Consider the following 447,025-nt stretch of genomic DNA (forward strand, 5'->3'; position numbering starts at 1 on the left):
CATGATGCATCGCCGCCACCTCCTGGGCGCCACGGCTGGTCTGCTGGCCGCCCCCGCCATCGCCAGCGCCCAGTCCGGCGCCTGGCCGACCCGCGCGCCGGTCCGCCTGGTCGCCCAGTTCCCCCCGGGTGGCCTGGTGGACACCATCACCCGCCTGGTCGCCCCGCCGCTCTCGGCCGCGCTCGGCCAGAATGTGGTGGTGGAGAACCGCGCGGGCGCGGGCGGCGTGATCGGCACCGACTATGTCGCGAAGCAGCCGGCCGATGGCTACACCTTCCTCATGACGCACGCCTCGGTGATGGTCTATTCCGCCGCCACCCTGCCGCGCCTGCCCTTCGACCCGATCAATGACTTCACCCATCTCGCCCATCTGGTCGAGGCGCCGAGCGTCCTGCTGGTCCGCGGCGACAGCCCGCTGCGCACCATGCAGGACTACCTCCAGGCGGCCCGCACGCGGCCGACGCGCTACGGCTCCTCGGGCATCGGCTCGGCGCCGCACATGCTGGGCGCCATGCTGGCCGGCCAGGCGAACCTCACGCAGCTCGACCACGCGCCCTATGCCGGCTCCGCGCCGGCCATGCGCGACCTGCTGGGCGGCCACATCGAGAGCCTGATCGACCCGATCACGACCAATGTCGAGGCGATGCAGAACGGCACGCTGCGCGCGCTGGCGATCTCGACCCCCACGCGCCTCGCGGCCTTCCCGAACGTGCCGACCTTCGTGGAGCTGGGCTTCCCCTCCCTGGTGCAGACCCAGTGGGTCGGCATCTCGGGCCCGAAGAACCTGCCCGCGCCGATCGCCGAGCGGATCATCCGCGAGATGCCGGGCATCATGCGGACGCCCGCCATCGTCACCCGCACGACCGAGCTGCAGACCATGCCGCGCGCGACGCTGCCGACCGGCGCGGATTTCGTGAACATCATCACGACCGAGCTGGCCGCGGCGCGCCAGGTGGCGCAGCGCTACAACATCCAGGCCGCGGCCTGAAGCGAAACGGGGCGGGGTGCTTCGGCGCCCCGCCCCATCGCGTCACTTCCAGGGGGCGGCCCGCCGACGGGCCGCCCTTTCTTCGTTCAGGCGGCCAGCGGGAGCCGGTCCTGGCGGCACTTCATCAGCGGCTGGATCTTCTGGCCGAAGTCATCCATGCCTTTGATGAAGTCGTCGAAGCACAGCATGATGCCGGCGACGCCCGGCATCGCCGCCACCTCGTCCAGCATGCGCGCGCAGGAGGCGTGGCTGCCCACGATGGTGCCCATGTTGAAGTTGATGGGCGAGGGGTTGCGCTGCACCACCGCCGCCATCGAGGTGTCCTGCGTGTTCACGTCCTGTGCGGCATGGCCCAGCAGATGCGCCAGCGCCGCGCGGTCGGCGCCACGCTCATAGCTGTCCCACTTGGCCATGGCGGCCGCGTCCGTCTCGTCCGAGATCACCATGAAGAGCATGTAGGCGCCGACATCGCGGCCCGTCTTCTTCGCATGCTCCAGCACGCGGGCCGGGACGGAGGCCGACTTGGTCGGCTCGTTCACGCCCTCGCCCAGGCAGAAATTGTAGTCGCAATAGGTGGCGCCGAACTCCATCCCGCGGTCCGACTGGCCGGCGCTGACGATCTTGATCGGCTGGCTGGGCGGCGGGCTCAGCTTGCACTTGTCCATCTGGAAATACTGGCCCTTGAAGTCGCTCTCGCCCGTCTCCCACAGCTCCTTCAGGATCTGCACATATTCGGTGCTGTAGTCGTAGCGCTTGCCGAAATGCGCATCGCCCGGCCACAGCCCCATCTGGCTGTATTCCACCTTGTGCCAGCCCGAGACGATGTTGATCCCGAAGCGGCCGCCCGAGATGCTGTCGATCGTCGTCGTCATGCGGGCCACGATGGCCGGCGGGATGGTGAGCACGGCGGTCGAGGCGAAGAGCTTGATCTTGCTGGTCACGGCGGCGAGGCCCGCCATCAGCGTGAAGCTTTCCAGGCCATGGTCCCAGAACTCCGTCTTGCCGCCGAAGCCATGCAGCTTGATCATCGAGAGCGCGAAGTCGAGGCCGTAGCCCTCGGCCTTCTGCACCACCGTCTTGTTGAGCTCGAAGCTTGGCATGTATTGCGGCGCGTTTTCCGAAATCAGCCAGCCATTGTTGTTGATGGGGATGAAGACGCCGATATCCATGGGATGTGCCTTTCGGGATCCGAGGGGCCGGAACGCCCGGCCCTGCCGCATTGCCAGCAATTCATGTGCCATGCGTCACCCTGGACAGACGCTGCCTCTGCGAACAACATCGCGGCAACCAGTCGGAGGCCCCGCCCATGAAGCTCACCATGCCCGAGGAGATCATCCTCCTTCTCCTCGACGACAAGACCGGCCGCCCGATCGGCCTGCCCGCGCCCGCCGGCGACTATGCGGTGGCCAGCGCCATCCTCATGCAGCTTTCGCTGAACGGCAGCATCGACACCGACCTCGAGAAGCTGATGGTCACCAGCACCAAGCCTTCGGGCGATCCGGTGCTGGACGAAGCGCTGACCATGATCGCGACCACGCCCGGCCAGCGCGACAGCCGCCACTGGATCGTCGAGATCGGTCGCAAGGCGGATCGTTTCCGCGGCCAACTGCTGGAGAACCTCGTCGCCAAGGGCGTGCTGCGCAAGGAGGAGGGCCGCTTCCTCTGGGTCTTCCCTGACCGCCGCTACCCCAAGGCCGCCGAGGGCGAACTGGACGTGATGGAGGTGCGCGCCCGCCTGCGCGCCGTGCTGCTGAGCAACGAGATCCCTGAGCCGCATGATTCGCTCATGATCGGCCTCGCGCGCTCCACCGGCATCATCCCCTTCATCCTCTCCGCCGCCGAGCAGGAGAAATTCGCCAAGCGCGTGGACCAGGTGGCCGACCTGGAGGAGCTGGGCCGCACCCTCTCCAGCGTCACGCGCGAGGTCTATGCGATGATGCTGGCCTTCGCCGGCTCGCACTGAGCGGCGTCTCGGGCGGGGGCCAACCCCGCCCGCATCAGGGGAGGGGACCATGCCGCCCACGGCGCGCCGAATCCGCACGACCCATACCGGCAGCCTGCCGCGCCCGCGCGCGCTGACCCGGCTGCATGCCCGCCGCGCCCGCGGCGAGGCGGTGGATGCGGCCGAACTCGCCGCGGCATCCGCGGCCGCCGTCGCCGCCATCGTGCCGAAGCAGCGCGCCGCGGGAATCGACATCCCCAATGACGGCGAGCAGGGGCGCGAATCCTTCGTCCTCTATCTCCGCGACCGCCTGACCGGCCTGGGCGGCAGCAGCAGCCGCGGCGGCTTCCAGGACATCGAGGCCTATCCCGAGTTCAAGGCGGAGATGCAGGCCGGCATGGCGGGCCGTGAGGCCGCCAGCGTCACCACCAACCTGCCGGCCGCGATCGGCCCCGTGGCCTATGTGGGGGAGGCGGCGATGGCCGCCGAATGCGCGCAGTTCCGCGCCGCGCTGGGCGATGCGGAGGGCTTCATGGCCGCGCCTTCGCCCGGCATCCTCGCCGCCATCGTGCAGAACCAGCACTACGCGACGGACGACGCCTACCTGGCGGCGCTCGCGAAGGCGCTCGGTGCCGAATACCGTGCCATCCTCGACGCCGGATTCACCCTGCAGATCGACTGCCCCGATCTCGCGCTGGAGCGCCACGGCGCCTGGCAGGACAGGCCGCTGGCGGAGTTTCTCGCTTTCTCCGAGCGCGTCGTCGCCGCCATCAACGGCGCCATCGAAGGGCTCCCGCGCGAGCGCATCCGGATGCATGTCTGCTGGGGCAACTACGAAGCGCCGCACGACAGCGACGTGCCCTTCGAGGACATCTGGCCCGTGATCCGCGAGGCGCGCGTGGGCGGCTTCGTGCTGCCCTTCGCCAATCCGCGCCACGCGCATGAGCACCGCGTCTTCCGCCGCCTGCCGCTGGCCGGGGACCAGGTGCTGGTGGCCGGCGTGATCGACACGCTGACCCATTTCGTCGAACACCCCGAGGTGGTGGCCGAGAGGCTGGAGCGGATTGCCGAGAGCATGGGCGACCCCGCGCGCCTGATGGCCGGCACGGATTGCGGCTTCGACACCTCGGCCGGGCGCGGGCGCGTCGCGGCGGATGTGGTCTGGGCGAAGCTCGCCAGCATGGCCGAAGGGGCGCGCATCGCCTCCGGCCGCCTTTTCGGCGCGGGGTGAGGCCATGTGCTGGATCTGCGCCGCCACCGGGAGGAACCACATGAAACGCCGCAACCTGCTGATCGCCTCTGGCGCCGGCCTCGCCGCGCCCGCCCTCGCGCAGCCCTCGGCCTGGCCGGGCGGTCGGCAGGTGCGGATCATCATCACCTATCCGCCCGGCGGCACCACGGATTTCGTGGCCCGCGTCGTGGCGCAGCGCCTGGGCGAGCAGACCGGCGCCAACTTCGTGGTGGAGAACAGAACGGGCGGCGGCGGCGTGGTGGGCTGGACGGCCGCGGTGCGCTCCCCCAATGACGGCACGGCCCTGCTGCTGACCGACAATTCGCTCGCCACCGCGCCGCCGCTGCACGCCAATCTCGGCTTCGACATCATGGCCGATTTCACGCCGGTCTCGCTGCTGGTGGACTATCCCACGGTCTTCGTCGTGCCGGGCAATTCGCCCGTGCGCAGCCTGCGTGATTTCGTGGAGGCGGCGCGCGGCCAGCCGGCCGATGCGAATTTCTACGGCTCCATGGGGGCGGGTTCCTCGCCGCATCTCTACACCGAGTACCTGCAGGACATCGCGGGCATCCGGCTGACGCATGTGCCCTATCGCGGCATGGGCCCCGCCTTCACGGACCTCCTGGCGGGGCGCATCGGCCTGCTGATCGCGGCCCCGCCCACCGTGCTGGGCGCGATCCGTGACGGTCGCGCGCGGGCGATCGCCATCGGCACGCAGGGCGGGCGCATCCCGGCGCTGCCCGATGTGCCGACGGCGCGCGAACTCGGCATCAACTTCACCTATTCCTTCTGGTACGGGCTGCTTGGCCCGCGCGGGATGGAGCCGGCGCTGGTCGCGCGCATCCAGGAGGAGATCGGCAAGGTGCTCGCCACGCCCGAGCTGCGCGAGCGCTTCGTGCAGCAGGGGGGAACGCCCGTGGGGGCGACGGCGCCGCGCTGCGCGCCGTGATGGAGAGCGACCTCACGCGCTGGAGCGAGGTGGTGCGCGCCAAGGGCATCACGCTGCAGAACTGAGGCGGCGCGTCACTCCGTCAGCGTGATGGCGCCAGGCAGGGGGCAGGCCGCCCCGGGCTCGGCCAGGCCATAGGCGCGCAGCGTCGTGCCCGGGCCCGCAGCGGCCCGGCCGACCCAGCCGACGCGGGTGTCGGGCACGGAGCGGCCGGTGCCGGCCGGCACATCGGGCCGGCGCAGGGGGCCGCGGGCATAGCCCACGATCACGCCCGCCTGGTTCACCAGCAGAAGCTGGTTGACGCGGTGGCGCTCCTGCCGGTCCCAGGCCCAGCCGGTGACGGCGGCGAATTGCGCGGGCGCGCTGCCCAGCAGGCGGGCGCCGTCGAGCGAGCCCCGGCAGCGGCCTTCCGGCAGCACGCGCAACGTGCCCTCCAGCGGCCGGCCCATCCATCCGGCATGAGGCGGCGCGAAGATCGAGAGGCGGTTCGCGCGCAGGTCCCGGACGCGGGATTCCACCACCTCCGGCAGGGGGAAGACGTCGCGAAAGGCGGCCTCGTCCCGCACGCCCGCGATCAGCGCCGCCTCGGCCGGATAGCGGGAGGCGACGAAATGCTCGAGCACGGCGACCGAGCGCGGCTGCTGCTGCACCAGGGCCAGCACCACGAGCACCACGAGGCCGGAGGCGCCCAGGGCGCGTAGCCGGCCGCCGCGCTGGGCGAGCAGATGGAGCCAGAGCAGCATCATGCACCAGAAGAGCAGCGCCGGCGTCCCGTAGCGCGGGCTGGTCGCCTGGATCCAGCCGAAGCTGTGCCGCCCCGCCGCGGTGACCAGGGCCGAGGCGACGATGAAGGCGATGCCCGCCAGCAGCGCGAATTCGACCGGGCGAAGCGAGCGGCGCCTCACCAGCGCGCGGAGCCCGAGCCCGGCCGCGAGGGCCAGCCCGGCCGCGCCGATCACCACGCAGGCAAGCCAGCCGGTGCCATCGGCCGCGACCGGCAGGCGCAGGATCTCGACGATGGGCCGGGCGAAGAAGACGGCGACATAGGCGCCCACGCTCGCCGGCATCCGCAGCGCATCGAGCGGCGAACTGTGGTGGTCCGGCGAGACATGGCCCGCCATGAAGGCGCCGACGACGAGGAGGCTCGCCGCCGCATAGGCCAGCACCTGCCGCCAAGGCCGGCCGGCCAGCAGCGCGATGGTGGCGGCGATGGGCAGCACGAGCACGCCATTGGCCATGTTCAGCATGGCGGCCGCGCCGAGCAGGCAGGCGCCGAGCGTGGCGAGGAGGCCGGTGCCGCCCAGGAACACCACCGCGAAGCAGGCCGTGGCCAGGGCATAGACGCCCACGAACTGCGTCTGGAAGCCCCAGGCGAGGTTCTCGTATTGCAGGGCCGAGAAGCAGGTGGCGAGTGCCACGCCGAGCGCGACCAGGTCCGGCCGGCGCCATTCCCCATTGCCGGCGGTCAGCATCCAGCCGAGCAGCAGCCCATGCGCGAGCTGGATCAGCAGGATGGTCACGAAATTCACCGCATTGCTGCCGCCCAAGGCGAGGTCGAGCATGAAGCCCAGCTTCGGCAGCAGGATCAGGTGCTCATTGTGCCGGCCGAGCAGGATGCCCGAGATCTCGGCCACGCTCGCGTAGTCGAGCTGATCCATGAAGGGCATCGCGGTGTGCGTCAGCCACAGCGAGCGCAGCAGCTGCGCGATGACCAGGAGCGCGCCGGCCAGCGCCACCGCCGAGAGGGCCAGCGCCGGCAGCGTCCAGCCGTCGCGCAGCAGGCGGGGGTCGAGCCAGCGGCGCGGGTTCATCCGTCATTCCTCCGGCGGAAGGTGAAGGCCTTGTGCATCGCGTAGCTGGTCAGCACGGTGCTGGCGACGCCCACCATGTGCGCCAGCGTCTCGGCCTGCCAGGTCCAGCCCAGGGCCGGCAGCAGCCAGCGGGCGAGCAGCATGGAGATGGCCCAGACCTGCGCCGCGGCCACCGCATTGACCAGGATGAAGCGCCCGGCCTCGTCCCGTGTGCTGCGGCCTGACCGCTCGAAGACGAAGCGGCGCATCAGCAGGTAGGCGGTGAGCATGCCCACGCCATAGGCCAGGATGATCGCGGGCGAATAGGGCATCACCTGGCTGAAGACGATGCGCGAGAGGAAATTGGCCGCCGCCGCCGCGCCGCCCGATAGCACGAAGCGCAGCAGCTCCGGCGTCAGCTGCATGCGTGCTCGGCCATCTCGCGGCCCAGGCGCACGCTTTCCGCGATGCCGCGATCCTCGGGGTAGTAGTAGCAGGTGTCGGCGATCTGCAGGCCGGTGATGGGCGTCTGCACCGGCGGCAGCCGGTCGAGGAAATTGGGCCCGCAGACCGGCTGGGCATGGCGCAGCCGGCCGACGCGCGCCTCCACCAGGTCGGCCCGCGTCACGGCCGGGTTCACCCGCGCGATGCAGGCGAGCGATTCCGTGATCAGCTCCTCATCGCTCCAGGACCAGCGCGGCTGCGTCACCGGCATGTAGTAGGGGACATAGACGATGGCGTCCTCGCCGGCGGCGGGGCGGAGGTTGCTGAACTCGATGATGCCGGGGATGGGGATCTCCTCATCCACGATGTTCACCCAGAAATGCGGCGTGACACTGCGCTTGAGGCGCAGCAGCACGCAGCAGACGCCGATGTTCTCGATCGCCGCGTATTGCGCGCTGAGCGCGGCCGGGAGGTCGGGCACCAGGCGGGGGATGAGGGGCGTGGGCACGGTGGAGATCACGTGGTCCGCCGCCACCTCGCGGCCCGCCGCGGTCCGCACCCCGGTCACGTGGCCGGCTTCGGTCAGCACCTGGGCGGCAGGTTCGCCCAGCGCCACGCGGCCGCCCTTGGCCGTGATGTCCTGCACCAGCGCATCCACCAGCGTCTGCGAGCCGCCTTCGATATAGCCCAGCTCCTCCTGGAAGATGGAGCGGCGCGAGCGGCCGATGCGCCGCACGCGGGTCGCGATCCAGGAGGCGGAGACATGGTCGGCATGCTCGTAGAACTTGAGCCCCATGAGGCGCTTCCAGAGCGTGTCATAGACCTCCCGGCCGGAGCCCGCCTCGATCCATTGCCGCGCGGTCAGCCGCTCGATGGCGGCGAAGTCGTTCTGGCGCGTGGTCAGGAACATCTGCAGGCCGGTGCGGAACTTCGCCGTCCAGGAGAGGTGCGGGAAGCGCAGCAGCGAGACCGGGTCGCCCCAGCGATGCAGCCCGCCGCGCATGAAATAGGCCATGGAGGTCGGCACCCAGCGCATCGCGTCGGGCAGGCCCAGCTCGCGCAGCAGGGCGAAGGTCGGCGCGTCGGACTTGCAGACGAAGTGGTAGAAGCGCTCGATCGAGACGCCGCCCAGGTCGAGATGCGCGGCCATGCCGCCGGGCTCGCGGTCGGCTTCGATCAGCTCGACCTCGGCGCCCAGGGTGACGGCGCGCTGCGCGGCGGCAAGGCCCATGGCGCCGGCGCCGAGGATGACGATGCGGGGCATGCTCAGAACTCCAGGACCACGTCGCGGTAGCGCGGATCGGTGAAGGTGCGCCGCAGCGCATCCTCGAGCGGGGTCGGCGTCACGCCGAAGCGATCGGGCCAATCGGTGACGGGGAAGGTCTCGGGGATCACCAGCGCCTCGAGCTGCTTCACGGTGAAGGGCGGATTGCGGTCGAACTTCGCATAGAGCCAGAGCAGCGCCCAGAAGGCGGAATAGGGGATGTTCACGATGCGCGCGCGCGGCTGCACGATGTCGTGGATCATGCGGATCAGCGCGCCATAGGTGATGGTGTGCAGGCCAGAGACGTCATGCGTGCCGCCATGGCGCTGGCGCAGGCAGCTTTCGATCACCGCGCAGAAATCACCGGCGTAGAGCGGCTGGCGCAGGTAGTCGCCGCTGCCCGGGATGGGGAAGACCGGCGTGCGGTCCATGAAGCGGCGCAGCCAGCCCAGATGCTTGCGGTCGAACCAGCCGAACATCAGCGTGGGGCGCAGCACGGCGCAGGCGATGCCGCTCTCCAGGTAGAGCTTCTCCTGCAGCGTCTTGGTCTCGACATAGAGGTCCTGCGCGCGGGAATTCACGACGGAGGAGGAGATGCCGACCATGTAGGGCACGCGGGCGCGGGCCATCGCCTCCAGCACGCGCTCGGTCGCCGCGACGTTGTTGGCGATGTATTCGGCACGATCCAGGCCACCGATCTGGGCCTGGTTCACCACCACGGCATCGGCGCCGGCGAAGGCCTCCTGCCAGGGGCCGGGCTGCGCCAGATCGGCCTCGATCACCTCCAGGCCCGGATGCAGGCGGCGCAGGATGGCCGTGTTGGCCGGATGCTTGTCGATGCCGACGAGGGAGAGGCCCGGCTGCTCGACCAGCCGTGCCAGCAGGTTCTGCCCGACCAGGCCGGCCGCGCCGGTGATGACGATGCGCTGGGTCATTCAGATGTCGAGCCGGTTGAAGATGCGCGCGGGCAGGTGCCGGATGACCAGCATGATCCAGCGCCAGCGCCCCGGCGCGTAGACGATGGGCCCGCCCTTGTCGGCGGCGCGGCGGATGATGCGCGCGACATCCTCCGGCTCGGCCCAGCTGCCGCCCTCGCGGTCCATGCCGGCGGTCATGGCGGTCCGGGTGGGGCCGGGCTTCACCAGCACGGCGCGCAGGCCGGGCGGCGCGCCGGGGCGGCCGAAGCGATGCGCGATGCCCTCCATCAGCGCCGCGATCCCGGCCTTGGCCGCGCCATAGACGAAGTTCTTGCGCCGCCCGCGATCCCCCGCGACGGAGCCGAGGACGATGAGGCCGCCACGGCCCTGCGCCTCGATCAGCGCGGCGGCGGCCAGCGCCCAGAGGGCGGCGGAGGTGAAGTTCACGTCGAGCGTGCGGCGGGCGGTCGTGGCATCGCGCTCATCCTCCGCCTGCGGGCCCATCATGCCATAGGCCAGCAGCACATCATCCAGCCCGCCCATCGCGTCGCGCATCGCGGCGAGCTGCGCGGCGGGCTCGGCCTCGGTCGCGAGGTCGAGCGGGAAGAGCGGCACGGCGGATGCGCCGCGCGCCGTCAGATCCGCCGCCACCTCGGCCAGCCGCGCGGCGTCGCGCCCCGCAAGGCCGATCACGGCGCCCTCGGCGGCGAAGAGCCGCGCCGTCGCGACCGCGATGCCCGAGGTGCCGCCCAGGATCAGGACGTGCCGCGGGGCCGTCATGGCTGGGCCACCCGGCGCCAGAAGGCAGAGGAGAAATGCGGGTCCATGTGCTCTTGGAATCCTTCCCAGGCGGGGTAGCCGGCGCGGAACATGGCGGCGGGCATGCGGCCATCCTTGGCGGGGTAGAGCCGCCCGCCCGCCTCCCGGACGATGGCGTCGAGCCGCGCGAGCAGGGCGAGCGTGGGCGCGCCGCGATTGGCGAAATCGAGGGCCAGCGTGGTCCCCTCCATCGGGAAGGAGAGCAGGCCCGGGGAGGGCAGGGGGCCGAAGGTCTTGAGCACGGCGAGGAAGGAGCCCTCGCCCGCCTGCGCGATGGCCGTGAGCATGGCGCGCGTCGCCTCGCGCTGGGCGGCGGGCGGCACCACGCTCTGGTACTGGAAGAAGCCACGCCGGCCGTAGAGGCGGTTCCACTGCGCGATGCCGTCCAGCGGATAGAAGAAGGGCAGGTAGGGCACCTGCCGCACCCGCCCCGAACGCCGCCGCCCCATGGCGAGGTAGAGCGCGTTGAAGGCGCCGAGCGTGAGGCGGTTCAGCGCGAAGCCCGGCGCGTCCATCGGCATGCGGAGCAGTCCCGGCGGCTCCACGGCGCGCAGCCCGCCCGCCGCCGCATGCCGCCCGCGCGAGAAGATGCCGCGCCCCAGCGCCGCGCCCTTCGCCAGGCAATCCACCCAGGCCACGGTATAGTCCCAGCCGGCGGAGGCCTCGGCCAGGCGGAAGAAGCCGTCCAGATCCTCGAAGACCTCGTCCTCGACCTGCATCACGGAGCTGGCGATGGGCAGCAGCTCCAGCTCCACCCAGGTGACGAGGCCGGTGAGCCCGAGGCCGCCGATGGTGGCGGCCAAGAGCGGGTCGCCCGGGCGCAGCTCCAGCGCCGTGCCGTCGGAGCGCAGCAGGCCGAGCGCGCGCACCCAGCGGCCGAAGGTGCCCGCGCCATGGTGGTTCTTGCCATGCACGTCATTGGCGACGGCGCCGCCCAGCGTGACGTGCCGCGTGCCCGGCGTGACCGGCAGGAAGAAGCCGCGCGGCACGATCCAGGCGAGCAGCGCGGCAAGGCTCAGCCCCGCCTCCGCCCGCAGCAGCCGCGTCGCGGGGTCGAATGCGATGGTGCGGTCCAGCGCCGGGGTGAGGAGCACGGCGCCCTCGGGGTTCAGCCCGCTGTCGCCGTAGGAACGGCGCAGCCCCATGGGCAGCACGCCATGCCCCGGCCGCGCCGCCACCGCCGCGCGCAGGGCGCCGGGCAGTTCATCCCGCCAGGATGGCGCGAAGACCAGCTGCGGCGCGCGGAGGGTGCGGCCCCAGCTGGTCAGCGCCGATGTTTCAAGGCCGCGCGCCGTGCTCATAGCGCAAGCAGATAGGCGATTCCAACCGCGGCACCCAGGCCCCAGCTCGTCCGGTCGCGGATGGCGAAGCTCACCGGGTCATCCAGCATCTCGCCGCGATGGGAGAGCAGCCAGATGCGCCCCATCCAGATGGCGATCAGCAGCGGTTGCGCCCAGAGCCACCAGGGGTCGGCATAGGGCACGCGCAGGAAGGCATCATGCATCAGGTAGAGCACGAGGATGATGAGCGAGCCCAGCGCCGCGGCGACGCCCGCGACCAGCGTCAGCTCCGCATCGGCCGGGCGGTAGCCGCGCGCGGCGAGTGCCGCGGCCCCCTCGGGCCCCGCGCGCAGGATCTCGGTGTGGCGCTTCGCGGTGGCGAGCGAGAAGAAGAAGAAAAGCGCGAAGGTCATCAGGTAGCCCGAGACCGGCTGGCCGAGGGCGGCCACGCCGATCAGGATGCGAAGGCCGAAGAGCAGCGCGATGATCAGCGTGTCCAGCAACGGCACGCGCTTCAGCCCGAGGGAATAGGCGAGCGTCAGCGCCAGGTAGGCGGCAAGGCCCAGGAAGAGCGGCACGGAGACGAGAAAACCCGCCAGCAGCGCGACCAGCACGCCGCCCACCCCGGCCAGGAGCGCCGTGCGGATCGGGATGCGCGCACTCGCGATCGGGCGGTGGCGCTTGGACCAATGGGCGCGGTCGGCGCGCAGGTCCGACAGGTCGTTCAGCAGGTAGGTCGAGGAGGTGAGCAGCAGCAGCAGGGCGAAGGCGAGGATCGCCTCCATCACCTGGCCGATGTCCCGCCAGCCCTGGCCCAGGATGAGCGGCACGAAGACGACCAGGTTCTTGGAGGCATGGTGCAGCCGGCCGGCGCGCAGCCAGTCGCGTGGCGTGGCGCGCTCGGCCGCGAATTCGGCGAGGATGGGCGGGCCGAGGCGGCGCGCGGCGGCCGCCGTTGCGGGGGCCGCGCCCACCAGCACGATCCCGGCCGCGCGGCCCCAGACGGCGAGATCGGCCCGGCTGTCCCCGGCATAGATGAAGCCCTGGGGAAAGAGCTCCGCCAGCGCGGCGGCCTTGGCCTCGCCCTTGAGGTTGTGCGAGCGCGAGCCGATCACGCTCACGAAGAGGCCGAGTTCGGTGGCGACGGCATCGGCCACGGTTTGATGGGCGGCGGTGCAGAGATGCAGCGCGTGCCCCGCGGCCGCGCAATCGCGCAGCCAGTCGAGCAGGTCCTCGCGCAGCGGCAGCTCGGCGGGGTCGAGCGGGACGCCCTCCGCCAGGGCTTCCTTCACGGCGAGGCGGCCGCGGGGCAGGGCGAGCAGGGCGGTGGCGGCGGCGCGCGGGTGGTGGAACAGGGCGCGGACGAAGCTCTCATCGAGCGTGTCGGTCCGCAGCAGCGTGTGGTCCAGGTCCACCACGATGGGAAGCGGGTCAGCCATGGCGCGGCACCGTCCTCTCGCGGCGGGATGACGGCGCGCCCGCGGCCTCGACCGTGGTCGGGACGAGGCGCGACCCCGTCATCGCGCACGGGTCGGCTTCGCGCCCGGGCGCGCCATCTCCTGGCAGGGTCATCATCGGAAGGCGCCCGTGTAGCTGCGCGGGCTTCGCGCCGTCAAGGCGAGGGGCCCCCGGGCGCGCCCGGGGGCCGGGGGCGGCTCAGCCGCGCGGCAGTTCCTGCTCGACCAGGGCGCTGAAGAAGCCCACGCCATAGGGCGCCGCATCGTCGTTGAAGTCGTATTTCGGGTGGTGCACCGGCACACCGCCCTTCCCATCCGGGGCCTTCTGGCCGAGCTTCACGAAGGCGCCCGGGCGCTTCTCCAGCATGTAGGAGAAATCCTCGGCCCCCATGATGGGCGGGCGCTTGCGGATGATGCCCTCGGGCGCGAAGACCTTCGCCGCGGCCTGGGCGGCGAGGTCGGTCTCGCGCTCATGGTTCACCGTCACGGGGTAGCCCGACTTCCACTCCACCACGATCTCCGCCTCGAAGGCCTCGGCGACCGAGGCCGCGATGCGCTTGATGTGGCGCTCCATCGCGGCCCGGGTCTCCTTCTTCAGGGTGCGGATGGTGCCCTTGATCTCGGCCGTCTCGGGGATGACGTTCGAGGCGCTGCCGGCGTGGAACATGCAGAGGGACAGCACCGCGCTGTCCAGCGGGTCCACCCGGCGGGAGACGATGCCCTGCAGGGCCACGACGAGCTGCGAGCCGATCAGCACCGGGTCGATCGCCATGTGCGGCCGCGCCGCATGGCCGCCCAGGCCGCGGATCTTGAAGGTGACGGTGTCAGCCGAGGCGAGGATGGGGCCCGAGACGATCGCCGTCTCGCCCAGCGGCAGGGAGGGATCGTTATGGATGCCGTAGACGCTGTCGCAGGGGAAGCGCTCGAACAGGCCCTCCTCGACCATGACGCGGCCGCCGCCCGGGCCCTCCTCGGCCGGCTGGAAGATGAAGTTCACCGTGCCGTCGAAATTGCGCGTCTCGGCGAGGTATTTGGCGGCCCCCAGCAGCATGGCGGTGTGCCCGTCATGGCCGCAGGCGTGCATCTTGCCGGGCGTCTTGCTGGCATGCGGCAGGCCGGTCTCCTCCGTCATCGGCAGGCAGTCCATGTCGGCGCGCAGGCCGATGGAGCGGCCGGAATTGCCGTTCCGCAGCACGCCCACGAGGCCGGTGCCGGCGATGCCGCGATGCACCTCGATCCCCCAGGAGGCGAGCTTCTCGGCCACCAGGGCGCTGGTCGCGTGCTCCTCGAAGCCCAGCTCCGGATTCGCATGGATGGTCTGGCGCCATTCGGCGATCTCGGGGGCCATGGCGGCGATGCGGTTGTTCAGGGGCATGGGCTTGGTTCCTCGGCTGCGGCGGGATTGTCGGGCCGGCTTCCCGACGCGTCAAACCCCGGTTGACCCTGCGGGCAAAGCTTCCTCTCCTGCGCCTGAAGGATCGGGAGACGACGCCATGCCCCTGCTGCTGGCCCTGGACCAGGGCACCACCTCGACGCGCGCCATCGCCTTCGACGCGACGCTGGCGCCAGTCGCGACCGTGCAGGTGGAATTGCCGCAGCATTTCCCGGCGCCGGGCTGGGTGGAGCATGAGCCGGAGGACATCGCGGCGCACAGCCTCGCCGTGCTGCGCGAGGCGCTGGCCAAGGCGGGTGGCGAGGCGCGGGATGTGGCCGGCATCGGCATCACCAACCAGCGCGAGACGACCCTGCTGTGGGAGCGCGCCACGGGCCGCGCCGTCGGCCGTGCCATCGTCTGGCAGGACCGCCGCACCGCCGCCACCTGCGAGGCGCTGAAGGCGGCAGGGCATGAGGCGCTGGTCCGCGCGCGCACCGGCCTGCTGCTCGACCCCTATTTCTCCGCGACCAAGCTCGCCTGGCTGCTCGACCACACGCCTGGCGCGCGCGCGGCGGCCGAGCGTGGGGAGCTCTGCTTCGGCACCGTGGAGAGCTTCCTGCTGTTCCGCCTGACCGAGGGGCGCGTGCATGCGACGGATGCGACCAATGCGTCGCGCACCATGCTCTTCGACATCCATCGCGGCGCCTGGGACGCGGAGCTGTGCGAATTGTTCCGCGTGCCCATGGCGATCCTGCCCCAGGTGCGGGATTGCGCCGCACCGCTGGGCGAGACACGGCTGCTGGGCGGCGCCATTCCCATCCTCGGCATGGCTGGGGACCAGCAGGCGGCCACCATCGGCCAGGCCTGCTTCGCGCCGGGGATGATGAAGTCCACCTACGGCACGGGCTGCTTCGCCCTGCTGGTGACGGGCGAGGAGGCGGTGCCCTCCTCCAACCGGCTGCTCACCACCCTGGCCTGGCAATTGGGCGGCAGGCGGGCCTATGCGCTGGAGGGCTCGATCTTCATGGCCGGCGCCACGGTGCAATGGCTGCGCGACGGCCTCGGCATCATCCAGCATGCGAGCGAGGCGGATGGCTGGGCCGCCCGCGCCAACCCGGCCGAGCGCGTGCAACTCGTGCCGGCCTTCACGGGCCTCGGCGCCCCCTGGTGGGATGCGGCGGCGCGCGGCGCCATCCTGGGCCTGACGCGCGCTTCGGGCCGGGCCGAGATCTGCCGTGCGGCGCTGGAGGCGGTGGCGCTGCAGACCGGGGACCTGCTGGAGGCGATGCGCCGCGACTGGCCGGGCATGAAGCAGACTGTGCTGCGGGTGGATGGCGGCATGGCGAAGAGCGACTGGACCATGCAGTTCCTGGCCGACCTGCTGGGCGCCCCGGTGGACCGCCCCATGGTGACCGAGACGACGGCGCTGGGCGCGGCCTATCTCGCGGGCCTGCAGGCCGGGCTGCTGCCCTCGCCCAGCGAGGCGCCGACGCATTGGCGGCTGGAGCGCCGCTTCCAGCCCAACATGAGCCGCGAGGAGGCGGCCGAGCGCCGGGCGGCCTGGCAGGACGCGGTGCGCCGGACGCGCAGCGCATGATCTTCGCCGAATTCGGCATCACGCCCATCATCAACGCCTATGGCACCAACACGCGCCTCTCGGCCGGGCCGCTGGCCGATGAGGTGGCCGAGGCCATGCGCGCGGCCGCGACGGCGAGCGTGGACATCCTCGACCTCCAGGCCGCGGCCTGCCGGGAGATCCAGCGCGCCACGGGGGCGGAGGCGGGCTTTGTCACCTCCGGCGCCTCCGCCGCCTTGTTGCTGGCCGCCGCCGCCTGCCTCGCGCGGCTGGATGCCGGGGCGATGAACCGCCTGCCCGTGACGCGGGAGGGGCGCTGCGAATTCCTCATCTCTCGCAGCCAGCGCAACATGTATGACCGGGCGATCGAGACGGCGGGCGGGCGCCTCGTGGATGTCGGCATCCCGGACCGCGTCTCGGGGGCGGGCGTGCGCGATGCGAGTGCGGCGGAATTCGCCGATGCCATCACGCCGCGCACGGCGGGCATCCTGCATGTGGCGCAGCCGCGCGCCGAGCCGCCGCTGCGCGAGATCATCGCCGTGGCGCGGGCGGCGGGGATTCCGGTCATCGTGGACGCCGCCGCGCAATTGCCGCCGGCGGAGAACCTGCGGCGCTTCATCGCGGAAGGGGCGGACCTCGTCGCCTTCTCCGGCGGCAAGGCGATCGGCGGGCCGCAGGCCTCGGGTCTTCTCGCGGGCCAGGGGGTGCTGGTGGCCTCGGCGCTCGCGCAGATGCTCGATCTCGACCTGCCGGCGTCGCAGTTCCGGGCGCCCGCGGAATTCTCGGCGTTGTCGCAACTGGCCTTCTTCCCGCGCACCGGCATCGGGCGTTCCTGCAAGGTGGGGCGGGAGGAGGTGATGGGGCTGCTGGTGGCGCTGCGCCGCTTCACGGCCGAGGATGCGGCGACGCGCCGCGCCCGCTGGCAGGCGCGGCTCGATGCGGTGCGCGTCGCCTCCGGCCTCGAGTTCGAGGCGGGCATGGCGGGTGAGGTCCCGCTGCTCTGGCTGCGCGTGCCCGATGCGCCGGCCATGGAGGCACGGCTGCGCGCGGGCTGCCCGGCCGTGCATGTGAACCCTGCGCGGCTCGCGGAGGGCATCCTCACCATCAACCCGGTCAGCCTGCATGATCGGGATTGCGCGCGCCTGGGCGAATTGCTGCGCGCGGCCCTTGCCGAGTGACGCCGCCCGGCAAAGACTGGCCCCCAGGGAGGATCAGGATGGACCGCTTTCTCGTCGGCAATGGCGCGGGTTTTTCGGGCGATCGCGTGGATGCGCCGCTGCCCGTGCTGCGCACCCTGATCGCCAGCGGCCTGCCCGCGGCCATGTTCTTCGAGACGCTGGGCGAGCGCACCGTGGCGCTGGCCCATCTGGAGAAGCGCCGCGACCGCGAGGCGGGCTACGAGCCCATGCTGGAACGGCTGCTCGAGCCCATCCTGGCGCTGGCGAAGCGGCATGGCATCCCGCTGCTCGGCAATTGGGGCGCGGCCAATCCGCCCGCCGCGGCGCGCGCCGTGGCAAAGCTGGCGCTGGCGCAGGGGATGCCCGATCTCCGCATTGCCCTCGTCGAGGGAGATGACGTGACGGGGCTCGTCGCCGGCGGGCAATTGCCGGTGCATGAGGCCGATGCGGGCCTCGACATGGGCGCCTGGAACCTCATCGCCGCCAATGCCTATATCGGCGCCGAGCCGCTGGTGGAGGCGCTGGCCCAGGGTGCGGACGTGGTCGTCGCGGGCCGCACGAGCGACCCGGCGCTGGCCATCGCGCCGCTCGCGCATCACTTCGGTTGGCGGGCGGATGACTGGGAGAAGCTGGCCCTGGGCGCGGCCGCCGGGCATCTGCTGGAATGCGGCAGCCAGGTCACCGGCGGCGTCTTCTGGGACCCCGGCTTCAAGGACATCCCCGACCCCGCCAATATCGGCTTCCCCATCGCGGAGGTCACGCGCGAAGGTGGCCTGGTCATCACCAAGGCGGCCGAGACCGGCGGCCTCGTGGATCTCCGCACGGTGAAGGAGCAGCTCCTCTACGAGCTGCACGACCCCGCGCACTACATCACGCCCGACGTGGTGCTGGACATCACCGGCTGCACGGCCGAGCAGGTGGGGAAGGACCGCGTCGCGGTGCACGGCCTGCGCGGCCATCCGCGGCCCGACACACTCAAGGTGACGGCGAGCTTCGAGGGCAGCTGGCTGGGCGAGGGCGAGGTCTCCGTCGCCGGGCCCAATGCGCTGGCGCGCGCCCGTGCCACTGCCGATGTCCTGCTGGAGCGGATGAGGATCCGCGGCCTGGAGGTGCGCGCGCGGGTGGACCTGATCGGCGTGGCCAGCGTGCATGACAGTGATGATGGCGCGCTCTGGCGCGGCTATGACGGGCCGGAGCCGCCGGAAATCCGCATCCGCCTCGCCGTCGAGGCGCGCACGCGCGACGATGCCGACCAGGCCTCGCGCGAGGTTCTGGCATTGCTCTGCTGCGGCACGGCGGGCACGGGCGGGGCGCGCTGGCGCGTCACGCCGCGCATCCTGACCCGCAGCCACCTGGTGCTGCGCGAGCGCGTGCCGGTCACGGTTTCGGTGCGCACGGCGCGGGAGATCCTGGCGTGATCGAAGTTCCTCTGCATCAGGTCGCGCACAGCCGCGCGGGCGACAAGGGCAACCGGCTCAACATGTCGCTCATTCCCTACCGGGCGGAGCTCTACCCGATCCTCGCCGAGCAGGTGACGGCGGAGCGCGTGCTGGCGCTGTTCCGCCATCGCGGCGCCACCGGGTGCGTGCGGCATGACCTGCCGCGGCTGCACGCCTTCAACTTCGTGGTGGATGAGGTGCTGGAGGGTGGCGTGAATGGAAGCCTGAACCTCGACGGCCATGGCAAGACCAACTCCTTCCGGCTGCTCGGCCTGACCGTGCGGGTGCCGGAGGCGCTGCTGGCCCGTTAACCCGGCGCTAAGGCGCGGCGGTCACTCTCGCCCTGCCGGCAAAAGGGCCGGCACGACGAGGGGCATCATGCGACCAGAACGGCTCGAGGCGCTGCGTTTCGCGGGCTATGCGCCCCGCACCCTGCTCGATGTGGGGGCCCATCTCGGGCATTTCACGGCGGGCCTCCGGCAGGTCTTCCCCGATTGTGTGCCGACGCTGGTGGAGCCCAACCCGCATTGCCTGCCTGCCCTGGCGGCGACCGGGCATGAGGTGCTGGGCTTCGCCGCCAGCCACGAGAATGGCGAGGCGGAGCTCTTCCTCACGCGGGAATGGCTGCAATCCACCGGCACTTCGCTCTACCGCGAGAACACGCATTTCTTCCGCGACGAAGTGCTGGTGCGCACGCCCGTGCCCAGGCGCCGGCTGGATGACGTGCTGGCCGGCCGCCGCTTCGACCTGGTGAAGATCGACACGCAGGGCGCCGAGCTCGACGTGCTGCTCGGTGGGCAGCAGGTGCTGCGCCAGGCGGACTACATCCTCATCGAGGTCTCGCTGGTGGAATACAACCAGGGCGGCGCGCGCGCGGAGGAGGTCTTCGCGGCGCTGGGCGCGCTCGGCTTCCGCAGTGCGGAGGTGGCGGAGTTCCATCGCCTGCGCGGCGTGCGGGACGGCGCGCTGCTGCAGCTCGACTTCCTGTTCGAGCGCGAGGTGCCGCGCCCCTCCCAGGCGCTGCGCGGGCCGGTGGCGGGGCTGGAGACCTGGCTCCAGGAGCGGCGTTCGCGCTGCGCGGATTTCGCGGTGCTGGCGGTGCGGGAGGCGGGCACCGAGGCCGAGCTGGGCTTCGGCGCGGCGGCAACGGCACTGGCCATCGCGGGCGATCCGGCGCGGGGGCGGGATTGGCAGGCGCTGTTGCGCCTGGCCGCGCAACGCGGCCGCGTTCCCTATGCCGTTGCGCGCCTGCCGGCCAGCCGCATGGCCGATGCCGCGCTGCTGCTCGACATGCTGCCGCGCGTGGCGGCCGCCGGCCTGGTGGAGGTGGCGGCGGGCCAGCCCTGGCACTGGGAGGAGGTGGAGGGGCAGATCCGTCTCGCGCCCGGCAGCCGGGCGATGCCGCCCGTCCTGCAATGGCGCGGCGCGATCGCCTTCGAGGCGCTTGTGGCGCGGAAGGCGGCCTGATCGGCAAAAAAACCGAGCGCGATTCACGAAATATAAGCCTTCGACTGGGAATCTCGTGATGCGGGAGTGGTGTTTCCAGAGAGCACCCCTCGGAGAAGCCGGCAGCAAGACGCTGTGTTCCGCCCTCTCTGGAAAAGGAATGCGCCATGTCCATCTCGCTGCTCTCCACCAACCAGATCCGCGCGCTGACAACCACCTCGGTGGCGGCGCTCTCGACCACGCAGATCAGCGCGCTGACGACGACCCAGATCGGGGCGCTCAGCAGCTCTGCCGTCGAGACGATGAGCGCCACGCAGATCGGCGCGCTCTCGACCTCGCAGGTGCGGGGCCTGACCGCAACGCAGATCCCCTATCTCTCGGCCCAGCTGAGCTTCAGCGGGGACCAGTTGGCCGTGCTGGGCGAGTTCCAGCTGCGCGCCTTGACGACGACGCAGCTCTCCGGCCTCGATGCGACGAAAGTCGCGGCGCTGACCACCTCGCAGATCCGTGCGCTGAGCACGACGCAGCTGGGCGCCCTGACGGCGACCGATATCGGCGAATTCACCAGCACCCAGGTCCGCGCCTTGACGGTGAGCCAGGTGGGCGCGCTGGCTTCCACCCAGGTCGCGGCGCTGAGCACGACGCAGCTCACAGGGCTCACCGCCTCTCAGATTGGTGGCCTGACGGCGACGGGTCTGTCGGCGCTGGATGCGACGCAGATGGGCGCGCTGAGCGCCACGCAGATCGGGGGTGTGACGGCGACGCAGATCCGGGGCCTGACGGCGACGGATGTGTCGGAGCTGAGCGCGACCCAGGTGGGAGCGCTGAACGCGTCGCAGATTGGCGCGCTGAGCGCGACGAATGTCTCGGCGCTGGACGCGACGCAGACGGGGGCGCTGTCGGGCACGCAGCTGCGGGGGCTGAGCACCACGCAGGTGCAGGGTCTGACGACGACGGACCTGGGTGAGCTGAGTGCGACGCAGGTGGGCGCGCTGACGGCCTCGCAGGTGGGTGCGCTGAGCGCGACGAGCCTCTCGGCGCTGGATGCGACGCAGGTGGGGGCGTTGAGCACGACGCAGGTGCGTGGGCTGACCAATGCGCAGCTGGGCGGGCTGAGCACGACGGATGTGGGCGAGCTGAGCGCCACGCAGATCGGCGCCTTGAGCGCGACGCAGCTGGGGGCGCTGGGGGCGACGAACCTGGCGGCGCTGTCGGCCACGCAGATGGGGGGTCTGACGAGCTCGCAGATCGGCGGTCTGACGGCGACGGCGCTGTCTGGGTTTGACGCGACGCAGATGGGCGCCTTGAGCACGACGCAGCTGCGGGGTGTGACGGCGACGCAGATGGGCGGGCTGAGTGCGACGGATGTGGGCGAGCTGACGGCGACGCAGGTGGGTGGCCTTGCGGCCTCTCAGATCGGTGGCCTGACGGCGACGGGTCTGTCGGCGCTGGATGCGACGCAGATGGGCGCGCTGAGCGCCACGCAGATCGGGGGTGTGACGGCGACGCAGATCCGGGGCCTGACGGCGACGGATGTGTCGGAGCTGAGCGCGACCCAGGTGGGAGCGCTGAACGCGTCGCAGATTGGCGCGCTGAGCGCGACGAATGTCTCGGCGCTGGACGCGACGCAGACGGGGGCGCTGTCGGGCACGCAGCTGCGGGGGCTGAGCACCACGCAGGTGCAGGGTCTGACGACGACGGACCTGGGTGAGCTGAGTGCGACGCAGGTGGGCGCGCTGACGGCCTCGCAGGTGGGTGCGCTGAGCGCGACGAGCCTCTCGGCGCTGGATGCGACGCAGGTGGGGGCGTTGAGCACGACGCAGGTGCGTGGGCTGACCAATGCGCAGCTGGGCGGGCTGAGCACGACGGATGTGGGCGAGCTGAGCGCCACGCAGATCGGCGCCTTGAGCGCGACGCAGCTGGGGGCGCTGGGGGCGACGAACCTGGCGGCGCTGTCGGCCACGCAGATGGGGGGTCTGACGAGCTCGCAGATCGGCGGTCTGACGGCGACGGCGCTGTCTGGGTTTGACGCGACGCAGATGGGCGCCTTGAGCACGACGCAGCTGCGGGGTGTGACGGCGACGCAGATGGGCGGGCTGAGTGCGACGGATGTGGGCGAGCTGACGGCGACGCAGGTGGGTGGCCTTGCGGCCTCTCAGATCGGTGGCCTGACGGCGACGGGTCTGTCGGCGCTGGATGCGACGCAGATGGGCGCGCTGAGCGCCACGCAGATCGGGGGTGTGACGGCGACGCAGATCCGGGGCCTGACGGCGACGGATGTGTCGGAGCTGAGCGCGACCCAGGTGGGAGCGCTGAACGCGTCGCAGATTGGCGCGCTGAGCGCGACGAATGTCTCGGCGCTGGACGCGACGCAGACGGGGGCGCTGTCGGGCACGCAGCTGCGGGGGCTGAGCACCACGCAGGTGCAGGGTCTGACGACGACGGACCTGGGTGAGCTGAGTGCGACGCAGGTGGGCGCGCTGACGGCCTCGCAGGTGGGTGCGCTGAGCGCGACGAGCCTCTCGGCGCTGGATGCGACGCAGGTGGGGGCGTTGAGCACGACGCAGGTGCGTGGGCTGACCAATGCGCAGCTGGGCGGGCTGAGCACGACGGATGTGGGCGAGCTGAGCGCCACGCAGATCGGCGCCTTGAGCGCGACGCAGCTGGGGGCGCTGGGGGCGACGAACCTGGCGGCGCTGTCGGCCACGCAGATGGGGGGTCTGACGAGCTCGCAGATCGGCGGTCTGACGGCGACGGCGCTGTCTGGGTTTGACGCGACGCAGATGGGCGCCTTGAGCACGACGCAGCTGCGGGGTGTGACGGCGACGCAGATGGGCGGGCTGAGTGCGACGGATGTGGGCGAGCTGACGGCGACGCAGGTGGGTGGCCTTGCGGCCTCTCAGATCGGTGGCCTGACGGCGACGGGTCTGTCGGCGCTGGATGCGACGCAGATGGGCGCGCTGAGCGCCACGCAGATCGGGGGTGTGACGGCGACGCAGATCCGGGGCCTGACGGCGACGGATGTGTCGGAGCTGAGCGCGACCCAGGTGGGAGCGCTGAACGCGTCGCAGATTGGCGCGCTGAGCGCGACGAATGTCTCGGCGCTGGACGCGACGCAGACGGGGGCGCTGTCGGGCACGCAGCTGCGGGGGCTGAGCACCACGCAGGTGCAGGGTCTGACGACGACGGACCTGGGTGAGCTGAGTGCGACGCAGGTGGGCGCGCTGACGGCCTCGCAGGTGGGTGCGCTGAGCGCGACGAGCCTCTCGGCGCTGGATGCGACGCAGGTGGGGGCGTTGAGCACGACGCAGGTGCGTGGGCTGACCAATGCGCAGCTGGGCGGGCTGAGCACGACGGATGTGGGCGAGCTGAGCGCCACGCAGATCGGCGCCTTGAGCGCGACGCAGCTGGGGGCGCTGGGGGCGACGAACCTGGCGGCGCTGTCGGCCACGCAGATGGGGGGTCTGACGAGCTCGCAGATCGGCGGTCTGACGGCGACGGCGCTGTCTGGGTTTGACGCGACGCAGATGGGCGCCTTGAGCACGACGCAGCTGCGGGGCGTGACGGCGACGCAGATGGGCGGGCTGAGTGCCACGGATGTGGGCGAGCTGACGGCGACGCAGGTGGGTGGCCTCGCGGCCTCTCAGATCGGTGGCCTGACGGCGACGGGTCTGTCGGCGCTGGATGCGACGCAGATGGGCGCGCTGAGTGCCACGCAGATCGGGGGTGTGACGGCGACGCAGATCCGGGGCCTGACGGCGACGGATGTGTCGGAGCTGAGCGCGACCCAGGTTGAGGCGCTCGGCGTGTCGCAGATCGCGGCACTCTCCGCCACCAACCTCTCCGCCCTGGACGCCACCCAGGTCGGGGCGATGAGCACGCTCCAGCTGCGCGGCATGACCACCACCCAGGTGCAGGGGCTCTCCAGCACGGATATCGGGGAATTCACCGAGACCCAGCTCTCCTCGCTGAGCGGCTCGCAGATTGGCGCGCTCACTGCCACGGTGATCGGCGCGCTGACCACGACCAACCTGGATCCGCTGACCTCGACGCAGATCCGCGCGCTGACCACCACGCAGATCGACCAGCTCTCCACCACCAACATCGCTTCGCTGAACGAGACCCAGCTCGCCGGCTTCGATGCGACCCAGGTGGGCAGCATGTCGGATGAGCAGATCACGGCCTATCTCGGCCTCTGAGGCTGAACAGAGGAGGACAGGATGTCCGAGACCCTCGTCATGACCCTGGCGAACCTGGTGACGGAGGCGCAGCGCCTCACGGCGGCCGGTGAAGGGGCGGCCGCGAGCGGCCTTTACGCCGGCTGGATCGCGGCGAACCCCGCGAACCCGCAGCTCTACATCGCCCATTTCAACCATGCCTGCCTGCAGGGCGATCTGGGCGATGCGTCGGGGGCGCGGGAATCGCTCCAGGCCTGCCTCGCCCTCAACCCCGACTTCCTGCCGGCCAGCATCAACCTGGGCGGGCTGCTGGAGCGGGCGGGCCAGGTGCCGTTGGCGATCGAGCAGTGGCAGGGCGTGGCGCAGCGCGTCGTCGCCGTTACCGGGGCTGCCATCGCCTACAAGCTGACCGCGCTCAAGCAGATCGCCCGCGTCTTGAGCGAGCACCACAAGCCGGCCCTGGCCGAGGCGACGCTGCGCCAATGCCTCGAGCTGCAGCCCGAGCAGCGTGACGTGATCGAGCAGTTCATGGCGTTGCGCCTCGCGCAATGCGCCTGGCCGGTGCTACCCCCCGGCGATGCGGCGGAGCGCCGGCGCCTGCTGCGCGGCACCAGCCCGCTCTCCATGCTGGCCTATACGGATGATCCCTGGCTGCATCTCGGTCTTGCCCACCACTACGCCCGCTGCCTCGTCGATGAGTCGCGCGACCTCTCGGCGCATGACCGGCGGGATGCGCCGATCCTCCTGGAGGGGCGGCGGCTGCGCGTCGGCTATCTCTCCTCCGACCTGCGGGACCACGCGATCGGCACCCTGATGGCCGAGGTGTTCGAGCTGCACGACCGTGGCCGCGTCGAAGTCACGGCCTATTACTGTGGCCCACCCTCCACCGCTCCGCTCCAGGCGCGGATCAAGGCGGCGGTGGAGCACTGGGTGGATATCCGCGAGATGACGGATGACGCGGCTGCGGCGCGCATCGCGGCGGATGGCATCGACATCCTGGTGGATGTGAACGGCTACACGCGTGACGCCCGCACGGCGATCTTCGCGCGGCGGCCCGCGCCGGTGCAGGTGAACTGGCTCGGCTATCCCGGCACGCTCGGCACGCCGTGGCACCACTACATCATCGCCGATGCCTGGATCATCCCGCCCGAGGCCGAGCCGCATTACTCCGAGCGCGTGCTGCGGCTGCCCTGCTACCAGCCCAATGACCGCAAGCGCGTCATCGCCGCCACGCCCAGCCGGGCGGCGGCGGGGCTGCCCGGGCAGGGCTTCGTCTTCTGCTGCTTCAACGCCTCGCAGAAGCTCTCCCGCTTCACGCTGGAGCGCTGGATGCAGATCCTGCTGGCCGTGCCGGGCAGCGTGCTCTGGCTGCTGGATTCGGGCGAGGAGATGCGCGCCAACCTGGCCGCCTTCGCGGCCGCGCGCGGCGTGGCGGAGGGGCGGATCGTGTTCGCGCCCAAGCTCAACAACCCCGAGCACCTCGCGCGCTACCGCCTGGCGGATCTCTTCCTCGATTCCGTGCCCTATGGCGCCCACACCACCGCGTCCGACGCGCTCTGGCTCGGCGTGCCGGTGCTGACGCTCTCGGGCCGCGGCTTTGCTTCGCGCGTCTGCGGCAGCCTGGTGCGTGCGGCGGGCCTGCCCGGCATGGTCTGCGCCACGCCCGACGAATATGTCCGCCGCGCCATCGCCCTGGCGCAGGACCCGGTCGAGCTGGCCCGGCACCGGCGGACCCTCGCGGCGCGGCGGGACCGCTGCGACCTCTTCAACATGGAGAAGCTGGTGAAGCGGCTGGAGGCGCTGTTCCATCAGGCCGCGCGGACGCACCAGGCAGGCCGCACGCCGGTGCCCCGGCTCGACAACCTCGATTCCTATCTCGAGATCGGCGCATCGCTCGATCACGAGGCCGAGGAGATGCTGGCCCTGCCTGACCCGGACGGCCTCTATCGCGCGCGCCTTGCGCGCCGCCATGCGGTGCGGCCGATGCCGCCGGATGGGCGCCTCTGGCCCTGATCAGTCGGCCGCCGGCAGGCTCGTCATGTCGAAGCCGTGGAAGAGCGAGAGGAAGAGGAAGGGGTTGGGCTGCCAGCGCGGATACATCACGTTGTTGATGTCCGCCGTGGTGTCGAACCAACCGAAGCGGGCGGTGCTGGCGTTCCAGCAGGCCTGCAGCCCGCATTGGTCGATCCAGCGGGTGACATGTGGCCCAGCGAGCGCCGCCTCCAGGTAACCCTGCAATCCGGCGAGGAAGGCGCGGGCGGGCGCGGTGGGGAAAGCCAGCAGCAGGTTGGCCGTGATGTGGCTGCCGAAGGCGATGCTGGCCTCGTTGCGGTTGAGCACGATGTCCGTTCCTGCGAAACGCGCCAGCAGCTCGCCGGCGCCACGCTGGAGCACCGCGTCAATGTCGGAGACGAGGACGGGCAGTTCCAGCTCCTCCAGGACGCGGCGCGCGATGGCGAAGCGCGTGCACTGGAAATGGGCCACGGGCAGGGCGCGTGGGCCATCGCTGTCATGGCATTGGGTGGTGACGGCGGCGGGGCAGAAGTCGTCGGCGCTGTAGAGGATGCGGGGATCGGGCATCTCCATCAGCCGGATCAGCGCGGGAAGCTGCCGCGCGCCACCGATGACGTGCACCAGGATCACGCAGGGCAGGTCCGTGTTCCGCAGGATGGAGGCGAGATAGGCCCGGCCATAGAGGCGCAGATAGGCGGCATCCGCCGCCACGACGAAGGCGACCTTCGCATCGCGCGCCTGCCGGCGCAGCCCTGCCCAGCCGAGCGGCCGGCCCGCAGCACGGTGGAGCGCCGCAACGGGCAGTGGCGCGGCCTCCCGCCCCAGCAGCCGGGTGTCGGCCGCCTCCGACAGATGGCGGTAGTGCCGGGCCCAGTGTCGCGCCTCGCCCTCGGGAAGTGCGGTGGGTTCCACCATCCGCGCGGCGGCCACCAGGGCCTGGAGGGCGGCACGGCTCGCCTCGTCGAGCGGGCGCAGCAGATGGAGGCTGATGGCGCGATGCGCCTCATGCAGGCGGCGCAGCGGATGGATGGCGCCCTCCGGCGCGAGGGCGAGGCCGCTGCGCGCGGTGAGTTCCTGCGCCCGGTCCCCCGTGGCCTCGGCCTGCTCCAGGCGGATCAGGTTGGCGCCGACATGCCGGGGGTCGAGCGCCAGCAGGGCGGCCGCGAAGCGCGCCGCGCGCGCGCCCTGGCCGAGCTGCCGGTTGCAGGCCAGCGCCGCTTCCAGCACCGCCGGGTTGTCCGGCTGGAAGCGGGCGAGGGCGGCGGCCAGGCTCTCGGCGCGCGCCACGTCGCCCGCCGCGATGGCCTGGTTGAAGGCGGCCAGCGCCCCCGTGGCCGCGCGCTGCCCGGCCGCGTCGCCATGGGCGAGGCCGAGCGCCTCGGCCCATTCGCCCATCTCCAGGAGGCGTTCGATCAGGGCGGCGCGGGCGGGCGGATGCGATGGCGCCAGCAGGCGCAGCAGGGCCAGCGCCTCGGCCGGCGGCAGCGCGGCGGCGCGGGCCTGGAGCGCGTTCGCGTCCTCGGCCGGAAGCGTGGCGGCGGGCAGGCGGCGGGCCAGCAGGGCGGTGCCGAGCGGTGCGAGCGCATAGCCCGCGCCGGCCAGCCGGGGCGCCAGGCCGGGCGGCAGGGGGGCGGTTCGCGGCCAGGCGATCCAGCGCGTGCCGAGATCCTCCTCCCGCAGCGCCGCGGGTTCACCCAGCCAGAGCAGGTCGGCCGGTGAACCGGCGGCGGCGGGCATCCGGGCCAGCCCGGGGGGCGCCGGGCCACGCAGCGCCACGCGGGGCGGGGCGTCCAGCATCGCCAGCAGCGGCGCGAAGGGGCAGGGGGGTTCGACCATCCTGGTCAGTCTCCGGGGCATGCGCGCTGGAAGACTGACCGGGAGGCGTTAACGAAGCACGAAGGCCCCGCCGGCAAGGCTTTCTTTACCGCGGCCGCCTATGCTGGACGCATGACCCATCGCCCGCCCCGCCTGCCTGCGCTTGGCCCCCTGGCATGGGGCGGGGCCGCGCTGCTGGCCTTCACTCTGGCCGCACGGCCGGCCATGGCGGCGCCCTGGGCGGGCTTCGCGCCCGAGGCGCTGGCCCTCGCCACGGGCGGCATCTGCTTCCTGGCGGGCATCCTCCTCGCCCTGCTCGCGCATCGCCGCCGCCCGCCGCCGCCGAGCCTGAGCGCGGCCGAGCTGGAGCAGATGCGCCGCTCTGTCACCGCCTTCGCCGGCACGTTGCGCGAAGGGACCGCGATGCTGCTGCAGCACCAGCGCGAGACGCTGGAGGCGGTGGAGCGGGTCGCGGCGCACAGCCAGCAGCTCATCGCGCTGATCGCCACGGCGGAGGAACGCAGCGCCAATGCCACCGCCCGCGCCGAGATCCTCGCCACGCGCGTGGCCCGCAGCGCGGCGGCCGAGGTGAAGGCGAGCGTGGAGAGCCTGACGGCCATCTCCGCCCGCATCGAATACCAGGCGCGCGGGCTGGAGGAGGCTATTCGCCCGGTTGGCGTTCGCGCAGCTTGAGGCGCTCCATCTCCGGCACGGCCTGGCCGGCCGCGACGAAGGCCTGCTTCAGCGCCTGGAGATTGGGCGCGAAGATGCCCTCGCGATTCTGGTAGCACCATTCGCGGCTCTCGCTGGGCATGCGGAGTGAGCCCTGGAAGCGCGGCATTACCCAGCGGGCGAAGAGTTCGTAGCTGCGCAGCGTCTGCTCGCGATCCGCCCATTCATGGCTGCGGAACAGGATGCCCCCCGCACCGCCCTCGCTGAAGCCGATCAGCCGCTCGATGCCCTTCGCCACCGTGTCGGGGCTGCCGACCAGGGTGGTGCCGGCCTTCAGGCCATCTCCCAGCGGGTCCTCGGTGCGGGTCGGCGGGCGGCCCAGCGTCTCGCCGAAATAGGTCTCGGTTTCCAGCCGCTCGCCCACGCGGCATTCGCGCATCGCGCGCTCGTCATCCTCGGCGCAATGCATGTTGACGACGAGGCGCCAGTTCTTCCGGTCCATCGTCTGGCCGTGCTTCGCGGCCTCGGCCTCCGCCATGCGCCATTGCTCGGCGAGCTTCTGCGGCCCGCCGGGCAGGCCAGCGCCGAGCGAGATCAGGCCGAGCCCATGCTTGGCGGCGGCCAGCGCGCCTGAGGGCGTGGTGGAGGAGGCGACCGAGATCGGGAAGCGCGGATAGGTGTAAGGCGCCAGATGCAGGCGCGCCTGGCGCAGCTCGAACCAGTCGGTCTTCATCGTCACCGGGCCGTCGCAGGCCAGCAGCCGCATGATGGCCTGGAGCGATTCCTCCATGCGCGGGCGCTGCGTGTGGGCCTCGATGCCCATCATGTAGGCGTCGCTCACCAGGGCACCCGGGCCGCAGCCCAGCATGACGCGGCCGCGCGTCATGTGGTCGAGCTGCACGAAACGCTGCGCTACCAGGAGCGGGTGGTGATAGGGCAGGCTGGTGACGCCGGAGCCGAGGCGGATGTGCTTGGTGCGCTCGGCGGCGGCGGCGATCATGATCTCCGGGCTCGCGATCGTCTCCCAGCCGGCGGAGTGGTGCTCGCCGATCCAGGCCTCGTCGAAGCCGAGCTGATCCAGCGCCACCAGCAGGTCGAGATCGCGGCCGAGCGCCAGGGTCGGATTGTCGCCGAGGCGGTGGAAGGGGGCGAGAAAAATGCCGAAATTCAGACCAGCATGGGCCATGGGAGGTTCCTCGTATGTTGGCCGGAGCGTGGCGCGGCGCTTACCGCTTGGCAACCACCAGGGCCACGCCGACGACGGCCACCGCCGTGCCCGCGATGGCGAGCCAGGCCATCTCGTCACCCAGCACCATCCAGGCGATGAAGGCGGCGAGCGGCGGCACCAGAAAGAAGACGGAGGAGGCGCGCGCCGCCTCGCCATGGCGCAGCATGGCGAAGAGGATCGAGAGCGAGATCAGCGAATTGACGAAGACCATGTAGCCGAGGCCGATGAAGAGCCCCGGCGCCCAGTCCACCACCATGGTCTCGGTCGCCCAGGCCACCGGAATGCTCGCCACCAGCGCCACGCTGCACATGACGAGATTGGCGGTGACGAGATGCGTGGGCCGGCCCGATTTGCGCTCCAGCAGGGCGCCGGCGGTCATGACCGAGAGCGCCAGCAGCGCGAAGCCGAGGCCGAGCCAGCCGCTCGCCGCGAAGCCGGAGCCGGAGGCGATGACCATGGCCGCCCCCAGCATGCCGAGCATGAGCCCGGCCCAGCCGCGCAGCCCCACCGGCGGGTCGCCCACCACGGCCGGCGCCAGCAGCGCGACCAGCACAGGTTGCAGGCCGATCAGCAGCGCGATGGTGCCCGGCCCCATGCCATTCGCCATGGCGAGGTTCATGCAGGCGAAATAGGCGAACTGCACCAGCAGCCCCATGCGGACCAGGTGCATCAGCGTCGCCCGCTCCGGCCAGGCGGGGCGCAGGAGCAGCCAGAGTGGCAGTAGCACCGCCACCACCGTGGCATAGCGCATGACCTGCAGCGTCATCGGCTCGGCATGCGGCAGGCAGAGCTTGATGGCGGTGAAGCCGCCGGACCAGAGCGAGACGAAGAGGAAGGGCGCGGCCGTCAGCCAGGCCGGCCGCGCGCCCTTCTCGGAGATGGTTGGGCTCAACGCTCCGCCGTGCGCAGCGCCGAAGGCCCGCCATCCACCGCGACGCGGCCGGGCAGCGGCGTGAGGCGCTGGCCGTCGAAGCCGAAGCCCTGGATCTCACGCTCGATCATGTTCTGGACATAGACGCGCGTGCCGTCGCCGTTGAAGGCGACGCCCTGGCCCCAGCTGCCCATCTCGGCCTCGGCCACGCGGACCAGCCGCCCATCCTCGATGCGGAGCATCACCAGCTTGCCGCGGCCATAGAGCGGGTGGTTGGTGGCGCGCGCCGAGCCGTTGATGACCACCACCGCCACATGCCGGTTGTCGGGGCTGACCTGGATGCCCTCCGGCGTCGGGCCCACGCTGATCGTGTCCGTCACGCGGAAGGGCTCGGCCGCGAGCGAGACGAGGCTCACCGTGTCGGCATCGCCGGAGACGCGGCCGAGATTGGCCACGGCGGCCCAGCGCCCGTCGCGCGTGATGCCGAAGCCATAGGGGCGGATGCCGACGGTGATGTCGCGGCCGGCGGGCGTCACGGTCTCGCCCTCCACGCGCAGCACGGTCACCATGAAATCGCCGTCGCGGCTCACCAGGGCGAAGCGGCCATCGGGGGTGAACTGCACATGGCTGACGCCCGAGGCGGCGGGGCCCACGGTCACCGTGCCGACGGGGGCGAGCCGGCCATCGGCGATGCGGAAGACGCTGACCGTGCCCGCATTGCGGTTGGCGACCATCGCCAAGGTGCCCGCGCGGTTCACCGAGACGCCCGAGGCGCCGGCGCCGGCCTCCAGCACCTGCACCACGGCGGGCGGCGTGGCGCGCAGGTCGATCACCGAAAGCCGGTTGTCGGGGATGGTGCGCGCCGGATTGGCCGGATCCACCTTCTGCGCCGAGGCGACGAGGCCCAGCCGCTCATCCGGCGTCAGCGCGACCGAGGTGGGCGGCCCCACCACCGAATGCGGCGCCTGCACGGTCGCCACCACGCGCGGCGGGTGCTGGCCGAGGTCGAGGATGGTGACGTTGTCCGCCGGCGGGTTGGGCACGACGCGCACCGCACCGTTCTGCGACACCGCCTTGTTGTCATTGCCGGAGAGGGCGAGCTGCGCGAGGGCGGGGGTGGTGGCGAGCGACGCCGCGCAGAGGGCGGCGAGGGTGAGCTGCTTCATCTGTTCCTCCTCTGGGGTTTCTCGCCCCATGACGGGAGCCTAGGGCGGCGCGCTGCCCAGCGCCACTGCGCTTGACGCGGCCGGCGGGGGGAGGGGCATGATGCGGCCCATGCCTCGCTTCGCCCTCCGCCTTGCAGCCCTCCTGCTCCTCGCCCTCGCGCGCCCCGCGCCGGCCAATGACAGCATGGCCGCGATCGGCATCGGCGGCCTCGCGCTGGTCCGCAGCGAGGCCGTCCGCCTCGACCGGCAGGAGCTTTTCATCAGCCGCGAGCGGGTGCGTGTCGAATACCTCTTCACCAACACCACCGATCGCGACATCGAGACGCTGGTGGCCTTCCCCTTGCCGGACTTCACCCACAGCCCGGTGGAGCGCGTGCCGGATTACCGGCGGGAGCTGGATTTCCGCACGGTGGTGGAAGGCCGGCCGGTGACCTATGAGCTGGTGCAGCGGGCGCATTTCAAGGGCCAGGACATCACCGAGCGCCTGCGTGCGCTGGGCCTGCCGCTGGTGGGTGGCGAGGAATTCGAGCGCCGCGTGAACGACCTGCCCGAGCCGCAGCGCGCCGCCCTGCTGCGCGAGGAGCTGGTGATCGGCGCCCTCGAGCAGGGCCGCACGAATATCGACGAGCCGCTCTGGACCGTCAGCACCAGCGTGACGCGCCGTCAGGTGTTTCCGGCCGGGCGCAGCCTCGCGGTTCAGCACAGCTATGTGCCCTTCGCCGGTGGCTCGGTCGGTGGGCGGCTTGGGCCCGCGCGGCGCGCCTCGCCGGAATTCCAGGCATTGCGCGCCCGCTACTGCATGGAGGACGGGTTCCTGGCCGCCTTCGACCGCCGCACGCGCCCCGCCGCGCGGGGCGCCGATTACGGCGAGATCTGGCTGCAATACCGGCTGACGCCCGGCGCCAACTGGGCGGGGCCGATCCGCGATTTCCGCCTCGTCGTGGACAAGGGCGACCCGGCCGCGATCGTCAGCTTCTGCGGCGAGGGCGTGCGCCGGCTGGATGCGCGCCGCTTCGAGATGCGCCGGACGGATTTCACGCCGACGCGCGACCTCGACATCCTCATCGTCGAGTTCGTCCGGCCCTGAGGCACCGCCCGGGGCGGGGCGAAAGCCCTTGAGCGGGGCCGGGGATCAGGGCAGAACGTGCGAAGGAAACATGCTCCAGGGAGGCCACAAGGCCATGACGACACGTCGCACCGCGCTGCTGGGCGCGCTCGCCGCCCCCGCGCTCATCGCCGCACCCCGGGCGCAGGCTCAGACGCCGGAGGTGACGCTGCGGCTGCACCACTTCCTCCCGGCCGTCTCCAACGTGCATCGCCATTTCCTGATGCCCTGGGCGCAGAAGGTCAGCGCCGAGAGCCAGGGCCGCCTGCGCGTGCAGATCTTCCCCGCCATGCAGCTGGGCGGCGCGCCGCCGCAGCTCTACGACCAGGCGAAGGACGGCGTGGTGGACATCATCTGGACGCTGCCGGGCAATACGCCGGGCCGCTTCCCCTCCATCGAGGTGATCGAGCTGCCCTTCGTGGCGCATAAGCGCGCCAGCGTGAATGCGCGCGTCGTGCAGGAACTCTACGAGACGCGCTTCCGCCAGGAATTCGCCGACACGCACATCATCTGCGCCTGGGCGCATGATGCGGGCGTGATCCATGCGCGGCGCGAGGTGCGCCGGCAGGAGGACCTGGCCGGCCTGAAGCTGCGCTTCCCGACCCGCCAGGCGGGCGAGGCGCTGCGCGCGCTCGGCGCCGCGCCCATCGGCCTGCCCATCCCGCAGGTGCCCGAGGCGCTGGCGCAGGGCGTGATCGATGGCGCCGTCGTCCCCTGGGAGGTGGTGCCGGCGATCCGCCTGCATGAGACGCTCCGCAACCACACCGAGATCGCGGGCTCGCCCACCTTCTATGTGGCGAGCTTCGTCCTGGCGATGAACAAGGCCAAGTATGACGGACTGCCCGCCGATCTCCGCGGCGTGCTGGATGCCAATTCCGGCCAGGTGGCCGCCGCCATGGCGGCCAAGGTCTGGGACGAGCAGGGCCCGATCGTCGAGCAGATGGTCCGCCGGCGCAACAACGCCATCGTCGAGCTGCCGGCCGAGGAAGCCCAGCGCTGGGCCCGCACCACGCAGCCCGTGATCGACAACTGGGTGCGCGCGATGAGCGAACGCAACATCCAGGGCGGCGCCCTGCTGGAACAGACCCGCGCGCTCATCGCCCGCTACGGCCAGGGTGTGGCCTGAGCGACGCGCGCCTCCCCCGCGGCCCCATCGCCCGCCTGGCGGCGACGCTCGCCGTCTGCGGCGGGGCGGTGCTGCTGGCGACCGCGCTGCTCACCGTGGTCTCCGTCATCTCGCGCTGGCTCACCAGCCAGCCGGTGAAGGGGGATTTCGAGCTGGTCTCGCTGGGCTCCGGCCTTGCGGTGCTGAGCTTCCTCGCCTGGGGCAGCGTGACGCGGGCGAACATCCTGGTGGACAGCTTCACCGCCTGGCTGCCGGCGCGGCTGAACGGCGCGATTGATGCGTTCTGGTCGCTCGTCTGGGCCGCGACCACGCTGCTCATCGCCGAGCGCATGTGGCAGGGCATGTTCGACACCTGGCGCAACGGCATGCGGACCATCGGGCTGCTGGCGCTGCCCTATTGGTGGGCCATCGGCATCGGCGCCTTCTGCTTCGCGCTGGCCGGCATCGCCGCGCTGCTCGCCATTCCGCGCCTGCTGCGGGGCCGCGGCTGATGGCGCCGGAATTCGCGCTGGCCCTCACGGGCTTCGCCGGGCTGATGGCGCTGATCATCCTGCGCGCACCCATCGCGCTCGCCATGCTGCTCGCGGGGGCGGCGGGCTATGTCCACATCCTCGACCAGGCGGCGCTGTTCAACTACCTCAAGACCACGCCCTACCACCTGTTCGCCAACTACACGCTGAGCGTCATCCCGCTCTTCATCCTGATGGGCGCGCTGGCCGAGCGCGGCGGGCTGGCGCGGGACCTCTTCGCGGCCGCCAATGCTTTGCTGGGCCGCCGGCCTGGCGGGCTGGCGATGAGCGTGATCGGCGCGAGTGCGGCCTTCGGCGCGGTCTGCGGCAGCTCCGTCGCCACCACGGCCACCTTCGGGCGCGCGGCGCTGCCGGAATTGCGGCGCTTCGGCTATGCGCCGGGCTTCGCCACCGGGACCATCGCGGTGGGCGGCACGCTCGGCATCCTCATCCCGCCCTCGGTCATCCTCGTCGTCTATGCGATCAGCACCGAGCAGAACATCGCCAAGCTCTTCATGGCCGCGCTCATCCCGGGGCTGATGGCCACTGCCTTCTACCTCGCCGCCATCTGGCTCTGGATGAAGCTGCGCCCGGAACTCGGCCCGCCCGCCCCGCCGCTGGAGCCGGGTGAGCGCGCGCGCGCCTTCCGCAACGTGATCCCGGTGCTGGTCATCGCGGTGATGGTGGTGGGCGGCATCTATGGCGGCGTCTTCACGCCGACCGAGAGTGCCGCCGTGGGCTGCATCGGCGTGCTGCTGGTGGGCCTGCTGCGCGGCAGCCTGCCGCTGCGCGAGATCCGCGCCGCCCTGCTCGGCACCGCCGAGACGAGCGCCATGATCTTCGCCATCCTGCTCGGCGCCGAGGTGTTCAACGCCTTCCTCGCCCTCTCCCAGGCGCCGGACCTGCTGGCGATGTGGGTGACGGACCAGGATTTCCCGCCCTATGGCGTGCTGGTGGCGCTGCTGCTCACCTACATCATCCTCGGTGCCGTGATGGATGAGCTGGCGATGATCCTGCTGACGCTCCCGGTCTTCTTCCCTGTCATCACCGCGCTGGATTTCGGCATGACGACGGAGGAGACGGCGATCTGGTTCGGCATCCTCGTCCTTGTCGTCGTCGGCATCGGGCTGACGGCGCCGCCCATCGGGCTGAACGTCTTCGTCATCTCCGCCATCGCCCGCGACATCCCGATCTCCCAGACCTATCGGGGCGTCCTGCCATACCTGGCGACCGACCTGCTGCGCCTCGTCCTCTGCGTGGCCTTCCCCGCGCTCAGCCTATGGCTGGTGCGACTTCTGACCTAGGATCAGACCATGTCCGACCCCATCCCCTACGCCCGCCCGGCGCCCGGCTCCCAGCCGCCGCTGGACAGCCCGGCCTATCGCAGCACGCAATCGCGTGCGCCGCTGCTGGCGCCCATCCGTGCGCCGCACACGTTGACGGAGGCCAGCTCCCCGCGCCTCACGCCCATGCACTACCCCGTGCAGGCCGACATGTCCGTGCACAACGGCAAGGCCGCGATGGGCGAGCGCATGATCGTCGCCGGCCGCGTGCTGGACGAGGCGGGGCGGCCCGTCGCCAACAGCATGGTCGAGGTCTGGCAGGCCAATGCGGCCGGCCGCTACCACCATGTGCGCGACGACCATGACGCGCCGCTCGACCCGAATTTCGAGGGGCATGCCCGCATCTTCACCGATGCCGAGGGGCGCTACCGCTTCACCACCATCCGCCCCGGCGCCTATCCCTGGCGCAACCACCACAATGCCTGGCGGCCGGTGCACATCCATTTCGGCCTCTTCGGCCAGGGCTTCGCCCAACGGATGATCACCCAGATGTATTTCCCGGGCGACCCGCTGCTGCCGCTCGATCCCATCTTCAACACCACGGCCGACGAAGAGGCCCGCCAGCGCCTGGTCGCGCGGTTCGACCTCGAGGTGACCGAGCCCGAATGGGCGCTGGGCTATCGCTTCGACATCACGCTGCGCGGCCCGGCGGCCACACCCTTCGAAGACATGTCTGCCCAGGGGGGGGATCACCACTGATGGCCACCGCCCACCAGACCGCCGGTCCCTACTGGCATATGATCGACTTCCCCGCCTGGGCCGATGTGCTGCGCGAGGGTGGCCCGAATGCGGGCGCGCAAGGCGAGCGCATCGTGATCGAGGGCACCATCACCGATGGCGATGGCGCGCTGGTGACGGATGCCATGGTCGAGATCTGGCACGCTGACCCGGCCGGGCGTTATGACGCCGAATTCCAGGGCTTCGGCCGCTGCGCCACCAATGCCGAGGGGCGCTTCCGCTTCACGACGCTGAAGCCCGGCCCGGTGCCCGGCCGCGGCAACACGCTGCAGGCGCCGCATGTGCAGATCGCGATCTTCGCGCGCGGCCTGCTGAGCCATGTCACGACGCGCCTCTACTTCGCCGGCGAGCCGCTGAACGAGGCGGACCCGCTGCTGGCGCTGGTGCCGGCCGAACGCCGCGCCACGCTGATCGCCGAACCCACCGCCCCCGGCACCTGGCAGCTCGACATCCGCCTGCGTGGCGGCGCCGAAACCGTTTTCCTGGATATCTGATCATGCCTGTGAACCCCGCCGATTCCCCCGTGATGGGCGTGCTCTACGGCACGGATGCCATGCGCAGCGCGATGAGCGAGCGCGCCTTTCTCCAGCGCATGCTGGATGTGGAGGCGGCACTCGCCCGCGCGCAGGCGCGCCTCGGCATCGTGCCGGTCGAGGCGGCCGCCGCCATCACGCTCGCCGCCCAGGTGGACAAGCTCGACCTCCAGGCGCTGGGCGATGCCACGCGCAACACGGGCTACCCCGTGGTCGGCCTCGTGAAGCAGCTCACCGCGCTCTCGGGCCATGAGGCGGGCCGCTGGACGCATTGGGGCGCCACCACGCAGGACATCATGGACACCGCCGTCGTGCTGCAGATGCGCCAGGGCCTGGCGCTGATCCGCGCCGAGTTGATCGCGGTGATCGGCGGCTTCGCGGCCATGGCGCAGCGCCATCGCGGCACCATCATGGCCGGGCGAACCCATCTGCAGCACGCGCTGCCGGTAACCTTCGGCTACAAGGTCGCGGTCTGGCTCTCGCCCCTCATCACCATGCTGGAGCGGCTGGAGCAGCTGCGCCCGCGCGTCGAGCGCGTGCAGTTCGGCGGTGCCGCGGGCACGCTCGCCTCGCTGGGCGAGCAAGGGCTCGCCGTGCATCGCGAATTGGCGGCCGAGCTTGGCCTCGCCTGCCCGGACATCCCCTGGCATGTGGCGCGCGACGGCTTTGCCGAGGCGGTGTCCTTCCTCGGCCTGCTCAGCGGCGCGCTGTCGAAGATCGCGACCGACGTGATGCTGCTGATGCAGACCGAGGTGGGCGAGGTGAACGAGCCGCATGTGACAGGGCGCGGCGGCTCCTCCACCATGCCGCAGAAGCGCAACCCGATCGCCTGCGAGTACATCCTCGCGCAGTCGCGCGGCGTGCATGCGCTGGTGCCGCAGATGATGGCGGCGATGGCGCAGGATCTGGAGCGTGGCACCGGGCCCTGGCAGGCCGAGGCGCTGGCGATCGGCCAGGCCTTCAACCTGACCCATGGCGCGCTGGCCCAGGCGCGCTTCCTGGCCGAGGGGCTGGTGGTGGATCCCGCCCGCATGCTGCGCAACCTGGCCGCGACGGGCGGGCTGATCGCGGCCGAGCAGGTGATGATGGGCCTCGCCCCCATCCTGGGCCGTGGCGAGGCGCACCACATCGTCAACCGTGCCTGCGACCTCGCCATCGCCCGCGGCATCCCGCTGGTGACGGCGCTGGAGCAGGATCGCGAGATCGCGGCGCGGGTGGATCCGGCGCGGCTGCGCGCGCTGTGCAACCCGGAGAATTATCTGGGGAGCGCCACGCTCTTCGTGGACCAGGTGCTGGCCCGCGTGGCCACGCGCTGAAAAGACATCGTGCCGCGACGCGCTGGGAAGACGCGTGGCGGCGCGCTGACAAAAGCCCCGCGCGGCCCCGGAACCGGGGCCGCCGGGAGGAGCGGCCTCAGCCGCGTTCGGCCATCGGCTTGTAGTCGCGCGCGCCGGCGCCCGTGTAGATCTGGCGGGGACGGCCGATGCGCTGGCTCGGATCCTCGATCATTTCCTTCCACTGGCTCACCCAGCCGACGGTGCGCGCCACGGCGAAGATCACGGTGAACATCGAGGTCGGGATGCCCATCGCCTTGAGGATGATGCCCGAATAGAAATCCACGTTCGGGTAGAGCTTGCGCGAGATGAAGTAGTCGTCCGTCAGCGCGATGCGCTCCATCTCCATCGCCATGTCGAGCAGCGGCTCGTCCTTGATGCCGAGCTCGGCCAGCACCTCGTGGCAGGTCTCCTTCATGATCTTCGCGCGGGGGTCGAAGTTCTTGTAGACCCGGTGACCGAAGCCCATGAGCTTCACGTCGGAATTCTTGTCCTTCACCTTCTCGATGAAGGCGGGGATTTTGTCCGGCGTGCCGATCTCGGCCAGCATCTTCAGCACCGCCTCATTCGCACCGCCATGGGCAGGACCCCAGAGCGCCGCGATGCCGGCGGCGATGCAGGCGAAGGGGTTGGCGCCCGTGGAGCCGGCGAGGCGCACGGTCGAGGTGGAGGCGTTCTGCTCATGGTCGGCGTGCAGGACCAGGATGCGGTCCATCGCGCGCTCCAGCACCGGGGAGACCTCGTAGGGCTCGGCCGGGACGGTGTTGAGCATGTAGAGGAAGTTGGCCGCGTAGCTCAGCTTGTTCTGCGGATACACGAAGGGCTGGCCGAGCGCGTACTTGTAGGCCATGGCGGCGATGGTCGGCACCTTGGCGATCAGCCGGAAGGCCGCGACCTCGCGCTGGCGCGGATCATTGATGTCGAGGTTGTCGTGGTAGAAGGCGGCCAGCGCGCCGACCACGCCGCACATGATCGCCATCGGGTGCGCGTCGCGGCGGAAGCCGTCGAAGAAGCGGCGGATCTGCTCGTGCACCATCGTGTGGTAGGTGACGTCCTTGCGGAACTTCTCGAGCTCGGCCTTGTTCGGCAGATCGCCGTTCATCAGCAGGTAGCAGACCTCGATGAAGTCGGACTTCTCGGCCAGCTGCTCGATCGGGTAGCCGCGGTACATCAGAACGCCCGCATCGCCGTCGATGTAGGTGATCTTGCTCTCGCAGCTCGCCGTCTCGCCGTAGCCGGGGTCGTAGGTGAAGATGCCGAGGCTCGAATAGAGCTTGCGGATGTCGGCCACCTGCGGGCCGAGCGTGCCGCCGAGCAGCGGCAGGGTCGTGCTGCTGTTGCTGCCCTCGATGGTGACGGTGATCGAGCCGGTCTTGCTCATGGTGCGGCCTTCCTCAACAGGTTGGGGGCGCGGGGCGTAAGCCGCCCGCGCGATGTTGCATTGCAGTGTAGGCAGGTCAGCAGACTTGTCCATCCGACTCTCGCCGGCGGATCGTCCTGCATGTCATGCGAAGGTGAAAACGGGGTGCACGCCCCCGCCTCTGGGCTCAGTGGCCGCGGCGCCAATGCGCGGGCGGCTCGAAGCCGCCGGTCCACAGGCCGCGCTGTGCCTGGCGCGCGGCCGTCTCATATTGGGCGAGGACGGGGACGGCGCCGGAATCGGCCAGCGCCCAGCCTGCCGCCACCATGGAGGCGTTGAGGTCGATGGTGCCGGCGCGGCAGGCGCCCAGCGCCCGGCCGAAGCGGTCCCGGCCCGCGACGCGGCAATCCACCGCCCGCTCACCCACAAGATCCGCCAGGACGGCCGCTGCGGCGGTGCCGCAATCATAGAGGCGGCCCTGCGCGTCGGTGCAGAATTGCCCGCGCTCCGGCGCCTCGACGCCGTGCAGGCGGAGCATGCGGTCACCCAGGCGAAGCGTGTCGCCGTCCACGATGCGGATCTGCGCATTGGGGGTGGACCAGTCCTGGCTGCCGGGGGCGGAGCCCATCAGCTGGCCGGGCAGGCCGAGCGACACCAGGCCACCGCCCAGAAGCGCCGTCGCGCCCACCACGAAGGCGCGGCCCCAGCGGCGGGGCGAGCGGGTGGGTTTGTAAATTTTCCGGCGGCGCATGCAGGTTTGGTTAAACCACCATCAAGGGCCCTGGCAACCCGCTTGTTTCGCCATATTACAAATCGTGGTTTTCCGGTGACTTCCAGAACGGGCCGGCCTTCCGCAGGCGGTTCCAGGCCGCGATCGCGGCGATTCGGCTCCCCTCCGCGCGCCCTGCCGCGAAGCCCGTGACCGTGCCGATCGCGAATCCGCCCGCCCCCCGCCCGGCCAGCCGGCGCGCCAGCTGCGCCGCCACCGTCGCGTCATTGGCGAGGCCCAGCGCCTCCTGCAGCTCGGCCAGGCGCCGCGCGAAGCGCCGTGCGGCGCGGCCCGGCCAGAGGGCGGCGAAGGGCTCGGCCGCGTAGCGCAGGCGCTTCGCGTCGAGGCGCATCTCGTGCAGCGCGGTCGCGTCCAGCTCCGCCATGGCGGAGCCGGCCGCCTTCAGCCGCTTCCAGCGCTTGCGGAGCACCCCGGCGGCGAAGGGGGCAAGCGGCGGGTCGGGCGTGGCCGGGGCCTGGAGAAGGCCAAGCTGCATCCCGCGCAGGATCGCCACGCGAAAGCCGGGGGAGGCCAGGAACTGCCCGAGCGCCGCATAGGCGGCGTCGCGCTCCCGCCCGGCGGCGGCCAGCAGGCGCTTCACCCGGGCATCGCCGTCCAGCGCCGCCAGGGTCCCGGGGCCGATTCCCGCGAGGAATACGTCCCAGTCGCGCGCAGCGCCGAGCGCCTGGGCCACCTCGCGCAGCTGCCCGTCCCATGCGCGCCAGGCGGGCCCGTCCAGCACCGGCCGGAAGAGCCGGAGCAGCGAGCGCAGGCGCCGCAGCGCGACGCGCGTCTGGTGCACGCCGCGCGGGCCGGCGCCCGGGCGGCAGCCGGGCGACTCGGCCAGGATCACGTCGAGCAGATGGGCGAGGGCAGCGCGGAAGGCGGCGTGGCTGGTCTCGGCCCCCGCGAGGCTCGCCGGGCCCTGGCGGCGGGGGCGGGGCGGGCGGCTCTCGGCCAGGGCCAGCGCCGCCTCGTCCAGGCCGTGATGGGCGGGGAGCAGCGGCAGGGCCTCGGCCAGTTCGGCTGCAAGGGCGAGCACCTCGGCCGGCTCGCCCTCCAGCACCAGCCGGGCGATGCGCTGGGCCTGGCCGCCCGCCTCGATGCGCCCCTCGATCCAGGTGACGCCGGTGGCCAGGACGGCGCGGCGGCCGGTGAAGCGGGCGAGCGGCAGGGCCGCGGCATCGGCGGCCACCGGCTGGGGCGGCGGGAGCATGCCGGGCCAGGCCGGCATGCCCTCGGGCGGCAGGGGGGTCACCGCGTGCCAGCTTCGGTTGCGCCGCGCGAGGAGGGGGGCCTCCGCGCCCTCGGCGCGCAGCCAGGTGACCCGGTGCGGCTGCCAGCGCGGCGCCGCGAGGCGCGGATGCCGGGGGCAGCGCGGGGGCGCGGCCCCCGGTGTCTCCCAGGGGGCCAGCTCGAGGATCAGGCCGCCACCTCCGGCAGGTCCCGGGGCGCGACGAAGCGCACCAGCCGGCCGCCGCCATCCTGCAATTGTCGCCAGGGGCCCGCGATGGTGAATTCGGCCAGCGCCCCGGTCGGGTAGCCCTCGGAGAGGCGCCTTGCATGCACGCCGCCCAGCGCCGCCCCGGCCGGGCCCATCAGCGCGAGCCCCAGCTCATGCAGGCCCGGATTATGGCCGATCAGCAGCACCGAGCGCGCCGTCTCCGGCATGGTCCGCAGCGTGTCCATCAGGCGCTGCCACGGGGCGAGGTAAAGGTCGTCCATCACCTCGATGATGGGCGAGCTTTCCATGGGCTGCAGCGCCTCCAGCGTCTGCAGCGTGCGCCGCGCGGAGGAGACGAGGACGATGTCGGGCGCGAGGCCCAGCTCCTGCATCTGCGCCGCCATGGCAGCCGCCGCCTGCCGCCCGCGTGCGTTGAGCGGGCGGGCGTGGTCGGAGAGCATCGCGTCATCCCAGGAGGATTTGGCGTGCCGGAGCAGCAGGAGCTGGCGCATGGCACGGCGATGATGGCACGCCTCCGCCCGCCTGTCCCGTCCCCTTGAGGGCCGGGGCTTCCCGAATGGGCGGATGACACCACCTCTGCGGCCTCTTCGCGGGAGTGTGGAATTTTCATGACGGAGCGGGTGTTGATCCTGGGGGCCACGGGCGGCGTGGGTGCCGCGCTGGCGCGGCGGGTGGCGGCGCGCGGCGCCCGGCCCGTGCTGCTGGCACGCGATGCCGGGCGGCTCGCGGCGCTTGCCGCCGAATGGCCGGGCGCCGAGAGCGTGGTGGCGGACGTGACCGATGGCGCGGCGCTGAAGGCCGCGATCCAGGGGCTGGGCGGGCCGCTCTCGGGCCTCGCCTTCTGCGTCGGTTCGATCCTGCTGAAGCCCGCGCTGCGGACCACCGAGGCGGAGATGATGGACACGTTCCGGCTGAATGCGGTGGCGGCGGCCCTGGCGGTGCAGGCGGCGGCCCCCGCGCTTTCAGCCGCGGGCGGCAGCGTCGTGCTGTTCAGCACGGTGGCGGCGCGGACGGGCTTCACCAACCACCTCGCCATCGCCGCGGCCAAGGCGGCGGTGGAGGGCATGACGGTCGCGCTGGCCGCCGAACTCGCCCCCGCCATCCGGGTGAACTGCATCGCGCCCAGCCTCACCCGCACCGCCATGGCCGAGCCGTTGACGCGGAACCCGGCCATGGCGGAGGCGATCGCGCGTCTGCATCCGCTGCCGCGCCTGGGGGAGGCGGATGACATTGCGGCGATGGCCGATATGCTGCTCTCGTCCGCCGCCGGCTGGATCACCGGCCAGGTGATCGCGGTGGATGGCGGACGCTCCACCCTCCGCACCAAGGCCGGATGACACATGATCGCACGACGCAACCTGCCGATGCTGCTGGCACCGCTGGCCGCGGGCCCCGCCCTCGCGCAGGCGCCGGCCGATTATCGCTGGCGCGTCATGCGCAACGGCACGGCGATCGGCACGCACAACATCAGCTTCACCGAGCGCGGCGGCGAGCGGATCACCGTCTCCGAGAATCTCGTCACGCCGCGCGTCATGGGCGTGGTGGTGTTCCGCTACGAGCATCGCCTGACCGAGGTGAGCCGCGGCGGGCGCTTCGTCTCGGTGCGCTCCAGCCTCAACCGCAACGGCGCCATCACCGAGGTGGAGGCGCAGGCCGGGGCGCAGGGCGTGACTCTGCGCGGGCCGGAGGGGGCCTTGAACCTGCCGGCGCAGGCCGTGCCGCTCGCCTGGTGGGAGCCGCAGCGCTTCGGCGGTTCCGTGCCGCTCTTCGGCACCACCACCGGCAAGCCGCTCGACCTGCGCTGGACGCGCGAGGCGCTGGGGCAGGGGGTGCGCTGGCGCACGGCGGGCGAGATCGAGGCCGTGCTGGAATTCGACGCCTCGGGCCGCTGGACCGCCTATCAGGTCAAGGGCGATGACGGCAGCACCGTGATCTATGCCGCGGCCTGACCCCGAGTCGCCCTGCCTGAGGCTCGTCCTGGGCGACCAGTGCTCGGCCTCGCTCTCGGCGCTCGAGGATCTCGACCCCGCGCGGGACGTGGTGCTGATGATGGAGGTGCGGGGCGAATGCACCTATGTGCCGCATCATCCGCAGAAGATCGCGCTGATCCTCTCCGCCATGCGGCATTTCGCCCGCGCGCTGGAATCGCGCGGCGTGCGGGTGGACTACATCCGCCTGGATGACCCGGCGAACACGCAGGGCTTCTCGGGCGAGGTGGCGCGCGCCGTGGCCCGCCACAAGCCCGCCCGCCTCATCGCGACGGAACCCGGCGAATGGCGGGTGCGGCAGGAGATGGAGGGGTGGGAGGCGGCGCTCGGCCTGCCGGTCGAGATCCGGGACGACACGCGCTTCCTGGCCGATCTCGGCTTCTTCCGCCGCTGGGCGCAAGGGAAGAAGCAGCTCCGCATGGAGTTCTTCTACCGCGAGATGCGCCGCGCCACGGGCTTCCTCATGCAGGGGAGCGAGCCCGAGGGCGGCGCCTGGAACTATGATGCGGAGAACCGCAAGCCGCTGCCCAAGGGCCTCGTCCCGCCCGCGCCGCCCCGCTTCGCGCCGGACGGGATCACCCAGGAGGTGACGGCGCTGGTCGCGCGCGAATTCCCCGCGCATTTCGGCAGCCTCTCGGGCTTCAACTGGCCGGTGACCGCGGCCGAGGCGCGGCGCGCGCTCGATTCCTTCATCACCGAGCGCCTGCCCCGCTTCGGCGACTACCAGGACGCGCTGGCCGAGGGCGAGGCGACGCTGTTCCACAGCCTGGTCTCGACCAGCCTCAATATCGGCCTGCTGCTGCCGCGCGAGGTCTGCGCGGCGGCCGAGGCCGCCTATCGCGCGGGGCGCGTGCCGCTGAACGCGGCCGAGGGCTTCATCCGCCAGGTGCTGGGCTGGCGCGAATACGTGCGCGGCCTCTACTGGTTCAAGATGCCGGGCTATGGCGCGACCAATTCGCTGGGCGCGCATCGCCCGCTGCCCGGCTTCTACTGGCGGGGCGATTCCGGAATGCGCTGCATGGATGCGGCGATCGGCCAGACGCGCGACCTCGCCTATGCCCACCACATCCAGCGCCTCATGGTCACCGGCAATTTCGCGCTGCTGGCGGGGATCGACCCGCTCCAGGTGCAGGAATGGTACCTCGCCGTCTATGCCGATGCCTTCGAATGGGTGGAACTGCCCAACACCCATGGCATGGCGCTGCATGCCGATGGCGGCGTGATGGCGAGCAAGCCCTATGCGGCAAGCGGCGCCTACATCAACCGCATGGGCAATCATTGCGCCCGCTGCCGTTATGATGTGAAGCGCGCGACGGGCGAGGGCGCCTGTCCGTTCAACTTCCTCTACTGGGATTTCATCGCGCGCCACGCGGAGGATTTCGCCACGAATCCGCGCATGGCCATGCCGCTGAACGGGTTGCGGAAGATGGCGCCGGAGAAGCTCGCCGCGATGCGGGTGGAGGCCGGCAAATTCCTGGAGAGAACGTCATCCTTGCCTTGACCTGCGGGGCCCCGCGCGGTTGAAGGGATCCAACGCAGGAGAGTTCCGCCGATGCCCCATACCCCCCGCCGCAGCCTGATCCTGGGGGCGCTCGGCGCCCCGCTCCTCTCCGCACCCGCCCTGGCCCAGGCCTGGATGCCGAGCCGCACGGTCCGCATCGTGGTTCCCATCGCGCCGGGCGGTGCGAATGACATCATCGCCCGCCTGATGGCCGAGCGGCTGCAGCCGATCCTCGGCCAGACCGTGGTGGTGGAGAACCGCCCCGGCGCCGGCGGCAATATCGGCGCGCAGTCGGTGATCCAGGCGGAGAAGGACGGCCACACCTGGCTGCTCACCTCGGCCAATGTGCTCACGGCCAACACCTATCTCTACGGCAACCGCATGCCCTTCGTGCCGCTGCGCGACTTCACGCCGGTCACGCGCGTGGGCATCGGCACGCTGCTCTGGGTGGTGAACGCCCAGCGCCCCTGGCGGACCTTCCAGGAGCAGATCGAATTCGCCCGCCGCAACCCGGGCCGCGTGACCATGGGCAGCAGCGGCACCGGCACCATCAGCCACCTCTTCTTCGAGCGCGTGAAGCGGCAGACCAATGCCGACATGACGCATGTGCCCTATCGCGGCGGCGGCCCCGCCATCCAGGACCTCATCTCGGGCAATATCGACATGATGTTCGACGTGATGCCCGCCCTGCTGCCGCATGTGCGCGAGGGCCGCTTCCGCGCGCTCGCCGTGGGCAGCGCGGGGCGCGTGGACTACGTGCCCGAGATCGCGAATGTGCCGAGCATGGGCGAATTGCTGCCCGGCTCGGGCATTGATGCGCTGAACTGGTGGTGCGTCGTCGCCGCGACCGGCACGCCGGAGCCCGCGATCGCCACCATGCATGGCGCGATCGCCCGCGTGCTGGCGATGGAGGAGGTGCGCACGCGCCTGCTCGGCCTCACCATCCAGCCCATGCCGGATGCGACGCCCGCCGCCTTCGGCGAGTTCTGGCGTTCGCAGGTGCCGGTCTGGCGCGAGCTGGTCGAGGCTTCGGGCGCCGTCGCCGAATAGGCGGCGGACCTGCCGCCCGGCGGATTGTCGAAAAATCAGAGACATTTCACTTTTTCGGCGTCGCGGTTTGTGATTTGGTTCTCCGCCTTCGGAGAATCTGAATGACCGCCCTTTCGCGTCGCGCGCTGCCTTCCCTCGCCTGGCTCGGCCTCGCGACTCCTGCCCTCGCCACCCGGCCGCCGCTGCGGGTGATGCTCACCTTCGCCCGCGCGGAGGATGGCGGCCCGCTGCTGCAGGCCATCGGCCGCGCGGCCGGCCAGGAGCTGGGCCGGCCGGTGGAGATCGAATCCGTGACCGGCGGTGCGGGGTTGGAGGCCGGGGTCGCGCTGCTCGCCGCGCCGGCCCATGGCGACACGCTGCTGGTCAGCACCTCGGCGCTGTTCACCGGCCTGCCCGGCGTGGCGCTGCCCTTCCGCCCGCGCGAGGACTTCCAGCCCATCACGCGGATCGGGATGTCGCCGCTCGTCGGCTGCGTGCCGGCTTCAAGCCCCTGGCAGGATGCGGCCGCCGCGCGCGCGGCGCTGGCGGCCGACCCCGGGGCGGTGCCGCTGGGCACGCCGGGGCAGGGCTCGCTCAGCCACCAATGCCTCATCCGGATCTGGCGCGAGCTGACCGCGGGTCCGATGCCCGCCCCGCGGCATTACGAGGCGGGCGGCAACGTCCTCATGCTGGCCCTCGCGCGGGGCGAGGTCGGCTTCGCCCTGCTGCCGGCCGCCGCCGCCGTGCCGGGAATCCAGCAGGGCCGCCTGCGGCCGCTCTTCGTCACCAGCGGCCATCGCGCCGTCTGGACGCGGGAGCTGGAGCGGGTGCCCACCTTGGCCGAGCTGCGCCCCGACTTCCGGCTGGAGGTGATGGAGTGGTGGGGCATCGTGGCGCGCGCCGGGCTGCCGGCGGGCGATGCGGCGCGGCTGAACGCCGCCTTCGGCCGCGCCCTGGAAGCCCTGCCGATCCGCAACGGCATGCTGGCCAATGGCGTGCTGCCGAACCCCGACCCGACGCCCGAGGATTTCGCGCGGTTCTGGGATGCCGAACTGCCCCTGCGCCAGGCCTTCATCGCCCAGCTCGACTTGCAGGGGAATTGACGCGGCGGGATGCTGCGCACCTTCAACGCAGGAGGAACGCCCATGGCCCGCAGTCTTGAATGGATGAAGCTCACCGCCGCCGAGGTGCAGGCAGCCGCGGCCGAGGACGCGCTGCTGATCGTGCCCGTCGCCTCACTCGAGCAGCACGGCCCGGCGCTGGTGACCGGCACCGACATCATCCTGGGCGGCAATGTCGCGCTGGAGACGGCGCGCAAGCTGGTCGCCGCCGGACATCCCGCCCTGGTCACGCCCGTCGTCTGGCATGGCCTGGCCGAGCATCACATGGCCTTCGGCGGCACCGTCACGCTCGACAGCGCGACCTTTCAGGCGGTGCTGCGCCATGTCGTGAAGTCGGCCGCGCGGCACGGCTTCAAGCGCGTGTTCCTGATGAACGGCCATGGCGGCAATGCCGAGGCGATCGGCACGGCGGCAACCGACCTCGCGGTGGAATTCGGCATCCGCGTGGGTGGCGGCACCTATTGGCACATGGTGCCCAAGGCGATCGCGCCGCTGCTGGAGGACCAGCCCGGCCTCATGCATGCCTGCGAGGCCGAGACCTCCATGGTGTGGCACCTGCTGCCCGAGGGCGTGCGTCCCGACCGTCTGCCCGAGGCGCATGGGCCGTCCTCCTCCCGCGCGCCGGGGCAGCCGCCGGGGCTGCTGATGCGGCGCAGCTTCAAAGAGATCACGCCCACGGGCGTGGTGGGCGATGCCCGGCGCGCGAGCCGGGCGAAGGGTGCCGCCCTGCTCGATGCGATCGCCACGAAATGCGCCGAATTGCTGGCGAACCCGGCGATCTGGGGGAAGGCCTAGGCCACCAGGAACCGCTGTTCGGGCAGTGGCAGGTCCACCCAGGACAGGTGGCCGCCCTTGCCCGAGCCGGTGTCCATGAAGATCGCCCGCCCGCCCAGCCGGCCGCGCGTCTCCCACGGGCGGCCATCGCGTGAGCGCTGGTCATGCCCGACATAGACGGTGAGGCCGGGCGGGATGGAATCCACCCAATGCAGCACGCGCTCGGGGTAACCCTCCTGCGTCGTGCCGCCGGTCACCTGGCCGAAGAGCGCGCGGGAGGTGATGGCGTCGGGCTTGCGGGCCCCCGCCTCGCGCGGCGGGGCCTGCAGCAGCATGCCCTTGTGGAAGGCGGCATGGACGAAGAGCAGCGGGCCGAGCCGCCACCAGGCGGGCGCCTCGGCGATCTCGGCCACGGCGCGGGCCGCGAGCGCCGGCCCGTCGGGGGCCGCGTGCAATTGTTCGAGGGTGCGCGGCGTGGCTTCGGGCGGGCTGCGGACGCGCGCCCCGGTCAGCGCGCGGCGCAGCTTGTGGTCGTGATTGCCGAGCAGGAAGAGGCCCGCCTCGTCATCCAGCAGGTTGAAGATCAGGCGCAGCACGCCGGGCGAATCCGGGCCGTAATCGGTCAGGTCACCCAGCTGCAGCAGGAACAGCCCTTCCTCCGCCGCGCCGCGGATGGCGGAGGCCAGGGCGTCCGGCTCGCCATGCACGTCGCCCACCACGCGCAGCCCGGAGAAGCCGCGGGCGCGCAGGCTGGCCGGGTCGAGCTTCATGGCGCGGCGCCGCGCATCTCGGCATAGGCGGCGAGCGCGCGGGCGCGGCCTTGCCCGTGGTCCATGACGGGGCGCGGATAATCCACGCCGAGCCGGATGTTGGCCCCGCGCAGGATGATCTCCGGCGCCTCCCAGGGCTTGTGGAGGAACTTGTCCGGCAGGCCCGCGATCTCGGGCACCCAGCGGCGGACATAGGCGCCGTCGGCATCGAATTTCTCGCCCTGGAGCACGGGGGCGAAGACGCGGAAATAGGGCGCGGCATCGGCGCCGCAGCCCGCCACCCATTGCCAGGAGGCGGCGTTGGAGGCGAGGTCGCCATCCAGCAGCGTGTCCCAGAACCAGGCCTCGCCCGCCTGCCAGGGTTGCAGCAGGTGCTTCACGAGGAAGGAGGCGGTGATCATCCGCACGCGGTTGTGCATCCAGCCGCTGCGCCAGAGCTGGCGCATGCCGGCATCCACGATGGGATAGCCCGTCTGGCCGCGCTGCCAGGCGCGCAGCAGCTTCGCGTCCGGCTGCCAGGGGAAGTTCGCGAAGCTCTGCTGGAGCGGCGCCTCGGGCAGTTCGGGCCGGTGCCAGAGCAGGTGATAGGCGAATTCGCGCCAGAGGATCTCCTTCAGGAAGGTCGCATCGCCCGTCACACCCGCGGCGCGCGCCGCATGCCAGAGCTGGCGCGGGCTGATCTCGCCGAAGCGCAGATGCGGGCTGAGGCCGGATGTGCCGGGGATGCCCGGCAGGTTGCGGGTGGCGTCGTAGCGGTTCAGCAGGCTGAAGGCCTTGATGCGCGCCGCCGCCCCCGCCTCGCCCGGCTGCCAGTGCTGCGGGAATTCGCGCGCCCAGTCCCGCTTCGGCAGGAGCTCCAGCGCCTCGAGCGGCAGGCCGGGATGCGCGAGGGTTTCGATTCGTGCGGGGGTGGGCAGCGGCGGCGGCGGCTCGCCCAGCGCGAAGAGGGCGCGCGAGAAGGGCGTATAGACCGAATAGGGCTTGCCCGTGCCGGTGCGGATGCGGTGCGGCTCATGCAGCAGCGAGGAGGTGTGCAGGCTGAGCTTGCGGCCCTCGGCCTGCAGCGCCTCCGCGATGGCGGCGTCGCGGCTGCGCGCCCAGGGCTCATAGAGGCGGCCCGCGATGACCTCCGAGGCGCCGATCGCGGTGGCCAGCTGCGGGATGATGCGCGTGGCGGGGCCGCGTGCGAGGTGCAGGCTGGCGCCGCGCGCGGCGAGATCGGCCGTCAGCGACGCGAGCGAATGGTGCAGCCACCAGCGCTGCGCGCCGCCATGCGCCCAGGCGCCGGCGGCCTCGTCATCGAGGACGTAGACGAGGAGCGCCGGCCGCCCGTCCAGGGCGGCGAGGGCGGGATTGTCGGCGAGGCGGAGATCCTGTCGGAACCAGACGAGGGCGGGGGAGGTCATGGCCCCCATATGGCCCGGGTGGGCCGGAGCGCAAAGCGCTGGAGGAAGCTCAGTCGGCGTAGCCCGGGTCGGTGCGGTCGAGCACGCGCTTCAGCGCGGCGAAATGATAGTCGGAGCCGCTCATCCTGTGGGTCGGATCCTGCCAGCTGGCCTGGACCTTCATCTTCTCCAGCACCTCGGGCCGCACGAAGCGGCGCCGCGCATGGGTCCACATGGAGAAGAGCTGCGTGCGCGCCGCGCGCTCCAGGAAATAGAGCCGGTGATAGGCCTGCGCCACCGATTTGCCGGTGACGACGACGCCGTGGTTGGCGAGCATCAGGATGGGCTTGCCCTGCATCAGCGCGGCCATGCGCTCGCCCTCCTCATGTTCGAGGGCGAAGCCGTTGTAGTCGTAGTCGTAGGCGATGCGGTCGTGGAATTGCAGCGCGTTCTGTCCGGTCATTTCCAGCGTCATGTCCTCGAGCTGGGAGAGGGCGGTGATGTAGGGCATGTGCGTGTGCAGCACGCATTCGGCGCCGGTGATGGCGTGGATCGGCGCATGGATGCAGATGGCGGTGCGGTCGGCCGGGCCCGTGCCGTCCAGGATGGTGCCGTCGAAGGCGACCTCGATGAGGTTGCTCGCCGTCACCTCGGACCAGTGGAGGCCGAAGGCGTTGAGGTAGAAGCGGCCGGGGCGGCCGGGCACCAGCAGTGTGAAGTGGTTGTCGATCGCCTCGTGATAGTCATGCATCACGGCCAGGCGATGCGCGGCGGCCATGTCGATGCGGGCCTGGCGGCGCTGCTCGGCCAGGATCTGCTCGGCGAGCATGGGGGCGGCGGGGTCCTGTGTGGTGGACATGGGCGCTACTCCTGCGGGGATGCGGCCATCTTCCATGCGCGGGCGCCCCGCGCAAGCGTCACTCGCCGCGGGTGGGGGCGATCTGCGCCACGCGCGCATCGGCCGGGAGCGCGGGGCGCAGGCCGTTGCCCATGCCGCTGGCGAGCTGCACCGCGCTGGTCACCACCACGCTGGCCTGGGGGGCGGGAATGCGGGCGGCGGCCTCGGCCTGGGCGGTCAGGGCGATGAGGGCGGCGGCGGCGATCAGGAAGTGGCGCATGGGGTGGTCTCCGAAGGGGTGAAGCTCTGTTGGGAGCAACATGCCGGCGCCGTGTCGCGGGGTGATCGTCGCGATTGTCGCATCTGTCGCGGCGCTCCTTCGTCGCGCGGTTGAGACTTCCGGACCTTTGCGGTATTGCGGTGCACAAAGAACAAGGTTGAGGCTCATCGCATGGAACGCATCCTGGAGGGGCAGTCCGCCCTGATCACCGGCTCGACGAGCGGCATCGGCCTCGGCATCGCCCGGCTCTACGCCGAAGCGGGGGCGAAGGTGATGCTGAACGGCTTCGGCAAGCCCGAGGACATCGCCGCCGCCCGCGCCGAGATCGGGCGCCTCATGGGCGTGGCGGAGGCCCCCTACAGCGCCGCCGACATGTCCAAGCCCGCCGAGGTGCGCGGCATGGTGGCCGCCGCCGAGGCCGCGTTCGGCAAGCTCGACATCCTGGTGAACAATGCGGGCATCCAGTTCGTCTCGCCCGTGCAGGATTTTCCGGCCGAGAAGTGGGATGCGATCATCGCCATCAACATGAGCAGCAATTTCCACGCGATCGCGGCCGCGCTGCCGGGGATGCTGGCGCGGAACTACGGCCGCATCATCAACGTGGCCAGCGCGCATGGCCTGGTGGCAAGCCCCTACAAGACCGCCTATGTCGCCGCCAAGCATGGCGTGGTGGGGCTGACCAAGTCCGTCGCGCTCGAGATCGCGCAGGCCGATGTGACCTGCAACGCGATCTGCCCGGGCTTCGTCCGCACGCCGCTGGCCGAAGCGCAGGTGCCCCCGCTCGCCGCCAAGTTCGGCGTGAGCGAGGAGGTGGCGCTGAAGGATCACCTGCTGGCCAAGCAGCCCTCCAAGCGCTGGATCGAGGTGGATGAGGTGGCGCGCATGGCGCTCTGGCTCGTCGGCCCCGGCTCGGGCGGGGTGAACGGTTCGGCCCTGTCCATCGACGGCGGCTGGCTCGCGGCCTGATGGACAGCGCGCCCCCCGCCGCCACCCAGCCCGTCGCGGCTCCGGCCATCGCGCAGAAGACCTCGCGCCGCATCAACCTCGCGCTGCAGGGCGGCGGCACGCATGGCGCCTTCACCTGGGGCGCCCTGGAGCGGCTGCTGGAGGAGGAGCGCATCGAGTTCGACGGCCTCTCCGGCACCTCGGCCGGCGCGATCAACGGCGCGGTGCTGGCGCTCGGCCTGCTGGAAGGCGGGCGGCAGGGGGCGAAGGATGCGCTGAACCGCTTCTGGCGCGCGCTGGGCGCGAAATTCGCCGTCTCGCCGCTCAAGGCGACGCCGATCGAGAAGGCGCTCTGGGGCTGGGACCTGCAATACAGCCTGGCCTGGAACGCCTTCGACACCATGACGCGCGTCATGTCGCCCTACCAGCTGAACCCCTTCCCGATGGAGTTCAACCCGCTGCGCAAGGCGCTGGACCAGAGCCTGGACCTCGCCCGCCTGCGCGCCGACAAGAACGCGATCCGGCTGTTCATCTCGGCCACCAATGTCCGCACGGGCAAGCCCAAGGTCTTCACGCGCAGCGAGATCACGGTGGATGCGCTGCTCGCCTCCGCCTGCCTGCCCAATGTGTTCAAGGCGGTGGAGATCGATGGCGAGGCCTATTGGGATGGCGGTTACCTCGGCAATCCGGCGCTCTGGCCGCTCTATCACGAGCGCATGGCGGCCGACATCGTTCTGGTGCAGCTGAACCCGCTGCTGCGCCCCGAATTGCCGACCACGACCAGCGACATCATGAACCGGCTGAACGAGATCAGCTTCAACGCCTCGCTGATGAGCGAGATGCGCGCCATCGACTTCGTTCAGCGCATGCTGGAGGCGGGGCGGCTGGAGCAGCCGCGCTACCGCCGCATCTTCCTCCATTCCATCGAGGACGAGCCGCGCATGCGCGCCTTCAAGCTCAGCACCAAGTTCAACGGCGACTGGGACTTCCTGCAGACGCTGCGCGACTATGGCTGGGAGGCGGCGGACCTCTTCATCCGCGAGAACCTGGACAAGGTGGGGCGCGAGAGCACGCTGGACATCCAGCGCTATCTCTGAGAAGGCGGGCCTGCGGGCAGGCACGGAGACCGCAGATCCGACCTGCCCCGGAGACCCGCAAGCGCATGTTGAACAAGCTCCTCGGGATCGTCTCCGGACGCACCGACCTGACGCTCCAGGGGCGTTTCGCGCGTTTCTACCGCACCAACTACTGGCTTGATCCGGAATCCCGCTCCGGCCCGGGTTCCCGCCGTGATTCCGGCTCGGTCGCGGCGGCCATCGAGGCCCTGGGGATGGCCGTCCACGACCATGGCGTGCGCCGCATCGCGGACATTCCCTGCGGCGACTTCAACTGGATGCCCCTGTTTCTCGAGGCCTGGCCTGAGGTGCAATACCAGGGCTTCGACATCGTGGCCGAGATGATCGCCGACAACCGCAGGCGCCATCCCGGCCTCCAGTTCGAACGGCTGGACATCACGCGCGAGGTGCCGCCCAGCGTGGACCTGATCCTCTGCAAGGATCTGCTGAACCATCTCTGCTTCGCAGATGTGCGGGCCGCGCTGGAGAACATGCGCCGCTCCGGCTCGCGCCTGCTGCTCGCCTCCAACAATTTCGGGCGTGACAATGTGGAACTGCCCCGGCTCGGGCGGCGCGGGTCCCGGCACCTCGACATCACACGCCCTCCCTTCGGGCTGCCCCCGCCCATCTGGCGGACGCATTACCTGGGGCTGTGGCGCCTCGCGGATGTCCCGGCCTGAGGGCCGGCGCGGTCACCCGGGCCGCGTGTCCAGCAGCCGGGCGGGGCGGCCGCGCCGCAGCCAGACCACCGCGGCCTGGCGATGACGGCGGGCGAGGCGGGCCAGTACGCGCTTCGGCAGGGCAACCAGCAGCATCGCCTCGTGCCAGGCGCCGAGCGCGCCCTCGCCCTCTTCGCGGCCTGCGCCGCGCAGGTCGCGCCGCAGCCGCGCCTGGGCGGCCGCGTTCCAGGCGGGCGGCATCCGGCGGCTCATCGGGTTCCAGGCGGTGATGAAGCCGGCCTCGCGCGCGCCGTGCCGCGCCATCCAGCGATCCGCCGTCGCGCTGCGGCGGCCCACGCGCACCACCACCTCACCCGCGCGATACTGCGTGCGCCGATAGGCCTCGGCCCGCGTCACGCCAGTTGCAGGAGCTGCCCCTTGAGGTAGGCGCTCTCGGGCAGCATGGGGTGAACCGGGTGGTCGGGCCCTGCGCCGGTGCTGGCGAGCAGCCGCGCCTCGCGCCGCGCGCGCCAGACGCCTTCGGCCACGGCGGCGGCGAATTCCGGCGGCGCCGCATGGTGCGAGCAGGAGGCGATGAACAGGAAGCCGCCCGGATTCACCAGCTGCGCGCAGATCCGCGCGAGGCGCTGATAGGCCCGCAATGCGGCGGGGATGTCCTTGCGGGTCTTCGCGAAGGCCGGCGGGTCGGCCACCACCACGTCGAAGCGCTCGCCGGCGCCGATCATGCGCTCCAGCGTTTCCAGCGCCTCGCCGCGCCGGGCGGTGACGCGGTCGGCCAGGCCATTCGCGGCAGCGGAAGCCAAGGCGAGGTCGAGTGCCGGCTGCGAGCGGTCGAGCAGCGTGACCTGGCGCGCGCCTTCCTTGGCCGCCATCAGGCCGAAGCCGCCGGTGTGGCAGAAGGCGTCGAGCATCGTGGCGCCCTTGGCCAGGGCGGCGACGCGCGCGCGGTTCTCGCGCTGGTCGAAGAACCAGCCGGTCTTCTGGCCGGAGAGCAGGTCCACCGCGAAGGCGAGGCCGCCTTCCTCGACGCGGGCCTGGGCCTCGCTGCCGTGCAGCAGCCTGGTCTCCAGCGGCAGGCCCTCGAGGCCGCGCACCGCGCTGTCATTGCGGGCGAGGATGCTGCGCGGGTTCAGCAATTCGCGCAGCGCTTCCACGATCAGCGGCGTCGCCGCCTCCATGCCGGCGGTGTTCGCCTGGAGTGCGATCACATCGTCGAAGCGATCAACGATCAGGCCCGGCAGGCCATCCGCCTCGGCATGGACCAGCCGCGCGTGGCGGGCGAGGCCCAGGCGCTCGCGCAGCGCCAGCGCGCGGGCGATGCGGGCGGTGAACCAGGCGGCGTCGGGGGCGGCCTGGGCCTGCCGGTCCAGGATGCGCGCCGCGATCAGGCTGTGCGGGTTGAAGTGCCAGATGCCGTGCTTCACACCGTCATCGCCCTCGAGCCGCACGGGGCTGCCGGGCGGCAGGGCGCGGGCCGCCGCATCCATCACGATCTCGTTGGAAAAGGCCCAGGGATGGCCGGATTTCACGCGGCGGTCGCGGCCGGGCTGCAGGCGAAGAAGCGGGGTCATGCCGGCTTATCGCGCACTCCCACCGCCAGCGCCACCGCGCCCACCGTGCCCGAAAGCGCCAGCGCCTCGCGCCAGCCGAGCGGCTCACCCAGGATCAGGCCCGCGCCGAGCACGCTCAGCACGGGCGCCAGCAGCGTGCCGATGGCGGCCGTGGAGGCGGGCAGGCGGGCGAGCGCGCCGAACCAGGTGAGGTAGGACATGCCCATGGAGAAGATCATGAACCAGCCGAACCAGAACCAGACGGGGCCGGAGACGAGGCCGGGCTGGAAGGTCTCCAGCAGCGGCGCCAGGATCGCCATGGGCAGGCAGCCGATCGCCATCTGCCAGGCGAGCGCCGTGATCGGGTGCAGCACCAGCGGCCGCCGCTTGGAGAGGACCGCACCCAGCGCGAAGAGCAGCGCGGAGGCGAGGATGAAGAGCAGGCCCGGCAGCTTGGCGAGCCCGAGTTCCACGCCGCGCCCGGCGAAGAGGATCAGGATGCTGCCGAAGCCCAGCACCAGCCCCGCGATGCGGCGCGGCCCCGGCTTCTCGCCGAGGATGGGCCATGCGAAGAGCGCCGCCCAGACCGGCATGGTGTAGGCGAGGATCGCGGCTTCCGATGCCGTCAGCCAGCGCAGCGCCAGCGTGCCGAAGGCCATCCAGGCGGTGATGTTGAGCAGCGCGAAGAGAATGAGGCGCGGCCGCTGCTCGCGCGGGACATGCAGCCGCACGCCGAAGGCGAGGGCGCCCGCCGCCAACGCCACGGCGAGCGTCGCCGTGCCGATGGCGCGCATGGTGAGCGGCGGCAATTCCGTGAGCAGGAATTTCATGAGCGGCCAGGTGGCGCCCCAGTTCACCGCGGTGAGCATCAGCAGCACCAGGCCCACCTGCCGCTGGTTCATGCGCGCCGCCGTGTGGCGAGCAGCACGCCCGCGAGGGTGAAGCCCAGCGCCGACCATTCGCGAAGCCCCAGCGGCTCATCCAGCAGCAGGCCTGTCGCCAGCACGGCCACGATGGGCACCAGCAGCGTGCCGATGGTGGCCGTCGAGGCCGGCAGCCGCGCCAGCGCGCCGAACCAGGCGAGATAGGCGATACCGAGCGCCACCACCGCCATCCAGCCCATCAGGAACCAGCCGAGCGGCGAGAGCTCACCGAGGCGCACCGTTTCCAGGAAGGGCGAGAGCAGGAAGAGCGGCAGGCAGCCGAGGCCGACCTGCCAGACCATGGCGGCCACCGGATGCATGGGCAGCGGGTAGCGCTTGGCCAGCACGGCGCCGAGCGCGAAGAACATGGCCGAGCCCAGCAGGAGCAGCATCCCCGGCAGCTTGGCGAGCCCCACATCCAGCCCGCGCCCAGCGAAGAGGATGACCACCCCGCCGATGCCCAGGGCGAGTGCCAGCAGCTTGGTCAGGCTTGGCCGTTCGCCCAGGATGGGCCAGGCCAGGAGGGCGGCCCAGACCGGCATGGTGTAGGCCAGCGTCGCCGCTTCCGCTGCGCTCAGCCAGAGCAGGCCGACCGTCGCGAGGCCCATCCAGGCCGTGACATTCAACGCCGAGAAGAGCGCGAGCCGCCCCCAGAGCGCGCGCGGCACGGAAAGCCGCACGCCGAAGGCCAGCGCGCCCAGGCCGAAGACGAAGGAGGAGGCGAGCCCGGCATAGGAACGCGCGGCGAGCGGCGGCATCTCGCGCAGCAGCAATTGCAGGGCGGGCCAGTTGGAGCCCCAGCCCAGGCCGGTCAGCAGAAGCAGCAACAGGCCGGTGGTTCTTGGGCTCACACAAGTGAGCTTAGGGGAAACCCGCGGCGGCGCGCACCTCCGCCGGGCTCATGCCACTTGCGCGCATGGCGCGCAGCGTGGGCGCCTGGTCCCGCTTGGCCAGGCGCTTTCCCTCGGCGTCCCGGATCAGGCCGTGATGGGCGTAGAGCGGCGCGGGCCAGCCCATCAGCGCCTGGAGCAGGCGGTGGATGTCAGTCGCTTCCAGCAGGTCCTCGCCGCGCGTCACCAGCGTGACGCCCTGCTCGGCGTCATCCTGGGTGACGCAGAGGTGGTAGGAGGCGGGGATGTCCTTGCGCGCCAGCACCACATCGCCCTGCGTCTCGGGCGTGCAGCGGCGCGGGCCGTGGATCAGGTCGGTGAAGGTCAGCGGCCCGGTCTCCGCCAGCGCGCGGGTGACGTCGAGGCGCAGCGCATAGGGGCGGCCGGCGGCGATGCGCGCCTCTGCCTCGGCGCGCGGCAGGTTGCGGCAGGTGCCGGGATAGATCGCCGAGGATCCGCCCATGGGGCCATGCGCGGCGCCGATGGCGGCGGCGATGTCGCCCCGCGTGCAGAAGCAGGGGTAGAGCAGGCCGCGCGCCCGCAGCGAATCCAGGCTCGCGCCATAGCCCGCCATGCGGGCGGATTGCACCCGCACCGGCTCCTCCCAGGCGAGGCCGAGCCAGGCCAGATCCTCCAGGATCGCGGCGGTGAATTCCGGCCGGCAGCGCGTGGCGTCGATGTCCTCGATGCGCAGCAGGAAGCGGCCGCCGGCCTGCTCGGCCGCACGCGCCGCGAAGAGCGCCGAATGCGCGTGGCCGAGATGCAGCAGGCCGGTGGGGGAGGGCGCAAAGCGCGTGACGCAGCCGGGTGGCGGGGCGAAGGGCATGGGGGACATCATGTGACGGGGGGATGAAAGCCGTTAATCCCGTCTTGCGGCAATGCAGCAGGGGTGCCATGCATTCACCCGAGTTGTTGGCGGCGCACCGAATCCGGGAGCCTGGCCGCACCCGGACCGGTCGCTCTCCGCCAGCATGGCAGTGAGAGGAGCCTGGTTTGCCCGACGGCGGTCTCATCCCTCAGATCAACGGCCCCGGCGGCTTTCCCGCCCTGGTGCTGAATGCGGATTTCCGACCTCTCTCCTATTTCCCGCTCTCGGTCTGGTCCTGGCAGGATGCGGTGAAGGCGGTGGTGCTGGACCGCGTCTCGGTGCTCAGCGAGTACGAGACGGAGGTGCACTCGCCCTCCTTCGCGCTGCGCCTGCCCTCGGTCATCGCGTTGCGCGAATACATTCCGGCGGCACGGCGCCCCGCGTTTACGCGGTTCAACGTCTTCCTGCGCGACCGCTTCGAATGCCAGTACTGTGGCGATGGCCTGCCCGCGCATGAGCTGACCTTCGACCATGTGATCCCGCGCTCGCGCGGCGGGCGGACGAGCTGGGAGAATGTCGTCGCCGCCTGCGGCCCCTGCAATCTCCGCAAGGGCAGCGCGCTGCCGCGCGAATGCCACATGCTGCCCCGCCAGACGCCGCGCCAGCCGACGAGCTGGGAATTGCAGGAGAATGGGCGGAGCTTCCCGCCCAACCACCTGCATGAGAGCTGGCGCGACTACCTGTACTGGGACAGCGAGCTGGAGCAGGGCTGACCCCTGCTCCAGACGGCTTACGCCGCCACTTCGACGAGAACGAGCTCAGCCTCGTCATTCGCCACGATCGTCACCTCACGCTCGCCCTCGATCGCGGCGCCGTCGCGCAGGCCGAGCGGCTGGCCGTTGACGGTGGCACTGCCCTTGGCCGGTACCAGATAGGCGGCGCGGCCCGGGGCGAGGGTGAGCTTCAGCTCCTGGCCCTTGGCGAGCGTCGTCGCCATCACCGCCGCATCGGCGTTGATGGGCAGGGCGCCGGCTTCGGCATCGCCGGGGCGGCCGCCGGCCAGCACCTCGAACTTCGCCTCGCGCGCGGCCTTGGGGAAGGTCTTGGCACCCCAATTGGGCTTCGCACCCCGCACGTCGGGCAGGATCCAGATCTGGAAGATCTTCGTCGTTCCGGGCTCGAGGTTGTATTCGCTGTGCACCACGCCCGTGCCGGCCGACATGATCTGCACGTCGCCCGCCTCGGTGCGGCCCTCATTGCCCATGTTGTCGCGATGCGTGATCGCGCCCTCGCGGACATAGGTGATGATTTCCATGTCGCGGTGCGGATGCGGGTCGAAGCCCGTGCCGGCCGCGATCTCGTCATCGTTCCAGACGCGCAGGCGGCCCCAGCCCATGCGGGAGGGGTCGTTGTAGTGGCCGAAGGAGAAGTGGTGGCGGGCATTGAGCCAGCCGAAATTGGCATGGCCCAGCGAGTTGAAGGGGCGGATGTCAATCATGATGGAGGTCCTGACGCGCCGGTTTGTGGCTGCGTTCGGAGCCCAGATAGGGGGCGTGGCGCCGGATTGCCACTCACGCCGCCTGATCGGTGTCATTCAGGCCGGTGATGATCCTGGCCTGCCGAGCGGATGATTCACCGCTTCGGCATTCGCCTCAGCGGATCATGCGCTAGCGGCACATCAGCACGGGCACGTCGGCATTCTCCAGCACGTGCCGGGTCACGCCGCCCAGGATGAGCTGGCGCAGGCGCGAATGGCTGTAGGCGCCCATGCAGAGCAGGTCCGCCTCGAAATCCCGCACCGCGCCCAGCAGGCCCGCGCCGACATCCTTGGTGACCGGCTTGAACTGCATCGCCTCGGCCGGGATCTCGTGCCAGTGGAGATAGGCGAGGATGCCCTCCACCTTCGGCCCGCGGCGCTGGTAGTCGTCGGCGTAGAGGATGCGGCGCGCATCGGCGCGGTGCAGCCAGGGGAGGGCGGCGGCCATGGCGGCGGCGCTCTCGGCCGTGCCGTTCCAGGCGCAGCAGATGCGCGTGCCGATGGTCGCCGGCGCCACGCGGGGGGCGATCAGCACCGGGCGGCCGGAATCAAAGAGGACGGCATGCAGCGCGTCCGAGCTCGAGACGTCCTCGCCCGCCTCGGGGTGCGGCACCACCGCCATGTCATAGAGGCGCGACTGCTGCGCCACGATGTCCTCCTCCCGGCCCGCGATGGACTCGAAGGAGAGGGTGGGACCGCCCGATTTCAGCGCCGTCTCGGCGGAGTGGGCGATGGTGACATCGCCCGCGCTGGCCGCGAAACGCTCGAAGAGCGCGCGGACGCGGCCCGCGCGGTCGCCGCTCTCGCGCTCGGTCGCCGCCATCATCTCCTCGATCATGGCGCCCGAGAGCCCCTCGCCGGCGAGCGGTGCCACGTCGCGCGCATCCACGCGCACATGCAGGCAATGCACATGGGCGCCCCAGATGCGGGCCACCATCAGCGCGGTGGCGAGTGCGGCTTCCCCGGCGGCGGTCCCGGTCATCGGCAGCAGCAGGCGGCGATAGGCCATGTTCGTGATCCCTCAACCGGTTGTTCGGGCACCGTTATGGCGAAGGCCGCGGGGGCAAGTCCAGTATCTTGCGGGCCATGTCTTCCGGTGCGGCGGTGGCATCCAGGCGGTTCCAGGTGATCGCGCCCAGGTCGCGCGCGGCGGTCGCGGCCAGCACCTCGGGCGTGGCATCCGAGGCATCGCCCCTGCGGGCGGCGATGCGCGCGCGCAGGATGTCGAGCGGCGCCTCAAGCCAGAGGCCGGTGAAGCCAGGGTCGAGGGCAGCGAGCGCGTCACGCTCCGGCGCGCGCTGGAAGACGGCGTCGGCGATGACCGCATGGCCGGCCGCCAGCGCCTCGGCGGCCATGGCGTTCAGCGTGGCGAAGACGGCGGCGCTCGTTTCCGGGCGATAGGCCTCGGGCGGCAGGCGGGTCTCGGGTGCGACACCCGCCTGGCGCTTGCGGATCTCGTCGCTGCGGAGGATGAGCGCGCCTGGCGCGGCGCCGAGATCGGGCGCGAGGCGGCGCGCCAGGTGCGACTTGCCGGTGCCCTGCAGGCCGCCCACGGCGACGAGGCGCGCTGGCGCGGGCGCGAGATAGGCGCCGGCCGCCGCCAGCAGCGGGCCGCCATCCTGGCCGGAGCGCGCCGCGACATGCGCGCGGATCAGCGCGCGCAGCGAGAGCCAGAGGGGCATCGCGCGCAGCAGCGCCACATCCCCGGTGCGGGCGATGTAGCGGTTCAGCACGCGGTTGGCCGCGGCGCGGCTGTCCCGCCGGTCGAGGTCCATGAGCAGGAAGGCGAGGTCGTAGCCGACATCGATGGTGGCCAGCGCCTCGTCGAATTCCAGCGCGTCGAAGGGGGTGGGGCGGCCCTCCAGCAGGCAGATATTGCCCAGGTGCAGGTCGCCATGGCAGCGGCGCAGGAAGCCGGCCGCCGCGCGTTCCGCGAGCCAGGGCGCGAGGCGCGCCTCGGCGGCCAGAGCGGCTTCCGCCCAGGCGCGGACCGGCGCCGCGGGCAGCCCGGCCGAGAGCGCCGCCTCGCGGTTGCCGGTGATGACGCCGACCATGCGGCCATCCCCCGCCCGGCGGGGTGCGGCCTCATGCAGCGCCATCACCGCATCGGCCAGCGGGTCCAGCAGCTCGGGCGGCAGGGGGCCTGTGAAGAAGGCCTCGGGCGGCAGGCGCTTCATCCGCAGCACCCATTCCACGGCCGGGCCCTCGCCACCCAGGCGCAGCGCGCCATCCGGGCCGCGCGTGAGCGGCACGGCGCCGAGATAGAGGCCCGGCGCATGCGGCGCGTTCAGCGCGTGCTCGAACTTCGTCAACCGCTCGCGCTCGGCGAGGGTGGAGAAGTCGAGGAAGCCGAAATCCACCGCCTTCTTCAGCTTGAAGGCCTCCCGCTCGCCCAGGAAGACGGCGGAGATATGCGTCTCCACCGGGGCCGCGCCCACGAGGCCGCCGAGGAAGGCGGCCGCCTCGGCCTGGATGGCGGGAATCGCCATCAGGGGTAGAGCGCCTCGGTCTTCCAGCCGCTGCCATCGGCCGTGAAGACGCGGCGCTCATGCAGGCGGAAGGGCATGTCGCGCCAGAACTCGATGCGCTCGGGCAGCAGGCGGAAGCCGGACCAGAAGGGCGGGCGCGGGATCTCGCTGACGCCGAATTTCATCGTGTATTCCGCGACGGCCTTTTCCAGCGCCCAGCGCCCTTCCAGCGGGCGCGACTGGCGCGAGGCCCAGGCGCCGATGCGCGACCCGCGCGAGCGGGAGGCGTAATAGGCATCGGCCTCCTCCGCCGTCACCGGCTCGATCCGCCCCTCGACGCGCACGCTGCGGGTCAGCGTCTTCCAATGGAAGCAGAGCGCGGCGTGGGGGTTGGCCGCGAGTTCGCCGCCCTTGCGCGATTCGAGGTTGGTGTAGAAGACGAAGCCGCGCGCATCATGGCCCTTGAGCAGCACCATGCGGGCGGAGGGCCGGCCATCGGGCGTGGCGGTGGCCAGGCACATGGCGTTCGGATCATTGGGTTCGGTGCGCGTCGCCTCGGCCAGCCATTCGGCGAAGAGGGCGTAAGGGTCTTCGGTCATTCGCTTTTCCTATGGGGCCTTGCCCGGTTCAGGGGCATGTGCCACCACCATCTGGCCCCCGCAACCGGATCACGGAACCCCATGAAGGACGATTCTGCCCCCGCCTTGCCCACGGGAACCCTGATGCAGGGCCGCCGCGGCCTGATCATGGGCGTGGCCAATGACCGGTCCATCGCCTGGGCCATCGCCCGTGCCTGCGCCGCGCAGGGCGCCGAGCTGGCCTTCACCTACCAGGGCGAGGCGCTGGAGAAGCGCGTCCGGCCGCTGGCCGCCAGCGTGGGCAGCGATTTCGTGGTGCCCTGCGACGTCGCCAGCGATGACGACATGGACGCCGCCTTCGGCGCGGTCGAGGAGCGCTGGGGCAAGCTCGACTTCTTCGTCCATGCCGTGGGCTTCGCCGACAAGCAGTATCTGCGCGGCCGCTTCCTCGACACCCCGCGCGAGGCGTTTCTCCAGGCGCTCGACATCTCCTGCTATTCCTTCGCCGCCACCGGCCGCCGCGCGGCCGCGCTGATGAGCGAGGGCGGCTCGCTGCTCACGCTCAGCTACCTCGGCGCGGAGAAATGGGTCCCGCACTACAACGTCATGGGCGTGGCCAAGGCGGCGCTGGAGGCCAGCGTGCGCTACATGGCGGCCGACCTCGGCCCCGATGGCATCCGCGTGAATGCGATCAGCGCGGGCCCGATCAAGACGCTCGCGGCATCCGGCATCGGCGATTTCCGCTACATCCTGAAGTGGAACCAGTACAACGCGCCCATGCAGCGCAACGTGACGCTGGAAGAGGTGGGCGGCGCCGGCCTCTATCTGGTGAGCCCGCTCTCCACCGGCGTCTCGGGCGAGGTGCATCACGTGGATTGCGGTTACCACATCGTCGGCATGAAGAACCCCGACGCGCCGGACCTCACCATCGAGAAGGGCTGAGATGCGGGTCCGGCGCCTCGCCCCGCGAGATGCCGATGCCTTTCGCGCCCTCCGGCTGGAGGCGCTGCGCCTTGCCCCCTTCGCCTTCGGCGCGGCCCTGGCCGAGGAGGAGCACAGGCCGCTCTCCTGGTTCGGCCAGACCCTGGGTCATGCCGCGGTCTTCGCGGCCGAGCACGGGCCGGGCCAGCTCGGCGGCATGCTGGGCTATCGGCGCGACAGCCTGCTGAAGCGGCGGCATATCGGCCATCTCTGGGGCATGTATGTCCGCCCGAAGGCGCGCGGGCAGGGGATCGGCGCCGCCTTGCTGGAGGCCGCCATCGCCCATGCGCGGGCCGAGGTCTCCGTGCTGCAGCTCATGGTGGGGGAGGGGAATCCCGCGGCGCGGCGGCTCTATGAGCGCGCGGGCTTCACGCTCTACGGCACCGAGGCGGCCTCGCTGCGGGTGGAGGGGGTCGAGGCGGTGACGCTGCTGATGGCGATGCGCCTCGGCTGAAGCGTCAGCCGCGGCCCGCCCGCAGTTCCTCGAGCGTCGCCTGCGCGCCCAGCGGCGGCACGCCGAAATGCCGCAGCGCGAAGCCGGCCATGCCGAGGGCGATCTCGCGCTCGCCCATCACGACGAGACCCACGCCCTCGATCCGCTCCAGCAGCGCCGCCTCCTCGTCATCATGCGCGCGCACGGCGGCGGGCAGGCCGGGATTGGCCGCGCGCGCCAGCTCCAGCACGCGGCGGCAACCGAAGGCGTCGGGCATGGCGAGCACGATGAGGCTCGCCGATTCCGGCCGGGCGGCGGCCAGCACCTCGGCATGCGCGGCATCGCCCCAGATGACGGGAATCCCCTCGCGCCGGATCGCTGCGGCGCGGGCGTGGTCCGCCTCGATCGCGAGGATGGGCACGCCATGCCGCGCCAGGCCCTGCGCCACCAGGCGCCCGACGCGGCCGAAACCCACGATCACCGCATGGCCGGCAAGGCCGGGCGGGGGCGAGGGGAAGGCGCGGGCGCCGGCGCGGCGCGTCTCCCAGGCGCGGTAGCGCCGGTCCCCCACGGCCCGGGCCGCCAGCCGCTCCGCAAGGCGCAGCGTGAGCGGCGTCAGCACGATGGTGAGCGTGGCGGCGGCCAGCAGCGGGCCACGCACCGTCTCGGGCAGCAGGCCCTGGCCGATCGCCAGCGCGGCCAGCACGAAGGAGAACTCGCCGATCTGCGCCATGCTGCCCGCCACCACGGCGGCCGTCGGCAGCGCCACGCGCAGCCCGACGAGCAGGAGGAGGATCGCGACACCCGTGCCCAGCAGCACGGTCAGGAAGGCGGCCAGCGTCAGCCAGGGGGCGGACAGCACCACCAGCGGGTCCACCAGCATGCCGACCGAGACGAAGAAGAGCGCGACGAAGACGCGCTGCAGCGGCGCCGTCTCGGCCGCCGCCTGATGGCCGAGCGGGCTTTCGGCCAGCAGCACGCCGGCGAAGAAGGCCCCCAGCGCCGGCGAGACGCCGAACAGCGCCGCGCTGCCGAAGGCCGTGCCGAGTGCCGCCACCACCACGGCGAGCGTGAACAGCTCGCGCGAGCCGGTGGCGGCGACGAGGCCGAGCAGCCGGGGCAGCAGGACGCGCCCGGCCACGGCCATGACGAGCAGGAAGGCCACCAGCTCGCCCGCCGTTCGCAGCAGGGCGGGCCCGAGCGCCGTCCCCTCGCCGCCACGGGCGAGTGCGGGCAGCAGCACCAGCGCCAGCACCACCACCAGGTCCTGCATCACCAGCCACCCGAGGGCGAGGCGCCCCGCATCGCCGCCGAGCCGCCCTCGCTCCTCCAGCGTGCGGGTGGCGACCGCGGTGGATGAGATGGCGAGCGCAAGGCCCAGCACCAGCGCCGCCCCCGCCTCCAGCCCGAAGGCGAGATGACCGAGCAGCGCGCCGAGCACGGTACCGATGGTGATCTGCGCGATGGCGCCCGGCACCGCCACGCGCCAGACGGCCAGCAGGTCCCGCGCGCGGAAATGCAGGCCGACACCGAAGAGCAGCAGCGCCACGCCGATCTCCGCCATGGCGGAGGTGACGCCCTCATCGGCCACGAAGCCCGGCGTATAGGGCCCGACGGCGAGGCCCGCCGCGAGATAGCCGAGCAGCGGCGGCACCCGGAGCAGCCGGGCCGCGAGGCCCAGCGCGAAGGCCAGGGCCAGGGCAACGACGAGGGTCGCGAGCAGTGGGTGCGCATGATGCATGGCAGGAGCGTAACCCGGACCGCGCCGGGACGTCAGGGCAGGCGGCGGCCGCGCTCGCGCTGCTGGGCGCAGCGCGCCGGGTCGCTCAATTCGCGGCGCAGGGCGCGGCAATCGGGCGGGCCCACATCGCTCCAGCGGGCGCAGCGGCCATCGGGCTTGCGCCAGCCGGGGCCGCCGCAGAGGCCGCAGCCGGCATGCACGCCATCGCGCGGGTAGAGGCGGCACAGCTCCGTCACCTGGGCCTGTGCAGGGCCGGCGAGGGCGAGGAGCAGCAGGATCAGCGCGGCGCGCATCCCCGCCTGATGGCGCATCGCCGCGCTTCGCGCCAGCTTCGCGCGCAGATTCACGCCTCCGGGCGATTCCGCCCTGTGGCGATCTGCGCTAGTTGCGGTCCACCATGTCGCACAACAGCTTCGGCCATCTCTTCCGCGTCACCACCTGGGGCGAATCCCACGGGCCGGCCATCGGCTGCGTGGTGGATGGCTGCCCGCCCGGCCTGAAGCTGGACGAGGCCTGGATCCAGCCCTTCCTCGACAAGCGCCGCCCGGGCTCGGGCAAATACGTGACCCAGCGACAGGAACCGGACCAGGTCCGTATCCTGTCGGGCGTCTTCGAGGGGCACACCACCGGCACGCCCATCGCGCTGATGATCGAGAACCAGGACCAGCGCAGCAAGGATTACGGCGAGATCGCGCGGAGCTTCCGGCCGGGTCATGCCGATATCGCCTATGCGTGGAAATACGGCATCCGCGACTATCGCGGCGGCGGCCGGGCCTCGGCGCGGGAGACGGCGATGCGGGTTGCGGCCGGCGCCATCGCCCGGCGCGTGCTGGGCGATGGCGTGGTGATCCGCGGCGCGCTCACGCAGATCGGGCGGGACCGCGTGGACCGCGCCGCCTGGGATTGGGCGCAGACCGAGCAGAACGAGTTCTGGTGCCCCGACGCCGCCGCGGCGCAGCGCTGGGAAGCCCTGCTGGCGGGCGTCCGCAAGGCGGGCTCCTCCATCGGCGCCGTGATCGAGGTGCAGGCCGAGGGCGTGCCCGTCGGCCTCGGCGCGCCGATCTATGGCAAGCTCGACGCCGACATCGCGGCGGCGTTGATGTCCATCAACGCCGTGAAGGGCGTCGAGATCGGCGATGGCTTCGCCGCGGCGGAGCTTTCGGGCGAGGAGAATGCCGACGAGATGCGGATGCGCCAGGATGGCTCGGTCGAGTTCCTGGCGAATCACGCGGGCGGCATGCTGGGGGGCATTTCCACCGGCCAGCCCATCGTGGCGCGCTTCGCGGTGAAGCCCACCTCCTCCATCCTCACGCCGCGCCAGGCCGTCACCGCCGATGGGCGCAACACGGATCTGCTCACCAAGGGGCGGCATGACCCCTGCGTGGGCATCCGTGCCGTTCCGGTGGGCGAGGCGATGCTGGCCTGCGTGCTGGCGGATCATCTGCTGCGCCACCGGGCACAAAATCCGGAGGCGCCGGTCGTCGGCCGGCTGCCTCTGGGATAAACCACGTTGAGCGGTTGCAACGAAACCGCTAAAACTTCCCAACAGGGCATGGTTTGCCCGCCCCGAACCGCATCGAGAGCCCATGACACACCCGGATCCCCAGCCCGACCCGGCCGCCGTGAAGGCCTTCGTCGCCCTTGCGGGCGGGGCGGCCTGGCGCAAACGCATGGCGGATCTGGGCGCGCGGCTGCAGCCGGGCTCGCTCGCGGGCCGCGCCATGCAGCAGCGCCATGCGCTGGAGCTGATTCTCGCGCGCCTCTCCAAGCCGGAGCTGCTGGCCAAGGCCGGCCGGGCGGAGCGCCGCGTGCTGGCCTTCGCGCGCGAGGCGGCGGAGCTGGCGAAATCCCTGCCGGCCGGGCCGCGCGCCCGGCTGCGTGCCCTGGTGGGCGATGGCCTCTCGGGCGATGCCACCCTGGTGCCGCTGTTCCACCTCGTCCGCACCGCGGCCCTGTTGCGCGCGCGCGGCTTCGAGGTCTCCTTCGACGGGCTGCTGCACGGCACGGCGCATGACCTGCTGATCCGCCGCGACGGCGCCGAGGCCGAGGTGGTCTGCGAGACGGTCTCGGCCGAGGAAGGCCGCCCACTGCACAAGGGCGACTGGGCCCAGCTGGTGGACCGGGTGAACCCTGAGCTGCAGACCTGGCTCGCCGCCCATCCCGGCCGCTACATCCTGAAGATGACGCTGCCCGAGGGCGTGACGGACCAGACCCAGCTCTCCGAGCTGCACAGCCGCATCTCCACCATGCTGGCGACCGAGAAGCGCCAGGATTCCAGCGCCGACGCCATCCTCAAGCTCGACCCGCTGGTGCTGGCCGGCGCCCAGGCGGCGAGCGACCCGCAGCGCGCGCTCCCGGCTCGCCTGCGCGAGGTGTTCGGCGTGGAGGCGCATCTGGCCGTGACCGCCGATCCCAACAGCGGCTCGGTGCTGGTGATGGCGGCCCGCGCCGGGCGGGAGAATGAGATCTCGCTCGCCGTGAAGCGCCGCGTCGCCGCCTCGGCCACCGCGCGCTTGACCGGCACGCGGCCGGGCATCGTCGCCGTCTTCCTCGACGACATCGAGGCCGCCGAGTGGCATTCGCTGCGCGACACGCTGGAGCTGGAGGGGGTGATCCGCCGCTTCCTGACCGAGCCGGAGGCGAAGCTGGTGGTCGCGGTGACCTGCACGACGCGGCAGGAATTCTTCGCGCTGGGCGATTGCGCGCCGGAGGGCGAGCTGCGCTTCCGCAATCCGGGGCATCCGGCGGCGAAGAGCGTGGGCCTGGCGCCGGCGGTGAGCAGCAACTGAGGGGCGCTGCCCCCCGGTCTTTCTTTCACTGTTTGTCGTGAGGTGTGCTCGATGGCCTTGGCTGCCTTGGGTGTCAGCCCGGGCTGAGCGAGGGCGACCATGTTTGCGAGGCGTCCTTCCACGATGATGCGGGGTGGCTTGTAGGGTTTCGTCGGATGGATGACCACCCGTTCGACGAGTTGGCGCACCGCGTCTGAAGCCGCGGGATTGTCGCTCGCTGCCAGTCCGTCCCTGAGCCTCTGCACCGCCCGACGATAGGCGTCTCCCAGGTTGGGGAGCAAGCGGACGGGTTCCGGCTTGGCCTCCTCGATGGCGAGTGTCAGGCGTTCACGATCAGCCTCCAGGGCCGTTAGCTTCGCCTGGAGCCCAGGGCTGCGCAGCCCATCGGCGATGGCATCCAGCAAGTTCTCGAGCTTGCGCTCCGTCGCCTGGAGATCGCGCTGGAGCTTGCTGGCATCACGCCCCTGCTCGGCCGCGAACTGCTTCCATTCGCGGCTGAAGGTTTCCGCAAAGGCCTCGGCCAGGGCGGGATCCATCATCTGGTCCGCCAGGACCGCCAGGACGGCCGCCTCCAGCTTGGGCCGAGAGACCTGGACCGGGTTGTCGCACAGACCGCGGAAGTGCCCGTTGCAGCTGTAGCGCCTCGACTGATTGGCCGAGCAAACAGGCCCAACTCGGCGCAAGAAACGCCGCGCACCAATATGCGTCGGCAAGGCTTTCTCACTCGCCGGCACTCAACATCTACATGCCATCATAGGGTGGCTCCGTCGATGGTCGTGCAGGGTTGGGCCAGCTTCCGCAGCACGGCAGGGTCCCGGATCACCACGGATGGACCTTGCACAACTACCTCGTATGGCACGAGCGCGGCAAAGGAACGGGACAGCACTTCCGGGGCCATGCCAAGTCGGGCTGCCAAAACCTTTTTGTCGAAGGGCAAATCGAACCGCCCTTTCGAGCCGTTCGCCGCATCATGGGCGAGCAGCCAATTCGCGAGCCGCTCAAGACCAGACCGGAGCTTCTGGTTCTTCAATTCCATGATCAGCCCGCGATAGGCTAACGCAAGACTCTCCGCCACTGACCGTGCAAAGCCAGCATCAGCCGCGAAGGCTTGGCGCACGGCCTCCGCAGGGACCATCAGGATCCGCGCGGCGGTGAGCGCCCGCGCGGATTGCAGGTAGGGTCGGTCGAACAACACAGCGGCGAGGATGAAGCTGTCGCCTGGACCAGAGACGCCGAGCGTCGTCTCCCGATCTCGATGCCCGGAAAACATCTCCACCGTCCCGTCCACGATCACATGCAGGAAATCGGCGGGCTCGCCCGTCTGGATCAGCTCCACATGCGCCGGAAAGCGCTGCAGAAAGGCGCCCCGGAGCATCGCGTCAACCTGCTCAGGATCGTCCACGCCCCGGAAGAACCCGATACGGCGCATCTCTTCCCTGTCCTGACTTCTCACGATGCACCTCCTCCTACCAACCTATCCGGGCCGCGCGGCCTCCAACTTGATAATTATCAAGTCGCGCCCCGGCCCAATCTAGGCTCTTGCTTGACGTAAATCCCCAGAATTCTTGCCCCTTGTACGGTGTGGCTTTGAATCGTCGCGCCGCCTGGCGAGCTTGACCTGAATCAACCTCCTGCTGCCGCCGCAAGGATTTCCTCGCCCCGGATCCGGCGCTGTGCGTCGTAACGAAGGAGGCATGAATGGCCAGCACCGCAACACCTGCCGCCCCACCGGATGGCCCTGACCAGGGTCGTGCCTTGTGGCTCTCAACCATCGCCTTCACCGTCTGCTTCGCCGTCTGGACCATCTTCGCCATCATCGGCGTCCAGATCAAACGCGAGTTGGGTCTGAGTGAAACGCAGTTCGGCCTGCTCGTCGGCACGCCTATCCTGACCGGCTCGCTGATTCGACTGCTTCTCGGGATCTGGTCTGATCAATACGGCGGGCGAATGGTGTTCACCATCACCATGCTCTCCGCCGCCGTGATGACGGCGCTGCTCACCCAGGCCTATGACTATCCGACCTTCCTGCTGGCCGCACTCGGTGTCGGTCTGGCTGGCGGCTCCTTCTCGGTTGGCGTCGCCTATGTGGCGAAGTGGTTCCCCAAGGAGAAGCAGGGCACCGCGCTCGGCATCTTCGGCGCCGGGAATGTGGGCGCGGCCGTCACCAAATTCGCCGCCCCCGTCATCATGGTCGCCTATGGCTGGAAGACCGTCGCGCTGATCTGGGCGGCGGCGCTGCTGGTGATGGCGGTCGTCTTCTTCGTGATGACGAAGGATGACCCGGACCTGGCGCGCCGCCGCGCCATCGGAGCGAAGCCCGAGCCGCTCTCGGCCATGATGGAGCCGCTGAAGAACATCCAGGTCTGGCGCTTCTCGCTCTACTACTTCTTCGTCTTTGGCGCCTTCGTGGCGCTGGCGCTGTGGCTGCCGCGCTACCTCATCGGGGTCTATGGGCTGGATATCGTCACCGCCGGCATGGTGGGTGCGGCCTATTCCATCCCGGCTTCGATCTTCCGTGCCTATGGCGGGCACCTGTCCGACAAGTTCGGCGCGCGGCGGATCATGTACTGGACCTTCGGCGTCTCCGTCGTCTGCACCTTCATCCTTTCCTATCCGCCGACGCAATACGTGGTGCAGGGCATCCGCGGCCCGATGACCTTCAGCATGTCCATGGGCCTCATCGGCTTCATGATCACCACGTTCACGCTGGGCTTCTTCATGAGCCTGGGCAAGGCGGCCGTCTACAAGCACATCCCGGTCTACTACCCCGACCGCGTCGGCGCCGTGGGCGGCGTGGTGGGCCTGGTGGGCGGCCTGGGCGGCTTCGTCCTGCCCATCGCCTTCGGCGCCCTGAATGACCTGACCGGCGTGTGGCAGAGCTGCTTCTGGCTGCTTTTCCTCATCGTCGCGGTCGCGCTGGTCTGGATGCACGTCTCCATCCTGCGGATGGAGCGCGAGGCTGCCGAGCCGGCGGGGCTGCATCAGAACCTGCCCGAACTGCCGGAAATGCAGCCCATCCACACCCCCGCGCAGAAGGGCGCGCTCTCGGCCAAGGGCCCGATCCAGGATTGGCGTCCAGAGGACAAGGTCTTCTGGGAGGGTCCTGGCCGCGCCATCGCGCGCCGCAACCTCTGGATCTCGGTACCCTGCCTCCTGCTCTCCTTCGCGGTCTGGATGGTGTGGTCCGTCGTGGTCGCCAAGCTGCCGAGCGTGGGCTTCGCCTTCACGACGGAGCAGCTCTTCTGGCTGGCTTCTCTACCGGGCCTCTCGGGCGCCACACTGCGCATCGCCTATAGCTTCATGCCGGCGATGTTCGGCGGCCGGCTCTGGACGACGCTCGCCACCTGGTCGCTGCTGATCCCCGCACTCGGCATGGGCTTCGCCGTGCAGGATCCGGCGACCCCCTACTGGATCTTCCTGCTCCTCGCCCTGCTCTGTGGCTTCGGTGGCGGCAACTTCGCCTCCTCCATGGCCAATATCTCCTTCTTCTTCCCGAAGAGCGAGAAGGGCAACGCGCTCGCCATCAATGCGGGCCTCGGCAATCTCGGCGTGAGCGTGGTGCAGTTCGTGGTGCCGCTGGCCATCACGGCCGGCGTCTTCGGCTGGCTCGGCGGCGCGCCGCAGACGGCAACCGTCGGCGGCGTCACCTCGACGCTCTGGCTGCAGAATGCGGGCTTCGTCTTCGTGCCCTTCATCATCGCCTCGGCCTTCGCGGCCTGGTTCGGGATGAACGACATCGCCAGCATGAAGGCCTCCTTCGCGGACCAGGCGGTGATCTTCCGCCGCACCCACAACTGGATCATGTGCTGGCTCTACACCGGCACCTTCGGTTCCTTCATCGGCTTCTCGGCCGCCTTCCCGCTGCTCTCGCGCATCCTCTATCCCGAGGTCAACGCGCTGAAATACGCCTTCCTGGGCCCCCTGGTCGGCGCGCTGTCCCGTGCCGTGGCTGGCAAGCCCTGTGACCGGATCGGCGGCGGGCGGATCACCTTCTGGGTCTTCATCGCCATGTCGTTGGGTGTGATGGGCATCCTCTACGCCATCGGCATGAAGGGCGACCCGACTTCCTTCCCGGTCTTCTTCGCGAGCTTCCTCTTCCTCTTTGCCGCGACCGGCGTGGGCAATGCCTCCACCTTCCAGATGATCCCCGCCATCATGCGCAAAGAGGTGGCGCGCCTCGAGCCCGGCCTGACGGGGGCGGAGCGCGTGAAGCAATCCGACAAGGAATCGGCCGCGATCATCGGCTTCACCTCTGCCATCGCCGCCTATGGCGCCTTCTTCATCCCCAAGAGCTTCGGCACCTCCATCGCCATGACCGGTGGCCCGGAGACGGCGCTCTATAGCTTCCTGGGGTTCTACGTGAGTTGCGTCCTCGCGACCTGGTGGTTCTACACGCGCCGCGGCGGCCTGCTGCACGACGTCGAGCGCGGCGGCCACACGGCCCCCGCCGTCTCTCCCGCCCAATGATCCCGACCGAAAACCGAGGCATCACGACATGAGCCATTTTCTTGACCGCCTGACCTTCTTCAAGAAGGTCCAAGAGCCCTTCTCCAACGGCCACGGCATCACCACCAACGAGGATCGCCGCTGGGAGGATGGCTACCGGAAGCGCTGGCAGCACGACAAGATCGTTCGCTCCACGCATGGTGCCAACTGCACCGGCTCCTGCTCCTGGAAGATCTATGTGAAGGGCGGCATCGTCACCTGGGAAACCCAGCAGACGGACTATCCGCGCACGCGCCCCGATCTTCCCAATCATGAGCCGCGCGGCTGCTCGCGCGGCGCCTCCTACAGCTGGTATCTCTACTCGGGCAACCGCGTGAAATACCCGCTGGTGCGCTCGCGGCTCATCAAGCTGTGGCGCGAGGCGCGGGCGATCATGACGCCCGTCGCCGCCTGGGCCTCCATCGTCGAGAATCCGGAGAAGCGGGCCGCCTACACCAGCAAGCGCGGCCATGGCGGCTTCGTCCGTGCCGGCTGGGACGAGGTGCAGGAGATCATCGCCGCCGCCAATGCCTATACGGCCAAGACGCACGGCCCAGACCGCATCTTTGGCTTCTCACCCATCCCGGCCATGTCCATGGTCTCATACGCCGCGGGCAGCCGCTATCTCTCGCTGATCGGCGGCGTCTGCATGTCCTTCTACGACTGGTATTGCGACCTGCCCCCAGCCTCGCCGCAGACCTGGGGCGAGCAGACTGACGTGCCGGAATCGGCCGACTGGTACAATGCGGGCTTCATCATCCTCTGGGGCTCCAACGTGCCGCAGACGCGCACGCCCGACGCGCATTTCTACACCGAGGCGCGCTATCGCGGCATGAAGAGCGCGGTGATCTGCCCCGACTATTCGGAGGCGGCGAAGTTCGGCGACATCTGGCTTTCCGTGAAGCAGGGCACGGATGCGGCGCTGGCGATGGCGATGGGGCATGTGATCCTGAAGGAATATCACGTGGCCCGGCAAGTGCCGTACTTCCGCGACTATCTGCGCCAGTACACCGACATGCCGATGCTGGTGAAGCTTGTGCAGCAAGGCGACCAGCTTGTGCCGGAGCGCTTCATTCGCGCCAGCGATTTCGATCAATCCCTCGGCGAGGCGAACAATCCCGAGTGGAAGACCGTCGCCTTCGACGAGACCACCGGAAACATCGTCGCGCCGCGCGGCACCATCGGCTTTCGCTGGGGCGAGGCAGGCAAGTGGAACCTGGAGGAGAGGGCCTCGGACGGTACGGCCACGAAGCTGCGCCTCTCGCTCGATGGCATCCAGGACGAGATGGCCGACGTCGCCTTCCCCTATTTCGGCAATATTGAGCATGAGCACTTCACCTCGACGAACCACGCCTCCGTGCTGCATCGCCGCGTGCCGGTAAAGCGCCTGGCGCTGGCCGATGGCGAGACGCTGGTGGCCTGTGTGCATGACCTGTTCCTGGCCAATTACGGCGTGGATCGCGGCTTCGGCGGCGACAACATCGCGGCAAGCTATGACGAGGTGGCACCCTATACGCCGGCCTGGGCCGAGAAGATCACCGGCGTCAGCCGCGACAAGATCATCCAAGTGGCGCGCGAATTCGCGACCAATGCCGAGAAGACCAAAGGCCGCTCGATGATCATCATCGGCGCCGCGATGAACCATTGGTTCCACGCCGACATGAACTACCGCGGCGTGATCAACATGCTGGTGCTCTGTGGCTGCGTCGGCCAATCGGGCGGCGGCTGGGCGCATTACGTGGGGCAGGAAAAGCTGCGTCCGCAGGCCGGTTGGGCGCCGCTCGCCTTCGCGCTGGATTGGGGCCGTCCGCCGCGCCAGCAGAACTCCACATCGGCCTTCTACGCGCACACCGACCAATGGCGCTACGAAACGATGAATGTGGGCGACATCATCTCCCCAACTGCGCCGAAGGGTCCGTGGGACGGATCGATCATTGACTACAACATCCGCGCCGAGCGGATGGGCTGGCTGCCTTCCGCGCCGCAGTTGCAGACCAACCCGTTGCAGGTCGGCCGTGACGCGGCGGCGGCTGGCATGTCGGCCAAGGACTATGTGGCGAAGGGGCTGAAGGAGGGCACGTTGAAGCTCTCCTGCGAGGACCCGGATCATCCGAAGAACTGGCCGCGCAACATGTTCGTCTGGCGGTCGAACCTGCTCGGGTCCTCCGGCAAGGGGCATGAGTATTTCCTCAAGCATCTGCTGGGCACGACGCATGGCGTGCTGGGCAAGGACCTCGGCGCGCAGGGCAGGGCCAAGGCCACCGAGGCGGTCTGGCATGAGGAGGCGCCGGAAGGAAAGCTGGACCTGCTGGTGACGCTGGATTTCCGTATGTCCACCACCTGCGTCTATTCCGACATCGTGCTGCCCACGGCCACCTGGTACGAGAAGAACGATCTCAATACCTCGGACATGCACCCCTTCATCCACCCGCTGACCGGCGCGGTGGACCCGGCCTGGGAAGCGCGCAGCGACTGGGAGATCTACAAGGGCATCGCGAAGGCCTTCTCGCGCGTGGCGCCCGAGGTTCTCGGCGTCGAGACCGATGTGGTGCTGAACCCCATCAAGCACGACAGCGCGAATGAGATCGCCCAGCCCTTCGACCCGCGCGACTGGAAGCGCGGCGAGTGCGAACCGATCCCGGGCCAGACCATGCCCAATGTCTTCGAGGTGAAGCGCGACTATCCCGCCACCTACGAGCGCTTCACGGCACTCGGCCCCCTGATGGACAGCATTGGCAATGGCATCAAGGGCATGGCCTGGAAGACCGGGCATGAAGTCGAACATCTCAAGGCGCTGAACGGCGTCCATGCCGAGGGCGCCAATAAGGGCCTGGCGCGGATCGTCTCGGACATCGATGCGACCGAGGTGATCCTGATGCTCGCCCCCGAGACAAATGGTGAGGTCGCGGTGCATGCCTGGGAAGCGCTCGGCAAGGCGACGGGCCTCGACCACACGCACTTGGCGCTGCCCAAGGAAGACGAGAAGATCCGCTTCCGCGACGTGGTGGCGCAGCCGCGCAAGATCATTTCCGCCCCCACCTGGTCCGGGCTGGAGAGCGAGAAGGTCTGCTACAACGCCGGCTACACCAATGTGCATGAGCTGATCCCCTGGCGCACGCTGACCGGGCGGCAGCAGCTCTACCAGGATCATCTCTGGATGCGCGCCTTCGGTGCCGCACTCTGCGTCTATCGGCCACCGGTGGATTTGCGCACGGTCGCCCCGGTGGCGGACATGAAACCCAACGGCCAGAAGCAGGTGGTGCTGAACTTCATCACGCCACACCAGAAATGGGGCATCCACTCCACCTACACCGACAACCTCCTGATGCTCACGCTCTCACGCGGCGGCCCCTGCATCTGGATCAGCGAGGCGGACGCACAGCGCGCCGGGATCGTGGACAATGACTGGGTGGAGGCCTTCAACAGCAATGGTGCGCTGGTCGCGCGCGCCGTCGTCTCCCAGCGCGTCAAGGACGGCATGGTGATGATGTACCACGCGCAGGAGAAGATCGTGAACGTGCCCGGCTCGCAGATGACGGGCAACCGCGGCGGCATCCACAACTCGGTCACGCGCATCGTGCTGAACCCGACGCACATGATCGGCGGCTACGCCCAGCAATCCTATGACTTCAACTACTACGGCACCATCGGCACCAACCGCGATGAGTTCGTGGTGGTGCGGAAGATGACGGAGATCGACTGGCTGGAACGCCCCCACGCAGATTCAACGCTGGTCACGGGAGAAGTGGCATGAAAATCCGCGCGCAGATCGCGATGGTGCTGAACCTCGACAAGTGCATCGGCTGTCACACCTGCTCGGTCACCTGCAAGAACGTATGGACCAACCGCGAGGGGATGGAATACGCGTGGTTCAACAACGTCGAGACCAAGCCCGGCATCGGCTATCCCAAGGATTGGGAGGACCAGAAGAAGTGGAAGGGCGGCTGGAAGCGCAGACGCAATGGCAAGATCGTGCCGCGCATCGGCGGCAAGTGGCGCGTGCTGGCGAACATCTTCGCCAACCCGAACATGCCCGAGATCGACGACTACTATGAGCCCTTCACTTTCGATTACGAGCACCTGCAGAAGGCGCCGGAGCTGGAGGCCTTTCCCACCGCTCGGCCGCGCAGCCTGATCACCGGCGAGCGGATGGAGAAGATCGAGTGGGGGCCGAACTGGGAGGAGATCCTCGGCGGTGAATTCGCCAAGCGCTCGAAGGATGTGAATTTCGAGGGCGTGCAGAAGGAAATGTACGGCCAGTTCGAAAACACCTTCATGATGTATCTGCCGCGGCTCTGCGAGCACTGCCTCAACCCGGCCTGCGCCGCGGCCTGCCCGTCGGGCGCCATCTACAAGCGCGAGGAGGATGGCATCGTCCTGATTGACCAGGACAAGTGCCGCGGCTGGCGCATGTGCGTCTCGGGCTGCCCCTACAAGAAGATCTATTACAACTGGTCCTCCGGGAAATCCGAGAAGTGCATCTTCTGCTATCCGCGCATCGAGGCGGGGCAGCCCACCGTTTGCTCCGAGACCTGCGTGGGGCGCATCCGCTACCTCGGCGTGATGCTCTACGACGCCGACCGCATCGAGGAAGCGGCGAGCGTGGCGGATGAGAAGAACCTCTACGAATCCCAGATGAGCATCTTCTGCGATCCGAACGACCCGAAGGTGATCGCCCAGGCGCGGGCGGATGGCATCAGCGACTCCTGGCTGGAAGCGGCGCGCCATTCGCCGGTCTGGAAGATGGCGATGGAGTGGAAGGTCGCCTTCCCGCTGCATCCCGAATACCGCACGCTGCCGATGGTCTGGTACGTGCCGCCGCTCTCGCCCATCACGGCCGCGGCGGAAGCCGGTCAGATGGGCACGGATGGCGGCATGCCGGATGTACGCTCGCTCCGCATCCCGCTGAAGTATCTGGCGAACCTGCTGACGGCGGGTGACGAGGTGCCGGTCGCCAATGGCCTCGAACGTATGTTGGCCATGCGCGCCTATATGCGCGCGAAAACGGTGGATGGCGTGATTGACGAGGTGGTGGCCCGCAAGGCCGGCCTCACCCCCGCGCAGATCGAGGAGATGTACCACGTGATGGCCATCGCCAATTACGAGGACCGCTTCGTGATCCCGACGGCGCACCGCGAAGTCACCGAGGACGCTTACGAGATGCGCGGCCATTGCGGGTTCTCCTTCGGCGATGGCTGCGCGCCGAGCGAGCAGGCGGGCAATCTGTTCGGCGGCATCAAGCTCAAGAACGACAAGCCGAAGATGGGGGTTCTGTGATGCGCACGCTCAAGGTTCTCTCGGCGTTGCTCACATATCCCACGGCCGAGTTGGTGTCGGCCGGCCCCGAGCTCCGCGCCGTGCTGGAGCGCGAGGCCGTGCTGCCCAAGCGCGAACGCTCGGCGGTGGAGGCGCTGATCGCCGATCTCGCCGCGCATGATCTCTACGACGCGCAGGAGCGCTACATCCTGCTGTTCGACCGCACGCGCTCGCTCTCGCTGCACCTGTTCGAGCATGTGCATGGCGAGAGCCGGGATCGCGGCCAGGCCATGGTGGATCTCATCAAGGTCTATGAGGATGGTGGCTTCACGCCCACCACCAAGGAGTTGCCGGACTTCCTGCCGCTCTTCCTGGAATATGCGGCCACCCGCGCGCCGGCCGAGGCGCTCGAGCTGATCGGTCAGCCAGGCCATGTCTTCGCGGCCCTGCGGGAACGCCTGGCCAAGCGTTCCTCGCCCTATGAGGGGATCTTCGCGGCACTCACCGCGCTGTCCCGCACCAGGCTGAACGCGTCGGCGTTGGCGGCACTGCGCGCGGAAGCCGACCCAGAGCCGGATGACCTGGAAGCCCTGGATGCCGCTTGGGAGGAGGAGGAAGTGACCTTCGGCCCAGGCTCGGCCGCCGCCGCCTGCGGCACGGATGTGCTGGCCGCCAAGTTGCGCCAAGCCAATCGCCCCGCCCCCGGCATGGAGCCGCCGCCGGGTCAGCGCCCGCGCACCACCATCACCCATCGCAACGCCGGTTGAGGAGTACGCATCATGCGCGACGCCATCTTCCACATCCTCTTCGTCTGGTATCCTTATGTGGCGCTGACAGCCTTTCTGATCGGCAGCCTGATCCGCTTCGATCGTGAGCAGTATTCCTGGCGCGCAAGCTCGAGCCAGATTCTCCGCAAGCGGCAGCTCGCCTGGGGTTCCAACCTGTTCCACGCCGGCGTGCTGTTCCTGTTCCTCGGCCATGCGGCGGGGCTGCTGACGCCGAAATTCATCTACACGCTGTTCATCACGGTCGAGCAGAAGCAGCTGATCGCCGTCATTGCCGGCGGCATCGCGGGCCTCATCTGCTTCATCGGGCTGACGCTGCTGCTGCATCGCCGGCTCTATGATCCGCGCATCCGCGTTACCTCCACATACATGGATCTCGCAGTGCTGATGATCCTCTGGGTGCAGCTTTCGCTCGGGTTGCTGACGCTGCCCTTCTCGCTCGCGCATTCGGATGGTTCGACCATGCTGGTGCTGGCGCATTGGGCGCAGGGCATCCTCACCTTGCAGCCGGTTGATGCGAAGACGCTGCAGGGATTGAGCTTCCCCTACCTCGCCCACCTGGTGCTGGGGATGACGATCTTCCTGATCTTCCCCTTCTCACGTCTGGTGCATGTGTGGTCGGCGCCGGTCTGGTATCTCGGACGGCGCGGCTACCAGGTGGTGCGCAGCCGCCGCCCCATCACCGTGAAGCAGGCGGCGGAGTGAATGCCATGAGCACGACAGCCGCCTGCGGCGCCAAGCCGGCGCCCCCCGCCAGCCGCAAGACGATCCGCGTGAATGGTGTGGTCATCCCGCGTGCCGCCATCGCGCAGGAGACGCAGCACCACCCGGCCCCCAGGCCATTGGATGCCATGAAGGCCGCTTCGGTGGCCCTGGTGGTGCGGGAGCTGCTGCTGCAGGAAGCGCGCCGCCTCGGTATCCCGGCAGACCCCGCCAGCGATGGCGAGGGCCGCCGTGAGACGGAGGAGGAGGCACTGATCCGCGGCTTGGTCGAGCGTGAGGTCCAGACGCCCGCGGCCGATGAGGCGGCCTGCCGGCGGTTCTATGAGCAGAACAGGCGCCAGTTCCGGTCGCCGGATCTCCACGAGGTCCGGCATATCCTCCTGCCCGCCAATGAGCCCGACAGGGCGGAGGTCGCGGCCGCCATCCTGGCCCGCCTGGCCGTGGCGCCTGGTGAGTTCGGCGAGTTGGCCCTGGCGCACTCGGCCTGCCCGTCCGGTCGGACGGACGGCAGTCTCGGCCAGATCGGCCCGGGGCAGACGGTCCCGGAATTCGAGGAAGCCCTGGCGCGCATGAGCGTCGGAGCCATCCATTCTGAGCCGGTCGAGACGCGCTACGGCCTGCACATCGTCGCGCTGGATCGCCGGATCGAGGGGCGGGACCTGCCCTTTGACATCGTGCGCGGCAAGATCGCCGCCTGGCTCGAGGAGAAGGTGCGCCGCACCGCGATCCGCCAATACATCCAGATCCTGGCGGGGCGCGCGGAGATCGACGGCATCGACCTGGCGGCTGCCGGCTCGCCGCTCGTGCAGTGAGGGGGATGCCATGCTGCTTGGTACGATCCTGAAGCGCCTGGGCCAGGAGGCGGATGCTGGCGAGGCGCTGGCCGCGATGGGCGACATGGTCCTGCTCACCGAGGTGCAGGCCATGGGCGAACTCCATGACGAGACGCCGGCCGACTATGTCTGCGGCGCGACGCGGCGCTTCGCGGCCGATGCCTCAAGTGAGGAGTGGCTCGCGCTGATGACCGCCGTCGAACGCGGCGACGATCCGGCGCGCGCGACGCTGGAGCGGATGCTGCGCTGGGCCCTCGCGCGGGACGCGGCGGAGGCTCGGGCGGGGGAGGCGTGTGGGCATGGCTGCGGTTGCGGCCATGGTGGTGCGGGCCATGCCGCATGACGCGCTCGACCCACCGCCCGTTGCGCTCCTCGACGATCCGCTCGCGTATTTCCTGGCCGCTCATCATCTGCAGCGGGTTGTCTGCCAGCGGCTGCACGGCTTCGCCGCGGCGCTTCGCGTCTCGCGCAAGGAGGCCGGCCGCGTGAGCGCCTATCTCACCGAGGATCTCGCCCTGCACCATGAGGACGAAGACCTGGATCTCTACCCGGCGCTCCGTCGCCGCGCCGTGCCGGCTGACGGGCTGGGCCCGACACTGGCGCGACTGGGTCGGGAGCATCACCAGGGCCTCGCCACCGCCGCGCAGATCGCCGGGGCGCTCGCCGTCTCCCCGGCGGAGGCCGAGGTCGTGCTTGATGCCGGTGCGGCAGCGGCCATGCAGGATTACGCGGCGAGCGAGCTGCGTCATCTCGCCATCGAGAACGCCGTGGTGCTCGCCCTGGCGCGCATCCGTCTCAAGCGGCCAGACCTGTTGGCCATCAGCCGCAACATGAAGGCGCGGCGTGGGATCAAGGCGCCGTGAGCAGCCTCGAGCACCTGTTCGACCGCAACATCGCCTGGGCGGACCGCAAGACCGAGCAGGACCCCGGCTTCTTCCGGCGCCTCTCCGAGCAGCAGGCGCCGCGATATCTCTGGATCGGCTGCTCGGACAGCCGCATCACGGCGAATGACGTGCTGGGCCTGGATCCGGGCGAGGTCTTCGTGCACCGGAATATCGCCAATATCGTCCACACGAGCGACATGAACATCCTCGCCGTGCTGGAGTACGCGATCGAGGTTCTGGGCGTCCGGCACATCATCGTCTCTGGTCATTATGGCTGCGGGGGCGTGCTGCGCGCCATGGCGGAGGAGCGCGGCGCGCTCGTGGATCACTGGCTGCAGCCGCTCTCAATGTTCTTCCGCAAGCATCGCGCCGCCTTCGCCGCCATGGGTGATGCGACCTTCCAGGCCAACCGCCTTTGTGAGCTCAACGTGCAGATGCAGCTCCGCCGCGTCGCCGCGACACCGATCGTGGAGGGCGCCTGGGCGCGCCAGCGCGAACTTCACCTGCATGGCTGGATCTATGGCATGCATGACGGGTTGCTGCGTGACCTCGGCACCGAGGTCGCCTCCCTCGCCGAGCGCGAGGCGCTGCCCTCCATAGATCAATGCGTGGCGGTGGGGACGGAGCCTCTCAGCCCGCGCCGCCGACACGCACTCGAAGCCTTCTCGGGCCTCCGGCTGGATGACATGGCCTCGGCCCCTTGCTGCATGCCCTCCCTGGAGAAGCCGTCCGGATGACCCTGCAACCCTGCCTGCTCACCGCCCTGGTCCATGCCGATTCCGCCTGCGCCGCACAGGTGATGCGCGCCGTGGCACAACGCTTCGAGGCGGCCGGCCGCAGCCTCGCCGGGGTGCTGGAACATGCGCTGCCCCGCCCAGGCCGTGCGCGCTGCGACATGATCCTGGAGGAATTGTCCCAGGGTGCGCGCATCGCGATTTCCGAGGATCGCGGGCCGCTCGCGCGCGGTTGCCGCCTCGATGCGCATGAAATGGCACGCGCCATCGCGCTGGTCTCCGACACGCTACGCGAGAGACCGCAGCTCCTGATGCTCAACAAGTTCGGCAAGGCCGAGGCCGAGGGCGGCGGCTTCCGCCCCCTCATCGCCGCCGCGCTGGAGCAGGGCGTGCCCGTGCTGATCGCTGTGCCGCTGCGCAACCTCGACGCATGGCGCAATTTCGCGGGCGGGCTGGGGCAGGAGATCGGCCTCGATGACGCGGATGCCTGGCTCGACGGCCTCTGCCCCCGGATCCCCGCCGCGGAAGGCCCGCACCCATGACGGGCGAGGAGGCCGGGCGGCTGATTGACCACATCCTCACGCGCTACCACGCGGTCCATCGGGCCGAGATGCCGGACCTGATCCAGCTGGCCACCGCGGTCGAGGCGGCGCATCCGAGCCACCCGCAGCTGCCGCGCGGCCTCACTGACCTCCTGCGCCGCATGGCGTGGGAAATGGAGGCACATATGCGAAAGGAGGAGGACGGGCTCTTCCCTGAACTCCGTGCCGGCGAGGACCGCATGGCGATGGCCATGACCCTGATGCGCGACGAGCATGATGACCACGCGGCGCGGCTGGAGCAGCTGGCGGCATTGACCCACCAGCACCGGCCACCGCCCGGTGCCTGCGCCACTTGGCAGGCGCTTTGCGCCGGCACCGCGAAATTCGCGGAAGATCTGCGCGAGCATATCCGGCTTGAGAATGAGGTGCTCTTCCCCGGTTTCGGGGCATGAGCGAGCCCATCGGCATCGGCGTGGTGACCATCTCCGACCGCGCCTTCCAGGGTCGCTATGCCGACCAGGGCGGCCCCGGCATCGAGGCGGCGCTGGGCCGCCTCCTGGCCACCCCCTGGCGCCCGCTGCGCCGCCTGGTGCCGGACGAGATGCCGGCCATCGAGGCCGCCCTGCGAGACCTTGCCGACGCCGAAGCCTGCCCGCTGATCGTCACCACCGGCGGCACGGGCCCCGCCCCGCGCGATGTGACGCCCGAGGCGACCATGGCGGTCTGCGAGCGGCTGCTGCCCGGCTTCGGCGAGATGATGCGCGCCGTCAGCCTCCGCGCCGTCCCGACGGCGATCCTCTCGCGGCAGGTGGCGGGCACGCGCGGGCGCAGCCTCATCGTGAACCTGCCGGGCAAGCCCTCGGCCATCGCCGAGTGCCTCGATGCGGTATTTCCCGCCATTCCCTATTGCGTGGACCTGATTGGCGGCCCGCGGATCGAGACAGACCCGGAGGCCTGTGTCGCCTTCCGGCCGAAGGGCGCATGATGGCGCTCTTCGCGCATGGCTTCCGGCCTTTCTTCCTGATGGCCGGCCTCGTGGCGCCGCTCGGCGTGGGACTGTGGGTGATGACGCTCACGGGCCTGCCGCTCCCCGAGGGGCCGCTGCCGATGATCCGCTGGCACGCGCATGAGTTGCTCGCGGGCTTCGTCGGGGCGGCGATGATCGGCTTCCTCCTGACGGCGATTCCGAACTGGACGGGGCGGCGCGGCTATTCGGGTGTGCCGCTGGTGGCGCTTGTGGTGTTGTTTCTGGCCGCGCGCCTCGTGATGCTGCCGGGTTCGCCAGTGCCGATTGGGATCGCGGTGGTGATCGACCTCGCAGCACTGCCGGCGACCTTGCTACTGGTGCTGCCGGCGTTGGTGAAGGCCGGGTCCGCGCGACTGTTCGGTCCTCCTGTGCTGGTTCTTATCTTCTGGGCCGGGCAGGTCATGATGGCGGCCGAGGCTGCGGGCTGGTGGACCTCGCCGGGGTGGGCAGCCGGGCAGATGCTGATGGCCGACACGGCGCTGCTGCTGGTCGTGCTGATCGGTGGGCGGATCGTGCCCTCCTTCACCCTGAACGCGCTGCGCAAGACGGAACGGGCGGCCGAGGCGCAGCCTCTGCCGGGGGTTGATCGCGCGGCGATCCTCGCGGTGGCCCTGGTGGCCGTGGTGGACCTGATCGACCCCGGGGGCATGGTCGCCGGCGCGCTCGCGGCCGTGGCGGCGGCGCTGGTGGCGCTGCGCCTTTCGCGCTGGCATGGGTTGCGCACGCTGCGCTGGCCCATCCTCTGGGTGCTGCACCTGGCCTACGCGCTGATCCCGCTCGCGCTGGCCGTAAAGGCGGCCTTCCTGCTTGCGGCTTCGCCCTGGGGCGCGGCCTGGCTGCATCTGCAGATGGCGGGGGCGGTGTCGCTGATGATCCTCGCCGTCATGACCCGCGCGACGCTTGGCCATACGGGCCACGCGCTGGTGGCGGCACCGTCGGTGGTGCTGGCCTATGGACTGGTGCTGACGGCGGCGCTGCTGCGCGGCTTCATGGGCCTCGCCGAGGCGGATGCGCTGGTCGTCGTAGGGGCGGCGGCGCTGTGCTGGATGACGGCCTTCGTGCTGTTTCTCCGGGTTTATGCGCCGATTCTCTGGATGCCACGCGCGGACGGCAAGCCGGGGTGATGGGCGGCTGGGGAGAATACCTCGCGGCTTGGGCCGTCTTCTTGCTGAGTCACATGCTGCCGGCACGGCCACGTCTGCGCCCAGCCCTGGTCAGCCTCCTCGGACAGCGTGGCTACGTCACACTTTACAGTTGCGCCTCCGTGGCGGTCTTGGCTTGGTTGATCGCGGCGAGGGGGCGCGCGCCCTATCTGCCCCTCTGGGATTGGGCGGCCTGGCAGGCTTGGGTGCCGAACGTCGCCATGCCATTCGCCTGCGTGCTGCTGGCCCTGGGCATCGGCATTCCAAATCCCTTCTCGATCGGCGGTGCGCGGCCCGAGCGCTTCGACGCCGCAAGGCCCGGTATCCTGGGCGTGACGCGCCACCCGGTGCTGGTCGGCATCACGCTCTGGGCAGCGTCCCATATCCCGCCGAATGGAGATCTTGCCTCGGTGGCACTGTTCGGCGCCTTCGCGCTGATGGGCCTGGTCGGGATGGGCGCGCTGGACCGGCGGCGCAGGCGGGCCTGGGGCCGGGAGGCTTGGCTTAGGATGTCGCGCCGCACCGCCTTGGTTTGGCCTGGCGTTGGAGAACTCGGGAAGGCTTCCGCCATGAAGCGCATCGCGTTTGGCTTGGCGGTCTGGCTGCTTCTTCTGTGGCTTCATCGCCCTTTGATTGGTGCTGTCCCGTTGCCGGCCTTGCGGTGAGCCGATCCCGACCGAGCTAGCTTCGCCCGCTCGAGCAGCGAGCCGAGGTCGCGCTCCCCTGCACTTTCAGGCCCGCTCCAGTTCGGCCCTGGCGACCGGCATCGCCCAGGGCCTATCCAAGCATCGCCATGACCGGAGTCTGGCGGACCGCGATGTGGACTACGTCAGAGCCACCCCGCAGCGAGACGGTATCACGCTGAGGCCGACCGAGGATCGCTGCGTGCAACTCTCCAGTGTTGCTGGGATCATCACCCCTGAGGCGGAATGCATCGTGTTTCGTGACATTTGCAGATGAGCGTCGATGCTTGGCCGAGCCACCATTGCTCCCATGAGAGCCAAACGCCCGAAGCCGGAGTGCGGTGTTACGGCCGGTGCGTTATCCTCGCGCTGCCGCAGCGAGCGTTAGCCTTGTTCTCCATAAGCCGAACCCTGTCCCCAATTTGAACCTGCGAGCTTCGTTGGGTAGGTTGACGGTATAGTAAAGACCAGCCCCTCAGACACCCCGGCAAGAACCTCAGGTTCTTGCATCTCCGACAATTTGTGGTGCAGGAGGCTGGCCTCCTGCTGGGGGTCGAGGGGGCAAAGCCCCCTCGCGCCAAGTCACGACAGGGTCGTCAGATCCTGGAACCAGTGCTGCGCCGGCACATAGCCGCGCACCGCACGCCCCGCCGCCTTCGGGTTGGTGTCGTGCACCACGAAGACCCAGAGCGCCTCGTTGACGGCCTTTTCGTGGGCGCGCTGCATGAGGCGGTTCTGCTCCTGCTCGTCGAAGCTGTTCATCGCGGCGTTGAGGATCTGGTCCATCTCCGCATCGCGGTAATGGCCGTAATTCACCCCGCGCGGCGCGATCTGGTCCGAGTGGAAGAAGCGGATGAAGGCGTAGAGCGGATCGCTGGTGAGATACGCCACGTTGTTGGCCGTGATGTTGCCGGCGCGGCTGATCTCGCCCAGCGCGCCCTGGCGCCAGGCGGTGTAGAGCACCTCCAGCTCGACGACCTGGAACTCCACCTGGATGCCCACCTCGCGCCAGGCCGACTGGATGTATTCGTTCATCGGCATGGAGAGCATCTGGCCCGAGCCGCCCGAGGGCACGATGAAGCGCGTGCGCAGTGGGTTGCGCGGCGAGAAGCCGGCCTCGGCCAGCAGGCGGCGCGCCTCGGCCGGATCGTGGCGGATGCGGAAGGTCGGGTTGCCGAACCAGGGCGAGGTCGGGTCCACCACGCCGACCGCGGGCTTGGCGAGGCCGCCCAGCAGGGCCACCACCTCATCGCGGTTGATGGCGAGGTTGGCGGCCTGGCGCAGGCGGACATCGCGCCAGGGCGAGCCCTCGGCGAGGCTCAGATGGTAGTTCCAGACATGCGGCGTGACGTTCTCGATGATCCGCACGCCGGATTGGCGTAGGCGCGGCAGAAGGTCGGGCGCCGGGCTCTCGATGATGTCCACCTGGTTGGTCAGGATGGCGTTGGTGCGCGTCACCGTCTCGGGTGCGACGATCAGGATGATCCGGTCGAGCTTCGGCGCGCGGGCCGGGTTCCAGTAGGTCGGGTTGCGGACCAGCTCGGCGCGCTCGCGCGGGACGAGACGGGCGAGGCGGAAGGGACCGGTGCCGGAGGGCTCGTTCGCGAAACGCTCCCAGGAGCGGCCCAGGCGCTCATATTGCGCGGGCGAGGAGATGAGGAACCAGAGCATCTGGTAGGGGAAGAAGCTGTCCACCGTGCGGGTGGTGACCTCGACCGTCATGTCGTCCAGCTTGCGATAGCTGGCGACGGAGGGCAGGCGGGGGCGGACCTGGGCGGCCTGGCGGTTGTCGAAATGCGGCGCCTGGGCGTTCAGCACCTTCTCGAAATTCCAGATCACGGCATCCGCGTTGAAGGGCGAGCCGTCATGGAAGGTGACGCCGGGACGCAGGCGGAAGACCCATTTCGTGCGGTCCGACGGCAGCGCCTCCCAGGAGGTGGCGAGGCCGGGGACGAGCTTCCCCGGGCGGTCGGCGACATCCATCTCCCACGCCACGAGCGGGTCATAGAGGGTGTGGCCGGTGAACTGGTAGGCGCCGGCGCCGCGATCGGGCTGGCCGGTGGTCTGGGGGATGTCGGCCATGGAGATGCCGTAGCGCAGCACCCTCTCGCCGCCCACAGTTTGGGCATGCGCCTCCATCTCCGCCCAGGAGAAGGGCAGGGTGGCTACAGTTGCGGCACTCGTCAGGGCCAGAAGATCACGACGAGAGAAGGAATTGGATGACATTCAGGAAGGGTCCCGGTTGTTGCCTGCCGGGGGGCAGAGCAAGACCGGGGCCACAGGGGGGGGCAGTCAGCCGAAGCGCGAGATCCAGTTCACGAAGCCGGCGCTGGCGCCGAGCAGCAGGAGGGCCAGGACCGGGTGGCCCATCTTCGGCGCGCGCGTGCCCTCTGGCATGGGCTTGCTGCCGCGCATCATGGCCTGCACCAGGTCATGCCCGAGGCTCACGCGATACCAGATGACGGCCGCGATATGCAGGAAGATGGCGATGCCGATCGCGTAGATCAGCCGGATGTGGATCCAGCCCGCCCAGTCGCTGGTGGCGCCGCTCACCTGCTGCGCCAGCGGCCCGCGGGTGAAGATCTGGTCATCGGTGAAGAGGCCCGTCACGGCCTGGGTGAGCAGCAGGGAGAGGATCACCACCACCATCCAGCCGCCGGCCGGGTTGTGGGTGAGCTCCCGGTCCGGCCCCGGCTCGGCCTTCATGTGGCGCAGATGGGCCAATGCCGTGAAGGGCGAGCGCAGGAAGGTCATGAAGCGCGCCGGCTCGGAGCCGACGAGGCCCCAGAGGATGCGGAAGATCACCAGCGTCAGCAGCGTGTAGCCGCTGAGCATGTGCAGATCCATGTTGTGGGAACGGGCGGTGAGGTAGGAGGTCGGGATCAGGATGACGATGGACCAGTGGACCAGCCGCACCCAGCCATCCCAGACTTTGACCCGGGTTTCGGGCACGCGCGTCTCGTTCATCTCGCATCCTTTGCGTCTCGCGATGCAGCATAGCTTCCCACCGGGGGAGTGAGGCAAGTTGCGCGCATGCTTCCCGATTCGATGACCGAGGCCGCGGCGCCGCTCGCCGCGCTGGCGCTGGCCACCGCCTGGGCGGGCCTGCTGCGCTGGCGCCGCCGGCCGCTGACGGCGGGACTCGGCCTCGCCCTCGCCACGCTGCTCGGCGTGGTGCTGCTGCTGGGCCTGACCCTCGCCTCGCCCCGCCAATTGGCCGAGCGGCTGCCGGTGCTGGCGCTGGCCGCCGCGACCCTGGCGCTGCCGCTGGCCTGGGGGCGGCGTGGCTGGCTGGCCTTCCTGCTCGGCCTGCTGGCGGCGGGCTTCACCGGCTGGTGGATGGCCGGCGGCCCGCTGACCGAGGCGGACCTGCTGCGCGCGGCGCCGGCGGGCCTTGCCCTCATGCTGCTGGTGCCGCTGGTGCAGCTTGAGGCCGCGCCGCCCTGGCGGGGGGTGCTGGCGGCGGTGGCGCTGCTGGCCGGGCTCCTGGCCTCGGGGATTCCGGGGCCCTGGGTCATGCTGGGGCTGATCCTGCTCTCGGCCAGCTTCGGGCAGCAGCTGGCGGGCGGTGGCGCCATGCCGGATTCGGCGCGGCTGCCCTTCGCCATGCTGCTGGCCGCCCTGCTGGCCGGGCCGCTGCTGGCGCGTGGTGCGGCCGCGGATTGGGCGGCGGCCCTGGCGCCGCTGGCCCCCTTGCTGCTGGGGCCCCGCCTGACCGGCCGCCTCAAAGGCTGGCGGGCCAGCCTCCTCATCATCCTCTTGGCTGTGCTGCCGGTGGCCGCCGCCTGGGGCCTCGCGCGCCTGGGGTGAACCCCTCGTCACCCGGCGCCTCGCGCTGCTAGGCTCCCGCCACCCCAGCCAGGAGCCAGACCATGCCCGACGGAAACACCTCGCAGATCGGCCGCTTCGGCAGCGGCCAGGCGGTGCGCCGCATCGAGGACCGCGCGCTGCTGGCCGGGCAGGGGCAGTTCACCGATGATTTCGCGCCGGCTGGCGTGACGCAGATGGTCTTCCTGCGCTCGCCGCACGCGCATGCGAAGCTGGTCTCCATCAACACCGATGCGGCGCGCGCCCTGCCGGGCGTGGTCGCCATCCTCACCGGCGCGGATCTGGTCGCCGCCGGGGTGAAGCCGATGTATGTGGCGCTGCCCTTCAAGCGGCCGGACGGCTCGGCCCTGACGGCGCCGCCGCGCCACTGCCTCGCCGTCGAGGAGGTGCGCTTCGTGGGCGAGCCGGTCGCGGCCATCATCGCCGAGACGCTGGGCCAGGCGCGCGACGCCGCCGAGGCGATCGAGGTGGAATACGAGGAATTGCCGGCCGTGATCGGCCCCGGCCGCGCCGATGCGCCGGGGGCGCCGCTGGTCTGGCAGGGCGCGCCCGGCAACCTGGTGGCCGAAAGCCGCTATGGCGACGCCGCCGCCGCCGAGGCCGCCTTCGCCAAGGCCGCGCATGTGGTAGGCCTGGATATCGAGAACCAGCGCCTCGCCCCCGTCTCGATGGAGCCGCGCGTGGCGCTCGGCGAATATGACGCGGCGAGCGGGCGCATCACGCTGCGCCTCTCCTCCCAGATGCCGTCGGGCGTGCGCGACGCGATCTGCAAGGAATTGCTCGACATCCCGACCGACAAGCTGCGCGTGCTGGTGGGCGATGTGGGCGGCGGCTTCGGCATGAAGACCGGCCTGAACCCGGAGGAGGGCGTGGTCGCCTTCGCGGCGCGCATGCTTGGCCGCCCGGTGAAATGGGCCTCGACGCGCATGGAGGATTTCCTCTCCGCCCTGCATGGGCGCGCGACGGAAAGCCGGGCCGAGATGGCGCTGGATGCCCAGGGCCGCGTGCTGGCGCTGCGGGTGCGGACGGCGGCCGACATGGGCGCCTATCCGCGCAATGCGAGCGTTGCGATCCAGCTGCTGGTGGGGCCCTGGGTCTCCACCAGCATCTACGACATCACCTGCGTGGACTTCACCTTCCGCGCGCTGCTGACCACGACCGCCCCCACCGGCCCCTATCGCGGCGCCGGCCGGCCCGAGGCGATCTACCTGCTGGAGCGCCTCTTCGACACGGCGGCGCGCAAGATGGGGCTGGACCCCGCGGAACTGCGCCGCCGCAACATGATCGCGCCCACGGCCATGCCCTACAAGAACGCCATGGCGATGACCTATGACAGCGGGTCCTTCGAGCGGATCCTGGACCAGGGCCTCGACCTCGCCGACTGGAACGGCTTTGCCGCCCGCGCGGCGGCCTCCCAGGCCAAGGGCCGGCTGCGCGGGCGCGGCATCGCCACCTTCCTGGAATGGACCGGCGGCAATGTCTTCGAGGAGCGCGTGACGATCGCGGTGAAAGGCGATGGCAGCATCGAGATCTATGCCACCACCCAGGGCATGGGGCAGGGCATCGCGACCAGCTACGCGCAGCTCGCGGTGGACGTGTTCGGCGTGGAACTCGAGCGCATCCAGGTGGTGTTCGGCGACAGCGATCGCGGCAGCGGCTTCGGCTCGGCCGGCTCGCGCTCGCTCTTCACCGCGGGTTCGGCCGTGAAGCTCGCGGCCGACAAGACGGTGGACGAGGCGCGGGACATGGCGGCCGAGGCGCTGGAGACGGCGGCGGCGGACATCGAATACCGCGCGGGCGCCTTCACCGTGGCGGGCACGGACCGGGCCATCGGCCTGTTCGACCTCGCCGCGCGCCAGCCCGAGGGGCGGATCTTCATCGACCACACCAGCAGCGTCTCCGGCCCCACCTGGCCCAATGGCTGCCATGTCTGCGAGGTGGAGCTGATCCCTGAGACGGGCGAGGTGGTGATCGCGGGCTATGCCTCGGTGAATGACGCGGGGCGCGTGGTGAACCCGATGATCGTGGAGGGGCAGGTGGTCGGCGGCGCGCTGCAGGGCATCGGCCAGGCCATGTGCGAGCATGTGATCTACGACGCCGAGACCGGCCAGCCGCTGACCGCGAGCTTCATGGATTATTGCCTGCCGCGGGCCGACATGGTGGCCGACTACGCGACGAAGCTCGATCCCAGCATCCCCTGCCTGACCAACCCGCTCGGGGTGAAGGGCGTGGGCGAGCTTGGCACGATCGGCGCCACGCCGGCCGTGATGAATGCCGTGGCCGATGCGCTGGCCCGCCATGGGAAGGCGGCGGCGGCGGACCGGCTGCGCATGCCGCTGACGGCGGAGCAGGTCTGGTCCCTGCTGCGCTGACGCCCCGTCAGCGTGCGCCCACGCCCTCCAGCCGCTCCAGATGCGGGTCGAGGGCGAGGGCGAAGCGGACCATCTCGGCCAGCAGGGAGACCGCGGTGGTGCGGGGCGCTTCCTGCCGCTCCAGCGCGACCCGGTGATCGGGCGTGAGGCGAAGCTGCCAGCCCTCCGGCATCTCGGCGGGCAGGGCGGCCACGGCGCGGGCGGTGAAATGCCGGTCCGCCCCCGGCTCGGCCGTGGAGGGGATGCGCCCGGCGATGGCGCGCAGGCGCAGCGCGCCCTCCTGCAATCGCGCCTCGCACAGGCGGCCGCGCCAGGCGAAGCGGATGGCCGGGCTGAGCCCCGGGGCACGGGGCGCCAGCGTCCCATCCGCCGCGACGGCGAAGGGGCCCAAGGTGAGGGCGGGCTTCGGGGCGGGGGAAGGGCCCACGGATGGGCCCAAGGATGGAGCAGGGGTGAGGGGCGGGGTCATCATGCGACACACAACTTGCCGCGAAAGAGTGAAGAGAGGATAAACCGGGCGATGTCTCTCGCGAACAGCCTCTCCCTCGTCCTCGCCCCGCCGCACCCGGCCGGGCGTCCCTTCATCTATGCGGGCGCGGGCGTCGCGCTGCTGGGCGGGCTGCTGCTCGGCTCCTGGCTCTTCTGGCTGGGCGCGGCCTTCACCGCCTTCTGCCTCTATTTCTTCCGCGACCCGAAGCGCGTGCCGCCGGCGCGGCATGACCTCGTCCTGGCGCCGGCCGATGGCAAGGTCGTGCTGGTCGGCCCCGCGATCCCGCCGGCCGAGCTCGAGATGGGCGACCAGCCGCGCTGGCGCGTCGCCATCTTCCTCTCGGTGCTGGACGTGCATGTGAACCGCAGCCCGGTGCAGGGTCGGATCTCCCGCATCTCCTACCGCCACGGCAAGTTCATGGATGCGAGCCTGGAGAAGGCCTCCGAGGAGAATGAGCGCAATGCGCTCCGCTTCGACCTGCCCGATGGCCGGGACCTCGCCTGCGTGCAGATCGCGGGCCTGGTCGCGCGCCGCATCGTCTGCACGGCGCATGAGGGCGACCGGCTGATGGCGGGCGAGCGCTTCGGCATCATCCGCTTCGGCAGCCGCACCGACGTCTACCTGCCGGTCGGCGTGAAGCCGCTGGTGCTGGTCGGCCAGACCATGATCGGCGGCGAGAGCATCCTGGCGGAGCTCGCGTGACGCGGGCCGGGCTCCGGAGCCGGCTGGGCCGCTTCCAGACGCGCGCCCGGCCGCGCTATCGCGGACCCTCCTTCAACCGGCTGATCCCCAACCTGCTGACCATGATGGGGCTCTGCGCGGGCCTGGTCGCCATCCGCTTCGGGCTGGAGGGGCGCTTCGCCCAGGCGGCGGCCTTCATCGTGGCGGCAGGCGTGATCGACGGCCTCGATGGCCGCATCGCGCGGCTGCTGAAGGGCACGTCCCGCTTCGGCGCCGAGTTCGACAGCCTCAGCGATTTCCTTTGCTTCGGCGTGGCGCCGGGCCTGATCCTCTATCTCTGGACGCTGGAGAATGCGGGGCCGATCGGCTTCATCCCCGGCATGATGTTCGCCGTGTGCAGCGCGCTGCGCCTCGCCCGCTTCAACGCCGCCAGCATCGCCGAGCCGGGCGCCATCCCCATCGTGAAGCCGGCCTATGCCTACAACTTCTTCACCGGCGTGCCGGCGCCGGCGGGGGCGGGCCTCGCGCTGCTGCCGCTCTTCGCCTCGCTCGGCTTCGCCGAATGGGGCTGGGCCTCCATGGCCGAGGCGGCGCGCCACCCGGCCTTCAGCGCGGTGATGCTCTTCCTGGTGGGGGGGCTGATGGTGAGCACGCTGCCCTCCTGGTCCTTCAAGAACTTCAAGGTGCCCTCCAACATGGTGCTGCCGCTGCTGCTGGGCACGGGCGGCTACATCGCCTTCCTGGTGACGGAGCCCTGGGCGGCGCTCTCGCTGGGTGGCCTGCTCTATTTCGGGATGCTCTACTTCTCCGTCCGGTCCTATGCGCGGCTGAAGCGCGAGGCGGAGGCGATGCGCGAGGGTGCGGAGGCCGAGCCGGCCAAGGCGACCATCCCTTGAAGATCCTGGGCGTCGAGGTTGCGGCGGGCCCCTTCCGGAACCTGCCCGCGGGCGCCTTCGGCCTTTGCCTCGATCCCGAGGCGCCGAACCGGGGCGAGGCCAGCCTGACGCTCGACATCGTGGATTACGGCCTGCCCGACCCGGCGGCGCTGCGCGCCACGCTGGACGCGCTGCGCGCCGCCATGGCGGCCGAGCCGGAACGCCTCTTCTATGTGGGCTGCCGCGCGGGGCTGGGGCGGACCGGCACGGTGCTGGCCTGCCTCGCCGCCGAGGCCGGCATTGTGGGCGACCCGGTGGCCTGGGTGCGCGCGCAGCATGATCCGCGCGCCGTGGAGACGAAGGCGCAGGAGGATTTCGCCCGCGCCTGGGCACCGCCTGCGGCCTGATCGGCCCGCGCTCTACCGGCCGATCATCAGCCCGATGGGCACCATGTCCGCGATCACCTGGCCGGTGAAGGGCGTGAGGACGGCCCGCGCCGCCTCCAGCGCCTCGGGCGGGGGCGGCGGGGGCGCGGCGAGGTGTGGCCGCATCGCATCGGCCTCCCGGCTCGCCGCCTCCAGCGCCTTGCGGCGCAGTTCCGCGATGCGGCCCATGCCGAACAGCGGCGAGAGCGCCATGTAGAGCGGCGTCAGCAGCGCCGGCCAATGCGCGAGATGCAGGTAGAGCGTCGGGATGATGCCCTCGGCATGGCCATGCAGCCCGGCCAGCGCCAGCACGCTGCGCCGCGCCTCGGGCGAGAGCGCCTCGAGCCGCGGCAGGGGCGGGGGCTTGGGCAGCATGGCGGGGGGCGGCCCGGCAGGGGCGGGGCCCGCGGCGGGGGCCGTGGCACCGCGCTGGGGGCCGCGCAGCAGCGCGGTCAGCAGGATGAGGTTGCTGAGGTTGCCGCGGTTGTAGAGCGCCGCGATCCCCGCCGCATCCGGCCCCATGGAGATGCGGGGCAGGGGTTCCAGCGCCGCCATGAGGCGCGCGGTGGCCGCCGGCAGCAGCGGCGTCGCGGGCGCGATGCTTTCCCAGGCCCAGGGCAGCACGCCCGGCAGCGTCGCGAAATGCCGCCAGATCAGGTTGACCATCGGCAGGCCATAGGCCTGGCGGAGCTGGGCATAGATGGCGTCCACCTCGGGCGGCGCATCCGCCTCGCGGAGTTCGGCCAGCATCACTTCCGGCGCTTCTCCACCAGCACGCCCGCGTCATGCAGCTTCGCGATCTCTTCCTCCGAGAAGCCGAGGCGCGCCAGCACCTCCTGCGTGTGCTGGCCGAAGCGGGGCGGGGCGGCGCGCGTGCCGCCCGGCGTGCGGGAGAGCTTGATGGGCGTGCCGAGGCCGACGAAGCCGTCCTTCTCGGTCACCATCTGCCGGTGCGCGGTGTGGGCGGCCGCCATCGCCTCGTCCACGCCGAGCACGGGGCCGGCGGGCAGGCCGGCGGCCAGCATGCGCTGGCAGAGGTCATGCCCATCCTCATCGGCGAAGCGCGCGTTCAGGATCTCGGTCAGCGCGGCCTTGTTGATCACGCGCTGGCCGTTGGTGGCGAAGCGCGGATCGGTGCCGAGGCCGTCCAGGCCCAGGAAGGCGCAGAACTTGCGGAAGGTCGGGTCATTGCCGCAGCCCACGAAGATCTCGCAGGTCTTCGTCGTGAACTTGGCGTAGGGCGCCAGGTTCGGGTGCGGGTTGCCGGTGGCGACCGGCCGCTTGCCGTTCAGGAAGTAGTTGGCGGCATGCGGGTGCAGCAGCGCCATGCCGCAGTCGTGCAGCGTCATGTCGCAATACTGGCCACGGCCCGACTTCTCGCGCTCGACGACGGCCATCAGGATGGCGATGGCGCTGAACAGGCCGGTCGCGATGTCGACGATGGGCGTGCCGAGGCGCGTCGGCCCCGAATTCTCCGTGCCGTTGATGGACATGAGGCCCACCATGGCCTGCAGGATGGCGTCATAGCCGGGGAAGCCGCCGAGCGGGCCAGTCGCGCCGAAGCCCGAGACGCGGCAATGGATCAGGCGCGGGAAGCGCTTGGAGAGCACCTCCTCATAGCCCAGGCCCCATTTCTCCATGCTGCCCGGCTTGAAGTTCTCGACCAGGATGTCGGCACCTTCAAGCAGGCGCAGCAGCACCTCGCGCCCCTCGGGCTTGCTGAGGTCGAGGCCCACGCTGCGCTTGTTGCGGTTCACGCCGATGAAGTAGCTGGCGTCGCCATTCTCGTTGAAGGGCGGGCCCCAGTCGCGCACCTCGTCGCCCTGGGGCGGTTCGAGCTTGATGACCTCGGCGCCGTGGTCGCTCAGGATCATCGTGCAATAGGGGCCGCCCAGCACGCGGGTGAGGTCCACCACGCGCAAGCCGGACAGCGCGCCCGGGCCCGGCGCATTCCCCGCGCCGATGGGCGCGGTGGGGGCTGGCATATCCATGGCGAATCTCCTTTGGGCGCACGTGCGTTGCGCCCGGAAGATGCGCCATCGGCGCCGTTTTGTCGAACCGGCGGGGGTTACGCCCGCCGCATCACCGGGCCCTTCACGAAGCCCTCGATGTCATCCACCAGCGAGAGGCTGCCGGGCAGGACGCCCATGCCCGGCATGACGGTCATGTGGTCCCGCATCCAGTAGCGGCGCAGCTGCGCGGGGTTGCCGGCCTCACGCAGATCCTCGGCGAAATGGATGGCGTTGGGCGGCCAGACGATGGCGTCCAGCATGCCCTGCACGAGAAGGCTCGGTGGCAGGTTGGGCGTGACGAAGGCGTTGGGCGTGCGCTGCTCGCGCGTCGTGCCCTCGAAGAGACTGAAGAGCAGCGGGTAGCGCGTGGGCCAATGGCCATAGGGGCCGGCCACGCCGACGAAGCCGCGCAGCGGATGGCGGTCGCTCTCCGTCACGCCCAGCGCGCGGTGGACGAGCTGTGGCCGCACCTGGAGCATGGCGCCCATCCAGCCGCCCGCGGACCAGCCGGCGGCGACCACCTCGCCGCGCGCGGCGCCATGCTCATGCCCGTGCCGCGTGGCCCAGGCGACGGCGTTGGCCGCGTCCTCCAGGATGCCGGCATGGTTGGTCTCGGGGTAGAGGCGATAGCCGGCGGCGATGCTGGTGATGCCGCGCGCGGCGAGGTGGCTGCACAGCGTTTCCACCATCGCCTCGCAGCGGCTGCCGAACTGCCAGAAGCCGCCATGGAAGAAGACCAGCGCCGGGCGCGGCGCGGGCGCGGGGCCGAGGCGCGGCATGGCGGCGGGATAGACATCGAGGCGCTGCGACGGGTGCGCGCCATAGGGGATGTCACGCTGCGCGGGGATGTTCAGATGCGTGAAATCCGCCGTGCCGTCCGGACCGGGGGCCGCGCAGGCGGCCAGGGCGGACGTGATCGAGGCGGCGGCGCCGGCGAGCATGGCGCGGCGAGGGAGACCTTGTGTCATCGGGCTGCATTCCTTGCGGGGACGCAGCCAGATCGCGCATCAGGGTTAAGGCTTTCCTGCCGGCGGCAGCCTTACGCGTCGAAGCCCACGAAGCGCAGGAAATTCGCGTTGGGCTCGCGATCCGAGGTCACGCCATTCGCGGGGAACGCGTCCTCCGGATAGCCGAGGGCGATGCAGGTCATGATCACCTGGTCCTCCGGGATCGCGGCCTCCTCGCGCACGATCTCGGAGCGCATGATGCCCTGGCCGTTCACCACGGTGCCGAGGCCGCGATCCCAGGCGGCGAGGCAGATGCCGTAGCTGAGGGCGCCGAGGTCGAAATGCACGACCGCACCCGGGTCCAGCACGCGGTCATAGGTGAGCACGAGCGAGACCGGCGCGTCGAATTGCCGGAAGCCGCGCATCACCCAGTCCTGGCGCATCGGCTTGTCGTCGCGCGCGATGCCCATGGCGCCGAAGAGCTTGACGGCGATGGCCACCTGGCGCGCGCGGTGCACGCCCTCGTATTCGCCGTGGCTGATGATGTCGCGGTTGGGCTTCGCGCCGCCGGCCATCACCTGCATGTTCCGCTGCCGTACGCGCTCCAGCGGCGCGCCGGTCAGCGCATGGACATGCCAGGGCTGGGTGTTCATCGAGGAGGGCGCGCGCTTCGCGACCTCGATGATCTCCTCGATGACGGCGCGCGGCACCGGGTCGGGCTTGTAGCCCCGCACGCTGCGGCGCGTGCGGGCGAGGGTCTCGTAATCCACGGCTTCAGGCCGCGCGCTTGCGGCCGAAGACGCGGGCGCAGAAATCCGGATAGGTCTCCAGCATCTCGTCGCAGACCGCGCCACGCAGCAAAGCGAGCTCTTCGTCGGTCGGCGCGGGTGTCTCGCCCACATCGGGGGCGACGTCGAAGTCGAAGCCGGTCATGGCGCGGATGCTCTCCAGCGTCTCGCCCGCATGGATGGAAGCAAGCGAGAAGCGGCCCTTTTCCGGGTGGAAGTGGAAGACGCAGCGGCCCGTCACCAGCGCCTGGGCGTGGCCGCGGCGGAAGACGCCGGGCTCGGAGATGCCAGGGGCGGAGATGTGCGCCACGCGGTCCACCAGCACGCGCGGGCTGTGCTCCTCGCGGAACAGGATGGTGCGGCCGGCCATGAAATACATGAAGGCCGAGCCGAAGCTGCCGGGGAAGCGCACCTCCATGCCCGGCCAGCCGCCCGTGCCGATCAGGTTGAGGTTGGCCTGGCCGTCAATCTCGCCGCCGCCCAGGAAGAACAGGTCCACGCGGCCCTGGCCCGTCAGGTCGAAGAGCTCGCGCGAGCCATCGGTGAAGGGATTGCCGGTGCGCTTGTGCAGCAGCGAGAGGCGCAGCGGCGCGCCCTGCTTCACGCAGAGCCAGCAGGCGGCCGCCGGGATGGGCGAGGCGGCGCCGACGGCGATATGCGCGGTCGGCACCGCGCGGATCAGCCGCGCGATGGAGACGGCGAGGAGTTCTTCGGTCCGGTAGCTCATTCCGCGGCCACCGCCTGGCTGCCGAACACATGCTCCGCGCACCAGGCGGCGAAGCCGGCCTCGGTCTTGGCCGCGCGGGCATAGTCCATGACGTATTGCGTGTCGAAGCCGTATTCGTCGAGCAGGGCGGCGGGCTGCGCGCCGCGCTCGGCGATGGCGTAGCCCGAGATGTAGGTGGCGTTGATGGCGCCGGGGCAGAGGCGCTCATCCTCCAGGAAATTGCCCTCCACCACGCGCTCCACCGTGACCAAGGCCCGCTTGCTGGCATGGGCGATCGTGGCGCATTCGCGGCGGCGGCCGACCCAGACATTGCCGGCGCTGTCCGCCATCACCGCGTGGAACACCGCGACATCGGGGTTGAGGGCGGGCAGGAGGGTGATCTTCTCGCCGGTTCCGAACGGGCTTTCCACCACCTTCCAGTCCGGGCGGTTGGCCAGGATGTCGCTGCCGATGAGGCCGCGCAGCGGCATGAAGGGCACGCCCTTCTCGGTCGCCTGCAGCATGGTGTGGATGGCGGGGCAGGTGGCGTCCAGGATGCGGAGCTTCCCTTCCTTCAGCGCGGCCGAGAAGCGCGGCGCGAAGCCCGCTTCGCCGAGCGTGACGGCGCTGGTCTGCACCTCCTCCACGCAGCCGGCGCCGATCAGGATGTCGGTCGCGAAGCCCGAGATGGGCACGCCCACCAGGCGCAGCCGCTTCGCACCCCGGCGGATCAGCGCCTTGGCGAGTGCCACGGAGGGGAGGGAGTTGTCGGGCGGCAGCGCGATCATCGCCCCATCGGGGATGCTCGCCGCCATCGCGTCCAGGTTCATCAGGGTCATCGGGCGTTCCTTCCTGCGGGCGAGGCTAGACCGGTTGGGGTCAGGCATCCAGCCAGGCACGTGTCGCGGATTTCAGGAATGCCGTGTCCTCGGCGAAGCCTTGCGGATTGCCGGCGCGGTGGCCGTTGATGCTGGGGATCACGCGCATCTCGCCATGGCGCAGATGCGGCAGTTCGGCCGCATTGTCGGCCACGCGGAAATAGAGGTCGGTCTCACCCGGCAGCAGCAGCACCCGGGCCTGGATGGCGCCCAGGGCGCGCGCGAGGTCGCCGCCATGCAGCGGGTTGGCGCTGATGTCGCCGGCATCCCAGCAGCGCGCCTGGGCGTAGAGATTGCCAGCGTCGCGCGCCATCCAGCGTGCCTCCCACTGGTTGACCAGGAAGGCCTCGAGGCTCGGCTCGTTGGTGAGGTGGCGGCCGGCGCGGTAGAAATCCTGGCTCAGCGCCCAGCTCGCATAGATGCGGCCATAGGCGCGCAGCGCCGCCATGGGCTTGGCGGTGAAGCGCCCGCCGCCGATATGCTCGGGTGCGGCCTCCAGCACCGCCATCAGGCTGCGGAGGAAGACCTGGTTGTGCACGGCGGTGCGCGCGCTGCCGCAGATGGCGATGATGCGCTCCACCGCCTCGGGGAAGATCGCGGCCCAGTGATAGGCCTGCTGCGCGCCCATGGACCAGCCATAGACGCAGGCCAGGCGCTCGATGCCGAACTGCTCGGTCAGCAGGCGGCGCTGCGCGCGCACATTGTCCCAGGCGGTCACCAGCGCCGGGTATTCGGGGTCGTTGGACGGGCTGGATGAGAGGCCGTTGCCGAACATGTCGGGCTGGATGATGAACCAGCGCGTCGGGTCCAGGATGCCGTCCGGCCCGATCAGCCATTCCAGCTCCTGGTGCTGGGCCGCGTAGCTGGTGGGGTAGAGGATCACGTTGTCTCGCGCCGGCGAGAGCCTGCCATGCGCCTTCCAGCTCAGCTTCGCGCCGCGGATCACCTCGCCCGAGAGGGTGGTCACGTCGCCCAGGGCGTGCAGGCCCGTCTGGATCGGCCAGCTCATCTCGGTCTCTCCCCTTTTTGAGACAGGCTTGGTGTAGCCGAGGCGAGGCCCGCGGGGATAGGGTCGCGCGCATGGCCGCCATCCTGCACACGGAACGCCTGCTGCTGCGGCCGCTCACCCTGGCCGACGGGCCTGAACTCGCCGCCATCAACGGGGATGCGGCGGTGATGCGGCATTTCCCGAAGCCGCTCGACTTCGCCGCGAGCGAGGCCTTCCGCGAGCGCATCGCGCGCCATTTCGCCGAGCATGGCTACGGCTTCTGGGGCGTGTTCCGGCAGGAGGCGCCGGGGCTGGTGGGCCTGGTCGGCCTGCTCAATATCCCCTGGGAGGCGCGCTTCACCCCGGCGGTCGAGATCGGCTGGCGCATCGCCCCCGCCCATCAGGGCAAGGGCTACGCGCTGGAGGCGGCGCGGGCGGCGCTGGCGCATGGCTTCGGCCCGCTCGGCCTCGCCGAGATCGTCGCCTTCACCATCCCGGCCAATGAGCCCTCCTGGCGGCTGATGGAAAAGCTCGGCATGGCGCCGGACGGTGATTTCGAGCACCCGAACCTGCCCGAGGGGCATCCGATGCGCCGCCACCTCCTCTATCGCCTGCGGAAAATCTTGCCCGCCCGGCGTAACCCCGGCGCCACCCCCGGCGAACCGGGATCAGGCGCTTTCGGGCCCGGCATCGGGCCGGGCGGGCGCGATTGAGGATACGCGTGTCACGACCGAGCTTGCCCTGGGCGGCCTCGCCGGCATGAGCGAGGCCGAGGAAAGGCCCGCGCGCGATGCGCGCTGGTCGGACCTGATGGCGCGCGCCCAGGCGGGGGACGCGCGCGCCTATGACATGCTGCTGCGCGAATGCCTGCCGCTGCTGCGCGCCATCTGCCGCCGCCGCCTGAGCGACGCGGCCGAGGTGGAGGATGCCGTGCAGGACACGCTGCTGACGCTGCACCGCGTGCGCGCCACCTATGACCCGGCGCGCCCCTTCCGCCCCTGGGTCGCCGCCATCGCCGAGCGCCGCGCGCTGGACCGTGGGCGCGGCGTGGCGCGTGGCCTCTCGCGCCACACGGTGCTGGAGGCGGCCGAGCATGTCGGCGCCGAGGGCGATGCCGAGCAGCGGCTGGATGCGGCCGACCTGCGGACGGCGGTGGGGCAATTGCCGGCCTCGCAGCGCACCGCGCTGCAACTGACGAAGATCGAGGCGCTCTCGCTGGCGGAGGCGAGCGCGCGTTCGGGCATGTCCATGGGGGCGCTCAAGGTCGCCACCCATCGCGCCATCCAGAGCCTGCGCCGCAAACTCGGCAGGGAGCCATGACCATGCGGACCGAAGACCTCATCAGCCAGTTGAGCCGCGGGCTCAAGCCGGTGCGCCGGCTGCCCTCGCCGCTCGCCATGCTGGGGCTGTGGTGCCTGTTCTGCGCGGGCGTGATCGGCGCGGCGCTGCTGATCTCGGGCCTGCGCGCCGATTTCGCGGCCTGGCTGATGGACGGGTTCGACCTCTACCACCTCATGTCCGCCGCGCTGGTGGCGCTGACGGCGGGCTATGCCGCCTTCCAGCTGGCCCTGCCCGACCGCGACCAGCGCTGGGCGCTGCTGCCGGTGCCGGCGGTGGTGGGCTGGCTCGTGACGATGGGCTGGGGCTGCCTCGAGGATCTGGCGCGGCTGGGGCCGGAGGCGCTGCAGCTCGGCGTCAGCCTGCCCTGCCTCAGCTTCATCATCGGCCTTGGCCTGCCGATGACGGCGGCCATCGTCTTCCTCACGCGGCATGCGGCGCTGCTGCGGCCGGTGCCGGTGGCGGCTCTCGGCGCGCTCTCGGCCGCGGCCTTCGCGAGCCTCGGCCTGACCCTGGTGCATGAGCTGAACGCGGCGGTGATGGTGCTGGTCTGGCATGGCCTCGCGGTGCTGGTGGTGACGGCGCTGGGCGCGCTGGCCGGGCCCCTGCTGATGCAGCGCGCGGCGCTGTGATCCCACGCCGGGCCGCGCTCGCCCTGCCGCTGGCCGCGCCGCGCGCCGCCCGGGCCCAGGAACTGGACCCGCGCCTTGCCGAGGCGGGCTGGCGCCTGCAGCCGGTGCGCGGCCGTGCCGTCGCGCAATTCACGCTGGAAGAGGCGGGCTCCATCCGCGTCACCGCGCGCGATTCCGTGGGCTTCCTCCTGCGCCCCTTTCCCGGGCCGCCCGGCCGCCTCGCCTGGCGCTGGCGCCTGGAAAGCGCGGCCCCGCCCAGTGACGCCGGGGCGCGCGGCGCCGATGACCGCTCGGCCGCCCTGCATGTGCTCTTCGCGGCCAGCGGCGCGCTCGCCTTCATGCGCCGGGGCCTGACGCCGGAGGGCATGGCCGGCCGCGGCCTCACCTATTGCTGGGGCGGCGGGCCGCCGGGCCGGCGCCTGCCCAACCCCTATGCGCCGCGCGATGGCGCCGTGATCATCCTGCGCGGGGAGGAGGCGCCGCTCGCCACCTGGCTGGAGGAGGTGGTGGATGTCGCCGCGGATCACGCGGCGGCCTTCGGCGAGCCGGCGCCGGCCGTGACCCACCTGGCGCTGTCCGCCGATACGGATGACCGGGGCGGCCTGGCCGTGGCGCGGATCATGCCGCCGCGCTGGCTGTGAGGTCCGTGGTATCATCCCTGCCATCCGCGCCGGGCAACCGCGCAGGCCCGTGGCGCGTAACCTTCCCGAGCCCTTCAGCGAAACCGGCACAGCGCAGCGGCAGATCCAGAATGACGCCCGACACATGACCCATGACGAGACCCCCACACCGGCCGCGCGCCGCCCGCGCCGGAAGGGCGACGTGCTGCATGCCGATCTCTGCGTGATCGGCGCGGGCTCGGCCGGGCTCTCGCTCGCGGCCGGCGCCGTTCAGATGGGCGCCTCGGTCGTGCTGATCGAGAAGCACCGGATGGGGGGCGATTGCCTGAACACGGGCTGCGTTCCCTCCAAGGCGCTGCTCGCCGCCGCCCATGCGGCGGAGGCGGCGCGCGGGGCGGCGCGCTTCGGCGTGGACGTGCCCGCCCCCGTGGTGGATTTCGCCCGCGTCCATGCGCATGTGCAGGGCGTCATCGCCACCATCGCCCCGCATGACAGCGTGGAGCGCTTCGAGGGGCTGGGCTGCACGGTCATCCGCGCCGCCGCCCGCTTCACCGGCCCGCGCGAGGTGGCCGCCGGCGGCCAGCGCATCCGCGCGCGGCGCTTCGTGGTGGCGAGCGGCTCCTCGCCCGCGCTGCCGCCGGTCCCCGGCCTCGCCGAGACGCCGCATCTGACCAATGAGACGATCTTCGAACTGACCGAGCGGCCAGAGCATCTGCTGGTGTTGGGCGGCGGGCCGATCGGCATCGAGATGGCGCAGGCCTTCCGGGGCCTCGGCTCGGCGGTGACGGTGATCCAGCGCGACACCATCCTGCCGCGCGACGAGCCCGAGGCGGTGGCGATCCTGCGCGAGATCCTGCGCGGCCAGGGCATCACGCTGATCGAGGGCGCGCAGGTGGCGCGCATCCGGCCCGGCGTGCAGGTCGAGCTGGCCGACGGCACGGTCATCGCGGGCTCGCACCTGCTGGTGGCGGCGGGGCGCAAGCCCAACCTGGATGGGCTCGACCTCGCTTTGGCGGGTGTGGAGGTGACGCCGCGCGGCATCACGGTGGATCGGCGGCTGCGCAGCACGAACCGGCGCGTCTTCGCCGCGGGTGATGTCGCGGGCGGGCCGCAATTCACCCATGTGGCGGGCTACCATGCGGGCGTGCTGATCCGGAACATCCTCTTCGGCTTGCCCGCGAAGGTGGATTACGCGGCGCTGCCCTGGGTGACCTATTGCGACCCGGAACTCGCCCATGTGGGCCTGACCGAGGCCGAGGCGCGGCTCGCCAGCCACCCGGTGCAGGTCCTGCTGCAGCCGCTCTCCGGCAATGACCGCGCGGTGGCGGAGCGGAGCGACCAGGGCCTGGCCAAGATCATCCTGGGCGGCGGCGGGCGCATCCTGGGGGCGACGATCCTGGCCCCCCGCGCCGGTGAAATGATCGGCCTCTGGGGGCTGGCCATCCAGTCCAGGATGAAGATCGGCGCGGTGGCGCAGATGATGGCGCCCTATCCGACCATGTCCGAGATTTCCAAGCGCGCGGCCGGCGCCTTCTACACGCCGAGCCTGTTTTCCGCGCGCACGCGGCGGATCGTGGGCTGGATCCAGAGGCTGCTGCCATGAGGTGGCTTCGCGACAGGCGGCTCTGGCTGCTCCTTGGGGCCTTGGCCCTGCTCGGGGTGTTACGCGCCACCGGGCTCGGTGAGCTGCTCTCGCTCGATACGCTGGCGCGGCACCGCGAGGCGCTGGGCGGCTTCGTCGCGCGCAACGCGCTGCTGGCGGCGGGCGGCTTCGTGCTGGTCTATGCGGCGGCGGTGGCGCTTTCCGTGCCGGGGGCCATCATCCTCACGCTCGCGGGCGGCTTCCTCTTCGGCGCGGTGCTGGGCACGCTGCTCACCGTGCTGGGGGCGACCATCGGCGCCACGCTGGTCTTCCTCTTCGCCCGCACCATCTTCGGCGAGAACGCGCTGGACCGCTTCGGCGCCCCGGCGCAGCGCCTGGCCGAGGGCATCCGCCGCAACGCCGCCTCCTACCTGCTGGTGCTGCGGCTGGTGCCGCTGTTTCCCTTCTTCCTGGTCAACCTCGTGCCCGCCTTCGTGGGCGTGAAGCTGCCGGTCTACGTGCTGACGACCTTCTTCGGCATCATGCCCGGCACCTTCGTCTTCAGCCTGACCGGCGCGGGGCTGGGTTCCATCCTGGATGCCGGCGGCACGCTCGACCTCGGCGCGGTGCTGACGCCGCAGATCCTGGGCGCGCTGCTGGGCCTCGCCGCGCTCTCGCTCGCGGCCATCCCGCTCAAGAACAGGTTCGCCGCGAAATGATCCGCCGCCGCGCCCTCGGCCTCCTGGCCCCGGCCATCCTCATCGGCCCCGCCCAAGCGGCGGAGCCCGGCCTCGATGCGCTGCTCGGTCGCTACGCCGGCACGCCCGCCGATGGCGTGACGCGTGTGGCCTATGGCCGCTGGAAGGCGAGCGCCGCCGACATGGCCGCCCTCGACGCCTGGATCGCCGAGGCCGCGACGCGCCGCCCCTCGGCCATGCCGCGGGGCGAGGCCTTCGCCTTCTGGGCCAATCTCTACAACGCGCTCACGCTCAAGCTCGTGCTGGAGCGCTATCCGGTGCGCTCCATCAAGGACATCCGCTCGACCGGCGTCGGTCTCGATCCGCGGCAATTCCTCGGGCCCTGGCGCACGCGCCTCGTCACCATCGAGGGCACGCGCATGTCGCTGGACGATATCGAGCACGGCACGATGCGCCCGACCTTCCGCGATCCGCGCGTGCATTACGCGGTGAACTGCGCCTCCATCGGCTGCCCGAACCTGCCGCTGCGCGCCTGGCGGGCGGCGAGCTTGGAAGCCGATCTGGACGCCGCCGCCCGCGCCTTCGTGAACCACCCGCGCGGTGCGGCCCTGCTTGCGGGCGGGGGCCTGCGCGTCTCCTCCATCTATCGTTGGTTCCGCGAGGATTTCGGCGGCGATGATGCGGGCATCCTCGCGCATCTCCGCCGCCATGCCGCACCCCCGCTGGCCGATGCGCTGCGAAATGTCACCCGCATCGCGGAAGATGCCTATGATTGGGCGTTGAACGACGCCACGCCGTCCTGAATTCCGGAGAGCCCCGCCTTGTCCCTTCGCAGCCAGACCACGACGCCGCTCCTGCCCGGCAAGTTCCAGGATCCCGACTGGACGCTGAAGGGCGAGCGGCGCGCGAGCGTCGCCCTCGCGGCGCTGGAGACGCTGTGGTTCAACACCGGCACGCTTTGCAACATCACCTGCGCCAATTGCTACATCGAGAGCAGCCCGCGCAATGACGCGCTGGTCTATCTCACTGCCGCCGAGGTGCGCGGCTACCTGGACGAGGCGGCCGGCTTCCCGGTGGCGGAGGTGGGCTTCACCGGCGGCGAGCCCTTCATGAACCCGGACCTCGTGCCGATGCTGGAGGATGTTCTCTCGCGCGGGTTGCGCGCGCTGGTGCTGACCAATGCGATGCAGCCCATGCGGCGCTATGCCGCCCCCCTGCTGGCGCTGCGCGACCGGCACGGGACGGGCAACCTCATCCTCCGCGTCAGCCTCGACCATCACGACGCCGCCATCCATGACCTGGAGCGCGGCGCGGGCAGCTTCGCCCGGACCATGGAGGGGCTCGGCTGGCTGGCGCGCGAGGGCTTCCAGTTGCATGTCGCCGGCCGCGCGGGCTTCGGCGCGGAGGACGAGGCGGCGATGCGCGCGGGCTTCGCGCGCCTCTTCGCGGCGCACGGCATCCCGGTGGATGCCGAGGACCCCGTGGCCCTCATGCTCTTCCCCGAGATGGACGAGGGGCGCGACGTGCCGGAGATCACCGAGGCCTGCTGGGGCATTCTGAAGAAATCGCCCGAGTCCATGATGTGCGCCTCCTCCCGCATGGTGGTGAAGCGCAAGGGGGCCGAGCGGCCGGCCGTGCTGGCCTGCACGCTGCTGGCCTATGATGAGCGCTTCGAACTGGGCGCCACGCTGACCGAGGCGGCGCGGCCGGTTTCGCTGAACCACCCGCATTGCGCCACCTTCTGCGTGCTGGGTGGCGCGGCCTGCAGTCGATGACGCTGGACTTCGTGCCGCTGAGCGCGCGGCCCGACCTTGCCGATGCGCTCGATACGCCGGAATTCCGCGCGCTCTGGCCGGAATTCATGATGCACGACCCGGCCGCCGACCTGCGCTTCAATGCGGCGGCCTTCTCGCGCTACCTCGATTTCTCCTTCGCGATCCTCGACCCGGCCCGGCCGGACCGGCCGGTCGGCCGTTCCTTCGCCGTGCCCTTCCACTTCACCGGCGAATTGCCGGATTCCGGCTGGGACGGCGTGATCCGGATGGCGCATGCGGATGCGGTCGCCGGCCGCGCGCCGAACGCGCTGAGCGCGCTGGAGATCACGCTGCTGCCCACGCATCGCGGCCAGGGCCAATCGGCCGCCATCCTCCGGGCGATGCGTCGCCATGCCGCGGCGCGGGGCCTTGGCCATCTCTTCGCGCCCGTCCGCCCCACCGCGAAGCAGCACGAGCCCTTCCTGCCGATGGCGGACTACCTGGCGCGCCGCACGGCGGAGGGCTTCGCGACGGACCCCTGGGTGCGCACGCATGAGCGCATCGGCGGGCGCGTCATCAAGATCGCGCCGACCAGCATGGTGATCCCCGGCACGCTCGCCGAGTGGCGCCGCTGGACCGGCCTGCCGCTTGGCGCTTCGGGGCCTGTCGCCATCGAAGGCGGGCTGACGCCGCTGCATGTGTCCGTCGAGCAGGACCACGCCGTCTATGTCGAGCCCAATGTCTGGATCGAACATCCCCTGGAAGACCCCGCCGCATGATGCATCGCCGCTCGCTCCTCGCCGCGCCACTCCTGTCGCCGGGCCTCGCCCAGGCGCAGACGCGCGCGCCGATCCGCTTCGCCGTCGGCCCCTTCCAGCCGACCGCGGGCGACACGCGCCGCGCCTTCGAGCCCTTTTTCGCGCATCTGGCGCAGGCGCTGGGCCGGCCCTACGAACTCACCGTCACCACCGACTGGGCCGGCATCGCCGTCGCACTCGGCGCGGGCCAGGTGGATGCGGCCTGGATGGGACCCTGGGGCTACGTCCTGGCGCGCGACCGGGCGCGGGCTGAGGCGCTGGCGACGGTGCTCTACCAGGGGCGGCCCACCTACCACGCGATCATCCTGGCGCGCGCGGGCCTCACCATTGCCCGCTTTCCGGATGATGCACGCGGCCTCTCGATCTCCTTCGCCGATGCGGGCTCGACCAGCGGCTGGCTCATCCCGCATCACTGGTTCGCGCAGCAGGGCATCGAGGTGCGGCGCTTCTTCCAGTATCGCGACGGCGCGAGCCATGCGGCGAACGTGATTTCCGTGGCCTCGGGCCAGGTGGACCTCGCCACCGATTTCGACCGCAACTTCAACGCCATGCTGGCTTCCGGCCGGGTGCGGCCCGAGCAGGCGCGCATCGTCTGGCAGAGCGAGCCGCTGCCCAATGACGCGCTCGCCGTCCGGCATGACCTGGATGCGGCGACGAAATCGGCACTCGCCGCCGCCGCGCTCGCCATCACGCCCGAGCAGGCGGTACGCGTCATGCCGGCCAACTACACGGGCTGGGTGGCGGCGACCCCCAGCACCTATGCGCTGATCGAGGCGGCGGGGCGGTCATTGGGGCGGCTGCGCACCTCGTGAAGCTGGGTTGGCTTGCCTTCATCGCTCTGCTGCTGGGCTCGGCCTGGGTGGTGGCGCCCGATCCGGCGCGGCTGGCGGCCGGGTTGCCGCGCCTCGCGGGCTGGCTTGCCGGCGCCTGGCCCCCCGATTTCTCCGATGCCGGGGACATTGCGCGCCGCGCGGGCGAAACGCTGGGTATCGCCACCCTCGGCACGCTCGCCGCCGCGCTGATGGCGGTGCCGCTCGCGCTGCTGGCGACGCGGCAGGTGACGCCGGGCTTCGCGCTCTACCACCCGCTGCGCGCCGTGCTGGATGCGTTGCGCGGCGTGGATGGCTTCGTCTTCGCGCTGCTCTTCGTCGCCGCCGTGGGCCTCGGCCCCTTCGCGGGCATGCTGGGCGTCGCGCTGCATTCGGCGGGCTCGGTCGCCAAGCTCTGGTCCGAGACGATGGAGGAGGCCGATCCGCGCCCGGCCGAGGCGATCCTCGCGGTCGGCGGCTCGCGCTGGCATGTCGCGCTCTGTGCCCTGGTGCCGCAGACGCTGCCGCAGAACCTGGGCGCGCTGCTCTATGTGTGGGAGGCGAATATCCGCGCCTCCACCGTGCTCGGCCTGGTCGGTGCGGGCGGGCTCGGGCAGGAGCTGAAGAACGCGGTGGACCTGCTGGATTTCAACCGCGTGCTTGCCATCCTCATCGTCATCATCGCCCTGACCCTGGCGGCGGACCGCATCAGCGGCGCCCTGCGCCGAAGCCTGTCCTGAAGGTTGCCTCGCATGATCCCGACGCTGCGGCTCGACGCGCCCCTCCTAGTCATGGGCGGGCCCTATTCCAACCTGCAGGCGACCGAGGCGCTGCTGGCCGAGGCCGCGCGGCGCGGCATCCCGGGGGAGCACATCCTCTGCACCGGCGATGTCGTCGCCTATGCCGCCGATGCCGCGGCCTGCTGCGACCTGATGATGCAGAGCGGCGCCCGGGTGCTGATGGGCAATTGCGAGGAGAACCTCGCGGCCGGCGCCGAGGATTGCGGCTGCGGCTTCGCCGAGGACACGGCGTGCGACCTGCTCTCGCGCGCCTGGTATGCCCATGCGCTCCGCCAGGTGACCGCCCGCCACCGCGCCTGGATGGGCGGGCTGCCGCGCCGCATCCATCTCGACCTGCCCGATGGCCGCAGGCTCGCCGTGCTGCATGGCGGCGCGCGGGAGATCAGCCGCTTCCTCTTCGCCTCGGCCGGGGATGAGGAATTGCGGGCGGAACTCGCGGCGACCGGCTGCGCCGGCGTCATCGCCGGGCATTGCGGCATCCCCTTCGCCCGGCGGCTTGCGGGCGGCGGGCTCTGGCTCAATGCGGGCGCGATCGGCATGCCGGCCAATGACGGCACGCCGCGCGTCTGGTTCGCGCTGCTGACGCCGGGGCCGCGCGAACTCGGCATCGAGATCCTGCCGCTCGCCTATGACCACGCCGCCGCCGCCGCCGCGATGCGCCGGGCGCGCCTGCCCGAGGGCTATGCGGCGGGGCTGGAGAGCGGGCTCTGGCCCTCCTGCGACGTGCTGCCGCCGGCCGAACTGGCCGCGCGCGGGCAGGCGCTGGCGCCGCGGCGCCTGGTCTGGTGAGGGCTCAGCGCGTCTCGCCGTAGTGTGAGCCGATCCGGTCGTCCCAGGCGCGGAGCATATAGGCGCGCGCGGCGGCGCTGAGCGGCGGCGCCACGGCGCGGCCTTCCAGCTCGGCCGCGAGCGAGGGCGTCAGCGCCTCGGTCCAGAGGCGGTCGGTCGGGGTCGTGTCGGTCACGCGCGGGCCGGTGCCGGGCACCAGGCCGCGGCCGAAGACGTGGCGCTGCATCCCGGGCTGGCCGAGGAAGGCGGCGAGGGGCTGCAACTGGGCGATGCGCGCCTCCGCCACGCCGCGCGGCACGGCGAGGATGAGGCTGTGCGGCAGCAGCGGCGCCGCCTGGAAGGGCGTGCAGAGCGTGTCGGGCGGCAGGAGGCGCTGGCCCATGCCCAGCAGGTAGGGGCCGAGCAGCGCGGTGCTGAGGTCCACGCCGCCCTCCAGGAATTCCTCCGTCGCCGCCTCGCCGGAGCTTGGGTAATAGGCGACGTGCTGGCCGAGCTCGGCGAGGTAGGCCCAGGTGGCGGGCCAGCCGGCGCGCGGATCGAGCGGATCGGAGTCGTTCAGGAGATAGGGCAGGCCGGTCACGAAGGTCTGGCCGAAGCGTGACTGGCCGGGCCGCGTGTACTGGAAGCGCCGCGGATTCTGCCGGGCATAGTCCAGCAGCTCCTCCGCCGTGCGCGGCGCCGTGGGCAGGACGGAGCGGCGATGCACCAGCACCGGGCCGCCCGGCACGGCACCGAGGACGAGGCCGCTCGCGCCGATGCGCTCCTGCACCAATTGCCCGGCGGGGGTCAGGCCCGGCGTATTGGCCGCCAGCAGCGCGGCCGGCACCTCCTGCCAGAGGTCGCGCGCGGCGCCGAGCGCATGGCCCGCGATGTTGGTGATCACGGCATCGGTGCCCGGCAGCCCGGCCTCGACCTCCTCGCGCAGCTCGGTCGCGATCCAGGGCACGTTCTCGATCCGCAGCGTGCCGACCGGCAGGTGGAAATCCGGATGATCCTGCAGCTCGGTGAGTACGGCCGTGTTCAGCCGCGGCCCCTCGCCGGCGATGACGACGAAGAGGTCACCCGCGTGCGGGGCCTGGGCCCAAGCCGAAGGGGGGGCGCGCGTGGCGCCGGCCGTGGCGGCGGCGGCCAGCAGGGAGCGGCGGGAGAGGCGGCTCATCGGGGCGGCGCCAGGCCGCGCAGCCCTGCCGGAACGCCGCGCACCTGCGACTGCTCCGCGCTCAGGTTGCGCGACCACTGGGCCTGGACGGGCGCGGGGGAGGGCGGCTCGGCCACCTCCTCATCGCCGCGCCAGCGGGCCCAGGCGGCCTGGGCCGCGCCCATCAGCCGCTCGGTGCGGGAGGGCGGGGTGGCAGGCGTGGGGGGCACCAGCGCCGGGGGCTGCGGGGCCATGTGCGGCGCGATGCGCGTCTGCAGCACCAGCGCCGCGCCGAAGTAATCGGGCGCGTCGGCGACGCCGAGCGGCGTGCCCACCGTCTCGCCGAAGCGGCTGCGGACCAGCGCATGGATGGCGCGGATGCCGGCATGGCCCGGATAGGGCGCGATCTCGCCGGTCCCGAGATCCACCCAGGCGGGCGGGCGCCGGGGGTGGTTCGGGAAGTCCCAGAATTCGCGGGAGGCCGGGAGCGGGCCCACATCCAGCCCCTGCCAGGCGAGGTTCAGCGGCACCCGCACCGCATCCCAGGCGAAGCGGTTGGGCCAGCGGCCGGCATTCACCGGCGGCCCGCCCTGTGCGGGCAACAGCAGCCAGTCGGGTGGCAGGCGCCAGCGGCCGAAGGCCGCCTCGTCCATCAGCCGCAGCCCATCCTGCTCCAGTGCCGCCCAGCGCGCATCGGGCACGAGGCGCGAGAGGGCGCGCAGCGCCGGAAAGGCGTAGTAGGAGAGGTTGATGATGACGCCCTGCGAATCCTGGAAGCCATGGATGCCGGGCAGCAGCAGCGTGCGGCCCTGGAACTCGATCACGCAGCAGCGCAGGATGTCGGCCGTGATGCGCTGCGCTGCCTCGCGATAGGCGGGGACGTTCCAGCGCTCGGCCGCCATGAGGAGCGACCAGGCGATGAAGATGTCGCCATCCGTCGCGTTGTTCATGTCGGTCACGCCGGCGCGGCTGTTGGGGTCGAAGCGCCAGGCGGCGAGGCTGTCGCTCGGGCGCGCCAGGTTGCGGCGCGTCCAGTTCCACATCAGGTCGAAGCGCGCGCGGTCGTCGAAATGCACGGCGAAGAGCATGGAATAGCCCTGGCCCTCGCTGTGCGAGATGCCGCGGTTGGCGGTATCGATGATGCGGCCCTCGGGCGCCATGTAGCGCCGCACATAGGCCTGCCATTCATTGGGCCCGGGCGGCGGGGGCGGGGCGGCCAGCGCCGGGGCGAGGGTCAGCAGGAAGGCGGCCAGAAGGATGAGCGCGCGGTGCGTCAGGGCCAGGGGCATGCGGGCGTCTCCAGTCGAGGGCAACGCTTGCACGCGAATGCGCCCGGTTCAAGCTGGCATTCAGATTTTGCGATAAGGCGACGCGCGCCGGCCTGCGGCTAATCCGCCCGGATATTCGCCGCCCGCACCACCTCCCGGTAGCGCGCGAGCTCGGCCTGGAGCAGCGCGGCCATCTCCTCGGGCGTCCTGCGCCAGGGCGTCATCCCGATCTGGCCGAGGCGCTGGCGGAACTCGGGCTCCTCCTGCATCGCGTCCAGCGCGGCGGCGAGGCGGCGGAGGATGGCGGCATCGGTCCGGGCAGGGGCGAAGAGGCCCTGCCAGGCCAGCATCTCCACGCCCTGGAAGGCGGGCAGGCTGGCCAGCGGCGGCAGGCCCTCGATGACGCGGAGCGAGGAATTGGCGAAGCCCTTGATCCGCCCCTCGCGCAGCAGCGGCGCCGTGCTGGTGACGGTGAGCACGGCGAGGTCGAGCCGGCCGGCGATGAGGTCGGTCGGGATCTGCGCGGCGATGCGGTAGGGCACGTGCTCCAGCCGGATGCCGGCGCCGCGGGCGATGATCTCGCCCCAGAGGTGCAGCGAGGTGCCGGTGCCGGAGGTGGCGAAGGTCAGCCCCTCCGGCCGGGAGCGCGCCAGGGCCAGCAGGCTGTTCAGGTCATTCGCCGGCAGGTCGGGCCGGCCGACCAGCGTGAGCGGCAGCGAGGCCAGCATGCCGATGGGCGCGAAGTCGCGCAGCGGGTCGTAGCGCACGGCGCCCGGCGTGACGAAGGGCGAGATGGTGAAGGGGCTCTCCACACCCAGCAGCAGCGTGTAGCCATCGGGTGCGGCGCGGGCCACGCGCTCGGTGCCGATGGTGCCGCCGGCCCCCGGCGCGTTCTCCACCACCACGCTCTGGCCGAGGCGGCGGGTGAGTTCGGCGGCCGCCAGCCGCGCCACCGTGTCCACATTGCCGCCGGCGGCAAAGGGCACGACGAGGGTGATGTTCCGCGTCGGCCAGGACTGCGCGAGCGCGGACGTGGCGAGGGGGGCGAGCAGCAGGGCGCGGCGGGGGATCATGCGAGGCTCCCTTGGGGAAAGATCTCGGCGGCCAGGGCATCGAATTCCTGGGCGAAGGCACCTTCGAGGTGGCGGCGCGCGGGCTCCGGCAGGAAGGAGCCGCGGATGCCGTTCAGCATGAAGCCGCGCAGGTCCGGCAGGCCGAAGCCGAAATCCTCCACCATCATCCGCCAGCAGCGCGTGGGGGTGACCTGGTGCAGCGGCGGGTCGTCGGTGTTGGGATGGATCAGCAGCCCGGCTTCCGGCATGCGGGCCAGCGGGTGGCCCTCGGGCCAGTTCTCCAGCGTGCGGAGGTAGTAGGAATTGGTCGGCACCACGGTGAAGAGGATGCCGCGCTCGGCGCAGCGCGCGGTCAGCGCCGGGTCCTCCAGGACGGTGTAGCCGTGGTCGATGCGGTCCACCTCGCAAAGGTCGATCGCGGTCGCGATGTTGCGCGGGTGGCAGCCGAATTCGCCGGCATGGGCGGTGAGCTTGAAGCCCGCCTGCTTCGCCATGCGCCAGGCGCGCCAGAAGAGCTCGGGCGGGCGGTCCGTCTCGCGGTAGTCGATCCCCATGCCGATGATGGCGTCCCGCCGGTGGGCCAGCATCCATTCGGCCACCTCGGTCGCGGCCTCGGGCGGGGCCTCGCGGTCGATGGACGGGATCAGCAGGGCGGAGACGCCGAAATCGGCCGCCGCATCCGCGAAGCCCGCCAGGATGGCGTCGGCGCCCTTGGCGTAGCTGAACAGATGCGCCGTGCCGGTCGGGTTCCAGAAGATCTCGGAATGGCGCACGCCATGCGCGGCCGCATCCTGCAGGTGTTCATAGGCGATGCGGTGCAGGTCCCGCGCATCGCGCAGGATGCGGCTCTCCAGCGCGCGCAGGATGTGCAGCACGCCCTTGGGCTTGGCGTCGCGGGCGTAGAGCGATTCCGCCTCGGCCGCGGGCATGCCGCAGCGGGCGGCCATCTCGGCGAAGGTGGATTGCCGCACCGCGCCCAGCAGATGGACGTGCAGGTCCACCTTGGGCAGCGCGTGGCAGAAGGTTTCGAGCCGTTCGGTCATCGGCGCATCCTGCCACGCCGGCGGGGAGATGACAGGCCCGGCCCCGCATGCGACGAAGCGGCCCATGCAGAAGCCCGCCAACCCCCGTTTCTCCTCCGGCCCCTGCGCCAAGCGGCCCGGATTCTCGCTGGATGCGCTGCAAGGCGCGCTGCTCGGCCGCAGCCATCGCGCGGCGGCACCCAAGGCGCGCCTCGCCGAGGTGATCGAGCGCTCCCGGGCCATCCTCGGCATGCCGGCCGATTACCGGCTGGGCATCGTCCCCGCCTCGGACACCGGCGCGGTCGAGATGGCGCTGTGGAGCCTGCTTGGCCCCCGTGGCGTGGATGTGCTGGCCTGGGAGAGCTTTTCCGCCGAATGGGCGCATGACATCCAGGCCGAGCTGAAGCTCACCGATCTGCGCCTGCTCAAGGCACCCTACGGCCAGCTGCCGGATCTCTCCGCCGTGGATCCGGCGCGGGATTGCGTCTTCGTCTGGAACGGCACCACCAGCGGCGTGCGCCTGCCCCATGCCGACTGGATCAGCGATGCGCGCGAGGGGCTGACCATCTGCGACGCGACCTCGGCCGCCTTCGCCATGGACCTGCCGTGGGAGAAGCTCGATGTCGTCACCTGGTCCTGGCAGAAGGTGCTGGGGGGCGAGGCGGCGCATGGCATGCTGGCGCTCTCGCCGCGCGCGGTCGCGCGCCTCGAATCCCACAAGCCGGCCTGGCCGCTGCCCAAGGTGTTCCGCCTGGCCAAGGGCGGCAAGCTGATCGAGGGCATCTTCCGGGGCGACACGATCAACACCCCCTCCATGCTCTGCGTCGAGGATGCGCTGGACGGTCTGCGCTGGGCCGAGGGGGTGGGGGGGCTGCGCGCCCTCGTCGCCCGCGCCGAGGGCAACCTCGCCACCATCGCGGGCTGGGTGGAGCGCAGCGACTGGGCGCGCTTCCTGGCCGATGAGCCGGCCACGCGCTCCTGCACCAGCGTCTGCCTGCGGATCGTGGCGCCCTGGTTCACCGCGCTCGATCCGGGCGTGCAGGCCAAGGCCGCCGCGCGGCTCTCGGCGCTGCTGGAGGAGGAGGGCGTGGCACTCGACGCCGCCAGCTATCGCGACGCGCCGCCAGGCCTGCGGATCTGGTGCGGCGCGACGGTGGAGCAGGAGGACGTGGCCGCCCTGCTCCCCTGGCTTGATCAGGCCTTCGCGCGCGTCACGGCCGAATTCGCGGGCTGAGCGCGCCCGCCGAGACGCCAGCCATGCCGGCCGGCCCAGGGCGAGGAAGGCTCCAGCGCCGCCGCGTCGAGCAGCGCCTCGCCCATGGCGCGGATGCCGCGGTGGCGGCGCGTGACCACATGCTCGCCGATGTTGCGCAGGAGCCGCTGCCAGCGCCGCGTGAGGGGCGCGGCCGAGAGCAGATAGGCGCCGCGCGACTGCTCCTGCGTCATCTGCCGCCAGAGGGCGGCGGCATGCGTCGCATCCGCGCCCGTGGGCGGCGCGTCGCCCGGCCGCCGCTTGCGGAAGACGATGGAGGTGTGCGCCAGGTTCTCGCCCGCGCAGGGCGTGAAGCCAGCCTGCCAGGCGGCGGCGACCAGCGTCTCGGGCGTGAAGTTCCAGATATGCGCAGCGTGGAAGGTGTTGGCGAGCTGCTTGCGGATGCCGGCCAGATTCGGCACCTCGATGAAGAGCAGGCCCTCGGGGGCCAGGGCGGCGTGGATGCGGCGCATCGCGGCCCAGGGATCGGTCAGGTGCTCCATGACGTGGTTCATGGTGACGAGGTGCAGCGCCTCGCGCGGAAATTCGGGGCTGTCCCAGCCGCCCTGGCGGATATCCACCTCATATTCGCGGCGGGCGAATTCGGCATAGCCCCAGTTGGGTTCGAGGCCGGTGGCGGCGAAGCCCGCCTCGCGCATCACGAAGGTGAACTCGCCCGAGGAGGCGCCGATGTCGAGCACGCGCGCCTTGGTGGATGGAATGGGGGCGGGCAGCAGCGGCGCCAGGCGGCGGGCGCGGGCCATGGCGCCGCGCAGGGCGCGCAGCGCATGCTTGCGCTTGGGCGTGAAGCCGCCCTTGTATTCCAGGCGATAGCGGGTCGCGTAGAAATCGCTGACCGCGCTCTCGTCCGGGATCTCGGCATGGCTGACGAGGCCGCAGCCGGTGCAGAGGGCCGTCTCCAGCGCGGCGCCGCCGCGGCCGCGATCGGCCACGAGGCGGCGCGTGGCGGTGCCGCAGAGCCGGCAGGGGCTTGCCGGGAAATCCTGACCGATCTTCATGCGCATCTCCATCGTCCGGGGCGCGGCCTAACGGGCGGGCGCCCCGGCGGGCTGACGCGGCGTGTCAGCGCGATGTCAGGAAGGGCGGGCTAAGGGGGCATATGCGGATCCTGGTGGTGGAGGATGAGGCGGGCATCGCGCGGGACGTCCTGCGGGCCCTGGCGCATGCGGGTTTCGCGGCGGAGCACGTGGCCGAGGGCGGCGCCGCCTGGGAGCGCGGCGGCACGGAGGCCTTCGACGCCGCCATCCTCGACCTCAACCTGCCCGGCGTGGACGGGCTCTCCCTGCTGCGCCGCTGGCGGGCGGAGGGGGTGGGCTTTCCCATCCTCGTGCTCTCGGCCCGCGCCACCTGGGCGGTGCGGGTGGAGGCGATCGATGCGGGCGCCGATGACTACCTGGTGAAGCCCTTCGCCATGGAGGAATTGCTGGCCCGGCTGCGCGCCATCCTCCGCCGCAACGCGGGGCTTGCCGGGAATGTGCTGCGCGCGAGCGGCCTCGCGCTCGACACGCGGGCGCGGCGGCTGACGCGGGATGGCGAGGCGGTGGAGCTGACGCCGCTGGAATTCCGCCTCATCGCCTATCTGATGCACCATGCCGGCCGCGCCGTTCACCAGACCGAGCTGATGGAACATCTCTACGCCGACGAAGCCGACCGCGCGGACAATGCGGTGGAGGCGCTGGTGGCGCGGCTGCGGCGCAAGATCGGCCCGGAGGCGATCCGCACGCGGCGCGGCCATGGCTATGTGATCGAGCCATGACGCGCTCGCTGCGCGCGCGCTTCGCCTGGGCCGGCCTCGCCATGACGGCGGGGCTGATGCTGGTGCTGGGCCTCGTGCTGCAGGGCCTGTTCGAGCGCCATGTGGAACGCGAGGCGGAGGTGCAGCTGGAGGTGGATCTTCGCATCCTGGCCCGCGTCGTCGCGACGGGCGAGGGCATCGCCGCCCGCCTGCCGCCGCTGCCCGACCCGCGCTTCGCCGAGCCCTTCTCGGGCCTCTACTGGCAGATCCGTGACACGCGGACGGGCGAGACCTGGCGCTCGCCCTCGCTTGGCGGCTTCACGCTGGAGATGCAGCCCGCGCCGCCCCGCCCGGGCGAATTGCACCGCGTCATCCTGCGTGGCCCCGGGGGCGGCAAGATGATCGCCCTGGAACGCGAGCTGGGCGAGGCGCCGGGCGGGCCACTGCGCGCCGTGGTGGCGGTGGACCGCAAGGTGCTGGACGCCACCAAGCGTGCCTTCTTCTGGGAGTTCCTGCCGGTCCTGGCCTTGCTGGCCCTGGCCATGCTGGTCGCCTCCCTGGTGCAGGGGGTGATCGCGCTCAGGCCCATCGCGGATGCGCGGCGGGCGCTCGCCGCGCTGCGCGCCGGCAAGCGCGAACGGCTGAGCGGCGCGCTGCCGGCGGAGCTGGACGGCCTCGCCCAGGATTTCGACGCTCTGCTGGAGGGGCAGCGCCGCGCCTCGCGCATCGCCCGCGAACGCGCGGCCGACCTCGCGCACGGGCTGCGCACGCCGCTTGCCCTGCTGGCCGCCCGCGCGCGGGAGCTGGAAGGCCGGGGCGAGCTGGAGGCGGCGGCCGAATTGCGCGAACTGGCCGATGCCATGCAGGCGCGGCTCGCGCGGGAACTGGCGCGGGCGCACATCCATGGGCCGCCGCGCCTGGGCGGGCGCGTGGCGCTGGCGCCGCTGGCCCGCCGCATCGCCGATGCGCTGGCCCGCTCCCCCGCGGGCGAGCGCCTCGCCTGGGAAGTGGCGGTGCCCGACGGGCTGACGCTGACGGGCGATGAGGGGGACATGCTGGAGCTGCTCGGTTCGCTGCTCGACAATGCCGGGAAATGGGCGCGGGCGCGGGTGCGCGTCATGGCCGAGGCCGCGCCCGAGGGCCTCGTCCTCCGCGTCGAGGATGACGGGCCGGGCATCGCGCCGCAGGACCGCCGCGCGGCGCTGACGCGGGGTGTCAGGCTGGATGCCTCGGTGAGCGGGACGGGCCTCGGCCTCGCCATCGCGCAGGACATCGTGGCCGCCTATGGCGGCGCGCTGGAGCTGGAGGCGAGCGAGTGGGGCGGGCTCGGCGTGCGGATCACGCTGCCGCCGGGCGGCGGTCAGACCTCGACGACGACGTAGTCTTCCTCGACGCGCACGGGGAAGGTCTCGGCCTGCAGCGCCTCGCCCTTCTCGACGCAGGCGGGGAAGGCGCGGACCTTCATGCGGCGCGGGTCGAAGCGGGACTTGCCGGTGCGGATGTCGAACTCCCAGGCATGCCAGGGGCAGCGGATGATCTCGCCGGCGCGGCCATAGCTGTATTCGCCGGGGCAGGGGCTCTCGACCAGGCCCATGACCGGGCCAGCGGCGAGCGAGCCGCCCTGGTGCGGGCAGCGGTCGGAGAGGGCGAAGAACTCGCCGCCCAGGTTGAACACCACGACGCGCTTGCCATTGGCCTCGACCAGGCGCCGTTCGCCGGGCGGGATTTCGGCCACCGGCGCAACCACGTGCCTCATCTCAGAAGCCGTAGAGCTTGCGCGCATTGCCGCCATAGATCGCGGCGCGCTTGTCCTCGGGGATGAAGCTCGGGATCGCGGTGCGCGGGTCGTCGAAATCCCAATGCGGATAGTCGCTGGCGTAGAGGATCTTCTCCCAGCCGATCCAGCTCATGCAGTCGAGCAGGTGCTCGGGCCGCGGCGGTTCCTCGATGGGCTGGGTGCTGACCCAGATCTGGTCTCGGATCTGCTGCGAGGGCAGGCGCTTCATGGCGGGCAGCTCGGACTTGAGCATGGGCCAGTGCCGGTCGAGCCGCCACGCGACGCTGGGCAGCCAGCCGAAGCCGCATTCGATGAGGATGATGCGCAGCTTCGGGAAGCGTTCCAGCACGCCCTCGATCACCAGCGAGTTCACAAGCGACTGGCAGGACGTGGCGTGCTCGCTCACCTCCTCGATGTAGAAGCTGGGCCAGCCGCCATTGGTCATCGCCCAGCCGCTATAGCCGAAGGCATGGATGCCGATGGGCAGGCCCGCTTCCTCGGCCGCCTCGAAGATCGGCCAGTATTTCGGATTGCCGAGCGGGTGGGAGGTGCGGCTCATCAGCAGCACCTGGCAGAAGCGGGGATCACCGGCGCGCTTGCGGATCTCGCGCGCACTCGCCTCGGGGTCCTCATAGGGGACGACGACGCTGGCGCGCAGTCGCGCGTCGCGATCCACCCAGGTGGCGAGCTGCCACTCATTCACGGCGTGCGCCATGGCCACGGAGAAGGGATTGTTCTGGTCGCCCTGTGCGGTCGGCTGCAGCGGGTTCAGCACGCCCACATCCACGCCGTGGAAGTCGAGCATCTGCTCCTGCATGAAGGCGAGGTCGGAGGCCGGCGTGCCCTCGGCGGGCCAGGCGTCGCGGCGGCAGGCGAGCGGCTGCGACTTGAAATAGGGCGTGCCCTTCACGAAGCCGTGGCGCGGGCGGATGCCGAAGGTGTTGAGACGCTCGCGCATCTCGGCCGAGAGCCAGGGCTCGTAGTCGTTGATCGAGCGCGGGCGGGGGTGGATGTCCACATCCACCAGGCCTTGCGTGGCGGCGAGGGGACGGCCCAACCCTTTTGAATGGGGGGCGGCTTGCGGGCGGATCACATTCATGGGGTCACCTCCAGGGCGAGCCGATCATAGGTGGAAAGCGCGTTCTCCACGCAGATTTTCCGCGCGAGCCCGGCATCGAGGCCGGGCGGCAGGCGCGGCGGGCCGTCGAACTGCCAATGCGGCCAGTCGCTGGACCAGAGCAGCATCTGGTCGCTGCCCAGGTGGTCCATCACGCGCTGCACGGTTTCCGCATCCTCCGGCGCGTCGAAGGGCTGGATGGAGAGGCGGACATTCTCGCGCACCACGTCGAAGGGATTGCGGTCGAGCCAGGGGACCTCGAAGCGCACGCCCTTCCAGCCCTTCACCAGGCGCCAGAGGAAGGCCGGCAGCCAGGAGACGCCGGATTCCAGCAGCACGACCTTGAGTGTGGGGAAGCGGACGAAGACGCCCTCGGTGATCAGCGAGGCCATGGTGCTCTGGAAGGCCTGCTGGTTCGCGGCATAATCCTCGGCATACCAGGACGGCCAGCCCAGCGAGGTGACCGGGTTGCGATAGGCCGTGCCGGCATGGATGGCGAGCGGCAGGTTGTGCTTCACCAGCGCCTCGAAGACCGGCCAGTTGTGCCGGCGGCCGAGTGGTGTCTCGCCCATCACCAGCACCATGGCCTGCACGAAGCGGGGATCGGGCGCGCAGCGTTCGATCTCGGCCACCGCATGTTCGGTGTTGAACATGGGCAGCACGATGGAGCCGGCGAGGCGCGGGTCGGCGTCCAGCCATTCGGCGCGCGTCCAGTCGTTCAGCGCCGAGGTGAAGGCATGCGCCATGTCCTCGTTGAAGACGAGTTGCACGCCATAGAGCGGCGTCACGATGCCGCGCGAAACCCGCCACGGGTCCAGCACCTGCTCGCGCAGATGGCCGATGCGCGAGGCGGGCCATTCACCGGCGGGGCGCCAGTCGGCGCGCACGGTCTTGGGCGCCTTGGGCGGATAGGCCTGGGTGTCGAAGCCTTCCATCCCGCGCAGCGTGATCTGGTCCCGCCAGAGGTCGGGCAGGTAGGGCGCCAGCGCGGACAGCCCCGGCACCATGGGATGGAGATCGGCGTCGATCGCGCCCGCGGGCAGGTCCATGGCTCGTTTCCTTTCCGGGGAGCTTGCCATGGGCCCGGCCCAGCGGGAAGCGTCAGCGGCAGACCGTCCGCCCATCGTCGCGGCGCCAGCAATTGCGGCGCGGCGGCGGCTGCGGCGTGGTGACGACGCCGACCGCCGCACCCGTCAGCGCACCCGCCACGGCGCCGATCGCGGCCCCCTGGCCGCCGCCCGCCAGCGCCCCGATCGCGGCGCCGCCGCCCGCGCCGATCAGCGCGCCGCCGGCGGCGCGCTGGCCCTGGTTGTAGGGATTGGTGCAGCCCATGGTGCCTAAGGCGAGCGCGGCCAGCAGCAGGGTCATGGGAATCGGTCGTGTGCGCATGGAAACCTCCTTGGTCGGGGAAGGTTTCCCGCGCGAAAAAGGCGAAAAGATGGGCGGGTCCTACAACTTGCAGATGTGAATCGTGCGATCCTCGATCAGCGGCTCATAGGCGGCACGGGTGCGCGCGAGGCGCGGATTCTGCGTGTGCGCCTTGAAGGCCGCGTCATCCGCATAGACCTCGTAGAGCATGACGCGCGAGAGATCGGGCCCTTCCTTGCTGCCCGGCTGCAGCACGTCGAAGCGCTCGCAGCCCGGCTCGTCGGCCAGGGTGCCGGCCGCGTGGTCGCGGATGATGGCATCGAAGGCGGCATGCGCGCCGGGCTTCAGCTTGAATTCGACGACGAGGGCGATCTTGGCCATGGGGCTCTCCGGTGTTTCCGGGCGCCATTGCGGGGCCTCCGCGCGCCCCCGTCAATCCGGCCCGAGGCGGCAGAGCTGGGAGGAGCGGCCCTCGATCAGCGGCGCGAAGGCGGCCTTGGTCGCCTCATGCCGCGGCTTCGCCCAATGCGCCTCGCGCGCCGCCTGGTCGCGGAAGACCTCGTAGAGCATCAGGCGCAGGGGGTCGGGCCGGCCTGCCGCATCCATCGCCTCCAGCACGTCGAAGCGCTCCAGACCCGGCTCATCCGCGAGGCAGGCGGCGGCGTGGCGGCGCATGAGGTCCAGCAACGCCGCGTGGCAGCCGGGCCGGACCTCGAAGGTGACGATCAGGGCGATCCTGGACATGCGGAATGCTCCTCGCGCTCGGCGTCGTGCGGTGGCATATCACGGCCCAACAGGAGGAACACATGACCCGCATCACCCGCCGCACCCTCGGCGCCGCGCTCCCGCTTCTCGCGACACCCGCGCTTGCCCAAGGGGGGGGGCAAGGCGGCTTTCCGCAACGCAACGTCACCATCATCGTGCCCTTCGCGCCGGGCGGCAGCACCGATGTGCTGACGCGGCTGATGGCCGAGCGGATGACGCAGACGCTGGGCCGCCCCGTGCAGGTGGAGAATCGCCCGGGCGGCAACACCATCGTCGGCGCCGAAGCCGCGGCGCGCGCCGCACCCGATGGCCACACGCTGCTGATGGCGGCCGGCACGACGCTGACGGTGAACCCCATCATCCAGCGCAACCTCTCCTACAAGATCGAGGATTTCGCGCCGGTCACGCTCTGCTCCACCTTCCCCTTCGCGGTGATCGCCCGCCATGACGGCCCGCGCGACATCCCGGCGCTGGTCGCCGCCGCCCGCGCGCGGCCGGGCCGCATCACCTACGGCACCAACGGGCCGACGACGCTGACGAATGTCGCGATGCTGATGGTGCTGGAGCGGCTGGGCGTCACGATGCAGGACGTCACCTATCGCGGCGACGCGGCGCAGCTGAACGACTTCCTGGCCGGCAATCTCGACCTGCTGGTGGTGGCGGGCAGCACGGCGCTGCCGGTCCATCGCAACAACCAGGGCCGGATCCTCGGCTGGACCAGCGCGCAGCGCGTGCCCTCCACGCCCGACGTGCCGACCTTCGCGGAATTCACGCCGGGGCTGGAGGCGTTGAGCTGGTTCGGCCTGCTGGCGCCGGCCCGCACGCCGCCCGCCGCCATCGAGGCGCTGAACGCCGCCGCCGTGGCCGCGCTGGGCGATGAGCGCATCCGCGACCGGCTGACGAATGACGCGCAATTCGTCCAGGGCAGCACGCCGGCCGAGTTCAGCCGCTTCCTGGCCGCGCAGCTCGAGGCCTGGAGGCCGGTGCTCAGCCGCATGGAAGTGCCGCTGAACTGAGCTGTGCCGCGGCCGGGACGGCGCCCGGGTGCGCGATGCGGCATGCATCAATTGTCGAGAATTGTGCGCGGGGCGCGGGCCGCCTTGGCTTGGCCCCGCACTCGTCTAGGTTGAGGCATTCAGCGCATCGTTCCGGATTTGAGCGGCTTCCTTCACGCCCCCACCGTCCTTTTCGTCGCGGGCTTCGTCGGTCTGATCGGCAGCCTGCTGCTGGTGCGGAACAGCGAGCATGGCGGCCGGGCGAGCGGCCGCCCGGTGCCCACCGCCTGGCTGATCGCCTCGATCATGCAGGCGCTCGCCTCCTTCGGGCATGCGCTGCGCGGCGAACTCCCGGCCTTCCTGGTGTTCACGACGGTGAACGCCGCGCAACTGCTCGCGATCAGCCTGCTCTGGCTCGGCGCGCGTCGGATGGCGGGGCATGCGGTGGCGCGCTGGATCGCGCTGCTGCCCTCCGCCATCTGGGTGCTGGCCTGCCTCGTCCCGGGCTTCCTCGAATCACCGGGCGCGCGCCTCGCGCTCTATGCGCCGCTCGCCAATGGCGCGGCGCTCTGGGCGGCCTTCGAGATGTGGCGCGTGCACCGGCGCGAGGGGCTGCGCGCCGCGCTCGACATGGCGGTGCTTGTCACCATCGTCGTGCTCGGCCTGCTCGGCGTCGTGCTGTATTCGGCGGTGGTGCCGCCCACGCAGGCCGGGCCGCAGGCCTTCTTCTCGGTCATCCCGGCACTGCTGACGGCGCTCTACGGCACCACGCTGCCCTTCCTCATGCTGGCGGTGACGCGCGAATGGGATGCGCGGGAGGAGGGCGCGCGCGCCGCCGTGCTGCTGCGCACCGGCCGCGCCCAGGTGGAGCGGCTGCATGCGGGTCTGCCGGCCGAGATCTTCCTCTGCGACGTGGCGCCCGACGGCGAGATCAGCCTGCTCTATCGCGGCGGCGACATGCAGACGGTGACCGGCTGGCCGGCGGATGAACTCGCGCGGCGGCCCGATCCCGCGACGCTCGCCCATCCCGGCGATGCGACGCTGGCGGACAAGCTGCCCCGCCTGCTGCTGGAGGGACGCGTCGGCTATGAGTGGCGGATGCGCCAGCCCGGCGGCGGCTGGCGCTGGCTGCACACGCTGGTGCGCGTGCTGGAGCGCCCGCCCGAGGGGGGCGCCGTGATCGTCGGCTACACCATCGACATCCAGGCCCGGCACGAGGCGGAGGCGCGCGCCATGGCCGCGGCACGCCTCGCCTCGCTGGGCGAGTTGGCGGCCGGCATGGCGCATGAGCTGCGCCAGCCGCTGCAGGTCATCTCGCTCGCCGCCGAACTCGGCCAATACGCGGCGCGCGAGCGCGACCTGGACGAGGTGAATGTGCGGCTGGAGCGCATCGTCGAGCAGACGCAGCGCACCTCCCTGCTGCTCGACCGGCTGCGCCGCTTCGCGCGCGGCGCCGAGGCGGAGGCGCCGATGCAGCCCGTGCCGCTGGCCGAGGCGGTGGCGGGCGCGCTGGAGCTGGTGCGCCGCCCGCTGCTGGACCACGGCGTGGCGGTGGAGCTGGCGCTGGGCGAGCCGCCGCCCATCCTGCAGGCGCAGGAGATCCTGCTGGACCAGCTGCTCTCCAACCTGCTCCGCAACGCCTGTGACGCGCTGGCCGAGCGCCCGCCGGGCGCGACCCGGCGCATCCGCATCGCGGCCGAGCCCGGGCCGCCCGGCATGGTGCGGATCACCCTCGCCGATACGGGCGGCGGCATCGCGCCCGAGGTGATGGCACGGCTCTTCGAGCCCTTCGTGACGACGAAGGGGCCGGACAAGGGCACGGGCCTTGGCCTGTCCATCTGCCATGGCCTGGCCACGGGCATGGGCGGCACGATCGAGGCGCGCAACGAGGGGGAGGGCGCTGTCTTTACCCTGACCCTGCCGGCGGCGCCCGCCGCCTGAGGGCGCGGTGCGCGCGTGGATGTCAGCGCGCGGGCTCGGCCGCCACCTCGGCCGCGGCGAGGGTGACCTCGAAGCAGGCGCCGGCGCCCTCGTTGCGGCCCTGGAGCTTGGCGCCCATCCGCTCGGCGAGCCCGGCCGCGACGGAGAGGCCGAGGCCGATGCCGCGATCCGGCCCCTTCGTCGTCACGAAGGGCTCGAAGAGGCGCTCCATCACCTCGGGCGCGATGCCGCCGCCATTGTCGGCGACACTCAGCCGCACCTCGCCCCCCGCCCGCGTGGCGCCAATGGTGAGCCGGCGCGGCACGCCGGGCGGCAGGCCGGCCATGGCGTCGCGCGCATTGCCGATCAGCGTGACCAGGATGTGCTCCAGGATGGTGCGGTCGCAAAGCACCACGGGCGCCTCGCGCCCCAGTTCGACGCTCACCTCCACGTCGCGCAGCAGCCCGCTGGTCAGCGCCAGCGCGCCGCCCACCGGCTCCGCGAGCGTGACGGGCTTGATGGGCGGCCGCTCCTCCGGCTGGCTCGCGAAGCGGCGCAGATCCTCGATGATGCGCGAGGCGCGCAGCGCCTGGTCCATGATGACGTCGAGGGCGCGCCGCGCCGCCTCCTCCGCCGGGCCGTCCAGCGCGGCCTGGGTGTTCTCGGCCGTCAGGAGGATCGCGGTCAGCGGCTGCAGCAGCTCATGGGCGAGGCCGGTGGACATTTCGCCCAGCGAGGCGAGGCGCGAGGAGGTGATGGCCCGCGCCTCGGCCCGGCGCTCGCGGTCGATGTTCAGCGTGTAGGTCAGCACCTCGGCGCCGCCGCTCGCGTCGCGGCGCAGGCAGATGGCGCCGCGACGCACCCAGCTCCAGCCCCCGTCGGGGCGGCGCAGCCGCACCTCGTCCCGATGCGTCCCCTCGCGGATCGTACGCAGCAGCATGCTCGGCAGATCGGGCGCGTCGGGGGCGAAGAGATGGCGCGCGTCGTTCCCGCCGCGCAGCCCCGCCGCGGGCCAGCCGGTCACGGCGGTGATGTCGCCCTCGCGGAAGACGAGGGTGGAGGCGCCATCGGCCGTGACGCGGCGCACCGTGACGACGACGGGCAGCGCGCCCAGGATGCGGGCCATCTCGGCCCGGCCCTCGCGCAGCACCGCCGCCTCCTGCCGGGCCGCGATGAGCGAGGCGCGGCGGGCGAACCAGGCGGCCAGAGCGATGCCGATGGCGACGGCGGCACTGCCCACCAGCAGCCAGCGCAGCGCGGCCCAGGCCGTGGCCTCGATCTCCGCCACGGGCTGCGCGACCACGACCGTCCAGCCCGGGGCGGCGGTGAGGCGCTCCACGGCATAGACATTGGGCTGGTTCTGCCAGCCCGGGCCGGTGACGAGGATGCGCTGCACCCCCGCCACGGCCGGGCCCACCCAGCCTGGCGCCGACACGCCGGTGCTGCGCCCCGTCGCATCACGCGAATGGGCGAGGATGCGGAGATTGCCGTCCGCGATCGCGGCGAAGCTCTCGCCGCGCAGGCCGAGGTGCCGCACCATGGGGCGCAGCAGGGCGGGCGGGTAGTTGAAGCGCAGCAGGTGCGCCACCTCGCCCTCGCGGATCACGGGCAGGGTGATGGCGAGGCTGAGCGGTTGCCCCTCCTGCTCCACGAGGTCGGAGACGAGGGCCTGCGGCCGGCGCTTGGGGTCCGTCCCGGGTGGGCCCGGCGGAAGCACTTCGATGCGCCCGCCCAGCTCCTCGCCGATCCGCCCGATGTCGCGGATCGCGCCGGCATCGGGCACGCGCGGCAGCAGCCGGGGCGAGGTGGCGATGGTCCGCAGCGCGACCTCGAGCAGGCCGAGCTCGGCATCCACGGCGCCGGCGAGCGCGCGCGCGGTGTCGGCGAGGCGGGCATGTTCGGCGCGGCGATAGGCGGCGAGGCTCGTGCTCACCGCCGCGCCGAGGAAGGCGAGCAGCCCCAGCAGCAGCGCCAGCATGGCGCAGAGGCGATTGACCTCGATGCGCTTGCGGGCCTCCAGGGCACTGGCCGCGATGACGGGGGCGAGGGGTTGCACGGAACGCTTTCTACCGAACAGCGCGGATGGTGCAGCCGGTGCGCGGCTTCGCAAGGCGGATCGCGCCTGCTCGACAATTCTCCGCAAAGACAGGGCAGGCCTGTGTTACAGCCCGCCTGTCACGTACCATTCCGCCGCGTGACAGCCCGCTCATGCGCGCGGGTGACCGCCGCGTCCAGCTCGGCCAGGCGGAAGGGCTTCTGCACGAATTCCAGCCGCCCGCCCGGGGCCAGGTCGTCGAGGTCGCGCGGCATGGCGTGGCCCGAGATCAGCACCACCTCCAGCGCATCGGCCGCGCCACGCCCGGCGAGCGCGCGCATGGCAAGTTCGAGTCCGTTCTCGCCGGGCATGCGGATGTCGGTCACCAGCACGGCGATCTCGGGGTGGGCGGTGAGCAGCGCCATCGCCTCCTGCGCCGAGCCGGCCTGGAGCACCGGGCTCCAGCGGCGCGAGAGGGCCCGGGCCATCTCGCGCAGGATGTGCGGCTCGTCCTCCACCAGCAACAGGCTGACAGATTCGCTCATGTGGTTTCGCGCTCCGGCGTGGCCAGCGGGAAGTCGAGGGTGAATTCGGCGCCCCCGTCGGCGTTGCGCACCCGGATGTCGCCGCCGAAGCCGCGCATGGCCGAGTGGCAGATGGCGAGGCCGAGGCCGGTGCCCTTGTCGCTGGGCTTGGTGGTGAAGAAGGGCTCGAAGACGCGGCCCATCGCCTCGGGCGGGATGCCGCCGCCGGTATCGGCGAAGCGGATGGTCAGGCGGCCGGGCGTCTCCTCGACCTCGGCCGTGATCGAGATTTCGCGCGCGGCGCCGGCCGGCAGGGCGGCCAGCGCGTCGCGCGCATTGAGGAAGAGGTTCACGAAGACCTGCTCCGCGCCGACGGCATTGGCGCGGATCGGCGGCAGGATGGCGGGCAGGCGGTTGTGCAGGGTGATGCCGGCATCGCGCAGCGCGCCGCGCACCAGCAGCATCGCGCCCTGCACCACCGTCTCGAGCCGCACCTCGGCCAGGGCCTGGCGCTTGTCGGGGCTGCTGAAGAGCCGCAGGTGCTGCACCACCTCCTTGCAGCGCGCGGCCTGCTGGGCGACGAGATCCAAGGTCTCCAGCGCATCGGGGATGCCCGCCGCGCCATCCTCGTCCAGCGCGGCGGAGGCGTTCTCGGCGGCGAGCGAGATGACGGCGAGGGGCTGGTTCAGCTCATGCGCCATGTTGGCGGCGAGTTCGCCGAGCATGGTCAGCCGCGCGCTGGCGGCGGCCCAGGCGGCGGTCTCGCGCTGCTCGGTCACGTCGAGCAGGTAGCCCACGATGTCGCGCGCATCGGGCCCGACGCGCCGCGCCTCCTCGCGCAGCCAGCGCCAGCTGCCATCGGCCCGGCGGCAGCGGTATTCGACGAGGGCCTGGCCCTCGGTCAGGACGTGGCGCCGGAAATCGGCGCGCAGCGCGACCGTGGCCGCGTCCATCCGCTCCGCGGCCGCGGCGGGGTCGAGAAGCACCTCGGGCGGCCAGCCCGCCACGCGATGCAGGTTGGGCGAGGCGAATTCGGTGCGGAAGCAGGCGGCCTCCAGGCGGCCCGCATAGATGGCGACGGGCGCCGCCTCGAGCAGCTGTTCGAGCCGGGTCCAGGCGGTGGCGGTGGCGGCGCGGTCTGCCTCGGCATCGGCCAGCAGGCGGCGGGTGGCGCGCAGCCCCGCGCCGCGCAGCAGCGCCAGCAGCCCGCCCGCCAGCAGCAGCATGATCAGCGCGAAGGACGCCCAGGCCCAGCGCTGCAGCGCCACGAAGGGCTGGGAGACGATCGCCCAGTCCTCGGCGGCGGCCACCAGCAGCCGCCCCTCCGGCACCTTGCGGAAGCACATCAGCAGGTCCCGCCCGTCGAGCGCGCTGGGCGCGCGGAAGCTGCCGCGCGGCGCGTCACGCGCGGCGCGCACCGCCGGATGGTCGCCGAGTGGCGGGCGGGCGAGCTGCGCCTCGGCGTCTCGGCTGCGCGCGAGCAGCGCGCCGTCATCGAGCCGCATCAGCGCGGAGAGCGCGCCTTCCGCCGTCGAGATCTCGGCCAGGCGGCGCGACAGCAGGAGCGGGTCGAGCGAGACGATCGAGACGCCGTCAAAGCGGCCCTCCGCGTCGTGCAGCGGGTAGCTGAGCTGCAGGCTCCAGCGCCCGGAGATGCGGCCGATCAGCGGCTCGCTGACGAAGAGCGCCGCGGGGCGGTCCACATGCACCCGCACATGCTCGCGGTCAGCCAGCGGAATGGGCGCCCAGCCGGGCACGCTCGAGAAGGAGAGCACGCCCCGCGCATCGGTGGCGGCGATCTGCAGGATGCCGAGCGCCTCCTGCGCCGCGACGTCGGTGAGGTAGCCGCTGATGGCCTGCGCGCCGTCCCGGTTGCCCTGGCGCAGCAGGTCGCGCTGCAGCTGCTGCAGGACATGCACGCGCTGGATCGCCTCCAGGGTGCCTTGCAGCGTCTGGTGCAGCGCATCCACGGTGGAGAGGCAGCGCGCCTTCACCTCGCGCGCCAATTGCCGTTCCTCGTGCCGCAGCAACAGGAAGACGCCGCCCGTCCCGGTGGCGAGAACCGCCAGCCAGAAGCCGGCAGCGGCGATCCAGACCGGCCGTCCGGGGAGGCGTCCCTCCCGGCGGGGCTCAGCCATGGCGTGGCCTGGCGGGCGGGGTGGCCGCCGCGTCGAAGCCCACGAAGACATAGCCCACGCCGCGCAGCGCATGGATGCGGCGCGGCCCGTCGCGCTCGGGCTCGATCTTGCCGCGCAGCTTGGCCACCAGCGTGTCGATCGCGCGGTCCTCGACGCGGTAGGGGCGGCGCAACACGCGGCGGTGGCATTCCTCCCGGCTCACGGGCTGGCCCTGGCGCTCATGCAGCAGGTGCAGCAGCTCGAACTCGGAGGAGGTGAGGTGGACGATCTGCCCCTGGGGGTCGCGCAGCGTGCGCTCGGCCGCGGAGAACTCCCAGCGGGCGGCCGGGGGCTGGGTGGCGGGCAGGGCGGCGCCGCGGCGCAGCGCGATGCGGATGCGGGCCAGGATCTCGCGCGGGGGGGCGGATTTCACGATGTAGTCATCGGCGCCGCCCTCGAGTCCCGCGATCCGCGTCGCCTCGTCCTCGCTGCCGGTGAGCATGATGCAGGGCATGTCCGAGGTGGCGCGCAGGCGCCGCAGCACCTCCATGCCGGTGGCGCCGGGCATCATCTGGTCGAGGATGACGAGGTCGGGCGGGACGTCGGGCAGGGCGGCCAGGAAGGCCTCGCCCCCGTCATAGGCGAGGGCGGTGAAGCCCTCGCGCCCCAGCAGCCGGGCGAGCTGCGCGCCGAAGGCGGGGTCATCATCCACGACGGCGATCTTGGCGGTCACGGTGTCCAGGCGGTTCCAAAGGGTTGTGGCCCGGGGCGGAATCTTCGCCCCGGGCATGATTCCTGCCATGGTAGGACCGGCGCGCGGCGGCGTGAATACGCCACCTGAACCCTCCAACAAGTAGAGCTTTCAGGCATGGGCGTGGCCGGCATTTGCGATTGGCGCAAATTCATCCGGACATCTTCGCAAAAGGAGAATATCGATGACCAACCAGCGCCCCATGGCACAGTAAGACTAATTTTGAAGAGTTTTGTATTGTATCGGTGTGCTTTGTAGACAGCATGCATGCTTTGGCTGAACTCAACATGAACGCGATGGGGCCGTCGCTGGAGCCCCTGTGGCCTGGGCACCGACGCGGCTTCAGGCGGCCCGCCGGGGGCAGCTTGCCGCGCGAGGACGAAGCGGCGATCCCCCCGCCGGATGGCGGTTGATCAAGAATTCCAGAGCGATACAGGGGGCGGGCGGCAGTCCTGTCCGCCCCGCGATGGACGAGGCGCTTCGCCCCGTGCTTCATTGCGCGGGCACAACCATAGGCTGTAATTTTCGAAAATTCATGCGGCAACCGTTTGGCGATTGTGGATTTTTGTACCTGTGCTTGTGCAGCCGCCGCCAGGCGCGCAACTTCATTCGCGGATAGGCAGGAAAGTATTGCGTGTGACGCAGTCGGTCACTTCATCATGCCGGCAAGGCCCCGGAGCGGGCCGGACCGGCGCTCCGTCCCACGCCTTGCCTCAACAACGCGGGGAAACCGAGACATGTCCGACATGATGCCCTCCGTCACTGCCGGTGGCAGCGCACGGCGCCAGCGCCTGGACCGGGACCTGGACGCCGAGATCGGCCGACGGCTGCGCGCACGCCGTCGCGCGCGGCAATTGACGCTGCAGCAGCTGGCCGAGATTTCCGGCCTCACGGTGCAGCAGATCCAGCGCAGCGAATCGGGTGCGGCGCGCGTCACCGTCGTCGTGCTGCTGCGTCTGGCCGAGGCGCTGCAGACGCCGCCGCTCGCCCTGCTGCCCGACATGGCGCCCGAGGCCGGCGCTGAGACCGCCGAGGCGGAGTCCGAGGAATCCCCGGGCTCCACCGCGCATGACCTCGCCATCGGGCTGGCCCAGTATCTCTGGAAGCAGGGGCATTCGCGCGGCGGTTCGCGCTGAGACCAACGCTCACCGCCGGGTGAGGCGGAGCGCGAGGCCGAGGGCGAGCAGCGCCGCCGGCAGCAGCAGCAGGCCTTGCGGCGTGCGCCGCCGCGCTGATGCCTTGGGGCCGCCGCCCAGCCCCCCGTCCAGGCGCACCAGCCCCTCCCGGTCATGGGGAATCGCCGGGGTGAGCGTCGGGGCCACGGGTTCCTTGCCGCTCCAGGCGCGGGTGAATTCCGCGCCGAGCAGGAAGATCGCCGCCGAATAGTAGAGCCAGAGCAGCACGACGGCGAGCGAGCCCGCCGCGCCGAAATCCTCCGAGACCGCCGCCCGGCCGATGTAGAGGCCGATCGCCGCCTTGCCGAGCGTGAAGAGCAGGGCGGTCACGATCGCGCCCACCACCACATCCCGCCAATGCAGCCGCCGGTCCGGCAGGATCTTGAAGACAGCCGCGAAGAGGCAGGCGATCAGCGTGAAGGAGAGAGCGAAATTGGCGGCGCGCAGCAGCCAGGCCGCCGCCTCGCGCCCCGCCGTCAGCCATTCGCCGAGCGCGGCGATCCCGGCACTCGCGATCAGCGAGGCCAGCAGCAGGAAGCCCGTGGTGCCGACCAGGCCGATGCTCAGCGCCCGGGCGCGCAGGAAGGCCGCGATCATGCTGCCCTCGCCCGCCAGCGCGGGCGCCTCGGTTTTCCAGATGGCGTTCAGCGCGGCCTGCAGCGCGGCGAAGGCGCCCGATGCGGTGATGATCAACGTGGCGAGGCCGATGGCGAAGGCCCAGCCGCCGCGCACCTGGCCCAGCGCGCGCGCGGCCATCTCCTGCACCGTCGCCGCCGCCTCGCGCCCCAGGAGGCCGCGCAGCTGCGTGGCGAGTGCGGCCTGCACCTCGGCCTCGCCGAAGAGCAGGCTCGCGATGCCGGAGGCCAGGTAGATCAGGGGGCCGAGGGAGAAGAGGGTGAAATAGGCGATGGCCGCCGCGCGGGTCAGCGCGTCATCCTCGATGAAGCCCCGGAGCGTGTCCCGCCCCAGCCGATACGCGCCGCGCAAGATGAGCCCCCCGGTTGCAGCCCGCGCAACGCGGGGCCGCGCCGCGGGTTGCGCCGCTCAGTGCAGGCGGGGCGTCTTCAGGTGTCGCGCGCGGTCCGTGCTGGTGATGGCGAGGTCGAGCTGGCGGGCGCCGCGCGCCAGCGTCAGCCGCACCTCCGCCCCCGCCGGGCCGGCCGCGCGCACCGCCGTCCAGAGCGAGGCGAGGTCGTTCACCTTGCGCCCATCCACGGCCACGATGCGGTCGCGCGGCTTGACGCCCGCGCGCTCGGCCGGGCCGCCCTTGGCGAGGGAGCCGACGCCCACCTCCTCGTCATCCTCGGTCGCGTAGAGGCCAAGCCAGGGGCGCGCCGGGCGGCCGGAATGGCCGGTGCGGCGCAGCGTCTCGAGGATGGGCAGCAGCTCGCCCGTCGGCACCACCATGTTGAGGTCGAGCCGCTTTCCGCCCCGCTGCCCCTGCTGGAGGATGAGCGAGCCGATGCCGGCCAGCCGCCCCGTCGCGTCGAACAGGCCGGCGCCGCCCCAATGCGGATGGGCGGGGGCGGTGAAGATCGCGTTGTCCAGCAGGTATTCCCAATAGCCCGCGAAGGGCTGGCGGGCCGCCACGGTGCAGGCCAGCGCGTGGCTGAGGCCACCAGCCGCGGCCAGCACGCCCTGCGCGCCATGGCGCATCGCCTCCGAGTCGCCGAGCTCGGCCACCTTCTGGCCGGGGATGCGGCCCAGCATCTGCACCAGGCCGAAGCCCGTCTCGAAATCCATGGCGAGCGGCGTGCCTTCCACCACCCGGCCTTCATTGTTGGTGATCCAGATGGTCTCGGCCTCGGTGATCAGGTAGCCGATGGTCAGCACCAGGCCGCCCGCGTCGATGACGACGCCCGAGCCCTCGCGCTCCACGCCCAGGGCGGCGGCGGAGGTGGCATCGGGCGGCACGAAGGACTTGAGCGCGACGACGGTGGCGAGGCGCGATTCCAGGTCGAAGGCGAATTCGGTGGGGTCGGGCTGGAAGGCGTCCGGCACCTCCCATTCGTCGTCGTCATCGTCAGGCATCGCGCAGCGTCCTTGTCATTCGCCCTTATATCAGGCCTCAGGCCAGGAGCGAATGCGCCATCTCGAAGCAGCGGGCGACCGTCGCGGCGCGGATGGCGGCGCGGTCGCCGGGGAAGATGCGGCTTTCGGCGATGATCGCGCCGCCGCGCCGGCCCGCGCCCATCCAGACGAGGCCCACCGGCTTGAGCAGGGAGCCGCCGCCCGGGCCAGCCACGCCGGTGCAGGCGATGGCGATGTCGGTGCCCGCCGCGCGCAGCGCGCCCTCCACCATCCGGCGCGCCACCTCCTCGCTCACGGCGCCGACGCGCTCGATCAGCGCGGGGTCCACGCCCAGCATCGCGGTCTTGGCCGCGTTGGAATAGGTGACGTAGCCCGCCTCGACACTGGCTGAGGAGCCGGGGATGGCGGTGAGTGCGGCGGCGATCAGCCCGCCCGTGCAGCTCTCGGCGGTGGCGATGGTCAGGCCGCGCGCCTGCAGGGCGGCGAGGAGGCGGGCGGCGTCATCCAGCGTGGTCTCGGGCAGCATCAGCGGATTCCGAAAGGGGCGAGGAGGAGGAGGATCACCGCCGCCATGGCGCCGGCGATGACGTCATCGGCCATCACGCCGAAGGGCCCCTTCTGCCGGTCGGCCCAGCCGACGGGGCCGGGCTTGGTGATGTCGAAGAGGCGGAACAGCGCGAAGGCGAGAACCACGCCGAGCCAGCCCGTGGCGGCGGCGAGTGCGAGGGATTGCCCGGCCGCTTCGTCCACGACCACCCAGCCGGGATCGGCCGCCGCCTCGGGCAGGCGGGTCAGCGCCCAGTAGCCGAGGCCGGTGAAGAGAAGCGCGGCCAGCAGCGCCACCCAGGGCGGCAGGAAGGCCAGCGGCAGCACGGCGGCCGAGCCCCAGGTGCCCGGCGCCGGGCGGAGGAAGCCGATGCCGCCCAGGGAGGCGATGGACCTCAACGGGCCATCCTCAACGCGTCCATTGGGCCATCGGGTGGTCGAGCGCCGCAGCCCGTGCGTCCTTCGCGCGATAGACCGCGACGTTCTCAATGACGCGCTGCACGTAGTTGCGGGTCTCGCCGAAGGGGATCATCTCGATCCAGTCCAGCATGCGGACATTGCCCTGGCGGGGATCGCCATAGGTGACGAGCCACTCGTCCACGCGGCCGCTGCCGGCATTGTAGGCGGCGAAGGCGAAGGGCATGACGCCGCCGAAGCGGTCCAGCCGCTCCTGGATATAGGCGGCACCGAGCCGGATGTTGTGCGAAGGGTCGCTGGTCAGCCAGGCGGGCTGGTGGGGGATGCTGAGGCGGCGCGCGACGGATTGCGCGGTGGCGGGCAGCAGCTGCATCAGGCCGCGGGCATTGGCGGTGGAGACGGCCTCGCTCTCGAAATTGCTCTCCTGCCGGGTGATGGCGAAGACCACCGCGGGCTCGGCGCTGTTGGCGGGCGCGGGGTAGGGCATGGGCCAGCCATCCTCGACCAGCATCGCGCCATGGGCGCCCGCGCGGCGCGCCACCCAGACCGCCTGGTCCGGCCGGCCCATCGCGGTGGCGAGGCGGGCGACCAGCAGGCGCTCGGCATTGCTCGGCGCCGTGTCCTCCAGGCGCAGCAGGAAGAGGCGGCCGCGCCGGGCCTCTCCGAGTTCGCCGAGGGCGAGCAGCAGGCGCGGCAGCTCGCGGCTCATGAAGGCGCGGGCCTCGGCCTCGGTGGGCCGGGGGATGGCGAGGTTGTTGATGCGGGCCGAGATCTGCGCGCCGTTCTCGCCGAGCGCGAGTGCGCCCATCTGGCCGTAGAAGGTGACGGGGAAGCCCGCCGCGCGCTCGAAATGCGCGCGGGCGCGGGCCGGGTCGGCCTCGGCGCGGCCCTGCCAATAGGCGGCGCGGGCCTGGGTGATGGCGCTGCGGCTGCCCTCGGCCAGGCGCTGGAAATGCGGCATGGCGCGGGCCGGCTCGTTCAGCTGGCGCAACGCGATGAAGCCCGCCAGGAACTCCGCCTCCTGCCGGGGCTCGCCCGCCACCGTCTGGCCGTGCTGGGCGGCGACGGTGTAGGCGGCCTGCGGGTTGCCCAGGCGCATGAGCTTGCGTGCCAGCACCTGGCGCTCGGTCCAGATGGCGCGCTGCGCCTCGGGCGGGAGGTTGGCCTGTGAGGCGGCGCCGGCGGCCCAGGCGGCGGCGGCATCGGCATCGCGCTCGGCGCGTCGGAGCATGCGCGCGCGCTCCAGCGTCGCGCCCGCATCGCGCGCGGCGAGCTGGGGGTTGGGATCGCTGCCGGAGGAGGTGGCGTAGGCGAGGCGCAGCTCGGCCAGCGGGCGGCGCCCTGCGTCGAGCAGCGGCACCACGCGCTGCGCCGCGCCGAAATCGCGCCCGAAGGAGAGGCGGTTGAACCGGCGCCAATGCTCCTCGGGCGTCAGGAACTCGCCCGCGCGGGCGAGGAAGGCGGCCTCGGCGCTGGCATCGGCCGCCGTGTCCTCGGCCCAGGCGCGGCGGGCGGCGGCACGGGCCTCGGCCGCGCGGCCGCCATTCACCAGGGCGGTGACGTGGCGGGTGGCACCCTCCAGCGTGCGGGCGGGGCGGCCGGTGAAGAAGCGCAGCGCCAGCGCGTCATCCGGATCGGTCGCGAGCAGTTCCTCGGCGCGGCGGGCCAGCGCGTCCTGGCTCGGCCAGTCGCTGGCGCTCTCGATGAAGCCCACGATCTCGGCCGCGCTGCCCGCGCCGCCGCGCTGGGTGAGGCGCATCCAGGTGACCATCTTGGCGACCAGCGGGTCGGCCTGGGCGGCGGCGGATTGCGCTTCGCCCCAGCGCTGGGCCTGGGCGGCGGCCAGCGCCTGGCGGCCGGCCTCGCGCGCGGGCTGCGCGACGGCGGGTTGCGCGAAGGCGGGCTGGACGAGGAGGAAAAGCCCGAGGGCCAGGAGGAAAGGGCGCATGAGTATCTATTAGCGCGGTCCGGTTTCGACCAGAGCGATAAAACCGCCCGCCCGCGCGGCGGCCGGCGAAGTGGCCGCCGCGCGGGCGCGTCCCTCGCGCAAACTTCTTTGGATCGGCGTCACGCCTGGATAGATTAGGCGGGAGAAGCTGATGCGGTTATCGTGAATTCCCGGGCAATCGAAGAATTGAGATAAGGGCCTTCCGCCATGTCCATGACCGTTGCCGATGTTCTGGCCCAGGCCCTCGCGGAGGCCGGCGTGAAGCGGATCTGGGGGGTGACGGGCGACAGCCTGAACGGCCTCACCGACAGCCTCCGCCGGCTCGGCAAGATTGACTGGATGCATGTGCGGCACGAGGAGACCGCCGCATTCGCCGCCGGCGCGGAGGCGGCCATCACGGGCGAGCTCGCGGTCTGCGCGGGGAGTTGCGGGCCGGGGAACCTGCATCTCATCAACGGCCTGTTCGACTGCAAGCGCAATCACGTCCCCGTGCTGGCGATCGCGGCGCATATCCCGTCCTCCGAGGTCGGGCTCGGCTATTTCCAGGAGACGCATCCCCAGGAGCTGTTCCGGGAATGCGCGGATTTCATCGAATTGATCTCCAATCCGGCGCAGCTGCCCGGGGTGCTCTACCGGGCGCTCAACACGGCGGTCGGCCGCAAGGGTGTCTCGGTGCTCGTCCTGCCGGGCGATGTCGCGCTGCTGCCCGCCCCGGCGATGGGGCCCGCGCATGCCGCGCTGCCCAAGGCGCCACGCATCCTGCCGCCGGTCAGCGAGATCGAGCGCCTGGCCGCGACGCTGAACGCCTCCAAGACCGTGACCATCCTGGCCGGCAGCGGCTGCGCCGGCAGCCATGACGCGCTGGTCGCCCTCGCCGCGCGCCTGAAGGCGCCCATCGTGCATGCGCTGCGCGGCAAGGAGCATGTCGAATGGGACAACCCGTTTGACGTCGGGATGACCGGCTTCATCGGCTTCTCCTCCGGCTATCACGCGATGATGTCGTGCGACACGCTGCTGATGCTGGGCACCGATTTCCCCTATCGCGCCTTCTATCCGAAGGAGGCGAAGATCCTGCAGGTGGATCGAGACCCCGGTGCGCTCGGCAAGCGCGCGGCGTTGACGCAGGGCCTGGTGGGCGATGTGGACGGGACGATCTCGGCCCTCTTGCCGCTGCTGCAGGAGCGGACGGAGCGCCGCTTCCTCGATTCCGCCCTGCAGCACTACCGGCACGCGCGGAAGGAGCTGGATGACCTCGCGACACCCGCCGCACCGGGGCGGCCGATCCATCCGCAATACCTGGCCCGCCGAATCAGCGACCTCGCGGCGGACGATGCGATCTTCACCGCCGATGTGGGCACGCCCACGGTCTGGGCGGCGCGCTACCTCGCCATGAACGGCAAGCGCCGGCTGCTCGGCTCGTTCAACCATGGCTCGATGGCCAATGCCATGCTCCAGGCCATCGGCGCGCAGGCCGCGGCACCCGGGCGGCAGGTGGTCTCGCTCTCGGGCGATGGCGGCTTCAGCATGATGATGGGCGACTTCATCTCGCTCGTGCAGCTTGGGCTGCCGGTGAAGGTGGTGGTGGTGAACAATGGCTCGCTCGGCTTCGTGGCGCTGGAGATGAAGGCGGGTGGCTATCTCGACACCGGGACCGACCTGACCAACCCCGACTTCGCGGCGATGGCGACGGCGATGGGCGTGCTGGGCATCCGGGTGACGGACTCGGCTGAGGTGGACGCGGCGCTGCAACGGGCCTTCGCCCATCCCGGGCCGGCCCTGGTGGATGTGGTGACGGCCAAGCAGGAGCTGGTGATGCCGCCCAAGATCCACCTCGAGCAGGCCAAGGGGTTCGGCCTCTTCATGCTGAAGGCGGTGATGAATGGCCGCGGCGACGAGGTGGTGGACCTGGCCCGCAGCAATCTGCGGTTCTGAGCGGAGGCCCGGCCCGGCCCGCCAGGCTTCGCCGCGGGCCGGCTGGCCGCCGCTTCGGCATGTGCGCTTGTGACAAAGCCCGGTCGCTCCTAATTTGCGGGCAGCCACAAGGAAACACGCCATGTCCGCCACTCCGTTGCGCCTGCAGGGTCAGCTCACCGCCCTGATCACGCCCATGCGTCCCGATGGCGGCCTGGACGAGAAAGCCTTCGCCGATTTCGTGGAATGGCAGATCGCCGAGGGCATTGACGGCCTGGTGCCCGTCGGCACCACGGGCGAATCCCCCACGCTCAGCCATGACGAGCACAAGCGCGTCGTCGAGATCTGCGTCGAGGTCGCGCGCGGGCGGGTGCCCGTGGTGGCCGGTGCCGGCAGCAACAGCACGGCCGAGGCCATCGATTTCGCGCAGCATGCGAAGAAGGCCGGCGCGGATGCCACGCTGGTGGTGACGCCCTACTACAACAAGCCCACGCAGGAGGGCATGTTCCAGCACTTCATGGCCATCGCCGAGGCGGTGGACCTGCCCATGATCATCTACAACATCCCCGGCCGCAGCGTCGTGGACATGACCCCCGAGACGATGGGGCGGCTCGCCAAGCACAAGAACATCGTGGGCGTGAAGGATGCGACGGCGAATCTCGCGCGTCCGCTGCACCAGCGCGCGACCTGCGGGGCGGATTTCATCCAGCTCTCGGGCGAGGACCACACGATGCTGGCCTTCAACGCCTCGGGCGGGCATGGCTGCATCTCCGTCACCTCCAACATCGCGCCCCGCCTCTGCGCCGATCTGCAGCGCGCTTGGCGCGAGGGCCGCGTCTGCGAGGCGATGCAGATCCAGGACCGCCTGCTGCCGGTGCATGACGCGCTGTTCTGCGAGACCTCGCCGGGCCCCGTGAAATACGCGGCGAGCCTGCTCGGCAAGAGCAGCGCCTTCTGCCGCCTGCCGCTGGCGCCCATCGCGGAGAGCACGCGCGTGCGCGTGGAGGCCGCGATGCGTGGAGCCGGCCTCCTCAATTGATGGCGCAAGTTCCCCGGAAGAAGCCCATCATCAGCACGGGCACGGCGGCGCAGAACCGCCGTGCGCGCTATGACTACAAGATCGGGCCGACCTATGAGGCCGGCCTCGTGCTGCACGGGCCGGAGGTGAAGAGCCTGCGCCTCGGCCGCGCGTCGATCGCCGAGGCCTGGGCCGGGGAGCGCGAGGGGGAGATGTTCCTCTTCGGCTGCCACATCCCGGAATACCAGGCCGGCAGCTTCATGGCGAAGTTCGATCCGGTGCGGCCGAAGAAGCTGCTGCTGCACCAGAAGCAGATCCGCGAACTCGTCGGCGCCATCACGCGCGAGGGCGCCACGCTGGTGCCGCTGGAAATCCTGTTCAACGAGAAGGGGCGCGCCAAGGTGCTGCTCGGCCTCGCGCAGGGCAAGAAGATGCATGACAAGCGCGCCGACATCGCCAAGCGCGACTGGCAGCGCGACAAGGCGCGGCTGATGCGCAACAAGGGCGGCGAATGATGCGCCGCCTCGCCGCGGCCGCGCTGCTGCTGCCGCTGCTGGGCGCCTGCGCCATCGCGGAATCCGACCTCAGCGCCGGGCAGGCGGGCGAGACGGTGCGCTTGGCGGCCGCGCATGTGCCGGGCGGCCTTTACACGCGCATCTGCGCGCCACCGCCGGGCGCGCCGCCGGGCCACCTCGTGCTGGTCAACCACGGCTCGCCGGGCGATGCGGCCATCCGGCCCGCCATGCGCCCCGCCTCCTGCCAGAGCGAGGCGGTGCGCTGGTTCACCGCGCGCGGCCATCTCGTCGCGCTGCCGATGCGGCGCGGCTATGGCCTCACCGGCGGCACCTGGGCCGAGGGCTATGGCCCCTGCGCCGCGCCCGATTACGCGCGGGCCGGGCGCGAGACGGCGCGGGACATCCTGGCCGCGACGCGCGCCATGCAGGCCCGGCCGGGCACGCCCCCCGGGCCCGCCATCATCGTCGGCCAATCCGCCGGCGGTTGGGGCGCGCTGGCGCTGGCGGCCGAAAACCCCGGCGAGGTGGCGCGCATCGTGAACATGGCGGGCGGGCGCGGCGGGCGGCAGAACGACCAGCCGGACAGTGTCTGCCGGCCCGAGAGCCTGGTGCAGGCGGCGGGCGGCTTCGGCGCGACCGCGCGGATCCCGACGCTCTGGATCTATGCCGAGAATGACAGCTTCTTCGCGCCCGGCCTGGCGCGTGCCATGGCGGGCGCCTACCGCGTGGCGGGCGGGCCGCTCACGCTGCGGCAGAAGCCCGCCTTCGGACGGGACGGGCACGGGCTCTTCTTCGGCCAGGGCGGCAGCGCGATCTGGGGCCCGGAGGTCGAGGCCTTCCTGCGCTGATCGCCCGGTTCAGCGGGTGGCGGCCTCCAGGAAGCGCAGCAGGGCCGCCATGTCCTCGGCATTGCCCACGCGCTGCACCGGCATGCGGGTGCCGGGCGTCACGATGTCCGGGCCGCGCGTGAAAAGATCCGCCACGGTCTCCGGCGTCCAGATGATGTCGCCCTGGGCCAGGCGTTCCGAATAGGCATAGCCCGCCACGCTGCCCATGCGGCGGCCGAAGAGCTGGTGCAGATGCGGCCCGGCCATCGGGCCGCTGTCGGGGCGCAGCGCGTGGCAGGCCTGGCAGGCGCGCCAGACCTCGGCGCCGTGGCGGTCGAGGCCGGCGGGCAGCGCCTCCTCCACCTCGGGCGCCAGCGGGCCGAGGGGGCGGGCATTGGCGGCATCCCAGCGGCGCACCCGGCGGTCCTGCCCGCCGGTCCAGAGGGTACGGCCATCGGCGGCGAAGAGGGCGGACCAGACCGGCAGGCCCGGCCCATCCAGCCGATGGCGCAGCCGCCCCGAGGGCAGGTCGTAGAGCGACACGCCGCCGCCGATGCTGGCGACGGCCAGGGTCCTTCCATCCGGGCTCGCGGCCAGCGCCACCACCGGTCGCGGCGCGGCATGGACCGCCCGCTGCGTGCCGTCGGGCTGGACCAGATGGACCGTGCCATCCACCCCGGCGGCGGCGAGGCTGCCATCGGGCAGCGCCAGCAGCGCGTTCTGCGGGAAGCCGAATTCGGCAATGGTGGCCGGCGTGCCATCGGCCTCCCAGCGGCGCAGCGTGCCATCCTGCCCGGCGCTGACCAGCACATCGCCCAGGAAGGCGACCGCGTTCACATTGCCCTGGTGCCCCTGCAGCACGCGGGCCGTGCCGGTGGCGAGGTCCCACAGGCGGACCGTTCCGTCCCAGGCGGCGGAGGCCAGCACGCCAGGGCGCGCGGCCAGGCCCGCCACCGGCTCTGAATGGCCTTCCAGCACCAGGGCAGGTGCCTCCGCGTCACCCCAGATGGCGATGCGCGCATCCTCGCCGGCCGAGGCGAGGCGGCCATCGGGCAGCGCCACCAGCGCATTCACCGCGCCCTGGTGCCAGCGGATGACGCGCTCGGCCCGCCCCGTCGCCGGATTCCAGAGGATCACGGCCTGGTCGAAGCCCGCCGATGCGAGGCGCGGGCCCAGCAGGGCCAGGGCGCGGACCGGCCCGCCATGGCCGGCCAGATCCTGCGCCGGGGCGGGGCTGGCGGAAAGCGCGAGGAGAATCAGCAGGAAGCGGAAGGGCATCGCGTATTTTCGCCAGGGCCGTGGCGCGCGCCAAGCCGGCAGCGGCGACAGGCGTGAGGAAATCCTTGCTTTCAGGGTTGCTATAAATTACCACTCGGCAATCATTCGGACATCTAGGAGACGTTCATGCCGGCCCAAGGCGAGAAAGACAAGGTTGCGGTCGTCGTCCTCCTGCTCGGCGTGGTTCTGGCCGTCGCCGCCACCTTCCTGCCGGTCATCCAGGTCGCCGGCCGCAGCGAGCTGCTGACCATGACGACCTGGGACGTGCTGCCCTGGTTCACCAAGCTGAAATTCGTGGCGCTGGCCCTGCTGCTGGCCGCGGCCTTCCTGCCGCAGCTGCACAAGTGGCGCATGCTGATCGCGGTCATCGCCGTGGTCATGGTCTTCCTGCCGGCGATCTCGGCCTTCATCTCCGCGCTCTACGCCTGGGGCACGGTGCGGGCCGACATCGTCCGCCTCTCGGGCCAGCGCACGCCCTTCGTGCATCCGGGCATCGCGAACCTGGTCCTCGTCGCCGCGGCGCTGATGGTCAGCTACGCCGTCTGGCGCATCGAGACGCTGGGCCAGAAGAGCGAGCCGGCCGGCGAGATGGCCGAGGCCTGAGCCGCATCGCCGGGGGTGCCTTCCGCATTCCCCGGCAAGCCGCTTTGCGTTACACCCGCGCCTGACAGATTGGGGTGCAAGCGCATGGATGGGTATTTCTTCGAGGATCTCTCGCTCGGCCAGAGCGCCAGCTTCGGCAAGACCATCACCGAGGCCGACATCCTCCTCTTCGCCGGCGTCTCCGGCGACACCAACCCGGTCCACATCAATGCCGAAGTCGCCGCCGCCTCCATGTTCAAGGAGCGGATCGCGCATGGCATGCTCTCCGCCAGCCTGATCTCCACCGTGCTCGGCACGCGGCTGCCGGGGGCGGGGACCATCTATCTGGGCCAGAACCTGAAGTTCCGCGCGCCGGTGAAGATCGGCGAGACGGTGACGGCGACGGTGACCGTGACCGCGCTCGATGCGGCGAAGAAGCGCGTGACGCTCAGCACGGTCTGCACCGTGGCGGGCAAGCCGGTGATCGATGGCGAGGCGACGGTGATGGTGCCCTCGCGTGGCTGAGGCTTCGGCGGGGGTGAACCTCCGGCGCGTCTGCGTCTTCTGCGGCGCCCAGCCGGGGCATGATCCGGTGCATGCGGGCCTCGCCGCCGATCTCGGCCGCGCCATCGCGGCGCGCGGCCTCGGCCTCGTCTATGGCGGCGGCAAGGTGGGCCTCATGGGCATCGTGGCCGATGCGGCGCTGAAGGGGGGCGCCGAGGTGATCGGTGTGATCCCCGAGGCGCTGATGGACCGGGAGCTCGGCCATGGCGGCGTGACGGATCTGCGCGTCGTCCCCTCCATGCATGTCCGCAAGGCGATGATGAACGACCTCTCGGATGGCTTCGTCGTGCTGCCGGGCGGCATCGGGACGCTCGAGGAGAGTGTCGAGATCCAGTCCTGGGCGCAGCTCGGCATCCATGCCAAGGGCCTCGTCTATCTCGACGTGGATGACTACTGGGCGCCCTTCTTCGCCCTGCTGGAACGAATGACCGAAGGGGGCTTCGTGCGGCCGCAGCATGCGGGCCTGGCGCTGCGGGCGCGGACGCCCGAGGCGGCGCTGGATGCGCTGGCCGGCTGGACGCCGCCCACCGTGACCCGCTGGATGACGCAGAAAGAGACATGAGCGCGCCCGTGATCGTCACCGACTGGCGCGCCGTACCGCCCGCGCTGCGGGGGGGCACGCTGGCGCTCGGCAACCTCGATGGCGTGCATCTGGGCCATGCGGCGGTGCTGGCCGCGGCGCATCAGGCGCGGCCGGACCTGGCGCTTGGCGCGCTTACCTTCGAGCCGCATCCGCGCGAGCATTTCCGCCCCGATGACCCGCCGTTCCGGCTCACCCTGCTGCCCGCCAAGGCGGCGGCGCTGGGGGCGGCGGGGGCGCGCGTCGTCGTCGCGCTGCCCTTCGGGCCGGAGCTGGCCGCCATGTCGGCGCGGGATTTCGTCGCACAGGTGCTGCACCAGGCGCTGGATGCGAAGCACCTGGCCTGCGGCCCGGATTTCGCCTTCGGCCATCGCCGTGGCGGGGATGTCGGCTTCCTGCGCCAGATCGCCGAGGAACTGGGCATCGGCCTCTCCATCGTGCCGCATGTGGCCGATGGCGAGGGCACCATCAGCTCCACCCGCATCCGCCGCCTGCTGCAGGATGGCTATCCCGAGCGCGCGGCAGCCCTGCTGGGCCGGCCCTTTTCCATCGTCGGGCCCGTCACGCATGGCGATGCGCGCGGGCGGACCATCGGCTTTCCCACGGCGAACATCCCGCTCGGCCGCCACCTGGAGCCGGCGCGCGGGGTCTATGCGGTGCGGGCCACGCTGCCCGATGGGCGGGTGGTGCCCGGCGTCGCCAATCTCGGCCGGCGGCCGACGCTGGGGGGCGATCCCGTCTCGCGGCTGGAGGCGCATCTGTTTGACCTGGCCGAGGATCTCTACGGCCAGGAACTGCGGGTGGCGCTCACCGCCTTCATCCGGGAGGAGCGGAAATTCCCCGACTTCCCGGCGCTCGTCGCGCAGATCCGGGCGGATGCGGCCACCGCGCGGAAGCTGCTGGGCGCCTGACCGCCAGAGGAAGCGGCGTTCACCCCGCCGGGCCTGGCCGGTGCCGGGCGGGGGCTTCGGCCTTTCGGCGACCCCGCCTCAGCACATCATGCTTCAGACACCGCCCGGGAGTTCGACGCGCACCAGATGCGCGGGCAGGCCGCGCCGCTCGAGCAGGCCGCCCGAGGCGGAGATGTAGAGGAGTTGCCCGCCCCCCGGCCGCGGCGCCAGGGCGACGGCGGTGCAGCCCGCGATGTCGGGCGTCTGCAGCAGCGGGCTGACGGCGCCGCCGGGGCTGACCCGCAGCACCACATCGCCATGCGTCGCGGCGAGGAAGCCGCCATCGGGCAGCACCACGAAATCATCCACGCCGGGCAGTGTCGCCACCTGCTGGGCGGGGCCGCCCGGCCGGCCCTCGGCGCCCAGCGGCAGGCGCCAGATGCCGGGCCGGGCGGAATTGGAGAAGAAGAGCGCGCCCGCGGCGATCTGCAGGCCGTTCACGCCGGGCAGGCCGGGGCGGGCCGCGTCGGGCGCCATCTCGGGCAGTTCGAGCCAGGGGCTGGCGGTGCCGCCCGCGAGGTCGAGGCGCCAGATGCGGCCGCGGCCGCTATCGGCGATGAGATAGGCGCCCTCGGCGAGGCGCACCATGCCATTGGGGAAGCCTGCCTCCGGGAGCGGGATGCGGTGGCCGGGCCGGCCCTCGGCGCTGAGGAACTGCACCGCGCCGCTGCCCGCGAGGCGCGCCCCCTCGGTGAAGGCCACGCCATGCAGCACGAGCAGGACGCCGCCCGGCGCGGGGGCGAGCGAGACGGGGTGGCCCTGGATGCGTGCAAAGACCGCCTGGCCCGCCGCCTCCGACCAGATGCCGACCTCGCCCGCGAAATAGCTCGTGAACAGCACCGCGCCATCGGGGCGGACCAGCAGGTTCTCCAGGAAATGGCCGGAGGGGTAGAGCGCCACCACCCGATGCGCCGGCGCCTGGGTCTGGGCCTCGGCGGTAGGGGGCAGCGCAAGGGCCGGTGGCAGCGCAAGGGCGGTGCGGCGGGGCAGGATCATGGACGGGCCACCTCACGGGACTGGCCGAAACCGTCCCATGCAGGGAAGAAGCGCGCCAAGTGACAATCCCGTGACCTTGTGCGCCCTTGACCGGAAGGCCCCGGACTCCGCATACGAACGGGATGCGCGTGAGCTTGCTTCGCCCTTCCCGAATTCGGCGCCCGGCCTTCGCCTGAAGGCCGGGATCAGACCCGCACGCCCATTCCTTTCCGCGCCGAGCGCGACCCGAGATCCTCATGAACGACGCCCCTGATTCTCCCGCCTCCGACCAGAAGGGGCGCGATTACCGCAAGACGGTCTTCCTGCCGCAGACCGGCTTCCCGATGAAGGCGGACCTGCCCAACCGCGAGCCGAAGCTGCTCGCCCGATGGGCCGCGGCCGGGAGCTGGAACCGTCTGCGCGAGAAGTCCCAGGGCCGCCCGCCCTTCGTGCTGCATGACGGCCCTCCCTATGCGAACGGGCCGCTGCATATCGGCCACGCGCTGAACAAGATCCTGAAGGATGTGATCAACCGCGCCGCGCAGATGTCGGGCACGGACGCCAACTACGTGCCCGGCTGGGACTGCCACGGCCTGCCGATCGAATGGAAGGTCGAGGAGGAATACCGCGCGAAGAAGCTCGACAAGGACCAGGTGCCGGTCCTCGAGTTCCGCGCCGAATGCCGCGCCTATGCGGCCAAGTGGCTCGCCGTGCAGTCGGAGGAGTTCCAGCGCCTGGGCGTCGCCGGCGATTGGGCGAACCGCTACGCGACGATGGATTTCGCCTCTGAATCCGTGATCGTCGAGGAGATCGGCCGCTTCCTGATGAACGGCTCGCTCTATCGCGGCCTGCGCCCCGTCATGTGGAGCCCGGTCGAGAAGACGGCGCTGGCCGAGGCCGAGATCGAGTACATGGACCATGTCTCGCCCACGCTGCACGCGCTGTTCCGCGTGCTGCGGGCGCCCGCCATGCCCGAGCTGGCGGGCAGCGACGTGGTGATCTGGACGACGACGCCCTGGACCATCCCGGGCAACCGCGCGCTCGCCTATGGGCCCGAGATCCAGTACGCGCTGCTGCATGTGGACCATGTGAACGAGGGCGCGCTGGTGAAGCCGGGCGCGCGCCTCGTCGTGGCCCTGGCGCTGCTGCCGCAATTCTGCGCCGAGGCCGGCATTGCGACGCACACGCTGATCAAGACCTTCCCTGGCACCGCCTTCGCGGGGGCCGCCTGCGCCGCCCCGCTGCGCGGCCATGCCGGCGCCTACGGCCATGAGGCGCTGATGCTGGCGGGCGACTACGTGACCGATGACGCGGGCACCGGCATCGTCCACATCGCGCCCAGCCATGGCGAGGAGGATTTCGCGCTGGTGGTGGCGCATAATCGCGCGCACCCCGAGGCGCGGATCGAGATCCCCGAATGCGTGGGCGATGACGGCACCTACACCCTCCAGGCGCCGGGCTTCGAGGGCATCCATGTGTTCCGCGCCCATGAGCCGGTCTATGCGGCCATGACGGCGCTCGGCACGCTGGCGGCCAAGGGCAAGCTGAACCACAGCTACCCGCATAGCTGGCGCTCCAAGAAGCCGGTGATCTATCGCGCGACGCCGCAATGGTTCATCGCGATGGATGACGGCAACCAGATCCGCCAGAAGTCGCTGGACGCCATCGCCGCCACGCATTTCGTGCCCGATATCGGCCGCAACCGCATCGGCGCGATGGTGGCCGGGCGCCCCGACTGGTGCATCAGCCGCCAGCGCGCCTGGGGCGTGCCGATTGCCGTCTTCGTCGAGAAGCGCACCGGCGAGGTGCTGCGCGATGCATCGGTGATGCAGCGGATCGTGGACGCCTTCCGCACCGAGGGCGCCGATGCCTGGTACCAGCCGGATGCCGCGGCCCGCTTCCTGGGCAATGAGCGCAACCCGGACGATTACGAGCAGGTGATGGACATCGTGGATGTCTGGTTCGAGAGCGGCAGCACGCACGCCTTCGTCCTGCCGCCGCGCAACCTGCCCTTCCCGGCGGATCTCTACCTGGAGGGCTCGGACCAGCATCGCGGCTGGTTCCAGTCCTCGCTGCTGGAGTCGGTCGGCACGCGGGGCGTGGCACCCTTCAAGGCCATCCTCACTCACGGATTCGTGCTGGATGAGAGCGGGCGGAAGATGTCGAAGTCGCTCGGCAACGTCACCGCGCCGCAGGAGGTGATGACCAAGTATGGCGCCGATATCCTGCGCCTCTGGGTGATGAATTCCGACACGGCCGAGGATCTGCGCATCGGCAAGAACATCCTGGAGCAGCAGGCGGAGCTCTATCGCCGCCTGCGCAACACGCTGCGCTGGCTCTTGGGCAACCTCGCGGGCTTCGAGGAGAGCGAGCGCGTGCCGGTGGCGGAGATGCCGGAACTGGAGCGCTGGGTGCTGCACCGCCTGACGGAGCTGGATGGCCGCATCCGCAAGGCCGCGAAGGATTACGACTGGAACGGCGTCGTGCCCGAGATCCACGCCTTCTGCGCGACCGATCTCAGCGCCTTCTACTTCGACATCCGCAAGGACAGTCTCTACTGCGACGCGAAGGACAGCCTGCGCCGCCGCAGCGCCCGGACCGTGCTGGACCAGCTGCATCGCTGCCTCTGCGCCTGGCTCGCCCCCGTGCTGGTCTTCACGGCGGAGGAGGCCTGGCTCTCGCGCTTCGGCGAGGAGGCCCTGAGCATCCACCAGCAGGATTTCCCGACGCTGCCGGCCGAGTGGCGGGATGAGGCGCTGGCGGCGCGCTGGGTGGAGATCCGCCGCATCCGCAAGCTCGTCACCGCGAGCCTGGAGGATCACCGGCGGGATGGGCTCTTCGGCTCCTCCCTGCAGGCGCGGATCGGCCTGACCCTCCCGGGCCAGACGCTCAGCGCCGAGGAATGGGCGGAGATCCTCATCGTCTCCCAGGCCGAGCTGGGGCAGGGGGAGGAGGTGGCGCTCGATGTCGCGCTCGCCCCCGGCGCCAAGTGCGAGCGCTGCTGGCGCGTGCTGCCCGAGGTGGGCGCCTCCGCCGCGCATCCCACGCTCTGCCTGCGCTGCGAAGCGGCGGTGGAGGGCTGATGGCCTCCACGCTGCGGACCGGCCTCGTCTTCGCCGCCATCCTCCTGGTGGCCGACCAGGCGAGCAAGTACTGGATCCTGGAGGTGGTGAACCTGCCCGAGCGGCGGAACATCCCGTTGCTGGAGCTGGGGCCTGTGGGGCTCGACCTCACCATGGTGTGGAATCGCGGCGTCACCTTCGGACTTTTCTCGGGCGAGGGGGCCTGGAACCACCTGATCCTGGCCGCCCTCGCGCTCGTTGTGGCGGGGTTCCTGCTGCGCTGGCTGGCGCGCTCGGAAACCCGGCTCGTCACCTATGCTCTGGGGGCGGTGATCGGCGGGGCCATCGGCAATGTGATTGACCGCATGCGCTTCGGCGCCGTGGTGGATTTCGTGGATGTTCACGCCTGGGGCTGGCACTGGTATGTCTTCAACGTCGCTGATGCGGCGATCGTCTGCGGCGTCCTGGCCCTGGTGGCGGATGCCTTGATCCGGCCGGAAAGCAAGCGCAAAGAGGCTCCATGATGATGAAGAACCTGGGATGAAGACGAATCCGGCCCCGCTCCTGCTTCTCGCCCCCCTGCTGCTGGCGGGCTGCGGCGACACCGCGCGCACCTTCGGCCTGACGCGCGACGCGCCGGACGAATTCCAGGTGACGACCCGCGCCCCGCTCTCCATGCCGCCGAGCCTGGGCAGCCTGCCCACGCCGCGCCCCGGCGCCTCCCGCCCGCAGGAACTGAGCATCCGCGAGCAGGCCGAATCCACCCTGGTGCCCGGCTCCGGTCAGGCCGCCGCCCGCGCGCCGCAATCCTCGGGCGAGCGCGCGCTGCTCTCCTCGACCGGCACGCCCGCGCCCGACAACATCCGCGACCGCGTGGATGAGGAAAGCATGCGCCTCGAGCGGGTGGACCGCTCCATCGTGGACCGCGCCCTGTTCTGGCGCCCGGCGCCGACCGAGCCCGGCATCCCCGTGGATGCGGCGCGCGAGGCGCAGCGCCTGCGCGAGAACGCGGCCCTTGGCCGGGACATCACGGAAGGGCAGACGCCCATCATCCAGCCGCAACGCCGCCCCTGGTATGACGCGCTGAAGTTCTGGTGAGGCTTCTCGCGGCCCGGTTACACAACGTGACGGGCCGCAACGCGGAATGGCCAAGCCGGTGCTGGCGCGAAACGCCGGGCACCCCCACATTGGGGGCATGGATACCCTGACCCGCCGAACCGCCCTCAAGGGCGCCGCCGCCGCCACCCTCGCTCCCACCCTGGCAGCCCCCGCGCTCGCCCAACCGGCGCCGCGCCCGGCGCAACGGCCGCTTTTCGGCGCCGTGAGCTGGAAGCTCGCCAATGGCCTCACCGTCGTGCTGGCGGAGAATCGCCGGGCGCCGGTGGCCGCGCATTACCTCTATGTCTCGGCCGGCGCGGGCGAGGATCCGGCCGGCAAGTCGGGCGTCGCCCACTTCCTCGAGCACATGATGTTCAAGGGCAGCCCGCACATCCCCTCGGGCGCCTTCAGCCGGACCGTGGCGCGCGAGGGCGGGCAGGACAATGCCTTCACCAGCCGCGACGTGACCGCCTATTTCCAGATCGTCGAAGCTTCCCGCCTGCCGCTGATGATGCGGATGGAGGCGGATCGCCTGGCCGCCCCCCTCATCCCCGAGGCCGAGACGGAATCCGAGCGCAACGTGGTGCTGGAGGAGCGCAGCCAGCGCACCGACGCCGTGCCGCGCGGCCGCTTCCGTGAGGCCTTCGACGCCGCCATGTGGGGCCCGCAGCATTGGCGCGGCCGCCCGCTGATCGGCTGGGAGAGCGAGATCCGCGCCATCACCCGGCAGGACCTCGTGGATTTCCACGCGACCCACTACGCCGCCGCCAATTGCACCCTGGTGGTGGCGGGCGATGTGCGCGAGGCGGATCTGCGCCGCTGGGCCGAGGAATTCTACGGCCCCGTGCCGACCCGGCCGCGCCGCGCGCGCGACCGCGCGGCCCCGCCCGCCGCGGCGCCCGAGGCGCGCCTCGTCACGCGCGACCCCGCGGTGCGCGAGGCCTCCTTCCTGCAGGCCTTCGCCGCCCCCTCGGCCACCTGGGGGGATACCTCCAAGTCGGACCCGCTGGAGGTGATGGCGCATGTGCTGGGCGGCGGCCCCGGCTCCCGCCTGCACCGCGCCCTGGTCGAGGCCGGGCACGCGGTGAGTGCCGGCGCCGGCTATGACGGCGACGTGGTGGGGGTGGGCGGCCTCTTCGTGGCGGTGACGCCCCGCCCGGGCGTGAGCCAGGCGCGCATCGAGGAGATCGTCGCCGCCACCGTCACGGAGCTGGTGCAGTCCGGCGCGACCGAGGCCGAGACGCGCCGCGCCATCCGCCAGCAGACCGCCGGCGCCCTGCTGGCGCTGGATGGCCTGGGCGCCGCGCCGCGCATGCTGGGTGGCGCGCTGGCCATCGGCCTGCCGATCGAGGCGGTGGAGCAATGGCCGGCCCGGATGGAGGCGGTGACGCAGGCGCAGGTGAACGAGGCGGCGCGCGCCGTGCTCGCCCAGCCGAAGGTCGCCACCGCCGCCTGGCTGCTGCCGGCATGAGCACAACACGGCAGAACGGGCGCCTGCCCGGAGAATCCGGCCGCACAGCCGACCTTCCCACTCGCGCACCCGCTGCGCGGCGCAGCCAGGCCGGCTTCGCCGGCGCGCTTGCAGCGCGTCGCGCCTGAGGCCCCAAACCATGTCCCAGACCATCTTCGGCGTCACCCTGCCGCCCCGCCACGGCTTTTCCGTTCCGATCCAGCTCGTCGAGCAGGGCGGCGTCTCGGCCTGGCTGGTCGAGGATCATTCGGTGCCCGTCGTCTCCCTCGCCTGGGCCTGGCCCGGCGGTGCGGCGCGCGACCCGGTGGGGCGCGAGGGCCTTTCCGCCTTTGCCGCCGCCATGCTGAGCGAGGGTGCCGGCGAATACGACAATGTCGGCTTCGCCGATGCGCTGCGTGATTCCGGCATCGGGCTCTCCTTCTCGGCCGGGCGCGACAGCTTCGATGGCAGCTTCCGCGCGCTGACCACGGCGCTGCCGGAAGCCGTGCGCCTCGCCCGCCTCGCCATGGCGCGGCCCCGCCTCGATGCGGCAGCCATCACGCGGGTGCGGGCGCGGGCCGTGCTGGGCGCGCGCCAGGCGCTGGAGACGCCGGCCGGCATCGCCCGCCGCGCCTTCTGGGAATCGGCCTATCCGGGCTTCCCGGCCGGCCGGCTTTCCACGCCCGAGAGCCTGACCGCCATCACCGAGGCCGAGATCCGCGCCGCCCTCGCCGCCCAGCTCCGCCAGGGCGGCGTGATGATCGCGGCCTCGGGCGCCATCAACGCCACGCAGCTGCGCGCCGTGATGGCCGAGCTCTTCGCCGACCTGCCGGCCGGCGCGCCGGAGGCGGTGCCCGCGCTGCCGCCGCTCGCCGCCTTCGGCATCGCCGCGCGCGAGAAGGCGGCGCCGCAATCCACGCTGGTCTTCGGCCAGGATGGGCTCGCGCCCAATGATCCGGGCTGGGAGGGATTCCAGGTCGCGCTCCGCATTCTCGCGGGCGGCGGCTTCACCAGCCGCCTGATGCGCACGGTGCGCGAGCAGCGCGGCCTGACCTATGGCATCGGCGCGGGGCTCGACCTGCTGTTCGGCCGCGGCATCGTCATCGGCAATGTGGCGACCGAGAATGCGAAGGTGGGCGAGGTCTGGGGCCTGGTGCGCTCTGCCTGGACCGAGATGGCGGCCAATGGGCCGACCACCGAGGAGGTGGTGGAGGCGGTGGATTTCCTCGGCGGCTCCTTGCCGCTGCAATTCACCGACAGCCGCCGCACCGCCTCGCTCCTGCTCGGCCTCCGCCAGGCGGGCCGGCCGCTCGACTGGCTGGCCGGGCGCCCGGCGCGCCTTGCCGCGCTGAACCGCGAGAATGTCGCCGCCGTCGCGCGGCGCATCCTCAAGCCCGAAGGCCTGGTGCTGGCAGTGGCGGGGCAGCCGCAAGGTCTGTAGTCTCAGTGTCTTGGCGAAATGGGTCAGGACATGACGGGCGATTCCCTGGAAGCGGCTTGGGCGAGGATCACGGCTCTGGGGGCGGCGCCCGGCGCCTCGGCGATCCGTCCGCTCTTCGCCGCCGAGCCTGACCGCTTCGCCCGCTTCCACGCCCGCGGCGCGGGCCTGCTGCTCGACATCTCCAAGACCGCCATCTCGGACACGGTGCGGGACGCGCTGCTCGACCTCGCCCGCGCGGCCGCGGTGGAGGCCCGGCGGGACGAGATGGCGCGCGGCGCGCTGGTGAACGAGACCGAGCGCCGCGCCGCGCTCCACATGGCCCTGCGCGAGGCGCTGCCCGGCGCGCCCGGCCCCTCGGCCGAGGCGGCCGGGACGCTGGAGGCGATGCGCGTCTTCACCGAGGCGGTGCATCGCGGCGAGATCCGCGGGGCCACGAACCAGCGCTTCGACACGGTGCTGAACATCGGCATCGGCGGCAGCGACCTCGGCCCCGTCATGGTGGGCCGGGCGCTCTGGCGCGCGGGCGATCCGATGCGGCCCATCCATCTCGGCAATGTGGACGGGCATGGCTGGGAGACGGTGCTGCCGCAGCTGGACGCCCGGCGCACGCTGGTGCTGGTGGCGTCCAAGACCTTCACCACGCAGGAGACGATGGCCAATGCCCATCTGGTGAAGCGCTGGATGGAGGCGAGCGTCGGCAAGCTGGGCGCCACCGCGCATTTCGTCGCGCTCTCGACCAACATGAAGGCCACGGCCGAATTCGGCATCGCGCCGGAGCGCGTCTTTCCCTTCAACGACTGGGTGGGCGGGCGTTTCTCCCTCTGGTCGGCGATCGGGCTCTCGCTCGCGCTTTCGCTGGGCTGGGAGCGGTTCCGTGCCCTGCTGGACGGCGCCGCCGCGATGGACCGGCATTTCCTCTCGGCGCCGCTGGCGGAGAACCTGCCGGTGCTGCTGGCGCTGACCGAGGCCTGGCACGTGAACGGCCTCGGCCTCAACCGCCGCGCCGTGCTGCCCTATGACGAGCGCCTGCGGCGCCTTCCCGCGCATCTGCAGCAGCTCGAGATGGAGAGCCTGGGCAAGCGGGTGCGCCTGGATGGCAGCCTCGTGCCCCGCGCCACCGGGCCCGTCGTGTTCGGCGAGCCGGGGACCTCGGCGCAGCACAGCTTCATGCAGTTGGTGCATCAGGGGCCGAAGCCGGTGCCGGTGGATTTCATCCTGGTCGCCAAGCCCGACCACAGCCATGCCGAGAACCACCGCATCCTGCTGGCCAACGGCCTGGCCCAGGCCGAGGCGCTGCTGATGGGCCGCGACGCGGCGGGGGTGGAGGCCGACATGCGCGCGGCCGGTGCGGACGAGGCGACCATCGCGCGGCTGCTCCCGCATCGCATCTTCCCGGGCGACCGGCCTTCCGTGACCATCGTGCTGCCGAGCCTCGACCCCGCCTCGCTCGGCGCGCTGATCGCGCTCTATGAGCACAAGGTCTTCGTGCTGGGCGCGCTCTGGCGCATCAACCCCTTCGACCAATGGGGGGTGGAGCTGGGCAAGGTGCTGGCGACCCCCCTGGTCCGCGAACTGGAGCAGGGCGCGCCTTCGCCCGCGCATGACAGCTCGACTCGCGGCCTGCTGGCCGAGGTGCTGAAACTGCAATCCTGATGGGGTAGGGTGGGGGATGGTGATTCGCCGCCTCCCCGAGACCACCGCCAACCGCATCGCCGCCGGCGAGGTGGTGGAGCGCCCGGCCGCCGTGGTGAAGGAGCTGGTCGAGAACGCGCTGGATGCCGGCGCGCGCCAGATCCGCGTCGCGCTCGAACAGGGCGGCATCGGCCGCGTGCTGGTCGAGGATGACGGCAGCGGCATGGGGCCCGAGGACCTCGCCCTCTCGGTGGAGCGCCATGCCACCTCCAAGCTGCCGGAGGAGGCGATGCTCTTCGCCATCGGCACGCTGGGCTTCCGGGGCGAGGCGCTGCCCTCCATCGGCGCGGTGGCGCGGCTTTCCATCACCTCGCGCCCGCCGGGCGGCGAGGCGCATCGCATCACGGTGGAGGGCGGGCGCGTCTCGGCCGTGCAGCCGGCCTCGGGCGCGCCGGGCACGCGCGTCGAGGTGAATGACCTGTTCTTCGCGACGCCGGCGCGGCGGAAATTCCTGCGGAGCCCGCGCGGCGAGGGCGAGGCGGCGCTGGATGCGCTGCGGCGCCTGGCGCTGGCCTGGCCCGAGGTGGGCTTCGAGGCGGTGATGGATGGGCGCATGGCGCTGACCCTGGCCCCCGCCACGCGCGAGGCGCGCATCCGGGACCTGCTGGGCGCGGAATTCGCCGCCGCCGCCCTGCCCATCGCGGGCGGCGCGCCGGGCGTGCTGGAGCTTTCGGGGCTGGCCGGCGGCCCGGCCTATACGCGGGCGACCGCGATGGAGCAGCACCTTGTCGTCAACCGCCGCCCGGTGCGGGACCCGCTGCTGCGCGCGGCCCTGCGCGTCGCCTATCGCGAGGTGATGGCGCCGGGGCGGCATCCGGTCGCGGCGATCTTCCTCGACCTGCCGCCCTCCGAGGTGGATGTGAACGTGCATCCGATGAAGACCGAGCTGCGCTTCCGCGATGCGGCGGGCGTGCGCGGGGCGGTGATCTCGGCGCTGCGGCGCGCCTTGGGGCATGGGGTGGGGCAGGTGGCGGGGCCTTCCGGCCCGTCGCTCGGCTATGCCGGTCCGGCGCGGCTTTCCTTCAGCGCGCCGCCGTCGCGCGCCCCCTATAACCCGGGCGGCTTCGCCGAGGCGCCGTTGCCGTTGGCCTTTCCCGCGCCCGCGCCGGCGCCAGCGCCACAGGCCGCGCCCGTCCCGGCGGATCACCCGCTGGGCCGCGCCCTGGCGCAGGTGCTGGAGACCTACATCCTGGCCGAAGCGCCCGATGGCGCGCTGATCCTGGTGGACCAACATGCGGCGCATGAACGACTGACGCATGAGCGCCTGGCCGAGGAGATGCACGCCGGCGCGGTGCGCGCCCAGCCCTTGCTGATCCCGGCCGTGGTGGAGCTGCCGGGCGCCGCCGCGCTGGCCGAGGCCGCGCCCGAGCTGGCGAAGCTGGGGCTGGAGCTGGAGGGCTTCGGGCCGGGTGCCGTCATCGTTCGCGCCCTGCCCGCGCTGCTCGGCGCGCCCGACCCCGCGCCGCTGCTGCGCGACCTGGCGGAGGAGCTGGCGGAATCGGGCGAGGGGACGGCGCTTGCCTTGCGCCTCGATGCCGCCATCGCGCGGCTGGCCTGCCATGGCAGCATCCGCGCCGGGCGGCGGCTGACCGCCCCCGAGATGGACGCGCTGCTGCGCGCCATGGAGCGCACGCCGCGCGCGGCCACCTGCAGCCATGGGCGGCCCACCTATCTCAGGCTCGGTGCCTCGGAATTCGCGCGGTTGTTCGGCCGGAGCTGAACGCCCTCCCACAGCACCGCGCAGGCGGCGCCGGCGCGCAGGCTGAGCGTCAGGCCTTCCAGCTCCGCCAGTGGAAGCGGGCCGCGCAGGGCGGCGAGGATGGGCTCCAGCGGGCCCGGCAGCGCCAGGGGCGGCAAGGTGATGCGCGCGGCCTCGCCCGCGCCGAGCTTCACGAAGGGCCGGGCCGGGCCGGCGGCGGCCGCCAACACCGCGCCATCGCCCAGGATCCGGGCGCGCCGCCAGTGATCCTCGGGGATCAGCTCCGGCGCGGCTTGCCAGAGCCGGCAGGCGGGGGAGGCCGGGCCCTCGCCCAGGCTTCCCGAGAGCTGGAAGGGGGCGCCCTCGGCCCGCACGGCGAGGGGGGCGGCGGGCAGTTCCAGCACCACCCATCCGGCAGCGGGCGCGGCGCGGCGGGCCGGGCCGCCCAGCGTCTCCACCACCAGCGTGGAGGCGGGCGCGGCGCGCGGCAGGTGCAGGCCGAGCCGGTTGCCCTCTGGCGGCAGGTGCAGCGGCTGCGGCGCGGCGCCGAGCCAGAGCCGCGTGCCTCCCGGCCAGCGCTGGAGGATCAGGCGCATGCGGCGGCCAGCAGGAAGGCGGTGCGGCGGATCATCGCCGCCTCGTCCCAGGCGGCGGCGACGGCCTGCGCGCGGGCGACGCGGCGGGCGGTGGCGGCGCGATCGGCCATGGCCTGGGCGAAGGTGGCCGCGATGTGGTCGGGCTCGCGCAGGATGATCCAGGCCATCTCGGCGGGCTCGGGCCAGGCCTCCAGCGCGGCGCGCGTGGCGAGGATGGGACAGCCCGCGCGCGCCGCCTCCAGCACCGAGAGCGGGCAGCCCTCATGCTCGGAGGCGAGCAGGAAGGCATCCACGCTGGCCAGCAGCGCCGGGATGTCCTCGCAGGGGCCGAGCGCCAGCACGCCGCTGGCCCCGGCGAGGCGGGCGCGCAGCGGGCCATCGCCTGCCAGCACCATCTGGCCCGGTTGCAGCCGGGCGCCGATGGCGGGCGCCAGTTGCGCGCCCTTGCGGATGTCGAGCCGGCCGACCTGCGCCAGCAGGGGCACGCCCTCGGGCAGGCCGAGCGCGGCGCGGGCGGGGGTCGCGGCGGGCCAGGGCGGGATGCCGTTGGGGATGGCGGCCACGCGGAAGGGCGGCCAGCCGAACAGCGCCTCCAGCCGCCGCGCCGAGACCTCGGACACCGTTGCCCAATCGGCCGTGAGCCGGGGCAGGGCGGCGCGCTCGGCCTCGGCGATGTGCCAGTCCAGCCGGACGAGATGGGCCACGGCCAGCGCCGGGATCCGCGCCTCGGCCAGGGCGCCGAGCGCGCCGAAGCCCTCGGTCGGGAGCGGGCAGCAGACCAGCGCCGCATCGGGCCGCGCGGCGGCGATGGCGGGGGCGAGCCCGGCGCGCTGCCACGCCATCGCGGCGTCGCGCGGCAGGTCCTCGGGCGGGCGGAGCGCGGCGGGCAGGGGGCGGGCGGCGCCCAGCGCCGGGCCGGCGGCGGCCAGCACATGCGGCTCGGCCACGACGGCGACCTCGGCCCCCAGCGCGATGAGGCCGCGCGCCACCTGGAGCGTCTGGGCCTCGGCACCGCCGAAGACGGGGGAGGGGATGACGACCAGGATGCGCCCGGGCTGGCCGCGCATCGCCGGTTCAGGCTTGCAGGATGAGGAGCCGCGCCTTGCCGTGGCCGCGGTCGTCCAGCGTGGTGAAGCGCGTCTCGGGCACTTCGTCGCGCTGGCCGAGCTCGGTGCAGAGGAGGGCGCCGGGCGCGATCCAGCCGGCCGCATCGAGCGCGGCGAGCGCGGGGGCGAGCAGGCCCGCGCCATAGGGCGGGTCGAGGAAGACGAGGGTCGCGGGCTTGATGGCGCGCGGCGGCTTGGTCGCATCGCCCGCGATGATCTGGGTCTCGGCCTGGCCCTTGGTGACGCTCGCGATATTGGCGCGCAGTGCGGCCAGCGCCGCACGGTCCTTCTCGAGGAAGGTCGCGGCCGCGGCGCCGCGCGAGAGCGCCTCCAGCCCCAGCGCGCCCGTGCCGGCGAAGGCGTCGAGCACCTGGGCACCCTCGACCATCTCGCGCCCGGCCCAGGGGGCGTGCCAGAGCATGTCGAAGAGCGATTGCCGCGCGCGGTCGGAGGTGGGGCGGACGGTCTCGCCCTCCGGGGCGACCAGGCGCTTGCCCTTCCAGATCCCCGATATGATGCGCATCAGCTGGTGCCCTCAAGCGCCGGGCGCCGGCTTGGCTTCGCATAGCTGAGGCTTGGCGCCGCGCCTCTTCGGCGCGGATACCGGCTGTGCGGTGCCGATCCTGCCTGGCTGGCCATGCTCAGCGCTTCCGGCCTGGCGCTGCGAGCCCGAGCTGCTCGCGCAGCACCTTCGGGTTCACCTCATCCACCATGCCACGCTCCAGCGTGCCGAGCTGGAAGGGGCCATAGGCGATGCGGATAAGGCGCGAGACCTCGAGGCCCATCCAAGCCAGCACGCGGCGGATCTCGCGGTTCTTGCCCTCCTGGAGGGAGATGGTCAGCCAGGCATTGTCGCCCTTGCGGCTGTCCACGCCGGCTTCGATCGGTGCGTAGCGCACGCCCTCGATGGTCACGCCCTTGGCCAGCATCTCCAGCGCGCGCGGGTCGAAATCGCCGAAGACGCGCACACGGTAGCGCCGCACCCAGGCGTTGGAGGGCAGTTCGAGCCGGCGTGAGAGCGCGCCGTCATTGGTGAGCAGCAGCAGGCCCTCGCTGTTGAGGTCGAGCCGGCCCACGGAGATCAGCCGCGGCAGGCCCTCGGGCAGGCGCTCGAAGACGGTGGGGCGGCCTTCCGGGTCACGATGGGTGGTGACGAGGCCGGGCGGCTTGTGGAAGCGGAAGAGCCGCGTGCGCTCGGGCTCGTTCACCGCGCGGCCGTCCACCGTCACGATGTCGTCCGGCTGGACGAAGGTGGCGGGCTGGGTGACCAGCTTGCCGCCGAGCTTCACGCGGCCTTCGGCGATGATCTTCTCGGCGTCACGGCGGCTCGCCACGCCGGCGCGGGCGAGCCATTTCGCGATGCGCTCGCCGCGCGCGGGATCTTCCTGGTCGGTCGTGCTCATCGGCAGGCTTCCACGAAGGCGCGCAGGATCAGCGGGTCGGCCGGGTCCACGCCGTATTCCGGGTGCCATTGCACGCCGAGCGCGAAGCGGTGCGCCGGCGCCTCGATGCCCTCGATCAGGCCATCCGGCGCCGTCGCGTTGATGACGAGGCCTTCGCCCACGCTCCTCACCGCCTGGTGGTGCGCGGAATTCACCGCCATGCGCGCGCGGCCGGTGATGCGCGCCAGCAGCGTGCCGGGTGCGACCATCACCTCATGCCCCGGCTCGGTGCGCGGGTTGGGCTGCTCATGCGCGATGTCGCTCGGGTGCTCGTCCGGGATGTGCTGGATGAGGGTGGCGCCGAGCGCCACGGCCAGCAATTGCTGCCCGCCGCAGATGCCGAGCACCGGCTGGTCCCTGGCGAGCGCCCGGCGCGTGGCGGCGAGCTCGAAATCGGTGCGGCCGGGCTTGAGCGTGACCTTGGGGTGGGGTGTGCCGCCGCCCCACAAGGCCGGGTCCACGTCGAAGGCGCCGCCGGTGACCAGCAGCCCGTCCACCGCGTCGAGATAGTCGGCGGCGAGTTCGGGCGCGTGCGGCAGCGCGACCGGCAGGCCGCCCGCCGCGATGACGGCGGAGAAATAGTTCTGCCGCAGCGCATACCAGGGCAGCTTGGACCAGCCGCCCGCCGGTTCGGCATCCAGCGTCAATCCGATCACGGGGCGTCTTGTCATGTCGCCTGTGAAGCAGTGTGGCGCGGCCAGCACAAGATGGCGTTTGCGTGATGCCGCCCCGCTCGGGCAGAACGCGCCGCATGACACCCATGGAAATGGCGCTGGAGGAGGCGCGCGCGGCCGCCTCGCGCGGCGAGGTGCCGATCGGCGCCGTCGTCACCGATGCGCATGGCGCGGTGCTCTCCCGCGCCGGCAATCGCGTGGAGGAGCGGCGCGACCCCTCCGCCCATGCCGAGATGCTGGCGCTGCGCGAGGCGGCGGTGCTGCGCGGCGCGAAGCATCTGACGGACGCGACGCTCTGGGTAACGCTGGAGCCCTGCGCCATGTGCGCGCAGGGTGCCTCGCTGTTTCGCGTGGCCCGCGTCGTCTTCGCCGCCTATGACCCGAAGGGCGGCGGCGTGGAGCATGGCGCGCGCGTCTTCGCGCACAGCCAGTGCAACCACGCGCCCGAGGTGGTGGGCGGCGTGCGCGAGAGCGAGGCGGCGGAATTGCTGCGCGCCTTCTTCGCCGCGCGGCGCTGACGCTTCAGCCGGCGTGGATGGCCGTGCGCGGCGCCTCGCCCGCGCGCCACAGCCCGCGATACATCCCCTCCGTGCCGAAGGGCAGCGCGGCATTCCCCGCCGCATCCACCGCGATCAGCCCGCCCCGCCCGCCCGCTTCCGGCACGCGGTGCAGCGCCACCTCCTCGGCCGCTTCCAGGAGCGAGCGGCCGGCCAGGCGCATCAGCGCCGAGATCTCATGCGCCGCCGCCGCGCGCATGAAGGCCTCGCCCGTGCCGGTGCAGGAAATGGCGACATGGGCATCGGCCCAGGTGCCCGCGCCGAGGATGGGCGTGTCACCCACGCGGCCCGCGCGCTTGTTGGTCATCCCGCCGGTCGAGGTGGCGGCGGCCAGCGCCCCGTGGCGGTCGCGCGCCACGGCGCCGATCGTGCCCATCTTCGCGGGCAGGTCATGGTCCAGCGCCACCACCTGCGCGGCCTGCGCGGCGAGGAGCTGCGCGTGGCGTTGCTCGGTGCGGAAATACCCGGGCGCCTCGATCGCCAGGCCCTGGCTTGCCGCGAAGTCATCCGCCGCCGCGCCGGCCAGCAGCACATGTGGCGTCCCGCGCATCACCGCGCGCGCGGCGAGGATGGGGTTGCGGATGCGCGTGACACCCGTGACGGCGCCGGCCTGGCCCGCGCTCGTCATCAGCGCCGCATCCATCTCGATCGTGCCGGCGGCGGTGAAGGTGCTGCCGCGCCCGGCATTGAAGAGGGGGCAATCCTCGAGGCTGGTCGCGGCCGCCAGCACCGCCTCCTCCGCGCTGCCGCCGGCGGCGAGGATGGCGCCGCCCGCCTGGAGCGCGGCCTCCAGGCCCGCGTGGTAGGCGGCCTCCTTCTCGGGGGTGAGTTCGTCGCGCCGGATGGTGCCGGCGCCGCCATGGATGGCGAGGGTCCAGGTGTCTTGCATGCGGCCGAGCGTAGCGCGCCTCGCCGCCCTTGCTCAGCCGCCTGGGCGCAACCCCAGCTCCCGCACCGTCTCGATCTCCTGCGCGTTCACCTGGATCACGTCATTCGCATAGGATTCGCTGTCCAGGTAGCGCACCGGCATGTCGAAGCGGGCCAGCACCGCCAGGTGCTGCGGGTCATGCACGGCCAGCTTGAAGGCGTCATGCAGGATGTTGACGATGGCGGGCGGCGTGCCGCGCGGGGCGGCGATGCCATAGGCGCTCTCGGCCACCACGTCATGGCCGAGTTCGCGGAAGGTCGGCACCTCGGGGAAGCGCGCGGCGCGGGCCGACATCCAGAGCGCCAGCGGGCGCACCCGGCCCTCCAGCGCCATGTCCGCCCAGGCGGAGGTCTCGGCGGAGAACTGGATCTGCCCGGCCAGCAGGTTCTGCAGGTTGGGCGCGGCCCCGCGGAAGGGCACCGCGGTCCATTCGATGCCGAGCATGCGGGCAAGGCGCGTCATCGCCACATCGGTCGTGTTGGCGCCGGGCGTGCCGTAGAAGAGCGTGCCCGGATTGGCCCGGGCATGGTCGAGCAGCTGGCGCATGGTTCGCCAGGGCGCATCGGGCCGCACCACCACGCCGCCCATGTAGCCGACCATGCGCAGCACCCAGGTGAAGTCCTGCATGGGGTCGAAGGGCGGCGTCATGTTCTGGGCGCGCATCATGGCGGGCAGGCGGAAGACGCCATTGGGCATCTGGCTCAGCGTATAGCCATCGGGCCGCGCCTCGCGCGCCAGGTTCTGCGCGCCGAGCGTGCCCGAGGCGCCGGGCTTGTTCTCGACGATGACGGGCTGGCCCAGATGGCGCGACGCCACCTCGCAGACCATGCGCATCTGGATGTCGGTGGCACCGCCCGGCGTCCAGGGCACGAAGACGCGCAAGGGCTTGTCGGGGAAGCGGGACTGCGCGAGCGCGAGGCCGGGGGCGGAGAGGCCGGTGAGCAAGGTCGCTCGGCGCGTGATGGGCATGCAGGCTTCCTCCGTTTCGGGAAGCCTGCGGGTTTTGCACGAGGCGGCGCAACGGGCCGCCTCGCAGGTGCAGCAAAGCCCCGGGCGATGCCACCGGAGCCGGTCGGAGCTTAGCTCAGCCGCAGGCCGAGCTGCTGGATCAAGCGGCGCTCCTCCTCCATCGTCTGGCGGACGAAGGCGGTGTAGTCGGCGCTGTTCTTGTAGTTGGGCTGCATGTCGAAGCGCTCGAGCACCGCGACATGCGAGGGGTCGCCGAGCGCCTCGCGGAAGGCGTCGTGCAGGACGCGCACCACGCCCGGGTCCATGTTCTTCGGGCCGGCCAGGCCGTAGGGGCTGATCGAGACGATGTCGATGCCGCTTTCCTTCAGCGTCGGCACGTTGGGGAAGCGCTTGGCGCGGCTCTCGCCCCAGGTGGCCAGCACGCGCACGCGGCCTTCCTCGGCCATCGGCACCCAGCCCGAGCTGTCCGCGGTGATCTGGATCTGGCCGCCCAGCAGGTTCTGCAGGTTCTCGGCCACGCCGCGGAAGGGGATGTGCGTCCATTCGATGCGCTGCATCTGCGCGATCTGCTCCATCGTCAGATGGAGCGAGGTGCCGACGCCGGGCGTGCCGTAGTTCAGCTTGCCGGGCTCGCGCCGCGCGGCGGCGATGAGGTCGGCGAGCGTCTGCCACGGCGCATCGTTGCGGACCACGATGCCGAAGAGATAGCCGGTGACGTGGATGACATAGGTGAAGTCGGTCAGCGGGTCGAACAGCGCGCGGCTGTTGAGCAGCGGCTGGCGGAAGACGCTGATGGGCATCTGACTGAGCGTGTAGCCATCCGGTGCCGCGGTCAGCAGGGCCTGGGCGCCGAGCACGCCGCCGGCCCCCGCGCGATTCTCCACCACGATGGGCTGGCCGAGCCGGCGCGAGGCCGCCTCGCAATAGGCGCGCATCTGCACATCGGTGGTGCCGCCCGCACCCCAGGGGACGATCATGCGGATCGGCCGGTTGGGGAAGTTCTGCTGGGCATAGGCGGGTGCGGCGAGCGCGGCGGCCCCGGGCAGGATCAGGGCGTGGCGGCGGGAGATGACGGGCATGGCTTTCCTCGGCTGTTCTTGCGCCCGTCTATCGCCCCCGTTCAGTCCATCCGCAAGCCCAGGCGGCGCACCGCCGCGCTTTCTTCCGCGTTGAGCCGCCTTGCGAAATCCGCATAGGCCTCGGGGTCCATGTAGCGCACGGGCATGTCGAAGCGCTCCAGCGTCGCCACATGCTGCGGGTCGAAAAGGGCGGGCTTGATCGCGTCATGCAGCGCGCGGACCACGCCCGGGTCCATGCCCTTGGGGCCGGCCAGGCCGAAGGGGCTGTCGGAGACGATGTCGATTCCGACTTCGCGCAGGGTGCGGACCTGGGGGAAGCGCTTGGCGCGCTCGGCACTCCAGACGATGAGGAGGCGGAAGCGCCCCTCCTGCACCATGGGCGCCCAGCCCGTGCTGTCCGCCACGCATTCGACCGAGCCCTGCAGCAGCGCCTGCGTCGTGTCCGCGCCGCCGCGGAAGGGCACGTGCAGGAACTCGATGCCGCGCTCGGCCGCGATGCGCTCCATGGTGATGTGCAGCGAGGAACCGACGCCGGGCGTGCCGTAGCTGACCTTGCCGGGATTTGCCTTCGCGTAGTCCAGGAACTCCTCCCAGGTCCGGTAGCGGCTGTCGGAGCGCACCACCACGCCGAAGACATAGCCGGTGAGGTGGATCACCCAGGTGAAGTCCGTCATCGGGTCGAAGGTCGGGCGGCGGGACATCGCCGGGATGCGGAAGATGGTCACCGGCATCTGGCCGATCAGGTGGCCATCGCCGCGCGGCTCCTGCGCGATCATGGCGGGGCCGAGCGTGCCCGAGGCGCCGGGCCGGTTCTCGACGATGACGGATTGGCCGAGGTTGCGGCCGGCGAGCTCGGCCAGCACGCGCAGATGCGTATCCGCCGAGCCACCCGGCAGCCAGGGGATGACGAGGCGGATCGGGCGATTGGGGAAGCCCTGCTGCGCCAGGGCGGGCGCGGCGAGGCTGGTGGCGAGGGGCAGGGCGAGGGCCGAGCGGCGCGTGAGCATGGCGTTTCCTGTTCTGGTTGGGGACAGCATGGCAAAGCCGGGGCCCGCTGGTCCACTGGAACCGCTTGCCCGGCTGGCGGCGCCCGGCTAATCGCGGCCGATCCGGAGAAGGAGGCCTTTTCATGCATCGCCGCGCCCTGTTCGCCGCCGCACCGATCTCCGCCGCCCTGGCCATCCCCAGCCGCGCGCGCGTGCAGGGCTTCGCCTTCATCCCGGATGACGCGCTGCTGCCGCTGCTGCGGGCGGGCGGGCTCAACCTCTATGTCCGCCACGCCATCACCGACCGCAGCCAGGTGGACACCGGCCGGCGCGGCGACCGCGCGGGCCAGCGCAACCTGAGCGAGGCCGGGCGCCAGCAGGCGACGCGGCTGGGCCAGGCCTTCCGCGTGCTGGAGATCCCGGTGCAGGAGGTGCTGACGAGCGAGGTCTTCCGCGCGCAGGACACGGCGGAGCTGGCCTTCGGCCGAGCCCGCGTGCGCGTGGAGCGGGACCTGATCGCCGATGACTACACGCCGGGCAGCGCGAGCGACGATGCGCGCGCCGTCTCGCGCCGCCTCGCGCAGCCGGTGGCGGGCGGCAACCGCGTGATGGTCGGCCATATCGTGCCGCTGGGCATGATCCTGGGCCGGGGCCTGGCGCAGCAGGAATTCCCGGAGGGCGCCGCGGGCGTCTTCCGCCCGCGCGGGGGCGACTGGGAGTTCCTGGGCTTCTTCCGCGCCGAGCAGCTGATCGCGCTGGCGCGGGTCTGAACCAGGCCCCCCGGGGGCCGTCCGCGAGGGCTGGGGCGCGGCACGCCGCGCCTTCCGCTTCCGCGCCGCGCCCGCGCGCATTATGGGTGGCGCATGGCGGCGTCCTCCCCCTTCACCACGCAACTGGCCGAGGATGAGACGCTCTCGCTCGGCGAGCAGGCCTTCCGGCAATTGCGGGATGCCATCATCCGCGGCGCCCTGCCGGCCGGCAGCAAGATTTCCGAGCGCGGGCTGGCGGCGCGCTTCGGCATGTCCGCCCAGCCCGTGCGCGAGGCGCTGCGCCGGCTGGAGCGCGAGGGCCTGGTGGTCACCCTGCCGCGCAGCGGGACGGTGGTGGCCGAGGTCGGGCCCGGGCAATTGGCCGAGCTGGGCCGCATCCGCGCGGCGCTGGAGGGTGTCGCCGCCGCGCTGGCGGCCGAACGGCTGGACGCGGCGGGCCTTGCCGCACTCGCCGCGCTGCTGCGCCGCATGGAGGCGGGGACCGAGGCGCGGGACAGCGCCGCGCTGGATGCGGCGAATGAGGAATTCCACGCGCTGATCCACGCGGCGGCGGGCAATGCCTTCCTGACGCGCTCGCTCACCTCGTTGCGCGCCTATGACCATGCGGGGCGGCACCGCGCGGTGGGCAGCACGCCGCGCGACCTGCCGAAATCGCTGGCCGAGCACAAGGCGATCGTCGCCGCCTTCAAGCGGCGCGACCCCGCCCTGGCCGAGGCGCGGATGCGCGGGCATGTCCTGCGCTCGCTGGTGACCAACGGCGTGCTGCCGGCGGGGGACAGGAAGCCGCGCTGAGGCGGGCCGAAGACTCGCGTTGACGCGCGGCCTCCGACTGGGTCAAGCTTGCAACTGCTATTGCAGTTGGTGCCCGGCCGTTCCGGTCCCCATCCGCTGTGGCGTCACGAGAGGTGCGCCAGCACCCGGCCCCGAGGAGAAGTCCATGTCCGCCCGACGCATTCTCACCGCCTGCGCGATGCTCGCCCTCGCCGCGCTGCCCGCCCTGCCTGCCGCCGCGCAGGAATGGCGCGGCTGGAACATCCATGCGGCCGACTACCCGAACGGCCAGGCCATGGATGCCTTCACCCGCATGGTGGGCGAGCGCAGCAACAACCGCATCCGCATGCGGACCTTCCATTCCGCGCAGCTCGGCCAGCAGGACGAGGCGATCCAGCAGATGCGCCTCGGCACCATCGACTTCGGCAATTTCAACCTCTCGCCCTTCAACAACCTGGCGGCGTCCACCAACGTCGTCACGCTGCCCTTCCTGTTCCGCGACGTGGGCCACATGCAGCGCGCCATTGATGGTGTCGCGGGCGAGGCGATCGCGCGGGAGCTGGAGGCGATCGGCATCATCGCGCTCGCCTGGTATGACGCGGGGGCGCGCAGCCTCTACACCACGCGGCCCGTGCGGACGCCCGCCGACCTGCGCGGCATGAAGATCCGCGTGCAGACCTCCGACCTTTGGATCGACCTGATGCGCGGGCTCGGCGCCAACCCGACGCCGCTGCCCTTCGGCGAGGTCTTCACCAGCCTGCAATCGGGCGTGATCGACGGCGCCGAGAACAACTGGCCGAGCTATGAAAGCACGCGCCATTTCGAGGTGGCGCGCTTCTTCACCACCACCGAGCATTCCAACGTGCCGGAGGTTCTGGCCGTCTCCCGCCAGCGCTGGCAGCGGATGAACGAGGCCGAGCGCAACATGATGCGCGAGGCCGCCCGCGAATCCGCCGCCCTGCAGCGCCGCCTCTGGGCCGAGCGGGAGATGGTGAGCCGCCAGCGCGTGGTGGCGGCGGGGGTCACGGTCATCGAGATCAATGACCGCAGCCCCTGGGCCGCGCTGATGGAGCCGGTCTACGCCAAATACGCGGCGACGCCGGCGCTGGCCGGCCTGGTCCGCAGCATCCGCGAGATGCGGTGAGCCGGCCGGTCCCGCCCGCGCTCGCGATCTTCTCGCGGGCGCTGGGCGCGCTGTCCTGGGTGACGGTCGCGCTGGCCGGCGTGGCGCTGGTGGTGCTGGTGGGCATGATGGGCTGGCTCGTCTTCGGCCGCTACGTGCTGAACGACACGCCGACCTGGATCGAGCGCGTGGCGACGCTGGCCATCCTCTCCATCGCCATGCCCGTCGCGGCGGTCGGCGTGCGCGAGCGCTTCCACCTCTCGGTGCTGGGCGTGCGCGAGGCGCTGCCGCGGGCCACGCAGCGCTGGGTGGCGCTGGGCTGTGACGTGCTGATGGGCGCCTTCGGCGCGGGCATGGCCTGGTGGTCGTGGGAGCTGGTCGAGATGGTGGGGCCCTTCAGGATTCCGCTGCTGGGCATCAGCCAGGGCTGGACCTATGCGCCGATGGTGGCGGGCGGCCTCCTGATGGTGCTCTTCGCGATCGAGCAGGTGCTGCTGGACATCTTCTCGCCCGAGGCGCCCGAGCAGCGCGGCGTCGCCGCCGCCTTCCTGGAGTAGCGCGCGTGGAACCGGGCCTTTTCCTGATCTTCGGCGTCTTCGCGCTCTGCCTCATGGCGGGCGTGCCGGTGGCCTTCTGCCTCGGCATCGCGGCGGTCGCGGGCTTCCTCTGGGAGGGGCTGAACCCCGCCGTCGCCTTCCAGCAGATGGCGAGCGGGATGAGCATCTTCTCGCTGCTCGCGATCCCCTTCTTCATCTTCGCGGGCGAGATCATGCTGCATGGCGGCATCGCGCGCCGGCTGGTCGCTCTCGCCTCGGCCGGGGTGGGCTGGATGCGCGGCGGGCTTGGCATGGTGGATGTCTCCACCTCCATGCTCTTCGGCGGCATCTCGGGCTCGGCGGTGGCGGACACCTCGGCCACCGGCACCATCCTGATCCCGGCCATGAAGGCCAAGGGCTACGGCACGGACTATGCCGTCTCGCTGACGGTGACGAGCAGCATCGCGGGCATCCTGATCCCGCCCAGCCACAACATGATCCTCTATTCGCTGGCGGCCGGCGGTGGGATTTCGGTCTCGGCGCTGTTCATCGCGGGCATCGTGCCCGGCCTCATGATGTGCCTGCTGCTGGCGTTGGCGGCCTATGTGATGGCGGTGCGGCGCGGCTATCCGGCCGAGGGCTGGAAGGGCTTCCGCCACCTGCTCTGGGCCTTCGTGGACGCGCTGCCCGGCCTGCTGACGGCCGTGATCATCCTGGGCGGCGTGCTCTCGGGCGTCTTCACCGTGACCGAGAGTGCCGCCTTCGGCACCATCTGGGCGCTGCTGGTCACGCTGCTGGTCTATCGCGCGCTGCCCTGGGGGAGCTTCGTCCTCGCCGTCCGCACCAGCGTGCGGACCACGGCGGTGGTCTTCCTGCTGGTGGGCACGGCGACCGCCTTCGCCTGGCTGCTGGCCATGTACCGGCTGCCGGAATTGCTGACCGACGGCATGCTCGCCATCAGCGGCAATCCCATCGTCATCCTGCTGCTGATCAATCTCTGCCTGCTGCTGATGGGCTGCGTGATGGACATGGCGGCGCTGATCCTCATCACCACGCCGATCTTCCTGCCCGTGGTCGTCGCCATCGGGATGGACCCCGTGCAGTTCGGCATGGTGATGATGATGAATCTCGGCCTCGGGCTCACCACACCGCCCGTGGGGGCGGTGCTCTTCGTCGGCTGCGCCATCGGGCAGATCCGCATCGAGGAGGTGATGCGGACCATCTGGCCCTTCTGGGGCGCCATCCTGGTGGCGCTGGCGCTCACCACCTACTGGCCGGCCGTCTCCCTCACCCTGCCCAGGCTGCTGCTGGGCTATGGGGGCTGAGGCGCGTCAGGCAGGCGGGTGGAAGCTCGCCGCCAGTTCCCGCAGCACCTTGTTCTCGCTGTCCGAGATGGGCGAGGTGAGGCCAAGGAAGCTGCCGGTCGCCGACGCCACCTTGTGCGCCTGGGCGAGCACGCTCGATTCCAGCGAGCGACGCTCCTCCGGCGTCAGCGTGTGGGTGAGGGCGGCGACGTAGTCCTTCCAGGCCTGGAAGAGCGCCGGGGCCGGGCGGGTGTGCAGCCAGGCCTCCAGCAATTCCAGCGCCGGGCCACCCTGCTGCAGCCCCGCCTCCTTCGCGCCGGCCAGGATGGCGCGGTGCTCCTCGGCCGAGATGGCGCCATCCGCCCAGGCGACCAGCACCATGGGAACGAGGGTGAGGGCGGCGAGCGTGCCGGTGCCGATCTGCAGGGCCATCAGCCGCGCCAGCACCGCGTCATCCACGATGCCGGTGGCGGCCATCAGCGCCTCCTTGCGGAACTTCTCCGCATCGGCCTGCAGCATGCGCTGGCGCAGCTCCTCATTGTGGCGGGCGAAGAAGGCCTCCTCCAGCCCGGCGCGGCGGCTGGCGAGAATGCTTTCGGACATCGCGGATCCTCCATGTGTTCGGAATGCGACCATATCGCCCGTCACCAGCCCCGGAGGTTATGATTTGGCGCAAGGCGGGCTCAGCCCGGCGCCACCACCGAGGCCAGCCGGATGCCGTGCCGCGCCATGGAATCCGCGAGGAAGCCCGAGCGCGTCATCTCGGCCATGAAGGCGATGACCCAGGCGAGGGCGGCCGGATCGCGCCCGCCCGCGAGGCCCATCGCGTATTGCACCGCGTGGAAGCGGCCGGGCAGCATGCGAAGGCCGCCGAAGCGCGCCGCATCGGCCTCGAGCTGCTGGCGCACGCCGGCCGCGACATCGATGTTCTGGCGCAGGAATTCCTCCACCACGCGCGGCGAGGTGGCGACGCGGACCAGCGTCGCGTCGCGGATCTCGCGGCGGAGGTAGATGTCGTAGACGCTGTTGAAGCCGACGGCGATGCGGATGCCGCGCTGGTCCACCTCCTCATTGGTGGTGATGGGCGAGTGCTCCCGCACCAGGAAGGTGCCCTCCACCTCGATGAAGGGCGGCGTCAGGTCCACGCCCTGGCCGCGGGTGGAATCCACCGCGAAGAAGCCGATGTCGCCCTCCTCGCCGCGCAGCAGCTCCAGGCTGCGCCCGGGCGAGGCGACGGTGATCACCTCCAGCGGCAGGCCGAGGCGGCGGGCCAGCTCCCGGACGAGGTCGAGGCCCACGCCATGCGCCTCGGTCTCGCGCGGGCGGCGGTGGGCCAGCAGCGGATTGCCGAGGTTGATGACGGCGCGCAGCGTGCCCGTCGGCGCGATCTGCCGGCCAAGGGCCACCGTGTCCTGCGCGCGGGCGGGCAAGCCGAGGAGAGCGGGCAGCGCCAGGATGGTGCGACGACGGATCATGCGCGAGCCCCCATTCCCAAAGTCGGACGGTGTTTCATGCTGGGAGGGCAAATGGTGCCCGGGGGCGGAATCGAACCACCGACACTGCGATTTTCAGTCGCATGCTCTACCAACTGAGCTACCCGGGCGCGCTTGGTGGGCGGGTGATAGCGAAGCGGGCGCTGCCTGTCCAGCCGGGGTCACCGCTCTTCTTCCTGGTCCTCGGGCTCGACGGCGGGGACGCTGTAGCTCTCGGTCAGCCAGCGGCCGAGATCCACCTGGCGGCAGCGCTCGGAGCAGAAGGGGAAGGCGCCACGCCGGCCCGGCTCACGCGGGGCGGCAGGTCGGCGGCAGATCGGGCAGCGGGGCTCAGGCATCGGCATTCCAGGGGGCGATCCCGGGGCTGGGGGCGGGGCGCAGCGTGAGGGCATGGCCCGCGCGCTCGGTGAATTCGGCCAGCGCGCCCGGCAGGGATTCCAGCGCGGCGAGCAGCGCGGGCGGCGCTTCCAGGGCCAGGCGCTGGCCCGGGTTGGCCGCCGACTCGCGCGCGGCCTGGCGCAGCAGGGCCAGGCCCTGCGCGAGGGCACGGTCGGCCAGCACCTCATGCAGCGGCGGATGGATGCGCGCGCGCCGCAATTCGAACAGGCCGAGGGGGCCCAGGCCCAGCACCTGCGTCAGCCCGTCCGGCCCGCAGGCGCTGCGCAATTCGGGCTCCAGCGCCGCGCGCTGCTTCACCGAAAGCCCCGCGAGGTCGAGCAGGATGGGGCCGGCGAGGTCGCGCAGGCGAAGCTGGCGGGCGAATTCGGGGATGGCCAGGCGGTTCACCTCGCGCGGGTCGGCGCCGCCGGAATCGACATCCACGGCGGTGAGCGCGGGCAGGGGCGAGATGATGAGGCGCCCGCCGCCGGGCAGCGCCCATTCGAGCTCGGCCAGGCGCGCGACCTCCTCCTCCAGCGCCTCGTCGAAGGCCTCGGGCTGGAGCAGGACGCGCCCGGCGCCGAGGGCGGCGCGCAGCCGCGCCGCCTCGGCCGGGTCATCGGTGACGATTCGCGCCTCGGGGTGGGTGGCGGCCCAGCGCAGCGCGGCATCGGGGCCGCGGGCCAGCAGGCCCATCTCGCCGGGCGATTGCGGCGTGCGGGCGGAAAGCCGCGGGCCCTTGCCGCCCTGGCCGGCGCGCGTCACGCGCAGCGTCAGGATGGTGCCCTCGGGCGGCAGCTTGCGGCCCTCGCATTCGCTCTCGGGCAGGAAGCCGCTTTCGCCCGGCGCCCAGGGGGGCGGCAGCGCCACGAAGGCGCCGGCCAGCGCCGGCATGGCGGCCGCGATGCGCCCGCGCAGGATGTCCCCCACGCCATCGGGCCGCGCGGGGCGCTCCAGCCGGTAGGCGATGAGTTCGCCGTCGCTCAGCAGCGCCACCCGCCGCTCGCCCGGCGAGCGCGCGAGGCGGATCTGCTTCATGGCTTCAGCCAGCCGCAGCCCCGCAGGAGCTGCGCCGTCTCGAAGAGGGGCAGGCCCACGACGTTGGAGTGGCTGCCCGAGAGGAAGCGGACGAACATCTCGGCCGCACCCTGGATGGCATAGCCGCCCGCCTTGCCCTGCCACTCGCCCGACTCGACATAGGCCGTGACCTGTTGGTCCGTCAGGCGCTGGAAGGCAAGGATGGTGCTCACCAGGCGATGCGTGATGCGCCCATCCGGGTGGCGCAGGGCGACGCCGGTATGCACCTGATGCCGCCGGCCCGAGAGGAGCTCGAGGAAGCGGCGCGCCTCGGCCGCATCGGCGGGCTTGCCCAGGATGCGGCGGCCCACGCCCACCACCGTGTCGGCGGCGAGGATCAAGGCGCCGGGCGCATCGGCGGCCGCGGCCTTGGCGCAGGCGAGGCGAAGAGCCAGCTGCCGCGGCAATTCCGCGCGCCTGGGCGTTTCATCGATGTCGGTGGGGGCTACGCGGGCCGGCACGATGCCGATCCGGGCCAGGAGCTCGATCCGGCGCGGGCTGGCCGAGGCGAGGACCAGCGGGGCGAGGACCAGCGGGGGCCGCTCGCCTGGGGTGGTCACGGAGGGGACGCCTTTACTTGAAGCGGAAGGTGATGCGGCCCTTGGTCAGGTCGTAGGGCGTCATCTCGACATTCACGCGGTCCCCGGCGAGGACGCGGATGCGGTTCTTGCGCATCTTCCCCGAGGTGTGGGCGAGCACCATGTGCTCATTGTCCAGCTTCACGCGGAACATCGCGTTGGGCAGGAGTTCAACGACCTGGCCGCTGAACTCGATCATATCCTCTTTCGACATTCGGATCCTTTGGTGGGTTCGTGCCTGGGCGCATGCGCATGCGCCGCGGGCAACCCCCGGCGCTGGTGGCCCGGTGAATGCGCCCGGAATGAGGCAACGTCAAGCTTTGGCGGGATGGACGCAGGCGCCGGGCCGGGGCCAAGCTCCGGGAAAGAGAGGGAGGAACACGCCATGGCGCTGATGGCTGCCGAGCGGATCGAGATCCAGGTCCTGGTGGACAATGTGCTGGACATGCTCTCCAGCACGCCGCGCTTCGTGACGCGGGAGACGCAGCAATTGCTGCGGCGGGGGATGAAGCGCACCACCGGCGGCGCGCTGTGCTGCGCGAGCCATGGGCTTTCCCTGCTGGTCACGGCGCATGGCCCGAACGGCCCGCGCACCATGCTGTTCGACGGCGGGCCGGTGGACATGACCTTCGAGCGCAACGCCACCCGCCTCGGCGTGGATTTCGCCGCGATCGAGGCGGTGATGCTGAGCCATGGCCATTGGGACCATGCGGGCGGGCTGCCCCAGGCCTTCGCCATGATCCAGGCGGCGACGCCCGGCCGCCGCGTGCCGCTCTACCTGCATCCCGGCATGTTCCGTGAGCGCGGCATGCGCCAGGGCGATGGCGGGGTGCTGCCGATGGACTACATCCCGAGCCCCGCGCAATGGGCCGAAATGGGCGCGGAACCCGTGGTGACGGCCGAGGCGCGGACGCTGCTGGACGACCTCTTCTACGTCAGCGCCGAGATCCCGCGCGTGACGCCCTATGAGCGCGGCCTCCCCGGCCAGGTGGTGCGCGACGCGGAAGGCAGCCCCTGGGTCGCGGATGAGGCGCTGATGGATGAGCGCTTCCTGGCCGTGCGCCTCGCGGGGCAGGGGATCGTGGTGTTTTCCGCCTGCTCGCATGCGGGGGTGGTGAATGTGCTGCACGCGGCCCGGGCCGCCTTTCCGGGCGAGCGGCTGTTCGCGGTGATGGGCGGCTTCCACCTCTCGGGCGAGAACGAGAAGATCATCCCCGAGACGGTGGCGGACATCAGCGGGTTCGACCTGCCGCTGGTGATTCCGGCGCATTGCACGGGATGGCGGGCGGTGAATGCGCTGGAGCGGGAGATGGGGCCCAAGGTGGTGCCGGCGGCGGTGGGCAAGCTGTTCACGCTGACGGCGGGAATGTGAGAGGTGCCGCAGTGGTCCGGGGAGCCCGTGGCTCCCCAATGTTATTGACTTTTATCCTAGGAATATGCGACCAATGCGGCTTTACCCACCCGGTTGCGGCGGCGCCGTCGCTTCGGCCGGGTTGGGTTCGACACCCTTGCCTTCCGCCACCAGACGCTGCGCCAGCCGGAGCACATCGAGCGGGATTCCCGCGGTCTTCGCCTGCAACTCCAACGACACCAGCCGGGCGGGGAAGAGCCAGAGCGCGCCTTTCACCACGTTGAGCTTGAAGTGGCTGGGGTAGTCCAGCTCGGCCATGATGCGCTTGGGCAGGGTCAGCTGGTTCTTCGAGGTGACCTTGACGGTGATGTGGGCCATTTGTCCGAAAGCTCCGTTGAGGGCCCCGGAAAGATAGCAAGATGGTAAGGCAGTAAGGAAGAGAAAATTCCTAATTTGCCAGGGTGCAGGGAGCAAGCTCCCTGCCGGAGTTTAAGGGGCGGAGCCCCTTAGCTGGCCCCGTTCAAGATGCGCGCGAGCGCCTCATCCCGCCCCAACGCGAACAGCGTCAGGTCAATCGGCGGCGACATGGTGCTGCCGGTGAGTGCGACGCGCAGCGGCTGCGCCACATCCTTCAGCTTCACGCCCTTCACATCGGCGTAGTCGCGCAGCCAGTGTTCCAGGTCCGCCCGCTCCCACGGCGCGGCCGAGAGGAATTCGGCGAGGTCGGCGAGGCGCGCCTTGGCGTCCTGCGTCAACAGCGCGGCGGATTTCGCATCCGCCTCGGGCGCGCCATCGGTCACCGCGAAGGCGGCGGAGGCCGCGAGCTCGGCGAGGTTCTTCGCGCGTTCCTGCAGGGCGGGCAGCAGCAGCTTGAGGCGCGCGATCTTCTCCGTGCCGAAGAGCTCGCCCTGGGCCTGCAGCCGGTGCAGCACATCGGGCAGCAGGGCGGCCGGGTCGGCCTGGCGCAGATAGACGCCGTTCACATGCTCCAGCTTCTTGTAGTCCATGCGGGAGGCGGCGCGGCCGACATCCTTGAGGTCGAAGATCTTCTCGGCCCGCTCGCGGGGGATGATCTCCTCATCGCCATGGCCCCAGCCCAGGCGCAGCAGGTAGTTGCACACGGCCTCCGGCAGCAGCCCCTGGTCGCGGAAGTCGAGCACGGAGACGGCGCCGTGCCGCTTGCTGAGCTTGGCGCCATCCGCGCCATGGATCAGCGGGATGTGGCCGAAGCGCGGGCGGTGCCAGCCCATCGCGTCATAGACCATGCATTGGCGGAAGGTGTTGGTCAGGTGGTCATCGCCGCGGATGACGTGGGTGATGCCCATGTCGTGGTCATCCACCACGACCGCGTGCAGATAGGTGGGCGTGCCGTCGGAGCGGAGGATGATCATGTCATCCAGCTCGGTGTTCACGACGGTGACGCGGCCCTGCACCTCATCCTCCACCACCGTCTCGCCCTCGCGGGGCGCCTTGAGGCGGATGGCGAAGGGCTTGCCGGCCTCGGCGGGGCCGGGCTCGCGGTCGCGCCAGGTGCCGTCGTAGCGGGGCGGGCGCTTCTCGGCGATGGCGCGCTCGCGCATCGCGACAAGCTCCTCCGGCGTCTCATAGGCGCGGTAGGCCTTTCCGGCGGCGAGGAGTTCATGCGCCACCTCGGCGTGGCGCGCCTCGCGCTGCGATTGGAAAACGGGCGGCTCATCCGGGCTGAGGCCGAGCCAGGCGAGCGATTCCAGGATCTGGTCCACCGCTTCCTGCGTGCTGCGGGCGCGGTCGGTGTCCTCGATGCGGAGCAGGTAGGCGCCGCCATGCCGGCGGGCGAAGAGCGCGTTGAACAGCGCGGTGCGGGCGCCCCCGATATGGAGGTAGCCGGTGGGCGAGGGGGCGAAGCGGGTGCGAACGGTCATGCCCCTTCATATCACGGCGCTGGACGGCGGGTGAGGGGTGGTGCTCCCTTGCTTGTGGATGCGTGCCGCGATTCAACCCTGGGTCATCAGCCGGCTGGAGGCCGAGGCCGGGCGGCTCGCGCTCTGGTTGCCGGTGGCGCTGGGCGTGGGGGTGCTGCTGTATTTCGCGCCCCGCTTCGAGCCGCCGTTGTGGTGGGGCGTGGCCGGGCTGGTGCCGCTGGCGCTGGCGGTCTGGTTGCGGGCCTCGCGGCCGCTGCTGGCCTGGGCGGTGCTGCTGCTGGCGGCGGTGGCGGCGGGTTTCGCGCTCGTCGCCTGGCATGCCGGCCGCGCGGCACCCCCGCTGGAACCGCCGCGCGGTGCGGTGCAGCTCAGCGGCACGGTGGTGGAGGTGGACCCGCTGCCGGGCGGGCTGCGCCTGACGTTGGCCGGGGCGCGCTGGGCGGAGGGGATGGCGCCGGCCGCGCGGCTGATCCGCGTGCGGCTGCGCGGGAATGATCCGGCGCGGCCCGAGCCCGGCGATGCGGTGAGCCTGCGCGCCCTGGTGCGCCCGCCGCCGCCGCCCGCCTATCCCGGCGCCTGGGATTTCCAGCGCGCCGCCTTCTTCGACGGGCTTGGCGGCTCGGGCTTCGCGCTCGGGCCGGTCGAGATCACGGCGCAGGGCGGCGCGACCCCGCCGCTCTCGGGCCTGCGCGCGCGCATCGAGGCACGGGTGATGGCCGCCCTGCCGGGGCCGGTCGGCGCCGTCGCGGCCGCGCTGCTGACCGGCGGGCAGAGCGGCATCCCACCCGAGGCGATGCAGGCCATGCGGGATTCGGGCCTGGCGCATCTGCTTTCCGTCTCGGGGCTGCACATCGCGATCGTGATGGGGCTGGTCTTCGCGGTGGTGCGCGGCGGCCTCGCGCTGTGGCCGGGTTTCGCGCTGCGCCTCGGCACCAAGCCATGGGCGGCGCTGGCGGCGCTGGCGGCGGGCGGCTTCTACATGGTTCTCACCGGCAGCCAGGTGCCGATGCAGCGCAGCTTCGCCATGGCCGCGCTGGTCACGCTGGCGCTGCTGGCGGGGCGGCGCGCGTTGAGCCCGCGCGTGCTGGCCTTCGCGGCGGTGGCGGTGCTGCTGGTGCAACCGGCCGCGATCCTCGGGCCCTCCTTCCAGATGAGCTTCGCGGCGGTCCTCGCCCTGATCGCGGGGTTCGAGGCGACGCGGCCGTGGCTGATGGGGGGTGCCGCGCCCCGCCCGCTCTGGCAGCGCGCGGCGCTGCTGCTGGCCGGCACGGTGCTGACCTCGGTGATCGCGGGCCTCGCGACCACGCCTTTCGGCCTGCACCATTTCGGCCGGGTGCAGGTCTATGGGGTGGCGGCCAATGCGCTGGCCGTGCCGCTGACGAGCTTCCTCGTGATGCCGGCGGGCATGGCCGCGCTGCTGCTGATGCCCTTCGGCGGTGAGGGGCTGGCGCTCGGCGTGATGGGCTGGGGCATCGCGGGCATCCTCGCTGTCGCGCGCGAGGTGGCGGGATGGCCCGGGGCGGCGCTGGCGATGGCGCCGCTGCCCGGGTTGGCGCTCGGCGCCATCGCCTTCGGCTTCTGCTGGCTCTGCCTCTGGCGCACGCGCTGGCGGCTGCTGGGGCTGGCGCCCATGGCGCTGGGGCTTGCGGCCTGGGGCTGGGCCGGCCTGCCCGCCGCCCTGGCCGCGGGCGATGGCCGGCTCTACGCCTTCCAGGTGGCGGGCGAGGTGTTCCTGGAGCGCCGCCCCGGCGCCTCGCGCTTCACGGGCGAGGCCTGGCTGCGCGGCCTGGGTGACGAGGCCGCGACGCCCCTGCCGCCGGAGGGTGAACTGGCCAGCGGGCGCATCGCCTGCACGCCGGCGTCCTGCCTGCTGCACGATGCATCCGGCGCGGCCGCCGTCCTGCTGCTGCGCCCCGCACCGCCGCCGCGCGGCCAGCGCCCGGCACCCGATTTCCGGCGCGGCCCGCACCCGGCCTGCGGCACGGCCCCCGTGCTGCTCTCGCCCGAGCCGATCCGCGGCGACTGCCCGGGCAGCGTGGTGGTGGATCGCTTCTCGGTCTGGCGGGACGGCGCGCATGCCGTCTGGCTCGACCCGCCGCGCGTGGTCTCGGACCGGGCGTGGCGGGGCGACCGGCCTTGGGTGCCGCCGCGCCCCACGCCGCGCGGCGTGGGGCAGGAGCCGATGGCCGAGACGGAGTGAGGCGCCCCTCAGTCCAGCTTGGCGCCCACCGCACGCGCGATCGCGCCCAGGCGCTCCGTGTCGGCCTGTAGTAGCCGGGCCAGCGCCTCGGGGCCGGTGGCCTGCACCTCCACCCCCTGTTCGGCCATCGCCGTGCGCAGGGCGGGGCGGGAGGTGACATCCACCAGCGCCGCGCTGAGCTGGGCCAGGATCGGCGCCGGCACGCGCGCCGGCGCGAAGAAGGCGAACCAGGTGGAGGCGTCATAGCCCGGCACCGTCTCCGCGATGGCGGGCAGTTCGGGCAGGGTGGGGAGGCGACGCGGCGTGGAAATGCCGAGCAGCCGCACCTGCCCCTGCCGCCCGCGCGCAATCGCGGCATGCGCGCTGTCGAGATGCAGGTCCACGCGCCCGGCGATGAGGTCGGGCACCGGCGTGCCCCGGTAGGGCACATGCACCAGGCGGATCCCCGCCTCGCGCTGCAGCAGCTCCATCGCCAGATGGATCGGCGTGCCATTGCCCGGCGTGGCATAGGTGATGGCGCCTGGCCGGGCGCGCGCCGCCGCCAGCAGGGCGGCCATGCTGGTGATGTCGTTCTGCGGCCCCGTGGTCAGCACCAGCGGCACATGGCCGAGCAGGCTGAGCGGCGCGAAATCCCGCAGCGGATCGAAGCTGAGCTGCGGCATCACCGCCGGCGCCGAGGCGATCGCGGCCGAGGTGAAGAGGATGGTGTGGCCATCCGGCGCCGCCGTGGCGACGGCGGCGGTCCCGATGGTGGAGCCGGCGCCGGGGCGTGTCTCGATCACCACGGCCTGGCCCAGCGCCTCGGCGAGGGGTGTCACGATCATGCGCGCCACCACATCCATCGCCGCCCCTGGTGGGAAGGGAATGACGATGCGGACCGGCCGGTTCTGCAGGCTTTGCGCGCCAGCGCTGCCGGCCGAGGCCAGCGTGGCACCAGCGAGAAGGAGCGTGCGACGGTTGATGCTCATGACTTGTCCTCCGTCTTGCGGGGATGGTCGGGCGGAACCGGCGCGCGATAGGGCAGGCGCGAGCGGATCTTGGTCAGCGTCGGGCTGTCGCCGCTGCGGACATATTGCTTCGCCGCGTCGCTCGGTGGCTGCCAGTCCCAGGGCGGGCGGCGGCCATGGCCCAGCGCGTCGCGCAGCATGTGGCGGCGTGCCTGGCTCTCGCGCGCCGTCCGGTCCACGCGCGCCACGTCCCAATGGGTGCGGATCGCCGCGATCATCGCCGCGACCTCCTCGGCATGTTCCGGCAGCTTCGCGAGATCACGCGCCTCGTGCGGATCGGTCGCGAGGTCGAAGAGCTGGGGGCCGTGCGTCTCGCTCCAGATCATCTTGCGATGGTCGCGGCGCAGCATGAACCAGGGCTCGTCGCAGCCCTCGGCGGTGTATTCGCAGAGCACGTCGCTCGGCCAGTCGGGCGCCTCGCCGCGCGCCAGCGGTGCCAGGTCGTTTCCTTCGAAGGCGGTCTCGCGCGGCCCTTCCGCGGCCTGGGCGAGGATGGTGGGCGCCAGGTCGAGCAGCGAGGTGTTCTCCTCGCGCGAAATCCCCTCGGGCCAGCCCGGCCCCGCGATGATGAGCGGCACGCGCACCGAGCCCTCGAAGAGGCACATCTTGAACCACATGCCGCGCTCGCCCAGCATCTCGCCGTGATCGGCCGTGAAGATCACGATGGTGTTCTCATCGAGGCCGGCCGCCTTCAGCGTCGCCATGAGCTGGCCGAGCTTGTCGTCGATGTAGCTCGTCATCGCGTAATAGGCGTGGCGGGCGTCGCGCAGCCGGTCCTGCGTGATGTCGTGCTCGTCGCAGCGCGTCAGCAGGTAGTGGCGCTGGCTGCGGCCATCCTGTTCGTCATAAGGGATCGGCCCCACCGCCGGCATGTCGATCTCCGCCGGGTCGTAACGGTCCCAGTATTCCTGCGTGGTGACGAAGGGATTGTGCGGGTGCGTGAAGGAGACGGTGAGGAAGAAGGGGCGCTTGTCCTCATCCCGCGCGAGATCAAACAGCTTTCGGTTGGCGGCGAAGGCCACCTCCTCGTCATAGTCGAGCTGCAGGCTGCGCGTGCAGAGCCCGGCCTCCACCACGCCCAGCAGGCTCATCCGCGCGCCGGAGACGGGCGGGTTGGTCTGCCAGTCCGGCGTCCAGGTGAAGTCGGAGGGGTAGATGTCGGTGGTGATCCGCTCCTCATAGCCGTGCAGCTGGTCTGGCCCCACAAAATGCATCTTGCCGGCGAGGATGGTGCGATACCCTTCCAGCCGCAGGTGATGCATCAGCGTGGGCGTGGAGGAGGGGAAATCCGCGCCATTGTCGAAGGCACCGATGCTCGTGGCGCGCTGGCCGGTCAGCATGGAGGCACGGGACGGCGCGCAGATCGGGAAGTTGCAATAGGTGTTGCCGAAGACCGTGCCGCGCGCGGCCAGCGCGTTGATGTGCGGCGTCTTGGCGACCGTGTTGCCATAGGCGGGAAGCGCGCCCGCCGTCAGCTGGTCGGCCATCACGAGGATGATGTTGGGCTTGCGCATGGGGCGCTCCGTCATGGGATGAGGATGATCTTGGCGGCCGCGACGCGCCCGCCATCAATATCGGCCACCGCCTGCGCGCCCTCGGAGAGCGGGCGCGTCTCCAGCCAGTCCAGCGCGCCGAAGCGGCCCTCCACCAGCAGGGCGACGACGGTGCGGAACTCGGCCGGCGTGTAGCAATAGGTGCCGGTGAGCGTGATCTCCTGCAGCGTGATCCGCCGCACATCGAGACCATCCGCCCCCGGCAGAAGCCCGGCATGCACGATGACGCCGCCCGGCCGCGCGATGCGGCAGGATGCGGCGCGCGTGGCGGCGCTGCCGACCGCATCCAGGATCAGGTCGGCGCTGCCATCGGGCGGGCCGTCCTCGGGCGCGCGGGCCAGCGCGATGCCCGCGCGCAGCGCCGTCTCGCGCCGCGCCGGGTTGGGCTCGATCAGCCAGATCTCGCCGGCACCGGCCTGGCGCAGCACCAGCGCGGCGGCAAGGCCGATGGCGCCGCCGCCCAGCACGAGGCAGCGGGCTCCCGGCAGCGGCCGGCCCAGCAACCGCGCGCCGTGATGCGCCGCGTGGTAGGCGACGGCGATGGGCTCGGCGAGTGCGGCGTGCTGCGCTGGCATGTCCTCGGGGATGACGCAGAGATTCTCGACGGGCGCCCGGACCCATTCGGCGAAGGCGCCGGGGCGTGGCGGCATGGACAGGATCTCCCGCCGCGGCGAGAGATGCGGCCGCCCTTCCCGCGCGAAGGGGCAATCCATCGGCACCCAGAGCGGGTTCACCGCCACGCGCTGCCCGGCCAGCGGCCCGTCCAGCACGCGGCCCGCGGCCTCGTGGCCCAGGATGATGGGCGTGGGGCGGCGCGAATCATGGCCATGGATGGCGTGCATGTCGGAACCGCAGATGCCGACCGCCTCCACGCGCACCAGCGCTTCGCCCTCCATCGCGGCGGGTTCGGGCTCGTCGCGATAGACCAGCGTGTTGGGGGCGGTCTGAACGAGTGCCTTCATTTGGCGAGAAACCCTCCATCCACGGCCAGGATCTGGCCGGTCACATAGGCGCTGGCGTCCGAGCAGAGGAACACGGCGGTGCCGTGCAGATCCTCGAGCCGCCCGTTGCGGCCGATGCAGGTGCGCTCGGCCAGCGTGGCCGCGCGTGCCGCGTCGTTGAAGACGGGCGCCGTCAGCGGCGTCGGGAAGAAGCCGGGTGCCACGGCGTTGCAGGTGATGCCCTGGCCCGACCATGCCTCGGCGATGGCGCGGGTGAGCTGCGCGACGCCGCCCTTGCCCGCGCCATAGGGCGCGCTGTCGGGGAAGGCGCGGAAGGATTGCAGGGAGCCGATGTTGAGGATGCGCCCCCAGCCGCGCGCGGCCATGGCCGGCGCGAAGCGCTGCGTCAGCAGGAAGGGCGCGCGCAGGTGTAGCGCCATGTGCAGGTCGAAGGCCTCGGCCGTCACCTGCGCGAAGGGCTGGCGGAGATTCACGCCCGCCGCATTCACCAGGATGTCGGGCGCCACGGTGAGCGCGCTGAAGTCGCTCCGCGTCAGGTCGAGCGGCAGGGCCTCGGCCGCGATGTCCTCGGCGGCGAGGTCGGCCACCGCCTGGGCCAGCTCCGCCTCGCGCCGCGCAGCGAGGATGAGCCGTGCGCCGGCCAGACCCAGGGCGCGCGCGATGGCGAGGCCGATGCCGGAATTGCCGCCGGTGACGAAGGCCGTGCGGCCCTCCAGCGAGAAGAGCGGCGCCAGCCGGTTCATGCCGGGCGGACGCCCATGGCCAGGGTCCGCTCATCCATGCGCGCCTCCATCCTGAGGCCCGGCCTGGTCGCCCAGACATTGACGAGGTTGTAGAGCGGGATCACCGCCACATCCTCCGCCGCCATGCGGACCGCATCGCGCAGCATCGCCTCGCGCGCCGCATCATCCGTCGTCACCAGCGCGCGCTCGACGAGGCTGTCCATCGCGGGGTTGCTGTAGCGATGGTGGTTGAAGGTGCCCAGGCGCCGCTCGCGGCTGAAGGTTCCGATGACGCTCATCAGCGCGCCGAAGGAATCCGCCGCGGAGGAACCCCAGCCGATCAGGTGCATGGCGAACTCCTGCCGCGCGGCGCGCGCCGGGAAGGCGGCCCAGGGCAGCGCCACCACCTCGGTGCGGATACCGACGCGCGTCCACATCTGCGCCACCGCCTGGCAGGTGCGGCTGTCATTCGGGTAGCGGTCATTGGGCGTGTGCAGCGTGAGGCGGAAGCCCTGCGGGAAGCCGGCCTCGGCCAGCAGGCGGCGCGCCTGCTCGGGGTCGTAGGCGGGGGGCGGGACGTCGGGGTTGTGGGAGAAGGTGCCGGGCGGCAGCCATTGGCCGGCCGGGCGCGCCGTGCCCTCCATGACGCGCGTGGCGAGCGCCTCGCGGTCGATGGCGATGGAGAGCGCGCGGCGGACACGCACATCCAGCAGCGGATTGGTCGCGAGCGGCCGGCCCTCCGCATCGCTGACGAAGACGGGGTTTTCCCGCCGCGAGAAGTCGGGCGAGAGGAAGATCAGCCGCAGGCTCGGCGCCTCGGCGATGGCGACGCGCGCCTCACGCCGGAGGCGCGCGAGGTCGGCCGAGGGGACCTGATCGATCACGTCCACGTCGCCGGCGAGCAGGGCGGCGAGGCGCGCGCTGTCATTGGTGATCATGCGCGTGCTGACGCGCGCCCAGGGCTGGGGGCCGCGCCAATAGGCGTCATTGCGGACCAGCTCGATACGGTCCCCCGCGCGGAAGGAGACGAAGCGATAGGGGCCGGTGCCGATGGCCGCACGGCCGCTGTTGAAATCCTCGGTCGCCGCGCCGGTCGCGGCGTGGCGGGCGATGATGGCGATGAAGCTGAGGTCGCTCGGCATGGCCGGATGCGGGCGCTCGGTGTGCAGGCGCAGCGTGAGCGGGTCGAGGATCTCCACGCGCTGGATGGCGCGCAGGTAGATCGCGAAGCCGCCCGGGGCGTTCTGCACATTGGGCGCGCGCTCGATGGTGAAGGCGACGTCGTCGGCGGTGAAGGGGCGGCCGTCATGCCACGTGACGCCCGCGCGCAGCTTGAACTCCCAGACCGTATCGGAGACCAGGCGCCAGCTCTCGGCCAGGCCCGGGACGAGGCGGGCATCGGCCGTGCGCTCGGTCAGCCGGTCGAAGATGTGGGACGCGATGGCGCTGTTGAAGGAGGCGTTGAAGAAATGCGGGTCGATCGAGGTGACCGGCGCGCCGATGCCGATGGTCAGCACCGGGCCGGCCGATGCCTGGGCCGGGGCCGGGGCCTGGGCCAGGGCAGGGGAGGCCGCGGCGGCGGGCAGGGACGTGGCGGCGAGCAGGGCGCGGCGCGTGGTGTTGGGCATGGGAATTCTTCTCCTCATTTGGCGCGGATGGCCTGTCCCGGATTGGCCTCGGTGCGCCGGCCGTCGCGCAGGGTGCAGACGCCGCCGAGGACGACATGCGCGAAGCCCTCGGGATGCCGGAGCGGCTCGCGCACGCTGCTGAGATCGCGCACGCGTGCGGGGTCGAAGACGACGAGATCGGCGACCATGCCCGCATGCAGCCGGCCGCGATCGGCGAGGCCGAGGCGCGCGGCGGGCAGGGAGGTGATGCGCCGCACCGCCTCGGGCAGGGAGATCACGCGCTCGTCCCGCACGTAATGGCCGAGCAGCCGCGCTACCCAGCCATAACCGCTGAGGGAGCCGATGGTCTCGCCCAGCGGCCCGCGCGGTGTCAGCGCCTTGGTGTCGGACATGACCGCGCATTCGGCCTGTTCCAGGCAGAGGCGCACATCGGCGTCATCGAAGCCGCGCGAGGTCCACATGACGCTGTTGAGCGCCTCGCCCTCCGCCTCCAGCAGGTCGAGCGCCGCATCCATCGGCGTGGTGTTGCGGCGGCGGCCGATCTCGCTGAAGGACATGCCGACGAGTTCGGGATGCGCCCCCGAGCGCAGCAGCAGGATGTCGTCGAAGCGGCGCTCGGCGACGAGGCGCCACATGGGGCGCGGATTGTGCTTCATCGCCTCGCGCTGGGCCGGGTCACGCTGGCGGGCCAGCACGCCGCGCGGCCCGCCCTCCCGCGCCCAGGCGGGGAGGGAGGAGACGACGGAGGTGTGGTTCCAGTCATGCGGGATGATGTCGAAGGCGACATCCACATCCTCGCGCCGGGCGCGGTCCAGCAGCTCCAGCGTATGCGCCATGGCGTTGCGGGGTGCGCCGTATTTGGGCTGGATGTGCGAGATCTGCAGCCGCGCCCCCGCCTGCCGCGCCGTCGCCACGGCTTCCGTGAAGCCAAGGTCGTAATGCACATCGCGGTTGCGGACATGGGTGGCGTAGAGGCGGTTGTGGCGGGCGCAGACCTGGCAGAGCTCCACCACCTCCTCCATCGGCGCGATGTTGCCGGGGAAGTATTCGAGGCCGGTGGAGAAGCCGATGGCCCCTGCCTCGAAGGCCTGTTCGGCGAGGCGCGTCATCGCCTTCAGCTCGTCCGGCGTGGTGGGTTCCACGCTGTCGCATTTGATCGCCTGGCGGATGGCGCCATGGCCGACCATGGCCGCGACATTCACGCCGAGCGGCTGGGCGTCCAGCCGCGCCAGGTAATCGCCGAAGCTGCGCCAGGTGACCTCCACCCCCGCATCATGGAAGCCGATGAGCTGGCTGGGCTTCATCTCGCCCGTGAAGGGCGCGCAGGAGAAGCCGCATTGGCCGATCACCTCCAGCGTCACGCCCTGGCAGACCTGGCTGTCGGCCCGGCCATCCACCAGCAGCACGAAATCGCTGTGGGTGTGGATGTCGATGAAGCCCGGCGCGACGATGCAGCCCGTGGCGTCCAGCGTTTCCGTGGCATGGCCGAGGTCGAGGCCGATGGCGGCGATGCGGCCGTTCTTCACGCCGAGATCGGCGCGGTAGGCGGGGGCGCCCGTGCCGTCCAGGATCTCGCCTCCCGTGACCAGCACGTCGAACATGGTCAGGCTTTCCTTGCCGAGGCGAGTTCCTCGCCGATGATGCCGGTGATCACGCCGCATTCGCCCTCTGTCAGTGTGAGCGGGATGCGCATGTCGCAGAGGCGCTCCAGCACGGCGGCCGTCACGGGCGGGGTATGGGGGTCGCGCAGGAAGCCCCATTGGGCGGAGACGCTGGTATAGCCCTGGGCTTCTCTCGCGCCGAACCATTTGAGATACACGCCGCGGGCCCGGCAGCCCGCCAGGAAGCGCGCGAAGGCGCCCTCGTCCAGACCGCTGACCGCGAACTGGATGGAGGATTGCACGAACTCCTCCTGTTGCGGGCGATGCGGCAGGCGCAGACCGGGCAGCGCCGAAAGGGCCACGGCGAGGCGGCCATGGCGGTCATTCCAGATGCGTGCGCGCTCGGCGAGCAGGGCCAGTTGCGGGCGCGCGGCGGCGGCGACCAGGTTGGACATGCGCAGCGAGTAGTTGGGCGTGACATCGCGCCAGCGGGCGAACACCGCCTCCTCCGGCCGCGCGCGGTGCTGGCCGTAGAGCATGTAGCTGCCCGAATGCAGGATGGCGCGCGCCGCGACATCCGCGTCGTCGGTCGCGAGCAGTCCACCTTCGCCGCCATTGACGTGCTTGTAGGCCTGCAGGCTGAAGCAGCCGACCCGGCCGAAGGTGCCGGTGGGCTTGCCGGCCCAGTTCGCGCCCATGGTGTGCGCGCAATCCTCGATGACCGTGATGCCCAGGCTGTCGCAGAGCGCCATCAGCCGCGGCATGTCGGCGATGTGGCCGCGCATGTGCGAGAGCAGCAGGTGCTTTGCTCCCGAGGCTTCGGCCTTGCGGGCGAGGTCGTCGAGGTCGATGACGAGGTCGGGTGTCACTTCCACCAGCACATGCTCGGCCCCCGCATGCGCCACGGCGCCGGGCACTGGAGCGAGGGTGAAGGCGTTCATCAGCACGCGGTCGCCCGGCTTCACGCCGGTGCAGAGCAGCGCCAGGAACATCGCGCTGCCGCAGGAATTCACCGCCACCGCGTATCTGGTGCCGAGCAGCGCCGCGAACTCCGCCTCGAGCAGCGAAGCCTCGGAGGCGTCGCCCATCGTCTCGCCGTAGCGATGCAGCCAGCCCGCGCGCAGCACGCCCTCCACGGCCGCGATTCCGGCCTCGGGGATGGGCGGGGGCGAGGAAAGGTCGCGGTCCAGGCGCAACATCAGCTCTTCACCGGCTCGCCCAGGTCGAGATTGGCGCCCGGGAAATAGCGCGCGAGGCGGATATCGGCCGAGCGGGCATGCGCCTCCATCCCCTCCGCGCGGGAGATGCGGGCGGTGGCCAGCGCCACCTCGCGCGAGCCCTCCCGCGTCATCCTCTGCCAGGAGAGGGGCTTGAGGAACTTGTGCACCGAGAGGCCGGCGGAATAGCGCCCGGCCGCCTTGGTCGGCAGGATGTGGTTCGGCCCGCTCGCCTTGTCGCCATAGGCGACGGTCGTCTCCTCGCCCAGGAAGAGAGAGCCGTAGTTGGAAAGATTTTCGCGCCACCAGTCGAGGTCGGCCGCCTGCACCTGCAGGTGCTCACAGCAATAGGCGTCGGAGACCTGCACGGCCTCCTCCCGCGTGTCGCAGAGCACGACCTCGCCGAAGTCGCGCCAGGCCGCGCCCGCCGCGTCGCGCGCGGTGGGGGGCAGCGCCTCGATGAGGTGGGGGATGCGCGCCATCACCTCCTCGGCCAGGGCGCGGTCGGTGCTGATCAGCCAGCCGGGGCTTTCATGGCCGTGCTCCATCTGCGCGACGAGGTCCACGGCGACGATCTCGGCATCCGCCGTGGCATCGGCGATGACCGCGACCTCGGACGGCCCGGCGAAGACGTCGATGCCCACCTTGCCGTAGAGCTGGCGCTTGGCTTCCGCCACGAACTTGTTGCCGGGGCCGACCACGATGTCGGCCGGCTTGCCGGTGAAGAGGCCATGCGCCATGGCCGCGATGGCCTGTACGCCGCCCAGCGTCATCACGATATCCGCCCCCGCCGCGCGCAGCGCATAGAGCACCAGGGGATGCACGCCCTCACTGCCGCGCGGGCCGGAGCAGGCGATCACCGTTGGCACGCCCGCGGCCTTGGCGGTGGCCACCGACATGTAGGCCGAGGCGATATGCGCGTAGCGGCCCGCCGGCACATAGCAGCCCGCCACCTGCATCGGCACGAGCTTCTGCCCCACGACCACGCCGGGCGAGAGCTCGACGGAGAAATCCTGCACGCTGGCCCGCTGGGCGAGCGCGAAGCGCCGCACGCGGTCCACCGCGAAATCGATGTCCGCCCGGATGCCCTCGGGCAGGTTGGCAAGGCGGCGGTCGATCTCCTCGCCCGTCACGATGATTTCGCCGGTCCAGCCATCCAGCCGGGCGGCATGAGCGCGCACGGCCGCCTCGCCGCCGGCCGCGATATCGGCCAGCATGGCCTCCACCACGCCGCGCGCCTCGGAGGTGGTGTCCTCCGGCGTGCGGCTCGCGCGCTTGAGATGGGTGATGGCCATGGGCGGTGTCCTGCAAAAGGGGCGCGGGCCGCAGCCCGCGCCGTGCGGTTACTGGTTGAGCGCGAAGGCGCGCAACTGCGGGTTGTCGGCGATGCGGCGCAGCACGGCATCGGTGAGGTAGGCGGTGACCGGCGGCGCCGTCGGCACCGTGCCCACCTGCTGGAGGAACTCGCCCAGGCCCGCATACCAGCGATCGGCCTGGGAGGGTCCATTGGCGCGGGACATCAGGCGCAGCTGCTCCTCGAGCCCGAAGATGGGCCGCCGCGCCACCTCGGCGCGAAGCGCCGCCTCGGTCACGGTCACGCCGCCCGCCTGGTAGAAGCGGTTCATCACCTGGATGGTCTGGTCCGGATTGGCCTTCATCCAGGCGATGCCGCGCAGGATGACGGCCAGGTAGCGCGCCACCATGTCCGGGTTCCGGTTCAGGAACTCCTCACGCACGATGATGTTGCCGGGCACGATGGCGTCCGCATCGCTGCCGCTGCACAGCGGCACGGCGTTCATCCGCTCCTCCGCCGTGTAGATGTTGGGCGCCCAGAGGCCCGCGAGGCGACCCTCGCCGGTGGAGAAGGCGGAGAGGATCTGCGCCTGGTTCAAATTCACCACCTGCAGGTCATTGCGCGGGATGTTCCAGCGCCGCAGGCAGTTCTGCAGCACGTAGTCCACCGTGGTGTTCACCGTGATCAGCACGCGCTGGCCGCGCAGGCTGGCCGGATTGGCGCGGATCGCCTCCACCTGATCGCGCCGCGCCATCAGGACGTTGGTGGCACTCTCGTCGTTCGAGATGGCGATGGTGCGGATGTTGAAGCGCGCGGCCCCCAGCACGCCGGGGGCGGAGCCGGTGATGCCCACATCCCAGGTGCCGGCGGCGGCGGCGGCGATCTGCGGCGGGCCCGCGGGGAAGGAGGAGAAATTGGGCTCGATGCCCATCTGCCGCCACCAGCCCTGCTCGGTCGCGAGATGCAGCGGCACCATGGAATACAGGGCCGGCTGCATCGAGATGTTGAGCCGCGTGGTCTGCTGCGCCATGGCCGGCATGGCACCGAGTGCGAGTCCGGCCGCGACGAGGCCCCCCGTGAATGTCCTGCGAAGCATGTTGGTCTCCTCCTGCGTGTTCGGTTCAGTGATCGGCGGCGGCCTGTTCGCGCGCCTTGAGCAGCTTCCAGATCCGGCTGCGCATGTGCGTGAAGGCCGGCGTGTCCATGACCTCCTCGATCGGCATCGCCTCCCAGCCGCCCTCGGCGCGCAGCGGCTTGATGTCGATCGTCTCGATGATGCGGCCGGGCTTGCGGCCCATGACCACCACGCGGTCGGCCAGGTAGATCGCCTCATCCACCGCATGCGTGATGAAGATGACTGTGCGGGGGTTGCGGCGGGCGAGGCGCACCAGCTCCTCCTGCATCACGATGCGCGTCTGCGCGTCCAGCGCGCCGAAGGGCTCGTCCATCAGCAGGGCGGCGGGGTTCATCACATAGGCGCGCGCGATGGCGACGCGCTGCTGCATGCCGCCCGAAAGCTGGTGCGGGAAGCTGTCCTCATGGCCGGCGAGGCCCATCAGCTCGACATAGCGGCCGATGGCGGCATCGGCCTCGGCCTTGGGCGTGCCCTTGCACATCAGGCCGAAGCCGATGTTCTCGCGCACCGTCTTCCAGGGCATCAGCGCGAATTGCTGGAACACCACCGCGCGCTCCGGCCCCGGGCCGCGCACCGGCTTGCCGCCCACCTCCACCGTGCCGGTCGAGGGGAATTCGAGGCCGGCGGCCATGCGCATCAGCGTCGTCTTGCCGCAGCCGGAGGGGCCGACGATGGCGACGAATTCGCGCTCCTCGATGCGCAGGTCGGTCGTGTCGATCGCCAGGAACTCGCCGCCGCGGGGCAGGCGGAAGGTCTTGGTCACCGCCCTGAAGACGATCTCGCTCATGCAGTCTGGCCCCAACGCTTGCGAAACCATGCCTCGACGCCGCGCAGCGCGACATCGATCGCGAAGCCCACGACGCCGATGCCGATCATCCCGGCGATCACCACATCGGTCGCGAGGTTCCCCTGGCCCTGCACCATGAGGTAGCCGAGGCCTGCCCCCACGACGATCAGCTCGGAGCCCACCAGCGACTGCCAGCCGAGCCCGGCCGAGACGCGCAGGCCCGAGATGATGGAGGGCATCGCACCCGGCACCAGCACATGCTGGATCACCTGCCGGCCGCTGGCCCCCATGGTCTGCGCCGCCTCGACGAGGCGCGCCTCGACCAACCGGGCGCCGCGATAGGCGCTGATGACGCAGGGCGCGAAGGAGCCCACGAAGATGATCAACAGCGGCCCGCCGATGCCCGTGCCGAACCACAGCGCCGCCAGCGGCACCCAGGCCAGCGGCGCGACGAAGCGGATGCTGTCGAACAGGGGTGTCACGATCTCGTCCAGCAGCCGGTACCAGCCCATCAGCAGGCCGAGCGGGATGCCGATGGCGACCGCGATGGCCCAGCCCATGAGGAAGCGGCCGAGGCTCGCCAGAAGGTGGTCGGCATAGACGTGCCCTGCGAAGGGATTTTCCCATAGCCGGACCAGCGTGGCCCAGACGGCGCGCGGCGAGGGCAGGAGGTTGGCCGGCAGCCAGCCCGACCAGGCGAGCAGGCTCCAGCCGCCGAAGAAGAGCGCGAAGCCCGCCAGCGTCAGCAGCCAGAACTCGCCGAGGCCGAGGACGGTGCCGTGCGGGCCGAGGAAGTTGCGCTTCGCCATCAGACCGCCGGCCGCCAGTTGAGGACGCGCCGCTCGACCAGACCAAGCAGCCAGGTGGTGCCCGCGCCGCAGACGGCGACGGCCGCCATGCCCACCAGGATCATGCCCGGGTAGATGTCCTGCCCCGCGATGTTCAGCACGCGGCCCAGGCCGAAGAAGGCGCCCACCAGCTCGGCCGCCACCAGCGTGGTCCAGGAGGCCTGGAGCGAAAGGCGCAGCCCGGTGAAGATCATCGGCATGGCGCCCGGGATCACCACATGGCGCAGCACCTGCGCCGTCGAGGCGCCTTGGGTGCGGGCTGCGGCGATGAGGATGGTGTCCACCTGCCGCACGCCGCTGAAGGCGTTGATGACGGAGGGCACGAAGGCCGTCAGCCAGATGACGAAGACCTTGCCCGTGTCGCCCAGGCCGAACCAGACGATGGCGAGCGGGATCCAGGCCAGCGCCGGGATGGGACGGAGCAGCAGGAAGATCGGGTTGACCAGCGCCTCGGCCCGGCGGCTCCAGCCCATGAGCAGGCCGAGCGGCACGCCGGTGACGATGGCGACGGCGAAGCCGCGCGCGACGAGGCCCAGGCTGTGCAGCGCATGCTCGATCAGGGTGGCCCCGGCATAGCCGCGGCCGTTGATCTGCTGGAAGGCGACCCAGACCTCGGCAGGGGCGGGCAGGCGCAGCGGATTGAGCAGGCGCAGCCCCGAGGTGGCGAGCCACCACATTCCGAGCACGGCGAGCACCGTGACGGTTCCGACAAGGAACCCACGGGACGGGCGCGGCAGTTGGATGCGGGCGGGGCCTGCAGCCAAGGACATTCCTCCAGCTTTCGCGTTTCACGAAAGAATTTTCAAAATGCTTTCACCGGCCCTCGCGTGAGTCAAACGAAATAAGCGATTGCTTGTGAGGATCATGCTTGAAAAATTTTTCAGACGCGGCAGGATCACGCCATGAAACCGCGCCCCCGCCCGCGCCTCGTGGACATCGCGGCCGAGGCCGGCGTCTCCCTCGCCACCGCCTCGCGCAGCCTGGCCCAGCCCGACATCGTGAGCCCCGAGACGCTGGCCCGCGTGCGCGCCGCGGTGCTGCGCCTGGGCGGCCCGCGTGCGCTGGAACCAGCCCGTCCGGCCAGCGGCAGCGGCGTCGCCGCCATCGTGCCCACGCTCGACAACCCGATCTTCTCGCGCGCATTGCAGGCCATGCAGGGCGTGCTGAACGGCGCGGGGCACCACCTGCTCGTCGCCTCCTCCGACTACCAGCCCGAGACCGAGCTTGCCGTGCTGCGCGGCCTGCTGGCGCGCGGGGTGGAGGGGCTGATCCTCGTCGGCGCCCAGCGCCCGCCCGAGGCGTGGGAGCTGCTGGCGGCGGCCGGCATTCCCGTCATCCTCACCTGGTGCGCGGCGCCGGGCTTCGACGCGGTGGTGGTGGACAACCACGAGGCCGGGCGCATGGCGGCCGAGCACCTGATCGGCCTCGGCCATACGCGTCTCGGCGTGGTCTGCGGCCTCACACGTCACAATGACCGCCAGCGCCTGCGGCTCGAGGGCGTGCGCGCCGCGGTGGCGGCGCATGGGCTGGAGCTGCCCGACTGGCGCGTGGTGGAGCAGGAGTTCAGCCTGGCCGGCGGCCGGACCGGCTGCGCCGCCCTGCTCGCCCTGGCCGAGCCGCCGACCGCCATCATCTGCGGCATCGACCAGCTTGCGGTGGGCTGCCTGGTCGAGGCGCAGTCACGCGGCATCGCGGTGCCGGAGCGGCTCTCCGTCGTCGGCATCGACAACCTCGAGATGGCGGCGCATCTCTCGCCGCCGCTCACCACCGTGCATGTGCCGACTGCGCGCATCGGCGCCGAGGCGGCGGAACTCGTGCTGGCGCGGTTGCGCCGGCAGGCGCATGCGCGCCGCGTCGAGCTGCCGGTGGAACTGGTGATCCGCCGCTCCTCGGCGCCGCCCGGCGAGGGCTGAGGCGCGGTTTACAGCGCGGGGCCGGCCCCGCAGGATATGCGCCACGCCTCATCAAGGAAGCTCCGCATGACACCTCGTGCCCTTCGCCGCACCCTGCCCGGGCTGCTTGGCGCGCTGGCCCTCGCCGCCTGCGCGGGCCCGCCCCCGCAGCCCGCGCCCGCGCCGGACATGGTGGCCGCCCCCGGCTCGCTCTTCACCCTCTCGCCCGGCACGCCGGTGGATGGGAACCTCCGGCTCACGCTGCGGCGCGGGCAGCCCAACGCCACGGGCATCCTCGCCACCAATGGGGAGAACCTGCCGGTGACGGTCACCGGCCTCACGGTGGAGGGCGGCGGCGCGCGGGTGGATCTGCGCGGCCAGGTCTATGGCCTGCCGCGCGGCGGGTCCGATTTCCCGGGCACCTACCGCATCGTGGATGGCGGCAGCGGCTCGGCGGCGCTGACCGGCGGCCTGCGCCTGGGCAATGACAACCTCGTGCTCATCGTCATGCAGCCCCCGCGCGAGGGCATGGTGCTGGGCGTGGCGCCGGGCGGCGTGGTCACGCGGCTCGGGCGGTGATGCGCCGCCGCCTTGCCGGGCTGCTGCTGGGCCTCGGCCTGCTCGCGGGCTGCCAGAGCCTGACCGTGCCGATGAACCAGCCCCTGTCGCGGAACGCGGCGGGCGAGCCCGACTACGCGGCGAATTACGGCCTGGCCGGCGTCCTCGCGGGCGAGGTGGCGGGCCAGGGGCCTGCCGCGCGCAGCGACCTGCTGGTCTTCGTCACCTTCTCAGGCGGGGGCAAGCGGTCCTCCGCCTTCGGGCATGGCGCGCTGCGCGGCCTGCGCGCCATCCCGGTGCGGCCGTCGGGCGAGGCCGGCTGGACCCTGCTGGATGATGTGGACTACCTCGCCGGCGTCTCGGGCGGCAGCTTTCCGGCGGCGCATTACGGCCTGCACCGGGAGCGGCATTTCGAGACCTTCCGCCAGGATTTCCTGACGCGCGACATCAACAGCTACATCTTCGGCACCTACCTGCTGCCCTGGAACTGGGATTGGCTGGTGAATCCGCTGGTCGGCACCAATGACTACATGGCGCGCGTCTATGACCAGCTCATGTTCCACGGCGCCACCTTCGCCGATCTGCGGCGGCGGGGCGCGCCCATGGTCTCGATCAACGCGACCGATGTGGTGAACGAGACGACCTTCCCCTTCACCAACGGCACCTTCGGCCTGCTCTGCTCGGACCTCAACAGCTTTCCCGTGGCGCGCGCGGTGGCGGCGAGCAACGGCTTTCCCATCCTGTTCAGCCCGATCACGTTGCAGAACCACGCCGCGCAGTGCGGTGGCCGCCGGCCGCCCAACACGCCGCCGCATGCCTGGGCCGAGCCGGCCTCCGTCGCTTCCCGCCGCGCCGCGCTGGCCCGCCAGGCGGACCGCTACGCCAATGCGGAGGAGACGCGCTGGATCCACCTGATGGATGGCGGCATCGCCGACAATCTCGCGCTGCGCGGCCTGCTCGATTCCATCACCGTCACCACGCAGAACAGCCCCGTCTTCCGCGAGATCGCGCTGCGCACGCGGCGCATCCTGATCCTTTCGGTGGATGGCGAGGCGGCGCCCGACCGCTCGCTCGGCCGGCAGCGGGTGGTGAGCGGCATCGGCCAGGTGCTGAACGCCGTCTCCGGCACGCAGATCGACGCCTACAACTTCGAGACGCTGGGCCTCGCCACCGAGATGTCGCAGCACCTGGCGGCCGCCTTCCGCGAGGTGCGCTGCGGACAGGCGCGGGTGATCGCGGGCCGGCCCTGCGGCGATGTGCAGGGCGAGTTCGTGCATGTGGCACTTTCGGGGATTGATGACCCGGTCTGGCGGGCGCGGCTCGAGGCCATCCCGACCGGGCTGACCATCCCGGATGCCGATGTGGATGCGCTGGTCCAATACGGCGAGCAGCTGGTGCGCCAGCATCCGGCGATCCTCGCCATCGCGGCGGCCGCAGGTGGGCCGGCGCCGCCCGCGCTGGCGCGGGCCGGCAGGCGCCCGGCTTGGTAGCCGGTGCGGCGCCCCGCCCGGCACCGTCTCAGTAGTAGTTGTTGATCACCGTGGTGTTGGGCTGGCCCGCGGCCGCGACGCTCGCCGCGGCCGTGCCCACCGCCGCGCCGGCCGCGGCCCCCACCAGCGCGCCCGCCGCGAAGCTGCCCACCGGCGCGTGGTAGTAGGGCGCCACCACGACCGGAGCGCGCCAGGCCGTCGCCGGATAGGGGTGATACCCGCCGACATAGCCGTGGTAGGCGCCGCCATAGCGATAGCCGCCGCCCCAGTTCCCGCCGCCCGCATGCCAGGCGGTGCCGCCCGGCGTGACGCCGCCCGCCCGCCAGAAGACGAGTTCGAGGCCGGGCAGGGGCCCCGGGGCCTGCACATGCAGCCCATGCTTCGGCCCCGCATCGGCCGGCACGGAGAGGAGGCCGAGCGCGAGGGCGCCGGCGGCGAGGGGGATGATTCGCATCGGGATTCTCCGGGCTATGGGGTCAGCGATCCAGCCGGTGTTGCTGCACATGCCGCCGCCAATCGGCCAGGCTGCGCTCGCAGAAGGCGCGGTCCACCTCGTGCGAGGAGCCGGCGCCGAAGGAGGTGGCCCAGCGGAAGGCGGCGTTGGAGCCCATCTGCGCGATCAGGATGCTGTTGAAGGCGAGCAGCGCGGCCTGCGCGGCGGGGCGCTCGGCCTCGGGCATGCACTGGAAGGCGTGGCCAGCCATGAGGCCGAGATTGACGAGGCCGCGCTCCAGGTTCTGCTCGGTGAGCGGTGGTGCGGGGGTCTGGGCCACCGCGACGGAGGCCACCAGCAGAGACGACAACGCCATGCCCAGGATCTTCACCGGCTTTTCTCCTCACCCTTGGTTCAATGTCCCGGCCACAAGGCTAGGTCTGAGCCTCGCCGCCCGCAAGCGGCTTCGCATGACGATTCCTCACGGCAGCACGAAGCCCTGCACGAGGCTGGAGGAGAGCAGCGCCCAGCCATCCACCAGCACGAAGAAGATCAGCTTGAAGGGCAGCGCCACCACCGAGGGCGGCAGCATCATCATGCCGAGCGACATGAGGATGGACGCCACCACCATGTCGATCACCAGGAAGGGCAGGAACAGCAGGAAGCCGATCTCGAAGGCGCGCTTGAGTTCCGTCACGAGGAAGGCCGGCATCAGCGTGCGGAAGGGCGCGGCCTCGGGCGCGGTGGCCGGCAACCGGGCGAGCTGGTTGAAGAGGTTGAGATCGCTCTCGCGCACATTGGCGGCCATGAACTTGCGGAAGGGCTCGGCCATCGCGGTCAGCCCCTCCATCTCCGTGAGGCGCCCCTCGTTCATCGGCACGATGCCCTGGATCCAGGCCTGTTCCAGCACCGGCTGCATGACGAAGAAGGAGAGGAAAAGGGCAAGGCCGATCAGCACCGGGTTGGGCGGCACGCCCTGCGCGCCGATGGCGGTGCGCAGCAGGGCCAGCACGATGACGATGCGCGTGAAGGCCGTGGCCATCACCAGGATGGAGGGGGCGAGCGAGAGCAGCCCGATCAGCGCGGTGAGCTGGACCAGGCGCGCGGTGGCGCCGGGCTGGTTGCCGCCGAGGTCGAGCGAGACGGATTGCGCGACCGCCGCACCCGGCACCAGCAACACGGCGAGGAGAAGCAGCCACCTCATGGCGCGGGCGGCAGCCAGCCGAGAAAATTGTCACCCGTGGGGCCGGTCATCAGCAGCGCCTCCCGCCCGTCGCAGCTGACGAGGATGAGGCGCCGCCGCGCATCGAGGGCCACGGCCGAGCGGATGGAAAGCCGCCCGGGCTGCGTCGTGACCAGGCCGCGCCGCTGCGCGAGGTGCGCGGCCCCCCAGGCCAGCAGCAGCACGGCGACCAGCGCGGCGAGCGCCTGGAGGATGGGTTCGAGGGACATGCGCGGCCTCCTGCCGGCGCTGGAGGGAAGGGAGCGTCAGGGCCGCGGCAAGCAGAGGGAGAGCGCCTCCACCTCGCCGGCGAGGCGCAGCAGCGGCGGCAGCAGCGCATCGCCGGAATCGCCCGGCATGCAGGCGACGGCGGCGCAGAGCCGCGCGGCCTCGCGGTCGAGCCCGGCCAGGTCCACCTGGCGCCCGGCCAGCACCAGGGCACGGGCCATGGTGAGCGTCGCGTGCAGGCTTTCGATCGCGGCGAGCATGGCCGCGATCTCGAAGCTGGGCGGCGGGGTCTCGGCGTGGCGCTGGGACTTCGGCATGGGCCGAGGATGCGGCGGCGAAGGTTAAGACTTCCTCAGCACCCATCGCCCGCGAGCTTCAGGAAGTCTTAACCCCGTATGGTGTTGGCTGCCGGCATGGATGTGATCGGCAGCAGCCTTCTCTCGAACAGCCCCGTCTCGCTCGCGGAGCGTCGCCTCGCCTGGCTCGATGTGCGGCAGAAGCTGCTCGCGCGCAATGTCGCGAACGCCGATACGCCGGGCTTCCGGCCGAGCGACGCCGTGCCCTTCCAGGCGGTGCTGGCCCGCAGCCATGCCGCCGCCGGCCTGGTCATGACCGATGCGCGCCACATCATGCCCGCGCGCGCCGGGAGCCTCGCCGTCGAGGCGCGCCGCGTGACGGAGCGCACGCCCAACGGCAATTCCGTCTCGCTCGACGAGCAGGCGGTCCGCATCGCCGAGACCGACCAGGCGCATGCCCTCGCGATGGGGCTGCACCGCAAATACATCGGCCTGTTCCGCATGACGCTGGGCCGCTGATGCCCACCCCGACCGACGCAGGAGAATGATGATGGACCTTGATCGCGCCCTTTCCATCTCGGCGGCCGGCATGGCGGCCCAATCCAAGCGGCTGCGCGTGGTGGCCGAGAACATCGCCAACCGCGACAGCACCGGTCAGTCGCCCGGTGCCGAGCCCTATCGCCGCAAGACGGTGAGCTTCGCGAACCGGCTGGACCGCAGCCTCGGCGTCGAAACGCTGCGTGTGGCGCGCATCGGCCGCGACCAGCGCGACTTCCCCGAGCGCTTCGACCCCGGCCACCCGGCCGCCGATGCGCGCGGCTATGTGAAGACCCCGAACGTGGACAGCATGGTGGAGAACATGGACATGCGCGAAGCCAATCGCAGCTACTCGGCCAATCTGGCGGTCCTCGAGACGACGCGCGGCATGCTGCTGCGCGCGATCGAGACGCTGCGGTAAGGGGGGCGGAAGATGGTCGCACCGGTCATCGCGGCACCGAGCCTCGCCATTGGCGGGGCGGCCGCCGCCTATCGCGCCGCCATGGGCGGGGCCGAGGCGCTCAGCCAGGGTGCTGGCTTCGGCGAGGCGCTGAGCCGCGCCGCGCAACGCGCCATCGATGTGGGCCGCGGCGCCGACAGCGCCGCCGCCCAGGCGCTGACCGGCCAGGGCAGCGTCACCGATGTCGTCCTCGCCGTCTCGCGCGCGGAGATCGCCCTGCAGACCGCGACGGCGGTGCGGGACCGCGTGATCAGCGCCTACCAGGACGTGATGCGCATGCCGATCTAGCGGGCCCATCCCCGCTGGCGGCGCGCACCCGCAGGAGGCGGGGCCGCATGCTTGAACAACCCGTCGCCATGGCGATGCGCGAGGCGCTCTGGGTCAGCCTGCAATTGGCTGGCCCGCCCTTGCTCGTCGTGCTGGCCATCGGCCTTGCCGTCTCGCTGTTGCAGGCGCTGACGCAGATCCAGGAGGCGACGCTCGCCTTCCTGCCCAAGCTTGCCGCCATCGGCGGGCTGCTGCTGGTCATGGGCCCCTGGATGACCGGGCTGATGCAGGCCTGGTCCATCCGCCTGTTCGACCAGGTGATCGCCCTGGGCGGCCTGCCGTGACGCCGAGCCTCGCCCTGGCCGATGCCGCCCTGCTGGAGGCGCTGCCCGGCCTCGCCTTCCACGCCGTCCTGCTGCTCTGCCGCCTGGGCGCGGCCGCGATGCTGCTGCCGGGCCTGGGCGAGGCGGAGGTGCCGGCCACGCTGCGGCTGACGCTCGCCCTCGGCCTCGTGCTGGTCCTGCTGCCCGTGCTGGCGCCCGGCCTGCCCGCCATGCCGGGCGATGTGGCGGGCCTCGCGCGGGTGATCCTGATCGAGACCGGCATCGGCCTCTGGATCGGGCTGCTCGCGCGCTTCCTCGCCATGGCCCTGGCCCAGGCGGGGCAGGTGGTGGCGCTGCTGATCGGCCTCGCTTCGCCCTTGCAGGGGGACATGGTGCTGGGCGCCTCGGCCACCGCGCTCGCGCGCATGTTCGCGCTGGCCACCGCCGCGCTGGTGCTGGCGACGGGGCTCTACGAGATCCCGCTGCGCGCGCTGGTCGAGAGCTATGCCGTGCTGCCGGCGGGTCAGGGCCTGCCGGCCGGGGCGGCGGCCGAGACGCTGGCGCGCAAGGCGGCGGACAGCCTCGCCCTCGCCATGCAGCTCGCGGCACCCTTCGTGCTGGCGGCGATCCTCTTCAATGCCGGGCTCGGCCTGATCGCGCGCCTCGCCCCCCAGGCGCAGGTCTTCGTGGTGGCCGCCCCGGTGCAGATCCTGGGCGGCTTCCTCCTCATCATCCTGCTGCTGCCGGCGATCCTCGCCGTCTGGCAGGGCGCCATGACGCAGGGCTTCCTGCGGCTGCCGGGCGGCTGAACCATGGCCGAGGACGCGGAAGACGACAGCACCGCCGAAAAGACGGAGCCCCCCACCCAGAGGCGGCTCGACCAGGCGGCGGCGGAGGGCAATGTCGCCCTCTCGCGCGAGGCGGTGGGCTTCGCCACCCTGCTCGCCACCACGCTGCTCGCCCTCATCCTGCTGCCCGGCCAGATGGCGGAGGTGACGGCGGCGATGCGCGGCACGCTCGGCCGGGCGCATGAGCTGGGCCTGGGGCCGGTGGCGCGGGAATGGCTCGGCCTCTTCCTCCAGCTCGCCTGGCCGGTCGCGGCGGCGGCCGTGGCCGGCGCCGCGCTCGCCACGCTCGCGCAGACGCGCGGCGCCATCTCGGCCAGCGCGGTGACGCCGAGCCTGGCCAAGATCTCGCCCATCGCGGGGTTCACCCGCATCCTGGGCCCCGAGGGGCTGCTGGAATTCGCCCGCACGCTCATCAAGATCATCATCGTCGCGGCGGCCATCTGGTATGTGGCGGCGGACCTGCCGGCGCTGGCCGCGCTGCTGGATGCGCCGCCGGCCGAGATGTTCGGTGCGGCGGGCCGGGGCGTGCTGCGCCTGCTGGGCGCGACGCTCGCCGCCTTCGCGCTGCTCGTCATCCTCGACCTCGTCCTGGTGCGCTTCCGCCACCGCGAGCGCCTGCGCATGTCCCGCCAGGAGCTGAAGGAGGAAATGAAGGAGAGCGAGGGCGACCCGATCGTGAAGTTCCGGCAGCGCCAGCTGCGTGAGGCGGCGGGGCGGCAGCGGATGATGGCGGCGGTGCCGCGCGCCACCGTCGTCATCACCAACCCCACGCATTATGCCGTAGCCTTGGCCTATGAGCCCGGGCAGGCTGCGGCGCCGCGCGTGGTGGCGAAGGGGGTGGATGAGATGGCAGCCCGAATCCGCGAGGTGGCGCGCAAGGCCGGCGTGCCCGTCATGGCCGACCCGCCGCTCGCCCGGGCACTCTACCGCGTCGAGCTGGAGGAGGAGATCCCGGCCGAGCATTGGGACGCGGCGGCGCGCATCATCGCCTATGTCATGCGCCTCAGGGGTGCGCCGTGACGCGGCCGCCGCCCACGGCCGAGGCGCTGGTCACCGCCCTGCCGCAACCCGCCGCCCTGCTCGACCTCGCGGGGCGGGTGGTGCTGGCCAATGCGACGATGCGCAGCGCGCTGGGTGGCGCGGTGCTGATCCGCCCGGGCGAGGTGGCGGCGCGCCTCTTCCCCGCGGCCGAGGGCGCGATCCGCGCGGCGCTGGCCGGGCAGTCCCCGGCGCCGGTCGAGGTCGCGGCGGTCGGCCTGCTGCGGCTGGTCCCGCTCGGTGCCGGCAGCGGTGCGCTGCTCCTGCTGGAGGGGATGGCGCCGGGCCTGGGCGCGCGGCTCGAGATCCTGGGCCGGCTCGCGGGCGGCATCGCGCATGACTTCAACAACCTGCTCTCCGTCATCCTGGGCGCGGCCGGCTCGCTGCGGCATGTGGCGCCCGTGGCGGCCGCCGCGACCGAGCTGGAGGCGATCGAGGCGGCGGCGGAGCGCGGATCGGCGCTGGTCCGGCAGTTGCTGGCCTTCGCGCGGCAGCAGGTGATGGCGCCCCGCGTGCTCGACCTCAATGATTCCATCCGCGCGCTGGCGGTCATGCTGCCGCGCCTGCTGGGGGCGCGGATCGAGCTGGTGCTCGACCTGGAGGAGCCCTCGCGCCGCATCCGCGTGGACCCCTCGCAATGGGACCAGGTGCTGCTGAACCTGATGGTGAATGCGCGCGACGCGATGAAGGGGGAGGGCCGGCTGCGAATCGCGACGGGGCGGCGGCTGGTGCTGGACAGCCTGGCCCTGCCCGCCGGGCGCTACGCCATGGTGGAAGTGACCGACAACGGCCCCGGCATCGCGCCCGAGCTGCTGCCCCACATCTTCGAGCCCTTCTTCACCACCAAGCTGGCGCAGGGCGGCACTGGCCTCGGCCTCGCCACCGTGCAGGGCATCATCGGCCAGCTCGGCGGGCAGCTCGAGGTGGAGAGCCAGCCGGGGCAGGGCACCACCTTCCGCATCCTGCTGCCGCGCCATGAGGGTCCGGCCGATGCGCCGCCGCCCCCGCCGCGCCCCATCCCCGTCGCGGTGCCGGTGGGCCCGGTGCTGCTGGTGGATGACGAGCCCTCGCTGCTGCGCGTGGCCGCGCTCTGCCTCCAGCAGGCGGGGTTCGAGGTGGTGCAGGCGCTGGATGGCGAGGAGGCGCTGGAGCAGCTGGAAGCGGGGCTGAAGCCCTGCCTGATCGCGACCGATGTCGCGATGCCCGGCATGGATGGCCTGACGCTGGCGCGAACGGCGCGGCGCCTTCTGCCCGACGTGCCGGTGCTGCTGCTCTCGGGCTATTCCGCGGCCGTGGTGGATTCCGACCTGGCGCAGGAGGGGTTCCGCTTCCTCGCCAAGCCTTATACGCCCGACACGCTGAAATTGGCGGTGGCGGGGGCCTTCCTCCCCCTTGCAACCCGGCGCGATATGGAACATTAATAGAACACGAGCCCGGGCCGCCGTCTGGATTCAGATTTTAAGAATTCGATGGGCGGCCTGGGCTTTGCGTGTAATCTGGCCCGGCACGGCTGCCATGGGTTGTAGGGGATCTCCAGGATGGAAAAAGGGAAGGCGCTCGACGCCGCGCTGAGCCAGATCGAACGTGCGTTCGGCAAGGGCTCCATCATGCGCATGGGCAGCAAGAGCGCGATGGAGGGGATCGAGGTGATTTCCTCGGGCTCGCTCGGGCTCGACCTGGCGCTGGGCATTGGCGGCTTCCCCAAGGGCCGCATCATCGAGATCTACGGCCCCGAATCCTCGGGCAAGACGACGCTCGCGCTGCATGCCATCGCCGAGGCCCAGAAGAAGGGCGGCACCTGCGCCTTCATCGACGCCGAGCACGCGCTGGACCCGAGCTATGCCCGCAAGCTCGGCGTGGATGTCGAGAACCTGCTGATCAGCCAGCCCGATGGCGGCGAGCAGGCGCTCGAGATCGCCGACACGCTGGTGCGCTCCGGCGCGATCGACGTGCTGGTGGTGGACAGCGTGGCGGCCCTGGTGCCGAAGGCCGAGCTGGAGGGCGAGATGGGCGACACCCATGTCGGCCTGCATGCGCGCCTCATGTCCCAGGCGCTGCGCAAGCTGACCGGCACGGTCAGCCGCTCCAACACGCTGCTGATCTTCCTGAACCAGATCCGCCTCAAGATCGGCGTGATGTTCGGCAACCCCGAGACCACCACGGGCGGCAACGCACTCAAGTTCTACGCCTCCTGCCGGCTTGAGATCCGCCGCATCGGCGCGATCAAGGAGCGCGAGGAGACGACGGGCAACCAGACCCGCGTGAAGGTGGTGAAGAACAAGATGGCGCCGCCCTTCCGGCAGGTCGAGTTCGACATCATGTACGGCGAGGGCATCAGCAAGGTGGGCGAGCTGATCGACCTCGGCGTGAAGGCCGGCGTCGTCGAGAAATCGGGCGCCTGGTTCAGCTGCGATGGCCAGCGCATCGGCCAGGGCCGCGAGAACGCGAAGCAGTATCTGCGCGACAACCCGGCCATGGCCGAGAGCATCGAGAAGCGCATCCGCGGCCAGGCGACCACCGTCGCCAGCGCCATGATGGTGGCGCCCGACAGCGACGGCCCGGCCGAGGACGAGTAGCCAAGCGCCGCGCGCGCGGCCAAGCTGCGCGCTCCATTGGTCGGAGCGCGCCGCATGACATCCCCCTTCGTTCCAGGTTCTTCCGTGCGGATCGAGGGGCGCGCGGGCGGGCCGCTCGCGGGCCTGACCTTCGCCGCGAAGGATCTGTTCGACGTGGCGGGCACGCCGACCGGCGGCGGCAATCCGGACTGGGCCCGGCAGAATCCGGTGCCCACCCGCCATGCCTGGGCGGTGCAGACCCTGCTGGATGCGGGCGCCACCCTGATCGGCAAGACGATCACCGATGAGGTCTCGCTCGGCATCCTGGGCGAGAACGCCTTCGAGGGAACGCCGCTCAACCCCGCCGCCCCGGGCCATGTGCCGGGCGGTTCCTCCTCCGGTTCGGCCAGCGCGGTGGCGCAGGGCATCTGCGACACGGCGCTCGGCACGGATACCGGCGGCTCGGTCCGCGTGCCGGCGAGCTTCTGCGGCCTCTACGGCATCCGCCCCACGCATGGCCGGCTGGACCTGACGGGCATGCTGCCCCAGGCGCCCTCCTCCGACACCACGGGCTGGTTCGCGCGGGACGCCAAGACCTTCGCCCGCATCTCCGAGGTGCTGCTCGGCGAGGCGATTGCCGAGGCGCTGCCGACCCGCCTCGTCATCGCCAGCGACGCCTTCGGCTTCGCCGAGCCCGCGACCGCCGCGGCGCTGGAGCCCATGGTCCGCCGCCTCAAGGCGCTGATCCCCGACACCCGCTTCGACCTGATGGCCCCGCCCGGCCTCTCCGTCTGGGGCCGCGCGCAACGCGTGCTGCAGCCCGTCGAAGCCTGGGAGACCTTCCGCGAATGGGTGGAGCGCGACAATCCGCGCTTCGCCTTCTCTGTCGCCAAGGGGTTGGTGCTGGGCGCCATGTCGAGCGAGGCGGATCGCGGCTGGGCCGCGCTGATGCGGCAGGAGGTGCGCGGCCGCATGCGCTTCCTGCTGCCGCCAGGCACCGTGCTCGCGCTCCCCACCACGCCCTTCCCGGCGCCCAGGGCCGGGCTGCCGCTGGGCGAGCTGACGCCGCTGCGCGACCAGATCCTCTGCCTCTGCGCGCAGGGCGGGCTGGCCGGCCATCCGCAGATCAACCTCCCGGGCGCCACGGTGGAGGGGCGGCCCGTCGGGCTCTCGCTGATCGCCGCGCGCGGGGCCGACGCCCTTCTCATCCGCACCGCCCTTGCCCTGGAGAACGCCGCATGACCCCCAACATCCCCGAAGTGGTCGAGGAAATCCGCGAGAAATTCGAGCGCTACGAAGCGGCGCTCGTCTCGAAGGATGTGGATGTGCTGGACGACACCTTCTGGAATTCGCCGCACACGCGCCGCCTCGCCATCCATGAGAACGGCTATGGCTTCGATGAGATCCACGCCCATCGCGTGGCCCGCCCGCCGGGTCCGGGCATCAAGCTGGAGCGCCTGCGGCTCGACATCCTGACGCTGGGGCGCGACTTCGCCGTGGTGAACCTCATCTTCAAGATGCGCGGCCGCGGTGACCTGCCGGCACGCCAGACGCAGACCTGGGTGCGCTTCCCGGATCTGGGCTGGAAGGTGGTCTCGGCGCATGTCTCGGTGACGGAGGCGACGCCCGCCTATTGAGGCTGCGCCATCCGTGGCAACGCGGATGGCGGCAAGGTTTGATTCACGCGCCTGCGGAATAAGTCCCGCATGGCGCATGCGCTCTCCCTCCTGCTGGTCTCGACCCTGGCGCTGACCGCCGGGGCCCTCTGGCCGCGCGCGGGCCAGGCCGTGCTCCTGGCCCTGCCGCCTGGCGCCCCGGCCGAGGCGGCCTTCGCCGCGGCGGATTGGCGCATCCGTGCCATCTCCCAGCGCGGCCCCTTCACCCTGATCCTCGCCATGCCGGAAAGCCCGGATGCCGATCCCGCGCGGCTGCGCCGGGTCTCGGGCGCCGCCTTCGCCTGGCTGGCCGTGCCCCCCGATGATTGCCGCCAACCCTGAAGGAACCAGCATGGACCTGACCGATCTCCGCACCCGAACCGGGCGCATGCTCCTGCTGCTGCTGGCGGTGATGGTGCCTCTCACGCCCCTGCTCGGCTGGCTGGAGGGGCAGGGGGGCCAGGCCCTGCTGCTTGGCACCGGCATCGCCCTCGCCGCCCTGGTCGTGGCGCTGATGGCGGCGCGCGGGGGGGTGGCCTCACCGGCGGTGGGGCAGGCCATCGCGGTCGGGATCATGGCCGTGGTCTCGGTGCATGTGGCGCTGGCCCCCGCCGGCTGGCGGCTGGATGTGCACATGGCCTATTTCGCGGCGCTCGCCCTGCTGGCCGGGTTCTGCGACCCGCGCCCCATCCTGCTCGGCACGCTCACCGTGGCGCTGCACCATGTGGCGCTGAACTTCGCCGCCCCCGCCCTGGTCTTCGGCACGCCGGACGGCGATCTGGGCCGCGTCGTGCTGCATGCGGTGATCCTCCTGGTCGAGGCGGCCGGCCTGCTGGTGCTGGTGGCCGGCATGCGGCGCGCGGCGGAGGCGGCCCGGGCCGCCATCGTCCAGGCCGAGCATTCGCGCCAGGCCGAGTTGGCGGCGGTGGAACGCCGCCAGGCGCTGGAGGCTGCCGCCGCGCGGGAAGCGCGCGAGGCCCGCGCCGCGACGGCCGAGCGCATCGAGCGCTCGCTGGGCGGCGTCGCCCAGGGGGTGGAGGCCGCCTCGGGCACGCTGGATGACAGCGCCAAGCGGATCGCAGCCGAGGCGGAGGGCGCGGCACGGGAGGCCGCCATCGCACAGGGTGCGGTGGAGGAGGCTTCCTCCGGCGTGCAGACCGTCGCCGCCGCCTCCGAGCAGCTGGCCGCCGCCGTGGCCGAGATCACCCGCCAGGTCGCCCAGGCGAGCCAGGTGGCCGGCCGGGCGAGCGCCCAGGTCGAAGGCACGGATGCCCTGGTTCGCAGCCTCTCCGACGGGGCGCAGCGGATCGGCGATGTGGTGCGGCTGATCAGCGACATCGCGGGCCAGACCAATCTGCTGGCATTGAACGCCACGATCGAGGCGGCGCGGGCGGGGGATGCCGGCAAGGGCTTCGCCGTGGTGGCGAGCGAGGTGAAGAACCTGGCGGGGCAGACGGCCAAGGCGACGGAGGAGATCGGCCATCAGGTCGGCGCCATCCAGGCGGCGACGGCCGAGGCCGTGACCGCCATGCAATCCATCGCAGGCGTGGTGGGCGAGGTGAACGAGGTGGCCGCCATCATCGCCGCGGCCGTGGCCGAGCAGGGGAATGCCACGCGGGAAATCGCCGGCGCCAGCGCCGAAGTGGCGCGCGGCACGGGCAATGCCTCGGCCGCCGTCACGAGGGCGGTGGAGCGCATCGGCACGACGGCGGAGGCCGTGACCGGGCTGGAGCGCATGGCCGAGGGGCTGCGGGGCGAGGCCGCCAGCCTGCGCGCGGCGGTGGGGGAGACGGCACAGGGGCTGCGCGCCGCCTGACCGCCGCCTATTGAGAGGGGAGGCGGGGCGCGGTAATCCACCCGCTACACTCCTTGTCAGGCGTCCTTCATGAGCAGCAGCAACGACATCCGCGCGACCTTCCTCGGCTATTTCGCGCGCAACGGCCATCGCGTGGTGGAGAGCAGCCCGCTCGTCCCGCGCAATGATCCGACGCTCATGTTCGCCAATTCCGGCATGGTGCAGTTCAAGAACGTCTTCACCGGGCAGGAGAAGCGCGACTATGTGACGGCCACCACGGCGCAGAAATGCGTCCGTGCCGGCGGCAAGCACAACGACCTCGACAATGTCGGCTACACGGCGCGCCACCACACATTCTTCGAGATGCTGGGGAATTTCTCCTTCGGTGACTACTTCAAGGAACAGGCGATCGAGCACGCCTGGAACCTGATCACCAAGGATTTCGCGCTGCCGAAGGAGCGGCTGCTGGTCACCGTCTATTCCGAGGATGAGCAGGCGGCGGGCTATTGGAAGAAGATCGCGGGCCTGCCTGACAGCCGCATCATCCGCATCGCGACGGACGATAATTTCTGGCGCATGGGCGACACGGGCCCCTGCGGCCCCTGCTCGGAAATCTTCTTCGACCATGGCGACAAGATCCCGGGCGGCCCGCCCGGCAGCGCCGACCAGGATGGCGACCGCTTCATCGAGATCTGGAACCTGGTCTTCATGCAGTTCCTGGAGGAGCCCAAGGGCACCCGGAACCCGCTGCCGCGCCCCTCGATCGACACGGGCATGGGCCTGGAGCGCTTCGCCGCCATCCTCCAGGGCAAGCACGACAACTACGACACCGACACCTTCCGCGCGATCATCCTCGAATCCGCGCAGCTGACGGGGCAGGAGCCGGATGGCCTCTTCCGCGCCTCGCACCGCGTGGTGGCCGATCACCTCCGCGCCGGCGCCTTCCTGATCGCCGATGGCGTGCTGCCCTCCAATGAGGGTCGCGGCTATGTGCTGCGCCGCATCCTCCGCCGCGCCATGCGCCACGCCCACATGATGGGTGCGGCCGAGCCGCTGCTGCATCGCCTCTTCCCCGCGCTGGAGCGGCAGATGGCGGCCGCCTATCCGGAGCTGTCGCGCGCCGCCTCGCTGATCACCGAGACCTTCAAGCTCGAGGAGACGCGCTTCCGCACCCTGCTGGATCGCGGCCTCGGCCTGCTCGAGGCCGAGAAGGCCAAGCTTGGCGAGAAGGAAGCGCTCCCCGGTGACGTGGCCTTCCGCCTCTACGACACCTACGGCTTCCCGCTCGACCTCACGCAGGACGCGCTGCGCGCCGAGGGCCGCGCCGTGGACGTGGCCGGCTTCGACGCCGCCATGGCCGAGCAGAAGAAGCGCGCCCGCGCCGCCTGGGCGGGCTCGGGCGAGGCCGCGACCGAGACGCTCTGGTTCGACCTGAAGGAGAAGCTCGGCGCCACCGAGTTCCTCGGCTACTCGACCGAGACGGCCGAGGGCAGCATCGCCGCCATCGTGGCGGACGGCGCCTCGGTGAACAGCGTGACGCAGGGCCGCGAGGTCTCGATCATCCTGAACCAGACGCCCTTCTATGGCGAAAGCGGCGGCCAGCAGGGCGATGCCGGCGTGATCCGCGCGGGCGACGCCGTGATCCGCATCCGCGACACGCAGAAGAAGCTGGGTGACCTCTTTGTCCATCTCGGCAAGGTCGAGAGCGGCGATGTGAGCGTGGGCCAGGCGGTGATCGCCGAGGTGGACCACACGCGCCGCGGCGCGATCCGCGCCCACCATTCGGCGACCCACCTGCTGCATGAGGCGCTGCGCCGCCGGCTCGGCACCCATGTGTCGCAGAAGGGCTCGCTGGTGGCGCCGGAGCGCCTGCGCTTCGACGTGAGCCAGCCCACCCCCATCGCCGCCGAGGACCTGGCCTGGGTCGAGGCCGAGGTGAATGCCCGCATCCGCGAGAATGCCGAGGTGACGACGCGCCTGATGACGCCGGACGCCGCCGTGGCGGAAGGTGCGATGGCCCTCTTCGGCGAGAAATATGGCGAGGAGGTCCGCGTCGTCGCCATGGGGCATGACCCCGAGGCGGTGGACCGCAAGGGCCACTACTCCATCGAGCTCTGCGGCGGCACGCATGTGAAGCGCACCGGCGATATCGGCATGTTCCGCCTCGTCTCCGAGGGCGCCGTCGCCGCCGGCGTGCGCCGCATCGAAGCCGTCACGGGCGCTGCCGCCTATGCCGCGATGGAGGCGGAGGCCCGCCTGCTGCGCGAGGCCGCCGCCGTGCTGAAGGTGAGCCCGGCCGACCTGCCGGCCCGTGTGGCCGCGCTGGTCGAGGATCGCCGCCAGCTGGAGCGCGACCTCACCGAGACGCGCAAGAAGATGGCGACGGCCGGCGTCGAGGTGGAAACGGTGGCCGGGCTGCGCCTCGCCCTGCGGGACCTGGGCGACATGCCGGGCAAGGAGCTGAAGGGCCTGGCCGAGGCCATCCTGAAGGGCGGCGCGGCCGATGTCGTGGCGCTGGTCTCCAGCGCCGAGGGCAAGGCCAGCATCGTGGTCGGCGTGGGCGAGGTGGCCAAGGGCCGCGCCGATGCCGTGGCGCTGGTGCGCGCCGCCTCCGCCGCCGTGGGCGGCAAGGGCGGCGGCGGCCGGCCGGACATGGCCCAGGCCGGCGGCCCGGATGGCGACAAGACGGAAGAGGCGCTGGCCGCCGTCAGGATCGCCCTGGCGACGGCGTGAGCCGGGCGGCGGGGCTCAGCCCCGCCCCTCCCACGGCATGAGCGAGGCCTTCACCGTCAGGAAGGGCACGTTCGCCTCGGGCGTCACGCTGTCCATGAAGAGCACGGCGTTCGCCACGTTCTGCACGTCCATCGTGGCCTCCACCATCATCTCGCCATTGGGCTGCTTCACGCCCTTCTGCATGCGCGCCGTCATGTTCGTCGCCGCATTGCCGATGTCGATCTGACCGGCCGAGATGTTGTATTTCCGCCCATCCAGGATGAGCGACTTGGTGAGGCCCGTGATGGCGTGCTTCGTCGCCGTATAGGCCACGCTGTCCGGCCGCGGCGTATGCGCGCTGATCGAGCCGTTGTTGATGATGCGCCCGCCCTGCGGCGTCTGCTCCTTCATCATGCGGAAGGCCTGCTGCGCGCAGAGGAAGCTGCCGGTGAGGTTGACGTTCACCACCTCCAGCCACTTCTCGACGGGAAGGTCCTCCAGCAGGTAGCCCTGCACGCCCATGCCGGCATTGTTGAACAGCAGGTCGCAGCGGCCCCACTTGGCCTTCAGCGCGGCGAACAGCGCGTTCACGCCATCGGGCGAGGCCACGTCGGTCGCCATCGGCAGGGCATTGACGCTGTTGGCGCCTGCCATCTGCGCCGTCTCATCCAGCGCATCCTGGCGGCGGGCGGCCAGCGCCACGCGGTATCCCGCCTTCAACAAACCAAGCGCCACGGCGCGCCCGATTCCCGTGCTCGCCCCCGTCACCACCGCAACCTTGCTCATCGCGTCTCTCCCGCATGCTGTGGCACCAGATTGCGCCGGCCGCGCGATGCCCGCAATCTCACCCCATGGACCTGACCTTCACCTGCGCCCCCGCCCATGCCGTGACCAACCCGCCCCGGCAGCGCGCGCCCGAGGGCAGCTGCGACAGCCATTTCCACATCTTCGGCCCCTATGACCGCTTCCCGATGAGCGCGACCCGGCCCTATACGCCGCCGCCCGCACTGATCGGCCATTACCTCGACATGGCGAGGACGCTCGGCCTCACGCGGCGCGTCGTCGTGCAGGCCAGCGTCTATGGCACGGACAATGCGGTCACGATGGATGCGGTCGCGCAGTTCGGGCAGGACAAGGCGCGCGCCATCGTGGTGGTGGATGAGCACGCGAGCGGCGCCGAGTTGCGGCGCCTGGCCGATGCGGGCGCCGTCGGCGTGCGCTTCAACGCGGTCAGCGGCAATGGCACGCCGGTCGAGCAGCTCGAATCCCTGGCGCGCCGCGTGGCCGATCTCGGCTGGCATATCCAGCTCTACATGAAGGGCGATGTGCTGGCGGCGCTGGCGCCCCGCCTCGCGGCCCTGCCGGTGCCGCTGGTGCTGGACCACATGGCCGGCGTGGATGCGGCACAGGGCCCCGATGGCGCGCATCTCGCCGCCGCACTCCGCCTGATGGAGGACGGCCGCGTGCACGTAAAGCTCTGCGGCTACCGCGCGAGCCGGCCACCCTATGCCGACCTCGCGCCCATCGCGCGCCGCTTCGTGGCCGCCGCGCCCGAGCGCTGCGTCTGGGGCACCGACTGGCCGCATACGCAATTCGCCACGCCCGCGCAGATGCTGGATGACGGCCTGCTGCTCGACTGGCTCTTCGACTGGGTGCCGGAGGAGGCCGCGCGCCACCGCATCCTGGTGGAGAACCCGGCGGCGCTCTACGGCTTCGGCCAACAGCCGCGCTGACGCTTTCCTGGCGGCCGGCTGCAACCGGGCCGCGCATTGGGGCGTTCCCACGGGGTATTCGGACAACCCCTCCTGGAGGACCCCCACATGCCCCAACGCCGCCTGTTCCTGCTTGGCGCCACCGCCGCCCTGCTGCCCGCCACGCTCTTCGCCCAACCGCGCGCCCAGGGCGTCGTGCCCGGCCTCGTCCAGCCCACCAATGTGGTGGATGCGCTGGCGGCCGCCGGCAACTACGACAACTTCATCGAGATGATCTCGCGCGCGGGCCTGGTCGAGACGCTGCGTGGCGCGGGGCCCTACACCGTGCTCGCGCCCAACAACGCGGCGATGGCGCGCATGCCCAATTCGCTGCGCGAGATGCTGGACCCCAGCACCGGTGGCTCCGGCGCGCAGCGCCAGGACCCCGACCGCGTGCGCCTGCTCGCCTTCGGCAACATGCACATCATCGAGGGGCGCTACCCCATGGAGATGATGCTGGGCCGCACCACGCAGGTGCGGACGCGCAACGGCAACCAGGTCGAGTTCAACGGCGGCCAGGGCAATCTCGTCCAGGCGCGGATCGTGGGCGACAGCGGCTTCGGCGTGGGCGGCATCAACATCCCCCTCTCGCCGATCACGCTGGGCTCGCGGGAGATCATCTGCAGCAACGGCATCGTGCTGCCGATCAGCGAGCCGCTGATCCAGTAGCCGCGGCGAAGGGCTGGCGCAGCGCCTCGAAGGCGGCGCTGTGCAGCCTCTCCCGCCCGAGCAGGAAGACGCGCAGGGCGCCGCGCGCCACCGCCGACATCGCGGGGTCCAGCACGTCGAGCCCGCCCGTGAAGGCGCCGAAGGCGGGCAGCACCAGGCGCTGGCCGCTCGCCAGGAAGCAGGGGCGCGTGACGCCCCCGGCCCGGGTCGGCAGGGTCGCCTTGGGGTGGTAATGGCCGCTCAGTTCCGCCTCATGGCGGGGCAGGGGGGTCGCGCCGCCGATATGGCGGAAATGCAGCCGCCCTTCCTTCCAGTCAGGCACGCATTGCCCGGGCAGCCCGGGCTGCGGCGAGGGGTCGTGGTTGCCCGCGATCCAAAGCACCTCGCACTGCGAGAGCAGGCGCTGGAGCGCGGCGAGATCCGCCGGCGCCATGCGCGCCAGCGCGCCATCATCATGCAGCGCATCGCCCAGCACGATGACGCGCCGCGGCGCGTGGCGGCGCAGGGCGAAGGCCAGGCGCGTCAGCGTCTCCCGCGTGTCGTAGGGCGGCACGGGGTGGCCGCGCATGGCCTGGGCGCTGCCCTTCTCGAAATGCAGGTCGGCGACGATGAGCGTGCGCGTGGCCGGCCAGAGGGCGACGCCGCTCGGGCAGAGCATCAGGCGCTCGCCCGCCAGGTGCAGGGGGGCGGCGATCATCGGGTGATCCGGCGGGGCATCGGTCCAGTCTCTTAGAGCATGATGCGCCGGGGCGGAATCGCCGCAGCGCCGAATCATCGGCGCGATGACGGCCGGATCATGCTGAGTGGTCCGCGGCCATCCGCAGCCATCCCCATGGGGGCAAGTTGCGGCTTGCGCGCCCGGCTGCTTCGCCATCACCATGATCTGTCAGGTATTGGAGCGGATCGGCGCGTGTTGCATCGGCTGTGGTTGGTTGCGTTCGGTCTCTGTCTTGCCTGGGGGCCGGCCCGGGCCCAGGCGCCGCTGGCCATCGGCTGGTATTCCACGGCGCCCTTCCAGAGCGAGGGCCCGGCCGGCCTGACCGGGCTCGACATCGAGATGGTGCGCGCCATCGCCGCCCGTGCCGGCCATGGGCTCGCCTTCACGCGTGTCGCCTATCCGGACCTGATGCAGGACGTGCCCGCCGGCCGGCGCGACCTCGCGTCCGGCATCGCCTGGACGGCGGAGCGCGCGGCGGCGGGGCGGATGAGCCGTGCCTATCGCCAGGATGTGAACGTCCTGATCCAGCGACGCGGCGGCGCGGGGCAGCCCAGCGCCGCGGATGCGGCGGGGCTGCTGGCGCAGCTGCGGGATTCGGAGTTCCGGATCGGCGTGATCGAGGGCTTCTCCTACGGCGACCCGGCGCTGGACGCCTGGCTGGCCGATCCCGCCCGCGGGCCGCGGGTCAGGCGCAGCGCCAGCGATGCCGCCAATCTGCGCCTGCTGCTGGCGGGCGAGATCGACGGCTTCCTGGCCGAGCGCCTCTCCGCCGCCGCGCTGGTGGCCGCCAGCGCCAACCCGCGTGCGGTGGAGGAGAATGGCAGCCTTCGCATCCGCATCCCGCTGCACCTGATGTTCAGCCCCCGCGTGCCGGAAGCGACCGTCGCGGCCTTCGACGCCGCCATCGCGGCGCTGCGCGCCGATGGCACGCTGGACAGGATCGCCGTCCGGTTCCGTGCGCCCGTGCTGCTGGGCCTGACCCTCAACTCCCGCTGGTTCTTCGTGCTGGAGGTGATCGGCACCGTCGCCGCCGCGCTGGCCGGCTACCTGGCGGCGCGGTCGGGGCGCTACAGCCTGTTTGGTGGACTGGTGCTGGCATTGACGGCGGCGGTGGGTGGCGGCGTGCTGCGCGACCTGCTGGTGGCCCGCCACCCGATCGGCGTGATGAGCAGCCCGATCTACCTGCAACTCGTGCTGGGCACGGTGCTGCTGGCCTATCTGGTGGGCCGGCTGAATGCGGCCCTGCCGCGCCTGCCCACCGGCCCAACGGGCGGCGCCTGGCGCGAGCGCCTGTTCGACCTGGCCGATGCGATCGGCCTCGGCGCCTTCACCGTGGTGGGTGTGGCCGTCGCCGTCGGCACGGCGGGCCCGCTCTGGCTCTGGGGCCCGCTGCTGGGCGCCATCACCGGGGCGGGGGGCGGCATCATCCGCGACATCATCCGCGGCGGCGGCGATGTGCCCAACCTCAAGACCGGCTTCTATGGCGAGGTCGCCGTCATCTGGAGCGTCATCCTCTCGTTCTGGCTTGAATGGCGCAGCGCCGTGATCGAGCGCGAGGAGGTGCTGCTGGCCGTGGTGGTGACGGTGGTGGGCGGTGTGCTGACGCGCATGGCGCTGCTCCGCATGCGGGCACCGGGACTGCCCTGAAGACGGGCCTGCCCTAGCGGCGGCGCCGCTCGCGCGGGCGGCGCGCGCCGCGGGCAGGCCTGGGTTCGGGGGGAGCCTCGCCCGGGCCGAAGAGTGGCTCATCGAAGGTCTCGAGCCCGCCCGTCGCCTCGGCGACCAGCGCCGCGGCCTCGGCCAGCAGGGCCTCCTCCGCATCGCCCGCCACCCATTCGCGGCCGATCTCCAGCATGGCGGGCACGGCGAGCGGCGAGACCTGGTCCAGCCGGCGGTGGCGGATGCGACCCTTGGCGCGGGCCAGCATGGTCCCGATGCGCCGCACATCGGTCAGGCCGTGCGCCGCCTCCGCACGGGTGGCGCGCAGCAGGATGTGGTCGGGCTCGTGCTTCCTCAGCACGTCGTAGATGAGGTCCGAACTCACGCTCATCTGCCGGCGGTTCTTCTCGGCGCCGGGGTGGTGCTTCTCCAGCAGGCCCGCGATGGTCGCGATGTTGCGGAAGGTGCGGCGGAGCATGGAGCTCTCCGCCATCCAATCCTCCAGATCCTCGCCCAGCAGGTCCTCGATGAAGAGTTCGGCGGGGTCGCCGGGTTCGAAGGCGGTCCAGCAGGCGAGGATATAGTCGGTGGCGACGAAGCCGAGCGGCCCCCAGCCCAGCCGCTCCATCCGCCGCGTCGCGAGCATGCCGAGCGTCTGGTGCGCGAGGCGACCCTCGAAGCAATAGGCGACCAGATACCAGCGCCCGCCGCGCGGGAAGGTTTCGACCAGCAGGCCGTCCGCACTGGGCAATTCGCTCTTGAGGCGCTGCATGCCGAGCCATTCGCGCACGCTCTCGGGCAGCATGGCCCAATGCGTGGGGTCGCTCAGGATGCCGCGCACGCGGTCGGCGAGATGGGTGGAGAGCGGCATGCGGGCACCGCCATAGGCCGGCACGCGCGGCTCCCGCGTGCCGCCGCGCGAGACCTCGGCGGTGACGCCGGAGATGCCCTCATATTGCAGAACCTGGCCGGCGAAGCGGAAGGTGTCGCCGGGGCTGAGGGTGGAGATGAACCACTCCTCCACCTCGCCCAGCACGGGGCCGCCGCGCAGCTTCACCTTCATCAGCGGCAGTTCGACGATGGTGCCGAGGTTGAGGCGCAATTGCCGCGCGACGGCGGTGCCGCGCACATGCACGAGGCCCTCGGAATCGCGGAAGAGGCGGCGCCAGCGCTCGTAATTCGCCAGCGCATAGCCGCCATCCTCGACGAAGCGCAGCACATCGTCGAAATCGCGGCGGCTGAGTTCCGCATAGGCGCCGGCGCGGGTCACTTCGGTATAGAGATCATCCGGCCGGAAGGGCGCGTGGCAGGCCATGGCAAGGATGTGCTGCGCCAGAACATCCAGCCCGCCCGGGCGCGGCGGCTCGCCATCCAGCTCGCCGGCGGCGATGCTCTCGAGGGCGGCGGCGCATTCGATCACCTCGAAGCGGTTGGCGGGCACCAGCAGCGCGGCACTCGCCTCGTCCATGCGGTGATTGGCGCGGCCCACGCGTTGCAGCAGGCGGGAGACGCCCTTGGGCGCGCCCACCTGGATCACCTGGTCCACATCGCCCCAGTCAATGCCGAGATCGAGCGACGAGGTGGCGACCACGCCGCGCAGCCTGCCCGCCGCCATGGCCGCTTCCACCTTGCGGCGCTGCTCGACCGTCAGGCTGCCGTGATGCACGGCGATGGGCAGCGAATCCTCGTTGATCTTCCAGAGGGCGGCGAAGATCAGCTCCGCCTGGGCGCGGGTGTTCACGAAGACGATGGTGACGCGGCTGGCCGCGATGCGCGCCAGGATCTCGGGCGCGGAATCGAGCCCCATATGGCCGCCCCAGGGCAGCCGCCCTTCGGGCAATTGCACGCCAAGCCGCGGCGCCGCGCCGCCCTGCGCGCGGATCAGCGCCACATCCTGCGCGCGTGCGCTGGGCGAAAGCCAGGCGCGCAGCGCCTCCGGGTGGTTCACCGTGGCCGAAAGGCCCACGCGCCGCGCGCCGGGCGCCAGCGTGGCGAGGCGCGACAGTCCGAGGCACAGCTGGTCGCCCCGCTTGGTGCCGGCCAGCGCATGCGCCTCATCCACCACGATGGCCGCAAGCCCGCCGAACATCTCCGCCGCATCGGGCAGCGAGAGCAGCAGCGTCAGGCTCTCGGGCGTCGTCAGCAGGATCTGCGGCGGCGTCTCGCGCTGGCGGGCGCGGCGATTGGCCGGCGTGTCGCCCGTGCGGGTCTCGACGCGGATGGGCAGGCCCATCTCGGCGATCGGCGCCTCCAGGTTGCGGGCGATGTCCACCGCCAGCGCTTTGAGCGGCGAGATGTAGAGCGTGTGCAGCCCCTCGCGCGGTGCCTCATGCAGCGCGATGAGGGAGGGCAGGAAGCCCGCCAGCGTCTTGCCGCCGCCGGTCGGCGCGATCAGCAGGGCGGATTGCCCGGCGCGCGCTGCGGCCAGCATGTCGAGCTGATGCGCCCGGGGCGCCCAGCCGCGCCCCTTGAACCAGCGGGCGAAAAGTTCTGGCATTGTTCTCACGGCACCCCAGCTATATGGGGTGGCGGTCCCGAGGTGAAGACGCGAATGCCCCCCCATCCCGAAACCTGGCTGCGCGTGACGCCGGATGGCCTGTTCTGCGAGCCGGGCGGCTTCTTCGTGGACCCGGTGCGCGCGGTGGAGCGCGCCGTCATCACCCATGGCCATAGCGACCACGCCCGCCCCGGCCATGCCCATGTGCTGGCCACGGCCGAGACGCTCGCCATCATGCGCGCCCGCATGGGCGAGGACCGCGCGGGTGCCACGCAACAGGCGCTGCCCTATGGCGAGACGCTGACGATCAACGGCGTGAAGCTCTGGCTGCGCCCGGCCGGGCATGTGCTGGGCTCGGCGCAGGTCTGCCTGGAATGGCAGGGGTCGCGCGCCGTCGTCAGCGGCGACTACAAGCGCCGGCATGACGCCACCTGCGCGCCCTTCGAGCCGGAGCGCTGCGACGTCTTCGTGACGGAAGCCACCTTCGCGCTGCCCGTCTTCACCCACCCCCCGGCCGGGCAGGAGATCGCGCGGCTGCTGCGCTCCGTCGCCCTCTTCCCCGAGCGCACCCATGTCATCGGCTGCTATGCGCTGGGCAAGGCGCAGCGGCTGATCTCGCTGCTGCGGGAGGCGGGCTGGGAGGCGCCCATCCCGCTGCATGGCGCGCTGATGAAGCTCTGCACGCTCTATGAGGAACTCGGCGTGACGCTCGGCCCGCTGGTGCCGGCGACGGTGGCGGGGAAAGAGAAGTTGGCGGGCGCCATCGTGCTGGCCCCGCCCTCGGCCATCGCCGATCGCTGGGCGCGGCGCCTTTCCGAGCCCATTCCCTGCCTCGCCTCGGGCTGGATGCGCGTGCGGCAGCGCGCCCGCCAGGGCGGCGTGGAACTCCCCATGGTCATCAGCGACCATGCCGATTGGCCCGAGCTCCTCGCCACCTGCACCGAGGTGGAGGCCGGCGAGGTCTGGGTGACGCATGGGCGTGAGGAGGCGTTGATCCATGCGCTGGCGCAGCGCGGCATCCGCGGCCGCGCGCTGCACCTGGTGGGGCGCGGCGAGGGGGAGGAGGAATGAGCGGCAGCCTCGAAGCCTTCGCGGAGCTGTTGGAACGCCTGCTCTTCACGCCGGGCCGCAATGGCAAGCTCGCCTTGCTGCGGCAATGGTTCGCGGGGCAGCCTGATCCCGATCGCGGCATCGGCCTCGCCGCGCTGGCGGGCGAACTCAGCCTGCGCACCGCCAAGCCCGCGCTGCTGCGCGAGCTGATCGCGGAACGCACGGACCCGACGCTCTTCGCCCTCAGCTACGATTATGTGGGCGATCTGGCCGAGACCATCGCCCTGCTCTGGCCCGAGGGCGACCGCCGCAATGCGCCGCCACCGGGCCTGGCCGAGGTGATCCGGACGCTGGAGACGGCGCCGAAGGCCGCGCTGCCGGGCATCATCGCCGCCTGGCTGGACGCGCTGGAATCGGGCGCGCGGCTCGCGCTCATCAAGCTCATCACCGGCGGGCTGCGCGTCGGCGCCTCGGCCCGGCTGGCCAAGGCCGCGCTGGCGGAATGGGCGCAAGCCGAGCTCGGCGAAATCGAGGAGGTCTGGCACGGGGTGTCCCCGCCCTACCTCCCGCTCTTCGCCTGGCTGGAAGGGAAGGGCCCGCGTCCTGATCCGAACGGCGCGCCGGTCTTCCGCCCCCTCATGCTGGCCCACCCGCTGGAGGAGGCGGATTTCGCCAGGCTGCACGCGCCCGACTGGCGCGCGGAGTGGAAATGGGACGGCATCCGCGTGCAGCTCACGGCCGGGCCCGGCGGCGCGCGGCTCTGGTCCCGCTCGGGCGAGGACATCTCGGGCAGCTTCCCGGAGATCATCGCGGCGATGCAGTTCCATGGCGTGGCCGATGGCGAATTGCTCGTGATGCGGGAAGGGGAGGTGGCGCCCTTCGGCGACCTGCAGCAGCGCCTCAACCGCAAGAGCGTGACGGCCAGGATGCTGCGCGACCACCCCGCCCATGTGCGTCTCTATGACCTGCTCTTCGACGGCGAGGCGGATCTGCGCGCGCTGCCCTTCGATGAACGCCGCGCGCGCCTCGAAGCCTGGTATGCGCGCGAGGCGCCGGCCCGCATGGACCTCTCGCCCCTGATCGCCTTCGCCACCATGGAGGAACTGGCCGACATCCGCGCCGGCACGCGCGCCGCCTCCATCGAGGGGCTGATGCTCAAGCGCGGCGACAGCGTCTATTCGCCCGGCCGCGTGAAGGGGCCCTGGTGGAAATGGAAGCGTGACCCGCTGAACGTGGATGCGGTGCTGATGTATGCCCAGCGCGGCCACGGCAAGCGCAGCAGCTTCTATTCCGACTATACCTTCGGGCTCTGGCGCGGCCCAAAGGGGGAAGAGGAGCTCGTGCCCATCGGCAAGGCCTATTCCGGCTATACCGATGCCGAGCTCGCCTTCCTCGACAAATGGATTCGCGACCACACCACCGCCCGCTTCGGCCCGGTGCGGGAGGTGGAGAAGGCCCTGGTGCTGGAGGTGGAGTTCGACGCGGCCCAATATTCGCCGCGCCACAAGTCGGGCGTCGCGCTGCGCTTCCCGCGCATCGCCCGCATCCGCCGCGACAAGCCCGCGGAGGAGGCCGACCGGCTGGAGACGCTGGAGGCGCTGATCAAGCGGTGAAGACCGGGCGTTGAAAACCGGGCGTTGAAAACCGGATGCTGAAAACTGGGCGTTGAATCCGCGGCGTGGATGTCCCTAGGCTTCTCCTCCCGCCACGGAGAGCCCCCCCATGATGATCCGCGCCGCCCTTCTGCTGCTCGCCCTCGCCACGCCCGCGCTGGCGCAGCCGCAGGTGATCTCGACGCCCGGTTCGCCTGCCGCCATCGGCCCCTACAGCCAGGCGTTGCGTGTGGGCAACACGCTCTACCTCGCGGGCCAGATCGCGCTTGATCCCGTCACCAACCAGATGATCGCCGACCGCAGCATCGAGGCCGAGACGCGCCGCGTGCTGGACAACCTCAAGGCCGTGGTGGAGGCGGCCGGCTTCCGCATGAGCGACATCGTCAGCACCACCGTCTTCATGGCGGATCTCAACGAGTTCGCCCGGATGAACGCGGTCTACGCGACCTATTTCCCGACCAGCCCGCCGGCGCGCGCGACGGTGCAGGCCGCCCGCCTGCCGCGCGATGCGAAGGTGGAGATCGTCGGCATCGCCGCCCGGTGAGGCCTGGTTGACCCCCCGCGCCCCGCGTGATGCGCTGGGCGCAAAGCAGAGGGAGGTCATCCATGCCCATCATCCAGAACATCGCCAAGCAGCGCCTGGCCGAAGGCGGGCTCGCCATCGGCTTCGGCGTGCACCACCTGCGCGGCTCCGCCGTGGGCGCGCTGGGCGCCGCCACCGGCTTCGACTGGCTCTTCATCGACATGGAGCATGGCGCGATGAGCGTGGACGACGCCGCGCAGATCTCCATGGCGGCCCTGGGCCAGGGCTGCACGCCGATCGTGCGCTGCTGCAAGGACGCGCTCTTCGAGGGCACCCGCTGCCTGGACAATGGCGCCATGGGCGTCGTCGTCCCCCATGTGGACACGGTGGCCGAGGCGAAGCAGGTGGTGGAGGCCTTCCGCTTCCCGCCGCTGGGCATGCGAAGCTGGGGCGGCCCGCCCATCCTGTACGGCTTCCAGGCGCCCGATGCCGCGACGGCGCAGCGCGAGAGCAACGAGCAGGTGCTGATCGCCTGCATGGTCGAGACGGAGGAAAGCGTCGCCAATGCCGACGCCATCGCGGCGATCCCCGGCGTGGATGTGCTGATGTTCGGCACGAGCGACCTGACGGCGACCATGGGCATCCCGGGGCAGATCGGCCATCCGCGCGTGCGCGCGGCTTACGCGAGCGTCGCCGCCGCCTGCGCGCGCCACGGCAAGGTGCTGGGGATGGGCGGCGTCTATGACGAGGTGGTCGCACGCGACTATGTGGCGCTTGGCGCGCGCTTCATCCTGGGCGGCTCGGACCATGCCTTCGTGATGGCGGGCGCGGGCCAGCGCGCGAAATTCCTGCGCGGCCTCGCCGCAGGTTGATCCTGATCAAGGTGGGGGGAGGGGGCTGCGGCGCATCATGGCTGCAGTTGCGAAACATTCGCAAATAGACTTGCGAGTGGTTCGCAGTTGCGATAACCAGCGCTCAGACACCTCCTCACAGGGAACGCCATGCACCGCCGCAGCCTGCTCGCCGCCACCACCGCCTCCCTCGCCGCTCTTGGGGCCCCCGCCGTGCTGCGGGCGCAGGAGCGCGTGCTCAGCCTCTATTCCTCGCGCCACTACGACACGGATCGTGAGCTCTATGACGGCTTCACCCGGCAGAGCGGCATCCGCATCCGGCTGATCGAGGCCAATGCCGACCAGCTGCTGGAGCGCATCCGCTCCGAGGGCGCGAACAGCCCGGCCGATGTCCTCATCACCGTGGATGCCGGGCGCCTCGCGCGTGCGCAGGAAGCGGGCGTGCTGCAGCGGACGGCATCCACTGTCCTCCAGTCCCGCATCCCGGCCCATCTGCGTGACCCGGAGGGCCATTGGTTCGGCTTCTCCATGCGGGCGCGCGTGGTGATGTACGACAAGACCATCGGCCTGCCCGCCGGCCTCGCGCGCTACGAGGACCTCGCCAAGCCGGAATATCGCGGCATGGTCGTCACCCGCTCCTCCGGGAACATCTATTCCATCGGCTGGACGGCGAGCATGCTGGCCGCCAATGGCGCGGAGGCGACCGAGGCCTGGGCGCGCGGCATCGCCGCCAACCTCGCGCGCCCGCCCTCGGGCGGCGACACCGACCAGATCCGCGCCGTCGCGGCCGGGCAGGGGCGGCTGGCCATCTCCAATACCTACTATCTCGGCAATCTCGCGCGCTCGCAGCGCGCCGAGGATCGCGCGGTGGCCGAGAAGATGGCCGTGCTCTTCCCGAACCAGGGCGACCGCGGCACCCATGTGAACATCTCGGGCGCGGGTGTCGTCCGCACCGCGCCGAACCGCGAGGCGGCGGTGGCCTTCCTGGAATATCTGAGCGGCCAGGCGGCGCAGACCATCTTCGCCGACGGCAACAGCGAATATCCCGTGGTGGCCGACGCACAGCCCAGCGCCTTCCTGCGCGGCCTCGGCGCCTTCAAGCAGGACCAGCTGAACGCCGCGCGGATCGGCGCGCTCTCGCCCGAGGCGTTGCGGATCATGCAGCGCGCGGGCTGGCGCTGATGGTCATCTGTCTCTGCAACGGAATGAGCGATGGCGACGTGCGCGCCGCCATCGCGCAAGGCGCCTCGCGTCCCGCGGAGGTCTACGCCTGCTGCGGCGGGCGGGCGCAATGTGGTTGCTGCGCCCCGAGCGTTGTGCAAATTTTGCGTGAAACGCCCGCAAAGGCGTAGCGCGACAAGGAGACACTTCGCATGCCCAAGGGCGACCCCCGGGTCATCGAGCATCTGAACATCCAGCTCACCAACGAGCTGACGGCCATCAACCAGTATTTCCTGCATGCGCGCATGCTGGACGACTGGGGCGTGACCAAGCTCGCCAAGCACGAATACGCCGAGAGCATCGAGGAGATGAAGCACGCGGATGACCTCATCAAGCGCATCCTCTACCTCGGCGGCCTGCCCAATGTGCAGCGGCTGAACCCCATCCTCATCGGGCAGAACGTGAAGGAGGTCCTGGAATGCGACCTCAAGCTCGAGGTGAAGGCCCTGGCCGACCTGCGTGAGGGCATCGCCCATTGCGAGGGCGTGCGCGACTATGTCAGCCGGGACCTTCTGAAGGCCATCCTCGCCAATGAGGAGGAGCACGAGGATTTCCTCGAGACGCAGTTCGACATGATCCGCCAGATGGGGATCGAGAACTACATCCAGCTCAACAGCGCGGCGGCCCCCGAGCAGCACGGCTGAGGCCTCCCACGCGCAAAATGTTGCGCTGCAACATGAAATGCGCGAAACTCCTCGCCGGCGCTCCTCAGGGCGCCGAGCGAGGAACCAGCCATGCCGGATCACCTTCCCCCGCGTCCTGACGCGCCGCCCATCTTCTGGCCCTTCGGCGCGGTGCAGGACTACTGGCTGGATGCGGCGCAGCGCGCCATCCTGACCCTCGACGCGCTGCGCCAGCGCGGCGACAACCAGATCACCCGCAGCCAGGCCACGGCGCCGCATGTGCTCACCTTCGAGGTGGAAGTGCTGGTGGATGGCCGCCAGCTTGCCCGCCCGGTGAATTACGGCCTGGTGCGCATCATCCCGCCCGCGGGCCAGCGGGTGGACCCGGCGAAGCGCCCCTTCATCGTCTTCGATCCGCGCGCCGGCCATGGCCCGGGCATCGGCGGCATGAAGCAGGACAGCGAGATCGGCGTGGCGCTCGCCGCCGGCCATCCCTGCTATTTCGTGGGCTTCCTGCCCGAGCCCGTGCCCGGCCAGACCATCGAGGATGTCTGCGCGGCGGAGGCGCATTTCGTCGAGACCGTCATCGCCCGCCACCCGGAGGCGGAGAGCAGGCCCTGCCTCATCGGCAATTGCCAGGCGGGCTGGCAGATCATGATGATGGCGAGCCTCAATCCGGAGCTGCCGGGCCCCATCCTGCTGGCCGGCGCGCCGCTCTCCTACTGGGCGGGCGTGCGCGGCAAGAACCCGATGCGCTATTCGGGCGGCCTCTATGGCGGCAGCTGGCTGACGGCGATGAGCGGCGATCTCGGCCATGGCGTCTTCGACGGCGCCAGCCTCATCGCCAACTTCGAATCGCTGAACCCGGCGAACACCTACTGGAAGAAGCTCTACAACCTCTATTCCAAGGTGGACACGGAGGCGCCGCGCTTCCTCGATTTCGAAAGCTGGTGGGGCAATCCCGTCACGCTGAACGCCGAGGAGATGCAGTTCATCGTGGATGAGCTGTTCATCGGCAACAAGCTCTCCGCCGGCGCCATCGCCACGCGCGACGGCCGCCGGATGGATCTTCGCAATATCGGCGGGCCCATCATCGTCTTCTGTTCCTGGGGCGATGACATCACGCCGCCGCAGCAGGCGCTGGGCTGGCTGACCGACCTCTACGACACCGATGAGGAGATGCGGGCCGCGGGGCAGGCGGTGGTCTACACCGTGCACCAGACCATCGGGCATCTGGGCATCTTCGTCTCCGGCCAGGTTGCGAGCCGCGAGCATGGCCGCTTCACCAACTGCATGGACATGATCGAGATGCTGCCGCCCGGCCTCTACGAGGCGGTCATCACCGAGGTGGACGAGGACACGGCGAACCCCGAGCTGGTGCAGGGCAAATATCTCTTCCGCATCGAGGGCCGCAGCCTGGACGACCTGCGCGCGCTGGGCGGCAATGACGCGGCCGACCAGCGCCGCTTCGAGACGGTGGCGCGCGTCTCCGAGATCAATCGCGGCCTCTACGCGCAGTTCATGGCGCCCCTGCTGCGCCTGATGAGCACGCCGCAATCGGCGGAATTCCTGCGCCGCACGCATCCGCACCGGATGCGCTTCGAGATGTTCTCCAGCCGCAACCCGGCGCTGGCCGCCATTCCCGCCCTGGCCGAGGCGGTGCGCCAGGACCGCCGGCCGGTGGAGCCCGGCAACCCGCTTCTCGCGATGGAGCGGCAATTCTCCGAGGCGGTGGCGCAAGGCCTCGATGCCTATCGCGACGCGCGGGATGCGATGCGCGAGGCGGTCTTCCTCGCCACCTATGGGTCGCCCGTGCTGCAGGCCATGGTCGGCCTGGGTGCCGAGCCCGTCGGCGCCGGCCGCCGCGTGGCGCGGGACCTGGTGCGCGAGGCGGCCTATGAGCGCGCTGCTGCCGCCCTCTCGCACCGCATGGCGGAGGGCGGCCTGCCCGAGGCCATGCTGCGCGCGCTGATCCATGTGCTGCGCGCCGAGCGCGGCTTCGACGAGCGCGCGGCCCACGTCATCGAGGCGCTGCGCCAGGCGCAGCCCGCCGAGAAGCGCCTGACCCTGCCGCAGTTCCGCGACCTGGTGCGCGACCAGTCGCAGCTTCTCCGCATGGACGAGGCGCGTGCGCTCGCCACCTTGCCCGGCCTGCTGCCGGAGGATGCAGGGGTGCGGGCCCAGGCCTTCGCCGCGCTGCGGAGCATCGTGCTGGCGCAGGGTGGGCTCTCGCCGGAAGGCCAGGCGCGGCTGGATGCGCTGGCCGAGGCCTTCGGCGCGGTCACGCCCGCGCTCGAGGCGCCCGCCATGGAGGCATCGGCGCCGAAGCTCGCTGCGCCACCCGCGCGCAAGGCGCCCGTCCGCAAGGCGCCCCTCAAGGCACCTGCCCGGCGCCCGCGGGGGCGCGGCTGATGCAGCCCCCTCCGAGCCCTGTCCTCGCCGGCAGAAAGGCGCTCGTCGTGGGCGTCGCGAATGAGCACTCCATCGCCTATGGCTGTGCCAAGGCCTTTCGCGAACTCGGCGCCGACCTCGCCATCACCTATCTGAACGAGAAGGCGCGCCCGCATGTGGCGCCACATGCCGAGGCGCTCGGGGCCGAGATCCTGGCGCCGCTCGACGTCTCCATCCCCGGCCAGCTGGAGGCGGTGTTCGAGGAGATCACCCGCCGCTGGGGCCGGCTCGACATCCTCGTGCATTCCATCGCCTTCGCGCCGAAGGAGGATCTGCAGGGCGGCCTGCTGAACTGCTCGGCCGAGGGCTTCGCCAAGGCCATGGACGTCTCCTGCCATTCCTTCGTTCGCATGGCGAAGCTGGCCGCTCCGCTGATGACCGAGGGCGGCGCCATGTTCGCGATGAGCTATTACGGCGCCGCGCGCGTCGTGCCGAACTACAACGTGATGGGCCCGGTGAAGGCGGCGCTGGAGGCCTCGTGCCGCTATCTCGCGCATGAGCTGGGGCCGCAGGGCATCCGCGTGCACGCCATCTCGCCCGGGCCGCTCAAGACGCGCGCCGCCTCGGGCCTCAAGGATTTCGAGCTGCTGCTGGCGGAAGCGGCCGAGCGCGCCCCGCTCGGCGAGCTCGCCGACATCATGGATGTGGGCTTCGCCTGCGCCTATCTCGCCACCCCCTATGCGCGCCGCGTCACGGGGGGCACCATCTACGTGGATGGCGGCGCCAACATCGTCGCCTGAGACAACGCATGACCTCCCGCTATGACCGCCTGATCGCCGCCGGGGCGAGGCTGCCGCCCACCAGCGTGGCCGTCGCCCACCCCTGCGACGCGACCTCCATCGAGAGCGCGATGGAGGCGATGCGCGCGGGGATCATCCGCCCCATCCTGGTCGGCCCCCGCGCCAAGATCGCGGCCGCGGCGCAGGCGGCGGGCGTCACCCTCGACGGCATCGAGCAGGTGGATGCGCCACACAGCGACGCGGCGGCCGAGATCGCCGTGGGCCTGGTGCGCGAGGGCCGGGCCGAGGCGCTGATGAAGGGCAGCCTGCACACGGATGAGCTGATGCGCCCCGTGGTGGCGCGCGAGGGCCTGCGCACCAAGCGCCGCGTCAGCCACTGCTTCGTGATGGATGTTCCGGGCCACGCCGACCCGCTGATCATCAGCGACGCCGCCGTGAACATCGCGCCCACCCTGGCCGAGAAGGTGGACATCACGCAGAACGCCATCGACCTCGCGCAGGCGCTTGGCTTCCAGGAGGTGCGTGTTGCGATCCTCTCGGCGATGGAGACGGTGAACCCCGCCGTGCCCAGCACGATCGAGGCGGCGGCGCTGTGCAAGATGGCCGATCGCGGGCAGATCACGGGCGGGCTGCTGGATGGGCCGCTGGCCCTCGACAACGCCATCGACATGGCGGCGGCGGCGATCAAGAAGATCGTCTCGCCCGTCGCGGGGCGCGCCAATGTGCTGATCGTGCCCGACCTCGAGGCCGGGAACATGCTGGCCAAGAGTCTCACCTTCCTGGCGGGCGCGCAGGCGGCGGGGATCGTGGTGGGCGCGCGCGTGCCCATCATCCTGACCAGCCGGGCCGACAGCCGCGTCACGCGCATCGCCTCCTGCGCCATCGCGGCGCTGGTGGCCGCCGCGCGGCGCAGCGTTCCGGTGCGCGCGCTGGGCGACTGAGCCATGGCCGAATTCTTCCTGGTCGTGAATGCCGGCTCCTCCAGCATCAAGTTCGGCCTGCACGAAACCAGCGCGCCCTTCGCCGCCCATCTGCGCGGGCTGATCGAGGGCATCGGCACCGCGCCGCATCTCAGGCTGCGCGATGCGGCGGGCGAGACGGTGCTGGAGCGGCGCTGGGCGCCCGAGGGCTTCGACCATGCCCGCGCCATCGGCGAGATGCTGGCGCTGGAGCGGGAGGCGCTGGGCGATTCGCGCGTGGTCGCCGCCGGGCACCGCGTGGTGCATGGCGGGCTGGATTTCGCGCGGCCGGTGCGCGTGACGCCCGGGATCCTGGACCGTCTCGCCGCCCTCTCGCCGCTCGCGCCGCTGCACCAGCCGCACAACCTGGCGCCGATCCGCGCGTTGGTGGAACTCGCCCCCGAATTGCCGCAGGTGGCCTGCTTCGACACGGCCTTCCATCGCAGCCAGGCGCCGTTGGTGCAGGAATTCGCACTGCCGCGCCGCATGACCGAGGCGGGCATCCGGCGCTACGGCTTCCACGGCCTCTCCTACGAATACATCGCCACGCAACTGCCGGGGCTCGGCCTCGCGCAGGCGCGCGTCATCGTGGCACATCTCGGCAATGGGGCGAGCCTCTGCGCCATGCAGGGCGGGCGGAGTGTCGCCAGCACCATGGGCTTCACCGCGGCCGATGGGCTGATGATGGGCACGCGCTGCGGCGCGCTGGACCCGGGGGTGCTGATCCATCTGATGGACAGCGAGGGCATGGATGCCCGTGCGCTGGAGGCGCTGATCTACAAGGAATCTGGCCTGCTCGGCGTCTCGGGCATCTCGTCGGACATGCGGGCGCTCCGGGCCTCCGATGCGGTGGAAGCGCGGCATGCCATCGCACTCTTCGTCCATCGCATCCACCGCGAGATCGGCTCGCTGGCCGCGGCCCTGGGCGGGCTGGATGCGCTGGTCTTCACCGCCGGCATCGGCGAGAACGACGCGGCCACGCGCGCGGAGGTGGCGGCGGGCTGCGCCTGGCTCGGCCTGACGCTGGACGCGGCGCGCAACGCAGCGGGCGAGGGGCGCATCAGCGCCGAGGGCTCACGCCTCTCCGCCTGGGTGGTGCCGACGGATGAGGAGGGCATGATCGCCCGCCATGTCGTCGAAGTGCTCAGCCAGGGCATGGCCCTGCCGGACTGAAGCGCAGGCTGCGGCGGGCGTCACACGGAAGGTCATTCTCGTCCGGCACTCACGGATCGCGTTGCTGGTCCTCGCGCAGCGGGCCGCGTCAATCAGGTCAGCGGTCGCGGGAGAATCCGACAGGCGAAGGCCTGCCGGTCATTCCACGATCTCCTGCGGCGCGCAGCCGAAGCGCAGCAGATTGCCGTGCGGGTCGTGGATGGTGAATTCCTTCATGTCCCAGGGACGGACGGTGAAGGCGGACAGGCCAGCCACGCCGCGCGCCGCGAATTCCGCATGCAGCAGCGGCACCTGGCCCCCGCGGATGTAGCAGGAGGTGTGCTCCGGATGGACGCGATCGGTCGTCAGGCAGAAGTGGAGTTCCATCGACTCGCGGCGAAGGATCGCGTAATCGCCCCAGGATTCGCCGGCGAAGCCGAGCTGCTCCGTGTAGAAGCGCATCGTCTCTTCGAGGTCGAGCGAGGCCAGGATCGGGATGCAACGGGCCGGATCATTCATGTCGCAGCACTCCAGACGGCGAGCGAAACGGCGGTTCGGCCGGCCTCGGCCGATCTGGCGTGATCTTCGCCCGGCGAGGTGACGGGGATTTCGGTCAGGCGGTCTCGCATGGTTCTCGGCGGCGCTCAGCTCCGCTTCATCGCCCGCGTCAGCGCATAGACCGGCAGCAGCCCGGCCAGCACGATGAGCAGGGCCGAGGTGCTGGCCTCGGCCAGCCGCTCGTCGGAGGCGAGGTTGTAGACGCGGACCGCCAGCGTGTCGAAATCGAAGGGACGGACGATCAGCGTCGCCGGCAATTCCTTCATCGTGTCCACGAAGACCAGGATGGCGGCGGTCAGCAGCGCCCCGCGCGAGAGCGGCAGTTCCACCCGCCACACCGCCTCGCCCGGGCCGCAGCCGAGTGAGCGGGCGGCCGACTGGAAGCTCGGCTTGAGGCGCGCGAGCCCGCTCTCGACGGAGGAGAGCGCCACCCCCAGGAAGCGCACCAGATAGGCGAAGACCAGTGCCGCGATGGTGCCCGAGAGCAGCAGGCCGGAGCTGACGCCGAAGCTCGCCCTGAGCCAGGAATCCAGCGCATTGTCGAAGAGGCCGAAGGGAACCAGCGTGCCCACCGCGATGACCGAGCCCGGGATGGCGTAGCCGAGCCCCGCGGCGCGGTTGGCCCAGCGCGCGGTGGCGCTCGGGTAGAGCCGCGCGGCCCAGGCGAGCCAGGCGGCCAGCAGCACGGCGAGGGCCGCCGTGATGGCGGCCAGCGTCAGCGAATGGGTCAGGAAGGGCAGGAAGCGCGAGGGCGAGAGCGGGTCGCCCGCCTCGATCATCAGGGCGAAGAGGGCGCTGCCCGGCACCACGAAGCCCAGCAGCAGCGGCAGGGCGCAGGCCAGCACGGCCAGCGCCGCCTTCGCGCCACGCAGCTGCACCGGGCGGAAAGGCGCGTGGCGCGTCGTCATCGGGTGGAAGCGCCGCCCGCCGCGGCTCGCCTGCTCCAGCGCCAGCAGCAGGGCCACGCAGAAGAGCAGGGCGGCGGCGAGCTGGCTGGCGGCGCCGCGATCGGCCATGCCGAACCACGCCTCATAGATGCCGGTGGTGAAGGTGCGCAGGCCAAAATGCTGCACCGTGCCGAAATCAGCCAGTGTCTCCATCAGGACCAGCGCCAGCCCCGCCACCAGCGCCGGCCGCGCGAGCGGCAGCGCGACCCGCCAGAAGCAGCGCGAGAGCGAATGGCCAAGCGTGCGCGACACCTCCACGAGGCAGGTGGATTGCGCCAGGAAGGCGGAACGGCAGAGCAGGTAGACGTAGGGATAGAGCACCATGGCCAGCACCAGGGCCGCGCCGTGCAGGCTCCGCATCTCGGGGAACCAGTAGTCGCCATAGCGCCAGCCGGTGGCGCCGCGCAGGTTGGATTGCAGCGGCCCCGCCACATCCATCAGCCAGGTCCAGGCATAGCCGCTGACATAGGCGGGCATGGCGAGCGGCAGCAGCAGCGCCACCTGGAGGAAGGCGCGGCCGCGGAACTCGCAGGCCGTGACCAGCCAGGCCGTCACCGCGCCCGCGCTGCCTGCCATCAGCGCGACCAGCAGGGCGAGGGCCGCCGTGGTGCCCAGCAGCTCAGCCAGGGAGGTCCGCCAGATATGCAGCCAGACCTCGCCCGCCGGGGCGATGGCGGCGGCCAGCACGGCGGCGATGGGCAGCATGATCAGCGTCGCCACGCCCAGCGTCAGCCGCGCCCAGAGGGGGACGCGCCGCGCGGATGTGGCGGGGGATGACGCCAGGCTGGTGGCGCTCATCGGGAGTTGCGACGCATTCTCATCTGGGTCGCTCTCCTACACCAAAGCCGGGCGCTGGTCAGCCCTTCTTGGCGGCCTCCCATTCGGCCAGCGTGATGCGCGGCACCTCCACGCGGTCGGTCGTGCGGGTGTACCAGCCGCGCCCGTGCATGCGGCCGACGAGGTCGAGCTTGGGCGTGTCGATGTAGCGCTTGGCCTCGTCCATCACCGCATCGTCGCGCACATGCATGGCGACCACGCGGCCCAGCACGATGGTGTGGTGGCCGACGGGGATCAGCTGGAAGGTCTTGCATTCCAGCGCCACCGGGCTCTCGCCGATGCGCGGCACGCGGATCTTGGTGGAGGGCACCTTGGTGAGCTTCGCCTCATCCAGCTCATCCACCTCGGGGCCGAAATCGGTCGCGGTGATGTTCATGTGCGGCAGGTGGGATTGCGGCACGAGGCAGACGACGAATTCGCCCATCGCCTGGATATTGGCCAGCGTGTCCTTGGTGGCGCCGGACGGCTTGGGGCCGCAGCCGATGCCGATGACCACCGGATCGTCCGAGAAGGCGTTGAAGAAGGAATAGGGCGCCGCATTCACCACGCCCGCCTCGTCCTGGCTCACCACCCAGGCGATGGGCCGGGGGACGATGGTGGAGACGACGAGCTTGTAGCGGTCGGCGGTGGGAAGGGTTTCGAAGTCGAAGAGCATGTCCGGGCGGCCTTCAGGGTGGGGTCGCGGCAAATTGGGGGGGGCGCGCGCATCTGTCGAGGGGGCGTTCACCGGACCTTAAGCGGAGGCTGCGCAGCTTGGCACGGACAAGGAGAACCCTTCCATGCGCTTTTTCCGGAATCTGTCCGTCGGCCGAAAACTGGCCATCAGCGCCGGCGTCGCCCTGCTGCTGCTGGGCGCGCTTATCGGCCTCGTCACGCGGGAGAATGCCCAGGTGGCCGAGCAGCAGGCGGCCGAGCGCCGCGCCGCCGCCGCCCGCTTCGCCGCCTTCGAGGCGGGGCGCCACCTGATGGAGGCGAACAACGCCTTGCGCGGCGTCCTGCTCGCCAACCAGCCGCAGCGGCTCGCCACCGAGGCGGCGCTGATGGAGGAGAGCCTCGTCGCGACCGAGCAGGCACTCTCCCGCGCACGGGAGAGCGCGGCCGCCGCCGCGATCGCCCCGCTGGCGGCGACGCAGCGTGAATTCGCCGAATACCGCTCGGCCGTGGCGGCGACGGTGCAGACGCGGCGCGAGCTGATCCAGAAACGCGACGCCGACTTCTTTCCCCGCTTCGCCGAATTCGACCAGGCGCTGGAATCCGCTGCCGCCAACCTGCAGTTCGGCGTGGAGGGCGATGCGCGGGACGAGCTGCGCGACGTGATGAACACCTTCGTGCAGGCGATCAACGAAGTGCGCCTCAGCCTGCAACGCTACCTCGCGACCGACGACCCGGCCGCCGCCACGCGCACCCGCCGCTCCGCCTCGCAGGGCCGCGTGCATGCGCGTCGCCTCACCTCCGCCGCGCCTGATTCCGTCAAGGCCGACATGGAGCGCCTGGCCACCACCGGTCTCGCGCTGGCCGAGCAGGCCGATGGCGTGATGGCGCTGGCCGCCCGCATCCAGGAGCTGCGGAACACCCGCAACACGCCAAGTCGCGACCGGACGGTCACGGCGCTGGGTGCGGCGAGTGCCGCGCTGGAGGCCGAGGCGGTGCAGAACGCCGCCGCCGCGCGCGCGGCGATGGCGATGCTGGAGCAGAGCGTCTGGATGATCGGCGCTGTGGTCGCCCTGCTGCTCGCCGTCTCAGGCTGGCTGACGGCGCGTGCCATCGGAAGGCCGCTCGGCCGCATTGCCACCGCCATCCGCGGCATCGCGGCGGGCGACACCGCCCGCCCCGTGCCCGATCGCGACCGCCGCGACGAGATCGGCCAGATCGCCGTCGCGCTGGAGGGGCTGCGCGGCGAGGTGGCGCAGGCCTTCGCCCGGCAGCAGATGCTGGACCAGATGCCGCTCGGCGTCATGATGGCCGATCCGAAGGACGGGTTGCGGGTCACCTACCTGAACCCCGAGGCGCAGGACCTGATGCGCCGGATCGAGCATGCCCTGCCGGTCAAGGCGGAAGAGGTGCTGGGCCAGGCCGTTGCCACGCTCGACCAGCACCCCGCCCTGCAGAACGAGATGCTGGCCGATGGCGCGCATCTGCCGCAGCGCGCGCGCATCGCCACGGGCGGCGAGGTGCTGGACCTCAACATCACCGCGATCCGTGACCGCGAGGGCGCCTATGTTGGGCCCATGCTGTGCTGGCAGCTTGTCACCGGCCAGGCGCGCCTTGCCGATCGGTTCGAGGCGGAGATGGGCGGCGTCGTGGATGCGGTGGCCGCGGCGGCCGGGCAGATGCAGCAATCCGCCCATGCCCTGACGGCGGCCGCCGAGACCTCCGGCCGCGAGGCGGAGGCCGTCTCCGAGGTGTCGCAGCGCGCCGGCGCCGATGTGCAGTCGGTGGCGGCGAGCGCCGAGGAGCTGGCGGCCAGCGTCGCCGAGATCACGCGCCAGGTGGCGGAGGGCGCCGAGGTGGCGCGCGCCGCGGCCGATGAGGCGCGCGCCACGGACGGCACGGTGCAGGGCCTCGCCCAGGCGGCGGCGCGCATCGGCGACGTGGTGCGGCTGATCAGCGACATCGCGGGCCAGACCAACCTGCTGGCGTTGAACGCCACGATCGAGGCGGCGCGGGCGGGGGATGCCGGCAAGGGCTTCGCCGTGGTGGCGAGCGAGGTGAAGAGCCTGGCCGCGCAGACCGCGAAGGCGACGGAGGAGATCGCCGCGCAGATCGGCGGCATTCAGGGCAGCACGGGTGACGCGGTGGGCGCGCTGCGCTCCATCACGGCGACGATCGAGCGGATGAACGAGGTGACCGCCGCCATCGCCGCGGCGGTGGAGGAGCAGGGGGCGGCCACGCGGGAGATCGCCCGCAGCGCCGCCCTGGTGGCGGAGGGCACGGGCGCCGTCACCCGCCGCATCGAGGATGTGCGCGCGGCCTCGGGTGAGACCGGGCGCTCGGCGGGCGAGGTGCTGAACGCCTCGAACGACCTCGCGCATCAGGCGGGGCTGCTGCGGGACCGCTCGGGCGACTTCCTGAAGCAGGTGCGCGCGGCGTGAGGCTCAGCCCCGCCGGGCCTCGTCCGCCTCGATCATCTCGCGCAGGCCGAGGCCCCAGGAGGCGATGCCGCGCAGGAAGGGCATGAGCGGCACGTCGAGCAGCTGCACCTTGTCGGGCGTGAAGATGTAGATCGCGCCCGACATGGGCGCGGGCGAGCCGGGGACGAAGACCATCAGCCGGCCATCGGCGAATTCATCCATCACCAGGGCGGGGCAGAGCCCTTCCTCGATATGGGCCAGCGCCGGGCGCAGCGAGCGGCCGCCCTGGCCCATCAGCGGGCCCTCGGCGGCGAAGGCCTTGGCGAGGCGCCATCCCGGGATGCGCTGCAGCAGCCCCACCTCCAGCACATGCCGCGCCTGCCGCCCCATGGCCGAGCGCACCAGCGCGCCCACCAGCGCGCAGAGCAGCAGCAACAGCAGCACGGCGGCGAGGGCCGGATGGACATAGGTGCTGGAGAGCGGGTCGGCCATGGCCTGCAGCCGATGGACGATGCCCAGCACCAGGAGCGCGATGGCGCCGATCGGCAGCACCACCAGGGCGCCGTCGAGCAGCGCCTGTCCGATCACCTTCATCCTGTTCTCCTGTGTGGCGCTCAATCGCCCGGGAAGATCCGCGCCCAGTCCTGCCGCATGGAGGTGACCAGCCAGCCGCGTGCGGGCGCATCGTCCAGCGCGCGGGCCAGGCGGCCGACGGGGCTCTGCCGGTCATAGGCGTATTCGCGCGCTGCGTCGTCATGGTGGATGATCATCCCCAGGCGCCGGCCGGGCCCCTCGGTGGTGTAGCGCAGCATCTGCCAGTCGCCGTCGGAATTGCCGAAGGCGGCGATGGGCCGGCGGCCGATGAAGCGGGCGATGCCGACGGGCTTGCCCGGCCCGTCATCCACGAAATCGGCGCGCGGCTCCATCGCGAGGGTGATCCGGCCCTCGGCCTCGCCCGGCTGGAGCGCGAAGCTGGAGCCCACCACCTGGTGCGGCGGGATGCCATAGGCGGATTCGGAAAAGGCGCGCACGAACTCGACCCCGCCGCCCGAGACGATGAAGGTGGCGAAGCCATGGGCGCGCAGCAGGGCCAGCACCTCCAGCATGGGCTGATAGACCAGCGCCGTGTAGGGCCGCCCCCAGCGCGCATCCCGCGCGGTGGCGAGCCATTCGGCCGCCAGGCGCCGGGCGGTCTCGGGCGAGAGGCCCGCCAGGGTGAGGCCCATGAGCCGCAGCGTGCCCTCGCTGCCGGCGGCCAGCACGCCCGAGAGGTCCCCGGCCAGGGCGGCGCGCAGCACGGGATCCTGCGCCCAGCCCGGGTTGGCCGGGGCCAGGGCGCGCAGGCGGTCCCGCGTGAAGATGAGCTGCGTATAGGCCGGCTGCTCCACCCAGAGCGTGCCGTCATTGTCGAAGGTGGCGATGCGCTCGGTCGGGGGGACGAAATCCGGGCCGCCCGGCGTGGTGACGGCGGCGACGAAATCGAGCAGGGCGCGGCGGCGCGGGCCATCGCGCCAGGAGGGCAGGGGATCGGCCTGCGCCTGCGCTGCCCGCGTGAAGCCGAGGCCGAGGGCGGCGGCGGCAGTCAGGCGGCGGCGGGAAACGAGCATGGCGGCCTCCTTCGATGGGGGGCCGGCGGGCGCCGTGAGGCGCGCCCGCCGGCTCGGCATGCGCCGCGGCCCGGACCGCGGCGCATGCGAGATTACCGTCCGGCGGCGCCCGTCCTCAGGCGGGACATCGCATCGCCGAGGCTGAAGCTACCCGGCGCCTGGCGCGGCGGGAAGTCGCGGAAGGTCGCCAGGAACTGGCCGACGAACTGCTGCGCCGGCACGAAGGCGAAGGCGCGCTCCACCCGCCAGCGGCCATAGTCGAAGCTCTCATCCGCGCGCTCGAAGGGATCGGAGCGCAGGTTGAACAGCATCGGCATGCGGAGCGTCGTGAAGTTGCGCTCCCAGACACGCAGCCCGTGATTCTCCTGGATGAGGAAATGGATCTTCCACTGGTCATAGCGCAGCGCGGCGAGGTCCCCGTCATCGGTGAAGTAGAACATCTCCCGCCGGGCGCCCGGCCCGCTGCCGGTGAGCAGCGGCAGCTGGTTGTAGCCGTCCAGATGGACCTTGTAGCTGCGGCGCCCCACCTGGTGCCCGGCCAGGAGCTTGGGCTTGATGTCCGGGTCGCCCGCCGCGGCCAGCAGTGTCGGCAGCCAGTCCTGGTGGGAGAAGATGTCATTGATCACCTGGCCCGCCGGGATGCGGCCCGGCCAGCGGACCGCCATGGGCACGCGGAAGCCGCCCTCCCAGGCGGTCGCCTTCTCACCGCGGAATGGGGTGCAGCCGCCATCCGGCCAGGACATCACCTCGGCGCCGTTGTCCGTCGTGTAGAGGACGATGGTGTTCTGCGTGATGCCGAGGTCGTCCAGCTTCTTCAGCAGCTGGCCCACATGCCCGTCATGCTCGACCATCCCATCCGGATAGACGCCAAGGCCGGTGACGCTGCGCGAGGACTCCTTGAGGCGCGTCCAGATATGCATGCGCGTCGAGTTGAACCAGGTGAAGAAGGGCCGGTTCGCGCGGTGCGAGCGGTCCATGAAGTCGAGCGCGCCGGCGAGGAACTCCTCATCCACCGTTTCCATCCGCTTCATGGTGAGCGGGCCTGTGTTCTCGATGCGCTGCGTGCCATCGGCATTCGCCCAGGATTTCAGCACGCCGCGTGGGGCGTATTGGCGGCGGAATTCGGGGTTGCGTGGATAGTCGGGGTTCTCCGGCTCGTCCTCGGCGTTCAGGTGGTAGAGGCTGCCGAAGAACTCGTCGAAGCCGTGCATGGTGGGCAAGTGCTCGTCGCGGTCGCCCAGGTGGTTCTTGCCGAACTGGCCGGTGGCATAGCCCATGGCCTTCAGCAGCACGGCGATGGTGGGGTCCTCCGCCCTCATGCCCTCGGCCGCGCCGGGCAGGCCGACCTTGGAGAGGCCTGTCCGCACCGGGCTCTGCCCCGTGATGAAGGCGGAGCGGCCGGCGGTGCAGGAATTCTCCGCATAGGCGTCGGTGAACATCGCGCCTTCGCGCGCGATGCGGTCGATGTTGGGCGTGCGGTAGCCCATCATGCCCATGTTGTAGGCGCTGATGTTGGACCAGCCGACATCATCGCCGAAGATCACCAGGATGTTGGGGCGGCCCTGCGGGGCGGCGGCGGGGCGGCCTGGCGCAGCGGGTTGCGCCTGCGCCTGTGCCTGGGCGAACTGCACGCCCTGCGCCGCCGTGGCGGCGAGGCCGGCGGCGCCCCCCAGCAGCATGTTGCGGCGCGAGGGCCGGATGGAGTCCGTCATGGCTTCTGCTTTCCTTGGACGTTTTGCGGATCACGGCGGATGCAGCGGAAGCCGATATGGCTCATGCCGGTGTCCACCATCTGGGCGTGCCGCGCCGCGGGGCGGTAGCGGCGGCAATAGCTCGGCGCGCAGAGGAAGCTGCCGCCCTTCACCACGCGGCGCGGGATGCGGACCTGGGGCTGGCGCGGATCGAAACTCTCCTCCATCGCCGGGCCGCGCGGATTCTGGGGCGCGCAGCAGGGCTTGGCGGGGTCGGCCGCGTGGCGGGCGGCGAACCAGTCGGTCGTCCATTGCCAGACATTGCCGGCCATGTCGTGCAGGCCGTAGCCATTGGCTGGGTAGCTCGCCACCGGCGCGGTGCCGGTGAAGCCATCCGCCTCGAAATTGCGCCAGGGGAAGGGGCCCTGCCAGGTGTTTGCGAGATGCACGCCGCCCGGCGCCAGCTCCTCCCCCCAGACGAATTCCGCGCCGTCCAGCCCGCCGCGCGCCGCGAATTCCCACTCGGCCTCGGTCGGCAATTCCTTGCCCGCCCAGCGCGCATAGGCCTCGGCATCCTCGAAGGCGACATGCACCACGGGGTGGTCGCCGAGGCCCGTGAGGTCACTCCCCGGGCCATGCGGGTGGCGCCATTGCGCCCCGGGCGTCCAGCGCCACCAGCGCGAGATGTCGCGCGTGTCCACCGGGCCGTCCGTCATGTGGAAGACCAGGGCGCCGGGCACCAGCAATTCGGGTTGGGCGCCGGGATATTGCGCGGGGTCGAGCGGGCGCTCCGCCACGGTGGCATAGCCGGTGGCGGCGACGAAGGCAGCGAACTGGTCATTCGTGACGGTGGTGGCGTCCATCCAGAAGCCGTCCACCACCACGCGATGCGCCGGGCGCTCCTCCGGGTAGTGCGCGTCGGACCCCATCTGGAATGCGCCGCCCGGAACGCGGCGCATTCCGGGCGGGGCTTCCTCCTCCATGGCGCGCGGCTTGTCTGCGGCGTCGGTGGTCATTCGGCTCTTTCCCCAATAGTTTCAGCTTGCCAGGGTGAGATGACCGGGGGCTAATCATCAATCGGCAATTTGTGATTGCATGCACCGCATATGTTGGAGATCCGGGACCTCCGTCTGATCTTGGCGATTGACGAGCATGGCAGCCTGCTGCGCGCCTCGCGCGCGCTGGGCGTCGCGCAGTCGGCCGTCACGCGCGGGCTGGCCGCGGTCGAGGCGCGGCTGCGCGGCCCGCTCTTCGAGCGGACCGGGCGCGGCACCATCACGACCGACCTGGGCCGGGCCGTGCTGGCCGATGCGCGCGACATCCTGGAGCGCATGGCGGGGCTCGACCGGCACCTGGCCGAGGCGCGCGGCAGCCAGGTGCGGGACCTGAACATCGTGGCCGGCAGCTATGTGGCGGAAAGCCTGGCCCTGGCCGCGGCCGGGCGGATGGTGAGCCTCTACCCCGAGCTTCGCCTGCGCCTGACGGCCGCGAACTGGGCCGAGGTGGCGCGCGCGGTGCTGGAGCGCGAGGCGCCGCTCGGCCTGCTCGACCTGCGCGGCTTCCAGGGGGAGGCAGGGCTGGAGCTGGAGGCCTTGCGGCCGCAGCCCGGCCTGTTCGTGGTGCGGCCGGACCATCCGCTGACGCGGCTCGCTGCCGTCACGCTGCCCGACATCATGGCGCATCCCTTCGCCTTCATCGGCCGCGCCCCGCGCGAGGTGCAGGCGCCGCTGGTCAGGGCGCGCGAGGCGGCGCGGGCGGCGGGCGCCATCCACCCGGCCTTCCCGGCGCTGGTGCATGAGAGCCCGACCGTGGCGCTGAGCCTGGTCTCCCGCTCGGATGCGGTGGTGGCGGTGACCACCAGCCTCGCCGCCCGCGCGCTGCGGCTGGGTGAGGTGGTGGCGCTGCGCTGGCGCGAGCCCTGGGTCTCCGTCCATCCCGGGATCCTGCGGCTGCGCGGCCGCCCGCTGGGCGAGGCGGAGCAGGCCTTCCTCGACCTGCTCCGCGACGCCGATGCGGCGGGCGAGCGCGAGGGGCGCATGATCTGCGCCGAGCTCGGCCTCTCGCCCGACTGCGCCTGACGCCTCAGCCGATGGCGTGCGGCGCCGGCTTCTTGTGGATCAGCACCGCGTCCAGGTTCTCCAGCGCGCGATGGCCCATGGCGTCGCGCACCTCGATGGTGGCGGAACCCAGATGCGGCAGCAGGGCCACGTTCTCCAGGGCGAAATAGCCCGGGAACACCTTGGGCTCGCCGTCATAGACGTCGAGGCCGGCGGCGCGGGTGTGGCCGGAGGTGAGCGAGGCGACGAGGGCCGCGTCATCCACGCTGCCGCCGCGGCCGGAATTCACCACGAGGTGGCCGGGCTTCATCTTGGCCAGGCGCTCCGCGTTCAGCCACTTCCGCGTGGCATCGCCGCCCGGGACGTGCATGGAGATGACGTCGATGGTGCTGAGGAAGCTGTCGTCATTGTCGTGGTAGATCGCACCCTGCGCGGCCTCGGCCGGCAGCGGGTTGATGTCGCGGTAGTGGATTTCCATCTTGAAGCCACGCGCCATGGCGGCGAGCTCCCGCCCGATGCGGCCCATGCCGAGGATGCCGAGCTTCTTGCCCTCGAGGGTCACGCCCATGAGCTGCGTCGGCGCCCAGCCCTCCCACTTGCCCGCGCGCACCATGCGCTCGCCCTCGCCGGCGCGGCGGGCGGCCATGAGCATGAGGGTCATCGCCGTCTCGGCCGTGGCGAAGCTCAGCACCTCGGGCGTGTTGGTGCAGGTGATGCCGCGCGCCTTCGCCGCTGCCACGTCCAGATGGTCATAGCCCACGCTGAAGGTGGCGATGCACTTCACCGAGGCGGGCAGGGCCGCGATGGTGGCGGCGCTCATTGGATCACCCGCCGCGCAGAGGATCCCGTCGGCGCCCTGGGCGCGCTTGGCGATCTCGGCGCCGTCGCGGAACCAGGGGGCGTCATCGGGGTTCAGCCGGACCTCGTAGTCGCGCGCGGCGCGGGCCTCGATGGCGGCGGGCAGCTTGCGGGTGATGAGCAGCACGGGCTTCGGCATGATCGTTTCCTGGTCATTCGCTGGGGACGCGCAACATAACGGCCGTGCGGCGGCTTGCCAGAGGGGGCGCGGCGCGGCAGGGTCAGGCCCGGTTTTTTCCAGGGGAATTGGACGATGGATCTCGGGCTCAAGGGCAAGCGCGCGCTGGTGATGGGGGCCTCGAAGGGCCTGGGGCGCTCCATCGCGGATGCGCTGGCGGCCGAGGGCGCCGCACTGGTCATCAGCGGGCGCGACCAGGCGAGTCTCGATGTGGCGGCGAAGGAACTGGTGGCGCTGGGTGCGGCCTCCTGCACCGGCATCCCGGCCGATGTCTCCAAGGGCGAGCAGATGGACGCGCTGGCCGATGGCGCGATCGCCGCGATGGGGGGCGTGGACATCCTGGTGCAGAACCATGGCGGCCCGCCGCCGGGGCCGGCGCTGGAGGTGACCGAGGCGCTGCTCACCACCTGGTTCCAGAGCATCGTCCTCTCGCCCATCCGCATCACCAACCGCCTGCTGCCCGGCATGCGCGAGCGCAAGTATGGCCGCATCATCAATGTGGGCAGCACCGGCATGCTGCAGCCTTTGCCCAACATGGTGCTCAGCAACACGCTGCGCGCCAGCATCATGGGCTGGATGAAGACGCTCAGTGCCGAGGTGGCGCATGAGGGCATCACCTGCAACATCGTGGCGCCGGGCGCCATCCGCACCGACCGCAGCCTGGAGACGGCGGGCAGCCTCGCCAAGCGCCAGGGCAAGACGGTGGACGAGGTGATTGCCGAGCGCAGCAAGACCATCCCGGCCGGGCGCTACGGCCTGCCCGGCGAATACGGCCCGCTGGTGGCCTTCCTGTGCAGTGAGCAGGCGGCCTACATCACGGGCAGCATCATGCGCACCGATGGCGGGATGGTGCGCGGGTGGTGAGCAACGCACGGCTGGCCGTCGACATTGGCGGCACCTTCACCGATGTCGCGATCGAGGCGGCGACCGGCGAGGACCAGGTCCAGCGCTGGACCGCCAAGGTCCTCACCACGCCGCATGCGCCGGAGCTTGGCGTGCTGGAGGGGGTGCGCGTGGTGCTGGCCCGTGCCGGCATGCAGCCCGCCGACATCACGTTGCTGATCCATGGCACGACGCTCGCGACCAATGCGCTGATCGAGCGCAAGGGCGCGCCCACCGCGCTGATCACGACCGAGGGCTTCCGCGACGTGCTCGCCCTCGGCAATGAGAGCCGCTATGACCAGTATGACCTGAACATCGAGCTGCCCCAGCCGCTGGTTCCGCGCCGCTGGCGCCTGCCGGTGACCGAGCGCCTGGACAATACCGGCCAGGTGCTGGTGCCGCTGGATGAGGGCGCCGTCCGCGCCTGGATTCCCTTCCTGAAGGCCGAGGGCGTGCAGAGCCTCGCCATCGGCTTCATCCATGGCTTCGTGAACCCGGTGCATGAGCGCCGCGCGGCCGAGATCATCCGCGCCGAATGGCCGGAACTGCCGATCTCGCTGAGCTGCGAGGTGAGCCCCGAGATGCGCGAATGGGAGCGCTTCTCCACCACCGTCGCCAATGCCTATGTGCAGCCGCTGATGGCGAGCTACCTGGCGCGGCTGGAGGCGGGGCTGCGGCAGGGCGGCATGACCTGCCCGTTGTTCCTGATGCTCTCGGGCGGTGGCCTCACCACGATCGAGACCGCGTCGCGCTTCCCGATCCGCCTGGTGGAAAGCGGGCCGGCGGGCGGCGCCATCTTCTCGGCGCATGTGGCGAAGCAGCGCGGCTGGTCCAAGGTGCTGAGCTTCGACATGGGCGGCACCACGGCCAAGGTCTGCCTGATTGATGATTTCGCGCCGCAGGCGAGCCGCACCTTCGAGGTCGCGCGCGTCGGCCGCTTCCGCAAGGGTTCGGGCCTGCCGCTGCGCATTCCCGTGATCGAGATGGTGGAGATCGGCGCGGGCGGCGGTTCGCTGGCGCATCTCGACAGCATGGGGCGCATCCAGGTGGGCCCCGAATCCGCGGGCGCCGATCCGGGCCCGGCCTGCTATGGCCGCGGCGGCACCAAGCCGGCGGTGACGGATGCGAACCTCACGCTCGGCCGCTATGACGCGGCGGCCTTCGCGGGCGGCAATTTCCCACTGAAGACGGCGCCGGCCGAGGCCGCGCTGGTTGAGCATGTGGGCAAGGGCCTGGGCCTCGAGGCCGGCATGGCCGCGCTCGGCGTGGTCGAGATGGTGGATGAGAACATGGCCAATGCGGCGCGTGTCCATGCCATCGAGAGTGCCAAATCCTATGAGGGCCGCGCCATCATCGCCTTCGGCGGCGGCGGGCCCGTGCATGGCTATCGCGTGGCCGAGAAGATCGGCGTGCGGAAGCTGCTGGTGCCGAGTGGGGCCGGCGTGGGCTCGGCCATCGGCTTCCTGCGGGCCCCCGTGGGCTATGAGGTGGTGAAGAGCCTCTACACCCGCTTCGCGAGCTTCGATGTCGCGGGCGTGAATGCGCTGCTGGCGGCGATGAGCGCCGAGGCCGCGAAGGTCGTGGCCGAGGGCAGCTTCGGTGCGCCGACGGTCGAGCACCGCATCGGCTACATGCGCTATGTGGGGCAGGGGCATGAGATCGCCGTGGCCCTGCCGGTGCGGCCGCTGGTGGAGGCCGACATCGCGGCCATCCGCGCGGCCTATGACGCGGAGTATACGCGCTTCTACGACCGCCCGGTGCCGGGCAGCGACGTGGAGGTGCTGAGCTTCGCCGTCACGGTCGCGACGGTGGTGGATGCGGTGCAGGCGGCGGCCGAGGTGGCCAATGCGCCGGCGCCCAAGCCGATCCGCAGCCAGCAGGTGCGCGACACGGCGACGGGCCTGGTCGCCACCTGGCAGGTCTATGACCGGACGCAGATGGCACCGGGCGCGGAAGTCCCCGGCCCCTGCATCATCGCCGAGGATGAGACGAGCACACTGGTGGGGCCGGGCTGGTCCTGCCGGATGGATGGTCTGGGCTATCTGGAACTGACGAAGGGGGATGCGTGATGAACACCGCACTCGAAAAGATCCAACGCCAGATCCAGTGGAACCGTCTCATCGCGGTGGTCGAGGAGCAGGCGCAGACCATGATCCGCACCGCCTTCAGCACCACGGTGCGTGAGGCGGGCGATCTCTCGGCCGGCGTCTTCGACCTGGAGGGGCGGATGATGGCGCAGGCCGTCACCGGCACGCCCGGCCATGTGAACTCCATGGCCGAGGCCGTGGGCCACTTCCTCAAGAAATTCCCCGCCCACACGATGAAGCCGGGCGACCACTACATCACCAACGACCCCTGGCTCGCCACCGGCCACCTGCATGACCTGACCGTCGTGAGCCCCGCCTTCCGCAACGGCAAGATCGTGGGCCTCTTCGCCAACACTGCGCACATCATCGACATCGGCGGCCTCGGCATGGGGCCGGAGGGGCGTTCGGTATTCGAGGAAGGCCTCTACATCCCGATCGTGAAGTGCTTCGAAGCGGGCCAGCCCAACGAGACCTTCTTCGACTTCATCCGTGCCGGTTCCCGGACGCCCGTGGAACTGGAGGGCGACATCTACTCGCTCTGCGCCTGCAACGACGCCGGTGCCAAGCGGCTCGTCGAGATGATGGACGAGTACCGGATGGAGAGCCTGGACGACCTCGCCGCCTTCATCTTCGACAGCAGCATGAGCGCCACCAAGGCCGAGATCGCGAAGCTGCCGCAGGGCGTCGTCTGGCGCGGCGAGATCCGCTCGGACGGCTATGAGGCGCCGGTGACGCTGCATGCGGCGATGCGCGCCGAGGGCGGCGAGATCGTGGTGGATTTCGCCGGCACATCGGGCCTCTCCACGCGCGGCATCAACGTGCCGCCGGCCTATTGCCGCGCCTATGCCTGCTTCGGCCTGAAATGCGTGATCGCGCCCGAGATCCCGAACAACTGGGCGAGCCTGCTGCCCTTCCGGATGGAGATTCCCGAGGGCTGCATCCTCAACGCGCCGCGCCCCTATCCGGTCAGCGTGCGGCACGTCATCGGCCAGCTCATCCCCGACCTGATGATGGGCTGCCTGAGCCAGGCTGTGCCGGACCGCGTGAATGCCGAGGGCTCCTCGGCCCTCTGGAATCCGCCGCTGCGCGGTGGCAGCCAGGTGAGCGGCCAGGAGGCGGAGGTCGAGGATTTCGAGATCATCACCTTCAACTCCGGCGGCACTGGCGCGCGCCCCACGAAGGATGGGCTGGACGGCATCGCCTTCCCCTCGGGCGTGCGCACCATGCCCGTGGAAGCGACCGAGAACGTGGCCCCCGTGATCTTCTGGCGGAAGGAGCTGCGGCCGGATTCGGCGGGCCCCGGCAGGACGCGCGGCGGCTTCGGCCAGATCATGGAGATCGGCGCGAAGAAGGACGCGGAATTCGCGGTGAACGCGATCTTCGACCGCGTGGCCAACCCGCCCAAGGGCCGCTTCGGCGGTGGCGAGGGCGCGGGCGGCTGGGTCGGCCTGGATGACGCCAACGGCACGGTGCTGCGCACCAAGGGCTTCCAGGTGATCCCGAAGGGCCGCCATCTGGTGTTGAAGCTGCCGGGCGGCGGCGGCATGGGCGACCCGAAGCAGCGCGATCCGGCCCTGGTGGCGCGCGACGTGGCCGACGGGCTGGTGAGCCCGGCGGAGGCGAAGCGGATCTATGGACAGGGCTGACAACGCCCTCATCATCGGCGCCGGCGCGGGGCTTTCCGCCGCGTTGGCGCGCAAGCTCGCCGCCGCTGGGTGGGATGTGGCGCTGGCGGCGCGGGACACGGCGAAGCTCGCCGGCCTCGCGGCCGAGACCCGGGGCAGTCTGCATGCCTGCGACGCGGCGGATGTGCCGGGCGTGGCCGCGCTCTTCGCGGATCTCGAAGCGGCCGGCCGTGCGCCCTCGCTGCTCGTCTACAACCCCAGCTTCCGCGTGCGCGGTCCGATCACCGAGCTGGACCCGGAAGAGGTGCGCCGCACGCTCGAGGTCTGCGCCTTCGGCGCCTTCCTGGCCGCGCAGCAGGCCGCGCGGCGCATGCTGGCGGCGGGGCGGGGCAGCATCTTCTTCACCGGCGCCTCGGCAGGGGTGAAGGGGTTTCCGCAGTCAGCACCCTTCGCCATGGGCAAGTTCGCGCTGCGGGGGCTCGCCGAGAGCCTGGCGCGCGAGCTGCACCCGCGGAACATCCATGTCTGTCATTTCGTGATCGATGGCGGCATCGCATCGAGCCGCCGCGTGGCGGCGCCGGGTTCCGATTCCCTGCTCGACCCCAATGCCATCGCCGACAGCTACCTGCATGTGCTGGCGCAGCCGCGCTCGGCCTGGAGCAGCGAGATCGCGCTCCGTCCCTGGGTCGAGACGTTCTAGGCGGCGCTGTCGCGCTTTTCCGCCATCGCCCTGCGTAGCGCGCACAGCCCGATGACGCCCGCCGTCCCGGCGACGGCGCCCAGCGTGAAGGCGCCGCGCAGCGCGACCCGGCCCAGCAGCATCCGCGCGCAGATCAGTTTCAGGACCATGGGTCTTCTCCTCGACGATGTCCCTGAGATGGGCGCGGCGCCGGTTGCCGCAATGCCCATCTCCGGCAAAGCTTCATTAGGCTGGCCCGCCCAGATTGGGCCCGCAACCCTTGGAGTCGTCCATGCGTCGTTTCCTGCTCTCCGCGCCCGTGCTCCTCGCCGCGGGCCTCTCCATCCAGCCGGCCGCCGCCCAGCGCAGCGGCGTCTATGCCGTCGAGGGCCGCGGCGCCGACGGCACCGCCTACCAGGGCTCGGCCACGCTCACCGCGACCGGCCCGCAGACCTGGCGGATGACCTGGCGCGTGGCCGGCGAGACCACCAACGGCATCGCGCTCACCGTGGGGAAGCTGCTGGTCATCGGCTACGTCGCCGGCCGCGAGACCGGCGTCGTCGCCTATGAGGTGATGGAGGATGGCCGCCTGGTCGGCCGCTGGACCCAGGGGCGCGAGGGCGGCGTCGGCACCGAGGTGCTGACGCCGCGCTAGGCCGCGTGGCTCAGCCGCGCAGGCTCTCCACCATCGCGCCATAGACCATGTTCTTGAACACCATCCGCGTGTGCATGCGGCTGGACGGGCCCTGCGCCATGAAGACGCCGACCAGCTTCTCGGCGCGGTCGATGGTGAAGCTGGTGCCCCAGGCGCCGGCCCACATCGCATCCCCGGGCGAGCCGGGGGCGACGGAGATGCCCTGTTCCCGCCGCACCGCGAAGCCCAGGCCGAAGCCGTAGCCCGGGCCCGTGCTGGCCTGGGGCGTGCCGCCCATGCTGCCCATGTGGTCGGAGAGCATCCAGTTCACGGTCGGCGCCGAGAGGTAGCGCTTGCCCTCGAAGCTGCCGCCATTCGCGATCATCTGCGCGAAGCGGAAATAGTCGGCGCTGGTGCCGACGAGGCCCGCGCCACCCTTGAAGTGGCCCGCCGGCACCGGATTCTGCTCGATGCGGTAGCTGTTCCACATGGGCGTCGAAAGCGGGTCGGAGGCAATGCTCTCCGCCACGCGCGAACGCCGCGCCGCGTCCACCCACCAGACCGTATCGGTCATGCCCAGCGGCCGCGTCAGCCGCTCGGCGATGAGCTGGTCCAGCGGCTGGCCGGCCACGCGCTGCAGCAGCAGGCCCAGCACATCGGTGCTGATCGAGTAGAAGAACTGGGCGCCCGGCTGGAAGGCGAGGGGCACGGTGCCCAGGCGGCGCAGCATCTCGTCGGCCGGCACCGGGCCGCGCCGCGCCTCGATGTCCAGCTCCTCATACATCTCGCGGATGCGCGGGAAGGGCGAGGAGGCGGCATAGACGAACCCGGAGGAATGGCGCAGCAGGTCCTGCACGGTGATGGGGCGCGCGAGCGGCACCTCGCCGTCGCGCGTCATCACCTTCAGCTCGCGCAGCTCCGGCAGCCATTGGGTGATGGGGTCGCCGATCTTCATGCGGCCCTCCTCCACCAGCATCATGGCGGCGACGCTGGTGATGGGCTTCGTCATGGAGGCGAGCAGGAAGATCGCCTCGCGCGTCATCGGCACGCGGCGCGCATTGTCCTGGTGGCCATAGGCCTCGTGATGGATGATCTGGCCGTTGCGGGCGATGAGCGCCACGCAGCCGTTGAAGCTGCCGCGCTCCACCTCCCGCGCCATGGCGGGCTGGAAGCGGGCGAGGCGCGCGCGGGAGAAGCCCTGGACCAGGTCCTGGCTGCGCTCGGCTTCCTGCGCGGTGGCGATCGCGGGCATGGCGAGCAGCCCGGCGGGCATGAGGGCGAGGTGGCGGCGTTGCATCATCGGATGTTCCTCAGGTTCGGATCAGGGGGCAGCCGCCCTCGTTCAGCGGGCGGAAGGCCTGCTCGGCCGGCACGGTCGCCCGCAGCTTGTAGAAGTCCCACATCCCGCGGGACTCGCGGGGCGACTTCACCTCAAACAGGTAGGCCGGATGGATCTTGCGCCCATCCTCGCGGATGCGTCCCGGGCCGAAGGCGTCATCCTCCGTCGGCATGCGCTTCATGACGTTCAGCACCTCGATGCCCGAGGCCTTGGCGCGTGGCACGCCCACCTCCATCACGCCCTTGAGGTAGTGGATGGCGCAGGAATAGGTGCCGGCGTGTTCCTGGTTCGGCATGTTCTCCGGCGTGCGGCGCAGGATGCGGCTGGCCAAGGCCCGCGTGCGGTCATTCAGGTCATGGTAGAAGACCTCGCTCATCACCATCCCCTGTGCCGCTTCGAGGCCGATGGAGCGGATGTCCTGCACGAACATGATCATGCCGGCGAGCTGCTGGCCGCGCCGCGTGAGGCCGAATTCATGCGCCTGCTTCACGCAGTTCTGCATGTCGGCCGCCGCCATGGCGAGGCCCACGACCTTCGCGCGGCTGGCCTGGGCCTGCAGCAGGAAGGAGCTGAAATCCGTGGTGCCGGGGAAGGGGTAGCGCGCGCTGCCCATGACCCGTCCGCCCGAGCGCGTGACGAATTGCGAGGTGTCGCGCTCCAGCTGGTGGCCGAAGGCGTAGTCGGCGGTGATGAAGAACCAGGAATCCCCGCCCGAGCGCACCGTGGCGCCGCCCACCACATTGGCGAACATCCAGGTGTCATAGGTCCATTGCACGGTGTGCGTGGAGCATTGCGGGCCGGTCAGCGCGGAGGAGGCGGCGCCGGAGGCGAGCTGGATCTTGTCCTTCTCGCGCACCAGGTTGGCGAGGGCGAGCGCGATGGCGCTGTTGTTCACCTCGCAGATCATGTCCACGCCCTGGGTGTCGATCCAGCGGCGGGCCAGCGCCAGGGCCGCATCCGGCCGGTTCTGATGGTCGCCCGAGAGAACCTCCACCGTGACGCCGCGCTGCGCCATGCCGAGATCCTCGACGGCCTGCTGCACGGCGGCGACGGAGGTGGGGCCCGAGGTGTCGCGATAGGGGCCGCTCATGTCGGCCAGCACGCCGATGCGGATCACGTTGTCGCGCGTCTGCGCGCGGCCGGCGAGCGGTGTCGTGGCGATGGCGGTCGCGGCGCCAAGCGCGCCGCGGCGGGTGATCGGATTCATGGCTCGCGCCCTCCCTGATTTTGGCAGGATGCTGCGCGGGGTTTCGTCCGCGTGCAAGCGCCGCGATCAGGGGGCGATGCGGTGCCCCGCATCGAGTGGATGGACCGAGACCATCTCGGCCGCCGCCCAGAAGACGAGCAGCGCCAGCACCGCCTCGATGCGGATCGAGCGCGCGAGGCGCTGCCGCGCCGGACGGCCGCCCTCGGCCAGGGCGGGGGCGAGGCGTAGCCGGTGCCAGGCCGCCAGCGCGATCAGGCCGAGGACGAGCAGCAGCTTCGCGATCATCCCCCAGCCATACCAGGCGGCGAAGAGCAGGTCCCAGCGCGGGACCAGCAGGATGGCCGCGATCCCGCCCGCCAGCACCACCACCGCCACCATGGCGATGGCGGCGCGCGACCAGGCGGCGATCAGCCCGGCCTCGCCCGCCATGGCCGCGCGGATCAGCAGCGGCAGGCTGCCGATCCAGAAGCCGACGGCCAGCAGGTGCAGCGTGACCAGCGCCGAGAGTTCCTGCCGCGGGCGGTAGAGCGTCGAGTGGCCCATCGCCGCGTAGCTCGCGGCCGCGATCAGCGCACCCATGGCGGCCAGCGCCGGGGCCACCGGCCAGGGCATGGCCGCGAGCGCGAGCAGGGCAAGGCCCACGACGCGCAGCCAGAAGGCATCCCCGATGCGCGAGACCATCATCGCCCGCCAGACCGCGCCGTCGAACCAGGCCTCGTTCCCGCTGAGGATCTGGGCCCGCAGCAGCAGCCCGAGCAGCGAGACGGCGATGCCGGCCAGCGCAGCACCCAGCAGCCAGCGGCGCAGATGCGCGAGCCCCCCCGGATCCAGCCGGTGGCCGAACCCGGCGAGGAAGAGGCCGATGCCGGCCGCGCCGAGGGAGGTCGCGTATTGCGCGGCGCGCAGCAGCACGGTCGCGCCGTCCAGCAGGCTCGGGTCGGGCTGGAGGAATTCGAGGATCATCGCGTGGCCTCCCAGGTGAAGCGCAGGCTGCCGCGGATCGGATGCCCATCGGCCGAGATGGCGCGCCATTCGAGGCGCAGCGCGCCGGGCGGCAGGGGGGCGGCGGGGGTCGCACGCGCCTCCCGCCGCGGCGCCGCATCGCCCTCCCGCTGGAGGGGCAGGGCCTGGCCCGCCGCGTCGAAGAGGCGCAGCGAGGTGACCTGCACCGGCTCGTTGAAACGCAGCACGAATTCGCCGGGCGGCGCGGCGAGGCGCGCGCCCTGCGGCGGCGTGCTGCCGCTCAGCTCGGAATGGGCGAGGGCAAGGCCGGGTGCAAGGATCAGGAGGGCCGCCAGGAGGAATCGCATGGGCGGAGTGTCGGGCCTCCCACAAGGTCAGGGTCAAGCGCCGGGGCGCGTCTCGCTCTCAATGCGGCCGTCGCGCAGGTTCACCATGCGGTCGAAGCGATCGAAGATCTTCTCGTCATGCGTGACGACGAGGACGGCGGCGCGCTGCTCCCGCGCCACGCGGCGCAGCAGCTCCATCACCACGCGGGCGCGCTCGGAATCCAGCGCCGCGGTCGGCTCGTCGGCCAGGATGATGCTGGGGTGGTTCGCCAGCGCGCGCGCGATGGCGACCCGCTGCGCCTCGCCGCCCGAGAGCAGCGCCGGCATGGCGCTGGCGCGGCGGCCGACCTGGAGGTGATCCAGCAATGCGGCCGCGCGCCGGCGCGCCTCGGCCAAGCCGACGCCCGACAGCGTGATGGCGAGGGCCACATTATCGGTCGCGTTGAGGAAGGGCAGCAAATTGTGCGCCTGGAAGATGAAGCCGATCTTCTCGCGCCTCAGCGCCCGGAGGTCGCGCCGCTTCCAGCCGCCCTCCCACACCGTTTCGCCCGAGAGGCGCATCACCCCCGCATCGGGCTCCAGGATGCAGGCGACGACGTTGAGCAGGGTGGATTTCCCGCTGCCCGAGGGGCCGCGCAGCCCCACCACCTCGCCCGGGTCCACATGGAGGTGGATGTCGGCGAGCGCCTGCACGCGCGCCTCCCCCTCGCCGAAGCCCTTGGCGATGCCCTGGAGCTCGACGAGGCTCATCCGCCCAGCGCCTGCGCCGGCTCGATCCGCAGCGCGGCGCGCACGCCGAGCAGGCTGGCCAGCAGGCAGATGACGAAGACGACGAGGCCGACGCCGGCCAGCTCCTCCGGCCCCAGCACAACGCGGCGGGGAAAGACGTCCTTCACCAGCAGCAGCAGCGTGGCGCCGCTGGCGAAGCTGACCGCCCCCAGCAGCAGCGCCTGCTGCATGACGAGCGAGACGATGGCGCGGTCCGGCGCGCCGATCAGCTTCAGCGTCGCGATCTCGCGCAGCTTGTCCATGGTGAGCATGTAGACGATCAGCGCCACGATCACGCCCGAGACCAGCAGCAGGATGGTGGTGAAGAGGCCCAGTTGCTTGCGCGCGCGCTCCACCACGCTGCGGGTGAGGATATTGTCCTGCTCGGCCGAGGTGAGCGCGGCCAGGTGCTTCCAGTGGCGAAGCTGCTCGGTGATCAGCACCGGATCGGCATGCGGGGCGAGGCGGGCGATGACGGCGTTCACCGTGTCCCGCGGCTGGCCCGCGCTGCCGCTCGCCGTCGCGCGGCGGGCGGCGGGCGCGTTCAGGCGGAACTGCAGTTCCTGCGCATCGGCGAGCGTGATCCAGCCCAGTGGGTCGCCGCCGGAGGAGACGGCGCGCGCCGTCAGCCCCACCACGCGGAAGCGCAGCCCGCCGATCTCGACCATGGCGCCGAGCGGCTGGCCCGCGCCGCGGTCCAGCACCATCTCGCGCCGGGCGGCGATGCCGCGCCCCTCGGCCAGGGGAGGCGGGCCGCCCGGGCGGTCCAGCTCATAGCCCAGGATCTGCACGCGGAGGGCGGCGCCCACGCGCTCGCGCCCCGCCTCGTTGCGGAAGGCGCCGGCCGTGCTGGCGGCGGCGGTGCCGGCCGCGCGCGCCTCGACGGTCTGGAAGGTGACGCTGCCGGCGGCCACCACGCCCGCGATGCGCGCCACCGCCTCGCGCGTGTCGCCCGGGATGCGGCTGGCCTCCGCGAAGGGGCCGCGCGTGCCGCCCTCCACCACCCAGAGATCGGCGCCCAGCGCGCGGGTCAGCGAGAGGGCCTCATCCACCACGCCGCGATAGATGCCGACCATGGCGAGTGCGACACCCAGCAGCAGGCCGAGCCCCGCGCAGGTCAGCAGGAAGCGGCCAAGCTTGTGGCGGATGTCGCGCAACGCGAGGTTCATGGGCTGGCGCGCGCCGCCCGCCCTTCGCGGAAGCCGGGCAGGACGCGCGTCACCACCTCCGGCATGGCGGGGTCAAGCACCAGGCGGGCATCCAGCGTGCGGCCGGTGAAGCGCAGCGGGCGGTGATGCAGCGTGCCGCCCTCCAGCACCCAGCCGCGGCCCTCTGCGCCGTCGAAACCCGTGATCGCGGCCTCGGGCACAAGGCGCGCTTCCGGCAGGCGGCCGGTCTCGATCTCCACCTGCAACTGCTCGCCCAGCACGGGGCGTTCGGGGCAGCGTTCGCAGCGGAGATAGACGCGGCGCTCCTCCGTCACCCGGTCGCTCTCGAGGCCGATGCGCACGACCCGGGCGGGGAAGACCTCGCCGGGGAGGGAGCGCAGGCGGATCTCGGCGGGCTGCCCCTCGCGCAGATGCCCGGCCCGCGCCTCGTCCACATGGGCCAGCGCCCAGAGGCTGCCGGGGGCGACCAGGGTGAAGATCACCTCGCCCGGCTGCACCGCCGTGCCGACCTCGCGGTTGCGGGCGATCACCAGCGCGTCGAAAGGCGCGGCCAGGCTGTGCTTGGCGAGCGTGCCGCGCTCGGCCTGGAGGTTGGCCCGCGCATCGGCCAGCACCGCCTGCGCCACGATGATGTCGGCCCGCGCCACGGCGAGGTCGGCGGCCGCCGTCAGCGCCTCGGTCTCCGCGATCTCGGCCGCTTCCAGCGAGCCGCTGCCGCGATTGGCCAGTTCGCGCCGGCGCTGGGCGAGGCTGCGCTTCTGGGCATAGGTGGCGGTCGCGCGCTCGGCGATGGCGGCGACGCGGCCCTGCTGCGCCTCGGCATTCTGCACGCTCGCCTCGGCCCGGGCGATGCGGGCGCGCTGCGAGGTATCGTTCAGCCGGGCGAGGAGGGCGCCGCGGGAAACGCGGTCCCCGTGGTCGGCCTCGAGCGCCACCAGCGTGCCGGCGACCTCGAAGCCGATGCGGGTGAGGATCTGCGCCTCGACGGTGCCGAGGCCGAAGACGCGCAACGGCACGTCCCGCTCGGGGCGTGCCAGGCTGACCTCGAGCGGCCGCTGGCCCCAGGCGAAGAGGCCCCAGGCGAGGGCAAGCGGCGGCAGGAGCAGGAGAAGCCAGCGCAACCGTTTCATGGGGGGAAGGATGCGCCTTCCCCCCATGGTCAGGTCAAGCTGCGCCTCACCGGAAGACCAGGTCGGGCAGGAACATCACGATGGCCGGCACATAGGTGATGACCATCAGGCAGGCGAAGATCACTCCGATGAAGATGGGCAGATAGCGCATCATCCGGTCGATGCTGGTGCCCGCCACCTGGGCGGCGGCGAAGAGGTTCACGCCGAAGGGCGGCGTGATCATCCCCATGGCCAGGTTCACCACCATCACCGTGCCGAAATGCACCTGGTTGATGCCCAGCCGCTCCGCCGCCTCGGCCAGGATCGGGGCGAGGACGATGATCGAGGCCGAGGTCTCGACGAACATGCCCACCACGAAGAGGAAGGCGTTCACGCCGAGCAGGTACCAGACCGGTGAATCGAAGGTCTGCACGATGAGTTCCGCCGCCGCATCCGGCACGCCCTGGCGGTTCAAGAGCCAGGAGAAGAGGCCGGCGCAGGCGATGATGAACATGATGACGGCCGAGCTGATCACCGACTTCTTGAAGATGGGGTAGAGGTCGCGCAGCGTGATCTCGCGGTGCAGGAACATGCCCACCAGCACGGCGTAGACCACCGCGATGACAGAGGCCTCGGTCGGCGTGGTGATGCCGCCATAGATGCCGCCCAGCACGACGAAGGGCATGAAGAGGGCGAAGCCCGCCTGCCGCGTGGCCGTCAGGAAGGGCAGGCGGCCCTCGCCGTCATTCTTCCCCCAGCCGGTGATGCGGCACCAGATCAGCACGGTCGCGATCAGCGCGCCGCCGATCAGCAGGCCGGGGCCGAAGCCCGCCATGAAGAGCTCGGGGATGCTGGTCTGCGTGGTGACGCCATAGAGGATCATCGGGATGGAGGGCGGGATGATGACGCCAAGCTCGGCCGCCGTCGCCATCAGCGCTGCCGCGAAGGCCACGGGATAGCCCGCCTTGATCAGGGCCGGGATCATCACCGCGCCGATCGCGAAGGTGGTGGCGACCGAGGAGCCCGAGATGGCCGCGAAGATCATGCAGGTGACGATGCAGGTGGCGGGCAGCCCGCCCTGGATGCCGCCCACGATGGATTTCGCGAAATCCACGAGGCGGCGGGAGATGCCGCCCACATCCATCAGGTTGCCGGCCAGGATGAAGAAGGGCACGGCGGCGAGCGGAAAGCGGTCCAGCGACACATAGAGCTGCTGCGCCGCCACGATCAGCGGGAAATTGGTGAAGCCCGCCACGCCGATGACGGCGACGATTCCGATGGCGACGGCGACCGGGATGCTGGCGGCGAACAGCACCAGCATCGCGGTGAGCATGAAGGAACTCATACCGCCATCTCCAGCTCTTCGGCCCGGCGGTCGAGGAATTGCCCGAGCGCGCCGAGCGCCGCGAAGGCCGCACCCAGCGGCAGCGCCGCATAGCCCCAGCTGATCGAGACCTCGAGGCCCGCCATTTCCTGGAACTTCACGCGCTCGGCCATGATCCAGCCGAACCAGAAGAGCACGCCCATGAGGGAGAGGTTGCCGGCCAGCACCGCCGCCTCGATCCCCCGCCGCAGCGCACCGCGCGAATAGCGGTGCGCCATGTCGATCGAGACGAGCGAGCCCGTGCGGATCGCGGCGGCGAGGCCGAGGAAGGCCATCCAGACCAGCGCCGTCCGCACCAGCGCCTCGGACCAGACGGAGGGGGTCTCGGTGGCGAAGCGGGCCACCACCTGCCAGAAACCGGCGAAGACCGCGACCAGCAGGGCGGCGATGGCGATGGCGGTGGCAATGCCGGTCGTGATGCGGTCGGCCGCCAGCACCGCGCGGCGGATTTGCGCATGCGGCCCATCGGCCCGCTGGCCGACCCAGAGGGCTGCGATGACCAGCAGGACGGTGCCGCCCAGCACGATAGCGAGCGGCGTGGCATTCATCGGATTCACGCGGGCGGTTCCCCCTCACGCAAAAGGCCGCGGGGGTTTCGCCCCGCGGCCAGGATCAAGATCCGCTCGGGCTTATTGCGCCGGGCGCCAGTCGCGGATGCGGCGCAGCGTGGCGGCGTCCATCGTCCGCTCCCACTCGGCGAAGGCCGGCGCCAGCGCCTCCTGGAAGGCGGCGGTGTTGACGGTGGTGATCACCGTCATGCCGCGGCGGCGCAGCTCTTCCACGCCGCTCGCCTCGTCGGCCGTCACGCGGGCGCGGTTGGCGGCCTGCGCGGCGCGGGCGGCGGTCATGAAATGCGCGCGGTCGGCGGCGTTCAGGCGCTGCGTGGTGCCCGGGTTGCAGATCATCACGGCCGGCGAATAGACGTGGTTGGTCAGCGTCATGTAGCGCTGCACCTGGTTCAGGTTGTTGGCCACGATCACCGAGATCGGGTTCTCCTGACCATCCACCGTGCCCTGCTGCAGCGCGGGCACGAGTTCGGAGAAGGCCATCGGCGTGGGCAGGGCGCCCAGCACGGAGAAGGCGCGCATATGCACCTGGTTCTCCATGGTGCGGACCTTCAGGCCGCGGATGTCGGCCGGCGTGTTCACGTCGCGGCGGGAATTGGTGAGGTGGCGGAAGCCGTTCTCGGTCCAGATCACGCCATGCAGGCCGCGGGCGTTGAAGCGCGCCAGCACCTGCTGGCCGATCTCGCTGTCCAGCACGCCGCGGGCATGGGCCGTGTCACGGAACAGGAAGGGCACGTCGAAAATGCGGACCTCGGGCACGAAATTGCCGACGGGGCCGGTCGAGGTGAAGGTGCAGTCGATGGTGCCGATCTGCACGCTCTCGATCATCTCGCGCTCGTTGTCGTTGCGCTGGATGACGATTCGGTAGCGGTTGTTGGTCAGCCGCTCGAAGGTCTCCTTGAAGGCGATCGGCCCGGCGCCGGTGTGGCTGTTGGGCGGCAGCGCGTGGTGGATCGTGATCTGCGTCTGCGCGAGGGCGGGGCCCGCCGCGACGAGCGTGGCGAGGCCTGCCAGCAGGGCCGAACGGCGGAAGAGGGTGGATGGTGACAGGGACATGTTTCTCTCCGGACTTTGTCTTTCGTGGATACGTTATTACTCTCGGGCCGCGCAACATGGCGTTTCAACGCGCTTTGTCCCATGATGAAAAAAATCGAGGTTGAGGAACCGGAATGACCCTGCGCTGTGACCTGGTGATTCGTGACGCCACCGTGCTGGACGGCACGGGCGCGCCCCGCTTCACCGCCGATGTGGCCGTCGAGGGCGACCGGATCGTGGCCGTGGGCGCCCTGGGCAGCGCCTCGGGCCGCGAGGAGGTGGAGGCGAAGGGCCTGGCGCTGGCGCCGGGCTTCATCGACGCGCACACCCATGACGACCGCGCCGTGGTCTGCGGCCCCGAATGCATGCACTGCAAGACGAGCCAGGGCGTGACCACCGTGGTCGTCGGCAATTGCGGCGTCTCCCTCGCGCCGCTGCGCCTGTCCAACCGCCCGCCGCCGCCGCTCGACCTGCTGGGCGATGAGAGCTGGTTCACGCTCGGCGGCTTCGGCGAATATGCCGAGGCGCTGGCCCGGAAGCCCACCTCGGTCAACACTTTCGCCTTCTGCGGCCACATGTCGCTCCGCGTCGAGGCCATGGCGGGCGATGTCTATCGCGCGGCCAATGACCGCGAGATCGCCCACATGCAGGAACGCCTGCGCGGCGCCCTGCGCGAGGGGGCGGGCGGCTTCTCCACCGGCCTCTACTACCCGCCCAATGCCCAGGCGCCGACCGAGGAGGTCATCGCCATCGCCGAAGTCCTGCGCGAGGAGGGCGGCCTCTACGCCACCCACATGCGCGACGAGGCGGATTTCGTGATGGAGAGCATCCGCGAGACGCTGCGCGTGGGCCGCGAGGCCGGCACGCCCGAGAAGCCGCTCGAGGTCGTCATCAGCCACCACAAATGCAGCATGAGCGAGAATTTCGGCCGCTCGCGCGATACGCTGGCCCTGATGGACCGGCTCGGCCAGGACCAGCCCGTGGCCTATGACGTCTATCCCTATCCGGCGGGCTCGACCGTGCTGATGCCGGACAAGCTGCGCCAGGACGTGCCGGTGCAGATCACCTGGTCCATCCCGCACCCCGAGATGGCGGGTCGCAACCTCGATGACATCGCGCAGGAATGGGGCGTCACGCGCCGCGCGGCGGCGGACCGGCTTCTGCCGGCGGGCGCCATCTCCTTCTCGATGGATGAGGCGGATGTGCGGCGCATCATGGCGCATCCCCGCGCGATGATCGGCAGCGACGGCATCCCGCACGACGCGAAGCCGCATCCGCGCCTCTGGGGCACCTTCCCGCGGGTGCTCGGCATGTATGCGCGCGACCTCGGCCTCTTCACGCTGGAGAGCGCGGTGCACAAGATGACGGGCCGCACGGCGCAGGTCTTCGGCCTGCCGGATCGCGGCGTGATCCGCGCCGGCGCCTTCGCCGATCTCGTGCTGTTCGACCCCGCCCGCGTGCGGGACAACGCGACCTATGCCGAGCCCATGCTGGTTTCGGACGGCATCGCGCAGGTCTGGTGCAACGGGGTTCGCACGCATGTGGAAGGCCAGGGGCCGGGCCATGCGGCGCCGGGGCGGTTCCTTGGGAATCCGCGGCGAAAAGCCGCCTGATGGCGGCACACCCGGAGGATTCGGCGGTCATGCAACCTGGCACCATCAAGCGGGCGGCGCTCGTGGCCGGGGTGATCCTCGCGGGGGTGGCCGGTGTCGCGGCGGTCTGGCCGGATCATCGCCCGGTGACGCCGCTCGAGATCTATCTGCGCCAGGGCACGCGCCACGCGACCGAGGCGCTGAAGCGTGAGGTGGACCAGCTTTCGCCGCGCGGGGCCGATCCCGGGCCCGCCATCCAGCGGCTGAACACGCTGGGCTTCAGCTGCGCGGCCCCGGCCGGCGCCACGGGCGAATGGAACTGCACCATGCGCCGGCCGATGGAGAACCGGCAGATGCTCTCCATGGAGGTGCTGCTGCGCGTGGACCGCGGCAACGTGACCGAGACGAGCGCCCGCATCTGGGAACAGGGCGCGCGCTGAACGCCACCAAAACGGAAACAAGCCTTGAAAACCGCTGCTGAACGCCTTGTCGCCTTCCTGGTCGAACATGGCATGGACCGGGCCTTCTGCGTCCCGGGTGAGAGCTACATCGCCCTGCTGGATGCGCTGCACGACGCGCCGTTGGACCTCGTCGTCTGCCGGCATGAGGGGGGCGCGGGCTTCGCCGCCATCGCCGATGCCAAGCTGACGGGCCGGCCCGGCGTGGTGCTGGTCAGCCGCGGGCCCGGCGCCTGCAACGCCGCCATCGCGCTGCACACGGCCGAGCAGGATGCGGTGCCGCTGATCCTGCTGATCGGCCAGGTGGAGGCGCGCGACCTGCGGCGCGATGCCTTCCAGGAGATCGACTATGGCCGCATGTTCGGCGGCTTCTGCAAATTCGTGGGCGAGGCGAGCCGCCCCGAGCAGGTGCCCGAGCTGATGGCCCGCGCCTACGCCGCCGCCATGCAGGGCGTGCCTGGCCCCGTCGTGCTCTCGCTGCCCGAGGATGTGCTGGCCATGGCGTGCGCGCCCGCGGCGCCCGCCATCACGCCGGCGCGCCCCGCGCTGCCCGCGCCCGCCGAGGTGGCCCGCATCTCCGACCTGCTGCACCAGGCGGAGCGGCCCATCCTGCTCGCCGGCCATGGCTTCGAGAGTGCCGAGGGCCGGGCCGCGCTGGCCCGCTTCGCCGCGCAATGGGAGGTGCCGGTCGCCGTCTCCTTCCGCCGGCAGGACCTCTTCGACAATGCGAGCCGCTTCTACGCGGGGGATCTTGGCCTTCGGAACCCCGACGCGCAGCGCGAAGCCTTCGCCGAGGCCGACCTCATCCTCGCCTTCGGCACGCGGCTGACCGATATCACGACGCAGGGCTATTCCTGGCCGGCCCCCGGCCAGCGCCTCGTGCATCTCTGCGCCGATCCCAAGCACCTGAACTGGCACTTCCCGGCCGAGGTCGCGACCACGGCCGATCCGGTGGCGCTGATGACCGTGCTGGGCGCGCCGGGCCGGCGCCCGCCGCGCGGCGAATGGATCGCCCGGCTGCGCGCGCTGCATGTGGCCGATTGCAAGGTGACGCCGCGCGACTGGCAGGATGGCCTGGCCTTCGCCGAGGTCGCGCAGGTGGTGCATGCGGCGCTGCCGGCGGATGGCATCATCACGCTGGATGCCGGCACCTTCGGCGCGCCCTTCTACCGCAAGGCGGTGTGGCGGCCGGGGCAGCGGCTGCTGGCGCCGGTCTCGGGCGCCATGGGCTTCGGCGTGCCGGCCGCCGTCGCGGCCCTGCTGCGCGAGCCCGGCCGCACGGTGGTCTGCGGCGTGGGCGATGGCGGCATCCTGATGACGGGGGGCGAGATGGCGGTGGCGCTGGAGCGGCAATTGCCCATCAAGCTGCTGCTCTCGGAGAATCTTGGCTACGCCTCCATCCGCATCCATCAGGAGCGGCAGCACCCGGGGCGGGTCAGCGGCACCATGTTCGCCAATCCAGACTTCGCGCATTGGGCCCAGGCCTTCGGCCTGCCGGTCACGCGGGTGAACACGCGGGCCGATTTCGACGCGATGCGCGCGGCCATCGCGGCCCCAGGCCCGGCGGCGATCCTGGTGAAGACCTCCATGCAGGCGGTGCTGCCCCATGTCGCCTGAGGTGCGCGCCCAACTGGCGCCGACCGGCGTGCTGCGCGCCGCCATCAACATGAGCAACTTCCTGCTCGTCACCGGGCGCGGGCCGGAGGGCGAGCCGGACGGCGTCTCGCCCGGCATGGCGCGCGCCATCGCCGAGCGCCTGGGCGTGCCCGTGCACTACATGCCCTTCCCGCGGCCGGGCGAGCTGGCCGACGCGGTGGGGCAATGGGATATCGGCCTGATCGGCGCCGAGCCGCAGCGGGCCGAGAAGATCGCCTTCACGCCGGCCTATGCGGAGATCGAGGCCACCTACCTGGTGCGCGGCGACAGCCCCATCACCGCGCTGGACCAGGTGGACCGGCCGGGTATCCGCATCGCGGTGACGGCGCGCGCGGCCTATGACCTCTGGCTCGCCCGCAACATCCACCAGGCGGAGCTGGTGCGGGCGGAGAGCCTGGACGGCGCCTTCGACATCTTCCGCCGTGATGGGCTGGAGGTGCTGGCCGGCCTCAAGCCGCGGCTGCTCACCGATGCCGAGGCCCTGCCTGGGGCGCGCATCCTGCCCGGCAACTTCACCACGGTGCAGCAGGCCATTGGCACGGCCCGCGCCAACACCGCCGCCGCCGCCTGGCTCGCGGCGTTCGTCGCGGAGGCCAAGGCCGGTGGGCTGGTCGCCGCGCTGATCGAGAAGCACCGGGTGCGGGGGCTGTCCGTCGCGCGCTGAGGCCGGCCCATCCCGCAGGCAGGCTGCCCGGAAAAGCCGCGAACACCGCGCGGGTTTGGTTGCGCGGCCCAAAGAACATGCCAGGTGACATTGACAATGTTTGGAAACCCACCAGTTTCTGTAACCAGTTTCCCTGGGTGACCGACATGACGCCTGTGACCGTGCCTGCTGCCGCCTCGTCCTCCCGCCTCGCCCATTTCTGGGCGGGGGCGCTGCCTGCCGCGGCCCTCGCCCTGCTGCTGGCCGGTTGCGACGAGCCCCGGGCCGCCCAGGCCCCCGCCCAGCCGCCGCCGCCCGTCGCCGTCACGGTGGTGACGTTGGAGCGCAAGGAGATCCCGATCACCTCCGTGCTGCCGGGCCGGACCGCGCCGCTGCGCGTGGCCGAAATCCGGCCGCAGGTGGGCGGGCTGCTGCGCGAGCGCCTGTTCACCGAGGGCGAGTCCGTCGTCGCCGGCCAGTCCCTCTTCCAGATCGATCCCGCGCCCTTCGAGGCGGCGGTCCGCCGGGCCGAGGCGGCGCTGACCCGCATGGAGGCGGCGGAGCGCGTGGCGCAGAGCACGGTGAACCGCCTCCGCACGCTGGCGCGCTCCCAGGTGGTGAGCGAGCAGAACCTGGAGAATGCCGAGACCACGCTGCGCCAGGCGCAGGCCGACCTGGTCTCGCTGCGGGCGGCGCTGGAGACGGCGCGGATCGACCTCAACTACACCCGCGTGGCCTCTCCCATCTCGGGCCGCACGGGGCGCTCCACCGTCACGCCGGGCGCGCTGGTCACCGCCAACCAGCCGACCGCGCTGGTCACCGTGGCGCAGCTCGACCCCATCCTGGTGGACCTGACGCAGCCCAGCGCCGCCCTCTTGCAGCAGCGTCGCGACGTGGAGAGCGGCGCGCTGCGGCGCCCCTCGGCCGACCGCGCGACGGCGCGTCTCATCCTGGAGGATGGCTCGGAATACCCGCATCCGGGCGAGGTCCAGTTCTCCGAGGTGATCGTGGACCAGGGCACCGGCTCGGTGACGATGCGGGCGGTGTTTCCAAACCCGAACCAGCTGCTGCTGCCCGGCATGTTCATCCGCGCCCGGGTCGAGGAGGGGGTGACGGACCGCGCGCTCCTCGTGCCGCAGCGCGCCGTGCTGCGCACCCCGCGCGGCGAGCCCATGGCCTTCGTGGTGAATGCGGAGGGTGTGGTGGAAAGCCGCGTGCTGCGCGCCAACCGCGCCTTCGGCAATGACTGGATGGTGACGGCGGGGCTGAACCCCGGCGACCGCGTGGTGGTGGAGGGGCTGCAACGCATCCGCCCCGGCACCCGCGTGCGCGCGACCGAGCGCGGCGCGGCGGCGAGCTAGGCCCGCGCCATGGCCCGCTTCTTCATTGATCGCCCGGTCTTCGCCTGGGTCATCGCCATCGGCATCATGCTGGCGGGCGCGCTGGCGTTGCGCGGCATGGCCGTCTCGCAATACCCGGCCATCGCGCCGCCCACCATCGCGATCAACGTGACCTTCCCCGGCGCCTCGGCCGAGACGGTGCAGGCGACGGTGGTGCAGGTGATCGAGCAACAGCTCACCGGCATCGACAACCTGCTCTTCTTCGACAGCCAGACGACGAAGGACGGCCAGGCGCGCATCCAGCTCACCTTCGCGCCCGGCACCAATGCCGATACGGCGCAGGTGCAGGTGCAGAACCGCGTGCAGCTCGCCGTCCCCCGCCTGCCGCAGACGGTGCAGCAGCAGGGCCTCCGCGTCGTGAAGTCCGCCGGGAACTGGATGCTGATCGTGGGCTTCTACACCACCGATGGCAGCATGGAGCGCCTCGACATCACCGACTTCCTGGCGGCGAATGTCCAGGACCCGATCAGCCGCACGCCGGGCGTGGGCGATTTCCAGGTCTTCGGCGCGCAATTCGCCATGCGGATCTGGCTCGATCCCGCCAAGCTGATCAATTTCGGCCTGACACCCTCCGATGTCGCGGCCGCCGTGCGCGCGCAGAACGTCCAGGTCTCGAGCGGCGAGATGGGGGGGCTGCCCGCCGTGCCGGGCCAGCAGCTCAACGCCACCATCATCGGCCCCTCCTACCTGCAGACCGTCGAGGAGTTCGGCGCCATCCTGATGCGCGTGCGCCCCGATGGCTCCCAGGTGCGGCTGCGCGACGTGGCGCGGCTTGAGATCGGCGGCGAGAACTACGCCATCTCCACCCAGCTCGATGGCCGCATCTCCAGCGGCATCGGTATCCGGCTCGCCAGCGGCGCCAACGCGCTGGATACGGCGGCGGCAGTTCGGGCCACGATCGACCGCCTGCGCCCGAGCTTCCCGCCCGGCCTCGAGGTCACCTATCTGCAGGACACGACGCCCTTCGTGCAGCGCTCCATCAAGAGCGTGATCATGACGCTGATCGAGGCGGTGGCCCTCGTCTTCCTCGTCATGCTCCTCTTCCTGCAGAACCTGCGGGCGACCCTGATCCCGACCATGGCCATCCCCGTGGTGCTGCTCGGAACCTTCGCGGTGCTCTCGGCGCTGGGCTTCAGCATCAACACGCTCACCCTGTTCGGCATCGTGCTCGCCATCGGCCTGCTGGTGGATGACGCCATCGTGGTGGTCGAGAACGTCGAGCGGGTGATGGCGGAGGAGCACCTCTCGCCCCTCGAGGCCACGCGCAAATCCATGGACCAGATCACCGGCGCGCTGATCGGCATCGGCCTCGTGCTCTCGGCGGTCTTCCTGCCCATGGCCTTCTTCGGCGGCTCGGTCGGCGTGATCTACCGGCAGTTCTCGGTGACCATCGCGACGGCCATGGCGCTCTCCGTGCTGGTCGCGATCTTCTTCACGCCGGTGCTCTGCGCCACCATGCTGAAGCCGCACAAGCCGGGGCAGGGCACGCGCGGCTTCTACGGCTGGTTCAACCGCGGCTTCGACCGCACGACCAATGGCTATCTCTGGGGCGTGCGCGCCAGCCTCCGCCGCCCCGCGCGCATGATGATGGTCTATGCGGCGCTGCTCGGCGCGCTGGGCTATTCCTTCCTGCGCCTGCCCGGCGGCTTCCTGCCGAACGAGGACCAGGGCATCGCCTTCGTCCAGGTCACGGCCCCCCCGGGCGCCACGGCCGACCGCACGCAGCGCGCGCTGGACGATGTCGGCCGCTACCTGCGGGAGGAGGAGGCCGGCGTGGTGGATAGTCTCTTCGCCATCAACGGCTTCAGCTTCGGCGGGCGCGGGCAGGCCTCCGGCCTCGGCTTCATCACCCTGAAGGATTGGGATTTGCGGCCGGGCCGCGAGAATTCGGTGGGGGCGCTGACCGAACGCATCAACCGCCGCTTCGGCACCTATCAGGATGCGCTGATCATCGCCTCCTCGCCGCCCGCCATTCGCGAGCTGGGCAATGCCACCGGCTTCTCCTTCCAGCTGCTGGATCGCGGCGCGCAGGGCCACCAGGCGCTGATGGAGGCACGGGACCAGCTGCTGCGCCTGGCGCAGGCCAGCCCCATCCTCTCCCGCGTCCGCGCCAACGGGTTGAATGACGAGGCGCAGTTCCGCCTCATCATCGACTGGGAGCGAGCGAGCGCGCTCGGCCTCACCATCTCCGAGATCAACCAGACGCTCTCCACCGCCTGGGGCGCCACCTACGTCAATGACTTCATGGATCGCGGGCGCATCAAGCGCGTCTTCATGCAGGGCCAGCCGGAGGCGCGGATGGTGCCCTCCGACCTCGACAAATGGTATGTCCGCAACGCGCAGGGGCAGATGGTGCCCTTCTCCGCCTTCGGCCGGGCGGAATGGCAGTTCGGCTCGCCACGGCTCGAGCGCTTCAACGGCATCCCCTCGCGCGAGATCCAGGGCGGGCCTGCGCCGGGCTACACCACCGGCCAGGCGATGGAGGAGATGGAGCGGCTGATGCAGCAGCTCCCGCCCGGCTTCGCGCATGAATGGAGCGGCATCTCCTTCCAGGAGCGTCAATCCTCCGGCCAGGCGCCGGCCCTCTATGCGATCTCGCTCATCGTGGTCTTCCTGTGCCTCGCGGCCCTGTATGAGAGCTGGTCCATCCCCACGGCCGTGATGCTGGCCGTGCCGCTCGGCGTGCTGGGCGCGGTGCTCGCCTCGCTGATGAAGGGCATGGCGAACGACGTGTATTTCCAGGTGGGGTTGCTGGCGACCATCGGACTCACCGCCAAGAACGCCATCCTCATCGTGGAATTCGCGCGCGAGGGGTATGACCGCGGCCTCTCGCTGGCCGAGGCCGCGACGGAGGCGGCGCGGCAGCGCCTGCGCCCGATCATCATGACCTCGCTCGCCTTCACCCTGGGCGTCGTGCCGCTGGCGATCTCCAGCGGCGCGGGCTCGGGCGCGCAGAATGCCATCGGCGTCGGCGTGATCGGCGGCGTGGTCGCGGGCACGGTGCTGGCGGTGCTCTTCGTGCCGCTCTTCTTCGTGCTGGTGCTGCGCCTGTTCCGCACGCGCTCGGCCGTCGAGAAGGCCGCGCCCGCCGCGGCGCCGAAGACGGCCCCGGCGGAGTAGGCCCGGTGAGCATGGACATGGCCGCCGCACGCTGCAGGCCCGGGCCCAGCCCCATGCCGGAAGGGGCGCGGCGGCAGGCGCTGATGGAGGCGGCGGCGGCCGTCTTCATCCGGGACGGCTATGCCGCGGCCAGCATGGACCGCGTGGCGCAGGAGGCGGGCATGTCGAAGCGCACGCTCTACCGCCTCTTCCCGTCCAAGGCCGCGCTCTTCGAGGCGACGATCCACGACTCGCTGATCCCCGCCCACATGGACCCCGAGCTGGCGCGGGAGCCGGAGCTGCACACCGCGCTCGCGCGCATGCTGGAGGCGGCGGGGCGGCACCTGCTGGCGCTGCGGCCCGTCGGCATCTTTCGCCTGGTGATCGCCGAACAGGGGCGCACGCCCGAGCTGGCCGAGACGTTCCACCGCGTGCTGGTCCGCCGCGGCGCCACCGCCCTGCAGCGCCAGATCGGGCTGGAGATGGAGCGCGGCCGCCTCCGGCCCGGGGATGCGGAGGCGACGGGCCGGATGCTCTACGGCATGGCCTTCGGCTCGATGCAGATCCGCCTGCTGCTGGGCCTGCGCGAGGTGCCGGCGGCGGAGGAGGTCGCCACCCTGGCGCGGGAGGCGGTGGACATCTTCCTGAATGGCATGCGGCGCGAGGAGACCCGGCTGCAGGTCAGCCCCGCGCGGCTGGCCGTGGCGGCCGGCTGACGCCTCAGGCGAGGCCGAGCCGCGCGTCCCGCCGGCGCAGCAGCGCCACGATGGGCAGGGCCAGCAGCACCATCCAGGCCTTCCCGATCACCTGGCCCGAGAGGTAGTCCAGGCTGCCGAAGGCGAGCCAGAGGAAGATCACGCTGTCCACCACCAGCCCGACCAGGGAGGAGGCGGCGACGGCCAGCACCAGGCCCCGCTTCTGCAGCGGCGTGTAGATGCCAAGGTCCACCAGCTCCGAGAGCAGGAAGGCGACGGTGGAGGCGATCACCAGCGCCGGCGGCGCGATGGAGGCCGAGAGCACGGCACCGAGCGCGATGGCCCCCAGCGCCCAATTCATGCCGAGCCGCCGCTGCACCAGGTCCCGCAGGACGAGGGCGAGGCCGATCATCAGCACGCCCGAAGGCGCCATGATGCCGGGGGCGACCGGGATCAGGCAGGGGCCATTGGGCACGCAGACCGTGCCGGCATTGCCGATCAGCCAATTGGCGGCGGGGACGCAGAGGGCGAAGCCGAGGAGGAAGGCCAGGCCTTCAATGCGGGTGCGGGTCATCATGGGCGCCCGCATAGGCTGCCCAGCCCCGGGCGCGCAAGTCGCAAGCGGGACATTCGCCGCAGCCATGGCCCCAGGGGTGCAGCACCGCACGCTCGCCCCTGTAGCAGGAATGGCTCTCCACGCGGATCAGCTCGACCAGGGCGGGCCCGCCCAGGCGCTCGGCCAGGCGCCAGGTCGCGGCCTTGTCGCGCCACATGAGCGGCGTGTGGAGCACGAGGCGGGTCGCCATGCCCAGGTTGATGGCGGCCTGCAGCGCCTTGATCGTGTCGTCCCGGCAATCGGGGTAGCCGGAGTAATCCGTCTCGCACATGCCGGCCACGATGTGGCGCAGGCCCCGGCGATAGGCCAGCGCGGCGGCGAAGGTCAGGAAGATCAGGTTGCGGCCGGGGACGAAGGTGTTGGGCAACCCATCCTCGCGCAGCGCGATCTCGGCGTCGCGGGTCAGCGCCGTCTCGCTGAGGGCGCCCAGCACGCCGAGGTCGAGCGTGTGGTCCGGCCCGAGCCTGGGCGAGGCCATTCCGGCCCGCAGCGCCTCCCGGCAGGTGAGCTCCACCGCGTGGCGCTGGCGGTAGTCGAAGCCGAGCGTCTCGACATGGGGAAAGCGGTCCAGCGCCCAGGCCAGGCAGGTGGCGGAATCCTGGCCGCCGGAAAACAGGACAAGCGCGCCGTCGCTCATGGGTCGAGTTGCTCCAGGGCCCAGCGGGCGGCCTCGGCCACCACGGGGTCGCCATCCTCGCACAACCGGCGCGCCACGGGCAGGAGGGCGGCGTCGCCGCTGTTGCCGATGGCGATCAGCACGTTGCGGGTGAAGCGGTTGCGGCCGATGCGCTTGATGGGGGAGCCGGCGAACCGCGCGCGGAAGGCCGCGTCATCCAGCGTGGCGAGTTCGGCGAGCGGTGGCGCCACCTCGCCGCGCGGGGCGAATTGGAGTTCGGCCGCGGCGCGCGCGAATTTGTTCCAGGGGCAGACGGCCAGGCAATCGTCGCAGCCATAGATGCGGTTGCCCATGGCGCGGCGGAATTCCAGCGGAATGGGGCCGTGATGCTCGATCGTCAGGTAGGAGATGCAGCGCCGCGCATCCAGCCGGTAGGGGGCCGGGAAGGCGTCTGTGGGGCAGGCATCCAGGCAGGCGCGGCAGGAGCCGCAATGGTCGGCCTCCGGCGCATCGGGTTCCAGCGCCAGCGTCGTGTAGATCTCGCCCAGGAAGAGCCAGGAGCCATGCGTGCGGCTGACGAGGTTCGTGTGCTTGCCCTGCCAGCCCAGGCCCGCCTGCGCGGCCAGCGGCTTTTCCATCACGGGCGCCGTGTCCACGAAGACCTTGAGCGCGCCGCCCTTGAAGCGGCGCGCCATCCATTGCCCGAGCGCCTTCAGGCGCTTCTTCACCACATCGTGGTAGTCGCGCCCCTGGGCATAGGCGCTGATGGTGGCGCGGCTGCGATGCTCCAGGCTCGCCAGCGGGTCGTAATCCGGGCCGTAGTTGAGGCCGAGGGCGATGATGCTGACCGCTTCGGGCCAGAGGGCACGGGGCTGGGCGCGCTGCTCGCGCCGGGTCTCCATCCAGGCCATGGCGCCATGCGCGCCGGCCTCCACGAAGGCATCGAGCCGCGCCCGGGCGGATTCGGGCAGCAGGGCCTCGGTGAAGCGGACGGCGTCGAAGCCGAGCGCGAGGGCTTCCTGACGAATGGCCTCGGTGGGGCTCACCCCTGGGGCAGGATGGCCGTCGCCTCGATCTCGACCTTGGCCTCCTCCTCCACCAGGGCGCCGACCTGCACCAGCGTCATCGCAGGGAAGTGGCGGCCCATCACGGCGCGATAGGCGGGGCCGAGTTCGGCGAGGCTCGCGCGGTATTCGCCGATATCGGTGACATACCAGGTGAGGCGGGCAATGTGCTCGGGCTTGCCGCCGGCCTCGGCGAGCACGGCGACGATGTTGGCGAGCGCCTGGCGCACCTGTGGCACGAAGCCCTCGGCGAAGCGGCCGGCCGCATCCCAGCCGATCTGGCCGCCGATGACGACGAGGCGCCCTTCGCCCATCAGGCCATTCGCATAGCCCTTGGGGGCGGGCCAGCCCTTGGGTTGCAGGTTGATCAGGCTCATGGGGTGAGGCTTTCGCAGGCGGCGGCGTAGCGCGCAAGGGCGGCGCGCAGATCCTCCGGAATGGGCTTGGGGCGGGCGGTGTCGAGATCCGTCGTCGCATTCACGAAGCGGAAGCGGACCAGTTCCGTCTCGCCCTTGTGGGCGTGCAGCGTGGTGGCGTAGGAGGCGCCGCCGATGCGCGTCACCAGCGGCGTGAAAACCACGTGATCGCCCATGCGGCCGGGCGCGAACCAATCGGCCTCGGCATGGACGAAGCCGGTGCCGGTGCGGCGCGGGCCATGGATGTGGTGGAAATCGAGCTGGAGGGTGAGTTCGAAGAAATCCTCGATGGCGGCGTTGGCCAGCGTGAACCAGGCGCCGAAGAAGGCGATGCCGGCCGGGTCGCAGTCGGAGAAGCGGATGCGGCCGGGGATGCGCGCGCTCGCTGCGGGCAGCAAGGCGGCCGGGATGGGTGCCGGGCGGGTCATGGCTGCCTGAGCGCGAAGCGCTGCAGCTTGCCGGTGCCGGTGCGCGGCAGGCTCTGCGCGAAGACCACGCGGCGGGGGTATTTGTAGGGCGCGATGGTCGCCTTCACATGCTCCTGCAGCGCGAGGCGCATCGCGTCATCCGGCGCGAAGCCGTCATGCAGCACCACATGGGCCGTCACCAGCATGCCGCGCTCCGCATCGGGGGTGCCGACCACGCCGCACTCCCGCACGGCGGGGTGGGTCAGCAACGCGGCTTCCACCTCCGGCCCCGCGATGTTGTAGCCTGAGGAGATGATCATGTCGTCGCTGCGGGCCTGATACCAGAAATAGCCGTCCTCATCCTGGATGTAGGTGTCGCCGGTGATGTTCCAGCCATCCTGCACGTATTTGCGCTGGCGCGCATCGGCCAGGTAGCGGCAGCCTGTCGGCCCGCGCACGGCCAGCCGCCCGGGCGTGCCGCGCGGCACCTCGCGCCCCGCTTCGTCGATCACCCGTGCCTCATAGCCGGGCACCACGAGGCCGGTGCTGCCCGGGCGGATCTTCTCCTCGGGTGCCGCGATGAAGATGTGCAGCATCTCGGTTGCGCCGATGCCGTCCATGAGCTTCAGGCCCGTCTTTTCCTGCCAGAGGTCGAAGATCGGCTTGGGCAGCGATTCTCCGGCCGAGACGCATTTCCGCAGGGCGCTGATGTCCTGCCCCGCCACATGCGCCGCCATGGCGCGATAGGCGGTGGGGGCGGTGAAGCAGATGGTGGCGCGATGGGCGATGATGGCGCGCAGCAGATCCTCAGGCCCCGCGCGCTCCAGCAGGATCGCGGTGGCCCCGACGCGGAAGGGAAAGAGGACGAGGCCGCCCAGGCCGAAGGTGAAGGCGAGCGGGGGAGAGCCGATGAAGCGGTCCTCCGCATGCGGCTTCAGCACTTGCGCGGAATAGGCATCGCAGATGGCCAGCATGTCCCGGTGGAAATGCATGGTGCCCTTGGGCTCGCCCGTGGTGCCGGAGGTGAAGCCGATCAGGCAGGTCTCGTCCGCCGCGCTGTCATGCGCGGTGAAGGCGTCGCTGGCGGCGGCGCAGCGGGCTTCCAGCGCGCCATCGCCCCAGGTGAGGATGTGGCGCAGCTCGGGCGCCTCGGCGCGTTGCAATTCCTCGACCAGCCGCGCATCGCAGAGCGCGTGGGTGATACGCGCCTTGCGGGCGATCTCGCCGATCTCCTTCGCGCGCAGCAGCGGCATGGTGGCGACGACGATGCCGCCCGCCTTCAGCACGGCGAAATAGGCCGCGACCATCCAGGCATTGTTGGCTGAGCGCAGCAGCACGCGGTTACCGGGGACCAGGCCCAGCTCGCCCACCAGCACATTGGCGATGCGGTTCACGCGCGCGGCGAGTTCGCCGTAGGTCAGCGTTTCGGCGGGCGTGACGATGGCGGGGTGGTCGGCCCGGGTGGCGAGGTTGCGGTCCAGCAGCTCGACGGCGCAGTTGAGGCGCTCGGGGTAGGGGAGGAGGCGGAATTCGGGCCACTCGCCTTGGGGCGGCAGGTTGTCGGCCGCGAAGCTGTCCATGCTCACATCCTCTCCCGCTCGGCGCGCGCGATGATGACGCGCTGGATCTCGGAGGCGCCCTCATAGACGCGCAGCGCGCGCACCTCGCGCGTCAGCAATTCGGGCGCGGAATCGGTGACGACGCCCTGGCCGCCATGCAGCTGCGCGCAGGCATCGGCGATGCGGCCGGCGGCCTCGGTCGCGTGCAGCTTGGCCATGCTGGCCTCGCGGCTGACGCGCGGCGTGCCCTGATCCTTCAGCCAGGCGGCGCGATAGGTGAGCAGCGCGGCAGCTTCGACATCCACCGCGGCATCGGCGATGGCGGCCTGGGTCATCTGCTGGTCGAAGAGCGGCGCGCCGAAAAGCTTGCGCGTGGTGGCGCGGTGCAGCAGCAGGTCGAGCCCCCGCCGCGCGAAGCCCAGCGCGGCGGCGCCGACGGTGGCGCGAAACACATCCAGCGTCGCCATCGCGATCTTGAACCCATCGCCCGGCGCGCCGATGCGGTGCGCATCCGGCACGCGCACGCCCTCGAAGCGCAGCCGCGCCAGCGGATGCGGCGCCGAGACCTGGATGCGCTCGGCGGTGACAAGGCCCGGCGCGCCGCCCGGCACCCAGAAGGCCGTGAGGCCGCGGGCGCCCGGCGCTTCACCCGTGCGGGCAAAGACGACATGGCTGCCGGCGATGCCGCCATTGCTGATCCAGGTCTTCTCCCCCTCAATCCGCCAATGCGCGTTGCCGTCCCGCGTGGCCGTCGTGGCCAGCGCGGCGACGTCGCTGCCGGCCTCGGGTTCGGAAAGGGCGAAGGCGGCGAGCGTGGTGCCGGCACGCACGCCGGGCAGCACCAGCCGCTTCAGTTCCTCGCTGCCGAAAAGGGTGATGGGCCCGGTGCCCAGCCCCTGCATGGCGAAGGCGAAATCCGCCAGGCCCGAATGCCGCGCCAGGATCTCGCGCGCGAGGCACAGGCTGCGGACGTCCAGCGCGCCGGATTCCGGGACGGCCATGCGCAGCAGATCAGACTCGCCCAGGGCGCGGGCCAGGGCGCGGGTGCTGCCATCGGCGTCATGATGCTCTGTCAGGCGATCGGCGTTCGCCACCGCCCAGGCCTCGACCTCGGCCGCGAATTCGCGGTGGCGCGCTTCGAAGAAGGGCCAGTCGAGGAAGCTCGTATCGGCCATCAGTCGCCCTGGAACACGGGCGTCTGCTTCGCCGCGAAGGCCTCATAGGCGCGGCGGAAATCCTGGGTGGTCATGCAGAGCGCCTGGGCCACCGCCTCGGCCTCGATGGCCTGCTCCACGCCCATCGCCCACTCCATGGCGAGCATGCGCTTCGTCATCCCATGGGCGAAGCCGGGGCCGGCGGCGATCTCGGCGGCGAGGGCTGCCGCGTCCTCGGCGAGGTTCTCGGTCAGGCGGTTGAAGAAGCCCCAGCGTTCGCCCTCCTCGGCCCGCATGGCGCGGCCCGTGAAGAGCAACTCGCTCGCGCGCCCCTGGCCGATGATGCGCGGCAGGATGGCGCAGGCGCCCATGTCGCAGCCGGCCAGCCCCACGCGGTTGAACAGGAAGGCGACGCGGGCGCGGGGGGTGGCGAGGCGGATGTCGCTCGCCATGGCGATGATGGCGCCGGCGCCGGCCGCCACGCCATCCACCGCGGCGATGATGGGCTGCGGGCAGGCGCGCATGGCCTTCACCAGATCGCCGGTCATGGCGGTGAAACGCATCAGCCCCTTGGTATCGCGCTCCAGCAGCGGGCCGATGATCTCATGCACGTCGCCACCCGAGCAGAAATTGCCGCCCGCGCCGGTGACGACGAAGACCTTGGCCGCGTCATCCTCGGCGCCGGCGCGGAAGATGCGGACCAGCTCGGCATAGCTCTCGAAGGTCAGCGGGTTCTTCCGCTCCGGCCGGTTGAGCGTGAGGGTGATGACGCCGCCCGCCTCGGTCAGTTGCAGATGCTGGGGCACGTAGCGGGCGAGGGGCGTCATGGCGGGTCGAGGCTTTCGCGGATGGAGGATTTGGCCCGGCCGAGCAGGCGGTGCAGTTCGGCGCGTTCGGCTGTGGTGAGGTCGCCCAGGAGCTCCGCGATCCAGCCCTCATGCGCGCGGGACTGGCGGGCGAATTCGCGCGCGCCCTTGGCGGTGAGGCGCAGGCGGAAGGCGCGGCGATCCTCGGCATCCAGGCGGCGCTCGATCAGCCCCTCGGCCTCCAGCCGCGTGGCGAGGCCGGTGACATTGCCGTTGCTCACCATCATCCGGCGCGAGACATCGCCGAGCGTCAGCCCCTCGCCATTGCGGTCAAGGGCCGCCAACAGGTCGAAGCGGGGGAGGGTGGTGGCGAATTCCTCGCGCAGGCGGCGGCGGATCTCGGTCTCGATCAGCGTCGCGCAGGTGAGCAGGCGCAGCCAGAGGCGCAGCGAGTCCTTGGTGCCGGGCGGCGCATGGGCGAGTTGCGTCTCGGCATCCATCAGACCTCACCCCCGCTGACGGGCAGCGCCGCGCCATGGATGCCGTGGGCGGCGGCGGTGCAGAGAAAGACGGTGAGGGCCGCGATCTCCTCCGGCTGCAGCAGGCGGCCCTGGGGGTTGTGCTTCGCCAGTTCCGCGCGGGCGGCGGCCTCGTCCATGCCGGTCTTGTGCTGGATCACGGCCAGGCTTTCGGCCAGCAGCGGCGTCTCGGTGAAGCCGGGGCAGATGGCGTTCACCGTCACACCCTTGGCCGCGACCTCCAGCGCCAACGCGCGGGTGAAACCCAGCAGCGCGTGCTTGGCCGCGACATAGGGCGCCACATAGGCATAGCCCTTGAGCGCGGCCGTGGAGGCGATGTTGATGATGCGCCCCCGTCGCGCCGCCAACATGCCGGGCAGCACCGCGCGGGAGAGCGCGACCGCGGACATTACATTGGTCTCGAAGGCCGCGCGGAAATCGGCGTCGCTGGTCTTCAGAAAGGGGGCGCTGACGGCGGCGCCTGCGGCATTCACCAGGATGCTGACATCGGGCAGGGCGGGGGGCGCCATCGCATCGCCGGGCAGGGCGGCATCGGCCTCGCCGCGCGCCACCGCCGTCTGCAGCAGCTCGGCGCGTCGGCCCAGGATCGTCACATGCGCGCCGGCGGCCTTGAGCGCGCGGGCGCAGGCCAGGCCGATGCCCGTGCCGCCGCCGCTCACCAAGGCGTGCTGTCCTGCCAGCTCCTGCATGTTTTAAGCTTAAAGCATTGCGGGGCGCCTCCCTTCAAGCCTAATTTGCAGAAGCAGCCTGATGGAGAGCTTCATGCGCATCGCGGTGATCGGCGGCGGCCCCGCCGGCCTCTACTTCGCCATCCTGATGAAGCGCGACCGGCCCGAGGCCGAGATCACCGTGGTGGAGCGCAACCAGGCGGATGACACCTTCGGCTTCGGCGTGGTCTTCTCGGACGCGACGCTCGACATCTTCCGAGATGCGGATGAGCCCTCCTACCGCGCCATCGCCCGGAACTTCGCCTATTGGGACGATATCGCCATCATCGCGCGTGGGGCCGAGCATCGCGTGGGCGGCAATGGCTTCTGCGGCTGCTCACGCCGCACCCTTCTCACGCTGCTGCAGGCGCGGGCGCGCGAACTCGGTGTCACGCTGGAGTTCCGCCGCGAGGTGCGCCCGGAGGATTTCCCGGATGCCGACCTCATCATCGCCGCCGATGGCGTGAACAGCGCGATCCGCACGCGGGACGAGGCGCATTTCCAGCCGGAGGTGGATCTCCGCCCCAACCGCTTCGCCTGGATGGGCAGCACGCGGCCACTCGATGCCTTCAGCTTCTTCTTCGAGGAGCGGCCCGAGGGCATCTTCATCGCCCATGCCTATCAGTATGAGGCGGGTGCGAGCACCTGGGTGCTGGAGACCGACCCTGAGACCTTCGCCCGCGCGGGCCTCGACAAGATGAACGAGGCGGAGAGCGCCGCCTATCTGGAGGGTGTCTTCGCGGACGCTCTGCAGGGCCACAAGCTCATCACCAACCGCAGCCTATGGCGGCAATTCCCGATGATCCGCTGCGCGCGCTGGGTGAAGGACAACATCGTCCTGCTGGGCGATGCCAAGGCCTCGGCGCATTTCTCGATCGGCTCCGGCACCAAGCTCGCCATGGAGGATGCGATCGCGCTGCACGCGGCCTTCATGGCGGGCGGCGACGTGGCCACCTGCCTCCATCGCTTCGAGACGGGGCGGCGCGAGGAGGTGGAGAAGATCCAGCATGCGGCGGATGTCTCGCTTGTCTGGTTCGAGCATGTGAAGCGCTTCTGGAACTTCCACCCTGCCCGCTTCGCCTTCGGCGTGATGACGCGCAGCAAAGCGATCACCTGGGACAATCTGCTGCTCCGCGCGCCGGAATTCGTGGCGGAGGTGCAGGGCGTGGTGGCGGCGGAGACGCCCGGCGGCGATGCACGGAATCCGCCCATGTTCCAGCCCATCGCGCTGCGCGGGATGCGCCTGCCCAACCGCGTCGTCGTCTCGCCCATGTGCATGTATTCGGCCGAAGAGGGCCTGCCGAACGACTTCCACCTGATCCATTACGGCGCGCGCGCCATGGGCGGCGCCGGCCTTATCTTCACCGAGATGACCTGCCCCGCCCGCGATGCCCGCATCACCCCCGGCTGCGCCGGTCTCTGGAATGACGTGCAGCAGGCGGCCTGGACGCGCATCGTGGCCAATGCCCATGCGGCCGGCGCGAAGATGTGCCTCCAGCTCGGCCATGCCGGGCGCAAGGGCGCGACCAAGCTGATGTGGGAGGGGATGGACCAGCCGCTGGAGGCTGGCGCCTGGCCCATCCTCTCCGCCAGCCCCATTCCCTATCTGCCGCATGGCCAGATCCCGCGCGCGATGGACCGCGCCGACATGGACCGCGTGAAGGCGGAGTTCCTGGCCGCGACCGACCGCGCCATCGCCTGCGGCTTTGACATGCTGGAGCTGCATTGCGCCCATGGCTATCTGCTGGCGAGCTTCCTCTCGCCGCTGACCAACCACCGCTGCGATGAATACGGCGGCAGCGTTGAGAATCGTCTGCGCTACCCGCTCGAGGTCTTCACCGCCATGCGCGCCATCTGGCCGGCGGACCGCCCCATGTCGGTCCGCGTCTCCGCCACCGACTGGGCCGAGGGCGGCATCACGGACGAGGACATGCTGGCCATCGCCCGGGCATTCCGCGATGCGGGCTGTGACCTGCTCGATGTCTCCACCGGCCAGACGGTGGCCGATGCCGAGCCCGTCTATGGCCGCATGTTCCAGCTTCCCTGGGCCGACATGCTGCGGAACGAGGCAGGCATCGCCGTCATGTGCGTGGGTTCGATCACCACGGCGGACCAGGTGAACACCATCATCGCCGCCGGCCGGGCCGACCTCGTGGCGCTCGCCCGCCCGCATCTGACGGACCCCTCCTTCACGCTGCACGCTGCCGCGGAATATGGTGTGCGGGGGGTGAACACCCCCGTGCAATATGGCTGGGGCAAGGACGCGCTGTTCCGCAATGCGAAGCGCGCGAGGGAGGATCTGATGGAACTGCGCCGCAAAGCGAAACCCGCGAGCCACGCGCCGCGATGAGCGCGCCCATCCTCATCGCGGGCGGCGGCATTGGCGGCCTCACCCTCGCGCTGTCGCTGCATGAGCGCGGCATTCCCTGCATGGTGCTGGAGGCGGCGGCCGAGGTGAGGCAGCTCGGCGTCGGCATCAACACGCTGACCAATGCCATCCGCGAGCTCACCGCCCTCGACCTGCTGGAGGAGCTGGACGCGGTCGCGATCCGCACGCGGGAGCTGCGCTACATGGACCGCTTCGGCAACCGCATCTGGACCGAGGCGCGCGGGCTGCATGCGGGGCATGACGCGCCGCAGCTCTCCATCCATCGCGGCCGCATGCATGGCGTGCTCTGGCGCGCGGCGCTGGCGCGGCTCGGTGCGGATGCGGTGCGGACCGGCATGCGCCTCACGGGCTTCACGCAGACGGGCGAGGGCGTGACGGCGCGCTTCGCCGATGGCACAGAATTGCAGGGCCGCGCGCTGATCGGCGCGGATGGCATCCATTCCATGCTGCGTGCGGCGCTGCACCCGAATGATCCCGGCATCCGCTGGAACGGTATCCAGATGTGGCGCGGCGCCATCGAATGGCCGCGCTACGAGACGGGCGACGTGATGTTCGTGGCCGGCGACATGAAGGAGAAGCTGGTCTTCTATCCCATCGGCCGTGGCAGCACGCCCGAGACGCGTCTGACCAACTGGGTGGTCTGCGCCCAGATCGGCGACCCGACGCGCCCGCCACCTCGCCGCGAGGATTGGGCGCGGCCCGGCCAGCTGGAGGAAGTGCTGCCCCATGTGCAGCGCTTCCGCGTGCCCGGCCTGGACGTCGAGGCGATGGTGCGGGCCACGCCTGAGTTCTGGGAGTACCCGATGTGCGACCGCGACCCGCTGCCCTTCTGGACCCAGGGCCGCGTGACGCTGCTGGGTGATGCGGCGCATGCGATGTACCCCACAGGCTCCAACGGCGCCTCCCAGGCCATCATTGACGCGCGCCTGCTGGCCCGCCTGCTGGGCGAGCATCCGGTGGAGGAGGCGCTCAAGGCCTATGAGGCGGAGCGCCTGCCGGCCACGCGCGACATCGCCCTCTCCAACCGCCGCGGCGGGCCGGAGCGCGTGGTGGATGTGGTGAGCGAGCGCGCGCCCGATGGCTTCACCGACCTCGATGCCGTGATCGCGCATGAGGAGCTGGCCGCCATCGCGCGAGGATATGCCAAGCTGGCGGGGATGGTCCGTTGAAGATCGAGATCACCCGCGAGGGCGATGTCCGCCGCGTCACCATCGCCAATGACGCGAAGCTCAACACGCTGAATTCCGCGCTGCTGCTGCAGCTCGCCGCCGCCTTCGACGTGGAGGAGGATATCCGCGCCGTTGTGCTGGCGGGCGAGGGGCCGCGCGCCTTCATCGGCGGCGCGGACATCCGAGAGATGGGCGCCGTCACCACGCCCGCCCAGGGCCAGGACTTCATCGAGCGCGTGCACGGCGCCTGTGCGGCCATCCGCGCCTGCCGCGTGCCGGTCATCGCGCGCATCCAGGGCTGGTGCCTGGGGGCGGGCCTTGAGATCGCCGCCGCCTGTGACCTGCGGATCGCCGCCGATATGGCGAAATTCGGCATGCCCGAGGTGCGCGTCGGCATCCCCTCCGTGGTCGAGGCCGCGCTGTTGCCGGGGCTGATCGGCTGGGGCCGCACCCGCCGCCTGCTGCTGCTGGCCGAGACGCTGGATGCCGCCACCATGGAATCCTGGGGCTTCCTGGAGCGCGTCGTGCCGATGGAATCGCTCGACCCGGCGGTGGAGGAGTGGATCGCCCTGCTCCGCGAGGCGGGGCCGGTCGCCATCGCCAACCAAAAGGCGCTGATCCGCGCCTGGGAGGACCTGCCGCTCAGCCAGGCCATCGCGGCGGGTATCCCGGCCTTTGCCAGGTCCTGGGAGACGGCGGAGCCCGGCGCGATGATGGGACATTTCCTCAACCGCAAGCGGTAAGCGCAAGCGTGGCCTTGCGCCCCGCGCAAATTTGTCTGCGTGGCCAGGAAACCTTCGGGCGGCTGCCGTGTTCAGGGAGCAGGGGCAACGCCTTCGCGTTGCGGCCCTGACGTGCAACCAGGCCCATCGCGAGGCGATGGCGCCGGCTTTTGTGCGTCTCAGCACCCACTCACGCCGTCGCATCCCTACGAGGTTGTTCCATGACCCTTCGCACCCTGCTGCAGGCCGCCCCCGCTCGCGCGAACGAGCTCTTCGCCAAGATGTCCGAGACCTCTGACGGCGCGGTGAAGACGCGCGAGCGCCTCTTCGCGGAGCTCAAGGCCGAGTTGGAGCAGCATGCCCGGCTGGAGGAGGAGCATCTCTTCCCCATGCTGAGCCGCAACCCCGAGACGCGCGAACTGGCCGCGGAGGCCAAGCGCGAGAACAAGGAGCTGCGTGCCAGCCTGGCCGAGCTGGATGCCATGCCCAAGGGCGATCCGGCCTTCGCCGAGCGGCTGGCCGCGCTGCAGAAGGCCTTCAGCCAGCAGGCGCGCGATGAGCGCAAGGAGTTGCTGCCCGCCGTGCGGCGCGCGCTGAGCGACGAGCAGATGCAGGGCGTCACCCAACGCATGGAGGCCGGCATCGCCGAGGCCGAGCAGTCCCGCCAGGACGAGGCGGAGGAGCGCCGGATGCGCGCCCGTCAGGAGCGCGAGCAGGCCGAGCGCGAGGCGCGCGCGGCGGAGGAAGCCGTGCTGGCCGAGGCCGAGGCGCAGCGCGAGCGCGCGGCGGGCGAGCGGCGCCTGCGCGAGCAGGCCCGCCAGCTGGCCGACACGGCACTGCGCCCCATGGCGGCGACGGCCCGCGCGATGGACGACCTGGCGCGACAGGCGGGCGCAGGCCGCCGCCCCGAGGTTCCGGGCATGGCCTTCACCCGCATGCTCATGTGGCCCTGGCTCAACCCGACCGAGGCCGCCGTGACGACCCGGCGCGAGGGCGTCGGGCCGGAAGAGGTGATCCAGCTCGGCGAGGAGGTGCTGGACATCGGCAAGCGGACGGAAAACCGGGGCACCGCGCGCATCCGCCGATTCATCGTCGAGAGCGCGGTGGAGCAGGAGGTCACGCTCCGCAGTGAGCGCGTGGTGGTGGAGCGCCGCCGCCCCGTGCAGGACCAGGTGACCGGCGAGATCCTGACCGAGCTCACCCTCGAGGTGATGGAGACGGAGGAAGTGCCGGTGATCCAGAAGCGCCAGCGCCTGCGCGAGGAGATCGTGGTCCGCACCGAACGATCGGAGCGCGTCGAGGTGGTCCGCGACACGCTGCGACGCGACGAAGTGGCGATCGAGCAGCCGGATGCCAGGCGCGCCGGTCGCGCGGCGCGCACCGCGCGTTGAGCGGGCGCACGGCGCGGGGCTTGCAGCCCGCGCCGCGCACGGCCCTCTCCGGTGCGCTATCCGCGCACCTTCCTCCGTGCGCTATCCGCGCATATTCCCTGGTGCGCTATCCGCGCATATTCCCTGGTGCGCTATCCGCGCAACGCCTTGATCTGCGCCGGATAGCTGGACGGGTCCGTCCGCACGTCAATCAGCCGCGGGCCCGGCAGGGCCATGGCTTCGGCCAGGGCGGCGCCCAGCCCGTCCGCATCGGCCGCGTGCCAGGCGCGGCCGCCCATGCCCCGCATCACGGTCGCGAAATCCGCCATCGGCCAGTCCAGCGCGCCATCCGGCAGGTCGCGCTCGCCCTTCTTGATGTCGATCAGCGAGAGTGTGGCATCGTTGAACACCACCACCGTCAGGTTCACGCCCATGGCCGCCGCGGTGGCGAGCTCGCCAATCGCCATCAACAGGCCCCCGTCGCCGGTGAAGGCGACGGCGCCGCGCGAGGGCTCATGCCAGGCGGCGGCGATCGCGGCCGGCAGCGCATAGCCCATGGTGGCAAGGCCGTTGGAGATCAGCAGGTCGCCCGGCCGCTCCGCCTGCCAGAAGGTGGTGGCGGGGAACATGTGCGCCCCCGCATCCACGGTGACGCGCGGGTCGGCGCCCAGGCGCCGGCAGGCATCCTGCGTCACGCGCACGATGTCGGAGGGCGCCATGCCGCGATTGCCGCCGGGCGCATTCTCCAGCGCGGCCAGCCAGGCGGCCCGCAGCGCGCCGACGCGCCCCTCGGGCCAGGGCCTGCGCGGCGCATCCTCGGCCAGGGCGGCCGCCGCCATCTCCCAGGCGCCGATGATGGCGAGCTCCGGCTTGCGATACTCCATCTCCCGCGCGGCGCAGGCGAGGTCGAGGATGGGCGCGGAATAGCGCCAGGGCTGGCCCACGAATTCCACCGGATCGGCGCCGAGCAGGAGGATCAGATCGGCCTCGCGCAGCAGGGGCGCCTCCGCCTCGCCGCCGGTGAAGACGCCGCCGAACAGGGGATGTGAGTCGGGCAGGACGCCCTTGGCCTTGTAGGTGACGAGGCCGGGGCAGCCCAGCGCCTCCGCCAGGCGTCGCGTCGCCGCGGCGCGGGCGGGCTCCGTCGCCTCCAGGCCGATGATCAGCGCCGGGCGCTGGGCCGCCGCCAGCATGCGCCGCGCCTCGGCCATGGCGCCGGGCGAGGGCGCCGCCAGCACCGGCGGCGTGAAGGGCGCGCCCGGTGCGGCCGGGGCGCGGGCCGCATCGCCGGCCAGTTCGAGGTAGCCCGGGCCGCGCGGGGCGGTGAGGGCGGCTTCCAGCACGCGCGGGGCTTCCGCCGCGCCCACGCCGCGGGCGCGGGTCACCGGCGCCATCATCGCCGCCTGGTCGAAGAGCTGGTGCGTCACGTAGCGGCTCTCGCGCGCCGCGAAGCCATCCGCCACCAGGATCACCGGGGCGCGTTCCAGCGCGGCATTGGCCATGCCGTTCGCGGCGTTGGAGACGCCGGGGCCGCGCGTCGTCAGCAGGCCCACCGGCTTGTGGGTGAGCTCCGCGAGCGCCGAGGCCATGATCCCCGCGCCATTCTCGGTGCGTGCCAGCAGGAAGGGGATGCCGCGCGCCTTGGCGGCGGCGATGAGGTCGAGGCTCGAACCCCCGCCCGGCACGCCGAAGATCGCGGGCATGCCGGCGGCGGCGAAGCTGTGCAGCATGGCCTCGGCGCCGGTGGTCAGGTGCGGCTGGTCGTTCATCGGATTCTCCCCAGGCGCGCAGCATAGGCGCTGGGCGGCCCGCGCCAAGCTGCCCGCGACTTGTGCAAAGCCCGGCCCACCGCCGCGCATTGCGCGCTGGGCTGGCTTGTGCCCAACGCCGGGCTGCGGCAAAGCTCATGCCATCTGCCAGGATCAGGTTGCATGACGAGCCAAGCCTTCGACGAGATGGGGAAGGGCGCCTCCCTCCACCCCGCCTATGCCGCCATCGCCGATTGGCTCCGCGAGACGCCGCCCGCCGACCTCGCCGCCAAGCGGGCCGAGGCCGAGGTGCTGTTCCGCCGCGTCGGCATCACCTTCGCCGTCTATGGCGAGGGCGGCGACCCCGAGCGCCTCATCCCCTTCGACATCATCCCCCGCATCCTGGCGCGGACGGAGTGGCAGACGCTCTCGGCCGGGCTCACCCAGCGGGTGCGCGCGCTCAATGCCTTCCTGGCCGACATCTACGGCAAGCAGGAGATCATCCGCGCCGGCCGCATTCCCGCCCACCTGATCCAGGGCAATGAGCAGTTCCGGCCTGAGATGCAGGGCTTCCTGCCGCCCGGCGGCATCTACACCCATATCGCGGGCATCGACCTGGTCCGCACCGGCCCCGACCAGTTCTACGTGCTGGAGGACAATGCCCGCACGCCATCCGGCGTCTCCTACATGCTGGAGAACCGCGAGGCGATGCTGCGCCTCTTTCCGCGGCTGATGGCGCGCCACCGCATCGCCCCGGTGAACCGCTACCCCGAGGACCTGCTGGCGACGCTGAAGGCGGCCGCGCCCGAGCGCGCGGGGCCCGACCCCACGGTGGTGATCCTCACCCCCGGCTCCTTCAACAGCGCCTATTACGAGCATTGCTTCCTGGCCGATGAGATGGGCGTGGAGGTGCTGGAAGGCCCCGACCTCTTCGTCGAGGACGACATCGTCTACATGCGGACCACGGCGGGGGCGAAGCGCGTGGACGTGATCTATCGCCGCATCGACGACGACTACCTGGACCCCAAGGCCTTCCGCCCCGACAGCATGCTGGGCGTGCCGGGGCTGATCGCGGCCTACCGTGCGGGCAATGTCGCGCTGTGCAATGCGCCGGGCTGCGGCATCGCCGATGACAAGGCGATCTACCCCTATGTGCCGGCGATGATCCGTTTCTATCTCGGCGAGGAACCGCGTCTCGCCAATGTGCCCACGCTGCTCTGCGAGCGCGAGGAGGACCGCAAGGAGGTCCTTGCCAACCTCGACAAGCTGGTGGTGAAGCTGGCCCAGGGCTCGGGCGGCTACGGCATGCTGATCGGGCCGCATGCGACCCAGGCCGAGCGCGATGAATTCGCGGCCCGCATCCGCGCCAAGCCGCAGGACTACATCGCGCAGCCCACGCTGGCGCTTTCCACCGTGCCGACGCTGGTGGAGCAGGGGATCGCGCCACGCCATGTGGACCTGCGCCCCTTCGTGCTCAGCACCAAGGATGCGGTGCGGATCGTCCCCGGCGGGCTGACGCGGGTGGCGCTGCGCGAGGGTTCTCTCGTCGTGAATTCCAGCCAGGGTGGCGGCACCAAGGACACCTGGGTGCTGGAGGCCGACCCCGCACCCTCGCAATCCCAATCGCAATCCATGGGGGGTGCCGCCGCATGCTGAGCCGCACCGCCGACAGCCTCTTCTGGCTCGGCCGCTACACCGAGCGCGCGGCCAATGTGGCGCGCGGCCTCTCCGTCGCCTCGCGCATGGCGGGGCTCACCGCCGAGCTCAACCATGAGGGCGACGAGTGGCGCGCCCTCCTGGTTGCCGCCGGCTGCGAGCCCGGCTTCTTCCAGAAGCACCGGGAGGTGACCGAGGAGGCCGTGGTGGACTTCCTGGTCCGCGACCCCGACAACCCCTCGGGCATCATCTCCTGCTTCGCCGCCGCCCGGCACAATGCGCGCACCGTCCGCACCGCGCTGACGGTGGACATGTGGAGCGCGATGTCGGACAGCTGGAATCATCTGCGCCGCATCGGCCCCGCGGATTTCCAGGGCGAGAAGCTGCCGGGCTTCCTCGAATGGGTGCGCGAGCGGGTGCTGCTGTTCAACGGCGCCTCGATGGACACCATGCTGCGCGGCGAGGCCTGGCTCTTCGTCCAGCTCGGCACCGCGCTGGAGCGCGCGGACAACACCGCCCGCCTGCTCGACGTGAAGCATGAGGTGCTGGAGAGCGCCGCGGAGAGCACCGTGGCGCATGGCCAGTGGCAGGCCGTGCTGCAATCCTTCTCGGCGCTGCGGGCCTATCACTGGGTCTTCCGGGACCGGATCACGCCGGCCCGCATCGCGGAGCTGCTGATCCTCCGGCCCGAGCTGCCGCGCAGCCTCGTCGCCAGCTTCAACCGCGTCTGCGAGGTGCTGGACCTGATCGCGGCCGAGCAGGATGGGCGCCGTGGCGAGCCGCACCGCCTGGCGGAGGAGCTGCGCGCGCAGCTGCGCCAGGGCCGCATCGAGGACATCATGGAGGCGGGGCTGCACGAGTATCTCACCGCCATGATCATCAACACGGCCGAGCTCGGCGAGGCGGTCCAGGCCTTCTACATCCGCGCCTGATCGGGCATCCTCCCCGCCTGATTCGGAGGGCGGGGAATGACCTATTGCGTGGGGCTTTCGGTGAATGAGGGCATCGTCATGCTCTCCGACACGCGAACCAATGCGGGCCTCGACAACATCTCGACCTTCTCCAAGATGTTCGCGGTCGAACAGCCGGGCGAGCGCGCGCTGGTTCTGATGACGGCCGGCAACCTCGCCATCACCCAGGCGGTGGTCAATCACCTCCAGGCCGGCGTCTGGCACAATGGCGTGCAGCAGCGCCTGACCGACGTGCCGGACATGGTGAGCGCAGCCCAGCTCGTGGGCGCCGCCGTGCGGCTGGTCGCGCAGCAGGATGGGCCGGCGTTGGGCGCGCAAGGCCTCGGCTTCGATTGCAGCCTGCTGCTGGGCGGGCAGATCGCCGGCGGGCCGCAGCGCCTCTTCCTGATCTATTCCGCCGGGAACTTCATCGAGGCGACGGACGACACGCCCTTCCTGCAGATCGGCGAGCACAAATACGGCAAGCCCATCCTGGACCGCGTGCTGACGCCGCAGACCTCGCTCGTCATGGGCGTGGCACTCACGCTGATCAGCATGGACAGCACGCTGCGCTCCAACCTCTCGGTCGGCATGCCGCTCGACATGGCGGTGATCCGCACGGGCGAATGCGCCATCGCCTCGCGCCGGCGCTTCACGGATGACGATCCCTACTACCAGACCATCCGCAACGGGTGGTCGCAGGCCCTGCGCGATGCCTATCTGGCGCTGCCGCGGCCGGATTTCATTCCGTAAGGGCCGTTTTGCGAGAGGGGCTTGCCCTCTCGCGTTGTCTCCGCTGCGCGGCCAACCCCGCCAGGAAACAGAGTGTCCTGGGCCTTCGGCCGGCCTACGCGCGCGTCAGGTCCTGGCCGGCCAGCGGCAATTGCCGGACCCGCTTGCCGGTCGCCGCGAAGATCGCATTGCAGACGGCGGGCGCCAGCGGGGGCACGCCGGGCTCGCCCACGCCACCCAGCGGCTGGCCGCTGCGGATGATGTGGGTCTCCACCACCGGCGCCTCGCTGATGCGGGCGATGCGGTAGCTGTCGAAATTGCGCTGCTCGGCGCGCCCCTGCTTCAGCGTCACCGCCTCATGCTTCATGGCCGACAGCGCCCAGACCACGCTGCCCTGCATCTGCGCCGCCACCGTGTCGGGGTTGATCACGTCGCCGCAGTCATAGGCGACCGTCACCTTGTGGACGGTGAGTTCGCCGCGCGTGATGGAGATCTCCGCCACTTCGGCGCAGAGGCTGCCATAGGCCTCCATGTAGGCGATGCCGCGATGGCGGCCGGGCGGCAGCGGCGTGCCCCAGCCGCCCTTCTCGGCCGCCAGGTTCAGCACGGCCAGCGCGCGCGCGTCATGCGCCAGCAACTCGCGGCGCAGCGTGAGCGGGTCCTTGTTCGCTGCGGCGGCGACCTCGTCCAGGAAGCTCTCGACGAAGAAGCCGTATTGCGAGGAGCCGACCGAGCGCCAGAGCCAGACCTTGGGCGGCAGGTCCACGCGCGCATATTCGGCGCGGAAGGCCTGGCCGAAGCGATAGCGCGTATCCGTCACGCTCTGCAGCGCGAAGGGGTCCATGAAATTCGGGTTGCGGAAGAGCCAGGGCCGGTAGTCATACATGACCGAGCCACCGGCCCCGCGGATGTTGAAGCCGGTGACGCGGCCCGAGGCGTCGAGCGCCGCCTCCATCTTCGCGGCGAAGGCAGGGCGGTAATAGCCCTGCGCGAATTCGTCGGCGCGCGACCAGATCAGCTGTACGGGCCTGCCGAGCGCACGCGCCGCATGCGCGGCCTGCGCCACCACCTCCACATGCAGGCGCCGGCCGAAGCCGCCGCCGGCATAGGTGGTGTGCATCGTCACGTTCGCGGGCGGGATGTTCAGCGCGGCCGCGACGTCGCGCACGCACCAATCCTGGTGCTGGGTCGGTGCCCAGATTTCGGCGCGATCACCCGTGATGCGGACCGTCGCGTTCTCCGTCTCCATCGGCGCATGGGCGAGGTAGGGCACCTCATAGGTCGCGGAGACGACGCGCGCGGCGGCGGCGCGCACCGCCTCCCAGTCGCCGTCATTGCGCGGGCGCTGTGCCTGGGGCTGCTCCAGCGCGGCGCGCAGCCGGGCGGAGACGCCGGCGGAATCGAGATTGTCATGCGGCGTCGCCTTCCAGCGCACCACCAGCGCCTCGGCACCGCGCATCGCGGCCCAGGTGGTGGTGGCGGCGACGGCCAGGCCACGCGGAATGGGCACCACCTGCACCACGCCGGGGATGGCGAGGGCGGGTGCCGGGTCGAAGCTGTCCAGTTCCGCGCCGAAGACCTCGGGCAGGCGGGCGACGGCGAAGAGCATGCCGGGCAGGCGCACATCGACGCCATAGGTGGCCGCACCCCGCGTCTTGGCCGGGATGTCCGCGCGCGGCGCGTTGCTGCCGCTGACCCGCCGCTCGGAGGCCGGCTTCATCGCCGGCATTTCGGGCAGCGGCAGGCGGGCGGCGGCCTCGGCCAGCTCGCCGAAGGTGAGCGCGCGATTGCTGGCCGCATGCAGGACGCGGCCCTCCGCCACGCTCAGCGAATCCGCCGGCACGCCCAGGCGCTGGGCGGCGGCCTGCACCAGCACGGTGCGCGCGGCGGCGGCACCCCGGCGCAGGCGTGGCGCCCATTGCCGGATGCCGAAGGAGGCGCCGGTATACATCTCGTTCACGCCGGCGAGCCGCAGCGCGGGCTCGGGCTGGCCGACGGTGACGGTCACCGCCTCGAGGGCGCAGCCCAGCTCATCGGCGATGATCTGCGCATGCGCGGTATGGGTGCCCTGGCCGAGTTCGCTCGTCGTGGTGAAGAGGGTCACGCGGCCATCGGTGGCGATGCGGAGGAAGCCGCTCAGCGTGCCATTGCCGCCCGTGCCGGCGATCGTGGGCGGCGGCGGCGCCGCGGGCGCCTGGGCCAGGGCTGCATCGGCCATGAGGGGCACGAGCAGGGCGGATTGCAGCAGCGCGCGGCGGTCAAGCATGGCCATCACCCTTGCCCCCCCGCCTGCGCCGCCTGGTGAACGGCGGCGCGGATGCGCTGATAGGTGCCGCAGCGGCAGATATGGCCCTCCAGCGCCGCATCGATCTCGGCGTCGGTCGGGCGGGGCGTCTCGCGCAGAAGGGCGGCGGCGGCCATGATCTGGCCGGACTGGCAATAGCCGCATTGCGGCACCTGCTGCGCGATCCAGGCGAGCTGCACGGGATGGCGCCCCTCGGGGTGCAGGCCCTCGATGGTGGTGATGCGCTTGCCGGCCGCGTCCGCCAGCGTGGTCTGGCAGGCGCGGGCGGGCTGGCCGTCCAGGTGGATGGTGCAGGCGCCGCATTGCGCGATGCCGCAGCCATATTTCGTGCCGGTGAGGTTCAGGATGTCGCGCAGGGCCCAGAGCAGGGGCATGTCGGGCGCGGCGTCGAGGCGACGCGCCTGCCCGTTGATGGTCAGCTCGATCATCACGTTCTCCCTGAATGGCTGTTTGATTGCCTTGGTGAAATCTATGACGGCGACAGCTTGCGCGTGCAAGTCCCACTTGCGGGGTCGGGGACCGCGGGCGATGTAGCGAGGAGGGAGAAACCGCCATGCTGAACCGCCGCCCATTCCTGCTTGCCGCGCCCGCATTGCTCATGGCCGGCGGCGCCGCCGCGCAGGGAACGACGCCGCCCTGGCCGCAGCGCCCGGTGCGGATCATCGTGCCCTTCGGCCTTGGCGGCTCGGCCGATGTCGCGGCGCGCTTCCTGGCGGAGCCGCTCGCCGCCGCCTTCGGCCAGCCCTTCATCGTCGAGAACCGGCCCGGCGCGGGGGCCACCATCGGCACCGACCAGGTGGTGAAGTCCGCGCCCGATGGCCAGACGCTGCTGCTGATGAGCAACACGCACACGGCGAACGAGACGCTGCTGCCGAACCGCCCTTATGTGCTGATGCGCGACCTCGCGCCCGTCGCCGCCATCAACGTGGCCTATCACGCGCTGGTGGTGCATCCCTCGATCCCGGCGACGAATGTGCCGGAGCTGATCGCGCTGCTGAAGGCCAATCCGGGGCGCTACGATTATGCCAGCAGCGGGCCGGGCACGCCCTATCACATCGCGGGCGAGGTGTTCCGCGCCATGGCCGATGTGCAGATGCAGCACATCCCCTTCCGTGGCTCGAACGAGGCGCGCACCGCCGTGATTTCCGGCCAGGTGCCCATCATGTTCGACGCGATCCCGACGATGCGCGAGCAGATCGCCGCCGGGCGCGTGCGTGGCCTCGCCACCAGCGGCCCCCAGCGCAACCCGCTGCTGCCCGAGCTGCCGGCGGTGGCCGAGACGCTGCCGGGCTACGAGGCCTCGATCTGGCTCGGGCTGATGGCACCCACCGGGACGCCGCGCGCCGTCGTGGACCGGTTGAATGCCGAGGTGAACCGCATCCTCGAACGCCCCGAGACGCGCGAGCGCCAGGCGGCGGCGGGCGCGCAACCGCTGCCCATGTCGGTCGAGGATTTCGGCAACTTCGTCACGCGCGACATCGAGCGGCAGCGGGAATGGATCCGCATGGCGCGGATCACGCCGGGTTGATCCGGAGGATCACGGGCGGATGATCCGCTTCACGCTGAACGGCGCCGCGGTCGCGCATCCCGGCGGCATGAGCCTGCTGCATGCGCTGCGCGGCGACTTTCTGCTGAACGGCCCGCGCTTCGGCTGCGGCGCCGAGGCCTGCGGCGCCTGCCATGTGCTGCTGGAGGGGCGCTCGGTGCCTGCCTGTACGCTGCCGGTCGAGGCGGTGGCGGGCCGTGCGGTGACGACGCTGGAGGGGCTGGGCACGCGCGCCGCGCCGCATCCCCTGCAGCGCGCCTTCCTGGAGGAGCAGGCGGGGCAATGCGGCTTCTGCCTGTCCGGCATCATCGTCACGGCCGCGGCCTTCCTGCGCGAGAATCCGACGCCGGATGAGGAGGCGCTGCGCGTGGCGCTGGAGGGGCATCTCTGCCGCTGCGGCAGCCACAACCGCATCCTCCGCGCCATCCTGCGCGCTGCCCGGGAGATGCGCGCATGAATCTCGCCTTCGGGGGCACGGGGCCGGATGACAGGCCGAAGCTGCCCGGCAGCCTGCACCTCAACCGCCGCCTCGATATGTGGCTCACCTTCCATGCCGATGGCCGCGTCTCCATCCATCCGGGCAAGGTGGAGCTGGGTCAGGGGATCCTGACCGCGCTCGCGCAGATTGCCGCCGAGGAGCTGGATGTGGCGCTGGAGCGCATCCTCGTCGCGCCCACCATCACCGGCCGCAGCCCGAACGAGGCCGTGACCTCCGGCAGCCTCTCCATCCAGGAGGGCGGCATGGCGCTGCGCCATGCCTGCGCCGATGCGCGCGCACTCTGCCTCTCCGTGGCGGCGCAGGCGAGTGGCGTGCCGATCGAGGATCTGCGCGTCGAGAACGGCGTGTTCCTCGGGCCCGAGGGGCCTGTCGGCTCCTACGGCGCGCTGGCTGAGCGCGACCTGCTGGAGGTGGAGGCCTCGCCCGATGCGCGGCCCAAGCCACCCCAGGCGCGGCGCGTCACCGGCGTCTCGGCGCCACGGCTGGACCTGCCGGCCAAGGTCTTCGGCGAGGCGCGCTTCATCCAGGACCTGCGCTTTGCGGGCCAGCTTCACGCGCGGATGATCCGCCCGCCCGCGCCCGGCGCGCGCCTGCTGGAAGCCCCCCCGGGCGCGCTGCGCGACGGCGATGTGCTGGCCGTGATCGCTGACACGGAGGCGGAGGCCGAGCGCCTGGCCGAACGCGCCGCCCGCGGGGCGCGCTGGAGCGAGGGGGCGGGCCTGCCCACCGACTGGCCGCGCTGGCTGGAGGCGGCGCCTGGCGAGGAGAGCGTCGTGGCCGAACACGGCACGCCCGCGCCCGCGGCTCGCCGCATCACGCGCCGCTTCTTCCGCCCCTTCATCGCGCATGGATCGGTCGGCACCTGCTGCGCCATCGCGGCCTTCGACGGCACCGTGATGCGCGTCTGGAGCCACACGCAGGGGCCCTACAATCTTCGCTCCGACCTCGCCCTCGCGCTCGGCATGGCGGCGGAGAACATCATCGTCGAGCATGTCGAGGGGGCGGGTTGCTACGGCCATAATGGCGCGGATGACGTGGCGCTGGATGCGGCGATCTGCGCGCGGCTCCGCCCGGGCCGGCCCATCCGTGTACTCTGGTCCCGCGCGGAGGAACTGGCGCAGGCGCCGCTCTCTCCCGCCATGCTGGTGGAGATCGAGGCGGGGCTGGATGCGTCCGGCACCCTCGCCTCCTGGCGCGTGCATGCGCGCTCCAACGGCCATTCGGGGCGGCCGGGGCGCGTGAAGACGCCCGTGCTGCTGGCGGCGCCGCTGCTGCCGAGTGGCCAGCCCATCCCGCCCGCGATCAACCCACCGCTGGCGGGTGGCGGCGGTGCGCAGCGCAACATGGTGCCGCTCTACCGCGTACCGGGCCTCTCGGCCACGATGACGCGGCTGACGGAGATGCCGATCCGCAGTTCCGCCCTGCGCGGCCTCGGTGCGCTCATCCATGTCTGGGCCATCGAGAGCGTGATGGACGAACTGGCCGCGCTGGCCGGCGAGGATGCCATCGCCTTCCGCCTGCGTCATTGCGACGATGAGCGCGCCGCGCATGTGCTGCGCGAGGCGGCGCGCGTGGCCGGCTGGGGCCGCGCCCTGCCGGAGAATGAGGGCCTGGGCATCGCCGTCGCGCGCTACAAGAACACCGGCGCCTGGTGCGCCGTCGCGGCCCATATCCGCGCGGAGGAACGGGTGCGCTGCCTCTCGCTCCACGTCGCCGCCGACATGGGCGAGGTGATCAACCCCGATGGCGCGATCAACCAGCTGGAGGGCGGCGCCATCCATGGCGTCTCCGTGGCACTTCACGAACAGGCGAGGACGGATGGCGCGCGCATCACCTCCGACAGCTGGGAGGGCTACCCCGTGCTGCGCTTCCGCGACGTGCCGCGGGTGACGGTCAACCTGATCCAGCGGCCCGAGGCGCCGCCGCTCGGCGCCGGCGAGGCAAGCATGGCGCCCAGCATCGCCGCCATTGCGGGCGGCATCCACCAGGCGCTGGGCATCCGGCCCGACCGCCTGCCCTTCACCCCAGAGAATCTGATCCGATGACCCAGAAGCTGCGCATCACGCTCGCCTGCACCCTTTCGGACCGCACGCGGCCCATCCTGGACGGGCGCGTGCAGATCCCGGGCGTGGAATTCATCGCCCTGCCGGGCGAGCCGGAGGACATCTTCAAGCGCGCGCTCCGCGACAAGGCCTTCGACGTGACCGAGCTTTCGATGGGCAGCCACATCACCACCACGGCGCGCGGCGACAGCCCCTATATCGGCGTGCCGGTCTTCCTCTCTCGCGCCTTCCGGCATTCGGCCATCTACATCCGCACCGATCGCGGCATCACCCGGCCCGAGGACCTCGCCGGCCGCACCATCGCCCTGCCGGAATACCAGCAGACGGCGGCGCTTTGGGTGCGCGGCATCCTGCGCGAGACGCATGGCGTGGACACGAAGGCCATCCGCTGGCGCATCGGCGCCGAGCGCATCGCGATCTCGCTGCCCGACGGCTACGACGTGGCGCCGCTCGGCGAGAGCCCCGAGCAGGCGCTGCGCGAGGGCCGCGTGGATGCGATGATCGGTCCCCGCCCGCCCGCGCCGCATCCGCAGATCGCGCGGCTGTTTCCCGATTATCCCACGGCCGAGAAGGCCTGGTTCGCGCAGACCGGCTTCTTCCCCATCATGCATTGCCTGGCTGTCCGGCGCGACGTGGCCGCGGCCAATCCCTGGCTGCCGCTGGTGCTGTTCCGCGCCTTCGCCGAGGCGCGCCGCCTCTCGCTCGAAGAGCTGCGCCTCGTGAACGTGCTGCGCGTCTCGCTGCCGTGGATCGCGGCCGCGATGGAGGAGCAGGAACGCGCGATGGGCGGCGATGTCTGGCCCTATGGCTTCGCCAAGAACCGCGAGGAGATCGCCGCCATGATCGGCTTCGCCCGCGCCGATGGCCTGGCCGCGCGGGACCTGACGCCAGAAGAACTGTTCCACCCCTCCGTTCTGGCGGAAGTGGCGTGAGGATCCTCGTCGCCGGCGGTGGCATCGGCGGGCTGGGCGCCGCGCTGGCGCTGGCCCGGCGCGGGCATGAGGTGCGCGTCTTCGAGCGCAGCGCGGAGTTCCGCGAGATTGGCGCCGGCATCCAGCTCGGCCCCAATGTCTTCAAGATGTTCGACCGGCTTGGCCTGCGCGAGGCGATCCTCGACCGCGTCGCCATCCCCGGCGCGCTGGTGATGCGCTGCGCCCTCAAGGGGCATGAGATCACGCGCGTGCCGCTGGGCGAGGGCTTTCTCGCGCGGTTCGGGCAGCCCTATGCGGTGATCCACCGCGCCGACCTGCACGGCGTGCTGCTGGCGGCCTGCGCCGCGCACCCCTCCATCACGCTCACCACTGGCCGCGCCGCGCGCGACTACAGCCGGATCGGCGCCCAGGTCTCGCTCCATTTCGAGGATGGCTCGAGCGAGCGTGGGGACCTCGTGATCGGCGCGGATGGCCTCTGGTCGCGCATCCGCACCGCCATGCTGGGGGCGGAGAAGCCGGTCGTCTCCGGCCATATCGCCTATCGCGCCGTGCTGCCCATGGGCGAGGTGCCCGACGGCATCCCGCGCGACGAGGTGGTGCTGCATGCCGGCCCGCGCCTGCATCTGGTGCATTACCCGCTGCGGCGCGGTGAGCTGATGAACCTCGTCGCCGTCTTCCACAGCACGGAGTATTCCGAGGGCTGGGACCAGGCGGGCGATCCGGTGCTGCTGAAGAAGCACTTCGCCCGCACGCGGCCCGAGGTGCGCGCCATGCTCGGGAAGATCGAGACCTGGAAATACTGGGTGCTCTGCGACCGCGAGCCGAAGCGCGGGTGGCAGGATGGCGGCGCGGTGCTGCTGGGCGATGCCGCGCACCCCATGCTGCAATACCTGGCGCAGGGCGCGAACATGGCGCTGGAGGATGCGCTCTGCCTTGCCGACATGCTCGATGCGCTGCCGCTGCCACAGGCGCTCGCGGCCTATGAGGAGGCCCGCGTGCTACGCACCGGCCGCGTGCAATCCATGGCGCGGATCTATGGCGAGATCTACCACGCCGCCGATGTGCGCGCCGAGCTGCGCGACGCGATGCTGCGGGGCCGCCCGCCCGAGGCCGCCTGGGAGGGCATGGCCTGGCTTTACGATGGGCCGGATTGGCAGGCACCATAGCCTCCAAGCACGGAGGAATCGGCACATGCAACTCACCCTCGATGGCCGCAAGGCCCTGATCACGGGCGGCTCCAAGGGGCTTGGTCTCGCCATGGGGCTGGCCTTCGCCAAGGCTGGCGGGCATGTCGCTCTCGTCGCGCGCGGGGCGGATGCACTCGAGGCCGCGAAGGCCGAGATCCAGGCCGCCGCCCCTGCAGCGCGCGTCGCCGCCATCCCGGCCGACATCCGCACCGCCGAGGGCTGCGCCGCGGCGGCCGCCGCGGCCGCCGCGGCGATCGGGCCGATCGACATCCTGGTGAACAATGCCGGCACCTCGCAGCGCGGGCCCTTCATGGACATCAGCGACGCGCTCTGGGAGGACGACCTCAACCTCAAGCTGATGGCGGCGGTCCGCCTCTGCCGTGCGGTGCTGCCAGGGATGCAGCAGCGCCGTTGGGGGCGCATCATCAATGTGCTGAACATCGGTGCCAAGGCGCCGCTCGCCACCTCCACGCCAACTTCCGTGAGCCGCGCGGCGGGCATGGCGCTGACCAAGGCGCTCGCGAATGAATACGCGCCGCACAATGTGCTGGTGAACGCGCTGCTGGTCGGCATCATCGAGAGCGACCAATGGGTGCGCCGCCACGCGGCGGACAAGCGCAACATCACCTGGGAGGAGTGGAAGGAGGAGCAGGGCCGCTCCGTCCCGCTCGGCCGCATCGGCAAGGCGGAGGAATTCGCCGCCATGGCATTGATGCTGGCGAGCGAGCAGGGCGGCTATGTGACCGGCACCGCCATCAATGTGGATGGCGGGCGCAGCCCCGTCGTCTGAGATTGCCCAGATTTTGGGCGGATGATCCGGCGGCGTCGGCGGCGGCTGCCGGCCGAAGGTGCAGGAAACCAGGTTTGCGGCCGGGAGAGCGCGAGAGAGCAGCGCCCTCTCGCGCTGGCACAGGACATGCATAGGCGCGCCCAACACCAGGGAGCGCCCGATGGCCCAGCTTTTCAACCGTCTCTGCGATTGCGGCACCAGCCACGCCGCCGGCTTCAACTGCGTCGAGCAGGCGCCGGGGGATGGCACGGGCGAACTTGGCCGCGCGGTGAACGAGGCCGCGATCCGCGCCGCCTTCCCGGAGGCCAATACCCGCCGCGCGATGCTGACCGCCTTCGGTGCCGGCACGCTGCTGGCGGCGCTGGAGGGCGTGCTGCCGCTCGGCAATGCGCGCGAAGCCCTGGCCCAGGGGAGCAACACGGCGACGGGCGCGCCCGAGAAGCGCGATCTCAAGATCGGCTTCATCCCCATCACCTGCGCCACGCCCATCATCATGGCGGACCCGATGGGCTTCTATCGTCGCCAGGGCCTGAATGTGGAGGTGATCCGCACGGCCGGCTGGGCCGTGATCCGCGACCGCTCCATCGCGCGCGAGTATGACGCGGCGCATATGCTGGCCCCCATGCCGGTCGCCATGTCGCTCGGCGTGGGCGTGGCGAACCCCATCCCCTTCTCGGTGGCCGCCATCGAGAACATCAACGGCCAGGCCATCACGCTCGCCAACAAGCATCGCGACAAGCGTGACCCGAAGGATTGGCGCGGCTTCCGTTTCGCCGTGCCCTTCGACTTCTCGATCCACAACTACCTGCTGCGCGCCTATGTGGCCGAAGCGGGCCTCGACCCGGATCGCGACATCCAGATCCGCGCCGTGCCGCCGCCCGAGATGGTGGCGAACCTCCGCGCCGACAACATCGACGGCTTCCTTGGCCCGGATCCGTTCAACCAGCGCGCGGTCTTCGACGGCGTGGGCTTCATCCACATCCTGACGCGCGAGCTGTGGGACGGGCACCCCTGCTGCGCCTTCGCCGTGCCGCGCAGCATGATCACCGACACGCCCAACACCTATGCCGCCCTGCTGCGCGCCATCGTCGAAGCCACCGCCTATTCCGACAACCAGGCAAACCGCGTCGAGGTGGCGAACGCCATCCATGGGCCGAACTACCTGAACCAGCCGCTGACCGTGGTTCAGCAGGTGCTGACCGGCACCTTCGCCAACGGCCTGGGCCAGGTCGTGCGCCAGCCCAACCGCATCGGCTTCGATCCCTTCCCCTATCACTCCATGGCGGTCTGGATCCTCACGCAGATGCGCCGCTGGAACCAGCTGCAGCGCGACGTGGACTGGCGTGCGGTGGCGGAGCAGACCTTCCTGGCGCTGGATGCCGGCCGCGTGATGCGCGACCTCGGCATGGCGGTGCCGGCCAATCCGATGCGCGTCGAGACCATCCTCGGCAAGCGTTTCGACCCGACTCAGCCCGAAGCCTATATGGCGAGCTTCGCGATCAAGCGGAACTGAACCCATGAACACCACAGTTCCGGTGTGGCGGGCCGCGCTTCTCTCGGCCGCGCTGCTCTTCGCCCTGCTTTTCGCCTGGGAAATGGCCGTGAAGGGCAGCGCCACGGGCGGCGCGCCCACGGTGGATCCCGAGCTCGCGGCCCTGCTCAGCCCCGAGGCCGCGCGCGGCGGGCAGACGGCCATGCCGGCGCCCACCGATATCGGCAAGCGCCTGGTCGAACTGCTGAGCAATCCCTTCCACCAACGCGGCACCAATGACCAGGGCATCGGCATCCAGATCGGCTGGTCGCTCTGGCGCGTCATGGCGGGCTTCCTGCTGGCGGCGGTGATCGCGATCCCGCTCGGCTTCGTGATCGGCATGAGCCCGCTGCTGAACGCCGCACTCAACCCCTTCATCCAGGTGCTGCGGCCGGTCTCGCCGCTCGCCTGGATGCCGCTCGCGCTCTACACGATCAAGGATTCCTCGATCAGCTCGATCTTCGTGATCTTCATCTGCTCGATCTGGCCGATGCTGCTGAACACGGCCTTTGGCGTGGCTTCGGTGCGGAAGGAGTGGCTGAACGTGGCACGCACGCTGGAAGCCGGACGCTGGCGGACGGCGATGCGTGTGATCCTGCCCGCGGCGGCGCCGACCATCCTCACCGGGATGCGCATCTCCATCGGCATCGCCTGGCTGGTGATCGTGGCGGCGGAGATGCTCGTGGGTGGCACCGGCATCGGTTACTGGGTCTGGAACCAGTGGAACAATCTGAGCATCGCCGACATCGTCATCGCCATCCTGATGATCGGGCTGGTGGGGCTGGCACTGGACCGTCTGCTGGGCTTCATCGCCCAGGCCGTGGCCTGGCAGGAGTAGGGCGATGACCAACCGGATCGTTTCCGTCGAGGGAATCGCGCGCAAATTTCCTGGGCTCACTGTGTTCCAGAATGTCTGGTTCGGGATCGAGCGGGGCGAATTCGTCTGCCTCGTCGGGCATTCGGGCTGCGGCAAGACGACCATCCTGAACATCCTGGCCGGGCTCGACACGCCGAGCGACGGCGTGGTGCTGGTGGATGGCAAGGAGATCGAGGGCCCCTCGCTCGACCGTGCCGTCATCTTCCAGGGCCATGCGCTGATGCCCTGGCTGACCGCCGAGCAGAATGTCGCCTTCGCCGTCTCCTGCCGGAATCCCAGCTGGGACAAGGGGCGGGTGCGCGATGCGGCGCGCGAGGCGCTGGCCCGCGTGGGGCTCACCCAGGCGGCCGAGCGCAAGCCCTCGCAGCTCTCGGGCGGCATGAAGCAGCGCGTGGGCATCGCCCGTGCGCTCTCGGTGAACCCCAAGCTGCTGCTGATGGATGAGCCCTTCTCGGCGCTGGATGCGCTGACCCGCGGCTCGCTGCAGGAGGAGGTCTCGCGCCTCGTCACCGAGGCGGGGCAGACCGCCTTCATGATCACGCATGACGTGGATGAGGCGATCCTGCTGGCCGACCGCATCCTGCTGATGACCAACGGCCCCGAGGCGCGCGTGGCGGAGGTGGTGCACAACCGCTTGGCCAGGCCCCGCACCCGCGCCGATCTGCACCACATGCCGGGCTACCACCCGCTGCGCGACCACATCATGGACTTCCTGATCACGCGCAGCCGGACGCTCGCGGGGACACCCCCCGCCGGTTACGACGCCCGCAACCCGCCCGTCGTCGAACTCGGCGGCTGATTTCACAACCACAGGAGAAACGCGATGACGCGCGCTCAACTCACGGAAAAGATTCTCGACATCAAGCGCGAGAAGGCCTGGACCTGGAAATACATCTGCGAGGAAATCGGCGGCATGTCGCCGACGCTCATCGTGGGCGCCCTGATGGGCCAGATGAAGCTGGTGAAGCCGCTGGCCGCCAAGGCCGCGAAGCTGTTTGGCCTCTCCGAGGTCGAGGAGCGGATGCTGAACGAGGTGCCCTATCGCGGCACGCCCATGCCGCCGACCGACCCGCTGATCTATCGCTTCTACGAGATGGTGATGGTGAACGGCCCGGCCTGGAAGGCGCTGATCGAGGAGGAGTTCGGCGACGGCATCATGTCCGCCATCGATTTCGACTTCGACTTCGAGCGTGTCGCGAACCCGAAGGGCGACCGCGTGAAGATCACCATGTCCGGCAAGTTCCTGCCCTACAAGTATTACGGCAACGAGCAGGGCATCCCGGATTACGGCTTCAAGGAAGACTGATCTCCGCGCTGGCCGGTCTTCGCGCCGGCCCGATCTGGTGCTTTATCCCTCCCGAGGTCTCTCGGGAGGATTTTTCATGTCTGCGGAATTGACGGTCGGCATCGCCGGCCTCGGCGCCATCGGCCTGCATCTGGCGCGCGCGCTGGACAAGGGCGTGCAGGGGCTGCGCCTCGTCGCCGTCAGCGCGAAGGACCAGACGAAGGCCGCCGCCAATGTCGCGGGCTTCGCCAGCAAGCCCGCCATCGTGCCGCTGGCGCAGCTGGCCGAGATGGCGGACATCGTGGTGGAAGCGGCACCGGCCGCCGTCTTCGAGGAAGTGGCGTCATCCGCGATCGAGCGCGGGCGCGTCTTCGTGCCCTCCTCCTGCGGCGCCCTGCTGCCGCGCATGCATCTGGTGGAGCGCGCGAAGCAGACCGGCGCGCGCATCATCGTGCCCACCGGCGCGCTGCTCGGCCTCGATGCCGTGCGCGCGGCGGCGGAGGGCAATGTCTCCTCCGTGACGATCGAGACGCGCAAGCCGCCGGGCGGCCTGGTCGGCGCGCCCTATCTCGACCAGCAGAAGATCGACGTCCTGGCGATCACCACGCCCACGATGATCTTCAAGGGCAATGCCTTCGACGCGGCGCAGGGCTTCCCCGCCAATGTGAACGTGGCGGCCGCGCTGGCGCTGGCCGGCATCGGGCCCGAGCGCACCATGGTGGAAATCTGGGCCGACCCGGCGATGACGCGCAACCAGCACACCATCCGCGTGGAGAGTGCCGAGGTGCGGCTGACCATGACGATCGAGAACGTGCCGAGCGTGGAGAACCCCCGCACCGGCAAGATCACGCCGCTCTCCATCCTCGCCTGCCTGCGCGGGATGACGAGCACGCTCAAGGTGGGCAGCTGAGGCTGGCGCCCCGGGCTTGTCTCGGGGCTGCCGGCGCGCGCAAGCTTGGGGTCCGGAGAGGAAACACCCCATGCGAAACATCGCGCTCATGCTGGCCCTTGCGGCCACGCCCGCCGCCGCGCAGGTGGCGCGCTTCGAGATGGAAGCGCCCACCCCCGCCTATGCGGGCACGAGCTTCGGCGCCGCCGGCCCCTATGAGCTGCTGCGCGGCCGCGCCACCATCGCGCTCGACCCCGCCGATCCGCGCAATGCGGTGATCGCAGACATCGCGCTCGCGCCGCGCAACGCGGCCGGGCGCGTGGAGGCGGTGGCGGATGTGCTGATCCTGCGGCCCACCGACCCCGCGCGTGCCAATGGCACGCTGCTGGTGGAGCCGCCCAATCGCGGCCGGCAGATCATCGGACAATTGCTGAACGATGCGCCGGGCGCCAGCAATGGCCGCTATGCGACGGCGGCCGATGCCGGCAATGGCTGGATGTTCCGCCAGGGCTATACCCTCGCCTGGATCGGCTGGCAGGGTGACCCGACGCCGGGGCAGGGGATGCGCGTGCAGGTGCCGCGCGTACCGAACGTGACCGGCACGGTGCGCGACGAATTCGTCTTCGACAACCGCACCAATCCGGCCATCGGCCGCCTCACCTATGAGCTTGCCGACCCCGCGAGCCTGCGCGTCACGGTGCGCGCCCGCACCGAGGATGCGCGCGCCACGCCACCCGGCCTCGCCGTCGCCTTCACCGCGCCTGATCGCGTGACCATCACGCGCCCCGAAGGCTTCGATGCGGGCGCGATCTACGAGGTGACGTACACGGCGCGCGATCCGGGCGTGATGGGGATGGGCTTCGCCGCCTTCCGTGACGTCGCGGCCGCGCTGCGCCATGGCGAGGTGCCCATGGATCCGCAAGCGGGGGGAAACCCGCAGGCGGGCCGCGCCTCCGCGCGCGCCGTCACCCTCGGCGTGTCGCAATCTGGCCGCTTCCTGCGTGATGCGGTCTATCTCGGCTTCAACGAGGACACGGCGGGGCGCCAGGTCTTCGATGGCATGGTCCCGCACATCCCCGGCGCGCGCCGCACCGACATGAACGCCCGCTGGGCGCAGCCGGGCCGCAACCCCTCCGACCACACGGACCGCCTCTACCCGGCCGACCAGTTCCCCTTCACCTATGCCGATACGACCGACCCGCTGAGCGGCACCACGGACGGCCTGCTGCGCCGCTGCACCGAAGCGCGCCGCTGCCCGCGCATCATGCAGACCGACACGGAGTTCGAGTTCTGGGGCGCCCGCGGATCGCTGACCGTGACGGATGCGGCCGGCCGCCATGTCGCGCTGCCGGCCAATGTGCGGGCCTACATGTTCACGGGGCACCCGCACTACGCGACCGCCGAGGCCTGGGCGCAGCAGGGGCAGCTTTGCGCCATGCCGCTCAATCCGCTCCAGGCCGGTGCGCCGATGCGCGCGCTGATGGTGGCGATGGAGGCCTGGATGCGCGAGGGCAGGGAGCCGCCCGCCTCACGCACGCCCAATGTGGCGGATGGGACGCTGCGGCCCTCGGGCAACCTGGCCCGGCGCGGCGAGGGGCCGGCCAACTTCGCCTTCCCCCCGATTCCGGGCCTGGTCGCGCCCGACTCCATCACGCCTGCCTACCGGTTGGATCTCAACGTGATGCCGCCGCGCGCCATCGGTGCCTGGCCGGTGCTGGTGCCGACGGTGGATGCGGATGGCAATGCCGTGGGCGGCCTCCGCCTGCCGGTGATCGCGGCGCCGCGGGCCACCTATACGGGCTACAACCCGCGTGCGGCGGGCTTTGGTGCCGGCGCGCTCTGCACCAACCAGGGCGCCGCGCTGGCCTTCGCGGCGACGCGGGCCGAGCGGGAAGCCCGCGGCGATCCGCGCCCCTCGATCGCCGAGCGCTGGCCGGATCAGGCGGCCTATGTCGCCGCCGTGCGTGCGAGTGCGGAGGGCCTCGTGGCGGAGCGCCTGCTGCTGGCCGAGGACGCGGCGGCGATGGTCGCGGCGGCGGAAGCGGGAACGCTGGCGCGGCTGCGCTGACGGGGCGGCGCGGCGATCAGGCGCGGGTCACAGCACCACGCGCCCACCGGCGCCGCGGTCATCCATCACGCGGGCCATGTCGTCCCGCACCTCGGGGATGCGGCGGTAGAACTGGTGGCTGGAATCCAGACTGAGGCCGGGGCCCGCATCCTCCAGCCGCTCGCAATCCACGAAGCGCGAACTCTCGCGCGGGTAGCGGGTGAGGTCGGTGCGGTCCACCGGGCCGCTGCGGCCCAGGCGCTGGATGTTGTTCACCACCTGGCTCAGCCGCAGCACCTGGTCGCCCGCCGAATGATAGAGGCTGACGCGCCCCGACAGCGCGGCGAGATGGCCGAGCCAGGCCGGCCCGCGCCCGGCCTCGGCATGGGGGCAATCGGCCGCGGCGCTCAGCGCCTCGTCGAAGAGAGCGCCGGGGGGCAGGCCCATGGCGGCCCAGCGGTTCAGCGCCGCCTCCAGCGCCCAGTTGCCCATGGAATGCGCCAGCAGGAAGACGCGCCCGCCGCGCCGCCGCACCCGCCGCATGGCCGGGCGCAGGCGGTCGAGGAAGCTCACGAGATCGGCGGCGGAAGCGGCGGCCGCCGCCTGGTCCTCGAAATAGGCATTGGCCAGCGGCGAGGCGGTGATGCCGAGGAGCTTGAGCGCCAGCGTCATCGGCCCGAGCGCGAGGCCGCCCAGCACATCGCCCGGGTCCACCACCACGCCACGCGAGGGCCAGGAGAAGCTGACCACGCTGCAATCGGCCGCCGTGATGCCCGATGCGGCGAGCCATTCGCGGTTGAAGGCGGCGCGGGTGATGCTGTCGGTGAAGCTGTTGGCGAAGCCATGGACGAAGATCAGGAGGTTGCGGCCCGAGGTCAGGTCCGCCGCCACCGTGTCGCTGAAATCATCCGCCGCCACGCCCTCGATGCGCGCGAGGCGCCCGGCCTCCAGCCGCGCGAGGTCGGTGCCCTCGACGAAGCCGACGGCATGGGTGACGCGCCCGGGCAGGCCGGCGGGCCCGCTTTCGCCCGCGTAATGGGCGGCGTTGGTGCCATCGCCCTGGAGCTGGCGGTTGGTCGCGAAATAAACCGTCGTATTCATGCAATCGACATTGGCACGCAACCTGGGCGCGCAAAAGGGGGCGGGCTGCACTCAATGCAGGAAAATCGCCCCCAGCGCGGCGCCCGCGCCCAGCACCCAGAGCGGGCTGAAGCGGCTGCGCCAGACGAAGAGCGTGCTGGCGATGGAAATGGCGATGGCGAGCGGCGCGCCCCCCGTGCCGAAGGCCGCGCCCTGCGCCAGCAGCAGGCCCGAGGCGGCGATGAGCCCGACGGCAATGGGCACCATGCCGCGCTCGAAGACGCGCATCGCCATGGCCCCCTGCAGATGCCCGCGCAGCCGGCAGAAGGCGTAGGCCAGGATCGAGGTCGGCCCGCACATGGCCAGCATGGCGGCGAACATCCCGGTGAGGCCCGCCACATGCCAGCCGAAGAGGCCCACCACCATCACATTCGGCCCGGGGGCCGCCTGGGCCAGCGCGTAGCGCTTGGAGAAGGCGAGGTCATCCATCCAGCCATGGGTTTCCACCATCAGCCGGTGCATCTCGGGCAGGGCCGCCACGCCGCCGCCCACCGAGAGCAGCGAGATGCCGAGAAAGCCCGAGACCAGCGCCCAGAGGTCGTCCCCGTCGTTCATTTCCGCAGGGCCCACCAGGCGGCGAGCAGGCCGAAGGGGGCGAGGCCCAGCACCACGAAGGGCAGGGGCGCGCGCAGCAGCGCCAGCGCCAGCGCCGCGAGGCCGACGGCCAGCAGGGGCAAGGTGGGCCTCAGCTTCACGCCCATCTTGATCGCGGTGCCGAGCACCATGCCCGCCGCCGCGGCCGCGATGCCGGTGAGCGTGGCGCGCACCAGCGGCAATTGCCCATAGGCGTCATAGAGCGCCGCGATCCCGGCCAGCAGCGCCATCGGCCCGGCGAGGAGGCCGAGCGCGCAGGCGAGCGCCCCCATCGCCCCACCGAAGCGCGTGCCGACACCGATCGCCGTGTTGAGCGCATTGGGGCCGGGCAGCACCTGGCCCAGGCCCAGCGTCTCGGCGTATTCCTGCTCGGTCAGCCAGCCGCGCTTCTCCACCAGCATGTGGCGCGCCCAGGCATTGACGCCGCCGAAGCTGGTGAGGCCGATCTGCAGATAGGTGAGGAAGAGCGCGCGGTTGGAAGGATGCGCGCGCAGCCCCCCGCTCACAGCAGCAGGAGCCCGAGCGCGCCCCCGCCCGCCAGCACCCAGAGCGGCGAGTATTTCGTCCGCCAGACGAAGACGGTGGAGACGGCGATGATGACGAAGCTGAGCAGATTGGTCCCCGCCGCCTGCGCCATGATGACGCCCGAGCCCGCGATGAGGCCCACGGCCAGCGGCACCAGCCCGAATTGCGCCGGCTTCAGCCAGGTGGCGCCCCGCAGCCGGTGCGTCAGCCCCTGCATGCCATAGGCGAGGATGGCCGCCGGCAGCAGCATGCCGATCGTGGCCATGGCGAGGCCGGCCGGGCCCGCGATGTGCCAGCCCATGACGGAGGCCGCCAGGATGTTCGGGCCGGGTGCCGCCTGGGCGAGGGCGAAGAGCTGGCTGAAGGTCGCGTCATCCATCCAGCCATGCACATCCACGACGAGGCGGTGCATCTCGGGCAGCACGGCATTGGCGCCGCCGATGGCAAGCAGCGAGAGCGTGCCGAAGGCCAGCAGGATCTGCAGCAGGAGGGTCATGCCGCCCGCTTCCAGCTGCGCCGCAGCGAGAGGAAGACGCCAAGCGGCGCCAGCACCACGACGATGAGCGGCAGCGGCAGCCGCAGGAAGGCGGCGCCTGCCACGGCCAGCAGGCCCACCACGATCAGCTCCGGCGGCGGGCGCAGGTTCTGGCCCATCTTGATCGCGGTGCCGATGACCATGCCGGCGGCGGCGGCGGCGACACCCTGCATGAAGGGAGCGACCCCCGGCCGCGTGCCATAGAGCTCATAGAGGATGGAGAGCGCGATCAGGATGCAGAGCGGCCCGATATAGAGCCCGGCGGTGGTGATCAGCGCACCCGCAAGCCCGTGGAAGCGCCGGCCTATCATCACGGAGGCATTGCCGACATTGGGCCCGGGCAGGATCTGGCCGAGGCCGAGCACCTCGGCATAGTCGCGCTCGGAGAGCCATTTGCGCTCCTCCACGATCACATGGCGCGACCATGGGCCGACGCCGCCGAAGCCCAGCAGCCCGATCTTCACATAGCCGAGGAAGAGGTCGAGCTTGCCGGGGACGGGCGCCTCGCCCTCAGCCACGGGGCAGAAGCTGCTCGGCCAGCGTCACCCAATAGCTGGCGCCGATGGGCAGCAGGTCGTCGTTGAAGTCGTAGAGCGGGTGGTGGACGCTCGCCTCCTTGCCGGTCTTGGCGCCGCCCAGCATGAGATAGGCACCGGGCTTGGCGTTCAGCATGAAGGCGAAATCCTCGGCGCCCATGGTCGGCTTGGGCATGTGCGCCACGCGCGCCTCGCCCGCCACGGCCAGCGCCGCGCGCTTGGCGAGCTGCGTGCTCTCGGCTTCGTTCACCGTCGCCGGATAGGCGCGCAGGAATTCGGCGGTGGCGGTGGCGCCGAAGCTCGCCGCAATGCCGGTGACGAGGGATTTGAACTTCGCCTCCAGCAGGTCGCCCACCTCGGGCAGGAACCAGCGCGCGGTGCCCAGCATGCGGACCGTCTCGGGGATCACGTTGTAGGTGTGCCCGCCCGAGATGTGGCCGATGGTGATGACGCCCGCATCCGCCGCATCCAGGTTGCGGGCCACGATGGTCTGCAGCGCCTGGACGATGGCGGCCGCGATCACGATGGGGTCATTGCCCTGGAAGGGCAGCGCGCCATGCGCGCCCTGGCCGGTGATGGTCACCTCCAGATTGGCCACGGCGGCCATGACCGGGCCCTCACGCCAGGCGAAGGTGCCTTCCGGCATGGCGGGCCAGTTGTGCAGGCCGAAGATGCGCTCCATCGGGAATCGCTCGAAGAGGCCCTCCTGGACCATCACGCCGCCGCCCGCGAGGTTCTCCTCGGCCGGCTGGAAGACGACATAGATGGTGCCGTCGAAGTTGCGCGTCTCGGCGAGGTATTTGGCGGCCCCCAGCAGCATCGTCGTATGGCCGTCATGGCCGCAGGCATGCATCTTGCCCGGGATGGTGGAGGCATGCGGCAGGCCGGTCGCTTCCTCGATGGGCAGCGCGTCCATGTCGGCGCGCAGGCCGATGGCGCGGCCCGTCTTGCCGTTGCGGCCATGGATGACGCCGACCACGCCGGTCTTCGCGATGCCGGTCACGACCTCGTCGCAGCCGAATTCGCGCAGCTTGTCGGCGACGATGGCCGCGGTGCGGTGCTCCTCGAAGCCGAGCTCGGGGTGCATGTGGAAATCGCGGCGCCATTCCGTCATCTCGGGATGGAATTCGGCGATGCGGTTGATGATGGGCATGGGAGCTCTCCTGTTCCCTCAACAAAACGTCCGCTTGAGACCTTCGGCAAGGGGGATGGGGATGATGCCGAGCGTTTCGCGCATGGCGGCGATGTCGAAGGCCTTGTCCTCGGTCAGGCGGCGGATCTCCTCGGCGCCGATCCGGGGCAGGAAGGGCAGGGCGCGGGTCAGCGGGCTCAGCGCCATCAGGAGCCCGGCCGGGATGGGCAGCACGGGGCGCGGCGCGAGGCCGGCGGCGCGGGCGACCTCGGCGCAGAAATCGCGATAGGGCAGGGGCTCGGGCCCCGCGATGATCGTCACCTCGGGTGCCATGTTGCCGCGCCGGGCCGCGGCGATCAGGCAGCGCGTCACATCCGCCTGGTGGATGGGCTGGACCAGGCTTGCGCCGCCGCCGGGCAGCGGCAGCACCGGCAGGCGGCGCATGAGGGCGGCGAGGCGCTGGACATTGTCCTCGCCCTCGGCGCCGTAGATCATCGTGGGATGCAGCAGGACGCCGGGCCGGCCGCTGGCGAGGAAGGCGGCCTCACCCGCGCGGACGCCATTGCCGTGATCATCTGGCCAGCGCGAATGGCGGCGCGTGCTGCCCATGAACACGAAGCGCGCATCCGGCGGCGCGGCGGCGAGGATGGCCGGGATATGCCGCGCATGGGCGCAGGAGATGATGGTGCCCGCACCCGCCAGCGCGGCGGCGAGGGCCGCCGGATCCCCCAGATCGGCCACGGCATGCGGCGCGGCGATGCCGAGCGCCTGCCACTTCGCCGCATCGCGCACCACGGCGCGGAAGGGCTCATCCAGCGCGCGGCAGAGCTTGGCCCCGGAACGGCCGGAGGCGCCGAGGATCGCGATCATCGCGCGCGCGGGCGCTCCTGCCCGTTGCGGCCCATGCGGCGCTGGCCGGCATAGGTGCAGAGGAAGGAGCGCGCGCCATCGGCCTGTTCGAGATGGATGGGGTGGTTGAGGTCGCAGAAGCTCGCCGCGATGGGCAGCGCCTCCTGCGTCAGGCCGAACACCATCAGCGCATCGCCGCGCTGGCAGCGCTCGGCCGCGATCCGCTGCGCGATCTCCGTCGCGGGCGTGCCGGTGGTGGCCAGCGCCCAGCAGATCTGCCCGCCATGCTCGCTGGCACCTTGCGCCTGCCCGCCGGCGGGAAGCAGCAGGAGCAGGCCGAGCAGGGCGAGTGCGCGCATCACACCCCCTCGGCGCGGAGGAAGCGCAGATCCGCGCCATCGGGGGCCTGGAGCACCTGCTCATGCACCAGGCGGTCCCAGCCGCGCTTGGGCGTGGCGCGCGCGGACCATTTGGCGCGGCGGGCGGCGAGCGTCGCCTCATCCACCAGCAGGTCCAGGCTGCGCTTCTTCACCGAGAGGCGGATGCGGTCCCCAGTTTCCGCGAAGGCGAGCGGGCCGCCGGCCTGGGCCTCGGGCGCGATGTGCAGCACCACCGTGCCGAAGGCGGTGCCGGACATGCGGCAATCGCTCATCCGCACCATGTCCTTCACGCCGGCCCGCGCCAGCTTCTTGGGGATGGGCAGGTAGCCCGCCTCGGGCATGCCGGCGGCCGAGAGGGGACCCGCATTCTTCAGGATCATGATGGTGTCGGCCGTCACGTCCAGGTCATCGCGGTCGATGCGCTCGGCCAGGTCCTCGACGCTGTCGAAGACCATGCAGGTCGCCTCATGCTCGAAGAGGGATTCGGTGGCGGCCGAGCGCTTCAGGATCGCGCCATCCGGCGCCAGCGAGCCGAAGAGGGCGACGAGGCCACCCACGGGCGAGACCGGCTTCTCGCGCGCCTTGATGTAGGTGCGGTCCACGAAATGCGTGCCGTCGCCGATGCGCTCGGCCAGCGTGCGGCCGTAGACGTCCTTCGTCTCCAGGTGCAGCAGGTCGCGGATTTCCCAGAGCAGCGCGCGCATGCCGCCGGCGAAGTGGAAATCCTCCATGTAGCCCTCGCCGGTGGGCTTCAGGTCCACCAGCACGGGCGTCTCGTCGCTCATCTGGTCGAGGCGCTTGAGGTCCACGCGCAGGCCCGCGCGACCGGCGATGGCGGCGAGGTGCACCAGCGCATTGGTGGAACCGCCCAGGGCCAGCAGCACGCGCATGGCGTTCTCGACGGCCTCGATGGTCAGGATCTCGGAGGGGCGGACCTTGAGGCCCATGGCGAGGCGGCCCGCCTCCTCGGCGATGCGAAGGCGGTCGGCGTGGACGGCCGGCGCGCTGGCGCCTTCCAGCGGCATGAAGCCGAGGGTGGCGACCAGGCAGGCCATGGTGCTGGCCGTGCCCATCACGCCGCAGGTGCCGGCGGTGACGGCGAGCGCGTTCTCCACCTCGTTGATGCGCGCCTCGCTGACGTCACCCGAGCGGTAGCGCGCCCAGTAGCGGCGGCAATCGGTGCAGGCGGCCAGCCGTTCGCCCTGGTAGCGATTGGCGCTCATCGGGCCGGTGACGAGCATGACGGCCGGCACATCGGCCGAGACGGCGGCCATGAGCTGGGCGGGGACGGTCTTGTCGCAGCCGCCCACCAGGACCACGGAATCCATGGGTTGCGCGCTCACCATCGCCTCGGTGTCGAGCGCCATGAGGTTGCGGTAGTGCATGGAGCAGGGCGTGAGGAAAGGCTCGCAGAGGCTGATGGTCGGGAAGGCCATGGGAAGGCCGCCCGAGAGCATCACGCCGCGCTTCACCGCCTCGATGAGGTCGGGCACGGAGCGGTGGCAATTGTTGAAGTCGCTCGCCGTGTCCACGATGCCGACGACGGGGCGGGTCAGCGCGTCCTTGGAATAGCCCATGGAGGCCGCGAAGCTGCGGCGGAGATAGAGGGCGAATTCGCGGTCGCCGTAATTCGCGGCGTTGCGGCCCAATCCGTGAGCGGCGGGGTTGTTGGTGTCGTCGGTCATGGCGCGCTCTCCTGCTGGCTTTCTCACGTCTTAGGCCGGAAGCGCGGAGGGGCGAAGCCCCGGGGGCGGGATGGCGCCGCCTGCCGCGTGTGGCGATGGCCTGAAGGGGCGGGGGCATGGGGCCGTTCGCCAGGGCAGCCGATGCTCTTCCGCGGGCGGGGCTTGCGAGCCGGACATCGCCTTGCTCAGCCCCGGTTAACCTGGGCGCGCGAGGTTGCGCCCATGCAGATCCGCCCCTTGCTTCATGCCGCGTTGCAGGAGGCCGGCACGCGCATCGCCTACCTCGTCCAGGTGACGGCGCATGAGCCGCTGCGCCTGCGCGGGACGATGACGCTGCCCGGGGCGGATTCCCGCTGGCCGAATGGCGGCCCCATGGTGCTGTCGCAGGGCGCCTCGCGGAAGGATATCTATGCGCTGCGCGACGACCCGCGGATCAGCGATGCCGAGCTCCAGGCCTGCGCCACGCTGATGTGCTGGTAGGCGCTTCACCCGGCGTTAACGCCGCGGTGCGAGGCTGCCGGCCATGATCATGCACCGCCCCGCCGCCTTCGTTCTTTCCGCCTGGGCCCTCTGCACCATCTTGCTCGCCGGCCCCACCGCGCGCGCCGATGTGCCGACGCCCTGCGGGCCGCGCGTCTCGGCCAGCTACAGCGCCGTGGGGGAGGGGAATTGGCGCTACCTCTATCTGATCGAGGTGGTGGCACATCGCGCGATGGAAGTGCGGGTGACGCTGCGACTGCCCGACACGGCCACGCGCTGGCCCAATGGCGCGCCCGTCAACATGCAGCCGGGCATGACGACGCGGTACCCCTATGCCGAGGGCGTCGTGCGCCACTTCGGCCCGGCGGAGATGCAGGCCCATACCACGCTGATGTGCCGCGAACTGGGCTGAGCGCCGCGCCGCTACTCCTCGCTGCAGATGAAGTTGAGGACGTGCCCGCTCATCCGCAGGACGGTCCCGCCGCTGGGCTGCCAGATGGTGCGCCCACAGTTCGCGGCCGCTTCCCAGCGCGCGTTCCAGGACTGCACCTGGAAGCGGACCCCGAAGGGCCTCACGAGGCGTACGCAGTAGCGCGACTTGCCGCCCACCCGCATCCACTCGACATTGCTTTCGAACCCGTCGCTCCGGATCTGAAGGATCCTGACCCGCGTCTGCACGGCCAGCGTGTCATTCGCGAAGCAGAAGAGCTGGCTGTTCGATTGCGCGGCGGCGGGCAGCGGCGCGGCCAGCGGTGCCAGCAGGGGAAGCAGGAGGAGCTTTCGCATGATTTGCCTCACGGATGATGCAGGCCGGATCATGCAGGGTGCGGCACGGGCTTGCCAATCGGCGCTGCCGGGGGCGCCGTTCGGCCCGGCCTATCGCGCGATAGCGGCGCCGCGCGGCGCGCTGGAAGCCGGCTGCTCGGGAGACGTCAGGGGCAGGCGGTGCCCCGGCCGGCATCGGCGATCTGTCGCGCGCGGGCATTTTCGTCCGCGCCCCGCGCCTCGCCCAGGTAGCAGACGCTGGTCGCGCCGATCCGGTAGACCTCAAGGCGCGAGCCGCGCGGCCGGAGGTCGTCATCGCGCAGGCCGCGCCGCAGGATGAGGGCATAGGGGCGGCCCTCGGCCAGGCGCCACTCCACGCGTCCCGTGACGCCGCCCGCGCCCTCGATGGAGGGCGGGCTCACCTGCGCCACCGTCCGGCCCAGGCGCAGCGTGACGATGTCCACCGCGTGATCGCCATTGACGCGCAGGCCGAGTTCCGCGGGGCCGGGGCATTCGCGCGTCCCCTCATCGCCGCGCACCGGGCGGCAATTGGGGCCTGTCAGGTCGGTGTAGCTGCTGGATTGTGCGGCGGCCGGGGCGGCGGCCAGCGCGGCCAGGGCGGCGGCGAGGGGCAGCAGGGCAGGTGACATGCTCGGTCTCCGGCAGGAACCCGGAAAGGCTATGCCGGGCCTGGGCCGGCTTCAAGCCGGAAGGCTGCGGTATTATGATACCTCATCAAAAAAACGAACGGGCGGCTTGACCCTGCGGACCGGGTGCTGCAAACAGCGGCCCCAGATCAAGCGTATTTGAAGGTTATCATGCTCAGCACACAGACCCGCTCGCTGAAGCCGGCCGAGGTGACGAAGAACTGGTGGGTGATTGACGCCGAGGGCCTCGTGCTCGGCCGTCTCGCCACCATCGTCGCCAACCGGCTGCGCGGCAAGCACAAGCCCCAGTTCACCCCGCATGTGGATTGCGGCGACCATGTCGTCATCCTCAATGCCGGCAAGGTGAAGCTGACCGGCAACAAGGCCGAGCAGTCCATGTTCTACTGGCACACGGGCTTCGCCGGCGGGATCAAGGAGCGTTCCAAGGGCCAGCTGCTCGAGGGCCGCTACCCCGAGCGCGTCATCACCAAGGCGGTGGAGCGCATGATCACGCGCGGCCCGCTCGGCCGCAAGCAGATGAAGAACCTGCACGTCTATGCCGGGACCGAGCATCCGCATGCCGGCCAGGCGCCGGTCGCGCTTGATGTCGCCGCCATGAACCGCAAGAACAAGGTCGCCTAAGTCATGAGCGAGCAGACCACCGCCAATTCCCTCGCGGACCTCAAGAACCTCGTGCAGGGCAACACCGTTGCCCCCGGCGCCGAGGCTTCCGCCCCCGTCCAGCCGAAGCGTGACGCCCAGGGCCGCGCCTATGCGACCGGCGGCCGCAAGGAATCCGTCGCCCGCGTCTGGGTGATGCCGGGCAAGGGCAAGTTCACCATCAACGACAAGCCGGCCACGCAGTATTTCGCGCGCCCCGTGCTGCGGATGCTGATCGCCCAGCCCTTCCTGGTGGCCGACCGCTACCAGGCCTTCGACGTGGTCGCCACCGTCTCTGGCGGCGGCCTCTCGGGCCAGGCCGGCGCGGTGCGCCATGGCATCAGCCGCGCGCTCGTGAACTACGAGCCGGAGCTGCGCAGCATCCTGAAGAAGGCGGGCTTCCTCACGCGTGATCCGCGTGCGGTCGAGCGCAAGAAGTACGGCAAGGCCAAGGCCCGACGTTCCTTCCAGTTCTCCAAGCGCTGACGTCCAGGATCCGGGCGTCACGCCCGGCCTGCATGCCGGACATACGAAAGGGGCGGATCCGCAAGGGTCCGCCCCTTTTGCCTTTCAAACCCTACCTGGTTCACTCTGCATCCTCACGGAGATTCACATGGCGAGCATTTTCATCGACGGCGAAAGCGGGACGACGGGGCTGCAGATCCGCGCCCGCCTGCAGAATCATCCCTCGCTCACCATCCGCTCGATCGCGGAGCATGAGCGCAAGGACCCCGCCGCGAAGCGCCGCCTGATGGAAGAGGTGGACGCCGTCGTGCTCTGCCTGCCCGATGCCGGCGCCAAGGAGGTGGCCGCCATGGCCGCCGAGATGGGTGACGCCGCGCCGAAGCTGCTGGATGCCAGCACCGCGCATCGCGTGAACCCGGACTGGGTCTATGGCTTCCCCGAGTTGACCGAGGGGCATGCCGCGCTGATCGCGAGCGCCAAGCGGGTGGCGAATCCGGGCTGCTACCCCACGGGCGGCATCGCGCTGCTGCGCCCGCTGGTGGATGCCGGGATCATCCCGCCCACGCATCCCATCACGGTCAACGCCGTCTCGGGCTATACCGGCGGCGGCAAGGCGATGATCGCGGAGTTCGATGAGGGCACGGCCGCGCCCTTCTTCCTCTATGGCCTGGCACTCGAGCACAAGCATGTGCCGGAGCTGCAGCTCTATGGCGGGCTGAGCACGCGGCCGATCTTCGTCCCCAGCGTCGGCAATTTCGCGCAGGGCATGCTGGTCAGCATCCCGCTGCACCTCGATGCCCTGCCGGGCAAGCCCAAGCCCGCCGACCTCGAGGCCGCACTCACCGCGCGCTACGCCAAGTCGGGCTGGGTGCGCGTCATGCCGGCCGACGCCGCCGCGCGGCTGGAGCCGGAGCCGCTGAACGGCTCCAACATGCTGGAGCTGCGGGTCTACGGGAACGCGAAGCACAACCAGGCGGTGCTGGTCGCGCGGCTCGACAATCTGGGCAAGGGTGCCTCGGGCGCCGCGGTGCAGAACCTCGGGCTGATGCTCGGCGTGGATGTGAGCGAGGCGCTGCCGCTGGCGGCGTGACCGGAAGAGCGAGAGGGCGATGCCCTCTCGCGCTCACCCGTTTCCGGGACCTTCGGGCGTCACGAAGCCCAGGGCAGACCGGGCAGGCCGAGCGGAAGACGCGCCACCTCCTCCGCATCGGGCACAGCGAAACCCCGCAGCACGGCCAGCGCCACGCCCTCGGCATGGCCGGGCGGCGCCTCGCCGCGCAGCACGGCGCGCATGCCCAGGATGCCCGCGCCCAGCACGATATCCGCCGCCGCCTGCATCGAGGCCGCCTGGAAGCGGCCGCTCTCCAGCCCCTCGCGCAGATCCTGGCCGAGATTCTCCGTCATCCGCGTGCCCAGCGGCGCCGCCACGAAGGCGATCCGCACCACCGCCCAGCCCCATTCCGGCTCGGCCCCCGCCCGGCGGATGTAGCAGCGCAGCGAAGCAGCCAGACGCGCCGCCGGGTCGCGCCATGCCCGCAGCGGCAGGATCTCCAGGCCGATCACCTCCGCCGCCTCGATCGCCACCGCGGTCAGCAGCGCCTCGCGCGTTTCGAAGTGGTTGTAGATGGTGCCGCGCGCCACGCCGGCCGCACTTGCCACATCCTCCAGCGCCGGCGCGTCGGGGCCAAGCCGCGCGAAGACCTGCGTGGCAGCCCCCACCAGCCGCGCGCGGGTGCGGGCGCGGCGCGCATGGCCGATCTCGGCACGGGAGGCGGGCTTGGCCGTCATGGGAGGGATTGTATTGACGAAAGCGTCAATTTGACAATAGCGTCAGTCCAGATTGGATGAGAAAGGACAGCGCCATGATCCAGATGCCGAATGCGGCGCCCACGCGCCGGGGCGTGCTGCTTGGCGCCGCCCTGGGTGCCACCCTCACGCAGGCCGAGGCCGGCGCGCAGCCCGCCGCCCCCGGCCTCGCGCTGCGCGGCGGCAGCAACCGCCCGCCCAACCTGCTTTTCATCTTCACCGACCAGGAGCGCTACGCGGCGCGGTGGCCCACGGGCCTCTCGCTGCCCGGCCATGAGCGGCTGGCGCGCGCCGGCATCACCTTCCACGCGCATCAATGCCCGGCGGTGATGTGCACCTCCTCCCGCGCCGTGCTGATGACCGGGCTGCAGACGCCGGACAACCGCATGTTCGAGAATGCGGACGTGCCCTGGGTCTCCAAGCTGCCGGATAACATCCCCACCATCGGCCACATGCTGCGCGCGGCCGGCTACTACACGGCCTACAAGGGCAAGTGGCACCTGAACGACCAGTTCGACACGGAGGAGCCCGAGCGCCTCTTTACCCGCGAAATGGAGAGCCACGGCTTCGCCGACTACAATGGCGTGGGCGACATCATCGGCCATGCGCTGGGCGGCTTCGAGTTCGACCACCTGATCTCGGGCAGCGCCGTGACCTGGCTGCGCCGGCATGGCCGCGGCCTGCAGGAGCAGGGGCGGCCCTGGGCGCTCTTCGTCAGCCTCGTGAACCCGCATGACGTGATGTATTTCAACACGGACCTGCCGGGCCAGCCGGTGCAGGACAGCCCGGCCCTGATGCGCCGCCCGCAGCGCGCGCCGGACCATGCGCTGTATCGCGCCACCTGGGACACGCCCGTTCCGCCCACCCTGACCGAGGCGTTCGACGCGCCGGGCCGCCCCGCCGCGCATGGCGAGTTCCAGCGCATGTGGGACATCGTGCTCGGCCACATCCCGCGCGAGGCCGAGCGCTGGCGCCGCTTCCACGACTACTACATCAACTGCATCCGCAACGTGGACAACTCGCTGACGGCGCTGCTGGGCGAGCTGGATTCGCAGGGCATCACCGACCGCACGGCGGTGGTCTTCACCTCCGACCATGGCGAGATGGCGGGTGCGCATGGCCTGCACGGCAAGGGGCCGTTCGCCTACAAGGAGACGACGCACCTGCCGCTCTACGTCACCCACCCGGATGTGCGGGGCGGGCAGGATTGCGCGGCGCTCTCGAGCCATATCGACCTCGTGCCCACGCTGCTGGCCATGGCGGGTGTCGCGCCCGGCCGCGTGGGGGAGCTGGCGCGGCGCGACCTGCCGGGGCGCGACCTCACGCCGCTCATGGCCAATCCGGGTGCTGCGGGCGTGAACGCGGTACGCGAGGCGGCGCTCTTCACCTATAGCGGCCTCAGCACCAATGACGCGGCGCTGTGGCGCGCGGTGCAGGCGGCGCGCGTCGCGGGCCTCAACCCGCAGGAGGAGCTGAAGCGCCAGGGCTTCCAGCCGGACCTGACGAAGCGCGGCAGCCTGCGCAGCATCTTCGACGGGCGCCACCGCTTCACCCGCTACTTCGCCCCCACACAGCGCAACCGGCCGGAGAACCTGGACGAGCTTTATCGCTGGAACGACGTGGAGCTGTTCGACCTGACGGCCGACCCGATGGAGACGCGCAACCTCGCCGCCGACCGCGCGGCGAACGCGGCCCTCATCGAGGCGATGCGCGCCAAGCTGGAGCGCGCCATCGCGGCCGAGATCGGCGTGGATGACGCGCGCGAGATGCCCGATTTCCCGCGCATCGAATGGACGATCGACCGCGTGGACCTCTGAGCGGCCCTCAGCACCACCCCTCGCGCGGGCCGCGGCCTTGATAGGGGCGGGCCAGCCCCTCGCGGACCAGCACCGCGCCCAGATCCTCGCCCTTCGGGTCGCGCACCACGGCGAGGGCGCGGCCATAGCGGTCCTGCCCGGTGGTGTGCAGCCGCACGCCCTCCGCCATCAGGCTGCCCAGGCGCTCGGTCGCGGCCGCCGCGAGCCGGCGCTCCGCCTCGCAGCGGGCGCGCCGCTCGGGCGCGTCGATCCCGGCGAGGCGGACGCGCTCCTCGCCGCAGCGGATCGTGTCGCCATCCAGGGCGTGGCACATCAGCAGGGGGGCGGGCTGCCAGTTCAGCCAGGCGGCGACCAGCGTGGCGAGGGTGACGAAGATCATGGCCGCGCGGCGGGGGAGGGGGCGGGCAAGGCGGGGCTTTCTCGTTGATTTCATGGTGCTTCCTAGTCTATGTTCTTGTTATGTTCAAGATGCCCCTGACCTGCCCGCAGCCCCGCTCCGCACCTCGCCTCCAGCACGCGCATGCCGGGCGCGTTTCGCGGGCGGATGGATCGGGCGCCGTGCCACGGCCGGCCTGGGGCGGCGCCATGCGGGCAGGCGGGGCATTTGTCCGAAAGCCCGGTGGACCTCGCTTCCCGCGGGGGCCAAGATCGGCCGAGGCAGAATGGGGGGAAAGCCCGATGACGACCATGACGGGACGCAACAGCCAGGGGGCCGCGTGATGGGTCCGCTCTACACCTTCGAGGGCAAGACGCCCGTGGTCCATCCGCGCGCCTGGGTGGCGCCGACGGCGGCGGTGATCGGTGATGTCGAAATCGGCGAGGAAGCCAGCATCTGGTACCATTGCGTGCTGCGCGGGGACACCAACATCATCCGCATCGGGCCACGGACCAACATCCAGGACGGCACCATCGTGCATGTGAATGCGGGGCGGCAATCCACCATCATCGGCGCCGACGTGACGGTGGGCCACGCGGCCATCATCCACGCCTGCCGGCTGGAGGACCGCGCCTTCGTCGGCATGGGGGCCACCGTGCTGGACGACGCGGTGATCGAGGCGGGCGGCGTGCTGGCCGCGGGTTCGGTGCTGCCGCCGGGCAAGCGCATCGGCGTGCTGGAGCTCTGGATGGGCAATCCGGCCAAGCTGGTGCGCGTGCTGACGGAGGAGGCGCGGGCCGGCTTCGACCGCACGGCGCCGCATTATGTGGAACTGGCCGGGCGCCATCGTTCCATTTCGTAACTTGGGCGACGCGGGAAGGAGGGTCTAAGCTGAACCAATGCTGAACAAGGTCCTTCTTCCGGTGCTGGTCCTGGCGGGCTGCGCCACCTCCGAGCTGCCGCCCTCCGTGCGCCTGCCGGCGGATGCGATTCCGTTGGCGGCGGACCCGATGCGTTCGGCCATCCTCTCCAGCGCCCATGCGCTGGGGGCGGAGAGCGCACCCTCGGCCAAGCTGCGCGCGGCCGCGCTGGTCGAGTTCATGGCGGCCGATTATCGCTGGGGCGTGCGCTGGACGGAATACACGCCGACGACGGGCCTTGCCCTCGATGCGGCGCGCGACGAGATCCGCCGCAGCTTCGGCGTGGCGCCCGGCGCCTCGCCCCAGGCGGTGGCCGACGGCCTCTTCGGCGCCTCGCGCGCGCTGGAGCGGGGCAATGAGATCTTCCTGCCCCCCGGCCTCTTCATCGAGCCCGCGCAATCCCTTGCGCGGCTCACCGCGCCACCCGATCTCCCGGTGGCGCGTGACGCGACGGCGCTGGCCGAACGTGAGCTGTACCGCATCGAGAGCGAGCGCCAGAGTGGCGGTGGCCCGGGCGGCAGCGGCGGCGGTGGCGGCGGCGCCCACCCATGACGTCTGATCTGTTGAGGAAAACCATCATGTCCCGTTCCTTCCTGCTGATGCTCCCGCTGCTCGCCGCCTGCGCCCAGGGCCCGCTGCCCGAGACCGCGCGCCTGCCGCGCGACGCCGTGGTGGGGGCCGGCGATCCGATGCGGACCGCCGTGATCAGCGCCAATGCGGTCTTCGCCGAGCGCAGCCCGGCCGCCGGCCACCCGGCCGACGCGGCGCGCGCCATCGCGCAGATGGAGTTCCTGGCGGTGGACCTGCCGCAGAACATGAGCCTGACCACCGCCTCGGCCACGCTGGTGCCCGATCTCGACATCGCGCGGCGCGAATGGCGCGGCGCGCTGGACATCGCGCCCGACGCACCGGCCCAGCCGGTGATCAACGCGCTCTACGCCGCGGGCCGTGCGCTCGATGCCGGCAATGCCGAGGCGGCGGCGGCGGCCCTGCCGCAGAACCTGTTCCGCAAGGGCGGCAGCGCCACGGTCGCGCAGCTCGCGGCCATGCCGCGCCTGCCCCGGACGGCCGCCGCCGTCGCCACCGCGCAGCAGGCGCTGCAGCCGCAACCCGGCACGACTCGCGCCCTGTGAGGCGCGCGGGCGCCCTTCTGGCACTCGCGCTGCTGGCCGGCTGCGCCGATGTGGCGCTGCCGGATCCGGTGCGGCTGCCGCGCGATTCGGTGGAGGGCGCGGGCGATCCGACCCGCGCCGCCGTCGCGCGCTCGGCCTACGTCTTCGCCGATCCGGCAAGGCTGCAGGGCCAGCCGGCGGCGATGGCGCGCGCCATCGCCGACATGGAATTCCTGGCGGCCGCGCTGCCTTTCGACCCCCGCTATCAGCAGCGCGACCCGCTGTTGCCCTGGCAATTGGCGCAGGGCCGGGCGGAGTGGCGCGCGGCACTGGGCATCCCGCCCAGCCAGCCGGCCCAGCCGGTGATCGAGGGTCTCTACGCCATGTCGCGCACGCCCGGGCTGGCCCCGCCGCCGCCCCTGCCGCCCGAGGCCGCTGCGCGCCTGGCCGACATGCCGCCGCTGCCCGAGACGGCGCGCGCCGCCGTCGCCGCGCAGCGCGCGGAATGGGAGGCCCAATTCCCGATGCGGCGGTGGCCGTGGTGAAGCGCCGCCTCTTCCTGCTCGCGCCGCTGCTCGGCGCCTGCACCGAACTCACCACGCCGCGCCCGCCCGAGCCGCCGCTCGACCTCGCGGGCCGCGTCACGGCCAACCCGACCATGGCGATCCTCGACGCCGCGGCCGCCGATTTCGCGGAGGGCGGGGCGCGGCTGCTCAACCGCCCGGCGGCGACGGCGCTGGCGGTCGCGCGCCTCGAATGGATCGGCGGCGAGTTCCGCCTGGGCCGGCGCCTCGCGCGCCTGCCGGACTCCTACATGTTCGCGACCCGCCGCGCGGTGGCCGAGGGACGGGAGGCGCTGGGCATCCTGCCCGATGCCACGCCCGAAGCCGCGGTCTCCGCGCTGGTCATCGCCTCGCGCGCGCTGACGCGCGGCGATGCGGGGGCGATCGAGGTGGCCCTGGCTTCGTCCATCTTCGTGCTGCCCGGGGCGCGTCCGGTGATCAGCCGCCTCACCGAGCCCGGCGCCTTCCCCGACGCCATGCTCGCCATCACCGCCCTGCGGGACGAGGTGGCGCGCCAGGTGGCGGAATTGCAGGTGGACCATCGCATGATGGTCGAGGGGCAGATCTTCGGGAACAGCACCACGGGCCTCGGCCCGGGCACCGGCTACTGAGGGGGTTTCCCCTCAGCGGTTATGGGCGGTCCGACCTAGTCGTTCACCATCACGCGCACATAGCTGCCCGGCGCGTTCTCGATCGGCGTGAGCTTGCCGTCACCCGGCTGGCGTGCCTTCACCTCGGTGCGGTCCAGCGCCGTGACCCAGCGGTGCCAGTCCGGCCACCAGCTGCCCGAGAGCTCGGTGGCGCCGGCCAGCCACTCATCGGGGCTGTCGGGCAGGTTCTCGTTCACCCAATGGCTGTACTTGCCGGAATCCGGCGGGTTCACGACGCCCGCGATATGGCCCGAGGCGGCAAGGACGAAGCGCACCGGCCCCTTGTAGAGCTGCGTGCCGCGATAGGTGCTCTTCCACGGCGCGATGTGGTCCTCGCGCGTCGAGATCATGTAGGTCGGCACCTTGATCTTCCGCAGGTCGATCTTGGCACCCAGCAGCTCGATGCAGTCCGGGTCGCTCGCCGGCTTGCAGAGGTCGTTCTGCTGGTACATCCGGCGCAGGTAGAAGCTGTGCATGCGGGCCGGCATGCGCGTGCTGTCATCGTTCCAGTAGAGCAGGTCGAACGGGAAGGGGTCCTGCCCCATGAGGTAGTTGTTCACGACGAAGGACCAGATGAGGTCGTTCGCGCGCAGCATGTTGAAGGTCGTCGCCATCTCGCGGCCGTCGAGGAAGCCGCGCTTGCCCATCTTCTCCTCGAGGGCCTTGAGCTGCTCCTCGTCGATGAAGACACCGAGTTCGCCCGCTTCCTCGAAGTCGGTCATGGTCACGAAATAGGTGGCGGACTTGATGCGGGTGTCGCGCTTGGTCGCCATGTAGGCGAGGGTGGTGGCGAGCAGCGTGCCGCCCAGGCAATAGCCGATGGCGTTCACCTCGCGCACGCCCGTGGCCTGCTCGATGGCGTCGAGTGCCGCCAGCACGCCCTCCTTCATGTAGTCGTCGAAGCCCTTCTCGGCGAGCGCCTCGTCGGGGTTCACCCAGCTCGCCACGAAGACGGTGTGGCCCTGGTCCACCGCCCAGCGGATGAAGCTGTTCTTGGGGCGCAGGTCCAGGATGTAGAACTTGTTGATCCAGGGCGGGAAGATCACGAGCGGGCGCTTCAGCACCTTCTCGGTCGTCGGGTTGTACTGGATCAGCTGCATCAGCGGCGTCTGGAACACCACCTTGCCCGGCGTGACGGCGATGTTCTCGCCCACCTTGAACTTGCTGTCATCCGTCATGCGGATGCGCAGCTTGCCCTTGCCGCGCTCGAGGTCGAACAGCAGGTTGGATAGGCCCTTGAGCAGGTTGGCGCCGCCCGTCTCGGCCGTCTTGCGCAGCACCTCGGGGTTGGTCATCACGAAATTCGCAGGGCTCATCGCATCCACGAATTGCCGCGTGTAGAAATCCACCTTCTGCGAGGTCTTGGGGTCGAGCCCATCCGCGCTGTTCACCGCCGAGGTGAAATAGCGGGCCGAGAGCAGATAGGATTGGCGGATGAAGTCGAACACCTCGTTCTCGCGCCAGGCGTCGTCCTTGAAGCGGCGGTCGCCCTTGCTCTCCTCGATGACGGGGCCGACATTCTCGCCCATCATCCGCCGCGCCGTGTTGGACCAGAGGGTCAGGTAGTCCTGCCAGAACCCCATCTGCGCCTGGACGAGGCGCGCGGGGTTGGTCATCAGCTTCGCCGTCATCTCCATGAAGGCGCTGCCGATGTTCAGCGGATCGGGGTTGCCCGTCTCATCCGCCTGGCGCTTCAGGAAATCCTGGACGATGCGCTGCCCGCGCTCGGCCACCTCGGCCATGGTGCGGGAAACCAGGGCGGGGTCGGGCAGGTTGTATTCCGGTGTCTTGCCGGCGGGGCCGTCGGTCATCTTCTTGCTCATTCCTGCCTCCCATCCCGGTTCGCTCCGCCCGGATGGCAGGATACGATGGGAAGGGCACCTTGCCTCACTTCGCGGCCAGGGGCGGAGGCGCTATGGATCACCTGCGACCAAAGGGATGCCGCGTGACGCCACAGCCTGCCTCCTCGAACCGGCCTCAACGCCAGGGTAAAGGCCGCCCCGTCGCGGGGCAAGCACGGCCGTGCCTGTTGCTGCCCCTTCTCTTGCTGACCGCCTGCGAGGTGCCGGGCCAGATCAACCCGCGGCTGCTGGCGCGCGACATCTCGGGCGCCGCGGCCGAGGCGCGGCTGCCGCCGCCGGGGCTGGACCGGCCCTATCCGAACCTCGCCAGCGTGCCCCCCATCCCGGACCGGCCCGACCCAGCGGCGCGGCTCGCCATCACCACGGAACTCCAGGAGCGGCGGGACGAGTTGAGCCAGCCGCTGCCCGACCGCCGGCGCGACACGCCGCTGACCGAGGGCGCGGCCGGCGGCCAGCCGCCCATCGCGGCCCGCCCGCCGCCGCCCGCGGCGCTGTCCCGCGCGCCGGTCATCCCCTGGACGGTGAGCGGCGTGCCCGTGGCTCCCCCCCGGGGCACCACCACCGCGGCGCCACCCCTGCCGGAGCCGGAGCCCGAGGCGCCGACGCCCGGCGAGGTGCCGGCGCTGCCCTCGGCCGACCTGCTGGGGGCCCCGCCGCCGCCGCCGCGCTAGGCGCCCGAATCGCCGCCGGTTTTGCGGCGCCGCGCCCCATGATCTAAAGACCGGGGATGATCCATGCCGCCGGGCACACCACCGCCCCGGCCCCACAGTGACGCGCGTTTCCTCGATTCCGGGAGGGCCATCATGGCCGAAGAGTTCCACCGCATCCGCCGCCTGCCGCCCTATGTCTTCGCCGAGGTGAATTCGGCCAAGGCCAAGGCCCGCGCGAATGCCGAGGACATCGTGGATCTCGGCATGGGCAACCCGGACAGCCCGACGCCGCCGCACATCGTCGCCAAGATGATCGAGGCGGTGCAGGACCCCCGCACCCATCGCTACTCGATGTCCAAGGGCATTCCCGGCCTGCGCAAGGCGCTCGCCGGCTACTATGCCAACCGCTTCGGCGTGAAGCTCGACCCCGAGACGGAGGTGGTGGCCACGCTGGGCTCGAAGGAGGGCCTCGCCAACCTGGCGCAGGCCATCTCGAGCCCGGGCGACACCATCCTGGTGCCCAACCCCTCCTACCCGATCCATCAGTTCGGCTTCATCATCGCCGGCGCCTCGGCGCGCTTCATTCCCTACACGCCGGATGACGCGATGCTGGAGGCGATCGTGCGCGCGGTGAAGCACTCCGTGCCCAAGCCCACGGCGCTGATCGTGAACTTCCCGTCCAACCCGACGGCGCTGCTGGCGAGCCGCGAGTTCTACAAGGAGCTCGTGAAGATCGCGCGCCAGCACGAGCTCTTCATCCTGAGCGACCTCGCCTATGCCGAGCTCTACTTCAACCCGGCCAATCCGCCGCCCTCCGTGCTGGAGATCCCGGGGGCGATGGACTGCACCGTCGAATTCACCAGCCTCTCCAAGACCTACAACATGCCGGGCTGGCGCATGGGCTTCGCGGCCGGCAATCCGCGCCTGATCGGCGCGCTGGCGCGAGTGAAGTCCTATCTCGACTACGGCGCCTTCACGCCCATCCAGGTCGCCGCCGCCGCCGCGCTGAACGGCCCGCAGGATTGCGTGGCCGAGATGCGCGAGCTCTATCGCGACCGCCGTGACGTGCTGGTGAAGGGCCTGCAGCAGGCCGGCTGGGACGTGCCGCCGCCCGAGGGCTCGATGTTCCTCTGGGCGCCCATCCCCGAGAAGTTCCGCCATCTGGGCTCCGTCGGCTTCTCCAAGCTGCTGCTGGAGAAGGCCAAGGTCGCGGTCGCGCCGGGCATCGGCTTCGGCGAGCATGGCGACGGGCATGTGCGCATCGCCCTCGTCGAGAACAACCATCGCATCCGCCAGGCGCTGCGCGGCATCCGCAGCTTCCTGCAGGGCGACAACGCCGCGCCGGTCGAGGAAGTCCACTCCGCATGAGCAAGCCTTTGAAACTGGGTGTGGCCGGCCTCGGCACGGTCGGCGCCGGTGTGCTGAACCTGCTGCGGCAGAACGGGGATGTGATCGCGGCCCGCGCGGGCCGGCCGATCGAGGTGGTGGCCGTCTCGGCGCGCGACCGCACGCGCGACCGCGGCGTGGATGTGACGGGCCTCGCCTGGCATGAGGATGCGGTGGCGCTCGCCGCCGATCCGAATGTCGAGGTGGTGGTGGAGCTGATCGGCGGCTCGGAAGGCCCCGCGCGCAGGCTGGTGGAGGCGGCGCTTGCCGCGGGCAAGCCGGTGGTGACCGCGAACAAGGCGCTGCTCGCGACGCATGGCGCGGCGCTGGCGCAGCTCTCCGAGGCGAAGGCCACGCCGCTCGCCTATGAGGCGGCGGTGGCGGGCGGCATCCCGGCCATCAAGGCGCTGCGCGAGGGGCTGGCGGGCAATCGCATCAGCCGCGTCGCCGGCATCCTGAACGGCACCTGCAACTACATCCTGACGGAAATGCGCGTGAAGGGCCTGCCCTTCGACGTGGTGCTGAAGACCGCGCAGGAGCTGGGCTATGCCGAGGCCGACCCGGCCTTCGACATTGACGGCGTGGATGCGGCGCACAAGCTCGCGATCCTCGCCGCACTCGCCTTCGGCCATCAGGTGGATCTCAAGGCGCTGCATATCGAGGGCATCCGCAACGTCTCGGCGCTCGACATCGCGCTGGCCGGTGAGCTCGGCTATCGCATCAAGCTGCTGGGCATCGCCTCTCAGGATGAGGCGGGTGTGACCGCCCGCGTGCATCCCTGCATGGTGCCGGAAGCCAGCCCCATCGCCAGCGTGGATGGCGTGTTCAACGCCGTGCTGGCCGAGGGCGATGCGGTGGGTCGCGTGGTGCTGCAAGGCCGCGGTGCGGGGGCCGGGCCCACGGCCAGCGCGGTGGTGGCCGACCTTGTGGACATCGCGCGCGGCCGCACCGCGCCGGTCTGGGGTGCGGCTTCTGCCACGCTCGCGACGGCGCCCGGCCTGCCGATGGAGCGGCATCGCGGCGCCTACTACCTGCGCCTGATGGTGCTCGACCAGCCCGGCGTCATCGCCGATGTGACCGGTGCGCTGCGCGACGCGAAGATCAGCCTGGAATCCATGCTCCAGCGCGGCCGCGCTCCGGGCGAGGCGGTGCCCGTCGTGCTCGTCACCCATGAATGCGAGGAGGCGCAGATGCAATCGGCCCTTGCCCGCATCGCGGCCCTTCCGAGCGTGGTGGAGCCGCCCGCCATGATCCGCATCGAGGAGCTCTAGATGATCCGTCGCCTCCTGCTCCTCACAGCCCTGCTGGCGCCCTTGCCCGCCTTCGCGCAATCGGAGACGCGGTTGCGCCTCTCGGAATCCGGCAGCGTGACGGTGCAACCCGATGAGGTGACGGCATCGCTGCGCATCGAGGTGCGGGCAGCCACGGCGGCCGAGGCGCAGGAGCAGGTGAACCGCGCCATGGCGGCCGCACTCGCCACCGCGCGGGGGGCAGCCGGCGTGCGCGCCACCACCGGCCACTACGCGGCGCGGGCGGATCGCGACAAGCAGGAATTCATCGCGCAGCAATCGCTCAGCCTGCGTGGGCCGGAGGCGGTGATCGGCCTGGTGGGCCGCTTCCAGGCCGATGGCCTGCTGCTCGACCATGTGCAGTGGCAACTGAGCGAGGCCGCACAGCGCCAGGGCCGCGACGACGCGACGCGCGCGGCCATCCGTGCCGTGCAGGAGCGCGGTGCGGCCATCGCGCGCGACCTTGGACTGCGCGTCACCGCGCTGCGTGACCTCTATGTGGAATCCGCGCCCGAGGCTCGACCGATGATGGCCGCGCGCGCCATGGCCGCCGCCGCACCCACGCCGCCCAGCGTGACGGCGGAAGAGATCACCGTCACCGCCCGCGTCACCGCGGACCTTCTGCTTCGTCGCTAAAGGAAAAAAGTTGATGTCCGAGACCAAGACCGTCGCCGATCGCAACCTCGCTCTGGAACTGGTCCGCGTGACCGAGGCGGCGGCGCTGGCCGCCAGCCTCTGGGTCGGCAAGGGCGACAAGAACGCCGCAGATGGCGCCGCGGTGGAAGCCATGCGCCGCGCCTTCGACAGCGTGGCCATTGATGGCACCGTCGTGATCGGCGAGGGCGAGATGGATGAGGCGCCGATGCTCTTCATCGGCGAGAAGGTGGGCCTCTACGCCAAGACCGGCGGCGGCGTGCTGGCCGACATCGCGGTGGACCCGCTGGAGGGCACGACGCTCACCGCCAAGGGCGGCCCCAACGCCATGGCCGTGGTGGCACTCGCCAATCGCGGCGGCTTCCTGCACGCGCCCGATGTCTACATGGACAAGATCGCGATCGGCCCGGGTTACCCCGAGGGCATCGTGGACCTGGACCGCACGCCGGGCGAGAACCTGGAGGCCCTGGCCAAGGCCAAGGGCGTGCCGGTGGGCGAACTCACCGTCTGCACGCTGGATCGCGACCGCCACAAGGACATCATCAAGGCCTGCCGCGCCGCCGGCGCGCGCCTCATGCTGATCCCGGATGGCGATGTCTTCGGCGTCGTCGCCTGTGCCCAGCCGGAGACGGGCGTGGACATGTATCTGGGCTGGGGCGGCGCGCCCGAGGGCGTGCTGGCGGCGGCGGCACTCCGCTGCATCGGCGGCCAGATGCAGGGCCGTCTGATCTTCGAGGATGAGGGCCAGGTGGTCCGCGCCCGCGAGATGGGCATCGAGGACCCGCACCGGAAATACTCGATGACGGAGATGGCCTCCGGCGAGGTGATGTTCGCGGCGACGGGCGTCACCAGCGGCCCCATGCTGCGCGGCGTCCGGCTCTATCCCGGCGGTGCGGTCACGCATTCCATCGTGATGCGCAGCAAGTCCGGCACCGTCCGCTACGTGGAAGGCCGGCACAACTTCAAGCTGAAGCCCATCTGATGCAGACGGCGCTCGGCGTCGAGCGCAGCCTCACCGGGCGCCGCTGGGTCTGGCGGCACAGCGAGCCGCGGCTGGCGGCCGCGCTCTCGCAGCAGCTGGGCCTGCCCGAGATCACGGGCAGGCTGCTCGCCGCGCGCGGGCTGGATGCGGAATCCGCAGGGATCTTCCTGGCCCCCACGCTGCGCGCGCTGCTGCCCGACCCCTCCGTGCTGCTCGAGATGGACCAGGCCGCGCAGCGCCTGGCGGACGCCGTGCAGCGCGGCGAGACCGTCGCCGTCTTCGCCGATTACGACGTGGATGGCGCCTGCTCGGGCGCGGTGATGACGCAGGCGCTGCGGCAACTGGGCTGCACCGTCATCCCCTATGTGCCGGACCGCCTGGCCGAGGGCTACGGTCCGAACGGGCCCGCCATCGCGGGGCTTGTCGCCCAGGGGGCCACGCTCATCATCTGCGTGGATTGCGGCATCGCGGCGCATGAGGCGCTGGCGGGGGCAGGGGCCGAGATTGTCGTGCTCGACCACCACAAGGCCGAGGGGCCGCCGCCGCGCGTGGTGGCGGCGGTGAACCCGAACCGGCTCGACTGCCCTTCCGGCCTGCGGCAGCTCTGCGCGGCTGGGGTGGCCTTCCTCGCGGCGGTCGCCATGCAGCGGGAATTGCGGCGGCGCGGCTTCTTTGCGAACCGTCCTGAGCCCGACCTGCGCGAGATGCTGGACATGGTGGCACTGGCCACGGTCTGCGACGTGGTGCCGCTGCTCGGCGTGAACCGCGCCTTTGTGCAGCACGGCCTGCGGATCCTCGCCCGGCGCGAGCGCGCGGGCCTCGCCGCGCTGATGGAGCTGAACGCGGTGCGCGAGGCGCCCTCGGCCCATACGCTCGGCTTCGTGCTGGGGCCGCGCATCAATGCGGGCGGGCGAATCTCGGTCCCCGATCTCGGCCTGCGCCTGCTGCTGGAGAGCGACCCGATCGAGGCGCGCGGCATGGCCGAGCGGCTGGATGCGGTCAATCGGAAACGCCAGGAGGTGGAGGCCGGGGTGCTGCATGCCGCCATGCTGCAGGCCGAGGCGCAGCAGACCGAGGGCCATGCGGTGCTGCTGCTGCAGGATGAGGGCTGGCACCCGGGCGTGGTCGGCATCGTCGCCGGGCGCGTGCGGGAGCGCTTCAACCGGCCCGCCTGCGTGGCGGGGATCGAGGCGGGGAAGGCCAAGGGCTCAGGCCGTTCCGTGCCGGGGCTGGACCTGGGGGCCGCCATCATCGCGGCCCGGCAATCGGGCATGCTGATCGCGGGGGGCGGGCACGCCATGGCGGCGGGCTTCACCATCGAGGCGCATCGCCTGCCCGAACTGCACGCCCATCTGGATGAGCGCCTGGCCGCCGCGCGCGACCTGCCCGGCGCGGCCGAGCAGGTGCTGGAAGGCGCGCTGAACGTGCGCGGCGCCACCGCCGAGCTCGCCGAGAGCATCGGCCGCCTGGCCCCCTTCGGCGCCGGCAATGACGAACCCGCCTTCGGCATCGCCCGCGCCCGTGTGGTGAAGGCCGGGCGCGTGGGGAAGGAGGGGGCGACGATCCGCGCCTTCCTGGAGGGCGAGGATGGCGGCCGCCTCAAGGCCATCTGCTTCCGCGCCAAGGAAGGCCCGCTGGCCGAGGCGCTTCTGGCGCAGGGCGGCGCGCCGCTCACGCTCGCCGGGCATCTGCGCGCCGAGACCTGGAACGAGCAGACCAGCGCCAGCTTCTTCGTGACGGACGCCGCGCGGGCCTGACCCGTCACGGAAGTTTCACGCCGCGCCGGCCATGTTTCGACTATTGTCGAAACATGGAATTGGAAGCTTCCGCCCTCGGCTTCGCGGCGCTCGGCCAGCCCACCCGGCTGGAGCTGATGCGCCGCCTCATGGCCGCCGGCCCCAACGGCCTCGCCGCCGGGGAGGCCGCGCGGCAGCTTGGCGTGGCGCCCTCCAGCCTCTCCTTCCATCTGCGCGCGCTCGAGCAGGCGGGGCTGATCGCCCCGCGCCGCCAGGGCCGCCAGCTCTTCTACGCCGCGCAATTCCACGCGCTGCGGCAGATGATCGCCTTCCTGGCCGAGGGCTGCTGCGACGGCCAGCCCGAAGGCTGCGGCGACATCGCCCGGCTTCTTCCCACCCCCATGACGGAGCGGCGCATGCCTCTCTTCAACGTCCTGTTTCTCTGCACGCACAATTCGGCGCGCTCCATCATCGCCGAGGCGGTGCTGGCGAAGGTGGGGGAGGGGCGGTTCCGCGCCTTCTCCGCCGGTTCCGCACCCCGGCCCGCAGGCCCGCTGCCCGAGGTGATCAGCCAGCTCAGCGCGCTGGGGCATGACGTCTCGGGCCTGCGCAGCAAATCCTGGAATGAGTTCGCGGGGCCCGAGGCGCCGCGCATGGATTTCGTGATCACGCTGTGTGACATCCTCTCGGGCCAGGCCTGCCCGGATTTCGGCGGCACGGTGACCACCGCCGCCTGGCCCCTGCCGGACCCCGCGAAGTTCAGCGGCAATGCGGCCGAGCGCGCGGCCCTGCTGAACGAGCTCTATGCCGGGCTGCAGCGCCGTATCGAGATCTTTGTGAGTCTGCCGGTCACGACGCTGGACCGCATGGCGCTGAAGGCGAGGCTCGATGAATTGGCGCATCCGCGCCCGGTGCAGCGCGCATGAGGGTCGGCATCAACGGGATGGGGCGCATCGGGCGGCTCGCCCTGCGCGCCGCGCTGGGCGCCGCGGAGCGCCCGGTGGAGGATCCGCGCGCGGGGCATCGCCTCGACGTCGTGCACCTCAACGAGATCAAGGGCGGTGCGCCCGCCATCGCGCATCTGCTGGAATTCGACAGCGTGCAGGGCCGTTGGCGCGCGCCCATCGCCGCGGAGGGCAAGGACGCCATCCGCATCGGCGCGCGCCGCATGGGCTTCTCCGAGCATGCGCGGCCGGGCGAGATTCCCTGGGGCGATCTCGGCGTGGACCTCGTGCTGGAATGCACCGGAAAGTTCCTGACGCCCGAGGTCCTGCAAGGCCATCTCGACCGTGGGGCGAAGCGCGTCATCGTCGCCGCCCCGGTGAAGTTCGACAGCGTGCTGAACATCGTGGTCGGCGTGAACGAGCATCTCTACGACCCCGCGCGCCACCCCATCGTCACCGCCGCCTCCTGCACCACCAATTGCCTGGCGCCGCTGGTGAAGGTGGTGCACGAGGCGATCGGCATCCGGCACGGCCAGATCACCACCATCCATGATCCGACCAACACCAATGTCGTGGTGGATGCGCCGCACAAGGATCTGCGCCGCGCGCGCTCGGCCATGCTGTCGTTGCAGCCGACAACGACGGGCAGTGCGACGGCCATCGCGCTGATCTATCCGGAGCTGAAGGGCAAGCTGGATGGCCATGCGGTGCGCGCCCCGGTGCTCAACGCATCGCTCACCGATTGCGTCTTCGAGATGCGGCGGGAGACGACGGTGGCGGAGGTGAACGCCCTCTTCGCCGCGGCCGCCGACGGCCCGCTCGCCGGCATCCTGGGCTTCGAGCCGCGCCCGCTCGTCTCCGCCGATTATGCCCGGGACACGCGGAGCTCCATCGTGGATGGTCTCTCCACCCTCGTCACGGATGGCACGCTGCTCAAACTCTATGCCTGGTATGACAATGAGATGGGCTATGCCTGCCGCATGGTGGACCTGGCCTGCCACATGGAGCGCGTGGGGCTGTGAGGAACTACGGCATCGTCACCGCCGCCTATTGGGGCTTCACGCTGACCGATGGCGCGCTGCGGATGCTGGTGCTGCTGCATTTCTTCCGCCTCGGCTTCTCGCCCTTCACGCTGGCTTTCCTCTTCCTGCTCTATGAGGCGGCCGGCGTGGTGGCGAACCTGATCGGCGGCTGGCTCGCCACGCGCTTCGGCATCGCGCGCATGCTGGCCGTCGGCCTCGCCACGCAGATCCTGGGCTTCCTGCTGCTTTCGGCCGTCTCGCCCGATTGGGGGATGGCGCTCTCCGTCGCCTGGGTCGTGCTGGCGCAGGGGCTCTGCGGCGTCGCGAAGGATCTGACGAAGACGGCCAGCAAATCCGCCATCAAGCTGACCGCGCCCGATGCGAGCGGCACCCTCTTCAAATGGGTCGCCTTCTTCACCGGCAGCAAGAACGCCATGAAGGGCCTGGGCTTCTTCCTGGGCGGGCTGCTGCTGGAGGCGCTGGGCTTCCAGGGCGCGCTCTGGCTGATGGCGGCGCTGCTCGGCGCGGTCCTCGCTGGCGTGGTGCTCGCGCTGCCGCCGCTGATGGGCAAGGCGCGCGCCTCGAAATCCGCGCGCGAGCTCTTCGCCCGCAACCGCGGCGTGAACCTGCTGGCCGCCGCGCGCGTCTTTCTCTTCGGCGCGCGGGATGTGTGGTTCGTCGTCGGCCTGCCGGTCTTCCTCTACGCGGCTGGCTGGAGCTTCGCGATGGTGGGCGGGTTCCTGGCCCTCTGGACCATTGGCTACGGCGTCATCCAGGCAGCGACCCCGGCGCTGGTGCGCCGCAGCGCGGATGGGCTGAGCGCCGAGGTCCCGGCGGCGCGCGCCTGGTCGCTGGCCCTCGCGCTGATCCCGGCCGGCCTCGCGCTGCTGCTGGCGGGCGGTGCGCCGCGTCCGGACCTGCTGGTGCCTGCCGGCCTCTGCCTCTTCGGCCTCGCCTTCGCGGTGAATTCCTCGCTGCATTCCTACCTGGTGCTGGCCTATGCGGGCAGCGAGAAGGCGGCGGAGGATGTCGGCTTCTACTACGCCGCCAATGCGCTCGGCCGTTTCGGGGGCACGCTGCTCTCCGGCCTGCTCTACGGCTGGGGCGGCATCTCTGCCTGTCTGATCGGCTCAAGCCTGATGCTGGCTGCCTGTTGGTTGGTCACCCTCTTGCTGCCCACCCGCGCTTTGGCGCCGGGGGCGGCATAAACCGCTGGCCCGCCCAGGCTGATCCGCTAGTCTTCGCCCGCCGCTGCGCCAAGGAGCCCCCCGCATGCATCGTCGCTTCCTCGCCACCGCCGCTGCCCTGATCATGGGCGCGCTCTCCCTCCCGGCCGAGGCGCAGCAGCGCACGCGCCTCACCGTCTACACTGCCCTCGAGAACGAGCAGCTTGCCCCCTTCAAGGCGGCGGCCGAGGCCGCGGTGCGCGACATCGAGATCGCCTGGGTGCGCGACAGCACCGGCGTCATCACCGCCCGCCTGCTGGCCGAGCGCGCCAATCCCCGCGCCGACGTGGTCTGGGGCCTCTCCGCCTTCTCGCTGCTGCAGATGGAAGCGCTCGACATGCTCGAGCCCTATACGCCGCGCGGTGCCGAGGCGCTGCGCCCCAACATGCGGAGCGACCGCAGCCCGATGACCTGGACCGGGATGGACGCCTTCGTCGCCACCGTCTGCTACAACACCGCCATTGCCCGGCAGCGGAACCTGCCGCGCCCGACCACCTGGACCGACCTGCTGAACCCCGCCCTGCGCGGGCAGATCGCCATGCCCAACCCCTCCTCCTCGGGCACCGGCTTCCTGACGATCGCCGGCTGGATCAACAGCATGGGCGAGGAGCGCGCCTGGCAGTTCATGAACAGCCTGCACGAGAACATCCAGGTCTATACCCATTCCGGCTCGGCCCCCTGCAACAACGCGGCGCGCGGCGAATACGGCATGGGCATCTCGCTTGACATGCGGGCCGTCACGCTGCGCAACCAGGGGGCGCCCATCGAGATCATCGTGCCGACGGATGGCGTGGGCTTCGACCTGGAGGCGACGGCCATCATGCGCGGCACGCGCAACCTGGCCGCCGCCCAGCGCCTCGCCGATTTCGCGGTGAGCCGCGAGGCGATGACCGTCTATGGCCGCTTCTACGCGCTGCTGGCGCTCCCCGGCGTCACCGCCAGCGTGCAGGGCTACCCGGCCGACTTCGAGCAGCGCCTGGTCAATGTGAACTTCCGCGAGATGGGGGCGGCGCGGGAGCGAATCCTCGCCGAATGGAACCGCCGCTTCGACAACAAATCCGCGCCGCGGAACTGAGCGCCGCATGCTGCGCCTGCCCGAGCCCTTCCTGAATGTGGCCGGGCTCGGCCGTGATTTCGGCCGCTTCACCGCCGTGCAGGAGGTGCAGCTTGCCGTGGCCGAGGGTGAATTCCTCTGCCTGCTCGGCCCCTCCGGTTGCGGCAAGACGACGCTCTTGCGGATGATCGCGGGGCTGGAGGCGCCGAGCCGCGGGCGGATCTTCCAGGCAGGGCGGGAGGTGACGCATCTGCCGCCGGCCGCGCGGGATTTCGGCATCGTCTTCCAGTCCTACGCGCTCTTCCCGAACATGACCGTCGCCGCGAATGTCGGCTACGGGCTGCGTGGCCCCGCCTGGCCGCGCGCGCGGGCCGAGGCGCGGGTGGCGGAATTGCTGGCGCTTGTCGGGCTCTCGGCGCAGGCGGCGCGCTACCCCGCGCAGATCTCGGGCGGGCAGCAGCAGCGCGTGGCGCTGGCCCGCGCGCTGGCGAACGAGCCCGGCCTTCTGCTGCTGGACGAGCCGCTCTCGGCGCTGGATGCCATCGTGCGGCTGCACCTCCGGCAGGAGCTGCGCGGGCTGCAGCGCCGCCTGGGCATCACCACCATCATGGTCACGCATGACCAGGAGGAGGCGCTGAGCCTGGCCGATCGCGTGGCGGTGATGGATCGCGGTCGCATCATGCAACTCGGCACGCCGGAGGAGGTCTATGCCCATCCGGCCAATCCCTTCGTGGCGGGCTTCGTCGGGCGCAGCACCAGCTTCGAGGCGGTGGTGGAGGGCGCGGGGGTGCGCCTCGCCGATGGCACGCATCTGCCGGCCCTGGCGGCGCCCGACCATGCGCCCGGCACCGCGGTGCGCGTCTTCATCCGGCCCGAGGATGTGGCGTTGGGCGGCGCGGGCGCGCTGACCGGCCGGCTGACCGGCATCGAGTATCTGGGCCCGGTCTGCCGGCTGGAGCTGCATGCGGCCGGCCTCAGCTGGCAGGCGGAGGTGGCGCCGCGCGCCTTGCAGGGCGTGGCCCTGGGCGCCGAGATCCCGCTCACTTTGCCGCCCGACAAGCTGATGCTCTTCGCCCCGGATGTCTGAGGCGCTGCCCGCCCCGCGCGGCGGCCTGCTGAGCGAGGCGGCGCTGCTGCGCCTCTGCCTCTGGTTCGCCGCGCTGCTGCTGGCGGTGGGCCTCGCCCTGCCGCTCGCGACCCTGCTCGCCCGCGCCTTCCTCGGCGCGGATGACGAATTCGTGGGGCTGCGGCACTTCGCCGCCTATGCGGCGACGCCCGCGCTGCTGGTCTCGGCCTGGAACAGCACCTGGACGGCGGCGCTGACCACCGTGATCGTCGTGCCCATCGCCTTCCTCTTCGCCTATGGCCTCACGCGCTCGCGCATGCCGGGGCGGCCGGCGTTCCGTGCGGTGATGCTGATCCCGATCCTCGCCCCCTCGCTGCTGCCCGCGCTCTCGCTCATCTACCTCTTCGGCAACCAGGGGCTGCTGCGCGTCCTGATGCCGGAGGGGGCGAGCATCTATGGCGCGCCCGGCATCGTCATGGCGCAGGTGATCCATACCTTCCCGCATGCCGCCATCATCCTCTCCGTGGCGCTCGGCATGGCGGATGCGCGATTGTTCGAGGCGGCCGAGACGCTGAAGGCGGGGCGGCTGCGCATCTTCCGCGACGTCACGCTGCCCGCCGCGCGCTACGGCCTCGTCTCCGCCACCGTCGTCGTCTTCACGCTGGTGGTGACGGATTTCGGGATTCCCAAGGTGATCGGCGGGCAGTTCCCGGTGCTGGCGACCGATGTCTACAAGCAGGTGATCGGCCAGCAGAATTTCTCCATGGGGGCGGTGGTGGCGCTGGTGCTGCTGCTGCCGGCGCTCTTCTCCTTCCTCGCCGAGCGCTGGGCGCAGCGGATGCAGGCGGGCGCGATCTCAGGCCGCGCCGTGCTCTATGTCGCCAAGCCGCGCCTCGCACGGGACCTGCCGCTGTTCCTGCTCTGCCTGGCGGTGGCGGCGGTGCTGCTCGGCATCGTCGCCATGGCGGCCTGGGGCTCGCTGATCCGCTTCTGGCCCTACAATATGAGCCTCACCCTCGCGAATTACGACTTCGCGCGCTTCGATTCCGAGGGCTGGGGCTCGCTCTGGACCTCCGTCTCCATGGCGGGGCTGGCGGCGCTCCTCGGCACGCCGGTGGTCTTCATCACCGCCTATCTGCTGGAGCGTGGCGCGGCGGGCGGCGCCGTTTCGGGCTTCGTGCGCGTGGCCGCGATCGCGCCGCTCGCGGTGCCCGGGCTGGTGCTGGGCCTCGCCTATATCCTGTTCTTCAACCACCCGGCCAATCCGCTGGGCTTCCTCTACGGCACGCTCGCCATCCTCGTGCTGAACTGCGTGGTGCATTTCTACACGGTGGCGCACCTCACCGCCGTCACCGCCATCCGCCAGCTCGATCCGGAATTCGAGGCGGTGGGCGCCAGCCTGCGCGTGCCACGCCGGGTGACCTTCGGGCGTGTCACCGTGCCGATCAGCCTGCCGGCCATCCTCGAGATCGCCGTCTATCTTTTCGTGAATGCGATGACGACGGTCTCGGCCGTGGTCTTCCTCTACGGGCCGGGCAGCAAGCCCGCCTCCGTCGCCGTCGTGCAGATGGACGAGGCGGGGCAGATCGCCGCCGCCGCCGCCATGGCCTGCGTCATCCTTGGAATCACGGCCAGCGTGAAGATCCTGCAGATCGGCGTGGTGCGGCTGATGACGAGCCGCGCGGGGTGGCGCGCGGGGCGCTGACCGATCAGCGCATCACCCAGCCGCCCGAGAAGGGGAACACCTGCCCCACGAAGAAGTCGCTCTCCCCGCCGGCGAGAAACAGCGCGAGGGCCGCGGATTCCCAGCCATGCGCGAGGCGGCCGATGGGTGTCGCCCGCATCCGTTCCTTGAAGGTCTCGGTCGCCTGGAAGCTCTCGGGGAAGTAGGTCGGGTTGTTCACATGGGTCTGCGCGATGGCGTTGACCTGCACATTGTGCGGCGCGACCTCCACGCCGACATCCTGCACATAGGCGAGCTGCGCCCCGCGCGCCGAGCCATAGGCCGTGTAGTTGGGCATGCCGCGGAGCGCCGAGGCGCTGCCGATGACGACGATCTTGCCGTGCCGGCGTTCGATCATCTGCGGCAGCACCGCGCGCACCAGGCGGTGCAGCGGGAAGACCATCGCCTCATACATGGCGCGGAAGGTCGCGTCGTCCGTCTCCAGCACCGAGCGGTCGGGCCGGATGGCGGCGAGGTTGGCGACGAGGATGTCCACATGCCCGGCTTCCGCGATCAGCGCCTCGGCCGCGCCGGGGGCGATGAGGTCGCGGTCATCGGCGATCACCTCGGCGCCCTCCCGGCGGAAGGTGGTGAGAAGGTCGGGCCCCATGAAGGCGCTGACCTGGGTGATGACGGCGCGTTTGCCCTGAAGCCGCATGGCCTGCCTCCCTGTGCCGGACGTGGCTGGAGGTTGCCAGAGATGGCGCAGGGACAAAAAGGGCTTGATGCGGCGCGGAGCCGCGCGCCGCCCAGCCGGGCCCTCCGTGTCTCAGCTCGGGGGCGGCAGCATGGAGGGATCGCCCGCGGCGATCTCCCGCACCACCGCATGCGCCTCGGCGATGAAGAGCCGTGCGGCCGCGCTCGGCCGGCTGCTGCCAAGGCGCGTCCCACCAGGCTGCGCGCCATCCGTGACCGCGCGTTGGCGGCGGGCAAGGCCATCCGCACCTCCAACCACGGCAATGCCTGGGCGATCTACGTCATCGACCCCGAGGGCAATGCCCTGGAGGTCGTCGCGACCTCGCCCTACCCGATGCAACAGCCCTTCGACCTGGACGCGGCGGATACCGAGATCCCGGCCGCGACCGCCGGCCTCAGAAGGTGATGCCGCGCGCCGCCAGCGCCTTGAGGAAGTTGGGCTCGGGGTTGGGCAGGGGCGGCAGGTCCCAGCTGCCGGTGCCGATCGGGCGGATGTCGCGGTCCACCGGCACTTCGACGAGGTAGGGCACGTTCGCCTTCACCGCCATGGCGATGGCGTCCTCCAGCTCGCCCGCATGGGTCACGCGGTGCGAGGCCACGCCCATGCTCTTCGCCATCATCGCGAAATCGGGGCTGTAGCTCTCGCCCGTGCGCTGGATCTCGAAGGCGGTGGCGAGTTCGCGCCCGCCGAACATGCCGTGCTGGATGTCGCGGATCGAGCAGAAGCCGGAATTGTTCCACACCACCCAGACGACGGGGATGCCGTATTCCACCGCCGTCGCCAGCGCGTGCGGCGTCATCAGGAAGGAGCCATCGCCGACCACGGCCACGCAGGGCCGATCCGGCGCGGCGAGCTTCGCGCCCAGGATGCCGGAGGTCGCGAAGCCCATGGCCGCGAAGCCCCAGCTATGGATCAGGTGGCGCGGGCGCAGCGTGTCCATCAGCTGGATGATCCAGTTGTGGTGCACGCCCACATCGCTCGCCACCACCGCGTTTTCCGGCACGGCCCGGGACAGCGCGGCCATCAGACGCTCGGGGCGCAGCGGCATCTGGTCCGACAATGCGAGGCTCGACTGGTATTCGCGCCAGACCTCACGCCCGCGGGCCAGGCGATCAAACCAGGCGCCGCCTTCGCGCGGGCCGCCGGTGCGGGCCTCGGCCATTTCCAGCATGAGTTCCAGGCTCGCCTTGGCATCGCCCAGGATGCCGTATTCCGTCGGGTAGTTGCGGCCGATCTCGGTGGGGTCGATGTCGATCTGGATGAGCTTGGAGGGCGGAATGGAGAGCGTGTAGCCATCCAGCCAGGCGCTCGTCGCGCGGTCATCGAAGGAGAAGCCGAGGGCGAGGATCACATCGGCATTGCGCGTCGCGTCATTCGCCGCATAGGCGCCGTTGCGGCCGATCGCGCCGAAGGCCAGGCGATGCCGGTCGGGGATGGCGCCCTTGCCATTGGGGCTGGTGACGACGGGAATGCCCGTGCGCTCGGCGAAGGCCAGCAGCGCGTCGCAGGCCTTGCCCAGGATCACGCCCTGGCCCGCGATGATGACGGGCTGCGTGGCCTTGAGCAGCATGTCGAGCGCGGCGCAGAGCGCCTTCGGGTTGCCCGGCGCGCCGTTGATGACCGCCTTCACGGTGGAGGAGGGGACGACCGATGCCTCCTCGACGAAGACGTTCAGCGGCACGTCCAGGTTCACCGGGCCGGGGCGGCCGGCGGTCAGCTGGTCCCAGGCCTGCGTGACCGCCAACTGCACCATGTCGGCGCGCATCGGCTGGTAGCTGCGCTTGACGTAGGGGCGGATCACGCTCGGGAAATCGCCCTGGAAGTGGCGGCCCGTCTCCTGGAAGGGGCCGCGGTTGAACTGGCCTGTCGGCACATTGCCGGTGATCGCCAGGAAGGCGGAGCTGTCCATCATGGCGGCGGCCAGCGCCACCACCAGATTGGCCGAGCCCGGCCCGCAGGAGGTGAAGGTCGCCACCGGCTCGCCCTTCACCTTGTAGTAGGCGTCGGCCATGTGGCCGGCGGTCTGCTCGTGATGGGTGGAGATGGTCTTGATGCGGTTCTGCGCCTTGAAGGCCGCATCCATGAAGCCCGTGATGCCATGGCCGCAGAGACCGAACAGATAGGGCACGCCCTGCTTGGTCAGGTGATCCACGATGATGTCGGCGCCGTTCATCAGCGTGGCGCGGCTCTGGCTGTCCATGAGTTTCTCTCCCGGGTGTCGTGTCGTTGAAATCAGGCGGCGGCCGAGCTTGGGCTGCCGAGCATGCGCGAGACCTGCAGCGCCGCGGCCTTGACGCGCGGCAGCACCGCCGCGCACCGCGCCGCATCCATGCGGCTCGCGGGTGCGGAGATGCCGAGCGCCGCACTCGGCCGGCCGGTCTGGTCGGTGATCGGGGCGGCCAGGCAGCGCAGGCCGGGCTCGATCTCCTCGGCATCCGGGGCCCAGCCCTGCTGGCGGATCTGATGCAGCGCTTCGCGCAGCGCCTCGGGCGTGGTGATGGTGGCGGGCGTGAAGCGGGGCAGGCCATGGCGGGCGATGATCGCCTCCACCTCCGCATCGGGAAGATAGGCCATGAGCAGCTTGCCGAGCGCGCTCGCATGGGCGGGGCTGCGCTTGCCCACGCGCGAATGCATCCGCACGGCGTGCGTCCCCTCGACGACCTGCACGGTGACGACCTCGCCCTCATGCAGGATGCCGACATGCACCGTCTCGCCGGTCTCCTCGGCGAGCGCCTGGATGGGGGGCAGGGATTGCCAGCGCAATTGCTCCTGCCGGACGGCGGCATTGCCCAGCGCATGCAGCGCGAGGCCGGGCACGTGCCGGCCATTCGCATCCTTCGCCAGGAAGCCGGCGGCTTCCAGCGTGTGCAGCACGCGGAACAGCGTCGCCTTGTTCTGGCCGAGCTCGGTCGCGAGTTCGGCGAGGCTCCAGGAGGGGCGGCGCGCGAAGCAGCCGATCACCTCCAGCCCGCGATGGAGCGAGGCGAGGTGGTAGGGGTCTTTTGCGCCGGTGGTCATGTCGGTCTTTCGCTCAGCGGAACGCATCGGCGTGATGATACGCTTGACCGCGCCAGGCGAAAAGGGTTTCGATATACGAAACGGGTGGACGCCAGCCGCGCCACCCCGCACACTGCCCATCACGTCCAGGAAAGGCGGGCCGAAGATGCCCGCACACAGGGAGAAGACCGGATGAAGAAGCGCGTCCTTGCCGCCGCGGCGGCGCTTTGGCTGGGCTTGGCACCCCAGGCCCAGGCCCAGGAATTCCCCAGCCGCACCATCAACATGATCGTGGTCTTCGCTCCCGGCGGCGCCACCGACGTGCTGGCCCGCATCGTCGCACAGCACATGACGCGCACGCTCGGCCAATCGGTCGTGGTCGAGAACGTGACGGGTGCCGGCGGCACCATCGGTGGCACGCGCGGCGCCAATGCGGCGCCCGATGGCTATACGCTCACCGTCGGCAGCCTCGGCAGCCATTCCGCCTCGGCCTCCATCTACCGCAACCCGGGCTATGACCCGCGCGAGCTGCAGCCGATCGGCCTGATCGCCGGCACGCCCATGTTCTTCGTGGTGCGCAACGGGCTGCCGGCGCGGACCATGCAGGAATTCCTGGCCCTGACGCGCGAGAATCCGGGCCGCGTTTCCAACGCCAATGCCGGCGTGGGCAGCACCAACCACCTGGGCTGCGCGCTCTTCTCGCACGTCACCGGCGTGCGGATGAACGAGATCCCCTATCGCGGCGAGGGCCCGGCGCTGAACGACATCGTGGCCCAGCAGGTGGACAGCGCCTGCCTGCTGGCACCGGCCGCCGTCCCGCAGATCGCCTCCGGCACCATGCGGGGCCTGGCCGTCGCCGCCACCACGCGCAACCCCAATGCGCCGAACGTGCCCTCGGCCGTCGAGGCCGGGGTGCCGGAATATGTCTTCCAGGGGTGGAACGCCATCTTCGCGCCGCGGGGCACGCCCGCCCCCGTCGTCGCGCGCCTGAACGCCGCGCTGCGCGCCGCGCTGGAGGACCCCGCCATCATCCGCCGCATCGAGGAGCTGGGCTCCATCCCCGCGCGGCCCGACCAGCGCAGCCCCGAGGCCTTGCAGGCCCTGGTGCGGAGCGAGGTGGAGCGCTGGGCGACGGTGATCCGCGCCGCCGGCATCCAGCCGCAATAGCGCATGATCGGCTGAGCCGCTTCGCCGACACGGCGATCATCCTCCCGGTACGTTTTCAAGTGCAGGCGGCTCCGGCCGCCTGCTAGCCTCCCGCCAACAAGACGGGAGAGAGACGATGATCCAGCGCCGCGGCCTTCTGGCCGCCAGCACGCTTCTGGCGACACCTGCCCTGGGGCAGGGCGCCTGGCCCAACCGCCCCGTGCGCGTCATCGTCGCCTTCCCGCCCGGCGGCTCGCTCGATGTGATGACGCGCCTCGCCTGCGAGGTGATGACGCAGCGTCTGGGCCAGAGCTTCGTCGTGGAAACCCGCAGCGGCGCCTCGGGCAATATCGGCACCGAGGCCCTGGCCCGCGCGACGCCCGATGGCTACACCATCGGCACGGTCAGCATGCACAACATCGTGATCAACCCGATGCTGTTCACGCGCCTTCCCTTCGATCCCGCCAAGGACTTCCAGTGGATCAGCGCCATGTGGGACCTGCCGAATGTGGCGGTGGTGCCGGCGCAGCATGTGCCCGCGCGCACGCTGATGGAATTCCTGGCCTGGGCGCGCGAGCGGCCGGGCGGCATCAGCTATGGCTCCTCCGGCGTGGGTACGACGATCCATCTCTCGGGCGCCTTCCTGCTCAACCGTGGCGGCATCCAGGGCACGCATGTGGCCTTCCGCGGCGCCGCGCAGACCATCCCGGCCATGCTCTCGGGCGACATCCAGGTGGCGGTGGACAACCTCGCCAGCTACACGCCCGTCATCGCGGAAGGCCGCATCCGTGCGCTGGCCGTGACCATGCCCGAGCGCTGGCCGACGCTGCCCGACGTGCCGACCATGGCGGAGGCTGGGCTCGACAATTTCAACGTCAGTCCCTGGCACCTCTGGGCCGCGCCCGCCGGCACGCCGCGCGCCGTGGTGGATCGCCTGAGCCAGGAAATCCGCACCGCCTTCGCCGATCCGGCCTTGCAGCAGCGCGCGATTTCCATCGGCACGCGGCTGACGGGCACCACGCCCGAGCAGGTGGCCGAGCGCCTCCAGCGCGAGACGCCGCGCTGGGCCGAGATGGTGCGGATCTCGGGCGCTACGCCGGAATAGAAGCGCCGAGATAGGCGAGGCGCGCCTGCTCGATTTCGGCGAGCTTGGCGTGGAAGGCGCTCCAGTCGTCGCGCTCGGCGATGGGTTCCCACAGCGCCTCCACCTGCTCGATCAGCAGGGTCGCCGGGCCTTCGCCGTCGAAATAAGAATGGTCGGGGGCGGCGCGCTCGTAGCTGGCGAGGGCGGCGCGCACCGGGCCCCAGGCGGCATGCGGATAGTCGCGCTGCCGCCCGCCGCGCCAGTCGAAGAAGGCGCGCTCGAAGGGCGCCTCGCTCTCCAGCAGCGCGGTGAAGAACAGGCCTGAGAGCGCCGCGTCGCGCTCCGCCTCGATGGGCTTGAGGCCGAGCCGCCAGAGCACGGCGCGCGCGAATTCCGCCTGCACCAGCGCGCCGAAGCCATGCAGCGATTCCTCCAGGCGTGCTTTCAGGTCCGTCTCGCCCGCGAGCGGCAAGAGGCAGCCGCCAAGCCGCGCCAGGTTCCAGAGCAGCGTCTCCGGCTGGCGGCCGAAGGCGTAGAGGCCGCCATAGTCGAAATAGGCGGCGGTGAACTTCGGATCATAGGTCGGCAGGAAGCGCCAGGGGCCGTAGTCGAAGCTCTCGCCGGTGATGTTGATGTTGTCCGTGTTCAGCACGCCATGCACGAAGCCCGCCGCCATCCACTGCGCCCCCATGCGCGCCACGCGGCGGCACACCTCCGCGAAGAAGCGCGCGGCGCGCTCGGGCTCCGCCGTGGCCGTGGCCTCGGGCAGGTAGTGCCGCACCGCATGCGCGACCAGTGCGCTGATCGAGGCGGCATCGCCCAGATAGGCGAAGCGCTGGAAGGTGCCGATGCGGATATGCGAATGGCTGAGCCGCACCAGCACCGAGGCGCGGGTGGGCGAGGGCTCGTCATGGCGTTGCAGCGCCTCGCCCGTCTCGATCAGCGAGAAGCTCTTGGAGGTGTTGACGCCGAAGGCCTCCAGCAGCGAGGTCGCCAGAACCTCGCGCACGCCGCCCTTGAGCGTGAGGCGGCCATCGGCGGTGCGTGACCACGGCGTCTGCCCGCTGCCCTTGGTGCCGAAATCGAGCAGCCGCCCGTCCTCAAGGTCGTGCATCTGGGCGAACAGGAAGCCGCGCCCATCGCCGAGATCGGGGTTGTAGTGGCGGAACTGGTGCCCGTGATAGCGCAGCGCGAGCGGGTGATCGAAGCTGCCGGGCAGGGGCTCGAAACGGCCGAAATGCGCGATCCATTCCTCATCCGTCAGGCCATCCAGGCCAAGGCGCGCGGCCTGGCGCTGGTCCCGGTGGCGGATGATGTGGGTGGGGAAGCGTGCCGCCCCCACCACGTCGAAGAATTCGCCCCCGAGATCGGCATGGGTGCGGGCGGGGCGGAAGCTTTGGCTGATCGGCATGGGGCCTGTTATCGCAGAAGCGGGGATGGGGGTAAGCTCCTCGCAACATCGGAGGTTTCCATGGCGCTGCAACATGTCATCGGTCTGGATCACGTCGTCGTCTCGGTGCGGGATCTCGACACCGCGGCCAGCGCCTGGCGCGCGCTCGGCTTCACCATCTCGCCGCGCGGGACGCACAGCCCACACATGGGCTCGGCCAACTACACCATCATGTTCGGCGAGGATTACATGGAGCTGCTCGGCGTGCTGGCGCCGACCGAGCACAACGCCGCCATGCGCGAATGGCTGGCCGAGCAGGAGGGGATCGAGCGCGCGGCCTTCACCGCGCTGGATGCCGCGGCCGGCGTGGCCGAACTCCAGGCCATGGGCGTCGCCGCCATCGGCCCGATTGCCTTCGGCCGCCCGGTTGAACTGCCCGATGGGCGCATGGCCGAGGCGCGCTTCAACGTGATGCGCTGGCCTGTCGGCCTCCGCCCGGGCGGCTTGCGCATCTTCGCCTGCCAGCACCTGACGCGCGAGAATGTGTGGGTGCCCTCGCTGCTCCGGCATGCGAATGGCGCGACCCGCATCCTGCGCCTGGAGATGCTGACGGCCGATCCGCGCGCGGCCGCGGCCGAGATGGGCGGGCTGATCGCGCAGTCGCCCCGCCAGGAGGCGGATGGCGCCTGGGCATTGCCGACCGGCCCGAACCGCGCCGATCTCGTCTTCCTCGACCGCGCCATCCTCGCCGCGCGCCATCCGGGTGTGCCGCTGGAGGGGTTGCCGCAGGAAGGCGCCGCCGCCCTGGTGCTGGGCACCAGCGACCTCGCCGCCGCCGCCCGCGCGCTGGGCGTGGCGCCGGGCGCCACCGTGGCGGTGCCGGCGGCGCGCGCGACGGGCGTGCTGTTGCGCTTCCTGCCGGGCTAGCCCGCGTGTGGCCCGGGGGGGCGCGTGGAACCCTTCCTCCACACGGCCGGTGCGGGCGCCCTGGTCGCCAAGCGCGATGATTGACGCATGCCCTGCCACACGCCCATGCTGCGATGCACCCAAATGAGGATGATGCGCATGGAATTCTCCCGCCGCGCCGCGATGCTCACCTCGGCCGCCATTGCCGCCAGCGTGAACCTCCCCGAGGCCGCCCTCGCGCAGGAAACGCCGCGCCGCGGCGGCACGATGACGGTGCATTTCGCCACCGAGCAGCGCATCCTGAACCCGAGCCTCCAGGCCTCCACCGGCGTCTACATCGTCGGCGGCAAGATCCAGGAGCCGCTGGTGGACCTGGACGCGCAGGGCCGGCCGGCGCCTTGCCTCGCCACCGCCTGGGAATCCTCGCCCGACGGCAAGACCATCACCTTCCGCCTGCGCCAGGGCGTGACCTGGCATGATGGGCGGCCCTTCACCTCGGCGGATGTGCAGTTCACCGCCATGGAGATGTGGAAGAAGATCCTGAACTACGGCACCGCGCTGCAGCTCTTCCTCGAGGCGGTCGAGACGCCGGACGCGCACACCGCCGTGTTCAAGTATTCTCAGCCCATGCCGCTGAACCTGCTGCTGCGCGCCCTGCCGGACCTCGGCTACATCTCGGCCAAGCACATCTACGAGGGCACGGATATCCGGCAGAACCCGGCCAATACCGCGCCCATCGGCACCGGCCCCTTCCGCTTCGTGCAGTATGAGCGCGGCCAGTTCATCATCGCCGAGCGCAACCCGAACTATTGGCGCGAGAACCAGCCCTACCTGGACCGCGTGGTCTGGCGCGTCATCACCGACCGCTCGGCCGCCGCCGCGCAGATGGAGGCGGGGCAGATCCTGTACAGCCCCTTCTCCGCGCTGGCGCTGGCCGATCTCGCGCGCCTCGGCCGCGATCCGCGCTTCGAGGTGACGACGCGCGGCAATGAGGGCAACCCGCGCACCAACACGCTGGAATTCAATTTCCGCAACCCGATCCTCGCCGATCTCCGCGTCCGGCGCGCCATCGCGCATGCGATGAACATCCCCTTCTTCATCGAGAATTTTCTCAGCCCGAACTTCGCCAAGCTGGGAACGGGGCCCATCCCTTCCGTCTCCACAGATTTCTACCCGACCGGCATGCCGCAATACGGCTTCGACCGCGCGGCCGCGAACCGCCTGCTGGACGAGGCCGGGCACCGGCGCGGCGCGGGCGGCGTGCGCTTCACGCTGCGCCTCAACCCCGCCCCATGGGGCGAGGACATCGCCCTCTTCACCACCTTCATCCAGCAGAGCCTGCAGGAGGTGGGCATCCGCGTGGAGGTCGTGCGGCTCGATGCGGCCGGCTTCCTGCGCACCGTCTACAATGACTGGAACTTCGACCTCGCCACCGGCTGGCACCAGTACCGCAACGACCCTGCCGTCTCGACCACGGTCTGGTATCGCTCCGGTTCGCCGCGTGGAGCTCCGTGGACGAACCAGTGGGGCGTCACCGACCCCGAGCTGGATGCGATCATCGACAGCGCCGCGACCGAGCTGGACCCCGGCCGCCGCAAGGCGCGCTATGCCGATTTCGTGCGCCGCGCCAATACGGAGCTGATGCTCTGGATGCCGATCGAGCAGCTCTTCATGACCTGCATCAACCGGCGCTGCCGCAACCACTCCAACACGCCGCGCTGGGGCTCCTCCTCCTGGCATGACCTCTGGCTGGCGTCATAGGTCAGGGTGCGGATCCTCTCGCTTGCGGGGCGGCGGCTCGCCGCCTCGCTGCCCTCCCTCCTGATCATCCTCGTCGGCGTCTTCCTGCTGCTGCAGCTGGCGCCGGGCGATGCGGTGGACGCCCTCATCGCCCAGATGGGCGGCGGCGGCGATGCGGCGGCGATGCGCGCGGCACTCGGCCTCGACCAGTCGGTCGCCGCGCAGCTCGCGCAATATCTCTGGCGGCTGGTGCGCTTCGACCTCGGCTTCTCCACCATCTACGGCAAGCCGGTCGCGACCGTGATCTTCGAGCGACTGCCGGCGACGCTGCTGCTGATGACCTCCTCGCTCTCCTTCGCCTTCTTCTTCGGGCTGCTGTTCGGCGTGATCGCCGCACGGCGGGTGAACCGCTGGCCCGATACGGTGATCTCCACCATCGGCCTGCTGTTCTACGCGACCCCGTCCTTCTGGTTCGGGCTGATGGCGATCGTGCTCTTCGCAGTCCATCTGCAATGGCTGCCGGCCGGCGGCTATGAGAGCGTGGGCGAGGGGCTGACGGGGCTCGCCCGCGCCCTCGACATCGCGCGGCATTTCGTGCTGCCGACGCTCACGCTCGGCCTCATCTTCCTCGCCATCTACCTGCGGATCATGCGCGCCTCGATGCTCGAGGTGCTCACGCTCGATTTCGTCCGCACGGCGCGGGCCAAAGGGCTGGATGAGACGCGCGTCGTGGTTCGCCATGTGCTGCGCAACGCCATGCTGCCCATGGTCACGCTGATCGGCCTGCAGGCGGGCACCATGCTGGGCGGCTCGGTGGTGGTGGAAAGCGTGTTCTCTCTGCCCGGCCTCGGGCGCCTGGCCTATGAGGCGGTGGTCCAGCGCGACCTGAACACGCTGCTCGGCATCGTCTTCATCTCCGCGCTGCTGGTGATCTTCGTGAACTTCCTGGTGGACCTGGTCTATGCCCGGCTCGACCCCAGGATCGCCGGCCGATGAAGCGCTTCCTGCGCAACTATGTCCGCAGCCCGGCGGCCGTGATCGGCCTCATCCTGCTGCTCATCATCGTCTTCATGGCGGTCAGCGCCGACTGGTTCTTCCCGCGCGACCCGCTGGGCCTGGCCGGCCGCCCGCTGCAATGGCCAGGCCAGAATCCGCGCTTCTGGCTCGGCACCGACAATTCGGGGCGCGACATCGCGGCGCAGATCTTCCATGGCGCGCGCATCTCGCTGTTGATCGGCCTGGTCGCGACCTCGATCGCGGTCACCATCGGCATCATGATCGGCGCCATCGCCGGCTATTACGGCGGCTGGGTGGATGATGTGCTGATGCGCGTCACGGAAGCCTTCCAGACCCTGCCGAACTTCCTGCTTCTGCTGCTCTTCGTCTCGATCTTCGGCTCGGAGCTGATGACGGTGGTGATCGCAGTCGGCGCCGTCTCCTGGCCGGCGCCGGCGCGGCTCACGCGGGCCGAATTTCTCTCGTTGCGCTCGCGCGAATTCGTCGAGGCCTGTCACACGCTCGGCATGCGCGACCGGCAGATCATCTTCCGCGAGATCCTGCCCAACGCGCTGCCGCCCGTCATCGTCTATGCCAGCGTGGTGATGGCCGTCGCCATCCTGCTGGAGGCGGCGCTGGCCTTCCTGCGCCTCTCGGACCCGAACGTTGCCTCCTGGGGGAACCTGATCGGCCTCGGGCGCGATGTTCTGCGGACGCAGTGGTATGTCTCGGCCATTCCGGGCGTCGCGATCCTGGTGACGGTGCTGGCCGTCTCGCTGGTGGGGCAGGGGTTGAATGACGCACTGAACCCGCGCCTCAAGGGCCGGGGTGGCCCGACATGAGCGCCGTCCTCTCCCTCCAGGGCCTCACCGTCGCGCTGCCCAGGGGCGCCGACCGGCCGCATGCGCTGCGCGAGGTGGACCTCGAACTCCACGCGGGCGAGATCCTCTGCGTCGTGGGCGAATCCGGTTCGGGCAAGTCCATGACGGCGGGTGCCATCATGCGCCTGCTGCCGCCCGGCGTCGCCATCGAGGCGGGCCGCATCCTCTTTGACGGCCGGGACCTCGCCAGCGCGAGCGAGGCGGAGATGCGCGCCATCCGCGGCGCCGGCATCGCCATGGTCTTCCAGGAACCGATGACGGCGCTGAACCCGCTGCGCCCCATCGGCGACCAGATCGGCGAGATGTTCCGCATCCATACGCAGCTCTCCAAGGCGGCGATCGAGGCGAAGGTGCTGGAGCTCCTGGAGGAGGTCCGCATCCCCGACCCTCGGCAGGCCCTGCGCGCCTATCCGCATGAGCTCTCCGGCGGGCAGCGCCAGCGCGCGATGATCGCGATGGCGCTGGCACTGAAGCCGCGCGTCCTGATTTGCGACGAGCCGACCACCGCGCTCGACGTGACGACCCAGGCGCAGATCCTCTCCCTGATCCGGGACCTGCAGCAGCGCCTCGGCACCGCCGTGCTGTTCATCACGCATGATTTCGGCGTGGTGGCCGAGATCGCGGACCGCGTCGCCGTCATGCAGCATGGCCTGGTGGTGGAGCAGGGTGCGGCGCGCGACGTGCTGGAACGCCCGCGGCATGACTACACCAAGGCGCTCATCGCCGCCGTCCCGCCGCTCACCGCCCCGCCCGCCCGCGCCATCGCCGAGGAGGCGATCCTGCGCATCGAGCATGTGAGCAAGACCTATCGCAGCGGCGGCTTCCTTGGCCGGAAGCGGCGCGTGACGCGCGCGGTGCGCGATGTTTCGCTGCTTCTGCCGAAAGGCGGCACGCTCGGCATCGTGGGGGAGAGCGGTTCGGGCAAGTCCACGCTCGCGCGCTGCATCATGCGCCTCGTGAAGCCCGAGGCCGGCGCGATCCGCCTCGGCAACACGGATTTCGCGACACTCTCCAAATCCGAGCTGCGGGCGAGCGCCAAGCGCATGCAGATGGTCTTCCAGGACCCCTATGGCTCGCTCAATCCGCGCCGCCGCGCGGGCGAGCTGGTGGCCCAGGGCCCGATGATCCATGGCATGCCGCGCGAGCAGGCGATGGCCCGCGCGCGCGAGCTCTTCGCCCTTGTCGGCCTCGATCCCGCCGGGGTGGAGCGCTACCCGCATGAATTCTCGGGCGGGCAGCGCCAGCGCATCGGCATCGCCCGCGCGCTCGCCCTGGAGCCCGAGGTGCTGGTGGCGGATGAGCCGGTCTCGGCGCTCGACGTGTCGGTGCAGGCGCAGGTGCTGCGGCTGCTGGCGGAGCTGCGGACCAGGCTGGGCCTCTCCATCATCCTCATCACCCATGATCTGCGCGTGGCCATGCAGGTCTGCGACCTGGTGGCGGTCATGAAGGATGGCGAGGTGGTGGAGCATGGCCCGGTGGCGCGAGTGTTCGCGGCCCCCGAACATCCCTATACTCGGGCGCTCCTTTCGTCCGTGCCGGGGCGGGCTTCCGCGCCGGGACAGGGCTTCGCGACCAGCTGAGGACGCCGGACATGCTGCGTTTCATCCTGCCCGCCCTGCTGCTGGCGATGCCCGCACTCGCGCAGATCACCGCCCTGCCGCCCGAGACCCAGGCCGCGATCCGCGCCATCGGGCCGACCATGGGCGCCGAGGGTGTCACCCGCACCGCGGCCGCGCTCGCCGCCTTGCAGCCGCCGCCCGCCGTGGAGCCGCTGCGCGACCAGCGCTACGGCCCCGATCCGCGCCATCGCCTCGATGTCTTCTCGCCCGGCGCGGGCGCGCGGCCCGTGCTCGTCTTCGTGCATGGCGGCGGCTTCACGGGCGGCGACAAGACGCGGCCGGGTGCCTTCTACTACGACAATATCGGCCAATGGGCGGCGCGCTCGGGCCTGGTCGGTGTGAACATCACCTACCGGCTGGCGCCGCAGCACGCCTATCCGGCCGTGGTGGAGGACATCGCGGCGGCACTCGCCTGGGTGCGCGCGAATATCGCGGCGCATGGCGGTGACCCGGCGCGCATCGTGCTGATGGGGCAATCGGCCGGGGCGGCGCATGTGGGCGATTACCTGGCGGCGCACGCGGCCTCGCCGGGCGTGGCTTCGGCCGTGCTCGTCTCGGGCGTGCATGATGTGGGCAGCTACCCGGCCTCGCCCACCACGGGCGCCTATTACGGGACGGACCCGATCAGGCTCGCGCAGCGCTCGGCCATTCCGGGCCTGACGCGGCTCGCCATCCCTCTGTTTCTTGCGTCGGCCGATCTGGAGCCGCGACCCTTCCAGGACCAGGTGGCGCGGCTGAACGCGGCGCTCTGCCTGGCCGGGCGCTGCCCGCCCTATCTGCACATGGCCGGTCACAACCATTTCTCGACGGTCTTCGCCATCGGCACGGCCGATCAGGAGCTGACCATCCCGATTCTCGCCTTGGCCAACCGGTGAGCGCGCCCTTCGCGGTCATCGGCGCCGGGCCGGCCGGGCTGATGGCGGCGGAAACCCTGGCCGCCGCCGGGCATGCGGTCGTGGTCTTCGACCAGATGGCCGCCCCCGCGCGGAAATTCCTGCTGGCCGGGCGCGGCGGGCTGAACCTGACGCATTCCGAGCCGCTGGAGCCGTTCCTCACGCGCTACGGCGCGGCGGCCGACCTCCTGCGCCCGGCGATCGAGGCGTTTCCGCCGGCCGCGCTCATCGCCTGGGCCGAGGGGCTGGGGCAGGAGGTCTTCACCGGGAGCTCGGGCCGCGTCTTTCCGCGCGCCATGAAGGCCTCGCCCCTGCTGCGCGCCTGGCTCGCGCGGCTGGAGGGGCTGGGCGTCACGCTGCGGCGGCGGCATCGCTGGCTGGGATGGGACGGGGCGGGCGCGCTCCGTTTCGCGACGCCGGAGGGCGAGCAGCGCTTCGTGCCACGCGCGACGATCCTGGCGCTCGGCGGCGCCTCCTGGCCGCGCCTTGGCTCGGATGGCGCCTGGGCCGCGCTGCTGCCGGGTGTCACGCCCTTCCGCCCCGCCAATATGGGCTTCCGTGTGGAGTGGAGCGCGCATCTGCGGGAGCGTTTCGCAGGCGAGCCGCTGAAGCGCGTGGCCTTGACCTTCGCCGGCGAGACCCGGCGCGGCGAGGCGATGATCACGCGGGACGGCATCGAAGGGGGGCTGCTCTACGCCGCCAGCGCCGCGCTGCGCGAGGCGATCGCGCGTGACGGCTTCGCCGACATCACGCTCGATCTGCGGCCCGACCTGCGGCGCGTCACGCTCCCCGGCGGCTCGCAATCGCTGGCGAACCAGCTCCGCAAGCAGGCGCGGCTGTCGCCCGTCGCGGTGGCGCTGGTGCAGGAGGCGCTGCGGGCCGGGGCTGGGCGTGGCCCGGCGGAGCTGGTGAAGGCCCTGCCGTTGCGCCTGACCGGCACGCAGGGGCTGGAGCGGGCGATCTCCTCCGCCGGCGGCCTGGCCTTCGGCCATGGCCTCGCCGTGCCCGGCCATGAGCGCGTCTTCGCCTGCGGCGAGATGCTGGACTGGGAGGCGCCGACCGGCGGCTACCTCCTGCAGGCCTGCTTCAGCACGGCGGTGGCCGCGGCCCGCGTCGCGCTCGGGGTCACGTCGGCACGCAGCGGGTGATGTTGAGCGTCATCCGGGTGCCGGCGAGGGAGCCCTCGAAGGGCGTGCCGGCCCGGTTCGACACCGCCCCCACATTCGGGAACATGGCGAGCGAGAATTCCGGGTTGGCCTTGGTGCCCGCCGGCCCGGTGAGCACGACATGCGCGAAGACGCGGACGGCGACCGCGCCGCGGTTGATGATGCCGATGCGGATGTTGTTGTTGGCCGTGCCGAAATGGCTCGCCTCGAAGACCTCGACATTGCAGCCATTGGCGGTGGCGCCGTTCACGATGAGGTTCGGCCCGCTCCAGTTCGTCTGCTGGGCCGCGGCCGGCAGGGCCGCCAGGAGCAGGGGGGTGGCCAGGAGGAGCTTGCGCATGGGGTTCTCGCTCAGTTTGGTTTCGTGCCGTGAACCATGCCCGCCCCGCGCGCCCACGGCGATTCCCCCGCGCCGATGCCCGCGATAGGCCGGTCCAATGGGGCGGGAGGAAGGTGCAGGAAACTCAAGTTTCCTGCTGGGGGGTCGAGGGGGCAAAGCCCCCTCTCTTTCCCTACCGCTGCGCCGGCTGGAAATCCCGCTCCAGCTTCTGGCTGTATTTCGACATGGCGAAGCACAGCACGAAATAGACGCCGGCGGCGAAGACATAGGCCTCGGTGGGGAAGCCCAGCCAATTCGGATCGCCCAGCGCCGAACGCAGCGTCGTGAAGAAGTCGAAGACGCCGATCACGATCACCAGCGTCGTGTCCTTGAAGAGACCGATGAAGGTGTTCACCTGCGACGGGATGGTGATGGAGAGCGCCTGCGGCAGGATGACGAGGCGCATCTTTTGCCAGTAGCTGAGGCCCACCGCATCCGCCGCCTCATATTGCCCGCGCGGCATGGCCTGCAGGCCCCCGCGCACCACCTCCGCCATATAGGCCGCGGTGAAGATGGTGTAGGCGACCAGCACGCGCGCCAGGCGATCCAGCGTGATGCCCTCGGGCAGGAAGAGCGGCAGCATGATCGCCGCCATGAAGAGCAGGCTGATCAGCGGCACGCCGCGCACGCATTCGATGACGATGGTGGAGAACCAGCGCACCAGCGTCAGGTTCGAGCGCCGCCCGAGGGCGAGGAGGATCGCCAGCGGATAGCCGAGTGCGAGGCCATAGACCGCGATGATGCCGGTGATGGTGATGCCGCCCCAGAGGCGCGTCGCCACCGGCGTCAGCCCGAAGACGCCGCCGCCCATCAGGATGAGCATGGTGGGGGCCGCCACCACCCAGGCCACCAGCAGCCACTTGTTCCAGAAGGCGCGGAAGGTGGAGCAGATGACGAGCGTGACCAGGATGATGAGCATCACGCCCGGCCGCCAGCGCTCCTCATAGGGGTAGAGGCCGAAGACGCTGAACCAGAATTTCTCACGGATGAAGGCCCAGCAGGCGCCACCCGCCTCGCGGCATTGCGCGGCCGTGCCATTCCATGTGGCGTTCAGCACGGCCCAGCTGAAGAGCGGCGGCACGAGCCAGACGAGCAGCGCGATGCAGGCCGCGCTGATGGCGATGTTCACCGGGCCGTTGAAGCAGGCGCGGGCGAAGGCCACGCTGCGCTCGGTGAAGGTGGGAAGGGCGGGGGCGGCCATCTCAGCGCTCCTTCAGCGCGACAGCGCGGTTGTACATGTTCATCAGGAGCGAGGTGACGAGGCTGATGGCGAGGTAGATCGCCATGAAGAGGCTGATCACCTCCACCGCCTGGCCGGTCTGGTTGATCGAGGTGTTGGCGACCGAGACGAGGTCCGGATAGCCGATGACGACGGCGAGGGAGGAGTTCTTCGTCAGGTTCAGGAATTGCGAGGTCATCGGCGGGATGATGACGCGCAGCGCCTGGGGCAGGATGACGAGGCGCATGATGCGCCCCGGTGGCAGGCCCAGCGCGCGCGCCGCCTCCCATTGCCCCTTGTGCACCGACTGGATGCCCGAGCGCACGATCTCGGCGATGAAGGCCGAGGTGTAGATGACGAGGCCGATCAGCAGCGCGAAGAATTCCGGGCTGAGCGAGAGCCCGCCCTCGAAATTGAAGCCGGTCAGTTCCGGCCATTCCACCGTGGGCGCGCCGAAGACGAAGCCCGCCAGCAGCGGCAGGCCGATCAGCAGCGAGAAGCCCGGGACCAGGGTGGATTTGCGCTCGCCCGTCTCGATCTGGCGGGCGCGCTCGCGGCGCGCGAGGCCGTACCAGAGGATGCCGGCGGTCACGAGGGCGAGGAGGCAGGAATAGAGCGCGGGCTCGGCCAGCAGGGCCGGCATCTTCACGCCGCGCTGCGAGAGGAAGAGGCCGGGCAGCGGGTTCAGCGCCTGCCGCACCGAGGGGAGCTGCAGGATGATGGAGTGCCAGAACACCAGCTGCAGGACGAGCGGCGTGTTGCGGATGATCTCGATATAGCCGCCGGTCAGGCTGCGCAGCAGCGGATTGGCGGAGAGGCGCGCCAGGCCCAGCAGCACGCCCAGGATGGTGGCGAGCACGATGCCGACGATGGCGACGCGCATGGTGTTGAGGAAGCCCTGCGTCAGCGCGCGGGCATAGGTGTCCGACGGCGTGTAGTTGAGGAGGCCCTCGCCGATGGGAAAGCCCGCGGAGCGGTTGAGGAAGCCATAGCCGAACTGCAGGCCGCGCGCGGCCATGTTGGTCAGCATGTTGTTGTAGACGGACCAGCCGATGAAGATCACGGCGGCGGCCAGCGCCGCCTGCCACATCAGGCCGCGCATCGTGGTGCCCGCGGGCAGGGGGATCAGCGGCTTCGCCGCCGGCATGATCGGGGAGGTGGTGCTCATGCGGCGCCCTTTTCACTCAACCGGAAAGAAGAAAGAGGGCCGGGGATCGCTCCCCGGCCCGTTTCGGCCTCAGCGGGCCGGCGGGGCGTAGAGCAGGCCGCCCTGCGTCCAGATGTTGTTCTGGCCGCGATCCAGGCCGAGCGGGGTCTGCGGGCCCAGGTGGCGGTTGTAGATCTCGCCATAATTGCCGAACTGGCGGATGATCTGGCGGGCATAGTCGGCGCGCGCCGCGCTGATGCTCTCGCCCATGTTGCCCTCGACGCCCAGGAAGCGGCGCACCAGCGGGTTGGTGCTGCTGCCCGCGATCTGCTCGACATTCGCCTGGTTGATGCCGAGTTCCTCGGCCTCGATCAGGGCGAAGACGGTCCAGGCCACGATGTTCGTCAGCTCCTCATCGCCCTGGCGGATCACGGGGCCGAGCGGCTCCTTGCTGATGCGCTCGGGCAGGATCACGTGGTCGGCCGGGCGGGTGAGCAGCGTGCGCTGGGCGGCGAGTGCCGCGAAGTCGTTGGTGAACACGTCGCAGCGGCCGCTGTCATAGGCGCGGCGCAGCTCGTCGAGGTCGGAGATGACGACCGGCGTGAAGCGCAGGTTGTGCTGGCGGAAGAAGTCGTTGAGGTTCAGCTCGGTCGTCGTGCCGGGCTGCACGCAGACGGTCGCGCCGTTCAGCTGGCGGGCGGAGTTCACGTTCAGGCGGCGGGGCACCATCACGGACTGGCCATCATAGAAGACGATGGCCGGGAAGTTGAAGCGGTTCACGTTCGAATCGCGCGTCAGCGTCCAGGTCGAGTTGTTGGAGAGGATGTCCACCTCCCCCGAGGCCAGCGCCGGGAAGCGGCTCTGCGAGGTGACGGGGACGAACTCCACCTTCGAGGCGTCGTTGAAGATCGTGATCGCGACGGCGCGGCAGATCTCGACGTTGAAGCCCTGCCAGCGGCCCTGGCTGTCGGGCACGCCGAAGCCGGGGTTGGACGGGCCCTGGACGCCGCAGCGCAGGGTGCCGCGCTGGCGGATGTTGTCGAGGTCACGGCCGGCCAGCGCTTCCACCGGCCCGAAGACCATGAAAGCCGCCGCGGCAGCGGCAAAGGCGGTCAACTTCATCGGAAAATCCCTTTTCGTTGGCTCCGGCGAGGTATGCCTTGCCGGCTGGTCTGCCATGTGCCCGGAACCTAGCGTTGTTGCAAGAGGGTTAAACCGCCGCAATCAGCTGCGAGGGCAGGGATCGCCCAGGGCTTGGGCATGGGGGGCGAATGGGCCGGAAATCCGCCCCGCCCGCGGGCAACGCCGCCCCTCAGCGCCGGACCAGCTGGCTCGGCAGCAGGGCCACCGGGCGGCCGGTGATGGGGATGGGATTGGCGCGATAGGCATCGAGGCCACGTCCGCCGCCGCCTGCGGTCGGCAGGATCTGCGCCCGGTCTTCCCGATTCGAGAGCGAAAGGCTGCTGGGCGGTGCCATGGCCAGCTGGCGGGGCAGGTTGAGGCCGACCAGCGCGCGGTCCTCCGCCACGCGCGCCTGGGCCGCGGGCCAGGCGGCCTGGACCCGCGCGCGATAGGCCTGGGCGAGGTCGGGCGTGTGGGAGTGGTAATGCCCCGCGGCCGTCATCCAGTCGCCCCGCGCGGCATGGAGCTGCGTCAGGAATTGCGCGGCGTAGCGGGCATTGCTCATGGGGTCGAAGGCCTCCTCCAGGCTGGCGAAGGCGCGGGGGTGATGGTGCAGGTTCACCTGCATGCAGCCCACGTCGATCACCCGGACGCCGCGCCCCTGCAATTCCCGCACGGCGGCAATCGCTGCCGCCCTGTCTGGGAAGAAATGGCCGCGCCCCTCCGCATTGATGGTCCAGGGCCAGGGGCCGGAGGTGCCGGTCTCGGGGTTGCGGCGGCCGGATTCGACCCGCCCGATGGCTTGCAGCAGGCCCGCCGGGATTTGCGCATCCTGCTCCGCGCGGGCGATGGCCGCGCGGCATTGCAGCGTCGGATCAAGGGTTTGCGCCGCTGCGGCCGTCCCAAGCAGCAAGAGGAAGGGCAGGAGCAGGGCGGGCATGATGCGCATGGCGCGCTCTGCGCAAATCGCATGCCAGCCCCGATGCAAAATCGCGATGCTGCAATGCAAAAAATCGCTTGCACACGAGCGACCTCCCGCCTATGTTTCTGGAGGCGGCAGGAACTTCGGTTCTTGCCTGCTTTCTTGGACGTTTCCTCCCTAAACTTGGCGGCGCAGCAATGCGTCGCCATTTTTTTTGGACAGATCCTTTCGGCCGTCTTTATGGCGCATCCACCAGCTTCGTCACGAATTGCGCCGGCGCGGTGATCTCCACCAATTCCAGGTCATCGGAATGGGCGAGTTCCCGGTGGCGGATGCGCGGGGGCTGCAGCACGCTCGTGCCCGCCGTCAGCGTCACCTCGCCGATATCCTCGTATTCGAAGCGCACCCAGCCCTTCACGATCCAGACCATCTGGAAATCCAGCTCATGCAGGTGCCATTGCGGCTCGGCATGCACGCCGGGAATCGCGCGGATCACATGGGCGCCGAACCCGCCCGCCGTCGCCTCCGCGATGCCGAGGTCGCCATACTCGAAGAAGGCGCGCAGCCCGCGCGTGAAATCCCGCCCCTCGGCATGGCGGACGATGGTGCGGCCCTTCGGCTGTTCCGTCACGACATCCTCCTTCATGACATGGGCACCCCCACATGGCGGGCATAGCCCGGTCGGGCCATCAGCCGCCCATGCCAGGCCTGGAGCCGCGGCTGCGGCGCGCGGGTGACGGGCAGCGCCAGCCAGCGATGCAGATAGGGGCCGAGCGCAATGTCGGCGAGGCTGAGATGCTCGCCCCCCAGATAGGGCGCGATGCCGAGGCTGTTCTCCACCATGTCCCACAACGCCTGCGCCTCGTCCCGCGCCGCATGGGTGGCGGGCCAGTTCCGCTCCGCCTCGGGCGTGCGGACATAGGTGAAGAAGATGGTGGTCATCGGCGCGTTGAGGTGGCCGAGCTGCCAGTCCATCCAGCGCTCGATGCGCGCGCGGGCGCGGGGCTCCACGGGATAGAGCGCATGCCCCGGGGTACGGGTGGTGACCAGGTAGCGGCAGATCGTGTTGCTTTCCCAGAGCGAATAGCCGTCCGGCTCCTCGATCGTCGGCACCCGGCCATTGGGGTTCATCGCGAGGTAAGCCGGCTCCTTCGTGCGGCCGAAGCTGCCGCCGGCATCCAGCCGCTCATGGGGAATCCCGAGCTCCTCGCAGAGCCAGAGCAGTTTCATCACATTGGAGGAGCTGGCGCGGCCCCAGATCTTCAGCATGGCGTTTCTCCCTCAGCCGGATGCGAGCCTAGGCCTTGCGCGGCGGGGGCGGGAAGGGCGTGAAATCCTGTGGCGGCGGCAGACCCGGCTGCGTAACCTTCCCAGGATGTCCGGCGAAACCAGGGACACAGGAGGAAGGACCCACCCATGCACCGCCGCCCGCTCACCCTCGGCCTCGCCGCCGCCACCCTCGCCGCCCTGCTGGCGGTGCCGCCCGTCGCAGCCCAGCCGACGCCGGAGGAGATCATCAACGGCTTCGAGGGGGTGCTGGGGCCGGTCCGCAGCTACCGTCCCTCCCATCCCAAGGGCCTCTGCGCCGCGGGGCATTTCACCGCGACGCCCGAGGGCTCGCGACTCTCCGTCGCACCCGTGTTCAGCGGGCAGCGGGTCAACACCATCATCCGCTTCGGCGTGGCGGGCGCGAATCCGCAGGCCGACGACCGGGCGCGCAGCACCCGCGGCCTCGGCATCCGCTTCGAGACGGCAGCGGGCGACGTGCTGGACATGGCGAACATCTCCGCCCCCATCTTCGGCGCCCCCAACCCGACCGTCTTCCTCGAGAACCTGCGCGTGCGCGCGCCGGATCCCGCAACTGGCCGGCCCAATGCCGAGCGCATCGCGGCCTTCGTCGCCGCCAACCCGGCGGTGACGCGGCAGGGCGCCTGGCTCGGCGCCACGCTGCCGCCGGCGAGCTGGGCCACCACCCCCTATTGGGGCGTCAATGCCTTCCGCTTCCAGGGCCAGGACGGGCAGGTGCGCCACGCCCGCTGGGTGTTCGAGCCGCGCGCCGGCGTGCAGCGCCTGACCGCCGAGCAGATGCAGTCCCTCCCGCGCGACTTCCTGGCCGACGAGATTCGCGCCCGCATCGCGCAGGGCCCGGTCGAGTTCGACATGGTGCTGCAATTCCCGGGGCCGGGCGATGACGTGACCAACCCCACCGTGGCCTGGCCCGATGACCGGCCGCGCGCCGTGGTGGGGCGCCTCACGGTCACCTCCGTCGCCGCCGGCCCGGGCGGGCCCTGCGATCCGATCAGCTTCATGACGCTGGACCAGGAGCCGGGGATCAGCTTCAGCGACGACCCGACCCTGCATGCGCGCGCCGCACCCTACGCGGTCTCGCTCTCGCGCCGGACCAATTGAGGGCAGGGGACCAAGGCTTGGGACCGAGGCTTTTTGTTACCGCGCCCGGCCTTGCCGCGGCGCGGGCCCTGGCTTCAGATGGGGCATGGCCTCCGCCCTGCTGATCGCCCTCCTCGCCTTCGGGGCGCCCCTCTTCGCGCGCGGCTCCGAGGGCTGGTTCGGCCTTGCCCCCTGCGAGCTCTGCCTCTGGCAGCGCTGGCCCTATTGGGTGGCGGGCGGCCTCGCCCTGCTGGGCGTGTTCCTCTGGCGGCGGCCGGCGCTGCGCCTGGCCGGCCTCGCCGCCGCCATCTCGGCCGCGATCGGCGCCTTCCATCTGGGCGTGGAGTTCGGCTGGTGGCCCTCGCCGCTGCCCGGCTGCCAGGCGCCCACCTCGGGCGGCGCCATGAGCGTGGAGGACATGCTCCGCAGCCTCGCCCCCACGCCCAACAAGCCTTGCGACCAGCCGGCCTACCTGATTCCGGGCTTCCCCCTTTCCATGGCGGGGATGAACCTGATCTATGGGGTGAGCCTCGCCGTCCTGGCCTGGCGCCTTGCCCAGAAGGAGCCCCGCGCATGAGCCATCCCTCGCCCAAGACGGACCGCCGCTACCTGGAGGAGGTGATCCGCGTGGACCACGCCGGGGAATATGGCGCGAAGCGCATCTACCAGGGCCAGCTCGCCGTGCTGCGCGGCACGAAGCACGAGGACACCATCCGCCACATGCAGGAGCAGGAGCAGGAGCATCTCGACACCTTCTCCCGCCTGATCGCCGAGCGGCGGGTGCGCCCGACCGCGCTGCTGCCCATCTGGCATGTGGCCGGCTTCGCGCTGGGCGCCGCCACCGCCGCCATGGGCGCGCGGGCCGCCATGGCCTGCACCGTCGCCGTCGAGGAGGCGATCGACGAACACTACCAGGCGCAGGAACGCACCCTGGGCGAGGACGAGGCGCCGCTGAAGGCCGACATCGCCCGCTTCCGCGCCGAGGAGCTGGAGCACAGGGACATCGGACTCGCCAATGAGGCGGAGCTGACGCCGGGCTACCGGCTGCTCTCCGCCGCCATCAAGATGGGCTGCAAGGTCGCCATCCGCATTTCGGAAAAGGTCTGAAAAACCTCGGTTTCGTGCCGGTGTCACGCTTTGGCACGATCCTTGCCTTATCCTTGCCTTGACCCCCGCTGGCCGCCACCCCATAGAGGCAGCGTGGATCAAGGCACCCCCCCTCTGAACAGCCCGGACATCGAGAGCCTGGAGACGGCGCGGCGCGTCCTCCGCCTGGAGGCGGCGGCGCTGGAGGCGACGGCGGCCGGGCTGGATGCCCGCTTCGACCAGGCCGTGCAGTTGCTGGCCGTCACCACCGGGCGCGTCGTCGTCTCGGGCATGGGCAAGTCGGGCCATGTCGGCCGCAAGATCGCGGCCACCTTCGCCTCCACCGGAACGCCCGCGCAATTCGTCCATCCGGGCGAGGCGAGCCATGGCGACCTCGGCATGATCATCCAAGGCGATTCCGTGCTCGCCCTGTCCAATTCCGGCGAGACCTCGGAGCTGGGCGACCTTGTGGCCCATACCCGCCGCTTCGGCATCCCGCTGATCTCGATCGTGGGCCGGCCCTCCAGCACGCTCGGCCGCGATTCCGACGTGGCGCTGGTGCTGCCGGCCGCGCAGGAGGCCTGCCCGCTCGGCCTTGCTCCCACCACCTCCACCACCATGCAGCTGGCGCTGGGCGATGCGCTCGCTGTCGCGCTGCTGGAGCGGCGCGGCTTCGGCCCGGAGGACTTCCGCGTCTTCCACCCGGGCGGCAAGCTTGGTGCCCGCCTCTCCCGCGTGGCCGACCTGATGCACGGCCCGGAGGAGCTTCCGCTCGCGACCCCCGAGACGCCGATGGCCGAGGCGCTGGTGGCGATGACGGCCCGGCGCTTCGGCTGCCTCGGCATCACGGATGCGGAAGGGCGCCTCGCCGGCATCATCACCGATGGCGACCTGCGCCGCGCGCTGCAGCCGGGCGGTGCCCTGCTCACCCGCCGCGCCGGCGAGGTGATGACGCGCCAGCCGCGCAGCGTCCCCGCCGACGCCCTGGCGGCCGAGGCGCTGCGGATCATGAACGAGGGCAGCATCACCACCCTCTTCGTGGTGGATGCGGAGCGCCGGCCCGCCGGCATCCTGCACATCCATGACCTGCTGCGCGCGGGCGTGGCGTGATGGGCCGGGCCCGATGAGCCAGGAGATCCGCCGCTCCGACTTCCTGGACGTCGCGCAGGACCGCCGCCGCGCGCTGACGCCCTCGCGCGCGCGCCAGGTGCCGCGCGCCGAACAGATCGCCCGCCGCCAGCGCCTCGTCCAGGCGATGAAGTTCCTGATGCCGCTGCTCGCCGCCGGCGTGCTCGCGCTGATGGTCTTCTGGCCCGATATCGAGGGCAGCAATTCGCGCCTCTCCTTCCGGCGCGGCCCGGCCCTGGTGCCCGAGGCGCTGCAGCTCGTCGCCCCCCGCTTCCAGGGCGTGGACGAGCTGAACCGCCCCTACACGGTCACCGCCCGCCTCGCCCGCCAGCCGGGGCAGGAGGAGGTGCTGCTGATGGAACTGCCGCGCGCCGACATCCAGCTGAATGACGGCGGCTGGGTCTATGTCGAGAGCGACCGCGGCCGCTATGACCGCGCCACCCAACTGCTCGATCTTGAGGGCAATGTGGAACTCTATCACGACAACGGCACGCTCTTCCGCACCGAGGCGGCGGCGGTGCGGGTCAATGCCGGCACCGCCCATGGCGAAAGGCCGACCCAGGCGCAGGGCAGCTTCGGCACCATCGAATCCGAGGGCTTCGAGATGCGGGACCGCGGCGCGGTCATGATCTTCACCGGCCGCGCCCGCGCCGTGCTGGAAGGGCGCCAGCAATGAGGCGCCCGCTGGCCCTGCTCGGCCTTCTCATCGCCGGTCCTGCCCTGGCCCAGGGCATCGACATGTCCCAGGGCGGGCCGGTGGACATCACCGCCACCAACGGAATCGAGTGGCGCCAGGCCGAGCAGGTGGTGGTGGCGCGTGGCGATGCACGCGCCGTGCGCGACGGCACGACCATCGAGGCAGCGCGGCTGATTGCGCGCTACCGCTCGCAGGGCGGCGCCCAGAATGCCGGCGCCCAGAACGTTGGCGCCCAGCCGGCCGCGCGCCCCGCCGCGGCGGGCGAGACGCCGCTCAGTGGCGGTAGCGAGATCTGGCGCGTGGAGGCGGAAGGCGATGTCCGCATCTTCACGCCGACCGATACCGCCCGCGGCGACCGCGCCGTCTATGACATGGACCAGGCCGTGCTGGTGCTGACCGGCCGCGCCATCAGCTACAGCACGCCGCAGCAGGTGATCTCCGCGCGCGACAGCCTGGAATACTGGACGCATCGGCGCATGGCGGTGGCCCGCGGCTCCGCCCTCGTCGTCACGCAGGATGGCCGGCGCATCGCGGCCGATACGCTGGTCGCCCACATGCTGGAGGACCCACCGCCGGGGGCCACGCCCGCCGGCCGCGCCGTGGCCCGCCCAGGCACCGAGGGCACGGCCGGCCCGCCCCCCGGCCAGGGCCGCATCGATCGCATCGAGCTGTTCGGCAATGTCGAGATCCGTACGGAGGCCGAGGTGATCCGCGGCGACCGCGCGGTGTATTCGGCCGCCACCGGCCTCGCCCGCGTGCTCGGCAATGTCCGCATCACGCGGGGCGAGAACCTCGTCTCCGGCCGCGAGGCCATCGTGAACATGAACACCGGCGTCTCGCGCATCCTCTCCCAGCCAGGGCAGCGTGTGCAGGGCATCATCATTCCGCAGCAGGGGAGCGACCCTGCCTCCCCAGGAGCCAGCCGATGAACCAGATGGGCCAGACGCCAGGGCCGGCCGCGGCCGGCAAGCCCGCCCTCTCGGCCATCGAAGGTTCGGGCGGGCTGGTCGCGACCGGCCTTGGCAAGCGCTACAAGAAGCGCCCGGTGGTGCGGAACGTCTCGATCTCGCTCAAGCGGGGCGAGGCGGTGGGCCTGCTCGGCCCCAATGGCGCGGGCAAGACCACGACCTTCTACATGATCACCGGCCTCGTTCAGCCCGAGGAGGGCACGGTGATGATGGACGGCGCCGATGTGACGCGCCTGCCCATGTATCGCCGCGCGCGCCTCGGCCTCGGCTACCTGCCGCAGGAGGCGTCCATCTTCCGTGGCCTCTCGGTCGAGCAGAACATCCTCGCCGCGCTCGAGGTGGTGGAGCCGCTGCGCGACCGGCGCGAGCAGATGCTGGAAAGCCTCATGGCGGAATTCGGCATCTCGCACCTGCGGCGCGCGCCGGCTTTGGCGCTTTCGGGCGGCGAGCGGCGGCGTTGCGAGATCGCGCGCGCGCTCGCCACGCATCCCTCCTACATCCTGCTGGACGAGCCGCTGGCCGGCATCGACCCGATCGCGGTGGCCGAGATCCGTGACCTGGTGAAGCACCTGAAGAATCGCGGCATCGGCGTGCTCATCACCGACCACAATGTGCGCGAGACGCTGGAGATCATCGACCGCGCCTACATCATGCATGACGGCCAGGTGCTGATGGAGGGCCTGCCGCACGAGATCGTGGCGCATGAGGGCGTGCGCCGCGTCTATCTCGGCGAGAAGTTCAGCCTCTAGGCCGCCATGCAAGGGGCCGCGACACCAACCAGACCAGCGCGGCGGGAGTAGGCATGGCGCTCGGCCCGCGCCTCGACCTGCGCCATTCGCAGTCGCTGATGATGACGCCGCAGCTGCGGCAGGCCATCAAGCTGCTGCAATCCTCCAACCTCGAGGTCATGGCCTTCGTGGAGGAGGAGCTGGAGCGCAACCCGCTGCTCGAGCGGGACGAGACGCATGTGGCCGTGAGCGAGACCGTGGCGGTGGCGCCCGACGCCGCCGCCATCGCCACCTCGGACACGCTGGCGGTGGGCGATGCCGCGCCGCTCGATGCCGATTTCTCCAACGTGATGGATGAGGGCGAGGCCTATCAGCCCGGCGTCGGCGCCGGCGGGCGCATGGATTTCAGTGACGACCTGTCGGGCATCGAGGCGATGGCCGCCGCCGGCCCGACGCTGCGCGAGCGCCTGGCCGAGCAGATCCGCCTGAATTTCGAGGAGGGGCGCGACCGGCTGATCGCCTCCGCGCTGCTCGCCATGGTCGAGCCCTCGGGGCGGCTCAGCCTGGATGCGACGGCGCTCGCCGCGCGGCTCGGCTGCGATGTCGCCGTGGTGGAGCGCGTGCGCCGCGCCATGCAGCGCTTCGAGCCCACCGGCATGTTCTGCGCCGATCTGCGCGAATGCCTCCAGGTCCAGCTGGAGGAGGCCGGCCGCTACGACCCCTACATGGCGCGCCTGCTGGACAACCTCCCCCTGCTGGCACGCCGCGACATGGCGGCCCTGCGCGAGGCCTGCGGCGTGGATGCCGAGGACCTGGCCGAGATGGTGGCCGAGCTTCGCCGCCTCGACCCCAAGCCGGGGGCGGGCGGCGATGACGAGCCGCTGAACATCATCCAGCCCGACGTGCTGATGCGCCCCGATGCGGAGGGCGGCTGGATCCTGGAGCTGAACCCGGAGACGCTGCCCCGCGTGCTGGTGAACCGCGGCTTCGCCGCGCGCTGCACCGTGGGCCTGAAGGACAAGGAGCAGAAGGGCTTCCTGGCCGAACAGCTGCAAAGCGCCAATTGGCTGGTGAAGAGCCTGGAGCAGCGGGCGAACACCATCCTCAAGGTCGCCTCCGAGATCGTCCGCCGGCAGGACGCCTTCTTCCGCCACGGCGTGGGGCATCTGCGCCCCCTCATCCTGCGGGACGTGGCCGAGGAGGTGGAGATGCACGAGAGCACCGTCAGCCGCGTCACCGCCAACAAGTATATGGCGACGCCGCGCGGCATGCTGGAGCTGAAATACTTCTTCACCACGGCCATCCAGGGCACGGCGGGCGGCGAAGCGGTGAGCGCGGAGGCGGTGCGCCACCGCATCCGCGGCCTGGTGCAGGCCGAGACCTTCGAGACCGTCCTCTCGGATGACGCAATCGTATTGCGGTTGCGTGAAGAAGGCGTGGACATCGCGCGGCGGACCGTGGCCAAATACCGCGAAGCGATGCGCATCCCGTCCTCGGTGCAGCGCAAGCGCGAGAAGGCCGCCACGGCCTGAAGGGGCACCCCCTGCTGGCCGGATGGCGGCTGGCCAAGAGCGCAGGCTTTGTGTCTGCGCTCGGAATGACTGAGGGGAAGTGACCAACATGCACATCACTGTCGCCGGCAAGCAGGTCGCCACCAGCGATGCTCTGCGCACCCATGTCGAGGATGGGCTGGGGGCGATCACGGCGAAGTATTTCGACCACGCGCTGGAGGCGCGGGTCACCTTTCGCAAGGATGCCAAGGGCAGTGCCGGGGGGCATTTCGCCTGCGACATCAACCTGCATGCGGGCCGTGGCCTGATGATGCGGGGCGAGGGGCAGGGGGTGGATGCGCACAAGGCCTTCGACCAGGCCGCGGAACATGTCGCCAAGCGCCTCAGGCGCTACCGACGCCGCGTGAACGAACACGCGCGCGGCGCCGCAAGCCAGCGCGAGCCGCAGGAGACGCTGCGCGAATACGTGGTCCAGGCCGCCGAGGATGCCGAGGAAGCGCCCGAGATCCAGGGCGCCGAGCACCCGGCCGTGGTGGCCGAGCCGCTGGGCGAGCTGCACCAGCTGACCGTGGGCGAGGCGACGATGCGCCTGGAACTGGCCGGCCACCCCGTGATCGTCTTCCGCAACCGCGCGAGCGGCGGGATCAACGTGGTCTATCGCCGCCAGGACGGGCACGTCGGCTGGATTGATCCGGGGTAACCGATGGCCTGAGGCGCCAGGCGGCGGCTTTGCCGCTTGGCGGCTGGGGTCTGGAGGGCGGCGCCCTGGACCGGGCGCCGCGTCTTCTCAATGCGAGAAAATATCCGGCTCCTCATAGCCCATCAGGTCCAGCTTCCCGCGCGCGGGCAGGAAGCGGTAGCAATCTTCGGCGAGCGCGAGCCGCCCCTCGCGCACCAGCAGCGCCTCCAGCCGCGCCCAGAGCGCGTGCAGGTGCAGCACATCGCTCGCCGCATAGGCGCATTGCTCGGGCGTGAGTTCGGGCGCGCCCCAGTCACTGGTCTGCTGCTGCTTGCTGATCTCGACGCCCAGCAGGTCGCGGCAGAGATCCTTGAGACCATGCCGGTCGGTGTAGGTGCGGACGAGCTTGGAGGCGATCTTGGTGCAGCGCACCGGCGCCACCGTCGCGCCGATCCCCTGGAACAGCGCGGCCACGTCGAAGCGCGCGAAATGGAACAGCTTCACCACCCCCGGGTCTTCCATCAGCCGCACGAGGTTGGGGGAGGGGCCGCCACCAGGGATGATCTGCACGAGATGCGCCGTGCCGTTGCCGGAGGAGAGCTGCACCAGGCAAAGTCGGTCCCGCCGCGGGTCGAGGCCCATGGTCTCGGTGTCCACGGCCACCACGCTGCCAAAGGAGAGGTCGGGCGGCAGGTCCTGGCGGTGCAGCTGGATGGGGCCGGCCGGCGTGAACATCGTCTTCGCCATCGTGCGGCCTCACATTCCCCGTCGAGGCGGGGCTTTCCGACTATGATTGAGGTGGTGGTGCCCAGGAAAGGCGGCGGGCGCCCTCGTTTAGCCCCGATTTCCAAGCCAAATCAATACTCCCCATTACGGCGATATAAGTCCATTAACTGCCTGGGACTGCCCATCGTCCCATTTGTGTCCCAAATTCCGGCGGAGAAATCGGGGGGTTGGCATGGCGACATTCGAGCAGCGCGGCGCGGCCTGGCGGGCGAAGGTGAGGGTGAGGGGCGCCAACCTCGCGCGGACGTTTGACACCTATGATGAGGCCCTGGCCTGGGCGAGGGCGCAAGAGGCGAAGCTCCTGGCCGGCGCCCGGGTGCAGGACGGCCAGGCCGCGTTCCTGAGCGTGGCCGACCTGATGCGCCGCTACGCCGAGGAAGTGTCACCTGGGAAGCGGGGCGAGCGGTGGGAGGTGGTGCGGCTGACCATGATGCTGCGCGATGCCTCGTTCGGCACCGCGCTGCGGGATTACGGGCCCGAGCAGGTGGCCGATTGGCGCGACTCGCGCCTCAAGATCGTCTCCGCGGCGACCGTGAACCGGGAATTGAACCTCCTTTCCGCCGTCTTCACGACCGCCATCAAGGACTGGCGAATCGGCCTCCAGGCCAATCCGGTTCGGCTGACCAGCCGGCCGAAGAACCCGCCGGCCCGAAAGCGGCGCGTATCCGATGACGAGATCGCGGCGATTCGCGGGGCGCTGGGCTGGGATGGGACGACCAAGCCCGACACCTCATCCCAATGGGTGGCCTGGATGCACGCCTTTGCGGTGGAGACTGCCATGCGCCGCGGCGAGATCATGGGCATGACTTGGCGACGGGCGCACCTGAAGGCCGCCTATGTCGAATTGCTGGATGGGGAGGAGAAGGGCCGGGCCGGGCAGACCAAGACGGGCAGGGGCCGTCTGGTGCCGCTATCGCAGCGCGCTTTGGCGCTGCTGAAGATGGTAGGCGAGGGAGATGCTGACGCGCCGATCGTGCCCATCCCGGCGGGGACGGCCGATGCGCTATTCCGGCGCGCGGTGAAGGCCGCCAAGCTGGACGACCTTCATTTCCACGACAGCCGGCGCGAGGCGACAACACGCATCGCGCCGAAGGTGGGCAACCCGATGGACCTGGCGAAGATCACCGGCCACCGTGATCACCGGCAGCTGATGGATTACTATGCGCCGGATGCAACGGAGCTTGCGAAGAAGCTGGGGTAGCCTTCGACGGTCCTGTCTAGATCCGGATAGACATCGGACAGTCAATCGCCTGAGCGACGCGTGAGGGATGCCTGCAACGATATCCGCGCGAAAAAACGCAAGCATGGCGGCGCCATTCTAGGCAGCCCCGCGCTAAGTAAAATCCCGCGCTATGAGACATTGCCTCGCCACGAGATACGATCAGGCCAGACTTCCAACATGCGTCATTCGGAACCGATGACGGAACGAATGCGCTGTAAGTCAATCCATACAAGGCTTTGCGAGCGTCGGCCCCCTTTCGTCCGTTGCGGCAAGGGGTGGAGTATAGGGGGGGCATAAAGGGGGGGGTCTCTAAAAAAATATACAGAGGAAAGCACCCCCATGACGAAAGTGACGAAAGGGGGGAGAGCGGGGGGGGAATACCATCTATATACATACGATAAAATTTTTTTTGTTATTATATATAGGGTTAGGCCCCCTCCCACCCCCTCCCGACCTTTCGTCACGTTCTGTCAGGAATTGACCCCTCCGGACTGACACATCCGCAGAAGCCCAGATTTCCGTCGCGGCCATCATGGCGAGCACCAGGCCCAAATCCTCGCTTGGCCTCCCCATGATGGCGATGGTATGGGCGCAGGCGTGCCCACCACCGACGCCCGCAGGATGCAGCCCCCACCAGCCCACCAGGACGCGCCTGGAGGCCCTGGAGGCGTCAGCCGGTGTCACCGCACCCCAGGAGCCCAGCACCGCCCCAGGCGAGCGCGCATGATGGCCAGCAAGGCAGCAGCGAAGACGCCCGCGAAGGGCAAGGCTCAGGTGAAGCCGAAGAAGAAGGCCGCAGCCAAGCCGCCAGCTCGCAAGCAGGTCGCTGCCAAGGCGCCGGCAAGCAAGCGAGGTCGCCCCAGCAGCTACGACCCGAAGCTGGCTCGCATGGCGCAGAAGCTTTGCGAGCTTGGCGCAACCGACATCGAGATCGCGGACGCCACCGGGATTGACGTGGCGACTGTCTATCGCTGGCAAGCCAGTCATCCCGAGTTCTGCGAGGCCCTAAAGACCGGCAAGGCAGCCTCGGACGAGCGCGTGGTGCGCAGTCTGTTCCCCAAGGCGACCGGCTACACCTACAACGCGGTGAAAATCCTCCAGCACGAGGGCGCCCCGGTCATCGTCTCCTACCGCGAGCATGTGCCACCCGACACCACGGCCGCGATTTTCTGGCTGAAGAACCGGCGCCGAGACGAATGGCGCGACAAGGTGGAGGTCGCTGGCTCCGCCGAGAACCCGCTGACGCTCCTCATCCAGGAAGTGCAGGGCCGCTCCCTCAAGCCCGTGCAGATCGTGGACGGGGAAGCGAGCGAAGTCTAGGCTCATGTTTCATTGACCGAGCCAGAAGATGACGGTTGCGGCGAGTGTGATGGCGCTGAAGAAGGTGCGAGCGCCGCGGTCGTAGCGCATGGCGATCCGGCGCCAGTCCTTGAGCCTGCCTAACATGATCTCAATACGGTGGCGCTGGCGATACAGCGTAGCGTCGTGCGGCATAGCGCAGGCTTGGCGATCAGTCATGGTCATCTCCGTCGTCGCGCAGGACTTCGTGTGCGTGTGACGGACCATTCGCTCTACGTCGGAATAGAGCCAAGCGATTAGTGGATCATGATATTGCTATGTGACAGAGCGCGCCTCACGGCCGCGCACGATCAATGTGAGGTCAGGGCCAATGCAGCGCTGATCCGCCTGGAAAATGCGGTGACCGCAACCTTCGACGCCAATGTGACAGCGGGGAACATCACCGTCACCTCGGCGCAGATGCAGCAGTCCGTGTTGATCCGAGCCATCAATGCTACCCCGGTGGGGCGTACGGTGACATTGCCGGACGTGGCGCGGGTGGTCCTTCTGCACAACAACGGGGCGAACACCCAGAGCGTGGAGTTCATCCGGGGCACGACTACGCTCACGCTGATCTTGGGACAGACGGTGATTGCGCGGCTGGATGGCACGGCGAATGGGCTGGTGTCGCTGCTGCGGGGGACGGGGTGATGCCAAAGATCGCGGTTAACCATCCGACGCAGGGGATCCGTGCGCGCCGATATCACTCGCCGGGCACGCTCCCATGATTCGGCCGGCCCTCTGACGGCCGGCCTGGTGGACACCAGACGGGCTCGCCGCCATCCCCACCACCGCCTGCGATCCAACCCTCGTCCGGCGCCTTCTCGGGAGGGAAGCTGCGGCGCCGCAGCTTCGTTGCGACACCGCTGGAACTGTAGCCAGTCCGCTCAGGCTGCGCCCCGCACGAAAGCCAGTAGGTCGCGGTTCAGCACGTCGGCGTTTACCGTGAGCATGCCGTGCGAGAAGCCAGGATAGGTCTTCAGTGTACCGTCCTTCAGAAGCCGGACGGCGGTCCGGGCCGAGTTGTCAATTGGCACAACCTGGTCGTCCTCGCCATGCATCACCAGCGTCGGCACGGTGATCGCCTTTGACGTGCTCCCCTGGATGTATCCACTCAGACGGAGAGTCCTCTGGGGTTGTGATCCGCGACCAATGTTTGGACCGCCGGAAGTAAGAGTTTTCCGGCTTGGTCACGACGGCGCGCTGGTTGCGCCATCGGGATTTTGCAGCTCACAGGGGACCTTATCGCCGATCGCCCCGTGCGGTCTCTCCTCGTTGTAGTATCTACGCTAAGCCTCCATCTTCTCGCGGGCATCAGCAAGTGTCAGGAACCAGTGCGTGTTCAGGCAATCCGCCCGGAACCGGCCGTTGAAGGCCTCGATGTAGGCATTGTCCGTCGGCTTGCCCGGCCGCGAGAAATCCAGCGTGACGTCGTGCGCATAGGCCCACAGGTCGACGTTGCGGGACACGAATTCCGATCCCTGATCCACGAGGATAGTCTTCGGATAGCCCACCGTCGCGCAGACCCGTTCCAGCGTCTGCACCACATCCTCGCCGCGGTAGCTGAACCGAGGATCGATCACAGGCGCATAGCGCGAGAAGATGTCGACCACCGTCAGTACGCGCAGCCGAGCTCCCGTCGCCAGTTGATCGTGCACGAAGTCCATCGCCCCGGGTTTCATTCGGCGCCACAGCATCACGACGGTCCTCGCGCAGCTTCGCCTTCACCCTGCGCTTCGGCGCCTTGTGCCGCAGTTGCAGGCCCAACTCATTGTAGATCCTGCGGGTTCGCTTCTGGTTGATTATCCAGCCCTCACGTCGCAGCAACACATGCACGCGCCGATAGCCGTACCGGACGCGCGTCTCGCAGATCCCCTTGATCCGCTCCTCCAAACCGGCCTGCCCGTGTCGACGCGACTTGTACTGGTACATGGACGTATCGAAGGACAGTGCCCGGCAGGCCCGCCTGATCGATATGCCCCAGTCCACTCGCATCCCGTCGACCAGCTTGCGCTTGCGAACAGGCCTCAGATTTTTCGACGGATGACGTCCTGCAGCATCTCCCGCTCCACCGTCAGATCCGCCACGATCTTCTTCAGCTTCGAGTTCTCATCCTCAAGCAGTTTCAGCCGGCGCATCTCCGTCGGCAGCAGGCCGTCGTATTTCTTCTTCCAGTTGAAATAGGTCGCCTGGCTGATCCCCGCCTTGCGGCAGACCTCCGCCACCGGAAGACCCTCGGCGCCCTGCTTCAGCACGAATGCCTTCTGCGCCTCCGTAAACCTCGATGCCTTCACCGTTCTCCGCTCCTCCCAGCCAGGGAAATCTCAGCAGAAAACTCCAACCAAAAGCGATCCAGGTTCCCGGGCGCGGATCAAGCCGCCAATCCATTCTTTCGCTACGCGACGGCCGCGGTACCCACCGACCGTCCACGGAAGCGGGGCAACTTCACTGAATTTCGACATCTTGAACACCTCCATCTCACGCCCCGGGGTGTCCACAAAGCCGGGTCAACTCCAACTCCAGGTTCAACCGGTGTTGCCCGCCGCTGCGCCTACGGTTCCGCGCCGGGCAGCACCGGGCGTCGATCAACGTCGGAAAATTGGTCCCTTTTCGAGGTCGATCGGGAGTGCTTTTGGGGCGCCGGTTGACAGGGCAAGCGCGACTGCAACATGATTCGGTGGGTGCACGGCGAACGCGCTAAGCGAAAAGCACCGGCGCATCTGCAAGCGTCACGTCGCGGAGCAGGAACTCTTACCGGATGAAGCCGAGCGTCATGTCCAGCGGCCCGCCAAAGGGTCGTCGGCCGCCCGGTGAGTGCCAAGCGCATCCGCCGCGCGCATTCCGGCCACCACGCCTTGTCGGCTAGTTTGGACACCAAAAATGCTCGCAAACGATCTTCCTGCCCTGGTCCATCTGCTGGAGGCGCTCGGGCGCGATCTGCTGAGATGGCGCGCAACCGGCGCGACGGGCGGACACTGGGAGGCTACGCAGTTCAAGGCGGAGGGCGACATGCGTGCGCACCGCATCCTCGTAGAAGCCCTCGCGGCCGCCTGGCCCGGCGTTCCGGTGGTCAGCGAAGAGGACGAGACCTTCACGGAAGCCCGCCCCGGCCGCTACTGGCTGGTCGACCCGATCGACGGCACCGCGAGTTGGGCCGGTGGCTTTCCGGGGTTCGTCACGCAGGCGGCGCTGATAGTGGCGGATGCACCCGTGCTTGCCGCTATCGTCGCGCCGGCCCTAGGCTTCACCTACACTGCGGCGCTCGGCGAAGGGGCCTGGCTGAACGGTGCGCCACTGGCCGTCGCTCCTCGCGGGCGGTCGCTCCGCCTCATCGACAACTACCCAGATCCGCGCGGGGTGGCCGCAGCGGCGATGACGGGCCTGGGATGTACAGGTTATGTCGAGTGCGGTAGCTTATCGTTGAAGATGTGTCGCGTGATAGACGGCGCGGCCGAGTTATTCATCAAGGACGTCACGGTCAAGGATTGGGATATGGCCGCTCCAGCACTGGTGGTCGCGGAGGCGGGCGGCTGTTTTCTGCGCCTCAATGGCACGCCTTGGCGATTCGCCGGCGCGATGGCGAAGGCCGGGGGAATCGTGGCCGCGGCAGATGCGACCTTGGCGCGGCGCGCAGTCGCCTGGCATGCTGCGGGAGCCCTCCCGTGAGCCGTGTCCTAGTGGTCGCGGCGCACCCGGATGACGAGGTGTTGGGCTGCGGCGGCACACTGGCCCGTCACGTCGAGGCCGGCGACAGCGTCGCCGTGATGTTTCTGACCGACGGCGTCGGCGCTCGCGGCAACAGTCCCGAGGCGGAGCCGGCCCGCCGCGCCCGCGAGGCCTCGGCGCGGGCGGCGCTATCCATCCTGGGCGTTTGCGAGATCGTCTTCGGGAACCTGCCCGATAACCAGATCGACAGCGTACCATTGCTGCGAGTGGCGCAGGCGGTGGAAGCGGTGGCGCGCGAGCGCCAGCCGGACCTGGTCTACACGCACCACATCGGTGACCTGAACGTGGACCATCGCCTCGCACATCAGGCCGTGTTGACGGCGTTTCGCCCCCAACCCGGGCAGGCGCGGCCCACAATCCTCGCTTTCGAGACCGCCTCCTCGACCGAGTGGCAGTCAGTAGCCGCGGGGCTGGCGTTCCAACCGAACTGGTTCGAGCCGATCGAGGGGCAATTGGAGCGCAAGTTGGACTCGTTAAAGGCCTATGGGCAGGAGATGCGCCCCTGGCCGCATGCGCGTTCACTGACCGCGGTCGAGCACCTTGCGCGCTGGCGCGGCGCTACTATTGGCTGCGCTGCGGCCGAGGCCTTCATGCTGGTGCGGCGTATCGGCTGAGCGCGGCCTACGGTGCGGCCGCGTCGCGGTCCGCCCAGTCCGGGCCGAGCAGGTCGATGATTGCGTCGCGCAGTCGGTTGGCAAGCAGCGCCTGGCCCCCGGCGGTCAGATGATGACCATCAGGGTGAAGCAATTCCTCGCCGGCCTCTGTGAGAGCGTGTTCCATGTCGATGTAGCGCATGTTGGCGTCAACCCGCTCGCTTAGGACTGCATTGTAGGCGCGAATATTCTCTGCCACCTTAGGCTCCTTCGCCAGTGTGGCCGTGTTGGTGGGCGAGATGCCGATCACGATGAAGGGCAGCGTCGGCGCCATGCGCTCGCGCTCCTCCAGCAGGCGCGTCATTGCCTCGCGAAAGGCCTTCAGCGTCGTGTGCGGCTGGCCGTCCAGCTGCGCGCGCGGCCAGCAATCCACGACACCCTTGTGCAGCACTGCGACATCGGCCTCCATCCAGGAGAACAACTCGTTCCGGTGCGAGTAGGACGAGGCCAAGCTGGAGGCGCGCATGGCGAGATTGCTGACGCGGATCTCGCTAGCCTGGAAACGCTCCTTCAGCAGGCCTTCCAACAGATAAGGGTACGTTTGGCGGAACCGGGTAAATCGCTCGGGCTGGTCGCTGGGATGCTTTTGAAACCATGGACGGGGCAAACTCAGCGAGTCGGTGCTCATCACAATATGCAACATATGAGGCCAGCGCCTTATCCTGGTAACAAACCTGCTTGGGGCAGCGACGAAAGCCCTCTTGTTGTTTACTAGCGGACGGACTGGGGGTGATGCAAGGTTTCAACTGGTTGACCGACACCGCGCTTGGCCGGAGGGGGCGCTAGCCCCACGATGACAATCGTGCAAATGCATTGATCTTAGGGCTTGAGAGGGCAGGACATGGACGACTTGAATCGCCCGAGCAGCAATAGGGAAGCGGCCTATTCGAGTGGTGCGCATGACCAGGCGCTGGTCGGATTCGAGGCGCTGCGCGCGCAGGGACTGGGCAACGAGGCCGACCTCGCTCGCGAGATCGGCCTACTTGCCCGGTCTAGGCGCACCGAGGACCTCTTTCGGCTCGCCGTTGCGCATTTCGAGGTGCTGCGCACCGCACGTGATGGGCTCAACCTAGTCGCAGTAGCGCTGCGCGCGCCCTCCACCATACCGGCCAAGGAGCGCGTTGCCTTCTTCCGCATTGCGTTGGAGGCGGAACCCCGCAACGCCGAGGTGCTGGCGCGTCTCGTCGAGGCACTGCTCGCGGCGGAGGACATGGTCGGCGCGCGGCAGGTGCTCGCGCACGCGACATCCTGGGCCGAGCCGGCCGCGCTGGCGCATCTGCGCTCCCTCATCGCGCAGGCCGCGGGCGATCTGCCCATTGCGCTGCGCGAGGCGGCCCTGGCGCTGCGGCTGACCGAGGAAGCGGGTCGTCTACTCCCTCTGGCCCAGCGCCAGCTCTTCCAGGTCAGCACGGCGCTGGCCTATGCGATCCGAGCTGACGTGGCGCGTGAAGATTGCGCCGCGGCGCAGGACAAGCTGCGCCTGCTGCGTGAGTGCGGCCGATACGGCCGCGAGCAGCTCTCGATCGAGTTACAGCTGCTCAACAGAGCACGCCAGCGCGAAGCGTTCCGCCAGTTGCTTGCAGAGCAGCGCGAGCTCGCCGTGCAGAGCCCGGACAGCGCGCGCCGCATCGCCCTGCTGGCCCGCAACTACCTGACGCCGGCCGAGCGGGCGGACTTCCTGCGCGAGGCGCATGCCTTGGCGCCGGCCGACGTGCCGCTGCTGGAAGCTCTGCTGCGCGTCTTGCTCGAGGCGGGCGACGCGGCTGGGGGCCGCAGCCTCATGCAGAGCCTGGGGTCGAAAGGGCCGCCTGAAGCAGAGCGGGCGGCGCTCGTCGCCATCCTGCCCGCGGCGGCCAAGCCGGAGGACCCAGCTACACCCGTCGGACAGATCGCCATCTTCCGGCGCCGGATCGCCGCCGGCGAGGGCGATGCGGCCGCAGCCGACCTCATTGCTTTCTTGCAGCGCGAACCGGACGCGGGCGCCGTACGACGCGAGCTGGTGGACTATCTCAACCCGCAGCGCCGCTATGTCGAGGCGGCACGCCTGATCGATCTCGAACGGATCGCCGGTGAACCCACCAAGCTGCTCATCAACTGGGCGATCACGCTGTTCCGCGGCCACCAATATGAACGGGGCGCGGAACTGTTGGCGCGCATCGAGGCGCGCGATGGAGAGACGCCCGAACTGGCAATGGCGCGCATCTCCGCGCTTGAGATGCAAGGCGACCTGCAGGGCGCGGCCGCCATTGCCCGCGAGCGCCACGCCAAGGTGAAGACCGTGAGCCTGCTGCGCCTCATGGCCGACCAGGCCTCGCGGCTGAACCGCTTCGACGAGGCGCGGCGCCTGCTCGACGCCTGCGATGAGGCTGAGCCGGGCGACCGCAACACCGACGAATTGCGCCGCCGCAACGAACGCATGGAAGCGCAGCAGCAGGCCTGGATCGCCGAGGCGAGGGCCGTAGCCGATCATCTCGGCGCCACACCCGGCGAGGAGCTCCTGCTCGGCGACTATTTCGCGCAGTTCGGCATGGTGCAGCAGGCCAGCGCCGCCTACGAGCGCGCGGTCAAGCGGCGTGAACAGGGCCGGTCACGAGGTCGTCGGCGCGCTGCCGATCCGGTACCGCCGCTCGCGCGAGCGCAGCGGATCGTCTTGCTCGCTGAGGCGGCCCGGTTCGACGAGGCGCTGGCGCTGTTCGAAAGGCTGAACCTATCGCAGGTCGACATGCCGACGTTGTTGCGGCTGGAGCGGGCGGTCATGCGCCGCACCCTGAACCCGCGGTTCGCGGTAGCTTCGGCCCAGCTGCGGGCGGAGTTCGGCCGCCGCTCAGTGCCGAGCTCGATCCGCCGCATCGCCATAGTCGGCGGCTCCAATACGATCATGACCTCCGGCTGGGGTCGGACGCTCGAGGCGCTGGGCGAGCGGGCGTTGGGCCTCACCGTGCACAACTACGGCATCGGCGCGAGTTCCTGCCTCTATGGATGGCTGCGCATCGGCAAGGATTCGCTGTTTGAGCGCTATGACCTCGTGCTGTTTGAGCATGCGCTGAACGATGCCGTCTATGTGCAGAACGGCAGCATGGATCATGGCTTCCGCCGCAGCGTGCTGCGCGCCATCGCACAAGAGTGCGCGGCGAAGGGTGGCCGCTTTGCCATGCTGCTGACAGCCCCGCGCGAGAACGCCGAGGCCGCGATCAACGGCGTCGACCCGATCATTGAGGAGACCCGCCGGTTCTGTGCGGAGGCCGGCATTGATGCGGACGACCCCTCGGCACGGATGCGTAAACTCCGCCTTCCCCCTGGCGCCGCCCGCTTCGGCTATCGGGATGAACTGCACTACACTGAGGCCGCCTCAACCGACATGGCGGTCAACCTTCTGGCACGCATCGCGACAGAGCCCGCCTTCGGCATGGTGCGTCACGTCCCGCCAGCCTGGGCCGACCAGCCAGGCGCGCTGCGCTCGATCTCGGTCGCCGGCCTGGAGCATATGAAGGTCACCGGGCCGCACAAGGTGCAGCATCTCGAATCGGCTTTCTACTCGGGCGATTTCGTCCGGCTGGAACGCGGCGCGCGGCTGACGACGCAGGTCGGCGGGCGTCTGGTCGGTCTTCTGGTCAACGTCTCGGCCGATACGGGCCATATCCGTGTGCGTATCGGCGATCGGGTATTCGTGAAGAACCTGTTTGGCTTCCGGAATACCAACGACCCAACCAAACCGCGCATCCTGCTGCGGCAGTTCGAGACGGAGCTCCGCCTCGCGCCGGGTACGCCGGTTGAGATCGACCTCGATTTGGGCCCGGCCGATCTGCAGAAGCTGCCGCACGACCAGACCGCGTACGCATCTGCGCCACAGGTACCGCTGGAGGCACAGGTACTGGAGATCGGCGGCCTCATCCTCTGCTGAAGTAAGCGTGCGCTGACGTCTGCGGCATCCCTGTCTTGACGAAGGTCAGGCGGCGTCGGGCCGGAGGTTCCTAGAGCGGTTTCCCCCCTGAGTGAGTCGATTGGGATTTCCCGACGCGGGGCTGATCTGATTCAAGCTGTCTGTCGGCGAGGAGGCCGACAGGCATGTCCAAGGCGCTGTCGGTCGATCTTCGGGAGAGGGTGGTAGCTGCGGTCGCGGCGGGTGCGTCGTGCCGCGCTGCGGCGGCGCGGTTCGGCGTCAGCGCCTCGAGTGCGATCCGCTGGTGCGCCCTGGCACGGGAGACGGGATCGGTTGCGCCGGGCCCGCTCGGAGGCGACCGGCGCTCGGCACGCCTGGCGGCCCATGCGGCGCTCATCCTTGGCCTGCTGGAGCAGAAGTCGGACATCACGCTCACGGAGATTCAGACGGAGCTCGCCAGGGCCGGCGTTCCAGCGGGCATCGGGACGATCTGGCGCTTCTTCGATCGGCACCGGATCACGCGCAAAAAAAGACGGCGCATGCGGCCGAGCAGGACCGTCCGGACATCCTGACGCGTCGCTGGGCGTGGTTCGAGCGCCAGCCCGACCTCGATCCGGACCGCCTGGTGTTCATCGACGAGACCTGGGCCTCGACGAAGATGGCCCGAACGCATGGCCGGGCGCCCCGCGGCGAGCGCCTGCGCTCGCCGATCCCGCACGGTAAGCGTGCTTCCTCGACTGCCTTGCGGCGCGCTGCGTTGATCGGCTGACCTGCCTGGCTGCTGGGTGGAGCGGAAGTCCGCTGTCGCGCTTAAGCCTAGGGGTAAGGTCGTTGCCGGACGGTCGGTTGGACGAGGTGATCAGCGTAGTGGCGCGTCGTCGTCGCTGGACGCTGGAGCAGAAGCTGGCGCTGGTCGAGGAGGTATCGCGGCTTGGCGCGTCGGTCGCGGCGGTAGCCGATCGGTACGGGATGAGCCGGAGCCTGCTGTTCGAATGGCGTCGCCAGGTCCGTGAGGGAACGATGCCGGGCGTGGTCCGCGCGGATGTGGCCGCGACGCTGGTGCCGGTCCGTATCGTGGAGAACGCGCAGACGAAGGAGGCACCACGCCCGACGGTGGTGTCGCGCCGGTCTGCCGAGCGTGCTGGCAAGGCGGCGGCGACCGTCGAAGTGGTGCTGTCGAACGGCCGCGTGCTGCGTGTCTCCGAGACGATTGCGCCGGAGGTGCTGGGGCGGCTGGCGGCGGCGCTCGACGCCGGATGCTGAGCTTCAACGCGGGGCTGCGCGTGCACCTTGCGCTGGGCGCGACGGACATGCGCAAGGGCTTCGACGGGCTGGCGGCGCAGGTCCAGACGGTGCTGCAGGCGGATCCGTTTTCTGGCCACCTGTTCCTGTTCCGCGGCAAGCGTGGTGACCTTCTGAAGGCGCTGTGGTGGGACGGCCAGGGCTTGGTGCTGCTGGCTAAGCGGCTCGAGAAGGGTCGGTTCATTTGGCCGACGATTGCGCGCGAGGGCGTGGTGATGCTGACGACGGCGCAGCTGGCGATGCTGCTGGAGGGGCTGGACTGGCGCACGCCGACGCCGAGCTGGAAGCCTGAGATCGCGGTGTAGCCCCTTGCGCCGACGCGGCGACGTCTGGGACGATTCCGGTGTGACGCCGCACACCGACAGTCCACGGCCCGAGGATCCCGCCGCGCTGGCGGCGATGATCGCGGCGCTGCGCGGGGAGCTGGCCGAGGAGCGCACCGCCCGCCGCATGGCGGAGGTCGGCCTGCAGGCCAAGACACTGGAGGCCGAGCGGCTGCGTGTGCAGATCGCGCGCCTGCGGCATGAGCGGTTCGGGCGATCGTCGGAGCGCCTGGCGGGCGAGGTCGAGCAGCTGGAACTGCGGCTCGACGAGGTGTTGGCCGACATCGCCGCCACGGGCGGCACGGCCGACGCCGAGGACGAGGCGACCAGCGCCCCAGCGCCTGAGGAGAAGGCACGGCGGCACGGCCGCAAGCCGCTGCCGGACAGCTTGCCGCGGCGGGACGTCGAACACCTGCCTGCCGAGGGCTGCACCTGCCGCACTTGCGGTGGCGCGCTGCGCAAGGTGGGCGACGACGTGACGGAGATCCTGGAGTACCGCCCCGGCCGGTTCGAGGTGGTGCGCCACGTCCGCCCCGCGTTCTCCTGCCGGGCATGCGAGGCGATGACGCAGGCGCCGATGCCGTCACTGCCGATCGAGCGCGGCAGGCCAGGCCCGGGGCTGCTCGCCCATGTGCTGGTCTCGAAGTACTGCGACCATCTCCCGCTCTACAGGCAGTCGGAGATCTACGCTCGCGATGGGCTGGACCTGCCGCGCGGGCTGCTGGCGGGCTGGGTGGGCAAGTCGGCTGCGCTGGTCGAGCCGATGGCAGCCCACATCGGCCGACACGCCCTGGCAGGGCACAGGGTCCATGCCGACGACACGCCAATGCCGATGCTCTCGCCCGGCCGCGGCAGGACGCAGGCGGCGCGGTTCTGGGCCTATCTGCGTGACGATCGACCATTCGGTGGGACCGACCCGCCCGCGGTGCTCTATGAGTTCACGCTGGACCGGAAGGGTGAGCATCCGCAGCGACGCCTGCGTGACTTCCAGGGCATCCTGCAGGCCGACGCCTACTCGGGGTTCAACGCCCTCTACGAAACCGGCCGCGTGGTGGAGGCGGCGTGCTGGACGCATGCCCGGCGCTACTTCCACGACGAGCTGCTGGCCAATGGCAGCCCGCTGGCGCGCGAGGCCATCGAGCGCATGCAGCCGCTGTTCGCGATCGAGGCGGAGATCCACGGCCAACCACCGGAGGCGCGCCTTGCCGCCCGCCAGGTCCGCTCGGCGCCGGTGATGACGGACCTGCACGCCTGGCTTGAGGCGACGCTGCGGCGGATCTCTGGCAAGTCGGACCTGGCCAAGGCGATCCGCTATACGCTGGCGCAGTGGGGCGCGCTGACGACGGTGCTGCGCGATGGCCGCGCCTGCCTGCACAACAACGCTGCCGAACGGCAGATGCGGCCGCTCGCGCTGGGTCGGAAGAACTATCTGTTCGCCGGGTCGCTCGAGGGCGGCAGGCGGGCCGCTATCATCTACACCCTCATCGGCACCGCCGAGCTCAATGGCTGGGACCCGCAGGCCTATCTCCGCCTGCTGCTCGACCGCATCGCCGACCACCCCATCAACCGCATCGACGAACTCGCACCCTGGAACCTGCGGCCCCACGCCACCTGACCACCGTCAAGGCGTCGGCGCCGTAGCCGTCAGCGGACGCTTACATGGTCAGTGACAACGGCACGGAACTGACGTCGACGTCGATCCTGCGCTGGTCGCAGGAGCGGCAGGTGGAGTGGCATTACATCGCCCCCGGGAAGCCCACCCAGAACGCGTTCGTGGAGAGCTTCAACGGGCGCCTGCGGGATGAGTGCCTGAACGAGACGTTGTTCACGTCCATGCTACAGGCCCGTGCCGTGCTGGCCACTTGGCGGCAGGATTACAACACGGTCCGGCCGCACTCGAAGCTTGGCGGGCGTACCCCCGCCCAGATCGCCGGCCAACGGGGTCGGGGGCATGCCCCCAACGTAAGCGCGGCGTATAGGCCCGTCTTCCGCTGCGGGCGGTGAATGTGCTCGTTCGGCCTGGGCTTGGGAGCTTCGGGCCGACGTTATGGTCGACGTTAATGACGACGCGAAGGCTGGCGGGTATCGCCGGCTCGAGATGCTGACGGGACCTGGTCGCCGGCGGAAGTGGTCGGACGACGACAAGGCGAAGGTGGTGGCGCAGACGCTCGAGCCCGGCGCGGTCGTGGCCGAGGTGGCGCGTCGGTGGCAGATCTGTCCGCAGCAAGTGTTCACGTGGCGGCGGGAGATGCGTGCTGGGATCGGCGCGCCGCTGGATTTCGTGCCGGTCGTCGTGGAGACGATAGCGTCGAAGCCTGAGGCGACGGTCACGCCGGCGCGCGGCACGCCAGCGATCGAGGTGAAACTCGCAGGCGCCGTGCTGCGTGTCGCGCCCGGCACGGACGCCGAGTTGCTGACCATGGTGCTGCGCGCGATCAGGGCCTCGGCGGCATGATCGCGCCTCCGGCGGGCGCGCGGATCCTGCTCGCGGCGAAACCCGTCGATTTCCGCAAGGGCGCGCACAGCCTGGCGGCACTCGCAGCCGAGGTGCTGGATGCTGATCCGTTCTCCGGCGCGGTGCTGGTGTTCCGCTCGCGCCGTGCCGACCGGATCAAGATCCTGGTCTGGGATGGCAGCGGCCTGGTGCTGGTCTGGAAGCAACTGGAGGGCGGCGCGTTCCGCTGGCCGCCGATCGTGGACGGCGCGCTGCGCCTGACGCCGGTTGAGTTCGCCGCGCTGTTCGACGGGATCGATTGGCGACGCGTGCAGGCATCGCGGGAGATTCCCAAGCCGAGCGCGCCTGCATAGAATCGCACGCACGATGCGCGTCGCGGCCGCCGACATGCCGAGCCTGCCGGAAGATCCAACGGCGCTGCGCGCGCTGCTGCTGTCGGTCATCGCCGAGCGCGACAGCCTGGCGGCCGAACGCGACGCGCTGGCGGTGCGGAACGAGCAACTCCACCACCTGCTGCTGAAGCTCAAGCGCCGGCAGTTCGGGCAGAAGTCGGAGCGGCTGCCGGAGGAACAGTTGCTGTTCGCGTTCGAGGAGATCGAGGCGACGCTGGCCGAGAACACGGCTGTGGCCGGCAAGGCGTCTGCTGCCCTGCGGGACAACCAGGCAAAGCGTCGCCGCGAGGGCCGCGGTCGGCTGCCGGCGCATCTGCCGCGCGTCGAGCAGGTCCTGGCCCCGGAGGCCACGGCCTGCCCCTGCTGCCAGGGCCCGCTGGTCGAGATCGGCGTCGATGCTGCCGAGCGCCTCGACGTGATCCCGGCGCAGTTCCGCGTGCTCGTGACCAAGCGGCCGAAGCTGACCTGCCGCGCCTGCCCGGGCGTGGTGCTGCAGGCGCCGGCGCCGGCCCGGCTGATCGAGGGCGGCGTGCCGACGGAGGCGACGGTCGGCCACGTCATGGTCTCGCGCTACGCCGACCATCTGCCGCTGTATCGCCAGGCACAGATCCTGGCGCGGCAGGGGATCGAGATCGGCCGGGAGGTGCTGGCCGACTGGACCGGCACGGCGGCGAACGAGGTCATGCCGGTCGTGCGCCGCATGCGGGAGATCCTGCTGCGCTCCGCGCGGCTGTTCGTGGACGAGACCACCATGCCGGTGCTCGACCCGGGCCGCGGCAAGACCAAGAAGGGATTCGCCTGGGCGATCGCGCGCGACGACCGGCCCTGGGGCGGCACCGACCCGCCGGCAGTGGTGTTCCACTACGCCCCAGGTCGTGGCGCCGAGCATGCGAAGGATCTGCTGAGCGGCTACCGAGGCATCCTGCAGTGCGACGGCTACGGCGCCTACAAGGCGCTGGCCGCGAGCAACGCCGGTATCACGCTGGCATTCTGCTGGAGCCACGTCCGGCGCGAGTTCATCGAGCTGGCCAAGGGCAAGATGGCGCCGGTCGCCCGCGAGACGCTGCAGCGCATCGCCACGCTCTACGCCGTCGAGGCCGCGATCCGCGGCAAGGCGCCTGAGGTCCGCCGCGCCGTCCGCCAGGAACGGAGCCGGCCGTTCATCGAGGATCTGTTCGCCTGGCTCACGGCGCAGCTCGCGCGCCTGCCCAGCGGCAGCCCGACCGCGCAGGCCATCCGCTATGCGCTGAACCACCGCGAGGGCCTCGTCCAGTTCCTCGAGGACGGCCGGATCGAGGTCGACACCAACACCGTCGAGCGCGCCATCCGCCCGATCTGCCTCAGCCGGAAGAACGCTTTGTTCGCGTCCGGCGATGATGGCGGGGCACGCTGGGCCGCCGTCGCCTCGCTGGTGGAGACCTGCAAGCTCAACGGCGTGGACCCGCAGCGCTACTTCACCGACGTGCTGACACGCCTCGTCAACGGCTGGCCTGACCTGCCCCCTACCTGATCCCTTGATTTGGGTGAGAGTCCGTCCCCAACAGGAGATGGACGATGAAGAAGAGCAGGTTCAGCGAAGCGCAGATGATTGGTGTGCTGCGGGAGCAGGAGGCCGGTGCGACGACGGAGGACGTCTGTCGGCGGCACGGCATCAGCCAGCAGACGTTCTACCGTTGGAAATCGAAGTACGGCGGCATGGAAGTCTCGGACGCGCAGAAGCTGAAGGCGCTGGAGGACGAGAACCGGCGTCTGAAGAAGCTGCTGGCGGAATCGATGCTGGATGTCTCGGCGTTGAAGGACCTGCTGGGAAAAAACTGAGGACGCCCGCGGCACGCCGGGCTGCGGCGCTGCGCCTGATGGCGGAGCGTGGATATTCGCAGCGGCGTGCCTGCGGGCTGCTCGAGGTAGATCCCAAGACGGTGCGGCGGGAGCCGGTGCCGGGCGATGGCGAAGTGCGTGCTCGTCTGCGCGAACTGGCGGCAGAGCGCCGGCGGTTCGGCTATCGGCGGCTGGGCATTCTGCTGCGGCGGGAAGGCGTGGCGATGAACAAGAAGAAGCTCTACCGCCTCTACCGGGAAGAGGGGCTGTCGGTGCGTCGCCGGCGTGGCCGCAAGCGGGCGACCGGCACCCGTGCGCCGCTGGCCTTGCCGCAGGGGCCGAACCAGCGCTGGTCGCTGGACTTCGTCTCCGACGCGCTGAGCTGGGGGCGACGGATCCGCATTCTGTGCATCGTCGACGATTTCACCCGCGAGGGCCTGGCGCTGGTGGTGGACACCTCGATCGGCGGGCGACGCCTGGTGCGCGAGTTGGAAGCGTTGATCGCCCGCCGTGGCCGCCCCGCGGTGATCGTCAGCGACAACGGCACGGAGATGACCTGCCGCGCCGTGCTCGAATGGTGCAACCGCAGCGGCGTGGCGTGGCACTACATCGCGCCTGGCAAGCCGCAGCAGAACGGGTTCGTGGAATCCTTCAACGGGAAGCTGCGGGACGAGTGCTTGAACGAGGAGGTCTTCGCCAACCTGGCCGAGGCCCGCGCTGTCATCGAACGCTGGCGGCTCGACTACAATCTGAACAGGCCGCACTCGGCGCATGGCGGGCTGACCCCGGATGCCGCACGCCGTCGCCACGCGGACGCGGCCGGGCGGCTGCGCTACCTCGAAGGCTCCGCCGCCCGGCCGCTCCAGCCACCACAGGATTTCGGCTACAACCCCGGCGGGCTCTCACAATGAACGCGGGACCAACGGGGAGCAGGTCAGGTCCCCTGTGAGCTGCAAAATCCCGATGGCGCAACCAGCCCGCCGTCGTGACCAAGCCGGAAAACTCTAACTTCCGGCGGTCCAAACATTGGTCGCGGATCATTCCGTACCGCCCAGCAGACGCGCAGGTCAGCCGACCAGCACCACGCGCCGCAAGGCAGTCGAGGGAAGACGCTTACCTGCTGAACGACTTGCTGCTGGCTGCAGAGCACCAACCTCGCAGAGCTTCGTGACCATACTCGCCGGCCCCGGACGTGTCGTGCGGCGCCAACAAGCGGGCCATGGTGACGGCGGCGCTGGCCGGCCCCTGAGGGCGCTCCTGGGGATCTTTCTAAGCCTTGGCCGGCACGATCCGGGTATCGCGCTTTAGCTGCTCGACCAGGACGTTGTTGGCGACATAGACCATTTGCCGGCTGGCATTGAGCGCCGCGATGTCAGGCCGCTTGTCCAGAACGGCGAAGACGTTGCGCAGCAGCGCCGACAGGCCCTGCGCGTCGAGTTCGCGGTAAAGTGCCTCGTACATCGCGAGATCCTCGGGGTAGTCCAGTGTCAGGCGGTAGTCGCGCACCAGATCTGGCGGCAGGTCGACCCACTGGATACGGAACAGTTCCGGGTTGTTCTCGACATACTGGTTCATGTACTCGGAGAAAGGCGCGCCGCCGGTCAGTCGATCGATGCGGCGCAGCACCTCGACGTTGAAGATCTGCGGTGCCGAGCCTGGCGCCTCAGTGCGGGCCCGTGTAAAATCGGCACCATTGCGGAAGTGCGCATCAAGCAAGATGCTCGTTACCTCGGGCGATATAGTCAGGCAGTCGGCCGTGACGCGCACGATCACGTCGATGCCGAACTTGTTGGCCGCGCCGAGGTACCGGCGAATGACGTCGTCCTCCTCTCCTCGCCAGAAGCCAACCTTGCCGTCGAGCGTGTGGCTGGCGAGCACGCCGTCGCGCTCATGCGTCGAGGTTGCTAGCACAGTGAGATCCACATCCTGCATGAGCAGGCAGTTTTCTAGGCAGCGCTCTATGCTTGACCGGCCGGCGACGGGCAGGATCGCCTTGTCGCGCAGGCGTGTGGACTTCATCCGCCCGGCGACGATCGCCCCGATCCGCGCCTTGCGGAAGTCATCGCGCACCAGCGGCGCGTTGCGCGGCACATCACGGGCCAGTACGTGGCGCGAGGTCTGCAACGCTTCGACCTCGTCCACCGTAATGCCCACCTTGTCGGTACGGCGGAATATGAGCGTGGACGGCGCCACCATGCTGCCAGCAGGCAGGTGCTCGCGGGCGATCGGCCGAGGCTTGGTCTTTGCAAGGTAGGCGGCCTCCAGCGGGACCACGAACCGGCCGGAGAAGGCCCGTGCTGTCAGCTCTAGATCGCGCGCCATTTCCGCGATCTCAGTCGGTTCGAGTGCTGCGGAGCCATCATAAGGGGCGCTTGTCCGGTCGAGCGCAACATGCTTCTCAATAATCTCGCAGCCCAACGCAGCCGCTAGCAAAGGCAAGCGCCGTGCGAAGGGGTCGGAGCCTTCCATATGGTCGGACATCGAGAGCAAGACGCCAGGAAAGGCCGCACGAAGAACAAGCAGCTTGTCGAGCGAGGTATCGTCCACCCGTGTGGGGTAGGCCTGGAAGCCAATCTGTAACGCGAGGCGGCCGGCGCCAAGGCCGCCGAAACGCGCTACTAGCTCTTGCAACTCGCCCAGGTCATGGCCTGAGACATTGAGGATCAGCGTCTTTTCGCGAAGATCGATGCTGCGCAGCGCGGATAGCACCTCATCGTTCACCAGCACCGAGGATTGCAGCTTGAGGCCGGCGATCTGCGGAAGGTTTGCCTCAAGTACTTGAAAGGCGCTGAGGTCAGCGCATTCAATCCAAACGCTGCCGACCTTCTCGTGCGCCTCGGCTATCAGGGCGGTCCAGTCGGCGTGGCCAATCTGGACCTGCTGGTAAATGCCGTAGTATGAAAAGTCTGGGAGAGCTAGCGTCTCGGCCGAGATGGGATGGAACTTGACCCCCGCCCGCGGGTAGCCAACCTTGCCTAGAGCCTCGGTCAAGCTGCGGACGGCGGCCACGTCGCCACCATGCACATTAGCGAATTCGTAAATTAGCGTAGGAATCTGCATGGCTGCGCCTTTTGTGGATGCGTGGGCGGATCAACCGCCCGCGCGCTGCACGATGTCGGTCAGAGCTTGGACCACGCGGTCCGTGTCGGCCTCGGTCAGGCCGTGATACAGTGGCAGGGACAGGCACCGCTTGTAGTATTCCTCGGCACCCGGGAGATGCTGCGCGCCGTAGCGCCCGACGTAGTATGGTTGAGTGTGCACTGGTATATAGTGCACCTGGGTGCCGATACCCGCCGCCCGTAACTCCGCCATCACCTTAGCCCGGCTGACGCCCAGGGACTCGAAGTCGATCAGCGCTACGTAGAGATGCCAACTTACAGACCGGCCGGAGGGCGAGCGGCCGAAGGGCTTAACCAGCGGCGCGAGCGGTGCGAGGCCGGTATCGTAGCGTGCGACCGCCGCCTGACGGCTAGCGATGAAGCTGTCCAGCCGCGCCATCTGCGAAAGGCCGAGGGCGCATTGCATATCAGTGATGCGATAGTTGAAGCCCAACTCGTGCATCTCGTAGTACCATGGATTTGGCGTATCGTTGTCGAAAGCGCGCTCCCGCAGGCGAAAGCCGCTTGGCTCACGGGTCATGCCATGGCTGCGCAACGAACGCAGGCGCGCCGCAATATGCGGGTCATTCGTCGAGACCGCGCCGCCCTCGCCGGTGGCGAGCGTCTTCACCGGGTGGAAAGAGAACACCGCCATCCCATCGCTTTCCGTGCAGCCAATAGGGACTAAGTCATTGCCGCGCTGGCGCATGGTACCGATGGCGTGCGCTGCATCCTCTACCACCTTGAGGCCGAGGGCGCGCGCCGCGTCACCGGCCTCGGTCGGCTGGCCGGCCAGATGCACCGGGAAGGCGGCGCGGACGTCAAGGCCGGCTGAGCTGCCGGCCCGGAAGGCCTGCTCGATGTCCTGGGCGCGGGCCAGCCCGGTGTCCGGATCGACATCGCAGAACACCACCTCCGCTCCGGTCATACGGACGGCGTTCGCGGTGGAGAGAAAGGTCACGCTAGGTACGATCGCAGCTTGGCCGGGACCGAGGTCCAGCGCCAGCGCGGCGAGGTGAAGCCCAGTCGTCGCGTTGGAGCAGGCGATGACATGCGCCGCCCCGGTGCGCGTCGCGAGTGCCGCCTCGAAGGCGCTGACTGAAGGACCCTGGGTCAGCCAGTCGCCTTGCAGCACCTCGACAACCGCCGATACGTCCTCGGCGGAGATGTTCTGCCGTCCGTAGGGCAGGAAGGGGGCGTCCGGATGGGACATTACGGCAGGTCCTGCAGGAAGGCGCGCATCTGCTCGTCTGTAACCCAGTCGGTGTTGGTTTCGGACGAATAGTAGAAGGTGTCGGGCGCGTATTGTGCGCCATCATTGGTGTAGCTGCTGCGCTGCCACCAGCTGAAGGCCGGCTCGATCACGTAGGCGTCCTCTAGCTCGATGGTCTGGCGCGCATCGTCCTCGTTCACCATCACCTCATGCAACTTCTCGCCCGGGCGGATCCCGACGACATGTGTCGGCAGGTGCGGCGCCATAACGCGCGCGAGGTCGGTCATGCGCATCGAGGGGATACGGGGCACGAAGATCTCGCCGCCGCGGGACTGCGACAGCGCGGCTACCGCGAAGTCTACGCCCTGCTGCAGTTTGATCCAGAAGCGCGTCATGCGTGGGTCGGTCAGCGGCAGCGAGGTGGCACCCTCGGCGATAAGCTTGCGGAAGAAGGGAATGACCGAGCCGCGCGAGCCGATCACGTTGCCGTAGCGCAGCGCGGCGAAGCGCGTGCCGATGCTGCCTGAGAGATTGTTCGCTGCGACGAAAATTTTGTCGGAAGCGAGCTTGGAGGCGCCGTAAAGATTGATCGGGTTGCACGCCTTGTCGGTCGAGAGCGCCAGCACTCGCGAGACCCGGTTCTCCAGTGCTGCGCGGACCACGTTCTCCGCACCGTTCACGTTGGTGTGCAGGCATTCGAACGGATTGTGCTCGGCGGCGGGCACATGCTTCATCGCGGCAGCGTGGATGACGATGTCCACCTCGCGCATCGCCATGTTCAGACGGTTGAAATCGCGCACGTCGCCGATGAAGAAGCGCAGGCAGGCATGCTCCTCCGGTCGGAAGATCTGCTGCATCTCGTAGTGCTTGAATTCGTCGCGCGATAGGATAATTAGCCGGCGCGGCTTGGCGCGTTTGAGGGCGTTCATGACGAAGTGTCGCCCGAAAGATCCCGTCCCGCCGGTGACCAGGATGGATTTGTCGTCCAGGTATTTGTATTGGCTGTCGATATCGTTGATCAGCTTCATGCGGCGTCTTCCATTCCTGTAGATTGGGTGGGTGGGCCGCCGGCTGCCGTCGCCAGGGCGATGCGGATGCGTTCTGGCAGCGACCCGGGGGCAGGACCATAGGCTGCGTTAAGGCGCGACAGGTCCATCTCAAAAACTGGGTGTGCGACCTGGGTGGCGAGCGGGGCGCCGCTCGCCTGCGCGACTAGCGCGACGAGACGATTGATCGAATGCGGACCGGGATAGCCGACGTTCAGGATGCTCGTGGGCGCGGCTGGCCGGAGTGCGGCGCGTGCCACCACGCTGGCAGCATCCTCGACATGCATGGCCGCCCACATGACCGGCGCGGCGGGCAGACTGGGGGTCAAGCCGAGCGCTGCGGCGCGGCAAAGCTGTTGAACCAGGCCGCCCCGCCGCGGCGCGCCGAACAGGCCGGGCAGGCGGAGGATCGTGGCGGCCAGCCCGCCGGCCGCCTCCAGAACGCGCTCCGCCTCACGCTTGCCGAGACCATAGGCAGATTGCGGATCGGTCGTCTCCTCGCGTGCCGGCATGGGCTGCGTGGGCGCGTAGACGGTCATCGACGAGATGTGCACTAGGCGTTGCACCCCCGCCTCGGCCAGGTGGCGCGTCATCTGGACGCTCCTCGCCGCCGCCGCCGTGTCATCATAGCTGCCCACGCGCTCGGCCGCGCAATGCACCACCACGGCCGGCCGCACCGCTGCCAGCAGGGCGCGCAGGGCCGACCGGTCCAGCAGATCGCAGGCCAAGCCGACGCGCCCGTCGCGCGAGGCACCGGTCGCCGCGCCACCCGCCGCGTAGATCGCGTTCAGCACGTGGGCGCCGAGATAACCGGCCGCCCCCGTGACCAGAATGGGCCCTAGATGTGCTGCCATGTGATCCACTCATCCGCCTCAATGCGCGTCTTGGCGGAGCGGCCCAGGACATGATCCATCATATGCGGCGGGATGCCGAGACCAGGGCGTTTGGCCGTCAGCATCTCCCGCGACAGCACCTCGCCGGGCTCTATCGCGCGCGCGGCGTGCAGGCTGCGGCGGCACTTCTCATACATGTCGGCCTCCTCGGGCCTGGGGCCGGCCTTCGCGCCGTCGCCGATTGCCTTCTCCACCTCGCGCACGTGCCGCACCATGGCGGCGAACTCGCCAGGTTCCATGGCGAAGCGGTGGTCGGGGCCAGCCATAGCGCGGTCGAGCGTGAAGTGCTTCTCGATCATGCAGCCGCCCAGCGCCACCGAGGCGATTGGGATATGCTCGCCGATGGTGTGGTCGGAATAGCCGGTTAGCACGCCGAAAGCGTCGCGCATCACCCGCATCGCTGCGAGGTTGCTGAGTTCGCTCGGTGCCGGATAGAGCGAGGTGCATTGCAGGAGCACGATGTCGCGGTTACCGGCGGTGCGGCAGGTTTCCACCGCGCGTTGGATCTCCATCCAGTCCGCCATGCCGGTCGATAGGATCACCGGCTTGCAGGTCTCTGCACAAAGACGCACCAGGTCGAGGTCGGTAATGTCGAAGGAGGCCACTTTATTGGCCGCCATGCCCAGCGCGGCGAGTTCGGCGATAGCCTCTGGGTCGCAGGGCGAAGATAGGAACACGACGCCCCTTTGCTCGGCGTGCTCCTTCAGCGGCGCGTGCCAGCTGCGGTCGAGTTCGATGGACTCGATCAGCTCGTAGATGGATACGCCCTTCAGGTAGTTCACGTCGGGCGTGCGGCGCGAATAGTGGCTGGATGCCTTGAAAGTTTGGAACTTGACAGCGTCCGCGCCGCTTTCGGCGGCGGCGTCAATCAGGCGCAGTGCTAGGGCGAAGTCGCCGTTATGGTTCGAGCCAATCTCAGCGATGATGAAGTTGGGCTGGCCGTCCCCGATGGCGCGGCCGTCGATCTCGATCTGCATGGTGCTCAGCCTCCTTCCATTGGAGTCATCTGGTTGTTCCAGTTGCGCTTGAGGCGCATCGGCCGCACCTCATGCCGCCGGGCGTACCCCAGCCAGTCGCCGATCGGGTCGGCCCCGGCGGCGATCGCTAGGCAGAGGGTGGTGGAGACGCGTGGGTTTACCTCGAAGGGTGCCACCCGGCCGTCATCGCCCAGGATGAGTTGTACGTTGTAGGGGCCTTCCGGGCGAAGCGCCCTGTGCAGGGCTTCGCAATAGGCGACCACGCGAGACTCCATGTGGATCTCCGCCCGTATGGTGACACCACGCTTGGAGAGAACGCGGATCGGGATCAGGTCGCACAGACGCGCCTGGGCGTCGGCTGAAACATACACGGTATATTCCGTGCCGGGGAGCTTCTCCTGCAGCACGACTGCCGCAGCCTTCTGTCGGTAGAGGCCGAGGTAATGCGGCACCTGCGCCGGCGCCTCCAGCACCATCACGCCGCGCGACCCGCGGCCGGAGCGGGGCTTGGCGATGCAGGGAAAGCCGATCTCTTCGGGCCGGTCGGCCGTGACGGTGAAGGGCGCATCCAGCCCCGCCGCTAGCAGGCGACGCGCGCTCTCGAACTTGTCCTGCATGGCCAGTACGAACTCCGGCTGGGGCGCGAGGACCCGCAGCGCCGGCAAATGTCTCAGTAGGTCACGAATCTGCGGCAATTCCTCATCCACGCCCGGCACCAGCACCTCGGCGCGGCAGGCCGCCAGCACAGCGGCCGTGCGAGGGATGAAATCCGCCGCGTCGGCATGCGGGATGGCGAGCTTACGCGCCGCTGGAATGGTGTCGGGGATTGAGGCGGGGTCGGCGTCGGCGAAGAACAGGTTGTAGCGGTCGTGCAGCAGGCGCTGCAGCGCCTCGCTCGCGGCACCGCCGCCGCCAGTGAAGACGACCACGGGCAGCTTCTTGTCGATCGCGCTGTCAGCGAGGGTCATGCCGTCAACCTGGTTGGGCCGCACGAAAGGCGGCGTGGAATGCCGTGATGCGATGCGGCTTCCAAGCGGCCGCAGTGAGGGACCAGATGCCGACGGGTTCCGCCGCGCTCGCCTCCGCCTCCGCCTCGCGGGTGAAGCCAAGGCGCACGTGCAGGCGCTGGCTGAGGGCGTTGCGCCTCAGAATGCGGGTTCGCAGCAGGGCGAAGCCGGGCCGCTCGAAAATCCGGTCGAGCGCAAGCACGCCGAGCGCGAAGCCCGAGCCGCGCGGCGCATCCATCTCGCCCAGATAGATCGTCCAGTCGCCCGTGCCAGCGTCTTCCGGGCTGAGCTTGAGCCCGACATGGCCGACCGGCCGCCCGCGATGCTCCAGGACATAAAGGGCATGCGTGTCGGAGCTGGCGAGGACGCCACGGAGGTAGCCGAGATGCGCCTCGAAGCTTGTCGGTCGCGGCTGCAGCATCATTTCAGCGATACGCGGTGCACACCGCCAGGCGAAGAGCGTCGGCGCATCCGCCAGCGTCACGTCGCGCAGTAGGAACTCCGCGCGGATGAGCCCGAGCGTCATGCCCATCGGCCTTCCAGCAGACCATCTGCCACTCGATGGATACCGAGCGCGTCCACCGCGCGCATGCCGGCGAACGCGGCCCCCATGCGCCATTTCTCGTCGACTAGTGCGGTGTCTATTGCCGCTTCGATAGTAGCGTCGGATAGCGTGTCGGCCATTCCTAACACACGGGCCGCGCCAAGCCGCTCCACGCAAGCGCTGACGCCAATTTGGTTGTCGGCAAGAAGTACGATTAGTGAGGGCAGCCCCAGCGCGCAACGTTCCCATGTGGTAGTGCCAGCAGCTCCGAGCGCTAGGTCAGCGGCAACCATCAGGTAAGGTAGCCTATCGTTGAACGCCGCGTAGTCAATGTGTGCCACGTTGGCAACCGTGCGTGCCACCTCGGGTTCCAGAGGGTTGGAGACGCCGCCCAACAGGTCAACGTCGAGGGTCGCATATTTCGGTCGCGCAAGCAGACGTGCGACGCGCAGCGTGATGCCCAACGGGTCGTTTGCACCGAAGGTCACCAGTAGACGGCGCACCGGCCCCGGCCGCCTCGAAATAGCCTGGCGGATTTGCCGAAACGTGTCGTTCAACAGGGCCCAGCGCAGGCCAGTAAGCAGGCGCGTGCCTGCCGGCAGCAGTCCAGCGTAGCGCTCCGTAGGGTTCGTGAACTCCGTGGCATCAAGCAGAACGTCGCAGTCATGCGAACGGTCAGCAAGATCGTCGATGACCATCAGGTGGCGTACCGCTGGGCGGATTGCGCGCTCATAGGCCCGGTCGCGACCGTAATGGTCTACCACCAGCCAATCGGCCCGCTCCGCACTAATGGCAGCGAGCGTAGCAACCGGATCGCCAGCCGGGTCGTCTGGGATCATCGTACATTCGAAGCCCTGCGCGCGAATAATGTGCGGGATTGCACCCGGCTGGTCGGCGCAGATGAATTGCACCGCTGCGCCGCGTCGACGAAGCTCCTGCGCCAGAGAAAGGCAGCGCATGACATGGCCCGAGCCAATGACTCGCGAGGCGTCGGCACGGAAAACAAGTTTCATGCCCGAGCGCCCCAACCGCGCCGTGACAGACCGGTGAGGTCGCGCGCTATGGCAGAGATGATGCCGGCGCGGCTGCCATAGGTATGGAGATCATAGTGGATGATGCTGGGCTGCCAGACATCGACGCCATCGGGGCCGCTGCGCCATACATCGGCGGCGCCCGGCCAGGTGGTGAAGGACCAGACTGGCACGCCCACTGCGCCCGCAGTGTCGCGCATTGAGACCCCGACGGAGATGACGAGGTCGAGTTCGGCAATGAGCGCTGCTGTGCCCTCGAAATCGTCGAACAGGTCGAGCCCCGGGATCACGGCGAGGTTACCCTGGAACACCTCCTGCTCCGCATGGGTCAGGTTCACCTGGAGGTTGACAAAGCGCGTGCCCTCAACCGCCAGAAAGGGGCCGAGCTCCTCAGCCTGGAGGAAGCCACGCTGTCGGTAACCACTACTGTAGGAGCCACGCCAGCATAGGCCTACGCGCAGGCCGGCTGGCAAAGCGTCGAGTATCCGTCGCGCCTCAGCGCGGCGGCCCGGATCGGTCTTAATTAGTCGCCGCTCAATATCCTCGCCGTCGCGCAAACTACCCTCAAAATACACGCGATGGATCAGGGAGTCGCTGTTGCAGACGAAGCCACCGTCATCGACTAAATCATAAGGAATGGACATCTCCAGTACGCGCGGTGAAACGGACGGCCACGCTGTCGAAATTAGAGTGACATCTCCATCGCGCCGACGCAAACGGCGATGCCCGGAATGTACTGGGATGAAGTCGATCTCTGGGAAAGTACGGGAGAGCAGTGTGGTTAGCCGCGGATCACAGGCGAAAGTGACTTGCGCGCCAGAGCGGATCAGCCATGGGCAGCAGACCATCGTCACTCGCAACTCATCGCCGGGGCCGCCGCGCATTCCGACGAGCAGTCGCTGCCCGTGCAGTGATTCACCGCGCCAGACCCTCATCGAGCCGGGGAAGGCTTGGTCGAACAACGTACAGAGATCGGCATGTGCTGTGATAGCCTCCTGCCACTCGCTCCGCAGCATGTGGCACATGACGCTGTGCCAAAGCACGCGGGCGCCCGGATCTTTGCCGGTGCCGGCAGCCGCACGCCGCGCGACGCCGTAAGCCGCGAGCGCGGCGTCAATGTCGTCGCTCTCCTCTTCGAGTAGGCCTAGCTGCGCGTATAGCCGCACATAACCCGGTGAGAGCATGCGCGCCGTAAACAGCGCTACCCGGGCGCCCTGCACGTCACCGGTCCGCTGCAGCGTGATGCCCAGAAGGAGATGCGCGTGCGCATTCAGCGGGTCGATCGCCACAGCACGCCGAATAAGGACAAGAAGCCCTTCATCCGTGCCGGCTTCGATCAACTGCTCGGCGAGCGCGAGAATCAGCGGCACGTTGGCAGGGTTCGCTGTGAGCGCGGTACGGAGTACGCTCTGCGCCTCAGCACGATCGGTAAGGCGCGCCATTAAGCCGGCGACGCTGCGGGCGACGTCGGGATTGCTACTGCGCCCGAGACCCGAGGCCTCGATCACCGTCCGCGCGCCCGCGTAATCCATGCGCAGCAGCCTCAGCATGACGTGCTGTTCGAGCAAAGCTATGCCGTAGCGAGGGTCGCCCACCAGTTGCGCCAAAACAGCGTCCGCTTCGGCAAGCCGCCCTGCCTCAAACAGCAGCAGGCCCAACTGGGTGCGGGTCTCGAAATCGTCCGGGAAGCGCTGCAGCACGGTGCCAAGCTTTGCGAGTTCGGCTTCCAGCCGGCCCGCTTTCATCAGCACGTCGCCGAGTGCGCGGATGCGCCGAGGCAACAGTGGCGTGACGGTCAGCAGGCGGCGTAGCAGAGCCTCTGCAGCCGCATCCTGCCCGGCGAGGCGCAGCAACTCGCTTTGGCTTTCGAGCACGGTGTCGCGCTGGCGCTGCGCCTCGGGTAGTGAAGCGTATTGTGCCAGCGCCTCCTCCATCTGCCCAGCGACGCGAGCGAGGCGCGCCTTAGCCAGCAATCGGTCTGCCGTTTGTCCAGGCAGCGAATTGAGCACAGCGAGTGCGTCCCCATAGTAGCCCGCGCGCTCTAACGCGCCGGCCAGCAACGCTACGAGTGCCGAAGCGTCACGCTCGGCAAGCTCGATAGCACGGCGCAAAATTGGCAGAGGTTCATCTAATCCGCGGTAGCGCGTCGCGAAGCTAAGTAGGCTCGTCGCCGCCGGTGTCGCGCGTCCGGCTTCCGTTACTAGCTCCAGGGCCAGGGCGCTTACGTCAGTCAGGATGCGTTCGACGCGCAGTTGATTGTTCGTTCTCAGCAAGGAGCGGAGCCCCTCTGCCAACAGTTCGGCACAGTCACATGCGCCATCCGGGTCGCTGAGCTTCGAATTGCGAGCATAATCGCCGGCGCGCCCGCTCTCGCCATGTAGCAGTTCGACCGCGAGGGCGGCGGATAGGGCGGGCGTACTGGCTGGGTGCTCCACAATCATCGCGCGACTTGCCAGCACCGCCTCCTCCAGTTGGCCAAGTGCCACAAGCAGGCGAAGCCGCGCCAAATGCAAATGAACGATGCGCGACTCGGTCGCAATCCATGACGAAATCGTCGGCAGCAGCCGCTCCTGCTGCGCCGGAGTCAGCGACGACTTCGCCAGCCCGGGCAACGCCTTGTGGTCAGAAACCTGAGCAATTGCGGCGTCCAGACAACGCTCCGCAAGCGATTCATTCCCGGCGCGCCGGGCCACCTCGCCGATATGCCGCCATTGATCCGAAGTCAGCGCGTGAGCTGCTGGGTGCGCGGCAAGCGCTTCCACCCACGCGCAGGCGGCGGGGTAGATACCAGAACGGCGAAGCTGATCCAGCACTGTCAGCGCCGGCTCAACCTCGGGCCACTCAGCAAGCACGAGGCTCGGCAGCATTGCGTCCGTCGCTGCGTCGGAGCAGGCTCGATGCAGGTTGAATAGGGCCTCGGTCAAGCGAGAGGCGCCACGGAACATTGGCGATTGCGCTATCCATTCAAGCGCGGCGGCGATCCCGTCGATTTTCGCCAACGCTATCCCGAAGTTTAGCGCCAGATGGAAGCGCGATGGATGCACCTTTAGGGCTTGCCGGCAGATTTGCAGAGCCTCTTCCGCCGCGCCGCGTGCCAGCAACAGGCGGGTGAGGCGAATCCCCGGCGTGCCGTCGCCCGGCTCGGTATGTGTGAGGAGTGCGAGCAGGCGTGCGGCGACGTGCCACTCGCGCTGAGCTTCGGCGCAGCGTGCTGCCAGCATCAGCGCTTCTGCGTGCAGGGGCTCTCGCGCTAGTACAATCCGCAGCAGGTCCCAGGCCCGCTTCGGGGCGTGCTTCGCTAGTTCGACCGAAGCCAAGCCGAGCAGGGCGCCCAGATGCTGGGGGTCAATCATCAACGCTGCCCGAAAGCTGACCTCGGCATCCTCAACCTGCTTGGCTGCAAGCTGGGCCTCGCCGCGCAGCGTGCCGACGAGGGCAGGCTCGTCGGCCACCAGAATTGTTGCCTCGTCTACGCGAGCCGTCGCGGCCAGAAGGCGGGCTAGGCTGCGTCGCGTGTCAGGTGCCGGGGCTGGTTGGAGCAGTCGCTTGCGCAGCAGCTCCTCGGCGCCTGCAGTGTCCTTTATCGCCCACAGCGCCTCAGCGAGCAGTGCGGACGCTTGGGGATGGTCTGGCGTGCGCGCTAGCAGGGCGGTCAGCACTTGCACGGCTGCTTTGGGATTAGGCACACGCAGCAAGGCTGCGGCGTGTTCCAGGGCTAGCCCGTCGTTGGTAGGCGCGTCGCGCACCAGCCCCGCCAGCAACTCGACAGCGGCCCTTGGCTGGCCTAGCGCAAGACACTTCTGTGCGACTTCGCGGCGCTGCCTGTCATCAGTTGCTAGGCCACGCGCAACACGCAGGCTGGCGGTCGCAACGATGAATTCGCTCGCCAGCATTGCTGCGCGGGCAAGCCCGAGCCAAGCAACGAGGTTTGTCGCGTCCTCGGCAATCAGTGCGCGCCAGTGCGCGACGGCTGTCGGCCAGTCCTCGTGCGCCTCGGCCCGCAAAGCCTCGCGCGCTGGGCCGAGCGACCAACCGGGTTCCGCAACCGCCAGAACGAACGTCTCGTCATCGATCTCAGCCTGTACGCGCAATTCGGTGAGGGGAGCACCGCGCGCGAGCCGGAGCGTGAAGCTGCCATCCACCTCGGCCGCGCTCGCCAGAACTGCGTCGTCGAGATAGGCGCTGACGCGAACCGGTTGGTTGGAGGCGAGGTCGGCCGCCCAGCCAGCGATGTGGCCGGGCGCCACCCTCTCTATCTCGCCCTTCAAGCGTGGCATGGCTGTTGGCCTTGCTTCTGGATGCAGTTCGTCACCACGCCGAACGTCCCTCAGTTTGCTCCGAGCCGCGCCTGGGCTCAGCGGACTGCGGCACCCGCTTAGTCAGCGATTTGGGCTGTATGTGGGTCGCCGTGGGGTGGAGCAAATCGGTCCCCGCGGAGTTGGCGATCCTCCAGTCAAGTGCACGGGAGCGGTTCAGCAGCAGGGTGCGTGTACCCACCGCACCTGCTAGCTCGCCGGTACTGTTGATGATCGAGATGACAGCGTCGAGCGCGCCGAGTAGCGCCGCCGTGCCGTCGATGTCGTTACGCAAGTCGAGACCGGATAACCGGTGCACCGATAGATCTGCGCGCGCGGCCAGCTCAGACTCACCATCCACTTGCACTGACACGAATTGCGCGCCCGGTAGGTCGAGCACGGCGCGCCAGTCGTCTAATTCCGTCATGTTGGCGCGACGCATGGGAGTGTCGAAGGAACTAGTCCATGCAATACCGATCTTGCGGTCCGGGCCAAGCGCGGCAAGCCGCTGCCGCCAGGCATGCACAGCAGCCTCGTCAGGGCGCAGGTAGGCCGGATGCTGCGGAAACGCATCGCGATCAGCACGGAAGTCGGGTAGCAGGTCGGTCGCAAGGGCGATGCGGTCGAAGCCCTGTGCGCGGTGCCAGGTTGTCCCGTCTATGATCGAGGCCAGCGCCAGATCTGGTAGACCGGCATAAGCGGGTGCAGCGGAGACCGGCGGCGGCCCGTCCCGTCCGTGCCAACGAGCCACCGGAATGAACGACAGACCGGCGAAGGAGCGCTGGAGCAGCGGCAAGAGGCGTGGGTCGGCACCGAATACCGTGTCGGGGTGCCGTGCGGCAATTTGTGGGTAGATTGCGCACCAGTTCACCTCGTCCCCGATGCCCCAAGCCGGCAGTACCAGCAACCGCTCACCACGGCGCACTGCGTCCATCCGGCGGGTCACGCGCGCCTCGCCCAGACTGGCGCGCAGCGCCGCCGAGACGTCGCTGTGGCGGTACATCTCGAAGGCCTGCCGGTATTCGCCGAGAGCCAGATGCATCGGCGCCAATAGACCGATGCCACGCCGCAGCACCGCTGGCGAAGCAAAGTACCGCGCGTGCTGCGCGACATGCGCACGGGCAGCCGCGTAATCGCCATTGGCGCAGAGGATAATCAGCTTCTCTTCGCGTAGCCTGCTGTCGTCGGGGTCGATACCGATGGCGCGCTCGATCGCGGCGAGCGCGCCAGCCGAATTACCCGACGCTCGTTCGAGACTGGCCTGCAGGCGTAGTAGAGGGACATGGCGCGGCAGCGCCTGTAAGGCCGTCTCGAGTGCGACTCGCGCCCCCGCCATATCACCCGCTTCGAGCCGTGCCTCTGCGAGGAAATGCCGCTCGCGCGGGTTCGGCGCCACGCGAGCGGCGACCATTGCCAAGTGGCGAGCCCATTCCGCATCAGCGCTGCTACCCTCAAGGGCGCGAAGCCGTGACCAGGCCCGGACGTGCCATGGGATCGTCTCGAGGCAGCGGGTGAAGGCCTCAATCGCATCTGTCTCCAACCCTAGTTTCTCGCAGACTAGGCCCAGCCGGTAGAGCGCATCGCCATCATCGGGTGCAATACGGAGCGCCTGTCCAAGTAGCGCGCGGGCGCGCTGGAGTCGTCCTGTGCGGGCCGCCAGCACTCCAAGTTCGCGCAATACCTCCGGCAGCAGGGGCTTGCATTGCATGCAATTCAACAGCGTCTGCTCCGCGGCCGCTAGCATACCCGCGTGTGCCTGCAGTTCGGCTAGTGCCAGCAGGTTCATGCTGTCCTGTGGCATCAGCGCCGTCAGTCGCTCGCGCGTGGTGATGGCGGCAGTCCAGTGGCCCTGTGCCGCCTGAACGCGCGCTAGGGCGATGAGTACACGCGGATTGTTGTGATTGTTTTGCGCGAGAGCCTCAGCCAGCGCTTCTGCTATGTCGGCGCGCTGGCGTTGCAGCATCAAGTCTATTTCGTGCAACTCCTCCTCGACGTCCGGCACGGTCTCAAAGGTGAGGTTGCGCAACTCCAGTTCGAGGTCGGGCAGAGCTGCGCGCCGGGCGGCGCGTGCCATCAGCCGAATATGCGGACGCAGCAGTGGGGCTAGAATGCTTACTGCGCCGCCGCGGATGCCCGGCTCGGCGTGTAGGGCGACAAGGCTGGCCCAAAGGCGGGCGCGTGCGGCGCGCGGCTCGGCAACGCGCATGGCGTCGCGCGTTGCCTGCGCCACCTGCGACCACTCACCGAGTCGCAGGGCGATTTCGACGCCAAGATTGGCCCAGCGCTGGCTACTGACGGCATCCTTCGGCCGCTTACCGTGTACTGCCCGCGCCTCTGCAGGTGAGCCGGCCTCTAGCAGCAGTGACGCGAGATCGAGTGAGGGGGCGGGTGGTTTCCCCTGATGCATCATGTACAAGCGGTAGGCGCGCAACGCCTCGGCTGCATCGCGCTCATGCAGGCTTTGCCGCAGTAGTGCTGGGCCGGTTTCCGCGTGGCTAGGGCTTAGGGCATCTGCATCGTCGAGATGGCGTCGCGCGGCAACAAAATCGCCGGCATCCTGATAGCTGCGGGCCAGCTTCAGGTGGGATTCGAAATGCCGAGGCCGGACTTCCAGGACGCGCTGCCACGCAATAATCTCGCTGGCGGGATCACTTTGACCGCCATGGGCGCGGGCATTAAACAATCGGAGCGGAAAGGACTGCGGCGCCAGCGATAAACCGTGCCCAAGAACCGCGCGCGCCGTGACGAAGTCCTTTCGTCGCAGAAGCGCCTCACCCAGTTTAGCGATGGCCTCGACGTCATCGGGCTCCGCCTCAAGAACACTGGTCCATCTGTCAACCGCTAGGATCCATTCCTGTTCGGCGCTGGCGGCCAGAGCCGCGTCGCGCATGCCTTGATGCTCAAAGGATCGGCTCCTCGACGTCTGCTCCGACACGTGACCCCTGGGCGAGATATTGCTGACCATTGGAAGGTATAGTATCGCTCCTAACATCTACATGCACAGAATGCAGGGAGTTTGTAAACCTTGTGGAGCGGCTGTAAGCGCGCTGGCGGTTGCGGCGTGGGCGGCTTGATGGGGCTCAGGCGGCGTCGGGCCGGAGGTTCCTAGACGCGAGGTCGCCGATGCGGTTGGTTGGGTGGTCGGCGATGCGGTTGAGGAGACCGCAGAGGTGAGCCTGCGGTTCCCAGCCGTTGAGCTCCGCGGTGCCGACCAGGGTGTAGATGACCGCGGCCCGCCTGCCGCCCTCGTGCGACCCGGCGAACAGATAGTTCTTCCGACCCAGCGCGAGCGGGCGCATGCGCCGCTCGGCGGCGTTGTTGTGCAGGCAGGCAGGTCAGGTCGCGGATCATCGGCGATGACGGCGGCGATCCAGGAAGCCTACGTCCAAGGTATCTCGACGCGCTCCGTGGACCCTGGACAGTCCCGCGCTGCTCACAGGCTTTGCGGCCATGATCAAACGCATGGACACGGGCAGCCCCTGGGTGGTCTCCAACAACCCGCGCGGTCCGTATTGGGAGGGTCCGCCCGATGGAAGCTGGATGGGCACCCGCCACTACAACCTGCCTGCCATCGTCCGCGCCAGCACCGCCGCACCGGGATATTTCCGGCCCGAGTTCCTGCGGATCGCGGCGGGCGCTCCGCCTGGATTATTCGTGGATGGCGGCGTCTCGCCTTACGACAATCCGAGCTTGCCGCTGCTGATGCTGGCCACCGCGCGCCCCTATCGGCTTCGCTGGAAGATGGGGCCCGAGTCCCTGATGATGGTATCCGTCGGTAGGGGCAGTTTTCGCGTCCGCATGGCGCCGGGCACGCGTGGCCCGGCCGTGGGCATGGTGGCGCGCGCCCTGCTCGGCATGATCGGCGATGGGCAGGCGTTGTCGCTCACACTGATGCAATGGATGTCCGTGACACCCGCTCCGCACAAGTTGAACAGCGAGATCGGCGACCTGGCCGACGAGTTCCTGGGCGGCGTGCCGCTCCTGCGCTTCCTGCGCTACGACCTCCCGCTGGAGGCGGAGTGGCTGGAGCAGGAGCTGGCGACCCGGACGGACGCGAGATCGCTGGCGGAGCATCGCCGGATGGATCACCCGGGTGGTATGTCGGCGCTCCGTGACATCGCTGAGCGAGCGGCGGAGCGGCAGGTGCGACCCGAGCATTACCCCGCGTGTTTTGATCTTGATGGCTGAAATCACCGCCACGTCGCGGGCGGGGCTTCCAATGCATCCGTGGTCTCGGGGCAGGGGATCAACCCTCGCGGCAGGCGCATCGGCGTGGAAGCGTCGTCGTCCACGAGGAACCGTGAAGCGGCGGCGTCCCGCTTTGCCGTCCATCCAGGCCGGTGATGCGAGGCATGGCGTGAACTTGCAGAGGCAGCCGGCCCATGCGACCCAAATCGCGATGGGCCGCGATTCCCCCATCTCGCCGACGCCCTTTCCCACGGAGCGATAGCAATAGTCCGCAGCCATCTGGTCACGCGACGATCGGCCTCTGCCCTTCTCACCCTCGCCACCGTCGGTTGTGCCGGAAGTGACATACCTGACCGCGGCCTCTTGGCCGAGGGCCCGGAGCGCCTCATGTCCCGGCTGCGCCGGCTCGAGGACGCGGTCGTCGATCTCGGCGCAGAGGCGCGAGACCTGGCTGCGGCTGATGCCCTCCATCCCCATGGCGCGCACCAGATCGTCCGCGAAGCGCGGCGCTGTCTCTCGGCTACCCTCCATGAGCGACACGAGCGCCCGCAACCGCAGCGTTTCCGCGTGGTCCGCCTCGACCGCTTGATGGTCGGCCAGGACCGCCCCCGCTGCCGCGACTTTCCCCTGCTCGAGTAGGAGCGCGGCGCGGAGGTGCGCGCCGTCCTGGGACATAGGATCGCCGAGCACCTCAAGGGCGGCGGACGCACCGGCGCGGCGATAGGTAAGCACCGCCCGGAGACGGGGCGCTCCGTCTGTGGCTCGAGGGCGTCCGCCCCATCGGCAAGCGTCGAGGCGGCCGCGTCATCACCAGCGTGGAGAAAATGGACGCCTGGAGCCGAAGCACGCGAGCCTTCGTCCCCGCCTCCAGCGCATCCCACTCCGTCCCACCGCGGATCTCCTGGAGTGCAGCGGCCGTCGCGGAAACCTCCCCGGTCCGGAAGCGGCCCAGCAGATGATCGAGCCGGTGCCCCACCGACTGCGAGATCAATCTCCGCAGGTCGTCGAGGGCCGCCGCCGACGGGCCGGTCGGTACCGCGCTAGCCGCCGAGAGCATGTTAAACGGTGCGGAGACGACGCCGCAGACCCGCTCTAGGTGCTCCATGCCGAGGTGCTGGGCGACGATACCGGAATGTGGTCTGAGCTTCTCTTGAATCTGATGAGGGGCCCACACCTCGTACTCCACCCCGATCTGCAGGAACCGCTCTCGTTCCTGCTGGACTTCCGCGTCACGTTGCGCCGAGTGGACGTTCGCCGCCACGACGAGAGTGAAGCGGCGAACCTTCTGGTCCTTCCAGTGCCCGTCCCAGTGCTTCAGGAAGTCGTCCGACCACTCCTTCAGCTCGCCCTTGTCCACGGCCGCGTAACACTTGCACGAGGCGACCTCGATAGTGCCGTCTTGGCGACGTGCGAGGACATCGATACCGTATTGAAGCTGGCGAGATGTGCGATAAAGGGTGGCGCTGACGACCCCCGGCTCCTTGTCCAAGAGAGAGACCGTCATTGCCTCGAACCCGTCGGAGGGCATCTCGTGGAAGGGCACGGGAAAGTGCCGGTTTACGCGAATCGAGGCCATCCAGACGAAACATACCGCCCCGGGGACGCGCGCGGAACATGCGGATAGGTGGTTAGTGCACGCGCGCAGACCTGTGTCGAAGCGGAAGCCTTAATCTGCAGCTGGCCGATGACTAGATTAGCTTTTTGTGCCCTTAATTAGGGCGACCATTCGACGAGCGCCCACATCGGGGGAGATCGGTGCTAATGTTGGATCGGCATTCCGCGCGAGCACGACCATGATCCGAACGTCCCGGGCGACTTGACGCCATGGCCTTCGACGTTGCGGTTCAGCTTCGACCCTGGCCGTCCCGTTTACCGCTTGCGCCGATGTCCCCCAGTATTGAGCGGTTGCCGACAGCCTTGCGGCAGCTTCTACGGCAGCGGAATCACGTAGAAGACTTTCGACTCTTGGCCAACTTTGGACAATGTCGGGAAGGCGGCCTGACTTATCCGCATTCGGAGCAAGTCATCAGCCCGCGTTTCTCCCGCCTTGTTTCGATCGCGTAGCCGCAGCGCAGGCAGTTGGCACCGTCGTCGCCTGCGTCGAACGGGTCAGCAATGCGCCTCGTCAGCGTATAGGGCGTCTCTTGGTGAGGCCTCCCGCGTCCCTGGAGCGTTACACCGACAGGCCCCCCTACGCTCGGCAATTGGGCCCCTCCGGTCTCCACCGCTGGCAACTCCTCCTCGGCCACGATGTGTCGGACCGGCTTTGCCGATTCAGCAGCCGTCGCCTGGACCGGCATAGCACCCGCGGCGGTCTGCTTTGCGAGGAAGCCGCCGTCCCAGGGCGCAGCGCGAACACGCGTGTCGACGTGGCGTTGCCGGTCCTTCATCGTTGCGCTGGACCGAACGTACACAACCTCCACGACCCTGCTGCCCGAAGTCCCGGCGCGACCTGGTATCGTCAGTTGCTCGCGCCGGCATGAAGCCTCCGGCCTGTTGCCTTTGAAGCGGGCGAAGACGCGATCTTCTTCGTTCATGTGGGTTGTGTTCCGAGGGAAGGCGGCGCGCTGACGACGGTCGTCACACTTAGTCTGCGAGTACGGATTCGCCTCAATTGAAGTTCGCTACGGCGGTCCGATGTCTGCGCCTCACGGCGAGGTCCCCAACGCGAAGCATCGGCGCAATACCTTGGGTGGAGAGCGCTGCTTTGCGGTCCCAGGCTCGACCGGTTGCCGGTCGCAATGCGCAACCGTCCCGCGTATCTCGACAAAAAATATCAATATTTCAGTGACTTAATGCTTGTAGACTCAATCGTCCAAGTTCCGAGCTTCGGCGAGAGAATGGCCCCGGGGGAGACGGAGACGCCAGTCGTTTCGTTCTCCAACCCTCAAGCCACGACGCAAAAACCCCAGAGGAACTGCGGTTTACGGCGCCCTCTGATACGTGGTGAATGGTTGCTCGGGGAAATACTTGAGCAGGTAAGCGGATTCGAACCGTCGGCCCGGACTTTCCCAAGTTGATCGAGAGCGTTACATTTACCCTTGAGGTCTTCTATGGTGTCAATTCCCGATGGGTGATGTGGGGGGGGGGAGCTCAACGCCACGAGCGCTGCATTGGCATGTGTCACTGCCATGTCAGGCATGTTGGACTGCACCCCTAAGAGCGGCTACGGCCTGCCTAAGGCGCTGAACGGGATCGCGCTGCTGGCCGGCTGCGCTCTGGAACTTTGAGCGGCCGTGCCGGCGGGTGACGGAGTACCCGAAGCCAGTGCAGCTAGCGGCGGCGGAGGAAATCGAGGGGAGCCCCGCCATCACCCGCATGATGGATGCCATTGCCAGCGACCGGGCATTCAACCGGGCGATTTGCCGTTAATTTTTTCTGAGTGTCCCTTTCGCGTCCCAAATGCCCGGAAAGCGGCGGAAAACGTAGTGTGGTGGTGCCCAGGAAAGGACTCGAACCTTCACGACCTTGCGGTCACTGGCACCTGAAGCCAGCGCGTCTACCAATTCCACCACCTGGGCATTTCAGCGGGGTGACGGCGAGATAGACGGGCCGTTGGGATGCGTCAACCCCGGCCCCCGCGCTTCCGTGTCATGCTTGGCGCGCTGCGCCGCACGCCATATGGAGAAGGGACACGGAGGATGGTGATGATGCGCAAGGTGGCGACGGTTTTTGGCGGCGCGGGCTTCATCGGGCGCCAGGTGGTGCAGCGGCTGGCGCGCGAGGATTGGGTGGTGCGCGTCGCGACGCGCGACCCGATGGGCGGGCGGGGCATGCACACCATGGGCCGCGTGGGCCAGATCGCCGCCCTGGCCGCCGATGTGACGGATGAGGCGGGCGTCGCCCGCGCCGTCGAGGGGGCGGGCGTCGTCGTCAATTGCGTGGGCATCCTGCATGGGCGATTCGAGGCGGTGCAGGCCGAGGGGCCGGCGCGAATCGGCCGGCTCGCGGCGGCGGCGGGCGTGGAGCGCGTGGTCCATATCTCGGCCATCGGCGCCGATGCGGCGAGCCAGAGCGCCTATGCCCGCAGCAAGGCGGCGGGCGAGGCGGGGCTGCTGGCGGCCTTCCCCAAGGCCACCATCCTGCGGCCCTCCATCGTCTTCGGCGAGGGCGACGCCTTCTTCAACCGCTTCGCCCAGCTCGGCACGCTGCTGCCCTTCATGCCGGTGATCTGCGGCGACACGAAGTTCCAGCCGGTCCATGTGAACGACGTGGCCGCCGCCGTCATGGCTGCCCTGCACGACCCCGCGACCGAGGGGCGGACCTATGAGCTGGGCGGGCCGCGCGCCTGGAGCTTCCGGGAGCTGCTGGCCTTCATCGTGCAGCAGACCCAGCGCAACCGCCGCCTGGTGGAGATTCCGCTCGGCCTCGCGCAGGTCCAGGCCCGCTTCGCCGAGCTCCTGCCCAACCCGCCCCTGACGCGGGACCAGCTGATCCTGTTGCAGCGCGACAATGTGGTGGCGCCGGGCGCGCTGACCCTGGCCGATCTCGGCATCCAGCCGGCGGCGGTGGAGGCGCTGGTGCCGGCCTACCTGGCGCGGTTCCAGCCAGGCGGGGCGCGGCGGGTGCGGCCGGCGGGGTAAGTCCATATCGGACCTAAAATCCCGGGGATGATTTCCTCAATATGACCGCTTCGTGGCGGCATGAAAAAATAAGGACAGCAAAACTGTCCTGAATGCGCTTTTTCCTCTTTCGCCCGGCGAAAAGCTTGGGTAAGGGCATCGGGCGCCGCGCATCCTCGCGGCGAAATCCACTTCGAGGGTGCCCCGATGGCCGAGCGCATGCTGCAATTCGTCCGCCTCCAACAGCAGACGCCGGAGAAACGCGCCGCCACCGCCCGTCGCGAGGATTTCAACGAGATCTACGCCCGTTTCGCGCCCGAAAAGGCCGCCGAGCAGGCCAGCCGTTGCAGCCAGTGCGGCGTGCCCTTCTGTCAGGTGCATTGCCCGCTGCAGAACAACATCCCCGACTGGCTGAAGCTGACCGCCGAGGGGCGCATGGAGGAGGCCTATGAGGTCGCCTCCGCCACCAACACCTTCCCCGAGATCTGCGGCCGCGTCTGCCCGCAGGATCGCCTTTGCGAGGGGAATTGCGTGATCGAGAAGGGATTCGATTCCGTCACGATCGGCTCGGTCGAGAAATACATCGTGGACACCGCCTGGGAGAATGGCTGGATCAAGCCGCCCACCCCGACGCGGGAGCTGCCCTGGTCCGTCGGCATCATCGGCGCGGGCCCGGCCGGCCTCGCGGCGGCCGAGCGGCTGCGCGTGCGCGGCTTTCAGGTCCATGTCTATGACCGGTATGACCGCGTCGGCGGGCTGATGATCTATGGCATCCCGAACTTCAAGCTGGAGAAGGACGTCGTCCTCCGCCGCTGGGAGCAGTATGCGGCGGGCGGCATCCAGTTCCACCTGAACGTCGCGGTCGGCCAGGACATCACGCTCGAGCAGCTGCGCGAGCGGCATGACGCCGTCTTCATCGCGACCGGCGTCTACAAGGCGCGCGACGTCGAGCTGCCGGGCAGTGACCTGAATGGCGTGGTGCCCGCGCTCGACTACCTCACCGCCTCCAACCGCAAGGGCCTGGGCGATGCGGTGCCGGAATTCGACGATGGCCGGCTGAACGCGGCGGGCAAGGATGTGGTCGTGATCGGCGGCGGCGACACCGCCATGGATTGCGTCCGCACGGCCATCCGCCAGGGCGCCAAGTCGGTCTCCTGCCTCTATCGCCGCGACAAGGCGAACATGCCGGGCTCGATGCGCGAGGTGAACAATGCGGAGGAGGAGGGCGTGCAGTTCCTCTGGCTCTCCGCGCCCGAGGCGTTTCTCGGTGCGAAGGACGTCACCGGCGTGCGCGCCGTCAAGATGCATCTGGGCTTGCCCGACGCGACCGGCCGCCAGCAGGTGGAGCCCATCGAGGGCAGCCATTTCGTGCAGCCGGCGAGCCTCGTCATCAAGGCGCTGGGCTTCGACCCCGAGGACCTGCCCACGGCCTTCAACGAGCCCGCGCTGCCGGTCTCGCGCTGGGGCACGCTGAAGGTGGACCACAAGACGATGATGACGTCTCTGCCGGGCGTCTTCGCGGGCGGCGACATCGTGCGCGGCGCCTCGCTGGTGGTCTGGGGCATTCGCGACGGCCGCGACGCGGCCGCGCAGATCGAGGCTTATGTGAAGGCAAAGGCCAAGTTGGCGGAAGCGGCGGAGTAAGAACGATGGAACGCAACTACATCCAGAACTACGCCGCCAACGCGGCCCTGCTGAACCATGCCGGCATCGACACGACCGAGCATGATGCCTGCGGCGTCGGCCTCGTCGCCTCGCTCAACGGCAAGCCCACGCGCGCCGTGGTGCTGGCGGGCATTGATGCGCTGAAGGCCGTCTGGCACCGCGGCGCCGTGGATGCCGATGGCAAGACCGGCGACGGTGCCGGCATCCATGTCGAGATCAGCCAGGAATTCTTCGCCGAAGCCGTCCGCAATGGCGGCGACACGCTGAAGCCCGGCCCCATCGCCGTCGGCCAGGTGTTCCTCCCCAAGACCGATTTCGGCGCGCAGGAGCGCTGCCGCCAGATCGTCGAGACCGAGATCCTGGCCAGCGGCTACGGCATCTATGGCTGGCGCCAGGTGCCGATCAACGCGAGCGTGATCGGCGAGAAGGCCAACGCGACGCGCCCCGAGATCGAGCAGATCCTGATCCACGACCCCGAGCAGCGCGACATCGCGACGATGGAGCGCGACCTCTACGTGATCCGCCGGCGGATCGAGAAGCAGGCCATCGCGGCGCAGATCCCCGAGCTCTACCTCTGCTCGCTCTCGGCCCGCAGCATCATCTACAAGGGCATGTTCCTGGCGGAATCGCTGAGCGAATTCTATCCCGACCTGCAGGATGAGCGCTTCGTCTCCCGCTTCGCCATCTACCACCAGCGCTATTCCACCAACACCTTCCCGACCTGGCGGCTGGCGCAGCCCTTCCGCATGATCGCGCATAATGGCGAGATCAACACGCTCTCGGGCAATGTGAACTGGATGAAGGCGCACGAGACGCGCCTCTCGCATCCGCTGCTGGATGCGCATCTGGAGGACATCAAGCCCGTCGTGCAGGCCGGCGGCTCCGACACGGCGAGCCTCGACAATGTCTTCGAGCTGCTGGTGCGGGGCGGCCGCGATGCCCCCATGGCCAAGGCCATGCTGATCCCGGAATCGCTCGGCAACAACGCGACCATGCCGGCGCGCCATCATGACCTCTTCCTCTACTGCAATGCGGTGATGGAGCCCTGGGACGGGCCGGCGGCACTTTGCGGCACGGATGGCCGCTGGGTGGTGGCGGGCCTGGACCGCAACGGGTTGCGCCCGCTGCGCTACACCGTCACGCAGTCGGGCCTGCTGATCGTGGGCTCCGAGACGGGCATGGTGAAGATTGCGGAGGATGCGATCTCGGCCAAGGGCCGCGTCGGCCCCGGCCAGTGCATCGGCGTGGACCTCGATGAGGGCCGCCTCTATCTCGACACCGAGCTGAAGGACCTGCTGGCCGCCCGCAAGCCCTTCGGCCAGTGGGTGAACCGCACCACGCGCATCGACGAGATCGTGAAGGTGGCGAGCCCGCAGCCCGCGCCGATGACGGGCGAGGCGCTGCGCCGCTCGCAGCTCGCCATGGGCTATACGCTGGAGGAGCTGGAGCAGATCCTGCACCCGATGGTGGAGGACGCGCAGGAGGCGGTGGGCTCGATGGGCGATGACACGCCCATCGCCGTGCTCTCCAGCCAGTATCGCGGCCTGCACCATTATTTCCGCCAGAACTTCGCGCAGGTGACCAACCCGCCGATCGACAGCCTGCGCGAGACGCGGGTGATGTCGCTCAAGACGCGCCTCGGCAATCTCGGCAACATCCTCGACGAGGATCCGACGCAGTGCGACATGCTGATGCTGGACAGCCCCGTGCTCTCCAGCGCGCAGTTCGGCGCCATGCGGCACTACATGGGCAGCAGCGCCTTCGAGGTGGATTGCACCTTCCCGGTGAGCGAGGGCGAGGCCGGGCTGCGGCATGCGCTGTCGCGCATCCGTCGCGAGGCGGAGGAGGGGGTGCGCAGCGGCTGCCAGCACGTCATCCTCACGGACGAGGCGCAGGGCCGGGATCGTGCTGCGATCCCGATGATCCTCGCCGTCTCGGCGGTGCACACGCATCTGGTGAAGACCTCGCTGCGCACCTTCACCAGCCTGAACATCCGCTGCGCCGAATGCCTCGACGTGCATTATTTCGCGGTGCTGATCGGCGCGGGTGCCACCACGGTCAACGCCTACCTGGCCGAGGCCTCCATCGCCGATCGTCATCGCCGCGGCCTCTTCGGCAACCTCAGCGTCGAGGAGGCGATCGAGCGCTACAAGAAGGCGGTGGACAAGGGTCTGCTCAAGACGATGTCCAAGATGGGCATCTCGGTCATCTCCTCCTATCGCGGCGGCATGAACTTCGAGGCGATCGGCCTCTCCCGCGCGCTGATGGCCGAGTTCTTCCCGGGTGTGGCCTCGCGCATCTCGGGCATCGGCCTCGCCGGCATCGCGCGGCGCGTGCTGGCGCTGCATGAGCGTGCCTTCGGCTCGGAGGTCATCACGCTGCCGGTCGGCGGGCTCTACAAGCTGCGTCAGTCGGGCGAGGCGCATGCCTTTGGCGGCACGCTGATCCACACGCTGCAGAAGGCGGTGGAGACGGACAGCTACCAGACCTTCAAGCGCTACAGCGAGGCGGTGCGCAAGCAGGCGCCGGTCGCCCTGCGCGACCTGCTGGACTTCCGCAACGAGGGGCTGAAGCCCGTGCCGCTGGAAGAGGTCGAGAGCATCACCGAGATCCGCAAGCGGCTCGTCTCGCCCGGCATCTCGCTCGGCGCCCTCAGCCCCGAGGCGCATGAGACGCTCTCGATCGCCATGAACCGCATCGGCGCCCGCTCGGACAGCGGCGAGGGCGGCGAGGATCCGGAGCGCGCCAAGCCGCGCGCCAATGGCGACAACGCGAACAGCGCCATCAAGCAGATCGCCTCGGGCCGTTTCGGCGTCACCGCGGAATATCTGAACAACTGCCGCGAGATCGAGATCAAGGTCGCGCAGGGTGCGAAGCCGGGCGAGGGCGGGCAGCTGCCCGGCTTCAAGGTGACGGGCCTGATTGCGAAGCTGCGCCACTCCACGCCGGGCGTGACGCTGATCTCGCCCCCGCCGCATCACGACATCTACTCGATCGAGGATCTGGCGCAGCTCATCTATGACCTGAAGCAGATCAACCCGGATGCGACGGTCTGCGTGAAGCTGGTCTCGCGCTCGGGCATCGGCACGGTCGCGGCCGGCGTGGCCAAGGCCAAGGCGGACGCGATCCTGGTCTCCGGCCATTCCGGCGGCACGGGTGCCTCGCCGGTCACCTCCATCAAGTATGCCGGCCTGCCCTGGGAGATGGGGCTCTCCGAGACCCACCAGGTGCTGCTGCTGAACCGGTTGCGCCACCGCGTGAAGCTGCGCACCGATGGCGGCCTCAAGACCGGCCGTGACGTGGTCGTGGCCGCCATGCTGGGGGCCGAGGAGTTCGGCATCGGCACGGCCTCGCTTGTCGCCATGGGCTGCATCATGGTCCGGCAGTGCCACTCCAACACCTGCCCCGTCGGCGTCTGCACGCAGGATGAAGCGCTGCGCGAGAAGTTCGCGGGCAGCCCGGAGAAGGTGATCAGCCTCTTCTCCTTCGTGGCGGAGGAGGTGCGCGAGATCCTTGCCTCGCTCGGCTTCCGCAAGCTGGAGGAGGTGATCGGCCGCACGGACCTGCTGAAGCAGGTGAGCCGCGGTGCCGATGACCTGGACGACCTCGACCTCAACCCGCTGCTGGTGAAGGCCGATGCCGGCCCGCATGCGCCCTATTGCACGCTGGAAGGCCGCAATGAGGTGCCGGAGACGCTGGACGCCGACATGCTGCGCGACGCCGCACCGCTCTTCGAGCGTCGCGAGAAGATGCAGCTGGCCTACAACATCCGGAATACGCATCGCGCCATCGGCACGAAGGTCTCGTCGAAGATCGTGCGGCAATACGGCATGACCGGCCTGCAGGATGGCCACCTGACGGTGCGCCTGCGTGGTTCGGCCGGCCAGTCGCTCGGCGCCTTCGGCGTGCGTGGCCTCAAGCTCGAGGTCTTTGGCGATGCCAATGACTATGTGGGCAAGGGGCTCTCGGGCGCGACCATCGTGGTGCGGCCCGCGCCGTCCTCGGGCCTCGCCTGGCATGAGAACAGCATCATCGGCAACACGTGCCTCTATGGTGCGACCGCCGGTGCGCTCTTCGCGGCGGGCCAGGCGGGCGAGCGCTTCGCCGTCCGCAACTCGGGCGCCATCACCGTGGTCGAGGGCGTGGGCGCCAATGCCTGCGAATACATGACCGGCGGCACGGTGGTGATCCTGGGTGGCGTCGGCGACAATTTCGGCGCGGGCTTCACCGGCGGCCAGGCCTTCGTCCACGATCCGCAGAACCTCTTCGAGCGGCGCGTGAACAAGGACACGCTGCAGTGGCAGCGCCTCGCCTCCGCCCATTGGGAGGGCGAGCTGAAGGCCCTGATCGAACGCCACGTGGCCGAGACGGGCAGCCGCCACGCCGCGCGCATCCTCAATGACTGGGAGAATGAGCGCGCCGCCTTCTGGCACATCGTGCCGAAGGAATACGCCAAGTACCTGGCGCGGCCGATGACCGAAGTGGCTGCCGCCGCGGAGTGAGGCGAACCCGGGATGCAAGGGGGCAGGGTGGCCGCGCGGCCGCCCTGCCTTCCCGCGCCGCGCCCCGGGTGGCATAAAACCCAGGTGAGAATCCTCCATCACCTGCCGCTGTCGCCTTATTCGCGGAAGATCCGCCTCGCCCTGGCGGAGAAGCGCATCCCTTTCGAGCTGCGCGTGGAAAAGGTGTGGGAGCGGCGGCCGGAATTCCTGGAGCTGAATCCGGCCGGCACCGTGCCCGTGCTGGTGGAGGAGAACGGCCTCGTCATCGCCGACAGCTACGCCATCGCCGAATATCTCGACGAAGCCTATCCCGACATTCCCCTCTTTGGCCGGACGCTGGCCGAGCGCGCCGAGGTGCGGCGCCTGCTCTCCTGGTTCGACAACCTCTTCGGCCAGGAGGTCTCCCGCAACCTGATCTGGGAGCGGCACCTCAAGCGCCAGCTGGGCCACGGCCATCCGGATGGCGCCGCGATCCGCCAGGGTTATGCAAATCTCAAGCATCACCTGGATGAGATCGGCTTCCTGGCCGAGCGCCGCACCTGGCTCGCCGGCGCGCAGATCAGCATGGCGGATTTCGCCGCCGCCGGGCATCTCTCGGCGCTGGACTACGCGAATGACGTGGATTGGAGCCACAACCAGTCGGCGCGCGACTGGTACGCCCGGGTGAAGTCGCGCCCCTGCTTCCGCGCCCTGCTGGCGGATCGGATCAGCGGCCTGGAACCGCCGCCCCACTACGCCGACCTTGACTTCTAGCGAGCCCGCCTGGCCAAGGGCGCTGCGCAACGCGGTGATGCTGGCCCTGCTGGTGCTGGCCGCGCTGCTGCTGGTGAACAGCGGCGAATTGGCCAGCCTGCCGCAGGTGCTGGCGAGCCTGCCGCTCGCGCTCCTCGCCTCGGCGGGCGCCCATTTCCCGCAGATCCTCTTCACCGCCTGGGCCTGGCTGATCCTGCTGCCGCGGGAGGATCGCCCGGCGCTCTCCCGCATGCTGCGCCTGCGCTGGTATCGCGAGGGGGCGGATGCGCTCCTGCCGGCCGGCTCCGTCGTCGGCCAGGCGGGCATCACGCGCCTCATGGTGCGCGATGGCATGCCCGGTGACCTCGCCGCCGGCACCGCCACCATCGGCATCTCGCTCGAGGCGATGGGGCAGATGGTCTTCACCATCCTGGGCCTCGCCTTCTTCCTCGCGCTGCGCGAGGACGCCGAGGTCTCTGGCTTCCTCACCGGCATCGCGGTCGCGGGCGGCATGGTGGCGCTGCTGGTGGCGGCACAGCGGCCCACGGCGCTTGGCCTGCTCCGCCGCGTGCTGGAGCGCCTCGCGCGCCGCTGGCCGCGCCTGGAGCCGCTCTGGCTCGACCGCTTCCAGGCGGCCCTGCTGCGCCTGCACGCCGATCACGGGAAGCTCGCCCTCGCCTTGCTGCTGCATGTCGGCTGCTGGGTGATGGGTGCCATCGAGATGATGCTGGTGCTCGCCCTCATCGGCCACCCCATCAGCTTCGCCGAGGCCATGGTGATCGAGGCCTTCGCCCAGGTGCTCCGCAATGCGGGCTTCCTGCTGCCCGGCGCGGCCGGCGTGCAGGAGGGGGCCATCATCGCGGGCGGCCTGCTGATGGGCGTGCCCGTCGCGCCCATGGCGACGGCCGCCCTGGTCCGCCGCACGCGGGAGATCCTGGTCGGCAGCACGGCGCTGCTGGCCTGGCGGCGGGATGAGGTGCGCGGTCAGCCGTAGGTCAGGGCATTGTCCGCCCGGCTGCCCGAGGCCCGAACCGGCCCGCCATCCGTCATCGCCAGCGCCACCGCCTCCGCGACGCGGATGCCATCCACACCGGCCGACATGATGCCCCCCGCATAGCCGGCACCTTCACCCGCCGGATACAGGCCGGGCGTGTTCAGGCTCTGGCAATCCACCCCGCGCGGAATCCGCACGGGCGAGGAGGTCCGCGTCTCCACCCCCGTCATCACCGCATCGGCCAGCGCGAAGCCCGGGATCTGCTTGTCGAAGGCGGGCAGCGCCTCACGCATCGCCGCCACCACGAAATCCGGCAGGCAGGTCGCGAGGTCCGTCGGCGTCACCCCCGGCCGGTAGGAGGGGATGACATCCCCCAGCGAGGTCGAAGGCCGCCCCGCCAGGAAATCCCCCACGCGCTGCGCCGGCGCCGCATAGGTGCCACCGCCGGCCGCGAAGGCCCGCTCCTCCCAATGCCGCTGGAATGCGATGCCGGCGAGCGGCCCGCCCGGGTAATCCACCTCCGGCGTGATGCCGACGACGATCCCCGCATTGGCATTGCGCTCATTGCGCGAATACTGGCTCATCCCGTTCGTCACGAGGCGCCCCGGCTCGCTCGCCGCCGCCACCACGGTCCCGCCCGGGCACATGCAGAAGCTGTAGACCGAGCGCCCATTGGCCGCGTGATGCACAAGCTTGTAGTCGGCCGCGCCCAGCAGTGGATGCCCCGCATGCGGCCCGAAGCGCTGGCGGTCGATCAGCGACTGCGGATGCTCGATGCGCACGCCGATGGAGAAGGGCTTGGCCTGCATCGCCACCCCACGCTCCAGCAGCATGCCGAAGCTGTCCCGCGCCGAGTGCCCGATGGCCAGCACCACATGCCGCGCCGCGATCCGCTCGCCGCCCTCCAGCACCACGCCCCGCACGCGCCGCTGATCATCGAGGTCGAGATCCGTCACCCGGCAGCCGAAGCGGTATTCCCCGCCCAGCCCCTCGATGGTCTCGCGGATGGATTCCACCATCTGCACCAGGCGGAAGGTGCCGATATGCGGCTTGCTGACGTAGAGGATCTCCTCCGGCGCGCCGGCCTTCACGAACTCCTCCAGCACCTTGCGGCCGAAGTGGAAGGGGTCCTTGATCTGCGACCAGAGCTTCCCGTCCGAAAACGTGCCGGCCCCGCCCTCGCCGAACTGCACGTTGCTCTCTGGGTGCAGCGTGTTCCGCCGCCAGAGGTCCCAGGTGTCCTTGGTGCGCTGCCGCACCACCTTCCCACGCTCCAGGATGATCGGCCGGAAGCCCGACTGCGCGAGGATCAGCGCCGCCAGCAGCCCGCAGGGCCCGGTGCCGATCACCACCGGCCGCTCCGTCATCCCCGCCGGCGCCCGCGCCACGAAGCGATAGGCGGTGTCCGGCGCCACGCGCAGCGTCGCATCGCGCGCCAGCAGCGCGGCCTCGCCCTCCACCTCCACGTCCAGCGTATAGGCCAGCATGATCCGCTTCGGGTTCCGCGCGTCATAGCCGCGGCGGAAGATGGTGAAGCCCTGATGCGCCGCCCCGCCCAGCCGCGCGCGCACCGCGGCGTCCAGCGCCTCGGGCGGGTGGTCGAGCGGCAGGCGGATCTCGGTCAGGCGGAGCATGGCGCTCCCTCAACCCCGATGGCCCGTGGCGTCAAGCCCGCCATGCGAGGGGGCCCGTATCGCCCGGCCCGCGCCTGGGCTACACAGGCCGTGATGAGCTTCAAAGACACCCACGAAAATCGCGCGGCCAAGGCCGCCGAAGCCAAACGCAAGCTGATGGAGCGCTTCCGCGCCCAGCCCGGCCCCGATGACCCCGCCGTGATCGCACGCCTCGCCGAGCAGAAGGCCGCCGGCGAGGCCCGCGCCCAGCGCCAGGCCGAGGCCCGCGCCCGCGCCGAGGCCAAGGCCGCCGCCGCCGCCGCCGCCAAGGCCGAGGCCGAGGCCGCCAAGCAGCGCGAAGCCGAGGAGGCGACGCGCATCGCCGCTGAGGCCAAGCGCAAGGCGGCCGAGCTTCTCATCGAACAGAAGGCCGCGCGGGACGCGCGCTACGCCGCCCGGAAGGCGAAGAAGCGCTGACGAGCCGCTGAAAGGCGGCGCGGGCCGGCCAGCCGGCCGGTCCGGCCATCACCACCCATGCGGCGCCCCCCTGGAAGCCGGAGACCTCCGCCCGGCCGCCGGGGGATGCGAGGGCGATCACGCGGCCTTGCTGGCCGCGCGCTCCTTCAGGAAGCGGAAGAACTCCACACCCTCACGCAGGCGGCGCACCATCATCTGCCGGTCGCGGATCATCTCGCCGCAGATGGACGCGATCTTCGGCGCCCGGAAGTAGAACTTCCGATAGAAGGTCTCGACGCTGTCGAAGATCTCGGTATGCGCCAGGTGCGGATAGGCCAGCGGCGCGATCTGCACGCCATGCGCGTCCACATATTCCGTATTCGCCGTATCGAGCCAGCCCTCGCGCGCCGCCTGGTCCCACAGGAAGGTCCCCGGATAGGGCGCCGCCAGGCTCACCTGGATGGTGTGCGGGTTGGTCTCCACCGCGAAGCGGATCGTCTCCTGGATCGTCTCCGTCGTCTCGCCGGGCAGGCCGAGGATGAAGGTGCCGTGGATCTTGATGCCGAGCTCATGGCAGTCCTTCGTGAACTGCCGCGCCACGTCGATCCGCATGCCCTTCTTGATGTTGTGCAGGATCTGCTGGTTGCCGCTCTCATAGCCCACCAGCAGCAGCCGCAACCCGTTCTCCGCCATCACCTTGAGCGAGGAGCGCGGCACGTTCGCCTTGGCGTTGCAGGACCACGTCACACCCAGTTTGCCCAGCTCCTTCGCGATGGCCTCGGCGCGCGGCAGGTCATCGGTGAAGGTGTCGTCATCGAAGAAGATCTCCCGGTTGCCCGGGAAATTCGCCTGGATGTACTTGATCTCCTGGATCACATGCTCGACCGAGCGCGTGCGGTAGCGATGCCCGCCCACCGTCTGCGGCCAGAGGCAGAAGGTGCAGCGGCTCTTGCAGCCGCGGCCGGTGTAGAAGCTGACATAGGGGTGCTTCAGATAGCCGATGAAGTACTTCTCGTATTGCAGGTCCCGCTTGTAGACCTCGCTCACGAAGGGCAGTTCATCCATGTTTTCCAGCATGGCGCGGTCCTTGTTGTGGACGATCACGCCTTCGCCGTTGCGGTAGCTGATGCCGGGAATGGCGCCGAGATCCATGCCCGAGGCCACATCCTTCACCGTGAAGTCGAACTCATTGCGCGCGACCCAATCCACCACCGGCGCATCGCGCAGGCTCTCATTCGCCTGGACGGCGACCTTGGCGCCGATCAGCCCGATCTTGAGGTTCGGATTCTCGGCCTTCAGCCGCTCGGCCACCTTGATGTCCGACGCGAAGGAGGGCGTGGAGGTGTGCAGCACCGCGAGATCATAATCCCGCGCCATGGGCGCGACATCGGCCAGCGTCTGGTTGTGCGGGGGCGCATCCACCAGCTTGGAGCCGGGAATCAGCGCCGCCGGCTGCGCGAGCCAGGTGGGGAACCAGAAGGACTTGATCTCCCGCCGCGCCTGGTAGCGCGAGCCGGCGCCGCCATCGAAGCCATCAAAGGAAGGAGCCTGGAGGAAGAGCGTGCGCATCATGCCGGGAGCAAGCCTTTTGTCAGAGGCGACCCAGAGGCGCGAACCCCAGGGCCGGAGAGCGAACGGATGCCGGGTTTGCCCGCGGAAGTCCAGCGGCGGATGGAGTCGCGGCGGGTGCGCGGGCGAGGGCGGGGCGGCGCCTTACCATCTTACGGCCTTACGCCCTTAACCCGCGAAGTGATGTTTTCGGACAAATGCCGGAGGGGGCGCAGCGGGGGCGGGGCTGAGGTTTGGACGGGGAGGGGGAGGGTGGGGCGCATGAATGCGAGTGTAGGAAAAAATACCGGAAAAGTCGAGGGGAAGTGACTTGGGGAGCCACGGGCTCCCCAAACCCCTGCGGCGACTTGGCGCGAATTCGGATGGACTCCGTGTTCTGGATGAGCGTTCAGCCTTTGGTGCATCTGCTGCTTATCCCAGCGGAGGCGACGAACGGCGACGAAATCTCGCTTTACCTTTCGCCAGATATCCCTAGCGTTGCTTCGAATAAGAGCGAGGCTCGCTTTGGCTAAAAGGGTGCGTCTAAACCGGTCTCAACGGCTTCGCCGCTTCCTTGAGGCTGGCTATTTAGCCGAGGAGCTACCGCCACCATTTGTTTCCTACTCGTTTGCTCGGGTTCGGGGCGCGCTTCTGACTGAGTGGAAGGCGGCCACCGACTTTCCCAAGTTTCGTTCCAGACCAGAGCAGTTCACGATCCCACGATACGCGTCTGCCCGTCGGCGAATTTCCATACCAAATCCAATAAATTTCTTCCGGCTTTCATCGGAAATCGCAAACGGATGGAATGAGATCAGAGATTTTTTGGCAAGTTCAAAGATAACCGAATTCCGTCCGATCATCGATGCGGAAGGACCTCGATCAATATTCAAACTTGATTTTGATCTGGTGGGCCAGAGGCAAGCTCAAATACTTGCTGATTACGATTTTGTATTTAAGACAGATATTAGTAGGTTTTATCCGAGCATTTACACCCACTCCATTCCATGGGCTCTCTATGGTAAGATATGGGTCAAAGAAAATCACAAAACTAAGAAATTTAAGGACTCTTTAGGCGATAAACTCGATTTTGAATTACGTAAGGGGCAAGAAGATCAGTCAATTGGTATTCCTATAGGTCCAGATACATCGCGCATATTGTCGGAGATCGTCGCTATTGGACTGGAGCGTGAACTTAAGCCATTGCTGTCTGACTTAGATCGGAGATCTGTCCGATATGTTGATGATATATTGATCGGGTTTGACGAATTTGAAAGTGAGGATAAAATCTCTGCTGTGCTTGAGGGGGCGGTGGCGCACTTTGAGCTAGATATAAATATTAATAAGACTAAAATTCTCGGAAAAAGGGGCGTCGAAACATTCGAGTGGATTACTGAGCTACGCGCTTGTTCTGTTCGGAACGTAACTCCTAAGGCACAAAGAGACGACCTTGAGAGATTCTTTAAGCTTGCGCTGTTCTATGCTTCGACTAATGAGAAAGATGCGGTCCTCAAATGGGCAATGAAGCGATCTAGATCGTTTGATGTCCTAAAAGACAATAGTAATTTTTATTGCGATTATATGTTAAGACTTTGTAGAAAATCTTTATCAACCCTACCCATATTATCGCAAATGTTGATCGAAGCGAAAAGCAACGGATGGCCAATACCGTCCGATCGAATAAATAAATTTATCAGTGATATTTTGATGATTCATGCGCCGATTGGCCATGCATTTGAGGTTAGTTGGGCTTTATTCCTGGCAAAGGGGCTTAGAATAAAATTGTATAAAGAAAAAATGTCAGATGTATTTAAAATAGAAAGTAGTCTTTGTGCGCTAATCTGCATGGATTTAAACGCTCGTGGACTAATTGATGGGGGAGTCGATGAAAGCTACTGGTTGCTTTACGCGAATGAACAAGGCCTTCGGTCTCCGATGTGGCTCCTTTCATACGAAGCGGCCCGAAAGAAATGGTGGTCTGACGGCCGATACAAATACGTGGAGAAGCATTCTCTCTTCGGGCCAATGTTAAAGAGGGGTGTGTTTTTCTACGATGAGAACCGCAACGTCCCACGTCTTCGGAGCGAGCTGCAACGCGCAAAGAGGCAGCGCATCAGAACGGCGAAGATCTTTAGAAATTGGGTGGACTACATGTAGATTTAAATGGACGGATAATCCATCGGAGTTTGCTTAGCCTTTACCTTACCCCGCCCCCATCAACCCCCTGATCCGCCGCCCATGATTGATCACCGCCCCCAGTGACCCCAGGTTCCGCTTATCCGCCAGCGCGGACAGCGCCGCGCCGATCTTCCCCTCGCGCAGCCGCGCAAAGCTATCCCCCAGCGCCACCGAGAAATGCAGCATGATGCTCGCATCGCGGTAGCAATCCGTGGTGCAGGCCTGGCAGCCGTCGCGCACCGCCATCTCCGGCCGGTAGTCCATGACCTTGGAGATCGGCTGGTTCCAATCCTCGCAGCGCCACAAATCGTAGTTCCAGTCGAGGTAGAAATACTTGTACCCCGCATGGCAGATGAAGCGCTCGCCCTGGCCGGTCAGGCGGCGCCGCATATCGGCGATGCCCTCCTTCGGGTTGAACACGGGGATCACCGCCCGCGTCTTCTCCACCCCGTCAAACGCCGCGATCAGCTCGGCGACGGACATGTCCACCAGCGCGCTATCCTCGGAATAGACGAGCGAGGAGGAGCCCAGCGCCGCCTTGCGCGGGTAGGAGAAGGTGACGGCGGCAAACCCCAGCTCCCTCAGGAAATGCCCGAGGGCCGCGTAATCCCGCACCAGCCGCGTCATGGCGACGGAGGCGATGGGCGTGATCCCCATCTCCTTCATCCGGCCCGTGCTTTCCTTGATCCGCTCGCACACGCCCTTCAGGCCGCGATTCTTCTCGTGCTCGCCCGCATCCTCGCTGTCGATCGAGATGAAGATGGTGCTGATGCCGGTGCCCCGCAGGCTTTCCAACTGGCCGGGCAGCAGCCAGCCATTGGTCACCATGGTGGGCTGCACGCCCATCTCGCTGGCGGTCCGCGCCATCTCGGCGATTCGCTTGTGCAGCAGCGGCTCGCCGCCCATGAAGGTCACGAAGCGGACATTGGCCTTGAGGCGCATATGCGCCAGCGCATCGGCAAAGAGGTCGGCGTTCATGGTCCGCCGGTCGGTCACGAAACCCTTGTCATGCGCGAAATTGCAGAAATCGCAGGTCGCGTTGCACATATTGGTGACGGAGGCGTTCAAAATCGCCGGCCCGCCCTGCGGGACCAGCTTCAAAAGGTCCAAGAAACCGGAACGATTCGCCGCCATAGTCATCCCCTCGAAGGTCGGGGCGATGCTTACCCCATGGCCCAGAGGTAAGCCAGAACAGCCGCGCACCCCAGGGCGCTGCGCCCCGCATGCAGCCACCCCCAGCGGCGGATCAGCGCCCGGCTCGCCGCATCACCCACCGGCATGGCGTTCAGCCGGTGGTTGGTCGGCATGATGCCGAGCAGCGTATAGGGCCAATTGGCCAGGATCAGCGCCGCCCCCAGCAGGAAGCGCGGATCGCCCGCCACCCAGGCGGCGCCGAGCCCCAGCAGCCCCGAAATCACCGCCAGGCTCGCCTGCATGGCGAAGCCGCGCGCATAGCTCGGCTTCCACTGCGCCAGGAGTGCGGCGTCATCCAGGCCAAGCCGCGCCGGCTGCTCGGCCAGGTTGATGTAGATGGCCGCCCCCGCGAAGAGCGCGGCACCCACCAGCGCCAGCTCCGCCAGCATCACGCCGCCAGCGCCCGGAACCCGGCCTCCGCCGCATCCAGCACCAGGGCGATGTCCGCCTCGGTATGCGCGGCGCAGAGGAACATGTTGTGCCGCGGGTGCAAATAGGCGCCCGCCTTCAGCGCCGCCGCGCAGAAGGCCCGCCCCGCCCGGAATTCCTGGTCGCCCTCGAACAGGAAGAGCGGCATGGAGACCGGCCCCGATTGCCGCAGGCCGATGTTGAAGCCCCGCGCCCGCTCGGCCAGGCCCTCCCGCAGCATCAGGCCCAGCCGTTCGAGCTGCCCCACCACGTCCCGCCGCTCCAGCTCCTCCAGCGTGGCCACGGCCGCGGCCATGGAGACGGCCGAGCACCAGAAGGAGCCGGTGACGAAGACGCTCGCCGCCGCCTCCCGCAGCGAATCCCGCCCGGTCACGGCGGCCAGCGCATGCCCGTTGGCGATGGCCTTGCTCCAGGCCGAGAGGTCGGGCCGGACGCCCAAGCCCTCCCAGGAGCCGCCCGGATGCAGCCGGAACCCGGCGCGCACGTCGTCCAGGATCAGCGCGGCGCCGCGCGTGTCGCAGATCCGCCGCGCGGCCTCGGCGAATTCCCGGCTGGGCAGTTCCTGGTCCACCACATTGTCGTGGCGGAAGGCGGTGATGATGATGCCGGCCAGGTCGCTCCCCGCCGCGTCGGCGGCCGCGGTGAGGCTCGCCACGTCATTGTAGTCGAAGCGGCCCTGGTTCGCCCGGTCCTCCGGCCGCGTGCCGGCGGGCACCGGCGTGCACCAGGGCGCGGCCCCGTGATAGGAGCCGTTCGCCAGCAGGATGGTGCCCCGCCCCGTGGCGGCGCGGGCGATGGTGACGCAGGCGGTGGTGGCATCCGTCCCGTTCTTCATGAACATCGCCCAATCGGCGGCCGGGATGCGCTCCACCAGGCGTTCGGCGAGTTCGACCAGGACGGGGCCCGGCCCGTTCAGGCAATCGCCGAGATCCGCCTGGCGCCGCGCCGCCGCCTCGACCACCGGGTCGTGATGGCCGAGGATGATGGGCCCCCAGCTGCACATCAGGTCCACATAGCGGTTGCCATCCACGTCCCAGACATGCCCGCCCTCGCCACGGGCGAAGAATTGCGGATAGCCCTCGGGCAGCTTCGCGGCGTTCAGGTGTCCCCACATGCCGCCGGGGATGACCTTCGCAGCGCGCGCGCGGAGCGCGGCGTCGGTGCTCAAATCCGGGCCTCCCAGAACATCGGATAGGCAGCGCGCGGCAGGTCGCGCACGCGGTCGCGATAGCCGGCGGGGATGGTGAACTGCCCCCACATCACCGAGGGCACATGCGCGACCGAGGCGGTCTGGATCTCGGCCGCGATGCGCCGCCGCGCCGCGCCATCGGTGGCGAGAGCGAATTCCGTCAGCAGGCGCTGCACGTCGCGGTCGCAATCCCAGCCCGGATAGTCGGCGCAGGTGTTGGAGACGTAGAAATTGGTGAGCGGCGAGAACATGTCCGTCCCGTTCGCGTAGACGGCGAAGATGTGCCACCCCTCGCGCCGCGCGCGCCGGGCCAGGAGGGTGCCCCAGTCCATCACCTGCTCGGTCACGTTGAAGCCGGCCTGCTGCATGGACTGGATCATCACCTGCGCCGCCGTCTGGCTGATGCCGCCCGCGGTGGTGAGGAAGGCCAGCGGCTGGCCGCGATAGCTGCTGGCGGCCAGCATGCGCCGCGCCTCGGCCGGGTCGAAGCTCGCCTGCGCGGCGCCGCCCGTGCTCGAGAGCGGCGCGTCGCAGAGGAAGAAGGAGGGGCAGGGGGGCGCCCGGAATTGCGGCGGCACGCCGATGGCGGTCAGGATGCTCGCCTGGTCGGCGCAGCGCCAGAGCACGCGGCGCACGGCCGGGTCATCCATCGGCGCGGCCGCGTGGTTGATGCGGAAATTCCCCTGGAACTGATGGATGCCGCCGAGCCCCAGCGTGCGGACGCCGCGCGCCCGCTCGATGCGCGGCAGCAGGTCGAAGGGCAGGTACTGCATGTAGTCCACCTCGCCCGCGATGAGGGCGGAGGCGCCGGTCGCCTGGTCGGGCATGACGCGCAGGTTGATGGAATCGAGGTGCACGCGCTTGCCGCCGGCCAGGAAATCGGCGGGTTCGGCGCGGGGGACGTAGTCCGCGAAGCGCTCCAGCACCATGACATTGCCGGGGCGCCAATCGGCGGCGCGGAAGCGGAAGGGCCCGCTGCCGATGATCTCGCGGATGCGCTGCTCCACCGGCACGGCGGCGAGCCGCGCGGGCAGGATCACGGGCAGCGGCGCATTGGGCTTGCCCAGCACGTCCAGCACGAGCGGGAAGGGGCGGGAGAGGGTAAGGCGGAAGCTGCGCGGATCGGTCGCGACCAGCTCGGCCTTGGCGGCCCAGAGCATGCGGCCCAGGCTGTCGCGCGGCGCCCAGCGCTCCAGGCTGGCGACGACATCGGCGGAGGTGACGGGCTGGCCGTCGTGGAATTTCAGCCCCTCGCGCAGCCGGAAATTCCAGGTGAGGCCATCCGCGCTGGTCTCGTGCGCCTCCACCATCTGCGGCTTGATCAGGCCCTGGCCATCCATGGCGTAGAGCGTGTCGAACACATGCGTCGCGAAGGTGCGGGTGATGGCGGCGGTGGTGGAATGCGGGTCGAGGATGACGACCTCGCTCTCCAGCACCAGGTTCAGCGTGCCGGCCGACTGTGCCGATGGCGCCAGGAAGGGAAGGGCCAGGCCCGCCATGGTCGCGCGCCGCGTGATGGGGTTCATCGCCGTCTCTCCCTGTTCGTTTCCGCGGGAAGGGTATTTGCTATTCGCGCGGCGCGTCCAGCGCCGTCAGGGGGGATGCATGGATTACGCGGAAATGGCACGCGCGGCGGTGCCGCCACTGGACGGCACGCTGCGGCTCGCGGGGCTGGAAGCGCCGGTCGAGGTGCGGCGCGATGCACTGGGCATCGCGCATATCCGCGCGGGCAGCGTGCGGGATGCCTTCTTCGCCCAGGGCTTCTGCCACGCGCAGGACCGCCTCTTCCAGATGGAGCTGAACCTGCGCCGCGCGCTGGGGCGCAGCGCGGAATGGCTGGGCGCTTCCGCCTTCGCCGCGGATGCGCTGGCCCGCAGGCTCGACGTGGCCGGCGCCAGCCGGCGCGATGCCGCGGCGCTGGGCGCCGAGGCCCGCGCGATGATCGAGGCCTATGCCGCCGGCGTGAACGCCTTCCTCGCATCCGGTGCACCGCTCGCCATCGAATACCAGCTCCTGAACGCAACGCCGGAGCCCTGGGAGGGCTGGCACACCATCGCCGTGATGCGCCGCCTCGGCCTGCTCATGGGCTCGGTCTGGTTCAAGCTGTGGCGCGCGGCGGCGCTTCCCGTGGCGGGCGAGGCAGTGACCAGCCTGCGCTACGATGACGGCGGCGCGGACCTGCTGCTGCTGCCGCACGGCGCCGAGACCGAGCGCTGGCGCGCGGCGCTGAGCGACCTCGCCCCGGCCGTGGCCGCGCTGATGGAGGCCGCCGCGCCCGATGCGACCGGCGGCGGCAGCAACAATTGGGCGGTCTCGGCCGCGCGCAGCACCACCGGGCGGCCCGTGCTGGCGGGCGATCCACACCGCGTCTTCGAGTTGCCGAACATGTACGCCCAGGGCCACCTGGCCTGCCCGGAATTCGACGTGATCGGCCTGACCGTCCCCGGCGTGCCCGGCTTTCCGCATTTCGCGCAGAATGGCCGCGTCGCCTGGTGCGTCACGCACGGCTTCGCCGACATCCACGATGTCTATGTGGAGCGCTTCGACGCAGGCGCGCGCCATGCGCTGTTCCAGGAGCAGTGGGAGCCGGTGCGCCGCCGCAGCGAGACCATCGCGATCCGTGGCGAAGCCCCGCGCGCGGTGGAGGTGATCGAGACCCGCCACGGCCCGGTCATCGCGGGCGATCCGGCGCGCGGTCACGCGCTCACCCTCAAATCCGTGCAATTCGCCGAGACCGACCTCTCCTTCGACTGCCTGCCCCGCATGCTCCGCGCCGAGAGCGTGCCCACGCTCTTCGAAGCCACGCGCGGCTGGGGCCTGATCGACCACAACCTTGTCGCGGCCGACACACGTCACGGCATCGGTTGGCTGCTCCGCGCCCGCGTGCCGCGGCGTGGCCGCGAGAATGGCTGGCTGCCCGTCCCCGGCTGGAGCGGCCAGCATGAATGGCAGGGCTGGATCGCGCATGAGGCGATGCCGGTGCTGCACGACCCGGAAGGCGGCCTCATCGTCACCGCCAACAACCGCATCGTGGCCGAGGATCACCCGGATTACCTGCTGACCGATTGCCACCCGCCCTATCGCGCCCGCCGCGTCTTGGCGCTGCTGGAGCAGGCGGCGCTGCGCAGCCCCGAAGGCGCCGCCACCATCCATGCCGATGTGCAATCCCAGCCCGCGCGCGACTTCATCGCCCGCCTCGCCGCGCTTCGCTGCGAGGGCGCGGCCGAGGCCCTGCGCGCCGAACTCGCCGGCTGGGATGCGCGGATGGAGGCGGGCTCCGTCACCGCCGCCCGCTATATCGCCTTCCGCCTGGCGCTGACCCGCCGCTTCGCCACGGCGAGCGGCCTCGGCGCGCTCGCGGGCCACCCCTGGCTCGCGCCCGCCCCCGGCGTCGCGCCGCTGACGCAGCTCTGGTGGGCGCTGCCCGCGCTGCTCCGCAGCGACGATGCCAGCCTGCTGCGCGGCGCCGACTGGAACACCCTGCTGCGCGAGGCCCTCGCCGAAGTGGCGGCCGACCTGCCCGGCCAGCCCTGGGGCGAGGCGCATCGCCCGCGCTTCACGCACCCGCTCTCCGCGCTCTTCCCCGCGGCCGCCCCCGTGCTCGACCCGCCGGCCGAGGCGATCGGCGGCGATGGCGACACGGTCTTCGCCAATGGTCTCATCGCGCCCCTCGGCGCGCGCGCGCAATATGGCGCGCTCTCCCGCTACGCCTTCGATGTCGGCGCCTGGGAGAACAGCCGCTGGTCCGTCTTCCTCGGCGCCTCCGGCCATCCCGGCAGCCCGCACTACGCCGACCAGCACACAACATGGGCCAATGCCCAAATGACGCCCATGCGCTACGCCTGGGAGGGCATCGCGGCCACGCAGATCCAGCTTCTCCAGCCCGCGTGATCCGGATAGCGTGGCCGCATGACCTATTCGCTGACCGCGCGCTGCGCCGTGACCGGGGCCTTCGGCACCATCGTCACCTCCTCCTCCATCGCGACCGCGGCGCGCTGCGCCTGGGCCGGGCCGCTCGGCGCCGTCGCGACGCAGAACCTCTCGGACCCGGCACTGGGTCCGCAGGGGCTCGCGCTTCTGCGCCAGGGCCTGGGCGCGCAGGCGGTGCTGGAGTTGCTCCTGAAATCCACCCGCGGCGTGGAGCATCGCCAGGTCGCGGTGGTGGACCGCATGGGCGGCATCGCCTGGTTCTCCGGCGCCAAGGCCATGCCGGAGCACGCCGTCGCCACGGGCCGCGACTGCGTCGCCATGGGCAACCTGCTGGATAACACCGGCGTGCCCCAGGCCATGGTGGATGCCTTCACCGCCAGCGATGGCGCCCCACTCGCCGAGCGCCTGATGCAGGCGCTCGAAGCCGGCCTCGAAGCCGGCGGCGAATTCGACGATGAGCGCGGAGGCGGCATGCTGGTCGCCGATCGCTACGACTGGCCGGTGGTGGACCTCCGCGTGGATTGGCACGAGGAGCCGGTGGCCGAGCTTCGCCGCCTCTGGACGCGCTATGCGCCCCAGCAGGCCGCCTATATCGCCCGCGCGCTGGATGCGGATTCCGCGCCGGGCTTCTAGCCGCTGTTCCTGCCGCGCCAGGCGTTGATCGCCGCGATCATCTCATCCGCCGTGGTGATGTCGGCATAGCGGCGGCCCACATCCTTCAGGTTCTGGTCGTGCGCGGCCTGGTCGTGGTCGCCCACGCAATCCTCGGGCACCTGCACCCGAAAGCCGAGGGAGAAGGCGTCGATGACGCTGGCCCGCACGCAGCCCGAGGTGATGCAGCCGGTGACGATCACCGTGTCCACCCGCTCCCGCGTCAGGATCGCGCCCGCCGCCGTGCCGAAGAAGATGGAGGGCGCGGTCTTGGTCAGCACCACATCCGGCTCCTCCGCCGCGATGCGCGGATCGAGCGCGGTGGCGGGCGTGCCGGCCAGCAGGTCATGCACCGGGGCCACCTTCCAGCGTGGCGCGCCCTTGGGCCCGTCGAAGGCGACGACGCAGGCGATGACGGGCACGCCCGCCGCCTTGGCCGCCCGCATCAGCCGCGCGGTGTTGCCTACGGCCCGGTCCACCATCGGCGCGCCGCCCATGGGGAAGCTCGGGTCGGTGAAGCCGGTCTGGAAATCCACGACGACGAGGCCCGGCTTCTCGCCGAAGCCGATGGGCAGCGCCCCGTAGCCGCGCGCCTCGAACACATCCCCGCTCATGCCGACCCCTCCGATCCGTTCCGGACGCAGGCTCGCAGATGCCACGCGAAAATCCAGCGGATTCACTGCGCGGTGTGGCCTGGACCGTGGCGCGCCATCGCGTCATCCTCCGGCGCCACAAGGAGTGGGCTGCATGAGCCATGTACGTGATCCCGGTCGTATCCGTGACCTTTCGGCCGCCATCGCCAGCGGCGCGCTGACCGCCGAGGCGCTGGTCCGCCGCTGCCTCGACCGCATCGCGGAGGTGGACGGCGCGGTGCAGGCCTGGATCGATGTGCTGGCGGGCGAGGCGCTGATCCAGGCCCGCGCCCTGGATGCCGAGCCGGTGAAGCGCGGCCCGCTGCACGGCATCCCCATCGCGGTGAAGGATGTGATCGACGTGCGCGGCCTGCAGACCCGTGCCTTCAGCCCCTCCCGCGCCGCCATCGCGCCGGCCAGCGCCGATGCGACGGCGATCGCGCATCTGCGCGCCGCGGGGGCCATCATCCTGGGCAAGGTCCATACGACGGAATACGCCTATTTCTCGCCCGCGCCGCCGACGCGCAACCCTTGGGACCTGACGCGCACGCCGGGCGGCTCCTCGGCCGGATCGGGCGCCGCGGTGGCCTCGGGCGCGGTGCCGCTGGCACTCGGCACGCAGACCGCGGGCTCGGTCAACCGGCCGGCGGCCTATACGGGGACGGGCGCCTTCAAGCCCTCCACCCTCTCCATCGGCGGCGTCGGCATCGTGCCGCTGGCACCCTCCTTCGACACGCTGGGCGCCTTCGGCCAGACCGCGCAGGACGCGGCCTGGCTCGCCGCCGGCTATGCGGCGGATCACCTGGGCCTCAGGCGCCCGCCCAGCGTCACGCCGCGCATCGTGGTGCTGCAGGACCCGATGATCGCGCGCCTCGTCCAACCCGGTACCGCCGCGCGGGTGGAGGCGCTGGCGCGTGGGCTGGAGGCGGCCGGCCTGCCGCTCGCCACCGCCGCCGCGCCGGTATCGCTGGAGGGCATCCTCGCCACCCATCGCCAGGTGCTGCTGGCCGAGGCCGGGCGCACCTATGCGACGCTGCCGCGCCACCAGGTCTCGCCGCGCCTCGCGGCCGACATTGACTCGGGCCTCGCCATCCCCGACCCCGTCTATCACGCGGCCCTGCGCGAGCTGGCGCGGGCGCGGGCCGCCTTCTGGGCCGGCTTCAGCCCGACCGACCTGCTGTTGCTGCCCGCCGCCCCCGATGTGGCGCCGGCCGATGGCACGACGGGCGATCCTTCCTTCGTCATCCCGATGACGGCGCTGGGCGGGCCCATCGCCACGCTGCGCGCGGGGCTCGATGGCGGGCTGCCGGTGGGCGCGCTGCTCTGCGCCGCCCCCGGCGCCGATGCGCGGCTCGCCGGCTTCCTCTTCTCCGAACTGGCGACCGAGCTGGACCTCTGACCGAGCGTCAGGCCGGGAAGGCCACCGGCCGCGCGCCGGCGAAACCCACCCGCAGGGGGGCGCCGACCGGCCAGCGCGCCATCGCCGCCTGGCCGGGCAGGCGCAGCATCAGCCGCCCGGCCGCGCCGCATTCCACCACCAGCTCCGCACGGTCTCCCAGATAGGCGCGGCTGATGACGGTGCCATCCAGCCCGGGACCGTCCTCGATCGGGTGCAGGTCCTCCGGCCGCAGATAGACCGAGAGGGCGGCGCCGGGTGGCGCATCGCCGAGCGTCTCGGCGGGCACGGTGAAGGCGAGGCCGGCCGCCTCCACCTGAGCCTGCGCGCCATCGCGCGCGACCAGGCGGCCGGGCAGCACCGTCGCATCGCCGATGAAGCCCGCGACGAAGGGATGCGCGGGGCGGCCATAGATCACCTCGGGCGTGTCGAGCTGGAGGATGCGCCCCTCGGACATGACGGCCACGCGGTCCGACATGGACATGGCCTCGCCCTGGTCATGCGTCACGAAGATAGTGGTGACGCCGAGACGGCGCTGGATCTCCTTCAGCTCGAGCTGCATCTCGGTGCGGAGATTGCGGTCGAGCGCGGAGAAGGGCTCGTCCAGCAGCAGGAGGCGCGGGCGGATGACCAGCGCGCGGGCCAGGGCCACGCGCTGCTGCTGCCCGCCCGAGAGCTGCTTCGGCCGCCGCGCCGCCATGGCGGAGAGGCGAACGAGGCCGAGCGCCTCGGTGACGCGCGCCGCTTCCTCGGTTCGGGGAATGCCGCGCGCGCGCAACCCGTAGCCGACATTGCGCGCCACATCCATGTGCGGGAACAGCGCATAGGACTGGAACACCATGCCGAGGTCGCGTTCCCAGACCGGCAGGGTGGTGACGAGCTTGCCGCCGATGAAGATCTCGCCCGCATCGGCCTCCAGGAAGCCCGCGATGAGGTTGAGCAGCGTGGTCTTGCCGCAGCCCGAGGGGCCGAGCAGCGTGACGAACTCGCCATCCTGGACCTTCAGCCAGGCCTCGTGCAGCGCGGTGACGGCGCCGAAGCGCCTGGTGACGCCCTCCAGGCGCAGGGCATCAGTTGCGGCCATCTTCAGTCCCCAGGATGCGGCCAAGGCCAAGGAAGCGGTTGGCGATGACGAGCACGATGGTCGTCAGCAGGATGTAGAGCGCCGAGATCGCCGCCATGGAGGGGTCGGCATATTCGCGCACGTAGTTGTACATCGCGACCGGCAGCGTCTGCGTACGCTGCGAGGTGACGAAGAGCGAGGCGGTGAATTCGTTGAAGGAGAGGATGGCGGCGAAGAGCCAGCCGCCAGCGAGGCCGGGCGCGAGGGCTGGCAGCGTCACCGTCCAGATCACCCGGCCGGGCCGGGCGCCGAGCGAGAGCGCGGCCTGCTCCAGCCTGGGATCGATGTTCTTCAGCGAGACATAGAGGCTGCGCAGCACGAAGGGCAGCACGAGGACGACATGCGCGAGGATGACCACCGGCCAGCCGCGCGACTGGCCGAGCTGGGCCGCGAGGATGAGCGCGCCGAGGCCGATGGTGAAATGCGGGATGGCGAGTGGGGCCAGCAGCAGCGCCTCCAGCGTTGCCTTGCCGCGGAACTGGTAGCGGTCCATCGCATAGGCGGCCATGCTGCCGATGATCACCGACAGCGTGGAGGCGATGGCGGCGACGAAGACGCTGTGCGCGAAGCCCGTGCGGAAATCCTCGTAGTTCAGCGCGCGCTCGAACCAGCGCCAGGAGAAGCCCTGGGGCGGGAAAGCGATGATGGCCCGGGCCTCGAAGGCCGCGATGATGGCGACCAGGGCTGGCATCAGCACGAAGGCCAGCAGCAGCAGGACGAGCAGGCGGAAGGCCAGGATCACGTGAGCCCCACCTTGTGCAGCGGCCGCAGCAGCAGCCGGAAGCCCGCGAGCGCGACGGCCGTCAGCACCAGCCCGGCGACCGAGAGGGCGGCCGCGAAGGGAAAGTTGAAGGAGGCGAAGCCCAGCGAATAGACGAGGTTGGAGACCATGTTCACCCGCCCGCCGCCGATCAGCTGCGGGGTCGCGAAGGCCGAGAAGGTCCAGGCGAAGCCGGTGGTCAGCCCCGCGATGATGCCGGGCATGGAGAGCGGCAGCGTGACCGTCCAGAAGACGCGCAGGGGCCGGGCGCCAAGTGCCGCGGCCGCGCGTTCGAGGTCGCGATCAATATGCGCGATGGCGGCGGCCAGCATGATGACCACCACGGGCAGGGTGACATGCACCAGCGCCACCACGACGCCAAGCCGCGTGAAGAGCAGCGGGATGGGCGCGTCGATCAGGCCGAGCGCCATGAGCGAGCCGTTCACGAAGCCGCGATTGCCGAGCACGATGATCCAGGCATAGGTGCGGATCACCTCGCCCAGGAAGAGCGGTGTCACCGAGATGATGAGGATGGCGGACTTCACATAGGGGTTGCGCGCCCGCACCAGCGCGAGCGCCAAGGGATAGCCCGCGAGAAGGGCGAGGACCGCCGTCAGGAAGCAGAGCTTCACCGTGTCGAAGAAGACGCCCGCATAGAGCGGCTTCATCATCTCGCGGAAGTTCTGGAGTGTGAATCCGCCCGGCTGCAATTCGCCCGGGATGAAGGCCAGGAAGGCGTATTGCAGCACCGCCGCCATGGCGAGCAGGAAGCCCGCCGCGACCAGCGCGGCGGGGGAGATGAACCAGAAGAGGAAAGGGCGCCGCACCGCTTCAGCGCGCGATGATGTTCTCCTGGAACCAGCGGCGCCATTCATTGGTCTTCTCGGCGCGGAGGCGGTGATCGATGATCAGCGCCTGGGTGCGCCACTGCTCGGGCGTGGTGAAGACGCCCGGCAGTGCGGCCACCGCCGGGTCCAGCACCGCATTCGTCACCGTCGGGCTGCCCTTCTTGTCGGCGGCGATCGCGGCCTGGACCTGCGGGTCGAGGCAGGTGTTCACGAACTGATAGGCCAGCTCCTGCCGGCGGCTGCCGCGCATGATGGAGACGCAGTCCACGCCCAGCACCGCGCCCTCGCGCGGGATGGCGAGGCGCACATTCACGCCCTGGGACGCCATGTGGTGCGCGTTCATCGAGAGGATGACCTGCACCGGCGTCTCGCCACTCGCGATCAGCTGCTGGCTGTTCGCGTCATTCGTGTAGAAGGCGCGGAAATTCGGGCGCAGCGCGCGCAGCCGGGCCTGGCCGCGCTCCCAGGTGGAGGCATCGCCGCCTTCCAGGATCGCGGCGACGACGATGATGTGCGAGGGGTCGAAATCGGGCGCGGCCAGCTTGTTGGCGAGCGCGGGCGACCAGAGATCGGCCCAGGAGCCGAAGCTGACGCCCGGCAGCAGGTCCGGCCGGTAGCCGATGGTGTAGACATAGGCCCAGGTGCCGATATGGCCGGGGCTGATCCGCGCCTGGTCCACCAGGTTGCGCGCATTGGGGATGCGCGACATGTCCAGCGTCTCGAACAGATTGTCGTTCTGGTAGAGCCAGCCGATATGCGAGGTGGTGAAGTTCAGGTCGCTCTCGGGATTGCCGCGGGCGAGGCGGGCGCGGTTCAGCCGGTCGATCGTGCCGCCGGTCTGGAACTCGACGGTCGCGCCGGTATCGGCGGTGAATTTCCGCGCGATGATGTTCTGCACCATGTCCCGCCAGGAACCGCCCCAGACGGAGACGGAGATGCGGTTGGCCTGGGCATTGGCGATGGCGGGGGCCGCAAGCAGTCCGGTGCCCAAAAGGGCAGCTTGGCGGCGGGAAACCTGAACCATGATCCGTCTCCTTCTCCGATTGTGAGGTGGGTTAAGCAAGTGCCATGCCGCGCGACTGCGGCAGGGCCAGGTCTCAACGCCATCCCGTCACGGGGAGGCGGGAATCTCCGCGATGATGTCGATCTCCATCATGTACTCGGGCTTGGCCAACCCGTTCACGATGATGCCGGTGCTGACGGGAAAGACGCCCTTCAGCCACTTGCCGATCACGCGATAGACAGGCTCGCGATAGGCGCGGTCGGTGATGTAGATCACGATCTTGCACACATGGCTGAGGTCGGAGCCTGCCTCCTTCAGCAGGATTTCCGCGCAGCGCATGGCGTTCTCGGCCTGGGCCGCGGGGTCGCCGATGCCGACGATCCTGCCCTCCAGGTCCATCGCGGTCTGGCCGCGCAGATAGACGGTGTTGCCCGCGCGCACCGCCATGCACACGTCATTGTCGAGCGACTGCTCGGGGTAGGCGTCCTTCGTGTTGAAGGGGCGGATGCGGGTGTGTGTCGGCATCAGTGCTTCTTCCCGCCCAGAACGCGCTCGGACAGGCCCGCGCTGTTGCGCACGAAGTCGAGCGGGCCGGAGAAGTCGAAGCTCTTGTACACGGCAGCCAGGTGGTTGAAGTGCGGCGCCTGCGCGAATTGCACGAAAGCGAGGCGATGGCCTGCATAATCGCTGTTCAGCAGGTCCCGCGCGAAGGCCAGCAGCTTGCGGCGATCCTCGGCCCCCCATTCCTTGTTCAGCGTGTAGAATTTCTGCAGCCAGTTGCCGGCGCCGCCCTCGAACTGCACGGAATCCGGCGTCACGCAGATCTGCCCGCCGATCAGCTCGCGCGCCGCATGCATCATCACCGGCAGCTGCGAGCAGGCGAGCACGCGCCCGGCATAGAGGATGGACTGGTTGGGCATGAGCAGCCCCGCCGGCGAACGCTCGGCGAGCGCGATCGCCGCCGTCAGATGCGCGCGGATGCCCTCGCGGTAGCAGACGAGGTCGGCCAGCTTCTCCTGCACCGATTGCAGCTTCTCGAGGCCGGTCTGCTTCGCGTTCCACATGGCCGCGCCGATCATCATGTCGGCCACGTAGAGCACGCGCAGCACATAGGGGAAGGCGCTGTAGCGGTGCAGCGTGGCGCGCACCTGCTGGGCGGCGGCGGTGTGGCGGTAGAAGAACACATCCTCCCAAGGGATCAGCACGTCGTCGAAGACGCAGAGCGCCTCCACCTCGTCGAAGCGAGAGGCGAGGGGGATGTCGGCCGCGGTGCCCTTGGTGGCGAAGGGCGCGCGGCAGATGTGCTTCACGCCCGGCGCGCCCATCTTCACGATGCAGCCGACGGCGTGGATGCTCTCCTTCTCATCGGTCCAGGCGCCGACGGTCGGCTTGAGATAGGCCTGGTCCGCATAGGCCGAGGCCGTCTCGAACTTGGCGCCGCGGATGATGATGCCGGCATCCGTCTCGCGCACCACGCGGATCATCATGTCCGGGTCGCGCTGGTCGATCGGCAGCGAGCGATCGCCCTTGGGGTCGGTGTTGGCGGAGACGTGGAAGATGTCCTTCTCCACGACGCGGCGGATGTGGCGGTCGATGTTGTCGGCGAAGCGCGGGTCGATCTGCGCGAGCACGTCCCGGCCATCCTGCAGCGACCACATCTCGCCCACCGTCTCGTCGCCGAGGCGCGTCGCGACGCCGCCGATATCCTTCATCAGCAGGTCCACGCTGGCCCATTTGCGGTGCCAGTCCTCCTGCGTGGTGGGGGGCTGCTGGAAGACGCTGTGGCGCTCGTTGTTCTCGACGTAGGTCAGCGCGTCCTGGTGCTGTTCCTCATGCGCCATGTCGTACATGCGCGCCTTCACATCCACGATGGGCTTGAGGGCCGGGTGCGTCGTCACGTCCTTGACGCGCTCGCCATCGATCCAGACCTCACGGCCGTCGCGCAGCCCCTCGCGATACTGGTTGCCGGTACGGATCATGGGTCAGCTCCCCTGTTGGCGCACGCACCTTGCGGGAAAGGGAAGCATCGGGGAAATATCTTGTTCCGAGCTTTGGCATAGGAAAAGCCGATGCAGATCGCCAGCCTCTCGCTGCGCTCCCTGCGCTACCTCGTGGCGGTGGCCGATGCCGGCTCGGTCACCGGGGCGGCGCGGCGGCTGCATGTCTCCCAGCCCTCGATCTCCGAGGCCGTGGCGGCGCTGGAGGCGGAACTCGGCGTGGCCCTGCTGCTGCGCCACCACGCGCGCGGCGTGACGCTGACGCCCGCCGGCAGCCGCGTGGTGGCGGAGGCGCGCCTGCTGCTGCGCCATGCCGAGGATTTCGTCCATGCCGCCGCCTCGCTCGGCGCGGAAGCGGTGGGCGAGGTCTCCATGGGCTGCTTCCTGACGCTGGCACCGCGCTACCTGCCCGCGCTGCTGGCCGGTCTCGGCCGCGACATCCCGGGCCTCTCGGTGCGCGTGGAGGAGGGGGACCATGGCGAGATGCTCGCGGGGCTGGAAGCCGGCCGCACCGAGATCGCGCTCACCTATGACTTCGACATGCCGCCGGGGCTGACCGTCACCCCCATCGCGCAGCTCGCCCCCGTCGCGGTGCTCCCGGCGCGGCATCGGCTCGCGCGGGGCGCCCGGGTGCGCCTCGCCGACCTCGTGGAGGAACCCTTCCTCCTGCTCGACCTGCCGCATTCGCGCGACTACTTCGCCGGGATCTTCCGCGCCGCCGGCCTCACGCCCCGCATCGCCTTCCGCTCGCGCAGCCAGGAATTGCTCCGCGGCCTGGTCGGCAACGGCCTGGGCTGGACCATCCAGAATGTGCAGCCCGAGAGCCCCTACGCGATTGACGGCACGCGCATCACCTCACTGCCGCTCGATGCCGGCCTGCCCGCCGTGCGCCTCGTCCTGGCCGCCGCCCCGGGCCCGGCCAGCCGCCCGGCCGTGCGGGCGCTGGCGCGCTACATCGAGGCCGCCTTCCAGAAGGGTGGCGTCTTCGATGCTCAGTATCCCCGCGCCGGGTCCACCTGATGCAGTGGCGCCTCGCCGCGCAGCACGCGGCGAATGCTCTCGGCCACATCGGCCGCCGCCGCCTCGGGGATGGTGATGGAGGCGAGATGCGGCGTCAGCCGCACATTTTCCATCGCCCAGAAGGGATGGCCGGCGGGAAGGGGGCTCTGCTGGAACACATCCAGCGTCGCCTCCGCGATGTGTCCTGAGCGCAGCGCGTCGAGCAGCGCATCCTCATCCAGCAGCGCGCCGCGCGCGACGTTGATCAGGTTCGCCCCGCGCGGCATCTGCGCGAGTTGCGCGGCCCCGATCAAGCCGCGCGTCGCCGGCGTCAGCGGCAGCAGCATCACCAGCGTATCGGCCTCGGCCAGCGCGGTGGCGAAGCCCGCCTCGCCATGCAGGCAGCGCACGCCCGGGATGGTCTTGGGTGTCCGCGCCCAGCCGGTCACGGCATAGCCCATCCCGGCCAGCGCGGCCGCGGCGGCGCCGCCCAGCTCGCCCAGCCCCAGCACCGAGACGCGATGCGTGTGCAGCGCGCGCGGATGGATGTAGCGCCATTCCCCCGCCCGCTGCGCGCGCTCGAACAGGTGGAAATCCCGCGCATAGCGCGTCACGGCATAGGTGACGTAGCTGCACATCAGCCGCACCATGCCGGGGTCGTTCAGCCGGCTGATGGGCAGCGGTGGCAGGTCATCCCGTGCCACCAGCGCATCCACCCCCGCGCCGAGATTCACCACCAGCTTCAGGTCGCGGAAGCCCGCGAAGTATCCAGGCGGCGGCTTCCAGGCGAGCGCGGCCACCACGCCCTCGGGCGGCCCGCCCACGCGCAATTCCAGCTCGGGCAGATGCGCCCGCAGCGCACGCTCCCACGCCACCGGGTCGTCATGCTCGGAATGGAAGGCGACAGGGATCACGTGCGGCATAGGTCCACCATCGCCTGGATCGCGAGCTCGTAGCCGAGCGGCCCCAGCCCGCAGATGCTGCCCACCGCCGCCTTGGACGTATAGGTCTTGTTCCGGAACGGCTCGCGCCGGTGGATGTTGGACATGTGCACCTCGATGACTGGCCCGTCGAAGGTCAGCAGCGCGTCCATCACGGCGATGGAGGTGTAGGAGAGGCCCGCCGCATTGATGATGACGCCCTGCATCACGCCGCGCGCCTGCTGGATCCAGGTGATGATCTCGCCCTCATCCTGGCTCTGGCGAAAATCCAGCTCCGCATCGAGGCTTGCCGCCTTGCGCTGGCAGCGCGCCGCGATGTCGCCGAAGGTCTCGCGCCCATAGGTCCCGGAGGGATCGAGCCCGTAGAGATTGGCGTTCGGCCCGTTGATGAAGAGCAACCTCACGGCAGCTGATTCTTCACAAAGCGCCCGCCCTGCATGATCGCCGGCAGATGCGCGCCCTGTTCGGTCAGCAGGGCCAGGTCCGCCAGCGGGTCGCCCTCCACCACGACCAGGTCGGCCAGCGCGCCCGGCGCGATCACGCCGAGCCGCCCCTCCTGCCGCAACAGCTTCGCCGCATGGCTGGTGGCGCTGCGCAGGATCTCGGCCGCCGGCAGCACCTCGCGCCGGATCAGGAATTCCTCGGACTGGCGGCGATGCATGGGGCCCAGCAGGTCGGTCCCGAAGGCCATCATCAGCCCGGCCTTCTGCATCCGCTCCAGCGATTCCAGCCCAGCGAGGCGCACATCGTCGATCTTCGCGACACTTTCGGGCCCGAGGCCGAGGGAGGCGCCCTCCTCCTTCAGCGCCTGGTAGGTGACGAGCGTCGGGCAGGCGATGGCGCCCGCCGCCGCGGCCTCGCGCGCCGTGGCCTCGGTGATCAGGTTGCAATGCTCCAGGCTCAGCACGCCGCAGCGCACCGCGCGGGCGATGGCCGCATCCGTGTAGAGATGCGCGGCCACATAGGTCTGCGCCATCTCGGCCTCTTCGACCGCGGCGCGCAATTCGCTCTCGGAGAAGCCAAAGAAGGCGATGGGATCGGACGGCGAGGCCACGCCGCCATTGGCCATCAGCTTGATGTAGTCGGCGCCGCCCTTGATCTCCTCTCGGGCCGCGCGGCGCACCTCGTCCACCCCGTCCACGAGGCGCCCGAGCGAGCCGAGCCGCGCCGCGAAGAAGCCGAAATCCCGCGTATCCGCCCGGCCGCGGAAGTCGCAATGCCCGCCCGTCTGCGACAGCGCCTTGCCGCAGAGCGACAGGCGCGAGCCGGTGAACAGCCCTTCCTCCCAGGCCATCCGCAGCCCGAGCGTGGCGCCGCCCAGGTCGCGCACCGTGGTGAAGCCGCGCATCAGCATCTCATGCATCAGCTTGCCGGCGCGATAGGCCACCACCGCATCCGGCAGCATGGCATTGGCCGCGATATTGGCGAGCGAGGCGACGACATGGACGTGGCAATCGATCAGCCCCGGCATCAGCGTCCGACCGGCCAGGTCCAGCCGCGTGGCGGCGGAGGCGATCGGCCGGTCGGAGACCTCGCGGATCACCTCGCCCTCCACCAGCACCGACATGCCGGGCATGGCCGCCTCGGCGAAGCCGTCCCACAGGCGCGCATTCTCGAACAGGATCATCAGGGGCCCTCCAGCCCGGCACTCAAGACGCTTCGCGGGCCGGTGTGAAGCGGGAACGCCCTTGCATCGCCCCCCGCATTGTGATGCATGACGGTCCGTTCATGATTTGGAGAGCTTCCCATGCTGACCCGCCGCGCCGCCCTGGTCGCCGCCCCCGTGCTGGCGACCCCCGCCTTGGCGCAGGGCAGCTTCCCGGACCGGCCGGTCCGCATGCTGGTGGGCTTCGCCGCCGGCGGCCTGACCGACGTGACGGCCCGCGCGCTCGCCCAGGGCATGAGCGAGGCGGTGGGGCAGCCCGTCGTGGTCGAGAATCGCCCGGGCGCCGCCGGCAACCTCGCCAGCGAGCAGGCGGCCCGCGCACCGGCCGATGGCTACACCCTCCTCATGGCCTATTGCGGCCAGGTCACGATCAACCCGCACACCTATGGCAACCTCTCCTTCGACCCGCTGCGCGACCTGACCGGCATCACCCGCGTCTCCCGCACCGATGTGGCGCTGGTGGCGCATCCCTCGTTCCCGGCCAATGACCTGCAGGGCGTGATCGCCGAGGCGCGCCGCCAGCCCGGCGTGCTGAACTACGCGACGGCCGGCAATGGCAGCCTGCTGCACGTGATCGGGGAATTGCTGCAGCGCCGCACCAACACGCAGATGCAGGGCGTGCATTTCCGTGGTTCCGCCGCCGCCATCCCCGAGGTGCTGGCCGGCCGCATCCCGCTGCTGATTGATCCGGTGCCGACCGTGGCCGAGCATGTCCGCGCCGGCCGCCTCAAGGCGCTGACCGTCTTCGCCGAGGCGCGCAGCCCGCTGCTGCCCAACGTGCCGACGGCGGCCGAGAGCGGCCTGCCCGATTTCGCCTTCGACAATTGGTTCGGCCTGCTGGCCCCCTCGGCCACGCCGCCCGCCCTGGTCGAGCGCCTCTCCGCCGTGGCCGGCCAGGTGCTGCGCCAGCCGGCCATGGTGGAGCGCATGACGGGGCAGGGCATCATTCCGGCGCCGACCACGCCGGCCGAGGTGCAGCGCCTGCTGTCGAACGAATCCCGCGTCTTCGGCGAGGTGATCCGCGCCGCCAACATCCGGGCCGACTGATCCCGCTGGACAGGCCGCGGCCTGACCAGCATCTTGCCCAACCGTCATTTCCTGGGAGAAACCCTCATGCGCAAGTTCTCGTGGCGCGCGGCCCTGCTCGGCGGCGCCCTCGCCCTCGCCACCTTGTCGCCCGCTTCGGCCACCACCTTCACCTGGGCGACCGCGAACGACATCCTGGGCCTCGACCCGCATGCCAACAATCATGGCGTCACCAACGCCATGAAGAGCAACATGTATGAGCCGCTGGTCCGGCGCGAGGCCGATGGCTCGCTGCGCCCGGCACTCGCCGAGCGCTGGGAGACGCCGAGCCCCACGACCTGGCGCTTCCACCTCGTGCGCGGCGTGCGCTTCCATGGCGGCCAGCCCTTCACCGCGGCCGATGTGCTCTACAGCCTGGACCGCGTCCGCCAGAACGACATGGCCTATACCGTCGCCTCCATCACGGCGGCGCGTGCCATTGACGACCACACGGTCGAGTTCGACACGCGCGGGCCGAACCCGATCCTGCTGCAGGACCTCACGCTGTTCTTCATCATGAACCGCGCCTGGGTCGAGCAGAACAACGCCTTCGCCGTCGCCCGCGCCGGCCAGGCGGGCGCGACCAACAGCTTCGTCCAGCTCAACGCCAATGGCACCGGCCCCTTCCGGCTGGTGGAGCGCCTGGCCGATGAGCGCACGGTGCTGGTGCCCAACCCCGACTACCGCGAGCGGCTGGAGCACGGCATCACCCGCGCCGTCTTCCGCCCCGTGGCCAGCGCGCCGACCCGCGTCGCCGCCCTGCTGAGCCGCGAGCTCGACCTCATGTACCACGTGCCGCTGCAGGACATCCCGCGCGTGCAGAACGCGCCCGGCATCCGCCTGATCCAGGGGCCGACGGCGCGCACCATCTACCTCGCCATGGACGTGACGCGCCCCGAGAGCCTGGAGGCCCCCGGCACGCCGAACCACATGCGCGACGTGCGGGTGCGCCGCGCCATGTACCAGGCGATCGACATGGAGACGATCCGCCGCGTCGTGCTGCGCAACTCCACCACCGCGGCGGGCCTGCCCATCGCACCGCCCGTCGGCGGCTTCGACGCCGAGGCCAACCAGCGCTTCCCCTTCGACGTGGAGGCTTCGCGCCGCCTGCTGGCCGAAGCGGGTGCGACCAACTTCCGCGTGGCGCTGGGCTGCCCCAACAACCGCTACGTGAATGACGAGGCGATCTGCCAGTCGGTCGTCGCCATGCTGCAGCGCGCCGGCATCCAGGCGCGGCTCGATGCCATGCCCTTCGGCCGCTTCCTGCAGCGCGGCGCCAACCGGGAGTTCCAGTTCTGGCTGCTGGGCTGGACGCCGGGCAATTTCGACATCACGAACCCGGGGCGTGAGCTGCTGGGCGAGGGTAGCTTCAACTGGGGCGGCTTCCAGGATGCCGAAATGGCGCGGCTGCTGGGTGAGATCGGCGTCGAGTCCAACCAGGCCCGCCGCCAGGAACTGGCCCGCGCCTATTGGGCCCGCTTCCGCGAGCTGGTGCCGATGATCCCGCTGCACCAGGAGCCGCAGATGTTCGGCGTGCGCGAGACGGTGGCCGACTTCCAGATGCGCGTCTCCGAGGATCTGGAGCTGCGCGGCGTCCGCATGCGGCGCTGATCCGGGCGGGGGGCTCCGGCCCCCCCCTCAAGACCCTCGCGCCCGGCGCCAGGCGCCGGGCGTCATCCCCATCCGCCGGCCGAAGAGCGCGGTGAAATGGGACTGGTCGGCGAAGCCGCAAAGCTGCGCGATCTCGGCCAGCGGCAGGTCGCGATCCTCCAGATATTCCTTCGCCCTCTCGATCCGGCGCGCGGTGACATGCGCGCGTGGCGTCTCGCCCATCGCCGCCTTGAAGGCGCGGCTGAAATGATGCGGCGACAGGCAGGCGACCGCCGCCAGCTCCGTCAGTCCGAAGGATTCCGCGAGATGCGCCTCGATCCAGTCGAGCACGGCCCTAAGGCGCGGGGGCGCCAGCGGCCGGATCTCGGGTGGGGAGGGCGCCTCGGGGCGGCGCAGGCGCAACAGCGTCGCGACCAGCGCGAGCGCCGCGCCCTCGCTGAAGAGGCGCCCATGCGGATTGTCCTCCGCCGCCTCCAGCCAGATCAGATCGAGCAGCCGGGCGATGCTGGGCGAGCGGAAGCTGCCCTGGTGCAGGGGGCCGAAATCCGCCGCCGCACCGGCTGCGATACCAGCTGACCGCATGAGTTCGGCCATGGCGGGTGCGGGCAGGGAGAGGAAGCTCTTCTGGTGCGGGCCATCCATCGCGAAATGCGTGGCGACACCGGGCGGCTTGAGCACGAGGTCACCCACGCGGAAGGGCAGGCTGTGCCGCCCTGTGCCGATGTCGAAGACCATCCGCCCCCGGCCGCGCTCATTGATGGCGAGGGTGTAGTCGGCGGTCGGCGGGTCAGGGAAGGCGCCGGCCGGCTGGCGGAAGCGCACCAGCGCGAAGGGCGCCATGCCGATGCGCCGCTGGGCGCGCAGGAAGCGCGCATAGCAGCCCCGGCCATAGACATCGGCGAGGCTGGCAAGTCCGGCTTCGGGCGCCTCTGGGGCAGGGCGGGAGGGCGGCGCGGCCATGCTTGCGCTTCGGCCGAGAGGGCGCCCGGGTTACTCCGGAGGCCGCGGGTGTTTTCCGCATGCCGCCAACATGGTTCCGCGCGAATCTCCAAGAAGGCGCCGGGCGGGGGCGAGCAGTCTTCGCCCCAGGGGCCCTCCGGCCCCCCTCGGTTGAGGAAGAACAAGGCAGGAGCCAACGACATGACCAGCCCATCCAACCTCCGGCGCGCGATGCTCTCCACGGGCCTCGCCCTTCTCGCCCTCGGCCTCGCGCACGCCGCCCGCGCCGAGGGCGAGGGCACCGCCAACTACATGCCCGACCGCGTGGCCGAGATCCTCATGGAGCAGGCCCGCGCCGCCGGGATGACCACCTGCGAGGCGGTGCTGGTGCCGATCGGCAATGACGGCACCTTCCGCCTGACCTATCGCGTGGTGCGTCCGGGCCAGCCGGCCGTGCCGCGGCCCATCAACGCGATGAGCGCCGTGGTGCAGAGCAGCGCCTGCCCGCGCTGAGCGCGGCCCGGGCCGGGGCGCGACCTGCGCCCCGGCCCATCGCCTCAGCCGAACAGGAAGTCGCTCGCCGAGAGCTGGCTCGCGGTGGTGAGGCCGGTGAGCGCGATGGTGATCTCGGCCGTGCCGTCGCCATTCACATCCACCAGCACCTGGCCGGACTGCAGGCGCGCCTCGCTGTTGTCGCTGCCGCCGGTGAAGGAGCCGGTGCCGAGCCAGGCGAAGCGGCCCACCGCCGGCGCCTGGATGACCAGCAGGTCGCCCTCGGCCGCGCCGCCATCCAGCGCGTTGAAATCCGTGATGCGGTCGGTGCCTGCGAGGCCGGTCGAGAAGTAGAAGCGATCCGCCCCGGCGCCGCCGGTCAGCACATCGGCGCCCGCGCCGCCGGTGAGCCAATCCGCCCCATCGCCGCCCGAAAGGCTGTCCGCCCCCGCGCCGCCGGTCAGCGTATCCGCCCCCGCCGTTCCGGCCAGGACCAGGCGGCCATTGGCGCCGGCTGCCGGATCGTCGTCGATGATGGTGCCCGCCCCCGTGCCATCGGCGATGGTGGCGCGCTGCGGGTTGCTCAGCACCAGGCTGAAGCCCTCATTCGCCTCGTCCAGCGCATCGCCGCGGATCGCGACCTTCACGGTCTTGCTCTGCTCGCCGGGCGCGAAGGTGAGCGTGCCCGAGGCCGCGACGAAGTCGGCATCGGTGGCCGTGCCGGCGACGGTCGCGTAGTCCACCGTGACGGCGGTGGTGGCGGGGGCGGAGAGCCGCACCTCGAAGCTCGCCATGGCGCCGCCCGCCGCATCCTCCAGCAGCTCGAAGGCGATGGGGCGCAGGTAATCCATCTTGTTCTCGTGCACGCTGCGCCAGTCATCCTTCAGGATGCCGCCCGTGTCACCCGAATTCGGGTTCCAGGACCAATAGGTCCAGCTGATGCCCTGCTGGCCGGGCGCCAGGTCATTCGTGCCGTTGTTGTCGAAATCACCCGAGAGGTAGGAGGTGATGGCCTCGAACCAGGGGGCGTCCTTCGGATCCTGCAGCTTCGTGCCGAATTCGCCGATATAGACGGGCGCGATCCCCTCCTTGAAGATGTAGCCCCACATCTGGTCGAACTTGGCGGGCAGGTTGGCCGGGAAATCCGGCCCCTGGAACCAGGGCTGCTCGTAGATCGAGTTCGGGTAGTCATGCGCCGAATAGACAAGCTTGCCCGGGACATCGAGCTCAATCGGCCGGTCGCGCACGCCCATCAGGTTGCCGCCCCACCAATAGGGCGTGCCCTGGTAGCTGCCGACACCCTCCACGAAGATGAGCCAGTTCGGGTTCACCTCGCCGATCGAATTGCCCGCGCGCTCGGCCGCCGCAGCCCAGTCGCGCGCGCCGCCGCCGCCCCAGGTGCCGTTATGCGGCTCATTGTGCAGGTCGGCGCCGATCACGGTCGGGTCATCGGCGTAGCGGGCGGCGAGCATTTTCCAGTCGGAGATCCAGTCCGCCTCGCTGTAGCGGGAATTGTACCAGAGCCCGTTCTCCGTCGCGCCATTGCCGGCATTGTTGCGGTGATGGTCCAGGATGATCCGCAGGCCGATCTCGCCGGCATGTTCGACGATCTTGTCCATCACCTGCAGCGGCGTCAGGCCGCGCAGGTCGGGGTTCTGGCTGTAGTCGATGCCGAGCGCCTGGCCGGTCGCGTCCAGCATCTCGCTCGAAAAGGGCAGGCGGATGGTGTTGAAGCCCAGATCCACCATCTGCTGCATCATCTCCTTGTAGGAGCGTGTCCACAGCCCGTTGGCGGACATGTTCGTGCCCTCGAAGCCGAACCAGTTCACGCCGCTGATCAGCACGGTGTTGCCGGCCGAATCCACGATCTGGTTGCCGCGCGTGCTGAGCCAGCCCGTGGTGGCGATGAGGTCGCCCTCCTGGATGGATGCGTCGCTCACCGTGATGCGCGGCAGGTCGTCATTCTGGATGGTGCCGGTGCCCGTGCCATTGCGGATGGTGGCGCCGCTGGGCGCGGAGAGGATGAGGCTCAGCGTCTCATCCGCTTCCATCGCCGTATCGCCATTGACCGTGACGGTGACGGTCTTGCTCGTCTCGCCCGCCGCGAAGGTCAGCGTGCCGCTGCGCGCCGCATAATCCGAACCGGCCGTCGCGGTGCCATTGGCGGTCGCGAAATTCACGCTGACCGGCGTGGCGCTGGCCTGGGAGAGCGTGACGGTAAAGGTGAGGCTGCCCGTCCCGCTCGCGCCCTCCGCGACCGAGGCATTGCCGACCGAGAGCGCGGGGACGCTCGGCGCCGCGTCGTCATTGCGGATGGTGCCGATGGCCGTGCCATCGCCGATCGTCGCCCCCTGCGCGCCGGAGAGGGTGAGGTTCAGCGTCTCATTGCCCTCCACCGCCGTATCGCCGCGCACCGCAACGGTGACGGTCTTGCTCGTCTCGCCCGCCGCGAAGGTCAGGCTGCCGGTCCTGGCGGTGTAGTCCGAGCCCGCCGTCGCCGTGCCGTCCGAGGTCGCGAAATTGACCGTGACCGGCGTGGCGCTGGCCTCGGAGAGCGTGACGGTGAAGCTCATGTTGCTGGTGCCGCTCGCGCCCTCGGCGAGGCTCGCATCGGCGACCGAGAGGCTCGGCGTGGTGGGCGTCGCGGCGCCGTTCAGGATAAGCCCGCTCACCGAACCGCTCGGCCCGCCCGAGGCCTGGAAGCCGAAGCTTGTCTCCCCGCCGGCCGCGAGCTTGCCGTTGTAGCTCTGGTTGCGGATCACATAGTGGTTGCCGACATGGCTGACGATCACGGCATTCCAGATGTTCGTGATGGTGAAGGGCGCGTCGAATTCCGCCGTCCAGCCGTTCAGCGCCGCCGGGCCGGCGGTGACGGTCATGGCGGCGGTGAAGCCCGCCCCCCAGTCGCTGTTGACCTTGTAGGCCAGGCTGGAGCCGCCCGGCGTGGGCGCCGTGTCGTCATTGGTGATGGTGGCCGTGGCGTTGCCATCGGCGATGGTGGCGCCCGTGGCATTGCTCAGGTTCACCGTGAAGGCTTCGTTGCCCTCGACCGTGGTGTCGCCCTGGATGGTGACCTGGATGGTCTTGGAGGTCTCGCCCGCCGCGAAGGTCAGGGTGCCGGTCCTGGCGGTATAGTCGGAGCCGGCCGTCGCCGTGCCATTCGCCGTGGCGAAGCCCACCGTGACCGGGCCGCTCGCGGCCTCGGAGAGCGTGACGGTCAGGTTCAGCAGCTTGGTGCCCGAATTGCCCTCGGTGATGGTGGCATCCGCGATGGCGAGGCTGGGCAGCCGCGGCGCCACATCGTCATTGGTGATGGTGGCCGTGGCGTTGCCATCGGCGATGGTGGCGCCCGTGGCATTGCTCAGGTTCACCGTGAAGGCTTCGTTGCCCTCGACCGTGGTGTCGCCCTGGATGGTGACCTGGATGGTCTTGGAGGTCTCGCCCGCCGCGAAGGTCAGGGTGCCGGTCCTGGCGGTATAGTCGGAGCCGGCCGTCGCCGTGCCATTCGCCGTGGCGAAGCCCACCGTGACCGGGCCGCTCGCGGCCTCGGAGAGCGTGACGGTCAGGTTCAGCAGCTTGGTGCCGGAATTGCCCTCGGTGATGGTGGCATCCGCGATGGCGAGGCTGGGCAGCCGCGGCGCCACATCGTCATTGGTGATGGTGGCGGTCGCCGTGCCATCGGCGATGGTGGCGCCTGTCGCATTGCTCAGGTTCACCGTGAAGGCTTCGTTGCCCTCGACCGTGGTGTCGCCCTGGATGGTGACCTGGATGGTCTTGGAGGTCTCGCCCGCCGCGAAGGTCAGGGTGCCGGTCCTGGCGGTATAGTCGGAGCCGGCCGTCGCCGTGCCATTCGCCGTGGCGAAGCCCACCGTGACCGGGCCGCTCGCGGCCTCGGAGAGCGTGACGGTCAGGTTCAGCAGCTTGGTGCCGGAATTGCCCTCGGTGATGGTGGCATCCGCGATGGCGAGGCTGGGCAGCCGCGGCGCCACATCGTCATTGGTGATGGTGGCGGTCGCCGTGCCATCGGCGATGGTGGCGCCCGTGGCATTGCTCAGGTTCACCGTGAAGGCCTCGTTGCCCTCGACCGTGGTGTCGCCCTGGATGGTGACCTGGATGGTCTTGGAGGTCTCGCCCGCCGCGAAGGTCAGGGTGCCGGTCCTGGCGTTATAGTCGGAGCCGGCCGTCGCCGTGCCGTTCGCCGTGGCGAAGCCCACCGTGACCGGGCCGCTCGCCGCGGCGGAGAGCGTGACGGTCAGGTTCAGCAGCTTGGTGCCCGAATTGCCCTCGGTGATCGTCGCATCCGCGATGGCAAGGCTGGGCAGCGCCGGCGCCGTGTCGTCATTCACGATGGTGACGATGCCCGTGCCATCCGCGATGGTCGCATTGACCGGATTGGAGAGCAGGATGCGGTAGGTCTCCGTCCCCTCCACCAGCCGGTCGCCATTGATATGGGCGTGGATGGTCTGCCGCGTCTCGCCCGGCGCGAAGGTCACGATGCCATCCAGCACCTCGTAATCCACATCGCCCACCGCCGTGACATCCTCGGTCCGATACCGGACCGTGACCGTCTCGGTGGACGCCTTGGAGAGCGTCAGCACGATCCGCATATGCGTGAGGTCGGCATCGCCCTCCGTCGTGCTGTAGTCGGTGATGGTGATGCTGGGCGGCGTGGCGGGGGAGGGATCCACGTCATTGTCGCGGATGGTGCCGGTGGCGGTGCCGTCCAGGATCGTCGCGCCACGCGCGCCGGAAAGCTGGACGGTCATCGTCTCCGTCAGTTCGGAGACGCGGTCGGCCAGGATCTGCACGCTGAAGGTCTTGCTGCGCTCGCCCGGCGCGAAGGTCACGGTGCCGACGGCGGAGGTGAAATCCTCGCCCGCCCGCGCGCTGCCGGCCAGGGTGGTGTAGCTGACGCTCACCTCGCTCGTCGCCACCTGGGAAAGCGTCACGGTGAAGACCAGGTTCGCCGTGCCGGCATCGCCCTCCGTCACCGTGGCATCGCCGATGGAGATGGTGGGCGGCGAGGGGGCGGCATCCAGCGCCGCCTGCCATTCGGCGCGCAGGGCCGGGTCGCGCGCCACGATGTTCGTCATCTCGAGCGCGCCCAGGCTCACGCCGGTGAGCGTGTAGCTTTGCCGGTTGCCGACGATGGTGATGACGGTGGAGCCAGCCACCTCGCCGATCTCGATCTCATGCGCCTTGAACCAGCCGAAATCGAGCTTGTCCGCCGCCGGGTCGAAGTCGAGCCGCGCGGCCACGTTGTAGTCCCAGTCGAGGGTGAAGGTCTCGCCCTCCTGGCCGCTGGGCGGGCTGCCATTGCCGACGCCGGTGGGCCAGGCATTGGTGCCGGCCACCGGCAAGCCCTGCGGCACCACCTGGCTGTCCGGCACGATGGTGAGGCCGAGCTGGAGATGCACGCGGTCCTCCCGCACCTCCGCCGGATAGAAGATGAAGTTGGTGGCGCTGAGCTGCGCCTTGGTCACGCCCAGCAGGATCAGCGCCTGGCCGGTGCCGGCATTGGCGATGATGACGCCCTCCGCGCCATCGGTCATCGAGATCTGCTCGCGCGAGCCGTAGAAGCGGAAATCCACCTTGTCGGTGGCCGGGTTGAAGGCGACCTTGTCGATCTGCCCGAGCTCGTGCGAGCGCGCATAGACGGTGTTGGGGGCCGGCGTCACGCCCTGCTCCCAGGCGAGCGCGCCGCTGAGGCATTGGCGCAGGTGGTCGTTCTCGATCGGCGTGAAGCTGTCGATCGTGAGCTGGCCGAGCGAGACCCCCTGGATGATGATCGTCTCGCCCGACCAGGGGTCCATGAAGCCAACGCCGGTGGCCGTGTCCACGACGATGAAGTTGTGTACGGAGACGCCGCCGAAATCGAGCTTGTCGCGCGCCGGGTCGAAACCGGTGATGTCGGCGCCGCTGGTGGTGACGGCGAAGATGCGTCCTTCGGT

General features: G+C 70.4%; 420 protein-coding genes, 2 tRNA genes and 4 pseudogenes (1 of these 426 cut by a window edge). 229 read left to right on the top strand and 197 right to left on the bottom strand.

The window, feature by feature from the left end; translation table 11 throughout:
* Window position 1 precedes the first annotated feature (1 nt).
* Entirely contained in the window at window positions 2-988 is a 987-nt protein-coding gene (locus tag R9Z33_RS09445; protein ID WP_318651040.1) for a Bug family tripartite tricarboxylate transporter substrate binding protein, read from the top strand.
* A gap of 86 nt (window positions 989-1,074) precedes the next feature.
* Here R9Z33_RS09445 and rutA read toward each other — a convergent pair whose 3' ends face one another.
* Window positions 1,075-2,157 carry a pyrimidine utilization protein A gene (gene rutA / locus R9Z33_RS09450; RefSeq protein ID WP_318651041.1) on the bottom strand — a complete coding sequence of 361 codons (1,083 nt, stop codon included), beginning with the start codon at window positions 2,155-2,157 and terminating at the stop codon, window positions 1,075-1,077.
* Between the two features lie 137 nt (window positions 2,158-2,294).
* On the opposite strand from rutA, the gene R9Z33_RS09455 reads away from it, so the two are divergent.
* Genes R9Z33_RS09455 through R9Z33_RS09465 form a run of 3 tightly spaced genes read left to right on the top strand, consistent with a single transcriptional unit; the run spans window position 2,295 to window position 5,110 of the window.
* A complete protein-coding gene (locus tag R9Z33_RS09455; protein WP_318651042.1) occupies window positions 2,295-2,951 on the top strand; it encodes a GOLPH3/VPS74 family protein in 657 nt (218 codons plus the stop codon).
* 49 nt (window positions 2,952-3,000) lie between these two features.
* A complete protein-coding gene (locus R9Z33_RS09460; protein ID WP_318651043.1) occupies window positions 3,001-4,161 on the top strand; it encodes a uroporphyrinogen decarboxylase/cobalamine-independent methonine synthase family protein in 1,161 nt (386 codons plus the stop codon).
* Window positions 4,162-4,201: 40 nt separating this feature from the next.
* A complete protein-coding gene (locus R9Z33_RS09465; protein WP_318651044.1) occupies window positions 4,202-5,110 on the top strand; it encodes a Bug family tripartite tricarboxylate transporter substrate binding protein in 909 nt (302 codons plus the stop codon).
* Between the two features lie 74 nt (window positions 5,111-5,184).
* On the opposite strand, the gene R9Z33_RS09470 is transcribed toward R9Z33_RS09465, so the two are convergent.
* The 8 genes from R9Z33_RS09470 to R9Z33_RS09505 form a co-directional block, all read right to left on the bottom strand.
* On the bottom strand, window positions 5,185-6,921 hold the full coding sequence (locus tag R9Z33_RS09470; RefSeq protein ID WP_318651045.1) for a hypothetical protein: 1,737 nt from the start codon (window positions 6,919-6,921) through the stop codon (window positions 5,185-5,187).
* Window positions 6,918-7,325, bottom strand: coding sequence for a GtrA family protein (locus tag R9Z33_RS09475; RefSeq protein WP_318651046.1), 408 nt, complete (start codon window positions 7,323-7,325; stop codon window positions 6,918-6,920). The genes R9Z33_RS09470 and R9Z33_RS09475 overlap by 4 nt, the downstream gene beginning before the upstream one ends.
* On the bottom strand, window positions 7,316-8,608 hold the full coding sequence (locus R9Z33_RS09480) for an NAD(P)/FAD-dependent oxidoreductase (protein WP_318651047.1): 1,293 nt from the start codon (window positions 8,606-8,608) through the stop codon (window positions 7,316-7,318). The genes R9Z33_RS09475 and R9Z33_RS09480 overlap by 10 nt, the downstream gene beginning before the upstream one ends.
* Before the next feature lie 2 nt (window positions 8,609-8,610).
* Window positions 8,611-9,543 (bottom strand): NAD-dependent epimerase/dehydratase family protein, encoded by a 933-nt coding sequence (locus tag R9Z33_RS09485; RefSeq protein WP_318651048.1) that lies wholly within the window; start codon window positions 9,541-9,543, stop codon window positions 8,611-8,613.
* Complete coding sequence (locus tag R9Z33_RS09490) at window positions 9,544-10,305, bottom strand: SDR family NAD(P)-dependent oxidoreductase (protein WP_318651049.1); 762 nt, start codon at window positions 10,303-10,305, stop codon at window positions 9,544-9,546.
* Window positions 10,302-11,645, bottom strand: coding sequence for an FAD-binding oxidoreductase (locus tag R9Z33_RS09495; protein ID WP_318651050.1), 1,344 nt, complete (start codon window positions 11,643-11,645; stop codon window positions 10,302-10,304). Before R9Z33_RS09495 ends, R9Z33_RS09490 begins: the two co-directional genes overlap by 4 nt.
* Window positions 11,642-13,063 (bottom strand): UbiA family prenyltransferase, encoded by a 1,422-nt coding sequence (locus R9Z33_RS09500; protein WP_318651051.1) that lies wholly within the window; start codon window positions 13,061-13,063, stop codon window positions 11,642-11,644. The genes R9Z33_RS09495 and R9Z33_RS09500 overlap by 4 nt, the downstream gene beginning before the upstream one ends.
* Window positions 13,064-13,280: 217 nt before the next feature.
* The gene (locus tag R9Z33_RS09505; RefSeq protein ID WP_318651052.1) at window positions 13,281-14,456 is read right to left on the bottom strand and encodes a M20 aminoacylase family protein; all 1,176 of its coding nucleotides are present in this window, start codon (window positions 14,454-14,456) and stop codon (window positions 13,281-13,283) included.
* A gap of 118 nt (window positions 14,457-14,574) precedes the next feature.
* Here R9Z33_RS09505 and glpK point away from each other — a divergent pair, with 118 nt between their 5' ends.
* The 7 genes from glpK to R9Z33_RS09540 all read left to right on the top strand — a co-directional run bounded on the left by glpK (window position 14,575) and on the right by R9Z33_RS09540 (window position 26,286).
* The gene (gene glpK / locus R9Z33_RS09510) at window positions 14,575-16,053 is read left to right on the top strand and encodes a glycerol kinase GlpK (protein ID WP_318651053.1); all 1,479 of its coding nucleotides are present in this window, start codon (window positions 14,575-14,577) and stop codon (window positions 16,051-16,053) included.
* Window positions 16,050-17,210: a hypothetical protein gene (locus R9Z33_RS09515; RefSeq protein WP_318651054.1), complete on the top strand. Its 1,161-nt coding sequence runs from the start codon at window positions 16,050-16,052 to the stop codon at window positions 17,208-17,210. The genes glpK and R9Z33_RS09515 overlap by 4 nt, the downstream gene beginning before the upstream one ends.
* Before the next feature lie 38 nt (window positions 17,211-17,248).
* A complete protein-coding gene (locus R9Z33_RS09520) occupies window positions 17,249-18,628 on the top strand; it encodes an acyclic terpene utilization AtuA family protein (RefSeq protein ID WP_318651055.1) in 1,380 nt (459 codons plus the stop codon).
* Entirely contained in the window at window positions 18,625-18,960 is a 336-nt protein-coding gene (locus R9Z33_RS09525; RefSeq protein WP_318651056.1) for an AtuA-related protein, read from the top strand. Before R9Z33_RS09520 ends, R9Z33_RS09525 begins: the two co-directional genes overlap by 4 nt.
* A 67-nt stretch (window positions 18,961-19,027) precedes the next feature.
* Entirely contained in the window at window positions 19,028-20,116 is a 1,089-nt protein-coding gene (locus R9Z33_RS09530; protein WP_318651057.1) for an FkbM family methyltransferase, read from the top strand.
* 146 nt (window positions 20,117-20,262) lie between these two features.
* Window positions 20,263-24,294: a beta strand repeat-containing protein gene (locus R9Z33_RS09535; protein WP_318651058.1), complete on the top strand. Its 4,032-nt coding sequence runs from the start codon at window positions 20,263-20,265 to the stop codon at window positions 24,292-24,294.
* 21 nt (window positions 24,295-24,315) lie between these two features.
* Window positions 24,316-26,286 (top strand): O-linked N-acetylglucosamine transferase, SPINDLY family protein, encoded by a 1,971-nt coding sequence (locus R9Z33_RS09540; RefSeq protein ID WP_318651059.1) that lies wholly within the window; start codon window positions 24,316-24,318, stop codon window positions 26,284-26,286.
* On the opposite strand, the gene R9Z33_RS09545 is transcribed toward R9Z33_RS09540, so the two are convergent.
* Entirely contained in the window at window positions 26,287-28,122 is a 1,836-nt protein-coding gene (locus R9Z33_RS09545; RefSeq protein WP_318651060.1) for a hypothetical protein, read from the bottom strand. It lies immediately after the preceding gene.
* Between the two features lie 111 nt (window positions 28,123-28,233).
* Here R9Z33_RS09545 and R9Z33_RS09550 point away from each other — a divergent pair, with 111 nt between their 5' ends.
* Window positions 28,234-28,794, top strand: a complete 561-nt coding sequence (locus R9Z33_RS09550; RefSeq protein ID WP_318651061.1) for a hypothetical protein — start codon at window positions 28,234-28,236, stop codon at window positions 28,792-28,794.
* Here the strand turns inward: R9Z33_RS09550 and R9Z33_RS09555 are convergent.
* Genes R9Z33_RS09555 through R9Z33_RS09565 form a run of 3 tightly spaced genes read right to left on the bottom strand, consistent with a single transcriptional unit; the run spans window position 28,763 to window position 32,038 of the window.
* The gene (locus R9Z33_RS09555) at window positions 28,763-29,959 is read right to left on the bottom strand and encodes an LLM class flavin-dependent oxidoreductase (RefSeq protein WP_318651062.1); all 1,197 of its coding nucleotides are present in this window, start codon (window positions 29,957-29,959) and stop codon (window positions 28,763-28,765) included. The genes R9Z33_RS09550 and R9Z33_RS09555 overlap by 32 nt on opposite strands.
* 40 nt (window positions 29,960-29,999) lie before the next feature.
* Window positions 30,000-30,893: a DMT family transporter gene (locus R9Z33_RS09560; RefSeq protein WP_318651063.1), complete on the bottom strand. Its 894-nt coding sequence runs from the start codon at window positions 30,891-30,893 to the stop codon at window positions 30,000-30,002.
* Window positions 30,890-32,038 (bottom strand): lactonase family protein, encoded by a 1,149-nt coding sequence (locus tag R9Z33_RS09565; protein ID WP_318651064.1) that lies wholly within the window; start codon window positions 32,036-32,038, stop codon window positions 30,890-30,892. The genes R9Z33_RS09560 and R9Z33_RS09565 overlap by 4 nt, the downstream gene beginning before the upstream one ends.
* Before the next feature lie 109 nt (window positions 32,039-32,147).
* Between R9Z33_RS09565 and R9Z33_RS09570 the strand changes: the two genes are divergently transcribed.
* From R9Z33_RS09570 to pcaB, 7 genes are all read left to right on the top strand, one after another.
* Complete coding sequence (locus R9Z33_RS09570) at window positions 32,148-33,125, top strand: DUF4424 family protein (RefSeq protein WP_318651065.1); 978 nt, start codon at window positions 32,148-32,150, stop codon at window positions 33,123-33,125.
* A gap of 94 nt (window positions 33,126-33,219) precedes the next feature.
* Window positions 33,220-34,269: a TRAP transporter substrate-binding protein gene (locus tag R9Z33_RS09575; RefSeq protein ID WP_318651066.1), complete on the top strand. Its 1,050-nt coding sequence runs from the start codon at window positions 33,220-33,222 to the stop codon at window positions 34,267-34,269.
* Between the two features lie 68 nt (window positions 34,270-34,337).
* Window positions 34,338-34,760 carry a TRAP transporter small permease gene (locus R9Z33_RS09580; protein WP_318651067.1) on the top strand — a complete coding sequence of 141 codons (423 nt, stop codon included), beginning with the start codon at window positions 34,338-34,340 and terminating at the stop codon, window positions 34,758-34,760.
* Window positions 34,760-36,082, top strand: a complete 1,323-nt coding sequence (locus tag R9Z33_RS09585) for a TRAP transporter large permease (RefSeq protein ID WP_318651068.1) — start codon at window positions 34,760-34,762, stop codon at window positions 36,080-36,082. The genes R9Z33_RS09580 and R9Z33_RS09585 overlap by 1 nt, the downstream gene beginning before the upstream one ends.
* 9 nt (window positions 36,083-36,091) lie before the next feature.
* Window positions 36,092-36,820 (top strand): protocatechuate 3,4-dioxygenase subunit beta, encoded by a 729-nt coding sequence (gene pcaH, locus R9Z33_RS09590; protein WP_318651069.1) that lies wholly within the window; start codon window positions 36,092-36,094, stop codon window positions 36,818-36,820.
* Complete coding sequence (gene pcaG / locus R9Z33_RS09595) at window positions 36,820-37,353, top strand: protocatechuate 3,4-dioxygenase subunit alpha (RefSeq protein ID WP_318651070.1); 534 nt, start codon at window positions 36,820-36,822, stop codon at window positions 37,351-37,353. The genes pcaH and pcaG overlap by 1 nt, the downstream gene beginning before the upstream one ends.
* A gap of 2 nt (window positions 37,354-37,355) precedes the next feature.
* Window positions 37,356-38,708, top strand: coding sequence for a 3-carboxy-cis,cis-muconate cycloisomerase (gene pcaB, locus R9Z33_RS09600; protein WP_318651071.1), 1,353 nt, complete (start codon window positions 37,356-37,358; stop codon window positions 38,706-38,708).
* Between the two features lie 97 nt (window positions 38,709-38,805).
* Here the strand turns inward: pcaB and gltA are convergent, their stop codons facing one another.
* The 4 genes from gltA to R9Z33_RS09620 all read right to left on the bottom strand — a co-directional run bounded on the left by gltA (window position 38,806) and on the right by R9Z33_RS09620 (window position 42,811).
* Window positions 38,806-40,107 carry a citrate synthase gene (gltA, locus tag R9Z33_RS09605; RefSeq protein ID WP_318651072.1) on the bottom strand — a complete coding sequence of 434 codons (1,302 nt, stop codon included), beginning with the start codon at window positions 40,105-40,107 and terminating at the stop codon, window positions 38,806-38,808.
* Between the two features lie 166 nt (window positions 40,108-40,273).
* Window positions 40,274-40,837 (bottom strand): thermonuclease family protein, encoded by a 564-nt coding sequence (locus R9Z33_RS09610; RefSeq protein WP_318651073.1) that lies wholly within the window; start codon window positions 40,835-40,837, stop codon window positions 40,274-40,276.
* A gap of 55 nt (window positions 40,838-40,892) precedes the next feature.
* Complete coding sequence (locus tag R9Z33_RS09615) at window positions 40,893-42,113, bottom strand: CHAD domain-containing protein (RefSeq protein ID WP_318651074.1); 1,221 nt, start codon at window positions 42,111-42,113, stop codon at window positions 40,893-40,895.
* A gap of 164 nt (window positions 42,114-42,277) precedes the next feature.
* Window positions 42,278-42,811: a SixA phosphatase family protein gene (locus R9Z33_RS09620; protein ID WP_318651075.1), complete on the bottom strand. Its 534-nt coding sequence runs from the start codon at window positions 42,809-42,811 to the stop codon at window positions 42,278-42,280.
* 117 nt (window positions 42,812-42,928) lie between these two features.
* Between R9Z33_RS09620 and R9Z33_RS09625 the strand changes: the two genes are divergently transcribed.
* From R9Z33_RS09625 to R9Z33_RS09650, 6 genes are all read left to right on the top strand, one after another.
* On the top strand, window positions 42,929-43,657 hold the full coding sequence (locus R9Z33_RS09625) for an SDR family NAD(P)-dependent oxidoreductase (RefSeq protein ID WP_318651076.1): 729 nt from the start codon (window positions 42,929-42,931) through the stop codon (window positions 43,655-43,657).
* A 3-nt stretch (window positions 43,658-43,660) separates the two neighbouring features.
* On the top strand, window positions 43,661-44,269 hold the full coding sequence (locus R9Z33_RS09630; RefSeq protein ID WP_318651077.1) for a DUF6134 family protein: 609 nt from the start codon (window positions 43,661-43,663) through the stop codon (window positions 44,267-44,269).
* Window positions 44,256-45,809 (top strand): cryptochrome/photolyase family protein, encoded by a 1,554-nt coding sequence (locus R9Z33_RS09635; protein ID WP_318651078.1) that lies wholly within the window; start codon window positions 44,256-44,258, stop codon window positions 45,807-45,809. The genes R9Z33_RS09630 and R9Z33_RS09635 overlap by 14 nt, the downstream gene beginning before the upstream one ends.
* A 51-nt stretch (window positions 45,810-45,860) precedes the next feature.
* Entirely contained in the window at window positions 45,861-46,859 is a 999-nt protein-coding gene (locus tag R9Z33_RS09640) for a Bug family tripartite tricarboxylate transporter substrate binding protein (RefSeq protein WP_318651079.1), read from the top strand.
* A 101-nt stretch (window positions 46,860-46,960) separates the two neighbouring features.
* Complete coding sequence (locus R9Z33_RS09645) at window positions 46,961-47,941, top strand: Bug family tripartite tricarboxylate transporter substrate binding protein (RefSeq protein ID WP_318651080.1); 981 nt, start codon at window positions 46,961-46,963, stop codon at window positions 47,939-47,941.
* A 42-nt stretch (window positions 47,942-47,983) separates the two neighbouring features.
* Window positions 47,984-48,754, top strand: coding sequence for a creatininase family protein (locus R9Z33_RS09650; protein WP_318651081.1), 771 nt, complete (start codon window positions 47,984-47,986; stop codon window positions 48,752-48,754).
* Here the strand turns inward: R9Z33_RS09650 and R9Z33_RS09655 are convergent.
* The 4 genes from R9Z33_RS09655 to R9Z33_RS09670 are packed head-to-tail and all read right to left on the bottom strand — an operon-like array spanning window position 48,751 to window position 52,006.
* Entirely contained in the window at window positions 48,751-49,503 is a 753-nt protein-coding gene (locus R9Z33_RS09655; protein WP_318651082.1) for a metallophosphoesterase, read from the bottom strand. The genes R9Z33_RS09650 and R9Z33_RS09655 overlap by 4 nt on opposite strands.
* Window positions 49,500-50,909, bottom strand: coding sequence for a cryptochrome/photolyase family protein (locus R9Z33_RS09660; protein WP_318651083.1), 1,410 nt, complete (start codon window positions 50,907-50,909; stop codon window positions 49,500-49,502). Before R9Z33_RS09660 ends, R9Z33_RS09655 begins: the two co-directional genes overlap by 4 nt.
* Window positions 50,910-50,958: 49 nt before the next feature.
* Window positions 50,959-51,747 (bottom strand): class II aldolase/adducin family protein, encoded by a 789-nt coding sequence (locus R9Z33_RS09665; RefSeq protein ID WP_318651084.1) that lies wholly within the window; start codon window positions 51,745-51,747, stop codon window positions 50,959-50,961.
* 58 nt (window positions 51,748-51,805) lie between these two features.
* Entirely contained in the window at window positions 51,806-52,006 is a 201-nt protein-coding gene (locus R9Z33_RS09670) for a hypothetical protein (RefSeq protein ID WP_318651085.1), read from the bottom strand.
* Window positions 52,007-52,177: 171 nt separating this feature from the next.
* On the opposite strand from R9Z33_RS09670, the gene R9Z33_RS09675 reads away from it, so the two are divergent.
* The 3 genes from R9Z33_RS09675 (at window position 52,178) to R9Z33_RS09685 (ending at window position 54,746) form a co-directional block, all read left to right on the top strand.
* A complete protein-coding gene (locus R9Z33_RS09675) occupies window positions 52,178-52,972 on the top strand; it encodes a 3-hydroxybutyrate dehydrogenase (RefSeq protein WP_318651086.1) in 795 nt (264 codons plus the stop codon).
* Window positions 52,972-54,048: a patatin-like phospholipase family protein gene (locus tag R9Z33_RS09680; RefSeq protein WP_318651087.1), complete on the top strand. Its 1,077-nt coding sequence runs from the start codon at window positions 52,972-52,974 to the stop codon at window positions 54,046-54,048. Before R9Z33_RS09675 ends, R9Z33_RS09680 begins: the two co-directional genes overlap by 1 nt.
* A 65-nt stretch (window positions 54,049-54,113) precedes the next feature.
* Complete coding sequence (locus R9Z33_RS09685; protein ID WP_318651088.1) at window positions 54,114-54,746, top strand: class I SAM-dependent methyltransferase; 633 nt, start codon at window positions 54,114-54,116, stop codon at window positions 54,744-54,746.
* A 12-nt stretch (window positions 54,747-54,758) separates the two neighbouring features.
* Here the strand turns inward: R9Z33_RS09685 and R9Z33_RS09690 are convergent, their stop codons facing one another.
* From R9Z33_RS09690 to gluQRS, 5 genes are read right to left on the bottom strand one after another with little or no spacing between them, the layout of a single operon-like run.
* The gene (locus R9Z33_RS09690; protein ID WP_318651089.1) at window positions 54,759-55,142 is read right to left on the bottom strand and encodes a DUF3293 domain-containing protein; all 384 of its coding nucleotides are present in this window, start codon (window positions 55,140-55,142) and stop codon (window positions 54,759-54,761) included.
* Window positions 55,139-56,317, bottom strand: a complete 1,179-nt coding sequence (locus tag R9Z33_RS09695) for a class I SAM-dependent rRNA methyltransferase (RefSeq protein ID WP_318651090.1) — start codon at window positions 56,315-56,317, stop codon at window positions 55,139-55,141. The genes R9Z33_RS09690 and R9Z33_RS09695 overlap by 4 nt, the downstream gene beginning before the upstream one ends.
* Window positions 56,314-57,198: a DMT family transporter gene (locus R9Z33_RS09700; protein WP_318651091.1), complete on the bottom strand. Its 885-nt coding sequence runs from the start codon at window positions 57,196-57,198 to the stop codon at window positions 56,314-56,316. Before R9Z33_RS09700 ends, R9Z33_RS09695 begins: the two co-directional genes overlap by 4 nt.
* Window positions 57,195-58,046: a DMT family transporter gene (locus tag R9Z33_RS09705; RefSeq protein ID WP_318651092.1), complete on the bottom strand. Its 852-nt coding sequence runs from the start codon at window positions 58,044-58,046 to the stop codon at window positions 57,195-57,197. The genes R9Z33_RS09700 and R9Z33_RS09705 overlap by 4 nt, the downstream gene beginning before the upstream one ends.
* A gap of 34 nt (window positions 58,047-58,080) precedes the next feature.
* Window positions 58,081-58,935: a tRNA glutamyl-Q(34) synthetase GluQRS gene (gene gluQRS, locus R9Z33_RS09710; protein WP_318651093.1), complete on the bottom strand. Its 855-nt coding sequence runs from the start codon at window positions 58,933-58,935 to the stop codon at window positions 58,081-58,083.
* Between the two features lie 167 nt (window positions 58,936-59,102).
* Between gluQRS and R9Z33_RS09715 the strand changes: the two genes are divergently transcribed.
* Window positions 59,103-59,690, top strand: a complete 588-nt coding sequence (locus R9Z33_RS09715; protein ID WP_318651094.1) for an HNH endonuclease — start codon at window positions 59,103-59,105, stop codon at window positions 59,688-59,690.
* Between the two features lie 17 nt (window positions 59,691-59,707).
* On the opposite strand, the gene R9Z33_RS09720 is transcribed toward R9Z33_RS09715, so the two are convergent.
* From R9Z33_RS09720 to pdxH, 4 genes are all read right to left on the bottom strand, one after another.
* Window positions 59,708-60,415, bottom strand: a complete 708-nt coding sequence (locus R9Z33_RS09720) for a pirin family protein (protein ID WP_318651095.1) — start codon at window positions 60,413-60,415, stop codon at window positions 59,708-59,710.
* A gap of 169 nt (window positions 60,416-60,584) precedes the next feature.
* The gene (locus tag R9Z33_RS09725) at window positions 60,585-61,463 is read right to left on the bottom strand and encodes a universal stress protein (protein WP_318651096.1); all 879 of its coding nucleotides are present in this window, start codon (window positions 61,461-61,463) and stop codon (window positions 60,585-60,587) included.
* A gap of 34 nt (window positions 61,464-61,497) precedes the next feature.
* Entirely contained in the window at window positions 61,498-62,943 is a 1,446-nt protein-coding gene (locus R9Z33_RS09730) for a bifunctional aminoglycoside phosphotransferase/ATP-binding protein (RefSeq protein ID WP_318651097.1), read from the bottom strand.
* Complete coding sequence (pdxH, locus tag R9Z33_RS09735; protein WP_318651098.1) at window positions 62,943-63,521, bottom strand: pyridoxamine 5'-phosphate oxidase; 579 nt, start codon at window positions 63,519-63,521, stop codon at window positions 62,943-62,945. The genes R9Z33_RS09730 and pdxH overlap by 1 nt, the downstream gene beginning before the upstream one ends.
* Before the next feature lie 81 nt (window positions 63,522-63,602).
* Here pdxH and fabI (R9Z33_RS09740) point away from each other — a divergent pair, with 81 nt between their 5' ends.
* Together fabI (R9Z33_RS09740) and R9Z33_RS09745 are read left to right on the top strand one after the other, a co-directional pair.
* Complete coding sequence (fabI, locus tag R9Z33_RS09740; RefSeq protein WP_318651099.1) at window positions 63,603-64,442, top strand: enoyl-ACP reductase FabI; 840 nt, start codon at window positions 63,603-63,605, stop codon at window positions 64,440-64,442.
* Window position 64,443: 1 nt separating this feature from the next.
* Window positions 64,444-64,935 (top strand): GNAT family N-acetyltransferase, encoded by a 492-nt coding sequence (locus R9Z33_RS09745; protein ID WP_318651100.1) that lies wholly within the window; start codon window positions 64,444-64,446, stop codon window positions 64,933-64,935.
* Window positions 64,936-64,939: 4 nt separating this feature from the next.
* On the opposite strand, the gene R9Z33_RS09750 is transcribed toward R9Z33_RS09745, so the two are convergent.
* On the bottom strand, window positions 64,940-66,655 hold the full coding sequence (locus tag R9Z33_RS09750) for a cation:proton antiporter (RefSeq protein WP_318651101.1): 1,716 nt from the start codon (window positions 66,653-66,655) through the stop codon (window positions 64,940-64,942).
* A gap of 32 nt (window positions 66,656-66,687) precedes the next feature.
* Window positions 66,688-66,948 carry a hypothetical protein gene (locus R9Z33_RS09755; protein ID WP_318651102.1) on the bottom strand — a complete coding sequence of 87 codons (261 nt, stop codon included), beginning with the start codon at window positions 66,946-66,948 and terminating at the stop codon, window positions 66,688-66,690.
* Window positions 66,949-67,052: 104 nt separating this feature from the next.
* Between R9Z33_RS09755 and aroC the strand changes: the two genes are divergently transcribed.
* Window positions 67,053-68,159 carry a chorismate synthase gene (gene aroC, locus R9Z33_RS09760; protein ID WP_318651103.1) on the top strand — a complete coding sequence of 369 codons (1,107 nt, stop codon included), beginning with the start codon at window positions 67,053-67,055 and terminating at the stop codon, window positions 68,157-68,159.
* Window positions 68,160-68,241: 82 nt separating this feature from the next.
* Window positions 68,242-69,444 (top strand): hypothetical protein, encoded by a 1,203-nt coding sequence (locus tag R9Z33_RS09765; RefSeq protein WP_318651104.1) that lies wholly within the window; start codon window positions 68,242-68,244, stop codon window positions 69,442-69,444.
* Between the two features lie 751 nt (window positions 69,445-70,195).
* Here R9Z33_RS09765 and R9Z33_RS09770 read toward each other — a convergent pair.
* Window positions 70,196-70,897, bottom strand: a complete 702-nt coding sequence (locus R9Z33_RS09770) for a cyclic nucleotide-binding domain-containing protein (protein WP_318651105.1) — start codon at window positions 70,895-70,897, stop codon at window positions 70,196-70,198.
* A 302-nt stretch (window positions 70,898-71,199) separates the two neighbouring features.
* On the opposite strand from R9Z33_RS09770, the gene R9Z33_RS09775 reads away from it, so the two are divergent.
* Genes R9Z33_RS09775 through R9Z33_RS09840 form a run of 14 tightly spaced genes read left to right on the top strand, consistent with a single transcriptional unit; the run spans window position 71,200 to window position 86,520 of the window.
* Window positions 71,200-73,911 (top strand): nitrate/nitrite transporter, encoded by a 2,712-nt coding sequence (locus R9Z33_RS09775; RefSeq protein WP_318651106.1) that lies wholly within the window; start codon window positions 71,200-71,202, stop codon window positions 73,909-73,911.
* Between the two features lie 28 nt (window positions 73,912-73,939).
* Window positions 73,940-77,683, top strand: a complete 3,744-nt coding sequence (locus tag R9Z33_RS09780) for a nitrate reductase subunit alpha (RefSeq protein WP_318651107.1) — start codon at window positions 73,940-73,942, stop codon at window positions 77,681-77,683.
* Window positions 77,680-79,206, top strand: a complete 1,527-nt coding sequence (gene narH, locus R9Z33_RS09785; protein WP_318651108.1) for a nitrate reductase subunit beta — start codon at window positions 77,680-77,682, stop codon at window positions 79,204-79,206. Before R9Z33_RS09780 ends, narH begins: the two co-directional genes overlap by 4 nt.
* Window positions 79,206-79,952: a nitrate reductase molybdenum cofactor assembly chaperone gene (narJ, locus tag R9Z33_RS09790; RefSeq protein WP_318651109.1), complete on the top strand. Its 747-nt coding sequence runs from the start codon at window positions 79,206-79,208 to the stop codon at window positions 79,950-79,952. The genes narH and narJ overlap by 1 nt, the downstream gene beginning before the upstream one ends.
* A gap of 12 nt (window positions 79,953-79,964) precedes the next feature.
* Complete coding sequence (narI, locus tag R9Z33_RS09795) at window positions 79,965-80,675, top strand: respiratory nitrate reductase subunit gamma (protein WP_318651110.1); 711 nt, start codon at window positions 79,965-79,967, stop codon at window positions 80,673-80,675.
* Window positions 80,676-80,680: 5 nt separating this feature from the next.
* Complete coding sequence (locus tag R9Z33_RS09800) at window positions 80,681-81,505, top strand: peptidylprolyl isomerase (RefSeq protein WP_318651111.1); 825 nt, start codon at window positions 80,681-80,683, stop codon at window positions 81,503-81,505.
* A gap of 10 nt (window positions 81,506-81,515) precedes the next feature.
* Window positions 81,516-81,869, top strand: coding sequence for a hypothetical protein (locus R9Z33_RS09805; protein WP_318651112.1), 354 nt, complete (start codon window positions 81,516-81,518; stop codon window positions 81,867-81,869).
* Window positions 81,859-82,389 (top strand): hemerythrin domain-containing protein, encoded by a 531-nt coding sequence (locus R9Z33_RS09810; RefSeq protein WP_213616508.1) that lies wholly within the window; start codon window positions 81,859-81,861, stop codon window positions 82,387-82,389. Before R9Z33_RS09805 ends, R9Z33_RS09810 begins: the two co-directional genes overlap by 11 nt.
* Window positions 82,386-83,147 (top strand): carbonic anhydrase, encoded by a 762-nt coding sequence (locus R9Z33_RS09815; protein WP_213616506.1) that lies wholly within the window; start codon window positions 82,386-82,388, stop codon window positions 83,145-83,147. The genes R9Z33_RS09810 and R9Z33_RS09815 overlap by 4 nt, the downstream gene beginning before the upstream one ends.
* Complete coding sequence (locus R9Z33_RS09820) at window positions 83,144-83,686, top strand: DUF2478 domain-containing protein (RefSeq protein ID WP_318651113.1); 543 nt, start codon at window positions 83,144-83,146, stop codon at window positions 83,684-83,686. The genes R9Z33_RS09815 and R9Z33_RS09820 overlap by 4 nt, the downstream gene beginning before the upstream one ends.
* Window positions 83,683-84,138, top strand: a complete 456-nt coding sequence (locus R9Z33_RS09825) for a hemerythrin domain-containing protein (RefSeq protein ID WP_318651114.1) — start codon at window positions 83,683-83,685, stop codon at window positions 84,136-84,138. The genes R9Z33_RS09820 and R9Z33_RS09825 overlap by 4 nt, the downstream gene beginning before the upstream one ends.
* A complete protein-coding gene (gene mog / locus R9Z33_RS09830; protein WP_213616500.1) occupies window positions 84,135-84,671 on the top strand; it encodes a molybdopterin adenylyltransferase in 537 nt (178 codons plus the stop codon). Before R9Z33_RS09825 ends, mog begins: the two co-directional genes overlap by 4 nt.
* Complete coding sequence (locus R9Z33_RS09835) at window positions 84,671-85,837, top strand: NnrS family protein (protein WP_318651115.1); 1,167 nt, start codon at window positions 84,671-84,673, stop codon at window positions 85,835-85,837. The genes mog and R9Z33_RS09835 overlap by 1 nt, the downstream gene beginning before the upstream one ends.
* Window positions 85,837-86,520, top strand: coding sequence for an NnrU family protein (locus R9Z33_RS09840; RefSeq protein WP_318651116.1), 684 nt, complete (start codon window positions 85,837-85,839; stop codon window positions 86,518-86,520). The genes R9Z33_RS09835 and R9Z33_RS09840 overlap by 1 nt, the downstream gene beginning before the upstream one ends.
* Before the next feature lie 600 nt (window positions 86,521-87,120).
* Here R9Z33_RS09840 and R9Z33_RS09845 read toward each other — a convergent pair.
* Together R9Z33_RS09845 and R9Z33_RS09850 are read right to left on the bottom strand one after the other, a co-directional pair.
* Entirely contained in the window at window positions 87,121-88,764 is a 1,644-nt protein-coding gene (locus tag R9Z33_RS09845) for an ABC transporter substrate-binding protein (RefSeq protein WP_318651117.1), read from the bottom strand.
* Between the two features lie 66 nt (window positions 88,765-88,830).
* Window positions 88,831-89,505: a cytochrome b/b6 domain-containing protein gene (locus R9Z33_RS09850; protein ID WP_318651118.1), complete on the bottom strand. Its 675-nt coding sequence runs from the start codon at window positions 89,503-89,505 to the stop codon at window positions 88,831-88,833.
* Between the two features lie 66 nt (window positions 89,506-89,571).
* On the opposite strand from R9Z33_RS09850, the gene R9Z33_RS09855 reads away from it, so the two are divergent.
* Together R9Z33_RS09855 and R9Z33_RS09860 are read left to right on the top strand one after the other, a co-directional pair.
* Window positions 89,572-90,348: a hypothetical protein gene (locus R9Z33_RS09855; protein WP_318651119.1), complete on the top strand. Its 777-nt coding sequence runs from the start codon at window positions 89,572-89,574 to the stop codon at window positions 90,346-90,348.
* Between the two features lie 62 nt (window positions 90,349-90,410).
* Window positions 90,411-92,738 (top strand): xanthine dehydrogenase family protein molybdopterin-binding subunit, encoded by a 2,328-nt coding sequence (locus tag R9Z33_RS09860; protein ID WP_318651120.1) that lies wholly within the window; start codon window positions 90,411-90,413, stop codon window positions 92,736-92,738.
* Between the two features lie 7 nt (window positions 92,739-92,745).
* Here the strand turns inward: R9Z33_RS09860 and R9Z33_RS09865 are convergent, their stop codons facing one another.
* Window positions 92,746-93,165, bottom strand: coding sequence for a hypothetical protein (locus R9Z33_RS09865; RefSeq protein WP_318651121.1), 420 nt, complete (start codon window positions 93,163-93,165; stop codon window positions 92,746-92,748).
* Window positions 93,166-93,258: 93 nt separating this feature from the next.
* Between R9Z33_RS09865 and R9Z33_RS09870 the strand changes: the two genes are divergently transcribed.
* The 3 genes from R9Z33_RS09870 to R9Z33_RS09880 are packed head-to-tail and all read left to right on the top strand — an operon-like array spanning window position 93,259 to window position 95,191.
* Window positions 93,259-93,930, top strand: coding sequence for a phosphatidylserine decarboxylase (locus tag R9Z33_RS09870; RefSeq protein WP_404830668.1), 672 nt, complete (start codon window positions 93,259-93,261; stop codon window positions 93,928-93,930).
* Entirely contained in the window at window positions 93,927-94,805 is an 879-nt protein-coding gene (locus R9Z33_RS09875; protein ID WP_318651122.1) for a CDP-alcohol phosphatidyltransferase family protein, read from the top strand. The genes R9Z33_RS09870 and R9Z33_RS09875 overlap by 4 nt, the downstream gene beginning before the upstream one ends.
* A complete protein-coding gene (locus R9Z33_RS09880; RefSeq protein WP_318651123.1) occupies window positions 94,802-95,191 on the top strand; it encodes a protein-tyrosine phosphatase family protein in 390 nt (129 codons plus the stop codon). The genes R9Z33_RS09875 and R9Z33_RS09880 overlap by 4 nt, the downstream gene beginning before the upstream one ends.
* Window positions 95,192-95,203: 12 nt before the next feature.
* On the opposite strand, the gene R9Z33_RS09885 is transcribed toward R9Z33_RS09880, so the two are convergent.
* The 7 genes from R9Z33_RS09885 to R9Z33_RS09915 form a co-directional block, all read right to left on the bottom strand.
* A complete protein-coding gene (locus tag R9Z33_RS09885) occupies window positions 95,204-95,959 on the bottom strand; it encodes a hypothetical protein (protein ID WP_318651124.1) in 756 nt (251 codons plus the stop codon).
* On the bottom strand, window positions 95,959-97,200 hold the full coding sequence (locus R9Z33_RS09890; protein ID WP_318651125.1) for a CaiB/BaiF CoA transferase family protein: 1,242 nt from the start codon (window positions 97,198-97,200) through the stop codon (window positions 95,959-95,961). Before R9Z33_RS09890 ends, R9Z33_RS09885 begins: the two co-directional genes overlap by 1 nt.
* A gap of 77 nt (window positions 97,201-97,277) precedes the next feature.
* Window positions 97,278-98,189 carry an alpha/beta hydrolase gene (locus tag R9Z33_RS09895; protein WP_318651126.1) on the bottom strand — a complete coding sequence of 304 codons (912 nt, stop codon included), beginning with the start codon at window positions 98,187-98,189 and terminating at the stop codon, window positions 97,278-97,280.
* 71 nt (window positions 98,190-98,260) lie between these two features.
* Complete coding sequence (locus R9Z33_RS09900) at window positions 98,261-98,938, bottom strand: nitroreductase (RefSeq protein ID WP_318651127.1); 678 nt, start codon at window positions 98,936-98,938, stop codon at window positions 98,261-98,263.
* A gap of 4 nt (window positions 98,939-98,942) precedes the next feature.
* Entirely contained in the window at window positions 98,943-99,683 is a 741-nt protein-coding gene (locus R9Z33_RS09905) for a CoA synthetase (RefSeq protein ID WP_318651128.1), read from the bottom strand.
* A complete protein-coding gene (locus R9Z33_RS09910) occupies window positions 99,680-100,501 on the bottom strand; it encodes a CoA transferase subunit A (RefSeq protein ID WP_318651129.1) in 822 nt (273 codons plus the stop codon). The genes R9Z33_RS09905 and R9Z33_RS09910 overlap by 4 nt, the downstream gene beginning before the upstream one ends.
* A 40-nt stretch (window positions 100,502-100,541) precedes the next feature.
* Window positions 100,542-101,549, bottom strand: coding sequence for an alpha/beta fold hydrolase (locus tag R9Z33_RS09915; protein ID WP_318651130.1), 1,008 nt, complete (start codon window positions 101,547-101,549; stop codon window positions 100,542-100,544).
* A 71-nt stretch (window positions 101,550-101,620) separates the two neighbouring features.
* On the opposite strand from R9Z33_RS09915, the gene R9Z33_RS09920 reads away from it, so the two are divergent.
* The 12 genes from R9Z33_RS09920 to R9Z33_RS09975 all read left to right on the top strand — a co-directional run bounded on the left by R9Z33_RS09920 (window position 101,621) and on the right by R9Z33_RS09975 (window position 111,368).
* Window positions 101,621-102,241 carry a GNAT family N-acetyltransferase gene (locus R9Z33_RS09920; RefSeq protein ID WP_318651131.1) on the top strand — a complete coding sequence of 207 codons (621 nt, stop codon included), beginning with the start codon at window positions 101,621-101,623 and terminating at the stop codon, window positions 102,239-102,241.
* A 46-nt stretch (window positions 102,242-102,287) separates the two neighbouring features.
* Window positions 102,288-102,848, top strand: a complete 561-nt coding sequence (locus R9Z33_RS09925; protein WP_318651132.1) for a sigma-70 family RNA polymerase sigma factor — start codon at window positions 102,288-102,290, stop codon at window positions 102,846-102,848.
* A gap of 2 nt (window positions 102,849-102,850) precedes the next feature.
* Window positions 102,851-103,498: an NrsF family protein gene (locus R9Z33_RS09930; RefSeq protein WP_318651133.1), complete on the top strand. Its 648-nt coding sequence runs from the start codon at window positions 102,851-102,853 to the stop codon at window positions 103,496-103,498.
* Window positions 103,495-104,139, top strand: coding sequence for a DUF3047 domain-containing protein (locus tag R9Z33_RS09935; protein ID WP_318651134.1), 645 nt, complete (start codon window positions 103,495-103,497; stop codon window positions 104,137-104,139). Before R9Z33_RS09930 ends, R9Z33_RS09935 begins: the two co-directional genes overlap by 4 nt.
* Before the next feature lie 124 nt (window positions 104,140-104,263).
* Window positions 104,264-105,721 (top strand): dihydrolipoyl dehydrogenase family protein, encoded by a 1,458-nt coding sequence (locus tag R9Z33_RS09940; protein WP_318651135.1) that lies wholly within the window; start codon window positions 104,264-104,266, stop codon window positions 105,719-105,721.
* Window positions 105,718-106,419 carry a TVP38/TMEM64 family protein gene (locus R9Z33_RS09945; protein ID WP_318651136.1) on the top strand — a complete coding sequence of 234 codons (702 nt, stop codon included), beginning with the start codon at window positions 105,718-105,720 and terminating at the stop codon, window positions 106,417-106,419. The genes R9Z33_RS09940 and R9Z33_RS09945 overlap by 4 nt, the downstream gene beginning before the upstream one ends.
* Window positions 106,416-107,201, top strand: coding sequence for a DUF547 domain-containing protein (locus R9Z33_RS09950; protein WP_318651137.1), 786 nt, complete (start codon window positions 106,416-106,418; stop codon window positions 107,199-107,201). Before R9Z33_RS09945 ends, R9Z33_RS09950 begins: the two co-directional genes overlap by 4 nt.
* Window positions 107,202-107,219: 18 nt before the next feature.
* Window positions 107,220-108,173: a radical SAM protein gene (locus R9Z33_RS09955; protein WP_318651138.1), complete on the top strand. Its 954-nt coding sequence runs from the start codon at window positions 107,220-107,222 to the stop codon at window positions 108,171-108,173.
* A complete protein-coding gene (locus R9Z33_RS09960; RefSeq protein WP_318651139.1) occupies window positions 108,170-108,931 on the top strand; it encodes a hypothetical protein in 762 nt (253 codons plus the stop codon). The genes R9Z33_RS09955 and R9Z33_RS09960 overlap by 4 nt, the downstream gene beginning before the upstream one ends.
* On the top strand, window positions 108,928-109,782 hold the full coding sequence (locus tag R9Z33_RS09965; RefSeq protein ID WP_318651140.1) for a phosphate/phosphite/phosphonate ABC transporter substrate-binding protein: 855 nt from the start codon (window positions 108,928-108,930) through the stop codon (window positions 109,780-109,782). The genes R9Z33_RS09960 and R9Z33_RS09965 overlap by 4 nt, the downstream gene beginning before the upstream one ends.
* The gene (phnE, locus tag R9Z33_RS09970; protein WP_318651141.1) at window positions 109,779-110,519 is read left to right on the top strand and encodes a phosphonate ABC transporter, permease protein PhnE; all 741 of its coding nucleotides are present in this window, start codon (window positions 109,779-109,781) and stop codon (window positions 110,517-110,519) included. Before R9Z33_RS09965 ends, phnE begins: the two co-directional genes overlap by 4 nt.
* A gap of 12 nt (window positions 110,520-110,531) precedes the next feature.
* Entirely contained in the window at window positions 110,532-111,368 is an 837-nt protein-coding gene (locus tag R9Z33_RS09975) for a metallophosphoesterase family protein (protein ID WP_318651142.1), read from the top strand.
* Window positions 111,369-111,372: 4 nt separating this feature from the next.
* On the opposite strand, the gene R9Z33_RS09980 is transcribed toward R9Z33_RS09975, so the two are convergent.
* From R9Z33_RS09980 to R9Z33_RS09995, 4 genes are all read right to left on the bottom strand, one after another.
* Complete coding sequence (locus R9Z33_RS09980) at window positions 111,373-112,527, bottom strand: extracellular solute-binding protein (protein WP_318651143.1); 1,155 nt, start codon at window positions 112,525-112,527, stop codon at window positions 111,373-111,375.
* The gene (locus R9Z33_RS09985; protein ID WP_318651144.1) at window positions 112,524-113,795 is read right to left on the bottom strand and encodes a glycosyl hydrolase family 8; all 1,272 of its coding nucleotides are present in this window, start codon (window positions 113,793-113,795) and stop codon (window positions 112,524-112,526) included. The genes R9Z33_RS09980 and R9Z33_RS09985 overlap by 4 nt, the downstream gene beginning before the upstream one ends.
* 98 nt (window positions 113,796-113,893) lie before the next feature.
* Entirely contained in the window at window positions 113,894-114,847 is a 954-nt protein-coding gene (locus tag R9Z33_RS09990) for a Bug family tripartite tricarboxylate transporter substrate binding protein (protein WP_318651145.1), read from the bottom strand.
* The gene (locus R9Z33_RS09995) at window positions 114,844-115,890 is read right to left on the bottom strand and encodes an adenosine deaminase family protein (RefSeq protein WP_318651146.1); all 1,047 of its coding nucleotides are present in this window, start codon (window positions 115,888-115,890) and stop codon (window positions 114,844-114,846) included. Before R9Z33_RS09995 ends, R9Z33_RS09990 begins: the two co-directional genes overlap by 4 nt.
* A 28-nt stretch (window positions 115,891-115,918) precedes the next feature.
* Here R9Z33_RS09995 and R9Z33_RS10000 point away from each other — a divergent pair, with 28 nt between their 5' ends.
* Window positions 115,919-117,103 (top strand): phosphoserine transaminase, encoded by a 1,185-nt coding sequence (locus tag R9Z33_RS10000; protein ID WP_318651147.1) that lies wholly within the window; start codon window positions 115,919-115,921, stop codon window positions 117,101-117,103.
* On the opposite strand, the gene R9Z33_RS10005 is transcribed toward R9Z33_RS10000, so the two are convergent.
* Window positions 117,064-118,140, bottom strand: coding sequence for a class I SAM-dependent methyltransferase (locus tag R9Z33_RS10005; protein WP_318651148.1), 1,077 nt, complete (start codon window positions 118,138-118,140; stop codon window positions 117,064-117,066). The two genes, R9Z33_RS10000 and R9Z33_RS10005, sit on opposite strands and share 40 nt — an antisense overlap.
* 101 nt (window positions 118,141-118,241) lie before the next feature.
* Between R9Z33_RS10005 and R9Z33_RS10010 the strand changes: the two genes are divergently transcribed.
* Window positions 118,242-118,898, top strand: a complete 657-nt coding sequence (locus R9Z33_RS10010; protein WP_318651149.1) for a response regulator transcription factor — start codon at window positions 118,242-118,244, stop codon at window positions 118,896-118,898.
* Window positions 118,895-120,259, top strand: a complete 1,365-nt coding sequence (locus R9Z33_RS10015) for a sensor histidine kinase (protein ID WP_318651150.1) — start codon at window positions 118,895-118,897, stop codon at window positions 120,257-120,259. The genes R9Z33_RS10010 and R9Z33_RS10015 overlap by 4 nt, the downstream gene beginning before the upstream one ends.
* On the opposite strand, the gene R9Z33_RS10020 is transcribed toward R9Z33_RS10015, so the two are convergent.
* From R9Z33_RS10020 to R9Z33_RS10045, 6 genes are read right to left on the bottom strand one after another with little or no spacing between them, the layout of a single operon-like run.
* Window positions 120,238-120,633 (bottom strand): Rieske (2Fe-2S) protein, encoded by a 396-nt coding sequence (locus R9Z33_RS10020; RefSeq protein WP_318651151.1) that lies wholly within the window; start codon window positions 120,631-120,633, stop codon window positions 120,238-120,240. The genes R9Z33_RS10015 and R9Z33_RS10020 overlap by 22 nt on opposite strands.
* 1 nt (window position 120,634) lies before the next feature.
* Entirely contained in the window at window positions 120,635-121,753 is a 1,119-nt protein-coding gene (locus R9Z33_RS10025; protein ID WP_318651152.1) for an amidohydrolase family protein, read from the bottom strand.
* Window positions 121,750-122,820, bottom strand: coding sequence for an amidohydrolase family protein (locus R9Z33_RS10030; RefSeq protein WP_318651153.1), 1,071 nt, complete (start codon window positions 122,818-122,820; stop codon window positions 121,750-121,752). Before R9Z33_RS10030 ends, R9Z33_RS10025 begins: the two co-directional genes overlap by 4 nt.
* A gap of 52 nt (window positions 122,821-122,872) precedes the next feature.
* On the bottom strand, window positions 122,873-123,160 hold the full coding sequence (locus tag R9Z33_RS10035) for a YMGG-like glycine zipper-containing protein (protein ID WP_318651154.1): 288 nt from the start codon (window positions 123,158-123,160) through the stop codon (window positions 122,873-122,875).
* A 60-nt stretch (window positions 123,161-123,220) separates the two neighbouring features.
* Entirely contained in the window at window positions 123,221-123,520 is a 300-nt protein-coding gene (locus R9Z33_RS10040) for a putative quinol monooxygenase (protein ID WP_318651155.1), read from the bottom strand.
* A gap of 51 nt (window positions 123,521-123,571) precedes the next feature.
* On the bottom strand, window positions 123,572-123,883 hold the full coding sequence (locus tag R9Z33_RS10045) for a putative quinol monooxygenase (protein WP_318651156.1): 312 nt from the start codon (window positions 123,881-123,883) through the stop codon (window positions 123,572-123,574).
* Between the two features lie 62 nt (window positions 123,884-123,945).
* Here R9Z33_RS10045 and R9Z33_RS10050 point away from each other — a divergent pair, with 62 nt between their 5' ends.
* On the top strand, window positions 123,946-124,920 hold the full coding sequence (locus R9Z33_RS10050; protein ID WP_318651157.1) for a Bug family tripartite tricarboxylate transporter substrate binding protein: 975 nt from the start codon (window positions 123,946-123,948) through the stop codon (window positions 124,918-124,920).
* Between the two features lie 138 nt (window positions 124,921-125,058).
* Complete coding sequence (locus R9Z33_RS10055; protein WP_318651158.1) at window positions 125,059-126,840, top strand: sensor histidine kinase; 1,782 nt, start codon at window positions 125,059-125,061, stop codon at window positions 126,838-126,840.
* 22 nt (window positions 126,841-126,862) lie between these two features.
* Here R9Z33_RS10055 and R9Z33_RS10060 read toward each other — a convergent pair whose 3' ends face one another.
* The 4 genes from R9Z33_RS10060 to R9Z33_RS10075 form a co-directional block, all read right to left on the bottom strand.
* On the bottom strand, window positions 126,863-128,875 hold the full coding sequence (locus R9Z33_RS10060; RefSeq protein ID WP_318651159.1) for a sensor histidine kinase: 2,013 nt from the start codon (window positions 128,873-128,875) through the stop codon (window positions 126,863-126,865).
* A gap of 119 nt (window positions 128,876-128,994) precedes the next feature.
* Complete coding sequence (locus R9Z33_RS10065; protein WP_318651160.1) at window positions 128,995-129,399, bottom strand: response regulator; 405 nt, start codon at window positions 129,397-129,399, stop codon at window positions 128,995-128,997.
* Window positions 129,396-131,516 (bottom strand): ATP-binding protein, encoded by a 2,121-nt coding sequence (locus R9Z33_RS10070; RefSeq protein WP_318651161.1) that lies wholly within the window; start codon window positions 131,514-131,516, stop codon window positions 129,396-129,398. Before R9Z33_RS10070 ends, R9Z33_RS10065 begins: the two co-directional genes overlap by 4 nt.
* Complete coding sequence (locus R9Z33_RS10075; RefSeq protein WP_318651162.1) at window positions 131,509-132,228, bottom strand: response regulator transcription factor; 720 nt, start codon at window positions 132,226-132,228, stop codon at window positions 131,509-131,511. The genes R9Z33_RS10070 and R9Z33_RS10075 overlap by 8 nt, the downstream gene beginning before the upstream one ends.
* A gap of 755 nt (window positions 132,229-132,983) precedes the next feature.
* On the opposite strand from R9Z33_RS10075, the gene R9Z33_RS10080 reads away from it, so the two are divergent.
* Window positions 132,984-133,382 (top strand): helix-turn-helix domain-containing protein, encoded by a 399-nt coding sequence (locus R9Z33_RS10080; RefSeq protein ID WP_318651163.1) that lies wholly within the window; start codon window positions 132,984-132,986, stop codon window positions 133,380-133,382.
* Window positions 133,383-133,391: 9 nt separating this feature from the next.
* Here the strand turns inward: R9Z33_RS10080 and R9Z33_RS10085 are convergent, their stop codons facing one another.
* From R9Z33_RS10085 to R9Z33_RS10105, 5 genes are read right to left on the bottom strand one after another with little or no spacing between them, the layout of a single operon-like run.
* Window positions 133,392-134,408, bottom strand: a complete 1,017-nt coding sequence (locus R9Z33_RS10085; RefSeq protein ID WP_318651164.1) for a YihY/virulence factor BrkB family protein — start codon at window positions 134,406-134,408, stop codon at window positions 133,392-133,394.
* A gap of 57 nt (window positions 134,409-134,465) precedes the next feature.
* A complete protein-coding gene (locus tag R9Z33_RS10090; protein WP_318651165.1) occupies window positions 134,466-135,452 on the bottom strand; it encodes a S1C family serine protease in 987 nt (328 codons plus the stop codon).
* A gap of 37 nt (window positions 135,453-135,489) precedes the next feature.
* A complete protein-coding gene (locus tag R9Z33_RS10095) occupies window positions 135,490-135,978 on the bottom strand; it encodes a CinA family protein (RefSeq protein WP_318651166.1) in 489 nt (162 codons plus the stop codon).
* Window positions 135,978-136,397: a phosphatidylglycerophosphatase A family protein gene (locus R9Z33_RS10100; protein ID WP_318651167.1), complete on the bottom strand. Its 420-nt coding sequence runs from the start codon at window positions 136,395-136,397 to the stop codon at window positions 135,978-135,980. Before R9Z33_RS10100 ends, R9Z33_RS10095 begins: the two co-directional genes overlap by 1 nt.
* Window positions 136,398-136,407: 10 nt before the next feature.
* The gene (locus R9Z33_RS10105; RefSeq protein WP_318651168.1) at window positions 136,408-138,363 is read right to left on the bottom strand and encodes a lytic transglycosylase domain-containing protein; all 1,956 of its coding nucleotides are present in this window, start codon (window positions 138,361-138,363) and stop codon (window positions 136,408-136,410) included.
* A 207-nt stretch (window positions 138,364-138,570) separates the two neighbouring features.
* Between R9Z33_RS10105 and poxB the strand changes: the two genes are divergently transcribed.
* The 4 genes from poxB to R9Z33_RS10125 all read left to right on the top strand — a co-directional run bounded on the left by poxB (window position 138,571) and on the right by R9Z33_RS10125 (window position 142,655).
* A complete protein-coding gene (gene poxB / locus R9Z33_RS10110; protein ID WP_318651169.1) occupies window positions 138,571-140,295 on the top strand; it encodes a ubiquinone-dependent pyruvate dehydrogenase in 1,725 nt (574 codons plus the stop codon).
* A gap of 121 nt (window positions 140,296-140,416) precedes the next feature.
* Window positions 140,417-141,313, top strand: coding sequence for a 4-hydroxy-tetrahydrodipicolinate synthase (dapA, locus tag R9Z33_RS10115; RefSeq protein ID WP_318651170.1), 897 nt, complete (start codon window positions 140,417-140,419; stop codon window positions 141,311-141,313).
* On the top strand, window positions 141,313-141,807 hold the full coding sequence (gene smpB / locus R9Z33_RS10120; protein WP_318651171.1) for an SsrA-binding protein SmpB: 495 nt from the start codon (window positions 141,313-141,315) through the stop codon (window positions 141,805-141,807). The genes dapA and smpB overlap by 1 nt, the downstream gene beginning before the upstream one ends.
* Window positions 141,807-142,655 (top strand): alpha/beta hydrolase family protein, encoded by an 849-nt coding sequence (locus R9Z33_RS10125; RefSeq protein ID WP_318651172.1) that lies wholly within the window; start codon window positions 141,807-141,809, stop codon window positions 142,653-142,655. The genes smpB and R9Z33_RS10125 overlap by 1 nt, the downstream gene beginning before the upstream one ends.
* Before the next feature lie 9 nt (window positions 142,656-142,664).
* On the opposite strand, the gene R9Z33_RS10130 is transcribed toward R9Z33_RS10125, so the two are convergent.
* Entirely contained in the window at window positions 142,665-143,912 is a 1,248-nt protein-coding gene (locus R9Z33_RS10130) for a hypothetical protein (RefSeq protein ID WP_318651173.1), read from the bottom strand.
* Between the two features lie 126 nt (window positions 143,913-144,038).
* Between R9Z33_RS10130 and R9Z33_RS10135 the strand changes: the two genes are divergently transcribed.
* The 4 genes from R9Z33_RS10135 to R9Z33_RS10150 all read left to right on the top strand — a co-directional run bounded on the left by R9Z33_RS10135 (window position 144,039) and on the right by R9Z33_RS10150 (window position 146,549).
* Window positions 144,039-144,515, top strand: coding sequence for a hypothetical protein (locus R9Z33_RS10135; protein ID WP_318651174.1), 477 nt, complete (start codon window positions 144,039-144,041; stop codon window positions 144,513-144,515).
* A gap of 84 nt (window positions 144,516-144,599) precedes the next feature.
* On the top strand, window positions 144,600-145,019 hold the full coding sequence (locus tag R9Z33_RS10140) for a MaoC family dehydratase (protein WP_318651175.1): 420 nt from the start codon (window positions 144,600-144,602) through the stop codon (window positions 145,017-145,019).
* Window positions 145,012-145,620 carry an LOG family protein gene (locus tag R9Z33_RS10145; RefSeq protein ID WP_318651176.1) on the top strand — a complete coding sequence of 203 codons (609 nt, stop codon included), beginning with the start codon at window positions 145,012-145,014 and terminating at the stop codon, window positions 145,618-145,620. The genes R9Z33_RS10140 and R9Z33_RS10145 overlap by 8 nt, the downstream gene beginning before the upstream one ends.
* Window positions 145,617-146,549 carry a bifunctional riboflavin kinase/FAD synthetase gene (locus R9Z33_RS10150; protein WP_318651177.1) on the top strand — a complete coding sequence of 311 codons (933 nt, stop codon included), beginning with the start codon at window positions 145,617-145,619 and terminating at the stop codon, window positions 146,547-146,549. The genes R9Z33_RS10145 and R9Z33_RS10150 overlap by 4 nt, the downstream gene beginning before the upstream one ends.
* Window positions 146,550-146,642: 93 nt before the next feature.
* On the opposite strand, the gene R9Z33_RS10155 is transcribed toward R9Z33_RS10150, so the two are convergent.
* Window positions 146,643-147,584, bottom strand: a complete 942-nt coding sequence (locus tag R9Z33_RS10155) for an SMP-30/gluconolactonase/LRE family protein (RefSeq protein ID WP_318651178.1) — start codon at window positions 147,582-147,584, stop codon at window positions 146,643-146,645.
* 236 nt (window positions 147,585-147,820) lie between these two features.
* On the opposite strand from R9Z33_RS10155, the gene ileS reads away from it, so the two are divergent.
* From ileS to mutL, 7 genes are all read left to right on the top strand, one after another.
* Window positions 147,821-150,646 (top strand): isoleucine--tRNA ligase, encoded by a 2,826-nt coding sequence (gene ileS / locus R9Z33_RS10160; RefSeq protein WP_318651179.1) that lies wholly within the window; start codon window positions 147,821-147,823, stop codon window positions 150,644-150,646.
* Window positions 150,646-151,149: a signal peptidase II gene (lspA, locus tag R9Z33_RS10165; RefSeq protein WP_318651180.1), complete on the top strand. Its 504-nt coding sequence runs from the start codon at window positions 150,646-150,648 to the stop codon at window positions 151,147-151,149. Before ileS ends, lspA begins: the two co-directional genes overlap by 1 nt.
* Before the next feature lie 16 nt (window positions 151,150-151,165).
* Window positions 151,166-151,723 (top strand): DUF3035 domain-containing protein, encoded by a 558-nt coding sequence (locus tag R9Z33_RS10170; protein WP_318651181.1) that lies wholly within the window; start codon window positions 151,166-151,168, stop codon window positions 151,721-151,723.
* Window positions 151,724-151,820: 97 nt separating this feature from the next.
* Window positions 151,821-153,194, top strand: coding sequence for a M16 family metallopeptidase (locus R9Z33_RS10175; protein WP_318651182.1), 1,374 nt, complete (start codon window positions 151,821-151,823; stop codon window positions 153,192-153,194).
* A gap of 139 nt (window positions 153,195-153,333) precedes the next feature.
* Complete coding sequence (locus R9Z33_RS10180; RefSeq protein ID WP_318651183.1) at window positions 153,334-154,614, top strand: M16 family metallopeptidase; 1,281 nt, start codon at window positions 153,334-153,336, stop codon at window positions 154,612-154,614.
* A gap of 30 nt (window positions 154,615-154,644) precedes the next feature.
* Window positions 154,645-156,267: a glucose-6-phosphate isomerase gene (gene pgi, locus R9Z33_RS10185; RefSeq protein ID WP_318651184.1), complete on the top strand. Its 1,623-nt coding sequence runs from the start codon at window positions 154,645-154,647 to the stop codon at window positions 156,265-156,267.
* A gap of 16 nt (window positions 156,268-156,283) precedes the next feature.
* Complete coding sequence (mutL, locus tag R9Z33_RS10190) at window positions 156,284-158,026, top strand: DNA mismatch repair endonuclease MutL (RefSeq protein ID WP_318651185.1); 1,743 nt, start codon at window positions 156,284-156,286, stop codon at window positions 158,024-158,026.
* Here mutL and R9Z33_RS10195 read toward each other — a convergent pair.
* The 5 genes from R9Z33_RS10195 to R9Z33_RS10215 all read right to left on the bottom strand — a co-directional run bounded on the left by R9Z33_RS10195 (window position 157,975) and on the right by R9Z33_RS10215 (window position 161,820).
* Window positions 157,975-158,601, bottom strand: coding sequence for a hypothetical protein (locus tag R9Z33_RS10195; protein ID WP_318651186.1), 627 nt, complete (start codon window positions 158,599-158,601; stop codon window positions 157,975-157,977). The genes mutL and R9Z33_RS10195 overlap by 52 nt on opposite strands.
* Complete coding sequence (locus tag R9Z33_RS10200) at window positions 158,592-159,668, bottom strand: glycosyltransferase family 4 protein (RefSeq protein ID WP_318651187.1); 1,077 nt, start codon at window positions 159,666-159,668, stop codon at window positions 158,592-158,594. The genes R9Z33_RS10195 and R9Z33_RS10200 overlap by 10 nt, the downstream gene beginning before the upstream one ends.
* A gap of 7 nt (window positions 159,669-159,675) precedes the next feature.
* A complete protein-coding gene (rsmD, locus tag R9Z33_RS10205) occupies window positions 159,676-160,230 on the bottom strand; it encodes a 16S rRNA (guanine(966)-N(2))-methyltransferase RsmD (protein ID WP_318651188.1) in 555 nt (184 codons plus the stop codon).
* 118 nt (window positions 160,231-160,348) lie between these two features.
* The gene (locus R9Z33_RS10210) at window positions 160,349-161,110 is read right to left on the bottom strand and encodes a pseudouridine synthase (protein WP_318651189.1); all 762 of its coding nucleotides are present in this window, start codon (window positions 161,108-161,110) and stop codon (window positions 160,349-160,351) included.
* Entirely contained in the window at window positions 161,107-161,820 is a 714-nt protein-coding gene (locus R9Z33_RS10215) for a gamma-glutamyl-gamma-aminobutyrate hydrolase family protein (RefSeq protein WP_318651190.1), read from the bottom strand. Before R9Z33_RS10215 ends, R9Z33_RS10210 begins: the two co-directional genes overlap by 4 nt.
* Before the next feature lie 89 nt (window positions 161,821-161,909).
* Between R9Z33_RS10215 and R9Z33_RS10220 the strand changes: the two genes are divergently transcribed.
* Window positions 161,910-162,341 carry a nucleoside deaminase gene (locus R9Z33_RS10220; RefSeq protein WP_450104028.1) on the top strand — a complete coding sequence of 144 codons (432 nt, stop codon included), beginning with the start codon at window positions 161,910-161,912 and terminating at the stop codon, window positions 162,339-162,341.
* 4 nt (window positions 162,342-162,345) lie between these two features.
* Here R9Z33_RS10220 and R9Z33_RS10225 read toward each other — a convergent pair whose 3' ends face one another.
* The 4 genes from R9Z33_RS10225 to R9Z33_RS10240 form a co-directional block, all read right to left on the bottom strand.
* A complete protein-coding gene (locus R9Z33_RS10225; RefSeq protein ID WP_318651192.1) occupies window positions 162,346-163,269 on the bottom strand; it encodes an isoaspartyl peptidase/L-asparaginase family protein in 924 nt (307 codons plus the stop codon).
* A gap of 33 nt (window positions 163,270-163,302) precedes the next feature.
* On the bottom strand, window positions 163,303-164,277 hold the full coding sequence (locus tag R9Z33_RS10230; RefSeq protein WP_318651193.1) for a Bug family tripartite tricarboxylate transporter substrate binding protein: 975 nt from the start codon (window positions 164,275-164,277) through the stop codon (window positions 163,303-163,305).
* Between the two features lie 110 nt (window positions 164,278-164,387).
* Window positions 164,388-165,356: a tripartite tricarboxylate transporter substrate binding protein gene (locus R9Z33_RS10235; RefSeq protein WP_318651194.1), complete on the bottom strand. Its 969-nt coding sequence runs from the start codon at window positions 165,354-165,356 to the stop codon at window positions 164,388-164,390.
* 41 nt (window positions 165,357-165,397) lie between these two features.
* Window positions 165,398-166,363, bottom strand: coding sequence for a Bug family tripartite tricarboxylate transporter substrate binding protein (locus tag R9Z33_RS10240; RefSeq protein ID WP_318651195.1), 966 nt, complete (start codon window positions 166,361-166,363; stop codon window positions 165,398-165,400).
* Between the two features lie 122 nt (window positions 166,364-166,485).
* Here R9Z33_RS10240 and R9Z33_RS10245 point away from each other — a divergent pair, with 122 nt between their 5' ends.
* From R9Z33_RS10245 to R9Z33_RS10265, 5 genes are all read left to right on the top strand, one after another.
* Window positions 166,486-167,112 (top strand): histidine phosphatase family protein, encoded by a 627-nt coding sequence (locus tag R9Z33_RS10245; protein ID WP_318651196.1) that lies wholly within the window; start codon window positions 166,486-166,488, stop codon window positions 167,110-167,112.
* Between the two features lie 93 nt (window positions 167,113-167,205).
* Window positions 167,206-167,904, top strand: coding sequence for a GntR family transcriptional regulator (locus R9Z33_RS10250; RefSeq protein ID WP_318651197.1), 699 nt, complete (start codon window positions 167,206-167,208; stop codon window positions 167,902-167,904).
* A 145-nt stretch (window positions 167,905-168,049) separates the two neighbouring features.
* A complete protein-coding gene (locus R9Z33_RS10255) occupies window positions 168,050-169,027 on the top strand; it encodes a TRAP transporter substrate-binding protein (protein ID WP_318651198.1) in 978 nt (325 codons plus the stop codon).
* A complete protein-coding gene (locus tag R9Z33_RS10260; protein WP_318651199.1) occupies window positions 169,024-169,563 on the top strand; it encodes a TRAP transporter small permease in 540 nt (179 codons plus the stop codon). Before R9Z33_RS10255 ends, R9Z33_RS10260 begins: the two co-directional genes overlap by 4 nt.
* 5 nt (window positions 169,564-169,568) lie before the next feature.
* A complete protein-coding gene (locus tag R9Z33_RS10265; protein WP_318651200.1) occupies window positions 169,569-170,867 on the top strand; it encodes a TRAP transporter large permease in 1,299 nt (432 codons plus the stop codon).
* A gap of 6 nt (window positions 170,868-170,873) precedes the next feature.
* On the opposite strand, the gene R9Z33_RS10270 is transcribed toward R9Z33_RS10265, so the two are convergent.
* The 7 genes from R9Z33_RS10270 to infA all read right to left on the bottom strand — a co-directional run bounded on the left by R9Z33_RS10270 (window position 170,874) and on the right by infA (window position 174,586).
* The gene (locus R9Z33_RS10270; RefSeq protein WP_318651201.1) at window positions 170,874-171,449 is read right to left on the bottom strand and encodes a hypothetical protein; all 576 of its coding nucleotides are present in this window, start codon (window positions 171,447-171,449) and stop codon (window positions 170,874-170,876) included.
* A gap of 80 nt (window positions 171,450-171,529) precedes the next feature.
* Window positions 171,530-172,321: a transporter substrate-binding domain-containing protein gene (locus R9Z33_RS10275; protein WP_318651202.1), complete on the bottom strand. Its 792-nt coding sequence runs from the start codon at window positions 172,319-172,321 to the stop codon at window positions 171,530-171,532.
* 52 nt (window positions 172,322-172,373) lie between these two features.
* Window positions 172,374-172,449 (bottom strand) — tRNA-Phe (locus R9Z33_RS10280).
* 51 nt (window positions 172,450-172,500) lie between these two features.
* Window positions 172,501-172,677: a DNA gyrase inhibitor YacG gene (locus R9Z33_RS10285; protein ID WP_318651203.1), complete on the bottom strand. Its 177-nt coding sequence runs from the start codon at window positions 172,675-172,677 to the stop codon at window positions 172,501-172,503.
* Complete coding sequence (locus R9Z33_RS10290) at window positions 172,670-173,755, bottom strand: ribonuclease E/G (protein WP_318651204.1); 1,086 nt, start codon at window positions 173,753-173,755, stop codon at window positions 172,670-172,672. The genes R9Z33_RS10285 and R9Z33_RS10290 overlap by 8 nt, the downstream gene beginning before the upstream one ends.
* On the bottom strand, window positions 173,752-174,354 hold the full coding sequence (locus tag R9Z33_RS10295) for a Maf family protein (protein WP_318651205.1): 603 nt from the start codon (window positions 174,352-174,354) through the stop codon (window positions 173,752-173,754). The genes R9Z33_RS10290 and R9Z33_RS10295 overlap by 4 nt, the downstream gene beginning before the upstream one ends.
* A 13-nt stretch (window positions 174,355-174,367) precedes the next feature.
* Window positions 174,368-174,586, bottom strand: coding sequence for a translation initiation factor IF-1 (gene infA / locus R9Z33_RS10300; protein ID WP_007003972.1), 219 nt, complete (start codon window positions 174,584-174,586; stop codon window positions 174,368-174,370).
* A gap of 171 nt (window positions 174,587-174,757) precedes the next feature.
* Between infA and R9Z33_RS10305 the strand changes: the two genes are divergently transcribed.
* A complete protein-coding gene (locus R9Z33_RS10305) occupies window positions 174,758-175,744 on the top strand; it encodes an MBL fold metallo-hydrolase (RefSeq protein WP_318651206.1) in 987 nt (328 codons plus the stop codon).
* A gap of 81 nt (window positions 175,745-175,825) precedes the next feature.
* On the opposite strand, the gene R9Z33_RS10310 is transcribed toward R9Z33_RS10305, so the two are convergent.
* A complete protein-coding gene (locus R9Z33_RS10310; protein ID WP_318651207.1) occupies window positions 175,826-176,101 on the bottom strand; it encodes a hypothetical protein in 276 nt (91 codons plus the stop codon).
* A 128-nt stretch (window positions 176,102-176,229) separates the two neighbouring features.
* Window positions 176,230-177,624: a glutamate--tRNA ligase gene (gene gltX / locus R9Z33_RS10315; RefSeq protein WP_318651208.1), complete on the bottom strand. Its 1,395-nt coding sequence runs from the start codon at window positions 177,622-177,624 to the stop codon at window positions 176,230-176,232.
* Between the two features lie 58 nt (window positions 177,625-177,682).
* Here gltX and R9Z33_RS10320 point away from each other — a divergent pair, with 58 nt between their 5' ends.
* Window positions 177,683-179,824, top strand: coding sequence for a ComEC/Rec2 family competence protein (locus R9Z33_RS10320; protein WP_318651209.1), 2,142 nt, complete (start codon window positions 177,683-177,685; stop codon window positions 179,822-179,824).
* A gap of 8 nt (window positions 179,825-179,832) precedes the next feature.
* Here the strand turns inward: R9Z33_RS10320 and R9Z33_RS10325 are convergent, their stop codons facing one another.
* Genes R9Z33_RS10325 through R9Z33_RS10380 form a run of 12 tightly spaced genes read right to left on the bottom strand, consistent with a single transcriptional unit; the run spans window position 179,833 to window position 193,255 of the window.
* A complete protein-coding gene (locus R9Z33_RS10325; RefSeq protein WP_318651210.1) occupies window positions 179,833-180,792 on the bottom strand; it encodes a Bug family tripartite tricarboxylate transporter substrate binding protein in 960 nt (319 codons plus the stop codon).
* Window positions 180,789-182,345, bottom strand: coding sequence for a choline-sulfatase (gene betC, locus R9Z33_RS10330; RefSeq protein ID WP_318651211.1), 1,557 nt, complete (start codon window positions 182,343-182,345; stop codon window positions 180,789-180,791). Before betC ends, R9Z33_RS10325 begins: the two co-directional genes overlap by 4 nt.
* Window positions 182,346-182,356: 11 nt before the next feature.
* A complete protein-coding gene (locus R9Z33_RS10335; RefSeq protein ID WP_318651212.1) occupies window positions 182,357-183,346 on the bottom strand; it encodes an alcohol dehydrogenase catalytic domain-containing protein in 990 nt (329 codons plus the stop codon).
* On the bottom strand, window positions 183,343-184,089 hold the full coding sequence (locus tag R9Z33_RS10340; protein WP_318651213.1) for an SDR family NAD(P)-dependent oxidoreductase: 747 nt from the start codon (window positions 184,087-184,089) through the stop codon (window positions 183,343-183,345). The genes R9Z33_RS10335 and R9Z33_RS10340 overlap by 4 nt, the downstream gene beginning before the upstream one ends.
* Complete coding sequence (locus R9Z33_RS10345; RefSeq protein ID WP_318651214.1) at window positions 184,086-185,696, bottom strand: ABC transporter substrate-binding protein; 1,611 nt, start codon at window positions 185,694-185,696, stop codon at window positions 184,086-184,088. The genes R9Z33_RS10340 and R9Z33_RS10345 overlap by 4 nt, the downstream gene beginning before the upstream one ends.
* 14 nt (window positions 185,697-185,710) lie before the next feature.
* Entirely contained in the window at window positions 185,711-187,297 is a 1,587-nt protein-coding gene (locus R9Z33_RS10350; RefSeq protein ID WP_318651215.1) for an N-acyl-D-amino-acid deacylase family protein, read from the bottom strand.
* Between the two features lie 2 nt (window positions 187,298-187,299).
* The gene (locus tag R9Z33_RS10355; RefSeq protein ID WP_318651216.1) at window positions 187,300-188,496 is read right to left on the bottom strand and encodes a DegT/DnrJ/EryC1/StrS family aminotransferase; all 1,197 of its coding nucleotides are present in this window, start codon (window positions 188,494-188,496) and stop codon (window positions 187,300-187,302) included.
* On the bottom strand, window positions 188,496-189,809 hold the full coding sequence (gene hisD, locus R9Z33_RS10360) for a histidinol dehydrogenase (RefSeq protein ID WP_318651217.1): 1,314 nt from the start codon (window positions 189,807-189,809) through the stop codon (window positions 188,496-188,498). The genes R9Z33_RS10355 and hisD overlap by 1 nt, the downstream gene beginning before the upstream one ends.
* 48 nt (window positions 189,810-189,857) lie before the next feature.
* Window positions 189,858-190,904, bottom strand: coding sequence for an ABC transporter substrate-binding protein (locus R9Z33_RS10365; RefSeq protein ID WP_318651218.1), 1,047 nt, complete (start codon window positions 190,902-190,904; stop codon window positions 189,858-189,860).
* Window positions 190,905-190,929: 25 nt separating this feature from the next.
* On the bottom strand, window positions 190,930-191,730 hold the full coding sequence (locus R9Z33_RS10370; protein ID WP_318651219.1) for an ABC transporter ATP-binding protein: 801 nt from the start codon (window positions 191,728-191,730) through the stop codon (window positions 190,930-190,932).
* Window positions 191,727-192,539: an ABC transporter permease gene (locus R9Z33_RS10375; protein WP_318651220.1), complete on the bottom strand. Its 813-nt coding sequence runs from the start codon at window positions 192,537-192,539 to the stop codon at window positions 191,727-191,729. Before R9Z33_RS10375 ends, R9Z33_RS10370 begins: the two co-directional genes overlap by 4 nt.
* Window positions 192,539-193,255: an ABC transporter permease gene (locus tag R9Z33_RS10380; protein ID WP_318651221.1), complete on the bottom strand. Its 717-nt coding sequence runs from the start codon at window positions 193,253-193,255 to the stop codon at window positions 192,539-192,541. Before R9Z33_RS10380 ends, R9Z33_RS10375 begins: the two co-directional genes overlap by 1 nt.
* Window positions 193,256-193,480: 225 nt before the next feature.
* Between R9Z33_RS10380 and R9Z33_RS10385 the strand changes: the two genes are divergently transcribed.
* From R9Z33_RS10385 to R9Z33_RS10395, 3 genes are all read left to right on the top strand, one after another.
* The gene (locus tag R9Z33_RS10385; protein ID WP_318651222.1) at window positions 193,481-194,491 is read left to right on the top strand and encodes a substrate-binding domain-containing protein; all 1,011 of its coding nucleotides are present in this window, start codon (window positions 193,481-193,483) and stop codon (window positions 194,489-194,491) included.
* A 66-nt stretch (window positions 194,492-194,557) separates the two neighbouring features.
* Window positions 194,558-195,049, top strand: a complete 492-nt coding sequence (locus R9Z33_RS10390) for a hypothetical protein (RefSeq protein ID WP_318651223.1) — start codon at window positions 194,558-194,560, stop codon at window positions 195,047-195,049.
* Window positions 195,049-196,518 (top strand): patatin-like phospholipase family protein, encoded by a 1,470-nt coding sequence (locus R9Z33_RS10395; RefSeq protein ID WP_318651224.1) that lies wholly within the window; start codon window positions 195,049-195,051, stop codon window positions 196,516-196,518. Before R9Z33_RS10390 ends, R9Z33_RS10395 begins: the two co-directional genes overlap by 1 nt.
* Before the next feature lie 28 nt (window positions 196,519-196,546).
* Here the strand turns inward: R9Z33_RS10395 and R9Z33_RS10400 are convergent, their stop codons facing one another.
* From R9Z33_RS10400 to R9Z33_RS10420, 5 genes are all read right to left on the bottom strand, one after another.
* On the bottom strand, window positions 196,547-196,972 hold the full coding sequence (locus R9Z33_RS10400; protein ID WP_318651225.1) for a hypothetical protein: 426 nt from the start codon (window positions 196,970-196,972) through the stop codon (window positions 196,547-196,549).
* A gap of 22 nt (window positions 196,973-196,994) precedes the next feature.
* Window positions 196,995-197,342, bottom strand: coding sequence for a hypothetical protein (locus tag R9Z33_RS10405; RefSeq protein ID WP_318651226.1), 348 nt, complete (start codon window positions 197,340-197,342; stop codon window positions 196,995-196,997).
* Between the two features lie 90 nt (window positions 197,343-197,432).
* On the bottom strand, window positions 197,433-198,155 hold the full coding sequence (fliP, locus tag R9Z33_RS10410) for a flagellar type III secretion system pore protein FliP (protein WP_318651227.1): 723 nt from the start codon (window positions 198,153-198,155) through the stop codon (window positions 197,433-197,435).
* On the bottom strand, window positions 198,152-198,403 hold the full coding sequence (locus R9Z33_RS10415) for a hypothetical protein (protein WP_318651228.1): 252 nt from the start codon (window positions 198,401-198,403) through the stop codon (window positions 198,152-198,154). Before R9Z33_RS10415 ends, fliP begins: the two co-directional genes overlap by 4 nt.
* A 36-nt stretch (window positions 198,404-198,439) precedes the next feature.
* Window positions 198,440-198,718 carry a hypothetical protein gene (locus R9Z33_RS10420; protein WP_318651229.1) on the bottom strand — a complete coding sequence of 93 codons (279 nt, stop codon included), beginning with the start codon at window positions 198,716-198,718 and terminating at the stop codon, window positions 198,440-198,442.
* Window positions 198,719-198,814: 96 nt separating this feature from the next.
* Here R9Z33_RS10420 and R9Z33_RS10425 point away from each other — a divergent pair, with 96 nt between their 5' ends.
* The 13 genes from R9Z33_RS10425 (at window position 198,815) to alaS (ending at window position 210,908) form a co-directional block, all read left to right on the top strand.
* Window positions 198,815-199,216 carry a flagellar basal body protein gene (locus R9Z33_RS10425; RefSeq protein WP_318651230.1) on the top strand — a complete coding sequence of 134 codons (402 nt, stop codon included), beginning with the start codon at window positions 198,815-198,817 and terminating at the stop codon, window positions 199,214-199,216.
* A gap of 31 nt (window positions 199,217-199,247) precedes the next feature.
* Entirely contained in the window at window positions 199,248-199,655 is a 408-nt protein-coding gene (flgC, locus tag R9Z33_RS10430) for a flagellar basal body rod protein FlgC (RefSeq protein ID WP_318651231.1), read from the top strand.
* 12 nt (window positions 199,656-199,667) lie between these two features.
* Complete coding sequence (locus tag R9Z33_RS10435) at window positions 199,668-199,982, top strand: flagellar hook-basal body complex protein FliE (protein WP_318651232.1); 315 nt, start codon at window positions 199,668-199,670, stop codon at window positions 199,980-199,982.
* A 47-nt stretch (window positions 199,983-200,029) separates the two neighbouring features.
* A complete protein-coding gene (locus tag R9Z33_RS10440; protein WP_318651233.1) occupies window positions 200,030-200,305 on the top strand; it encodes a flagellar biosynthetic protein FliQ in 276 nt (91 codons plus the stop codon).
* The gene (locus R9Z33_RS10445) at window positions 200,302-201,093 is read left to right on the top strand and encodes a flagellar biosynthetic protein FliR (protein ID WP_318651234.1); all 792 of its coding nucleotides are present in this window, start codon (window positions 200,302-200,304) and stop codon (window positions 201,091-201,093) included. The genes R9Z33_RS10440 and R9Z33_RS10445 overlap by 4 nt, the downstream gene beginning before the upstream one ends.
* Before the next feature lie 3 nt (window positions 201,094-201,096).
* Window positions 201,097-202,152 (top strand): EscU/YscU/HrcU family type III secretion system export apparatus switch protein, encoded by a 1,056-nt coding sequence (locus R9Z33_RS10450; RefSeq protein WP_318651235.1) that lies wholly within the window; start codon window positions 201,097-201,099, stop codon window positions 202,150-202,152.
* On the top strand, window positions 202,149-203,591 hold the full coding sequence (locus tag R9Z33_RS10455; RefSeq protein WP_318651236.1) for an ATP-binding protein: 1,443 nt from the start codon (window positions 202,149-202,151) through the stop codon (window positions 203,589-203,591). The genes R9Z33_RS10450 and R9Z33_RS10455 overlap by 4 nt, the downstream gene beginning before the upstream one ends.
* A gap of 117 nt (window positions 203,592-203,708) precedes the next feature.
* Entirely contained in the window at window positions 203,709-204,746 is a 1,038-nt protein-coding gene (gene recA / locus R9Z33_RS10460) for a recombinase RecA (protein ID WP_318651237.1), read from the top strand.
* A 54-nt stretch (window positions 204,747-204,800) separates the two neighbouring features.
* Window positions 204,801-205,967 carry an amidase gene (locus tag R9Z33_RS10465; RefSeq protein WP_318651238.1) on the top strand — a complete coding sequence of 389 codons (1,167 nt, stop codon included), beginning with the start codon at window positions 204,801-204,803 and terminating at the stop codon, window positions 205,965-205,967.
* A complete protein-coding gene (locus R9Z33_RS10470) occupies window positions 205,964-206,362 on the top strand; it encodes an AtzH-like domain-containing protein (RefSeq protein WP_318651239.1) in 399 nt (132 codons plus the stop codon). The genes R9Z33_RS10465 and R9Z33_RS10470 overlap by 4 nt, the downstream gene beginning before the upstream one ends.
* 69 nt (window positions 206,363-206,431) lie before the next feature.
* Window positions 206,432-206,722, top strand: coding sequence for a hypothetical protein (locus R9Z33_RS10475; RefSeq protein ID WP_318651240.1), 291 nt, complete (start codon window positions 206,432-206,434; stop codon window positions 206,720-206,722).
* Window positions 206,723-206,732: 10 nt separating this feature from the next.
* Window positions 206,733-208,196, top strand: coding sequence for a methyl-accepting chemotaxis protein (locus tag R9Z33_RS10480; RefSeq protein ID WP_318651241.1), 1,464 nt, complete (start codon window positions 206,733-206,735; stop codon window positions 208,194-208,196).
* A gap of 69 nt (window positions 208,197-208,265) precedes the next feature.
* Window positions 208,266-210,908 carry an alanine--tRNA ligase gene (gene alaS / locus R9Z33_RS10485; RefSeq protein WP_318651242.1) on the top strand — a complete coding sequence of 881 codons (2,643 nt, stop codon included), beginning with the start codon at window positions 208,266-208,268 and terminating at the stop codon, window positions 210,906-210,908.
* A gap of 15 nt (window positions 210,909-210,923) precedes the next feature.
* Here the strand turns inward: alaS and R9Z33_RS10490 are convergent, their stop codons facing one another.
* The gene (locus R9Z33_RS10490) at window positions 210,924-211,673 is read right to left on the bottom strand and encodes an SDR family oxidoreductase (RefSeq protein ID WP_318651243.1); all 750 of its coding nucleotides are present in this window, start codon (window positions 211,671-211,673) and stop codon (window positions 210,924-210,926) included.
* Between the two features lie 65 nt (window positions 211,674-211,738).
* On the opposite strand from R9Z33_RS10490, the gene R9Z33_RS10495 reads away from it, so the two are divergent.
* Window positions 211,739-212,620 (top strand): amidohydrolase family protein, encoded by an 882-nt coding sequence (locus R9Z33_RS10495; protein WP_318651244.1) that lies wholly within the window; start codon window positions 211,739-211,741, stop codon window positions 212,618-212,620.
* 87 nt (window positions 212,621-212,707) lie between these two features.
* On the top strand, window positions 212,708-213,307 hold the full coding sequence (locus tag R9Z33_RS10500; RefSeq protein WP_318651245.1) for a fasciclin domain-containing protein: 600 nt from the start codon (window positions 212,708-212,710) through the stop codon (window positions 213,305-213,307).
* Here R9Z33_RS10500 and pdeM read toward each other — a convergent pair.
* On the bottom strand, window positions 213,285-214,004 hold the full coding sequence (gene pdeM, locus R9Z33_RS10505; protein WP_318651246.1) for a ligase-associated DNA damage response endonuclease PdeM: 720 nt from the start codon (window positions 214,002-214,004) through the stop codon (window positions 213,285-213,287). The two genes, R9Z33_RS10500 and pdeM, sit on opposite strands and share 23 nt — an antisense overlap.
* 231 nt (window positions 214,005-214,235) lie before the next feature.
* Between pdeM and R9Z33_RS10510 the strand changes: the two genes are divergently transcribed.
* Window positions 214,236-215,672, top strand: a complete 1,437-nt coding sequence (locus tag R9Z33_RS10510) for a TRIC cation channel family protein (protein WP_318651247.1) — start codon at window positions 214,236-214,238, stop codon at window positions 215,670-215,672.
* Between the two features lie 13 nt (window positions 215,673-215,685).
* Here the strand turns inward: R9Z33_RS10510 and R9Z33_RS10515 are convergent, their stop codons facing one another.
* A complete protein-coding gene (locus tag R9Z33_RS10515; RefSeq protein WP_318651248.1) occupies window positions 215,686-218,181 on the bottom strand; it encodes a ligase-associated DNA damage response DEXH box helicase in 2,496 nt (831 codons plus the stop codon).
* A gap of 54 nt (window positions 218,182-218,235) precedes the next feature.
* On the opposite strand from R9Z33_RS10515, the gene R9Z33_RS10520 reads away from it, so the two are divergent.
* The 11 genes from R9Z33_RS10520 (at window position 218,236) to R9Z33_RS10570 (ending at window position 229,385) form a co-directional block, all read left to right on the top strand.
* The gene (locus R9Z33_RS10520) at window positions 218,236-219,252 is read left to right on the top strand and encodes a ligase-associated DNA damage response exonuclease (RefSeq protein ID WP_318651249.1); all 1,017 of its coding nucleotides are present in this window, start codon (window positions 218,236-218,238) and stop codon (window positions 219,250-219,252) included.
* On the top strand, window positions 219,249-220,844 hold the full coding sequence (locus R9Z33_RS10525; protein ID WP_318651250.1) for a cisplatin damage response ATP-dependent DNA ligase: 1,596 nt from the start codon (window positions 219,249-219,251) through the stop codon (window positions 220,842-220,844). The genes R9Z33_RS10520 and R9Z33_RS10525 overlap by 4 nt, the downstream gene beginning before the upstream one ends.
* Before the next feature lie 109 nt (window positions 220,845-220,953).
* Window positions 220,954-221,388 carry a Rid family detoxifying hydrolase gene (locus R9Z33_RS10530; protein WP_318651251.1) on the top strand — a complete coding sequence of 145 codons (435 nt, stop codon included), beginning with the start codon at window positions 220,954-220,956 and terminating at the stop codon, window positions 221,386-221,388.
* 62 nt (window positions 221,389-221,450) lie between these two features.
* Window positions 221,451-222,239, top strand: coding sequence for an HpcH/HpaI aldolase family protein (locus tag R9Z33_RS10535; protein WP_318651252.1), 789 nt, complete (start codon window positions 221,451-221,453; stop codon window positions 222,237-222,239).
* Window positions 222,240-222,368: 129 nt separating this feature from the next.
* Window positions 222,369-223,400 carry a Fe(3+) ABC transporter substrate-binding protein gene (locus R9Z33_RS10540; RefSeq protein ID WP_318651253.1) on the top strand — a complete coding sequence of 344 codons (1,032 nt, stop codon included), beginning with the start codon at window positions 222,369-222,371 and terminating at the stop codon, window positions 223,398-223,400.
* Window positions 223,400-223,570: a (2Fe-2S)-binding protein gene (locus tag R9Z33_RS10545; protein ID WP_404830669.1), complete on the top strand. Its 171-nt coding sequence runs from the start codon at window positions 223,400-223,402 to the stop codon at window positions 223,568-223,570. Before R9Z33_RS10540 ends, R9Z33_RS10545 begins: the two co-directional genes overlap by 1 nt.
* Before the next feature lie 21 nt (window positions 223,571-223,591).
* Window positions 223,592-224,083 (top strand): bacterioferritin, encoded by a 492-nt coding sequence (gene bfr, locus R9Z33_RS10550; RefSeq protein WP_318651254.1) that lies wholly within the window; start codon window positions 223,592-223,594, stop codon window positions 224,081-224,083.
* 90 nt (window positions 224,084-224,173) lie between these two features.
* Entirely contained in the window at window positions 224,174-226,474 is a 2,301-nt protein-coding gene (locus tag R9Z33_RS10555) for a DUF3141 domain-containing protein (RefSeq protein ID WP_318651255.1), read from the top strand.
* A 47-nt stretch (window positions 226,475-226,521) separates the two neighbouring features.
* Window positions 226,522-227,253, top strand: coding sequence for an enoyl-ACP reductase FabI (gene fabI / locus R9Z33_RS10560; protein WP_450104025.1), 732 nt, complete (start codon window positions 226,522-226,524; stop codon window positions 227,251-227,253).
* An 8-nt stretch (window positions 227,254-227,261) separates the two neighbouring features.
* Window positions 227,262-228,194 carry a phosphate acetyltransferase gene (locus R9Z33_RS10565; protein WP_450104026.1) on the top strand — a complete coding sequence of 311 codons (933 nt, stop codon included), beginning with the start codon at window positions 227,262-227,264 and terminating at the stop codon, window positions 228,192-228,194.
* Window positions 228,195-228,197: 3 nt separating this feature from the next.
* On the top strand, window positions 228,198-229,385 hold the full coding sequence (locus R9Z33_RS10570; protein WP_318651257.1) for an acetate/propionate family kinase: 1,188 nt from the start codon (window positions 228,198-228,200) through the stop codon (window positions 229,383-229,385).
* A gap of 138 nt (window positions 229,386-229,523) precedes the next feature.
* Here the strand turns inward: R9Z33_RS10570 and R9Z33_RS10575 are convergent, their stop codons facing one another.
* The 3 genes from R9Z33_RS10575 to R9Z33_RS10585 all read right to left on the bottom strand — a co-directional run bounded on the left by R9Z33_RS10575 (window position 229,524) and on the right by R9Z33_RS10585 (window position 232,361).
* Window positions 229,524-229,883: a VOC family protein gene (locus R9Z33_RS10575; protein WP_318651258.1), complete on the bottom strand. Its 360-nt coding sequence runs from the start codon at window positions 229,881-229,883 to the stop codon at window positions 229,524-229,526.
* 125 nt (window positions 229,884-230,008) lie between these two features.
* Window positions 230,009-231,667, bottom strand: a complete 1,659-nt coding sequence (locus R9Z33_RS10580; RefSeq protein ID WP_318651259.1) for an ABC transporter permease — start codon at window positions 231,665-231,667, stop codon at window positions 230,009-230,011.
* 58 nt (window positions 231,668-231,725) lie between these two features.
* Entirely contained in the window at window positions 231,726-232,361 is a 636-nt protein-coding gene (locus tag R9Z33_RS10585; protein WP_318651260.1) for a flavin reductase family protein, read from the bottom strand.
* 124 nt (window positions 232,362-232,485) lie between these two features.
* Between R9Z33_RS10585 and R9Z33_RS10590 the strand changes: the two genes are divergently transcribed.
* Complete coding sequence (locus tag R9Z33_RS10590) at window positions 232,486-234,798, top strand: methyl-accepting chemotaxis protein (protein ID WP_318651261.1); 2,313 nt, start codon at window positions 232,486-232,488, stop codon at window positions 234,796-234,798.
* 3 nt (window positions 234,799-234,801) lie between these two features.
* On the opposite strand, the gene R9Z33_RS10595 is transcribed toward R9Z33_RS10590, so the two are convergent.
* The 4 genes from R9Z33_RS10595 to R9Z33_RS10610 form a co-directional block, all read right to left on the bottom strand.
* Window positions 234,802-235,371, bottom strand: coding sequence for a hypothetical protein (locus R9Z33_RS10595; RefSeq protein WP_318651262.1), 570 nt, complete (start codon window positions 235,369-235,371; stop codon window positions 234,802-234,804).
* A gap of 20 nt (window positions 235,372-235,391) precedes the next feature.
* Window positions 235,392-236,384, bottom strand: a complete 993-nt coding sequence (locus tag R9Z33_RS10600) for an HAD family hydrolase (protein ID WP_318651263.1) — start codon at window positions 236,382-236,384, stop codon at window positions 235,392-235,394.
* 92 nt (window positions 236,385-236,476) lie between these two features.
* Window positions 236,477-238,096 carry an arylsulfatase gene (locus R9Z33_RS10605; RefSeq protein WP_318651264.1) on the bottom strand — a complete coding sequence of 540 codons (1,620 nt, stop codon included), beginning with the start codon at window positions 238,094-238,096 and terminating at the stop codon, window positions 236,477-236,479.
* Window positions 238,093-239,091, bottom strand: coding sequence for a formylglycine-generating enzyme family protein (locus R9Z33_RS10610; protein ID WP_318651265.1), 999 nt, complete (start codon window positions 239,089-239,091; stop codon window positions 238,093-238,095). Before R9Z33_RS10610 ends, R9Z33_RS10605 begins: the two co-directional genes overlap by 4 nt.
* 90 nt (window positions 239,092-239,181) lie before the next feature.
* Between R9Z33_RS10610 and R9Z33_RS10615 the strand changes: the two genes are divergently transcribed.
* A complete protein-coding gene (locus tag R9Z33_RS10615) occupies window positions 239,182-240,153 on the top strand; it encodes a LysR family transcriptional regulator (RefSeq protein ID WP_318651266.1) in 972 nt (323 codons plus the stop codon).
* A gap of 4 nt (window positions 240,154-240,157) precedes the next feature.
* Here R9Z33_RS10615 and R9Z33_RS10620 read toward each other — a convergent pair whose 3' ends face one another.
* A complete protein-coding gene (locus R9Z33_RS10620; protein ID WP_318651267.1) occupies window positions 240,158-241,129 on the bottom strand; it encodes a 2-hydroxyacid dehydrogenase in 972 nt (323 codons plus the stop codon).
* A 114-nt stretch (window positions 241,130-241,243) separates the two neighbouring features.
* Between R9Z33_RS10620 and R9Z33_RS10625 the strand changes: the two genes are divergently transcribed.
* The 4 genes from R9Z33_RS10625 to R9Z33_RS10640 are packed head-to-tail and all read left to right on the top strand — an operon-like array spanning window position 241,244 to window position 246,462.
* Window positions 241,244-242,032: an SDR family oxidoreductase gene (locus R9Z33_RS10625; RefSeq protein WP_318651268.1), complete on the top strand. Its 789-nt coding sequence runs from the start codon at window positions 241,244-241,246 to the stop codon at window positions 242,030-242,032.
* Complete coding sequence (locus R9Z33_RS10630) at window positions 242,029-244,119, top strand: hydantoinase/oxoprolinase family protein (RefSeq protein WP_318651269.1); 2,091 nt, start codon at window positions 242,029-242,031, stop codon at window positions 244,117-244,119. Before R9Z33_RS10625 ends, R9Z33_RS10630 begins: the two co-directional genes overlap by 4 nt.
* On the top strand, window positions 244,119-245,783 hold the full coding sequence (locus tag R9Z33_RS10635; RefSeq protein ID WP_318651270.1) for a hydantoinase B/oxoprolinase family protein: 1,665 nt from the start codon (window positions 244,119-244,121) through the stop codon (window positions 245,781-245,783). The genes R9Z33_RS10630 and R9Z33_RS10635 overlap by 1 nt, the downstream gene beginning before the upstream one ends.
* Entirely contained in the window at window positions 245,770-246,462 is a 693-nt protein-coding gene (locus R9Z33_RS10640) for an SDR family NAD(P)-dependent oxidoreductase (RefSeq protein WP_318651271.1), read from the top strand. Before R9Z33_RS10635 ends, R9Z33_RS10640 begins: the two co-directional genes overlap by 14 nt.
* On the opposite strand, the gene R9Z33_RS10645 is transcribed toward R9Z33_RS10640, so the two are convergent.
* Window positions 246,459-246,611 carry a hypothetical protein gene (locus tag R9Z33_RS10645; RefSeq protein WP_318651272.1) on the bottom strand — a complete coding sequence of 51 codons (153 nt, stop codon included), beginning with the start codon at window positions 246,609-246,611 and terminating at the stop codon, window positions 246,459-246,461. The two genes, R9Z33_RS10640 and R9Z33_RS10645, sit on opposite strands and share 4 nt — an antisense overlap.
* A gap of 122 nt (window positions 246,612-246,733) precedes the next feature.
* Between R9Z33_RS10645 and R9Z33_RS10650 the strand changes: the two genes are divergently transcribed.
* Window positions 246,734-247,096, top strand: coding sequence for a hypothetical protein (locus tag R9Z33_RS10650; RefSeq protein WP_318651273.1), 363 nt, complete (start codon window positions 246,734-246,736; stop codon window positions 247,094-247,096).
* A 10-nt stretch (window positions 247,097-247,106) separates the two neighbouring features.
* On the opposite strand, the gene R9Z33_RS10655 is transcribed toward R9Z33_RS10650, so the two are convergent.
* The 10 genes from R9Z33_RS10655 to dctP all read right to left on the bottom strand — a co-directional run bounded on the left by R9Z33_RS10655 (window position 247,107) and on the right by dctP (window position 256,962).
* The gene (locus R9Z33_RS10655) at window positions 247,107-248,372 is read right to left on the bottom strand and encodes a serine hydrolase domain-containing protein (RefSeq protein ID WP_318651274.1); all 1,266 of its coding nucleotides are present in this window, start codon (window positions 248,370-248,372) and stop codon (window positions 247,107-247,109) included.
* Between the two features lie 13 nt (window positions 248,373-248,385).
* A complete protein-coding gene (locus tag R9Z33_RS10660) occupies window positions 248,386-249,621 on the bottom strand; it encodes an ABC transporter substrate-binding protein (protein WP_318651275.1) in 1,236 nt (411 codons plus the stop codon).
* A 66-nt stretch (window positions 249,622-249,687) separates the two neighbouring features.
* Window positions 249,688-250,584 (bottom strand): CopD family protein, encoded by an 897-nt coding sequence (locus R9Z33_RS10665; RefSeq protein ID WP_318651276.1) that lies wholly within the window; start codon window positions 250,582-250,584, stop codon window positions 249,688-249,690.
* Complete coding sequence (locus R9Z33_RS10670) at window positions 250,581-250,931, bottom strand: copper resistance CopC family protein (RefSeq protein ID WP_318651277.1); 351 nt, start codon at window positions 250,929-250,931, stop codon at window positions 250,581-250,583. The genes R9Z33_RS10665 and R9Z33_RS10670 overlap by 4 nt, the downstream gene beginning before the upstream one ends.
* A gap of 33 nt (window positions 250,932-250,964) precedes the next feature.
* A complete protein-coding gene (locus tag R9Z33_RS10675) occupies window positions 250,965-251,660 on the bottom strand; it encodes an ABC transporter ATP-binding protein (RefSeq protein WP_318651278.1) in 696 nt (231 codons plus the stop codon).
* The gene (locus tag R9Z33_RS10680) at window positions 251,657-252,847 is read right to left on the bottom strand and encodes an ABC transporter permease (RefSeq protein ID WP_318651279.1); all 1,191 of its coding nucleotides are present in this window, start codon (window positions 252,845-252,847) and stop codon (window positions 251,657-251,659) included. Before R9Z33_RS10680 ends, R9Z33_RS10675 begins: the two co-directional genes overlap by 4 nt.
* Window positions 252,844-253,977 carry an efflux RND transporter periplasmic adaptor subunit gene (locus tag R9Z33_RS10685; RefSeq protein ID WP_318651280.1) on the bottom strand — a complete coding sequence of 378 codons (1,134 nt, stop codon included), beginning with the start codon at window positions 253,975-253,977 and terminating at the stop codon, window positions 252,844-252,846. The genes R9Z33_RS10680 and R9Z33_RS10685 overlap by 4 nt, the downstream gene beginning before the upstream one ends.
* A 46-nt stretch (window positions 253,978-254,023) precedes the next feature.
* The gene (locus R9Z33_RS10690) at window positions 254,024-255,301 is read right to left on the bottom strand and encodes a TRAP transporter large permease (RefSeq protein WP_318651281.1); all 1,278 of its coding nucleotides are present in this window, start codon (window positions 255,299-255,301) and stop codon (window positions 254,024-254,026) included.
* Complete coding sequence (locus R9Z33_RS10695; RefSeq protein ID WP_318651636.1) at window positions 255,298-255,888, bottom strand: TRAP transporter small permease; 591 nt, start codon at window positions 255,886-255,888, stop codon at window positions 255,298-255,300. Before R9Z33_RS10695 ends, R9Z33_RS10690 begins: the two co-directional genes overlap by 4 nt.
* A gap of 81 nt (window positions 255,889-255,969) precedes the next feature.
* The gene (gene dctP, locus R9Z33_RS10700) at window positions 255,970-256,962 is read right to left on the bottom strand and encodes a TRAP transporter substrate-binding protein DctP (RefSeq protein ID WP_318651282.1); all 993 of its coding nucleotides are present in this window, start codon (window positions 256,960-256,962) and stop codon (window positions 255,970-255,972) included.
* 113 nt (window positions 256,963-257,075) lie between these two features.
* On the opposite strand from dctP, the gene R9Z33_RS10705 reads away from it, so the two are divergent.
* The 7 genes from R9Z33_RS10705 to R9Z33_RS10735 all read left to right on the top strand — a co-directional run bounded on the left by R9Z33_RS10705 (window position 257,076) and on the right by R9Z33_RS10735 (window position 266,505).
* Window positions 257,076-258,554, top strand: a complete 1,479-nt coding sequence (locus tag R9Z33_RS10705; protein ID WP_318651283.1) for an N-acyl-D-amino-acid deacylase family protein — start codon at window positions 257,076-257,078, stop codon at window positions 258,552-258,554.
* A 29-nt stretch (window positions 258,555-258,583) separates the two neighbouring features.
* Entirely contained in the window at window positions 258,584-258,973 is a 390-nt protein-coding gene (locus R9Z33_RS10710; protein WP_318651284.1) for a hypothetical protein, read from the top strand.
* 24 nt (window positions 258,974-258,997) lie between these two features.
* The gene (locus R9Z33_RS10715; protein ID WP_318651285.1) at window positions 258,998-260,608 is read left to right on the top strand and encodes a thiamine pyrophosphate-binding protein; all 1,611 of its coding nucleotides are present in this window, start codon (window positions 258,998-259,000) and stop codon (window positions 260,606-260,608) included.
* Window positions 260,598-261,311, top strand: coding sequence for a transporter substrate-binding domain-containing protein (locus R9Z33_RS10720; protein WP_318651286.1), 714 nt, complete (start codon window positions 260,598-260,600; stop codon window positions 261,309-261,311). Before R9Z33_RS10715 ends, R9Z33_RS10720 begins: the two co-directional genes overlap by 11 nt.
* Before the next feature lie 146 nt (window positions 261,312-261,457).
* Window positions 261,458-262,651 carry an efflux RND transporter periplasmic adaptor subunit gene (locus R9Z33_RS10725; RefSeq protein ID WP_318651287.1) on the top strand — a complete coding sequence of 398 codons (1,194 nt, stop codon included), beginning with the start codon at window positions 261,458-261,460 and terminating at the stop codon, window positions 262,649-262,651.
* Window positions 262,652-262,660: 9 nt separating this feature from the next.
* Window positions 262,661-265,810: an efflux RND transporter permease subunit gene (locus R9Z33_RS10730; protein WP_318651288.1), complete on the top strand. Its 3,150-nt coding sequence runs from the start codon at window positions 262,661-262,663 to the stop codon at window positions 265,808-265,810.
* 53 nt (window positions 265,811-265,863) lie between these two features.
* A complete protein-coding gene (locus R9Z33_RS10735; protein ID WP_318651289.1) occupies window positions 265,864-266,505 on the top strand; it encodes a TetR/AcrR family transcriptional regulator in 642 nt (213 codons plus the stop codon).
* 4 nt (window positions 266,506-266,509) lie between these two features.
* Here R9Z33_RS10735 and R9Z33_RS10740 read toward each other — a convergent pair whose 3' ends face one another.
* The 10 genes from R9Z33_RS10740 to R9Z33_RS10785 are packed head-to-tail and all read right to left on the bottom strand — an operon-like array spanning window position 266,510 to window position 274,350.
* Window positions 266,510-267,061 carry a VUT family protein gene (locus R9Z33_RS10740; RefSeq protein ID WP_318651290.1) on the bottom strand — a complete coding sequence of 184 codons (552 nt, stop codon included), beginning with the start codon at window positions 267,059-267,061 and terminating at the stop codon, window positions 266,510-266,512.
* Window positions 267,039-267,737, bottom strand: coding sequence for a 7-cyano-7-deazaguanine synthase QueC (gene queC / locus R9Z33_RS10745; protein WP_318651291.1), 699 nt, complete (start codon window positions 267,735-267,737; stop codon window positions 267,039-267,041). The genes R9Z33_RS10740 and queC overlap by 23 nt, the downstream gene beginning before the upstream one ends.
* Window positions 267,734-268,762: a tRNA epoxyqueuosine(34) reductase QueG gene (gene queG, locus R9Z33_RS10750; RefSeq protein ID WP_318651292.1), complete on the bottom strand. Its 1,029-nt coding sequence runs from the start codon at window positions 268,760-268,762 to the stop codon at window positions 267,734-267,736. Before queG ends, queC begins: the two co-directional genes overlap by 4 nt.
* A complete protein-coding gene (locus R9Z33_RS10755; RefSeq protein WP_318651293.1) occupies window positions 268,759-269,157 on the bottom strand; it encodes a RidA family protein in 399 nt (132 codons plus the stop codon). The genes queG and R9Z33_RS10755 overlap by 4 nt, the downstream gene beginning before the upstream one ends.
* Window positions 269,154-269,624, bottom strand: coding sequence for an acyl-CoA thioesterase (locus R9Z33_RS10760; protein WP_318651294.1), 471 nt, complete (start codon window positions 269,622-269,624; stop codon window positions 269,154-269,156). Before R9Z33_RS10760 ends, R9Z33_RS10755 begins: the two co-directional genes overlap by 4 nt.
* Window positions 269,621-271,183: an AMP-binding protein gene (locus tag R9Z33_RS10765; RefSeq protein ID WP_318651295.1), complete on the bottom strand. Its 1,563-nt coding sequence runs from the start codon at window positions 271,181-271,183 to the stop codon at window positions 269,621-269,623. Before R9Z33_RS10765 ends, R9Z33_RS10760 begins: the two co-directional genes overlap by 4 nt.
* 2 nt (window positions 271,184-271,185) lie before the next feature.
* Window positions 271,186-272,337, bottom strand: coding sequence for an acyl-CoA dehydrogenase family protein (locus tag R9Z33_RS10770; RefSeq protein ID WP_318651296.1), 1,152 nt, complete (start codon window positions 272,335-272,337; stop codon window positions 271,186-271,188).
* On the bottom strand, window positions 272,337-273,143 hold the full coding sequence (locus tag R9Z33_RS10775; protein WP_318651297.1) for an enoyl-CoA hydratase family protein: 807 nt from the start codon (window positions 273,141-273,143) through the stop codon (window positions 272,337-272,339). The genes R9Z33_RS10770 and R9Z33_RS10775 overlap by 1 nt, the downstream gene beginning before the upstream one ends.
* Window positions 273,140-273,622 carry a MarR family winged helix-turn-helix transcriptional regulator gene (locus R9Z33_RS10780; RefSeq protein WP_318651298.1) on the bottom strand — a complete coding sequence of 161 codons (483 nt, stop codon included), beginning with the start codon at window positions 273,620-273,622 and terminating at the stop codon, window positions 273,140-273,142. Before R9Z33_RS10780 ends, R9Z33_RS10775 begins: the two co-directional genes overlap by 4 nt.
* On the bottom strand, window positions 273,622-274,350 hold the full coding sequence (locus tag R9Z33_RS10785) for an SDR family NAD(P)-dependent oxidoreductase (protein ID WP_318651299.1): 729 nt from the start codon (window positions 274,348-274,350) through the stop codon (window positions 273,622-273,624). Before R9Z33_RS10785 ends, R9Z33_RS10780 begins: the two co-directional genes overlap by 1 nt.
* Before the next feature lie 61 nt (window positions 274,351-274,411).
* Here R9Z33_RS10785 and R9Z33_RS10790 point away from each other — a divergent pair, with 61 nt between their 5' ends.
* From R9Z33_RS10790 to R9Z33_RS10805, 4 genes are all read left to right on the top strand, one after another.
* Window positions 274,412-276,718 (top strand): bifunctional salicylyl-CoA 5-hydroxylase/oxidoreductase, encoded by a 2,307-nt coding sequence (locus R9Z33_RS10790; protein ID WP_318651300.1) that lies wholly within the window; start codon window positions 274,412-274,414, stop codon window positions 276,716-276,718.
* Window positions 276,715-277,926 carry a flavin-dependent oxidoreductase gene (locus tag R9Z33_RS10795; RefSeq protein ID WP_318651301.1) on the top strand — a complete coding sequence of 404 codons (1,212 nt, stop codon included), beginning with the start codon at window positions 276,715-276,717 and terminating at the stop codon, window positions 277,924-277,926. Before R9Z33_RS10790 ends, R9Z33_RS10795 begins: the two co-directional genes overlap by 4 nt.
* Window positions 277,923-278,669, top strand: a complete 747-nt coding sequence (locus R9Z33_RS10800) for an enoyl-CoA hydratase (protein WP_318651302.1) — start codon at window positions 277,923-277,925, stop codon at window positions 278,667-278,669. The genes R9Z33_RS10795 and R9Z33_RS10800 overlap by 4 nt, the downstream gene beginning before the upstream one ends.
* Window positions 278,670-278,869: 200 nt before the next feature.
* A complete protein-coding gene (locus R9Z33_RS10805; protein WP_318651303.1) occupies window positions 278,870-280,039 on the top strand; it encodes a DUF2382 domain-containing protein in 1,170 nt (389 codons plus the stop codon).
* Between the two features lie 131 nt (window positions 280,040-280,170).
* Here R9Z33_RS10805 and R9Z33_RS10810 read toward each other — a convergent pair whose 3' ends face one another.
* A complete protein-coding gene (locus tag R9Z33_RS10810; protein ID WP_318651304.1) occupies window positions 280,171-281,787 on the bottom strand; it encodes a thiamine pyrophosphate-dependent enzyme in 1,617 nt (538 codons plus the stop codon).
* Between the two features lie 162 nt (window positions 281,788-281,949).
* On the opposite strand from R9Z33_RS10810, the gene R9Z33_RS10815 reads away from it, so the two are divergent.
* The 3 genes from R9Z33_RS10815 to R9Z33_RS10825 are packed head-to-tail and all read left to right on the top strand — an operon-like array spanning window position 281,950 to window position 285,125.
* Entirely contained in the window at window positions 281,950-283,422 is a 1,473-nt protein-coding gene (locus R9Z33_RS10815) for a circularly permuted type 2 ATP-grasp protein (protein ID WP_318651305.1), read from the top strand.
* Window positions 283,416-284,354 carry an alpha-E domain-containing protein gene (locus R9Z33_RS10820; protein ID WP_318651306.1) on the top strand — a complete coding sequence of 313 codons (939 nt, stop codon included), beginning with the start codon at window positions 283,416-283,418 and terminating at the stop codon, window positions 284,352-284,354. The genes R9Z33_RS10815 and R9Z33_RS10820 overlap by 7 nt, the downstream gene beginning before the upstream one ends.
* A gap of 36 nt (window positions 284,355-284,390) precedes the next feature.
* Entirely contained in the window at window positions 284,391-285,125 is a 735-nt protein-coding gene (locus R9Z33_RS10825) for a peptidase (RefSeq protein WP_318651307.1), read from the top strand.
* Window positions 285,126-285,219: 94 nt separating this feature from the next.
* On the opposite strand, the gene R9Z33_RS10830 is transcribed toward R9Z33_RS10825, so the two are convergent.
* Together R9Z33_RS10830 and R9Z33_RS10835 are read right to left on the bottom strand one after the other, a co-directional pair.
* A complete protein-coding gene (locus R9Z33_RS10830; protein WP_318651308.1) occupies window positions 285,220-287,370 on the bottom strand; it encodes a xanthine dehydrogenase family protein molybdopterin-binding subunit in 2,151 nt (716 codons plus the stop codon).
* 5 nt (window positions 287,371-287,375) lie between these two features.
* Window positions 287,376-287,837 (bottom strand): (2Fe-2S)-binding protein, encoded by a 462-nt coding sequence (locus tag R9Z33_RS10835; protein WP_318651309.1) that lies wholly within the window; start codon window positions 287,835-287,837, stop codon window positions 287,376-287,378.
* A gap of 125 nt (window positions 287,838-287,962) precedes the next feature.
* Between R9Z33_RS10835 and R9Z33_RS10840 the strand changes: the two genes are divergently transcribed.
* The 12 genes from R9Z33_RS10840 (at window position 287,963) to R9Z33_RS10895 (ending at window position 301,076) form a co-directional block, all read left to right on the top strand.
* Window positions 287,963-288,937, top strand: coding sequence for a tripartite tricarboxylate transporter substrate binding protein (locus R9Z33_RS10840; protein ID WP_318651310.1), 975 nt, complete (start codon window positions 287,963-287,965; stop codon window positions 288,935-288,937).
* A gap of 19 nt (window positions 288,938-288,956) precedes the next feature.
* The gene (locus tag R9Z33_RS10845; RefSeq protein ID WP_318651311.1) at window positions 288,957-289,412 is read left to right on the top strand and encodes a (2Fe-2S)-binding protein; all 456 of its coding nucleotides are present in this window, start codon (window positions 288,957-288,959) and stop codon (window positions 289,410-289,412) included.
* Complete coding sequence (locus R9Z33_RS10850; protein WP_318651312.1) at window positions 289,409-291,499, top strand: xanthine dehydrogenase family protein molybdopterin-binding subunit; 2,091 nt, start codon at window positions 289,409-289,411, stop codon at window positions 291,497-291,499. The genes R9Z33_RS10845 and R9Z33_RS10850 overlap by 4 nt, the downstream gene beginning before the upstream one ends.
* Window positions 291,496-292,449: a substrate-binding domain-containing protein gene (locus R9Z33_RS10855; RefSeq protein ID WP_318651313.1), complete on the top strand. Its 954-nt coding sequence runs from the start codon at window positions 291,496-291,498 to the stop codon at window positions 292,447-292,449. Before R9Z33_RS10850 ends, R9Z33_RS10855 begins: the two co-directional genes overlap by 4 nt.
* On the top strand, window positions 292,446-293,615 hold the full coding sequence (locus R9Z33_RS10860; protein ID WP_318651314.1) for a 3-hydroxybenzoate 6-monooxygenase: 1,170 nt from the start codon (window positions 292,446-292,448) through the stop codon (window positions 293,613-293,615). The genes R9Z33_RS10855 and R9Z33_RS10860 overlap by 4 nt, the downstream gene beginning before the upstream one ends.
* A gap of 25 nt (window positions 293,616-293,640) precedes the next feature.
* Complete coding sequence (locus tag R9Z33_RS10865) at window positions 293,641-294,426, top strand: SDR family NAD(P)-dependent oxidoreductase (protein ID WP_318651315.1); 786 nt, start codon at window positions 293,641-293,643, stop codon at window positions 294,424-294,426.
* Window positions 294,427-294,586: 160 nt separating this feature from the next.
* On the top strand, window positions 294,587-295,939 hold the full coding sequence (locus tag R9Z33_RS10870; RefSeq protein WP_318651316.1) for a CmpA/NrtA family ABC transporter substrate-binding protein: 1,353 nt from the start codon (window positions 294,587-294,589) through the stop codon (window positions 295,937-295,939).
* A 4-nt stretch (window positions 295,940-295,943) separates the two neighbouring features.
* Window positions 295,944-296,795, top strand: a complete 852-nt coding sequence (ntrB, locus tag R9Z33_RS10875) for a nitrate ABC transporter permease (RefSeq protein ID WP_318651317.1) — start codon at window positions 295,944-295,946, stop codon at window positions 296,793-296,795.
* A 4-nt stretch (window positions 296,796-296,799) separates the two neighbouring features.
* The gene (locus R9Z33_RS10880) at window positions 296,800-297,633 is read left to right on the top strand and encodes an ABC transporter ATP-binding protein (RefSeq protein WP_318651318.1); all 834 of its coding nucleotides are present in this window, start codon (window positions 296,800-296,802) and stop codon (window positions 297,631-297,633) included.
* Window positions 297,634-297,657: 24 nt separating this feature from the next.
* A complete protein-coding gene (gene cynS, locus R9Z33_RS10885; protein WP_318651319.1) occupies window positions 297,658-298,140 on the top strand; it encodes a cyanase in 483 nt (160 codons plus the stop codon).
* A gap of 76 nt (window positions 298,141-298,216) precedes the next feature.
* A complete protein-coding gene (locus R9Z33_RS10890) occupies window positions 298,217-299,029 on the top strand; it encodes an aspartate dehydrogenase (protein WP_318651320.1) in 813 nt (270 codons plus the stop codon).
* Window positions 299,030-299,099: 70 nt separating this feature from the next.
* Window positions 299,100-301,076, top strand: a complete 1,977-nt coding sequence (locus R9Z33_RS10895; RefSeq protein WP_318651321.1) for an alpha/beta hydrolase domain-containing protein — start codon at window positions 299,100-299,102, stop codon at window positions 301,074-301,076.
* 27 nt (window positions 301,077-301,103) lie between these two features.
* Here R9Z33_RS10895 and R9Z33_RS10900 read toward each other — a convergent pair whose 3' ends face one another.
* Genes R9Z33_RS10900 through R9Z33_RS10940 form a run of 9 tightly spaced genes read right to left on the bottom strand, consistent with a single transcriptional unit; the run spans window position 301,104 to window position 308,431 of the window.
* On the bottom strand, window positions 301,104-302,156 hold the full coding sequence (locus R9Z33_RS10900) for an alpha/beta hydrolase (protein ID WP_318651322.1): 1,053 nt from the start codon (window positions 302,154-302,156) through the stop codon (window positions 301,104-301,106).
* A gap of 51 nt (window positions 302,157-302,207) precedes the next feature.
* Window positions 302,208-302,750 (bottom strand): chromate transporter, encoded by a 543-nt coding sequence (locus R9Z33_RS10905; protein ID WP_318651323.1) that lies wholly within the window; start codon window positions 302,748-302,750, stop codon window positions 302,208-302,210.
* Window positions 302,747-303,295, bottom strand: a complete 549-nt coding sequence (locus tag R9Z33_RS10910) for a chromate transporter (RefSeq protein ID WP_318651324.1) — start codon at window positions 303,293-303,295, stop codon at window positions 302,747-302,749. The genes R9Z33_RS10905 and R9Z33_RS10910 overlap by 4 nt, the downstream gene beginning before the upstream one ends.
* Entirely contained in the window at window positions 303,292-303,810 is a 519-nt protein-coding gene (locus R9Z33_RS10915) for a chromate transporter (protein WP_318651325.1), read from the bottom strand. Before R9Z33_RS10915 ends, R9Z33_RS10910 begins: the two co-directional genes overlap by 4 nt.
* Window positions 303,807-304,367 carry a chromate transporter gene (locus R9Z33_RS10920; protein ID WP_318651326.1) on the bottom strand — a complete coding sequence of 187 codons (561 nt, stop codon included), beginning with the start codon at window positions 304,365-304,367 and terminating at the stop codon, window positions 303,807-303,809. The genes R9Z33_RS10915 and R9Z33_RS10920 overlap by 4 nt, the downstream gene beginning before the upstream one ends.
* The gene (locus R9Z33_RS10925) at window positions 304,360-305,538 is read right to left on the bottom strand and encodes a M20 aminoacylase family protein (RefSeq protein ID WP_318651327.1); all 1,179 of its coding nucleotides are present in this window, start codon (window positions 305,536-305,538) and stop codon (window positions 304,360-304,362) included. The genes R9Z33_RS10920 and R9Z33_RS10925 overlap by 8 nt, the downstream gene beginning before the upstream one ends.
* An 18-nt stretch (window positions 305,539-305,556) precedes the next feature.
* The gene (locus R9Z33_RS10930; RefSeq protein ID WP_318651328.1) at window positions 305,557-306,387 is read right to left on the bottom strand and encodes an NAD(P)H-binding protein; all 831 of its coding nucleotides are present in this window, start codon (window positions 306,385-306,387) and stop codon (window positions 305,557-305,559) included.
* Window positions 306,384-306,725 carry a hypothetical protein gene (locus R9Z33_RS10935; protein ID WP_318651329.1) on the bottom strand — a complete coding sequence of 114 codons (342 nt, stop codon included), beginning with the start codon at window positions 306,723-306,725 and terminating at the stop codon, window positions 306,384-306,386. Before R9Z33_RS10935 ends, R9Z33_RS10930 begins: the two co-directional genes overlap by 4 nt.
* A complete protein-coding gene (locus tag R9Z33_RS10940) occupies window positions 306,725-308,431 on the bottom strand; it encodes a dihydroxy-acid dehydratase (RefSeq protein ID WP_318651330.1) in 1,707 nt (568 codons plus the stop codon). Before R9Z33_RS10940 ends, R9Z33_RS10935 begins: the two co-directional genes overlap by 1 nt.
* Window positions 308,432-308,653: 222 nt before the next feature.
* Here R9Z33_RS10940 and R9Z33_RS10945 point away from each other — a divergent pair, with 222 nt between their 5' ends.
* Together R9Z33_RS10945 and R9Z33_RS10950 are read left to right on the top strand one after the other, a co-directional pair.
* Window positions 308,654-308,911 (top strand): hypothetical protein, encoded by a 258-nt coding sequence (locus tag R9Z33_RS10945; protein WP_318651331.1) that lies wholly within the window; start codon window positions 308,654-308,656, stop codon window positions 308,909-308,911.
* A 43-nt stretch (window positions 308,912-308,954) separates the two neighbouring features.
* Window positions 308,955-309,323 carry a hypothetical protein gene (locus tag R9Z33_RS10950; protein ID WP_318651332.1) on the top strand — a complete coding sequence of 123 codons (369 nt, stop codon included), beginning with the start codon at window positions 308,955-308,957 and terminating at the stop codon, window positions 309,321-309,323.
* An 11-nt stretch (window positions 309,324-309,334) separates the two neighbouring features.
* Here the strand turns inward: R9Z33_RS10950 and R9Z33_RS10955 are convergent, their stop codons facing one another.
* Both R9Z33_RS10955 and R9Z33_RS10960 read right to left on the bottom strand, forming a co-directional pair.
* Window positions 309,335-309,697, bottom strand: coding sequence for a hypothetical protein (locus R9Z33_RS10955; RefSeq protein ID WP_318651333.1), 363 nt, complete (start codon window positions 309,695-309,697; stop codon window positions 309,335-309,337).
* Window positions 309,698-309,843: 146 nt separating this feature from the next.
* Window positions 309,844-310,326, bottom strand: a complete 483-nt coding sequence (locus R9Z33_RS10960) for a hypothetical protein (RefSeq protein WP_318651334.1) — start codon at window positions 310,324-310,326, stop codon at window positions 309,844-309,846.
* 168 nt (window positions 310,327-310,494) lie between these two features.
* On the opposite strand from R9Z33_RS10960, the gene rplM reads away from it, so the two are divergent.
* The 3 genes from rplM to argC all read left to right on the top strand — a co-directional run bounded on the left by rplM (window position 310,495) and on the right by argC (window position 312,538).
* A complete protein-coding gene (rplM, locus tag R9Z33_RS10965) occupies window positions 310,495-310,965 on the top strand; it encodes a 50S ribosomal protein L13 (RefSeq protein WP_318651335.1) in 471 nt (156 codons plus the stop codon).
* 3 nt (window positions 310,966-310,968) lie between these two features.
* Entirely contained in the window at window positions 310,969-311,469 is a 501-nt protein-coding gene (gene rpsI, locus R9Z33_RS10970) for a 30S ribosomal protein S9 (RefSeq protein WP_318651336.1), read from the top strand.
* A 127-nt stretch (window positions 311,470-311,596) separates the two neighbouring features.
* Window positions 311,597-312,538, top strand: coding sequence for an N-acetyl-gamma-glutamyl-phosphate reductase (argC, locus tag R9Z33_RS10975; RefSeq protein WP_318651337.1), 942 nt, complete (start codon window positions 311,597-311,599; stop codon window positions 312,536-312,538).
* A gap of 59 nt (window positions 312,539-312,597) precedes the next feature.
* Here argC and R9Z33_RS10980 read toward each other — a convergent pair whose 3' ends face one another.
* Entirely contained in the window at window positions 312,598-313,236 is a 639-nt protein-coding gene (locus R9Z33_RS10980; RefSeq protein ID WP_318651338.1) for a TetR/AcrR family transcriptional regulator, read from the bottom strand.
* A gap of 74 nt (window positions 313,237-313,310) precedes the next feature.
* Between R9Z33_RS10980 and R9Z33_RS10985 the strand changes: the two genes are divergently transcribed.
* Window positions 313,311-315,071 (top strand): sulfatase-like hydrolase/transferase, encoded by a 1,761-nt coding sequence (locus R9Z33_RS10985; RefSeq protein WP_318651339.1) that lies wholly within the window; start codon window positions 313,311-313,313, stop codon window positions 315,069-315,071.
* Window positions 315,072-315,078: 7 nt separating this feature from the next.
* Here R9Z33_RS10985 and R9Z33_RS10990 read toward each other — a convergent pair whose 3' ends face one another.
* Window positions 315,079-315,450, bottom strand: a complete 372-nt coding sequence (locus R9Z33_RS10990; RefSeq protein ID WP_318651340.1) for a thermonuclease family protein — start codon at window positions 315,448-315,450, stop codon at window positions 315,079-315,081.
* 340 nt (window positions 315,451-315,790) lie between these two features.
* Between R9Z33_RS10990 and R9Z33_RS10995 the strand changes: the two genes are divergently transcribed.
* From R9Z33_RS10995 to R9Z33_RS11015, 5 genes are read left to right on the top strand one after another with little or no spacing between them, the layout of a single operon-like run.
* The gene (locus R9Z33_RS10995) at window positions 315,791-316,309 is read left to right on the top strand and encodes a gamma carbonic anhydrase family protein (RefSeq protein WP_318651341.1); all 519 of its coding nucleotides are present in this window, start codon (window positions 315,791-315,793) and stop codon (window positions 316,307-316,309) included.
* A 37-nt stretch (window positions 316,310-316,346) separates the two neighbouring features.
* On the top strand, window positions 316,347-316,919 hold the full coding sequence (locus tag R9Z33_RS11000; RefSeq protein WP_318651342.1) for a hypothetical protein: 573 nt from the start codon (window positions 316,347-316,349) through the stop codon (window positions 316,917-316,919).
* A 26-nt stretch (window positions 316,920-316,945) separates the two neighbouring features.
* Window positions 316,946-317,500, top strand: a complete 555-nt coding sequence (locus R9Z33_RS11005) for a hypothetical protein (protein ID WP_318651343.1) — start codon at window positions 316,946-316,948, stop codon at window positions 317,498-317,500.
* A complete protein-coding gene (locus R9Z33_RS11010; protein ID WP_318651344.1) occupies window positions 317,497-318,024 on the top strand; it encodes a hypothetical protein in 528 nt (175 codons plus the stop codon). The genes R9Z33_RS11005 and R9Z33_RS11010 overlap by 4 nt, the downstream gene beginning before the upstream one ends.
* Window positions 318,021-318,653: a hypothetical protein gene (locus tag R9Z33_RS11015; protein WP_318651345.1), complete on the top strand. Its 633-nt coding sequence runs from the start codon at window positions 318,021-318,023 to the stop codon at window positions 318,651-318,653. Before R9Z33_RS11010 ends, R9Z33_RS11015 begins: the two co-directional genes overlap by 4 nt.
* A gap of 35 nt (window positions 318,654-318,688) precedes the next feature.
* Here R9Z33_RS11015 and R9Z33_RS11020 read toward each other — a convergent pair whose 3' ends face one another.
* Complete coding sequence (locus R9Z33_RS11020) at window positions 318,689-320,515, bottom strand: PHA/PHB synthase family protein (protein WP_318651346.1); 1,827 nt, start codon at window positions 320,513-320,515, stop codon at window positions 318,689-318,691.
* 206 nt (window positions 320,516-320,721) lie between these two features.
* Between R9Z33_RS11020 and R9Z33_RS11025 the strand changes: the two genes are divergently transcribed.
* The 12 genes from R9Z33_RS11025 (at window position 320,722) to R9Z33_RS11080 (ending at window position 334,268) form a co-directional block, all read left to right on the top strand.
* Complete coding sequence (locus R9Z33_RS11025; protein WP_318651347.1) at window positions 320,722-321,225, top strand: hypothetical protein; 504 nt, start codon at window positions 320,722-320,724, stop codon at window positions 321,223-321,225.
* A gap of 132 nt (window positions 321,226-321,357) precedes the next feature.
* Window positions 321,358-322,572, top strand: a complete 1,215-nt coding sequence (locus tag R9Z33_RS11030) for an LL-diaminopimelate aminotransferase (protein ID WP_318651348.1) — start codon at window positions 321,358-321,360, stop codon at window positions 322,570-322,572.
* A complete protein-coding gene (locus R9Z33_RS11035) occupies window positions 322,569-323,861 on the top strand; it encodes a homoserine dehydrogenase (RefSeq protein WP_318651349.1) in 1,293 nt (430 codons plus the stop codon). Before R9Z33_RS11030 ends, R9Z33_RS11035 begins: the two co-directional genes overlap by 4 nt.
* Window positions 323,862-324,515 (top strand): SIMPL domain-containing protein, encoded by a 654-nt coding sequence (locus tag R9Z33_RS11040; protein ID WP_318651350.1) that lies wholly within the window; start codon window positions 323,862-323,864, stop codon window positions 324,513-324,515.
* A 13-nt stretch (window positions 324,516-324,528) separates the two neighbouring features.
* Window positions 324,529-325,515 (top strand): class II fructose-bisphosphatase, encoded by a 987-nt coding sequence (gene glpX, locus R9Z33_RS11045; protein ID WP_318651351.1) that lies wholly within the window; start codon window positions 324,529-324,531, stop codon window positions 325,513-325,515.
* Window positions 325,515-327,272, top strand: a complete 1,758-nt coding sequence (gene recJ / locus R9Z33_RS11050; protein WP_318651352.1) for a single-stranded-DNA-specific exonuclease RecJ — start codon at window positions 325,515-325,517, stop codon at window positions 327,270-327,272. The genes glpX and recJ overlap by 1 nt, the downstream gene beginning before the upstream one ends.
* A gap of 53 nt (window positions 327,273-327,325) precedes the next feature.
* Window positions 327,326-328,177, top strand: a complete 852-nt coding sequence (locus tag R9Z33_RS11055) for a metalloregulator ArsR/SmtB family transcription factor (protein ID WP_318651353.1) — start codon at window positions 327,326-327,328, stop codon at window positions 328,175-328,177.
* Window positions 328,174-329,217, top strand: coding sequence for an ArsJ-associated glyceraldehyde-3-phosphate dehydrogenase (locus tag R9Z33_RS11060; RefSeq protein WP_318651354.1), 1,044 nt, complete (start codon window positions 328,174-328,176; stop codon window positions 329,215-329,217). The genes R9Z33_RS11055 and R9Z33_RS11060 overlap by 4 nt, the downstream gene beginning before the upstream one ends.
* On the top strand, window positions 329,214-330,425 hold the full coding sequence (gene arsJ, locus R9Z33_RS11065; RefSeq protein ID WP_318651355.1) for an organoarsenical effux MFS transporter ArsJ: 1,212 nt from the start codon (window positions 329,214-329,216) through the stop codon (window positions 330,423-330,425). Before R9Z33_RS11060 ends, arsJ begins: the two co-directional genes overlap by 4 nt.
* 64 nt (window positions 330,426-330,489) lie before the next feature.
* Window positions 330,490-331,518, top strand: coding sequence for a putative 2-aminoethylphosphonate ABC transporter substrate-binding protein (locus tag R9Z33_RS11070; protein ID WP_318651356.1), 1,029 nt, complete (start codon window positions 330,490-330,492; stop codon window positions 331,516-331,518).
* Window positions 331,519-331,525: 7 nt separating this feature from the next.
* Window positions 331,526-332,584, top strand: a complete 1,059-nt coding sequence (locus tag R9Z33_RS11075; protein ID WP_318651357.1) for an ABC transporter ATP-binding protein — start codon at window positions 331,526-331,528, stop codon at window positions 332,582-332,584.
* Complete coding sequence (locus tag R9Z33_RS11080) at window positions 332,577-334,268, top strand: putative 2-aminoethylphosphonate ABC transporter permease subunit (RefSeq protein WP_318651358.1); 1,692 nt, start codon at window positions 332,577-332,579, stop codon at window positions 334,266-334,268. Before R9Z33_RS11075 ends, R9Z33_RS11080 begins: the two co-directional genes overlap by 8 nt.
* 4 nt (window positions 334,269-334,272) lie before the next feature.
* Here R9Z33_RS11080 and R9Z33_RS11085 read toward each other — a convergent pair whose 3' ends face one another.
* The gene (locus R9Z33_RS11085; RefSeq protein WP_318651359.1) at window positions 334,273-334,944 is read right to left on the bottom strand and encodes an SDR family oxidoreductase; all 672 of its coding nucleotides are present in this window, start codon (window positions 334,942-334,944) and stop codon (window positions 334,273-334,275) included.
* 168 nt (window positions 334,945-335,112) lie between these two features.
* Between R9Z33_RS11085 and R9Z33_RS11090 the strand changes: the two genes are divergently transcribed.
* Window positions 335,113-335,388, top strand: coding sequence for a hypothetical protein (locus R9Z33_RS11090; protein WP_318651360.1), 276 nt, complete (start codon window positions 335,113-335,115; stop codon window positions 335,386-335,388).
* Here R9Z33_RS11090 and R9Z33_RS11095 read toward each other — a convergent pair.
* Window positions 335,378-337,183 (bottom strand): thiamine pyrophosphate-binding protein, encoded by a 1,806-nt coding sequence (locus tag R9Z33_RS11095; RefSeq protein WP_318651361.1) that lies wholly within the window; start codon window positions 337,181-337,183, stop codon window positions 335,378-335,380. The genes R9Z33_RS11090 and R9Z33_RS11095 overlap by 11 nt on opposite strands.
* A gap of 32 nt (window positions 337,184-337,215) precedes the next feature.
* A complete protein-coding gene (locus R9Z33_RS11100; protein WP_318651362.1) occupies window positions 337,216-338,001 on the bottom strand; it encodes an IclR family transcriptional regulator in 786 nt (261 codons plus the stop codon).
* A gap of 171 nt (window positions 338,002-338,172) precedes the next feature.
* Here R9Z33_RS11100 and R9Z33_RS11105 point away from each other — a divergent pair, with 171 nt between their 5' ends.
* Both R9Z33_RS11105 and R9Z33_RS11110 read left to right on the top strand, forming a co-directional pair.
* On the top strand, window positions 338,173-339,147 hold the full coding sequence (locus R9Z33_RS11105) for a Bug family tripartite tricarboxylate transporter substrate binding protein (protein WP_318651363.1): 975 nt from the start codon (window positions 338,173-338,175) through the stop codon (window positions 339,145-339,147).
* Between the two features lie 115 nt (window positions 339,148-339,262).
* Window positions 339,263-340,231 carry a Bug family tripartite tricarboxylate transporter substrate binding protein gene (locus R9Z33_RS11110; protein WP_318651364.1) on the top strand — a complete coding sequence of 323 codons (969 nt, stop codon included), beginning with the start codon at window positions 339,263-339,265 and terminating at the stop codon, window positions 340,229-340,231.
* On the opposite strand, the gene R9Z33_RS11115 is transcribed toward R9Z33_RS11110, so the two are convergent.
* Window positions 340,218-341,621 carry a protein adenylyltransferase SelO gene (locus tag R9Z33_RS11115; RefSeq protein ID WP_318651365.1) on the bottom strand — a complete coding sequence of 468 codons (1,404 nt, stop codon included), beginning with the start codon at window positions 341,619-341,621 and terminating at the stop codon, window positions 340,218-340,220. The genes R9Z33_RS11110 and R9Z33_RS11115 overlap by 14 nt on opposite strands.
* Before the next feature lie 60 nt (window positions 341,622-341,681).
* On the opposite strand from R9Z33_RS11115, the gene R9Z33_RS11120 reads away from it, so the two are divergent.
* The 7 genes from R9Z33_RS11120 (at window position 341,682) to R9Z33_RS11150 (ending at window position 349,783) form a co-directional block, all read left to right on the top strand.
* Entirely contained in the window at window positions 341,682-342,527 is an 846-nt protein-coding gene (locus tag R9Z33_RS11120) for a VOC family protein (protein WP_318651366.1), read from the top strand.
* A gap of 138 nt (window positions 342,528-342,665) precedes the next feature.
* A complete protein-coding gene (locus R9Z33_RS11125; RefSeq protein WP_318651367.1) occupies window positions 342,666-344,267 on the top strand; it encodes an ABC transporter substrate-binding protein in 1,602 nt (533 codons plus the stop codon).
* 6 nt (window positions 344,268-344,273) lie between these two features.
* On the top strand, window positions 344,274-345,242 hold the full coding sequence (locus R9Z33_RS11130) for an ABC transporter permease (protein WP_318651368.1): 969 nt from the start codon (window positions 344,274-344,276) through the stop codon (window positions 345,240-345,242).
* Entirely contained in the window at window positions 345,239-346,084 is an 846-nt protein-coding gene (locus R9Z33_RS11135) for an ABC transporter permease (RefSeq protein ID WP_318651369.1), read from the top strand. The genes R9Z33_RS11130 and R9Z33_RS11135 overlap by 4 nt, the downstream gene beginning before the upstream one ends.
* On the top strand, window positions 346,081-347,703 hold the full coding sequence (locus R9Z33_RS11140) for an ABC transporter ATP-binding protein (RefSeq protein ID WP_318651370.1): 1,623 nt from the start codon (window positions 346,081-346,083) through the stop codon (window positions 347,701-347,703). The genes R9Z33_RS11135 and R9Z33_RS11140 overlap by 4 nt, the downstream gene beginning before the upstream one ends.
* Before the next feature lie 11 nt (window positions 347,704-347,714).
* Window positions 347,715-348,617, top strand: a complete 903-nt coding sequence (locus tag R9Z33_RS11145; protein ID WP_318651371.1) for an alpha/beta hydrolase — start codon at window positions 347,715-347,717, stop codon at window positions 348,615-348,617.
* Window positions 348,614-349,783 carry a TIGR03862 family flavoprotein gene (locus tag R9Z33_RS11150; protein ID WP_318651372.1) on the top strand — a complete coding sequence of 390 codons (1,170 nt, stop codon included), beginning with the start codon at window positions 348,614-348,616 and terminating at the stop codon, window positions 349,781-349,783. The genes R9Z33_RS11145 and R9Z33_RS11150 overlap by 4 nt, the downstream gene beginning before the upstream one ends.
* Here R9Z33_RS11150 and R9Z33_RS11155 read toward each other — a convergent pair.
* The 7 genes from R9Z33_RS11155 to R9Z33_RS11185 all read right to left on the bottom strand — a co-directional run bounded on the left by R9Z33_RS11155 (window position 349,761) and on the right by R9Z33_RS11185 (window position 355,859).
* Window positions 349,761-350,141, bottom strand: a complete 381-nt coding sequence (locus R9Z33_RS11155) for a hypothetical protein (protein WP_318651373.1) — start codon at window positions 350,139-350,141, stop codon at window positions 349,761-349,763. The genes R9Z33_RS11150 and R9Z33_RS11155 overlap by 23 nt on opposite strands.
* A 172-nt stretch (window positions 350,142-350,313) precedes the next feature.
* Entirely contained in the window at window positions 350,314-351,381 is a 1,068-nt protein-coding gene (locus tag R9Z33_RS11160; protein ID WP_318651374.1) for an amino acid ABC transporter permease, read from the bottom strand.
* A gap of 1 nt (window position 351,382) precedes the next feature.
* Entirely contained in the window at window positions 351,383-352,567 is a 1,185-nt protein-coding gene (locus R9Z33_RS11165) for an amino acid ABC transporter permease (RefSeq protein WP_318651375.1), read from the bottom strand.
* 69 nt (window positions 352,568-352,636) lie between these two features.
* Window positions 352,637-353,668 carry an amino acid ABC transporter substrate-binding protein gene (locus tag R9Z33_RS11170; RefSeq protein WP_318651376.1) on the bottom strand — a complete coding sequence of 344 codons (1,032 nt, stop codon included), beginning with the start codon at window positions 353,666-353,668 and terminating at the stop codon, window positions 352,637-352,639.
* Between the two features lie 190 nt (window positions 353,669-353,858).
* Complete coding sequence (locus R9Z33_RS11175) at window positions 353,859-354,608, bottom strand: lytic transglycosylase domain-containing protein (RefSeq protein WP_318651377.1); 750 nt, start codon at window positions 354,606-354,608, stop codon at window positions 353,859-353,861.
* Between the two features lie 220 nt (window positions 354,609-354,828).
* Window positions 354,829-355,236 carry a cupin domain-containing protein gene (locus R9Z33_RS11180; RefSeq protein WP_318651378.1) on the bottom strand — a complete coding sequence of 136 codons (408 nt, stop codon included), beginning with the start codon at window positions 355,234-355,236 and terminating at the stop codon, window positions 354,829-354,831.
* Window positions 355,233-355,859 carry a glutathione S-transferase family protein gene (locus tag R9Z33_RS11185; protein ID WP_318651379.1) on the bottom strand — a complete coding sequence of 209 codons (627 nt, stop codon included), beginning with the start codon at window positions 355,857-355,859 and terminating at the stop codon, window positions 355,233-355,235. The genes R9Z33_RS11180 and R9Z33_RS11185 overlap by 4 nt, the downstream gene beginning before the upstream one ends.
* Window positions 355,860-356,006: 147 nt before the next feature.
* Here R9Z33_RS11185 and R9Z33_RS11190 point away from each other — a divergent pair, with 147 nt between their 5' ends.
* The 9 genes from R9Z33_RS11190 (at window position 356,007) to hpf (ending at window position 363,796) form a co-directional block, all read left to right on the top strand.
* A complete protein-coding gene (locus tag R9Z33_RS11190; RefSeq protein WP_318651380.1) occupies window positions 356,007-356,999 on the top strand; it encodes a catalase family peroxidase in 993 nt (330 codons plus the stop codon).
* A gap of 85 nt (window positions 357,000-357,084) precedes the next feature.
* Complete coding sequence (locus R9Z33_RS11195; protein WP_318651381.1) at window positions 357,085-357,555, top strand: disulfide bond formation protein B; 471 nt, start codon at window positions 357,085-357,087, stop codon at window positions 357,553-357,555.
* Window positions 357,552-358,085: a demethoxyubiquinone hydroxylase family protein gene (locus tag R9Z33_RS11200; RefSeq protein ID WP_318651382.1), complete on the top strand. Its 534-nt coding sequence runs from the start codon at window positions 357,552-357,554 to the stop codon at window positions 358,083-358,085. Before R9Z33_RS11195 ends, R9Z33_RS11200 begins: the two co-directional genes overlap by 4 nt.
* A gap of 93 nt (window positions 358,086-358,178) precedes the next feature.
* A complete protein-coding gene (locus R9Z33_RS11205; RefSeq protein WP_318651383.1) occupies window positions 358,179-359,174 on the top strand; it encodes a KpsF/GutQ family sugar-phosphate isomerase in 996 nt (331 codons plus the stop codon).
* 13 nt (window positions 359,175-359,187) lie between these two features.
* Window positions 359,188-359,868 carry an LPS export ABC transporter periplasmic protein LptC gene (lptC, locus tag R9Z33_RS11210; protein ID WP_318651384.1) on the top strand — a complete coding sequence of 227 codons (681 nt, stop codon included), beginning with the start codon at window positions 359,188-359,190 and terminating at the stop codon, window positions 359,866-359,868.
* Window positions 359,865-360,818 carry an LptA/OstA family protein gene (locus R9Z33_RS11215; RefSeq protein WP_318651385.1) on the top strand — a complete coding sequence of 318 codons (954 nt, stop codon included), beginning with the start codon at window positions 359,865-359,867 and terminating at the stop codon, window positions 360,816-360,818. Before lptC ends, R9Z33_RS11215 begins: the two co-directional genes overlap by 4 nt.
* A 5-nt stretch (window positions 360,819-360,823) precedes the next feature.
* Window positions 360,824-361,606, top strand: coding sequence for an LPS export ABC transporter ATP-binding protein (gene lptB / locus R9Z33_RS11220; protein ID WP_318651637.1), 783 nt, complete (start codon window positions 360,824-360,826; stop codon window positions 361,604-361,606).
* A gap of 53 nt (window positions 361,607-361,659) precedes the next feature.
* The gene (rpoN, locus tag R9Z33_RS11225; protein WP_318651386.1) at window positions 361,660-363,117 is read left to right on the top strand and encodes an RNA polymerase factor sigma-54; all 1,458 of its coding nucleotides are present in this window, start codon (window positions 361,660-361,662) and stop codon (window positions 363,115-363,117) included.
* Window positions 363,118-363,205: 88 nt separating this feature from the next.
* Window positions 363,206-363,796 carry a ribosome hibernation-promoting factor, HPF/YfiA family gene (gene hpf / locus R9Z33_RS11230; protein ID WP_318651387.1) on the top strand — a complete coding sequence of 197 codons (591 nt, stop codon included), beginning with the start codon at window positions 363,206-363,208 and terminating at the stop codon, window positions 363,794-363,796.
* A gap of 87 nt (window positions 363,797-363,883) precedes the next feature.
* Here the strand turns inward: hpf and R9Z33_RS11235 are convergent, their stop codons facing one another.
* Entirely contained in the window at window positions 363,884-364,522 is a 639-nt protein-coding gene (locus R9Z33_RS11235) for a ribonuclease D (RefSeq protein ID WP_318651388.1), read from the bottom strand.
* Window positions 364,523-364,733: 211 nt separating this feature from the next.
* Here R9Z33_RS11235 and R9Z33_RS11240 point away from each other — a divergent pair, with 211 nt between their 5' ends.
* The gene (locus R9Z33_RS11240) at window positions 364,734-365,762 is read left to right on the top strand and encodes a site-specific integrase (RefSeq protein ID WP_318651389.1); all 1,029 of its coding nucleotides are present in this window, start codon (window positions 364,734-364,736) and stop codon (window positions 365,760-365,762) included.
* Window positions 365,763-366,506: 744 nt separating this feature from the next.
* Complete coding sequence (locus R9Z33_RS11245) at window positions 366,507-367,103, top strand: hypothetical protein (protein WP_318651390.1); 597 nt, start codon at window positions 366,507-366,509, stop codon at window positions 367,101-367,103.
* Window positions 367,104-367,112: 9 nt separating this feature from the next.
* Here the strand turns inward: R9Z33_RS11245 and R9Z33_RS11250 are convergent, their stop codons facing one another.
* A complete protein-coding gene (locus R9Z33_RS11250; protein WP_404830670.1) occupies window positions 367,113-367,349 on the bottom strand; it encodes a transposase in 237 nt (78 codons plus the stop codon).
* A 132-nt stretch (window positions 367,350-367,481) separates the two neighbouring features.
* Between R9Z33_RS11250 and R9Z33_RS11255 the strand changes: the two genes are divergently transcribed.
* Entirely contained in the window at window positions 367,482-367,772 is a 291-nt protein-coding gene (locus R9Z33_RS11255) for a hypothetical protein (protein ID WP_318651392.1), read from the top strand.
* 236 nt (window positions 367,773-368,008) lie between these two features.
* Here R9Z33_RS11255 and R9Z33_RS11260 read toward each other — a convergent pair whose 3' ends face one another.
* Together R9Z33_RS11260 and R9Z33_RS11265 are read right to left on the bottom strand one after the other, a co-directional pair.
* Window positions 368,009-368,275 (bottom strand): alpha/beta hydrolase, encoded by a 267-nt coding sequence (locus R9Z33_RS11260; protein ID WP_318651638.1) that lies wholly within the window; start codon window positions 368,273-368,275, stop codon window positions 368,009-368,011.
* A gap of 36 nt (window positions 368,276-368,311) precedes the next feature.
* Window positions 368,312-369,415 (bottom strand): annotated as a pseudogene (locus R9Z33_RS11265) (IS3 family transposase).
* Between the two features lie 586 nt (window positions 369,416-370,001).
* Between R9Z33_RS11265 and R9Z33_RS11270 the strand changes: the two are divergent.
* Together R9Z33_RS11270 and R9Z33_RS11275 are read left to right on the top strand one after the other, a co-directional pair.
* Entirely contained in the window at window positions 370,002-370,787 is a 786-nt protein-coding gene (locus R9Z33_RS11270; RefSeq protein WP_318651393.1) for an inositol monophosphatase family protein, read from the top strand.
* Window positions 370,784-371,461, top strand: a complete 678-nt coding sequence (locus tag R9Z33_RS11275) for a PIG-L deacetylase family protein (protein WP_318651394.1) — start codon at window positions 370,784-370,786, stop codon at window positions 371,459-371,461. Before R9Z33_RS11270 ends, R9Z33_RS11275 begins: the two co-directional genes overlap by 4 nt.
* Window positions 371,462-371,468: 7 nt before the next feature.
* Here the strand turns inward: R9Z33_RS11275 and R9Z33_RS11280 are convergent, their stop codons facing one another.
* Window positions 371,469-372,128 carry an SGNH/GDSL hydrolase family protein gene (locus R9Z33_RS11280; RefSeq protein WP_318651395.1) on the bottom strand — a complete coding sequence of 220 codons (660 nt, stop codon included), beginning with the start codon at window positions 372,126-372,128 and terminating at the stop codon, window positions 371,469-371,471.
* A gap of 213 nt (window positions 372,129-372,341) precedes the next feature.
* On the opposite strand from R9Z33_RS11280, the gene R9Z33_RS11285 reads away from it, so the two are divergent.
* The 10 genes and pseudogenes from R9Z33_RS11285 to R9Z33_RS11330 all read left to right on the top strand — a co-directional run bounded on the left by R9Z33_RS11285 (window position 372,342) and on the right by R9Z33_RS11330 (window position 382,581).
* On the top strand, window positions 372,342-375,401 hold the full coding sequence (locus tag R9Z33_RS11285) for a hypothetical protein (protein ID WP_318651396.1): 3,060 nt from the start codon (window positions 372,342-372,344) through the stop codon (window positions 375,399-375,401).
* 164 nt (window positions 375,402-375,565) lie between these two features.
* Window positions 375,566-376,119 (top strand): annotated as a pseudogene (locus R9Z33_RS11290) (helix-turn-helix domain-containing protein); the annotation flags it as partial.
* Between the two features lie 116 nt (window positions 376,120-376,235).
* A complete protein-coding gene (gene tnpA / locus R9Z33_RS11295) occupies window positions 376,236-376,643 on the top strand; it encodes an IS66-like element accessory protein TnpA (RefSeq protein ID WP_318651639.1) in 408 nt (135 codons plus the stop codon).
* Window positions 376,637-376,987 (top strand): IS66 family insertion sequence element accessory protein TnpB, encoded by a 351-nt coding sequence (gene tnpB / locus R9Z33_RS11300; protein ID WP_318651398.1) that lies wholly within the window; start codon window positions 376,637-376,639, stop codon window positions 376,985-376,987. The genes tnpA (R9Z33_RS11295) and tnpB (R9Z33_RS11300) overlap by 7 nt, the downstream gene beginning before the upstream one ends.
* A 94-nt stretch (window positions 376,988-377,081) precedes the next feature.
* Window positions 377,082-378,620 (top strand): IS66 family transposase, encoded by a 1,539-nt coding sequence (tnpC, locus tag R9Z33_RS11305; RefSeq protein WP_318651640.1) that lies wholly within the window; start codon window positions 377,082-377,084, stop codon window positions 378,618-378,620.
* Between the two features lie 44 nt (window positions 378,621-378,664).
* Window positions 378,665-379,009 (top strand): annotated as a pseudogene (locus R9Z33_RS11310) (integrase core domain-containing protein); the annotation flags it as partial.
* Between the two features lie 43 nt (window positions 379,010-379,052).
* On the top strand, window positions 379,053-379,460 hold the full coding sequence (gene tnpA / locus R9Z33_RS11315) for an IS66-like element accessory protein TnpA (protein ID WP_318651399.1): 408 nt from the start codon (window positions 379,053-379,055) through the stop codon (window positions 379,458-379,460).
* Window positions 379,457-379,813, top strand: coding sequence for an IS66 family insertion sequence element accessory protein TnpB (tnpB, locus tag R9Z33_RS11320; RefSeq protein WP_318651400.1), 357 nt, complete (start codon window positions 379,457-379,459; stop codon window positions 379,811-379,813). The genes tnpA (R9Z33_RS11315) and tnpB (R9Z33_RS11320) overlap by 4 nt, the downstream gene beginning before the upstream one ends.
* Before the next feature lie 13 nt (window positions 379,814-379,826).
* Window positions 379,827-381,362: an IS66 family transposase gene (gene tnpC / locus R9Z33_RS11325; protein ID WP_318651401.1), complete on the top strand. Its 1,536-nt coding sequence runs from the start codon at window positions 379,827-379,829 to the stop codon at window positions 381,360-381,362.
* A 44-nt stretch (window positions 381,363-381,406) separates the two neighbouring features.
* A protein-coding gene (locus R9Z33_RS11330) for an IS3 family transposase (protein WP_318650377.1) occupies window positions 381,407-382,581 on the top strand; the annotation gives its coding sequence in 2 pieces (ribosomal slippage) (window positions 381,407-381,665 and window positions 381,665-382,581; 1,176 coding nt in all).
* A 358-nt stretch (window positions 382,582-382,939) separates the two neighbouring features.
* Here the strand turns inward: R9Z33_RS11330 and R9Z33_RS11335 are convergent.
* The 11 genes and pseudogenes from R9Z33_RS11335 to R9Z33_RS11385 form a co-directional block, all read right to left on the bottom strand.
* The gene (locus tag R9Z33_RS11335; RefSeq protein WP_318651402.1) at window positions 382,940-384,730 is read right to left on the bottom strand and encodes an N-acetylneuraminate synthase family protein; all 1,791 of its coding nucleotides are present in this window, start codon (window positions 384,728-384,730) and stop codon (window positions 382,940-382,942) included.
* A 30-nt stretch (window positions 384,731-384,760) separates the two neighbouring features.
* Window positions 384,761-385,981 carry a UDP-4-amino-4,6-dideoxy-N-acetyl-beta-L-altrosamine transaminase gene (gene pseC, locus R9Z33_RS11340; RefSeq protein WP_318651403.1) on the bottom strand — a complete coding sequence of 407 codons (1,221 nt, stop codon included), beginning with the start codon at window positions 385,979-385,981 and terminating at the stop codon, window positions 384,761-384,763.
* Entirely contained in the window at window positions 385,981-387,009 is a 1,029-nt protein-coding gene (pseB, locus tag R9Z33_RS11345; protein WP_318651404.1) for a UDP-N-acetylglucosamine 4,6-dehydratase (inverting), read from the bottom strand. The genes pseC and pseB overlap by 1 nt, the downstream gene beginning before the upstream one ends.
* Entirely contained in the window at window positions 387,006-387,881 is an 876-nt protein-coding gene (locus R9Z33_RS11350; protein ID WP_318651405.1) for an NAD-dependent epimerase/dehydratase family protein, read from the bottom strand. The genes pseB and R9Z33_RS11350 overlap by 4 nt, the downstream gene beginning before the upstream one ends.
* A complete protein-coding gene (locus tag R9Z33_RS11355) occupies window positions 387,866-388,897 on the bottom strand; it encodes an N-acetylneuraminate synthase family protein (protein ID WP_318651406.1) in 1,032 nt (343 codons plus the stop codon). Before R9Z33_RS11355 ends, R9Z33_RS11350 begins: the two co-directional genes overlap by 16 nt.
* Before the next feature lie 5 nt (window positions 388,898-388,902).
* Entirely contained in the window at window positions 388,903-389,865 is a 963-nt protein-coding gene (locus tag R9Z33_RS11360) for an ATP-grasp domain-containing protein (protein WP_318651407.1), read from the bottom strand.
* A gap of 4 nt (window positions 389,866-389,869) precedes the next feature.
* Window positions 389,870-390,430: a GNAT family N-acetyltransferase gene (locus tag R9Z33_RS11365; protein WP_318651408.1), complete on the bottom strand. Its 561-nt coding sequence runs from the start codon at window positions 390,428-390,430 to the stop codon at window positions 389,870-389,872.
* Entirely contained in the window at window positions 390,427-391,461 is a 1,035-nt protein-coding gene (gene pseG / locus R9Z33_RS11370; protein ID WP_318651409.1) for a UDP-2,4-diacetamido-2,4,6-trideoxy-beta-L-altropyranose hydrolase, read from the bottom strand. The genes R9Z33_RS11365 and pseG overlap by 4 nt, the downstream gene beginning before the upstream one ends.
* Window positions 391,458-395,756: a tetratricopeptide repeat protein gene (locus R9Z33_RS11375; RefSeq protein WP_318651410.1), complete on the bottom strand. Its 4,299-nt coding sequence runs from the start codon at window positions 395,754-395,756 to the stop codon at window positions 391,458-391,460. The genes pseG and R9Z33_RS11375 overlap by 4 nt, the downstream gene beginning before the upstream one ends.
* A 31-nt stretch (window positions 395,757-395,787) precedes the next feature.
* Window positions 395,788-398,709: a tetratricopeptide repeat protein gene (locus R9Z33_RS11380; protein WP_318651411.1), complete on the bottom strand. Its 2,922-nt coding sequence runs from the start codon at window positions 398,707-398,709 to the stop codon at window positions 395,788-395,790.
* 145 nt (window positions 398,710-398,854) lie between these two features.
* Window positions 398,855-399,094: pseudogene (locus R9Z33_RS11385) on the bottom strand (transposase domain-containing protein); the annotation flags it as partial.
* A gap of 130 nt (window positions 399,095-399,224) precedes the next feature.
* Between R9Z33_RS11385 and R9Z33_RS11390 the strand changes: the two are divergent.
* On the top strand, window positions 399,225-399,962 hold the full coding sequence (locus R9Z33_RS11390) for a patatin-like phospholipase domain-containing protein (RefSeq protein WP_318651412.1): 738 nt from the start codon (window positions 399,225-399,227) through the stop codon (window positions 399,960-399,962).
* A gap of 387 nt (window positions 399,963-400,349) precedes the next feature.
* Window positions 400,350-400,601 (top strand): hypothetical protein, encoded by a 252-nt coding sequence (locus tag R9Z33_RS11395; RefSeq protein ID WP_318651413.1) that lies wholly within the window; start codon window positions 400,350-400,352, stop codon window positions 400,599-400,601.
* A 52-nt stretch (window positions 400,602-400,653) separates the two neighbouring features.
* Here R9Z33_RS11395 and R9Z33_RS11400 read toward each other — a convergent pair whose 3' ends face one another.
* The 3 genes from R9Z33_RS11400 to R9Z33_RS11410 all read right to left on the bottom strand — a co-directional run bounded on the left by R9Z33_RS11400 (window position 400,654) and on the right by R9Z33_RS11410 (window position 403,483).
* The gene (locus tag R9Z33_RS11400) at window positions 400,654-401,505 is read right to left on the bottom strand and encodes a hypothetical protein (RefSeq protein ID WP_318651414.1); all 852 of its coding nucleotides are present in this window, start codon (window positions 401,503-401,505) and stop codon (window positions 400,654-400,656) included.
* A gap of 460 nt (window positions 401,506-401,965) precedes the next feature.
* On the bottom strand, window positions 401,966-402,499 hold the full coding sequence (locus R9Z33_RS11405; protein ID WP_318651415.1) for a hypothetical protein: 534 nt from the start codon (window positions 402,497-402,499) through the stop codon (window positions 401,966-401,968).
* An 897-nt stretch (window positions 402,500-403,396) separates the two neighbouring features.
* Window positions 403,397-403,483, bottom strand: a tRNA-Leu gene (locus tag R9Z33_RS11410).
* 126 nt (window positions 403,484-403,609) lie between these two features.
* Here R9Z33_RS11410 and R9Z33_RS11415 point away from each other — a divergent pair.
* From R9Z33_RS11415 to R9Z33_RS11435, 5 genes are all read left to right on the top strand, one after another.
* Window positions 403,610-404,545, top strand: a complete 936-nt coding sequence (locus R9Z33_RS11415; protein WP_404830671.1) for a complex I NDUFA9 subunit family protein — start codon at window positions 403,610-403,612, stop codon at window positions 404,543-404,545.
* Window positions 404,546-404,731: 186 nt separating this feature from the next.
* The gene (locus R9Z33_RS11420) at window positions 404,732-406,168 is read left to right on the top strand and encodes an NAD(P)-dependent oxidoreductase (protein WP_318651416.1); all 1,437 of its coding nucleotides are present in this window, start codon (window positions 404,732-404,734) and stop codon (window positions 406,166-406,168) included.
* 5 nt (window positions 406,169-406,173) lie between these two features.
* Window positions 406,174-410,691, top strand: coding sequence for a glutamate synthase large subunit (gene gltB, locus R9Z33_RS11425; RefSeq protein WP_318651417.1), 4,518 nt, complete (start codon window positions 406,174-406,176; stop codon window positions 410,689-410,691).
* An 84-nt stretch (window positions 410,692-410,775) separates the two neighbouring features.
* On the top strand, window positions 410,776-411,444 hold the full coding sequence (locus R9Z33_RS11430) for a glutathione S-transferase family protein (protein ID WP_318651418.1): 669 nt from the start codon (window positions 410,776-410,778) through the stop codon (window positions 411,442-411,444).
* A gap of 37 nt (window positions 411,445-411,481) precedes the next feature.
* Complete coding sequence (locus R9Z33_RS11435) at window positions 411,482-412,417, top strand: lysylphosphatidylglycerol synthase domain-containing protein (RefSeq protein WP_318651642.1); 936 nt, start codon at window positions 411,482-411,484, stop codon at window positions 412,415-412,417.
* Here the strand turns inward: R9Z33_RS11435 and R9Z33_RS11440 are convergent.
* Entirely contained in the window at window positions 412,408-414,051 is a 1,644-nt protein-coding gene (locus tag R9Z33_RS11440; protein ID WP_318651419.1) for an NAD(P)/FAD-dependent oxidoreductase, read from the bottom strand. The genes R9Z33_RS11435 and R9Z33_RS11440 overlap by 10 nt on opposite strands.
* A gap of 93 nt (window positions 414,052-414,144) precedes the next feature.
* Here R9Z33_RS11440 and R9Z33_RS11445 point away from each other — a divergent pair, with 93 nt between their 5' ends.
* On the top strand, window positions 414,145-414,507 hold the full coding sequence (locus tag R9Z33_RS11445) for a DUF6481 family protein (protein WP_318651420.1): 363 nt from the start codon (window positions 414,145-414,147) through the stop codon (window positions 414,505-414,507).
* A 117-nt stretch (window positions 414,508-414,624) separates the two neighbouring features.
* On the opposite strand, the gene hpnJ is transcribed toward R9Z33_RS11445, so the two are convergent.
* The gene (hpnJ, locus tag R9Z33_RS11450) at window positions 414,625-416,058 is read right to left on the bottom strand and encodes a hopanoid biosynthesis associated radical SAM protein HpnJ (protein WP_318651421.1); all 1,434 of its coding nucleotides are present in this window, start codon (window positions 416,056-416,058) and stop codon (window positions 414,625-414,627) included.
* 513 nt (window positions 416,059-416,571) lie between these two features.
* Here hpnJ and R9Z33_RS11455 point away from each other — a divergent pair.
* Entirely contained in the window at window positions 416,572-418,188 is a 1,617-nt protein-coding gene (locus tag R9Z33_RS11455; protein ID WP_318651422.1) for an RNA-directed DNA polymerase, read from the top strand.
* Between the two features lie 45 nt (window positions 418,189-418,233).
* Here the strand turns inward: R9Z33_RS11455 and R9Z33_RS11460 are convergent, their stop codons facing one another.
* Genes R9Z33_RS11460 through R9Z33_RS11475 form a run of 4 tightly spaced genes read right to left on the bottom strand, consistent with a single transcriptional unit; the run spans window position 418,234 to window position 422,547 of the window.
* Entirely contained in the window at window positions 418,234-419,319 is a 1,086-nt protein-coding gene (locus R9Z33_RS11460; RefSeq protein ID WP_318651423.1) for a radical SAM protein, read from the bottom strand.
* 53 nt (window positions 419,320-419,372) lie between these two features.
* On the bottom strand, window positions 419,373-419,792 hold the full coding sequence (locus R9Z33_RS11465) for a DUF1772 domain-containing protein (protein WP_318651643.1): 420 nt from the start codon (window positions 419,790-419,792) through the stop codon (window positions 419,373-419,375).
* A complete protein-coding gene (locus R9Z33_RS11470; protein WP_318651424.1) occupies window positions 419,792-421,000 on the bottom strand; it encodes an aminotransferase class III-fold pyridoxal phosphate-dependent enzyme in 1,209 nt (402 codons plus the stop codon). The genes R9Z33_RS11465 and R9Z33_RS11470 overlap by 1 nt, the downstream gene beginning before the upstream one ends.
* Window positions 420,997-422,547: an ABC transporter substrate-binding protein gene (locus tag R9Z33_RS11475; RefSeq protein WP_318651425.1), complete on the bottom strand. Its 1,551-nt coding sequence runs from the start codon at window positions 422,545-422,547 to the stop codon at window positions 420,997-420,999. Before R9Z33_RS11475 ends, R9Z33_RS11470 begins: the two co-directional genes overlap by 4 nt.
* A 79-nt stretch (window positions 422,548-422,626) precedes the next feature.
* On the opposite strand from R9Z33_RS11475, the gene R9Z33_RS11480 reads away from it, so the two are divergent.
* Complete coding sequence (locus R9Z33_RS11480) at window positions 422,627-424,912, top strand: penicillin acylase family protein (RefSeq protein ID WP_318651426.1); 2,286 nt, start codon at window positions 422,627-422,629, stop codon at window positions 424,910-424,912.
* An 18-nt stretch (window positions 424,913-424,930) separates the two neighbouring features.
* The gene (locus R9Z33_RS11485) at window positions 424,931-425,584 is read left to right on the top strand and encodes a DUF1028 domain-containing protein (RefSeq protein WP_318651427.1); all 654 of its coding nucleotides are present in this window, start codon (window positions 424,931-424,933) and stop codon (window positions 425,582-425,584) included.
* Here R9Z33_RS11485 and R9Z33_RS11490 read toward each other — a convergent pair.
* Window positions 425,581-426,216, bottom strand: coding sequence for an isochorismatase family protein (locus tag R9Z33_RS11490; protein ID WP_318651428.1), 636 nt, complete (start codon window positions 426,214-426,216; stop codon window positions 425,581-425,583). The two genes, R9Z33_RS11485 and R9Z33_RS11490, sit on opposite strands and share 4 nt — an antisense overlap.
* Window positions 426,217-426,349: 133 nt before the next feature.
* Here R9Z33_RS11490 and R9Z33_RS11495 point away from each other — a divergent pair, with 133 nt between their 5' ends.
* The gene (locus tag R9Z33_RS11495; protein WP_318651429.1) at window positions 426,350-427,633 is read left to right on the top strand and encodes an amidase; all 1,284 of its coding nucleotides are present in this window, start codon (window positions 426,350-426,352) and stop codon (window positions 427,631-427,633) included.
* A 7-nt stretch (window positions 427,634-427,640) separates the two neighbouring features.
* Here R9Z33_RS11495 and R9Z33_RS11500 read toward each other — a convergent pair whose 3' ends face one another.
* The 6 genes from R9Z33_RS11500 to R9Z33_RS11525 all read right to left on the bottom strand — a co-directional run bounded on the left by R9Z33_RS11500 (window position 427,641) and on the right by R9Z33_RS11525 (window position 433,343).
* Window positions 427,641-428,714: an ABC transporter ATP-binding protein gene (locus R9Z33_RS11500; RefSeq protein WP_318651430.1), complete on the bottom strand. Its 1,074-nt coding sequence runs from the start codon at window positions 428,712-428,714 to the stop codon at window positions 427,641-427,643.
* The gene (locus tag R9Z33_RS11505; RefSeq protein WP_318651431.1) at window positions 428,701-429,495 is read right to left on the bottom strand and encodes an ABC transporter permease; all 795 of its coding nucleotides are present in this window, start codon (window positions 429,493-429,495) and stop codon (window positions 428,701-428,703) included. The genes R9Z33_RS11500 and R9Z33_RS11505 overlap by 14 nt, the downstream gene beginning before the upstream one ends.
* Window positions 429,492-430,340, bottom strand: coding sequence for an ABC transporter permease (locus R9Z33_RS11510; protein WP_318651432.1), 849 nt, complete (start codon window positions 430,338-430,340; stop codon window positions 429,492-429,494). The genes R9Z33_RS11505 and R9Z33_RS11510 overlap by 4 nt, the downstream gene beginning before the upstream one ends.
* 4 nt (window positions 430,341-430,344) lie before the next feature.
* Window positions 430,345-431,385, bottom strand: coding sequence for an ABC transporter substrate-binding protein (locus R9Z33_RS11515; protein WP_318651433.1), 1,041 nt, complete (start codon window positions 431,383-431,385; stop codon window positions 430,345-430,347).
* Window positions 431,386-431,472: 87 nt separating this feature from the next.
* Entirely contained in the window at window positions 431,473-431,889 is a 417-nt protein-coding gene (locus tag R9Z33_RS11520) for a RidA family protein (protein WP_318651434.1), read from the bottom strand.
* Window positions 431,889-433,343: a 4-hydroxyphenylacetate 3-hydroxylase family protein gene (locus R9Z33_RS11525; protein WP_318651435.1), complete on the bottom strand. Its 1,455-nt coding sequence runs from the start codon at window positions 433,341-433,343 to the stop codon at window positions 431,889-431,891. Before R9Z33_RS11525 ends, R9Z33_RS11520 begins: the two co-directional genes overlap by 1 nt.
* Before the next feature lie 90 nt (window positions 433,344-433,433).
* Here R9Z33_RS11525 and R9Z33_RS11530 point away from each other — a divergent pair, with 90 nt between their 5' ends.
* A complete protein-coding gene (locus R9Z33_RS11530) occupies window positions 433,434-434,381 on the top strand; it encodes a LysR family transcriptional regulator (RefSeq protein WP_318651436.1) in 948 nt (315 codons plus the stop codon).
* Here R9Z33_RS11530 and R9Z33_RS11535 read toward each other — a convergent pair.
* From R9Z33_RS11535 to R9Z33_RS11545, 3 genes are read right to left on the bottom strand one after another with little or no spacing between them, the layout of a single operon-like run.
* Window positions 434,354-435,274, bottom strand: a complete 921-nt coding sequence (locus tag R9Z33_RS11535) for a 2-hydroxyacid dehydrogenase (RefSeq protein ID WP_318651437.1) — start codon at window positions 435,272-435,274, stop codon at window positions 434,354-434,356. The genes R9Z33_RS11530 and R9Z33_RS11535 overlap by 28 nt on opposite strands.
* A complete protein-coding gene (locus R9Z33_RS11540) occupies window positions 435,271-435,705 on the bottom strand; it encodes a type II 3-dehydroquinate dehydratase (RefSeq protein ID WP_318651438.1) in 435 nt (144 codons plus the stop codon). The genes R9Z33_RS11535 and R9Z33_RS11540 overlap by 4 nt, the downstream gene beginning before the upstream one ends.
* A complete protein-coding gene (locus R9Z33_RS11545) occupies window positions 435,702-436,928 on the bottom strand; it encodes a metal-dependent hydrolase family protein (RefSeq protein ID WP_318651439.1) in 1,227 nt (408 codons plus the stop codon). The genes R9Z33_RS11540 and R9Z33_RS11545 overlap by 4 nt, the downstream gene beginning before the upstream one ends.
* A gap of 120 nt (window positions 436,929-437,048) precedes the next feature.
* On the opposite strand from R9Z33_RS11545, the gene R9Z33_RS11550 reads away from it, so the two are divergent.
* Window positions 437,049-438,014 (top strand): Bug family tripartite tricarboxylate transporter substrate binding protein, encoded by a 966-nt coding sequence (locus R9Z33_RS11550; RefSeq protein WP_318651440.1) that lies wholly within the window; start codon window positions 437,049-437,051, stop codon window positions 438,012-438,014.
* Window positions 438,015-438,080: 66 nt separating this feature from the next.
* A complete protein-coding gene (locus R9Z33_RS11555; RefSeq protein ID WP_318651441.1) occupies window positions 438,081-439,643 on the top strand; it encodes an ABC transporter substrate-binding protein in 1,563 nt (520 codons plus the stop codon).
* A 27-nt stretch (window positions 439,644-439,670) separates the two neighbouring features.
* On the opposite strand, the gene R9Z33_RS11560 is transcribed toward R9Z33_RS11555, so the two are convergent.
* Window positions 439,671-440,603, bottom strand: a complete 933-nt coding sequence (locus R9Z33_RS11560; protein WP_318651442.1) for an AraC family transcriptional regulator — start codon at window positions 440,601-440,603, stop codon at window positions 439,671-439,673.
* Between the two features lie 180 nt (window positions 440,604-440,783).
* Here R9Z33_RS11560 and R9Z33_RS11565 point away from each other — a divergent pair, with 180 nt between their 5' ends.
* Window positions 440,784-441,095 carry a hypothetical protein gene (locus R9Z33_RS11565; protein WP_318651443.1) on the top strand — a complete coding sequence of 104 codons (312 nt, stop codon included), beginning with the start codon at window positions 440,784-440,786 and terminating at the stop codon, window positions 441,093-441,095.
* Window positions 441,096-441,139: 44 nt separating this feature from the next.
* Here the strand turns inward: R9Z33_RS11565 and R9Z33_RS11570 are convergent, their stop codons facing one another.
* Window positions 441,140-447,025 carry the 3' portion of a Calx-beta domain-containing protein gene (locus tag R9Z33_RS11570; protein ID WP_318651444.1) on the bottom strand. 6 nt of this gene lie beyond the right edge of the window, so the window shows 5,886 of its 5,892 coding nt (coding positions 7-5,892); the start codon falls outside the window, past its right edge; the stop codon is at window positions 441,140-441,142.

Source organism: Sediminicoccus rosea (genome assembly GCF_033547095.1).
GTDB classification, from domain to species: Bacteria; Pseudomonadota; Alphaproteobacteria; order Acetobacterales; family Acetobacteraceae; genus Roseococcus; species Roseococcus rosea.

Bases quoted from the DNA above. Each gene is read 5' to 3' on its own strand.
- R9Z33_RS10685 (WP_318651280.1), bottom strand. From the start codon at position 253,977: ATGAAACGGTTGCGCTGGCTTCTCCTGCTCCTGCCGCCGCTTGCCCTC.
- R9Z33_RS11085 (WP_318651359.1), bottom strand. From the start codon at position 334,944: ATGCGGCTTCAGGGCAAACGCGCCGTCATCACCCAGGTCAGCGCCTTC.
- R9Z33_RS11560 (WP_318651442.1), bottom strand. From the start codon at position 440,603: ATGGCCGCGCCGCCCTCCCGCCCTGCCCCAGAGGCGCCCGAAGCCGGA.
- R9Z33_RS11060 (WP_318651354.1), top strand. From the start codon at position 328,174: ATGAGGGTCGGCATCAACGGGATGGGGCGCATCGGGCGGCTCGCCCTG.
- R9Z33_RS09680 (WP_318651087.1), top strand. From the start codon at position 52,972: ATGGACAGCGCGCCCCCCGCCGCCACCCAGCCCGTCGCGGCTCCGGCC.
- R9Z33_RS09885 (WP_318651124.1), bottom strand. From the start codon at position 95,959: ATGCTGGCCGAACTCCGCGAGGCGGATGCGCCGCCCGAGGTGGACGCC.
- R9Z33_RS11100 (WP_318651362.1), bottom strand. From the start codon at position 338,001: ATGACCACCGGCGCAAAAGACCCCTACCACCTCGCCTCGCTCCATCGC.
- R9Z33_RS10220 (WP_450104028.1), top strand. From the start codon at position 161,910: ATGGAAATGGCGCTGGAGGAGGCGCGCGCGGCCGCCTCGCGCGGCGAG.
- R9Z33_RS10765 (WP_318651295.1), bottom strand. From the start codon at position 271,183: ATGGACAGCTTCGCGGCCGACAACCTGCCGCCCCAAGGCGAGTGGCCC.
- R9Z33_RS10880 (WP_318651318.1), top strand. From the start codon at position 296,800: ATGACCAACCGGATCGTTTCCGTCGAGGGAATCGCGCGCAAATTTCCT.
- R9Z33_RS10610 (WP_318651265.1), bottom strand. From the start codon at position 239,091: ATGACCACCGACGCCGCAGACAAGCCGCGCGCCATGGAGGAGGAAGCC.
- R9Z33_RS10580 (WP_318651259.1), bottom strand. From the start codon at position 231,667: ATGAGCGCCACCAGCCTGGCGTCATCCCCCGCCACATCCGCGCGGCGC.
- R9Z33_RS10170 (WP_318651181.1), top strand. From the start codon at position 151,166: ATGAAGACGAATCCGGCCCCGCTCCTGCTTCTCGCCCCCCTGCTGCTG.
- R9Z33_RS09655 (WP_318651082.1), bottom strand. From the start codon at position 49,503: ATGAAGCTCGACCCGGCCAGCCTGCGCGCCCGCGGCTTCTCCGGGCTG.
- R9Z33_RS11215 (WP_318651385.1), top strand. From the start codon at position 359,865: ATGAGGCGCCCGCTGGCCCTGCTCGGCCTTCTCATCGCCGGTCCTGCC.
- queC (WP_318651291.1), bottom strand. From the start codon at position 267,737: ATGAGCGACGGCGCGCTTGTCCTGTTTTCCGGCGGCCAGGATTCCGCC.
- R9Z33_RS10930 (WP_318651328.1), bottom strand. From the start codon at position 306,387: ATGATCGCGATCCTCGGCGCCTCCGGCCGTTCCGGGGCCAAGCTCTGC.
- flgC (WP_318651231.1), top strand. From the start codon at position 199,248: ATGGACCTTGATCGCGCCCTTTCCATCTCGGCGGCCGGCATGGCGGCC.
- R9Z33_RS09535 (WP_318651058.1), top strand. From the start codon at position 20,263: ATGTCCATCTCGCTGCTCTCCACCAACCAGATCCGCGCGCTGACAACC.
- R9Z33_RS10465 (WP_318651238.1), top strand. From the start codon at position 204,801: ATGACATCCCCCTTCGTTCCAGGTTCTTCCGTGCGGATCGAGGGGCGC.
- R9Z33_RS09645 (WP_318651080.1), top strand. From the start codon at position 46,961: ATGACCGCCCTTTCGCGTCGCGCGCTGCCTTCCCTCGCCTGGCTCGGC.
- fliP (WP_318651227.1), bottom strand. From the start codon at position 198,155: ATGAGGTGGCTGCTTCTCCTCGCCGTGTTGCTGGTGCCGGGTGCGGCG.
- R9Z33_RS11005 (WP_318651343.1), top strand. From the start codon at position 316,946: ATGTCCCGTTCCTTCCTGCTGATGCTCCCGCTGCTCGCCGCCTGCGCC.
- R9Z33_RS09625 (WP_318651076.1), top strand. From the start codon at position 42,929: ATGACGGAGCGGGTGTTGATCCTGGGGGCCACGGGCGGCGTGGGTGCC.
- R9Z33_RS09665 (WP_318651084.1), bottom strand. From the start codon at position 51,747: ATGTCCACCACACAGGACCCCGCCGCCCCCATGCTCGCCGAGCAGATC.
- gluQRS (WP_318651093.1), bottom strand. From the start codon at position 58,935: ATGCCCTTCGCCCCGCCACCCGGCTGCGTCACGCGCTTTGCGCCCTCC.
- R9Z33_RS10690 (WP_318651281.1), bottom strand. From the start codon at position 255,301: ATGAGTTCCTTCATGCTCACCGCGATGCTGGTGCTGTTCGCCGCCAGC.
- R9Z33_RS11135 (WP_318651369.1), top strand. From the start codon at position 345,239: ATGAAGCGCTTCCTGCGCAACTATGTCCGCAGCCCGGCGGCCGTGATC.
- R9Z33_RS10400 (WP_318651225.1), bottom strand. From the start codon at position 196,972: ATGCGAATCATCCCCCTCGCCGCCGGCGCCCTCGCGCTCGGCCTCCTC.
- R9Z33_RS09980 (WP_318651143.1), bottom strand. From the start codon at position 112,527: ATGAGCCGCCTCTCCCGCCGCTCCCTGCTGGCCGCCGCCGCCACGGCC.
- R9Z33_RS10985 (WP_318651339.1), top strand. From the start codon at position 313,311: ATGATCCAGATGCCGAATGCGGCGCCCACGCGCCGGGGCGTGCTGCTT.
- R9Z33_RS11125 (WP_318651367.1), top strand. From the start codon at position 342,666: ATGGAATTCTCCCGCCGCGCCGCGATGCTCACCTCGGCCGCCATTGCC.
- R9Z33_RS10080 (WP_318651163.1), top strand. From the start codon at position 132,984: ATGTCCGACATGATGCCCTCCGTCACTGCCGGTGGCAGCGCACGGCGC.
- R9Z33_RS11190 (WP_318651380.1), top strand. From the start codon at position 356,007: ATGCACCGCCGCCCGCTCACCCTCGGCCTCGCCGCCGCCACCCTCGCC.
- R9Z33_RS09810 (WP_213616508.1), top strand. From the start codon at position 81,859: ATGCCGCATGACGCGCTCGACCCACCGCCCGTTGCGCTCCTCGACGAT.
- R9Z33_RS11420 (WP_318651416.1), top strand. From the start codon at position 404,732: ATGGCCGAGCGCATGCTGCAATTCGTCCGCCTCCAACAGCAGACGCCG.
- R9Z33_RS09620 (WP_318651075.1), bottom strand. From the start codon at position 42,811: ATGCGCCAGCTCCTGCTGCTCCGGCACGCCAAATCCTCCTGGGATGAC.
- R9Z33_RS10020 (WP_318651151.1), bottom strand. From the start codon at position 120,633: ATGAGGCACGTGGTTGCGCCGGTGGCCGAAATCCCGCCCGGCGAACGG.
- R9Z33_RS11360 (WP_318651407.1), bottom strand. From the start codon at position 389,865: ATGACCCTCGCTGACAGCGCGATCGACAAGAAGCTGCCCGTGGTCGTC.
- R9Z33_RS10990 (WP_318651340.1), bottom strand. From the start codon at position 315,450: ATGATCTTCGTCACCCTCGCCACGCTGGTCGCCGCCTGGCTGAACTGG.
- R9Z33_RS10385 (WP_318651222.1), top strand. From the start codon at position 193,481: ATGAAACCGCGCCCCCGCCCGCGCCTCGTGGACATCGCGGCCGAGGCC.
- R9Z33_RS10470 (WP_318651239.1), top strand. From the start codon at position 205,964: ATGACCCCCAACATCCCCGAAGTGGTCGAGGAAATCCGCGAGAAATTC.
- R9Z33_RS10635 (WP_318651270.1), top strand. From the start codon at position 244,119: ATGAACACCGCACTCGAAAAGATCCAACGCCAGATCCAGTGGAACCGT.
- R9Z33_RS11375 (WP_318651410.1), bottom strand. From the start codon at position 395,756: ATGCCACGCTTGAAGGGCGAGATAGAGAGGGTGGCGCCCGGCCACATC.
- R9Z33_RS10815 (WP_318651305.1), top strand. From the start codon at position 281,950: ATGACGAGCCAAGCCTTCGACGAGATGGGGAAGGGCGCCTCCCTCCAC.
- R9Z33_RS09515 (WP_318651054.1), top strand. From the start codon at position 16,050: ATGATCTTCGCCGAATTCGGCATCACGCCCATCATCAACGCCTATGGC.
- R9Z33_RS09840 (WP_318651116.1), top strand. From the start codon at position 85,837: ATGGGCGGCTGGGGAGAATACCTCGCGGCTTGGGCCGTCTTCTTGCTG.
- gltA (WP_318651072.1), bottom strand. From the start codon at position 40,107: ATGAGCAAGACCGGCTCGATCACCGTCACCATCGAGGGCAGCAACAGC.
- R9Z33_RS10480 (WP_318651241.1), top strand. From the start codon at position 206,733: ATGGACCTGACCGATCTCCGCACCCGAACCGGGCGCATGCTCCTGCTG.
- R9Z33_RS10730 (WP_318651288.1), top strand. From the start codon at position 262,661: ATGGCCCGCTTCTTCATTGATCGCCCGGTCTTCGCCTGGGTCATCGCC.
- R9Z33_RS10435 (WP_318651232.1), top strand. From the start codon at position 199,668: ATGGTCGCACCGGTCATCGCGGCACCGAGCCTCGCCATTGGCGGGGCG.
- R9Z33_RS10960 (WP_318651334.1), bottom strand. From the start codon at position 310,326: ATGTCACCTGCCCTGCTGCCCCTCGCCGCCGCCCTGGCCGCGCTGGCC.
- R9Z33_RS11185 (WP_318651379.1), bottom strand. From the start codon at position 355,859: ATGCTGAAGATCTGGGGCCGCGCCAGCTCCTCCAATGTGATGAAACTG.
- R9Z33_RS10030 (WP_318651153.1), bottom strand. From the start codon at position 122,820: ATGGACCTGCCCGCGGGCGCGATCGACGCCGATCTCCATCCCATGGTG.
- R9Z33_RS10540 (WP_318651253.1), top strand. From the start codon at position 222,369: ATGCACCGCCGCAGCCTGCTCGCCGCCACCACCGCCTCCCTCGCCGCT.
- R9Z33_RS09465 (WP_318651044.1), top strand. From the start codon at position 4,202: ATGAAACGCCGCAACCTGCTGATCGCCTCTGGCGCCGGCCTCGCCGCG.
- R9Z33_RS09725 (WP_318651096.1), bottom strand. From the start codon at position 61,463: ATGGCCTATCGCCGCCTGCTGCTGCCGATGACCGGGACCGCCGCCGGG.
- R9Z33_RS09960 (WP_318651139.1), top strand. From the start codon at position 108,170: ATGACGCTGGACTTCGTGCCGCTGAGCGCGCGGCCCGACCTTGCCGAT.
- R9Z33_RS10605 (WP_318651264.1), bottom strand. From the start codon at position 238,096: ATGACGGACTCCATCCGGCCCTCGCGCCGCAACATGCTGCTGGGGGGC.
- glpK (WP_318651053.1), top strand. From the start codon at position 14,575: ATGCCCCTGCTGCTGGCCCTGGACCAGGGCACCACCTCGACGCGCGCC.
- R9Z33_RS11140 (WP_318651370.1), top strand. From the start codon at position 346,081: ATGAGCGCCGTCCTCTCCCTCCAGGGCCTCACCGTCGCGCTGCCCAGG.
- R9Z33_RS10780 (WP_318651298.1), bottom strand. From the start codon at position 273,622: ATGGATGCCGAGACGCAACTCGCCCATGCGCCGCCCGGCACCAAGGAC.
- R9Z33_RS10230 (WP_318651193.1), bottom strand. From the start codon at position 164,277: ATGCCCATCACGCGCCGAGCGACCTTGCTCACCGGCCTCTCCGCCCCC.
- R9Z33_RS11170 (WP_318651376.1), bottom strand. From the start codon at position 353,668: ATGAAGTTGACCGCCTTTGCCGCTGCCGCGGCGGCTTTCATGGTCTTC.
- R9Z33_RS10515 (WP_318651248.1), bottom strand. From the start codon at position 218,181: ATGCCAGAACTTTTCGCCCGCTGGTTCAAGGGGCGCGGCTGGGCGCCC.
- R9Z33_RS09915 (WP_318651130.1), bottom strand. From the start codon at position 101,549: ATGAGCTGGCCGATCCAGACGGGCCTGCACGCCCTGGGCGACGTGACC.
- infA (WP_007003972.1), bottom strand. From the start codon at position 174,586: ATGTCGAAAGAGGATATGATCGAGTTCAGCGGCCAGGTCGTTGAACTC.
- R9Z33_RS09910 (WP_318651129.1), bottom strand. From the start codon at position 100,501: ATGACCCTGATGAACCTGGACGCGATGGCGGCGAGCATCCCCGATGGG.
- lptB (WP_318651637.1), top strand. From the start codon at position 360,824: ATGGGCCAGACGCCAGGGCCGGCCGCGGCCGGCAAGCCCGCCCTCTCG.
- R9Z33_RS09985 (WP_318651144.1), bottom strand. From the start codon at position 113,795: ATGCCCCTGGCCCTGACGCACCGCGCGCTCATCCTTCTGGCCGCCTTC.
- R9Z33_RS10670 (WP_318651277.1), bottom strand. From the start codon at position 250,931: ATGCGATTCCTCCTGGCGGCCCTCCTGATCCTTGCACCCGGCCTTGCC.
- R9Z33_RS10035 (WP_318651154.1), bottom strand. From the start codon at position 123,160: ATGCGCACACGACCGATTCCCATGACCCTGCTGCTGGCCGCGCTCGCC.
- R9Z33_RS10050 (WP_318651157.1), top strand. From the start codon at position 123,946: ATGACCCGCATCACCCGCCGCACCCTCGGCGCCGCGCTCCCGCTTCTC.
- R9Z33_RS11080 (WP_318651358.1), top strand. From the start codon at position 332,577: ATGTCTGAGGCGCTGCCCGCCCCGCGCGGCGGCCTGCTGAGCGAGGCG.
- R9Z33_RS09825 (WP_318651114.1), top strand. From the start codon at position 83,683: ATGACGGGCGAGGAGGCCGGGCGGCTGATTGACCACATCCTCACGCGC.
- R9Z33_RS11020 (WP_318651346.1), bottom strand. From the start codon at position 320,515: ATGAGCAAGAAGATGACCGACGGCCCCGCCGGCAAGACACCGGAATAC.
- R9Z33_RS11030 (WP_318651348.1), top strand. From the start codon at position 321,358: ATGGCCGAAGAGTTCCACCGCATCCGCCGCCTGCCGCCCTATGTCTTC.
- ileS (WP_318651179.1), top strand. From the start codon at position 147,821: ATGAACGACGCCCCTGATTCTCCCGCCTCCGACCAGAAGGGGCGCGAT.
- R9Z33_RS11415 (WP_404830671.1), top strand. From the start codon at position 403,610: ATGATGCGCAAGGTGGCGACGGTTTTTGGCGGCGCGGGCTTCATCGGG.
- R9Z33_RS10545 (WP_404830669.1), top strand. From the start codon at position 223,400: ATGGTCATCTGTCTCTGCAACGGAATGAGCGATGGCGACGTGCGCGCC.
- R9Z33_RS10425 (WP_318651230.1), top strand. From the start codon at position 198,815: ATGGATGTGATCGGCAGCAGCCTTCTCTCGAACAGCCCCGTCTCGCTC.
- R9Z33_RS11055 (WP_318651353.1), top strand. From the start codon at position 327,326: ATGGAATTGGAAGCTTCCGCCCTCGGCTTCGCGGCGCTCGGCCAGCCC.
- lspA (WP_318651180.1), top strand. From the start codon at position 150,646: ATGGCCTCCACGCTGCGGACCGGCCTCGTCTTCGCCGCCATCCTCCTG.
- ntrB (WP_318651317.1), top strand. From the start codon at position 295,944: ATGAACACCACAGTTCCGGTGTGGCGGGCCGCGCTTCTCTCGGCCGCG.
- alaS (WP_318651242.1), top strand. From the start codon at position 208,266: ATGAGCAGCAGCAACGACATCCGCGCGACCTTCCTCGGCTATTTCGCG.
- R9Z33_RS10245 (WP_318651196.1), top strand. From the start codon at position 166,486: ATGCATCGCCGCGCCCTGTTCGCCGCCGCACCGATCTCCGCCGCCCTG.
- R9Z33_RS11195 (WP_318651381.1), top strand. From the start codon at position 357,085: ATGGCCTCCGCCCTGCTGATCGCCCTCCTCGCCTTCGGGGCGCCCCTC.
- R9Z33_RS09745 (WP_318651100.1), top strand. From the start codon at position 64,444: ATGCGGGTCCGGCGCCTCGCCCCGCGAGATGCCGATGCCTTTCGCGCC.
- R9Z33_RS10830 (WP_318651308.1), bottom strand. From the start codon at position 287,370: ATGCTTGACCGCCGCGCGCTGCTGCAATCCGCCCTGCTCGTGCCCCTC.
- R9Z33_RS11335 (WP_318651402.1), bottom strand. From the start codon at position 384,730: ATGCAGATTCCTACGCTAATTTACGAATTCGCTAATGTGCATGGTGGC.
- R9Z33_RS10925 (WP_318651327.1), bottom strand. From the start codon at position 305,538: ATGCCCATCATCAACCGCATCGCCGAATTCCATCCCGAGATGACGGAA.
- R9Z33_RS09730 (WP_318651097.1), bottom strand. From the start codon at position 62,943: ATGGCGATTCCCGCCATCCAGGCCGAGGCGGCCGCCTTCCTCGGCGGC.
- R9Z33_RS09950 (WP_318651137.1), top strand. From the start codon at position 106,416: ATGATCCGCCGCCGCGCCCTCGGCCTCCTGGCCCCGGCCATCCTCATC.
- R9Z33_RS11155 (WP_318651373.1), bottom strand. From the start codon at position 350,141: ATGCGCAAGCTCCTCCTGGCCACCCCCCTGCTCCTGGCGGCCCTGCCG.
- R9Z33_RS09930 (WP_318651133.1), top strand. From the start codon at position 102,851: ATGCGGACCGAAGACCTCATCAGCCAGTTGAGCCGCGGGCTCAAGCCG.
- narJ (WP_318651109.1), top strand. From the start codon at position 79,206: ATGCGCACGCTCAAGGTTCTCTCGGCGTTGCTCACATATCCCACGGCC.
- R9Z33_RS10105 (WP_318651168.1), bottom strand. From the start codon at position 138,363: ATGCGCCCTTTCCTCCTGGCCCTCGGGCTTTTCCTCCTCGTCCAGCCC.
- bfr (WP_318651254.1), top strand. From the start codon at position 223,592: ATGCCCAAGGGCGACCCCCGGGTCATCGAGCATCTGAACATCCAGCTC.
- R9Z33_RS11495 (WP_318651429.1), top strand. From the start codon at position 426,350: ATGAGCCATGTACGTGATCCCGGTCGTATCCGTGACCTTTCGGCCGCC.
- R9Z33_RS09820 (WP_318651113.1), top strand. From the start codon at position 83,144: ATGACCCTGCAACCCTGCCTGCTCACCGCCCTGGTCCATGCCGATTCC.
- R9Z33_RS10735 (WP_318651289.1), top strand. From the start codon at position 265,864: ATGCCGGAAGGGGCGCGGCGGCAGGCGCTGATGGAGGCGGCGGCGGCC.
- R9Z33_RS10810 (WP_318651304.1), bottom strand. From the start codon at position 281,787: ATGAACGACCAGCCGCACCTGACCACCGGCGCCGAGGCCATGCTGCAC.
- R9Z33_RS10250 (WP_318651197.1), top strand. From the start codon at position 167,206: ATGGCGGCGTCCTCCCCCTTCACCACGCAACTGGCCGAGGATGAGACG.
- R9Z33_RS09490 (WP_318651049.1), bottom strand. From the start codon at position 10,305: ATGACGGCCCCGCGGCACGTCCTGATCCTGGGCGGCACCTCGGGCATC.
- R9Z33_RS10195 (WP_318651186.1), bottom strand. From the start codon at position 158,601: ATGCGCCTGATCCTCCAGCGCTGGCCGGGAGGCACGCGGCTCTGGCTC.
- R9Z33_RS09685 (WP_318651088.1), top strand. From the start codon at position 54,114: ATGTTGAACAAGCTCCTCGGGATCGTCTCCGGACGCACCGACCTGACG.
- R9Z33_RS10615 (WP_318651266.1), top strand. From the start codon at position 239,182: ATGTTGGAGATCCGGGACCTCCGTCTGATCTTGGCGATTGACGAGCAT.
- R9Z33_RS10045 (WP_318651156.1), bottom strand. From the start codon at position 123,883: ATGTCCAGGATCGCCCTGATCGTCACCTTCGAGGTCCGGCCCGGCTGC.
- pcaB (WP_318651071.1), top strand. From the start codon at position 37,356: ATGCCTGTGAACCCCGCCGATTCCCCCGTGATGGGCGTGCTCTACGGC.
- R9Z33_RS11070 (WP_318651356.1), top strand. From the start codon at position 330,490: ATGCATCGTCGCTTCCTCGCCACCGCCGCTGCCCTGATCATGGGCGCG.
- R9Z33_RS10310 (WP_318651207.1), bottom strand. From the start codon at position 176,101: ATGGCCCACATCACCGTCAAGGTCACCTCGAAGAACCAGCTGACCCTG.
- R9Z33_RS10655 (WP_318651274.1), bottom strand. From the start codon at position 248,372: ATGCAACGCCGCCACCTCGCCCTCATGCCCGCCGGGCTGCTCGCCATG.
- R9Z33_RS11440 (WP_318651419.1), bottom strand. From the start codon at position 414,051: ATGCTCCGCCTGACCGAGATCCGCCTGCCGCTCGACCACCCGCCCGAG.
- R9Z33_RS10905 (WP_318651323.1), bottom strand. From the start codon at position 302,750: ATGAACGACGGGGACGACCTCTGGGCGCTGGTCTCGGGCTTTCTCGGC.
- R9Z33_RS10870 (WP_318651316.1), top strand. From the start codon at position 294,587: ATGGCCCAGCTTTTCAACCGTCTCTGCGATTGCGGCACCAGCCACGCC.
- argC (WP_318651337.1), top strand. From the start codon at position 311,597: ATGGCGAGCATTTTCATCGACGGCGAAAGCGGGACGACGGGGCTGCAG.
- R9Z33_RS09990 (WP_318651145.1), bottom strand. From the start codon at position 114,847: ATGATCCCCCGCCGCGCCCTGCTGCTCGCCCCCCTCGCCACGTCCGCG.
- pdeM (WP_318651246.1), bottom strand. From the start codon at position 214,004: ATGATCGCCGCCCCCCTGCACCTGGCGGGCGAGCGCCTGATGCTCTGC.
- R9Z33_RS09485 (WP_318651048.1), bottom strand. From the start codon at position 9,543: ATGACCCAGCGCATCGTCATCACCGGCGCGGCCGGCCTGGTCGGGCAG.
- R9Z33_RS09975 (WP_318651142.1), top strand. From the start codon at position 110,532: ATGATCCCGACGCTGCGGCTCGACGCGCCCCTCCTAGTCATGGGCGGG.
- R9Z33_RS10200 (WP_318651187.1), bottom strand. From the start codon at position 159,668: ATGCGCGGCCAGCCCGGGCGCATCCTGGTCGTCATCCCCTCCCCCGTC.
- R9Z33_RS10565 (WP_450104026.1), top strand. From the start codon at position 227,262: ATGACCTCCCGCTATGACCGCCTGATCGCCGCCGGGGCGAGGCTGCCG.
- rutA (WP_318651041.1), bottom strand. From the start codon at position 2,157: ATGGATATCGGCGTCTTCATCCCCATCAACAACAATGGCTGGCTGATT.
- R9Z33_RS11545 (WP_318651439.1), bottom strand. From the start codon at position 436,928: ATGATCCTGTTCGAGAATGCGCGCCTGTGGGACGGCTTCGCCGAGGCG.
- pdxH (WP_318651098.1), bottom strand. From the start codon at position 63,521: ATGACCGAAGACCCTTACGCCCTCTTCGCCGAATGGCTGGCCGAGGCG.
- R9Z33_RS10475 (WP_318651240.1), top strand. From the start codon at position 206,432: ATGGCGCATGCGCTCTCCCTCCTGCTGGTCTCGACCCTGGCGCTGACC.
- R9Z33_RS09755 (WP_318651102.1), bottom strand. From the start codon at position 66,948: ATGCGCGCCGCGCTGATCCTGCTGCTCCTCGCCCTCGCCGGCCCTGCA.
- R9Z33_RS10680 (WP_318651279.1), bottom strand. From the start codon at position 252,847: ATGAACCTCGCGTTGCGCGACATCCGCCACAAGCTTGGCCGCTTCCTG.
- R9Z33_RS11285 (WP_318651396.1), top strand. From the start codon at position 372,342: ATGGACGACTTGAATCGCCCGAGCAGCAATAGGGAAGCGGCCTATTCG.
- R9Z33_RS10840 (WP_318651310.1), top strand. From the start codon at position 287,963: ATGCTGAACCGCCGCCCATTCCTGCTTGCCGCGCCCGCATTGCTCATG.
- R9Z33_RS11075 (WP_318651357.1), top strand. From the start codon at position 331,526: ATGCTGCGCCTGCCCGAGCCCTTCCTGAATGTGGCCGGGCTCGGCCGT.
- R9Z33_RS10980 (WP_318651338.1), bottom strand. From the start codon at position 313,236: ATGACGGCCAAGCCCGCCTCCCGTGCCGAGATCGGCCATGCGCGCCGC.
- R9Z33_RS09640 (WP_318651079.1), top strand. From the start codon at position 45,861: ATGCCCCATACCCCCCGCCGCAGCCTGATCCTGGGGGCGCTCGGCGCC.
- R9Z33_RS11145 (WP_318651371.1), top strand. From the start codon at position 347,715: ATGCTGCGTTTCATCCTGCCCGCCCTGCTGCTGGCGATGCCCGCACTC.
- R9Z33_RS10305 (WP_318651206.1), top strand. From the start codon at position 174,758: ATGGCGCTGATGGCTGCCGAGCGGATCGAGATCCAGGTCCTGGTGGAC.
- R9Z33_RS11245 (WP_318651390.1), top strand. From the start codon at position 366,507: ATGATGGCCAGCAAGGCAGCAGCGAAGACGCCCGCGAAGGGCAAGGCT.
- R9Z33_RS10675 (WP_318651278.1), bottom strand. From the start codon at position 251,660: ATGAGCCTCGTCGAGCTCCAGGGCATCGCCAAGGGCTTCGGCGAGGGG.
- R9Z33_RS10350 (WP_318651215.1), bottom strand. From the start codon at position 187,297: ATGTTCGACGTGCTGGTCACGGGAGGCGAGATCCTGGACGGCACGGGC.
- R9Z33_RS10150 (WP_318651177.1), top strand. From the start codon at position 145,617: ATGAGCGCGCCCGTGATCGTCACCGACTGGCGCGCCGTACCGCCCGCG.
- R9Z33_RS09670 (WP_318651085.1), bottom strand. From the start codon at position 52,006: ATGCGCCACTTCCTGATCGCCGCCGCCGCCCTCATCGCCCTGACCGCC.
- R9Z33_RS10710 (WP_318651284.1), top strand. From the start codon at position 258,584: ATGCAACCTGGCACCATCAAGCGGGCGGCGCTCGTGGCCGGGGTGATC.
- R9Z33_RS10820 (WP_318651306.1), top strand. From the start codon at position 283,416: ATGCTGAGCCGCACCGCCGACAGCCTCTTCTGGCTCGGCCGCTACACC.
- R9Z33_RS10535 (WP_318651252.1), top strand. From the start codon at position 221,451: ATGCCCATCATCCAGAACATCGCCAAGCAGCGCCTGGCCGAAGGCGGG.
- R9Z33_RS11000 (WP_318651342.1), top strand. From the start codon at position 316,347: ATGCTGAACAAGGTCCTTCTTCCGGTGCTGGTCCTGGCGGGCTGCGCC.
- R9Z33_RS11365 (WP_318651408.1), bottom strand. From the start codon at position 390,430: ATGACGCTCGGGCTCATCCGCGCGGAGTTCCTACTGCGCGACGTGACG.
- R9Z33_RS09570 (WP_318651065.1), top strand. From the start codon at position 32,148: ATGCCTCGCTTCGCCCTCCGCCTTGCAGCCCTCCTGCTCCTCGCCCTC.
- R9Z33_RS10995 (WP_318651341.1), top strand. From the start codon at position 315,791: ATGGGTCCGCTCTACACCTTCGAGGGCAAGACGCCCGTGGTCCATCCG.
- R9Z33_RS10270 (WP_318651201.1), bottom strand. From the start codon at position 171,449: ATGTCCGAAAGCATTCTCGCCAGCCGCCGCGCCGGGCTGGAGGAGGCC.
- R9Z33_RS10495 (WP_318651244.1), top strand. From the start codon at position 211,739: ATGGACCTGACCTTCACCTGCGCCCCCGCCCATGCCGTGACCAACCCG.
- pseC (WP_318651403.1), bottom strand. From the start codon at position 385,981: ATGTCCCATCCGGACGCCCCCTTCCTGCCCTACGGACGGCAGAACATC.
- gltX (WP_318651208.1), bottom strand. From the start codon at position 177,624: ATGACCGTTCGCACCCGCTTCGCCCCCTCGCCCACCGGCTACCTCCAT.
- narI (WP_318651110.1), top strand. From the start codon at position 79,965: ATGCGCGACGCCATCTTCCACATCCTCTTCGTCTGGTATCCTTATGTG.
- R9Z33_RS11550 (WP_318651440.1), top strand. From the start codon at position 437,049: ATGCTGACCCGCCGCGCCGCCCTGGTCGCCGCCCCCGTGCTGGCGACC.
- tnpC (WP_318651401.1), top strand. From the start codon at position 379,827: ATGCGCGTCGCGGCCGCCGACATGCCGAGCCTGCCGGAAGATCCAACG.
- R9Z33_RS11040 (WP_318651350.1), top strand. From the start codon at position 323,862: ATGATCCGTCGCCTCCTGCTCCTCACAGCCCTGCTGGCGCCCTTGCCC.
- R9Z33_RS10355 (WP_318651216.1), bottom strand. From the start codon at position 188,496: ATGTTGCGCCTGGACCGCGACCTTTCCTCGCCCCCGCCCATCCCCGAG.
- rpsI (WP_318651336.1), top strand. From the start codon at position 310,969: ATGAGCGAGCAGACCACCGCCAATTCCCTCGCGGACCTCAAGAACCTC.
- R9Z33_RS11095 (WP_318651361.1), bottom strand. From the start codon at position 337,183: ATGGACAGCCAGAGCCGCGCCACGCTGATGAACGGCGCCGACATCATC.
- pcaH (WP_318651069.1), top strand. From the start codon at position 36,092: ATGTCCGACCCCATCCCCTACGCCCGCCCGGCGCCCGGCTCCCAGCCG.
- R9Z33_RS10825 (WP_318651307.1), top strand. From the start codon at position 284,391: ATGACCTATTGCGTGGGGCTTTCGGTGAATGAGGGCATCGTCATGCTC.
- R9Z33_RS11160 (WP_318651374.1), bottom strand. From the start codon at position 351,381: ATGGCCGCCCCCGCCCTTCCCACCTTCACCGAGCGCAGCGTGGCCTTC.
- R9Z33_RS10950 (WP_318651332.1), top strand. From the start codon at position 308,955: ATGATCATGCACCGCCCCGCCGCCTTCGTTCTTTCCGCCTGGGCCCTC.
- R9Z33_RS09855 (WP_318651119.1), top strand. From the start codon at position 89,572: ATGCTTCCCGATTCGATGACCGAGGCCGCGGCGCCGCTCGCCGCGCTG.
- R9Z33_RS10555 (WP_318651255.1), top strand. From the start codon at position 224,174: ATGCCGGATCACCTTCCCCCGCGTCCTGACGCGCCGCCCATCTTCTGG.
- R9Z33_RS11240 (WP_318651389.1), top strand. From the start codon at position 364,734: ATGGCGACATTCGAGCAGCGCGGCGCGGCCTGGCGGGCGAAGGTGAGG.
- R9Z33_RS10855 (WP_318651313.1), top strand. From the start codon at position 291,496: ATGACCCAGAAGCTGCGCATCACGCTCGCCTGCACCCTTTCGGACCGC.
- R9Z33_RS09660 (WP_318651083.1), bottom strand. From the start codon at position 50,909: ATGACCTCCCCCGCCCTCGTCTGGTTCCGACAGGATCTCCGCCTCGCC.
- R9Z33_RS09555 (WP_318651062.1), bottom strand. From the start codon at position 29,959: ATGGCCCATGCTGGTCTGAATTTCGGCATTTTTCTCGCCCCCTTCCAC.
- R9Z33_RS11395 (WP_318651413.1), top strand. From the start codon at position 400,350: ATGTCCCGGCTGCGCCGGCTCGAGGACGCGGTCGTCGATCTCGGCGCA.
- R9Z33_RS09495 (WP_318651050.1), bottom strand. From the start codon at position 11,645: ATGAGCACGGCGCGCGGCCTTGAAACATCGGCGCTGACCAGCTGGGGC.
- R9Z33_RS09610 (WP_318651073.1), bottom strand. From the start codon at position 40,837: ATGCGCCGCCGGAAAATTTACAAACCCACCCGCTCGCCCCGCCGCTGG.
- R9Z33_RS10595 (WP_318651262.1), bottom strand. From the start codon at position 235,371: ATGAAGGTGATCGGACAGGCGCTGCTCGACGGCGCCCTGGTGGTGCTG.
- R9Z33_RS10520 (WP_318651249.1), top strand. From the start codon at position 218,236: ATGCCCCCCCATCCCGAAACCTGGCTGCGCGTGACGCCGGATGGCCTG.
- R9Z33_RS09995 (WP_318651146.1), bottom strand. From the start codon at position 115,890: ATGACCGAACGGCTCGAAACCTTCTGCCACGCGCTGCCCAAGGTGGAC.
- hisD (WP_318651217.1), bottom strand. From the start codon at position 189,809: ATGGCCATCACCCATCTCAAGCGCGCGAGCCGCACGCCGGAGGACACC.
- R9Z33_RS09800 (WP_318651111.1), top strand. From the start codon at position 80,681: ATGAGCACGACAGCCGCCTGCGGCGCCAAGCCGGCGCCCCCCGCCAGC.
- R9Z33_RS10770 (WP_318651296.1), bottom strand. From the start codon at position 272,337: ATGGCCGATACGAGCTTCCTCGACTGGCCCTTCTTCGAAGCGCGCCAC.
- R9Z33_RS10345 (WP_318651214.1), bottom strand. From the start codon at position 185,696: ATGCCCAACACCACGCGCCGCGCCCTGCTCGCCGCCACGTCCCTGCCC.
- R9Z33_RS10590 (WP_318651261.1), top strand. From the start codon at position 232,486: ATGCGCTTTTTCCGGAATCTGTCCGTCGGCCGAAAACTGGCCATCAGC.
- R9Z33_RS11435 (WP_318651642.1), top strand. From the start codon at position 411,482: ATGCTGGCCCTGCTGGTGCTGGCCGCGCTGCTGCTGGTGAACAGCGGC.
- R9Z33_RS10705 (WP_318651283.1), top strand. From the start codon at position 257,076: ATGACCCTGCGCTGTGACCTGGTGATTCGTGACGCCACCGTGCTGGAC.
- hpf (WP_318651387.1), top strand. From the start codon at position 363,206: ATGCACATCACTGTCGCCGGCAAGCAGGTCGCCACCAGCGATGCTCTG.
- R9Z33_RS09630 (WP_318651077.1), top strand. From the start codon at position 43,661: ATGATCGCACGACGCAACCTGCCGATGCTGCTGGCACCGCTGGCCGCG.
- recA (WP_318651237.1), top strand. From the start codon at position 203,709: ATGGAAAAAGGGAAGGCGCTCGACGCCGCGCTGAGCCAGATCGAACGT.
- tnpB (WP_318651398.1), top strand. From the start codon at position 376,637: ATGCTGAGCTTCAACGCGGGGCTGCGCGTGCACCTTGCGCTGGGCGCG.
- R9Z33_RS10895 (WP_318651321.1), top strand. From the start codon at position 299,100: ATGCGAAACATCGCGCTCATGCTGGCCCTTGCGGCCACGCCCGCCGCC.
- tnpC (WP_318651640.1), top strand. From the start codon at position 377,082: ATGATCGCGGCGCTGCGCGGGGAGCTGGCCGAGGAGCGCACCGCCCGC.
- smpB (WP_318651171.1), top strand. From the start codon at position 141,313: ATGGCGCAAGTTCCCCGGAAGAAGCCCATCATCAGCACGGGCACGGCG.
- dapA (WP_318651170.1), top strand. From the start codon at position 140,417: ATGTCCGCCACTCCGTTGCGCCTGCAGGGTCAGCTCACCGCCCTGATC.
- R9Z33_RS10955 (WP_318651333.1), bottom strand. From the start codon at position 309,697: ATGCGAAAGCTCCTCCTGCTTCCCCTGCTGGCACCGCTGGCCGCGCCG.
- R9Z33_RS09780 (WP_318651107.1), top strand. From the start codon at position 73,940: ATGAGCCATTTTCTTGACCGCCTGACCTTCTTCAAGAAGGTCCAAGAG.
- R9Z33_RS10620 (WP_318651267.1), bottom strand. From the start codon at position 241,129: ATGCCGAAGCCCGTGCTGCTCATCACCCGCAAGCTGCCCGCCGCCATC.
- R9Z33_RS10575 (WP_318651258.1), bottom strand. From the start codon at position 229,883: ATGAATGATCCGGCCCGTTGCATCCCGATCCTGGCCTCGCTCGACCTC.
- poxB (WP_318651169.1), top strand. From the start codon at position 138,571: ATGTCCATGACCGTTGCCGATGTTCTGGCCCAGGCCCTCGCGGAGGCC.
- pcaG (WP_318651070.1), top strand. From the start codon at position 36,820: ATGGCCACCGCCCACCAGACCGCCGGTCCCTACTGGCATATGATCGAC.
- R9Z33_RS10625 (WP_318651268.1), top strand. From the start codon at position 241,244: ATGGATCTCGGGCTCAAGGGCAAGCGCGCGCTGGTGATGGGGGCCTCG.
- R9Z33_RS10785 (WP_318651299.1), bottom strand. From the start codon at position 274,350: ATGCAGGAGCTGGCAGGACAGCACGCCTTGGTGAGCGGCGGCGGCACG.
- betC (WP_318651211.1), bottom strand. From the start codon at position 182,345: ATGCGCAAGCCCAACATCATCCTCGTGATGGCCGACCAGCTGACGGCG.
- R9Z33_RS09505 (WP_318651052.1), bottom strand. From the start codon at position 14,456: ATGCCCCTGAACAACCGCATCGCCGCCATGGCCCCCGAGATCGCCGAA.
- R9Z33_RS10140 (WP_318651175.1), top strand. From the start codon at position 144,600: ATGGATGGGTATTTCTTCGAGGATCTCTCGCTCGGCCAGAGCGCCAGC.
- R9Z33_RS10335 (WP_318651212.1), bottom strand. From the start codon at position 183,346: ATGAAGGCACTCGTTCAGACCGCCCCCAACACGCTGGTCTATCGCGAC.
- R9Z33_RS10585 (WP_318651260.1), bottom strand. From the start codon at position 232,361: ATGCTCTTCGACTTCGAAACCCTTCCCACCGCCGACCGCTACAAGCTC.
- dctP (WP_318651282.1), bottom strand. From the start codon at position 256,962: ATGTCCCTGTCACCATCCACCCTCTTCCGCCGTTCGGCCCTGCTGGCA.
- R9Z33_RS10135 (WP_318651174.1), top strand. From the start codon at position 144,039: ATGCCGGCCCAAGGCGAGAAAGACAAGGTTGCGGTCGTCGTCCTCCTG.
- R9Z33_RS11090 (WP_318651360.1), top strand. From the start codon at position 335,113: ATGCGCCTCGGCGATGAAGAGCCGTGCGGCCGCGCTCGGCCGGCTGCT.
- R9Z33_RS11250 (WP_404830670.1), bottom strand. From the start codon at position 367,349: ATGGTCCGTCACACGCACACGAAGTCCTGCGCGACGACGGAGATGACC.
- R9Z33_RS10865 (WP_318651315.1), top strand. From the start codon at position 293,641: ATGCAACTCACCCTCGATGGCCGCAAGGCCCTGATCACGGGCGGCTCC.
- R9Z33_RS11555 (WP_318651441.1), top strand. From the start codon at position 438,081: ATGCGCAAGTTCTCGTGGCGCGCGGCCCTGCTCGGCGGCGCCCTCGCC.
- narH (WP_318651108.1), top strand. From the start codon at position 77,680: ATGAAAATCCGCGCGCAGATCGCGATGGTGCTGAACCTCGACAAGTGC.
- R9Z33_RS09585 (WP_318651068.1), top strand. From the start codon at position 34,760: ATGGCGCCGGAATTCGCGCTGGCCCTCACGGGCTTCGCCGGGCTGATG.
- R9Z33_RS09965 (WP_318651140.1), top strand. From the start codon at position 108,928: ATGATGCATCGCCGCTCGCTCCTCGCCGCGCCACTCCTGTCGCCGGGC.
- R9Z33_RS10450 (WP_318651235.1), top strand. From the start codon at position 201,097: ATGGCCGAGGACGCGGAAGACGACAGCACCGCCGAAAAGACGGAGCCC.
- gltB (WP_318651417.1), top strand. From the start codon at position 406,174: ATGGAACGCAACTACATCCAGAACTACGCCGCCAACGCGGCCCTGCTG.
- R9Z33_RS11110 (WP_318651364.1), top strand. From the start codon at position 339,263: ATGATCCAGCGCCGCGGCCTTCTGGCCGCCAGCACGCTTCTGGCGACA.
- R9Z33_RS11485 (WP_318651427.1), top strand. From the start codon at position 424,931: ATGACCTATTCGCTGACCGCGCGCTGCGCCGTGACCGGGGCCTTCGGC.
- R9Z33_RS10740 (WP_318651290.1), bottom strand. From the start codon at position 267,061: ATGATGACCCGCACCCGCATTGAAGGCCTGGCCTTCCTCCTCGGCTTC.
- R9Z33_RS09805 (WP_318651112.1), top strand. From the start codon at position 81,516: ATGCTGCTTGGTACGATCCTGAAGCGCCTGGGCCAGGAGGCGGATGCT.
- mutL (WP_318651185.1), top strand. From the start codon at position 156,284: ATGGTGATTCGCCGCCTCCCCGAGACCACCGCCAACCGCATCGCCGCC.
- R9Z33_RS10600 (WP_318651263.1), bottom strand. From the start codon at position 236,384: ATGCTCGTTTCCCGCCGCCGCCTGACTGCCGCCGCCGCCCTCGGCCTC.
- R9Z33_RS09765 (WP_318651104.1), top strand. From the start codon at position 68,242: ATGACACACCCGGATCCCCAGCCCGACCCGGCCGCCGTGAAGGCCTTC.
- pseG (WP_318651409.1), bottom strand. From the start codon at position 391,461: ATGAAACTTGTTTTCCGTGCCGACGCCTCGCGAGTCATTGGCTCGGGC.
- R9Z33_RS10415 (WP_318651228.1), bottom strand. From the start codon at position 198,403: ATGTCCCTCGAACCCATCCTCCAGGCGCTCGCCGCGCTGGTCGCCGTG.
- R9Z33_RS10275 (WP_318651202.1), bottom strand. From the start codon at position 172,321: ATGATCCGTCGTCGCACCATCCTGGCGCTGCCCGCTCTCCTCGGCTTG.
- R9Z33_RS10660 (WP_318651275.1), bottom strand. From the start codon at position 249,621: ATGAATCCGATCACCCGCCGCGGCGCGCTTGGCGCCGCGACCGCCATC.
- R9Z33_RS09890 (WP_318651125.1), bottom strand. From the start codon at position 97,200: ATGGATATGCCAGCCCCCACCGCGCCCATCGGCGCGGGGAATGCGCCG.
- R9Z33_RS11565 (WP_318651443.1), top strand. From the start codon at position 440,784: ATGACCAGCCCATCCAACCTCCGGCGCGCGATGCTCTCCACGGGCCTC.
- tnpA (WP_318651399.1), top strand. From the start codon at position 379,053: ATGGTCGACGTTAATGACGACGCGAAGGCTGGCGGGTATCGCCGGCTC.
- R9Z33_RS09480 (WP_318651047.1), bottom strand. From the start codon at position 8,608: ATGCCCCGCATCGTCATCCTCGGCGCCGGCGCCATGGGCCTTGCCGCC.
- R9Z33_RS11355 (WP_318651406.1), bottom strand. From the start codon at position 388,897: ATGCAGATCGAGATCGACGGCCGCGCCATCGGGGACGGCCAGCCCAAC.
- R9Z33_RS10040 (WP_318651155.1), bottom strand. From the start codon at position 123,520: ATGGCCAAGATCGCCCTCGTCGTCGAATTCAAGCTGAAGCCCGGCGCG.
- R9Z33_RS11165 (WP_318651375.1), bottom strand. From the start codon at position 352,567: ATGAGCACCACCTCCCCGATCATGCCGGCGGCGAAGCCGCTGATCCCC.
- R9Z33_RS10650 (WP_318651273.1), top strand. From the start codon at position 246,734: ATGCGTCGTTTCCTGCTCTCCGCGCCCGTGCTCCTCGCCGCGGGCCTC.
- R9Z33_RS09530 (WP_318651057.1), top strand. From the start codon at position 19,028: ATGCGACCAGAACGGCTCGAGGCGCTGCGTTTCGCGGGCTATGCGCCC.
- cynS (WP_318651319.1), top strand. From the start codon at position 297,658: ATGACGCGCGCTCAACTCACGGAAAAGATTCTCGACATCAAGCGCGAG.
- R9Z33_RS11525 (WP_318651435.1), bottom strand. From the start codon at position 433,343: ATGATCCGTACCGGCAACCAGTATCGCGAGGGGCTGCGCGACGGCCGT.
- R9Z33_RS10090 (WP_318651165.1), bottom strand. From the start codon at position 135,452: ATGCCTGACGATGACGACGACGAATGGGAGGTGCCGGACGCCTTCCAG.
- R9Z33_RS10095 (WP_318651166.1), bottom strand. From the start codon at position 135,978: ATGCTGCCCGAGACCACGCTGGATGACGCCGCCCGCCTCCTCGCCGCC.
- R9Z33_RS11200 (WP_318651382.1), top strand. From the start codon at position 357,552: ATGAGCCATCCCTCGCCCAAGACGGACCGCCGCTACCTGGAGGAGGTG.
- R9Z33_RS11035 (WP_318651349.1), top strand. From the start codon at position 322,569: ATGAGCAAGCCTTTGAAACTGGGTGTGGCCGGCCTCGGCACGGTCGGC.
- R9Z33_RS09835 (WP_318651115.1), top strand. From the start codon at position 84,671: ATGGCGCTCTTCGCGCATGGCTTCCGGCCTTTCTTCCTGATGGCCGGC.
- R9Z33_RS10835 (WP_318651309.1), bottom strand. From the start codon at position 287,837: ATGATCGAGCTGACCATCAACGGGCAGGCGCGTCGCCTCGACGCCGCG.
- R9Z33_RS10845 (WP_318651311.1), top strand. From the start codon at position 288,957: ATGATCCGCTTCACGCTGAACGGCGCCGCGGTCGCGCATCCCGGCGGC.
- R9Z33_RS09860 (WP_318651120.1), top strand. From the start codon at position 90,411: ATGCCCGACGGAAACACCTCGCAGATCGGCCGCTTCGGCAGCGGCCAG.
- R9Z33_RS10490 (WP_318651243.1), bottom strand. From the start codon at position 211,673: ATGAGCAAGGTTGCGGTGGTGACGGGGGCGAGCACGGGAATCGGGCGC.
- R9Z33_RS11530 (WP_318651436.1), top strand. From the start codon at position 433,434: ATGCAGATCGCCAGCCTCTCGCTGCGCTCCCTGCGCTACCTCGTGGCG.
- R9Z33_RS10320 (WP_318651209.1), top strand. From the start codon at position 177,683: ATGCGTGCCGCGATTCAACCCTGGGTCATCAGCCGGCTGGAGGCCGAG.
- fabI (WP_318651099.1), top strand. From the start codon at position 63,603: ATGAAGGACGATTCTGCCCCCGCCTTGCCCACGGGAACCCTGATGCAG.
- R9Z33_RS11280 (WP_318651395.1), bottom strand. From the start codon at position 372,128: ATGAGCACCGACTCGCTGAGTTTGCCCCGTCCATGGTTTCAAAAGCAT.
- R9Z33_RS09700 (WP_318651091.1), bottom strand. From the start codon at position 57,198: ATGAACCAGCGGCAGGTGGGCCTGGTGCTGCTGATGCTCACCGCGGTG.
- R9Z33_RS09945 (WP_318651136.1), top strand. From the start codon at position 105,718: ATGAGGTGGCTTCGCGACAGGCGGCTCTGGCTGCTCCTTGGGGCCTTG.
- R9Z33_RS10795 (WP_318651301.1), top strand. From the start codon at position 276,715: ATGAGCGCGCCCATCCTCATCGCGGGCGGCGGCATTGGCGGCCTCACC.
- R9Z33_RS10375 (WP_318651220.1), bottom strand. From the start codon at position 192,539: ATGGCGAAGCGCAACTTCCTCGGCCCGCACGGCACCGTCCTCGGCCTC.
- R9Z33_RS11115 (WP_318651365.1), bottom strand. From the start codon at position 341,621: ATGCCGATCAGCCAAAGCTTCCGCCCCGCCCGCACCCATGCCGATCTC.
- R9Z33_RS10285 (WP_318651203.1), bottom strand. From the start codon at position 172,677: ATGCCTGAGCCCCGCTGCCCGATCTGCCGCCGACCTGCCGCCCCGCGT.
- R9Z33_RS10915 (WP_318651325.1), bottom strand. From the start codon at position 303,810: ATGACCCTCCTGCTGCAGATCCTGCTGGCCTTCGGCACGCTCTCGCTG.
- R9Z33_RS10340 (WP_318651213.1), bottom strand. From the start codon at position 184,089: ATGAACCGGCTGGCGCCGCTCTTCTCGCTGGAGGGCCGCACGGCCTTC.
- R9Z33_RS10570 (WP_318651257.1), top strand. From the start codon at position 228,198: ATGGCCGAATTCTTCCTGGTCGTGAATGCCGGCTCCTCCAGCATCAAG.
- R9Z33_RS09520 (WP_318651055.1), top strand. From the start codon at position 17,249: ATGGACCGCTTTCTCGTCGGCAATGGCGCGGGTTTTTCGGGCGATCGC.
- R9Z33_RS10390 (WP_318651223.1), top strand. From the start codon at position 194,558: ATGACACCTCGTGCCCTTCGCCGCACCCTGCCCGGGCTGCTTGGCGCG.
- rsmD (WP_318651188.1), bottom strand. From the start codon at position 160,230: ATGCGCATCATATCGGGGATCTGGAAGGGCAAGCGCCTGGTCGCCCCG.
- R9Z33_RS09540 (WP_318651059.1), top strand. From the start codon at position 24,316: ATGTCCGAGACCCTCGTCATGACCCTGGCGAACCTGGTGACGGAGGCG.
- R9Z33_RS11445 (WP_318651420.1), top strand. From the start codon at position 414,145: ATGAGCTTCAAAGACACCCACGAAAATCGCGCGGCCAAGGCCGCCGAA.
- R9Z33_RS11105 (WP_318651363.1), top strand. From the start codon at position 338,173: ATGAAGAAGCGCGTCCTTGCCGCCGCGGCGGCGCTTTGGCTGGGCTTG.
- R9Z33_RS11235 (WP_318651388.1), bottom strand. From the start codon at position 364,522: ATGGCGAAGACGATGTTCACGCCGGCCGGCCCCATCCAGCTGCACCGC.
- lptC (WP_318651384.1), top strand. From the start codon at position 359,188: ATGAGCCAGGAGATCCGCCGCTCCGACTTCCTGGACGTCGCGCAGGAC.
- R9Z33_RS10370 (WP_318651219.1), bottom strand. From the start codon at position 191,730: ATGAGCGAGATCGTCTTCAGGGCGGTGACCAAGACCTTCCGCCTGCCC.
- R9Z33_RS10070 (WP_318651161.1), bottom strand. From the start codon at position 131,516: ATGGCTGAGCCCCGCCGGGAGGGACGCCTCCCCGGACGGCCGGTCTGG.
- R9Z33_RS10850 (WP_318651312.1), top strand. From the start codon at position 289,409: ATGAATCTCGCCTTCGGGGGCACGGGGCCGGATGACAGGCCGAAGCTG.
- R9Z33_RS10225 (WP_318651192.1), bottom strand. From the start codon at position 163,269: ATGCAAGACACCTGGACCCTCGCCATCCATGGCGGCGCCGGCACCATC.
- R9Z33_RS10760 (WP_318651294.1), bottom strand. From the start codon at position 269,624: ATGACCCGCCCGGCACCCATCCCGGCCGCCTTGCTGCCCGCAGCGAGC.
- R9Z33_RS10775 (WP_318651297.1), bottom strand. From the start codon at position 273,143: ATGACGCCCCTCGCCCGCTACGTGCCCCAGCATCTGCAACTGACCGAG.
- R9Z33_RS10805 (WP_318651303.1), top strand. From the start codon at position 278,870: ATGACCCTTCGCACCCTGCTGCAGGCCGCCCCCGCTCGCGCGAACGAG.
- R9Z33_RS10725 (WP_318651287.1), top strand. From the start codon at position 261,458: ATGACGCCTGTGACCGTGCCTGCTGCCGCCTCGTCCTCCCGCCTCGCC.
- R9Z33_RS10945 (WP_318651331.1), top strand. From the start codon at position 308,654: ATGCAGATCCGCCCCTTGCTTCATGCCGCGTTGCAGGAGGCCGGCACG.
- aroC (WP_318651103.1), top strand. From the start codon at position 67,053: ATGTCGCACAACAGCTTCGGCCATCTCTTCCGCGTCACCACCTGGGGC.
- R9Z33_RS09475 (WP_318651046.1), bottom strand. From the start codon at position 7,325: ATGCAGCTGACGCCGGAGCTGCTGCGCTTCGTGCTATCGGGCGGCGCG.
- tnpB (WP_318651400.1), top strand. From the start codon at position 379,457: ATGATCGCGCCTCCGGCGGGCGCGCGGATCCTGCTCGCGGCGAAACCC.
- R9Z33_RS10210 (WP_318651189.1), bottom strand. From the start codon at position 161,110: ATGAGCACGACCGACCAGGAAGATCCCGCGCGCGGCGAGCGCATCGCG.
- R9Z33_RS09545 (WP_318651060.1), bottom strand. From the start codon at position 28,122: ATGGTCGAACCCCCCTGCCCCTTCGCGCCGCTGCTGGCGATGCTGGAC.
- R9Z33_RS09500 (WP_318651051.1), bottom strand. From the start codon at position 13,063: ATGGCTGACCCGCTTCCCATCGTGGTGGACCTGGACCACACGCTGCTG.
- R9Z33_RS11270 (WP_318651393.1), top strand. From the start codon at position 370,002: ATGCTCGCAAACGATCTTCCTGCCCTGGTCCATCTGCTGGAGGCGCTC.
- R9Z33_RS10175 (WP_318651182.1), top strand. From the start codon at position 151,821: ATGGATACCCTGACCCGCCGAACCGCCCTCAAGGGCGCCGCCGCCGCC.
- R9Z33_RS09870 (WP_404830668.1), top strand. From the start codon at position 93,259: ATGTCTCTCGCGAACAGCCTCTCCCTCGTCCTCGCCCCGCCGCACCCG.
- R9Z33_RS10525 (WP_318651250.1), top strand. From the start codon at position 219,249: ATGAGCGGCAGCCTCGAAGCCTTCGCGGAGCTGTTGGAACGCCTGCTC.
- R9Z33_RS11390 (WP_318651412.1), top strand. From the start codon at position 399,225: ATGATCAAACGCATGGACACGGGCAGCCCCTGGGTGGTCTCCAACAAC.
- R9Z33_RS10935 (WP_318651329.1), bottom strand. From the start codon at position 306,725: ATGCGCGCACTCGCCCTGCTCGGCCTGCTCCTGCTGCTTCCCGCCGGC.
- R9Z33_RS10530 (WP_318651251.1), top strand. From the start codon at position 220,954: ATGATGATCCGCGCCGCCCTTCTGCTGCTCGCCCTCGCCACGCCCGCG.
- R9Z33_RS10015 (WP_318651150.1), top strand. From the start codon at position 118,895: ATGACGCGCTCGCTGCGCGCGCGCTTCGCCTGGGCCGGCCTCGCCATG.
- R9Z33_RS10645 (WP_318651272.1), bottom strand. From the start codon at position 246,611: ATGGTCCTGAAACTGATCTGCGCGCGGATGCTGCTGGGCCGGGTCGCG.
- R9Z33_RS09675 (WP_318651086.1), top strand. From the start codon at position 52,178: ATGGAACGCATCCTGGAGGGGCAGTCCGCCCTGATCACCGGCTCGACG.
- glpX (WP_318651351.1), top strand. From the start codon at position 324,529: ATGTCCGAGACCAAGACCGTCGCCGATCGCAACCTCGCTCTGGAACTG.
- R9Z33_RS10130 (WP_318651173.1), bottom strand. From the start codon at position 143,912: ATGCCCTTCCGCTTCCTGCTGATTCTCCTCGCGCTTTCCGCCAGCCCC.
- R9Z33_RS10025 (WP_318651152.1), bottom strand. From the start codon at position 121,753: ATGAATGTGATCCGCCCGCAAGCCGCCCCCCATTCAAAAGGGTTGGGC.
- R9Z33_RS09460 (WP_318651043.1), top strand. From the start codon at position 3,001: ATGCCGCCCACGGCGCGCCGAATCCGCACGACCCATACCGGCAGCCTG.
- recJ (WP_318651352.1), top strand. From the start codon at position 325,515: ATGCAGACGGCGCTCGGCGTCGAGCGCAGCCTCACCGGGCGCCGCTGG.
- R9Z33_RS09850 (WP_318651118.1), bottom strand. From the start codon at position 89,505: ATGAACGAGACGCGCGTGCCCGAAACCCGGGTCAAAGTCTGGGATGGC.
- R9Z33_RS10395 (WP_318651224.1), top strand. From the start codon at position 195,049: ATGCGCCGCCGCCTTGCCGGGCTGCTGCTGGGCCTCGGCCTGCTCGCG.
- rplM (WP_318651335.1), top strand. From the start codon at position 310,495: ATGCTCAGCACACAGACCCGCTCGCTGAAGCCGGCCGAGGTGACGAAG.
- R9Z33_RS11405 (WP_318651415.1), bottom strand. From the start codon at position 402,499: ATGAACGAAGAAGATCGCGTCTTCGCCCGCTTCAAAGGCAACAGGCCG.
- R9Z33_RS09925 (WP_318651132.1), top strand. From the start codon at position 102,288: ATGAGCGAGGCCGAGGAAAGGCCCGCGCGCGATGCGCGCTGGTCGGAC.
- hpnJ (WP_318651421.1), bottom strand. From the start codon at position 416,058: ATGATGCGCACGCTCTTCCTCCAGGCTCCTTCCTTTGATGGCTTCGAT.
- R9Z33_RS09905 (WP_318651128.1), bottom strand. From the start codon at position 99,683: ATGAGCTACCGGACCGAAGAACTCCTCGCCGTCTCCATCGCGCGGCTG.
- R9Z33_RS09940 (WP_318651135.1), top strand. From the start codon at position 104,264: ATGACCCATGACGAGACCCCCACACCGGCCGCGCGCCGCCCGCGCCGG.
- R9Z33_RS10640 (WP_318651271.1), top strand. From the start codon at position 245,770: ATGGACAGGGCTGACAACGCCCTCATCATCGGCGCCGGCGCGGGGCTT.
- R9Z33_RS10420 (WP_318651229.1), bottom strand. From the start codon at position 198,718: ATGCCGAAGTCCCAGCGCCACGCCGAGACCCCGCCGCCCAGCTTCGAG.
- R9Z33_RS10000 (WP_318651147.1), top strand. From the start codon at position 115,919: ATGACAGGCCCGGCCCCGCATGCGACGAAGCGGCCCATGCAGAAGCCC.
- R9Z33_RS11475 (WP_318651425.1), bottom strand. From the start codon at position 422,547: ATGAACCCCATCACGCGGCGCGCGACCATGGCGGGCCTGGCCCTTCCC.
- R9Z33_RS09445 (WP_318651040.1), top strand. From the start codon at position 2: ATGATGCATCGCCGCCACCTCCTGGGCGCCACGGCTGGTCTGCTGGCC.
- R9Z33_RS11520 (WP_318651434.1), bottom strand. From the start codon at position 431,889: ATGCCGACACACACCCGCATCCGCCCCTTCAACACGAAGGACGCCTAC.
- R9Z33_RS11120 (WP_318651366.1), top strand. From the start codon at position 341,682: ATGGCGCTGCAACATGTCATCGGTCTGGATCACGTCGTCGTCTCGGTG.
- R9Z33_RS10440 (WP_318651233.1), top strand. From the start codon at position 200,030: ATGCTTGAACAACCCGTCGCCATGGCGATGCGCGAGGCGCTCTGGGTC.
- R9Z33_RS09695 (WP_318651090.1), bottom strand. From the start codon at position 56,317: ATGACCCCGCTTCTTCGCCTGCAGCCCGGCCGCGACCGCCGCGTGAAA.
- R9Z33_RS11480 (WP_318651426.1), top strand. From the start codon at position 422,627: ATGGATTACGCGGAAATGGCACGCGCGGCGGTGCCGCCACTGGACGGC.
- pgi (WP_318651184.1), top strand. From the start codon at position 154,645: ATGACGGGCGATTCCCTGGAAGCGGCTTGGGCGAGGATCACGGCTCTG.
- R9Z33_RS10890 (WP_318651320.1), top strand. From the start codon at position 298,217: ATGTCTGCGGAATTGACGGTCGGCATCGCCGGCCTCGGCGCCATCGGC.
- R9Z33_RS09650 (WP_318651081.1), top strand. From the start codon at position 47,984: ATGGCCCGCAGTCTTGAATGGATGAAGCTCACCGCCGCCGAGGTGCAG.
- R9Z33_RS10380 (WP_318651221.1), bottom strand. From the start codon at position 193,255: ATGTGGTGGCTCGCCACCTCGGGGCTGCGCCTGCTCAATCCGCTGCGC.
- R9Z33_RS11175 (WP_318651377.1), bottom strand. From the start codon at position 354,608: ATGCCCGCCCTGCTCCTGCCCTTCCTCTTGCTGCTTGGGACGGCCGCA.
- R9Z33_RS10255 (WP_318651198.1), top strand. From the start codon at position 168,050: ATGTCCGCCCGACGCATTCTCACCGCCTGCGCGATGCTCGCCCTCGCC.
- R9Z33_RS11180 (WP_318651378.1), bottom strand. From the start codon at position 355,236: ATGAAGGAGGATGTCGTGACGGAACAGCCGAAGGGCCGCACCATCGTC.
- R9Z33_RS09550 (WP_318651061.1), top strand. From the start codon at position 28,234: ATGACCCATCGCCCGCCCCGCCTGCCTGCGCTTGGCCCCCTGGCATGG.
- R9Z33_RS10240 (WP_318651195.1), bottom strand. From the start codon at position 166,363: ATGCTCACGCGCCGCTCGGCCCTCGCCCTGCCCCTCGCCACCAGCCTC.
- R9Z33_RS10940 (WP_318651330.1), bottom strand. From the start codon at position 308,431: ATGACCGACGACACCAACAACCCCGCCGCTCACGGATTGGGCCGCAAC.
- R9Z33_RS10365 (WP_318651218.1), bottom strand. From the start codon at position 190,904: ATGCTTCGCAGGACATTCACGGGGGGCCTCGTCGCGGCCGGACTCGCA.
- R9Z33_RS10125 (WP_318651172.1), top strand. From the start codon at position 141,807: ATGCGCCGCCTCGCCGCGGCCGCGCTGCTGCTGCCGCTGCTGGGCGCC.
- R9Z33_RS10695 (WP_318651636.1), bottom strand. From the start codon at position 255,888: ATGAATGCCACGCCGCTCGCTATCGTGCTGGGCGGCACCGTCCTGCTG.
- R9Z33_RS10065 (WP_318651160.1), bottom strand. From the start codon at position 129,399: ATGAGCGAATCTGTCAGCCTGTTGCTGGTGGAGGACGAGCCGCACATC.
- R9Z33_RS09920 (WP_318651131.1), top strand. From the start codon at position 101,621: ATGGCCGCCATCCTGCACACGGAACGCCTGCTGCTGCGGCCGCTCACC.
- R9Z33_RS09845 (WP_318651117.1), bottom strand. From the start codon at position 88,764: ATGTCATCCAATTCCTTCTCTCGTCGTGATCTTCTGGCCCTGACGAGT.
- R9Z33_RS09455 (WP_318651042.1), top strand. From the start codon at position 2,295: ATGAAGCTCACCATGCCCGAGGAGATCATCCTCCTTCTCCTCGACGAC.
- R9Z33_RS09470 (WP_318651045.1), bottom strand. From the start codon at position 6,921: ATGAACCCGCGCCGCTGGCTCGACCCCCGCCTGCTGCGCGACGGCTGG.
- R9Z33_RS09895 (WP_318651126.1), bottom strand. From the start codon at position 98,189: ATGACACAAGGTCTCCCTCGCCGCGCCATGCTCGCCGGCGCCGCCGCC.
- R9Z33_RS09720 (WP_318651095.1), bottom strand. From the start codon at position 60,415: ATGATTGACATCCGCCCCTTCAACTCGCTGGGCCATGCCAATTTCGGC.
- R9Z33_RS11490 (WP_318651428.1), bottom strand. From the start codon at position 426,216: ATGAGCGGGGATGTGTTCGAGGCGCGCGGCTACGGGGCGCTGCCCATC.
- R9Z33_RS10900 (WP_318651322.1), bottom strand. From the start codon at position 302,156: ATGAATACGACGGTTTATTTCGCGACCAACCGCCAGCTCCAGGGCGAT.
- R9Z33_RS10290 (WP_318651204.1), bottom strand. From the start codon at position 173,755: ATGAAGCAGATCCGCCTCGCGCGCTCGCCGGGCGAGCGGCGGGTGGCG.
- mog (WP_213616500.1), top strand. From the start codon at position 84,135: ATGAGCGAGCCCATCGGCATCGGCGTGGTGACCATCTCCGACCGCGCC.
- R9Z33_RS10180 (WP_318651183.1), top strand. From the start codon at position 153,334: ATGTCCCAGACCATCTTCGGCGTCACCCTGCCGCCCCGCCACGGCTTT.
- R9Z33_RS09750 (WP_318651101.1), bottom strand. From the start codon at position 66,655: ATGCATCATGCGCACCCACTGCTCGCGACCCTCGTCGTTGCCCTGGCC.
- pseB (WP_318651404.1), bottom strand. From the start codon at position 387,009: ATGAAGCTGATCAACGATATCGACAGCCAATACAAATACCTGGACGAC.
- R9Z33_RS11515 (WP_318651433.1), bottom strand. From the start codon at position 431,385: ATGGTTCAGGTTTCCCGCCGCCAAGCTGCCCTTTTGGGCACCGGACTG.
- R9Z33_RS11500 (WP_318651430.1), bottom strand. From the start codon at position 428,714: ATGGCCGCAACTGATGCCCTGCGCCTGGAGGGCGTCACCAGGCGCTTC.
- R9Z33_RS10155 (WP_318651178.1), bottom strand. From the start codon at position 147,584: ATGATCCTGCCCCGCCGCACCGCCCTTGCGCTGCCACCGGCCCTTGCG.
- R9Z33_RS10755 (WP_318651293.1), bottom strand. From the start codon at position 269,157: ATGAGCCTGATCAACCTGCAACCCAAGGGCTGGCCCGCCCCCAAGGGC.
- R9Z33_RS11350 (WP_318651405.1), bottom strand. From the start codon at position 387,881: ATGGCAGCACATCTAGGGCCCATTCTGGTCACGGGGGCGGCCGGTTAT.
- R9Z33_RS09565 (WP_318651064.1), bottom strand. From the start codon at position 32,038: ATGAAGCAGCTCACCCTCGCCGCCCTCTGCGCGGCGTCGCTCGCCACC.
- R9Z33_RS09575 (WP_318651066.1), top strand. From the start codon at position 33,220: ATGACGACACGTCGCACCGCGCTGCTGGGCGCGCTCGCCGCCCCCGCG.
- R9Z33_RS10235 (WP_318651194.1), bottom strand. From the start codon at position 165,356: ATGCCCGTCATCTCCCGCCGCCACGCCCTGATCCTGCCCGGGGCCGCC.
- R9Z33_RS09635 (WP_318651078.1), top strand. From the start codon at position 44,256: ATGCCGCGGCCTGACCCCGAGTCGCCCTGCCTGAGGCTCGTCCTGGGC.
- R9Z33_RS10325 (WP_318651210.1), bottom strand. From the start codon at position 180,792: ATGAGCATCAACCGTCGCACGCTCCTTCTCGCTGGTGCCACGCTGGCC.
- R9Z33_RS10720 (WP_318651286.1), top strand. From the start codon at position 260,598: ATGTCGCCTGAGGTGCGCGCCCAACTGGCGCCGACCGGCGTGCTGCGC.
- R9Z33_RS10790 (WP_318651300.1), top strand. From the start codon at position 274,412: ATGGAGAGCTTCATGCGCATCGCGGTGATCGGCGGCGGCCCCGCCGGC.
- R9Z33_RS10005 (WP_318651148.1), bottom strand. From the start codon at position 118,140: ATGAAGATCGGTCAGGATTTCCCGGCAAGCCCCTGCCGGCTCTGCGGC.
- R9Z33_RS10010 (WP_318651149.1), top strand. From the start codon at position 118,242: ATGCGGATCCTGGTGGTGGAGGATGAGGCGGGCATCGCGCGGGACGTC.
- R9Z33_RS10665 (WP_318651276.1), bottom strand. From the start codon at position 250,584: ATGATCCTCGAATTCCTCCAGCCCGACCCGAGCCTGCTGGACGGCGCG.
- R9Z33_RS10500 (WP_318651245.1), top strand. From the start codon at position 212,708: ATGCCCCAACGCCGCCTGTTCCTGCTTGGCGCCACCGCCGCCCTGCTG.
- rpoN (WP_318651386.1), top strand. From the start codon at position 361,660: ATGGCGCTCGGCCCGCGCCTCGACCTGCGCCATTCGCAGTCGCTGATG.
- R9Z33_RS10215 (WP_318651190.1), bottom strand. From the start codon at position 161,820: ATGACAAGACGCCCCGTGATCGGATTGACGCTGGATGCCGAACCGGCG.
- R9Z33_RS11465 (WP_318651643.1), bottom strand. From the start codon at position 419,792: ATGCTGGCGGAGCTGGCGCTGGTGGGTGCCGCGCTCTTCGCGGGGGCG.